This is a genomic window from Sorangiineae bacterium MSr11367 (assembly GCA_037157805.1).
In the GTDB taxonomy this organism is placed as follows: Bacteria; Myxococcota_A; Polyangia; order Polyangiales; family Polyangiaceae; genus Pendulispora; species Pendulispora rubella.
The window spans coordinates 9,309,629-9,771,001 of record CP089983.1 but is presented as its reverse complement, the minus strand read 5'-3'; the positions used below and the strand labels follow the sequence as shown (position 1 = coordinate 9,771,001).

The window sequence follows — 461,373 nt, the reverse complement described above, 5'->3', positions numbered from 1 at the left end:
AATGGCCATTTGCACGCTCGTCGTCGTGGTATTGCCGCCCCACACCCAATCGACGATGTTGTAGCTGGGGTCGTCGTTCTTCTTGTGCGCCTGCTCGTCCTTGAAATATTGCAACACCGCGGCATCGTACGCGGCTTGATCTTGCCCGCTCTGCTGCAGCGGGAGGACGCGACCGATGTCGAGGCCAAGGCTTTCGGCATGAACCCGGCCTGCCTGCGCGGGGCCGGTGCAATAGGGATCGTCGCACACGAAGAAGCCGACCCGCTTTCCGCCCAATGTCTTGATGTGGAACATCGCAATGCGGGCGCCCGTCGAATAATCCGTGAAGGCGAAGAAGTTGTACGGATAGCCGTTGGTCGCAAAGTGCGTTCGCAGCGTGTTGCGTGCGAAATTTTGGCCGATCTCCGGCACCGTCACGTCGATGCTCACCGCGTCGGGGGAGGCGAGGGAAGCGTGCTGCCCGCCGAGCAGCGGTTTCTTGTCGGCGGCGACTTTGTCGGCGAGACCCAAGGTGTCCGGCGTGCCGTACCCCAAAATGGCGACCACCTGCGGCCACGTGGGATCGGCCTTCCACCCTTCGTAGACCTGCTGCGCATTGTCGGCTTTGTATCCATAGTCGGTGGACACGAAGTTGATATGGCAACCCTTGATGCCACCATTTTCGTTCAGCTCGCGGAAGTAATCTTGCTCGCCGGCCAGGTAGGGCGCGCCCAGCGTCTTCGTCGGGCCGGTCACGTCGATGATGATGCGCACCTCGATATTGCCGACGCAGCGGCCATCGCCCGCGTCTCCACCGTCCGCCGTCGAGGCGGAGACGTAGCGGTCAGAGGGAATGTCCAAGATGTCCGCGCACGCCAGCATGCCGCACGCGCAGGAGAGTGCTGCCATGCTCCACTTGATGCGTCGTATCATCGCCAAGCTCCCCCGAGCGTGATGCCGGCCATTTGAGGCCCGACCTTGGGTGTGATCTGCAACGCGGCCGACCGCTTGTTGTCCGGTGCGAGGAAGTAGAGGAGCAAGCCACCGGCGACGGCGACCCCTCCGGCAACGAATCCAATGGTGGAGAGGGTGGCGAAGCGGCGCGCGTCGTCGGTCAGGCTCAGGGCCTGGTTGTCGTTGCACGCGCTGCCATTGCAGAGTTTCGACGCATCGTCGTTCTTCGATTTGGCCATCATCCCGAAGATGGCGCCCGCGCCGAGCAGCGCGAGGCCGGTTCCTCCGGCGACGATTCCGCCGATCTGCATGGTGGAGCGTGTCGTATCGGGTCGTTCGGCGGGCGAGGCCGACGCGCGGTTCGCCGGCGTCACCACGATCGAGCCGCCTTGCGAGGACGATCCGTTCGGCGGGGAGGCGGCGGCATTTTTGCGAATGGACTCTTCTTCTTCCTTCAATGCGGCGAGCCGCTCGGTGGCCCTTTTGGTGAGGTCAGGTTCCGTTTGCGGTAGGTGCAAGTAGCGCCGGTAATAGTCGGCGGCGACCTCCCGTTCGTGGAGCTTGCGGTCGTAGATATTTGCGATGTTGTAGAGGTTTCGGCCGTCTGCCGAAATTTGATAAGCTCTCTGATAAGCCGCAATGGCTTTGGGGTATTCGCCTTTCGCGACCAGCGCGAATGCTTCGTCCGCCCACTCGTCGGCAGTTTTTTGCTTGTCGGGGGTGGGAGTACCCGGTCCGTCGGCGGCGAATGCGACGGTCGGTGCGGTAAGTGCCACACAGAGAGCAAAGAAGGCCGAATGCAACTTCGCCATGTCCATTTTTCCTTTCCGCGAGATTCGATTGCGCTCTTGCCTCGTACGTACCGACCTATGCCCTATTCGAGCACCTTGGTTTTCGGATCGTCGTCCTCGAGAACCTTCACCTTGCTGCTTGGAATTTGCGTCGCGCTGGGGGGAGGCGGCGCCGTTGCCGAGGCGGTGACTTGCCCCCCGTTGGGAACCTGACGCGCAGCACTTCGGGCGCGCGCCGGCGGCGGCGGATTGTTCACGACCGCCGGCGTAGGCTTCGCCGTTGGCACCAAGGTGAGCTGCCGCGTGACATCCGTGGACCCCGACTCCAGATCGACCACCAGGGTCGCTGGGACGTATCCGTCTTTGGTCACGATCAAGGTCTGCCGGCCCGGCGGCAGATCGATGCGCGCGGGTGTGCGGCCGACGGGTGAGCCATTCCAATCGACGATGGCACCGGCTGGGTCGGTGGTCAGCGAGACCGGCACGATGATCTTCGCCTGCGCTGCAGGCTGCGCAACCGGTGGGGGCGATGGAGCTTCGTGCACCACATTGTTGGTCCGGAGCATCTCGCGCCCGCCGACCAATATGAGGAGGAGCCCCACGCATGCGGCGAGCAAAAGGCCGATGGTGACCAACGCCGCACGAAAGCCGCGCGACACGGAGATCTCCACCGAGCTTTTCGATCCGGCATCGGTGAGCGTGGTCACCTCTTGCACGGGGGTGCGTGCGGTGCCGTCGTGCAATCGGGTCACCCCGGACTGCCGCTTGAATTGCGAGTGCGTCCCCGGCGAACCCATGTCCGTCTCGGAGTGCGCGTTCGCCACCGACGAGATATCCCCGTCGGGCGGCAACACCGCCGCCATGAAGGTGTACACCTGCTTGGCGATCGCCTCCTTGCGCTCTTGGAACATCGCCATCATGGCGCGCTCGATGGTCACCTCGCGGATGACCTCCCCCGTACGCCGGATGTACGCCTCCAGCGCTTCCCGCATCTCCGCTGCGGTTTGGTATCGCTTGGACGCATCTTTCTCCAAGGCCTTGGCTACGATCCCGTCCAACATGGGATCGATGTCGGGGCACACGGACGAAAGGCGCATGATCGGGTCGCGCCGCACCAGGTCCGTCAGGATCTTGGCGGGTTGGTCCTCGAACAACCGCCTCTGGGCGAGCATCTCCCAGAGCACGATGCCCATGGAGAAGAGATCCGAGCGCCGATCCACCCTGCCCAGGGCTTGCTCGGGCGCCATGTATCGGACCTTGCCCTTGAGAACACCGGCCTCCGTCTGTTCGGTATTGACCGCCTTCGCAATGCCGAAGTCGACGATCTTCGTCTCGCCGGTGTACGTGAGAAAAATATTCTGCGGCGAGATGTCACGATGAACCAGATCGAACGGCGCACCGTCGTAATCGCGCAGCTCGTGCGCATTGTGAAGGCCGCTCAGCGCGTCGGCGATGATGCGCGCCCACATCACGGACGAAATCTGGTGATGGATCTCATTGGCGTGCGCCACGCGATTGAGCGACTGTCCCTCGAGGTACTCCATGGCGATGAAGTACGTGCCCTCGTGTTCTCCGACCTCGTACGTGTGAACGATGTTCGGGTGCGCGAGCCGCGCGGCCAGGCGCGCCTCGTTCAGAAACATGTCCACCACGTGACCCTGTTCGGAGACCGATGCGCGCAGCCGCTTGATGACCGTGAGTTTGTTGAAACCCATCGGGCCGCGGGCTACTGCGAGAAAAACCTCCGCCATGCCGCCGCTGCCGAGCTTCGCAAAGAGCTGATACTTTCCGAATGTAGCGGACCCCTGCTCCGAGTCGTCGGAGTCCGTTTCCCTCCCTGCAGTCATCATCGAAGACCTCCCCAGCAATCAGAATTTACCTCATGGATGCTGGCGAGGAGGACATCGAATTAATCTATTTCAATAGCCGTTCCTCGGTGCCTGTATGCGAGAGCTGCAGCTTTCGGCAACCGCTGGATGCAGCCCGTCAGATGGCCTTGTGGTGGATCCAGGTCACTGGCATGACCACCAAAGCTCCACCGCAGGCTGCGGCGCTATTTCGATATCATGCCACGGCGCGATGAGCTGCCGGCTTTCCCGATACCGTGGAATCCGGTGCCGAGAGTGCATCCTCGCGATGGATTTCGCGCAGACGCTTGGCCAGCAGATCGGCACGGCATTGTTCACGCTGTACTTTGCCGCTGCTCGTTTTCGGAAGTGTGCGCGGTTCGATGAACACCAGCACGTCGGGTCTCACCTGGTGTTCCAGCGCGAGTGCACGCCGGATCTCGCTTGCCACCATGTCGTGTGTGCAATCCATGCCATCGCCGGCCATGCGCGCAGGGTCCAGCTCGGCGACCACGGCCAGTCCGTCGCCGTGCTCTTCCGAGTGGATCGTGAACGCCGCAGTGCACCCGGGACGGATCGCAGGGTGTGCTCGCTCGAGGGACTCCTCCAGATCGTGCGGGAAGAGGTATCGTCCGTGGAGCACGACGAGATCCGAGATGCGCGTGCATGGATAAAGCTGACCATCGAGCCAGAAGCCGAGATCGCCCGTGCGGAAATAGGCCTCGGCGTCATCGCCGTCGAGCCGCCCGCCAAAGCTCGTCTCCGTCAGCTCGGGCCTATGCCAATAGCCGGGTGAGATCGTCAATCCCCTCAACCAAATTTCTCCTACTTGGCCTTCGGGCATCTCGCGGTGGGTATTTGGATCCACCACCCGCACCGTGGTCAGCCCGTGGTGTGGAACGCCACATGCCATGAGCGATATGGCACTGCTGTCCCCGGGTCGCGCGCGACTCGCCCTGTGATCGATCTCGAGATCGTGTGCGCGAAAGCGTCCTTCCTGAGGCCGCACATTGGCATCGGGGCCGGTAATGAAGAGCGTGCCCTCGGCGCTGCCATAACATGGTGCGAAGGTTTCTTTCCGAAAACCAAAGGACTCGAACGCCTGGGCGAAGGCCTCCAGCGAGGGCGCACGCACGGGCTCGGCGCCGGTGATCATGCAGGCGAGGGACGACAGGTCCAGGCCGGTGAGGTCTTCGGACTTGGCTTTTTGCGCACACAGCGCAAATGCGAAATTGGGGCCGCCGCTGCGCGTGGCGCGAAAGGCCGAGATGGCGCGAAGCCACCGCATGGGTCGCTGCAGAAACGCCTCGGGCGACATGAGCGTGAGCTCTCCGCCGGTCCACCAGCTCTGTAAAAGATTGGCCATCAGGCCCATGTCGTGAAAGAGCGGCAGCCAGCCGACCCAGCGTGCGGGCATGCTGTGCAGGTAGGCTTTCTCGAGCGCCATGGCTTGCGCCACGATGTTTCCGTGCGTGACCATCACGCCCTTCGGCGTGCCCGTCGATCCCGACGTGTACTGCAACAGCGCAAGCGACTCCGAAGAAAGTGTTGCCATGCGATGGAACGACGCCCACTGCAAATCGTCCGTGGCCACCCAGTCAAGGTCGACGAACTCGGGAGCGTCGGCGAGAAGCGCCCTGGCTGCCAACGCCGTGGCGTCGTCCGTCAACACCATTCGCGCGCCACTGTCTTGGACGATACTGACCAAGCGAGGGAGGAGTCGCTTGAGACGAGCCGGATCGGGCGCGCCCGTCGCCACGGCGGGAACGCCCGCGTAGAAGCACGCGAGCAGGGCGGCCGCGAATTCGAGCCCCGTTGGATAGAGCAGCAACACGGGTTGCGAATCGCCACGCCGGTCACCGAGTCGTGCGGCGATGGTGCGCGCACGTTCATCCAGCGTGGCGTAATCCCACGTGCGTGACGGACCATCGTGGTCGCCGGTCACCAAGTATCGAAGAGCAACGTGTTCGGGATGCTTCGCGACGTGCGATTGAAAGCGTCTGACGATGGATTCGAACGATCGATTTTGGACATGATTCATTGGACTCAACCCCCCGGTTAAATCGGTATTCTGGATGCGCACGACTGACGCCGTCACCGCGGCGTTGGAACGATCCCGAGAGACTTTGGTCCCGAGCAAGTTCGGGACCCGAAGCACATCATCGAGCGGTGCTTTCGCTGTAGGCTTCCATGGCCCGCGCGCGCTCGCCCCAATGGGGCGCTCATCTGTGCGGATGCGGAAGCACTCGCGCAAACGATGCGCGAGGCGACGGCAACGAGCGGCCGGTGAAGCGGCCACGAAGCGGCACTGCGTCGACGTGAGTGCTCAAGCTGGGCGCGCTCCGACGATTTCTGGCAACATGTCCCGCGAATGAAGGAGCCTGAGGCCGGGACGATCGAGCGCTGGGCATGGGACTACGTCCAGTGCGACAGCATGGCGCAGAAGTTCGAGCCAGGTCCCGTGCCCGCACGCTGGGAGGTCGCCCCGCCCGCACGACGGCTTCTCGCACCGGGCAGGCCTTCGCAGCTTCGCATCGTGCGCAAGGCGGAGAAAACGCGTGGCATGTCCGCACCGAGCGGGCGGGCGCGAGCGTTGCACACCTTCCTTCATCACGAGCTGCAAGCCGCCGAGTTGATGGCGTGGGCCGTCCTCGCGTTCCCCGACACGCCCGAGGCCTTTCGCGCGGGCCTTCTGCGCATCGCGCAGGATGAAATGCGGCATATGCGCCTTTACCAGCAGGAGCTGGCGCGTCTTGGCCACACCTATGGAGACTTCGGGGTGCGCGATTGGTTCTGGGAGCGCATTCCGGGCTCGGTGGATCCCGCGGCCTTCGTCGCGGTGATGGGGCTCGGCGTCGAAAGCGCCAATCTGGAGCACACCGCGCGCTACGCGGCCATGTTTCGCGAGGCGGGCGACGAAGAGGGCGCTCGCGTGCAGGAGATCATCGGTCGCGAGGAAATCGCCCACGTGCGATTTGGCGTGCGCTGGTTCGAGTTCTTTCGCGCCGGGCTTTCCTTCGAAACGTGGTGTCGTTCCCTTCCTCCGCCGCTAACGCCGCTTCTCATGCGCGGCAAACCGTTGCACCGCGAGGCACGCCGCCGCGCGGGGCAACCCGAACCTTTTTTGGACGAACTCGACGCATGGCAGCCCGCATTGCCTGGGTCCTGAACCTCGACGCGGATCTGGAGCTCGCCACGCCGCGGCCGGGAGGCTACTCGCCGAAAAAGTCGGTGCTCGCGGCGATGCAACCGATGGTTGCGCGGCTCGCGGCCGTGTTGCTCGGTCCGAACGACGTTCTCGTCGAGGGTCGAAACGCGCGCGGCCTTCCAGGGCGCGCCTTCTGTCCGACGCCCCGCGCGTGCAAGATCTTCACGGCCGCGGGTGCGGTTCCCGAGCCGCATCCGCCCGTGGAGGTTCTCCGTCGCGTGAACTCGCGCGCCTTCGCGTCGGCGATGGGGGCCACCCTTCCATCGGGACGGTTCGTCACATCGCTCGACGAAGCGCGCGCGATGCTGGCCGCGTCGCCCGCCGTCGGCCGCGGATGGCGCATCAAGCGCGCGTTCGGCATGACGGGCCGTGGCCAAAGGCCCGTCGACGCCGGTGCCGCGTCCGAGGCGGATCTCGCCTTCGTTCGCGCGGGCCTCGCCGAGGGCGGCGTGCAAATCGAGCCCAACGTCTCCATCGTGGACGAGTACGCGATCCACGGCATGCTCGATCAAGAGGGGACGCATGCCCTGGGCGTATTGGTCAAGCAACGCTGTGATGCGCACGGAAGCTGGGTCGCCACGGACTGCATTCCCGAGCCGACACGAGCCGAGCGAACCATCTCCGCGCGACTCGCCGAGGAGGCGGCCCGTGTGGCGGAGGCGCTGGGGCGCGAAGGCTACTTCGGTCCCTTCGGCATCGACGCGTACACGTACCGCGATCGCGCAGGTACCATCGCACTGCAACCGCGCAGCGAGATCAACGCCCGCTACACGATGGGCTTCGCCATCGGTTTCGGCGTCATCTCCGGACGAGAAGCCCCTCGATGATCGCGCGGATGGCCGTGCGGTAGGTCCGCGCGCTCCCGCCCGCGTCGATGGCGAGGGCGGCGCGATCGAAGGCCGCGGAAAGCAGGCCGGTGAGCGCGTCCAGAGGAACCTTGACGATGTCTCCTTCGCGAATGGCGGCGGCGAGGCCTTCCCGCAAGGTCCGCTCGGCGTGCTCTTTGTCGATGGCGGCCATCTCCGCATGACCGAGCACCGCGGGGCCGTCGAGGAGCAGAAGCCGCGTGCGGCCCGCAACCGCCATGGCCTCGAGGTACGCGTCCGCACCGGACAGCAGCGCTTCGCGCGTCGCGAGTGACTCCGGCGCGGCGCGTTCGATCTCGTCGGCGACTTCTTTGGCCTCCTGTTCGATCACCGCGCGCAGCAAGGCCTTCTTGTCGGGGAAGTGGTGGTAAAGCGCCCCGCGTGTGACGCGTGCCGCCGCCACGATGTCGGGCGTGCCCGTGTCGGCATAGCCTCGCTCGGTGAAGAGCTGCCGTGCGGCCGAGATGAGTTCGCCTCTCGTGGCCTCGGTGCGCTCTTGGTTGGTTCGCCGCGCCCGCGTTTGCATACAGGCAGCATGTATGTTATTTGAAGGGAGCCTACAATGAAAATCACTTCGTACTACCCCGTAGTCTTGACCGACGACGTGGCCAAAACCGCGACGTTCTACGTCACCCACTTTGGCTTCGAGCCGCTCTTCGAGAGCGCGTGGTACGTGCACTTGCGCTCCACCTTCGCGGCCAACGTCAATCTGGGCATCGTCCAATACGATCACGAGACGGTGCCGCCCGAAGGCCGGGTCAAATCCGCCCTTCTGCTCAACTTCGAAGTCGACGATCCCGACGAGGTCTATGCACGCGTCGAGCAGGCGGGCCTCCCCATTCTGCGTACGCTTCGCGACGAGCCCTTCGGCCAACGCCACTTCATCACCGCCGACCCGAATGGCGTGATGATCGACGTCATCAAGCCGATTCCCCCCTCGGCCGAATTTGCCGCACAGTACGCCGACGAAGCCCTCCCTCGGTGAATCCATGAGTATCGTCTTCGAGTTCGACGTCGAGGTTCCGGCGCGCGATGGCGCGCTGCTCGCGTGCCATATCGCACGCCCCGCGGGGGAGGGGCGCTGGCCGGTCATCGTTGCGCGCACGCCCTACGGAAAAGACGGGGCCTTTACGAACCCCGTGCTCGATCCCATCGGTTTCGCGCGCGAAGGCTTCGCCGTCGTCGTTCAGGACGTGCGAAAGCGCGGCGGCTTTACTCCATTCGTCCACGAGGCGGACGACGGCGAGGATCTCGTCGCGTGGGCGGCCGCGCAGCCCTTCAGCACGGGCGACGTGTTCGCGAACGGCAACTCGTACCAGGGATTTGCACAATGGGCCGCTGCGACCCGTGCTCCGGGGGCACTTCGGGCCATCGCGCCGGGCCAGTCGCCGAGCATACCGTCGCGGACCATGTTTCATCGCGGCGGCGTATTCGAGCATGGGGCCATGACGACGTGGAGCTCGTCGCTGGGCCTCCCGCAGCCCTTCGAACCGAGCCCGCCCATGCTGGAAGCCTTCACCGAGGCGCAGTCGTACGAGCGCATCACCGTGCCGGCGCTCATCGTGGGCGGCTGGTACGACTACTTCGTGCAGGGCTCCATCGATCAATTCATCGGAATGCGTACCCGTGCCGGCAGCGCCCGCGCGCGCGAACGCACGCGGCTCGTCATGGGGCCTTGGACGCACGTTTCGCAATCGACCGTCCAGGGCGAGCGCTATTTGGGATTCGGCGCCTTGCCCGGCGTCGGGCTCGCGGGCGGCTTTCGCGGCGAGATTGCCCGCTTCTTCCGCGAGCAACTCTCCGACGAGCCGCCGGCGCGTGCACCGGTGCGCATCTTCGTCATGGGGACCAACACCTGGCGCGATGAAGGCGAATGGCCCATCGCCCGAACGCAGTACACCACCTGGTACCTGGGGGCGGGCTCGCTCGGCCCCGAGCCGCGCTGGTCACCGGCGTCGTGCATCGCCTACGATCCTGCATCCCCAGTGCCGACGTGGGGCGGCAACACGCTCGGCTTCACCGAGCTCGCGGGCCCCCGCGATCAGCGCCGCCTCGAGGCCCGCGACGACGTCCTCGTTTGCACCTCCGCGATCCTCGACGGCACCCTCGAGGTGACCGGTACCGTCGTCGTCGAACTGTGGGCCACCTCCAGCGCGCCCGAGGCGGACTTCGTCGTCAAGCTCGTCGACGTGGAGCCCGATGGCAGCGCCTTCAATGTGGCGGAGGGCATTCTTCGTATGGCACTCGAGCCCGGCCAGCCTCGTCTTTTCCACATCGAGCTGACCCCCACGAGCCATGCCTTCCAGCCCGGACATCGACTTCGGCTCGACGTGACGAGCAGCTCGTTTCCACGCTGGGCCAAGAACCCCCATCCCGGCGAGCACCGCGTCCTGCACGAGCAGGCCCATCCATCGCGCGTGATTCTGCCCATCGTTCCGGCCGCGCCCAAGTTGGCCTAGCCTAGGGCATCATGACCTCGCCGCCCGACCACATCGGAATCGTTGCCTGCTCCGCCGAAGGGGCCGCCCTTTGCTACCGCACCATCTGCGCGGAGGGGGCCCAGCTTCTCGGCCCGCATGCGCACCCCGAGGTGTCCATGCACACCCATTCCTTGGCGGATTACGTGGCCTGTCTCGACCGCAACGATTGGCAGGGCGTTGCCGAATTGATGATCGCCTCGGCGAACAAATTGGCATCCATCGGCGCTCGATTCCTGATTTGCCCCGACAACACGATTCACAAGGCCTTCCCGCACCTCCAAGGCCGCTCACCGCTTCCCTGGTTGCACATCGCCGAGGTCGTCGCGACGGAGGCCGTCCACCGCGGATTTCATCGCATTGGCGTGACGGGAACGGCGTGGACGATCGACAGCGAAGTCTATCCGGAAAAACTCAGCGCGCAGGGGCTCGGCTACGTCCGCCCGAGCGCTGCCGAGCGCGACGAGATCCACCGCATCATCATGGATGAATTGGTGTACGGCGTCATCAAGCCGGAGCAAGTTGCCTATTTCCAGCGGGTCATCGGAAGGCTGAAAGACGCCGGCTGCGATGCCGTCATCCTCGGCTGCACGGAGATCCCGCTCATCATGAACGACGGAAACTCCCCGCTGCCGACGCTCGACTCTACACGTCTTCTCGCGCTGGCCGCCCTGCAGCACGCCACGCGAAGTTCGAAATAGCTCGATTGCCACCTTGTCGCGCGGCGACGGGTGGCTGGCAGCTTCTCGCCATCGTGTCGCATCTTTTCGGAGCTCCGCCCGACGAAATACCGTTCAACGCGGGCTGGCCGGGCCTTTGCAATTCGGTCTCGTTCGAGATGGAGCATGCTCTGAGGAGACCCTATTGGATGATCACGCCGGCCCTCGTCATGGTGGCCGCCTTCTTTGGCGCGCAGGGCATCATGCAGGTGACCCGCATCGGTCTCATGAGCGATGCTGCGAGCTTCGCGCGCCCCCCTCTGGCGGCGCCGCCCCGAGCCGCATCCGAGACCGGCAGGCACGCGACCAGCGCCGACGCCATCCTCGCGCGCAATCCCTTCGACTCGGAGACGGGACCCCTCGGCGTCGCCAAGGCCGCGCCCAGCACCGACGCGAACGGAGTCACGTCCTCCGCCGTCGCCTGCGAGGGCGTGAAGGTGCACATCATTGCGGCATCGAGCGATCCCGATTGGTCCTACGCCGCATTGAGCGATGGCGCTGCCGGCGCGGAGAGCGCACCGTCGAATGTCGTTTTGCGCCGCCGCGGTGGAGACTTCAACGGCAAGAAGATCGAATACGTCGGCACCGATCGCGTTTGGCTCGATAGCAACGGATCCATCTGCCAGGCGCGGCTCTTTTCCGAGCCCGCCTCGCCCGAACCGGCGAGCCCTCGTCGACCGTCCGATACAGCCGCCAAGCCTGCACCAGGAGGCGCGACGTCGCTTCCACCGGAGATTGCCAACGGCATCAAGAAGGTGGGGGCCAACGAGTACGACATCGATCGCGGCGTGGTCGATCTCGTTTTCGAACGGCAGGGGGATTTGTTTCGCCACAGGATCGTTCCGGCCCTCGACAGCAGCGGCAAGACCATCGGGATCAACATCTTCGGGGTGTCCAAAGACTCCGTGCTCGGAAAGCTCGGTATCGAGAATGCCGACCGCATTCAACAGGTCAACGGCTTCGACGCGGGCAGCCCGGAGAAGATGCTCGAGGCCCTCGGACGCCTGCGCACGGCCAATCACTTGACGCTGACGGGGAGCCGAAACGGAAAAAATTTCGCGTTCGATTACAATATTAAATGACCTATGTACGGTAAAGGCTACACCGGTGGCACTTTTGTCGTGACCGACCGTCCTGATCGACCCATCCGGTTCGGCATGGAAAAACGATAAGGATCTTAGCAACTTTCAGCACAAGCGAAGCATCGAGGCCAAAGCTTGGCTCGGGCGATGCACCAGGTCCCAGCGTTCCTGGGGGGCGTGTCCTAGATTGGAGACTCGCCATGAAGTTACGAAACTCTTTCATCGGCGTCGGGGGTGTGAAATGAACTCCGAACGCAATCTCCCCGTCTACTTGCACTACGAGGAAGACGGGACTGTCTCGGCGCGTTGCCCGCTGATGCCCGATATTCAATGTCGCTCGGCCACGCGCGCCCTAGCCCTCGGCACGATGATGCAGCTTCTCCGCCGCGCGCCGAAGACCACACCGGAGCATGCGCAGAAATACGAAATTGTCTTTCTCGCCGTCGTTGCCTCCTCCGACAATCATTCGTCTCGCCCTCGGCGCGCCGTGAGCGGTGCGCCTGGGCGGGCCCGCAGGTATGCCCATCCATGATGCCTACATCTCGATCGCTCCTCGTCGTTGACGACGAAAAAAGCCTCGTCGAACTCGTGTCGTACTTTCTTCGTGGAAAAGGATTCGACATCGTACAGGGCAAAGATGGCATCGATGCCTTCTCGTCCCTGCTCTTGCACGAGCCGCATCTGATGCTGCTCGACTTGTGCCTCCCATGCATCACGGGGTTGGAGGTCATCAAACAGCTTCGCGACGACGCGAAGACCGCCGCCGTTTTCATCGTGGCCATGAGCGGCGATTCGTCGTTGCTCGATCGGGCATTGGAGCTCGGCGCCGATGAGGCGCTCGCCAAGCCTTTCAGTCGCGAGCGCCTCGTGGAGATCGTCGGGCGGCTGATGCCATCAGCGCCGGCTTACGTTGACTGAGCCATCGTTCGGCAAGCTGGGCGACGGCGCGTTGACCGTCTTCGGCTCCTGCACCGGCGGCTTCGCGATCTCATTGCGCAGATCGGGCCGCTGGGCGCGCTCGAAGGGACCTAGCTTCATCGGCCTCCCTTCGCGCGCGGCGCGGACGATGGCCCGAAGGACGCGCACGTCGGCGAGCCCTTCTTCGCCCGACGGCTCGGGCTCCGTTCCTTCCAAGATGCACCGGGAGAACGCGACGAGCTCGGGTGCAAACTGGTCACGCTTGGTAAAAATGGTCGTCCGCGTTTCACTTCCCACGGTCAAGGTGTGCGTCAAATCGTCATGGTACGTGTACGCGGGCTCGACGCGAAGATCGCCCTCGGTGCCCACGATGCGGTAGGTATCGATGCCCGCGGCCCCTTGGCTCGCGCCGAACGTGGCGATGCGGTCACCGGGAAAGCGCAGCACGGCCACCGTGGTGGCATCCACCCCGCGAAATCGCCCGTCGCCGTGCGACACCTGGTACGCGAACACCTCTTCGGGCTCGTCCCGAAAGATGGCCCGTGCTGCGTTGACACAATAGATGCCCATGTCGAAGAGTGCCCCACCGCCCACGTCCGGGCGCGTGCGGATGTCGCCCGGCCGTACCTGCTGCGCGAACGACGAATCGAAGAGCCGCACGGGCCCGAGGGTGCCATTCTTCACGAGCTCGATGGCCCGCAAGGTCGCCTCTTCGAAGTGCAGGCGATACGCGATCATGAGCTTCACCTCCGCTTTTTTGCACGCGCGGATCATGGCCTCGCAGTCCTCTTCGGTCATGGCCATGGGCTTCTCGCAGAGCACGTGCACCTTGCTCCGCGCGGCCCTTTCGGTGAATTCGCGGTGCATCGTATTGGGAAGCGCAATGTAGAGTGCATCGATCTTCGCCTGCGCCAGAATGGATTCGAGCTGATCGTACGATCCAACGTGGTGCACTCTGTATTGGGCGGCGAGTTTTTCCCGCTTCTCCGGATCGGACGAGACGATGGCCACAAGCTCCGAGTTTTCCTGGGCATGCTCGAACGCAGGTAATACCGCGGCTTGCGCGATGTTGCCGGCGCCCGCGACGGCGTAACGGATCTTTCGAGTGGAAGCCATTCGGGCGTTCCTCCTTTCGTGCCAGCTCCGAGTGCGTAGCAAGGGAGGGACCGCATTTTTGCTCGAGGTTGCTTTTTACGAATGGACCGATCGATGCACTGCGTCCCGTCACCATGGCGCATGCAATTTGGAGCGGGACCATTAACTTCGGACTGGTCAATATCCCAGTGCGACTCGTCACTGCGGTGCGCGATGCGTCGGGGGTGCATTTCAACTTTCTCCATGATGAGGATGGAGGCACCCTCCACAACGAGCGCATCTGCAACGAATGCGGAAAGAAGGTTTCCTGGGATCATGTCACCCGCGGTTATCCTTACAAGAAAGGCGAATACGTCGTCGTCGACGACGAAGATTTCCAAGCCGCCAGCGTGGAGGCTACGCAGTCCATCGACATCGTCCAATTCGCGAACGAGGACGAGATCGACCCCATGCTGTACGAAAAGCCGTACTACCTGGAGCCGGAAAAGAAGGCACACCATGCGTACGCTTTGCTGCGCAGCGCATTGGCGGAATCCGGCAAAGTCGGCATCGCGCGCGTGGTGCTGCGATCGCGCGAGCACATCGCGGCCTTGAAACCGAGCGGTGACGCCTTGGTGCTGGGCATGCTGCACTGGAAAACGGATATCGTGGGGGCGGACACGCTCGACCTGCCCAAAGCCGGCGCCCGGTCCGAAAAGACGCGCCCGGGCGAAATGAAGGCCGCCAATATGCTCATCGAGAGCATGACGGCGAAGTTCGATATTGGCGAATTCCACGATACGTACCACGAAAAGCTCATGGCGTTGATCCAACGTAAGGCACGCGGCAAGCCCATGCCCAAGTTGAAGAAGACGCGGCCGCGGGCCACCAACGTCGTCGACTTGGCCGACGTGCTGCAGCGCAGCCTGGCCGCGACCAAGCGTAAGCGCACGCGAAAGGCCGCCGCATGAGCGCCGCGAAATCGTTGCTGCGTCTGCGCGAAGACGCCAAATCGTGTCAGCGATGCGATTTGTGGCGCACGGGCACGCAAACCGTGTTCGGCGAGGGCCCCGCACGCGCGGAGATCCTGTTGATTGGAGAGCAACCCGGCGACATGGAGGATATCCAGGGCAGGCCGTTCGTGGGGCCGGCGGGGCGGCTTCTCGATCATGCGCTCGCGGAGGCCGGCATCGACCGCAAGCGCGTGTATCTGACCAACGTCGTCAAACACTTCAAATGGACGCCGCGCGGGAAACGTCGTCTCCATAGCAAGCCCAATCAAGGGGAAATCACGGCGTGCCGCTTCTGGCTCGATGCCGAGCTGGCCGCGGTGAAGCCGCGGATCATCGTCTGCCTCGGTGCGACGGCGGCGCAGGCCCTGCTGGGCAAATCGTTCCGCGTGACGCAGCACCGCGGCGAGCCGGTCCCTTCGCCGCTTGCGCCCCTGGTGCTGGCCACGGTGCATCCGTCGTCGTTGCTGCGCGCACCGGATCCTGAAACGCGCCGCACCGAGCGCGCACGGTTCGTGCGCGACCTCGCGGCTGCGCGCAAGCTCCTGGAGATGGCGGCATGAAGAAAGATACCCTTCGTCGATACCGAACCATGCGCGACTTCGACGCTACGCCCGAGCCCCGCGGCGAGGTGCGCGCCCGTGCCAAGCGGCTCTCGTACGTGGTGCAGCGACATGACGCAACCCGGTTGCATTACGACTTCCGTCTCGAATGGGACGGTGTGCTCAAGAGCTGGGCCGTGCCCAAGGGCCCGAGTTTGGTGCCCGGCGACAAGCGGCTCGCCGTCGAGGTGGAGGATCACCCGCTCGACTACGGACACTTCGAGGGCGCCATTCCCGAGGGGCATTACGGCGCAGGGCACGTGCTGCTCTGGGACGAGGGGACGTGGGAACCCGAGGGCGATCCGGATGCCGGCCTGGCCAAGGGCCGCTTGTCCTTTCGGCTCGAGGGCAAACGCCTCCACGGCGGGTTTTCCCTGGTGCGCATGCGCAGCCGCGGGGAAAAACAGAATCAATGGCTCTTGCTCAAGACGCGCGATGCGCACGCCAAAGCGCCGGGCTCGAAGGAGGTGACCGCCGCGGCGCGCGTGCCGAAGCTCGCGTCGTTCCACGTGCAGCTCGCGACCTTGGATACCGAGATCCCCAAGGGCGACGGGTGGATCTTCGAGCCAAAGCTCGACGGATACCGGGCGCTCGCATCCATCGAGCACGGCAAGGTTCGGATCGAGAGCCGCACGGGCCAAGACTGGACCGCGCGCTTCGAGCCGATCCGCAAAGCGCTCGCCGAGCTACCCATCGAATCGGCGGTGATGGACGGCGAGGTTTGCGCCCTCGACGAGAACGGGATTCCTAGCTTTCAGAAGATGCAGAATGCCAAGGATGCCGATGTCGTTTACTATATTTTCGATTTGCTCTTCGTCGACGGCTTCGACGTGCGCGATCGCCCGTTGGAAACGCGGAAGGCCATGCTGGCGTCCATTCTGGGAAATCGCAAATCGCCCATTGGATACGTCTCCCATTCGCCCGCCGAACAAGGCGCCGAGCTCTTCGAGCTCGCCTGCCGGCAGGGGGTCGAGGGCGTCGTGGCCAAGCGCAAAGACCAGCCGCATCGTCCGTCGCGTACCCGTGAGTGGATCAAAGTGAAATGCCAACAGCGCCAGGAGTTGGTCATCGTCGGTTTCACCGCGCCCGGCGGCAGCCGTCCGGGCCTCGGTGCACTCCTCCTCGGCGTGCACGACCAGCACGACGAGCTCCGTTACGTCGGAAAGGTGGGAACCGGCTTCACGGCGCGCATTCTGCGCGACCTGCACCGCCGCCTCACGAAGCTCGCCGTCGACGAGCCCGCCGTCGCCCGAGCGCCTCGCCTACGCAATGCCACGTGGGTGAAGCCGTCCCTGGTGGCCGAGGTGCGCTTCACGGAGTGGACCAAGGACGGCGCACTCCGGCACCCGGCGTTCGTCGGCCTGCGCGAGGACAAGCCATCGCGCGACGTCGTGCGGGAGTCGCGCGAGCAAGACGATACGACGGTGGCCGGCGTGCGCATCTCCCATCCCGAGCGCGTGCTCGATCGCACCTCCGGCACCACGAAGATCGCGCTCGCGCGCTACATCGAGTCGGTATCCCCGTCGATGCTTCCCCATGTGGAACGCCGCCCGCTCGCCCTCGTCCGGTGCCCTGAGGGCGACCGCGCCGAATGCTTCTTCCAAAAGCAGCGCACCCCCGGCATGCCCAAGTCCATCCATAGTACGAAAGTCGGAAAAAACGCCGTCATCTACGTGCAAGACGCCGAAGGCCTCGTCTCCCTCGCACAATTCGGCGCCATCGAACTCCATGGTTGGGGCTCTCGCATCCCGAATCCGCTCCACCCCAACCAGATCGTCATGGACATCGATCCCGATGTCTCCTTGCCATTCACCCGTGTCGTCGAGGCGGCCCTTGCGCTGCGCGATGCATGGAAGAGCCTTGGTCTCACCTGCTTCGTCAAGACCACGGGCGGCAAAGGTTTGCACGTCGTGGTGCCCATCGCGCCCGAACTCGGTTGGGACGACGTCAAGGACTTTACCCACGCCATCGCCCTCCGCTTCGAGAAGGAAGATCCCCACCGCTACACGTCGGTGATGTCGAAGCGAGCGCGCCACGGAAAAATCTTCATCGATTACCTTCGCAATGGTCATGGCGCCACCGCCATCGTCCCCTTTTCCCCCCGCGCGCGGCCTGGCGCACCCGTGGCCATGCCCGTGGCATGGCGCGATCTCGCCCACCTCGATCCGCAGGACTTCACCGTGGAGACGGTCCCGAAGGTCCTTGCACGCCGGCGCAAAGATCCATGGGCCGGTTTCTTCGAACTCGCGCAACGGCTTCCTTCCGCGCCCGCGGAGCGGCGCAAGAGTGCCTAGGCGCGGCCATGTCTACATTGGCATCTCCGGATGGAACTACCCATCCTGGCGCGGTGTCTTTTATCCCAAGGGCCTTCCGCAAAAACAGGAACTCGCACACGCCAGCCACACCTTCGAGAGCATCGAAGTCAATGGTTCGTTCTATTCGCTTCTCCGGCCCGAAAGGGTGATCCAATGGTACGAGGCCACGCCCGAAGGCTTCGTCTTTTCCATCAAAGGCAGCCGCTTCATCACGCACCTCAAACGGCTGCGCGACATCGAAACACCGCTGGCCAATTTCTTTGCCTCGGGCGTGTTGGCGTTGCGCGACAAGCTGGGCCCCATCCTCTGGCAACTGCCGCCGAGCACCTCGTTCGATCCGGCGCGCCTCGCGTACTTTTTCGATCAACTGCCGCGCACCACCCATGCCGCGGCCGCCATGGCGCGAAAGCATGACCATCGCTTGAAAAGCCGCGCCTACCTGCGGCCGCACGACGATAGACCCATCTCGTATGCCCTCGAGGTACGCCACCCGACCTTCGACGATCCTGCGTTCCTCGCCTTGCTTCGAAAATACGATATCGCACTTTGCATCGCCGATACCGCCGGCCGCTTTCCTTATCTGGAGGGCGTAACGTCCAACTTCGTTTACGTGCGCCTGCACGGCGACACCAAGCTTTACGAAAGTGGATATAGCCGCCGTGCGCTCCGAACCTGGGCGGAGCGCATCGCGCGATGGCAGCGTGTCCTTCGCGGCGGCGATGCCTACGTCTACTTCGACAACGACGCCAAAGTCCGCGCGCCGTTCGACGCGTGCAGCCTGCGTACCATCTGCGATGACGGCATCCTCCGCCCCTCGGACGGAACGTTTCGGGAGTGTCCGGCACCCTAAAGAAGCGCTATGACGGTACACTGCGTCGAGATGGTGCTTCCTTCCTGCCGGCCGAGTATCTTCCCCCCGTTCTTCTAATCCCATGGCGCTTACCTCCATTCGTGGCAGCACGGCCGTGCTCGGAGCCTTCGCGCTCTCATGGCTGGCGGGCGAGGGCCACGCCGCCGCCGACGAGCCACCACGGGTCCGGCTGGTCTACGTTCGCGGGCCTGGCACCGAGAAGTGTCCCGACGAGCGCGATCTGCGCAATGGTGTCGCCGCGCGCCTCGGGCGCGATCCATTCGACGATCACGCGGAACGCATGGTCACCGCGCGCGTTTCCCGCGCGCGCAAAATCCTGCGCGCCCGCATCGAGGTCCACGGTCCCGCGGGCGAGCTCTACGGGGAACGCGAGCTCTCGTCCAAGGACAAAGACTGCGCGGAGCTGGCCGAGGCCACGGAATTGGCCATCGCCATCGCCATCGATCCGCTCGGGGCCATGTCGCCCAAGCCCATCGTCACCGAGGCGCCGCCGACGGCCCCCGCACCCGTCGACGAGCCCCATCCTCCGCCGGCGCCGCCGCCCCAAGCCCCTGCGCGCGTAGCCGAACCGCTGCCGCCTCCCCCGCCTCCGCCGGCGCGCCCCCATCTTCAGTTCCACGCCGAGGGCGGCCCCGTGGGATCGCTTGGGGCAGGCCCGCAGGTCGCGGTTGGCGGTCGCTTGCTCGTCGGCCTGCGGCGCGCGCCCCTTTCGCTTGGGCTCGAGGGCCGCCTCGATGCGCCGACCACGCGCAGCGTCGGGCCCGGCAGCATCGAGACCTCGCTCATGCTGGCCGCGCTCGTGCCGTGCTACCACTACTCCGTGCTGGCGGGCTGCGCGATTCTCGGAGCGGGAGCGCTGCAATCGCACGGCCGATCCTTCGACGATTCTCGCGACGCCACGACCGCCGTTTTCATGGCGGGGGCCCGATTGGCCGTGGAGGTGCCGCTCGATGGCGTGCTATTTTTACACCTCCATTCCGATCTTCTCGCCGCACTGTCGCAGACCTCCGTGCAGGTCAACCAGTCGGAAGTATGGCAAACCCCGAGAATTTCCGGGGTTCTAGGAATGGGGTTGGGGGTAACTTTTCCGTGACGGATTCGCCCCGCTCATCCCGATTCCCTCATGTGGTAGCCACCCCGGCCCCTCAACCCAGTGCCGTGGGCTGGCGACCATCCTTCCGATCCATCTACGAGGCAGAATTCGACTACGTTTGGCAAACGCTTCGGCGTCTGGGGGTGCGCCCCTCGGATCTCGAGGACGTTGCGCACGATGTTTTCGTGACCGTTCACCGCAAACTCGACGACTACGACTCGTTCCGACCCATTCGCCCGTGGCTCTTCGGCATAGCTTTTCGCGTAGCATCTGATTACAGGCGGACCTCTCGCTTCAAGCGCGAGGTCTTCGACAGCGAACCCGAGAGACAGGACACGGCTCCCATCGCCGACGCACAGTTCGAGGCGAGGGAAGCTCAAAGGTTGGTGATGGCGGCGCTCGAGACGATCAACCTGGACCAACGGGCGGTTTTCATCCTGCACGAGCTGGATGGACAGACCATTCCCGAGGTCGCGAGTGCGCTGGGTGAGCCCCTCAACACCGTGTATTCGCGCCTGCGCCTCGCGCGCAAAGCCTTCGTCACCGCCGTCACGCGCATGCAGCAGGCGCAGCGGGTGAAATCATGAGCGACGATTTCGAGTCGCTGCCCCCGGCCATGCGCGCCCTGCTCGAGGCAGGCGCCGACGGGCCGCCCGCGTCGCAGCGGATGAAGGATCGCTTGCTCCAACGGGTCGAGGCGACGGTTCACACTGCGGAGATGGACGAGGCGGAAGACGAAGCCCCGCCCTCCCGCGCGGCCAACGAGGTGTGGGGCGCGCCGCCCGAGTCGCGATCGTACGTGGCCTCCGCCGTCGCCACCTATGCGACGCGCGCCCGATTGCGCGCGGCGCGCTATCCGCTGCTTGCGGCGGCGTTTGCCGTGGGCCTGCTCACGGGCGGTTTCGTGGTCTATACGGTGGTGCGTCCCCAGGCCGCACCGCAGGTGGCGCACGCGCCGTCTGCGATCCCGGCGCCGGAGGATTCTCCGCTGCGTCCGGCGACCGGCACCTCGGTGCCGTCGCCCGCACCCGTGGCGCCCGGCCTCTCGGTCCCCTCGGCGTCGATTGGCGCGCCCGCTCCTTCGGGGCCGGCGCGGGTCGAGCCGGAAGCGCGTGGCTCGGCGGCACCGGAAAATCGGGACAAGGTCGGTGCCGAGCGCGTGCTCGTGGAGACCGCGCGCGCGGCATTGGCGCGGGCCGATGCGTCGGGGGCCCTCGTGGTGCTGGAGCGGCACGCGCGCGAGTTTCCCAACGGCTCCTTCGCCGAGGAGCGGGAGGCGCTTGCGATCCAGGCCCTCGCGAAGACCGGCGACGAGGCCGGAGCGAAGACGCGCGGCGAGCGCTTTCGCCAGCACTACCCGCGCAGCCTGTTCATGCCCGTCGTGAACGACGCCACCCGCGGCCTCTAACCGACCGCGCACGATCGATTAACGGCAATGGTGTGATGGATCGAGGGCGTCCTTCCCAATTCATTGCATGAGGCGCTGATGCGCCGGCAGGACCCATGGCCAATCGCTTCGACCCAACTGACACCCTCGTTTCGGCGACGGGCGCCTCGTCGCACGTACGCGTGCGCGCCGCAGGCAGCACGCTGCAGGCGTCCCCGAACGATACGGGGACCCGCGGCCGGACCCCCGAGCCGCAGGCAAGTGCCGCTGCGCCCATCGGGCTGCCGCTCGGGCTCGCCTTCATTGGCGGATCCGTGGGCGGAATCGTCGGCGGTGGAGCGATGGCCCTCGACATCCAAATTGCGGTCTCCACCGGCCCGCTCTGGATCAAAGGTCTGGCCATGATCGCGGTCACCTGCACCGCGATGGCCCTGTTCATTCTCGCGCTCTGGCGGGTGCACGCTGGTCTCGACGGAGCTCCTCCGCGGGAAGGAAAAAATCGTCCGACCCGGTGATGGATTGGGCGGCATGCACCCAATCTCTTCATGACAGTTGCTCTTTTCCTCTTACTTGGCTTGTCCACTCCACCTCGAGAGGCTCACGCGTCGCAGCACGGCGCGTGAGCTTTCTCATTTCTGCTAGGCTGGGCCGCCTGCCAATGATGTTTCGGTCGCGCCCCGGGCGCGTGCGCTGCGCCCTCGGACTTACCTTCGTGCCGGTGCTTGCTTACGCACTCCTCGGCTCCCTCGGAGCATGCGACTACGTGGCCTACGTCGGCAACTACGACATCCCCGACGGCACCGTGACCGACGCCGGCCCGGACGTCGACGCCGACATCGACGCGAGCGTGCCCTGTGGGCCGAAGTCCTGCTTTGCCCCCGCGACGTGCTTGGATCCGCAAGGGGAAGGGAAGTGCTCGAACGACATCATGAGCATTTCCGCCGGGGGCGAGACCACCTGCGCGTTCCTGGCGGATGCTTCCCTGTGGTGCTGGGGGGGAAATCAGTTCGGAGCCCTCGGCCTGTCATCCGAGGGGGATAGTCAGTGCGATCCGGGCGACGGAACACGGGTGGCTTGCCGCCACAAGCCCAGCCCGGTCCCTGGGATGAACGACGTCATCCACGTCTCCGCGGGATTGCGTAGCGTCTGCGCCGTAAAGCGCGACAACTCGCTTTGGTGCTGGGGGAACAATCACTTCGGCCAGCTCGGGCACGCCCCCAATACCGCCGGGGATCGCCTCTGCCCTATGGTGAACGAGGGGACGTCGCTGGCGCCTGCGGAAGAGTGCAACTCCGTACCGACACGTGTGGAGGGGCTTTCCGCCATCGAAGTGGTCGTCAACCGCGACCATGCCTGCGCGATCAAGACGGACGGACTCGTCGTGTGCTGGGGGAAGAACCAATCGTATGCCCTCGGCACCCAGGCCATAGGCCAGGGCGAGGCTACGCACGTCCCTCAGCCGGTTGATTCACTGAAGAAGTCCCTTCACTTGGCCACCGGCATCTCGAGCTACCACACGTGCGCCATCGTGGGGGAGCGGCAACAGGTTTGGTGCTGGGGGGCCAACAACTTCAACGAACTTGGACATCCCAAGACTCGGGACACGGAGTGCTCGGGGAATTGCTCGTTCAAAGCGTCGCCCGTGGTCCAAAGCAATGGCGATGCAGCTGCCGACGTGCCTCTCGACAAGGTCACCGAACTGGCCGTGGGGTACACTTTCGCGTGCGCGCTTCGTGATGGGCGGGTCTATTGCTGGGGCTCCAACGACTTTGGCACCTTGGGCAAGGATGCCGTCGGGTCGTCCAATCCAAATCAAATTCAGGCATTGCCGCTCGCTCGCGGGCTCGGCGGCCGCTTCATTCATGCGTGCGCCGCGACGGAGGAACAACGGGTCTTTTGCTGGGGAGCCAACCTTCTCGGTGCCGTCGGGACGGGCGACATTTTGGGGGAGCGTTGTAAGGAGACGAGCGCCTGCCGACTGTCGCCGTACAACACGACCCTTGACCATGTCGTTGGAATCGCCGTCGGCGCGAGCACCTCGTACGCCTTGTTCGACAAGCGTTGGGCGATCTCCGCGTGGGGTGACAACAGCACGGCGCGTTTGGGCCACCCGCAGAACGAAGCTGGCGATTTTACGAACTGCGGTGACATCCCCCATGAGAGCGTGTGCAATGCCACGCCGCGACCCATCCCGCGGTTCCCCTGAAGGTTTGCTCGCGCCCTATTTGCGTGCGACGTCGGCCCAGCGCGTTGGCTCGGGGTGGGCACATGCTTCGCCCGTGCAAATCTTGGTCATCGCAATGGGCGCGATGTGAATGGTCGCGATGCGCAGAGCCCCGAGCGGAAGGCTGTGCGCACTCTTGGGGAGCGCGAGCACGGGGTGAAGCTCGAAGGTGACCCCCGCGGGTTTCAGCATCACCGAGACGGCATCGTCTCCGAGCAACATCGTCCCCAGCGCCACGTGATCCGCCTCCGCGAGGCGGCTGGCCAACACGCGGAACTGCTCTTCGTCCGACGAGCGACTGGTGACGAAGTACCTCGTGCCGAGCTTCCACGGGTTGATGAGCCGCCGCTCGCGCGTGTCGACGAGATCGATCCGATGCGGGCGCCCGCTTTCGGGACCATCGCGATCGTCCAGCGTGGGGCTCGCGAGATCGAGCTCACCGGATTCTCCAGACCAGACGGTGACGGAGAGCACGAGCTCTGCTTTGGACAGACGAGGACCAGTGAGTGGCATTCGATGAGCGCTCCCAACCCCCAATGAGACCGGTGGGGTTGGCCTCACCTCTGTAGTTACGGCCGTGCTGTGACCGACTTAAGGCCCTGGTGTGACATTCCCTTGTCGACCGCCCGGATGTGCGTCGCGACCCGACGAATCGTGCCACCGGTTACCGTCGCGCTGGCCGATCTTTGTGCAGCACAACCATGGTCAGGTTGAACGACGCGATCTAGAAATGATTCAGTTGTTGAATGATTCTTTAGAAGAAAGGGTCGAGTCATGATTCTGGTCACCGGGGCGACGGGGCACGTGGGCAGTGAGCTTTTGCCGATGCTGGTGGCGCGCGGCCATACCGTGCGCGCGATGAGCCGGCGGCCGGAGGCGGCGCTATTTCCAGAGGGAGTCGCCGTGGTGCGCGGCGACTTCGACGATGGCGCGAGCCTCGATGCCGCGATGCAGGGCGTGCATCGCGTCTTTCTGGTGACCACGCAGGCGATCGGCAGCATCCCCGCACCGACCCACGAGGCGCGCGTGGTGGAGGCTGCACGGCGCGCGCGTGTGCGCCACATCGTCAAGTTGTCCGTGCTCGGGGGCGCCGCCGAGGGAACGACGAACGACCCCATTGCGCGCTGGCATCACGCGGCCGAGGGAGCCATCAAGGAGAGCGGCATCGCCTGGACGATGCTGCGCCCCGGGCGCTTCATGTCGAATGCGCTGCAGTGGTCCGCGATGATCCGCGAGACCGGCAAGGTCCACGTCTCCTTCGCCCGGCGTCCCGCCGCCTCGATCGATCCGGCGGACATCGCCGCCGTCGCCGTGTGCGCGCTCACCGAACCGGGGCACGAGGGCAAGGCGCACGAGCTCTCCGGGCCCGAGGCGCTCACGCCGGAGCAGGAGATCGCCCTGCTCGGCACCGTCTTGGGCCGCCCGCTCTCCATGGTGCCGCTCGACAACGACGCCGCGCGCGCGGGAATGCGCCGCTGGGGTATGTCCGACGAGGTCATCGACGCCGCCTTCGCCCGGTCCGAGGCGGCGCATGGCACCGAGGTGCTGCCCACCGTCCAGCAGGTGACGGGTCGCGCCGCGCGCACCTTCGAACAGTGGGCGAGGGCACATGCAGGCGCGTTCCGCTGATTCCGCGGGCCGCTGGATCGCGCTGGCCTTCATCGCGCTGGCGCAGCTCATGGTCGCGCTCGACGCCACCATCGTGAGCATCGCGCTCCCATCCGTGCAGCGCGCGCTGCACTTTACCAATGCGGAGCGCCAGTGGGTCGTCACGGCGTACACCCTTCCGCTCGCGGGCCTGCTCCTGCTCGGCGGTCGCATCGCCGACTCCATCGGCCGCAAGCGCGCTTTCTTGATCGGCCTCACCGGTTTCGCCGCCGCATCGGCCCTCGGCGGTGCCGCGCTCGATCTGCGCATGCTCGCCTTCGCCCGCGCGCTGCAGGGCGCCTTTGCGGCCTTGCTCTCGCCCACCGCGCTCTCGCTTCTCGCGGTGACCTTCACCGAACCGCGCGAGCGCGCCAAGGCCTTCGCCGTCTATGGCGGCATCGCCGGAAGCGGCGGCGCCCTCGGCCTCGTGCTCGGCGGCGCGCTCACCCAGATGGCCAGCTGGCGCTGGTGCCTCTACGTCAACGTGGCCATCGCGGGCCTCGCCTTCTTCGGGGCGCGCCGCGTCGTCCCGCCCACCCCCGGCACCGGGGACCTGCGCGCCGACGTTCCCGGCGTCCTCCTCGTGGGCAGCGGCCTGGTGTGCGCCGTCTCCGCATGCACCTCGTCCTCGGCGCTCGCCTTGGCCATCGCCGCCGCCGTGCTTCTCGCGCTCTTCGTCCTCCGCGAAGCGCGCACCGAGAACCCTCTCTTGCCGCTCCACATCGTCGCCGATCGCAACCGCGGCGGCGCCTGCCTCTGCGCAGCCCTGGCCATCGTCGGCATGTTCGGGCTCTTCCTCTTGCTCACGTACTACTTCCAGACGGTCCTTCACTACCCGCCGGTCATGGCTGGCTTGGCCTTTCTGCCGATGACCGCCTCGTCGCTGTTCGTGGCGACCACCCTGGCCAGCCGCCTTCTGCCGCGCCTCCCACCGCGCGCGCTCATGGCGCCCGGCTTGCTCACCGCATCGTTCGGCATGGCGCTGCTCACCCGCATCGACGCCGGCACGCACTACCTCACGGGCATCCTCCCCGCCGAAATCTGCGTCGGCCTCGGCATGGGTTGCGCCATGATCACGGCCTTCAGCGTGGCCACCCAAGGCATCTCCCCCCGCGAAGCCGGCGTGGCCTCCGCCACCGTCAATGCCTCGCAGCAAGTCGGCGGCTCCATCGGCACCGCCCTCCTCAACGCCGTCGCCGCCACCGCCCTCGTCCCCGTTCAGGGCTACGCCACGGCGGCCGGGTGGGCCTCCGGCGCCCTCTTCCTGGCATCCCTCATCGCCACGCTTCTCATCACCTCGCCTAGCGCATCGCCGCGAACAGGCTCTGCGCCGCAAATGCCAGCCCCGCCATCACGCTGAGCACACCCGAACCGCGTGCAATCAGACGCGGCACCCGCTCGGAGACCTTCCCCGCGAACTTCAAAGGAAAGGCGATGAGCACCGTGATCAGCATCATACCCGCCACCGTTCCCAGGCCGAAGAGCGCGAGGTAGGCGAAGGCAAAGCCCCGGTCCCCAATCGTGCTCAAGGCGAGCAGTGTGATGGCGGCCGACCCAGCCAACCCGTGCACGATGCCCACCACGAACGGGCGCGCCGGCGACAGCAAGAGGTCCTGCGCCCGCGACGGCATCGCCGCGGGCGCGCGGCTTTTCAGGCTGACCACGCCGAGCACGATCAGCATGGCCGCCACCGCGAGGTCCATGGCCAACACCGCATTCGGCGGGACCGTCACCCGACCGATGAGCATCAGCGCCCCGACCGCAAACACGGTGAGGGTGTGCCCCAGGCCCCAGAACAGCCCCATGTGCAGCGCCCGCGGCAGCCGTGGATCGCGGCTCAAGATCGTCCCGATCGCCAGCACATGGTCGGGATCGGTCGCGTGCCTCATCCCGAGGACGAGCCCCAGAAGAAGCGTTCCCTGGCCGGCAGAAATGAACTGGTTCGTTGTAATTGTGTCACTCATGCATTTGCAATTCAATTGCGTTAATGTAAGGAACACAGAGCATAGGGGCAACCCGATACGGTTTCTTGTGCAATCGATATGCAGAAGCGGTACAGTTGATCGGTCGTTCAACCGACGAAACGACATCGGAGTCTCCATTGGCCAAACCCAAAAAGCCGAAGAAGGCGGAGGATCACTCCGTCGAGGCGTTCCAAGACCTCCTCCGCTCCTCGGGCCTGCGCAGCACCGCACCGCGGTTGGCCGTGCTCGAACACTTGCACGACACGTCCGAGCCGAGCAGCCACGCCGAGTTGTTCGAGGCGCTCGCCGGCAAAGGCTTCGACCGCGCCACCATCTACCGCAACCTCATGGACTTGTCGGAGGTCGGCATCGTCAGCCGCACCGACCTGGGCGATCACGTTTGGCGTTTCGAACTGAAGAAGGGCGTCGCGGGCACCTCCCATAGTGACGAGCATCCCCACTTCATCTGCGTCCAATGCGGCGACGTCTCCTGCCTCCCCGGCCTCGCCTTCGAGGTCAAGGGCAGCAAGGGCGTGCCCAAATCCGTGAGCAAGAACAAAGTCGCCGTGCAGCTCAAAGGCGTCTGCGACAACTGCGATTGAGAAAGAGCAATCCGGTCGAACCGCCAAGACGCCAAGAGCGCCAAGGTCGAGGGGGCCTGAAAGAGGGCGTTCCTCCGCCTCTCAGGACATCAATCTATCTTGGCGTCCTTGGCGTCTTGGCGGTTTGATCAGGAGCGTGACGCTAGGCGCGGGCTGGTTGCGCAACGAGCATGCGGGCGGCGCGCCAGCTGCCGAGGCGGTAGTAGGCGACGGTGAGAACCAACGACACCACGGAGCCGATGGGGTAGCTCCACCAGATGGCCTCCGCCTGCATCGATGGGACGAGTGCGTACGCAAAGGGAATGCGCACCACCCAGAGTGACACGAAGAGGGTGGCCAGTGGCACCATCACGGCGCCGGTGGCACGCATCACGCTGCCCAGCACCAGTGAAATGCCGAACATGATGAAGGTCCACGACACAATCACGTGAATGTGATTCGCAATGGCGATGGCCTCCGCATCGTCGCCCAAGAAAAAGGCAAACGCTGCACGATGCGCGGCGGAAACCAGGAGCACCATCGCGCCGGTCATCGCCATGCTGACCAGGACCCCCACGCGCGCGATGCGCGCCACGCGCTCCCATTGCTGGGCGCCGACGTTCTGCGCGGCCATCGCCGAAACGGCGCCGCCGAGCGACATCGCGGGCATCTGGATGTAGTTCCAAACCTGAAAGCACGCGCCATAGGCCGCGGTCATGTGCGAACCAAATCGGTTCACGAGGCTGATCATGGCAATCATCGAGGAGCTCATCACCACCACCGAGAGCCCCATGGGCACGCCCTTGAGGATCAGCGCGCGCAGGATCTCGCGATCGATGCGCAGGTAGTGCGCTTCACCGCGCGCGAGGCGCAGGAAGTGTTTGCGCCGGTAAAGCCAGCCGACCATGCCAAGGAGGCTTACCCACTGCGCGACCATCGTGGCCAACGCCGAGCCGGCGATGCCCAAGGCCGGCACCGGCCCCAGCCCGCGAATGAAAATCGGGTTGAGCGTGATGTCCATGGCCACGGACGCGATCAAGAACACGAACGGCGTCTTCGCATCGCCCGCACCGCGCAGGGCGGTCATCACGAAGGCGTAAAGCACCATCCCTGGTAGCGCGAGAAAGATGACCCTCAAGTACGCGGACGCATAGGGGAGCGCGTCGGGTGGGGTATGCATGGCGGCGAGCACGTGGGGCGCGAACATGATGCCGAGGGCCGCGAACACCACGGAGAGGCCACCGAAGAACGAGAGGCTCGTGCCAACGGTTCGCTTGGCCGTGACCAGATCCTTCGCACCGAGGCTCTGACCCACGAGCACGTTCGCCGCCATGCTCAATCCGAAGGTCGTGCCGATGAGAAAGAACACCAGGGTGTTGGCGTTCGCACTGGCCGTGAGCGCCCGCGCACCGAGCAAGCGCCCAACCCACGCCGTGTTGACGGAGGCGTTCAGCGATTGAAGGATACTGCTCGCGAGCATGGGCCAGGAAAACGCGAGCAACGTGCGCGCGACCGGCCCCTCGGTGAACCGGCCTCCGACTGAGGAATCCATGGTCGATGAGGTCTGCGAAGGCCGCCGGGCCTTCGTGAACTTGGCATCAGGCATCGTCGTGCCGACGCATATAGCGAAGGTAAATTTTCTGTCAATGTAACTTTTTGGAAACGTCCGTGATTACAAGACTTTGCGCAGCCACTGCTCGACGCCGGCGATGTGCACCGCAACCCAAGCGCGGGCGACATCCGGCTGGCGTGCAGAGATCGCATCCAGAATGGCCCGGTGCTCGGACTGCGTGCGCTCCCACGAGCCTTCGTCGTTGACGCCGCGCCAGATGCGGCCTCGAAGCGTCGGCGAGGCGAGACCGTTGATGAGGGAGCACAACACGGAGTTGCCCGACGCTTCGGCGATGCGCTTGTGAAATTCGAGATCGTTCGCAACCAGTTCGTCGACGCTCGAATCGGGGCGAACTTGCAGAAGGTGTGCGCGAAGGAGCTCGATTTCCTCTTCGGGCATGCGCGTCGCCGCCATCGCGGCCGCCGCAGGTTCGAGCACGCGGCGCACCTCGAAGAATTCGAGCACCGATCCATCGCGGTGCACTTCGACCGCGAAGCTCACGGCATCGAGCAAAAGCTGCGGTTTTAGGCTCGTAACGTACGTTCCATCGCCTTGTCGAACGTCGAGGATCCGCAGCTGCGAGAGCGCGCGCACCGCCTCGCGCAACGAGTTGCGCGAAAGCCCCAATTGCGCGGCCAAATCGGCCTCTTTGGGCAGACGATCGCCGGGTCTCCACTGCCCGGAGACGATCATCTCTTTGATTTTCTCGATGGCTTCGTCAGTGACCGCCACGCCGCTCCTTTTTGGTGTCAATAGATCGGATGTCTTCGCGTCAGTATGCATGAGATTCTCCCTCAATGTACCTTTCGTTCTTCATCTTTGCGCGGCGGATACATCCGATGTATAGCGCACAGGGCCGTGGCTGCTGAAGTCAGCGTTGCCTCGAGGATACCTCAACCTTTCAAAACAAGTGGCGGACCGACAAGGTGCTCCACCACCACCGAGGAGACTACGTCATGTTACTCGCGCTGCACACGATGCGCCGAGGCGCAGACCGGAAGAAAACTCGAGTCGTACCTCTCCTACTGCCGCCGCGAGGCCGAGGGGCGGCGCGCCAATCGGGTTTACCGCGGAAGAAGACTCGAGTCGTACCTCTCCTATTGCCGCTGATGGCCATCATCTTCGGCTCGACCGTCCCTGCGCATGCCGAACTCACCCACCCGCGCCAAGAGTACCTGAGGGACGCTCAAGGCGGACTCTTCTTGCATTGGGGGATGCGAACATCCCCCGGATACACGAGCTGTAGCGCGTGGGAATCCGCCGTCACAAGCGGGGGATGGAGCCCGAGTTATTGGGTGACCGAGGCCCAGAAGCTCCACACGCAGTACCTCGTCCTGGCCACCTTTCACAGCCGCCTCGGGTACGCACGTCCCTGGCCGTCGGTCATACCTGGGACCTGTCGGACCAATCGCGACTTCCTTGGCGAGCTGATCACGGCAGCCAACGCGAAGGGGCTCAAGGTCATTCTCTACATGACCGACGATCCCAAGTGGCACACGGAGGGCCTACCTTCCGGCCAGAGCTGGCTCAACTCGCAGGCTTATTCGAACTACAAAGGTCACGACGTGGACCTCTCCACGCGCGACGGCTTCGGCGAGTTTAGCTATGACCTCTTCGTGGAGGTGATGCAGAAGTACCCGAATCTGTCGGGCTTCTGGATCGACAACGACAACGCGTATTGGGAGTCGCACGGGCTTTACGAAAAGATCCGCAAGGACAGGCCCAGCTTCACGTTGAGCAACAACAACGAAGATACGCCGATCATGGACATGATCAGCAACGAGCAGAAGACCGGGATGACGCCGAGCTACGACTACCCGCAGGCGGTCTACACGGCCGCTCCGCGCTTGATCGAGGCCGACTACAAGCTGCCGACCGGCGGTGCGTGGTGGTACAGCGGCAGCAATTCCGAGGTGGACTACAAGCTGACCTTGGGGCGCTACGTGACCAATGCAGGTTCTTCCATCAAGTCGCTCATGGCCGAGACGGCGATGGTGAATGGCAAATTCCCCTCGAACCAGGTGAACTTCAACAATTTCGCCAATGGCTACTTGCAGGCGATTTGGGAATCGCTGGAGGGCACCGAAGGGGGCGGGTATCTGAATGGCGGTCTCAAGCCCGGTTTCTGGAACGACGGGGCGCACGGCGTGACCACCGTTCGAAGAAACGATCCGAACGTGCACTACATCCACGTGATCACGCGGCCTTCGGGGAGCACGCTGACGGTGCGCGACAATGGCTACCGCGTGGCGCGCGTGAGGAACTTGCGCAGCGGGGCGCAGGTGAGCTTCACGCAAGGCGGTGGAAAGCTGACATTGAGCGGCATCTCCGCATGGGACGATTACGATACGGTCTTTCGCGTGGAGACGGTCGCGCGCGAAGGCATCATTCCGCCGTCGACGTACACCATGAGCGCGAGCTCCTCGGCCAGTGGGCACGGGCCGTCCGAGGCGGCGGATGGTGACTACCTATCGTATTGGGATAGCAACAAGGTGACACCGGTGTCACTTCGCTTCGATTTGGGGTCGGCAAAGCGAGTGCAATACATCGGCATCAACCAACGCGAGGACTCGGTGAGCTATGCCCGCTCCGACACCGAGCAATCGGCGCGCATTCGCGACTATCGGGTTTACGTTTCCAGCGATGGCAGCAATTGGGGCAATCCCGTCAAATCGGGCACGCTGCCCAGCCATCGCGGCGTGCAATTCATCGATCTTACCGCGGTCACTGCGCGCCACGTGCGGCTCGAGGTGGTGAGCACCTGGGCTGCCTCTTCCGACACGACGCGCTACAAGCGATTGCGCGTCGACGAAGCGTGGATCGGATCGAATTACGCGGGAGGAGGCGGACTCGACATGGACGTGTCGCTCGATGCGAATCCAAATATCGACGCAACGATGTCCAATTAGCGTCTTCGAGCCCGTGCCCGTGCGCGTTCACGACCACGTGCACGGGCTCGATCTTCTCGCCGTTCCCCGTTGCCGATCGTGCTACTCCCTTTGGGGCCCACTCACCTACGAAACATGTGAGGTCCTAAATGAAGACGGTACTATTCCGCGCGGCAATCGCATCCGCCGCGGGGCTCTTTCTTTGGCATTGCGGGGACGATTCGCCAGGATCCCAGCCTCCGGGCGTCGATGCCGGTCCGGATGGCAGTGGGATCCCCGACGCGGGGTCCGATTCGGGGACGTGCTCGGGATGCACGGGCACACGTGACTACGATGCAAAATCGTACGCTCTGCGCGCGAGCTACGACTGGAGCAAACAGCGTTTGATCGCGGAGGAAGATGTCTCCCTCGCGTTGACGCAATCGAACACGGTGGTGGCCCTCGACGCGAACGTCGAGGTCAAAGGCGTGACGGCCAAGGGCAAAGACATTCCCTGGGCCTACGACACGGTGCAGAAGGTGCTGCACGTGAACGTGGCGCAGGTTCCGGCGGAGCAAGGCGCCGTGACCTTCGTGGTGAAGTACGAGGCCGCGCTCTCGCGCTCGCTGTTCGCCTCCAAGGGGCGCGACGGCGATCCGGTGACGTCGCGTGTGGTCTTCACCAGCTCGGAGCCCGACCGCGCCCGCAATTGGCTCGTGTCCAACGACCATCCCTCCGACCGCGCGCTCTGGTCCGCGGAGCTCACCGTGGCCGACGACGAGGACGCGATCTCGAACGGCGAGCGCGTGAAGGACGAGAAGAAGGACGGCTCGCACATCGTGGGCTACCGCATCGAGACGCCGCTGCCGACGTACCTCATGGCCTTCGCCGGCGGACAACTCGAGCACAAGGATCGCGCGGCGACCGACAAGCACAAGCCGCTCAGCGTGTGGTACCGCAAGGGCCTGGTCCTCGACACAGAGGCGCACCTCGATCTCTTGGCCGAGCTGATGGAGACGTTCGGCAAGCTGGTCGACCCGTATCCGTTCAACCGCTACTCGGTGGTGCTGCTGCCGGAGTTTGGCGGCGGCATGGAGAATGCGACCATCACGTTCAACCAGGAGAGCTCGGGGCAGGGGACCGTCGGCTTCGGCCTCAACGCGCACGAACTGGCGCACCACTGGTTCGGCGACTGGGTCACGATGCACACCTACGACGACGTCTGGTTCAAGGAGGGCATGGCCACCTTGCTGGCGTCGGAGGCCGAGCGCAAACACCGTGAAACCGGCGAATCGAAGAACGTGCGCCTCTTCGGGCGGACCTTCGGCTTCGATCCGGCGGACGCCATCGTCGACAAGTCGCTGAAGGGCATCGAGAAATACACCGATGGCCCCTACGGCCGCGCGGCGTGGACCATCACGCAGATCCGCGCGCGCGTCGGCGAGGACGCCTTCTGGGGCGCGCTCAAAGCCATCTTGAAGGGGCACGCCGCAGGCACTCTCACCGGTGAGCAGTTCGTGCGCGGCTTCGCCCCTGCGCTCGACGATGCGGCGATCACCAAGATTTTGGCCACCCTCGAAAAGAAGGAGCCGCCGGGGGTCGCCATCGAAACGCCGCAGGCCGGTGATGCGGGCCTCGCGGGCGACGTGAAGCTGACCTTGACCGATCCTTCCGCCGCGCTGCTCGATCCGATCGACGTCGTTATCGTCGACAAGGACGGAAACGTTGGCGAGACGAAGAAGCTCACGCCCGGCGCACCGCTCACGGTGAACCTCCCCGAAGGCTCGTACCTGGTGTACGACCCGCGCGAGGTGCATCCGAGCTGGGATGACTCGTTCACCGTCGATCCAGCGGCCTATTACGGTGGCCTCTCCCCGCGCATGGTTCCTTTGACGGATGGCGCGCGGAAGCAGTTCACCGCCGGATCGTCCGCCGTGCAGGAGCGCATTCTCCTCGAGCAGCAGGCGTCGCCGCCGCCGTTCGAGCCGAGCGCCATGCCGTCCTTCTACAATGGCCTCGATTCGCGCGCGGCGAAGTTCACCGCCGAGGTTGCAGGTTGCCAGTGGCTCTCCCGCGCCACCGACAAAGGTCCGTGGACGGCGGCGCTCACCGAGATCGCCACGAAGCCGGCGGTCAATTCATACAACACGCGCCTTGCCTTGTGCGGTTCCGAGACGCCGGCCGTGTGGTTCGACGGTGAGCTGGAAGGCACCATCGACGCGAAGAATGCAGGTCGCAAGAATTACCTGCTCTCCTTCGACTACGGAGCGGCCAGGAGCCTCGCCTTCGCCGGCAACCTGGCCAAGAATGCACCGTCGCTGCTGCTGCGCGATCAAGCCGTTTCGCGTCTCGCGTCGCAAGCGGCCGCCGAGCGGTACACGAAGGTGCCCGACGCCGAGGTCCCGGCGTGGCAGGCGTTCTTCCGCGAGCGCATCGCGGAGACGACGACGCAGAGCCGGTTGCTCAATGTGTGGAAGGGCGTCTCCGCATTGTCCGACCACACCGCGCTCGCGGCGATCGGTGGCAAGCTGCAGAGCGTCGTGTTGTCCGCTTCGAACCAGCGCAAGATCGTGTGCGAAGCCAACAAGGTTGCCGGCACCCATGCCGACGCCTGGGAAGCGTTCCGCAACGCGGCGCAGCCCTGGAGCAAGCTGGCCGCGGACACGTCCACGGTGCTGCAGGATCCCTCCAAGTGCACGCCGGCCTTGACGCCCGCGCGCTCTCTCTCGGTGCAGCACGACGCGGTCGCCCAGGAAAGGGCCCTGCGCTAACCGAGTGACGTCGTACTCTCGCTCTCGACCCGCGGAAAATCTTTCGGCTGGTCGAGGGCGAAGGCGATGGCCTCGGGGATGCGCTCGGGGGCGAGGCCGCGCCAGAACACCTGCCAAACGCCGGTGCGGATCATCCCGTCGCACTGCTTCGTGTACCAAGCGTTGATGGCATTCTTCGTTCGCGATCGCCAAAAGACGTTCGCATAGTCTTGCGTAAGCGCGCCCCACACGTCCTTGCCGAGGCCTTCGCCCTGCGCCTCGCGCCCGACGGCGAATTTGCTCATGTACGCACCCAGGGGCGTCTCCAGGACCAACGCGGCACCGCGGTAGTGCTCCTCGAGGTAGATGCGCGAGACCGGGCGCTCGAGAAATCCCTCGCTGAGCGGCCGCTCGAACGCCGACTCGAGCATGGTCACGAGCCGCGTCGTATCGAGCGCCCCGTAGCCCTCGTACCGCTCCACGCGGGCAGCGCGGCGCACCATCGTTCCCGAACCGCCCGTGGTGAAGAGTTCGCGCAGAAGCTCGATGGGCGACGTCATCGCGAAGGTGCATCGATGCGTGAGCCGATCGATGAGGTACGCGATGCCGTTCAGAATCGTCTTCTGCTTGCGCGACACGTCTTTCGACGTGACCAACGTGAGCAAGTCGCCATTGAGCTCCACGAGGCTCACCGCGCGCCCATCGAGCAAGATGCCACCGCGTCGCTGGAGGAAAATGAGCTTGCGCGTCTGAATGGTGTCCAACACGACGCGCACCATCTCGAAGCGGTCGGCGAGCGGACGTCCCCCCGATGCCGGCGAAGGCGGCGAGGCGAGCGGAAGAATGGGAATGATCCCATCGCGTGCCGCGACGCGGGCAGCCTCGGCGGCCTCGGCCGGCGTGGGGTGCTCGATCACGGTGCACGAGATGTCCGCGCGGGCCAGCTCCAAGGCCAACGACGAGGCGTGCTTGATGACGTCGTCCGCGTCGAGAAGCCCCAGGACGATGACCGGCACCAAACCGAGCTCGGACAAAAATCGAAGATCGACGACCAACGCGTCCAGCGCGTGGGTCAAAACGGGCCCGTCGACCGCGATGGTCGCAAATCGTTCCTTGGCATCGGCCCGAAACAGGTCGAGGTAAAACTCCGCCTCGGCACGCTTGCCGATGCTCCAAAGGAACCGCGAAATGGTGTCAGGCGCGTACATATCAGCACCGACAACTTAGCGCACTTTGCTGGCTCTACTGGGGCAGAGCGCGCAGCCGGTCCAGCATTTGGATCGCCGTGAGGTTGCGCACGTTGTAGCCGTAGACGGTGATGTAATCCGCCGTGAAGTTGGCCGTCGTCCCACTCGCGCCCATCGAGGGGTGGATCTCGTCGGGCCCCAGGCCGCTGGAGGGCAACGTGGAGAGGCCGGCGAACAGGTCGATCATCGGCAGATGGCGCTGCGCCGCCATGGTGCGGACCTTCTCGCTCATCGCGCGGACGACTTGCTCGGCGCCGTCGTAATCCGTCCGATCCGGGATGGTGCTGACGATGGCCACGACACCTTCCGCCTCGAGCTGGTCGACGATGGTGTTCATGTTCGTCGCAAAGGTCGTCGCGTTGCCATCGTTCGTACCGAACATGACGATGGCGTATCCAGGTCGCAACGCGGAGACCTCGCCCTCCACGTGGTTCGTCGGACTTAGGACGTCCCCAGACTTCCACCCGCCCGTGGCGCCGGTGCTCACGCGGTTGAAGGAGTTTTTCCCATCGCCCACCGTGACGGCGCGGATCGCATCGATGGTGCCTTGAAGCGCCGTGTAACTGCCGAAGACGGTGTTCCCGTCGCCCACGTCGTAAAAGAAGCCCGCCTGCGCCGTGATGGAGTCACCAAACTTGGCCACCACCGCCAAGCGATTGCTCTTCGTCTGGCCGGTGGCGCGCACTTGCCGCACGTGCGTCACCGTGGCCATATCGAACGCGGGCAGCGCCGGCCCGGCCCACAAAGAGGCCGCGGGCGGCAGCCCGGAGTCCGTCGTCGAGGTATCCTTTCCCGCATCCGTGATGGAGCCGTCGGCCGCATCGGCGCGAGGCCCGTCCGAGGGTGCATCCTGCACCTTCGCATCGGTGGCGGAATCCTGGGCGTCGGTGCCCGTGTCTTGCTTTGGCGTCGAGGTATCTCGAGGGGTCGCCGCATCCGGCGTGGGGTCGCCGTCCGATGACGATGAGCTGCACGCCGCAAAGGCTCCGCCGACGAACAACGCGATGAACACTGCCGCGCTGCGTGGCGACCACGTACTTCCCGTTCTGATTCGTCTCATTTTCGCCTACCGGGCGGAGCAATCGTCGTACCGGAGGGGTTTAGGGGTTAGGGTTTAGGGTTTAGGGCCTGACTCCCGTAGCACTTTGCCCCAATGCACGGGCATCGCACGGCTCGACCCCTAAACCCTAACCCCTAAACCCTAACCCCTCTCGCACGGCACATTTCTGGCACCGATCTCGTGTTGGTGAAAGACGGACTTACTCGGGGCTTCATTCGAGAGCTCGACGGCTTGCGTGGCATCGCGATCTCTCTGGTTCTCCTTCATCGCTTCTGGCCAGAACAAGGGCCACTGCATCGCTTCGCGAAGGTGGCGGAGCTCGGATGGGTCGGCGTCGATCTCTTCTTCGTGATCAGCGGCTTTCTCATCGCGGGCATCCTGCTCGATACGCGAAGCGATCCGCATTACTTCCGGAACTTCTACGCGCGGCGCATGTTGCGGATCTTCCCGCTGTATTACGTCTTCGTCATCGGCTGCCTGGTCGTGTTTCCGCTCATGCAGCGCGGCCCCTACCTCGAGACGTCCTTCATCAAGACGGCCGGCTCGCCGCTTTGGTACCTCCTCTATCTGGGCAACGTCCCCGAGACCATCGGCTACGAGCCGCCGTTCGTCCTCGGCCCCATCTGGTCGCTCGCCATCGAGGAGCAGTTCTACATCGTCTTTCCCTTCGTCGTGGCCACGCTCGACATGGCGAAGCTCCGCAAGCTCCTGCTCGGACTCATCCTCGCCGCGCCCGTTTTCCGCTTGGTGGCGCTGCTGCTCGCCCCGGGGAACGAGCGCATCCAATACCTCGCCACGCCGTGCCGGATGGACTGCATCTCCCTCGGCTGCCTTTTGGCGCTGACGGTGCGCACGGCGTCGTTCGACCGAAAAACGGTGGCCCGCGCATTCGGAGCCGCGCTTCTCGTTTGCGCCGTCGGGTTTCCTCTCGGCCTGCTCACCCGCACCACGCCGTGGGGACGCGTCCTCGGCTATTCCGTCGTCGCGGTGACCTTCGGCCTGCTCGTTCTCTTCGTCCTCCAACGCCGGAACGAGCGCGTGACCGCCCTGCTGCGGGTCTCGTCCCTGCGCTACCTCGGCAAGATTTGCTACGGCACGTACCTTTTGCACAGGCCGGCGGACGTCTTCGTCGACAAGCTCACCGATCGCCTCGGGATCACCGATCCGCTCGAAGCGCCGGACGGCCTCGAGTCGGTGAGCATCCTCCTCCTCAAGTTCGGGGTCGCCGTCGTGTTCGCGAGCGCCAGCTGGTACGCGTTCGAGAAGCCTATCTTGCGCCTCAAGGATCGCTTCCAGCCGGAGAACCATCCCGCCGAGGAGACAAAGCGACCGCCTGCGTCTGCCGGTGCGGCCTCCCCCAAAGTCCTGACGGAGGTCGTGCCCGACCTGCGTGAAATGGGGGAAACGGCGCGAAACTCGGGGTAAGATGCGGCCCATGCGCATCCTGCACACCATGCTTCGCGTCGGCGATCTGCAAGCCTCCAAGCGATTCTACTGCGAAGTGTTGGGCATGAAGGTACTCCGCGAAAAGGAGTACCCCAGCGGCCAATTCACCTTGTGCTTCGTCGGTTTCGGCGACGAGGATGCGAACACCGTTCTCGAGCTCACCTACAACTGGGGCACGTCGAAGTACGATCTGGGCAACGCCTTCGGCCACATCGCGCTCGCCACGTCGAACATCTACGAGGCCGTCGAGAAGATCCGCGCCGCCGGCGGCAAGGTCACGCGCGAGCCGGGCCCGATGAAGCATGGCACCACCGTCATCGCGTTCGTCGAAGACCCTGATGGCTACAAAATCGAGCTGATCGAGCGCGCCTAAGCGACCGCCTTCTTCCCCCGCGCACGGGCCTTGGGCTCCGCGGCGGGGTCGTCCTTCACGCAAGACTCTGCATCGGCCGGCACCCCGGCGGGCACTTCGACCCACTGCTCGGCCCACTTCGATAGGGCTTCGACCACGGGCGCGAGCGCACGACCTTTGTCCGTCAGCTCGTACTCGACGCGCACGGGGTGGGTGGGGACCACGCGCCGCTCGACCACGCCCTCCGCCTCGAGCTCCTTGAGTCGCTCGGAGAGGATGCGGTCGCCCACCACCTCGATGCGCTCGAGCAATTCACCGAAACGAGCCGGACCCATCAGAAGAACTTGGAGGACGAGCCCGTTCCAGCGCTTGCCCACCAGGTTGATGGCAATCTGAAAACGCGGGCAAAGCTGGCTGCTGTGACGGCTCATGGGCGTGAATCCTGATGCTCAAAGGGTAGTCACGTACTTCTGAAAGGGAAGCTACTTGACCTTCGAAAGGGGCGACCTACCTTCCTGGCATACCGCAAAAAAGGAAGTGACTTCCTAAATAGCGGCAAGTTGATGGAAAGGAAGTTATGTCATGTCCTCATTGCTCGGAAAACTGCCCTGGATTGCGCGCCTTCTTGCGGGAGTCATCTTCACGCTCTTCGGTCTGAATGGCTTTCTGCACTTTCTGCCGATGCCCCCGTCTCAAGGCAACGCCGCTCAGTTCCTCGGCGGGCTCGCCGCCGCGCCCTACTTCTACCCTCTTCTCTTTCTAACGGAGCTCGCCGGTGGCGTCCTTCTCCTGGCCGGACGCTTCGTTCCGCTTGCGTTGCTGCTGTTGGCGCCCGTCATCGTCAACATCGTTGGCTTTCACCTTTCGGCCGCGCCCGCGGGATTGCCCCTCGCCCTCTTGGTGCTCGCGCTCGAGCTTTTCCTGGCTTGGTCGTATCGCGATAGTTTCGCACCGGTGATTCGCGCCCGCGCTATTCCGATTTCGCGTGAACGCCCACGCCCGCCCGAAGTGGTTGAGCCTATCAAGGAAGGCATCATCGCTTGACGCGTTGCGCAGCCTTTTGTCCCTTTGCGAGGGCTCGTGCCGCCAAACGCACCTGGCAGGGCGCGGGCCCTTTTGCGTGCATGCGCATTGGGCATTACGGATCGGAGCAAAGTGATAGCTTCTCGGTATGAAATCGCATCACGTTGGCCGTGCGACGTTCGGCGTCTTATCCCTCGGCGTGTCGCTGCTTGCCTGCAGCAGTGACGATTCGCCGTCTTCTCAGGACCCCACCTGCACGGCGGCAACGCAGTGCACGTTCATCGCAGCAGGTAGCTCCGAGCTGGATATTCAAGATCGCATCGGTGGTGCCAAGTCGGGCGACACCATCAAGTTTGGCGAGGGCACGTTCAAGTTCACCAATCAAATTGCGTTGCCCACCAACGTGAAGAACTTCACCGTTCTCGGCGCCGGCCGCGATAAAACCGTGCTCGATTTTCAGGGGCAGATGGTGGCGGCCAACGACAGCCTCTCCGCCCAGTACGTCGAGAAGATTCGCTTCGAAGGATTCACGGTGAAGGACGGCCGCGGCAACGGCATCAAGGTGCTGCAGGGCACCAACGTGATCTTCCGCGACATCAAGACGTATTGGACGTCGACCGACGAAAAGTCGCACGGCGCCTACGGCCTGTACCCGGTGCAATCGACGAACGTGCTCGTCGAAAAGAGCGTGACCATCGGCGCGTCCGACACGGGCATCTACGTGGGCCAATCGAAAAACATCATCGTGCGCAACAACGAAGCGCACGGAAACGTGGCCGGTATCGAAATCGAGAACTGTTACACGGCCGACGTGCACGACAACGACGTGTACGACAACTCCAGCGGCATTCTCATTTTCGACTTGCCGGACCTCCCGCAAAGAAATGGCCACGACATTCGCGTGTTCAACAACAAGGTTCACGACAACAATCACGGGAACTTCTCTCCGTCGGGCCTTCTGCAGAACGTGCCCGCGGGCACCGGCTTCTTCGTCCTGGCCAACACCAACGTGGAAGTGTTCGGCAACACCTTCGAAAAGAATGGTACGACGCAGACGTCGATCCTCAGCTACTTCATTCTCGGTGAGACGATAAAGGATGCGGGGTACACCAAGCCGTACCCGATCAACGTGTACGTTCACGACAATACGTACACCGACGGCGGCACCAGCATCGATGGCAGCAAAGAGTTGGGGCTGCTTCTCGCGATTACGACCTTCCCCAACACGAAGGATCCGAAAAAGCGCGTGCCGGAGATCATCTACGACGGTATCACCCCGCCCACGACCTCGGACCAGGTGAATCCGAACCAGATCTGCTGGAAGAACAACAAGGGAACGGTGGAGTCGGTCAATTTTCACTTCGACAAGTTCACCAAGGACGCCCCGAACCTAGGCCAGATTCTCGAAATGAACCCGACGGCCTACGACTGTGAGCTTCCGCCCATTCCCGAAGTGAAGCTGCCCGAATGATGCCATTTCGATCCATTGCCGTGCTGGTCTTTGCGGCCAGCGCGGCTTCATGCAGTAGTTCGTCTTCGGACGATCCGGGGGTCCCTGCCGGCGGCGATGGGACCTACGTCGACGAACCGTATCCGACACTCGATCGCTATGGGCTGCTCACCATCCGCGAGGGGGCGATCGTTCCGGCGAAGGAAACGGTTCACTACGACCTCAATACGCCTTTGTTCTCCGATTACGCGCGAAAGGAGCGAACCATCTTCCTTCCGCGCGGAACGTCGATGACCTACAAAGACGACGGTACCTTCGACTTTCCCGTGGGGGCGATCATCACCAAGTCCTTTGGCTTTCCCCAGGACTTTCGCGATCCCCATTCGAAGGTGCGCTGGGAGGAGACGCGGCTTCTCATTCGTGCGGGCGATGGCTGGAAGACCATTTCGTACCAATGGGACGAGGCGCAGAAGGTGGCGACGAAGGTGCCGGGCGGGCGTACCCGCACGATCGAGTTCATCGATGGGCGGGGCACCACGCAACATGCGAACTATTTGATCCCCAGCGCCAACCAATGCCCCAAGTGCCACGCCAACAATGGGGTCTCGACGCCGATTGGCCTTTATGCTGCGCAGATCAACCGCACGCATACCTTTGCCGATGGTACGCAGGGCAATCAAATCGCCAAATGGAACGAGATGGGCCTTCTCGCCGGCGCCCCTGCGTCGGTGGAGAGTGCGCCGCGCCTTCCGGTGTGGGACGATCCCAATGTGGGGCTGAACGACCGTGCGCGGTCGTACCTCGATGGCAACTGTGCTTATTGCCACAGTACGACCGGGGAAGCGCGCACCAGCGGGCTCTATCTGGGATTCCGGGAGATGGATCCCTTGCGCCTCGGCGTGTGCAAAATCCCGGTCGCGGCCGGGCGTGCGGGGTCGAACCTCGATTACGACGTCGTCCCGGGCAATCCCGACAAGTCCATCTTGACGTACCGGATGGACTCCACCGAACCGAGCATCGCCATGCCCGAGCTAGGCCGCAGCTTGGTTCACGCGGAAGCACTCGCGCTGGTGCGCGAGTGGGTTTCCAGCCTTCAGGGGAACTGCAAATAGAGTAAAAGTCGATTGATCGTGGCGGACTCGCAAGTCGTTTGCAGCCGAGCAGCGGCAGCGGGACAAGCCCGGCGAGGCCGGCGCCTTAGTCCGTCCCCAGCACCAGGATCGCCAGAGAAATGGCGATCCTGGCTTTCTGGACCACACATCGCACCGGTCCCGCCGGTTTCTTCCCGCTGCCGCGATTCCCGCATCAGGTCATTTGAACCTGACACGTTCAGTCGACCGTTGCCCTAACGAATTACAAATGGTCCCGCAGGAAGTGCGCCATGCGCGTCCATGCGGGGCCGGCCACGTCGGGGGCGTACAGCATGTGCGTCACCCCGACGAGCGGCACGAATTCGACGGGGCGGCCCGATTTGCCCATGGTGTCGGCCAGCTTCAACGAGTTGGAGAAGTACACGTTGTCGTCGGCGGTGCCGTGCACCAAGAGGAACGGCCGCGCCGGTGAGGCTTCCGTCGGCGGCTTCGCGGCCCACGTCAAGAGCGACGCGTTCTCGTAGGCCGGCGAGGGCGGAATGCCCAGGTACCGCTCGGTGTAGCACGTGTCGTAATCCGCCTGATCGACGGTGGGCGCACCGGCCACGCCGACCTTGAAGACGTCGGGACGCCGCAAGATCGCGAGCGAGGTGAGGTACCCACCGAAGGACCACCCATAGATGCCCACGCGGTTCGCGTCGATCTCGGGGTACTTCTTCGCGAGCGCCGCGATGGCGGCGACGTGGCCTTCGAGCGGCACCTCGCCCAGGCGCTCGCGCAGCTTGCGCTCCCAGGCCCGCCCGCGCCACATCGTCCCGTGCACGTCGACGGCGACCACGATGGCATCGGTGACGTCCGCCATCCATTGGGACCGCAAGTACGCGAGCGCATCGGAGGTGACCACGTTGGAGTGCGGCCCGCCGTACACGGCGTCGATGAGCGGATAGCGCTTCGACGGGTCGAAATTCCTCGGGCGGATCAGCGCCACGTGGAACCCTTCGTCGCCCACCGTGGCGTATTCCACCTGGGGCTTGAACGGCGGCGGCTCCGCCAGAGAAGGAATGGCGACCTCGGACGAGCCGTCGATCTTGCGCGCACCGAAACGGCGCTCACCCTTCTTGTTGTCCTCGGCGAAGGCGTACACCTTCGTTCCCTCGCCGAAGAACGTGGTCACCGTGCCGTCGGTCGCCCGGGCGACGGGCGCCGGCGCGCCTCCGTCGAGCGGCGCAGCCCACACCTCGGCGCGCGTGGGATCGGTCGACGCGTTCACATACGCGATGCGCTTTTCTGCATCCAGCGCGAGAAGGTGGCGGTAACCGCCCGCCGCGCCCATGACCGTGGACCGGAGCTCGCCGCGCGGATCGTGCAGCTCGAGCTCCCAGGTGCCCCGGCGCTCCGTCGACCAGAGAAAACCGCTTCCGTCGGGCAACCACCGCGGCACCGACGAGTCGACGTTGATCCACGCCGCATCGTGCTCCGTGAGCAACGTGCGCGTGGTGCCGCTCTTCGGATCGATGGCCAAGAGCTGCCCATTTTGCTGCACGCGATCGAGCACGTAGATCGTCGGCGGTGCATTTTTGGACCAATTGGCCGTGGCCAAATACGGATACCGTGACGTATCCCAGGTCACCTTGCGAACCGTACCTGCTTGGCGCGAAGCCTTTCCGCTGGAGGGCACCGGGGCAATGGCCAGCCGCACGATGGCGTTGGGCGTACCCGCACGCGGGTAGGGGAAGATCGTGGGCGGCTTCTCCGGGTGCGCCGGATCCGTGATGGTGAGCCGCTGCACCGGCGAAAGGTCCGCCTCCTCGTAGAGGATTTCCTGCCCGTCGGGCGACCACCAATAGCCGCGCGAGCGCTCGAGCTCCTCTTGCGCGATGAACTCCGCGAGCCCATTCGTCCGAGCCGCCGTGCCACCCGTGGTCACGCGGATCTCTTTGCCGCCGTCGAGCGCAATCACGTGAACGTCGTGATCGCGCACATAGGCTACCCGCGTTCCATCGGGCGAAAGCTGCGGATCGATGACCGCGCCCTGGCCCGTGGCCAGCTCGTGCACCTCACCCGATGCCCGCGTGAAGACGTAGAGCCGGCCCGAAAGGGAGACGACGATCTTGCTGCCGTCGCGCGTGGCGCGGAATGCCGTGAAGCCGGTCGTGCTGATGCGCTGGCGCTCCCGCCGCGCGCGCTCCTCGAGCGAGAGCACCTCCGGTCCGGACTTCAGCGCGTCGGGGCGGAGCAGCTCGCGAATCTGCCCGGTGGCGAGATCCGCCTCCCAGAGCGACTGACTCGCCTCCCGCGGCCGAGCCCGCAGGAAGAGAACCGTCCGTCCGTCTTCGGTCGGTAGTAGATTTTTCGGCGATCCGAGGCTGTACCCTCGGGTGACCGCAAATTCGTAGGGGAAATTCGAAGGCACGGAGTGAGAGCTGGGGGACCTGCGCGCAGGCGTGTTGGACGTCGTCGGGGCTGTCGAAGAGGGCGGGGATGATAGCGCAGATTTCGGAGCTGCAGGGGGGCCTGCGCACGCGCTCGCAAGAACGCATGCGGTGGCAAGGGGCCAAATCATGTGCGACCGGTTGTTTGGCAGAGCCATGGCGCCTAAACTTGTTTCACGCTGCGGTGGCGCCGGCAAGTTGCACTCTGGGTGACACACATGCTTTCGCTCGCTTCGCGCGGCCTGTTTTCTGGGCTGAGCCCTCACGTACGACAAAGTTTGCCCGAAGAGGGTAAAGAGTAGCCCCATGCGTCGACTTCTCGAGACAGTCAAAAAGGCAGCCCTCCCTGCGATGTGGACGCAAGGGGTCAAGCTGGTTCGCGAGAACTCGGTCACGCGCACGTCCAATGGCAGCGGCAACGGCGAGGTGACCTTGCGCGTGCGCGCCCCTGGCTTCGCCATCGCCCCCACGGTGACGCTTTACGTCGACGACGAAGAGTGGTCGTGCGACTGCGGCAGCAAGGTCGACCCGTGCGCGCACGTGACCGCGGCGGTCATCGCGGCCAGCTCGAAGAAGAGCGACAGCGAGCCCGCCGAGGAGCAAAAGACCGCGCGCCTGGTGTATCGCCTCACGAACAAGCGCCGTCTGCTCTCGCTCACCCGCGTGGTCGTCCATGATGACGGTCGCGAGGACGTGTTCGGGGGCACCCTTGCGTCCGATCTGGGACGCGGGCGAGGGCCCAGCGACTTCACGCCGACGCACGAGGACTTGCTCCTCGATCGCATCCTTGGGTCGCCGGCGCGGGAAATCCTGCCGCTGGCCCGCATCCGCGACATTTTTGGCGCCCTTTCGCACGACGCGGCGGTCACCTTCGACGGCAAGCCGGTGCACGTCTCCGGCGAGGGCGTGCCGCCGTGCGCGGTCGTCGAGGATGCCTCGAACGGTGGCTTCGTCGTGCGCATCGAGAAAAACCCGGAGATGACCGACGTCGTCGCGATGGGGATCGCGCGCTTTCGCGGCGCCGGCGACGCGCCGGACGTATTGCGCCCGCTCACCGAGACGACCACCACGGGCGACTTCCTGGAGAAGCTGCCCCTCTCCCGCACCTTCGCCCGCGCGCACGAGACGGAGCTGGTGACCCGGGTCATCCCCGAGCTGGAAAAGTCCTTCATCGTCGTCATCAAGACGAACAAGCTTTCGCGCAAGGTGGCGCACCTGGCCCCGCGCATCCACATGGACCTCTCGCACCAGGGCCACACGCTCTCGATCCTGCCGACGCTCGTCTACGGCGATCCCCCGATCGCGCGCGTCGATGGCGAGGCGGTCATCGCCTACGGGAGGGACGTGCCCGTGCGCCGCCGCGACGACGAGCGCACCCTCATTTTGCGCCTGCGCGACGACTTGAACCTCGTGCCCGGCCGCCGCGTCGATCTGAACGGCACCGAAGCGATCCGCTTCGCTACGAAGTTGCGCGATTGGCAGATCCGCACCGGCGACGAGGCGAACGCGCGCGTCTTCGAGAACCGCTCGCTCTCCCCGCGTCTCGATCTGGAAAATGGCCTCTTCGACGTGGTGTTCGAGTGCGACGGTCCGCCGCCTCCGCAGAACGTCGAGCTCGAGGGGCCGGATTCGCGCAACCCCGCCGGTCGCCGCGCCGACGCCGACGCGGTCATCCGCGCCTGGCAAGATGGCCTCGATCTCGTTCCGCTGCAGGGTGGAGGCTGGGCTCCGCTTCCCGCAAAGTGGCTCAGTGAACACGGGCACCTGGTGGCCGATCTTCTGGCGGCGCGCGATTCGGAAAAGCGGCTTCCCACGGCGGCACTGCCCGAGCTCGGCGCCTTGTGCGATGCGCTCGATACGCCCAAGCCGCTCGGCTTCGGCAAGCTGCGACCGCTGGTCGAAGGCTTCGCCGGCATCCCGCACTCGGACTTGCCCGACGGCATTTTTGCGGAGCTTCGCGCATACCAGAAGGTGGGCGTCGACTGGCTCGCGTTCTTGCGCGACGCCGAGCTGGGCGCCGTTCTGGCCGACGACATGGGTCTCGGAAAGACCTTGCAGACGATCTGCGCTATCCGCGGGCGCACGTTGGTCATCTGCCCGAAGAGCGTCGTCTACAACTGGGCCGACGAGATTGTGCGCTTCCGTCCCAGCCTGCGCACGCACATCTACCAAGGCGTGAAGCGCGAGCTCGATCGTGACGCCGACGTCACCTTGGTCACGTACGCCGTGCTCCGCCTCGATGCGACGGTTCTCCAGAGCGAAGAGTGGGACACCGTCATCTTGGACGAGGCGCAGGCCATCAAGAACCCCACGAGCCAGACCGCGCGCGCGGCCTTCGATTTGAAGGGCGCCTTCCGCGTGGCCCTCAGCGGTACGCCGGTGGAAAACCGGCTCGAGGAGCTGTGGAGCGTGATGCATTTCGCCAACCCGGGGCTGCTCGGCGGCAAGAGCGACTTCCAGGACCGCTACGCCGGCCCCATTTCCGTGGGCGATGCGTCGGCGGCCACGCGCCTTCGCACCAAGATTCGCCCCTTCGTTCTGCGGCGCATGAAGCGCGAAGTCCTTCCCGAGTTGCCGCCGCGCACCGATGCCATCCTTCACGTGGAGCTCGACGACGCGGAGCGCAGCGTCTACGACGCCGTGCGCGTGGCAACGAAGAAGGACGTCGTCGCCGCACTCTCCCAGGGCGGCAACGTCCTCGCGGCGCTGGAGGCGCTCTTGCGCCTGCGCCAGGCCGCCTGCCACGCGCAGCTGGTGCCCGGCCAAACCGCGGAGAGCTCGTCGAAGGTGGAGCGCCTGCTCGAGGCCCTCGAAGAGAGCACCTCCGAAGGCCACAAGGCCCTCGTCTTCTCACAGTGGACCGGCTTCCTCGATCTGGTGGAGCCGCACCTGCGTGCACAGGGCATCCGATTCACGCGCCTCGATGGCAGCACGCGCGATCGCGCCTCCGTCGTGTCCGAGTTCCAGGGCGACGACGGCCCGCCGGTGATGCTCGTCTCACTCAAGGCCGGCGGCACGGGCTTGAACCTCACGGCGGCCGACCACGTCTTCCTTCTCGACCCCTGGTGGAACCCCGCCGTCGAAGACCAAGCCGCCGACCGCGCCCACCGCATCGGCCAAGACCGCCCCGTCATGGTCTACCGCATGGTGACCAAGGACACCGTGGAAGAGCGCATTCTCTCTTTGAAAGAGAAAAAGCGCGCCCTGGCTGACGTGGCGTTGGGCAACGCGGACCACGCGGGTGGAATCACGCGCGACGAGCTCTTGGCCCTGTTGGAGTAGGTGGGACTCTAAAAGAATGATGGATTGAACAGGAAGACGGGAAGACGGGAAGGTTTTTTGGATTCCAATTCGGCAGTGAGCCAATTGGAAACCCAGAAAAGCGCTCCGCGCCGACCATGTCGTAAGTCCTTCCTGTCTTCCCGTCTTCCTGTGAATTCTCTCTTGCAGGGAGGGCCCCCCCGTTCGCGCTATTTCAATTGGCAGATGTCGAGGACGTTCATGTCCGTGTAATCGAGGTTTTCTCCGCCCATGGCCCAGATGAAGGAATAGTTGGATGTGCCCGAGCCCATGTGGATCGACCAGGGCGGGGAGATGACGGCTTGTTCGTTGGCCACCACGATGTGGCGCTGGGCATCGGGCTGGCCCATGAAGTGGTAAATGCGTTGATCGGGGTTTAGGCCGAAATAGAAATAGATTTCCGATCGGCGATCGTGGAGGTGCGGCGGCATCGTGTTCCAGACGCTGCCGGTTTTCAGGACGGTGAGACCCAGGAGCAGTTGGGCCGAGCGACAGATGGCGGGAACGACGTATTGGTAAATCGTGCGCTCGTTCGATGTCTCCAAGGCGCCGCGCTCGAGCGGGCTTGCTTCGGCGATGGAAATCTTTTTCGTCTCGAAGCGTGCGTGCGCCGGTGTGGAGGCCAAGTAGAAGCGTGCGGAGCGCGACGGCTCCACCGATTCGAAGGCCACGTCGGTCGAGCCCATGGGCACGTATAGACCGTCTTTGGGTTGCAAGGTGTACGAGGTGCCGTCGACGGTGACTTTGCCGGCGCCTTCGCCCACGTTGATCACACCGAGTTCGCGGCGTTCCAGAAAGGGATGGCCGGCGGCCGATGCGGGTTCGGTCTGCGCCGGCAGCTTCACCGCGCGGGATACGGGGGCGACGCCGCCGATCACGAACCGTTCGTTGTGCGAGTAATTCAGTTTGATGGAGTCGGGCGCGAAAAGCCCCTCGACCAAATAGCGTGATCGGAGCTGATCCGACGTGACCCCATCCATCATGTCCGGGTGGGTGGCGTGGTAGGTCTTTTCGAACATAACGGCTCTCCTTCTCAAGGCTTAGGTAACCGGTGTCATTTAGATTGGCAACCGCGACCGTCGTTTTTCGACAATCTTGCTGTACGCGCGGCCGAACGACTCTTCGTGCACCTTCGTCTCCTCCTTGTTCTTTTCGCCGCATGCGGATGCTACCCGACCTCACCTGCGGAGACTCCACCGCCTTCTGCCCAAGAGGCCAAACCGCCCGCCGTCGTCGTCGTCGTCGTTCCCAATCCCAGCAATGGCGCCGCCACGGCCACACCGGCTCCGCAGGCCGCACCCGCAAGCAGCAGCGCCGGCACGACGCCGGCCGACCCCGCGGCGGAGAGCAAACCGAAGCTGCCGGCCTCCGGGCTCTAATCCTCCAACGCCGAAGAAGTGGATTCACAGGAAGACGGGAAGACAGGAAGGGGTTTCGGCGTGCCGCAGCATGGAACGCTTTTTTGGGGTTTCCAGTTGGCCCACTAGGCTGATTGGAATCCAAAAAAACTTCCCGTCTTCCCGTCTTCCTGTGAATCCTCCCTCTCCGTAGAACGCTGCGACCGCCGTTTCAGCCCCGGTCATCGCGTGTGGCGCGCTTCGTCGCCGCCAAGTGTTCTTGCGCGAGAGCGAGGAACCGGTTGCGTGCCCCGGCGTGTTGCACCACGGGCCGCGGGTAGTCACGATCGAGGCGAACGCCGGCGGCGCGCAAGACGGCATCGGGCGCTTCCCAGGGCCGGTGGATGAACTTCGCCGGCATGCGCGCGAGCTCGGGCACCCAGCGGCGCACGTAATCGCCGTTCGGATCGAACTTCTCGCCCTGCGACACCGGATTGAACACGCGAAAGTAAGGTTGCGCATCGCAACCGCAGCCCGCGCACCACTGCCAGCCCGCATTGTTGTTCGCCCAGTCGCCGTCGGCGAGGTACTTCATGTAGTGCGCCTCCCCGCGGCGGTAGTCGATGAGCAGATCCTTCGTGAGGAAGCTCGCCGAGATCATCCGCGCGCGGTTGTGCACGAATCCCTCGCCGAGCAGCTGCCGCGCGGACGCATCCACCACCGGGTAGCCCGTGGTTCCAGAGACCCACGCCGACCACAGCGCCTCGTCGCAGCCCCAGGGAAAGCCTTCGAACTCCGGACGAAACGGCTTCGTGAGCAACTCCGGCCGATCCCACAGCGTGCTGTACGCGAACTCTCGCCACACGAGCTCGTTGAGAAACGACTTCGCCGCCTTCGATCGGCCGAGCGCCCGCTGCACCTCGGTCCACACGGTGCGGATCGACAGCGTTCCAAACTTGATGTCCGCCGACAGTCGGCTGGTCCCCGCGCGATCGAGCTGGTCGCGCCCTACGTCGTACTCGCGCGCAGGCCCCTCGAGGAAATGCTTCAACCGCGCACGCGCCGCGCGCTCACCGCCTTGCACCAGGTTCCCATTCGGCGCGATGCCGAGCGATTCGCACGTGGGGATCGCCACCGTTTTGGCCGAGATACCCTCCGGCGGTGGCGGGAGCACCTTGGGCGCCGCGAGAGGCTTCCCCAGCTCGGAGGCCGTCGCGGCGAACGCGCGCGCGAACGCCGTGAACACCGAGTACGGCTTTCCCGCACCGGTTCGCAACGTTCCCGGAGGCACCAGGGTCTCGCCCTCGTACAGCTCGAAGCGCACGCGCAGCGCCTCGCGCACACGGCGATCCCGCTCGCGCCCGAACGGCTCCACCCATCGATGCGCGACCACCCGATCGACCTTCCACCGTGCCGCGAGGCGGGGCACCACCTCCGTGCTCTTGCCCGCGATGACCCACAGCCGCGATCCGCGCTGCGCGAGGTTCGCCTCCAGCGCGCGCAGCGAATCGAGCAGAACTTGCATGCGATGCGGAAGCTCGCGCGCGCGCTCCGGTGCGAAGAAGTACGGATCGAGCACGAACAGCGCGATGACCTCGCCGCCCGCGGCCGCATCCCGGAGCGGCGCATGATCGGCGATGCGCAGATCCTTGCCGCGGTACCAGACCAGCGTCCTCACCCGTCGTCGGGTGCAGGCCCCGTCGACTCGCGCACGACGAGCGTCGGCAAAATAGCCTGCGGATCGTAGCGCACGCCGTGTGCGTCCCCCACGCTGCGCAGCAGCTGGTCGGCGGCGATGCGGCCGACCTCGCGCGTCGGCGTGCAGACCGTGGTCAGCGGCGGCCACACGCGCGCTGCGATCTGGAAATCGTCGTAGCCCACGACGGACAGATCGCGCGGCACCGAGATCCCCATCTTGCGTGCCGCGTAGAGCACGCCGGCGGCCATTTCGTCGTTGCCGCAGAAGATCCCGGTGATTCGCGGCGAGCGCGAGAGCAGCTTCTCCGCGCACGCGATCCCCGACTCGAACGAGTAGGCACCCTCGGCGACATTCTTCGCCAAGAGCTTCACGTCGTGCGCCGCGAGCTCCTGCAGGAAGCCTCGCTTGCGCTCGTGCGCAGAGCGGAAGGTGGGGGGACCCGAGATGTGCCCGACCCGCCGGTGCCCGAGCCCCACGAGATGCCGCGCGGCGACGATGCCGCCCACGTGGTCATTCGTGACGACCATCGCCTCGGGGTCGTCCATCGCCACGGACGCGATGCGCACGTATGCGCAATCGAGCTCGTCGAAGATGGGCGGCAGGCGCTCGTCCTCGGAGGCCGAGGGCGGCAGCACCACGCCGAACAGCTTCAAGCGCTCCACGAAGTCGCGCACGTCCGAGAGGAACGTGGGGCTCTGCCGGTTGCACGGATGCACGACCAGCTCGAAGCCCGAGCCCCGCATCCCGTCGAGCAGCCCGTTCTGCATGTTCACGACGTACTGCGGGTTTGGGTTGTCGTAGATCATCCCGACCAGGAACGAGCGCCGGAAGGCGAGCCCTCGGGCCTGCGGATCGGGCACGAAGCCCGTTTCCGCAATGATGGCGTTGATGCGCTCGCGCGTGTCGTCCCGCACCAGTGGAGACTGGTTGATGACGCGCGACACCGTTTTCTTGGAGACGCGGGCCAGGCGGGCGATGTCGTTGATCGTCGGCCGGCGGTTCACCGAGAAGGGACGCTACCACCTGTTGCCGTGCTTGCGCCACTCCGTGATGGCATTTTGGCGCGCGTGTCGATTGACAACGGGTAACCGGTGTCATGTAGTAAGGAACGGCATGACACCGGTTTCCCACGTGACCCACATCGACCGAAGCGGCGCCACGGCCCGAGCCTTCATCGAGGCTCGCCTCCGCGCACGCGCCCTGCCTGAATTTCCAGGCGCCGTCCCGGCCGACCTGGCCACCGGCTACGCCACGCAGGAAGTTGCCATCGGGCTCTGGCCCGACGACGTGATCGGCTGGAAGATCGGCAAGGTGCCGCCGCAGTACGAAGAAAAGCTTCGGGCCCCGCGCATCTGCGGCCCGATCTTCCGCCGCAAGGTCCTCATGGTGGATGCAGGCGAGCGCCATCCCGTGCCGTTCCCCGTCATCGAGGGAGGCTTCGCCGCCGTCGAGGCAGAATTCGTGGTGCGCCTGGGCCGCGACGCCCCCGCGGGCAAACGCGAGTGGACCTTGGAGGAAGCCGCGGCCATGGTCGCGTCGATGCACATCGGCATGGAGCCCGCCGGTAGCCCGCTGAAGACGATCAACGTGCTCGGCCCTACGGTCGTCGTGTCCGACTTCGGCAACAACAATGGCCTCGTCCTCGGCCCCGAGATCCCCGACTGGCGCCACAAAGCGTGGACGGACCTGCCGTGCGAGACGTGGATCGATGGTACGCGCGTCGGCACCGGCTCCGCAGCCTCCATCGCCGGCGGTCCCATCGAGGCGTTGCGCTACTTGCTCGAGCACCTGGCGACGCGCAATCGCCCGCTGCGGGCCGGCGAGTTGATCTCGACCGGCGCCGCCACCGGCATTCACGACGTCCTCGCGGGCCAGACCGCCGTGGTGCGGTTTGGCTCTTACGGGGAAATCCCCTGCGTCGCCGTGAAGGCCAGGGGCGAGGAGTACGATGACCATCGAAACTACGGTTGATTCGGCTGCACCTGCGACAACCAAGTCTTCGTTCCGCTATCGCTACGTCATCGTCTCGTTGCTGTTCGCCGCCATGGTGGTGAACTACGTCGATCGCCAGATGATCGGCGTGCTCAAGCCGACGTTGTCGAAGGAGCTCGGCTGGCGCGAGACGGATTACGCGGACATCGTCTTCTGGTTCCAGGCGTCGTACGCGGTCAGCTACCTCTTCTTCGGCCGCGTGATGGACCGCATCGGTGCGCGTTTCGGCTTCGCGATTGCCTACGCCATTTGGCAGCTCGCGCACATCGCGCACGCCGGTGCGAGCTCCATTGCCAGCTTCACCGCGGCGCGCATGGCGCTCGGCGTGGGCGAAGGCGGTGGCTTTCCCGCCGGCATCAAAGCCGTCACCGAGTGGTTCCCCAAGAAGGGGCGCGCGTTGGCGACCGGCCTGTTCAACGCCGGCACGAACATCGGCGCCATCCTCACGCCGCTCATCGTGCCGTTCATCACGCTGACCTGGGGCTGGCCCGCCTGCTTCGTCGTCACGGGCGTGGTGGCCTTGCTCTGGTTGCCGGTCTGGCTCCTCGTCTATCGACGCCCCCAGGAGCACCCGCGCGTCACGCGCGAAGAGCTCGCGTACATCCAGCAGGACCCGCCCGATCCCGTGGAAAAGATCGGCTGGCTGCGTCTCTTGCGCGTGAAGGAAACGTGGGCCTTCGCGCTGGGCAAGTTCCTCATCGATCCGATCTGGTGGATGTTCCTCTTCTGGCTGCCCGACTTCTTGAACAAGCGCCACGGTCTGAACCTGAAGACCTTCGGCCCGCCGCTCGTGGTCATCTACTTGATGTCCGACGTGGGCAGCATCGGTGGCGGCTGGCTCTCGTCCCAGATGATGAAGCGCGGTCTCTCCACGAACCGCGCGCGCAAGACGGCGATGCTCATCTGCGCCTTCTGCGCGGTGCCCGTGGGCTTTGCGGCCTTCGCCGAAAACCTCTGGGTCGCCGTCGGCATCATCGGCTTGGCCACCGCGGCCCACCAGGGCTTCTCTGCCAACTTGTACACGCTTCCGGGCGACGTCTTTCCGCGCGCCGCGGTGGGCTCGGTGGTGGGCATCGGCGGCATGCTCGGGGCCTTCGGCGGCATGGCCATGGCCAAGTACGCGGGCTACGTCCTCGAGAAAATCGGCACCTACACGCCCATCTTCGTGGTGGCGGCGTCGGCGTACCTCATCGCCCTCACCGTGATTCACCTCATCTCGCCGAAGTTGTCGGCGGCCAAGGTGGATTAGCTCTCGAGCGCTCGGCGAATCTCGTCGGGCAGGCTCTCTTGCGAGAGGGCCAGCTCGTCGACCATGAGCCGCAGTTTCCCACGCTCGGAGTCGGTGAGGCGCCCGTCGGCGGAGAAGTGCGAGAAGCTTTTTCGGATGAACTCGACGAGGAGCGCGTCCACGCGGGCGGCGGGGAGGCCTCCGGTGGCGACGGCGGTCCACAGCTCCTTGCGCTCGTCGTCGGTGACGATGCCGTCGGAGAAGATGCGAGCCAGCATGCCGGTGAAACGACGCTCGACGGAGGCGGAATCAGACATCTGCGCGAGGATAACACGGTTCCACGAGTCGCACGTACGCCCGTTGCCGCGCGCTCATCGACACCAGTGGCCGCTTGGCCTTGAGCAACGCTTCGGCCTCCGCCAGATCGCGCACGAGCCCGCGACGAATGAGCAGCGCGGCCACCACCATCGCCGATCGGCCATGCCCGAAGGCGCAGTGCACGAACAGCCCGCGCGAGTCTGCGGCGAGTCGATCCACCGCGTCGCGGAACACGTCGGGATCCGGCACCGACGCATCGAGCGCCGGCAGGCATAGGTAAGCGCGCCCCGCGTGCACCACCTTTCGCCGCACCGGCAGCTCCGCGGTCACGTCCACGACCAGATCGACGCCGGCCGGCAGATCACGCTCGCCCGGCCAGCGCCCGATCCACAGCCCGGGCACGATCTCGTTGCAGGCATCCTCGCGCACGAACAGACGAAAGAGTCCCCACGAGGTCTGCGAGAAAAGGAGGAACGGCAGGAAAAAAAGATACGAGAGGGGTGCAATCGTCCCGTCCATCCTCTTCCCGACCAACCCGGGGCGTTTGCCGGCGTAGCCAAGGATGACCACCGCCCCGAAGCTCGCCGCAGGCCACAAAAGGATCCAGAAAGCCCCTCCGAGCACCGGCGCGATGCCCGCGAACACAAGGCCAATGGAAAAGAGAATGGTCGGATATGTCACGGGATTGGCTTTCTGTGCGACTCCGCGAGAGTATGGCTCGCGCGAGGATGCAGATCGTCGACTTCTATAAGCTGACGCGTCCTGTCCAGGAGCGTTTTCTTGGCTCGGTCCGGGGGAGTGGAATGCCCGTGCCGATCTTGGAGGTGCGCATCGGTCCGAAGGAGCCCTACGCCTGGCTCGGCCTCAGCGCCGTTGCATCGCTGGTGCTCCTCGTCCTGTACCGTCTCGGGTACGGATCGCTGGAGAGCTCCTTGGCCATCCAGAAGACGTGGACCCTCGCGGCCTACGCGCTGGTGGCGATCATCGCCTTCGGCGTCGTGCGCGCCCTCGCGGTCTGGCGGGACGTGCGCGTCCTTCCGTACAAGCCGGGCGTCTACGTGTTCCCCATCGGTGTCATCGATGCGCGGCGGCACAAGATGCGCGTATACCACCTCGCCGAGCTTCAATCGGTGGAGGGGCCCTCGCCGGGCAGTCAGTTCATCCTCACGTTCACCGACGGCCCGCGCTTCGTCTTTCCTGCGCCCGACCCGGCGAAGGCCGAGCAAGCGCTGCGCAGCCTCACCGCGGCGCGCACGCAACACATCGAGGCCGTCGCCGCGCGCGAGAGCATCCGGCCCAAGGCCATTGCGGCCATCGACCCGCTGCAAGACGGCGGCTTTGCCAGCCCGCTGGTGCCGAAAACGCCCATCGCGCGCACCATCCCGCTCTGGGCGCGAAGCTGGCTCGTGGCCCCTACCATCGGCTTTCTCGCCGGCCACGCGATCTGGACGGGGCGCAACATCTGGAGCGATCAGCGCATGTTCCAGACGGCGCAGACCAAGAACGACGTTGGCTCGTTCCGCGCGTACCTTGCACGCGGCAAGGCCGACTCGAAGTATCGCGTGCAGGTCGAAGACACCCTTCTGCCGCGTGCGGAGCTGCGCGAGGCCGAGCGTGCGGGCACCGTCGAGGCCATCGAGGCGTACATTCAGTCGCACCCCAACTCGAAGATTCAAGGGGAGGTGGACAAGGTGCGTCGGGCCGCGATGCTGGCGGAGCTCGAGAAGACGAAGCAAGCCGGCACCGTCGCCGCGCTGAACGAGTTCGAGCAACGCCACCCGGATCATCGGCTCGTTCCAGAGATTCAATCGGCGAAGCATGCGGTGTACGCCGGCGCCTTCGAGTCGTATCGGCCTCTGGCGAACCCCAAGGATTCCGCCGCGCTGGCGTTCATGGAGCGCTTGCTCGCCTTCGCCGAACGCAAAGGGCCGCGCGTGGAGATCCGCTTCCAGCGCGAGATCGGCAAGGCCCTCGAAAAGGCCGATGCTGCGGTTGGCAAGAGCAGCAAGTTCATGGGCGTCCAATCGTTTCCCACGCGATACTTCGATGTCGCGCACGCCCACACGCGCGAGGCGTTCGCGGGCAAGATGCTCGTCGAGCGCTTCGCGGAAGCGTTTCCAAAGGACGTCGTCGACGTGCAGATCGGCGAGCCTCTTCTCGATCCCGATGCGCCGCTGCCCGAGCCCACCGTGCCCACGCTGTTCGTCGAGCACACCGCCGATTGGTCCGGCGGGACGGCCAGCTCCGACGTCCCTCGCGGCATCTTCGTCGTGGTCGGCGTCACCTTCGACGTGACCTTCCGCATTCCCGGCGACCCAAAGCCGTACAAGTTCAAAATGACATCGTGGCGGGCACCGCGCATGGACGCCATCAAGGGCGCCCAACAGCCTGCCGAGGAGATCATTTACGAACAGATCGCCCACGATGCGTTCGATCAGTTCACGCGGAAGTTCCTGGCGAACTTCTTCAAAGAGCCACCGAAATAATCGGAGCCTTCGCGACCGGGACGGTTACGGCTCGACGCTCACGCCGTGCCAGAAGGCGACGCGGCCGGCGAGGCTGCGCGCGCCCGGCTTGGGGCAGCGGTAATACCAGGCGGCGCCAACGTTCTCTTCGCCATCCACGACGAGATCGTAATAGCTGCACACGCCCTTCCATCCGCACACGGTGTGGCGAGCGCTGGGGCGGATGTACTGCGTCACCAAAGACGACTGGGGAAAATAGGCGTTTCCCTCAATGACCACGATGTCATCGCTTTCCGCGATAACTGCCCCATTCCAAATCGCCTTCATCGGTTCCGTAGGATCCGACGTTGGGTTCACGTCCATCGCTCGTCAAGCGCCTTTCATGCCAGTACAGCTAGGCGAGCTACGAGAATGTCGCGTGCGGTTGAGTCATGGAACGTGCGCAAAGATTGACGCAGTGTTCCCTGAATTGATGGAAAGCAACGAGCTGTTGCAACATGGCTCTGCTTGGCGAGCTCGTTTCCGCGGAATAACATCCCCGATGTGACTACCAAGTTCGTGCTCGTGGTCGACGACGACGTCGACATACGTGAGGCGGTGACAGGCGCATTGCAGGAAGAAGGCTACGAGGTTGCAAGCGCCGGCAACGGTGAGGAGGCTCTCGCGTACTTGACGTCGCCCGGCGCCAAGCGTCCCCACCTCATCTTGCTCGACTTGATGATGCCCATCATGTCCGGTTCGGAATTTCGGGCCGCCCAGGAGGCCGATCCTACGCTGTCGGCCATCCCGGTGGTTCTCGTTTCCGCTTCGGGCGACGTCGCGGTGCGCGCGGATTCGATGCGTGTCGCCGGTGTGGTGCGCAAGCCCCTGAGCCTCGACATTTTGATCGACAACGTCGAGCGCTACGCGGACAAGCGCTCGAACTAGGCGCGACGGAGCCGTTACCTCACATCCACCTGCGTCGCACACCCGAACGCAAGGGTCAGCTTTCCATCGCGGTCCGACTGCACGCCCGTGCACATCGTCGGGCACAACGTGATCTTCGTCGGCGCGTCCGGATTGTCATAGCGCCAGCCCGCGCCATTCGCGCAGTCTTTGCTGTACGAAAGGACTTGGTGCTTGGCACCCGCCGAGTAGACGACGTTCACCTGCTTGGGATCGAGCGTGCGTCCTGCGGGCGGTGGCGGAATGGCAAAGTCACACGAGAGCGTCTGCGAACGAATGCGTTCGAGCGCCTTCTGAAAGAGTCCCGTGGTGGCCGACGGATCGCGCACGTCGATCATGAGGGCTGCCTCCGTTCCTCCCGCGGCGGCGACGGCGTTCAAGCTGTCCAGTGCCGGCCCCACGCCGATGACGTACGTGCGGATCGACGGCGCGTTCAAATAGGCGTCGCGCGCGGTTTTGGCGACCGTCGGAATATTGTTGTTTGGGCAACCTTCGGAGAGCTTGCCATCGACGGAGATGCCCGGCTCGCCGTCCGTCACCAAGACGACCACCGTGGCATCCCGCGGCTTCGTCGCCGCGACGCTTTTCGCGTACGAAACAGCGCCTCGCAGCGCCGGCAAGGTGGGCGTGCCGCCTTGTGGCCGCGTCGTGTTGATGGCGGTGACCAGCGGCGTCGACTCCGAAAGCGGTGTGAGTTTCACCTCCGGATCGGCATAGTTGTAGGAGCAAACCTGTTCCGCGGTGTCATTGGTGTCGCCGAGCGGAAAGAATTGGATCGATGCGTTCATCGATTTCGATCCGGGATCGGCCAGAAAGGCCTTCATGCCGGTGCTCACCGGGATCCACTTCAACTTGGGATCGAAGGGTGGGCTGTTGTTCGTATCGCCCATGCTTCCCGATCGGTCGTACATGATGACCAGATTGGCCGGCGTGAGCGCGGCATCGGTGGCCGACGTCACGCACGCGGAGAAGACGCCTCCGGGGCCTAGCGGATCGCTGCCGAAGCTTCCTCCCGGATCCTGCTTCGTCGGATCGTCCGTGGCGTTGCTATTGTTGAATGTCGAATCGTCCCTTCCGCTGCCACATGCGGCAGTGGTCAGGCCAAGCGCGAAGAGCGCAAAGGACAAGAATGACACGACGGGAACGCGATGACCCATGTACCCCCCTGGAATTGCGTCCCGAGTAATGCATCGACCGTTCCTGGAAAATCTAAACCGACGAACGCAGATTTTCCGGTGGGGCTGCCGGTCCCTGGTAGGCTACCGGCGTGGTTAGTAGACCGCCTCGGCTGCCCTCGCTGGAGTCGGACGAAGTTTCTCGCGACGAGAGGGGCCTCATCAATAAGGTCCTCGCCGGGAAATACCTCGTGCGGAGCATCATCGGTTCGGGCGGTGTCGGCACCGTGTACGAAGCGATCGATCGTGCGCTGCGGCGCACGGTCGCGATCAAAGTGCCACACAAGACGGCCACCGATGTGATCCTGCAGCGTTTCCTTCGCGAGGGGCGCGCAGGTGCGGCTATTGCGCACCCTAACGTATGTGCGCTCTTCGATGTAGGCCCGCTCGAAGATGGGACCCCGTTCCTGGTCATGGAACGTCTCTTCGGTGACACACTGGCTGACCGGTTGGAGAAGCAGCCCAAGCTGGATTTACCCAGCGTCATCACGATTATGACGCAGGTGCTCAGCGGCCTTCACGCCGCGCATGCGCAAGGCATCGTGCACCGTGACATGAAGCCGGAGAACATCTTCGTGTGCCGCCCCGTCGGGGGCGAGGCCTTGGTGAAGGTGCTCGACTTTGGCGCATCCAAGCTCGACGGCTTTTTGCTCAGCGAAGACGAAGGCCTCGACGCGCTCACCGCAACCGGATACGCGGTGGGCACTCCTTATTATATGGCCCCCGAGCAAGCGCGCGGCGAGATGGACCCGGACGGGCGGCTCGACATCTTCGCGTGCGGCACGATCATCTACGAGGCGCTCACCGGGGTGCGGCCCTTCGAGGGCAACCACTTCAGCGAGATCTTCAAGGCCATTGCCGCGGCGAGTCCCAAACCGATCCGCAGCCTCGACCCGAGCCTGCCTGAGGCGCTCACCAAAGTGCTGGCGCGTGCGATGGCACCGCAACGGGAGTCGCGGTACCCCACGGCAGGAGCGTTCTCGCGTGCGCTGGAGTCCCTGAAGCACGCCACCGCGGACTCGAAGCCGCAGCCGGAGGAGCCGACGAGCGAGCGGCTCGCCTACCTACGCCAGCGCTTTCACGAGCTCGCCGTTCTGTACCGCAAGGGCTCTGCCGGAACAGGGGCGCCGGCGGGCCTGGGGGGACAAGCTGCGTCGGGGGTGCGTGCATCGACGGCCCCGGGCGATGGCTCGGCGGAGATCCCGGTGTTCTTCGACGAGGAGGCGCCTTCGTCGCCGTCCTACATCCCCCCGGCGGCGTACCAAAGTGGCGGCGTCGCGAGTGTGCACGAGGAAACGTCGCGATCGCGCATCCTCACGGAGCGCGATCCGATTGGGCCGCCGCGCGATCCTTAGCGCGCGCGCGGGCTTCGCGCAGGTAGGCGATGGCCGTCTCGCGGTCCGAGCTCGCGAGGCGGCGGGCGGCGTCGATCAACGCAGTGGCGGCCTCGCCGCGGGACTCGAGCTCGCCGGCGCGGACGCGTTGGGCATCGAGCCGCGTGAGTACGGCTTCGTCGAGGGGGCGCTCGCTCGGCCAAGCGCGAAGCAACGCGACGAGCCGTTCGGCCTCGACGGCACTGAGCGCGTCGCCCCGGGCCTCGGCGTGCTGGAGGCCCGTGCGGACGGCTCGTTCGCGGTAGGCGGGATCGCGCTCTGCGAGCTCGGTGAGCGAGGCGAGGGCACCCGCGCGCACGAAGCGGCTCGGTGAGCGCAAGAGCACGGCGTCGACGAAGAGCGCGTCGGCCCCGCGGACGTAGCGTCGATCGAAGCGCGCGGCCTCGGCCACCGCTTGCATGGAGGTGTGCGCCTCGCCGCAGAGAAGTCGCACCACGTGCACGCGCGAGGCGCATTCGATGGCGGCCTCGCCCTCGCGGGCGGCGCGATCGCATGCGCGACGGAAGACGTCGAGCGCTTCGAGTTTGTCCTGCCGCTGCGACGAAGCATCGAGGCAGCGCGCCAGCAGGTACAAGGACTTGGCGCGCTCGTAACGCGCCACCTCCGCGCGTGCCAGGCGCACGGCGAGGTGCACCAGGCCTTGGTCCATGAGATCTGCCGCGAGGGTCGCGAGGTCCTCGTCGTGGGACCTCGCCTTCATCTTGGCCCACAGCCGCAAGGTGCGTCCGAGCTCCCGGGCGGTCCCGAATTCGAGGACCGCCCGCAGGCCCGCCAGCGCCAGCGCGTGGAGCACCGCCATTCAACGGCTCCCGCGATCCGTCACCAGGCCGATGGACGGAATGCGCTCGAGCGCGGCCTGAATGCGCTCCAGCTCGGAGGCCACTTGCTCGAGGGTGCGCCGCGTCTCCGCCACGTCGCGCTCTCCGCCCGAGGCGGCGGCCAGCGGCCGCGAGCACTTTTCGCGAAGCCACGCGACGAGCCTCTCCTTTTCCGCGAGCTGCACGCCGCGCACTTCTTCGGTGGCGGACGGCTGAAAGTCCTCCAGGTCCAGCTCGAGGCGCGAGGCCCACGCGAAGACGCTGGCAAATCGCCGCGCGACGTAGGTCGGATCATCGTGCCGCACCGTGGAGAGTTCCTCCTGGTAGGCCGTCTCCACCAGCGCCTGCAACTCGTTGAAAAGGCGGCGCCAGGCCGGGCCGTCGGAGGCTTCGTACGCGCGCTGCGCCTCTTCGGCGATGCGCGTGAGGCGCTCCTCCCACGCCGTGCGATCCATGCCGACCAGCGGTCCCGTGGCGCGGTAGACGATGCGCCGCAACGTATCGAGCACCTGCTCGAAGCGGTGCATGGGCGGGGTCATCGCCTCGTGCTCGCCGCCGCGGAACTCGTCGATGAGGAGCCGCAGCTTCTGGCAGTGGGCATCGCACTTGTCGGGATCGATGGCCAAAAGCTCGCGGATGGATGCGCAAAGCTTCTCGCACTCGCGGTGGTACGCTTGCCCGAAGGCACCCCAGAGCGTGCGGCCAGCCTCCTCCGCTTCATCGAGCAGGGCGAGGATGGCCTCCACCTTCTCGTAGCGCACCGCCGAAGGTGCCTCCACGAGGGCCCACAGTTCCTGGCCTGCGACCTCCGCACGCGCCTCCATGCGCATCGATTCATCGCACGAGAGCTCCAGCTCGACGCGCGAGCCGACCTTCGTCTCGGGTGGCACCTCGATGACCAGGGTCTTGATGGGGAGCCGCTCCTGGAGCAAGCGCAAGACGACCCGGCCGCTCTGGTCCACGGTGAAGAATTCGCGCGACACTTTGGCGGGGAGCCCGGTGCCGTGCGAGAGCAGCACCCGGCGTTCACGGCGACCCGCCCGCACGACCTCGAGGGCGATGTCTTTGGCCACGACGCTGGGGCGACTGAGCGCGCTGGCCCGGGGCCGCGCTTCGCCCGCGCGGACGCGGTAGAGCGCAAAGGACAGCTCGGCGAGCGTCGCGCCCTTCGCGTCGACCAGCGCGAGGGTGGCCGGGTTTTCCTCGTTTTCACCGAGCGGCACGTCGAGCCGCACGTTCTCACCGGGCGCGAAGGCCGTTGCGGCGAGCGGTTGCTCGTTCGCGCGCACGGCCAAGGTTCGCGCGCCCTCCGGCGCCTCTTCGACGCGGACGCCGAGGCGCAGTTGCTTTCCCTCGCCGGCGAGCGGTGTCAAAAAGGACACGCGCGACTTCTTCGCAGCATCGCCGATGCGCAAGCCGCCGAGTTGCGCAGCATGGATGGCTGCACCGAGGGCCACGCACGTATCGACTTCGTCCTGCAGGGGCTTCGCGTTCTTGCTCTTCTCCGCGAGCAACTCGGTCACCTTGCGCACCACCAGCGGCACGCGGGTCGACCCGCCGACGAGCAGCACATGGTCGATGCCGTCGATGCCGACGCTGGCGAGTTGCCGGCTCTTTTGCAACGCGCGTTCGCAGCAGTCGAGGGTCGTGTCGATCAGGCCGCCCACGACGCTCTCGTACTCCGCGCGGCCGATCTCGGCGTCGTACCCAACGCTTTCTCCGCCTTGATCCTCGAAGATGTCCTGTTTGGATACGTGCACGACGTCGCGGGTGGAGAGCGACTCTTTGATCTCTTGCGCGAGGTGCACGAGCTTGGACCAACGAAGCGCGTCGTCGGCGTTTTGGCGAACGTCGAGCTCGAGGGTGTAACCGCGCTTCACCAGGTCGAGACGAAGGCGCTCGGCGAAGCGGCGGTCGAGATCGTCTCCGCCGAGGTAGTTGTCGCCGTCGATGGCCAGCACCTGGTACTCACCGCCCAGGCAGCGCACGATGGAGACGTCGAAGGTGCCTCCGCCCAGGTCGTACACGAGGAAGTTGCCATCGCCGAGGCGATGTTTCCACGTTGCGTGGATGGCCGCGGCCGTGGGCTCTTGCAGGATGCTCAGCACTTCGAGCCCGCTCTGTTCGGCCGCACGGCGCGTGGCTTCGACTTGCGGCGCGTCGAAGTATGCGGGCACGGTGACGGTGGCGCGTGCCACCCGCATGTCGACGTCGCTGCCTCCTGCGGCCTCCGCGGCGAGGTACTCGGCGAAGCGCGTACGCAGCTCCTTGAGGATGGCCGCCGAGATTTCCTCGGGCAGCAGCGCGTGCGGGCCCACCTCGGTGCGCGTGGTCTGCCCCATCTTGCGCTTGATGGATTCGACGATGGCGCCTCCCTTCGTCCGGCGCGCCCGCGCGGCGTGCCCCACCAGCAGCGATGCATTCTTCGCGTCCCACGCGACCGCCGAGGGCATGGTCTTTCGCCCAAAGCGATCCGCATAGAGATAGATGCGCCGCTCCGAAGGATGGCAAAGCGCAATCTCCGAATTGGTGGTGCCAAGATCGATTCCAACGGGACGGTCGACGAACATGCGTCTCACTTCTTCCTGGGAAATAGAATGGGATCGTCTCGAAATGGAGTCACAGGCGGCGGCACCACGATCGAGCCGTTTCGGCTCCCTCCCCCCCCGAAGGAGGGTTGGGGAGGGGGAGCTGAAAGCGAAGGGGGAGCCGTCCTGGGATGTGCACCCAATGCGGCGCGCACCCGCTGGGCGGGATGGAGGGTCAGCTCCTCCCACGCGGTGCGCAGTCGTTCACGCTCTTCGTCGCTATGCGCATCCTCCAGCAGCTCGCGAAAGCGCTCCGTGATCGCCCGGGCCCCGTCGCGCGGGTCGATGTCGTACGCTTCGAACGGGTTTTCGCGCGAGCTCACGGCGTTCTCCGGTACGCGCGCTGTTTGAACGCGGCCAAACGCCGCCTCGCTTCTTCCAGCGAACGAGACGTCGGATTGAGCCCCTCCGCCCGCCCGAGCATCGCCTCCATCGCCGCGATGTCCTTCTCCCCGACGAAGAAGCCCGTGCGTTCCATCGTATGGATCGCCTGGCGGCACAAGTAGCTGCAAAGCACGATGCGCGCGTTTCGATGCGACGGGCAAATGGCCAGCGCCTTCTCGGCGAGCGCAATCTGATCGGACAACGTCGTCGCCGTTTCCGCGCGGAAGATCAGCATGTGCGCGCACGATGCCAGGTAGCCCATCGGCTCATGGTTTTCCTCGATGCGGCGGCACAGGCTGTCCACCAGCGGATCGATGGTCGCCATCAGCGCGCGCAAATCGTCCCAGCGGTTCTCCCGATAGAGTTCCCACGCCGCGTCGCCCACTTGATCGATGACGAAGCGCTCCACGGCCTCATCGTATTCCGCCCACGACCAAAGCGTCGTGGCCGGATGCAGAATCCGAAGCGCGTCCCCCGACAAGCTGCCGCGCGCCGATGCATCGGCCATCGCTTCTGCAATCGAGGAAAGAGCCGCATCCAGTGCATGCCGCCTCTTCGAGTCGGCAAGCGCCATCGCGCGCCGTGCCAACCCCGCGGAGGTCGCCAATCCCGCGACGCGGCACGCTTCCGCAACGCGGGCGAGCGTTCTCCACGCGGCCCGCGCCCGCTGGGTCCGACTCCGCGCCCCTTCCTCCGCCTCACGCCCGAGGCGCTCGATCACGTCGAGCGCGGCATCGTCCACGGCACGCTCGAGCTCGGCCGGGGAAAGTTGCGATCCCGCGACGGCCCGCGCCAACTCGGACAAGTAGCGGTGCTCGTGCACCAACGCGAGCCACGCGGCCAGCGCGCGAAGGCGCGCATCGCTGGCGGCATCGGGCGTCTCTTCGCAGATGGCTTCGGCCACGCGGGTCAGATGAAGGGCCAAATGGTGCAGAAGTTCGGGCGGCATCCCCTCGAGGGGCGCTTCCCGTACGACGTGCACCAGCAGCTCGAGCTCCCCGCGGTCGGCCGCTTCCCGGGCGCGGCGCCCGGCCTCCATCCGCGCGATGCATGCGATCAAGCCGGCGGCGCGGGCAGGATGCGGCGCGCGACGCCCCGTGGTCGCCAACCAGAGTCGCTCTAGAATGCGTTCATCCTCGAGGCGGGACAGCAGCGCCTCGTCTTCGGCGCGCCACATGAGTTTCACTGTAATGGACTGCCGCCCCATTGTGGCGACTTTCCACGTGTGGGGCACGCCAGCGCACGCTCCCCGCCGTCCAGGACGTCAGAGCACATGAAAGACGTCGCCGTCACCCCACATGTATCGCCATGCGTCGGGCCGGACCAAGGTGTCATACGCCGGATGATTCCGATCCGTCTGCACCTGAAACGGTTTCCGTGCGCGAGGCAGAAACGCAAGCCGGTAGAGCATCATCTGAAGCCGCGTACAAGGCACGTGTAGCTCCACATGAACCGAGTCGACGCCGCGGCATGCGTCGAGGACGGCGCGGTATGCCCGCGTCATCCACCGCGGCGGCGCCGTCACGTCCACGATCGCCGCCTGCTGCCCGTTGCGCTCCAGCGCCACGGTTGCAACGGGCGTATCCCCATCGAGCACGACGTAGCCACGCTGCTCGCCGCGCCCGAATCGCCACGCGTAGAACACGGCATCGCGCACCGGGACAACCTGGTCACGCCCCGCGAGCGCATCGATCGTCGCCTGCCAAACGCGATCGACGCGCGCATCGGGGTGCTCTCCGAGTTCGATCAGCCGCAGGGTGGACTTGCGCGGTCCGAGCGCCCACGCGAGTGGCTGGCCCAGCGTGGCGAAGGCCGTGGCGCGCGCGCCGCCAAAGCCTCGTGCCGTGAACGGGCGCACGAATCGTTGCACGTGCCCCACCTGCGAGGCTCCGGCCTGCAAAAGCGCCTTCAAGTTGTTCGGTTCGGGGGGGCCGAACATGAAGCTCACCGCCTCGTGGCGATCGTTCATGGCGCGCAGTGCTTCGCGATGCAGCTTCGTGATGATTCCGCGCCTTCGGTAGCGCGGTGTCACGTAGCCATCGCCGCCGATGGCGCCGAGAAATGTCTGGCCCCTCACCCAGACGGGGCGCGGAAACAGCGAGGTGATTCCGACGACCTCGCCCGTGGCACCATCGGTTGCCACGAACGTGCACGCCTGCTGCGCCGGGTTGTCCAAGTACAGCCGCGTGTAGCGCTCGTCCGCCGTTCCAGGTTCGCCAATGGACGCGAAGTACTCGCGCAAAATGGGAAGCACCCCCGCGCGATCGCCCGCGTTCGCGTGGTCGATGCGCTGATAGAGGATGCCGTGATCGGGTGTCGCAGAGACCGCGTCGGGGCTCACCATGGGGGGCTTCGAGATTGGCATTCGATTCGCTACGTCGGCAAGCCGATGCGAAGAGGACCGAGCAAGGCTCAGGTAGGATGGCGCGTCGGCGTGGTGGCTGTTCTCCCCGCCGCGATGCTCATTGCTGCGGGATCGCTCGGCGCGTGCAGCAGCTCGAGCGGTGGCACACCGGATGGGCCGGACGAGAGCGATGGCAACGCGCCTGACCTCGGCCCCCGAGGGGGAGGCGACGGCGCCTCCGACGGCTCGCCCTCCAGGGATGCCGACCCCGAGGCGTCGAGCGACGCCCCGTCGGGCACCGACTCCGGCAGCGACGTGCAGCAACCACCGCGCGATGCCGCCCCCGACGTCGTGACGCCCGTCGACACGGGACCGCCCTTGGACTGCACCGCCGTGGGCCCCGCCGGCGAGCCCAAAGAGCTCGGTTGCACGGGGCTTTATGCCTCGTGGCCCGATCGCACCATTTCGCCCAGCGCGCGGCCCTTCACACCGGCCTTCACGTCGTGGAGCGATGGGGCGCAGAAGTCGCGGTACGTCTATTTGCCACCCGGCACGAAGATCGACACCTCCAACATGGACGAGTGGCGCTTTCCCGTCGGCACGAAAATCTGGAAAGAGTTCCGCCTCGGAGGCCTTCGCGCCGAAACGCGCCTGCTCTGGAAGAAGACCAACAGCGATTGGTACCGAACCACGTACGTGTGGTCGCGCGATCAATCGAGCGCGGTCGAGAACACGGCCGGCGTCGTCAACATCTGGGGCACGGGTTACGACGTCGTGCCGCAGAGCGATTGCTCGCTCTGCCACAATGGACATCTCGACGGCGTTCTCGGTTTCGAGGCCGTGGGCCTCTCCGCGGCGGGGGCGAGCGGCCTGACGATGTCGGCGCTGGTCAACGAGCAGCGTGTCACCGATGCTCCTGGGGCCGTGTACGAAGTGCCGGGCAATGCCACCGAGCGGGCGGCGTTGGGATCCCTGCATGCCAACTGCGGCAATGCGTGCCATAGCAATTCGAACTACGCGCTGGCGAAGGACTCCGGTCTGTTCATGCGGCTGCGCACCGACAACATGAGCAGCGTCAACGCGACGGACACGTACAAGACGGCCGTCGGTGTCGCCTCGAAGTTCCAACCGCCCGGCGAGACGGGCTACCTGCGCATCAAGCCGAGCGACGTGGCGCACAGCACCATCCCGTTCCGGGACGGTTACCGCGACACGAGTGGGGAGCGCATTCAAATGCCGCCGCTCGCCACCCACAAAGTCGACACGGCCGCATTGAACGCCCTGAAGGCCTGGATCAACACGTTGTAGTGCGAACTTGCATCCCGTGCCCCGCGTGGGCACCTTTGGTTCCACCATGACCCAAACGCGTACGGACGTGCTGAACGAGTCGAAGAAAAAAGGCATCGCGGCCGGTGCAGTGACGGCCGTTTCCGTCACGGCGGCCGTGGCCGGTGCTCCATTCCTCGCGACGGTCGCGGCCGTTCCTGCCGCCGTCCTCGCCTACCGGTGGTGGAAGCACCGGGCCGAGAACGGCATTAAGTTCTAACTGGCACCTGAGTTGACGGAATCGAAAACCGGCGGCCATAACTAGGGCATGTCGCCTGCACAACCGCAGCCATCTGAGTTGGCGTACGCGCTGGCCGGGTGGACGTTGCTGGAGCGGGCAGGCGAGGGCGCCACGGCCGAGGTATGGCGGGCGAAGCGCACCGACGACGGCGCCATGGCGGCGCTGAAGATCGTCCATGATGCGAACATCGCGCGCGGTGAGGCCGAGATCGTCGCGCACCTCGGGCGGGTGTGGGGGCCGCGCTGGCTCGATGCGGGCGCCCTTCCCGGTGGCGGAGGCTGGTTTCTCGCGACGACGTGGGTCGAGGGTGCGCCGCTCGATCCGGCCAAGGTGCGGGCGCTGGCTCCCCCCGAACGCGCGAGCGCGGCCGCCCGCGTGGCCTTGGGGGTCGCGCGGGGACTCGCCGAGTTGCACGAGGCGGGCGTGCGGCACGGCGACGTGAAGCCGTCCAACATCGTGACCGACGGCGCGCGCGCGACCTTGGTCGATCTGGGGTTGGCCACCGTATCGAGTGCACGCCCGCGCGGCGGGACGCCGCACTATGCGTCGCCCGAGCTTCGCGAGCGGCCCGATTCGGCGGGCCCGGAGGCGGACTTGTTCGCGCTGGGCGTCGTTCTGTCCGAGTTGCTCGACGGCCTGCCGTGCGAAGCGGCGCACTGGGCGGAGGCGCTCGTGTCGACGGTGCCAGGGGCACGGCCCTCCGCCGCATGGATCGCCGAACGCGCGCGCCGCGTTCTCGGTGATGCGGAGGCAGAGCCCGCGGCGCTGGCGTGCGCGCGCATCCGGCGCGCTTACCTTGCCGTGCGCCCACGCGATATCGTGGCCGGTGCGCGGGTGGGCGAGGGCATGGGCCTTCCCGGCGAGTGGCTGCGCGAGGCCATCCGCGCGATGCCTCCGTCTCCCGTCGCGGTGCCCCCGACGACCGTGGGGCCTCTTTCGGCCCTGGGACGCGCACGTTGGCTCGTGGCCTTGGTCGGCCCCAGCGCGGCCGCGTGGCCTCTTCGCGACGAGGTGCTCGGTGGCGATGCCGAGCTCGCGCAGCGCATGTTCGCGCTCGCCGCCCATGCGCCGCCGGCGTCGTGGACACTCGACGATCTCGCGCCCGCGGGCCAAGCCGGCACCGTGTCACGCCCTGCATGGGACGAGGGGGAAGCCTCCGAGCGCGTGGCCGCCCTCGTGGCCGAAATGGAGCGGCCGCGCCCGGATGCGCGCGCGATCGCGTCCGCGGAGGATGCCATCGCGGTGGATGGCGCCCCGCCGACCCTCGTCCTTTCCACCGCCGATGCGCTGCTTCGCGCGGGCGAAATCGGTCGCGCCTGGACGGCGCTCGCGCACGCGCATGGCGACGCGGCCGAGTGGCGTCGTGCCGAGCTCGCGCGGCGTCGTGGCGATCGCGCCGAGGCGGAGCGCATCGCGCTCACCCTCGCGCAGGGTTCGGCGGGGGAGGTTGCGCATCGGGCGCGCGCCATTGCCGCACGCCTCGCATGGGACGCGGGCGATCTCGCGCAGGCCGAACAGCGCCTCCACGGCGCACGCGGTGTGGCCGCCGCCGAAGTGCAGGCGCTCATCGCCTACCGGCGCGGGACGTTCGCCGCGGGCCGGCAGATCCTCGAGGAGGCCATGGCCATCGCGCACGACGGCACGGCGTCGGCCCGCCTCACCGCGACCCTCGGCTACATCGAGCACGCCGATGGCCGCTCCGCCAAGAGCGCGGCCGCCTTCGCGCGCGCCGCGGAGCTCGCGGCGCAATCCGGCGCCGTCGTCGAGGAGGCCACGTACCTCACCGGCCTCGCCGCCGCGGCCTCCGACGAAGGGGACATCGCCCGCGCGCTCGCCAGCGCCACGCGCGCCGCGCTCCTGTGGGAACGACTCGGCCGCCGCAGCGATTCGGCGCGTGCGTGGCTCGCCCGTGCGGCGACCCTCGCCACCGTGGGCGCCGTGCACGCGGCGGACGAAGCCGCCGCCGAGGCCATTCACCGCGCCGAAAGCTCCGGCGATCGCGATGCCGCGGCCTACGCCCGCTGGGCCATCGTCGAGACGCGCGAACCCGGCGACCCGCGTGCCCGCGACGAAGCCCTCCGCGCCTTCCGCGAGCTGCAACCCGGGCGCGCCCCCTCGGACATGGCCCGCGCCACCGCGCGCCTGGTCGTCTGGGCCCCCGACGCCGTCGATCGCTCGAGCCTCGAGGCCATCGACGCGGCCTCGCTCGCGGGCCCCGTGCGCTGGGAATGGTGGGGTGCCCGCGCGGCATCGTCGTTCCCCGCGCCGCCCTCGACCCTGTCGGAGCTGGTCGCCCTCCTCGAGATCCCCGCACCGCTCTGCGTCCGCGGTCCCGCGCTCTTCGCGGCCGTGCGCCTCGCCACCGAGCGCGGCGACGGCGATGCCGCACGCCGCTTCGAGCTCGCCCGCACCGCCGCAGCCCGTACCTTGCGCGAGCACACCCCGTCCGAGTACCGCGCCACCGTCGAAACGCTGGCGTGGGCCAAACTCGATGCCGTCACCGCGGGCGTCCCCGAGTTCACCTTGGCGCCCGCCCAACTGGAGCAACTGGCCACCATCGTGCGCGTCCTCGGCTCGCGCGATCGCCTTCGCCCGCTCCTCGAGCAAGTGCTCGACACCATGGTCCTCTGGTCCGGCGTCGAGCGCGGCCTCCTGCTCCTGCGCGCGCCCGATGACCGCCTCGTACCCCGCGCCGCGCGCAACTTGGCCCGTCGCGATCTCACCGGCGAGCAGCTCTCCCTCTCGCACAGCCTTGCGCGCAAGGCCATGGAGACCGGCGACGCGGTCATCGCCACCGACGCCTTCTCCACCTTGGCCGAGGCGCACGCCTCCGTGCACGCCCTTCGCCTGCGCAGCGTTCTCGCCGTACCCCTCATCGCACGCGGCGAGACCCTCGGCGTCGTCTACCTCGATGACCGCGTTCGCCGCGGAGCCTTCGGTGCGCGCGAAATCGCATGGGTGCGCTTGGTCGCCAGCCAGGCCGCCATGGCCATCGCCGACGCCCGTGATCAAGTACTTCTCAGGCGCGCCGTGCGCCGTGCCGAGCGCGCCCAGCGCGAACTCGCCCGCCTCCTCGGCGAAAAAGAAGCCGAGCTTTTCGCCACCCGCGCCGAGCTTCGCACCGTTCGCGGCGAAACGCGGTATCCGTACGACGCCATTGCCGGCCGCAGCGAACCGATTCGCAGCATGCTGCACATCGTCGACCGCGTGACCACGAGCGACATCCCGGTCTTGCTCGTGGGCGAGTCGGGCACCGGCAAAGAGCTGGTTGCCCGCGCAATGCATACGAACGGCTCGCGCAAGGACCGTCCTTTCATCTCGGAAAATTGCGCTGCCGTTCCCGAGCCCCTCCTCGAGTCGACGCTCTTCGGCCATGTCCGCGGAGCCTTCACCGGCGCGGTCGCCACCCGGGCAGGTCTCTTCGACGTGGCCGATGGCGGCACATTTTTCCTCGACGAAGTGGGCGAAATGCCTCTCTCGATGCAGAAAAAGCTCCTGCGCGTCCTCCAAGAAGGGGAGGTGCGCCCCGTCGGCAGCGACCGCGTTCGCAAGGTCGACGTGCGGGTCATCTGCGCCACCCATCGCGATCTGGCCGCAATGGTCGAGGCAAAACTCTTTCGCGAGGATCTCTTTTATCGACTCAATGTCATTACCGTCCGCGTCCCGCCTCTCCGCGAGCGTCCGGACGATATTCAGCTCCTGGTCGACCACTTTCTCGCAAAACACGCCACGCGAAAAATCCGCATTACCAAGGCCGCGATGGACCGTCTCGTGGCCTATCCGTGGCCAGGCAACGTTCGACAGCTCGAGAACGAGATACGGCGCGCCGTTGTCCTTGCGGACGATCGCATCGACGTGGCCGAGCTTTCACAGGAAATCGCACGCGGAGGCCCTGGCGCCGCGCGAGGTGCTGGCGTTGGGCTGCGCTCGCGGGTCGATGCGCTCGAAGCGGAGCTCGTGCGTGACGCCCTCGACCGTACCCACGGAAACCAGACCAAAGCGGCAGAGATGCTCGGGCTTTCTCGTTTTGGCTTGCAGAAAATGATGAGACGGCTCAACGTCCGCATCGGGAACGGCTAGTCATCTTTTGGAAGGCGCTCCCCCTTTCGAGAGGATGCGCACGCGAAACCGAGCTATGCACTTCGGGAAGTTCTTCGCTGTTCAGGCGCCCATGGGGTATCTTTGTCGGGAGGACAATGATGCCGGATGAGGACGAGAAGAATCTCGCATCCATGCCCGCATCCGATTCCGTTCCGCCTGCCGATGATGCGTCCACCGTTGTCACGGAGTTCCCGCAGCACCTGATTGACGCACTCGAGCAAAGCGCCGGTTTGCCGCCGCGCGCTGCTTCCGGAACGCCCCCGCACCAGGTCCCGGTCCCTCCCAGCCCTGCGCAGCCGACGGCGCCGATCTCTCCCATGGCCACCGTGGAGATGCCCGCCGTGTTGGTGGACACGCTGGACGTCCCAGGTCTTCCTCCGTCCTCGAAGAACCCCACCGTGGTGCGCCCTCCGTTCACCACGTTGACACAACACGACGCGCCCACGCCGGCGATGGGCTCTCCGAGCTACCCCGCCGACCAGCTCGAGCAGGAGCCCGTTTCGGTCGACCCCGACGAGATCGAAGACCTGCAGCTCGAGCCCTACGAATCCCCCATCTCGGTGGACATCGTGCCGCCGTCGGCATCACCCGGCCCGACCCCGCCGGCGCCAATCCCGCCGCCGCCCGCATCTGCGGCGAATCTGGGCGCGGCGAATCTGGGCGCACCCAACGCCGAACCTCCCGTCCCCTCGTTTACCTTCGCGCCGCAGCGCCCTCCGAGCTTTGCCCCGGCCAAACCGGCCCTGGCGTGGGCCGAGCCGCCGCCGCCCATTTTGATGGATCCACCCACTTCCGCCATCGGCTGGGCCATCGGCGGCATCGTCGTGGGACTCCTTTTGCTCGGCCTCGTGGTGTGGCTCGTCGTCCTGGCCGTGCGACACTTCATGTAGGCGATCGCTGTGAGGTAACGGGCGAAGGGAGGGGTAACGCTTTCGAAGTATCGTCGTGCCGGGTCCGCCGCTCGATCGTAGGGGGTTTGCGAACCAGTCCCCGTCCATCGGACCTTTGCCTTGGTTCGTTTCGTCTGTCTCGTTCCACGTGATCCGCATGCCCACTCTGCCGCGGGAGATCGGCTGGCTGCTCATCGTCGTCTACGTGTTCGGCCTCGTCCTACTCATGACGGTGGGGCTGCACGAAGGGTCGTTCGGTGAGACGCCGTTCATCCTCGTGGTGGCATGCGGTGCGCTCTTGGTCGTTCAGTTCGTGCGCCTCGTGGCCAAGCGCACCTTCCAGCACGATTCCGCGCGGCCGATGCTCACCCTGGCCACCGTCGCGCTCACCGTCTTCGTCATTGCGACGTTTGCCGATGCGCGCCTTTTGCTCGACACCGAAAAGACCCCGCGCTTCATCCGCGTGACGCACGCGGGCCAGATCGTGCTGCTCGCCTCGTACCTCCCCTCCATCCTGCGCGGTGTGCCCGAGCGCCGCCTCTGGAGCGAGGTGCGCTTCGGCCTCTTCGCCCTGTTTCTCATCTTGGGCGGCATCAGCGTGATGCTCCTGTCGCCGCGTCCACACGGCGGGGTCTTCGACATCCAAACCGAGGCGGCCCGCACGCTCCTCCACGGCGAAAACCCTTATCGAACCGCCTCGTCCCCCGGCGATCCTCCCACGGTGCTCTACGCGAGCGCGCTGGCCTTCGCCATCGCACACGACGTTCGCTGGGTGCCGCTCGTCACCTTGGTCGTCACCGGCTTCGCATTGCGCTACATCGCCCACCGCGGCATCCGGCCCAGCGCCCACCTCGATCCCATCACCGCGAAGGCCGCGGCCCTCGCGGCCTCGACGATCCGCCCGCGCGGTGCCCATGGTCCGGTGGACCATCGCCCGGCATCGTCCCTTCCGTTCCCCGGCCTCGCGGAAGATGCGCCGGCTTTGATGCTCTGGCTCACGCCCAAAGCGTATTTCTTCGTGGAGCAGTCCTACACGGACATGCTGCCGGTCGCGCTCATCGCGCTCGCCTTGGTCGCGCACATGCGCCGGATGCCCACCCTCACGGCCGCGCTCCTCGGCGTTGCGTTGAGCGCGAAACAGAGCATGGTCTGGCTCGTTCCGCTGGCCATCTTGCTCGGCTTTGGCGGTGTGCAGTGGCTCGCCTTCGTCGCGGCCGCCGCCCTCACCGCGATGCCGTTTGCCATCTGGGACTACCGCTCCGCGCTTCGCGTCGTGTTGGATCTCTACGGCGGCCATCCGCAATCGACCATCGACGGTCTGACCCCCACCAACTGGTTCTTCCGCCGCTACGGCATCGTTCCCCGCGCCGCCCCGGGGTTGCTCTCCGCGGCCATCGTCTCCGCCATCGCCGCGTGGCGTGCGCCGCGCACGCGCTACGCCTTTGCGCTCTCCGCGATGATCGTCTTCTTCGTCTTCTGCGTCCTTGGCCGGCCCATGTTCGTGGGCTCGTACTTCTTCCTCACCGCCATGGCCTCACTCACCGCCGCCGTCGCCGTCGGCGAGCGATTCCACATGGGATGAAGAGAGAGATTCACAGGAAGACGGGGAGACGGGAAGGACTTACGGCACGGCCAGCGCGGAACGCTTTTTTAGGGTTTCCAGTTGCCTCAGTGGGCTCGATTGAAAACAAAAAAACTTCCCGTCTTCCCGTCTTCCTGTGAATTCTCTCTCTTTCTTTCTTTAGCGGTACGTGGCGACCATGTTGTCCATGCGGGTCGACTGGCCGGTGGTGAAGCCGTTCATGCAGTCGTCGTCGGTGTAGTCCATGAAGTTCGTGATCGGATCGTTGCCTGGGTAGCGGGAGCCGGAGCAGGTGTTGCGGCTCGTCGGGCATCCGTAGGCGGCCGACTTCTCCGCGGGCGTGTCGGAAACGGAGTCGTTCGTCTTGGTGCAGCCGCCCTGGAACGTGTGGTACAGGCCCAGCCAGTGGCCGATCTCGTGCGTGCCCGTGTCGCCCTCGTTGTACGGTGCCGCGCTGCCGCCGGGCAGGGACGAGAAGAGCACGATCACGCCATCGTCCTTCGGATCCTGGGAGTAATCTTGCGGGAACGTCGCCCAGCCTAGAAGGCCGCCGCCGAGGTTCGCGGTGTAGAAGTTGAGATCCCGCGCGCCGCCCCTGCGGAGCGCATTCTTCATTTGCGTCTCGGCCGAGGAGCCGTAGCCCACCGTGTACCAAGTTGCATTGGTCGTGCGGTCGACGCTGGCCAGCACGAAGCGGAAGTTCGTCCCCACGCCGCCCGTCTGCCCGCCGTACGACGAATTGAGCACCGCGATTTGCTGGTCGATCTGGGATTGCGGCACGTCGCCATTGGCGATGCCCGACCCTTTGTTGATCACGTGGAAGTACACGTTGATGGTCGTGGTCGCCGCCGGCGCAACCAAGTTGCTCGCCCGCGCCGCCATGGCCTGGTTCACGCGATCTTGTTCGATGTCATCCACGTTGCGGGTGCCACAGCTTCGCTTGTGGCCACCCCGTGCGGTCAGCTCACTGTCATCCGCCGCCGTGTCGTCCTGCGCCGCCTCGTCCGCCGAACTGCAGCCGGCCACGGTCAACACCGCGCCCAACCCCATCACGCATCCCGCCCAAGCGATTCCGACCTTGTTGCGCATCCTCGCCTCCCAGATGTTCCCTATGTGCGGCGTCGCGCGCGCAAATCGTGCGGACCCGACAATAGGGCGAAGGAAGCATACACATCAGGACTTCCGTGTACCAACGACATCAATGAGCTCACCCTGCGAAAGACGGCCGAAACGTGAGTGTTTTCGGCCTATCAGCCACATCCAGTTACGATGTCGTTATGACCTGGAGCGTTCGTGATTTTCGCGCCGTCGCGACAATTGCGACCGCGACGCTGTGGAACGTGGGCTCCCGCGCGAAAATTGATAACGTCGTTTGCCGTGTCTCACGATTTTTCCCGTGAACTCGAGGCCATAGCGTCCCTGTCCAAAGCGTTTGCCGCGGCCCACCCCGCGTTGGCCCCGGGCCTTGCCGCGCCATCGGACGATCCGGACGTCGAACGGCTCATCGACGGCTTTCAGTACCTCGTGCAGCAGGTGGAGGAACTCATCGACTCCGCCGCCAAGCGCGCGGCCGACCCCTTCGCCGAGATCCTCTCGCCCGAGCTTCTCCGTCCGTTTCCGTGCGCCGCCATCCTCGAAATGGCGGCGGCGGACCGCCCGACGGATGTCCCCGCAGGCACGGAGTTTCTGAGCATCCCGGTCGAGGGCGTCCGTTGTCCGTTCCGCGCCTTTGCGGCATCCCGCGTCGTTCCGTGGGAGGTGGCCGACGCCAAGCTCGTCTGGGGGCAAGAGCGACCAGGAACGGCCGCGCCATCTCGGCAAGACCAGCCAGGAACGCCCTCGCAGGCTCGGCAAGACCACCCAGGAACGGCCTCGCAAGCTCGGCCTGGGGGGCAATCGCTCCGCGTCGTGTTTCGTCGCCGCACGCAAACGCCGCACGAGACGCTCGCCTCGTTGTTTCCACTGCGCCTTCATCTGGCGGGGGAGCCGCGTTCGTCCTTCGGGCTCCTTCTCGCGCTCTCCACCGTCGAGTCGATCGAGATCACGGCCGGCGAATCGCCGCAGTCGCCGAGTTTGCGCCTCCCTGGCACGGCCCTTCGCATGTGGGGCGTCGATGCCGACGAGGCGCTGTTGCCACCGGAGCCTTGGGAGCACGCGGGCTTTCGACTGGTGCGCGAGTACTTCCTTTTGCCGGCGAAGTTCGCCTTCGTCGAGCTCTCCGCCGATGGCGCCAACGAGACGGCGCTCGCCACGTCGCTCGGGCCGGCGCAAACCGTGTCCATCACGTTCCAATTGGGGCGCGCCCTGCCGGCGAACCTCAGCGTGACCCGTGAGTCGCTTCGCACCAATTGCGTGCCGGTGGTGAACGTCTTCGAAACCACCGCGGAACCGGTGCGGCCCGGCATCGAGCGGCCTTCCCACGTCCTTCGTCCCGCCGGCCTCGCGCCCGATCACGGGGAGGTGTACGGCGTTTTGGGCGCGGAAGGGTGGTGCGCGGATCGCAACGCGACGATGCCCATCCCGCCGCTCACGGACTTCGAGGCCCTCGCGCAGGTCGACGCCGCGCCGAAGGGCAAGATCTTTTACGCGATCGGCCGCTCCCCGCGCGCGCTACAGGGAAATGGGCAGAAGGAAGATACCAGCGTCCGTTTCGTTCTCCCGCGGGAGGCGAACCAAGTGCCGCCGGTCAAATCCGTATCGTTCGATCTTCTCGCCACCAACCGCGACCTGCCCATGGTGCTCGGTGTGGGCGACATCAAGGTTTCCGGCGGGCGCACGCCGAAGAACCTCGTCTTCCGCAACATCACCGCGGTCACGCCGTATCGGGCGCCGCCGGGCGGGCGCCCGCTGCAGCGTCGCTCCTTGGCCATGGTGGCGGTGAGCGCTTCGTCACGTCGCCAGGGCGAGGTGCTGCGCACGCTCCTTCATCTTCTCAACCTGCACACCACGGTGAATGGCCCGCCGGGCCTCACCGCGCTCCGCCGCATCCGCGCGGTGGTCGATGTCGCGAGCACCATGAGCATCCTTGCGGGCGAGCATGGCATGCGGCAGGGCAGCGACATCGACATTCGTCTCGACGAAGCGGGCCTCGACGGGGAGGGCGATGCGTACGTGTTCGCCTCCGTACTGGCGCGCCTCTTCGCCCACGACGTGAAGATCAATTCCTTCGCGCGGACGCGCGCCCGCTTCGAAGGAACCGGCCGCACCGTCTCCTTTCCCGCGCGCACTGGGGACGAGACGATTTAGACCATGTTCGAGAGGACCTTTCAGACCGAGCTCGATTACCTCTACCAACTCTGCGAGGAGATCGGCCGCACGCACCCGCGTGTCGCCCCCGTTCTCGGGCGCGACGCCGATCCCGGCGTATCGCGGTTGGTTCAGGCCCTCGCGTTCAGTTTCGCGCGCCTGCGCGAGCGCATCGACGACGAGCTCCCCGAGGTGATCCACCCGGTCATCGAGACGCTCTGCCCTGCGCTCCTTCGCGCGTTTCCCAGCGCCACGATGCTGGAGCTCGAACCCACGCTCAAAGCGCGCACGCGGCAAACCATCGAAAAGGGGCGCAGGTTCGACAGCCGCGCCGTCGACGGCATCGTGTGCTCCTTCGCCACCACCGAAGAATGCGTCATGCAGCCCATCGTCCTTCGCGGCGTGGAAGCTCTCGGCGCGGAGCGGCGGCAGCTTCGTCTCTCGATCGAGCTCTTCGAAGGCGTGAAGCTCGCGGAGATCGATTCGCTCAGTTTCTACTTCGCCGCGGACCTTTCCACGGCGCTCGACCTGCGCGCGCACCTCGTTCGAAAGAGCGAAAGCATCACCGTCCGCGCCAATGGACGTGAGATGGCGCTGGGCGATGGCCGCGCCTTCCGAAGGCCCGGATTCGCCGATCCCCATCTGCCCGGCCGCCATCGCTTGGGCACGCCGCTGCTTCTCATGCGCGAGTATTTCGCCTTTCCGAACAAGTTCGCGCGGCTGCAGCTCACCGGATTGCAGCTCGCCGAGCTCGGGGATGCGCGTTCCTTCGAGGTCGAGATTCGCTTGGCCGAACCTCTCCCGAGCCATGTGGCCTTCGACCCATCGTCGGTCAAATTGCACGTCGTTCCCACGGTGCAACTCAGCGCGCCGCGCGTGATGACCGTCTCCACCGAGCCCGAGGAGGACCGCTGGTCGCTGCGTGCCATGGTGCCCGGCGACGACACGGAGATCTTCTCCGTCGAGCGCATCGCGGTGGTCGAACGCGGCACCTTGCGCTCCAAGCCCGTGCCGGCGTGGGCGGAACTCATTCCGCCGCCGCTCGACGGCACCGAGGACGCCACCCTCTTCTACGAGCTGCATCGCCGTCGCTCCGCGGTGGGGCCCGAGCTGGACATCACCCTCAGCTTCGGAACGGCGATGAAAGCGACGCCTCCGGGCGGCGATCTCGAGGTGGCGCTGGTCACCACGCAGCTCCGTCGCGCGGCCCGGCTCGAGATCGGCGACGTGAGCGAGGGGGCAAACGCGACCAACGCGGTGGTGGCCTTCCGCAACGTGACCCCGGTCACGCGTGCCGCGCCGGCGGTGCTCGAGGGCGATCGCCTCTGGCATTTCTTCCGCTACTTCAAACTCGGCCTCCCGTCGCTCGCCGAGCGCAGTGAGCTCGCCGCGCTGCTGGCCCGTGCGAACCTGCCCGCATGGGGAAGGTGGCCGGGGGCCAAAGAAAACGCCAACGAGTTCGAAGCCCTCCTCGACGTACGCTGGCGCCGAACGCACCTCACCAGCGAAGCGGTCGCGCGCATCGGCGTCGACCTCGACGTTCACGTCGACGAATCACGCTTCACCGGCGCGGGCGATCTCTTTCTCTTCGGCGAGGTGCTCGAGCTCTTGTTCGCAGGCGCTGCGAACGAGGAAGACTCGATTCGCTTGAATCTCCACGACCGGGCTGGCCAGCTTCTCTTCGCCTACGACTTCCGCCAGGGAACGCGCGCACCATGAACCACGACGAACCCATCGAGCCTTCGCCCGCCACCGAGCGTGGAGTTTCCCAAGCCCACCTCGACGAGCTCGTACGCACCGCGCACCGCGTGCCTTTCTCCACCTTGATCGATCACCTCGAGCGGCTCATCGGCCCGGAGGCCGTGCCCGTCGGTGAGCTCGGGCCGCCGCGTGCGGAGCGCATTCGCTTTCGCCACGACATTCAACCGGTCTTTCACGCGGGTGACGTCTCCCAGCTTCGCATCGTCGAGGAGCACGACGAGTTCACCGGCCGCAAGAGCCCTCCCATCTTCGAGGTCTCCACCAGCTTTCTCGGCGTCGTCGGCTCCGTCTCCCCGCTGGCGAGCTTCTTCACCGAGGACGCCTTGCGCGCGGCGCAGCAGGACGACGATGCCGTGCTCGCCCTCTACGACGCCTTTCACCATCGTTTGATCTCGCTGTTCCTGCGCGCCTCGCGCCGCGTGGGGCTCTCGCCGACCCTCTCCGCCGGCGGGCGCGATGCCTCCACCCGCCGCGCGCTTTCTCTCGTGGGCGGAGCATCCTTCACCGCCGAAGTCCCGGCGCTCGCGCCGCTCATGCGCCTCGGTCGCGCGCGCCTTTTTGCCCAGCGTCCGCGCGGGCGCGACGCCCTCGTTCAGGCTTTGAGCCTCGCGTTCCCCGCCCTCACCATCACCGTTCGCGAGGCACCTTGGCGCGATCTCGAGCTGCAGCCCTCGGAGATGACCCGCCTCGGCGAGCGACGCAATCTCCTCGGCGAGGTGGTGCTCGGCGGCGTGCTCACGAAGCAGGCCGGCTTGCTCGTCCTCTGGATCGCACCGGTGGGCCGCGCCACCTTGGCGCGCCTCGTCCCGAACGGCGCCGACCATGCGCGCTTTCGTTACGTCATCGAGGAAGTCACCGGCGGCTTCGTCGACGTGGCCGTCGAAATCGAAGTTCGCCCCGGCGAGGAGCCGCGCCTCGAGCTCGGAAACGACGAGGCGGCACTCGGTGGGACGGCGGCCCTGGGCCAGCGTTCTCCGGACGACCCCCCGATGATCGTCCGGATCGACCTTAGCGCTGGCGACGAGGCGGTGACTTGGTCTTTTCGGGCTTCTCCGCCTTCTCCGGCTCGGGCTTAGCGATTCGCTCCCAGAGCGACCCTTCGTTGGCGACGAGCCCCGTCTCGGTAAGCTTGAACACCCGATCGAGCTCCGCCTTGCGCAGAACCTGGCCGCCGTCGTCCTTCACCTCGACCTGCTCGGCCAGGTGAATGCCGTCCGGCTGGACGCGCGACGCCGACGTCATATGGAACTCCAGCTTTCCCTGCGTGCCCTTCTCGCGATCGGACCCGTAGGCGATGCGCTCCACCGGCACGTCGACCACGCGCTGCAGGGCACCTTGGCGCGGCAAAAAGATGTGCAGCGACGCCTCGCACGGCGTGCCCGATGGATGTCCCGTGCATCCGTCCTCTTCCGCGGTGACGAGCAGCTCTCCGCCCATTCGTTCCGTGCCGAGGCGCACTTTGTCGGGTCGCCCGCGGAACGGCACCACCGCGTACAACTCCGCGAAGTGTTCCGACCCGCGGATGATGGCGAGCGGCCCGCCCGCCGTACCATCCGGCCACTCCTGCAGGCGCAGCCACACGACCTTGATCCGATCGCCGCCACTGCCCTGCGTGATTTGCCCTTCCTGCATGCGAATGGGCCAACCGCCCTTGGGCGTACCGCCGGCAAGCACCTTGTCGTCGAAGATGTTTTGCCCCGTGCAGGTGGGCGACTTGGTCAGCGCCTTCTGGTTCTCGTCGAAGTTCGGGAAGATCAGCTTGAAGACCTGCTCGTCCTTCAGCCGGCGCGCCGTGCCGGCGGCTTCGTTCTTGCGTGATGGCAAGTAGAGAATGCACGCCGGTAAGGGCGCGACTTTCCTCGACTGATCCTCGATGCGCGTCCGCGGCGGGGGAGTTTTCGCGCACCCCGTTGCGAAAAGGGCTGTGAGCGCCAATGTTGAAAACGCCGCCGAGGCGGCCGTGAGAGTCAACGATGACCGACGCATTGGGCGAAAGGTACACGAAGCAAGCAACTTGGCACTACTCATCTGGACGCTTTCACGTGGGTTATTTTCAGGCGCAGAAAACCCACCTCAGCTTTGAAGAACGGGCGCAGAAAAGACGCGCCCTTGGGCATGAAATCCACAACTGTTCCGTCCAAAGGACGAAAGGTATGTGGAGCGGCTTGAACGTCGCGTGCCGGCAAAGATACGCTTCGCGCAATCGTCTCGGTCGTTCGTAGGTTACCAGCAAGGCCTTCGCAGAAGGCCATGGGAGGCAGTTCGTTATGGCGTTCGAGTTCTATGTGTCCATCAAGGGCAAGAATCAGAAGCAATTCAAATCCGAGACCAAGAAGCAGGGCCGGAGCGACAAGTTCATTCCGTGCGTCAAGTTCGCAATGGCGTCGTTGGTCCCCACCGACGTAAACAGCGGCGAGGCCAAGGGCCACCGTCAGCACAAGCCGCTGGTCATCACCAAGGAGTGGGGGGCGTCCTCCCCGCAGATCCTCCAGGCGCACTGGACGAACGAGGTCATCGAGGAGGTCATCATCGAGGTGGTCTCCCGCGCCGCCGACGGCAAGAAGGAAATCGTGGTCGAGCAGATCAAGCTGACCGACGCCGTCATCGTCTCGGTGGATCGCTATTCGGAAAACGCAACGAAGGCGAGCAAAGAGGCAGACGTCATGCACCTCGAAGACGTTGGCTTCCGCTTTCGGAAGATCGAGGTCGAAAACAAAGAAGCGGGCACCGCCACGAGCGACGACTGGCACCAGCCCGGGTAATCCGTGCCGATACACCCTCTGCGTAGTCGCCTGCGCGAGCCCTCCCTCGCGCAGGAGGGTGGTTCCAGTGAAGCCGATCGCGCGCTCCGCAACGCCATTTTGGCGCACCTGCGGGTGATGTGCGGAACGCGCATCGGCACCATGCTCACACGCCCGGATTACGGCGTGCCCGACGTCTCGGAAATGGTGCACTCGTTTCCGGCGGCGCTCGACATGCTGGCGCGCTCCCTCAAGGACACGATCGAGAAGTACGAACCGCGCCTCACGCGCGTTCGCGTGCGGCACATTCCCAGCGATACGCCGGACTTGGTCGTTCGATTCGAAATCACCGCCTCGATGGTGCTGCCGGATCACACCTCACCGGTGCGTTTCGAAACGCGCACCGACGCCTCACGCCGCATCGACGTGACCTGAGGAGAGTTCACAGGAAGACGGGAAGACGGGAAGGATTTTGGTTGGGTTTCCAGCTCGCCCCTCGGGCCGAGCGGAAAACCATCAAACCTTCCCGTCTTCCCGTCTTCCTGTGAATTCTCTTTTCTTTTGTTAGCGCGTTGCGTTCGGCGGATAGCCGCCGTGCTGCGGGTGGGGGCCCGTGACGGCAGGGAGCTGGTGGGTGGGGGCGGAGTGCAGGGCCGCCGCGCGGGATGTCTCCGAGCCACCCTGCTCGCGGGCGAATTGCTTGTACTCCTCGACGAATTCGCGCCCGAAGATGAGACGGAACCGCTCGTTCTCTTCGTCGGCGAGATCTCCGTAGCGCTTGGCATAGATCTCCAGCATTTCGGGCGCGCGGCGCCAGCCTCCGAACAATCGCGTCAGCGCGGAGCGCTTCGATTGACGGTCGCGCCAGCTTTGATGAATCGCCTCGGGCGCGAGCTCCACGAGCAGCGCCTTCACGCCGCGCATGACGCCGTTGAGCATGCCCACTTGATGAACCATCAAATCGGCGAAGCTCCGTCGCAGGGCGCGCGAGGCGCGGTCGGTCGAGTCGTTCCAATCGAACAGCGCGCGTGAGAACTCCGCGGGTGTCTCCGGAAGCTGGAATTGCTCTTCCCCTTCCGACAACGCCATCTGCTGTTCGAATTTCTCCAATCCGGCCAAGAGCGGCACGTGCCCGAGCAACAGCTCGTCCACCGCCTGCCGAACCTTGTCGCAGAATGCGATGATCTCCGGCGGTGTCGTGGCCGGGCGCCCCAGATACCACTGGGAAAGGTAGCGCACGGCCTTGAGGGCCACGCCCTCCGGCGTTTGCCCGGATCCATCCACGGCAACGCCATAGTGACGAAACAGTTGCACGAACGCGTCGTTGCCCGAGAGCGTGGGAAACGACTGTTGAATCTGATGGCATGCCGGTGCGCGCGCCGCCGGCGGCAGGGACTCCAATTGCGTGGCAATGCGCGTGTACAGCTCGCGGGCCGCGGCCTCGTAGCTCTCGAAATAGACGTTCAGCGCCTCGGCCATCTGCGCCGCGCGCTGCGCGCCCGTGCTCGAGCCTTTGGCGACGGCAGCGGCCTGGGCCATGTAGTCGGCCGCGCTCATCGAGTCGACGCCCATCGTCTCGCTGAAATTGCCCACGACCGACCCATCGTCCGCGCCGAACGACGTCTGTCCCGGAAGCACCGCCTGCGGCGTGCTGCGCTGGGCGCGAATGCTCCAATTGCCGATGCGGAGCTCCCGCTCTTGATTGGCCGGCCCGAGCGAAACCCACCGATCGGGAAGGCGCTGACCATTTACATAAGTGCCATTGGCACTGCCTGCATCGCGAACGAGAAGCTCGTCGCCGCGAAGATCGACCTGGGCGTGCATGCGCGACACCTTCAAGTCGTCCTCGAGAATGCACGCGGAGACTTTGGGATCACGGCCGATCGGCACGGGAAGGCGATCGGTCGTGTGCTCGAAGCTGCGGTGGTCCACCACGTTGTAAACGCGGAGCTGTACGGCGTGGGTCACCCCACGACGCTGAACCACTCCAACGTCGAAGGCAAGCTCGTTGAAGAAGGTCGAAGGATGAATAGCTTTGCTGCCCTTGCCACGGTTGCCGATGGCATGCGACCTTCTGGTCCACCGAATGCGTAAGCCTGCGTTTTATGCGCTCGTTGGGGTCATTGGAGCGCTGCCGCTCGTGGGGGCGGGCATCGCGCTGACACGTCCGAGCGTCCGCGCCGCACTGCGCGGTTTCGTCAGCCCCGTGGCCATGGACGCCGGGACACTTGCCCGGCCCGACGGTGGTGGCGGCGGCCTTACGACTCTGCCGTCGATTGGCGCCGCAGCGGGGGCGGAATCGATTGAGCTGCGCGCCGTCGTGCAAGGCATTTCGCCCGACGGCGGCGCTCCCATTCCGCCCAAGGCGCAACCACCGCGAAAGGCTTCGCTCTTCGAGGGCGCCGCGCCGGGCGACTCGAAAAAGCTTCCCAAGGGCCTCAAACGCAGCGACCTCACCTCGCGCGACGACGTGAACGTCGACAATGCGATGGCCTCCCTCGTTCAAAACGACGGAACGCGCCGCACGCTCACCGATCGCGTCCAACGCACAGGGCGCTATCGCGACGACATCACGCGAATCCTTCGCGCGTGGAAGGTCCCCGAATCGCTCTTGGTCCTCGCGGTGACCGATGGCGGCTTTTCTCCGACCGAGGCCACGGGCGACGCCGTGGGCATCTGGAAGCTGACCCCCGACGTCGCGACGGCGTACGGCCTGGCCCTTCTCGAGAAGTACGATGAGCGCCGCAGTGTCGCGATTTCCACCGAGGCGACTGCCCACTATCTGGCCGATTTGCGCGAGCGATTTGGCAGCTGGGAGCTCGCGCTCTATGCATACGGAATCGGATATCGCACGGCCGTATCCGACATAGCGGCGCACTCCGTGACGGACTTCTGGACGTCCTTCGACGTTCTCACGCCCGACGGGAAGGATTACGTGATTCAGGTGCTGGCCACCGCGCAAGTGCTGGGAAATCTGCCGCGTTTCGGACTCGATCGCATGAAGCTCGACGACCCGATTCGCACCAGTGATCTCGAGGTTCCCGGTGGCGCGCCTTTGTCGGTGGTGGCGCGTGCTGCCAATACGAGCCTCGATCGGATTCGCGAGCTGAATCCGGAATATCTGTCGGACACCGTGCCATCGACCAAGTTCGCCATGGTCGTGCATTTGCCAACGGAAGGACTCGCTCGCGCCAAAGAAGTGTTGATGCCGCTTCTCTATTCGACGAACTCCGGCGTGGAAGGGCGCGCGGGCTCGGCCTTCGACTGGGGCAAGCGCAACTTGCCCAACGTCGACGCTGGCTCAACCGAAACTACCGCCGCCGCCCGCCCCATCAACGATGGCGTGGCCGTGGGTTCCGGTTCCGAGCGACGCGTCCTTTACCGCGCGCGAGAAGGCGATACGCTCGAGGGTCTCGCACGCGCCTACGGCGTCTCACCGGTGACGATCGTCACCGACAACGCGCTCGACCCTGCGGCCCCGTTGAAGGCAGGGGCACTTTTGACCATTCGCGCTCCGGAGGATGCCGGCGCGCCGGATCCGACCCCCGCCGCTCCCTCCAAATCGACGAAGAAGAAGAAGTAATCGCAACTCCCTAGCCGGCGGGACGCCGGCGCTTCGGAAACAAACTTCAAATCCCAGTGGTGATGTCATGCTGATTGCCGAACCGCGGGCCCTTCTCGAAAAGCTCAACTCCGTTTCCCGTCGCGCGCTGGAGGCTGCCGCAGGGGCGAGCGTTACGGGCAGGCACTACGAAGTCACCGTCGAGCACTTTCTGCATGCGCTGCTCGACGTGCGCGAGAGCGACTTGGTCGTGCTGCTCGATCGCTTCCAGATCGATCCGTCGCGCACGCGCGCGCGCCTGCACAAGAGCCTCACGGAGCTGCGCACCGGCAATGCGGGCCGCCCTGGATTCAGCCCGCTGCTCCTCGAGCTGCTGCAAGACGCATGGATCTACGCGACCACCGAGCTTCACGCGACGCGCCTGCGTTCCGGCGCGGTCCTCGTGCGCTTGCTGCACGCGCCCGGCCGTTACCTGCCGCTCGACGTCACGCTGTTCGAGGGGCTGCCGACGGACGATTTGCGCAAAAACCTTTTGATCCTGGCGGGCGAAAGCGCCGAGGCCATCGAAGACGCGGCCGCGGAGTGGTCCGGCGGTGGCGGGGCGAGGCCGTCCGGCGGGGCTCCGGCACCGGGGGCGGGCGGGGACACGGCGCTCGCGCGCTTCACGACGAACCTGACGGAGCGCGCCAAGAAAGGCGGGATCGATCCCGTGTTCGGGCGCGAGGGCGAGGTGCGGCAGGTCGTCGACATCCTGTGCCGCCGCCGAAAGAACAACCCGATCATCGTGGGCGAGCCCGGCGTCGGAAAGACGGCGCTCGTGGAAGGCCTCGCGGTGCGCATCGCCGAGGGCGACGTGCCCGAGTTCCTCAAGGACACGCAGGTCGTGGTCCTCGACTTGGGCTCGCTGCAGGCCGGCGCCGGCGTGAAGGGCGAGTTCGAAAACCGACTCAAGTCGGTCATTTCCGAGGTGAAAGCCTCGCCCAAACCCATCGTGCTCTTCATCGACGAAGCGCACACGTTGATCGGAGCGGGCGGTGCACAGGGCGCGGGCGACGCGGCCAATCTGCTGAAGCCCGCGCTCGCCCGCGGCGAATTGCGAACCATCGCCGCGACCACCTGGGCCGAGTACAAGCGCTACTTCGAGAAGGACGCCGCCCTGGAGCGACGTTTCCAGCCGGTGAAGGTCGACGAACCGGGCATCGAGGCGGCGGTCCTCATGCTCCGCGGCCTCGCGCAGCGCTTCGAGGAAGCCCACGGCGTCGTCATCCGCGATGAGGCCGTGCGCGCGGCGGTCACCTTGTCGAGCCGCTACATCGCCGGGCGCCAGCTGCCCGACAAGGCCGTCGACCTTCTCGATACGAGCGCCGCGCGTGTGCGCGTCTTGCGGGGGGCCCCTCCGGCGGCCCTCGAGGACGCACGGGCCGAGCTGGCCGCCGTCGAGCGCGAGATCGGTGCCTTCGGTCGGGACCATGCGGCCGGGGTCGTCGTCGACGAGGAAGGCCGCAAGGCCGCGGAGAGCAAGCGCGACGAGCTGCGCGAGCGCGTGGCCACCCTGGAAGCGCGGCTCGCGGAGCAACGGGCCCTCGTGCAGCGCGTGGACGAACTTCGTCGCGACGTCGCGAAAATTGGCAACCCCGGGGCCGGAGCGGCCGAACAAGAAAAGGGGAAGGGGGAGGCCAAGCCTTCAACGCCTTCAACGCAAACCGCGCCTGAAACCGCTGTCGAGCACGCCGCCAAATTGGAAGACCTGCGCATTGCCCTGGGCCGTCTTCGTGCCATTCCGCGCGAAGAGCTGGTCGTTTTCGCCGATGTCGATGAGACACTGGTCGCCACCATCGTGGCCGATTGGACGGGCATCCCGGTGGGCCGCATGGTGCAGGACGATGTGGCGGCGATTCTGTCCCTGGAAGATCGCCTGAGGCAGCGCGTTCGCGGGCAAGATCCGGCCCTCTCGGTCATCGCGCGCGAACTTCGCTCCGCCCGTTCGGGCCTCAAAGCCCCGGGCGCACCGCTGGGCGTCTTCCTCTTGGTGGGCCCGAGCGGCGTGGGAAAGACCGAAACGGCCCTGGCCCTTGCCGACCTGTTGTTCGGTGGCGAGCGTTTCGTGGTCACCATCAACATGAGCGAGTTCCAGGAGAAGCACACGGTCTCGCGCCTGATCGGCTCACCCCCGGGGTACGTAGGCTTCGGCGAAGGGGGCATGTTGACCGAGGCCGTGCGCCAGCGCCCCTACTCGGTCGTTCTGCTGGACGAAGTCGAGAAAGCGGATCGCGAGGTGATGAACCTCTTCTATCAAGTCTTCGACAAGGGCATGCTGGCCGACGGTGAGGGGCGCGTGATCGACTTCGCCAACACGGTCGTGATCATGACGTCGAACCTCGCCACGGATCTCATCACGCACGCTGCCGATCCTGCGGCGGGTGAGGTGCCCAGCCACGACGACTTGATTTCCCTGGTCAAGCCCACGTTGAGCGCGCACTTCAAGCCCGCGCTCCTCGCGCGCATGACGGTGGTTCCGTACATCCCCATCCGCTCCGAGGCGCTTCTGGGCATCACCCGCATGAAGCTCGGCGCGGTGGCCGCACGCACGCGGGAAGCGCACGGCCTCGAGCTCGAGATCGACGATGCCGTGATCGACGCCGTTGCCGCCCGTTGCCGCGAGGTGGAAAGCGGCGCGCGCAACGTGGATCACATTCTTCGCGGGACGATCCTCCCGCTCGTCTCCAACGCTTTGCTCGAGGGTATCGCGAGCGGCAAGGCGACGCGAAAGCTTCGCCTGACGACGGACGACGCTCTTTCAGGTTCTGCGGGTTTTGTCTGTATTTCGGAGGAAAAATGATGCTGCGAGGGCTCGTGCGGGTTGGAACGGTGGTTGCGGTCGCGGGATGCATGGCCTTTCTGGGATGCGGTGGAGGCCAAGCTGCGGCCCCGCCGGCCGCGGCCCCCGCAAAGTGCGAGCCTCAGCACGTCACCGTGTCGGTGCTTGCCTCTCAGAGCATCAACACGACGGACGAAGGCCAAGCGCGCCCCGTCGTCATCCGCGTCTACCAGCTCAAAGGCGACACGCGTTTGTACAACGCGAGCTTCGAGCAGATTTGGCATCAAGACAAAGAGACGTTGGCCGAAGATCTCGTCAAGATGAACGAGGTCCAGGCCTACCCCGCGACCCGCGCGGATCTGAAGTTCGACCGCGCCGAGGGCGTCGAATACGTGGCCGCCGTCGCCCTGTTCCACAATCCTCGGGGCAAGGCTTGGTACACCGCATTCGACCTGCCGCCCCAGCCCGATCCGGGCAAGTGCGGCACGTGCGAAGACGAAGACTGCACGGATCGCCCGGTACAAAACGCAGAACTCGCGTTCTGGATCGACGGGAGCAAAGTCGACGACGGTACGGACCACGTCGATGACTTCCCGTCGACAGGACCGATGAAGAAGAGGAAGAAGTGAGCCGCACAGTCCAATTCTCACCGAATCAGGGCGCCCCGCCGGGTGGTCAACAACCGGGGCAGCCGCAGGGACAGGGACAGCCGCAGCAGGGGCAGCCGCGTCCGCAGCAGCAACAACCGCCACACCCGCAGCAGCCGTATCCCCAGCAATATCCAGGAGCGGCCCCCCAAGCTGGGCCTGGGGCGTACCCGCAGCAGCCGCAAGGACATTACCCCTCGCAGCCGCACGCGCCCCCCGGAGTACCCTATGGCCCGCCTCCGGGAGCTCCTCCGCAGCAGGCGCCGTACGGTGCTCCGCCGCAGCAATACGGCACGCCGCCTCCCCCTCAGATACCGGGGCAGCCGGCGTGGCCTGCGCAGCCTCCTCCCCACCAAGTGCAAGTGCGGCCACCTCCGGGAGTGGCCCCGCAAGCCGGCCCCGAGGCCAAGGGTGGAGCAGGGCAGGGCACCATGGCCGTTGCGGCGACCGCCGTTGCGCCGCCCGCGGCGGTGGCGAACATCACGCGCACCGAGCATCCGTTGCTCGCGCCGATGTACTGGGCGTGCGCCGACTTGTTGGCCTTCGCTCCGCAACTCGCCCAGGGCGAGCATCTGCCTGCGCCCGAGGCGCTGCGCAACACGTGCCGTGGCATGTTCAACGAAATGGGCCGCCGCGCCCATGAATCGAACATTCCGCCGGAGGACGTGCGCGATGGGCAATATGCCATCGTGGCGCTCTTGGACGAGCAGATCCTCCGCGGCCAGTGGCCGGGCCGCGCGGAGTGGAATGCCAATTCGTTGCAGTTTACCTATTTTCAAGAGAACACCGCCGGCGAGGGCTTTTTCCGCCGCCTGGATGCTCTCCGCAACGAGCCCCACCGCGCGCACGTTCTGCAGATCTACTTCCTCTGCCTCGCGATGGGCTTTCAGGGCCGGTATCAAATGGCGGGCGGCGAAGGCCTGGCCCAGGTCATCGAGCAGACGGCGGCCGTTCTCGATCGCTTCGTGCCCTCGAGTGACATCATCAGCCCGCACGGCGAGCCGCCCGATTTGGGCCGCAACCTCTTCACCCGCGACATGCCGCTCATTCGCATCGGCATCGGCATCGTGGCCCTCGCGATCGTCGCCTTCATTGGTCTCAAAGTCATCATCGGGCTCAGCGCGTCGAGCGCCACGAAGCAGATGAAGTCCTACGCCACGAGCACGAAATGATTCTCTGGATTTCCATTGCGCTGAGCGCCGCCGCCATCCTTGCCATTTGGCTCATCGGATGGTTCTTCGCCATTTCGCTGGTCATCAAGCTCGTTCTCACGGCCGCCGTCCTCCTCATCGGTGCACTCGTGGCGGGGCTTATTCTCTATTTGCGTTACACCGCCGCGCGGGATCTCGAGCAGTCGATGCTCCAGCAGGGGCAGGCGCAAATCGCCAGCACCCGACCCGATCGGCGCGAGGCGGTGATGGAGCTGCAGGGAAAAATGCAGCAGGCCATCATGGCCCTCAAGAAGAGCAAGCTCGGTTCGCGCAGCGGCGCTTCGGCGCTCTACGCGCTTCCCTGGTACATCATCGTCGGCCCGCCGGGCGCGGGTAAGACCACGGCCATCAAGCACTCGGGACTCGTATTCCCGATGGATAGTGCGCAATCGGCGTACCGGGGCGTTGGTGGAACGCGCAATTGCGACTGGTGGTTCACCAACGACGCCATCCTGCTCGATACCGCGGGTCGATATGCCACGGAGACCAACGACCAGGACGAGTGGCTCACCTTCCTCGATTTGCTGAAGAAGCACCGTCCGAGCCGGCCCATCAACGGGTTGATCGTCGCCATCAGCCTGGCCGATCTCGCCGTGTCGCACGACCAGGGCATCGACGACGTTGCGCGCCGCATCCGCGCCCGCGTCGACGAGATTGCGACCCGCATCCAGATGATGGTCCCCATCTACGTCGTGCTCACCAAGTGCGATCTCGTGCAGGGCTTCGTCGAGTTTTGGGACGACCTGCGCAAGAGCGAGCGCGGGCAGATCTGGGGAATGAGCTTCGCGCTCAACACGACGGACGACCCGCGTGGAGCCTTCGAGCGCGAATTCGCCGGTCTGGTGAAGACGCTGCACGCACGGGCGATCCGCAGCTTCCGCCGCGAGCGGCGCGTGGAGATGCGCCAGAAGATCGCGGAGTTTCCGCTGGAGTTCGCACCGCTTCGCCATCACGTCGGCCTGTTCCTGCAGGCGCTCTTCCAGAAGAACCGCTTCCAGGAGACGCCCATTCTGCGCGGCGTCTACTTTACGAGCGGCACCCAGATGGGTACGCCCACCGCGCGCGTGGTCGCGTCGATGGCGCAAGCCTTCGGCATGCGGGGCCAAAACGCCGCCGCCTTGCGCCCGCAACAGACGGAGGCCAAGAGCTTCTTTCTGACCGACGTTTTCCAGAAGGTCATGTTCCGCGATCAGAGCGTCGCGGGCCGCACGGAGGCCGATCGCCAGCGTCGATTCTTGACCCGCGGCGCATTCGCCCTGGCGGGCGTGCTCCTCGGCGCATGCTTGGTGCTGCCCGCGTTCTTCACCTTCCTGCGCAACCGCGAGCTGGTCAGCTCCACGCAGGACATCGCGGCCCGCGTGCAATCGGTGAAGTGGGGCGAGGGAACGAGCCTGAAAGACGGCGCCCCGCAACTCGATGCGGCACAAGTCCGCCTCAAGGAGCTCGACGGCTGGGAGCAAGGTTCTCCACCGCTGAACCTACGCTGGGGCATGTACACCGGCGACGATCTCGACGAAGGTCTGCGCGATCTCTATGGCGCGGTGCTCGCCCGGGTGGCCGTGGCACGCGCGCACACCGAGCTGGAGTCGCGGCTTCGCGCGATGGACAGCGGGCCGGTGCGCACGAACGAGAACTTCAGCAAAGATTATGACACGCTCAAGTTGTACCTGATGATGGGTGAGCCCGAGCACATGGATGCCGAGTGGGCGGCCCCGCGTCTCGTGCACGAGTGGGCGCTCACCGCGCACACCCGCGTGGCGAACGAGGAAGATTTGCTGCTTCCCCACGTGGCCTACTACTTCGAGCTCATCAAGCGGAAGGCCATCAAGCCGTGGACCATCGATGCGTCGGTGGTGTCGAAGTCGCGGTCCATTCTTGCGCAGGTGCCGCAGGTGGAGCGCCTCTACGAATCGCTGGTGCGCGATGCGAACGTGGAGATCGCGCCCATCCGGCGCGAGACTGTCTTCTACGGTAGCGTGGCGCCGTTCATTCAGTCGAAGCGCGGCGCCAAGGTCGACGGCGCCTACACGAAGAACGGGTGGCTTCGCGTGCGCGACCTTCTGGGCGTGCAGCGCGCGAAGCTCGCGGCGGAAAAGTGGGTGCTCCAAGAAGGCGACGCGGGGGCCGAGGATCAGGCCATCGGCAAGCTGCGCGAGCTCTACTTCGAGCGCTACAAGAACGCCTGGCGCGACTTCCTGGCGGACCTTCAGGTTCAAGATCCGGGCAACTCCGATCTGGCCCTCGACGAGATGAGCGCCCTCAGCGAACCCGAATGGCCGTACCTGCGCCTGATGCGCGTCATGCGCGAGCACATCATGCTCGACATGTCCGAGCCCGAAGCGGGCGCCGACGGCGGCATCCTCGACAAGATCAAGGAAGTGGCCGGAAAGAAGGCCGCAGAGAAGGCCGACGAGAAGGCCAAGCAGGTCGTCGACGGTGGCCTCGGGCTGGGCGGCGGGGCGAAGAAGCCCGGCGTCGGAGCTTCGCCGGTCGAAGTCGCGTTCCGGCCGATGCTGCGCTTCGGTCTTCCCCCTGGCGAGGTGCCCGAAGGGTCGCTTCCCCCGCCCACGGGCCTCACGCAGTACCAATCGCTGCTCGCCGGGTTGGTGGCGGCGCTCACGGATCTGCGCGACAACGAGCAGCAGGCGGATCCGCGCGCCGCGACGGCGAAGTTCCAGGACGCCACGCGGCAGACCACGCAGCTTCTCACGGAGCAGGATGGCTTCACGCGTCCCTTGCTCTCACCGCTGCTTCTCAACCCGATCCAACTGGCGGCCAACGTCGTCGTCGGCGGCTCGGGCCAAATCGCTGGAGGCAATTGGGAGACGGAGGTCTGGCAGCCGAAGTGGCAGCCCAAGTTGCAGGGTCGCTACCCGTTCTCGAGCTCCGGTCCCGACGCTCCGCTGGCCGACTTCGTCGAATTCTTCCGGCCCGGTGATGGCGCGTTGTGGGGCTTCTACGACGCGACGTTGAAGTCGATGATCGATCACAGCGGCAACAAGTTCTCCGCCTCGCGCCGGCTCCGCTCTGCGGTTCCGTTCGAGGGCGAGTTCCTGAGCAATTGCCTTGGCCGCGGATGGGACATCACCGAAACGGTGTTTCCGAAGAGCACCGACGCGAAGGTCGAACCGGCCGTCGTGTTCGACGTGAACCTGCACTCGGTCAGCGAGAAGGTGGCGGAGGTCTACTTCGAGGTGGAAGGGGTCAACCGCACCTACCGCAACGAGCCCGAGCGCTGGCTCACCGTCACCTGGCCCGGGAAAGGCGCCCACGGCGCGAAGCTTCGGGTCAAGGGCGAGGGGCTCAACGAGGAGATCGGGCGGCAGGGCGATTTCGGCCTGTTCCACCTGCTCGACGCCGCGGAGATCAAACAAGGTACGGTTGGCGACAAGGCCGTACTGATCGCGACGTTCGACATCAAGGGCACCAAGCCACCGGCACAGGTGAAGCTCGATATCAAGCCGGCACGCGAACAAAATCCGCTGCAAGGTGGCTTCTTCCGCAGCTACCAATGTCCGCGTAGAATCGTCGGCCGATAAAGGAGGACGGGTGCACGGCGGAAGCTTCATCGGTGCCATCGGTAAGGTTCCCCAGTACGCGGAGTTCGTCCGCATTCGCCCCCATGGAGAGCTCGTGACCAGCTTCGAAGCGTGGCTCGCGAGCGGTCTCGAATGGGGGCACATGCGTCACGGCGACGCGTGGCGCACGAGCTTCGACCAAGGGGCGGTTTACGCCTTCGTGTGGACGCATCGCTCGCAGCCCGATGCGGCGCTCTGCGGAATCATCGCGCCGAGCCGCGATGCGGTGGGAAGAAGCTACCCCATCACCGTGTTCGCCGTCGTACCCACGGCGCTCTTCGGCGACGCGCCCCATGCCATCCCTCTCGCCTTCGGCGACTTTTTCGACCAGGCCTACAACGTGCTGCACTCCGCATCGTCGGCTGTTCCGGACTCCGGTCGCCTGGCGGCGCCGGGGGCCGTTCCATTCGATCAGGCGCTCTCGTGGTTGCAGGTTCCTAGCTACGAGACCGTCGTCGCGGCCGGGACGGAATACGCCAACTGGTGCGCGGGAAGCGCGCCCGAGCAAGCGTGGCTTCCGCTTTTCGCAGAAGGCTCCAAGGGCGCCGAGCGCGCCCTTTCGATGCTCGCCCTCGCCATCGAACCGATCCGCGGGGTCGAACGCCCGCCGACCAAGCTTGGTGCACGCCTGTCACTTGGCGCGGGTGGCGCGGGCGCGGCGGTCGTGTGGCTCGACGTGATTCGACGGATGGCGCGTTGGCGCGGGACCGTGCCGGCATGTTTCTGGTCCATGCAAACGCGCGCCCTGCTGGTGCATTTTGGGGATGTACCGCAGACCACGTTGGCCGAACTATGGATGCCGGATTCGGACAACGAATCCCTCGTTCCGGTCGATGGAACCCAAGCAGCCTCACATGCTCCTCACCTCACGCAATGGGTGGGGGGCGCCTTTCGCGAAGCCCACTCGAGTTTCGCGGATGTGCTTCACGCATTGACCTCATAGGGCGTTGCAGTAGAGCCAACAATTTCTGTAGCGTATTCGACCAATCGTTTGTTCTCTTCGTTGCCGGTGACCCTCTGAAATCGAAGAAGGCGGGATGAAGCCGCGTAAGCCGCTCTGGACCAAAGGTCTCTTTTTAGCGCAACACCATCTGCAGGCGCAGGACCGCTACCACGAGCGGCTCCTGGCCGCGCGGCTCGAGTCGGTGTTGCCGTATGCGTGGGGCGTCGTCGAGCTCGAGATCGACGAAGCCGCGCTCCGCGCTGGACAACTCCGCGTCTCGCGGCTCGATGCCATCTTACCCGATGGCACGCCCCTCGTCGTCGGCGATGGGCAAGTGGATGACGTTCTTCCCGCGCGTCCCGTCGACGCGTTCACGGGGAAGAACCTCACCGTCTACGTCGCAGTCCCACGATCGGACGGGTCCACCGCCGCGGTCGACTTTAGCGGAGACCCCGCGACCACGAGCCGGTTCATCGCGACCGAGGCGCGCGAGCTCGATAGCTCCACCGCCAAGGAAGAGAGACCCGTCGGGTGGCTGCGCCACAACGCGCGCATCACCTTCGGCGCCGAGCCGCTCGATCGCTTCGACGCGCTTCCCGTTGCGGAGCTGGTGCGCTCGGCTTCGGGTGCGGTCGCACTGCGCGACACCTTCATCCCGCCGGTGCTCCGCGTGGGCGCATCGCGCTACTTGGCCGATGGCTTCCGTCGCGTGCTCGCCACGATGATCGCGAAGCAACAGAGCCTCGCGCAGAGCCGCCGGCTTCGCTCGGCCTCGGTCGTCGATTTCCAAGCGCAGGACGCCGCCAAATTCTGGCTGCTGCACACGCTCAACCAGACGATCCCGATGATCGCGGAGATCGTCGACAAGCCAGAGACGCCGCCGCGCGAGGCGCACAGCGCGCTCGCGCAACTCCTCGGCATGCTCGGCACCTTCGACGCCGAGGCCGATCCGACGACCATCCCGAAGTACAACCACCTCGGGCTGGGCGAAGTCTTCGACGTGATGTTCAACCGCGTGCTCAAGCTGCTCGATACGGTCATCGCCGAGCGCTACGTCACCGTTCCGCTCAAGGTGCACGAGCGCGGCCTGTACACGGGCGAATTCCGCGATCCCGGGTCGCTGCCGTACGACTACTTCCTCGCGGTGAGCGGCACGGGCAACATTTCCGAGCCGCAAATTCGCGAGCACGTTCCGCGCCTCGCGAAGATCGCCTCGACGGCGCGCATCGAGTCGCTCATGCACTCCGCGGTCTCCGGGGCACGCATTGCACACGAGTATCGCGTGCCGGCAGCGCTTCCCGTCAAGCCGGGGGTCCTCTTCTTTCGTATCGAGAAGGCGAGCGACTACTGGCGTGAGATCCTCACCACGGGTGGCGTCGCCATCTACCTCCCCATCGACCCGGCGACCGTGCAGCTCTCCCTGTACGGCACCGAAGCCCAGACGCTCCAATGACCACCTTCGACGAAGAGATCCGCTCCCGCACCGCGCCGTATGCGAACCCGCTTTCGGGGACGCCCACCGGGAGCGATCTATCGTACGACCCCGAGTTCGAGCGGGTGGCGGCCGAGATCGAGAAGCTCTCCAACCTGACCGGCGGCAGCGTCGATTGGATGCTTGTCTCGGACGATGCCTCGCGCATGCTCACCGAGCGGACGAAGGACTTCCGCCTCGCCGGCTGGCTCACGGTGGCCAAGGCGCAGCGCGAAGGATGGCGCGGCGTTGCCGAGGGCCTGTTCGCGATGCAGGCTTTGGTCGACGGCTTCTGGGACAACATGTTCCCGCCGTTGAAACGCGCCCGCGCCCGCGCCGGCGTGCTCACGTGGCTGTGGGAGACGTTGGACGGCATTTTCACCCCCCGCGCCGTTTCGGCGGCGGATGCGGACGCCCTCAAGGCGCTCGAGACGCTCGTCACGGAGCTCGACGAAAAGCTTGGCGCGAAGCTTGGCGACTTGAACCCCGGCGTCGGGCGATTCCGCATCGTCGTTCGTGAGAAGGTCCGCGCGCTGCCGGCACCTCCGCCCCCCAAGGTGGAGGCACCGGTTCAAGTTCCCCCCCTCCCCAGCCCTCCCCCTCCGGGGGAGGGAGCCATGAACGGCACGAACGGCGTGCCCGTTCCTGTGGCGGTTGCGGCGGTCGCGCAGGTTGCGGCCGTGGTGCAGGCGGTGCAGGCCGTTTCCGTTCCCGCGGCACCCGCGGCCGCACCGACGGGTGGCTCGCTCGAGGAACTGCAAGACGCCGCCTCGAAATGGCAAGACGGGCTCCTGGAGTTGGCCAAAGCCGCACGTGCGACGGCACCGGCGGATCCCTGGCCCTTCCGGCTTCTTCGCGTGGCCACCTGGCTCACCATCGACGGCCTTCCGGAGGTCGACAAGGGTCGCAAAACCTACGCGCGCTCGGCCCCCGGCGACGACTGGAACAACCTATCGAGCTTTTTCGAAGCTTCGAACTGGCAGGCTCTCGTGGAGGCCGCGGAGAACGCGCTCGCATCGAACCCGTTTTGGCTCGACGTGCACCGTTATTCGGCCGTCGCGCTCGAGAAGCTCGAACGCGCCGATGCGCGCGACACGGTGGGGCGCGAGGTCGTCGCATTTCTCTCGCGCATGCCCAAGCTGGAGGAGCTCGAGTTCTCCGACGAGATGCCCTTTGCTTCCCCGGAGACGCGCGAATGGATCGCGGCCGAGCGCGCACGCTGGGGCGCAGCCGGCGCCGGCGCTGCACTCGGTGGTGGCAAGGGTGCCGAGATCGCAGCTGCGGTCGTGGAGGCCGTTGGCGGCATCGGCGAAGGGAGCGACGTGGCCATCGCCAAAGTGCTTCGCGCCGCGGAACGAAGCGACGTGCGAAGCCGTTTCGTGGGCAGGCTCGAAGTTGCTCGAGTGGCCCTCGACAAAGAGCGTTACGATCTCGCGCAAGACGTCGCGGAGCTTCTCCTGCCGGAGATCACCGAGACGTTGGAAGCATGGGAGCCGGCACTCGCGGCCGACGCTCTCGCAAATTGTTTGCGTGCTCTGCAGACACGCAACCGCGACGAGGGGGCGGTCGATGAGAGAGAGAGCCAACTTTTTCGTCGTTTACTGAAACTGGATCCGGAAGCCGCGCTGCGCTTGCGAGCTTCTTGAGTGGCATCGCAGCAACTGTTCAGCAACTGAACGCGTAGAGGAAGAAAGGGAGTTTACCGATGGCCAAAGAGGGAAGCGTCGCTCCGCAGGAGCGCGTCAACATTACGTACAAGCCCTCGACGGGGGACGCACAATCTGAGGTGGAGCTCCCGCTGAAGATGTTGTTCGTGGGCGACTACACCGGTCGCGCCGACGAGCGGCCCCTCGAGGATCGAAAGCCGATCAGCATCGACAAGGACAATTTCCAGAGCGTCCTTGCAGAGCACAACCTGCAGCTCTCGCTCAACGTCCCCAACACCCTCGTCGAAGGGCAGGAGAAGGGCGAGCTTGCGGTCAGCCTGCAGTTCAAGCGCCTGACCGACTTCGGCCCCGAGGCCGTCGCCGAGCGCGTTCCGGAGCTGCGTCAACTTCTCGAGCTGCGCCGCGCGCTGACCGCGCTCAAAGGCCCGCTCGGCAACGTGCCCGCGTTCCGCAAGAAGATTCAGGCACTCATCGGCGACGTCGCGGCGCGCGAAAAGCTCCTCGGTGAAGTCGGTGTTGGGAAGGGTGAGGGTTGATCATGGCAAACGAATTGGAGAATCAAGGCGCAGGAGCGACCACCACCACCGAGCAGGGCGGCTCCTTGCTCGACGAGATTCTGCTCGAGACGAAGCTCACCCCGACGGACGACGGGTACGACGTCGCCAAGCGCGGCATCCGCGCCCTCATTGGCGAGCTTCTCACGCCGGGCCACGCCACGGAAAAAGTCGACAAGGCCTTCGTCGACGCGATGATCGCCGAGCTCGACTCGAAGCTGTCGAAGCAGATCGATCACATCCTGCACCACCCGGATTTCCAGAAGCTGGAGTCGGCCTGGCGCGGGTTGAAGTTCGTCGTCGACCGCACGGACTTCCGCGAGAACATCAAGGTGGAAGTGCTCAACGTCTCCAAGGAAGACTTGATCACGGACTTCGAAGATGCTCCCGAGGTCACCAAGAGCGGCCTTTACAAGATCGCGTACACGGCGGAATACGGCACCTTCGGTGGCCGGCCGTACGGCGCCATCTTCTCGAACTACGTGTTCGGTCCCGGCCCGCAGGACGTTGCCCTTCTTCAGAAGGTCGGCGCGGTGGCGGCCATGGCGCACGCACCGTTCTTCGGCGCGGCGGGTCCGCAGTTCTTCGGTGAGAAGAACTATCTCAATCTGCCGAACCTGAAGGACCTCAAGTCGCTCTTCGAGGGCCCGCAGTACACGAAGTGGCAAGCGTTCCGCGAGTCGGAAGACGCGCGCTACGTCGCGCTGCTCCTGCCGAACTTCCTCCTGCGCCTCCCCTACGGCGCGAACACGGCGCCCACCAAGGCGTTCGACTACTCGGAGGACGTCGTGGGCAACCACAGCGCGTACCTCTGGGGCAATGCCACGTACTCGCTCGCCACGCGCGTGGGCGACAGCTTCGCCAAGTACCGTTGGTGCCCGAACATCGTCGGCCCGCAGGCCGGCGGCACGGTCGACAACCTGCCGCTGCACCAGTACGAGGCCATGGGCGAGGTGCAGACGAAGATCCCGACCGAGGTGCTCATCAGCGAGCGCCGCGAGTTCGAGCTCAGCGAGGAGGGCTTCATCTCCCTCGTCGCGCGCAAGGACAGCGACAACGCGGCCTTCTTCTCGGCGAACAGCGTGCAGAAGCCGAAGACCTTCGGACAATCGCCCGAGGGCAAAGACGCCGAGCTCAATTACCGCCTCGGTACGCAGCTCCCGTACCTCTTCGTGGCGAACCGCATTGCTCACTACTTGAAGGTCATTCAGCGCGAGCAAATCGGCACGGCGAAGGAGCGCGGCGATCTCGAGAACGAGCTCAATTCGTGGATCAAGCAGTACGTCGCCGATATGGACTCGATCACCCCGGCCGTGCGCGGCAAGCGCCCGCTCCGTCAGGCCGAGATCAAGGTGACCGATGTCGAAGGAAACGCGGGCTGGTACCGCGTCAGCATGAAGATTCGCCCGCACTTCCGCTACATGGGCGCCTTCTTCACGCTGTCCCTCGTTGGTAAGTTGGACAAGGAATAGCGCCTTACTCCGTCGAGTTTTCGCGTTCCAGGGATGCCGCGCGTGGAGGATTCCGCGCGCGGCATTCGTCGTTTGTTCCGCCGAAGAAATGTCCGTTGGAGGAGGCAAGTCGCGGTTGCCAGCGCGATTTGCGCCATTGGCGACAACACGCCAGAGGCCGCGGACGATTAGCTTACGCCTCCCCTCGATTTGCAGCCCGTGACCCCGCACGACACGAAACCAGAAACGCCTCGCGCCCTGCGCTCTGCATTTTCGCTCTACCATCGAAATGCGCTACGCTGCGAATCGTCTCGTTCTCTTCAGCAGCGGGACCAGCCGTCAGGTCCGATGAACGACAGCAACACCGATCCTGCGAATTCTCGCTTGCCGTTCGAGCAAGAACCGCCTGCGTCCACGGCTTCAGGACCGGCCCCCCAAGCTGGGCCTGGGGCAGGACCAGCCGCGCCCGCGGGGGCCGTGGCAGGGGGCACGGGGGACAAGCCCGCGGCTCGTCTCGCATCGACGAATGCCACCGTGGTTTCCGGACCGGCACCTCCGTTTCAGGAGAGTGGTCGTCCATCGCGTCCGACGCCGGCGCCGGCCGCCAGCGTGAAGGGGGCGCGCATGAGCCCGCTACCGTATGCGCGGCCGCGCCCCTCCGTGACGAACGCGACCGTTCCCGGTGTGGCCCCGCCTGCCGTCTACTCCGCCTCGCCGAGCTCCAACGAGGAGTTTCGACTTCCGCGGGTCCTGCCCGACGTCGTGGACTTCAATGCCACCGTGCCGGATGCACCTCCGAGCGCGAACATGACGGTCCCAGGGCTCGGTGGCGAGCTTCGCCACAACACCGAGCCCATTCCGATCGAGTTGCCGTTGGTCGGACCCGCAAGCGGTCCCGGGGCGCTGGTCGGCCCTGCGAGCGGGCTCGGACCCGCGTCGGACCCCTTCGTCGAGAACGCGATCACGGCGCCTGCGCCCCTCACCCCCAAATCGGGGGCGCCTTCACCGGGCGCGCTGGGAAAGATCCCCGCCCCGCCGCCCGACCCGGACGACTTGGTGCGTGGCCTGGAAAAGGACCGCGGCACGCAAACGCCCATCGCCCACGTGGCCGAGTCGCGTGGACGGGATGGCGCTTCGCACGCCGCGATCGTGCAACCGGCCCAGGGCCAAGCGCCGCGTCCCATCGAGCCGCTGGTCGTGGTCGACGTGGGCACCGATCCCACGAGCCGCAGTGTGACGTCGGCCGTCTCCACGCCCACGCACGCGGCCATCTCCGAGGTGCCGCGCGGTGTTCCCCGCACCAAGGGGCGGGTCATCTTGATGCTCTGCATCTTCGGCGTATGCCTCATGCTCGCCGTCGGCATCCTGGGCACGCTGGCCGCGAAGTACCTGCCCCACGCCCCGCAGCAGCAAGCAAGGGAGGGGGCGGCGACGGTCACGCCGTCGGCGCGTGCGGCACTCAAGCCGCCCTCGCCCGCCGTCGCATCCCCTTCGATTTCGGCCCCCAAGGCTTCCGCGGTGCCACCGCCGCCCTCCAGCGAGCCGGAACAAGCCGACGAATCCGCTGCGCCCTCGCGCCCCCCGGCCTCGCGTTCCACGACGTCGCGCCCCTCCAAGTCGTCCGCACCGTCCGCCCCCGTGCGGCACGCGAATGAGCTGGAGCGAGGTATCGATTAACGAGCAACGTTCGCGACCGGGCGGACGAAGCTTAGTACGACGCACGATGCGATCATCCGGTGGGGCTGTGCCCCACGAAGCGCCGCCGCGCTTTGGAGCTTCTCCCGGAGACGGCGGGGTCGCATCGTGCGTTCGCCTTCGACCGCGCGATGCATGATCCAACGCACCGCATGATCGCATCGATCATGATGGCGTGATCGCGTGGATCATGCAGAGAACGCGAACCCGATGCGAAAACACCCGAAGGATCCCGCGCGTTTCCGCGCGGCACGAGGGCTGCACTAGCGCTCGACGCGCGGGAAAATTTTCGCGCGGAAGGAGCTCTCGATCATGTCGCACCGCTCGCATGGAGCCGTACGCCGGCTCTCGTTCGTGACCGCATTGGCATGGAGCGTCGTCGGATGCACCGGCGCCTCCGAAAGCGAAGACCGTTCGACCAATGTGTCGGCCGAAGGGGCGGGGAACCTCGAGACGAACGCGGTGGCGGCGGCCGGCAAGCGCGTGATCGGTTACTTCACCGAGTGGGGCGTCTACCAGCGCAACTACCACGTCAAAAACATCGTGACGAGCGGCTCGGCGAGCAAGCTGACGCACATCAACTACGCCTTCGCCAATGTGGTCAACAACCGCTGCCAGCTCGGCGACACGTACTCGGACTACGACAAGTACTACGATGCGGCAGGCAGCGTCGACGGCGTGTCCGATACATGGGACACGGGCGCGCTGCGCGGGAACTTCAACCAGCTGAAGAAGCTGAAGGCGAAGTACCCGAACATCAAGGTTCTCATCTCGCTCGGCGGCTGGTCGTGGTCCTCGGGCTTCTCCGACGCGGCGCTCCCGGCGAACCGCGCGGCCTTCGCGCAATCGTGCATCGACCTGTACATCAAGGACAGCCGGTGGGCGGGGGTCTTCGACGGCATCGACATCGACTGGGAGTACCCGGGTGCCTGCGGGAACACCTGCAACTTCCGCCCCGAGGACACACAGAACTTCACCGCGCTCCTCTCGGAGTTCCGCAGCCGCCTCAATTCGGCCAAACCCGGCAGCTTGCTCACCATCGCGGCGCCCGCAGGGCCGGATAAGATCAGCAAGATCCAGGTTGGGTCGATCCATCAGTACCTCGACTTCATCAACCTGATGACCTACGACTTCCACGGTGCGTGGGAGACCACGACGAACTTCCACTCGGGGCTATACAACTCGGCGTCGAACCCTTCGAAGGCGCTCAAGTTCAGCACCGACGAGGCGGTCTCGCTTTGGCTCAACGGCGGCACCCCGGCGAACAAGTTGGTCGTCGGCCTGCCGTTCTACGGCCGCGGCTGGACGGGCGTGACCAACGCGAGCAACGGCGTGTACCAGAAGGCCTCCGGCGCCGCGCAGGGCACGTACGAGCAAGGCATCGAGGACTACAAGGTGCTCAAGAACAAGGGCTTCCAGGGGTACTACCACCCCGACACGAAGGCCTACTGGATCTTCAACGGCTCCGAGTTCTGGAGCTACGACACGCCCACGTCGCTCGGCACGAAGACCAGCTACATCAAGAGCAAAGGCCTCGGCGGCGGCATGTTCTGGGAGATGAGCGGCGACACCGCGAACGGCGAGCTGATCTCGGCCGTGTACAACGGCCTGCAGTAGGCCAAATGGGAACGAGCCCGTGCACGATCAGGTGCACGGGCTCGGGGGGGCGATGCAAGTAAGACAGCGAAACGTTTCAGGTTTCTTCTTCGCGCCGCTTCGTACGGGCGCGTAGAACCTGAAAATAGCGCAGGGCGACGCCCGAGGCGGCGGCTGCGCGTGCGACATTGCCACGGTGCTTGTCGACCAAGTGCTTCACGTAGCGGCGCTCGAAGGCCTCGAGCACGCGTTCGCGGGCCCTGGGTAGCGGAAGACCGCAGGCAATGACATCGGCGATGACGTCGCCCGGATCCGACTGGGATCGGGACGGCGGCTTCGGGTTCGGTGCCGTGACCTCGATCGGGGTGGCCGAACGGAGAGATCGCGAGGAAGGCGGCGCAATGGCCTCTCCTCCCATGAGATCGCCCAGCACGACGCGGCGTGCGACGGTGTTTTGCAGCTCGCGCACGTTGCCCGGCCAGGAGTAGCTCTCCAGCTGGGCGACGAAGTCCTCCGCGATGGGGACCTTCGAGCCGGCAAGGCGGTTCCAGAAGTGGCTCGCGAGGAGTCGGATGTCACCCGTCCGCGCGCGCAAGGGGGGCAGCTCGAGCCGGGCCACGGCGAGCCGATAGAACAAGTCGTCGCGGAAGCGGCCGGCAGCCACCTCCTCGTCCAGGTTGCGTCGGGTGGCCGCGATGATGCGCACATCCACCCGGACCCATTGTTTGCCTCCGATGCGCCGGACCTCGGAACGCTCGATGGCCCGGAGCAGCTTGGCCTGCAGCTCGAGCTCCAAATCGCCGATCTCGTCGATGAGGAGGGTTCCGCCGTGGGCTTGCTCGAACACGCCCTGGCGAAGCTCGGTGGCGCCGGTGAAGGCGCCCCGCTCGTGTCCGAACAGGGCAGCCTCCACGAGATTCGGCGGCACCGCGGTACAGTCGAACACGGTGAAGGGCTCGCGCGCGCGCGGTCCCTGGTCGTGCAGCGACTCGGCGAGCACCTCTTTACCCGTGCCGGTCTCCCCCTCGATGATGAGTGGCACGTTGGAGCCCGCGAGCCGCTCGCACAGCGGGTAGAGCCTGCGCATGGCGACACTCCCGCCGAGCATGCGCCCGAAATGCGACGCCGAGGACATGGGCATCTGTATTGCCGACGACTTCGATCTCCCGCCCGAGGTCATCATTATTAACAACGCTTACTACCACTTTAATACCATGTAAATACCGATCGAAGCGTAACGCGCCGACACTTGCACCCACATGGAATCTCAATTTCAATTAGCGAATATTACTGCAAATTCCCCGAAAATGACGCGTCGCGTTTTCGTTTTTCGGTCGTGTCCGGTCCGACCGGGTGGCACGGGCGGGAGAAATGGCCTCGAAGTGGTATCTAACAGAACCAGCCAAATTGATAGTGGTTCGGTATCAATGGTGCGCAATCACGTTTGATTTTTGGATTGTGTGGAGCCCGCAATGCGCACGGAAACGTGTGTGAAATATCTCTGCGCATTGCGTTAGATTACATTGTTTCGAGACGAAACTTTGGAATCGCGTCACTGCGCTAAGTAATCGTGTCCCGAAATTCGGGGCCTTTAAAAGCCGCAAGCGAGAGATACCCTCCGCAAAGGGAAGGGCACCTCTCGCTTGCAGAAAAAAAGGAGGCCCAGCCGGTCCGTTTGCTACCGAACGAATCCTGCGAGGAGGCGCGGCGTTCGGCCGCCGCTGCGAGACGGAGGTCGAAGGCTCGTCTGCGAGGCCGGCGGGGTGGGAGCAGCCGGCAAAGCTGGAGCCTTCTTTCCGCTACGCAGACGGCGTGCGGGGGCGGCGACCTTGGTGGCCTCCGTCTGTCGCCAATCCTCCGCGCTCATCGAGCGGGCGGCCTTGGTCCCGGCGGCGGAGAGCACCACGACGCTGTCCGGAGAGGCGGGCGTGAGGCGGCGGCGTGCGCGTTCCAGCTTCTCGATGGAGCGCGCCGAAGCTTCGAGGATGGCTCGCTGGGACAACACCGCGCGGGCGAGCAGTTCGTCCAATGCGAGGCCCGACTTGGCCTCGGTTCGCCCGGTCGCTCCAGAATCCAGTTGCGAAAGCAAGCGCTCGCTGATCTCGATCTTGCGCTGGACGGCGTTGCAGGTGCTGGCGACCCGGCGCAAGAGGGAGTCAATCGATGGCGGTACGTCGGTCGCGGAGTCGCCACGGCCCTCGCCGGTGTCGGCGATGGCGTCGATCAGCTCACGGACGGATACGCCATAGGCGAGGGCGTACTCCAGCATCTCCGTGCGCTCCGACTTGTTGGACATCTGCGCGAGCTCCACCAAGTGGGAGAACGAGAGGGGCTCGCCATGCGGCGTCTTGCGCGCGAGCAGGGTCTCGAGTTCGCTCGCCGTCCACGCTTCGGCGACCAGCGCGAAGCGGTAGAGCGTCGCCTCGTCCCGCCCGAGGGCGGCGGCGAGATTTTTGACGGCGCGAGCTCCGTAGCGTTGTTCGGAACCTTTGACGTCGGCAATGAGACGGCCGATGCGGTAGCGAGCGCGGACGTCCTTGCCCGTGGCCTCGGCGAGAAGTGTCTGAAGCTCTTCGTAACGCTCACGAAGAGCAATGTTCATTTTATCTACGGCGTAACGGACCGCGAGGTGAGAAGGAGTCATGACAGTGAGTCCCCTTTCCCTCTAGTTCGGCCCGCGCCCCGACCTCGTTTCCGGTTTTTCGCGGCGTTGCGAAAAAGGGAGGGTTTAGGGGTTAGGGTTTAGGGGAGAGGAGAAGCCGCCGGCATCAGGAGCAAGGGGAGAGCTTGCCTCGAGCCCGATTTTCTCTCCCCAAACCCTAAACCCTACCCCCTAACCCCTAAATCTCCCGGTAGCCGCCGGGGATGACCACGGCCTCGTCCGACGAGGCGGCCACCGTGAGGACGCCCCAGCAGGCAAGCTTGGTCTTGCCCGCGAAGCCGAGGATCTCGTTCATGCCGGCGACCGGCCCGAGCACCGCGAGGTTGCCACGGTGGACGCCCCAGGAGCCCTTTTTGTGCTGGAGCATGGCCTCGTGGAGCTCTCTTCCGGCCGCCATGGGGGAGGGCAGGATGGCCACCCGGAGCCGCATCCACTTGTTGTCGTTGGGGTTGAGTACCTCGACGTACACGAGGTCGCCGCGCTTCTGCTCTGCCCGGGCCTGGACGCCCTGGGCTCGGAGGAAGTCCAGGAGGGCGCGCTCGTCCAAGGCGGTCGATGCCGGCTGCAGGTCGACGCCCGAGCAGACAGAAGGCTGAAGCGGCGCAGGCTGATAGTGCCCGCCTCCGCATCCCAACGACACGCTCACAAGTACGATTCCCGCCACGCCCCCCAACGAGCCAACGCCCCATGCACTCATGGGGAAAGGTCATATCGCGTTGGCGCTCGGCTGGCGAGATCCGATATTCTCGTTCCCGTGAAGCGAACGTTCTTCTCCTTCGTCGGGTTGTTGCTTGCGGCGGTTCCGTTCACGGGGTGCGCCGGCGGGCCCCCGGCTTCGGCCTACGACAACCACACCTTCTACCAGTACGACGACCTGCCCGGAGGGCAGAAAAACACTTTCGAAACCGCCTATCCCGCGCTCGATTACCGGGATGCCAACGGCGAGTACGTCGGCGTCGCCATCCTGGGCGGTACGGTGCGCTTCTCGCGTCCGCGGAACTGGATCATCCGTCGTGCGAGCCTGACGCCTCAAAAGCGCTTCATCGAATACGTCTCCCCGAACCAATACGTCTTTGCCGTTTACGAGCGCCTCGATCCGGCAGGGGATTCGTGGGGCGACGTGCTCGCGCGCTACGAGGAAGACGCGAAGACGTCCGGGGCCGAGGTCGTGGCGGGGCGCGTTCCCGTGGCCAGCCTTACCGCGCAAGGGCGCGAGTACGTGGTCAAGCGCAACGTGAAGGCGTCGAAGGCGCCGTACACGAACTACAGCCGCGAGATCTTGATGCGCGGGGGCAACCGGTACTCGCTCGTGGAAATCGTCCATCAAGGGGAGTCGGTGAATCCGGTCGTGCGCGAGTTGCTTCGCGTGGTCGACACATTTCAGCCGACGTGAGGGGGAGCAACATGCGAATCGGGGCTTGGATGTTGGGCATGGCGGGCTTCGCGCTCGTGGCCAGCTCGGGTGCGGCGTGGGCGCAGCGGCGGCCGGGGCGGCCCGTGCGCAGTTTCCCGAGCCGCGCGGCGCGTCCGACGGCACCGTCGGGCTTCTTTCATAGCGTTCGCGCGCTGCACACGCCGACCCGCGGTGCGAAGGCGCCGCTCGATGCCTCGGGGCGGCCCAAGCTCGTACTCAATGCCGTGTACCTCAAAGAGGTGGCGGAGCTCACCGCGGCCGGCGACGAAGGCGGGTTCGCCGCGGAAGACCTCGACAAGGCGGCGCACGTCCTGCGTTCGGCCGAGGGCAACGAGCACCCCGTCGAGCCGCGCACGCTCAATGTCATCTACCGCATCCAGCGGCACTTCAACGCGCACGAGATCCGCATCATCTCCGGGTACCGCACGCCGAAACCCGACGGCACGGGGCAGGGCCTGCACGGGCGCGGCATCGCCATCGACTTCGTGGTTCCCGGCGCCTCGGATCTCGACGTCGCCCGCTTCGCGCGCGAAACGGGGTTCGTCGGCGTGGGCGTGTACCCCATCGCGTCGTTCGTGCACGTGGACGTGCGCCCCCGCAGCTACTTCTGGATGGACCGCAGCGGCCCCGGTCGCTCGAGCCGCGAGCGCGGTATCCTCCTCGATGTCGCCCAGCGCGCCGACTCGTTCGCGCGCCAGCGGGGCGACGTTCCGCCGCCCCGCTTCTTCATCGGCCTGGACGTCGACGAGGCGTTGAAGCCCGGTGGACGCGTCGTCCCCGTCGAGACCGAGGACGAGGACGAGGATTAGTTCTAGTAGCTCCCGTCGAGGGCCTGGCCGAAGTCGTCGATCAGGTCCTCGGTGGCTTCGAGGCCAATCGATACGCGGATGAGCGCGTCCGAGATGCCCTGCGCCGTGCGCTCGCCGGCTTCCATCCCGGCGTGCGACGTGGTGGCGGGGCGCGTGATCAACGTTTCCGGCCCGCCCAGGCTTGGCGCGATGGCTGGAAGCTCGATGCGTCCGAAAAGGTGCTCGGCGGCAGAAACGCCGCCTTTCAGCTCGAAGCTGAGGAGCCCTCCGGAGCCGCGAAAGTACTCGCGTGCACGCGCGTGGCGTGGGTGCGTCTCGAGGCCCGGGTAGTTGACCTTCGCCACCGAGGGATGCTGTTCGAGGAAACGCGCCACCTGCAGCGCGCTGTCGTTTTGATGGCGCACGCGCAGGGCGAGCGTCTTCAGTCCGCGATGCAAGAGGAAGCACGCGTGCGGATCGAGCGAGCCGCCCAGGTGATCCAGCCTGTGCTTGATCGCGTCGATGTGACCGCGGCTGCCCGCGACCGCACCGGCGACGATGTCCGAGTGCCCATTGAGGTACTTCGTCGCACTGTGCAGCGCGATGTCGATACCCAGCTCGAGGGGGCGGAAGTTCACCGGCGTGGCGCACGTGTTGTCGATGACCGACACGAGGCCGTTCGCACGGCAAAACTCGATGACCGCCATGAAGTCGACGACCTCGAGGATCGGGTTGGTGATGCTCTCGATGTAAAAGAGCTTCGTCGTCGGGCGCAGGGCCCTTTGCCACGAGGCCGGATCGTCGGCATCGACGAAGGTGGTCTCGATGCCGAGTCGGGGAAGATCTTTCGCCACGAAGCTGTGCGTGCCGCCGTAGAGCGAACGGTGCGCGATGACGTGGTCACCCTGCGAGAGAAGCCCGAAGAACGTCGCCGAGATGGCCGCCATGCCGCTGGAGGTGACCAGCGCCGCTTCGGCGCGTTCGAGCCGGGCTAGTTTCTCGTGCAGGATGACGTGGTTCGGCGTGTTGTTCAGCCGGATGTAGCGCACGTCGTGGTAGCTGCCCTCGTTCGCGAACTCGAACGTGGACGACTGAAAGATGGGCGCGTTGACCGCCCCGGCGATCCGGGGACGAAGCTCGCCCGCATGAACGAGCTCCGTCTCCAGACGCCGTTCCCCCTTCAGACTGGTCATGGCCGGCAGACACCCGTGCGCTTTGCGGCGTTGGCCACCGCCTCGGCAACGTGGTACGCGACCTTGCGATCGAGTGCGTCGGGCAGAATCCTCTCCACGCCGACCTCCTTCACGTACGAGGCGAGGGCGCGTGCGGCCTCGATCTTCATCTCGTCGTTGATGGTGATGGCGCTTGCGTCGAGTGCCCCGCGGAAGATGCCGGGGAACGCGAGCACGTTGTTGATCTGGTTCGGATAATCGCTCCGCCCCGTTCCGACGATCGCCGCCCCCGCACCGTGCGCCAAGTCCGGCAAAATCTCCGGGGTGGGGTTGGCCATCGGAAAGACGATGGGATCTTTGTTCATGCTGCGGACCATCTGCGCGGTGACGCAGTTGCCCGTGGACAGGCCGATGAACACATCGGAGCCGACCATGGCATCGCTCAACGTTCCCGTGCGATTCTCCACGTTGCCCGCCTCGGCGAGCTCGCGCTTGTGCGAATGCAGATCGCTGCGGTTCTTGTCCAGGATGCCCTTGGAGTCGACCATGATGAGGTCCCCGAACTTGGGCAACAGCTTGCGCTCACCGCAGGCAATGAGCAGCCGCGCGCAAGCCAGGGCCGAGGCTCCGCTGCCGTTGAAGACCACGCGGCACTTCGAGAGGTCTTTGTCCGTGAACCGCAGGGCATTGATGAGGGCCGCGACCACGACGATGGCCGTGCCGTGTTGGTCGTCGTGAAAGACGGGGATGCCGATGTCCTTCAGGCCATCCTCCACCTCGAAGCAGCGTGGCGAGGAGATGTCCTCCAAGTTGATGCCGCCGAACACGGGTGCGATCACGCGCACCGCGTTGATGATCTCCTCGGTCTTCTGGGTGTTGAGGCAGATGGGAAACGCGTCGACGTTCGCGAACTCCTTGAACAGGACGGCCTTGCCTTCCATCACGGGGATGGCGGCGTGGGCGCCCAGGTTGCCGATTCCCAAAATGGCCGAGCCGTCACTGACCACGGCGACGGAGTTGTGCTTGAGGGTCAGTGAGTGAACGCGTCCGGGGTCCTTTGCGATTTCGAGGCAAACTTGTGCGACGCCCGGCGTGTACGCGAGGCTCAAATCCCGACGTGATGTCAGCGGGATTTTGCTCGCGACGCTTAGTTTGCCATGCAGCTTGTCGTGGAGGAGTACCGACTCCTCGTCGTAATTATGACCGTCTTCCATGGATCGACCTTAGCGCAGCGTGGATGCTCCTGGGAGAGGAGCGTGAATTCCCGTTAGTGAGGCGTTGTTGTTCAGTCGCTCGCCTTGGCGAACGGGGGAACGTACTTCGATGTTGCGAACTGAGGATAAGGCAGACCGTCCCCTTGGAACTCGAGCTCGCGACCTCGGATGTGGTACCCGAGCGTACCGGCTTTCACCACGATGCGGCATGTATGGTTGCCACTTGCGGGTGCGTTCTCGGCGTCGTTCGTGGTGATGAGTTCCGTATCTGCATCAAGGATGTGAGCACCCACTGTGACGCCAGCGGTCAAGACGGTGTTGTCTGGATATCGACAGCGGCAGGCGAGCATCACGCTCGACTCGGAAACGAACATCCGTGCGTCGATGTCGGCGTCGACACCATCGTTCTCGTTGCGCGCAACGTGCGCGACCCACAATCCGCGAATCGAGTTCGGCGTGTTGTTGGTGCTCGAGGGCGTGTTGAAGAGCGCATCGTAGCTGCCATCGGGTTGGTCGGACGAACAAGCGGTCACGAGAAGGACCAGAAGGAAGGAGAAGCGGGCCTTCATGGTTGAGTTTGTAACACGATCCCGCTGTCATTCACCGTCCTGACGCCCTAAGCCTCAAGCTATGTCCGACCTTTCGATCCGTCGTGCCGAAGCCGCCGACGCGCCCTTGATTCTCGAGTTCGTGAGAGGCCTCGCCGAGTACGAGCGCGAACCCAACGCGGTCGTTGCAACGGTGGAAGATTTTCTTCGCGATGGATTCGGCGACGCGCCGCTATTTCACGTGTTCATCGCGGAGGTGCGTGAGGGCAAGACGGTGAAGCCTGCGGGGTTCGCGTTGTACTTCTTCCAGTACACGACGTGGCGAGGAAAGCCGGTGCTCTATTTGGAAGACTTGTTCGTTCGCCCCGAGTTTCGCGGCCTGCGGGTGGGACGCTCTCTGCTTCGCGAGTTGGCGCGCGAGGCCGTCGCCCGAAAGTGCGCCGCCGTCCAGTGGCTCGTGCTCGACTGGAACGCCGACGCAATCGCCTTTTACGAGCGCCTCGGTGCGCGCATTCTCAAGGAATGGCAACCCGTACGAATCGATGGCGCGGCCATGATCGCCCTCGCGGAGGAGACGTGATGCGCGCGGTATCCATTTCGCTGTTCGCGTGTGTCTTGGCGGGATGCGCATCATCTCCCGCACCGGCACCGGCTGCACCCACCGCTCCCGCACCGGCAACGACGTCGTCCGTGGCGACCTCGGAGCCGGTGGACGATGGCATCGATTACGGCTTTCCGGTGCAGCGGCTTCCCATCGACATCGAAGGGCAGCACGTCTCCATGGCCTACATGGACGTGGCGCCTGCCCCATCTGCCGGGGCAGCCAACGGCCGCACCATCGTGCTTTTGCACGGGAAGAACTTCAGCGGCTTCTATTTCCGCCGGGTCATCGAGGTTCTCCGTGCCGACGGTTACCGCGTCGTGGTTCCAGACCAAGTGGGCTTTGGAAAGTCGTCGCGGCCCGACGTCGCGTACAGCTTCCACTGGCTGGCGCACAACACGAAGCAGCTGCTCGACACGCTCGGCATCCAGCGCGCCGTCATCCTCGGCCACTCGATGGGCGGCATGCTCGCCACGCGCTTCGCGCTGCTCTACCCGGAGAAGGTCACCGAGCTCGTTCTCGAGGATCCCATCGGCCTCGAGGACTACCGCTCCTTCGTCCCGTACACGACGATGGATCAAAAGCTCAAAGTCGAACTCGCCGCCAACCCCGACAACGTTCGCAAGTACTTCCAGAACTCGTACTTCAAGGAGTGGAAACCCGAGTACGAGCCGCTGGTCGACACGGCGGCGCGCTACACCAAGCTGTCCAACTTTCCCCAGGCGGCGAAGGTCTCCGCGCTCACCAGCGAGATGATCTACCTGCAGCCTATCTGCTACGAGTTCGATCGCCTCCGCGTTCCCACCCTGCTCATCGTGGGCACGGCCGATCGCACCATCGTGGGGAAGAACCTCCTCAAGCCCGACGTCGTCGCCGAGCATGGGCGCTACGATCGCCTTGGCAAAGAGACGGCAGCAAAAATCCCCGGGAGCAAGCTCGTCGAGCTCCCGGGGATCGGTCACATCCCGCATGTCGAGGTGGAAGAGCGCTTCCTCACGGAGGTGCGCTCGTTCCTGGCCGCGAAGCGCTGAGGATCACCCAAAGCCCGCTTGCGGGCCGGTCTCTTCTCAAATGTCGTAGTAGAGGAAGAACTCGTGCGGCGTCGGGCGCATGCGGATCGGGTTGAGCTCCCGCGTGCGCTTGTAGTCGAGCCACTCGCTGATGGCGTCGCGCGTGAAGACGTCGCCGCGGAGGAGGAACTCGTGGTCCCTCTCGAGCGCGTCGAGGGCGTCCTCCAGGCTGCCCGGCATGTGCGGGATGTCCTTCAGCTCCTCGGGCGACAGGGCGTAGATGTCCTTGTCGAGCGGATCGCCGGGGTTGATCTTGTTCTGGATGCCGTCGAGCCCGGCCATCATCATCGCGCTGAAGGCGAGGTACGGGTTGCAGCTCGGGTCGGGGAAGCGCACCTCGATGCGGCGCGTCTTCGGCGACGGGCCCGTGATGGGGATACGCACCGATGCGGAGCGGTTGCGGCTCGAGTAGGCCAGGTTGACCGGCGCCTCGAAGCCCGGCACCAAGCGGCGGTACGAGTTCGTCGTCGGGTTGGTGAGCGCCGCGATCGAACGCGCGTGCTTGATGATGCCGCCGATGTAGTAGAGCGCGTTCTCGCTAAGGCCCGCGTAGCCGTCGCCACCGAAGAGCGGCTTGCCTTCCTTCCACAGCGACTGGTGCACGTGCATGCCCGAGCCGTTGTCGCCGAAGAGCGGCTTCGGCATGAACGTCGCCGTCTTGCCGTTCTTGCGCGCAACGTTCTTGATGACGTACTTGAACCAGAGGAGCTGATCGGCGCTGGAGAGCAAGCGATCGAACTTCACGCCCAGCTCACACTGACCACCGCTCGCCACCTCGTGGTGACCGACTTCGATCTCCACGCCGGTCTCCATCAACGTGGTCATCATTTCGTTGCGGAGGTTCGCCAAGGTGTCGGTCGGTGGGACCGGGAAGTAGCCTTCCTTGTGGCGCACCTTGTAGCCGAGGTTCGGGAACTCCTCGCGGCCCGAGTTCCACGCACCCTCGATGCTGTCGAGGTAGTAGAAGCCCGCGTTCGGCTGCGAGTGGTCGAAGCGAACGTCGTCGAACACGAAGAATTCGGCCTCGGGACCCATGAAGCAGGTGTCGGCGATGCCCGTCTGACGCAGGTACGCCTCGGCCTTCTTCGCGATGTGGCGCGGGTCGCGCGAGTACGGCTGCTTCGTGATGGGGTCGTAGACCGAGCACACCAGGTGCAGCGTCGACGCCTGGTAGAACGGGTCGATGCGGGCGGTGGCCGGGTCCGGGATGATGAGCATGTCCGACGCGTTGATCGGCTGCCACCCGCGGATCGACGAGCCGTCGAAGCCGATGCCATCCTCGAAGAGCGATTCGTCCAGACGACGCGCTGGGAGAGTCGTGTGCTGCCACACCCCCGGAAAGTCGACGAACTTCAGGTCGACGAATTTGACGTCGTGGTTTTTGGCAAGCTCAATGACTTCCTTGGGATTCATTCGATGATCCTCCTAGACAGCACGCTCTCGTTGAAGGCCCCGGAACATCGGGGCGAAAATCTGGGGAAAACTAGCTAGATGGCTTCCTTGCCGCGTTCGCCGGTGCGGATGCGCACCGCTTCTTCGACGGGCGTGATGAAGATTTTTCCATCACCGATCCGGCCCGTCTTTGCGGATTTCTCGACGGCGTCGATCACGTCGTGTACGAGCTCGTCCGGAACGACGACCTCGATTTTGACCTTGGGGACGAAGTCGACCACGTAGGCCGAACCGCGATAGACCTCTTTCTTGCCGCCGGTGCGCCCGAAGCCCTTGACTTCGGTCACCGTCATCCCTTGCACGCCGACTTCGCTCAACGCGTCTTTGACCTCGTCGAGCTTGAACGGTTTGATGATGGCTTCAATCTTCTTCACGTGGTGCCTTTCTCTGCGCGCGACGTGCGAGGCGTTGGCCCCCCCGATGACGCTGGATGACACGAGGGAAGATGCCAGGTTAAGGTTTCGCCAACGTTTCGCGGGCGTTTTCCCCGATGGAACTTAACCCGAATTACCCCACCCCCGTCGAGCACCTACCGCGCCTGAGTCGGGTTCAGCCGGCGTGTGACCTCTGGGTGAAACGCGAAGACGTTACGCACCCGGCCTACGGTGGCAACAAAGTTCGAAAGCTCGAGCGGATCCTCGCGGATGCGCGTGCCCGGGGGCTTCGGCGCATCGTGACGGTGGGCGCCGCCGGCAGCCACCAAGTGCTGGCCACTGCGCTTTTTGGCCGCGAGGCCGGTTTCGAGGTGGAGGCCGTGCTTCTGCCTCAGCCGCGTTCGGATCACGCGGTGGAAAACCTGCGCGCGTCGTTGGGGCTCGGCGTTCGGCCGTTTCCCGTCGGTTCGTACGCGGCCGCACCCTTTGCCATCGTGCGGAGGCTTTGGATGCCAGGGGAGGAGCCAGCGCTCTATTTGCCGGTGGGTGGGTCGAACCGCCTTGGGACCTTGGGGTACGTGGACGCTGCACGGGAGATCGCAACGCAGGTTCGGGATGGGGTGATGCCCGAGCCCGATGTGGCGGTGGTGACCCTGGGGTCGGGCGGTACGGCAGCGGGGTTGGCGGCCGGCTTTGCGCAAGAGGGAATGAAGACGCGCGTGGTGGGCGTGGCCGTTGCGGCGCCGGTGTGGGGCGTGTCGCTCGCGGCTCGCTGGCTCGTGCTTCGGTGTGCGGCGCGTTTCGATGTGCGGTTGCAGGTCGAGCGCCGCTACCTGGGGCGGGGTTACGGGCATCGGACTGCGCAAGGAGACCATGCCACCATGCTGGCCGCCGCCTCGGGGTTGACGCTGGATCCGACGTACACCGCGAAGGCGTTCGCGGCCGCGTTGGATCGCGTGGCCGAGGGGAGGCATCGGCACGTCCTCTACGTGCACACGCTGTCGAGCGCACCGCTCGCGCCGCTGCTCGAAGGGGCGCCTTCGGAGGAGGAACTGCCGCCCGAGCTGGTGCGGCTCTTTCAATGAAGCTCGCCGTTGGCCTCGTGGTGTGCATGGCGATGGCCTGGCCATCGACGGCTCGAGCCGCGCGGGTCACGGTGCTCGACGATGGCGAGAAGGTCGCACGGGATGCGGTGCACCCTCTGCCCGCGAGCGTGTGGCCATCGGGGATCGATCTTTTCGCTCTGCGGGACGAGACGGTGGCGCTTCAAGTCGTCGTCGACCCCGACGGCGAGGTGCTGGAGCACGTGCGCACCACCGTGGAGCCGTTTTCGCCGACGTTTTCGGGGCGGGTGGACGTTTTCGAGCAGCGTTTCGTCGAGATTCAGCGGGCAAGTTACAACGAGAGATCCCCGGGCTCTCTGGCCTTCACGCCGAAGGCTGCGCCCGCGGCGGGCGCGTACGTGGGCTTTTTCGCCGACGCCCTGGTGCCCGGCGACGAGACGCGTGCGGGCCCCACGGCGCGGGGGGCGGCGTGGGTGGACATCCACGTGCCGCCGGGGGCGCCCCCCGGTGTGTACACGAGCGTCCTTCGCGTTCGCGCGGGGGAGCGCACCTTGATGGAGCGAAGCGTTTCGCTGCGGGTGGCCGACGCGCTGCTGCCGTATCCGGGGCCGGCGGCCATCACGACGTTTTTCGACGCCGCGACGCTGACGAAGCGAATGGGCGATCGCCGGGCGGAGCGGTCGCTTCGGCAGGTGCTGCACGCGCACCGGGTGAGCGCGATCCACGATGTGACGACGGCGGGCGCCATCGCCGGCTTGGAAGAGGACGCGCTCTCGGGCAAGGCCTACACCGAGGCATCGGGCTACGCGGGGCCTGGCATCGGGGTGGGCGAGGGGATCCTGGCCATCGGCGCCTACGGGATGCTCGGCGAGCCCGATGCCGCGAAGGCGGCGGAGGTCGGCCGCATCGCGGCGCGTGTTCGCAGTGTGGCGAATGCGACGGAGCTTTTCGTCTACGCCGTCGATGAGGATTGCAAGAGCTCCCGGGCCGCACGCTGGATGGATCTGCTCCGCACCGTTCCGGAAGCCCGCGGGGTACGCGTCGGGGTGACCTGCAGCGAGGATCCGCGCGATCAAGCCGCCGATCTCGTCATGATGCTGGCCGAAGGCTACGAGCCAAAGGTCGCCGAGAAGGCGCGCACCCGCGGCAAGCGCATCTGGGTCTACAACGGCCAGCGGCCTTTCGCGGGGGCGATGATGCTCGACGTGCCGGCCACGGATCTGCGCGCGAACGCGTGGATCGCCGCGCGCTATGGCGTCGCGCACTGGTTCTACTGGGAATCCACGTTCTGGCTGGATTCCAACCGCGGGGGGCGCGGCGGCGAACGGGGGTTCGATCCGTTCGTCGTCAGCGAAACGTTTCACAACGCCGACGGCGATCATGCCAACGGGGATGGAATTCTCGTATATCCCGGGACCCAGGTTGCTCCGGGGATGCACGACGATGGAAAGCCCACCGTGTACCCGTCGGTCCGATTGAAGAACCTACGCCGCGGGGCCGAAGACGCGGGCTACATCCAACTTGCGCGGGCGGTCGATCCGGTGACCACCGATGCCATCGTCGCGGACCTGATCGCGTACGCGCTGGGCGATGCCAGGGCCAAACCGGCATGGCCGGAGCGCGGGAGCGCATGGCTGGCGGCACGCAAGGAACTGCTCGATGTGATCGAGCGCAAGCATCCGCCGCGAAAAGCTCGTGATGCCCGCTGGTTCGGGTGCACGAAGTGCGGAATGGCTGGAGCGCCCGATGACAACGTTTCCTTCGTGCCGCTGCTGCTGCTTGCAGGGGTGGGCATGGCACGGGCCATCGCGCGCCGTGCCTCTTCACCGCGAGACGCGGCGCCCCGCGACTGACGCGCGAACGCATTCGCGAGTTCGCGACAGGGCACGATCCATGCGGAAAAATTGAGATTTCATTGGCTACTGCGTTGTCGGTCATAGGACGAAGTGTTAGAGATTCGATTCTCCCGAACTTCGTGACTCACGTGCACGGCGCCAAGAGTTGAAACGGCGCGCCGGTTGATTCGCGTGCAGCGGTGTTCCCTCCTTGGCTTCCACGAGTTCGTCGGTCTCGCCTTCTCTTGTGGGCGGGATCGGCACGATTCCCTTTTTTGGAAGGCACGGCCTTCCGTTGCCCTGAATGGAGTTCACCATGCGTACGAAGAAGCTTCCCGCCATCGCTCGCCAAACCGTTCTCTTGGGCCTTTTCGGGGCTTCGTTCATGCTCTTTGGGGCGGTCGGCTGCGCCGCCGATTCGGATCGGTCCGAGTCGGACGACGGCACGGCCGCACCGTTGTCGTTCGAGGACTGGTCGAAGACCGTCCACGTCGACGAGGAGGGCGTGTGGATCGTCAACGGCGATACGCCCGTCGAGAGCATCGAAGAGCTGCGCATGTTCTACGAGGATTACGTCGTCCACGACAACAGCGCGCTCATCGTGCACCACCCGGGTACCACGGATGCGAAGTGGAACAATACGCAGAAGTTGAACATCACCTACTGCGTGAGCAAGAGCTCCTTCGGGAGCCGCTACAACACGGTGGTGAGCGCAATGTCCGCGGCCACGGGCGCGTGGGAGGCGGCCGCCAACGTCAACTTCGTCCACAAGAGCGGCGAGGACGGCAACTGCACCAAGAGCAACGGCAACGTCGTATTCGACGTACGGCAGACGACCGATCAATCCTTCTTGGCGCGCGCGTTCTTCCCGAACCAAGGTCGCTCCTCGCGCAATGTTCTCATCAGCACCAGCGCGTTCGGAAGCATCGACCCGTATACGCTGGCAGGCATCTTGCGCCACGAGCTCGGTCACACGCTCGGCTTCCGCCACGAGCACACGCGTCCTCAGTCGGGCACGTGCTTCGAGGACAACCAGTGGCGCGCCCTCACGAGCTACGATCCGAAGTCCGTCATGCACTACCCGCAGTGCAATGGAACGCAAACGGGCGATCTGAAGCTGACGACGAAGGACAAGCAAGGCGCGGCGTCCCTCTACGGCGCACCGTAGTCAGGTTTGGGGGGGCTCCGCGCCCCCAAGCCCCCCCAGAAGTCGCCCTTAGAACGCCCCCCGAGAAGATCACAGAGATTGGGTTGAACAGGGAGGACGGGAGAGCGGGAGATTTTCTGATTCCGACCTCCTGATCTCCCGTCCTCCCTGTTCATATTCTGAGTCCGTCCCCCTTCCTCTCACGAGGACAGGGGGACGCTGTCGTTTTGTCGTTGGCGTATTTTTCTAACCCGTAACGATGCTGCCATGGCAACCATTGCGCTCGTGCGTTGCGCGTTAGACGCGGCGCGAAGTGGATGTGTATGCAAGGATTGGTGCCGACGTATATCGAAGTACGAGAAGGGCGCACTTCTAGAAGTGGGAAGAATCAGCGCTTAAATGATTGTAAGACAATTGTTGAAGTGTTAGACAATCGCGCCTCCAGTACTTCGTGACTCACGTGCCCGGCGCAAGAGGCGCCGCTTAGGCTCGCGTGGGGCGGGGTTTGCCCTTCTTGGCTTTTCGCTGGACCACGACCTGAATCGTCTCCACGGGGATCGACTCTTGCCGTCGTCGTTCGCCCCGCTGATGGAAGACTCCAACCCCCCCACCCTCGCCTTCGTGAGTCAAACCATGTCCATTCTTCGCAATACCGTTCTGTTTTTCGGCGCATCGCTGATTGCATGTGCCTCCGCCGGCTGCGCGGCGGATTCCGATTCCAATGCGTCGGAGCCCGAAACCACGGGAACCACCGCGTCGATCTCGTTCGATGCGTGGGAGAAGACCGTCGCTCGTGAAGACGAGACCGGGAACTACATCGTGAACGGCGACCAAGTCATCTCGGGCGTCGACGCACTGCGCTCCTTCTACGAGGAGTACGTCCAAAGTGGCGCCCTCATCGTGCACCGCGCCGGCGGCGCCGATGCGAAGTGGAACAACACCCAGAAACTCAACATCACGTACTGCGTGAGCCGCACCTCGTTCGGCAGCCGTTACAACACCGTGGTCAGCGCCATGAACAGCGCCACGGCCGCGTGGGAAGGCGTCGCCAACGTGAACTTCGTCCACAGCAGCGGCCAAGACGGCAGCTGCACGGCGAGCAACAACAGCGTCGTGTTCGACGTTCGCCAGACGTCGACCACGTCGTACCTGGCCCGCGCCTTCTTCCCCAACGATGGGCGTTCGGCCCGCAATGTCCTCATCAGCACGAGCGCGTTCGGAAACACCGCTCCGTATACGCTGGCGGGCATTCTGCGGCACGAACTGGGTCACACCCTGGGCTTCCGCCACGAGCACACGCGCCCTGAGTCGGGCACCTGCTTCGAGGACAACAACTGGCGCTCGCTCACGACGTACGACTCGGCCTCCGTCATGCACTACCCGCAGTGCAACGGCACCAACAACGGCGACCTCGTTCTCACGTCCCGCGATCGCTCCGGCGCCGCCGCCCTCTACGGCGCCCCGTAACGACGAGCGTCGTCACGTTGCGGTAGAAGACTGAGATTTCACAGGAAGACGGGAAGACGGGAAGGTTTTGAGGCTTCCGATCATGGCGATTGGACCCTCGAAATACTCCCTCAGTCCTTCCCGTCTTCCGCCTTTTGTGAATCTCTCGTCCGCCCCCCGACGCGTCGGGTGTCATGGAAAGCCAAAGCTTCTCCGGTGCGTCCGACCCGTCATGCACGGCCCGCAGTGCAACAGCAGCAATATGGTGACTCGTTCCAACGTCCTCTACGGCGCGGCGCCGTAACGAACCCGGGTGCAGTCGCGTTAGCAGACGGAGATTTTCACGAGAGCGCAGGAAGACGGGCGAAGTTTTTGGGGCTCCCGATCGCGGCACCAAGCCGATTGGAAAACCCAAAAAATCTCTCTCAGTCCTTCCCGTCTTCCCGTCTTCCTGTGAATCTCTCTTCTGTACTCCGGTGCGCGCGTTAGGCTGCGCGGCATTCGTCGCAGCGGTCCGACTTTTTCTTGGCGGCGCTGCGCAGAGGCTTTTTGCACGTGGTGCAGAACAAGGTTGACTTGGCGCAGCCTTCGCAGATGAAGATGCCCCATCGTTCGAACGCTTCGATGCGTGGCTCGTCTTCACAGTGCCCAGGTGAGTGACAAGGGCGTGGCTCTTTGACGCCGCAGCCGGTGCAGACGCAGAGCGGGTGCTGTTGCACGAGCTTGGTAAGCTCGTCGCCGACGCCGCCGAAGGGGGCGACGCCCGTTCCGCGGCAGAGGGGACAGGCGCTGGCGAGACGGTTTTGAACGGCAGCGCGAATGAACTCGCTCTTGTTCGGCATGGCGTCGAGCACGGCCGCGAGCTCCGGCTCGACCTTGAAGGCGACGATGTGTTTCGAGGGACGCGGTTTGCGGGGCATCGGTATAACCATGATTATACCACTTCAATAGCTGTCGCTCGAGCCACCGCCGCCCGATTCGCCGCCACCCCCAGAATATCCGCTTCCTCCGCCGTCGCCGCCGCCCCAGCCTCCGCCGCCACCGCCCCAGCCGCCCCCACCACCGTAGAAGCCGCCTCCGCCGTAGAACCCGCCACCACCGCCACCGCCCCAGCGGTCGTCGTCGTCGCGGTCGCGCCCCGGCCCGAAGCCGCGCCGCTTGGCGCGTGCAATGGCGAAAAGGATGATGACCAGGATGCCGAGCGGGAGAAGCAACGGCACGAACATCCATACGCTCCCGCCCGACGAACGGCGGAGCACCTTGCGATCCTTCGTCGGGCCGTCGCCACTCGTACCGCCGAGTGCCTCGATGATGCCGTCGGTGCCGGCCTCCACCGCCTGACGGAATTGCTCGTCACGGAGCCGCGGTGAGATCTGCTTGCGGATGATGTCGTTCGCCTTCAGGTCGGGAAGCTCGCCGCCCACGCCCTTGCCGGTTTCGATGCGAACCTTGCGCTCGTTCGGCGCGATCACCAGGAGTACGCCGTTGTCGAGGCCCTTGTCGCCGACCTTCCACGCGCGAAAGGTCTCGTAGGTGAAGTCGTCGATGTTCTCGCCTTCGAGCGAGCCGGTGAGAAACACCACCACACCGAAGCCCGCGCGCTGGCGAAACGCGTCGAGCTTCTTGTCGAAATGGGAGATGTCCTCCGGCGTGAGCTTGCCCGCCGTATCCACCACGTGCCCCTTGAGCGGTGGCGGTTCGTACGCGAACGTGGTTCGCGGGATCGCGATGAGGGCGATCCACGCGAAGAGCATCAGCCAGAAACGGGCGAGCACGTCTCTCCTTCTCTAGAGGGCTTTAGAACGACACCTTGGGAACCGCTTGCGATTCGGGGGCGGCCTGGAAGTAGACGCGCGGCTTGAATGCTTTGCCCGTGACCTTGTTGACGACCTGGCCGCCGACCTTCCCGAGCTCGGAGTTGTACTCGCGCACGGCCTTATTGTACTCCTCGCGCGCGCGCAGGACCCGGTTCTCCGTGCCCTCGAGCTGAACCTGCAAATCGTGGAAGGCTGCGTTGGCCTTCAGGTCGGGGTATTTCTCCGAAACCATCAGCAGGCGCGAGAGGGAGCCCTTCAACTCCGATTGCGCTTTTTCGAAGGCAGCGACCTTTGCCGGATCGGAAAGATCGTCCGTGGTGAGCTTGATGCTCGTGGCCGAGGCGCGGGCCTCGGACACCTTCTGCAACGTCTCCGTTTCGTGCGCGGCAGAGGCCTTCACCGTGGCGACGAGGTTGGGGACGAGGTCGGCCCGGCGTTGAAGTTGAGCTTCGATATCTGCCCATTTCTGTTCGGCGACTTGATCCTTCTCGATCAGCTCGTCGTACTTCTGGCAGCCGGTTCCGAAGAACGCGAGCGTGGAGAAGAGCGCGAGCGCGAGGGCCAAAAATAGGCGCCGGGGTCGAGACAGAAGAAGTGCGGGTCGTTTCATGACGGTGTCCAAACTAGTGCTGGGAAAGGGCTCTGTCGAGTTGGTTGAAAAAGATGGAATGGACCCATGGCCACGTGTGTCGTTCCCATGACGGACGACGCAGAGGAAAAAGAAGCAGAGAAAAGCAGAACGATGAAGCGGCAATTCGGAAGAGCAAACGCCGTCAGAAAGGAAGGTAACCACCCGAACGCAGTTGATCAAACACCCCTTTCGCAGAGACCCCTTCGAGCGCTCGGGCGCCGTACCGAGTCACTTCTGAAACGGTTGGATCGCGGACGGATGCACGGAGACCATCGCGTGCAGGCTGTCGCGGGAAGTGAAAATGCATGGGCAAGGCCCGGCGCTCGAAGGGGCCGATATTGACAGGCGCGATCGATGCTTTATCGATGTCGGTCGTAAGGAACGTCACCGGCTAGAGCGGCCGGCACGCGGAGGCGGCATGGTGCCGTCATCCCGGGTGCATTCACGCTCCGTATTCGTCGCGCCGATCGAGAGGCGTGCACGTCGCGGCAGGTCTCCCCCCTGCCGGTCGTGCAGTTCTCTCGCTCGGCACGACACGGGAGCGATCTGCTCGACGCCGTCGACCACGAAAGGGTATCCGCACATGTTGACCTACGAGAATCTGTTCCGTTTCGATCGCACCCTCGACGACGTGATGGGGGCAACCTTCGGCACCGCAACGCATCGCCGTTCGTTCTCGCCGAGCATCGACGTCTTTTCCGACGACGAGCGCGCACTCTTCGTCGTCGACGTCCCCGGCGTGAAACGCGAAGATCTGGACATTACCGTCGAAGGCCGCGTGCTCACCATCAAGGGCTCGCGCAAATTCAACGGGCCGGCGCAGGGCAAAAATGCGCAGGTCGTCCTCGGCCGAAGCTACGGCTCGTTCAGCCGCGCCTACACGTTGCCGGAGGATCTCGATGCTACGAATCTGACCGCGGAACTTTCCGACGGTGTGCTGAGCATTCGCATTCCGAAGCTCGAAGCGGCCAAGCCTCGCCGCATCCAGGTTTCCGTCGCGACGAACGGCCTCCCCTCAGCCCCGGGCGCCGCGCGTGAGGGTGGTGAGGGCAAGTAACACGGCGTGCATCAGCGTCTTCAGCGCTCCACGCAACGACTCGACGACGCGTCCGCTCCACGACCGCGTTGCCATCGCATGCGATCCCCGGCGCGAATCTGCGCCGGTGGGATCGTACGCGGAGGCCGGCCCCGTCACTTCGTCATCGTCGAACGTCAACATCCCCCGTACGTACGTTCGACGATGAGAAGTCTTCCTCGCTGGGAGCCACAAAACCACTGGTGTTAAAGTGGTATTCAGTGGGTGCGCCACGTTCACCGGTGCCGTGCGGTCCGTGGCGCGGGCGCGTCAGTCTTCGTCGGCCCGCAGCTTTGCCAAAACGCTGAGATCTTCCAAGGTCGACGTATCGCCCTTGGCCTCGGTGGCGCCCGACGCAACCTCTTTGAGAAGGCGCCGCATGATCTTGCCGCTGCGCGTCTTGGGGAGTGCATCGGCAAATCGGATCGAATCGGGACGCGCAAACTTCCCGATTTCTTTCTCGATGTGTTTGCTCAAGTTCGCCTTGGTTTCGGCGTTGGCCGTCTGACCTTGCTTCAAGGTCACGAACACGACCAGGGCCTGTCCCTTGAGCTCATCCGGCTTTCCGACCGCGGCCGCTTCGGCCACGAAGGGATGGCTGACGAGCGCACTCTCGATTTCCGCGGTTCCGATGCGATGGCCCGCGACATTGAGCACGTCGTCGATGCGACCGACGACCCAGAAATATCCATCTTCGTCTTTTCGGGCGCCGTCGCCGGTGAAGTAGACGCCCTCGATTTGTTTCCAGTACGCGGAGACGAAGCGCTCGTCGTCGTTGTAGAGCGTGCGCGCCATGGAGGGCCACGGTCTCTTGATGACGAGCTTTCCGCCCTCGTTCGTGCCGCACGGCTCACCGCGGTCTTTCACGACGGCGATGTCGACGCCGAAGAAGGGAAGTCCGGTGCTTCCCGGCTTGGAGAAGCACGCTCCCGGCAACGTGGTGAGCATGATGGAGCCGGTCTCGGTCTGCCACCATGTGTCGACGATCGGGCAACGGCCTCCGCCAACGACGCGGTGGTACCACGTCCACGCCTCGGGGTTGATCGGCTCGCCGACGCTGCCCAAAAGACGCAGCGACGAGAGGTTCGCCTTGTTCGGCCAGTCGTCACCCCAGCGGATGAACGCGCGGATGGCCGTGGGCGCCGTGTACAGGATGGTGACGCCGTGTCGCTCGATGATCTGCCAGAAGCGACCCGGATCGGGAAAGTTGGGCGCGCCCTCGTACATGAGGCATGAAGCGCCGCACGAGAGGGGACCGTAGACCAGGTAGCTGTGGCCCGTGACCCAGCCGACGTCCGCGGTGCACCAATAGAGATCGCCCTCGCGCAGATCGAAGACGTACTTCGATGTGACGTGCGCGCCCGCGAGGTAGCCCGCGGTGGTGTGCAGAACGCCCTTGGGCTTGCCGGTGGAGCCCGACGTGTAGAGCACGAACAGCGGATGCTCGGCGTCGAACGCCGCGGGGTTCTCCGCGATCGCGCGATGCTCCGGCGCAGCCTCGCGCGCCACGAGATCGTCCCACCAGATGTCGCGCCCTTCCTTCATCGTGACGGGCGCCTTCTCTCCTCCAATGCGGCGAAGGACGACGACCTTCTCGATGGTGGGCGTCTGCGCCACGGCGACGTCGGCCATTTGCTTCAACGGGACGACGGAACCTCGCCGCCACGCACCATCTTGCGTCAGGAGAAGCTTGGCGCCGCAATCGTTGATGCGGTCGCGCAAAGCATCGGAGCTAAAGCCGCCAAAGATGACGGAATGGGTGGCGCCGAGTCGCGCGCACGCCAACATGGCGACCGCGGTCTCGGGGACCATGCCCATGTAAATCGCGACACGATCGCCGGCGCGCACGCCAAGGCTCGCGAGCTGCGTGGCAAGGCGCACCGTCTCGCGGTGAAGTTCGAAATACGTGAGCGTGCGCGTATCGCCCGGCTCACCTTCCCAGACGATCGCCGCACGCGTGCGCGCCGCCGTCTTCAAATGCCGATCGAGGCAGCTCTCGGTGATGTTGAGCGTTGCGCCGCCGAAGAACTTCGCCTTCGGTAGGTTCCACTCCAAGAACGACGTGGGCCGCGTGCGGAATACGAGATCACACGTTTGGTCGCGCCAGAATTCTTCCGGCGATTCGATCGACTGCGTGTAAAGCGATGCGTATTCCGCGTGCGACTGGACGCGCGCGTGCGCGGAGAATTCGGCGCTCGGAACGAATTTGCGTTCCTCTTTGAGGCGTGACTCGATCCCGTCTGTCATGGTGCAAAGAGAGTCGTCTCGAAAAAAAATGAATGCAAGCGTGCATCGTTCCCAATGACGCCTTGTCCCTCCTAAAGCCCGACCGCCTGTCTGATGGGGCGGCTGCCGAAAAATCGCCGGCGTCACGGCTGCGCTGGCAGGGCCTATCGCATTGTTTCGAAACTACTCAATTGGGTAGTTTCGAAACGCGCGCTTTCGATACCAATGCAACGTTCCAGCCCTGGCCGCGCCTCGAGGCGCTAGAAATCGAGCCTAAAAATCCAGAAGGAGCGCGGGGACGAAGTCCGAGGTGACGTCGGGCACGATCCCGCGCTCTTTGGCCATCACGAGCAATGCGCCGGCGCGAACGCAAACGAGGCCGGCGAGATCGTCGCGGCGTTCGCCCTCGTTCCAGAAGCGACCATGGAGTTCGAGCACCATGCGGATGGCGGCGCCGAAGCCCGCTTCGTCGCGTTCGAGGAGGCGGGTGAGCGCGGCCAGAACGGGAATCTCGATTTCCTCGACCCGGTCGAGTGCGACCACGCGGACGGCTTCCGCACTGGTCTTGCGCGTGGCAAGGCCCAAGTGCTCGAGTGCGGCCGTCTGGTCGTCGATGGCCGCTGCGCGAAGGACATCGACCAGGTGATATTGGAACTCGTCACCCTTGGTGGGCGAGCGGCGAAGATCGTCCGTCGATGTCTCGAGGAGGCGCACGATGGAGGGCGTGTCGCGGCCTAGCGTCGCCGTCCAAAAGGTGTCGAGCCAGCGCGCGACGTGGATCTGCGTGTCATCCGGCTTGCCGCTCACCGTCTTGGGTGTGTCGCCGAGAGGTAGCTCGAGGGGATGACCGGCGCTGCGCGCGAGTGCAAAGAGGGCGGTGCCCGATTGGGCGGCCACGCGAATCAGCTTGGGAATCTCGGGTGAGCTCTCGTTCACCGTGGCCAGCACACCGGCGCGAACCACCGCATCCGCAATCAGCGTTGCGAGCGCGTAGGGCTTCGTTTCGGCTCGCTCGAGGAGCCGTCGTAAAGTTTTCTCGTAGGTCGCGTTGAGGGCGGTCGCGTGTCGACGTTCGATCACGCGATGTCTGGCAACATGCACGGCCAGGCTTATTAGCACACTTCAGCAGCCCGGTGCCCGGGTGATGCCCGCACGCATGCGCGCGATCTCTTGCAGCTCCTCGGCGAGCTCCAGGGTGCGCCGGCTCGCCGCACGCGCCGCCTCCTGCACTTCCACCGTGGTGGCTAATTTAAGAAGGAGCGAACGACCGAGCTCGTGATGATGCTCTTCGTCCGGCTGAATGGTGCCCTTGTAGAGCGCGGCGGTGGGGAAGTCCTCTTGCTCTTCGCAGAAGACGACGAACTCCGCGTTCTTCACCACCGCCAGCGCCTCGCGGGTGAACTGCCCGGCGGCCACCCTGGCCACGGTTCCCTCCAGGCCAAGGAGGAACTGCAAGAGCGGGCTCCGTCCCTGCGCGAGGGGGTCGAGATCCGACGTGTCGACGCCCATCTCGCGCAGTCGCTTTTGAATCAGCCGATAGTGCTTCGCCTCGTCCCCCGCCTGGCGCGCGAGCGCGAGCTTCACGTCCACGTCGGTGGTCGTCGGGATCCACGCCGCCGCGCACTCGGTGGCCTCCAGCTCGTTCTTCAGCGCGAGCTTGAGCAACGTGGCCACGTCGAGCTTCTTGCCCTCGCACACTTTGCCCTCCGCGCGCTCGGCACATGCGGGCGGCCCTTTGGTGGCAGCAGCAATGCGCTCGAGCGCTGCGCGGTTTTGCGCATCGAGTTCGCGGACGAACGCCTCGGGGGTCAATAGCTCGGTCATGCTCTCGTAACTCTCATGAAAATCAGAAAATTCACATGAAGGACGGGAAGGCGGGAAGGGTTTTTGGGGATTTGCAGTTGGGCCCAGTGTCGACGAGCAGAAACCTCAAACCTTCCCGTCTTCCCGCCTTCATGTTCAATCTCTCTCTGGTTCGTGTGCGCGGGCTCAGTCGAGGAGCTGGCCTGCGCCCCACTTGCGCTTTTTGAATGCGTCGATGCGGGCGAGGAACATTTCCCGCTGGAGCTCGAGCACCTTGGGCAAACGGTCGCCGAATTTTCCATAGAACTCGGCGTGCGATTCGAGCTCGGCCTTCCACTCGTCGAGATCGATCTCGGTCGCCGCATCGACCTGCTCGTGCGAGATGTGCAGGCCGGAAAGGTCCAGGTCGCCCGCGCGTGGAACCCAGCCAAACGGCGTTTCCTGCCCACCGACGCGCAGGCGCGCCCGGTCCACGATCCACTTGAGGACGCGCATGTTCTCGCCGAAACCCGGCCAGAGGTAGTTGCCGTTTTTGTCCTGGCGGAACCAGTTCACCATGAAGACCTTCGGCGGGTTGGTGATGAATGCTTGCATCTCCAACCAATGCGCGAAGTAATCGGCCATGTTGTACCCGCAGAAGGGTAGCATCGCGAAGGGATCGCGCCGCACCACGCCCACCTTGCCCGCGGCGGCAGCTGTCGTTTCCGAGCCGAGGGCCGAGCCGAAGAAGACGCCGTGGGTCCAGCTGAAGGCCTGAATGACCAGCGGAATCGTGGTGGCGCGGCGCCCGCCGAAGATGATGGCGCTGATGGGCACCCCCTCCGGATCCTCCGCGAAGCGCGAAAGCGCCGGGTTGTTGCGCATCGGCGCGGTGAAGCGCGAGTTGGGGTGCGCGGCCTTTTCCGTCGAGCCTTTGCGCGACCAGGGGCGGCCTTGCCAATCCGTCAGCTCGTTCGGGATGTCGCCGTCCTTGCCCTCCCACCACACGTCACCGTCGGGCGTCGTCGCCACGTTGGTGTAAATCGTGTCGTGCGAGATGGTCTTCATCGCATTGGGGTTGCTCTTGAAGTTGGTCCCCGGCGCGACTCCGAAATAGCCAAACTCCGGATTGATGGCGCGCAGACGCCCGTCCTCGCCCACCTTCATCCAGGCGATGTCGTCGCCCACGGTGTAGATCTTCCAGCCTTTGAAGCGGTTCGTGGGCACCATCATGGCGAAGTTGGTCTTGCCACAGGCGCTGGGGAAGGCGGCGGCGACATAGGTCATCTCGCCCTCGGGGCTCTCCACGCCGAGGATGAGCATGTGCTCCGCGAGCCATCCTTCTTTGCGACCGAGGTAGCTGCCGATGCGCAGCGCGAGACACTTTTTGCCGAGCAGCACGTTGCCGCCGTAGCCGCTGCCCACGGACCAAATGGTGTTGTCCTGCGGGAAGTGGCAAATGAAGCGGCGCTCCGGGTTGCAGTCGAGCACCGAGTGCAGGCCGCGGTTGAAGTCGTTGGAGTCGCCCAGCTCTTTCAGGGCGATCGTGCCCATGCGGGCCATGATGCGCATGTTGAGCACCACGTAGACGCTGTCGGTCAACTCGACGCCGACCTTCGACATCGGCGAGCCGGCCGGGCCCATGATGTACGGCACCACGTACATGGTTTTGCCGCGCATCGAGCCGTCGAAGAGCTTACCGAGTTTGTCGTAAGCCTCTTTGGGGGCCATCCAGTTGTTGGTCGGCCCGGCCTCGTCTTTGGTTGGGGTACAGATGAAGGTGAGCTGCTCGACCCGGGCGACGTCGTTCGGGTTGGAGCGGTGCAGGTAACAGCCCGGGAGCTTTTCCTGATTGAGCGGAGTGATCACGCCCGCGTCGACCGCCTCTTTGGTGAGGCGATCTTTTTCTTCCTCGCTGCCGTCGGCCCACACGACGTGGTCCGGCTTGCAGAGTGCAACCATTTCGTTGACCCACGCCAAAAGACGCGGGTTGGTGGTCGGAACTTTCGGGGGCCCTGCCAGCACCGAGCTCGAGCTCGCGAACGGGGCGCCTGTCGGGGAGACGGAGGTCGTGCTCATCTTACGGGTGTACCGCATCTCGTTGTGGCCTTCCAGCCATGCGGTCGCCCGGCATGTATCCTCCGTGCGTCACCCCGACGCAGGGATCATACAGGCGTCAAACGGGGGCGGTGGCGCCGTCGTCGGCGGGTGGCGGATCGCTCTTGTCACCGTTGCCACCGCGGGGCGGCTCCTGCGACGCCGGGGGAAGTGGCTCGATGGAAAAGCTGGGCGTCAGGGCGCCAAGGCCTGCGGACACGGCGAGCAGGAGAGGGAAGAGGAGCGGGAAGCGAAAGCCAGCCATCGGGTGATTCGCCAGATGAGCACGGAGCATGCCGAGGAGACTTCGGGAGCCCTCGGGAGGGCGAGGTGACTTTGAGCTACACTTCATTCGTCCAAGGAAACGGGTACGAATGATACTTCGGGTGGCGGCGATAGGCCTCTTAACGGTGGCATGCGGGTGTTCGGGAACGGGAACCTCGAATGCTTCGGGTGGAAGAACTTCCACCGTGGTCGCGCCGGCGTCCCCCCCCAAGGATGACGGGCACGCGGCGCAGGGCGGGGGAGGGGGCGATGGGCACGCGGCCGCCCTCGAGCAATTGAAGGTTGCTCCGCTGCGAGGGCGCGTCGACAAGCAGCAGAGCATGCGCATCCTGCTTCCCGACGCGGAACATTGGACGCGTGTGAAGTTCATGGGCGTGCCCAGCCTGGTGGGCTTTCGCTACGGCAAAGAGCACCACGCCATCGTCGGCGGCGTCGTGACCCACGTGGCCGACAACGACACGCAGGGCGTGTGCGGCAAGAGCTTCGAGGAGTGGGCCATGCCCTGGGTGCAAAGCTTCGAGGTGGACCTCACGCACGAGGCGCCTTCGGCCTTCGTGTGGAATCGCCCCGAGGACAAATCGAGGCGCATCGTGGAAATCGATTCCGTGTTTGCGAAGACGGCGACGTTGGCCGAGCGTGAATCGTATGCGGTGGCCTTCGCCGCGTACCCGGCCTGGAAGGGCGCGTGCCTCATCGTAGGCATTGCCGTTCCCTCGCGCGAGGACGAAGCACGCGCCCGTGAAGTGCGCGATCGCTTCGCCCACGACATTTTGCCCAAGGTCGAAGTGCTGACCGAGAAAGAGCCGAAGGAGAAATATTAGCCGAACTTTACAGTGGGAGGTTGAGTTTCGAATCGAGATCCTCGAGCCAGTCGAACCGCGGCAGCGGGACAGTCCCGGCGGGACCGGCGCCCTTGCCCGGTACTCGATGCGAGAGGCGCCAAACGTTGCGGCGACTCTCGCCTGTCGAAACGGCATGGCAGCGGCCCCGCCGCGATTGTCGCGTTGCCGCGGTTCGACTTCGCCGCGAGTTTCGATCCGAAAGGCGAACCCTCCGACAGTAAGGTTGGCGGGCTGCCGTACGTGATAAAGGTCGAGAACCGTACGACATGGTCAAGCGCAAGGTATCGCTCGGCGAAGATGGGAAAGGGCCTGCCGAAGGCGTGGTGGCGCGATCGTCCGCGCGCATCGAGCCGAATGCGGGCATCCTCGAGCTATTTTTCAACACGGGCGTCGTCTACCACGAGATCGAGCTTGGGTCGGAGCTGCCCGACACGGTGAGCGGTTTCGTGCTGGTGCAGGGAGCGGCCGGCGCGAGCGTCCGCCGTGCCGGCGAAGGCGAAAAGCCCACGGTGGAGATCGCGGCGCTCGAGCACATCGCGGAGCTGTCGAACCGCTGGCTCCCCGTGCCCTACCAGCTTTCCGCACCGCACGCCGTTCAAGTTTTCCTCTCGGCGGAGGACGCCCGGCGACCGCGGATCCTGCTGGCCATCGATACATTGGCCTATGCCGGCGCGGCCGGGCGCGCGCTCGATCCGCAGCTCGATGAAGGGCGCCCCTTTCGTCCCTTGGATCGGACCGAGCTTGCGGCATTTCTCGACCACGCCGAGACCCGCGAGTGGCTGCGCAAGCTGGAGGCAGGCGGCATCGAGCGGTGCACGTTCAAGTTCGCCGCGGTGCTGGAGGCACTTGCACCGGCGTTGCCGCGCATCCAGGTGTCCCAGGTTCGTCCCGAGCTGGCCATCCCCGTCTCGCTGGTGGTGGACCTCGGGAATTCACGCTCCACCGCGGCGCTGGTCGAGGCGCGGCAGGAGCAAGATGGGCGGCAGCTTCTGACCGTGCCGCTCGAATTGCGAAATTCGCTCGACCCATTCCGCACGAGCGATGCGACCTTCGACTCGCGCATCACGTTTCTTCCGTCGCCGTTCGACAAAGCGGTGGCGCCGTTCGGCACGGGCACCGGCTTCGCGCTGCCGTCGATTGCCCGCATGGGGCGCGAGGCGCTGGATCGCGCGCTGGAAACGCCGCATCGCTACGCGTGCAGCCTCTCGGGGCCCAAGCGCTACCTCTGGGACGATCGCGCGACCCACGAGCCGTGGTTTTTCGCCACGAGTGTGGGCGCCCCGGCCGGGGAGTACAAACCCATTTTCGGGCGCATTCTGAAGTACATCGCCGAAGACGGCGGCGGCTTGACCCTGCGTCCGGACGGTCCCGCGACGCCTGCGGAGCCGCGCTATGCGCCGCGCACGATGATGCTCTTTGCCTTGGTGGAAATTCTGTCGCAGGCCATGGCTCAGATCAACGCGCCCGCGTACGCGGCCTTCCAGGGCAAAGAGGGTGTGCCGCGGGTGCTGCGGCACTTGGTGATGACGTACCCCTCGGCCATGCGCGCGGAGGAGCGTGCCGTCTACGAGGGCCTCGTTCGCAATGCGGTGATGCTCGTGGGCTATTTGCTCCACACCGATTCATCGCGGCTTCCCAACGTGCAGCCGATGGAGCCCGGCGAAGCCGCGGGCAACGCGGGGCAGGTGCGCTTCGATCCGTTCCTCTTCGTGGACGAAGCGCTCGCCGCGCAGATGGTTTACCTCTATCAAGAGGTCGCCGAGAACTTCCGCGGGAGCATGGAGGAACTCGTGACGGTGTACGGGCGGAAAGAAGGCGCGCTGCGCGTTGCTTCCGTGGACATCGGCGGCGGCACGAGCGACGTCATGATTGCCGAATACCGCGACAAAATGCCGGGCAGCGGAACGTCGCTCGCCATTACGAAGTTGTTCCAAGATGGCGTCAACATCGCCGGCGACGACGTGTGCTGCGCTCTGATCGAGAAGATCGTCTTCACGCAAATTTTGGCGCAGTTGCCCACGCCCGCATCGCGGACGCGCATCATTCATTTGTTCGGCGAAAGCGACGCCGGGCACGGTGCTTCGTGGCGCACGTTGAAGGCCAAACTGGTTCCCTATTTTTGGCTGCCGCTCGCGCGTTGCTTCTGGGCCATCGCGGAGGGATTCGAGCCGGCGGATCACGTGCCGGACAAGCAATATGCCGTTCCGGACATCGCGCGGCTCTTTCCGTCGGCCAACTTTTCGACGGCCGTGCTCGAGGAGGCGAATCGCTTCTTGTCGGGCGTGGTGCCAGGCTTTCCAGGATTCCAGAATTTGTTCTTCCGTTTCGACCGTGCCGAAATCGAGGAAACCATCGTCTCGGTCCTGCGCGAGCCGCTCCGTCGCTATGCGGACATCGTCGCCCAGTTCGATGTCGATCTGGTGGTGCTCGCGGGGCGGGCGTCCGCGCTCCCCTGCGTGCGGGAGATCTTCGTCGGCGAAATGCCGGTGGTGGGGCCACGGCTCAAGTCCATGGCCAATTACCGTGTGGGCGATTGGTATCCGTCGAAGTGGCGGCACGCAGGCCTGATCATCGACCCGAAATCGACGGTGGCGGCCGGATCGATGATTTTGCATCTTGCGAGTCGCAATCGACTGCCTAACTTCCTGCTCGACGAGGTACGAGACATCGAGCAATCGCCCATTTACGGCTTGTATCAAGAGGCAGAACCGCACATCCCGCGCCAAAACGAATTTTCGCGCAATGCCACGTTCCTTTACACGAGCGGGATGACCATTGGCTTCCGCAACGTCGACGCCGAGGAGATGGATGCAGCGCCGCTGTTCGTGGTGCTACCGAAGAATGCGGATGTGGAGCGGGCGCTCTTGGAGGACCGGGTCAGCCTGACATTTGCCGTCGACAAGAATACGGTGAGCATCACGCAGGTGATATCGCATCGCAACGTTTACCAATTCTCGCCGGACGATTTCGTCCTCCGATTGAAGACGATCGTGAGCGACCGTTATTGGCTCGACACCGGCATCTTCCGCAAGTTGCTCGACTATGTCTGACGACAAACTGCGCGATTTGATGGGTGCCTTGTTCAAGGCGATCGATCCGGAGAAGTTGGAGCGCGAGCTGCTCTCCGTGCTTTCTCGTGACCCCGCGCGCAGCGGCGAGGGTGGGGAGCACGCGGCGGCGGCAGGCAAATTGGTGGGGCAGCTGGCCATGGTCGATTTGTTGGATGAATCGATCTTGGGGGCACAGGTTGGGGACAAATCGTATCCACTGCGCGTGTTCTTCGCGACGTTGGGCGCGAGTTTGTCGGCCGGCGAGCACGAGGAAACCGCATTTCCGCTGGCATGTGCCTTTGGAGTGTATTTCCGTGTGCCGATGGACGAAGAGTCGAAAATGCGGATAGGGCTCGTGGCGAGCCGGCTGTATTACCGCTTCGTCGAGGTCACCGCGTTGGAAGGGCGGCTACAGATTTCGCCGCTATTGGCTTCGCTCATGAATGGAGAACTGGAGCACGTTCGATTCGAGAGTATCGATCATCAGACGATATTCGATTCTCAAGTTCACGAGCGGGCGCAAGGCGCGGTGGCCACGGGGGCACGCATCGTGGCGCCGCAGAGCTTCTTGTGCCGCGTGGGGGCGAATGGCCTCGTGCGCGTGCGGGCCGAAGTGCGAACATGACCAATCCGAATACGACCTGGCTTCCAAATCTCGTTGGCGGCGTTTCCATTTGGAAGTTGGCGCCGGACTTGAACGAGCCCAAGTTCTTCGATGGGCGGTTGCTCGTGCCCGACACGGAGGGCAGCGACAGCCTCCCCACGCGCGTCGCGTGGAACGTGGCGGGGCGAATCCCCTTGGCCGAAGCCCGCGCGACCCACGCTGCCGAAGTCGGACCGGCGATGCGCGAGTTTTTGGCCTGCGTCGAGCGCGTGGCCAAGGAGTTCGCCAATCCGCAGTCCGGTTATTACAAGTTCAAATCGGCGTTTACCGTGCCGGCGCTCGTCGCGACGGCGGGGGATGCGGCGGCGGATGCGAATTATTTCTATTCGCCGGGCGAGAAGAAGCTTTTTGTCGTCAACTGGGGTGCTTCGCCGCGGGATTTGTCGCGCAAGGAAGAGTTCATCTACGGGTATGACGATTTTGGGCGCTTCTTCGAGCGGGCGGCGGTTGATGCAGGCCCCGCGCCTGTCGCGGCTGTTGCTGCCGTCGGGGCGGTGGTTGGGGAGAGTGCGGGTGCGGGTGCGAGTGCGGGTGCGGGTGCGGGTGCGGGGGGAGAGTTAGAGGCAGAGGCTGAGGTCGAGGAGAAGAAGGTCGAGAAGAAGAAGGGGCGGGCGTGGTGGTGGTGGGTGTTGTTGGGGGTGGGGATTCTGGCGATTCTTCTGCTCGTTGCTTGGTTGTTGCAGCGGTGTGGGAAGGAGAGCGGGGTGGCGGCACTGGATGCCGGGCCCGATGTGGCGGTGTTGGCCGATGGTGCGGTCCCAGTTGCGGATGCCGCGGCGGTTGCGGATGCCGGGGTGGATGCGGCGATGGAAGGCGATGCCGCGGGCGTCGCGGATGCTGGTGAAGATGCCGGGGAATGGCATGATGGCGGCGCCGTGAAGCTCGCCGATGGCGGGGTGCGGGTTCGGTTGATTGGCAAAGGTGGGAAGGAGAAGATCATCGTCGTTCCGGGAGGTGGTAGCGGCGGTGGGGGCGGAGGTGGCAGCGGCAGCGGAGGTGGCGGCGGAGGCGAGGGCACCGATGACAAAGGCCTGCCGCATCGTTCGCACTTTCAGCCTGACGCGGTTCGCTGGCGCGTGAGCGGTGGGGTCGATGAGCTCGATCCGCAATCGCCGCGGACGGGGGAGGGGGCGACCTTCGACGTCACGCTTCGTCCGGGCGGATCCTTTGGCTCCGTGAAGGTACAATGGCAGGACAAGAACGGCCGATGGCACAACTAGATCAGCAAATTGCCGACAGCATCACGAGGCTGGAAGAGGGCGCATCCATGGCGCTGGGCGCCTCGGAAGACATGGTCGAGGCGCCGCTTTTGCGCGACTTGCGGCTTCGCGCGCAGAAGTTGAAGAAGGCCTTCGGCCGTCCGCAGTGCCTCGGGTTCTTCGGCCCCTCGCAGGCAGGAAAAAGCTTTCTCGTGGGGGCTCTGCTCTCGCACGAGCTGGGGCATCTCCGCGTCGTGTCGGGGGAGCGCGAGCTCGATTTTTTGCGCGAGATCAACCCAGCCAAGGGCGTCGAGTCCACCGGCGTGGTGACGCGCTTTTCGACCTTGCCCGGCCGTCCACTGACCCGCGGCGATTTCGAATGCCAGGTTCTGCCCCTGGACGTGCTGCTCGAGTCGTTGGCCACGGGCTTCCTCGTCGAGTGCACCGCACCGCCGGTCGATGCGGAGCGGGTCGCACGCTGCTTGCGCGATGCGCGCGTGCAAGCAGGGCCGCCGGCGCCCGCGCTCTATGCCACCGCCTGGGAAAGCGTCTGGCACAACCTTCAGAAAAAGTACCACGACCGTCACCCCTACTTGAACGAGCTGCGTCGTCAGATGCAGTCGCTGGATGCGGGCTGGGCGCGCACCATCACCACGGCGCCGGGGTGGATCCTCGTCTACTCGCTGCTGGTCGGCGGCCCCGGTTATGCGCGCACGCTCGAGCAGCTTCTGCGCGTGCTCGTGCAAGGGCTCGAGGTGCTGGGCCACGCTTCTCACGTCGAGGTGGGCCTCGACCACGTGCGCGCGACCCAAGGGGCGACGAGCATCATCGATGCAGGCTGCCTCAATTCGCTGGGAACGGCGCGTGAGCCGGTGCGGGCCTTCGTGCCCGAGCTCGGGCGGGAGGTGGCCATCGAACCGGGCATTCTCTCGGCGGTCATCGCCGAGCTGCGCCTCGTCCTGCGCCCGGACGCCCGGGCAGCAGGGGGCCTGCTCGACGGCACCGATCTCCTGGATTTTCCGGGTGGCCGCGCCCTCAAAGGCATCAATGGCTTCGGCCCCGCGGAGCTCAACGTCGGCCGGCTCGAGCACGCCATCGAAGTGTACAAGCGCGGCAAGCTGACCTTTCTCTTCGAACAATATGCCCTCGACCGCGAGATCACCGCGCTCGTTCTTTGTTCGCCCGGGCCGACCAAGCCGGAGGCGGTGCAACTTCAGTCGCAGGTCGAAAATTGGCTGCGCATCCGCCAATCCGGTGCACCGCTCTCGCCGAACGAGATCAAGAGCCCGAGCCTCTTCGTGGCGCTCACCAAGTTCGACATGAGCCTGGGCGCTCTGCGCAGCGACAACGCGAAAGACCGCTGGGAATCGCGCGTGCAGGAGGCGTGCGTCGACTTTTGGGCGAAGAGCCAGTCGTCGTGGGTCTACCAGTGGGGCAAAGAGGCTTTTTCGAACATGTTTTGGATCCGCAACCCGTACGCGGACCAAATGCGGACGCTCGGTCCCGGCGATGCCGACTACGAGACCGTGAAGCGCGGCTACTTCGAGTCGCGCGCGGTGGCGCGCCACATGGCCGATGCCGAAGCCAAGTGGGCGGCGGTGGAGGGCGAGGAAAACGGCTTGCCCAAGAGCGGTGTGTCGCTGTTGGCGAGCCGGTTGCGCTCGAAGATGGCGGAGCGCGTGAAGGATAAGGAGCTCCAGGACGAAGCCGAGAGCATCCGTGCGGAGCTCGTCGGGCTCCTGCGCTCGATGACCCCGTCCAAGGACGAAACCGAGCAGCGCGAGCGCCTTGCCGCGAGTGCCCAAGCCTTGGTGACGGCGGTGAAACACGAGATGATCCGGCGCTCGAGCGGACGCGCCTTCGGCGATTTCGTGCGGCTCGTCCTTGCGTCGGAGGAAGACATCGAGGACGAAGTGAAAACGATCCTCGCGCAGGTCGCGCCGATGTCGATCAAGGCGAGCGACAAGGTCAAGAAGGTGCTCGCGCACGTGCTGCGCTGGTGGGCCAACGCGGCGATGACCCGCGTGCGCGAATCGGACGTTGGCGTGCCGGCGGCGCTGGCCGATCGCTACGTGCGCGAGGTTTGCACGTCGAAGAAAATTCTTCCGCTTCTCGGCACCGCGGTTTACCCGTATTTCGTGCGCACCACGGTGGACGTCGGCTTGGTGGCGCGCATCCTCGCCGTGAAAATCGCCGATTCGATGGTCGACTTGTTCGCCCCGCGGCCGCGGCACACGCCCGCGCTGCCGGTGCGCCTCTCGTGGTCGGAGGCTGTGGGCGACGTGGAGAGCCCGGCCCAGATCGACTGGGGGAGCGTCGATCTCGATGCCGAAGGCGAGGGTGGGCCTGGCGGCGACGCCGAGGTCGTCTTTGCCGGTAGCGGCCACTTCGCCCATTGGTCCGGACAGCTCGAGGGCTTCTACCTCGGCAATGCCGGTGGTCGCACCGAGCTTGCCGGCGACGAGCCACGGGTCAAACTGCTCTCGTCCGTGCTTGCTACGTTGATCAATCATGACGGGAACCCCTCGAGATAACCAGGAGCCCGAAGAGGCCGAAGCCCCGCTGGATCCGATCGACGAGGCTGCGTCGGCCGGTGACGTGGAGGCCCTGCTCGCACTGGCGCGCGCGCACCGTGTGGGGACGAACGACACGCCGAAAGATCTCGCGCGATGCATGGCCGCATACCGTGCGGCGGCCGCGTTGGGGAGCGCGGAGGCCGAGTATGCCCTCGCGCTCTTTCACCTCACGGGCGGGGTGGTGGCGCAGGATCTCGAGAAAGCGACCGCGCACCTGCGCACCGCGGCCGATGCGGGCTCGGTTCCGGCCAAGGTGTACGTGGCGAACCTCTACGAGCTCGGCATCTACTACGAGCGCGATTCCGAGAAGGCCGACGTCTTCTATCGCAGTGCTGCGCGCGCGGCGAACGTGCGCGATGCCGCCGCGAGCGAAGCCTACGAACAGCGCCTCGCCGATCTCGGCTCCGTGCGCCATGGTCTCGTGCTTCTGGGGCGTGCCACGGCGGAGGCCGAGCGCACGCGCCTTCTCCGCAAGATGCGCGCGTACGGCTACCAATTGCACGAGCGTCGGCAAGAGAAAGAGGCAGCGGCCGCGCGTCCTCTCCCCGCTCCCGCTCCTGCTCCCGATGCTTCTCCCGAGCCCGAGCCCGCGTCGGAGAAGCCGGCGCCGAAGAAGTCCAGCGGCGGCTTTTTCCTCGTCGTCCTCGCGCTGCTCGCACTCGCTGCCGGCGGATACGTGGCCTACAGCCGCGGGTACCTCAAGCGAGTCTTTTGACGAGCCGCTCGAGGTGCTCGCCGAGCTTCACGATGTCCGGAATAGACACGTGGAGGTGCGGGCGCAATCGAATCGTGTCCTCGCCGGCGCCCAGCAAGAGAAGCTTCTCCTCTTCCAGCGCGAGGCGCACGAGCTTGCCCTTCATGGCGGGATCGCGCAGCGAGAAGCCCTGGTAGAGGCCGTACCCGCGCACGTTGTACAGCACCTCGGGAAAGCGCCGGGCGAGCGACTCCAAGGTGTCCACCAAGACGGTGGTCTTCTCGGGCACCTGCTCGATCAGCCGTTCGCTGCGAACGATGTCCATCTCTTGAACGAAGCGCACCATGTCGGCGAGCGTGCCGCCCCAGGTCGAGTCGAGCACGCCCAGATCCTTCATCGGCCGCTGCATGTACACGGCGCCGTTGGCCAGCTTTTTCCCGGTGGCCACGGCCTGCGGCGGGTGCGGCAGGTCGAACTGGTCGATGGCGAAGAACGTCCCCGTCGTCCCGCCGGCCGTCTGCACTTCGTCGAAGCCGAGCTGCACTCCGTGCTCGTGGCAAAGCGCGGACAGGCGCGGGAAGAACTCCGGCGGTGCGATCCGATGGCCGCCAGCTCCCTGCAGCGGCTCGACGATGACGGCCACCACCTCGTCGCGGTATTGCCGAAACGCATTCTCGAGCGCCCCGAGCGTGTGCTCCATGCGCGCCGTGATCTCGCTCGCGGGGACGGTCGAATCCATGGCCGGGAACGGAACCTGGATGTTGCCCGGCATGAAGCCGTGAAAATCCTTGGTCATCACCGGATCGTGCGACACGCGCGTCACGTTCAGCGCGAACACGGTGCGACCGTGAAACGCTTGCTCGAAGTACACGAACCTGCGTGCCGCCGAGATTTTGCCCTGCGCGAGCAGCCGCTCGTGGTGCCGGTTGATCAGGTACTTCATCATGTTCTCGACGGCCTCGGCCCCCGAGTTCACCGCGTACACTTCGAGCGACTCGCTCCGCATCGAGCGCGGCGCGAGCGCGTGAAGCTCGCGGTAGTAGGCGACACACTCGGGCGTGAGAAAGTCGGGGTTCGCCGTCTTGTTGTTCGCCGCGACGACGAGCCGCTTCACGTAGCCTTCTTCGTAGAGCCGTGGGTGGTTGTGCGCGATGAGCTTGGCTCCGTAGTAGCCGGCCCAATCGAAGAGCCGCTCGCCATCCACCGTCGCAAGGTACATCCCCTCGGATTTCGCCAGATCGACACCGAACGGCTTCGTATCCGCAATGACATACCGGCCCAGCTCGTCGATCAACGCCCGGCTTTTTTCACCCGCCATGGGCGTCGTTCTACCGGCGCATGGGACGTTTTGAAAGCTTACGTTGCAGCGACCTGCGGTGAAGGCCCAAGAGCCGTGCAGCCTGAGAGACATTGCCGCTGCAATCCATGAGGACGCGCTGGATGTGCTCCCACTCGACCCGCGCGAGGCTCGGGGTTCCATCGGTGGCGACCGCGTCCTCGGGGCGCTTGCCCTTTTGCCCGGTTTCGAAGGCGGCCAAGATCTGGTCGGCGTCTGCAGGCTTGGTCAGGTAATCGACGGCACCCATGCGGATGGCCTCGATGGCGGTGGCGATGCTCCCGTAGCCGGTGAGCACGACGATGCGCGTGGCTTCGTCGATTTCGCGAAGGGCGCGCACCACGTCCAGGCCGAAATCGCCGGGCATGCGCAGGTCCACCACCGCGTACTCGGGGCTTTCGGTGCGGGCCCGCCGCAAGGCCTCTTCGCCGTTGGCGGCGCCGCGGGCATCGAAGCCGCGATCGGCGAAGGCGCGCACCAAGCGGGTGCGGAAGGTGTCGTCGTCGTCCACGACGAGGATGGATCGCGGGGTTTCTTCGCTCATGCGGAGGCTTCTCCTGCGGGTACGGACAAGGTGACTTTGGTGCCCTCGCCCACGCGCGAGGCGATGTCGAGCCGGCCACCCGTTCGCTCGACGAAGGCGCGCACCAGAAAGAGCCCGAGCCCGAGCCCGCGACCGGGTGCCTTGGTCGTGAGAAACGGCTCGCCGAGGCGCACCACGAGCTCCGGCGGGATGCCCGAGCCTTCGTCGGTCACCTGGAAATCGACGAAGCCGCCCGCGGTGGACGGCGAAAGCTCGAGGCGGACCTGCCGGCGCGGCGACGGCACGTCGTCGCTCGCATCGAGGCCGTTGCGCACCACGTTGAGCAGCACCTGCACCAGTGCACGCGGCGGCGCCATCACCGTCAGGGCCGCATCGCTCACGTGAACGGCGACGCGCTTGCTGCGGCCTTCATCGAGTGCGGCCAGCACGTCCTCGGCGATGCGGTTCGCCGACACCGCGCGCGGTGCCTCGCCCTGGTTTTCCCCGGCGTGGGCGCCCATCTGCGCGAGAATCGTGCGGCACCGCTCCGCCTCGGCGCGGAGCAGCCGCGCATCGTCGGCGATGCTCTTTGGGTCGAGTTTCACGTCCCCACCGGCGCGTTCGCTGGCGCGTTCGAGCTCCTTGGCGACCACCGCGATGGTGGCCAGCGGCGTTCCGAGCTCGTGCGCCGCGCCCGCCGCCAAGGTGCTCAACGACGCGAGCTTCTCGGCCTTGGCGGCCACCTCTTGCAGCGCGAGCAGGTCCCGCCGCTGCCGCTCGAGGGCGCGCGCGAGCCGCGTGACGAAGTACCCGACGAAGAGCGCGGCCAAGGTGTACGCCGCCCACATGCCCTGCAGGTGCACCGAGAACGACGAGCCCGACATGTCCATGCCGGCGTGGTGAACGTGGGGCTGCACGGGCGCGACGCCGGGAAAGACGAGCCCTGCGAAGAGCGTCCCGAAGCCGATGCTCGTGAACATGGCCACGAGCCATGTGCCGCTGGCATCGAGCAGCAGGGCCGCCAGCGCGACCTGCACCAGGTAAAAGACGGAAAACGGGTTCGCCGCCCCACCGGTGGCGTGGAGCATCAAGGTGAGCACGAGCGTGTCGAACACGAGCACGGCGGTCAAGATGCGCTGCGAGGACCGTGCGCCTCGGCGCAACCCGAGCGCCAGCGCGGCGTTCGACGTCGCCGTCACCACCAGGAGCGGCACGATGACCGTCAGCGGGAACGTGAGCCCGAGCGCCAGCCGCGCCACGAGCACGAGCACCGTTTGCAGGCCCACCGCGCCCCAGCGAAGCCGCACCAACCATGCGAGGCCGATGCTCGGGCTCACGTGGCGGATGTCGGCGGTGGGGGTGCTGCTGGGCGGGACCATGTCACGAGCCGCTAGAAGTCCAGGGCGACGCCGGCACCGAACATCGGGCCTTCGTCATGGTACCCCTCGAGGGCGTTGAGGATGGGCATGCGGAACGAGGCAAATAGCATGAGATCGGTGAGGGGGCTCACCAAGGCCTCCACGGCACCGTAACCGATGAATCCGCCCGAATCGCGCGAGTGCGAACCATCCTCGAGCGACTTGCCGTCGGTGCGCGTTTCGATGCCCGCGCGCACGGCCAGCGGGGTCACGATTTGGTACTGCAGCGCGGTGGTGGTGCGCAGCGACGGGCTGGCGCGAAAGCCTTCGGTGCCGCTCGTGGGGTACGTGCCTTGGAGGCTGGCGTAAAACGAAATGGGGTTCGCGAAGTACGCGTACGAGAGGCCCACGATGGGGTCGAACGATCCGGTGCCGGGCTGCAGCTCGATGGGCAGGAGCCTTCCCGCATCGTTGCGCTGGAGCGGTGCCGTGGGCAGCTTCACGCCGCCGACGACGGACACGAGATGGCGCGGCTGGAAGTCGCGGTCCTGATAGAGAAAGAACTTGGCGCGCAGTTCGATGTCGCCGAGCCCCCACCGCGTGCGCTCGGCTTCGTTGACGTAGCTCACGGTGCGCCGCAAGGTCGGCACGGTGAGCAGCAGGTAAAGCCGGTCGATCGGCGCAAAGGCGAGCTGCGCGTCGAAGCGGTCCTCGGTGAGGCGGATCTGGTCGACCCGCTCTTGACCGATGTTGTCCGTGCGATGGCGCCATTCGACGGCGGCGCGGAGCCGGAAGGGCGCGGGCTTTTCCGCGCCCATCGCGGTGAGCGTGGGATCGCCGCAGCCGCACACCGCGCACGCGTCGGCGTTGCGCGTGCCGAGCAGCGTGAGCGCTGCCCCGAGGAGCATCCCCAGGCCGGTAATCGATCGGCGCTTCACTGTTTGGCGATGGTGAGCGATTGGCGCACGTGCTCGAGCACCGCGCGTGCGATGTCGTCGGAGGCCGCGGTGTCGAAGGCGATGCCGTCGAACCACGTGTCGGCGACCTTGTGTACGACCAAGACGGCCGACTGCGTTCCGCTCCCCGACAGCATGGTCGGGCCAAGCGAGGCCGTGACCTCCAAGGCGCTGCCCGACGAGGCCTCGAAGGCCACCGGCTGGCCGCCCGCGCGCGCATGGGTCCCGCGCAGGTAAATCGACTTGCCGACCATGGAGACGTCGCTGGGGAGCCCGACCGCGTCGCCGTCGGCCGCGCGAACGCCATATCGAACTTGGCAATACGAATTGGGCGGCGGCGCCATCGTTCCCACGTGGACGCGGGTGCCTCCGGCCGCAAGCAGCGACTCGATCACGGGGGTGCCGAGCTTCGTCGGGCTTCCCTCGACGTGGGCGTGCGCCTCGCGCACCGAGAACAGGTCTCTCAGCTCGAACCGGTTTGCCGCCGAAGCACACGGCACGATCTCCACGCTGCCCGTCGCGAGGTAGGCGTCTTGCAGGGTCACCGTGTAACCGAGATCGGTCGTCCAGGTTTTGGTCACCATGCTCTGCTTGGTGCTCGAAGGCGCTTCCAGGTCCACGGCGACGGTGACGCCGTCGGAGTCCGAGCCCGAACAGGCGACGGACGAAACCAGGGGAAGGCCGATGGCCAATGCCGTGAGGACGGCGATGCGACCCATGCTGCTAGCGTATTTCATGGACTCTCTCCCGCGGTCCACGGATTGGAAAAGCGTGGATCATGCAAGAACTCATTGTCCGTCAGGCTCTCGAGAAAATGAACGACATCGGCCTTCTGTTCGGCCGTAATTACGAATCCGACCACTAGGTCGCTCTTGAGTGGACTCTTCGAACCATTGCCGGCGTACGGACCGGTCGCGATGGTGCGCCCGCCCGCGGCATAGTGATCGAGCGCTTCGTCCAAGGTGGAGATGCTCCCGTCGTGCATGTACGGTGCCGTGACCGCGATGTTGCGCAACGTGGGCGCCTTGAACCGGCCCATGTCGGAGTCCTTGTGCGAGACTTCTTTGAGCCCGACATTGTCCGACGGAAAGGCACCTTTGCCGTCGATGTTGTACAGGCCGGTGTTGTGAAACATCGTTTCGGTGAATGCGCTCCCGGAGTGCGATATCGAATCGGAAAAATTGAAATTGCCGTGGCAATGAAAGCACTCGAGCGTCTCCGAGAAAAAGAGATCGCGCCCGCGTTTCGCCGATTCGGAAATGGCGGCGTTGTCGCCCTGGAAGGCGAATCGGTCGTACGGCGACTGCCCCGAGATCATCGTCCGCTCGAAGGCGCTGATCGCTTCGACCACGCGCTGGGTGGTAAAAGGCCCCGGGTCGCCCGGGAAGGCCTTCGCGAACGCGGGCGGGTAGTACGGTGCCGCGCGCAGGCGCTCCAGCATCTGCGCCTCCTGGCCGGCGAGTCCGAGCTCGATAGGCGTCTCGCCGAACATGGGCACCATGGTCTGCGTCTCCAGCGACGTCAGAAGGTCGTTTGCCCATGCCAAGGTCGTTGCATACGCAACGTTGGTGAGGCTCATCGACCCGCGCGGGTGCGTCTCGTTCGTCGACCCGAGGGCGCGGCGCCGTCCGTCGGTGAAAGCTTTCTCCTGGATGTGGCACGACGCGCACGAGTACGTCCCGTTGCCCGACAATCGCGTGTCGTAAAAGAGGTGCCGGCCCAGGTCGACCTTGTCCTTCGACATGGGGTTGTCCGCCGGCACCTTGGGCACGGGAAAGCCCTGCGGGAGTTGCCACTCGTAGTCCTTCGGTTTTTCGTCCGACGGCGAAGAGGACGACCCGCCGCACCCAAGCCATGCCACCGCCGAAGCGGCGAAGGCAGCGAGCACGGAGGGAAGAACGCGGTTCATCGGGTTACTCCACGCGGAAGAAAGCTTGGCCCGCGGCAGGCTTGCCGCTGGCGAGATCGAGGCCGAGGCGCGCGAAAATCTCGTTGCACGTGGCATCTTCCGGCGAAGACATGCACCCCATGCCGCCTCCCGCCGTGAGCTCGGTGCCCGCGACGAGCGCGGCATAGTCCACCACGACCTTGTTCTTCGTGACGTCGAACGAGGCAAGCTCGATGTCCGCCACGTTGCGCCGCGAGCAATCCGTCACACCGCCGTCCTTCGCATCGCCCTGGCAGCCGGTGCTTCCAATGTGCACGGGAAACACGGGCGGCGCGCCCGCCTCGCCGCCGCCACCGTCTCCGGCATCGCCCGCATCCGCGAGCAGCGTGTTTTGCGCAACGCGCGCGTCGACGCGCAAGAACTTGTACCCGGCGTTCCAGATCCAAAAGAGCCCGGACAAATTGAGCGGCGAAGGCGCCGTGGCCGCGTTTCCGTGGTTCAACGAGAAGGGTACCCCGAGGCGGAATCGCAGACCGGTGTAATCGCCCGCGGGCACCGTTCCCATCACGCGCGTGTTCGTATCGACGGTGCCATTGGCGCAGCTGCCGCTCTTGTCCTCGAAGTCGAGCAACGCGACGTTCTGGTATTGCCACTTCTGATCCTGCGTCAGGGTCACCGGTGTCTCGCGCCCATCGCGCGTCACCAGCCGAACGTCGTGCACGTAAAAGCGGAAATCGAGAACGTCCGCGGTGACTCTGCCCGTGCCCAGGTGCGAGTACGCCTGCGTGCAGCGAAAGGGCTCGCTCCCCACGCGCCCTTCGAACGCAATGGACACGGCGCCAGGGATCGTAGCATCCGGCTGTGTCTGCGGAGGGGTGGTCGTGTCGTCGCTGCAAGCAGACATTGCTACAGCGCCAGAAAAAGACGTCGCGACTAGAATGAGCAAAAGAGGCGTTCGGCGCATTGAGGGAGACTCCGCTAAGAAGAGCAGACTTTTAGGCCAGCGGAGCCGAGGCGGGAATGCGGCGAATCGTCGCGCGTCGATCGATGTGCGATTCACTTCGTAACTGAAGCTGTCTCGGCGCACCAGTCCGTTGCACTTTCCGGGTACGCCCGAGCCAGGTCGGCTGTAGCATGGATGTCAGCCCACAAACGGGGGGTCGAGGGAGATGGGAGAAGTGGGGAAAACACGGGCCGAATTTGGAAGCTATCCGCCTCCGTCCGCGAAGTCAGGGCCGGCGTCGGGGCCGGCATCCGGTCCTGCTTCCCGCCGCGGCTCGGACTATTTCCCGAAGAGCGCGGTCGAAGGGCCCAGGCGCATCCTCGTGGTCGACGACAACGTCGCCATCCACGACGACTTTCGAAAAGTCCTCTGCCCCGTGCGGGCCGATCCCAGCCTCGGCAGCCTGGAGAGCGCCCTGTTCGGCAGCGGCAGCCCGCCCTCGTCGCGCGATCCCAGCCTCGACTACGTGCTCGACACGGCCACCCAAGGCCAAGCCGGCTACGAAATGGTGGTGCGCGCCTGCGAGCGTGGCCGTCCCTACGCGCTGGCCTTCGTCGACATGAAGATGCCGCCGGGTTGGGACGGGGTCGAAACGATCAAACACATGATCGATCGCGATCCCGAGCTGGAGGTGGTCATCTGCAGCGCCTACTCCGACTACTCGTGGCACGACGTCATTCGACGCCTCAATCGCACTGGATTGCGTCTGCTCAAGAAGCCATTCGACAGCAAAGACGTGCTCGACCTAGCGTGGTCGCTGACGTCCAGGTGGCTCCGCAAAGCCCGCGCGAAGGTTACTTGATGTGAAGTCGCGGTAAAGGAGGGTCGGCCATGAAGAAACATGTGGCTCTAGGGGCCGTTGCGTGCGCGCTGATGCTGGCGGCAGGCTTCGTTGGCCTGAGGGCGGCGACCTCCATGCAAGCCTCGGGCGCCGGTGCCGGCGTCGACGTTCCCGAGGCCTTTCGCAAGCGCCCCCGGGTCGTGGCCATCGTGGAATTCTCATCGTCGGCGCACGCCTCCCAATATTTGGAGGGCGTGAAAAGCGAGGCCGCCTCGCTCGGGCTCGCGCTCGATGTGATGGATGCGCGCAACGACCGCAAGGCCATGGCGGACATGCTCGACAATGCCGTGCTGCAGAAGGTGGACGGTATTCTCATTTCGCACGGGGATCCCGAGTTATTGCGCAAAGGCGCCGAGCGCGCGGTGGCGCGAGGCATTCCCATCGTCAGCTTCGACAACGAGCTTCCGCTCCCCGAAGTGACGATGATGGATCAGAACGACCATAAAATCGCCGAAATCGGCCTCACCCGATTACTGAAGGACACGGGTGGAAAGGCGAACATCGTTCACATCTGGGTGCCGGGATTCGCCCCGATGGAAAAGCGGATGCAGACGTACACGCGGATGATGGCCGAGGCTCCCGGCATCCACGAGGTCGAGCGATTCGGCAAGGCCACGAACAACAGCGCGCTGCAGACCGAGGTGCAGATGGCCGAGGTGCTGAAGGCGCACCCCAAAGGCACCATCGATGCGGTGTGGGCAACGTGGGACGAGTTCGCACGCGGCGCCGCGGCGGCCATCCGCAAGGCCGGGCGCTCGGAGATCAAAGTGTATGGCATCGACGTGGCCAACGAGGATTTGGACATGATCCAAGATCCGGAAAGCCCCTGGGTCGCCACGGTGGGATGTCCGGCGGCGGCGGTCGGCCGCGTGCAGGTGCGCATTTTGGGCTACCGAATCGCCGGGCGACCGGTGCCGCATTACTATTCACTCGAGCCGGTGATGGTCGCCCGCGAAATGCTGCCGCGCGGCGAAAAGGTGACTTTGGAGACGCTTCACCGCTTCGTGCCCGCATTCGGCGACACAACGGATTTCACGGAGCCGTGGATTATGGCATTGAAAGAGAAGAACAAAGTGAGCGAATGAACGTATCGATCAAATCGAAACTCAACGCCATGCTGCTGGCCTTGGTAGCAGTCATGAGCGCGGGTTCTTTGTTCGTATATTACTTTCTCACCGCCAGTATCGCCCCGTACGACCGCATCTTCGACAACCTGCTCCTGGTCAGCCGGATGCCCGCCCTGGTCTCCGACGTGGACCGCGAGGTCGATTCGTACGAGCGCGCGCCGCGACCCGAAACGAAGGCGCGCGTCGAGTTGCATTTGCAGGAGTTGCACCGCATCTGCGACGAGGCGCGAAACAATACGCCGCCGTCGCATCTCGACAGTGTTTCCACGATTCACGGACTCGAGGGTCTGGTGCGCAGTCTCGAGGAGCACACGTCGCTGGCCATTGGCTACGTCGACCGGCAGGAGCGGACGCCGGCGCTGGTCGAGAGCATCGAGCTGGTGGACAAGATCGTCGACTATTCGCGGCGCGACGTGGATGCGTACGTGGCCGAGGAGCTGCAAAATCTGTTGCCCATCCGCGCGGCCATCGTGCGAAACAATCGGGCGCTCTCGCGCGGGCTGCAGGCGGCGATTCTGATCATCGCCGTGGCGTCGCTGCTATTGGGGATATGGTTCGTAAACCGTACGATCGTACGGCCGCTGGGCGAGATCATCTCCGTGTCGAAGAAGGTCGCCGCAGGCAATCTGCAGCAGGAGATCGCCGTGACCGAGCGCGACGAGATTGGCGATCTGGCGTTTGCGTTTCGGGGGATGCAAGAGACCATCACGCGGCTTTTGCGGGAAACGGAGAGTCTATTCGCGGCATTCCGGGCGGGCGAAATGGATATGCGCGGCAAGGAGCACGGGTATTCGGGAAGCTTTCGACACTTGGTCCTGGGCATCAACAACGTCATCGATGCGGTGGCGGCCCGCAGCGACGAAGCGCGGTGCGCGAACGACGCATTGTCGTCGTTGAACAGCGAGCTTTCGGCGAAGAACGAGCTTCTCTATTCGCAAATGGAGGAGCGGCAACGGTTTCAGCGAGAACGCGATGCGATGCACGCGGACTTGCTGGCCACCGCGCGAAAAGCGGGGATGGCGGAGATTGCGACGGGGGTGTTGCACAACATCGGCAATGCGCTCAACAGCGTGAACATCTCCAGCCAGGTGACGAGCTCACTGGTCGCGGAGTCGAAGGTCAAGGACGTGCAGAGGCTGGCGGAGCTGCTCGACGCGCATCAGGGCGATCTCGGTACATTTCTCACCGGCGACGAACGGGGGAAGTTGGTCCCTGCGTTCGTGCGCAGCCTCGCCAGCGCGCTCGCCGACGAGCAAGCGCGCATCCTGGCCGAGCTGGGGAATCTGCAGGGCATGGTCGACCATGCGAAGACCGTGGTGACGTGGCAGCAGAATTACGCAGGCGTGGGCGGTGCCGTGGAGGAAGTGGCGCCGTCGGCGCTGGTCGAGGACGCGCTGATGGTGGCACGGGTGGAGCACGACGCCGCGATGTCCATCACGGTGGAGAAGGACTACGGCTCGGTGCCCGAGGTGTTGGTCGAGCGCCACAAGGTGGTGCAGATCCTGGTCAATCTTTTCAGCAATGCGCGCGATGCGATTCAAGCCGCCGGACGCGAGCAAGGCGTGGTGGGCATTCGTCTCCGTGAGATTTACGAAAATGGCCGCCCCGGAATTGCCATCGAGGTGAGCGACAACGGAGATGGGATTCCGTCCGAGAACATGAAAGACATATTTCGATATGGCTATTCGACGCGGCAGCACGGCCACGGGTTCGGCCTGCACAGCTGCGCCTTCGCCGCGGGCGAGCTGAATGGCGCGCTGACCGCGGACAGCGACGGCCGCGACAAGGGGGCGTGTTTCACCTTGCGCCTGCCGGCGAGGCCTCGGTCGTTCTCCGGCGTTGCGGAGAAAGATGGGGCGGTCAATACTGGGGCGTGATGGCACGCACGACGGATCCGATTGCCCTGTTGGAGCACCTCATACGCGTCGACACGCACAACCCGGGCGGGGACGAGCCCAAGCTGGCGGCGCTGCTCGCCGAGGAGCTGGGCGCCCGCGCCCCGGACGATGTCACGGTGGTCGAGGTGCCGCGCACGAGCGGGGGTGCGCGGGGCGCGTACGTGTACGCACGCTGGGGTGAGCCGGATCTCTTGGTGAACGCCCACATCGACACGGTGCCCGTCAATGCAGGCTGGACGGGGAACCCGTTCGATCCGTGGCGAAAGGACGGCCGCGTTTACGGGCTGGGATCGTGCGACACGAAGGGCGCCATCGCCTCGATTTTGACCGCGCTCGATGCGGTGAGGCCGCGCAACGTCGGCGTGCTCTTCTCGGGCGACGAAGAGGTGAGCAGCACCTGCATGACGGCGTTTCTCGCGAGCGCGTACACGAAGGGCATCACCCGGGCCATCGTGTGCGAGCCCACCAGCGTGCGCGTCGGCGTGAGGCATCGCGGCATTCTGGGCATCAAGGCGACCTTGCGCGGCGAGGGCGGGCACTCCTCCCGCGCCGACACGATGCGGGCGCCGCTGGCCGAGCTGGCACGTGTGGCGGTGGCCTGGGATGACTGGGGCAAGGCGCAACGCGGTCGCGGTCCGGCCGGCTTCACCGGCATGTGCACGAACATCGCCGGGCTCGAGGGCGGGGTCGCCTTCAACGTGGTGCCCGAGCGCGCGGTGCTCACCGCTTCGTTCCGCCCGCCGCCCGGAGCCAACGTGAATGCGGTGGGGGACGAATTGGTGGCGCTGGCGAAGGAGCATTGCCCGGATGCATCGTTCGATTCGCTGATCGGGCGGCCGTCCTTCGAGACGCGCGAGGTCGGCGCCTTCGGGACCTACCTCGGCGCGCGCGCGCAGGCGCCCATCGACGTGGCCTTCTGGACCGAGGCTGCGCAGCTTTCGGCCGCGGGCATCGACGCGGTGGTGTTCGGCCCGGGCGACATCGCGCAGGCCCACGCACCCGACGAGTGGGTGCTCGAGAGCGATCTTCTGGCCGCGCGCGACGCCTTCATCCAGGTCTTTCAGCAGAGCGTGCAAGGTCGATGACCCTGCGGTGGCGGTGGTTCGGCGCAGGGCTGGCTGGCGTTGCAGGGGTGGCACTCACGTACGTGACGAGCTGTTACGACTTCGCGTACTCGCCCGGAAATGGAGACGGTTCCTTGCCGGACAGCGGCCCGGAGGATGCGCCATCGCAAGACGATAGCGGTGTCGACTCGGGGCCGAATCCGTGTCCCAGCACGCGCGGCCCGTCGATGGTGCAGGCTCATGGCCTAGGGCCCGACGCGGGGAAGTTCTGCATCGACTCCACCGAGGTGACGCGCGAGCAGTACGCCGCCTTCCTTGCCGCGAATGTCAGCACGAGCGGGCAGCCCAAAGCGTGCTCGTGGAACTCGAGCTTCGTTCCGGGGGGCGACTTTTGGCCGGACGGGGGCACACGAACGGGAAACCATCCCATCACGGCCGTCGACTGGTGCGATGCCTTTGCATATTGCAAGTGGGCGGGCAAAAGGCTGTGCGGCGATATCCGCGGCGGAGCGCACAACATCGACAACATCAAAGAGCCCGCTGACGCGGATACCTCGCAGATACGCCTCGCGTGCACCAACGCGGAAGACGGTCGCGACTTTGCCTATGGCACGGCCTACGATTCGCTCGCCTGCAACGGCAAGGACATGGCTCTCGGTACGACGGTTCCTGTCGCAAGCTTGCCCAGATGCGTCGGAGGTTTTCCTGGCCTCTACGATATGAGTGGCAACGCGAACGAGTGGGAAAATTCATGCGACTCGAGCGGTGCGGATGCAGGTCCCCAGGGGGACAACTGCGCTTGCCGCGGCGGTAGCTATGTCCAGGATCGGGACAAAATGCGGTGCAACGATCAGTTTACATGTAACCGCAACTACCTCTCCGATGACGTCGGGTTCCGATGCTGCAAACCATGACGCCCGGTATCTGCGTTCTCGGCAGCTGCAACATGGACCTGGTGGCCTTCGCCGAGCGTGCGCCATCGCTCGGGGAAACCGTGATGGGCACCCGGTTTCTCACGGTGCCCGGTGGCAAAGGATCGAACCAAGCCATCGCGGCGGCGCGTGCAGGCGGCGCCGTTCGCATGATTGGCGCCGTCGGCGGCGATGACTTCGGCCGTGCGCTTCGCGGTGTGCTCCGTGGCGCGGGCGTGGACGATGCGGCGTTGCGCGAAACGATGGAGCCCACGGGCATCGCGCACATCGTCGTGGACGGCGGCGGCGGCAACTCGATCATCGTCATCGCCGGTGCCAACGGCACCGTCAACTCGCTCAGCGTGCACGACGAGGGCATCGTCACCAGCAGCTCCGTCCTGCTTCTGCAGCTCGAACTCCCCATCGAAGCGGCCATCGCGGGCGCCGCGGCCGCACACCGCGCGGGGGTGCGCGTCATCCTCACGCCCGCGCCGTCGCGGCCGATTCCCGATGCGCTGTTCGCGAACGTCGACCTGCTCGCGCCCAACCAGCACGAGCTCGCGGACATCACCGGCATCCGCGATCCCAAGGCCGCCCTGGTCTCCCTGCTCGAAAAGGTGCCCGCCGCGGTCGTGACCCTGGGGTCCGAAGGGTGCCTCTATGGCGCACGCGGCCTTCCACCGTTTCACGTGCCGGCCCCCAAAGTGGACGCCGTCGATACGACCGCCGCGGGCGACACCTTCGTCGGTGTCCTCGCCGTGGCGCTGGCCGAGGGGCGCGAGATCGTCGAGGCCCTTCATCGCGCCAACGCTGCCGCGGCCCTTTCGGTGCAGCGCGCCGGGGCGAGCAGCTCCATGCCCGCGCGGGATGAAATCGACGCCTTCCTCTCGCGGCTCGCAGGGCGCGGCTGACCTACGTCGCCTTGGCGATCGCCCCGAGCTTCGCCTTCGTGGCACGCACGTAGTCATCGGGCGCGAGGAAAATCTGCGTGCCGCGTACCCCCGCCGAAATGGAGATGACGTCGAACAGCATCACCGTCTCGTCCACGTACACGGGATAGTCCTTTTTGGCGGCCAGCGCGGTCACGCCGCCGCGGATGTAGCCGGTGAGCGGCTGCACCTCTTTCAGCGCCACCATCTCCGTTTTGCGATCCTGCGCGAGCGCGGCCAGCGCCTTCAGATCCAATTCGGCGTCGCCCGGCACCACCGCGAAGCAAACCCCGTGGCGATCCCCCCGCGCGCACAGCGTTTTGAACACTTGCTCCAGCGGAAGCCCCACCTTTCGCGCGACCGTGGCCGCCGTCAGATCCGACTCGTCCACCGCGTATTCCTTGAGCTCGTAGCGAATTCCGAGTCGATCCAAAATGCGTGCGGCGTTCGTCTTCATGGGCCTCGCCTGGTTCTAGCGCGTTTTGCTGAACTTCGTCCCGAACGCACCGCTCTGCGCCATCGTGCGAAGCCTCTCCGTCGCGTAATCCACGAAGGCGCGCACGCTCGAGGTCGCCCGCCGCGCGTCCGGGTACACGATGTGGATCGGCACCTCGGGTGGCTCGAAGTCCTCGAGCACCACCCGGAGCTGCCCGGTGCGCACGTCCGGATCCACCTGGTACGAGAGCACGCGGGTGAGCCCGTGGCCCGCCTTGGCCGCGGCAATGGCCACGTCGGCCGTGTTGACGAAGAGCCGGGTCTCCGTCTCCGCCGCCTCCGTCTTGGAACCCGTCGAGAACGACCAGTGGCGCGTCGGATTGATGTTCGAAAAGCCAATCGTATCGTGATGGATCAAATCCGACGGCGTTCGCGGCGTCCCCCGCTTGACCAGGTATTCGGGCGCCGCGCACACCACGCGCCGCACCGTGCCCACCCGCACCGCGCGCAGCGCCGAGTCGCGAAGGTGCGCGATGCGGATCCCCACGTCCATCCCCTCCTCGATCAAATGCACCACGTGATCGACCAACAGCATCCGCACCGAGATGCGCGGATGCCGCTCGAGAAACCCGAGCACCGTGGGCGCGACGAACATGCGCCCGAAGTTGACGGGCGCCGTCACGTTCAACATGCCGCGTGGCTCGCCCTCGGTGCCGGCCGCCCCGGCCTCGGCCTCCTCGATGTCGCCCAGGATGCGCTTGCAGTCGGCCAGGTAGCGCGCCCCCGCATCGGTCAGCCGCACCACCCGGGTCGTACGCCGGAGCAGGCGTGTGCCGAGCCGCTCCTCCAGCGCCGACACCGCCCGCGTTGCGGCTGCGGGCGACATGGTTAGACGCCGCGCCGCCGGGGTGAAGCCGCGCATCTCCGCCACCGCCACGAAAACCCGCATCGCTTCCAGTCGATCCACGCACGACGTTCTACTATTGCGCGCGATGAAATAGTGCTTTGTCGACGGTGGCGGTTCTGCCGCCGCCCCATCGCACCCATGCTACGGGGTATGACTCGACCTGCCGCCCCCATTCGCCTTTACCACTTCCCCCTGTCCGGGCATGCGCACCGCGTGGAGCTGTTTCTCTCGCTGCTGGGCCTCCCGTTCGAGCGCGTTACGGTGAACCTGCTCGCGGGCGAGCAAAAGACGCCCGCGTTCCTCGCCAAGAACGCCTTCGGTCAGGTGCCGGTCATCGAAGACGGCGGCGTCACCCTGGCCGACAGCAACGCCATCCTCGTGTACCTGGCGGGCCGTTACGACGCCGATCACCGCTGGCTTCCGGTCGATCCGGAGCGTGCGGCCCACGTGCAGCGTTGGCTCTCGGCGGCGGCGGGCCCGATGGCCTACGGGGCTGCGGCCGCGCGTCTCGTGCACGTCTTCGGCATGCCGCTCGATCATGCGCGCGCCAAGGCCGCGGCCGAGCAGGTCTTCGGCGTGATGGAGGGATCGCTCGCAGGACGCAACTGGCTCGTGGGCGATGCGATCACCTTGGCCGACGTGGCCATGTACACGTACACGGCGCATGCCCCCGAGGGCGCCATCCCGCTCGATGCGTACCCCAACGTGCGCGCATGGCTCGCGCGCGTGGAGTCGCTGCCCGGCTTCGTGCCGATGCAGCGCTCCGCGGTGCCGGCCGCATGAGCGCATCGCCATTTCACGCGGGCGAACGGGCCATTCAGGAGCGCGCCGGCGTCCGCGAAAAGATCGAAGCGATCGGCGGCAAGGTCATCCGCGATTACATGCCGGATCAGCACCGCGAGTTCTTCGTCCAGCTGCCCTTCATGCTCCTCTCGGCGCGCGATGCGTCGATGCATCCGCGCGCCTCACTTCTCGTGGGGCGCCCCGGCTTCGTGCACTCCCCCGACCCGCGCACCCTGCGCATCGACGCGCTTCCCGGCGCGTTCTCGCCCGTCACGTTGAGCGTGGGCGATCCCATCGGCCTCCTCGGCATTCAGCTGGAGACGCGCCGTCGCAATCGGATGAACGGAACCATCACCGCCATCGACGGGCGAGGCTTCACCGTTCACGTCGACCAAAGCTTCGGCAACTGCCCGCAGTACATTCAATCGCGCGCGCACGGCTTCGTGCGCGAACCCTCCGAGCCCTCCGCCTCCACGACCCGTCCCGAGGGCGCGCGCCTCTCCGCCGAGGCCAGCGCCATGGTCGAGCGCGCGGACACGTTCTTCATTGCCTCCGGCGCCGCCGACGTCCGCGAGGGACTCGACGTCTCACACCGCGGCGGCAAACCCGGCTTCGTGCGCCGCGAAGAGCACGAGGGCCATACCGTCCTCACGTGGCCAGAATTCCGCGGCAATTTCTACTTCAACACCCTCGGCAACATCGCCCAGAACGCGCGCACCGGCCTGCTCTTCGTCGACTTCGACACCGGCAATTGCCTTTCGCTCGCCGGCGAAGCCGAGATCCTCTGGGACACGCCCGAGCTCGCCGCCTTCGCCGGCGCCCAGCGCTTCGTGCGCTTCCGCGTGACCTCCGGCCTCTTCCTCCCCGACGCACTCCCTCTGCGCTGGTCCGCGCCCGAACAAGCCCGCGAACTCCCCGCGACGGGCAGTTGGCCGGGCTAACTAGCTACGGGCACGTAATCTCCCTCGGCGCGCACGCATCCTTCCCCGGCGGCGCCGGCTTGGGGCCATTGCGAAGTTGCGCGGGCACGACGTCGAGAAAAAGCGCGAACGACAGCGCATCGCAGCCCGCGGCGGCGTCGGCCTGCGGATCGGCAGTCATATCGAGCGAACCGCAGACCGTGCCTTTGATCGCCGTAAAGGAGCCCGCATCGGGGTTGCAAACGCTGGCCGGTCCGGCCTTCAGAAACATCGTTTGGAGCGGAACACGCCCGGTCAGCACCGCATTTCGAATGCGAAGCCCATTCTCCCCCTCGCTTTCGACCTTTCCTACGAGCTGCACGCCCCGCAACTCCTCGATCACTTCCTCGAACTTGGAGTTGTCCGACGGCGGAATCATCATGCGCAGCCGGAATATCGGGATGGACGCGACCAACACGTTGTCGGTCACGTAGGCCTGTGCGTCGAAGTACTTCGACCTCATTTCACCGTCGCTGATCACCGAATCCGAATCGACGATGAACGAATCCGTCCCATCGAACTTCGCCGTGCCCGTCTGGTCCGTCTTCTCGTTGACGCCCACGACGTTGTAAATCGACGCGATGACGTCCGCATCGTTGGCCTGGCCATTGTAGCGATCGAGGCGAACGACGATGCCCTGCACTCCATGGGAGAGGCTCTCTTGAAGCGCCTCGTCGTTCTCGAACAGTGCACCGATGAGCGGGCCGCCCTTGTTGTCGACGCCATGCGGCCCGTCGCAGGCGATGTTCGCGCCTACGGGCGGCACACACGATCCTCTTTGCGGACACGTGCAGAGTCCGTCGAGATCCAATCCAGGGAGCGCGGCGGTCGCTGGGTCGGCAAAACGGAGTTGCTGGCTAACACCGTAGACCGTTCGCGTACCACCCGACCCGTCGTTTGACCGATTGGGCCAGCGAAGCGCGTCACAGCTTACATCTGAGGCGGTGTAGCCATCGAAGCTGGTCATTACGGAGCAGCCCGCCACCACCGCTATGCCGATGATTAAACAGGCTGTCGCTTTCCGATTCATGCGCTTTGTTGGGACAGCCTACGCGGATCGTGACATCACAGGCTACAGTGCGGATCATGGCGGGTGATGATCGGAATGAAGAACTATCGACCGTAGCGGACAAAACACCGGGCGCATCTTCGACGGCGCCCTTGTACGTGCTGCGAGTCGTGGGTGGTCCCGGGACAGGGAAGACACTCGTATTGGATTGGAACAAAGCGCCGCAGGCCTTGGTGGGGCAAAGCCAGGTATGTGAGCTTGCCATTCCGGACCCTCGTGTGTCGCGACGGCATCTGTCGCTCACCGCGGAAGGCAATGCGGTTCGATTGGTCGATCTGCAATCGACCAATGGCACGCGCATCGGTGGAGCGCGCGTGGTGGAAGCGTTGCTCGAAGGTGGCGAGGCCATCGAGCTCGGCGATTCGGTGCTGCGCGTTGCGCGCGCGGGTGAGATTCGCATGGACGCGCTCGAGCGCGATCGCTTCGGTCGCGTCCTGGGAAAGAGCCAAGCCATGCAACGGCTTTTTGCCGCGTGCGAGGCGCTGGCCAATTCGACATTGCCGGTCATCCTCGAAGGCGAGACGGGAACCGGCAAGGAGCTGCTCGCCGAGGCGATGCACGAGACGGGGCCGCGTGGTGCTGCACCCTTCGTCGTCTTCGACTGTGCGGCGCACGAAGAGGGGGCGGCCCTCGAGGCGCTGTTCGGTGGTCCTCGCGGACCGGGCGCCCTCGAGCAAGCTCGCGGCGGCACCCTGGTCATCGACGAGATTGGCGAGCTCGGGTTGCAGGCGCAGTCCCGTTTGGCGACCATCCTCGATCGCGGTGAGCTCCGGCGTGAGGGCGAGATCGACGCCATTCGTGCGAACGTCCGCTTCATCGCCACCACCCGCGACGACCTCGACCGCTTGGTGGAGGAAAAGAAGTTCCGCGAAGAGCTACTCTTCCGGTTCGCGGGTGCGCGCATCCAAGTGCCACCGCTGCGCCAGCGGCACGGCGATGTCGAGCTCATCGCTCGCCACTTTTGGAAGCTGTTCGGCGGGGCAGGGGAGATCCCGAAGCGCCTCGTCCTCCAACTCGGACGGCATCCCTGGCCGGGCAACGTGCAGGAGCTGGAGCATGCCGTGTCGCGTGCGACCGTGCTCGGTGACGAGACCGAGATTGCCTCCGCGCGGACGCCGGATCGCGACAAGCCGGTCGACTATCTGGATCACGTTCTCACCATGGGGCTCGCAATGCCCAGCGCGCGGCAGCGCGTGATTCGTGAATTCGAGCGACGTTTCGTCGAGCGCGCGGTGCGCGAGCACGGCGGCAACGTTACCCGCGCCGCAGCGGCCTCGGGCCTCACGCGGCGCTACTTCCATATGCTGCTGGCAAAGAATAAAGCGTGAGGTAATCTCGGTATATGCGTGCTCCGCGACCTCGGGTTGTCGGGCGCTACGCGCTCTACGAACCCCTAGGGATGGGGGGAATGGGCTCCGTTCACTTCGGAGTTCTGCGCGATGGATCGGAACCGAAGTCCGTTGCCGTCAAACAACTTCACGCGGAGCATGCACGCGATCCCGCCAGCGTGGCGATGTTGCTGGACGAAGTCCGGCTGACCCGTCTGGCCCATCACCCCAACGTCATCCCGGTCGTCGACTTCGCGTACGACGGCGAGCACATGATCCTCGTGATGGAGTACGTGCACGGGGAATCGCTCCGGCACCTCCTCACCGCCGCGAAGAAGCAACAGCGACCCGTGCCCGCGCGCGTGGCGGCGGCCGTACTGCTCGATGTGCTGCGCGCACTGCACGCCGCGCACAATGCGCGCGACGAAGCGGGCAATGCCCTCTGTTTGGTCCATCGTGACGTGACGCCGGAGAACATTCTCGTGGGCTCGAATGGCGTCACGCGCCTGGTGGATTTCGGCGTGGCCAAGGCCAACGGTCGGCTGCATGCAACGCGCGCGGGCGGCGTCAAAGGCAAGTTCGCATACCTCGCGCCGGAGCAAATTGGCGGAGACGTAACGTTGCGCGCGGATCTCTTCGCCGCGGGCCTGGTGTTCTGGGAGGCGCTGGTGGGCGAGCGCGCCTTCAAAGGAAAAGACGAGGCCGAGCTGATCGGGCAGGCGCTCAATCCGAAGATTCCGCCGGCGAGCAGCTTGGTGGGCGGCATCACCCCGGAGCTCGACGACGTGATCGCTCGCGCGCTCGCCGCCGTTCCGGAGCAGCGTTACGAAAGCGCGGAGCAGTTTGCGGCGGCCATCGAGCGCGTGCTCGGCCCTGCGAACATCGCGGGCGCAGACGAAGTGGGCGCGTGGACCCTCGAGTTGCTCGGCGACAAGTTGCGCGAGCGCGCAGACCGCATGGCCGAAATCATCCGCGACGAGCGCCGGCGGACGGCCAAGCGCTCGCTTCCCTTCGTGGCTGCTGGCGGCGCGATGCTCTTCGCGGGGGCGCTGGTCTTTTTGGGGCGCTCGCTCGTGGCGTCGTCCGCGCCGATTTCGACCGACGTGCAGCACGCATCCCCTCCACCATCGGCAACGCCAACGGCACCTCCCGTTGCGCATGCAGGGCCAGCCCCGCAAGCGGCGGTAGGATCCGCTGCGGCCGCCGCAGATCGCGCGCCGCCCATGCCGCCGACGGTATCGTCGGCCCGCCCCCCGAAAAAGCGAGCCGCCGTGCCCACCGCGGTGAGTCCGTCCTCGGCCGGAGCACGTCGCGACGACGCGTGCGATCCCCCGTTCGTGATCGACTCGAAGGGGATTCGCACGTACAAGCAAGAGTGCTTCCAATGACACGGTCCCCACGACCGATTGCCTCCCTCTTGATCGCTGTTTCGTTGGTTCACTCGGCGCCCGTGTTCGCTGCAGGAAACAGTCGCGCCGTGACCCGATGCACGGAAGCTGCCGTGTCCGGCCAAAAGCTACGCGCGACGGGCGCACTGCGCGCGGCCTCGGAGCGATTCGCCCTCTGCCTTGCGCGCGATTGCCCGGGCGTCGTCCGCCGCGACTGCGGCAAGTGGCTCGGCGAGATCGGCGAAGCCATGCCCAGCATGGTCTTTCAAGTCGTGGACGCGCAAGGCAACGACGTGCACGACGGCGCCATCTTCTTCGATGGCGAGGAACTCACGGGGGCCATGCAAGGCCGCGCCGTGCCGGTGGATCCGGGGTCGCACGTGATGGCGTACGTGCAAGGCGATGAGCGCGTCGAGCAGAACGTCGTGGTGCGGGAAGGGGAGCGCAATCGCCACCTGCAGTTTCGCCTGGCGAATCGGAACGTTCCGGTGGTGCCATCGTTCGACAAGCTGCCATCGTCCGATGCGGCCCCCGCGCCAACGTCGCCTTCGCCGTGGCCCTGGGTGCTCGGTGGTGCGGGCGTCGCGGCCTTGGGGATCGGCACCGGCTTTTGGATCGCCGGCACCAATGCCCACGACGATCTCGGTTCGAGTTGCGCGCCTACCCATTCATGCAGCGACGACGATGTGTCCAGCGCCAAGCGGAAACTGGTCGTGGGCGACATCCTCATTGGCGTAGGCGTCGCCGCCGTGGCCGCCGCCGTCGTGTGGCTGGTGACCCGTCACGTCAACGCCCCCGCCGAATCGCGCGCGGGGGCGCGGCGCTAGGTAAGGGTTTAGGGTTTAGGGTTTAGGGGAGAGTTAGTTGGCGGCGTTGAAAAGCTTGCGCACGTTGTCCTTCTGGGACTTGGTGGCCTTGTAGAACTTGTACGGGCCGTGGCTCGCGAGGCCATTTTTGTCCACGAGGAAGTCCTGAACCTGCGAGCGTAGGGCCGCCTTCATCTTCACGCCGGCGAACACCGCGTGGATGTGGCGGGCTTGATTCGCCGGCCAGCCGTCCTTGCCCGGGTTGCGGAAGAATGCTGCGAAGCCAGCCGAGTCCAACTTCGATACGAGCGTCTTCACCTGGGCATCCGTTAGATTGCGCACCGAAAGATCCGTTGCGGCGCAATACGGCTTTCCATTCGCAGTGCCGTCGGCCTTGTGCGTGCCCGCCGACGCCGATGCATTGCCAATCGTCTGCGTAATGCGCGAAGCCGCAACACCGACCTTGCGCAAAGCGTCTGATGCCTTCTGATGCAACCCCGCGCGCAAGAGCGGTTTTGCGGCTGCGGCTGCCGTCACGCTGACATCGTCGGCACTCGCCGTGTCCGTGTTTTCGCTGATCATCGAAGGATCGTCTTCCGGCGTATCGAGAAAATGATCCACCAGATCGGCGGGGTCGCCGGATAGTTCGCTGGCGGGCGGGAATTCGTCGGCCAGGTGGGCTTCGTCGGCGCCGTCGAGCGCGGACTCCTCGAACGACTCACTCTCGTCGTCGTCCCGCGGCGTATCGGTGGAGGCGCAGCCCACGATCGACCCAAACAGGGCAAAGAGGGCAAAGAGGGCAAACGGGAGTGGTGCTGCAACGAGGCACGATGCAAACAGACCCAAGAAACGATTTCGCTTCATAAGAGACCTCCTTGTTCGGAGGTCCATCACTGCAGCTGTCGTGCCCTCATCCCATTTCGTTGCGCATGCATCGTTTACCCAGGAATCCATGCAGATTGCACGGGTGGATCCTCGGGTAGGTTTGCGCCATTCCCATTCAACCGACCAGGACGTAACTCAAATGTCGGCGAGTGCGGGGCCGCGCGCGCGTCGCTCTTCGGCAATGCGCTGGGCGCTTTCGGCCAACACCTTCAGTGCTTGCTCGGTCTCTCGTGCATCCATGAGCTGCTCGCGCGCCCGCGAATCGATGACGGATCGCGCGATGGAGGCCAGCACGCGCACTTCCTCGTCGAGCCGCCGGGGGGCGAGCAACAACAGGAAGACGATGGTCGCCGGTTTCCCGTCGGGCGCATCGAAGTCGATCCCCTCGGGGGAAAGGCCCAGGGCGAGCATCGGCTCTTCGAGGCCTTCGATGGCCGCATGCGGCACCGCCACTTCGTCCCCGAGGCCGGTCGCGGCCATCTGCTCGCGTTCGAGCACCTGGTTGCGCGCGTGCACGGCCAGGTGCCCCAGCCGCGGTTCGAGGATTTGCACCAGCTCCTCGATGGCGCCGCGCGAGGTGGTGGCCGTGAGCCGCGCCACGAACCCACCGCGCCGGAGCAGCGCGACCACGTCCTCTTCTTGCGCGCGATACAGAAGGCGCTTCATGGCCGGCCCGCCGATCAACGACGTGCACAGGGCCATCACCACCAGCGCGACGAAGAGCTGCTCCTTGAGGAGGCCCGCCTCCAGCGCCAGCAGCGCGAGGATGATCTCCATGGCTCCGCGCGCATTGAGCCCGAAGCCCACGGCAATGGATTCCCGCCAGCCGAGGCCACCCGCCCGCGCGCCCACCGAGCAGCCGAGAATCTTGGCCACGCTGGCCACGGCGAAGACGAGCGCGCAAAGACGGAAGTCGAAGGCATGGATGAAGTCGACCTTCAACCCCAGGGACGCGAAGAACACCGGGGCGAAGACGTTGGTGACGAAATCGTGGATCGTCACGCGCGTCTGCTCGCGCAAGCTCGGACTGTCGCCGATGGCCACGCCCACGACGAACCCACCGAGCACGGCGTGGATGCCCAAGGCTTGCGTGATGGCCGCACCCACGAGGGCCAGCAAAATGACGAGCGAGAGCACGCGCCCGCCGTGCCACTCGTCGGCGAAGCGCGTGAGTAGCCGATCGATCCCGCGCCGGCCCGCCGTGAGCGTACCGGCCACGAAGACGAGCGACAGCCCGCCCATGGTGAGAAGCTTGGTGAACTCGATGGAGTTACCCTGCATCGGGCCGACGAGCATCGAGAAGGCGATCCATCCGACGGAGTCGTCGATCATCGCGGCCGCCATGACCAAGAGCCCCAGGTCGGTCTTGAAAAGCCCCAAGTCGAGCAGCGTCTTGGCGATGACCGGCAAGGCCGAGATGGAGAGCGCGACGCCGATGAAGAGCGCGAACAGGAGCCGCTGGTTCGGATTCTTCATGTCCGAGTCCGGCAGCATGAACCCGAGCAGGATGCCGCCCGCGAGGGGAAGGATCATCCCCAGCAGGCTGGTGAAGGCGGCGCTTCTTCCGCGCCTGCGCACGATCCCGAGGTCGACCTCCAGGCCTGCGACCACCAGGAGCAAGACGACGCCCACCGTGGTGTACGCGCCGAGCATCTTCTGCGGCGTCGGCTGCCGAAAGAGCCACTTTTGGGCTTCGGGAAGCAAGCGCCCCAGCACCGTCGGCCCGAGCAGCACCCCGGCGATGAGTTCGCCGACGACGAGCGGCATGCCAAAGGCGCGCGCCACCTCACCCAGCAGCCTTGCCATGCCCAAGAGAAGGGCCAAGGCAATCAGAAAAACGAGCGCGTCATGCTCCGTCACAGAGTACGGATATCACAAGGGTAGCACGTAGGGGTTAGGGGTTAGGTCAGAGAGCCGCAGGTCTCTTCTTCTCTGGACCCCAAACTCTGACCTCTACGCAGTGGCCATGGCTTTGCAGAGCGCTTCCGTAAATTCGTCCGTGGACGCCGAGCCGCCCAAGTCCGCCGTGCGAACTTCTCCGCGCTCGTAGAGCGTGATCAGGGCGCGGTCGATCTTCTGGGCCGCCGCGCTTTCGCCGATGTGGTGCAGCATCATCACGGCGCTCTGGATCAGGGCGGTGGGGTTCGCGAGGCCTTTGCCAGCGATGTCCGGCGCGCTTCCGTGCACGGCCTCGAAGACGGCTGCCTCGTGGCCGATGTTGGCGCCCGGCACGATGCCCAAGCCGCCGACGAGCCCCGCACCCAGATCGCTGAGGATGTCGCCGTAGAGATTTTCAGTGACGATGACATCGAGCTTGTTCGCGTTGCGCACCATCTGCATGGCGCACGCGTCGACGATCATCTCCGCGGGTTCGATCTTCGGGTGCTTGAGCGCCACCTTGCGGAAGCACTCGAGCAGCAGGCCGTCGGAGAGCTTCATGATGTTCGCCTTGTGCACCACGGTGACGCGCTTGCGTCCGAGTCGCGCGGCGTAGTCGAAGGCGTACTCGCAAATGCGCGTGCAGCTCCGCTCGGTGATGAGCTTGATGGACTGCGCGACGCCCGGCATGATGATGAGCTCGAGGCCCGCGTAGAGGTCTTCGGTGTTCTCACGGACGATGACGATGTCCGTGCCCTCGAACCGGGGCTCGACGCCGTGGAGACTCTTGACCGGCCTCACGTTCGCGTAAAGGTCCAGCGCCTGCCGCAAGGTCACGTTGACCGAGCGAAACCCTTTGCCGATGGGCGTCCCGATGGGACCCTTGAGCGCGATCTTGTTGCGACGGATCGACTCCAGCACGCTGTTGGGGAGCGTCGTGCCTTGCGTCTCGGCGACCGCAGCACCCGCGTGCTGGATCTCCCAGTCGATCTTGACGCCCGAAGCCTCCAACACGACCTGCGTCGCGCGGCTGACTTCAGGTCCGATACCGTCTCCCGGGATGAGCGTGATGGTGTGGGTCATAAGAACAGCGAGAAGCTCTCTACTTGAACTTGTACCCTTTGACTAGATCGGTCAGTCGCTTGTCTTCGTCGTTCTCGAGAAGTCCGACGGCGATGACGTTGAGCCGCTCCGGTTGTGCGATGAACCGCGCGATGGCGCGCACGTCGTCGGCGGTGACCGCGGCAAGCTTTTCGTGGCGCTCTTCTGGGGTTTCGACGCGGTCGAACAAGTACCCGGTGCCGTAAAACGCGGCGAGGTCTTCCGTCGAATCGCGCAAGCCCGAAAGCTCCCACACGTGCCTTTGACGCGCTTTGACGAGCTCCTCTTCCGTGGGGCCCTCTTCGGCGAGCTCGCGCACCAAGGCGAGGATCTCCTCCGTGACGCGCGTCGTACGCGCGTGCTGTGCGCCGGCAACGAAATCCACCACGCCGTCGTCCTCGTACCCGTCGAAGGAGGCGCCCACGTCGTAGCAAAGCCCCTGCGAGTCGCAGATGCGGTGGTACAGGCGCGTCGACATGCCGTCGTCGATGATGCGCATGAACATGTCCATCGCGGACCGTTCCTTCGCCCTGTCCGAAATGGTGCGGAAGCAGACGCGCAGCTCGGTCTGGCTCGACATGTTCTCCACGATGCGCAGGCGCGGCTTCTTCTGCGTCAGCGGCGGCGGCGTCGGCACGATGTGCTCGCCCCGGGGGAGATCGCTGAAATTCTTCACGCCGAGCTCGATGGCCGCGTCGGCGTCGACCGCGCCCGAGAACACGAGCACCGAGTTCGCCGCCGTGTAGTGCCGCGCGTAGTGCTCGCGCAGCATCGCCTCATTGAAGCTCCGCACGTTCTGCTCACCGCCCGTGATGGTGAACCCGAGCGGGTGCGATCCGTAGATGAGCGCACGCGAGATGTTGTCCGCGTCGACCTGGCGGCCTTCGTCGTCCAAGTCCTCGAGGATCTCTTCGCAGACGATGCCCTTTTCGATCTCGATGTCGCAGAACGCGGGCCGGTGCATCACCTCGCTGAACAGGCCGCACGCGGCCGCGAGCGACTCGGGCGGCAAGGTCACCGAGAAGACGCCGAAGTCCGTCTGCGTGGCCGCGTACAGGTACCCGCCGAGGCTCTCGAAGGCGAGGTTCACCTCGTGCGCGTTCTTCAGACGGTCCGTGCCGCGGTAGAGCATGTGCTCTAGGAAATGACTCAGCCCGTTGTTCTCCGCCGTTTCATAGCGGGAGCCCACGCGGACGTAGAGCCCAGCGTGGGCGCGGTGGAGTTGGGGCTGCGGTACCGCAACGACACGCAGCCCATTGTCGAGAACGACCGTGCGAAACGACGTTTGCGTGGAGCTCACTTCTTTCAGGGACCCTCTTCGTCCAGGTCCTGCGGAACGCCGCCGTCGCGGGCGGTCGGATCCTTCAGGTAATTCTCGTCGATCTTGATCTCGCTCTTCGCGGCTTCGCGCAGGCGCTTCACGTACACCGCGAGGGCCTCCGTCTGCTTTCCGGCCAAGAGCGTCTGCATGTACGTGTCGCGATCCTTTTCGAACTCGTCCTTGGTGGCCGTCTTCTGCTCCTTCAGACGGATCACGGTGAACCCGTCGTCGGTACGCAGCGGCTCTGCATAAAGGTCCCCTGCTTTGCCCTCGAAGGCAAACGCCAGCACCTTCTGCGAGGTCTCCGGCGAGAGGCCCGGAATGGGATCGCCGCCGCGATTGAACGAGCTCGACGTCTCCAGCTTCGGCCGATCCGGATCGTTCTCCGGCGTCAGCTCCTTCTGTGCGACGGCGTCTTTCTTCTCGTCCTTCTTAGCGTCCTTCGCGCCTGCGTCCGTCTTCGGCGCGCCCGCGTCCGCCGCAGCAGCGGGCTCCTCGGACTGCACGGGGAGCAGGGCAACGGCCGCCGTGGGGCGCTTCAACAGCAGCGTCGCCTCGCGGATCGTGTCGTCCGCGCTCTTGCCGGCCTTGAGGCCTGCCTGGATCTTGTTCGCGATCTCCTTCGCCGCCTCGAGCGCCTTGCCTTTGACGTAGAGCTCGCGCGCCGCACCCTTCTTCAGCGCCGCCTCGATCTCCGCGGCCTTCGCCGGGTCGTCCTTCGCGATCAGGTGGTAACCGAACTGCGTCTCGATGGCCTTGCTGGTCGTCTCGCCCGGCTTGAGCGCATCCGCCGCGTTCTTGAACGGCGTCACGAAGCCCTTGGTGTCTTCGCCCACGTCACCGCCGCGGGCTGCACTCCCCGGGTCCGCCGAGTACTCACGCGCGATGTCCGCGAACGCTTCGCCCTTCTTGATGCGCGCCGCCGCCTCGGCCAGCTTGCCGAGCGCGAGACCTTTTTGCTCCGGCGTCGCGCCCTTCTCGACGCGCACGAGGATGTGACGAATGTGATTCGGCTTGGGCTTCGCGTCTTCCTTGCGCGCATCCACCAACGCCGTGATCTGCTTCTCGTTCTCTTTGTCCGCCGCCCACTTGGAGACGTCCGCATCGGTGAGCGGCACGCCGTACTTCGCCGCGTACGACGTCTTCACCGCAACGCTCTCCACCGTGGCCGAGCTCTTCTCGCTGACGTACGCCTCCAGAGCCTCGATCTCGCTCACGCGCACCGGCGCGCGGATCACGTCGCGCATCTTGGCGGCGAGAAGCTCGTGCTCTTGCTCTTCGCGGAATTCGATCTCCGAACGCCCCATCAGGTTGCGGATGGTTCGCTTGTAGACGTTCAGGTCGAAGCGCTTCGTCTTCGGGTCCTTGAAGCCCGCGTACATGCGGCCGTCGCCGATGCGCAGCTGGTAGGCCACCTGCGGGTTCTCCGCGGGCACGCTCACGTGGATGAATCCCTCGTAAATCGTGTCGTCGAGTTCTTCCTTCGTCACGGTGAGGCCGAGGCGCGCGGCCTCGCTCACCAGGAGCTCACGCTCGATCAGGCCATCGAGGGCGACCCGGCGCAGGCCCATTTGCTTGGCCCGACGCACGCCGTCTTCATCGCGCGGGATGAGGAGGCGGTACGCGCCCGAGAAATCCTTCGGGTCGATGCAGCGACCTTTGACGTTCGCCACGCAGGCCGTGGAGAACGAGGCCTTTTTCTGGCCTGCGGACGGCCCGAACTCGAGCACGAACACCAGGACCATGCCAACGATGATGGCGCCATAGATGAACGAGGTGACGCCCTTCTTTCGGAACAGATCGAGCATTGGAGCCCGCGGGCAATACCACGTTTTCGAGGGTTTAGGGTTTAGGGGATAGGGTTTAGGGTTGCGGACGAGCTTCGCCCCAAAACCTAAAACTTAACCCCTCGTGACGTGGCGGATAGGGGTTGCGGACGAGCTTGAAGCTCTTCGTCTTCCCTAAACCCTCACCCCTAAACCCTAGTGACGCGATTCGGCCATTTTGGCGACTTTGAGCGCCAGACGAAGGCCGGATTCTTCGAGGCTGGCGATTTTCTTCGCGAAAACCACCTCGTAGAACGTGTCGAGGGTATGCGATGCGTCAGCCGGGTCACTCACCGGCGAGACGGTGGTGTTGAGCTCGAGAAAACCCTCGGAAAGCAGCGGCGCGGCGAGCTGGCGAACCCGGTTGAACAAGGTCGGCTCGTCGTCGACGGGGTACTGGCTGCGGCGCAGCCCCATGATGAGGCGAATCTCGAGCTGGGAGCCGCTGCGGACGCGTACGCCCGAGTCAAGGATGAGATTGTCTCGGACCCGATCGGCCAGAACGACCTCTTCGCCATAGGTGCGATAGACCTCGAAGCCCGCGACAATGAGAGCTTTTTTCAGTTCTTGGGGGGTCAACGACTTCGGCTCCGTCCTTCGCATCCCCCCCTGACCGTGACTTGAAAAGTGTCTCGGAAGAGCCCGAGGTAGTCAAGGGGAGGTATTTCCGCTGATGTAGGGCTATATAGGATTGGCCACCGGGGAAGCAAACCCCGATCGGAAGCGTAGCTCTATAGCGCACGGAGACCGGAGAGCCCCTGCTATGATGGTGCAAGCTGTGAAAAACCGTAGGAGCCTCACCCCCATGCAGGGCGTCCCCGTCGACGGCACGCCCCTGCGACGCAGCGACGTGCGACGTGAGGTCAGCGAGCGCATTCAGCTGCGAAAGCTCGATCCGAATGCGCCCCCCGACACCGATCCCGCGGCCGGCCCCCTGCTCGATGGGTGGGCCCTCAACGTAAGCCGCGGTGGAATCCGCTGTATCCTCGAGGAAAGCGTGGAACTCGGGGACGAGTTCGAGATCACCATCGGCGAAGTGGGCAACGCCCCAATGACGCGCCGCGGTCGAATCGTTTGGGTCCAGGAGGAGGCCGACGGACTCATCGTTGGCGTGGAGTTTTTGACCCCGTCGGGAACCGCCGTCACCGAAGCCGCCGCCGCGGAAGCTGCCGAGACTCCGGAGATTTAGCCCGGTAAACGTGCTCGCCGCCGGATCTGCGTGTCCGGGCCTCGGGGACGGGCAGGGGCACGGGCATGTTTTACGGGAAGAGTTGCAGTAGAACGACCGATTGTTGCAGTGCTACAGTCGACGGTCATGGCAAGCGTCAAGAATATTCTTCCGAACTGCGGCCTCTACCGCACCACCAAGCCGCTGCCGGAGCACGAGAGCGAGATCCCCGCGGGGGTCCTCGTTTACTTTCATAATCACTCGGACTCCGGTCTTCCGGTCGTGATTGCCCCCGACCACAACATCATGAATCGCTGGCATTTTCATGGCGCCGGCATTCCGTTTCGTGGGCTTTCATGGGCCGAGAGCTTGGCGCGCATGCCGAACGAAGGCTTCTACTTTTTGCGCAAGGACCTGACGTTCGACGGCGGGTCGTGGCCCAAAGGCACCTTGGTGCAGCTCGGCTACACGCGCAACGGCGATCCGATCTTGTTCATCGCGCAGCAACGCGCAAACCTCGAAGAAAACGACCTCTTCTTCTCCGATCGCGGCGTTGGGATCCGTCCCGAAGTCCTCGCCAATCTCGAGCCCCTCAAGGTCTACGAGGAGCCGATCGAAGAGGGTGGTCACTCAAGCGGTACGCAATCACACTGACCAGGGGGCCTCGCAAATGGACGAAAACCACGCCACCAAAGCTCGTGTGCTCCACTGGTTCGTTCGCGGCGGTTCGGTGCGCACGCCCGACGGGAAGACCCTTACGGTGGACGTCGACCCGATCGTCATCGGGCGCGACGAGGGCGCTCAGATTTCCATCCCCGATCCGGAAGTGAGCAGCATCCACTGCGAGCTTCGAGCGGTCAACGAAGGCATCCAGGTTCGCGATCTCGGTAGCACCAACGGCACGTTCATCGGCCTGGTTCGCGTCAAAGAGGCCGTCGTCACCACCGTCTCCGAGCTCACCGTAGGTAGCTCTCGCCTGGTGATCGAGCCTGCGGCCAAGCGCCGGGTCGACGTCGGGTTTTCCAACCATTTCGGCTCGCTGGTGGGCAATTCGCCGCGCATGCGGCGCGTGTTCAGCATCCTCGAGAAGGTTGCCCCCACCTCGCTCAGCGTTCTCATTCTGGGCGAGACGGGCACGGGCAAAGAGGTGGTGGCCAAGTCGGTGCACGACGCCAGCCCGCAGCGCAACGGCCCGTTCGTGGTCGTCGACTGCGGTTCCATTCCGCCGATGCTCGCGGAGAGCCTTCTCTTCGGCCACGAGCGCGGTGCCTTCACGGGCGCGCACGAGCGCCGCAAGGGCGCTCTCGGCGAGGCCGACGGCGGCACGCTCTTCCTCGATGAATTGGGAGAGCTCCCGCTGGATCTGCAGCCCAAGTTGCTGCGCGCGCTCGCCGAGCGTCAGATCAAGCGCGTCGGCGGAAGCCAGGTCGAGCCGATCGACGTGCGCGTTCTCGCTGCAACGAGGCGCGATCTCGGCCGCGAGATGAACGCGGGGCGTTTCCGCTCCGACTTGTTCTTCCGCATCGCGCAGGTGCGCGTCGAGCTGCCGGCGTTGCGCGAGCGTCTCTCCGACTTGCCCTCGCTGGTCGAAGAGGTGTGCCGCCGCGTTGGAAAGCCGGAGCATGCGCAGACGGTCATCGCATGGCTCGAAGGGCACATGGGCTCGCACGATTGGCCGGGCAACGTGCGCGAGCTGGTAAACGTCGCGTCGGTTGCCGCGACGCTCGCGGGCGAACCAGGGGCCATCGACGACGTGCTCACGCTCACGCGCGAGCAGCCACTCGATGCGGCACGCCCCAGCGGACCGGCCACGGCGTTCAGTGAGGCGAAGCGCACGGCGATCGCGTCGTTCGAGCGCGAGTACTTCACCGATCTCACCAAGCGCGCCGGCGGCAACGTCAGCGAGATGGCGCGCCAGAGCGGCATGGAGCGCCACCACGTGCGCGCTTACCTGCGCAAGTACAGCATCGACAAGCAGTAAGCGGCGATCAGCAGCAGCGCGACGGCGAAGAGCGCGACACCCAACAGCGCATACCGCCGTCGCGCGAGCGCCCGCGCCGCGGGCGAGGGGCCCCAGCTCGGCGGAACCTGAAGCGCGTCCGGCGGCGTGGCGTTGGCCATGGCCGGCAACGGCGTAGCTCCGGGAGGCGGCGGTGGCCGCACCGAGCGCGGTGTCGACTGCCGGAAGGTGACCTGCTCGATGAGCCGCTGCTTCTGCGCCTCGGGAATGGCCGCCTTGGCCAACGCCGTGCGCAGCGTCTCGCGTCGCCGGTGTGCCTCCGCCGCGAAGAGCCCGAAGAGCGATTGCTCGAGCATCCATTGATCCGGCGGCATCCCGCTGCGGACGACGTATGCACGCAGCTCATCGGCCACGTCCCGCGCGGTGGCCGGCCGCTGATCGGCCGAACGCGCGCAGAGCCGCGCGTGCAGTTGGCAAAGCTCGGGGGGCGCATCCGGAGCCCACGCTTGCAGGCTGGGCGCCTCGCCCTGCGTGAGCTCGCGGATGACGTCCATCTCGTTGCCTTCCCACATGCGGCGGCCGGCGATGCACTCGAAGAGCAGCGCGCCCACGCTGTATAGGTCGCTGCGGCGGTCGAGCGGATCGCTCATCACTTGCTCGGGCGACATGTACGCGGCCTTGCCTTTGACTTCGCCGGTGCGCGTGAGGACATCGCTCGCGTCGATCTTGGCCACGCCGAAGTCGAGCAGCTTCACCTCGCCGTCGCGCGCGATCATCACGTTGTGCGGCGACACGTCGCGGTGCACGAGGTTCAGTTTCACCCCGCTGGCGTCGCAAAGCTCGTGCGCCGCGTGCAGGCCGTCGCAAACGAGCGCTAGGATGTGCGCCGCCACGCCGGGGGCGACGCGGTGCCCTTTCTCTCGGAGCACCTCGAATATGCTCGAGAGCGTCTCGCCCTCGACGAACTCCATGGCGATGAAGACTTCGCCGTTGACCTGGCCGCAGTCGAGCGCCCGCACCACGTTGGGGTGCGCCAGCATGGTGGCGAGGCGGGCCTCGCGCAGGAACATGTTGCGGTGGCGCGCCTCCCGGGAGGCCTCGGGCAAGAGCCGTTTGAACGCGACGAGGCGGGCCGCGTTGTTCGGGCCATGTTGAATCGCCACTTCGACCACGCCCATACCGCCTCGGCCGATCCGATACAGCGATTCATAACGAAGAGCGGGCGCGGGTTCCTCCACACTGGCACCGACGCCGTACGAGACTGCCGACGGCATCCTCCGAGTATAGGATGCTCGCGCGCGTCGTGGAACCCGCCTTCGCTTGGAGCCGCTCTTCGAGGCGCGGCTCGGTCGCCCGCTAGTCTTTCTTGGCGATCTTCTCTTGGAGCTTCTTGACGACGTAGGGGTACTTTTGACCTTCGGTCGTCAGCATCTTGTGGAACTGGTCGTAGTAATTTTTCGTCAGGCTCGAGCCTTCCGTCACGATGTCGACGACCTTCAAGCCGCCCGGCTGATTGTGCACGAAGTAGTCGACCTGCACGGCCGGATCGCGGGGCTTCAGTTTGTTCTGCGCCTCGGTCCGAATGCGTGAATCGCCCAGGCCCGCGGCCCGCGACCCCTTGAAGGAGACCTCGTAGTCGAGGGTCTTAATGATGTTCTTGCGGTAGTTTTTCTCCACGAGCTGTTTGAGCAGACCCCGCACCTCGGTCTTTTGGGCATCCGTCAGCTGGCCCCAGTGATCCGTGCAGTTGGAGACCGCCGGCGGGCACGGCTTGCCGAATGCGCGGCGCGTGAGCTCGTCGTAGTCGACGAACGTCTCGAGGGCGGCGTTGATCTGCGAGTCGCGCGAACCGGACGCAGGCTGGCGCAGGAGCGTCGCGATTTTTCCGTGCTGGGTCTGCACGAAAGCCTGCGCGTCCGATGCCTCATCCGCGGAGGCGGGGCTGGAAAAGCCCGTCACGGCCACGGCGGAAGCCAACGCGACAATCGAGAAAAAGTTCCGTAGTTTCATTAGGTTCTCACTCTGCTCCCGGGGATACGGGTCAAGCGGTTCAGCTTGGCGCGAAGCCTTGGGGCGTTTGGAAACGGTCTTTATGTTCGACGTACGGAACTTGGCAACATTCCACGCGATGAAAAGCGCGGCTTCCGAGCTGGTGCGGCGCGTCGTCGAGTCCGGCATCGCCCCAAGCTGTGCCGTCGGATTCGTCGCGCCGGACGGATCGCGGCTGACAGCGGCCCACGGGGAGCCGGAGGACGCCTTCTTCGATCTGGCCAGCGTGACGAAGCCCATGACGGCGCTCGCCGTGGTCGAAAGCGGGCTCGATCCGGCGCGCCCCCTGGTCGATTTCCTCCCGGAGCTCGCCGGCACCGCCGCGGCACCCGTGCCCATCGAGCTTCTGCTCGCGCACCGCGCCGGCTTGCGCGCGACCTATCCGATTTGCGCACCGCTCGTCGCAGGAGGGGACGTGGATCCTGCGCGCGCTTTGGCGACGTTGGCGAATGCCCGGCGTCCCGACGCGATCGGCCCATGCCCGCCCGAAGGCTTTGCGCCCTTGTACAGCGACGCGGGCTACGTTCTCGCCGGCGAAGCGCTCGCGCGGTTCGTGGGCGCGCGGGATGCCGGGGAAGCCATCGAGCAGCTCGTCGTTCGGCCACTCGAACTCGGGTCGGCGTTGGGGACTGCGCGCGGCCTGGAAGCGGAGGGCATCGCTCTGATCGCGCGCGCCGCGCCCACGGAGGTCGTGAGCTGGCGCGGCGGCACCATCCGCGGTCGCGTGCACGACGAGACGGCGTGGGCGCTCACGCGCGAGGGCGGCTCCGGCCATGCGGGCATGTTCGGCACCGCCGACGCTGTGCTTCGCTTTGGCGCCGACGTGCTCGCCCGCCTCGACGCGCGAACCTTGCCCGAGTGGGTTCTACGAGAACGCCCCGGCGGCACCCTGCGCGCGGGCTTCGACGGCAAGAGCCCCGAAGGCTCCAGCGCCGGCACACGCATCGGCCCGCGCGCGTTCGGTCATCTCGGCTTCACGGGCACGAGCCTCTGGATCGATCCCGACGCGCAGGTGGTGCTCGTCGTCCTCACGAACCGCGTGCACCCCACGCGCGACCACGTGGCCATCCGCATCGCACGCCCCTGGATCCACGACGCGCTCTTCGAACTGGCTGTCAGCGGCCGAAGTCGTTCGTGAAGTAGAGATTCTCGCCGGGGTTCACGAAGCCGATGCCCAGGCGCTTGTACTCTGGGTTCAACATGTTTTTCCGGTGTCCGGGGCTGATCATCATCTGCGCGAGGATCTGCTCGATCTGCACATCGAGCCGGCGCCAGCGCCAGCCGTTCGGCGCGCCCTGGTTTTCGGCGCCGAGGTTGCAGTTGCACTTGTACACGTTGGTCTTGAAATACTTATGGGGCACGTGGTCGGCGGAGAGCTGCTCGCTCGCGGCCTGGGCGAACGCGTTGAGCGTCTCGTCGAGCACGAGGGGTGGCACGCCTTCTTCGGCACGGTAGGCATTGACCCGGTCCAGGTTGTACCGGCGCGCCTCATCCAGATCTGCGAGGGCCGGCGGCGGGTCGTTTCCGCGGGTCTCGGTCGACAGATCCCCCGTCGAGGGACTATCCGAGTCCGCAGCACCTTCGCATCCCGCCGACGCCGCCACCATCAAAAGGCAGACGACGGCCGTCTGTTTCCGCCCCCGTTCCAAAACCAGCCCCCACAAAGTAGGACGCCGGCGCCCGCTCGCGCGTTTCTAGAATACGCTGAAGAAAGATGGTCGACCGAGGTCTCAGTCTTCGTCACACCGAAACGGAATCGTCGCCGTCGTCCATGACCACGCAGCCACGTGACGAGCAGCCCGCGTATCGGCCGCGCGGGGCCAACAGCTACCGGTTCATTCGCGCGTACGCGACGACGTTCCAAGTCATCTTCAGCTACCTCTGGCTCGCGTTTCGGCGGCGCATGTCGAGCGGTTCGTACCAGGCGCAGGAGATCCGCGAGGTTCACCTGCGCAACGCGCGGCGGGTGAAATCCACGATTTTGTCGCTGCAGGGGCTCTTCATCAAAGTGGGGCAGCTGCTCTCCATCATGGCGAACTTCCTCCCCGAGGAGTTCCGCAGCGAGCTCGAGACCTTGCAGGACCAAGTACCACCGCGTCCGCTTGCCGAGATCGTGCACCGCATCGAAGAGCAGCTCGCAGGCAAGGTCGACGAGCTCTTTGCCGACTTCCAGCGCGTGCCCATCGCCAGCGCATCCCTCGGACAGGTGCACGAGGCCCGCCTTCGCGATGGCACGCGCGTCGCCATCAAAGTCCAGCACCAGGACATCGACGAGATCGTGCGGCTCGACCTGAAGACGATCCGCCGCATTTTGCGCATCATCAGCTTCTTTTTCCCCGTCCAGGGGCTCGACGCCTACTACCACCAGATCCGCGAGTTGCTTCGCCAGGAGCTCGACTTCTCGCTCGAGGCCGACAACATCGAGCGCATCTCGAAGAACTTCACCGCCGACCCCATGCTCGTCTTTCCGACGCCCGTGCGGTCGCTCTCCACGAAGCAAATCCTCACCACGACCTTCGTGGCTGGAAAGAAGGTGGGCGACGTCGCCGGGCTCGACGAGTTGGGCATCGACAAGAAAGAGCTGGCGAACCGCCTGGTGCGCACCTACTGCCAGATGATCTTCGTCGACGGCGTCTACCACGCCGATCCGCACCCCGGGAACATCCTGGTCCGCCAGGACGGCGCACTCATCTTGCTCGACTTCGGCGCGGTGGCGGAGCTATCGCCGCACATGCGCGAAGGGATTCCCGAGTTCCTCGAAGGCGTGCTCCGCCGCGATACGGATCGGCTGATCCGCGCGTTGCGCAAGATGGGCTTTCTCTCGCGCACGAGCGACGAAGAAGTCAGCGAGCGGGTCATCGAGTATTTCCATCAGCGATTTCAGGAAGAGATCCGCCTCGAGAGCTTTAACCTGAAGGACATCAAGATCGATCCGCAGCGCGGCTTCGAGAACTTGCTCGACCTTCGCAAGATGAACATCGGCTTGAAGGAGCTCTCCAGTGCCTTTCACATTCCGAAGGACTGGGTGCTGCTCGAGCGCACCATCCTCCTCGTGTACGGCTGCTGCTCCGTGCTCGATCCCGAGCTGAATCCGATGGCCATCATCCAGCCGTACCTTCACGAATTCGTCCTTGGAAAGCGCGACTGGCAGCAGATTGCCGTCGAGACCGTGAAGGACATGGCCCTCAAGGCTGTCACCCTGCCGGACGATCTGCGCAAGTACCTCACGCGCGCCACGCGAGGCGATCTCGAGGTCCGCGTGCGCGGCGTTCAGGAAGGGGCCCGCATTCTTTACGCCGTGGGGCGTCAGGTCATCTACACCGCCATCGCCATCGCCTGCGGTGTAGCCGCGCTGCAACTTCACTTCCGCGGCGAAGATCGCATCGCGCGTGTGCTCGTCTGGATCGCAGGCGGCGCGGCCGTGTTGCTCGTGCTTTCGTCGATTTTCTCGCGCCCGAGGTCCGGGCGGTGGCGCTAACCTACGCGGCCATGGCCAAGTACGTTCTCGCGATCGATCAAGGTACGACCGGGTCCACGGCGCTGGTGGTGTCGCTGGATGGCAAAACCGTGGGGCGCCACAACACGGAATTTCCGCAGCATTTTCCCAAGCCGGGATGGGTCGAACACGAGCCGCGCGAGATCTGGGCCTCGGTCGTCACGTCGGTGAACCAGGCCCTCGCCGCCGCGAAGGTGGACCCGAAGGACATCGCTGCGATCGGCATTACGAATCAGCGCGAGACGACCTTGCTCTGGGATCGCGCCACCGGTGAGCCAATCGCCCGCGCCATCGTTTGGCAGTGCCGGCGCACCGCCGACGTGTGCGATCGGCTCAAGGCCGAAGGGCACGAGCCGCGGGTGCGGGAGCGCACCGGGCTGGTCATCGATGCGTACTTCTCCGGGACGAAGATCGCCTGGCTGCTCGACCATGTCGAAGGCGCTCGGGCGCGGGCCGACAAGGGCGAGCTCGCCTTTGGCACGATCGACACGTACCTCGTCCATCGCCTAACGGGCGGTGCCGTGCATGCCACGGACGTGACGAATGCATCGCGCACCATGCTGATGAACCTGGCGCGCATCGAGTGGGATCCCGAGCTGTGCCAGCTCTTACGGGTTCCCGCGTCGGTGCTGCCCAAGATCGTCGGCAGCGCGGAGGTCGTGGGCACGACGCGGGGCGTCGGATTTTTGCCCGACGGGATCCCCATCGCGGGCATCGCGGGCGACCAGCAGGCGGCCTTGTTCGGCCAGGCGTGCTTTGGGGAGGGGGACGCCAAGTGCACCTACGGCACCGGCGCCTTCGCCCTGATGAACATCGGCGCGCGCCCGCTTTTCAGCACCCATGGCCTGGTCACCACGGTGGCCTGGCGGATTGGCGGGGAGGTTACCTACGCCTTCGAGGGGAGCGCCTTCATTGCCGGTGCCGCGGTGCAATGGCTGCGCGATGGCCTGGGGATCATTCGGCACGCGAAGGACGTCGAGGAGCTGGCGCGCAAGGTCGAATCCAGCGATGGCGTCGCGTTCGTGCCTGCGCTCGCGGGGCTCGGGGCGCCGTATTGGGATCAAGGGGCGCGCGGCACCATCGTCGGTTTGACGCGTGGGACCACGGCCGCGCACCTGGCAAGGGCCACGTTGGAGGGCATCGCCTTCGAGGTGTGGGATTTGCTGGAGGCCATGACGAAGGACGCGAAGCGTGAGGTGGTTCGGCTTCGGGTCGACGGTGGCGCCGTGCAAAACGATCTCCTCATGCAATTACAGGCGGATATTGCCCAGGTAACTGTAGAACGCCCCCTGGACATCGAATCGACCGGACGTGGCGCGGCCATGTTGGCTGCGGTTGGGGCAGGCCTCACCAAGATGAGCGACCTGACGGCTCTGGCGAAGGTGGAAACGCAGTTTGCGCCGAAGGTGGGACACGTCGAACGCGCGGCCATGCTGAGCAGATGGAAGGATGCCGTGGGGCGAGCCCGGTCCAAAGCCTGATGCAGCGGCGTAACTCTCTTTCACCGCATGATGAAAAATGGCACTCTGTTGTGACCGCCGGCGCTGTGCATCGGAAGCCGGTGCTTAGGAATTACCCTCATCCGCGCCTAGCTTTGAGCTCCTTCCGCGATCTTCAGCCCAAGATCGCAAAAGGTTGCCTTTGTCCGCCATCGCGTCGCCGCCGTTCGACGCCTCTTATGCCTTCGAAGGAGCATGTGTCATGAATGAGCCTGCGGACCGTCCCGCCGCGCCGACGCGCGATGTGCCCGTCGATTGGGAAGCACTCGAGGACGCATTCGAAAACAACGCACCTGAAGTCCATAGCTACTTGCACCTATCGACCGGTGAGGTGTTGCGCGTGGTGGACGGTGTGGCCGATCCCCAGATGCACGTGCGCATCTCCTCGGATCCGAATTACCTCCGCATCGACCCGGTGAGCTCGCGAGAGCAATACCGCTGGATGGAGCGATTCATTCCGATGGTCGAAGACAATGATCTTCGCGCCAAGCTGGGACACGCCATCGACGGCAAGGGTGCGTTCCGGCGCTTCAAGGACGTGCTGATGTCCTATGGAGCCGACCGCGAGAAGTGGTTCACGTTCCGGAGCGAGCGCCTGCGGACCTTCATGGAGGCGTGGCTCACGGCGCACGCCATCCGCCCGACGGCTCGGCCGCAGTGGGCAGAAAACGCAACCGGTCCGGAAAGCGAGGGGCCCTTGTCCGAGGTGGGGCCGTCCAGCGAGGAGGCGCCGAAGTCGACCAGCGGTCGCCGCGCCCGCAACGCCGAGGCCGCGCGCCAGCATCTGCGCGAGGTGGCCGAGGGCCTGGGGCCGCGCGACTTGGAGACCATCGTCGCGTTCGCGGAGTTTTTGAAAGCTCGCCGAGCGGCGCGCGGTTTCGCGCACCACCACGAGCACCTGCAGGAGCGCGATCGGGCGCCGAAGATCGAGCCCGGCCCGGCCTCGCGCCCGTTGCCCCCCGAGGAAAAGGAAGCGCGTTAGCCGTGCGCATGGCAGCGATGTTGGTGGTGGGGGCGGCGCTTGCGTCGCCCTTTCTGCTGCCGGCGTCCGCGCATGCGCAGGGCGAAGTGGGCGTGGTCGACGGTGTGGCGGTGCGCTTTTACGCGGCCGACATGGGCGGACCCTCGCGCCCGCGCTTCATCATGCAGCGGCTGCTCGCGTTCGAGGCGCGCATCCAGGCCAAGGTCGAAGATACGGACGCTCGGTCGTACCAAGATCGCCATGTGCGGGCTGCCATCGAGCACCACATCTCGGAGGAGCTTCTTGCTTCGCTCCCCTTGGAGCGAGGGGTCGACGATGCCGAGCTCGCCCGGGTTGGGCTGGAGTTGCGCACGGGCCTGGTTCAGCGCATCGGTGGTGAGAACGCGTTGAAGGCCGTGGCCGAGGCCGAGCGCATCTCCGATGCCGAGGTGGCTGCGTTCTTCCGACGGCATGCGCGCGCGGCGATTTACGTGGAGCGCGCGGTTTTGCCGATCCTCTACCCCTCGGAGGAGCAGCTTCGGGACGTGTATCGCACGGCGGCGCACCCGTACAAATCGCAGAAATTCGAAGAGGCTCGGATCGCGTTCTCCCATTGGTACGTGGACGAGCGATTGCGCGCTGCAGAAACGGCGTTCTTGCAGGGGGCGCGTTCGCGGGTGAAGATCGCCGTCACCAAATGAGCTCGGGCGACAGCAAGAAGGTGGTCATTGCCGCGCTCGCGGGGAATCTCGCGATTGCAGCCTGCAAGTTCGGCGCGGCGCTCCTGTCAGCCTCCACGGCAACCTTGGCGGAGGCGGTTCACTCGTTGGCCGACTCGGGCAACCAAGGGCTTTTGCTGGTCGGTCTGGCCCTCGCGGCCAAACCTGCCGACGAGCGGTATCCGTTCGGGCGATCCGCGGAGAAGTATTTCTGGGCCTTCGTGGTGGCGCTGATGCTCTTCTCGGTGGGCGGTGCGTTCGCCATTTACGAGGGCGTGAAGCACCTGATGCAAATCGGGCATGCGGACCACGAGAGCGCGAAGGAGATCGCTTTTCACCTGGGCGATTGGCCGGTGTCGTTCGACGCGAGCTACCTGAACTACGCGGTGCTCGGCACGAGCATCGTGTTCGAGGCGCTGAGCTTTCGCGTGGCCTTTCGCGAGTTCAAGTTGATGGCGCGAGGCCGCCCCTTTCTCAAGCTGCTGCTGGAGGCCAAGGATCCGACGATCCCTCTGGTGTTGGCCGAGGACACGGCCGCGCTCATCGGCCTGGCCATCGCGCTGATGGCGGTCACGTTGAGCCACGTCACCGGCCAGCCGTGGTGGGATCCCGTGGGAAGCTTGGTCATCGGTGCACTGCTGACCGCGGTGGCCATCACCTTGGCGCGGGTCACGCACGGGCTGCTCATCGGCACGGCGGCGACGACCGAGGACCGCGCGCAGGTGCTGGCCATCGTGCGCGAGAGCCCTGGCGTCGAACGCGTCACGCAGATGCTGACGATGCACCTGGGGCCCGACGTGATCATCCTGGCGCTGAAGATTGCCTTCCGGCCGGACATGCGCGTGCAGGAAATCGAAGATGCGACGAACGAGCTCGAACGGCGCCTTCGCGCGGAGCTGCCGGACATGAAGAAGATCTTCGTGGAGGCCGATTCGCGCGGCGACGGACGCGGGGTTCAGTCGCTGGATGCGGCGAACGGCAGCCAAGGGGCGAGCGAATCCAAGCTCGCGCCGGCCACTTCGAAGTAGCCGACCAGGGTTTCCAGATCCTCGGTCGCCGGTTCGGAGGTGGCCGCCAAGGCCACGGTGCGACCGCGTTCCGTGGAGAGGCACTTCCAGCCGACGACGAGCGTGCACGGTGTGCGCTGGCAGCCGAGGACGATGCCCTTGTTCGGCCCGCGGTCGTAGATGGCCCACTTGGAGGCGGCGGCCGCGAGCAATTCGAGGATCATGTCCTCGTCGAGCGCATCGCGGTGGGTGGGATCGCGTGAGAGCCAAACGAGGAGCTCGAGGTGGAGGCTCCAGTCCATCTTGGACTTCGCGCGATCGGCCCACGCGAGAAAGCGGCGGAAGACATCGGCTCCGTCGGGAGGGCAGAGCGCGAGGACGCGCGGGCAGGGGTCGAAGAGGCCGTGCCAGCGCAGGCGCATGGCGAATTCCGCGACGGCGCGCTCGCGCGTGCCCTCGAGCAAAGTGCCTGCTCGCTCTTGGGAGACGAGCCACGATTCATCCTTGGCCATGGGCGGCCCGCTCCCAGCGGGTGCGCACGGCGACGATGTCCGTGCTCCATGGTTCGAGGTCGATGTGGTTGTCGCGTTCGACGCTGATGGTGGCCGGCGCGCGAAGGCGCAAGAAGACGCGTTCGAGGTAGTCGAGCGTGTCGTCGGCGAGGGCGCTGCCGTGGAGGTCGAGGCTGACGAAGGGCGCTTCGCTCGAGGGCTCGTAGCCGCCCACGTGGAGGTGGCTACCGTGCGTGGCGCTCTCCAGGAGCGTGTCCCACGCATCCAGGGGCAATTGGCAATTGCGATGGGCGCAGACGGCATTGGACACGTCGAAGAGAAGCCCCGCACCGGTTTCGCGAAAGAGCCGCTCGAGAAAGGCGGGCTGCTCGAGCCCGGAGTCGAAGATGGACGGGTAATTCTCGAAGAGCACCGGCGCGCCAAGCTGCTCTTGCCACGACGTGACCCGCCGGCACGCGAGGTCGTAGCCGCGGCCATAATCGAGCTCCGGCAAGAAGGGGACTTCGCGGCCATCCACGGTGAAGCGAAGCAAGTGGTCCGAAATGTAAAGGGGCCGAAGTTCGCGGGCCATGGTGCGAATGCGCGACGCCATGGAGGCCAGCTGCACCTCGGTGCGCTCCAAGAAGCGCGAATGCATGATGTGAAAGGCGACGGGCGCTCCGTCGAGGGCGGCGGCCATGTCTTCTGGCTCGACGTGGAGGAAATTGTCGATCAGGACTTCCACGAAGTCGGCTTGGCCTTTGCGCACCATGCTGCGAATGAGCGGCAGGTGCACCGCGCGCGTCCAATTGACGCCCACGCGAATCGGGGAGGCTCGAACCCCGGTGGGCTTCCCCGGCGAAAAACCGGGGAAGGCCGGGGTGGAAGAGGATTGGGTCTCTCCCATGTGCTCCTTACAGCTTCACCGCGCTGCAAATGGTCGCACACGACGCCGCGCCGACATCGCCCACGTGAATTTCACACACGCGCACGATCTCGACCTGCTTCTTCGGCTTCTTCGTTTCCTTCTTCTCCATGTGGCATCTCCTCACGAAGGTGAGCCCGATTCGTAACGCGAAATCCCCGGGAAACCCATGCGGCATCCTGTCGCTGCGGCATGTTGTCGCAGCAGGGAACGAAGAGAGGATTGAACAGGGAGGGGGGGAGGCGGGGAGGGATACGGCGCAAATCCCACCGTGCACCGAGGCTGGTTTGGGTTTTCACTTGGCTCACGAAGCCAACTGAAAACCTAAAAAAGCCTTGGCATGTGGTGGGATTCGCGTTGTTTCCCTCCCCGCCTCCCCCCCTCCCTGTGAATCTTCTTAGGCGCGCATGGCGGTGACTGGGGATATGCGTGCGGCCCGTATCGCTGGGAAGAAGCCGCCGATTAGGCCGACCGCGGTCGAGAGGACGACGGCGGAGAGGAGGATGCCGGGGGTGGGGCGGAATTCGAAGACGATTTCGGACCAGCTGGCGAAGTTCATCATGGAGAACTTCACGAAGCCCATGAGGAGCGAGGCGATGGCGCCCACTGTGCCGCCCAGGGTGGCGAGGAACATCGATTCGAGGAGGAATGAAAAGAGGATGCTTCGGCGCGAAAAGCCCAAGGCTCGCAAGGTGCCGATTTCGCGTTGGCGGTTGGCCACGGCGGCGTACATCGTAATCATGGCGCCAATCATCGAGCCGATGGCGAAGAAGAAGGCCACGAGGGTGCCGAGCACCTGCATGAACATGCTCGTGCGCTCGGATTGCTTCTCGTAATAGTCGACCTCGCGCATCGCCAAAAGACCGAGTCGCTTGTCCTGCTCCACCGCGGCCTGGAATCGATCGAAGGCGGCCGGCGACTCCAGCAAGACGTGCACCGAGGAGACGACGCCCTCGCGGCGGAAGACGGTGCGCATCACCTCGAGATCGACCCACACTTCGGACTCGTGCGAGGAGCCGCCCGCGGTGAAGATGCCCACGACCTTCGCCTGGCGATTCTTTTTCAACTCGAAGCTTTGTCCCAAATCGAGCCCGCGGAAGCGACCGCGGATGCGCTCGCCCACCATGACCTCGTCGCTGCCCGGCGCCGGGGCGCGCCCCGCGACGATTTTCAAACCGGTGCGCAGTTTGGCCGAAAGCTCGGTCACGCCGCGAAGTTGCACATTGCTGAGGCCATCGGCCCCCAATTTTTCAATCGCGTTTACGGCGACGATTTCCCCGACGCCCATCGGCTGGTTTCCGTCTGCCTGGTCGTGCTTCACCCCGGGCGCGGTGAGCAAGAGACTTATCGTGGGTGTATCGAGGACGCTGGAAAGTTCGGTATGGCTGCCCTTGCGCAGGACGATGGCGCCACTGGGATTTCCCGAGGTCGTCAGGGTGCGTTCGATGCCCTCGGAGAGCATCAACGCGGAGGCAAATACGAAGACCACGAGCGCCACGCCAAAGGCGGTGGCCAATGTCGTGGTTTTGCGCACGGTGAGGCTTCGCACATTGTATCGAATGGGAATCATATTACCTCATACGACACGCCGCAGCGCCTCGACGACGCGCAATTTGGATACACGGTACGCGGGAACGGCGGCCGCCAGAATACCGACCACCAGAGCGGCGATAAATGCCACGAGGGCCGTTTCCGGCGTCACCCGGAAATAAGGAAAGTAATTGCCCATGTTCTCCTCGACGAAGCGCCCCAGCCCCTGCTCCACGAAGGGGTAGGCGAGGAGCAATCCCAGCGCACCACCGAAGCCGGCCAAGAGCAGCGACTCACCGAGCACGAATCCCACCAGGTGCTTCGGCAGAAAGCCCACCGCGCGCAAAATGCCGTATTCGTTGGTGCGCTCGCGCACGCCCATGGCCATGGTATTGCCGAGAATGAGCGACATGATGACCAGAATGACGATGGATATGACATGGATCGTCTTCAGCAGCGCGGAGAACGATCCGAGAAAGCTCGCCTGAAAAGCGCCTTCGTCCTGGCTCAAGGTCTGTGTCTCCTGCTCGTCGAACATTTTGTCGATGCGAACGCCCACCTCGGCCGCGCGCGACGGATCGACCACGCGACTGACCATCCAGCCGACTTGGTCGCGCTGCCGCACGTCGATGGATTCATTCATGTAGTCGTAGTGAAAGAGAAAGCCCGAGCGATCCACGGACTTGGCCGTCGCCTGGTAAATGCCCTCGATGGTGAATTCCCAATCGGGTGTGTCGGGGTAAAACGGTGTTTGCAAGGTGACCTTGTCGCCCACCTTCCATCCGCATTTGCGCGCGAGAACGTCGCCCACCAGGGCGCCCTTGCGGTTTTGTAGCCACGCTTGCTTCTCTTGGGGAGTGACCGACATTTCCGTGTACACGTCGAGGTACGTTCTGGGATCCACGCCCAACGTCGCGAAATATTCTTGGTCGTGCGCCGGGTCTTTGGCCCCGAACCATACGGCAAATGTGCTTTGTTTCACGCCGAGCTCCTTGGCGTGCTGCTGCAGTTCGCTCACGTAATGCAATGGCAAGGTCATGATGAACGTCACCTTGTGGCGGGTCACCACGCGGTCTTTGGCCGCGACCTCGGCGCCCAATTCCCAGGCCCAAATCACCGTGCGCAGAAGCACGAAAGCGACCACCGGCATGGCGACGCCCAAAATGGTAAGGACCACGCGAAAGCGATTTCGCGCCAAGTTTTTGAACGTGATCGAAACGAGGTTCACGTGGGCGGCCTTTCCTTATGCGAGCGCGCCTTTTTCGAGGCGGTGCACGATGCCGGCTCGCTCGGCCGCGACCGGATCGTGGGTGACCATCACGATGGTCTTGTGCATCTCTTTGTTCAGCGTCTCCAAAAGCTTCAACACTTCGTCGGCGCTGTGCCGATCGAGATCGCCGGTGGGCTCGTCGCAGACCAACAGCTTGGGATCGTTCACGATGGCCCGGGCAATGGCCACCCGCTGTTCCTGGCCGCCAGACAATTGATGTGGATAATGATGCATCCGCTCGGACAGGCCCACGATGCGCAATGCCGTTTCCGCACGCCGGCGCCGCTCGCGCGCACGCACCGTGGTGAGGAGCAACGGTAGCTCCGCGTTTTCCACCGCCGTCAGCACCGGCAAGAGATTGTACGATTGAAAAATGAAGCCAACGTTGTCCGCTCGCCATTTCGCGAGTTGGCTTTCGCTCAATGAATCGATGCGCTGTCCGGCAATTTCGATGGAGCCGCCACTCGGGCGGTCCAAACCGGCAATCAGATTCAAAAGCGTCGATTTGCCCGAGCCGGAGGGTCCCATGAGTGCCTCGAACGAGCCCGTGGGAATGTCGAGACTCAATCCATCGAGGACTTTGACGGCTTCGTCGCCGCGGTAATACGTCTTGTCGATGCTGCTCAATCGGATCATCTGTTCCTCTTGATCGCTTGGCCGTCGGCCAAGGCCGGGGAGGGATCCCGCACCAGGAACGTTCCCGGTTCGGGACCATGTTTCAGCTCGAAGCCGGAACCGAACGGTGCGCCCAGCTCCACGCTTTGCATGCGCACGCGCTCCCCCTCGATCGCGAACACCACTTTGCTTCCGGCGCGTTCGGCCAATGCCGACGTGGGCACGACCTTGCGTGCCGGCTCCTTCATTTGATCCGCCTCGAGCGGCTTGGCCAAAAAGCTCACCCGCGCGCTCATCTCCGGCAGCACGCCCGGGGTGGCATCGACGAGCTTCACTTTGACCGTGCCGGTCGCCTTTGCGCGGTTCAAGCGCGGACTGACTTCGACGACCACCGCGCGAATGCGCTGATTGGGAATCGCGTCGAAGACGACCTCGCACGGGCCGTCCTTCTTGATGCTCCCCATCTTCGCCTCCGGAACGTCGGCCTCGATGAGCAGCGAATCGAAGTCCACCAGCTCGGTCAGCGGGATCTCCGAATTGACGACGGCCCCCGCCTCCACCGGTTTGGTCACGACGGTGCCGTCGATGGGCGCCACGATGGTCAAATTCCCGAGCCCCACCGCGAGCTCCTTCACCTCTGCTTTTTGCGCAAGCGCGTCGGTTTCCGCGGCGCGCGCGGTCGCGTCCATCGAGGCCACGCGCGCGGTGAGATCTTCCGACTGGGCCGGCGCCACCGCCCCGGTGGCCACCAGCTTTTTCTCGCGCGCGAGCTGCTGCTGCACTTCCAGCATCTGCGCGCGCGATGCCGATGCGCGCGCCGACGACGCCGCGTACCGCGCTCGGGCCGAGGCGATGGCGCTCTTCTGATCCGCGAGGTCGAGCTCGAACATCACCTCGCCCGCCTTCACGCGCGAGCCCTCTTTGATGCGCGTCCGTGCGACCCGCCCAATGATTTTCGCGCCAATACGTGCCGTGATTTGCGGTACGACGTACCCAGTCGCGTTCAACTCCACCTGCGCTTGCGCCGGCGACACCATGGCCACCTCGGTCACGTCGACCTTGGTTCGGAAGAACTTCGCCTCCAGGTAGGGAATGCCCGCCGCGTATGCGACCACGCCCGAGGCCAACGTGGCCGCACCGCCCGCGACGATGGTCCGCCAACGTGTACCGCTCTTGTGCTCCGGCGGGGTGCGCTCGATCTTGAGCGACAAAAGGTCGTTCGATAGCTGTTGTGACATGAAAAAAGCTCCTGGAGCGCAGGGCGCCGTGCAAAGGCACCTATCGCATCGAGCCTCCGGCTTCGCTTGTCCCGGACTGCGAATCTCCAGAGGCTAGGATCGGTTGATGTCAGGCCTGCGTCAGGTTTGCTGTCGGCGGGCCCGCAAACGGCTACTCTGCCGTGGCGGAGTTTCTAACCAAGGGAGCAAGGTTCAATGGGTTACGTCCACGGTGGTCGAATCGTTGCGCAGGCCCTCAAGCGTCATGGGACGACTCACCTCTTCACGCTGTGCGGGGGGCACATCCAGGCCATCTACGACGGCTGTCTCGATGAACAGATCCGGGTCGTCGACGTGCGCCACGAGCAGACTGCGGGGCACGCCGCCGATGGCTATGCGCGTGTGACGGGGAGGCCCGGCGTCTGTGCCGTGACGGCCGGCCCCGGAGTGACCGACGTGGTGACCGCCGTGGCCAATGCCCAACGCGCGGGCGTGCCTATGATCGTGATTGGCGGCGCGGGCCCCAAGCTTCTGACGGACATGGGCTCCCTGCAGGACATGGATCACGTGAACCTGATGCGCCCCATCACCAAGTGGAGCGTGCAGGTTCCCGAGACGCGGCGCATTGCCGAGTACATCGATGCGGCGTTCCGCGTGGCCCAGCAGGGCGTGCCCGGGCCAGTGTTCCTGGAGATGCCGCTCGATCTGTTGATGAACGTGCACGACGACGCCGATCTGCCGGCGACCGCGCCGTTCGCCGAGCCACCACGTCCCGGCGGCGACTTTCGATCCATCGAGCGTGCGGCGGCGTTGCTCCGTGGTGCGCAGCGACCGTGCTTCCTCATTGGCTCGCAGATCCGCTGGTCGCCGATGTTCGATGCGGTGGCGCGGGCCGCGGAGGCCTTCGAAGTGCCCTTCTTCCTCAATGGAATGGCTCGCACCGCGCTCAAGGCGAACCATCCGCAGCTCTTCTCGCGATCGCGCAAGTTTGCCTTGGCGCAAGCCGACGTGGTCTTCGTGTTTGGCACGCCGTTCGACTTCCGCGTGGATTATGGCCGCTCGCCGACGTGGGCCAGCGACGTAAAGATCGTGCAAGTCGATCTGGAGGGCGCCGAGTTGGGACGCAACCGGCGCGTGGAGATCGGCATTCACGGCGACAGCGGGCTCGTTCTGGACCAGCTGCTCAGCGAGCTGTCGTCGAAGAAGGCGCCCGAGTGGCTCTCGGCGGTGCGCGCCGAGGAGACGAAGCGACGCGCGAAGATGGAGGCAGAAATCGACTCCAACGATTCGCCGCCCAACCCGCTGCGCGTGTGCGCGGAATTGGGCAAGCGGCTCAAGCCGAACGACATCGTCGTGGGCGATGGCGGCGACTTCGTGGCGACGGCGGCCTACGTGCTCAAGTTGGAGTGGCCGCAGCTGTGGATGGACCCAGGCCCGCTGGGAACATTGGGCGTAGGCCCCGGTTATGCGATGGCGGCGAAGCTTGCGCGGCCGGATGCGAACGTGGTGCTCGTCTACGGGGACGGAAGCTTCGGTCTGCACGGCCTCGAGTTCGAGGCGATGGTGCGGCAGAACATCCCGGTCATCGCCGTGATTGGCAACGACGCGGGCTGGACGCAGATCCGCCGCGGACAGGTGGACATCTATGGAGCGGAACGCGCGGTGGCGACCGCTCTGGAGTACACGCGCTACGAGAAGGTGGTCGAAGCGTGCGGCGGCTTCGGCGCCTACGTCGAGAAGGTGGAGGACCTCGGCCCCGCGCTCGACGCCGCCTTCGCCGCGGGCAAACCGGCGTGCGTGAACGTGAAGATCGCGAAGAGCGACTTCCGCAAGGGGGCCATTAGCGTCTAGCATCGTATGGTGTACCGTACACTGTACGGTCTAATCGAGGAAACGTCAAGTGGCGGAAAAAAAGGAGCGCGCCGATCCGGCGCGCAGCCTGTTGTTGCTCTGGGGCTCGCACACGAAGCCCGGTCGTTCCGGGTTGACCGTGCGGGCCATCGTGCAGTCGGCCATCGAGCTGGCCGACGCGAAGGGCATCGAGGCGGTGTCGATGCGGCAGGTGGCCGAGTCGCTCAATGTCGGGACCATGTCGCTGTACACGCACGTCCCGGGGAAGGGCGAGCTAACCGATCTGATGCTGGATACGGTGCTCGGGGAGTTGTATGCCGACGACGGAGAGCCCGCGCGGCAGCCGGGTGGCTGGCGCGCGGCCATGGGCTTCATCGCGCGCCGCAATTGGGAAGCGTACGAGCGGCACCCGTGGATGCTCGACGTGCTCGGACCGCGTCCGGCGCTGGGGCCGAACCTATGTCTGAAGTACGAGGCCGAGCTGCGACCGCTCGACGGGCTCGGTCTCTCCGACGTGGAGATGGACGCAGTGCTCACGTTGGTGCTGACGCACGTCTCGGGAACCGCGCGCGCGAAGTCGAGCACGGAGCGCGTGCAGCGTGAGACGGGGATGAGCGACAGCGAGTGGTGGGTCACCACCGGGCCGATCCTGACCCAAGTGATGGACGCTTCGCGCTTTCCGGTGGCCGGCCGCGTGGGCGCGGCGTTGTCGAATGCCTACGAGGGGCTCTGGGATCCGATATACAGGTTGGATTTCGGGCTCGAGCGCATCCTCGATGGGGCGGCGCTCTTGATCGAGCAGCGGAAGGCTAACTGAGCCAAACCACGGTCACGCCGTCGCCGCCTTCTTCTTGCGTGCCCGAGCGCATGTGCGCGACGTACGAGCTGGACTTCAGCTCTTTGCGCAGGGCATCGCGCAGGGCGCCGGTGCCGTGACCGTGGAGGAGGAAGGCGACCGAGCGGCGCTCGTTGAGGCATCGATCGAGAAACGACGTGGCCAGGCCGAGGGCGTCATCGACGCGTAGCCCGCGCAGGTCGCACGTGTTGTCGCTGGTCGCAATGGCGGGATCGCGGCGCGCTTCTCCCGTGGCGGGTGTGCCCGGTGCCGGCTTGGCAGGGGCGACGGGTTCCGCCGGTGCGGCCGAGCGAAGCTCGCTCAGGGGCACGTTCAACTTCAGCACGCCCGCGGAGACGCGGATCCATTCGCCCGAGACTTCCACCACCTCGGCCTCGGCGCGCAGGCGCGGCACGTACACGCGGGTGCCCCGGCGCACCTCGCCCGGAGCAAGGGGACGCCGTTCCGCGGCCTCGCCGCGTTCGCGCGCTTCGCGTGCGCGCACCACGGGCTCCAGCTCGCCGCCCAGCGCCACGGCGCTCGAGACGCGTTGGATCGCGCGCTCGGCATCGCGAAGCTGCGCCTCGTCGAGCTTCTTCGCCCGCAACCGAGCCTGCGCCTCGCGCAAATCGTCTTTGGCGCGTCGCAGGCTCGCGAGCAGCGCCTCCGCCTCGCGTGAGACGACGCGCGCCTCTTGGTCGCGGGTGCGCGCAATCTCGGCCTCGAGCCGTGCGCGCGCTTCATCGGCCTCGCGCTCGCGCGTGGTGGCGGCACTGCGGGCCAGCTCCAAGGCGGCGCGCTCCTCGTGCAGCCGTTTGACCAGGGTCTCGAAGCTTTGATCCTCGCGCGAGAGGAAGCGCTCCGCACGCTCGATGACCGTGCCCGGCATGCCGAAGCGCCGGGCCACGGCGAGCGCACTCGAGCTGCCCGGGATGCCGATGGTGACGCGGAACGTCGGCTCCATCGTGGTGAGATCGAAGCCCACCGACGCGTTTTGAAAGCGCTCGTCGGCCAAGGCGAGCGCCTTGAGCCCCTCGTAGTGCGTGGTGACCACGACGGCACCTCCGCGTGCGCAGAGCGAATCGAGCACGCCGGCGGCCAGCGCCTCGCCCTCGCGGGGATCGGTCCCACCCGCGAGTTCGTCGAGCAGCACCAGCGCCCCGCGATGCGCAGCGTCCAAGATGTCGCGCAGGTTGGAGACGTGCGCGCTGAACGTGGACAGGTTCTTCGACAGGTTCTGATCGTCGCCGACGTCGCTCACCACCACGTCGAAAATGCCGACGACGCTCCCCGGATCGCACGCGACGGGGAGTCCTGCTCGCACCATGAGCGCCGCAAGCCCCATCGTCTTGAGGGCCACCGTTTTGCCGCCCGCATTGGGCCCGCTCACCACCACGGCATGCCCCGCACCGATGGCCAGATCGCTCGCGACGACCTTCGTCCCGTCGAGCGCCAAGAGCGGGTGGCGCGCCTTCTTCAAATCGAGCCGCGGTTCGTCCACCACGTTGGGAAAGACCAGCCCGAGCTCCTCGGCCAGCTGGGCAATGGCCGCGAGCACGTCGGCCCGGGCGATGGCCGCACGGCAAGCATCGAGGCTGGCCAGCGCGTCGCCGAGAAGCGTCGAGAGACGCGTGTAGACTGCAATCTCCTCGCGCTCCACCTCCGCATCGAGCATCTTGAGGCGGTTGCCCATGGGGATGACCGCCCGCGGTTCGACGAAGATGGTCGACCCGCTGGCGCTCGTGGCATGGACCAGGCCGGGAAAGCGCTCGTGCGCATCGGAGCGCACGGGCAAGACGTAGCGCCCCTCGCGCTCGGTGACGAACTTGTCCTGCAGGACCCGCTCGTAGCGCACCATCAGATCTTCCAGGCGCGCCAGCATGCGTTGACGCGCGGCTTGCCGCTCGGCGCGAAGGCGACCCAACGCGGGGCTCGCGCGATCGGACAAGGTGCCGTCCGGATCGAAGGCGCCGGCCACCTCCTCGGCGAGCCCATCCAGCGTGGGATCCGTGGCACACGCCGCATAGAGCGCAGGCAACGTGGTGCGGCGCGCATGGAGAAAACGACGCAGGGCGCGCGCGGCCGTGAGCATGCCACCGATGCCGCGCAACTCGATGGGGCCCAGGGCGCCGCCCACCTTCAGGCGCTGCACCGCCTCCGTCACGTCGAAGGTGGCACTGGCCGGGAGCGGCTCGCCGGCGAGCAGGCACGAGTGCGCTTCTTTCGCCTCCGCCAGGCGCGCATGCACCTCTTCCCTCGTGCGGGCGAACGAAAGCGAAAGGGCGTCGGCCTTCCCCATGTCGCCCTGGCAGCGCTCGGCGACCGCCGAAAGTATGCGGTCCCACTCGAGATCCGCCCGCGTTTTCGCCGGGGCTGCCGCCTCCAAGGCCGGTGATGTCGGATACTCAGCGCTCAAGGTCGGGCATTAGTAGGGCGCCTTTTTCACCGGCGCAAGCGCACCCAAACGCGCTACGAGCTTGCGGCGGGCGGAATCGTCGCCTTGTCGGACCTGTCGCGCTTCTCGCGCACGACCCGCAGGATGGCCTGCAGCATCGCGCCAAAATCCACCGGCTTGGCGAGGTGTTCGTCGAAGCCTGCGTGGATCGCCGAGACGCGATCGTCGTGGGCGGCGAAGGCGCTCAACGCGATCGCGGGAACCAGTGCACCCATCGCGGCCGGCGAGCTTCGCACGTGGCGAATCAGGGCGTGGCCGTCCATGCCCGGCATCGCGATGTCGGACAACAGAACATCTGGACGCACGGCACGAATGACCTGAAGCGCTTCGAAGGCGTCACACACCGCGGTGACCCGGGCACCTGCTTGCTGCAGGAAGCGCGCGAGCATCGAGCGCGAATCCCGGTCATCCTCGACCACCAGGATGTGAAGCTTTTGAAGGATGAGCCGCTTCGAACCGTCGGGGACTTGCTGCAGCCGCATTGAGATGATTCCTCCTCACGAGACTTCGCCGCCCGCCCCCGCAGACACAAAGTCGTCCAGCACGCGAGCTCCGGCTCACCCGTGGAAGTGATGGTGGATAGCTAGCGTTCGCACGCCAGGCGTGCGTTTTGTAAGAAGATGCCCGAACAGACATCTCGTTGCGCGAACTTCGTAAAGATTCTTCCTTTTGTCGGCGCGTTCAAGGAACGAGCACGATTTTCCCCTTAACATCGCGTCGGGCGATGCGCTCGAGCGCTTCACCTGCCTGCGCGAAGGGGAGCACCGCATCCACGTGGGGACGTAGTTTCCCTTCCTGCACCCACGTGAAGAGCTGCGTCGCGTGCGCACGGTTTCGCTCCGGATCGCGCATGGCGAAGGCGCCCCAGAAGACGCCCACCAGCTGGCAGCCTTTGAGGAGCACCAGATTGAGCGGAATTTTCGGAATGTCGCCCGCCGCGAAGCCCACCACCAGGTAGCGACCTTCCCACGCGATCGATCGCAGCGCCGGCTCCGCCAGGGCACCGCCCACCGGATCGTAGATCACGTTCGCGCCCTGGCCGGAGGTGAGCACCTTGACGCGATCCTTCAGATCTTCGCGGCCATAGACGATGCCTTCGTCGGCGCCTTGTTCCTTGCAGAATGCAACCTTTTCGTCCGTCGAGGCCGCCGCGATGACCCGCGCGCCGAGCAGCTTGCCGATCTGCACCGTCGCGATGCCCACCCCGCCGGCCGCGCCCAGAACGAGCAGCGTGTCGCCCGCCTTGAGCGCCGCGCGATCGACCAGCGCGTGCAGCGTGGTGCAGTAGGTCAGCAACGTGGCGGCCGCCGCCTCGAAGCCCACGGCGTCGCCAACCTTCACGACCATCGCCTCGGGCACCACGAGCACCTCGGCAAAGCCTCCGTTGATCATCGTGGTGGCCACTCGGTCGCCCGGCGCCACCTTGGTCACGCCCGCGCCGACCTGACGCACCACACCCGACGCCTCGCCGCCCGGCACGAACGGCAAATCCGGTTTGAATTGATATTTCCCGTGCGACAGAAGCAAGTCCGGAAAGTTCACCCCGGCTGCCTTTACATCGATGAGCACCTCACCGGGGCCGACCTTGGGCTCGGCCACCTCGTCCACCTTGAGGCCCGAGGGGCCGGTGAGCTCGTGAACACGAACCGCGCGCATCCGTTTCTCACTTGTCATTGCCGCCGCCTCCTCCTCCCGCACCACTGGGCATAGGGTTCGCTTCGCGCTCCAGGTAGCGGAAGATGGTGCGCGGATCGACGCCGAGGTCGCGCGCCGTCTGGGTCCGGTTGCCATTGTTGCGCTCGAGTACCTCGAGGACGTACTTGCGTTGGAATTCCTCTTTGGCTTTCTCGAGTGGCAAAATGGGATTTTCGGTATTCTCGATCAAATCGAGATCTTCGGGACCCAATAGCGTTTTCTCGCAGAGCACCAACGCTTTCTTGATTCGATTTTCCAGCTGCCGAATGTTGCCCGGCCACATTTGCTTTTTGATGGCCGCCAAAGCCTGCGGCGTAAACCCGACGATCTTCGAGGAGAGCTCGTCGGCGTATTTCGACAAGAGCGCTTTGGCGATGATGAGAACGTCGTCCCCGCGCTCGCGAAGCGGTGGAAGATAGATATTCACGACGTTGAGTCGGTAATACAAATCTTCGCGGAAGCGCCCCGCGCGAATCTCTTCTTCGAGAATGCGGTTCGTGGCGGCCACGATGCGGATATCCACTTTTTCCGGACGCGAATCACCCACGCGGAACACCACGCGCTCTTGCAGCGCGCGCAGCAGTTTCACTTGCAGGTTGAGCGGCAGCTCGCCGATTTCGTCGAGGAAGAGCGTGCCCTTGTCGGCGACTTGGAACTTGCCCGGACGCGAGGCCACCGCGCCCGTGAATGCGCCTTTCACGTGGCCGAAGAGTTCACTCTCGATGAGATTTTCTGGAATGGCTCCGCAATTGATGACCACGAACGGATGGGATGCACGATTCGAACGACGGTGCACCTCGCGCGCGATCAACTCTTTGCCGGTGCCGGTTTCTCCGGTGATGAGCACCGAGATGTCCGTGGTGGCCACCTTTTGCAGCTTGCGGAACACCTCCATCATCGACGGGCACACGCCGATGATCTCGCCGAAGCGCTTGTCTTTCAGCTCCGCGGAGAGTCGGTCCTTGTCCGCGCGCAGGGCCGACAAGAGCATCGCGTTCTGTAAGATGAGCGACGCTTGGCCGGCGAAGATCGAGAGCACATCGAGCTGAGAGCGTTCGAACAGCCCTTTGACGCGATCGTTTCCAACGTACATCGCACCGATGACGTGCCCTTGTGCAACGAGTGGCGCGCACATGACGCTCGAGACACGAAGTGCCAACACGCTTTCGCTGGACCCGAATTGTGCGTCGCTCAGCGCATCGCTCACGATGACCGGACGGCCGGTCTCGAGCACCTTGCGCACGATGCTGTCGGAAACGAGGTTCGGCGCGTTGTTCATCGCCTCGCGACGAATGTGGCGCGAAGCACGCACCAGTGGGCGCTTTACGTCGGACTTCTCCTTGTCACTTTCGCTCACAGCTGGCGCCGCGCCAAAAGCGTCGTCGAGCAGCAGAATGAGGCCCTTCTCACCGCCGGTGACCTCGAGAACCGCGTCGAGCATCGTCTCGAGCAATTCGTCGAGGCTCTTTTGTGTCATCAGCTTTTCGCTGAACTCGAATAGCTTGCGCACGCCCGCCAGCGGGGTGTCCGCGGTCTCCGGCGCACCGGGTTTTCGCGCCGAAACCGGGTCCTGCGGCTCCGCGCGCGGCTCGTCGAAGACGCTGAACTGAAGTTCGGCATCGCCGAGCGTGAGACGGTCGCCGTGGACCAACCGCGCGCGCCGTTTCTTCTTGCCGTTGATGAGAATTTCTCCCGCACGGTCGACTTCTTCCAGATTGAAGTCACGACCGTCGAAGAGAATTTGCGCGTGTGTTTCGGCGATGCCTGGTGTCGACACGGCAACATCGTTGCCGAGCGCACGCCCGATCGTGGAGACGGGCTTGAACAGGGAAAATACGCGGGGAGAACCTTGCGGAGGAAACCATTTCAATGTCGGCATGGCATTCGGACCCAGACACCAGCGCGGCTGCAGTCGGCAGTGTGCGGGCTACGATCTATATATCGTGCTCTCACGCCAGATGGGCCCTCGAAGCGTTAAGCAAGCGGTCGGGACACGGGCGTGTTTACGATTTCTCAATTGACTGCCGTGTCTCGGTGAGCGAAATAGAGGCCTCGCTCATTTGAGAAGTACATCGAGGAGGAGATTTCCATGAAGAAGGCAGCGATTTTTGCCGCGATTGCGTTGGGCATGGTGGCTTGCGGTGGGGAAAAGCCGGCGTCGGATCCGTCGTCGACCACGACCACGACGACCAGCCCGAGCGATCCGGCTGCCGCTGGCTCGGCCGCTCCGGCGTCGTCGGGTTCTGCGGCTCCGGCCAGCTCTGCTGCGCCGACGACCCCGCCCGCCAAGTGAGGAACGACTTACCGTCGTTTGCCTAACGCAAATGATTGCACGAAGGGCCTCCTGGAAAGGGGGCCCTTTCGTGTTTTGTATGGATCAGATCGTGTATGGGCACGTCCTTCATGCCCCGGTACGCACAGTCCTCACCCGCTGTGCCTAGGTGTGCAGAAAGAAGGGACGCGTTGCATGAAATACCGGAAATACCGGTTCGGTCTGCTGATGATTGCCACCACGCTGGCATTGTTCGCTTGTGGCGGGAAAGAAAAGCCGCCGTTGACACCGGATGTGCCAGAAACGGAGACCTCGGCCGGAGACGCCGGAACGTTGCCGGAGCCCGATCCAAAGTGACCCTTCTTTAACTTGGGTTTTCGCCCGGGCCCCGCTCGCGGGGCCGCCAGCATTCGCGTGACGCTTCTAAAATTCACCGAATGCGGAGATCATCGTGCCGCCCGGTGACGATGACATCGACATGCCTGGTAAAGCGGGTACTGGCGTCATTCCGAGTTGAAACGGAGCCTTGAAGTAGCCACTCCGGCGATCGCCATCATCCTTCAAATCGGAGGCGAGAACCGCTGCGAGGCCAAGGCCTGCGAGCCCGCCGGCCGCGTTGGCGATGAGGCCATGCCTCGGGTTCGAATCGGAGCCGATGTAGAAGAAATAAACGACGGACGACAGGGCGGTTCCGGCCACGTAGCCGAGCCACATATATTTAAGTGAGTTGTACGAGGGGACGTAGAAGGTCGATAGCGCGCCAGTGGCCACGATACCGGCGTTGTAGCCGAGGAAGCCGACGATGCTGGCTGCATCTTTCCAATCCCCGGTGCTCGCACCCGCACCGAGCATCGTTCCGGCGATGGCTCCCCAGGCCGACCCACTGGCAATAAAAGCCAGGCTACGTGGATCGGGTCTCAACCACTCTCCGAAGAAGTAGCCGCCGATGCCACCCCCGGTGGCCGACAGGAAGGTGAGCGTGGTGTAGCCCTGGAAGCTCTTCGAGGTGAACGCGTTGCCGCCGGTGTGCTGCCAGTGAAGGCCTGAAATGGCCATGCCCTCGACCGCGCCGAGCGCGAGCCCCGTGGCCATGGACGACGGGACGCCCCGATTGAATTTGTCGTAGTTGTCCCAAAAGTAGACACCGATGGGGAATGCCGCGCCGAAGCCGATGGGCGCGAGGATGGCGAGACCCGGATCGGTGACCTTTCCCAGTGCATCGATCCAGATGCCCGTGCCGACGCCGTAGGCCAGGCTCATTCCGTAGAGAAAGCCCATCTCCTCGCTGCCGCGCTTATTGCTCTTCGACGACGATGGTTGCGGATAAGAGGGATAAGGTTGTTGGCCATATGGGGGTTGGCCATATCCATATCCTGGAGGCGGCGGTTGCCCGTAGCCTGGAGGCGGCGGCGCTTGCCCATATCCGGGCTGTGGTTGCCCGTAGCCTGGAGGCGGCGGTTGGCCATATCCCGGTTGCGCGTATTGCGCGTGGGCGTCCCCGTGTCCAAACGCCAACACGAAGGTGGAAATACCTGCCGCGATCACGGCGCGGTGCGGGAAGCTCAAGCAAAGTCCAGGCATGGAAATGCCTCTATCGTAGTTCAGTTCGACGTACCGCAACATTCGATGGTTTGTCCCGGTTTGCGAGCGCTTGGCAGCCTAGCAGCGGCAGCGGGACAAACCCGGCGAGGCCGGCGCGTTGGTCCCTCGCGCGCGCGAGGATCGCCGAACGTTCATGCGATCTTGCCTTCTGAACCCCACATCGCGCCGGTCCCGCCGGTCTGTCCCGCTGCCGCCGTCCTCGCACAGCGGACACGCGAAGGACCGTTACATACTTTCGACAGGTCACATCGGAGAAAATTCGGGCCCAAGTGGAAGTGACATCAGATCGACAACGCCCTTTTCCACTGATTTCCCTTCATAAAGGACATTGTACACTTCGCGCGTGATGGGCATATCGACACCCATCTTCACGCTCAAGTCGCGCGCGCTCTTGGTGGTGCGCACGCCCTCGGCGACGTGACCGAGGGCGCGGAGGATGTCCGTGAGCTTGCGACCTTTCCCGAGCTCCATGCCCACCGTGCGGTTTCGCGAGAGCTCGCCCGTACAGGTGAGCACGAGGTCGCCCATGCCCGCGAGGCCGGCCAAGGTGAGCGCCGAACCTCCGCGCGCCATGGAGAGGCGCGCGATCTCCGCGAGGCCGCGCGTGATGAGCGCCGCGCGCGTGTTGTGCCCGAGGCCGAGGCCGTCCACCGCACCGGCGGCCAGCGCGATCACGTTCTTGAGCGCGCCGCCGCACTCGACGCCGACCACGTCTTCGCTGGCGTACAGCCGCAGGTAGGGAAGGTGAAAGCGCTGCATGACCCGATGCCGCACCCCTTCGTCCCGCGCGGCGATGACCACCGCGGTAGGGAGGTGCGCGGCGAGTTCCTTGGCGAAGCTCGGCCCGCTCAAGAACGCGAGGTTCGGCCCGGCGTGCGCCGGTAGCTCGTGAACCAGCACCTCGTCCATGAACTCCAGGGTGTCGTTCTCGATGCCCTTGGTGGCGCTCACGAGGAGCATGCCGTCCTTCACGTGCGGCGCGGCGAGGCGCGCGACATCGCGCGTGGCGTGGCTGGGGGCGACGAACACGATCATGTCGCAACCGTCGATGGCCTCGGCGAGGTTGCTCGTCGCCTGCAGGCAGTCCGGTAGGTGCGCCCCCGGAAGGTAGCGCCCGTTCTCGCGCGTCCGGTTGATCTGCTCTGCCAGATCCGCACGGCGGCTCCAGACGAGCACGCGGTCGCCCTTTTCAGCCAACACCTTTGCGAGCGCGGTGCCCCACGCGCCCGCCCCTAGCACCGCTACTTTTCCCATGGACGGGAGAGTATCACGGGGGTGTGATACGCATGAATCCGATGCGAACGCTCCTGGCGGTTCTCGTTCTTGCCGTATCGGCTTCGGGCTGTGCGTCCTGTTCGGGGACGGGGCAACGGATGCTCGGGGTCATCGAAGGGCCGATCAACGACCCGGGGAATCGTTCGCTGCGCCGCTCCATCATGGCCTTCGGCTTGAAGGAATTTTGCCATGAGATGACAACCCGCAACGCGCCGCTCAAGTTGAACGAGGACTCACCGGTGACGGGGCGCTTCTACCCGCAGACGTGCTCGGCGCGCGAAATGTCCGATGGCAACCTCTCGGTCACGTTCGGCGGGCCCGGTTACGCGTGGACCAACGTGACGAAGAAGCTCACCTTCACCACCAGCGGTGCGATCGAATACGACCAGGACTTCCTCATGGAAGGAAGCACCATGTACGCGTACTTCAAGACGAAGAAGCTCGCGTCGAGCGATTTTCGCACGCAGATCATCGAGCAGCCGATCGCCAACGTGATGAACCAGATCGCACCCATGGCGGATGGTATCGGCCGGCAGTTAGTGAACTCGCAGCTCTCACAGGGCTTCACCGTCATCCGCGAGGCCAACGGCACGGCGGACTTCACCATCGGCAAGGTGGACAAGGGAAAGCGGCCGGTGCACCCGTACGAGGTGCGCGGTGAAGATCGCATCACGTACGAGAACCTCCGCACCGAGGTGCATCAGAATCAACGCGACTTCATCGGCCCCATCGAGGTGGAAGACTCCGGTCGCGCCCTCTTCTTCACCGGCACCGTCGATGGAGGTGTGGCCGTCGACGTGCTCTTCATGACCAAGAGCGAGGGCGAAGCTTCGTTGAAGCTCTATCTGGATTACCCGATGACAGGCCCTCTCTCTGGAACCCCCATCTCCACCGATGTGATGCAACCAGGGGTGGCTTTCAAGAAAATCGTGCCAGTTCCGAAAGGGCTCTACTTCATCATCCTCGACAACACAGCAACGGCGGGGCAGGTGGCACCCCCACAAAACCCGCTCGATGATCGCGCGGCGGCCGTAAGCTACGTCGCTCAGATCGGAGAAGCGCCTTGAGCATGACATCGGCACTTCAGAAGCGAAAAATTCCCGAGTATACTGGGCACGCGTGAGCTCACTCGACCCCTTCCGCATGATTGGAAAGACTCTGGCGGGCCACTTCCTCGTCCAGAGTTTGGTCGGGGAAGGACGCTCCAGCATCGTCTACAAAGGCCTGCACATCGGCCCGAAAAAGCCGGTCGCGCTCAAGTGCTTCAAGCTTGGCTCGTGGCTGGACGCGGCGCGTGCGGAGACGTTTCTCAAGCGGTTCCGTGAGGAGAGCAAGGCCGCCTCGCAGATCGGCAAAGAGAACCCGCACTTCGTGCGCAGCATCGGCAGCGGTATGACCACGAGCGACGACGGGGTGTACGTGCCGTACACCGTCCTCGAGTGGCTCGAGGGTCACTCGCTCGCCCAAGACCTGACGGACCGTGGTCTGCGCGGGGAGTCGGGCGGCCGTCCTCTGACGGAGCTGCTGGTTCGGTTCGAGTCGGTGGCCAAGGCCCTGACGCAAGCGCACGAGCAGGACCTCGTCCACGGCGACCTGAATCTGGGAAGCTTTTTCCTGGTGAAGGAGCCGGGGAGCGAGTCTCCGACAAAGATTCTCGATCTGGGCGTGGCCAAGGTGATTCGCGATCTCTCGCGCGAGATTGCACCGGGGGAGGCTCCGCAGTTGATCGCGACCCCGTCGCACGCGGCGCCGGAGCAGTTCGATCCCAAGCTGGGCGACTGGGGTCCCCCGACGGACGTGTACGCGCTCGCGCTGGTGCTCGTCGAGGTGATGCGGGGCCGGGCCATCTCGAGTGCAGGGGAAGAAAAGGATTTCGCGGCCGCCGCCCTCGATCCGAAGAAGCGGCCCACGCCGCGGTCGTTCGGGATCTCGGTGTTCGATGCGGTCGAGAACGCGTTCGCCAAGGCGGTTGCGCTCGCACCGTCGGAGCGTTGGTCCACGGTGGCGGAGTTCTGGTCGGAGCTGGAGAGCGCGGTGCGTTCCGAGGAGCCGACGCGCCGCGTGCTGCCGGCGGAGGTCCTGGCCGAGGAAGAGTCGGAGGAGGTCCAGGTTCCGTCGACCGAGCCGCGTCCCGCGATGAAGCCGGCGACGGACGATACGTCGCCGAACGGCGTGCTGATCGATGCGACGGGGCTCGCGTCGTCGGCTCCGCCTGCCGTGGGAGCGTCTCCTCCCCAGGTGCAGGCGGCAGCGGCTGCGGCAGCGGCAGCAATGCCTGCGGCGCCGGCCGAGCGTGAGCGCGTGTCGGCGTTGCCCGTGCCGGCTCCTGCTCCTGCTCCTGTTGGTGGCGGCGCGCCCGCGAAGTCGATTCCCGCGCCGACGCGTTCATCGCCATCTGCGGTGGGGGCTGGGCTCGTGGGGGTGACCAAGTCGACGGCGCCGGCGGCGCCGCCAGCGTCCGGGTCGGGCGGGTTGTTCAAGATCCCACCGCCCACACCTTCGCCGAAGAAGCTCGACGTGGGGAGGATCACACCGGCTCCCCCGCAGCCGAGTGACGTTGCCGCCACGGGGCGAGCGTCGCAGCCGCATGCCATTCCGCGGCCGGGGCTAGCGCGGAGTTTCCCGTCGACACCGGCGAAACCGCGTTCGGACCTTCCGCCCCCCAAGGTTTCCGTCACCGCGCCCCCGGTTCTCTCGCCGCTCACGGCCGTTCCCGCAACGACACCGGCCACACCTGCGCGCAAGCCGGAGCCGGTGGAGGTGCGGCGCGATACGCCGACGATGCCCATCGAGCCGGTGTCGGATGTGCCGCGCATTTCGCCGGTGGAGAGAGAGGCGGCCCCCCAAGCTGGGCCTGGGGCCATCGAGATCAAGGCGACTCCGCCGCCTCCCCCTCCTGAGAAGGTGGTGGAGAACGGTGCAGACGGCGCACGGGTCGTGCGCGAGATGGTGCCGCCGCCGAAGGCCAACGTATCCGTCGGTGATCTGCCCTCGGTGATGGTGGACGAGCCCGATCAACGGAAGGACAAGGACACGCGCCAGCGCGAGACCATGCGCATCGCGATGCCCAATGCCGCAACGCCGCCGGTGCCTTGGGAAGCGGCGGGCACGAACAACGCTTTGGTCGCACCGGCCACCAAAGAAGATTCGGACTCCGTCGTCTATCCACCGCGGACGGTGCGCAGGCGTCGTGGGTTGTGGGGCGTGGCGTTGGTCAGCTTCCTCGTCGTCTTCGTGCTGGGGGCTATTTTCATCGGCCTTTGGCACTACTCGACCGAGTTGCCCTGATTCGGAACACGTCCGAATTGGGGGAGCAACGCGACTGAAACGAAGCTGTCCACTCGCCTGGGGGGGTGGTACCAATGGATGAAGTTCAAGATAATTCAAAAGAAAGAGAGGAGCGCCTCATGGCCGATTCACCGACTTCGCTTCGCCATGCCGATCCGGAAAAGCGCGATGATGCGACCCTAATCCAGGAAGCGCAGTCGCATCTCGGCAAGGGTCCGGCTCTTCAACTCGTGGCGGAGTTGCTGCAGAAACTACGAGTCGGTGGCTTCTCGTGGTGGACGCCCGAGCAAACGCGGTCGCTCTGGCCTGCGTCGGTACGCATGGGGTGGTTGGTGCAGCGCCCGGATGTTCGTCAGCGCATCACCACGGGCCTCACCGGCTTGGCGCCCCGCGCGGCGCGCAACAAGACGCCCGAGTTCCAAGGTGCGCTCATCGATTCCGTCATCGAAGATGGCGACGTCACGGTCAAACAGTTCGACGAGGCGTTCACCATCGAAGAGATTGCGGTGTACGGCCCCACGGGCGAGATCTGGCAGAAGTTCCGCGAGCGCACGCCGTGGGATCAAGACACGCCCGCGCATCAGGAGCTGGTGGCCTGGCTCTTCGAGGCGTTCCTCGCGTCGCAGAGCTCCATCGGCGGTCACTCGCGCAAGCCGATCCTCACGTCGCTCGCGCTGCGCACGGCCATCCCGGGCAAGATCTGGCACACGCGCATCCCGCTCGAAGTGCGGGTTGCCATCGATGACCTGCGCTTCCAACGCGAGAAGGTGAAGCCGAGCGAGGCCTTCCACGCGATCCACGATCTGAGCGTGGCGACGCCATCGATCATCGCGTCGAACATCGCGCTGCGTGAGCTCACGCGGGTGGTCGACGTTGCGGAGAAGTCGATGGGCTACGTTCCCGGTGCGCCGGGCAAGCCGGCCAGCTCGAACAACGTGGGCGGCAACAACAACAACCGGCCCAGCGGCTCGCAGAAGGCCGAGACGCCCAAGCCTGCGGACGCAGCGTCGGGTGCAACTCCTCCTCCGTTGCCACCGGGCGGTCGGGGGGCAGCGGACGAAGACTTCGCCTTCGACGACGATCCCGATTCCGACGAGAAAACGGCAGAACACGGGGGCGCGCGCAAACGCGAACCCGTCGCCGACGCCAAGCGGCGCTAGCACCAGCCGCACGGGCAGCGCGGGCAGCTTAGGCCGCCCGGCGAGTGGACCTCGTCGGGGGCGTCCTCTCCACGGGTAAGACTCGAAGATTGCTCTAAAGTGAAGGTGGGTCTATAGAGCCAGGTGGATCCCACACGCGCTTCATGAGTTCCTCCGTCCACGAACAAAACGACGCTTCTGACGAGCGAGAGCGTGGCGACGAGGAAGGGCACGTCGCGACGGCTTCGGGCAGCACACACACGGGCGACGGTCCGCCCAGCCACCCCACGCCATCCTCGGGTTCGCCCGAGACCGAGGGCACGTTCTCGCGGCTGCTGCGCACGCTGTACTTCGTGCTGTGGTTCCTCTTGGCGCCCCTGCTGCTGGCGTGCCTGACGATCTGGGCATTGACGCCGCCGAGCGGGCTGGAGCACGAGGGCACCCTGGGCTGGCTCGAGTCGCTGGTGCGCGAGCAGCCGGTGCCTCTGGGCATCGCCTTGTTTGCGGCCTTCGAGATGGCATTCTACGCGGTGCGTTTCCGTCTGCCGCTTTCGCGCCACGCGCACCCGCCGCTGCGACCGGACATTCCCGAGAGCCTGCGCACCACGTTCGAGCGTGCGCGCGGCCTTCTGGACGAGGCGGAGATCATTTTGGCGCGCAACGAGAAGGCCATCGCGCGCGATCTCTCGCTGAAGGAGCGGGAGAAGCTTCGTGTGGAGCTGGAGCGTCTGCGCGAGACGATGAAGGTGGCGCCGTTCAACGAGGAGGCGTTCCTCGAGGCGCTCGTTCAAGCCGACGGAGAGGTCGATGTGCGCCTCGGCCGATGGCGCAAGAGCGAGGTGCGCGAGTACATCGAGTCGATCCTCGTGGCGGTGGCCGTGGCGATGGCCCTGCGCGCGTTCGTGGTGGAGGCCTTCAAGATCCCCAGCGGGTCGATGATCCCGACCTTGATGGTGGGCGATCACATCTTCGTGAACAAGTTCACCTACGGGCCGTCGATCCCGTGGACGCACGCTCGGGTGTGGAAGAGCCTTCCGCCGGAGCGCGGCGACGTGATGGTCTTCGCGTTCCCGGAGCACCCGGAGCAAGACTTCATCAAGCGCGTGATCGCGCTGCCGGGCGACAAGCTCGAGGCCAAGAGCGGCCATCCGTGGATCAACGGCTGGGAAGTGCCGCACTGCCTGGTGGGTACCTACTCGTACAGCGAGTTCGACACGCCCACGGGTCGTCGCGACGGCGATCTGTACATCGAGTACCTCGGCGACGAGGCGTTCCTGACCTTGTACGATCACATGGGCGGAAGCCAGGAGTACCAGGGCCCGTTCTACGTGAAGCCGGGCGAGGTCTACGTGATGGGCGACAACCGGAACAACAGCCATGACTCGCGTCTGTGGTTCGGCGGGCAGGGTGGCGGTGTTCCTTACGAGAACATCCGCGGGCGTGCGTTGTTCGTGTGGTTCAGCGTTTCGGACTCGGGCATGGCCTGGTCGCGCCTCGGCGCACCCGTGATGGGCCGTCCGCGGCTGCCGCAACACTCGCCGCAGCTCGACGTGGCCATGGCCAAGTGCCTGCGCGATCGCCCGGCCCAGACGAATCCGCCGCCGCCGACGTTCATTCGGGGCGAGGGCGAATGATTCGCGCGGTGCCCATCGCGCTGATGTTCGCGTCGGTTTTGGTGATGGGGGTGATGGGCGGGGGCTGCAAGACGATGCAGAGCAGCGCCGCCAAAGATCCGCAGCGCTGCGAGCGCGATCCCGGCTGCACGAGCAAGCAGGACAAGTCGAAGGACTGCGCCACGGCATGCTCGGACAACATCGAGTGCATGGAGCGGTGCCAGCAGGTCACGGGGCAGGGGCGCTAGGCGCACCGCCCCCGCCCAATGCGGTCGTTGAACGACGACGTCGAGGTCTTGTCGTCAACGTCGCCGTCAAGGACTACGCCGACGTCAGACGTCAACGTCTACGGGGCGATGGAGGTCTCTTCGGTGCGGGACCTTGCCGCCCTTTTTTCCTGCGCGAAGTAGCGGCCCGTTGCGGTCTTCGCCTTGGCGAGTTGCTTCGGGGTGCCCTCGAAGACGAGTTGGCCGCCGCCGGAGCCGCCTTCGGGGCCCAGTTCGACGACCCAGTCGGCGCAGGCGATCATGTCGGGGTGGTGCTCGATGATGACGAGGGTGTCGCCGCGTTCGACGAGGCGCTCGAGGGTTGCGATGAGGCGCCGCACGTCGGTGAGATGAAGCCCCGTGGTGGGCTCGTCGAGCACGTAGACGGTGGGCTCGTGGGCCACGCCCGCGGTGAGCTCCGAGGCGAGCTTGAGGCGTTGCGCTTCGCCGCCGGAGAGCGTGTTCGAGCCTTGGCCGAGTTGCACGTAGCCGACGCCGAGCTCGACGAGCGTGGAGAGCGGGCGCGCGATCTTGGGGTGCGCGTGGAAGACGCCCGCGGCATCTTCGCAGGAGAGATGCAACACGTCGCCGATGGTCAAGCCCAGGTAGCGGATGTCCAAGGTGGCGGGCTCGAAGCGCGCGCCGCCGCACGCTTCGCAGGGTGAAACCACGTCGGGGAGGAAGGCCATTTCGGCGACGATCGCGCCCTGGCCCTCGCACGCGGGGCAACGTCCGCCCTTGCCAGCGTTGAAGGAGAAGCGCCCGGGCGTGTAGCCGCGCACCTTCGCCTCGGGCAAGCCCGCGTAGAGGCGGCGGATGTCGTCCCAAATGCCGAGGAAGGTCGCGGGCACCGAGCGCGGCGTGCGCCCGATGGGCGATTGATCGACGGCGAGTGCGCGCCGCACGTACTTCGCGCCCTTGAGCGCGGAGAATTTGCCGGGATCGTCGCCCACGAGACCGAGCTCACGGCGCAGGGCAGGGTAGAAGACCTTGCGCACCAGCGTGCTCTTGCCCGAGCCGCTCACCCCCGCGACCACGGTCATGCGTCCCACGGGGATGCGAAGGTTCACGCCCTGGAGATTGTGCGCGCGTGCGCCGGTGAGCTCGATGAAGCGATCGGCGTCGGGCCGATTCGGCCTGGCCACGCGCGCGGTTTCGACGAGCGCGCGGCCCGTGGGCGAGCGCGGATCGGCGAGCACACGCGTCGCGGGTCCCTCGGCGACGATGTGCCCTCCGAGCCTTCCGCCGCCGGGGCCGAGGTCGATGAGGTGATCGGCGGCCTGGATGGTCTCGGCGTCGTGCTCCACGACGACGACGGTGGAGCCGGTGTCGACGAGGCCGCGCAGGTTCGAGAGCAGATTCTTCGTGTCGCGCGGGTGCAGTCCGATGGTGGGCTCGTCGAGCACGTACAGAGCGCCGGTCAAGCCGCTGCCGAGTTGCGCGCTCAGGCGAAGCCGCTGCATCTCCCCGCCGGAGAGCGTCGCCGCAGGGCGATCCATGGCCAGGTATCCGAGCCCGACGTCGAGCACGAAGGCGAGCCGGCGAAGAAGCTCCGCGTGCGGCGCACGCGCCACCTCGGCATCACGGCCTTGGAATTTCCACTTGCGGGCCTCGGCGAGTGCCGTGGCAACGTCGCGCCCGACGAACTCGGGGTACGTTTCACCTTGCAACCGCACGCGCCGCGGCACGGCGGAGAGGCGGGTGCCGTCGCAGCTGGGGCACGGATCGGGGATCTCGTCCTCGGAGTCGACGGGGGTGAAGCCGGTGCCTTCGCAGGCCTCGCATTGGCCTTGCTTCGTATTGAAAGAGAACCACCGCGGATCGAGCTCGGGCACACCGGTGCCGCAGCGGCTGCAGCTTTGCGTGGTGGACCAGATGCGGTCGTCCACGCGGATGGTGCCGTTGCCGAAGGAGAGCGCCAGGTCGAAGGCTTTTCGATCGAGGGCCTCGAGGCTTCCGGTGTGCACCAGCAGATCGATGGTGTGCTCCTTGGCCTTCGCGAGCTTCGGCGGTGGGTCGATGCTCACGAGATCCTCGTCGACCTCCGCCTCGGTGATGCCGGAGCGCGAGGCCAAGGTGAAGAGATCCTTGTAGGTGCCCTTCCGCGCGCGCACGGCGGGTGCCCAAACGCGGTGCTTTCCGCGGCCGTGTTCGGAGGCGAGGCGCGAGAAGAGCTCGTCGGCGGAAACGGCGGCGACGACCGCGTCGCACTTGGGGCAGTGAAGCTCACCGACCTTGGCGTAGAGCAAGCGGAGGTAGTGCGCGACCTCGGTGACCGTAGCCACCGTGGAGTTGGAGCCCGCGCGCGTGAGGCGCTGTTCGAGCGCGATGGACGGCGGGACGCCGGTGACGCGCTCCACATCGGGCCGCGGCAGCATGGGGAGGAATTGGCGCGCGTAGGGCGTGAGCGTCTCCATGAAGCGACGCTGCCCTTCGGCGAACACGACGTCGAACGCTAGGGAGGACTTGCCCGAGCCACTCGGGCCGGTGATGACGCACAGCGATCCGTGCGGGATCTTGCAGGAGACGGACTTGAGGTTGTGCTCGTGCGCCCTCTCGACGGTGACGGCGTTCACGGGCGCTGCGGGCACGGGCGTGGGCACGGGCACGTTGGCGGGGCGGCGTGACGGGCGGTCGCGCAACGCGATGCCCGTCTTGGTGTCGCAGGCGGCCATGTCCTCGGGCGTGCCCTGCGCGACGATGTTGCCGCCGTAGGGACCGGCGCCGGGCCCCAAGTCGATGACCCAATCGGCGGCGCGGATCACGTCCAGATCGTGCTCCACGACGACGACGCTCGCGCCCTCCTCGACCAGCGACGAGAGCGCGCCGATGACGGAGACCGTGTCCTCGGCGTGGAGGCCGGCGCTGGGTTCGTCGATGACGAAAAGGGTCCCCTGCGCAGGCTCGGTCAGGGCGCGCGCGAGCTTCAAGCGCTGCGCCTCACCGCCGGAGAGCATCGAGAGCGGCTGCCCGAGTGGGAGATACCCGAGGCCGACGCGCACCACCGGCTCGAGGGCACGCTGCAAGACGTAGTCGCGCTGCGACGGGGGATCGAAGATGCGCAGCGCTTCGGAGACGGTCATCTCGAGCACTTGGCTGATGTCGTAGCCGCGGTATTTGACGGCCAGCACTTCGGGGCGGAATCGTTTGCCCTGGCAGACGGCGCAAAGGAGCGTGACGTCGGCGAGGAACTGCATCTCCACGGTTTCGTAGCCTTCGCCGGAGCAGGCTTCGCAACGTCCCGAGCGGGTGCTGTCGCCGCCGACGTTGAAGGAGAAGTGCGAGGCGGTGAAATCGCGCTCCTTGGCCTCCGCGGTGGCGGCGAAGAGGGCGCGGAATCGGTCCCACGCCTTGGTGTACGTGGCGGCGTTGCCGCGGGCGGTGCGGCCGAGCGGGGCCTGGTCGACGAGGCACGCGCGTGCGATGGGCTCGGCGCCGGTGATGCCGTCGTGCTCCCCGGGGCGGGGGACTTGGGAGTCGCCGAGGTTGCGGGCGACGCTGCGGTAGAGGATCTCCTCGACCAGGGTGCTCTTGCCGGAGCCGCTCGGGCCCGTGACGACGCAGAGAACACCGAGGGGGATGTCGACGCTGACGTCGCGGAGGTTGTTCGTGCGGGCGCCCTTGATGGAAAGACGCTCCGTCGCCACGATCTTCGTGCGTCCCCCGGCGCCCGAAAGCCCCGACAACGCGCGGCCCGTCGGCAGATCTTTGCGCTTCGCGAGCGCGGACGGCGTTCCATCGAACAGGATCCGTCCGCCCTCTTTGCCGGCGCCGGGGCCCAACTCGAGAACGCGATCGCACGCGCGCACCACCTCGGCGTCATGCTCGATCACGAGCACCGTGTTGCCCGCGTCGGACAGACGGCGCATCACCTGTGCAAGGGCCGGGACATCGCACGCATGAAGCCCCACGGTGGGCTCGTCCAAGACGAAGAGGGCTCCCGTCAACGACGCACCCAGGGCCGTGGTGAGCCCCGCGCGCTGGGCCTCGCCACCGCTCAACGTGCGGGCCTGGCGATCCAAGGTCAGATACCCCAGACCGACGGCATCGAGGTAACCGAGGCGCGCCGCCAGCTCCTCGCGAAGGCGCTTGCCCTGCGGATCGCGCACCACGATGTCCCGCACGCGCGCCAGCGCATCGGTCACCGCCAGCGCATGCCAGTCGGCCAAATTGAGACTGCCCACCCGGTACGCGAGCGCCGTCTTGTTGAGACGCGAAGCGCTGCACGAGGTGCAGGCCACGTAGTCGCGGTAGCGCGACAGAAAGACGCGCACGTGCATCTTGTACGTGCGCGACTCGAGCCATTTGAACCATGCGCGCACGCCGGGGTACTTCCCCTCGTTCCACGTGCCCTCGCCCTCGATGACCTGCGTGCGCTGCTTGGCCGACAGCTTCTCCCACGCCACGTCGACCGGGATGCGCTGCTGCTTGCAGTACTTCATCAGCACGCCGCGTTCCCACTCCGCGCTCGAGCCGGCCCACGCCTTGATGGCGCCGTCCTCGATGCTCTTTCGCGGATCGGGAATGACCTTGTCCCAATCGATCTCGATGGTGCGCCCGAAGCCGCGGCACGCCTCGCAGGCGCCCAGCGGCGAGTTGTACGAAAACAACGCCGGCCGCGCCGGCTCGAACGCGCGCGCACACTTCGGGCACGAGAGCCCGCGCACCACCGGTACGTGGGAATTCGCGGCCTCGGCGAAGAGCTCTCCCGTGGGCTCGACCCGCAACTCCGCGCGCCCTTCGCCCCGTTCCCAGGCCAGCTCGATGGCTTGCTGCAGGCGCCGCTGGTCCTCGGGCCGCACCACCAGCCGATCGAGCAGCACCTCGACGCGAATGTCCGGCGCCGTCGCCTCGCTGGGGCGCACCTCGTCGATGTCGCGCACCGTCCCACCGACCATCAAGCGGCGGTAGCCATCGCGCACCAGGTTCTCGCGCAGCTCGAAGAAATGCTCGGGGTCTTCCGCGCGAATCGGGTAGCTCACCGTCGCCCGGGCCTTGCCCACTTTGTTCACCAGGGCGCGCGCGGCCTGCTCCGGCGTCGTCGCCACCGCGTCCACGCCGCAATCGGGGCAGGTGGGCACTGCTTCGCGCGCGAACAGCCCCGCGAAGTACGGCTCCAGATCGGCCATCGTGGCCAAGGTCGAACGGCTCGACTTGATCGGCGCGCGCCGGTCCACGGCCACCGTGGCCGCAATCGGATCGAGCTGCTCGATGGGCGGACGCTCGAGCCGCTCGAGAAATTGCCGCGCATACGGGCTGAAGCTCTCCACGAAGCGCCGCTGCCCTTCCGCATACAGCGTGTCGAGCGCCAGCGACGACTTGCCCGCGCCGCTTCGCCCCGTGATGGCCACGAGTTGACCCGGCGAAAGAGTGAGATCGACGTTGCGGAGGTTGTGCGTACGCGCACCACGGAGAACGACCGGCAGCATGAAGGCTGGGCAGTGTAGGGCTGCCCCGGTGCGTTATCTATGGCGTGGCAACGTTATGCGGAAGGTCGCGCCCGTTCGTGCGCCGGCCTCGCTGGTTTCGGCCTCGGTCAGCACCAGCGAAAGCCCGCCCGCGTGCGCCGCGGCAATGCGCCGGGCCAATGCGAGGCCGAGACCGGTACCGCCCTCCCGCCCGCTCACCAGCGGATCGAAAATGTTGGACGCAATTTCCGAAGGCACCCCTGGGCCGTCGTCCCCCACCTCGATCACGATGGCCTGCGCCTCCAGCCACGCGCGCGTCGTGATGGTGGGCGCCTGCGGCTGGCTCGCGTGGATCGCGTTCTCGTACAGCGCGTGAAACAGGCGCGTTGCGAGCCCCGCGTGCGCGCGCACCCGCACGTCGGCCGGCGTGATGGCGTCGTTCCAACGCGCCGCGCCCGTTCCAATCTCGGCCCGCGCCGCCACGAGCACGTCGTAGAGGAGAATCGGCTCCGCGTGCGCCGGCTCGCCGCGCGCGAGCGACATCAGGTCGTCCACGATGGAATGCGCCAGCCGGGCGTGCCGCTCGATCTTGTGGATGTGCGGTGCGCTCGCGGCAGGATCCTGCCGTGCGACGTACGCGCTGGCGGTGATCACCTGCAGCGCATTTCGCAACTCGTGCGCGACTTCCGCTGCGATCTCCCCGATGGCGATGAAGCGCTCGCGCGCCAGCTCGTCGTCCGCCGTGCGACCCACAGCTCTAGCCTAACAGCGGTTCGGCTCCCTTCGTCTTCCCATTTGGAAGAAGAACAAACTGCCGCACGGTCAAAATTTTTCATTCGATGTGAGCTGACCTAAAGAGCCCGCAACAGACGTTTGCCGAATTCATTGGCCGCGAGCAGCAGCAGCGCCAACCCCACGCGTCGTCCCGCCTCGGAGAAAAAGCCCTGCGGGGGCGGCTCGGGAACCAAGCGTTGCACGAGCGCGCGTCGCCAATCGTGTCGAGCACGCTGGAGGGCCCGGTGCTGACGAACCGCCGTGGCGGTGATCCCCACGACGAGCAGTCCCGCCACGGCGAGGCCGACCGGCGCCACCACCGTCTTCGCTTGCTGCCCCATGCGCACGACGCTGTGCCGTCGCCGGTCGAGGACGTCGAGCGTCTCGAAAAGCCTGGTTCGCGCGATCTCCGCCTGTTGCTGAAGCTCAATCTGCCGGGTCGGCTGCCGATCCATTTGAAGCGTCATGCCACGTGCTCCTTGAGTTCTTTGATCTCGCCCTCGATGCGCCGCCGCGTTTCCTCGACGGGCTTTCTCGGCACGAGGCGGTATGCGACTGCGCCCGCCACGCCGGCCACCACCAGGTAAATGCCCGAAATTCCGAGGGCAATGAGGGCCCCGCCGCCGAGCGCGAGCACCACCGCCATCGTCGCCGTGGCCAGAAACAGCAAGGCGGCGACGAACGCGACCGCACCGGCGATGACCGCCCGCTTGGCCGACGCGAGCTGCTCGCGAGCTTCTTCCTTGGCCAACCCCACCTCGATGCGCACGAGTTCCCGTGCGTCATCGAGGGCCCGTTTGATCAGTTCGCCCGTGGGGGTCTCGTCGACCGAACGTGGATCCATGATAGGAAGAGGTGCATTGCCCGTGCCGAAGGACCGTCGCTCGACCCATGGATGACAAGCTTCTCGCCCACCACATTGCCGAACGTCGCACGTTCGCCATCATTTCTCACCCCGACGCGGGCAAGACCACGCTCACGGAGAAGCTGCTGCTTTACGGGGGAGCCATCAAGTTGGCCGGCGCCGTGAAGGCCAAGCGTGGGCGCGCCTCCGCGGTGAGCGACTGGATGGAGATGGAGCGCGAGCGCGGCATCTCCATCACGTCGAGCGTGCTTCAATTCCCGTACCGCGGTCTGGCCATGAACCTGCTGGACACGCCGGGCCACGCCGACTTCAGCGAGGACACGTACCGTACGTTGCACGCCGCCGATGGCGCGGTGATGCTCCTCGACTGCGCCAAGGGCGTCGAGGCGCAGACGAAGAAGCTCTTTCGCGTCTGCCGCCAGCGAAAAATGCCCATCTTCACCTTCGTGAACAAGATGGACCGCCCCGGCCGCGAGCCGTTCGATCTCGTGGGCGAGGTCGAGCACGTGCTCGAGATAGGCGTCTACCCGGTGACGTGGCCCATCTACCGCGGTGCCACGTTCCGCGGCATCGTCTACCGCGGCTTTCACAAGGACGAGCCGAAGCGCGTCTACCTCTTCGACTCGGCGCGCGCCGGCGTTTCCAGCGCGCTGCAAGGCTCGGAGGTGGCGCCGGTCACCGTGACGGGGCTGGACGATCCCGCGCTGATGAACGAGCTCGATGTGGAGGGCTACGAGCGGCTGTGCGAAGAGTCGGCGCTTCTCGACGAAGCAGGGGACGACTTCGACGTCGATCGCTTCCTCGCGGGCGAGGTGTCGCCCATGTTCTTCGGCAGCGCGATGAACAACTTCGGCATCGAGGCGTTCCTCGAGGCCTTCTGCCAGCGCATGCCGGCGCCGGTGGCGCGCGAAGGCTCCAAGGGACGCGTCGATCCACTGGAGCCGTTCAGCGCCTTCATCTTCAAGATTCAGGCGAACATGGATCGCGCGCACCGCGATCGCGTCGCGTTCATGCGCGTGTGCTCGGGCCGGTTCGAGCGCGGCATGCGCGTGCACCACGTGCGCAGCAAGAAGGACATGCGCCTGGCCAATCCGACGACGTTCCTCGCGCAAGAGCGCACCATCGTCGACGAGGGCTTCGCCGGCGACGTCCTCGGCATCTACGACCCGGGCGTCTTCGAGATCGGCGACACGCTCACCTCGGGCGCGAGTTTCACCTTCGAAGAGATCCCAAGCTTCTCGCCCGAGTACTTCGTGCGCGTGGGCATGCTGGATCCGATGCGCCGCAAGCAGCTCAAACGCGGCCTCGACGCGCTCGCCCAAGAGGGGACCATTCAGCAATACATCCCGGAGCGAGGCGGCGACCCGATCTTGGGCGCCGTCGGCCGGCTCCAGCTCGAGGTGGTGAAACACCGCCTCAAGTCGGAATACGACGTCGACGCACGCCTCGAACCGATGCAGTGCGAGTTCGTGCGCTGGGTCTCACGCGAAGACGGCACTGACCTCGATCTTCTCGCCTTCGATCGCGAACGCGTGGGCATCCCCGCCCGCGACGTGCGCGGCCGCGCCGTCGTCCTCTTCGCCGGCGAGTGGCAATTGAACAGCGCCAAACGCGAATTCTCGGGCATCAAATACACCGAAACCGCCTTCGGCACCGCCGTGAACACCCGCTAGTCCCAATCAGCGGCCGGAGAAATTCACAGGAAGACGGGAAGACGGAAAGGTTTTGAGGGTTTCCAGTTGGCCTAGTGAGCCAACTGGAAAACCCAAAAAAGAGCCTTCTGTGCCGAGAAGGCAGGTTCCCTTCCCGCCTTCCCGTCTTCCTGTGAATTCTCTCCGGCCGTTCCAATGAGGGCTAGAGCGAGCTGCAGTCTTCTTTGATGCAGTCGGTGTCGAGCCACCAGGGGTGGGTGGTGGTGGCGTCGAGTTCTTCGGTGGTTTTGAAGACCTCGTAGCGGCCGGTCAGGGCGGCGTCGCGGGTGCGGGCGAGGAGTTCGCGCACTTGGGCCTTGGACATGGGTTTGAAGGTGCGCGCGGCGCGGATGGCTTGATCGAGAATGGCCATGCTGTCGCAGCCGGTGACCACCACCGACGTGGGAAGGTTCATGGCGTAGTGAATGCACTCGATGGCATTGACCACGCCGCTCTGCAAAATCACGCCGTTGCCCGTGGACTTCATGCCCAGCACGCCGATGCCTTTTCGCAAAAGCACCGGGAGCACGTGGTGCTCGAAGCTGCGGAAGTGTGCATCCATGACGTTGAGCGGCATTTGCACGGTGTCGAAACAGAATCCGTATTTGTCGGCTGTCTCGAGCATCTTCAAGTGAATGCTCGGGTCCTTGTGGCCCGTGAATCCAATGAAGCGGATCTTGCCCGCCTGGCGCGCCTCGATGAGTGCCTCGATGCCGCCCTCCTTGAAGGCGCGTTCGGGATCGCTGTCGCGAATCACCTCGTGGACCTGCACCAGGTCGATCATGTCCGTGCGCAATCGCCGCAGTGACTGCTCGAGCTGCCCTTTGGCCGAGGCGCGGGTGCGGCCGTCGAGCTTCGTCATCAAAAAGACGCGATGGCGGTAGCCATGGCGGAGCGCGAGGCCCATGCGCCGCTCCGCCTCGCCATCGTGGTAATCCCAGCAATTGTCGAGGAAGTTAATCCCGCGATCGATCGCCGATTGAATGATGCGAATCGATTCGCTCACCTGCAGCTGCGGAACGGAGGCGTGCCATCCGCCCAGCCCCACCATCGAAACGGAAACACCGGTCTTGCCGAGTTTTCGCCGGGGGATGGCAAGGCTTTCGTCTTCCGTGAGGGCCGAAGACGATTGGCCTTCATCGGCCTGCAATTCCTGATTGCAGGCGTTCGCGAGGATCGACAAGGCGATCGACCCGAGAAAGGTACGACGCGGAATGCCAGAGTTACCTGAGTGGTCGGCGCTCATAGCGACGAGCTTCGCATGCCCCAAGCGCGTCATTCATCTACGAATTGGACATCACCCAAGATACGAGTCGCGACGCGACTTGGAACTACGCTTGAGCCGCGGGGTTCAATATCGCCTTTGCCAAATCAAATCGATCATCGAACTGCCCTTGTCGCCCACCGTGGTTTCCACCGACCAATTCGTGCGAAATCGCCAATCGACGGTGGCAAGGTTTCGGTCCGGTTGGTCGAATGGCAAACGCCCAAAGACGGTGGCGAGCTGCAACGAAATGCGCCGCGATATCTGGAATTCCACCTCCGGCCGAGGATTGGCAGAGCTGGAGGTGTCCAGCCGTACGCTCACCACGTCGCTGCCGGTGATGTCCTCGAGGGCCTTGTTCAGCCCCTGCGTCGCAAACCCTCCGCCCACGCCCACGGCCTGCGTCGTGCCGCTGGCCGAGCGCGGCTTCGGCGCGTTTCCGCCTTGGTCCGTGCCGTAAAGGATCAGGGCCAGAATGTCATTTTGCGAGCGGGCCGGTTCGGAACGCAGGTTCACTTTGCCGGTCTTGAGGGGGCCCAGATAGTCGGCATAAACACGCGCGCCGTTCGGAGCCGACCAACCCGCGGTGACGACGATCACCGGGTTGCTCGGATCGCCCGTGAAGGTGACCGTACCCTTTTCGATTTCGAAGCGCTTGCCCTGCACCTCGAGATTCCCGCCCAGGAGGCGAAGTTGCCCAGTCATCTTCGTCTCGCCGTTGACGGCGACGGCCGTATCGCCGGTCATCTGGATGCGGATGTCCGAGCCGCGTCGCACCTCGATGTCGTGGCCGAGCTTCGTGCGAATGGTGAGCTTCGTCTGGGCCCCTGCCGGCTTTACTTCCTCCGGCTCGTATTCCTGTGGCGTCAGCGGCAGCAGCGTGAGCTCCTTGGGCTTGCGGTGCACGCCGACTCGGATTTTCTCCGCGCGGTCCAGGTCCAACACGGCGTGGCTCGACGTGTCGGGAAGCTTGATGTGCATGGAGGGCACATCCACATCGACGGTCATGGCCTTCTGCGCCGGATCGCCCGCCGCGCGAATGGAAAGCTTGCCGAACACCTCGCCCAGCTCCTCGCCGTGAAGGCTGATGGGGAAGGCCTCGCCCCTGGGGATCTCGAACGAGGCATTTGCGTCCAGGAGCTTCAACCCCGCGAGCCGCACCGAAGCCTCGCCGGTCACGTGCCCTTCGTCGGTGCGCGCTTCGATGCCATCGACTCGCACGCGCCCTCCGCGCTCGATGACCACGTTGGCGCGCAGGCCTTGGAGCTTTTCGCCGAGGATCGGCAGCTCCACCGTGCCATCGCGAAGCGAAATGTTGCCCTCCATGGTCGGGTGCTCTTCGTCCTCCTCGTCCTTCGTCTGCGCGTGCGTGGGCGGCGGAAGGAACACGTGCGCGTCGGCGTGCACGCGCCCGTCGATGTCGCTCACCGTGGGCTGCAGGAAGGGGAGCAGGGCCGCGATGCGGAAGCCCTCGGCCTTGATTTCCGCCTCGACGGGCTTCGTCCGATCGAGCGCCGGCGCGACTTGGGCGCCCCAAACGGACTTGCCGCGCACGTCCACCTGCGCGAATCCGTCTTTCTGATCGAAGCGCACGTGCGCCCGCGCCCCCGCGTCGTCCAAGTCGGCCGAGACCTTGGCCCCGGTGTATTCCGCGCGCCCCACGCGCAATCCCTCGAAGCGCACCTCGGCATGCGCGCGGCCGTTGCGGTGAAGGTCGGTGATGTCGAACTCGCCGCTGACATGGCCGCGCATGTTTCGATCCGAGAAGAAGGCGACGCTCTCCAGCGGGAAGCTCTTGATCTTCGCGTGGGCGGTCGCATCCCACGCGGGGCCCTTCTTCGGCGGGTGCAGAAGGTCCGCGAGCTTCACGTTCGCATCCGCGTGCAGCGCGAACACCTCCTGGCGCGGCGTATCCGGCACGGTGGCGGCGGCCGTCGCATTTTGCTGGGCGCGTTGCAGGCGTGTGGCGCCCTTTTGCGGCTCTGGCAAGCGCACCGAGATGCCCGCCGTCGCCTTTCCACCATTGTATTGTGCAAGCAAATCGACGCTGGTCGCCGGGTAGTCGGCCCCGCGGCGGCGTTTGACGTCGATGGCGTGGGCCGCGAGCCCGATGCGCGGCTCGAGGGCCGTGCCCTCCACGCGCAGCGCGAAGTCGACCTCGCCCAGGAGCTCTTTCGTGCCCAAGAGGGCCGGCAAGCTATCGAGCCTGCGTCGCGGAATGCTGAGCTTCGCCGACCAAGGCGAACGCTCCAAGAGACCCATGGCGTGCGCCGGGTGACCGGCCATCTCGTCGCGCAGCAGTTTGCGGTACGGGATCGTGCCCTCGGCATCGAACTCGACGAGCGGCGATGTCGCGTCGGCGACCTTTGCCGAGATGTGGCTCGTGCCGTCCTCGCCGTTGATGGTCGCGTCGAGCGCGAAGTCGACCCCCTCGAGCTTCCACGCGGGCGGGGCCACGACCTTGTTGCCATCGGCATCGACGAAGCGCTTGCGCCGAGCCTGCAGCGCCAGTTTTTCCGTGCGCACCGAGAGCGTCAGATCCGGCTCCTCGTGCCCCTGGTCGCGCTCGAGGTCGAGGTTCACCAGCAGGGTGCCGTCGGTGGGCCGGAACGGCGTGGTTTTCGGAATGAGGTCGCGCATCTCGTCGATGTCGAGCGTGCTCTCGATGTGGACCTTGCCGATGACCTTTTCCCACGCATTGGGATCGAGCGGCGAGCCGGGGAGTTTCAACGTCGTCGTCTCGATGTCCACCGAGCCGCGACGCGCCGAGGCAGCATGCACCTTGAGTTCGACGTTCTTGTCGTCGAACGTCGCATGGAGGTTCGCGCTCGCGTCCTCCACGGCGCCGACTTTCGCGTGCTTCAACCCGAGGGCGACCGTGCCGTCGACGCCCTTGGGGTGCACGACCAGGTCGACGTCGCAATCGAGTGTGCCGGCACGGATCAACGCCGGATCGAGCTGCGCCAGGCGCGATACCTTGGTGAGGTCGAGCCCTTCGTTGCGCAGGCGGACGCGGATGCCCTCCTTGTTGCGCTCCGCGCGGACCATCATGGGCGCGCCCAGGCCCTTGATGACCGTGTCCTCGACGAGGATCCCATTCTTGCCGATGTGGATGCGCTCCGCGCGCGTGACCATCGCCACGTCGGGCTCCACGAAGTCGAGCCGCACGTCGCGCAAGGTGACGCCGTCGGCGACCTGCACCGCGGCGCCGACCTCGATGCGGGTCTCGTCCTGGCCGTGCGCCACTGCCCCGATGACCGGCGCCAGGACCGGCCCGCGCACCTGCACGGTTACCTCGGGAAAATGGCGGCCCTGCGCATCGAGATCGTTGCCCTCGATGTTGGCGTCGACGAACGGATTCGTGAGCTCGCCGGTGACGCGTCCGCCGATGTGCACCGTGCGAAGGGCCACGCCGGACTGCTCGATGCCGCGCCCCTCGACGTCGACGCGCGCGTCGATGGTGGGGCTTCCCAGCTTGATCACGCCGCGCGTGTGGACGTCGACCGCGCCCTGCGCGATGGGGCCGACGCGACGAATTCCATCGAGGCTGGGGATGTGCGTGTGCGTTTCGAATTTGACCGTGGGCTCGGGGCGCTTGCCGTTGAACGAGGCGATGATCTCCGTCGGTGCGCCTGGCTCGTCGACGTGGCCGCGCACGCTGATGCGCGTGCCCTGGACCTTGCCTTGGAGCTTCACGGACGGAACGCGCTGGCCGGCCACCTCGCCGGGTAGCACGCGCACCTCGTAGGTCCCCTGCGGATCGCCGTGTTCGTCGAGCCGGACGGAGGCCTTCACGTCGGCCGAGAGGTCCGACGGGGGCGCGGTCGACGAGAATGCGCGCACGTCGACGTCGCGCACCTCCGTCGTGAGGTCCACCGACGTTACCGGTGCAACGCGCACGTCGCCGGCCACGTGAACCTTCGCGGGCTTGGCCCCGGCCTCGCGCTCGAAGGCCACGTCGGCGGTGACCGCAAGGCGCGGCAAGGTGCCGTGGGCCTCCGCGTGGACCTTGCCGTCGGCGCCCCACTCGACCTCGGGCGCGAGGGCACGCAGGCGATCGCGCGTGGCGTGCGGCAGGTCCACCACCGCGTCGACGCGTGAGCCATCCATCGAGGCATTCACCGTGGCGGGGATCCCCGCGACGTCGCCGGCAAACGTCGCCGTCAGCCCCATTTCTTGCCCCGTGGCCGACGGCATCGCGATGTGCGCCGTGAGATCGCCTTGCGGGTTCGCACCCCTGGGCAGCGCCCGGGTGACGAGCTTCGCCTGCTTCACGTCGATGGTGATGCCCGGCTCGACGAGCACCGCGACGCGTGCCTCGTTCACCTCGGCGTCGATGGGCGGGGCGCCGCCCATCGTGCCGTGCACCCACACATGATGAAGCGCGATGTTGGGAATGCCCACGTTCACGCCGCGCCCGGGGGGCGCATCCGGAGGGCTCGGCGACACCGACTCGAATGCGTGCGCAAGGCCCAGCGAGCCCGAGGAATCCGAATCGAGCGACACCTCCGCGGCATCGACGGAAAGCTCCGGCAGGACGATGCGAATGGCCCCCTTCTCGCGGAGCAAGGAGCGCACGAGATCGCGCGTGTCGATGGACGCGTTCACGCCGTCGAGCCAGGCCACGCGCTTGCCGTCGGGATCGTCCAACGTGGCGCTGACGCCGCGCAGCTCGCTCACCCCGCCGAGTCCAATGCGACCGATGCGCTGGACGGTGAGCTTGCCCTGAAACGTCGTCGCGAGCACGTTGTTCACCTGCGCGGCGATGACCCTTCGGGTGGCCGGCAGGTTGATGTGCAAGAGCACGCCGCCCACGGTCGCTACGGCGAAGGTGACGGCCGTTCCGATCACCGCACCGAAGACACCCAGGGTCCGGCGCAATCTCATCTCAAAAGCTCTCCCCGATGCCGAACGCAATCGCTATGGGGATGCCGAGAATGTCGCCCGGGTCGCCCTCTTCGAATTTCTCTTGGGGCGTGAGGTCCTTGAGCACCTGCAAGCCGGGGATTCGGTAGCCGAGGTCGAGCCGGATAGGCCCTACCGGTGTGTCGTAACGGATCCCGAGCCCGCACGAAAGGTGCGGCCGATCCAAACGGAAGCTCACGCGCTGAGGCGAAACATCGCTCGCGTCGCAGAACGCCGCGGTGCTGAGTGGACCCGAGAGGGGAACGCGCACCTCGAGGGAGGTTTCCCAAAGTGTGAAACCCCCAACGGCGATACCGCATTGCGGTTGCGGTATCTGCGGCAGTCCCGCCGTGTTGACCGAGGCGCACTCGGGCTCGTCCAATTGGAGCGAGGCCAGGTCCGGATTGAGAAATGGAACGATGGCGTGCGGACCGATGCTGCGCAGCGCATAGCCGCGGTTCGAGCTCGAGCCGCCGGAGAACAGGCCGCGGAAGTACATGATCTGGAAATCGCGCGTTCGCTCCGCCCGCTGCGCATTGTTCTTGGGATCGAGCTCCTCGCCCAATTTGTTGCGCACCACCTCACCGTAATTGAATGGAAAGAGGAAGCCGACGCTCAACCGCATCGCCAAGGTGATCTTGTGCGGCAACGGAATGTACGCACGCGCATCCGGCTGGATCTTGATGTCCGATGCGTGGCCGCCAAAGATTCCGCCTGCGACTTGCAAGTTGTTCCCCAGATAGAAACCCTTGTGAGGGTGAACCCGGTTGTCACGAAGGTCCAGGTTCGTGATCAGCTCGGGGCCGGAGATGACCAATGTACGCAGTGCATCGTCCTTCTCACCCAAATACGAAAACGGGTAGGCGACATTCACGCTCTGCACGAGGGCGGCGTAGATTTTCCCGAAGGTACGGTCGACTCCCACCGCGGTCTTGGCCTCCGCGTATCCAATGACCGGCGCCGTATCGATGTACTTCGTATCGATCGGTGGGATGAAGGGAATGACGTTGAATTCCGGGCGAATGAAGCCAGAGGTCCGCGCCTCGAGAAAGCCTGGCTGCCTCAGTTCGATGCGCAGTTTTTCCATGGGAAGGAAATCCCGCGGCATGACGATGTTGTCGGCCCGCAGCGGATAGAACACCAGGCCCGGTCGAAACTGCACCGACAGCGTGCGCAATCCACCGAGGTAATTGTGGTGCTCCCACCCAAAGAGTAAGTGAACGTCGGAGCGAATCTTGTCGAACTCGATACCGCCGCCCAACTTGATGGTGCGCAGCTTCGACGGTTCCAATTTGACGTGGAGGGGCACCTTCCCCGTCTCGGGGTGCTCCAAGTCCGGAATGATCTCCACGGAGCTGAAGACCTGCAGATCGAGCAAGGCCTGCTGGGCGGCGTCGAGATCGGCCGTGGAGTACGGCTCGCCGGGGTTGATGTCCAGCGCGCGCTTCACCGGCTCGAGTGGAATGTCGCCGTTGCCCTCGTAGGTCACCTCGCCGAATTGCACCTTCTTGCCCAAGGTGACGGTGAACGAGACGTCCGCCGTGTGCGCGACCAGATCGACGCTGGCATCGCGGTCGGCCTTGGCGTAGGCGAAGCCGCGGTCGGTGAGCGCACGCACGACCTGAATCTCCGCGTCTTTGTATTTGTCCTCGTCGAAGGGCTGATCGTCCGGCAGCGTCTTGCGGATGGCACGGCGCACGGCGCGGGACTCACGCGGAGAGAGGCTCTCGATGCCATGCAGGGCCACGCTGTGCACGACGATCGCTTTTCCTTCTTCCACCACGACTTCGACCCGCACGTGGTTCTCGGAAATGCGCGTGATACGCCCGGCGCGGGCGTGCGCATCGTAGAAACCACGGGCGCGGTAAAATCGTTCCACGCGGGCCAAGTCGCGTTGGAAGACGAACCGGTCGTATAGCTCGTACTCGAAGACCACGCCGCGAAACATGCCCAGGAACTTCGGCGTCTCGGCGGTGGCCAGGCGCTCCTCGATGTCCGAGTCTTCGACCTTCGAGCTGCCACGGATGGTGACCGTGTCGATCGCCGAGCGCCCCTTGGGGATGGACGTGCACCCCGTGAGCGTCAAAAGCAGCACCGCCAAGAAGGCAAGGATGCTGCTAGACAAAGGAGACCCGGAAAGTCGAAGAGACAAGCTGGGAAACCATAATGTGATGCGCGTGGGTAAGAAAACGGCTTTCGTCTCTCTTCTGGCTCCGGCGGTGGGGGGCACCGCAGTGGGATGGCTTTTCGCCTGCGGGCCGTCGCGACTTCCAGCTCCGAAATACGTGGGGCAGGACACCTCGGCGCTGATGGAGGTCCCTTATCCGCCGCCGCCGGCGCACACCGAGCGCGTTCCGGAGTCTCCCGCCAAGGGGGCCGTCTGGCTGGACGGGGAATGGGTCTGGGACGGACGGCGCTGGTCCTGGCGGCAGGGCCGTTGGGTCATGGCTCCGTCCAATGCCAAGTTTTCGCCGTGGACGACCGTGCGCGGGCACGATGGCACGTTGTATTTCGCGTCGGGCGTGTGGAAGGACGCGGGCGGCAAGATCATTGCTGATCCCAAGCCGCTCCTCGGTGCGCGCACGGGGAGCAGCCCCATCGTTGGTCCAGAAGGAGAACCGTTCCCGACCGGGGCCACCATCCAGGCCATCGAGGACGCTGGGGCCGACGGAGGCGACAGAGGAGACAAAGGAGGAAAGAGCAGCAAGCCATGAAAGACACGCTCACGGTTCTGGCCACGGTGCTCTTCTTCGCACTGCTCGTGACGGTGCACGTTGCCATTGCGGCGGGCCTCTCGAGGCGGCCTCCGCGCGCGCGTGCGCTGCTGGCGCTGGTGGCGTTCCCGCTGGCGCCGTACTTCGCCCTACGGGAGCAAATGCGCCTCAGGGCGGTGCTTTGGCTCCTGGCGCTGTTCGGCTACGGGGCCGCGCTCGTCGTGTCGTTCCTCGGTCGGTGAGGCAAGGCTGCCATACCGCTCGGCATAGACGCGGGCGAACTCGGCCCCGTAAAACACGAGAAGGCTCACCAGGTAGATCCAGGTGAGAAGCGCCAGCACGGCGCCGACGGCCCCGTACGCGCTGTAGCTCGCGACGGTGGTCAGGTACAGCGTGAGCAAGCGCTTCACCAAGGTGAAGGCGATGGCGGTGAGGAGTCCTCCGCCAAGGACGTCGCGCCATTTGGCGTGGCAATCGGGGACGACCCGAAAGAGCGCCGCGAAGAAGAAGGTGAGAAAGCCGATCGAGATGGCATGTTCGAACAGCGTCCACCCCCAGGCGATGGGAAGTGCGTCGCGCGCACTGTCGGTGAGCGCCGACAGCACGGTGCTGGCGACCAGCGAAACCAGCAGAAAAAGCGCGGCACCGAGCACGAGGAGCATCGCCATGGCCTTGTCGCGCACCGTCGCGAGAAGGGATTGCACGATGGTGCCGCTGGGGCGCTCCTCGCATCGCCATATCTTGTTGAGCGACGTATCGAGCTCGCTGAAGACCGCGCTGGCCGAGAGCACGAAGGCCACGATACCGACCACGGTGCTGATGCCGCGCGCGGTCTGGTGCGTCTGCATGTTGGCCAAGGTTTGATCGATGAGGCTCTGCGCCCCGGGCGCCCCCGTGTTGGCGAACGACTGGACGATCTTGGCGCGCGTGGCTTCGTCGTCGCCGAGGAAGAACCCCAGGCCCGTCACCGCGAGCATCAGAAGGGGAAAAAGCGAGAAGAGCGCGTAGTACGCCAGGGATGCGCCCATGCGGTGGCACTTGTCGTCGCTCCAGCGGACGCCCGCCTCGGAGAAGAGGTCGATGAGCTTCTTGATGGCCATGATGCACCTCGCTCGCCGCTCCGACGAGGCAAGGTGTGTGCTCACCATCGGAGCAACGCCGGCGGTGCGAGCTGCAGCTGGGCAGGCTGACCCGACGAAGCTGGCGCAGGACGATGAGGTGGGCCCAACAGAGGGTGCTCGTGCGAGACGCCGCGGATCAACAGATCGAGCCCCCACGCCACACCGAGGCCGACCACCATGCCGATCGCGCCCCAGGTGAAGTCCTTCCACGAGGGGTCCCCGTGGCCCATGCCGTCGTACACTTCTTTGCCGGCGGCGAGCACCAGGGTGGTGCCGGCCCCGAGGAGCAGCGGCGGATACCGGGCCTCGAACTGCGTGGCCGCAAGGGTGTAGGTTCCGCCCGCGATGAGCGCCGCCACCGAGAAATGCAGCGTTTTATCGCGGCCAAACCATGGATCGGGGTCCGAAGCGGCCTCCGCACGGCCGGACGCGAGAAGGACGAGCATCACCAGAAAAACGACGGGGCGAAGGAAAGGGCGCACGAGGGTGGCCTGTCCGATTAGCATGGCGCCGAACGACAGGCCCATGGCCAGAGGCGACAAGCTCGGCTTGACCTCGCCCTTCGGGTGCCGTTCGCGTATTCTTCACCCGTTTTCATAATGCGCCCTGTTCCCAACGAGTCGAAGATCCCTTCTGGGACCCTGCTGGTCGGGAAGTATCGCGTTACCCGGGAGATCGGGCGCGGCGGTATGGCCGCGGTGTACGAGGCTGAGCAGACCACCCTGAACAAAAAGGTGGCGGTCAAGGTGCTCGCCGCGGAACTTTCCGCCTCCAGCATCGTCATCGAGCGTTTCTTCCGCGAGGCGCGCGCCGCCGCCAGCGTACGCAGCCCGTACATCGTGGACGTGTACGATTCCGGCCGGCTCGAGGATGGCCGCCCCTTCATCTGCATGGAGTTGCTCGAGGGCGAGTCGCTCTACGATCGCATGGCGCGCCTTCGCCTCATCGATCCCGAGACCACCGTGCGCATCATCACGCAGTGTGCGAAGGGACTCGCCAAAGCGCACGCCGCCGGCATCGTCCACCGCGACCTGAAGCCGGAGAACATCTTCATCACCAAGTCGGAAGAGGGCGGCGAGATCAGCAAGCTGCTCGACTTCGGGCTCGCCAAGTTTTACGCGCCGGTCGCGCCCGACGTGAAGACGGCGCGCCTCACGCGCGAGGGCGCGGTGTTCGGAACGCCCGCGTACATGTCGCCCGAGCAGGTGAAGGGCCAAGGCTCCGTCGATCATCGGGCCGATCTCTGGGCCCTGGGCTGCATGGCCTTCGAGTGCCTCATTGGGCGCCCGGTCTGGAACACCGAGCAGGGTGTGGCGATGACCTTCGCGGCGATTGCGACCGCGCCCATCCCCGTGCCGTCGAAGCTGCGGCCGGACCTGCCGCATTCGTTCGACGAGTGGTTCTTCAAGGCCCTCGAGCGCGATCCCGATCACCGGTTCCAGGACGCCAAAGAGCTCTCCGACGCGCTCTCGCAAGCCTTCAACGTGCAGACCGTCGTACGGCGCACGCAGGCGTCGTTCATGAACGACGTGAGCGACATCGAGGCGACCGTCGCGCTTCCGTCGCGTGCGGCGCAGGCCAGCGGCGGCGTGGTGCGGGCGGCCTACGCGGGCGGCGGGATGGATCTGCCCATCGTGGATGGAGCCGCGACCGACTACCTGAAAGAGGCAGGCAGCACCGCGCGGCGTGCCGCGCTGCGCGCCGATCAGGCGGGGGCCTTCGCGAGCGGTCCGGGCGTCGGGTCGTCGGGTCAGGTGATGGGGCAGGGCGGTACCAGCGTGCCGGATTTGAACGGGCGCACGCCGTCGATGCAATCGTCGTCGCAGGTCCTTCCCCCACCGCCACCGTCGGCGTTTCGATGGCTCTTGTCGTCGGCGTTGCTCGTCGGTGGCTCGGTGGCCGCGTTCATCGTGTGGACGCACGTGCTGCGGCCGCAGGTCTACACGCCGATCGTCGCGTCGACGGCCACGGCGGCACCGGCCGCGCCCTCGGGCAGCCCCTCGAGCACCCCGCCGCCGGATGAACCGAAGTGGCTCACCGCCATGGCCGATGGCCAGCGGCTCTTTGCCGCGGGCGACGTGCCGGGGGCGCTTCGAAGGCTCAAAGAAGCGCAAGATCTCGCCTCGCTCCTGCCGGGCAGCACCCCGGGTGTCTGGGCACCGCGCGGCTTGGCCGATCAGATCAAGGCCATCCCCGTATCGGCGCACGGCGGTTCCCGGAACATTTGCAGCCCCGTGGCCTTTGGGCATCCGCGGTTCGGGGTGAGCAACATCGGCCGTCCGGCGATCACCCCCGTCGACAAGGGCACCTTGGTGGCGTGGACCGACGACCACGAGGAAGCGGGCCACTTCCACATCTACTCGGTGGTGCTCGACGAAGTGGGCCGTCCCCGCTCGGTGCCCCGCGATCTCACGCCGGAGGCGACCGACGTCGTGCGTCCCGGCTTGCTCACCGTGAACGACCGCGCCGTCCTCTATTACTGGGACAAGAGCGGCAACGAGCCCGGTGTTCGCGTCCGCTGGATCGATCCCAACGGCCGCATCGGCGGCGCGAGCGTCCTGGTGGGCGCCGACGGCGCGGGCAACTTTTACCCGGCGATGGACCGCGCGCCCGACGGCTTCTACGTGGCCTGGCAGGATGCGCGCGACCACGAGGGCGACGACCTTTTCCTGCGCAAGCTGTCCAACGATTTGGAGCCGCAGGGCAACGAGATCCGCCTCACGGACTATCCGTCCATCGGAAAGAGCACGGCCAGCGCCAAGCTTCCGGCCATCGCCATCGCCAGCAATGCTGTCTTCGTCGTGTACAAACTGGAGCGCGAGCCGCAGCACATGATTGCGCGCATGCGCCTGAAGCTCGGAAGCACCGAGCTGCAGAAGGGCCTCGAGGAGCGCACCGGCCCGGCGAGCCCCAAGGGCGGGCTCGATCGCGAACTGGGCGACGTGGCCCTGGTGAACGAAGACCCGCGTTTGCCGGGCGACTCGCCGGTCATCGTCTGCGGCGCCGAAGGCTGCTTCGTCGCCTGGCACGGCGAAAAGGGCGGCGCCTACGCGGCCATGGTCGAGCCGGCGGGCGGGCGCGTCCTCTGGCGCAAGAAGCTCGGCGAGAAGAGCTACCGTCCCTCCCTGGCCGTCGGCACCGATGGCGTGGTGCAGATTGCCTACTTCGATTCGGGCCGCGTGAAGATGGCCCAGCTCACCCGCGACGGTGTGGGCGTCGCCAGCGTGATCGGCAAAGTGCTGGGCGACCAACCGCGCCCGGCCATCGCGCCCGGCCACTCCAAAGGGGAATGGTCCCTGGTGTGGCAGGACTTCGAAGCCGGCCACACCGAAGCGTACGCCGCCCGCGTCTCGTGCAAGCCCTAGTACCCGAACGCCCCGAACGTCCCCGTTTCGACGGGCGTGCCCTCCTCGAAGCGCTGGCCGTCGCGTTGCTCGTCACGGTGGCGGTGACCTTGGCGTCGTCGTTTCTGCCGGACAAGTACGTGGCGTCCGCCGTGGGCTTCACGTTTCTCGGGGGCGCCTGGTGGCTGGTGCTCTCGCACGACGATGCGAAGGTGGCGCACTACGGTCTTGCGTTCGGCGGCTTGGTGCTACCGGGCAAGCTCGACCTGCGGCGCCTTCTCGGCGAGTTCGCCCGTGCGCTCGCCTGGGCGCTCGCGTTTGCGGCGATCACCTTCGTCCCATTTTGGTTTGGATGGCGCTGGTGGTGGAGGGCGGGGGAACACTTCCAGCTGCACCTGGATTCCAGCTTCGCGAACGAGGCGCTCGGGCAGCTTCTCATCATCGCGCTGCCCGAGGAGGCGTTCTACCGCGGCTATCTCCAGACACGGCTGGACGATGCGCTGCCTTACCGCGTGCGCATCTTGGGCGCGGAGGTGACGCCGGGGCTTTTGGTGGCGAGCGTCATCTTTGCCGTCGGTCATTTTGCCACCATCCGCGTGGCGCCGCGTCTGGCGGTCTTCTTTCCAGCGCTGGTGTTCGGATGGCTCCGGGCCCGTACCGGCGGTGTGGGGGCGAGCATTCTCTTCCACGCCGCATGCAATATGTTTTCGATGATCCTCGGTCGAGGCTATGGAGTCTACTGACATGCCCCGCGCCGCCCTCTTCGACTTGGACCGTACCCTGGTGCGCAAAGAGACCGCCAGCCTGTACGTTCGCTATCAGCGCAGCATCGGCGAGGCCACCTGGCGTGACGCCGCGCGCATGTCCCTCTGGGTTGCGCAGTACACCTTGGGGGTCATCGACGCGGCCCAGGTGGCGGCCAAAGCGATGCGCACCCTCGCAGGGATGCCCGAGACCGTGATGGCCGCCCGCTGCGACGATTGGTTTCGCCGCTACGTGGAGGAGCACGTGTGCGATCGCGGCCGCGCCGCCGTCGCCGAGCACCATGCGCGCGGCGACATCGTGGCCATCGTCACCGGAGGCTCACCCTACGGAGCGCGCCCGCTCGCGCGCCGGTTGGGCATCGAGCATGTCGTCGCGAGCGAGCTCGAGGTCGGCCCCGACGGCCGTTTCACCGGCCGCCCCATCGAGCCGTTGGCGTACGGCCACGGCAAGGTAATCCGCACCACCGCCTTGGCCGCGGTTCTCGGCTTCCGCGTCGAAGAATCGGTCTTCTACACCGACTCGTACACCGATCTCCCCTTGCTCGAAGCCGTCGCCGAGCAGGTCGTCGTCAACCCCGACCCCCGCCTCTCGCGCATCGCCCGCCGCCGCGGCTGGCGCATCGAGACGTGGTGAGGGGGTAGGGTTTAGGGTTTAGGGGGTAGGGTTTAGGGGGAGAGGAGAGATGCTCAACTCGTTCAAGGACTTGCTCGTGTGGCAGAAGTCCTTTGACCTCGCCGTGGCGGTCTATCACGCTACGCGCTCCTTTCCGGCAGACGAGCGCTTCGGAATCACGGCTGAATTGCGTAAGACAGCGCGATCCATTGCCTACAACATCGCCGAAGGGTACAAGCGGCCCACGAAAGCCGACTACTTGCGCTTTCTGGGGATTGCGGCTGGCTCAGGAGGAGAGCTCGAGACCCAGCTTCTACTCGCCTCGCGCCTGGCCTACCTTACAAGCGACCAGTCCGGCGAACTCCTCGATCGCTGCTATGAAGTAGAGCGGATGCTCGGTGCTCTCGTTCGTTCCCTAAACCCTAAACCCTAAACCCTCATGTCTTTCGAACTACCCGGCGTGGCGCTCGACAAAATCGTAGACATCGCTCTGTACGAGGATCTCTCGGCGGGGGATCTCACCACGGAAGCCTGCATCGATGCCGAGGCCGACGCGGTGGCGCATGCGGTGGCGCGCAAGGAGCTCGTGGTTTGCGGGGGCCCGGTGTTCCGGCGCGTCTTTCAGCGTGTGCACCCGTTGCTCGAGGTGTTCGATGGGGCTCGAGAAGGGGAGCTCGTCAAAGCGGGGACGAAGCTGTGGACCGTGCAGGGCCGGGCGCGTGCGATCCTCATGGGCGAGCGCACGGCGCTCAATCTGGTGCAGCGCATGAGCGGGATCGCCACGACCACGCGTAGCTACGTGGATGCCCTGCCGCCGGGAAGCCCGACGCGCATCACGGATACGCGAAAGACCACACCGGGGTTGCGCGTGCTGGAGCGCTACGCGGTGCGGGCCGGCGGCGGGCGGAACCATCGGGACAATCTCGGCTCGGCGGTGTTGATCAAGGACAACCACGTGGCCGCGTGCGGCGGGGTCGCCGCGGCCATTCGGCGTGCGCGCGACCGTGCGCCGCACACGTGCCGCATCGAGTGCGAAGTCGATTCCCTCGCCCAGCTCGACGAAGCCCTCGAGGCGGGCGCCGACATCGTGCTCCTCGACAACATGTCCACCGAGGACGTGGCCGAGGGCGTCCGCCGTGCGCGCGGCAAGGCCATCGTCGAAGCCTCGGGCGGCATCACCCTGCCGCGCATCACCGAGCTAGCGCGCGCGGGGGTGGATGCCATTTCCGTCGGCGCCCTCACGCACTCCGCGGCGGCCGCCGACATCGGGCTCGATTTCGAGTAACGGTCCAACGCAAGAGTCGATTGAACCTGGCATTCTTGCCAATGCTTTTCAGTCGAGCCGCAGCGGCGGGACAAGTCCGGCGAGGCCGGGGCCTTCGTCCGTACCCGACGAGAGAATCGCCAAACGGGATGGCGACCCTGGCGTCCCGATCTGACATTTCGCGCCGGTCTCGCCGGTTTTTCTCGCTGCCGCGGTTCCAGCACGAGCTCGTTTCGAACGGATGCGTTCACTGGACTGCTGCCTTAGCGAATAATTCAGCGATTCACGATTTTCCCGTCTTCGTCCAACGTCTCGATGGAGGGAGCACCCTCCGCGGGCACGCGCAAGACGATGCGGTCGCGCCCTTGGCCATCCTTCAGCCGTAGGGCGACGGAGCGATCGTCTTCCTTGCCGACGGTCAGGCGTGGCGTGCCCTTGGAGTTGCGAATGAGCGCCTCTTTCTCGGGCCCATCGGACATGCTCTTGATGCGTGTGAGCGGCTCCGTGGTGGGGCTATCCGGACGATCCGAAAGAACGATTTTGGCGTCGTGCGTCGCCCCGTCCTGCTCGTGGACGATTTGAAGAACCTGATCGGACTCGTATTGGTCGAACGTCAGGCTCCCGTAGCTCGATAGCTTCCCGTTTTCGTTCTTCCCGCCGAAAATTAGACCTCCATTTTCGGTCCCTTCGTCGTTCAGAAAGATCATCCCCGTCTCGGAGCGGCCTGTTGGGTGCGGGTATTCCTTCCCGCGCAGCGGCATTCCCGGAAAGCGCGCCTTGTCAGAAATGACCATACGCAGCGTGCCGTCGGGTTCGACGATGTTGATGCGCTCGACCGCGATTTCACGAAAGTGCGGCTTTCTCGCCAGAAAGGCGATGCCGCCAAAGACGGTGGTCGCGAAGGCAAGCGTGACCACGCTGGAGTAGAGGACGAGAAAGCGTTGAGGGGCCATCCGGATCCTATACACCGTCCGGGTTGCCTCCGAGTGTCGGCCCGTTGGCGTACGCCGTGTCGCGTTAGCGCTCGCGTGCCGGTAACGGTTTTTGACCACCGGACGATAATTGGAGGGGAGTGACGGATTCGGGATGAATGTCCCAATCACCCAAGGAATCCCAGATGCGCGGGGGTGCTTTGCGGCCGGGGAGGTACGTATGCTTGGAAAGAACATCGTTCGGGATGCCTTGAGTCGGCATCTCCCATTCTCTTTAAAGGTGTTTCGCTCTGTACGGAGGATCGTCGCCGACCATACCCGATCATCGGAGCAGGTATTTTCCGAGGTGCACCGCACCAATGCCTGGGGTGACGCGGGCAGCCTCTCCGGTGTGGGCTCCAACTTGGTGGAGAGTGAAGCCATTCGAGAAGCGCTCCCATCGTTGATCCGAGAACTGAAAATTCGCACTTTGCTCGATTCTCCATGCGGAGACTTCTTTTGGATGCGCCACGTCGACTTGGCGGGCGTCCATTATGTAGGTGTCGATGTTGTCTCCGCTTTGATCGAAAACAATGAGACTCACTTCGGATCGGCCAGCCGTCGATTTCTTCACCGTGACCTGACGAAGGACCGTCTTCCCCAAGCGGATCTCGTGTTTTGTCGCGATTGTCTCATTCACTTGTCCCATCGCCACATTCATGCCGTCTTGCGTAGGTTCAAAGCAACCGGTGCTCGCTATTTGCTGACCACTCAATTTCCACTCGAGCGGTCCAATTGCGACATCGTGACGGGGTCATACCGTCCCATCAACCTATGCTTGGACCCATTTCGATTCCCCGCGCCGCTCCAAACGTTTCGCGATGGCCCGGGGAGGGCATCACGCGACACGGTAGGTCAAACTCGAGTGCTCGCTCTTTGGAACTTGAAGCAATTAACGATTTGAATGCTTCGTGACGGATTCGCATCCGATGTCCCAAATGTAAATGAGCGGTGGCGTCGATGGTTTAGGACTCGATAGCGCTGAACGTTGACAGCGTAATGGGTTTGGACTGTCCATCCCCCACGACGTCATTCGTCGTGAGGTGGCCGAGATCTGCATTCGATGGCTGCTCGATGGAAGGGGTTGCGTATGGTTGCGGAACTTGCGAGCTCGATTGAACCGAAACGGAGAATGGCTATCGCGCCGGCCGCGGTAGCTCCCATGCGAATTGTCATTGCGGCGCCAGTGCGCACGATCGTCGGGGGGGCGGAAACGTATCTGCGCGCCCTCATGCCTGCGCTTTTGGCCCGCGGCCACCAAGTCGCATTGTTGTACGAACGGGATGCGGGCGATCCGACGATGCACATCGATCGGGGGCTCGATATTCCAAGATGGCAAACCCGCGGAGAATCCGCGCTGCCCGCCGGTTTGATTCGATGGCAGCCTGACGTGGTGTATGCGCAGGGATTGGGCTTTTCAGAGGTGGAAGATGCCCTGCTGGAGGCCTATCCCGCAGCGCTTTTCGTGCACGCCCATCGCGGTACGTGCATCAGCGGGTCGAAGACCCATGCCTTTCCCGAGATGCGCGAATGCGAACGCACCTTGGGGCCGGGTTGCCTCGCTTATTACTTTGCCCGCCGGTGCGGTGGCCTCAATCCCGTTACCACCGTGAGCCTCTACGCGCGCGAGCGCGGGCACAGACGCCGTATGGCTCGCTACCGTGCGGTGTTCGTCGCCAGCCGGCACATGGAACACGAGCTCGTGCACAATGGTATCCCGGGCAGGCAGATTCATCGAAATCCGATTCCTCCTTATGAGGCGGTCCCCATTTCCCGCCCTCCGCAAGAGCGGTCTCCGACGAATACCATCTTGTACGTGGGCCGGCTGGTACGGTCGAAGGGGTGCCATCACCTGATCGAGGCCATGCCGCGCGTCTGCGCGAAGCTTGGTCGCCCATTGCGTCTCGTCGTGGCGGGCTCCGGCCCCGCAGAGGAGGAGTTCCAGGCGCAGGCGCGGCGCACGAATGCCGACATCCAGTTCGTGTCGTGGGTCGACGCCCGCACCCGGCAAACCCTCATGGAGGCCGCCGATCTCCTGGTCCTTCCGACGCTCATGCCCGAGACGTTCGGCATGGTCGGTGTCGAAGCCGGATGCGCCGGGCTTCCCACCGTGGCCTATGCCATGGGCGGTGTGGCGGAATGGCTCGAGCCCGGCGTGTCCGGCGAGTTTGCGCACGCCGATCCCCCGACGTCCGCGAGCCTCGCCGAGGCCATGGTGCGCGCGCTCCGCGATCCGGTGCACCATCTTCGCCTCCGCAATGGGGCATGGGAGATGGCGCGAACCATCACCTCCGAGGAGCACCTGGGGCGGCTCGAGCGAGTTCTGGAGCGAATTTCGCAGGCCTCCGAGGTGCGGGTGATGCCGAAGCGCAAATTCGTTCGTCTCGACGTGGTGCAGGACTACATCCCGTCTCTGCTCGAGTTTCGCGCGAGATGAGCCGGCGGGCCAATGCTCTCATCGCGGCGGTCTTCAGCTACGGCCAGACCGCGTTCGCCGTCCTCGTGGGGTTCGCGGTCACGCGCGTCGTCGTCGGGTCACTCGGCGCCGATCGCTATGGGTTGTGGCTCGCCACCGGAGCCCTCCTCGGCTACGCCACCCTTGCGGATCTCGGCACCTTCGCGGTGATGCCGTGGCTCTTCGCCGAGGCCGATTCGCAACAGGACAGCACGCGGATGCGCAGCCTCGTTCTGCATGGTCTCCTCGCCGGCGTCGTGAGCGGCGCCCTCTACGTGGTGCTCGCGCTCGTTCTATGGCTCGCATTTCCATCGCTTCTCCATTTGACCGAAGCCGATCGCGCGATGCTCGCGGGGCCATTGTTCGTGATGGTGCTCGGGGTGGCGGTTTCCTATCCGCTGCGCCTCTTCTCGACGCTTTGCCAGGGGCAGCAGGATTTCAAGTTCATGGGGCCGTTTCAGCTCCTGCAGATCCTTGCCTCGGGTCTCCTCGCGTACGTACTCGTTCGACTCGATTGCGGGTTGTACGCCGTCGGCCTGGCGGCGGCCGTACCGCCGTTCATTCCGGGAATGGCCGCAGTGCATCGCGCGCTCACGCGCAATCGTCATCTGTTTCGCGGGTGGCCGCGTCCTTCCTGGCGCGAGGTGAAGCCGATTCTCACATCGGGGACGGGCACGTGGTTGGGGGCATTGGGTTGGCAGCTCGCCTTTGCCACCGACAGCGTGATCCTGGCCAGCGTGGGGTTGCGCGGTGACATTTCGAGCTTCGCCGTGACCTCGCGCATCTGCTTTGCGCTCATGCAGCTCGGTTGGGTCATCCCCGACAGTGCCTGCGTGGGCCTGGCGCAGCTCCACGCGGAGGGCAACGCTGCGCGCACGGCCAACGTCGTGCGATCGATCCTTCGCGTGACGTTGTTTCTCACCGGCGGCGTCGTTTGCGTGTCGCTCTCGATCAACGCCGCATTCGTTTCCCTTTGGGTGGGACCCGAGCTATTCGGCGGCGCGCGTCTGAACGCGATCTTCGGGCTCGACATCGTCGTCCTCAGCGTCGTTCATGCGTTGGTGACGACCGCGGCGGTGCTGGGACACCGGATGCAGGTGGGCCTCGTCACCCTCGTGAATGGGGGATTCCACATCGGGCTCGCGTTGCTGCTCGGCCGGTGGTTCGGGACGTCGGGCGTGGCCGCCGCCACCGCGGTGTCCGCGCTCGGCACCTCGATCCCCGTGGGCCTCTATCTTCTGCGGCACGCGATGCCCTTGCGAAGCATCGCGGCCGACCTTGCCGCGTGGTTGCTCAGGTTGGGGCCCTGCGCGACGGCGGCCGCTCTTCTCGGCTGGATCTCCCTCCAGCCGCACCTCGTACCGCCCGGCCGTTTCGGGGCTTTGGCCATCGGCGGCGCCGGTGCTGCCATTTCCAGCGTGGCGTACGTCCTGGCGATGCGGCCCATGCTTCGCGATTTGCCCTTGGGGGATCGCGTTCGCCGGTGGTGCCGCTTGCCCGCTCCGTCGGGCGCCCGCATGAGCGAGGGCTGATACGATGCGCCCCATGGCCTTCATGCCGCCCGATCTGGCAAACCTTCCATCCCTCTTGCGTCAGCGCGGCCTCACCGTGGGAACGCCGCTCACCGTCCTCGAGGAGACGACGTCCACCAACGACGAAGCGAAGCGCGCCGCCAAAAATGGGGCGACGCACGGCGCGACGTGGATGAGCGAACGACAAACCGCGGGGCGCGGTCGGCAAGGGCGGCAATGGGTCTCGCCGCCCGGAGAGAACATTCTCCTGTCCATGTTGGCGCGTGTGGCGTGTCCGCCGCGGCGACTCCCGCTCCTGTCGCTCGTCGTCGGCCTGGCTGCGCGCGATGCGGTGGCGCGTTCGGCGCCCCAGGCGGACGTTCGCGTGAAGTGGCCCAACGACGTGGTGATCGATGGCCGCAAGGTGTGCGGCATCCTGGTCGAAGCTCAGTTTGCGGCGAGCCAAGTGGAAGCGTTGATCCTCGGCGTCGGCATGAACGTGCACACGCGCGCATTCCCCGACGAGATCCGGGAGCTGGCTACCTCGGTGGCGCTTCACGCGCCCGAGCCTCCGAGCCGCGCGACCCTCGTGGTGGATCTTTTCGAGGCACTCGAACGCGATCTTCCTTTGGTTGCGGCGCGGGGGCTCGCACCGGTGCATGCGCGTCTCGAGGCCGTCGATGCGCTCCGCGGAAAGCGTGTTCGCAGCGATCAAGACGTTGCAGGCATCGCCGAAGGCATCGATGACGAAGGTCGTCTCATGGTTCGGCGCGATGACGGGGTTCTCGAACGTTTCGTCGCTGGAGAAGTGCATCTCCTCCGATAGAGCAGCGGTAAGGAAAAAGCGCAGAATGGATCACACTCGCTTTGTCTCAGTGTGACAATTTGCCCGTGGCACCCGTCCGAAACGGTGGGTCGAAAGGTGAGTGTTTTCGCGACCCCTTAACTCCGGTTCACGGCCCGCGTTGGCGTGGGGATTGGCCGTGGATTTGCTCTCACACATCCATCATGAGCAGTGACGACCCCTTGTTCCAGCCCGTCGATGAGGCGGCGCCTGAAAGCGGCACCGTGCTTACCGAGGGCGTCGAAGAAGACGACGTGACCGCGGAGGCCGAGCCGTATTGCTACTTGGAGGAGGGCAATCCATGGCGGGTCGCCACCAGTTGTCGGGCTGCGGGTCTCGCCTTCGTCAACGGCGTGGGTCGTGGCTGGACGAAGCGCGATCTCGCGCGCTGGCTCGTGGGCGCCTACCACGCGGCGGCCTATCCGCTGCCCGGTTCGGAACGCGTGGGCTTTGGCCCGACCATGACCGAGGTCGATGCCAAGCGCATTGAGCGTTTGCTCTTCTCAGTGCGCGATCATGTGCTCAAGAGCCTCGACGCCACGCCCGATGGCCTCGTCTCGCTCTCGATCTGGGCAAAGACGGCGGGATCGGTTTTGCGCAGTCGCCACGGCAGCGGCGAGATGGGCTACATCCCGGTCGACTGGCCGCGCATGCGCCTCGAAGACCGCGTGATGTCGCTGTTCGCCGTCGATGCGCTGCTTCGCCCGCGCGACTACGAGCGCCGCCTGTCGATCTGCGGCCGTTGCGCATCGGTCTCGTTCGACGATGCCGCGCGCGAGCGTGGCTTCTGCGACATGCACCCGGACCGCATGCGCTACGACTCGGGCATCCTACCGAAGACGGACGCGGAGACCGAAGAGTCCGTCCGCATGCGGATGGCCAAGTAGCGTTAGCGCCGCACCAAACCGTGCTTCACCAGGCCATGCACCGCGCGCAGCATCTGCCGCACGTCGTCGGCGGGGCTGCAAAACAACTTGGGCGGCGCGAAGGCGGCGTAGACCAGAAGCAGCGCGTTCGCCGTTTCCTCGGCGTTGGGAAAGGGCTGGAGCTCTCCCTCTTGCGCGCCCTCGAACAGCAGGTGCGCAAGCAAGGTGCGCTCGCGCGTCTCGAAGCGCAGGTGCGCATCTTTGACGCCCGGATTCCCGCAGTGCAGCAGATCTTTCGTGTGCGCGCCTTGGCTTCCGCGCGCGAGAAACATCTCCACGCGCGCATCGAGAAGGGCGGCGATCTGGTCGGCAAAGCTTGCGCCTTCGGCTTTTTTCCGGGCGACGGCTTCGTGCATCGCATCGAGAACGCGCGCGTGCTCGAGGTCCGACAGCGCGCCGATGATCGACTCCTTCGAAGCGAATTCGAGGTACACGGTGCCGACGCCAATCTCGGCCTCGCGCGCGATTTCCGCGATGGTCGTTTTGTGCGGCCCGTAGTGACAGAGCAACCGCCGCGCGGCATCGAGGATGACCTTGCGCCTCTCGGCTTCCGAAGTACCCATCGGTCTCTGGCGAGTGTACCTGGTTGACGGAACGATGAACGGATTTACTTTCCGTTCATCGCTCAGGCTTCCAGTTCTCAGCCAACGCGCCAAAAGGGGCGCGAAGGCGATGCCGAGAACGCGCGGGCGATCTGGAGAGACTCGATGAGCTCGAGAACCACATTTCCGCTTCTGCCGTTGCGCAACGGGGTCATCTTTCCCGGCACGACGGTGACGCTCCCCCTCGGTCGCGAGCGATCGGTTGCGCTCGCCCGAGCGGTTCGCCCCGGCGACATCCTCGTCGTGGTGACGCAAAAAGATGGCTCGGTCAGCGAGCCGACGGAAGATGGCCTTTATCACTACGGCACCTTCGCCAAGGTGCAGCAGATCGCCCGCGCCGGCGATCGCGAATACCGCATGACCGTCGAGGGCATGGGTCGCTTCGAAATGGCGCACCTCGTCTCGAGCGATCCGTATTGGACCGCCGAGGGCAGCGTCGTCGAGGAGCCGGTGAGCAATCCGGCCGAGGCGCGCATGCTCGCCCGCGTTCTTCGCGAGCGGGTCGAGGAGCTCGCGGGTCGCCAGGGCGGTGCCGTGAGCAGTTCGGTGCGGGCCACCGAAGAGCAGCCCGGCCTCGTGGCCGATCAGATTGCCGCGGGCCTCGGCCTGGCCACCGACAAAGAGATGCAAGTCCTGCAGACCACCGACGTGCTCGAGCGGCTTCGCCAAGTGGCGGCGCTCATGGCCGAGGTGTCCACGCTCTCGGACATGCGCCGCAAGATCGAGGGCGACGTCCGCAAGGAAATCGGAAAAACCCAGCGCGACGTGCTTTTGCGTGAGCAGATGCGCGCCATCCAGAAAGAGCTCGGCGACGACAAAGAGGACGACATCGGGCGCCTGCGCGAGCGCCTCGACAACGCGGGCCTTTCCGAAGAAGCGCGCGCCGTGGCCGATCGCGAATTGAAGCGGCTCGAGGCCATGTCGCCGCAGAGCCCCGAGTCCAACGTGGCCCGCACCTACCTCGAAGCGCTGGCCGATCTTCCGTGGAGCGCCCGCGCCGAGGCCAAGAACGACATCGACGCCATCAAAGAGAAGCTCGACGCCGACCACCACGGCCTCGAGGACGTGAAGAAGCGCATCCTCGAGCACATGGCCGTGCTCAAGGTCTCGCGCAACCCACGCGGTACCATCTTGTGCCTCGCGGGGCCGCCCGGCGTGGGCAAGACGTCGCTGGGGCAATCGATTGCCGACGCCACGGGCCGGCCCTTCGTGCGCATCTCGCTCGGCGGCGTGCGCGACGAGGCGGAGATCCGCGGCCACCGCCGCACCTACGTGGGCGCGCTTCCCGGCCGCATCGTGCACGCCTTGCGCAAGGCGAAGGTGAAGAACCCCGTGTTCTTGCTCGACGAGATCGACAAGCTCGGGCAGGGATGGCAAGGCTCGCCGGAGGCCGCGCTGCTCGAGGTGCTGGATCCCGAGCAGAACAAGGCGTTCACCGACCACTACCTGGAGGTTCCCTTCGATCTCTCGGAGGTCATCTTCATCGCGACCGCGAACACCTTGGAAACCTTGTCGGCGCCGTTGCGCGATCGCCTGGAGATCCTCGAGCTCGCGGGCTACACGCCGGACGAGAAGGTGCACATCGCGCGGAGCCACTTGGTCCCCAAGGCGTTGCGCGAGCACGGGCTCGATCTGGACGCGCTCAATCTGACCGATCCGGCACTGTCGGCCATCATCACGGATTACACGCGTGAGGCCGGGGTGCGTCAGTTGACGCGGCAGCTCACCAAGTTGGTGCGCGCGCTGGCCCTCGAGGTGGCGCGCGCCACCGACGGCAAGCCGCACAAGCTGACCATCGACGCGGACGATCTGCAGACGCACCTGGGCAAGCGCCGCTTCTTCAGCGAGGTGGCGGAGCGCACGCAGGTTCCGGGCGTGGCCACGGGCCTGGCGTGGACGCCGGTGGGTGGCGACATCCTCTTCATCGAGACGTCGCGCATGCCGGGGCGGGGGCGCCTCGAAATCACCGGGCAACTCGGTGACGTGATGAAGGAGTCTGCACGCGCCGCGTTGACGTACGTGAGAAGCAATGCGTCAGCGCTGGGCGTGGATCCCGGCTTCCTCGAGGGGCAGGACATCCACGTGCACGTGCCGGCCGGCGGTGTACCGAAGGATGGTCCCTCGGCGGGCGTGACCATCTTCACCGCGTTGACGTCGCTTCTGAGCGGGCGAAAAGTGCGCTCCGACACGGCGATGACCGGCGAGGTGACGCTGCGCGGGCGGGTGCTGCCGGTGGGCGGTATCAAGGCCAAGGTCCTCGCGGCGCACCGCGCCGGGTTGACCCGGGTGGTGCTTCCCGAGAAGAACGCGCGCGACCTGGACGAGGTGCCGGAGGAAGTGCGAAAGCACCTCGAGATTCACTTCGCGAGCGACATGAGCGAGGTGCTCGCGCAGGCGTTGGAGAAGGAAGGGGAGGGGGACACCGCGACCCCATCTCCGGAGCCGGTGGCCACCTCGACGACCACGAGCACCTCTACGACGACCACGTGAGGTGATGCTAAGGTGCACGCGATATGAAGATCGTGTGCATCGGGGGTGGGCCTGCCGGGCTCTACTTCGGCATCTTGATGAAGAAGGCCAACCCCTCGTCCGAAGTGGTGGTCCTCGAGCGAAACGCGCCCGGGGAAACCTTTGGGTGGGGGGTCGTCTTTTCGGACGAGACCCTCGAGTACCTCGAGCTGGGCGACCGCGAGACGCACAAAGAAATCACGCGGGTCTTTGCGCACTGGGATGCGATTGACATCCATTACCGTGGCAGTTGCATCCGAACGGGCGGTCACGGCTTTTCCGGTCTGGCGCGTCGTGAGCTGCTCGACATTTTGGCCCGACGGGCCACGTCGCTGGGCGTCGAGATTCGCTTCCGCACCGAGGTGGACGACTTCGAGTCGCTCGACGTGGTGCGCGACGCGGACCTGGTGGTGGCCGCCGATGGTGTGAACAGCAAGGTGCGCGCGCGCTATGCCGACGTGTTTCGCCCGCACCTCGACGTGCGGCAGTCGAAATACATTTGGCTCGGCACCACGAAGACGTTCGACGCGTTCCAATTCATCTTCGAGGAAAACGAAGATGGGCTCTTCCAGGTGCACGGATACCGCTTCGACGATGCGACGAGCACCTTCATCGTGGAATGCGATCAGGCCTCGTGGCGCAAGGCAGGGCTCGACCGCGCCTCCACGGAGGAGAGCATCGCGTACTTGGAGCGGCTCTTCGCGCGGCACCTCGACGGGCATCGGCTCCTGACGAACCGCTCGATGTGGGTCAACTTCGTCACGGTGAAGAACTCCACCTGGCGGCACGGCAAGGTCGTGCTCATGGGCGACGCCGCGCACACGGCGCACTTCTCCATCGGCTCCGGAACGAAGATGGCCATGGAGGACTCCCTGGCCCTGGCCGCTGCGCTGGCGAAAACGGGGGTGGCATACGAAGATCGCCCCACGCGCAAGCGCGTCGAGGAGGCCCTCGAGGCCTACGAGAACGACCGCTACACCATGGTGCTGCGCATCCAGAAGGCCGCGCAAGACAGCTACCATTGGTTCGAGGGCAGCAAGCGTTACCTCGGGCACGATCCGCTCCCCTTCGTCATGAGCCTTCTGTCGCGAAGCAAGCGAATCGGCTACGACAATTTGAAGCTGCGCGATCCGGGCTTGGTCACGCGCGCCACGGAGGACTTCGTCGCGCGCTGTCACATCGTCGAACGCGATCCGGGCGATCCTCCGCCGCCGCCCATGTTCACGCCGTTTACGATGCGCGGGCTCACCTTGCAGAACCGGGTCGTCGTGTCGTCCATGTGCATGTATTCTGCAAAGGACGGCCTGGTGGACGATTTCCACTTGGTGCACTTGGGAAGCCGCGCGATGGGCGGCGCAGGCCTGGTGATGACCGAGATGACCGACGTCTCGCGCGAGGGGCGCATCACCCCGGGCTGCGCGGGCATGTACCTTCCCGAGCACGTCACGGCGTGGCGGCGCATCGTCGACTTCGTGCATCAGCGCTCGCGCGCGGCCATCGGCATGCAGATCGCGCACGCCGGGCGCAAAGGTTCGACCAAGCTTCTCTGGGAGGGCATGGACGAGCCGCTCGACGAGGGCAATTGGCCGATCCTCAGCGCATCGCCCATTCCTTACACGCCGCGCAGCCAAGTGCCGAAGGCGATGGACCGCGCGGACATGGATCGTGTGAAGGCCGACTTCGTGCGCGCCGCGCTCATGGCGCAAGATGCAGGGTTCGACTTGCTCGAGGTGCACCTGGCGCACGGTTACCTGCTTTCGAGCTTCCTCTCGCCGCTGTCCAACGTGCGCAAAGACGGTTACGGGGGTTCGCTGGAGAACCGCATGCGCTACCCGCTCGAGGTCGTGGAGGCCGTACGCGCCGTGTGGCCGAAGGACAAGCCGCTCAGCGTGCGCATCTCCGCCACCGATTGGCACGACCAGGGCTTCACCGGCGATGAGGCCGTCGTCCTGGGCGGTGCGCTCAAGGAGCGGGGAACGGACATCGTCGACGTGTCCACCGGGCAGACGTCCATTTATGCGCAGCCGGTGTACGGCCGCATGTACCAGACGCCGTACTCCGACCGGATCCGCAATGAGGCGAAGGTTCCCACGATGACCGTAGGCGCGATCACCACCGCCGACCAAGTGAACACGATCCTCATCGCCGGTCGCGCCGATCTTTGCGTGCTTGCCCGCCCGCACCTGCGCAACCCCAACTGGACGTACGCCGCCGCCGAGGAACAGGGCTTCATGGACCTCTCGTGGCCCGATCAGTACGAATCGGTTCGCCCGCGTCCCAAGCTATAAGGCGACCATCGCGGCCTCGATGGCACGGTGCAGGTCCTTTCGCGGGGTGCCATCGCGCGCCTGCAGCGAGAGGCCATGGATCACCGTGCCGAAGAACGCGCTGAGTCCCCGCGTGTCGGTGCTCTCGGGAAGGTCGCCCTCGCGCACGCCGCGTTCGAGCCGCTGTCGGATGGCCCGCACCGTGTTGCGGCGAATGTCCTCCATGTGCTCTTGCAGGCCGCCGTTTTCGGTCGCGCTCTGCAGGATGCTCACCACCAAGAGACACCCCGCCTTGCCCGGCGCCGAGAGCGCGATGTCGACGCTGGTCATCAACATGGTCCGAATGGCTTCGCGCGCCGTGCGCCCCTTCTCGAGCGCCTCCATCGTGCCGGCACCGGCCGTCTTTTTGTACAACTCGACGGCCTCGCGAAAGAGCGCGTCTTTCGATTCGAATGCGGCGTAGAAGCTCGGCGGGTTGATGCCCATGGCCGCCGTGAGATCGCTCACCTGCGCGCCCTCGTATCCCTTGGCCCAAAAGACTTCCATGGCCTGCGCCAGCGCGCGGTCGCGGTCGAAACTGCGCGGTCTTCCTCGGGTGGCGGCCATTCTGTAGCAACAAATACGTAAATGCCTTGACGGTCGCTTTCAAGGTCCCCAGGATTGTGTAGTCGATATTACAAAAATGGAGGACCGGAGATGACGGATGTGACCCGAAGCGTCGTGAATCGGTATTTTCAGGCTTACCGCGAGCGCCAACCCCCGGAAGCGATCGCGGCACTTTTCAGCGAGGACGTCGATTGGAACATTCCGGGCGACACCTCGCGGGTGCCGTGGATTGGGCGCAAGGTCGGGCGCGCCGGGGTGGCGGACTTCGTGCGCGGGCTTCGCGAGCGCGTCGAGTCCCTTCGCTTCGAGGTGCGATCCGTTCTCGTGGACGGCGAGCACGCTGTCGCGCTGGGCGAGCTCGCGACGCGCGTCAACAGCACGGGCAAGGTCATCGAGAGCCCGTTCACCTTCGAGTTTACCGTGCGCAATGGTTTGATCACGAAGTACCTCATGTTGGAGGACAGCTTTGCCGTGCGCGAGGCGGTGCTGCCCGACATCGAGGCGCGGCGCAAGATAGTCGAGAACTACTTTCGCTGGGTGGACGCAGGCGATCCGCGCCTTTTCGATCTGTTCACCGACGACGTCGAGTTCTTCTTTCCCAAGTTCGGTCGCGGTCGCGGAAAGGATGCCATCCGCCGCTTTCGCGCGGCCTTCGAGGCGCAGATCGCCGAACTCGAGCACGACATCGCGGGGCTGCACTACATCGCGTCGGATGCTGGCGACTTCATCGTCGTGGAAGGGCAGGAGCGAGGCGTGACCCGCGATGGCGCGAAATGGCCGGACGGCACAATCAACGAGGGACGCTTTTGCGACGTGTTCCAGTTCGAGGGCGCGCTCATTCGCCGCACGTACATTTACGTGGACCCGGACTTCACCAACGCGGACGATTCCCGCGTGAAGGCGCTGCGCGCCACCTTGTGATCCCCGCGGCGGCGGGGTATGGCTGCGCTATGAATCGCCTTACCTCGCTCGCCTGCGTCTCCGTTCTAGCTTTGGTGGCGGCCTGTGGATCCGGCTCGGCGGAGGCCCCGCCGACGGTGGCGAAGGCCGCGCCGGCGGTGGAAGCCGAGAAGCCCGTTACGGTGGCGGATGCGGGCGCCGCCGGCTCGGACACCGCCGACGACGCGGACATCGCCGCCTACGGGAAGAAGTACGTGGACCTCGTGGTCGAAGAGTGGCCCGAGACGGCGACGTCGCTCGGGTTGCACTCGCGCGATGCGGAGCTCAACGATCGCTCCCGTGAGGGGATCGATCGCGTCGTGGCGAAGGAGCGCGCGATGCTCGACGCGTTGATGCAGCGCTTTTCGTCCAAGCCTCGCGCCTCGCGCGGGAGTTTCACGGATTTGGCGATCCTGGAGCACGCCCTTACCGTCGACATCAAGCGCACCGAGGCTCTTCGCCCGCACGAGACGCGGCCCGACTTCTACACCGAGCCGCTCACCGCGATCTTCTTCGTCATGGCGCGCGACTTCGCCCCTGGTCCCGAGCGCGCGCGCTCGGCGCTGGGGCGCATCGAGAAGCTTCCGCAGGCGGTGGCGGCGGCCAAGGTCAACTTGAAAAATCCCTCGCGCATCGCCACGCAGATTGGCATCGAGTCGGCGGAGGGGGCGAAGAGCTTTCTCGACGAGCAGGCGGCGCTGATCCTGAAAGAGCTGCCCGGCGAAAAGGTGCGCATCAACGCGGCGGTTCGCGCGGCGAAGGATGCGTATGCGGGGTATGTAGGGTGGCTCAAAAAGGACCTGCTGCCGCGCTCGAATGGGCAATTCGCCGCGGGCAAAGCTCTGTTCGAGTTTCTCACGCACGAGGACTACTTCCTCAACGAGGACTCGGATCAAATTTACGCTATCGGAAAGCGCCTCTTCGACGAGACGCAACAAAAGCTGACCGAGACGGCGCGCCGCATCGACCCGTCGGCCAAGAAATGGAGCGACGTCGTCGCCCGCGTGAAGGGCCACCACCCGACGATGGCCGACCTGCTGCCGTCGTACCGCCGCGAGGTGGCCCGCGCGCGCAAATTCCTCGTCGACAAGGACGTCGTTCCGTTTCCCGAGGGCGAGGCGCTCGAGGTGATCGAGACGCCGACCTTCAAGCGCAACACCACGCAAGCCGCCTACGACATCCCCCCGCCTTTCGATCCGCCGGGTGCCAAGGGCTTTTTCTACGTGACACCGGCCGAGGCGCACTGGCCGAAGAAGCGTCAGGAGGAGTGGCTCCGCGAGAACGATCATGGCGACCAAGTCGACACGGCGGTGCACGAGGCGTACCCCGGCCATCACTTGCAGCTGTCGTTTTCGAGGCTGCACCCGTCGATCATCCGCAAAGTGACCGGTCCGAGTATTTTCGCCGAGGGTTGGGGCCTCTACTCGGAGGAGCTCATGGCGGAGCTCGGGTACTACACTGACGAGGAGCGTCTGATGCAGCTCGTGTGGACCCTCGTCCGTGCGGCGCGCGTCATCATCGACGTCGGTTTGCACACGCGCGGGATGACCTACGAAGGCGCGGTGAAGATCCTCACCGACGAGGTGCACCTCGAGCGCGCCCTCGCCCAAAACGAGGTCAAACGCTACACGGAGTCACCGACGCAGCCGCTCTCCTACTTGATTGGCCGCGAGCGCATCTTCGCCATTCGCGAGCGCATGCGCGCCCGCGACGGTGCACGCTTCTCGCTCAAGGCGTTCCACACCGAGGTCCTCACCCGCGGCACCGTCGCCCCGGGCCTGCTCGAGCGCGAAATCTTCGGCGACTAGAGGGGGCGCCCCTTCTCGGCGCCAAGCGTGACGGGATCGCGCACGGCAAAAAAACGGGCCCCCGGATAGGGAGGGGGCGACAAACGGCGGCGTGATCGCGCGTTCCGCGCAACCTCACACGTGCTTCTTCTGGCTTTCTCTCTGCCAGACAAAAATGAGGGTAGGAAAATCCCGGTGGATACGAGCAGTTCTTGCTGCTTCCCCAACGAGGTTACGGCCACCGGTCCGCGCCCGCAGCACGTCCCGTCACCGCCCCACGTGTTGTTCCCGATAGCTGGACGCCCTTGGGCGTTGGTTCCCTGCCTTTTCGGGCACGCGGAGGGCTGTTGCCTCCCGCTCTTACCTTGCGGCAACCCATCATCCTGATCTGCGACCTTGCGAGCGCGGCGTCCGGCGCACCGCGCTCCAAGGTCTGACCCGACGCATTGCCAATCGCGGGCCAACCCGCACCCACGGAGAAATGGCCCAATCCGCGCAGCCCCCACCTGTCCCGGACAACCTCGCCCCCGTCCCCGGACACCCCCCGACCCCCGTTATCCCTCCGAAAAGGGAACCAAACGGCAGCCCGGTTTCCGGCCCAGCCCGGACTGTTACCCGCCGAGACCCTCGAGCATCGCGAGCAGCGCGTTGGCCTTCTCCAGACCCGCGTTGGTCGACATGGCCGGCTCGTCGCGCACCTCGATTTCGACGAAACGCTCCGGCGGAATGTCCATGAGGAAGCGACTCGGCGTGCGCGGAACCGGCTTGCCGCGCATCGCACGCGCCTTGCAGCGTGAGAGAACGAGCACGTCGCGGGCGCGCGTCACACCCACGTAAAAGAGGCGACGCTCTTCCTCGATGTCGGCCGCCTTCGACGAACCGCCGCCATCCTCGGCGAATGTCGGAGCATCCGTCGCCCGCTCCTCCAGCGTGCGCTGGTGCGGCAAAAAGCCTTCCTCGCAGCCGAGCAGATGCACGATGTCGAACTCGAGCCCCTTCGAGCCATGCAACGTCGACAGAGTGACCGCGTTGCCCTGCGTCTCCTCGTCCGAACCGAAGTCCAACGTGAGCGCGTGCAGAAAGTTCGAGATGTCCCGCGCCTGCTCCATGCCGCCCTTCGCTTCGCGGCGCGCCAGCGTATTGAACAGCCCTTCGACGTTGCCCCATCGCTTGGCCGCAGCGTTCGGCGTCGGCGAGCTCGCCTCGATGTCGCGCTTCAAGCCGATGCGCTCGCACAGCGCACGCGCCACCGCACTGGCCGGCGTCTGCTCCACCAGGATCATCTTGCGCGTCTCCGCGACGATCTTCTCGAGCGACTTGCACCCCTGGCGCGCCTGCTCCGAGACGTCGTCCAGTGCATCCACCCGCTCGATGGCCTCCCACAGCGTCCAGCCCTTGGCCTTCGCGTGCAGCGCGAGCCGCTCCACGCTGGTGTCGCCGATGCCGCGCGCCGGATAATTCATGATGCGCCGCAAGCTGATCTCGTCCGAGCGATTCAAGGTCAGCTTCAAGTACGAAAGGAGGTCCTTCACTTCCTTGCGCTCGAAGAATTGCTGCCCGCCCACGATGCGGTACGCAATGCCCTCCGTGCGCAGGCACTCCTCGATCACCTTGGCCTGGCCGTTGGACCGGTAGAGCACCGCGCAATCCTTCGGCTGTTTTCCCTCGTCGCGGATCCAGCGCTGTATCTCGCGCACCGTATACGCTGCCTCGGCATCCGGCGACGGCGCGACGGCGATCGTAATCTTGTCGTCGCTCAGCCGGCTGCTGAACAGGTGCTTCTTGTGGCGCACGTCCACGCGCTTGGAGATGACCGCGTTGGCCACGTCGAGGATCGTCTGCTTCGAACGGTAGTTCTCTTCGAGCTTGACGACCTGCGCACCGCTGAACTGGTCCTCGAACTCGAGGATGTTTCGCACGTCTGCGCCGCGCCAGCCGTAGATGGCCTGGTCGTCGTCACCGACGACGCAGATGTTGCGGTACGGTTCCGCGAGGAGGCGCAGCATCATGAACTGCGCGCGGTTCGTGTCCTGGTACTCGTCGACGAGCAGGTAGCGCGCCTTCTCTTGCCAGCGTGCGAGCACGTCGGGGCGGGCCTGCCACAGACGCACGACCTCGCAAACGAGATCGTCGAAGTCGAACGCGGAGAAATTGCGAAGCGCCGCCTGGTAGCGCGGGTAAACGATTTTCGTGATCTCCGCGTACGGGTCCATGCCGTCGTCGGGCAGCTCCTCGGGCAGCAAGAACGCGTTCTTCGCATTGGAGATGCGCGACATGATGGCCGCCACGTCGAAGCGCTTTCCCGCGTCGACTTGCCGCAAAATCTCTTTGACCGTGCCGACGGCGTCGCCCTGATCGAAGATCGTGAAGGCCGTATTCTGCGCGCGCTTCTCGCGCGTGAGCACATTCAGCCCGAAGGAGTGGAACGTCGAGATGGTCAGCCCTTTGGCCGCGCTCTTGCGCCCTTCGAGAAGTTTGTGAATGCGCTCGCCCATTTCGCCGGCGGCCTTGTTCGTGAAGGTCAACGCGACGATGGCGCTCGCGGGGATGCCGCGCTCCAAAAGGCGCACGATGCGCTGCGTGATCACACGCGTTTTCCCAGACCCGGCGCCCGCGAGGACGAGAAGCGGGCCATTTTGATGCTCCACGGCCGCTTTCTGGGCCGGATTGAGACCGCTCATGGGCTTCCTTAAGCATGGGGGCGGGCGCGGAACTAGATTGAAAGCGCGCCCGCAATATGCCGGTATGGACAGACCATGAATCCTCGGTCGCGCCCCGCCCGCCTTGCTTGGCCTATTCTCGTGTGTCTGCCGGTGGCATCGCTGGCATGTGGTGGCGCGACCCCGGAGCCAGCGCCGCCGAAGCCCGTCGAGAAGGCCCCCGAGCCCCCTCCGCCGCCGGACGTGAGCGCGGTCCCGGCGCCCGCCACCTTGCTTGCCTTCGGACGCGTGCAAAAGCCGGCCGACGTCTTGCAAGTCGTGGGCGGTTGGACGGGGGCGCCCCTCCCGGCCGACGTCGTTACCGAGCTCGTGGCCAGTGCCGCCGTTTCCAGTGCCGCGGATCTCGGGCGGCCGGTGGACTTCGCCGTCGCCACCGATCCGAAAAAGGCCGCGTCGGGCCCGGGGTACGCGCTCTCGGTGGCCCTGCGTCCGCTCGACGAGGCCAAGCCGGTCCTCGAGAAGGCCTTCACCTTGAAGCCCGCGCAGGCGGGCATCATTCGCCTCGAGCCGAAAGGTGCGGCGGAGGACGAGGACCGCCGCGAGTGCGCGATTTTCCCTTCGGTCGATGCGCCGTTTCGCCTCGTGTGCGGGACCTCGGCGACCGCGCTCGACCTCCTGGGACCGTACCTCTCGCGCACGAGTCCTCGCGCGAAGTACGCCTCCGACGTCCACGTCGAAGTGACCCCCGAGCCGTTCCGCCCGATGCTGACGCAAGGGCGAACCTTGATCCCGACCATCATGGGTCAGGTGCTCGGCGTGCGGAAGACCGACAACCCGGGGTCGGAATTGGCGCACGCCGCGCTGGGCGACTTCGTCGACTTTGCCATCGATTTGGATCGCCTCGAGCTCGATGGGAAACTGGCCGAACCCGGCGCCGACGCGACGTTGACCGCGAGCTTCAAAGGACACGAGTCGCTGACCACGCGCCTCGCGGTGAGCCATCCGGAACGTGCGGGCGCGCCGCCGCCGTCATTCTGGCGCATGCCGGCATCCTCCGACGTGGCGCTGTTCCACGGCGCCATCGACGAGAAGGACGTGTCGCATGCGCGCGATCTGACGCTCGATGCCATCGCGAAGCAGCTGGCGAAGTCCTCCGTTCCGGAGGCCGACAAGAAGCTCCTCAAGGATGCGGTGTCGCATACGACGGCGCTCTTTCTCGCGCCCGGCGTGTTCGCCAAGGGGCTCGACGTGGAGGGCGAGCAGAAGGCCGTCGCCGCGGCGAAGTCCAACCGCGAGGACGCCAAGGCCGGGAAGAAGGGGGCCAAGGATCAGAACGAGATGCGGCGTGCCGTGGCCGAGCAGCTCGCGGGCTGGTCGCTGTTTTCCGTCGAGGAACCCATCGCCAAGGTGTCGGGCGTCGTGAAAGAGTTGGGGGCGGCGTTGGCGCGTCCCGGCATCGTGAGGTGGCTCAAGGAAGAGAACCACGGCCTGGCCGCGCCAACCTTGAAGGCGACGACCTCGCCCCGCACCGCCACCCTGCCGAAGGGCACGGTGCACTACGAGCTCACCGTGGTTCACGAGTTGCCCGAGCCTCTGGACGTGGCGAAGAAGCCCGCGGAGACGAAAAAGCCTGCTGCCAAAGAGGCCAAAGCGAAGGTGCAGGGCAAGCCGGTGAAGATGCACATCTTCCTCACGCCCGAGGCCAACCGCACCGTGATGGGCTTCGGCATCGACGATGCGCTCGCAGCCAAGATGCTCGGCGGCGTCTTCGCTTCGGGGCCTACGCTCGAGACGCGTGAGGGATTGGACGAGCTCAAACGCGCCAAGACCAACGCCGGAGGCTTCATCACGACGCGTGGCTTCGTGACGGATAGCCCGCTTTCCTACGTTTCGGACAAGAAGCTGCCCGATCGCGATCCGCTGCGCCCCTTGGGCAATGCGCCCGCGCACGGTGGCGCGGCCATTCCGTTCACGTGGCTCGCGCAGCCGGGGAAAGATGGAAGCGCGGGCTCGTTCGTGGCGACCCTGAAGCTGCCCAAGGCCGCGGTGCAGGACATCGTCTCCGTCGTGACGCAATCGGGGCGATAGATCTGCCGGTTTCTTGCCCCACACGGCGCATGTGAGTACGTGTGGGATATGTCGGGTGTGTCTCCTTATTTAACGATTGCGATCGCGATGCTGGCTCTTTCGCTACCGGCGTCGGGCGCTTCGGCGGCGTACCGCGAGGCACACCCTACGGGATACGACATCCACGCGCGCATCGACGAGGCCGGGGTCGCGCAGTTCGAGCACGCGGTTACCTACCGGGTCATCGCGGGCTCGCTTTCGAGCGTCGATCTCAATGGCATCGACTCGACGGCCGTCCTCGAGTCGCAGCAGGCGACCATCACCGCGGAGGACGGGCATACGGTGCCAGGCCTGGTGACGTTGCAGCCGCCGTCGGGTGATGCGAAGGATGCGTCCATTCGCGTCGATGTGATGGAAAAGCGGGGCCTACGCCGCGGCATCTACGTGATCAAGTTGCGCTACCACGTCGACTTGGTGGCCGCGAACGCCATCACGAAAGATCTCGCGCTGTGGCGCATCGCATGGACGTCGCCTTCGCTTTCCGAGGGCATCGATGGAGAACGCGTGGTCTTCGATCTGCCGGCGGCGCCCACCGAGCCGCGTGCTTGGCGTCCCGACGCGCCGGGCGCTGGGGTAGGGGCGGCTGGTGATGGCATCGTGTCGACGTTGCGCCGGTCCGCGGATCGCGACGAGCTGGAAATCGTACGCCTGCACGTGGCACGCGGCGAGCGTGTGACATGGGGGGCGCGCGTCGATCCGAAGGCGTTTCCCGCGGCGCACTCGCAAGATCTCCGTCCTCCGTCCACGCCGGCGGCACCCGTGGCGGATCGCCTCCACGAAAGCGCACGGGTGGCGTTCGTCGCGCTGGTGGCGCTGGCCTTTGCCTTCGTCTTCGCGAAGAAGGCCGAGCGCACCTCGGAGCTTTTCGTACGCGAGCAGACGATCGAGCGACCGCTCCTGCCGCTCTCGCGTGCCCTCCGCACCGTCGCGGCGGGCGTCTTCATGGCCGCGTGCGCAGCGATGCAGCTCGGCGGGTATGCCACGTGGGGCGGTATCTTTCTCGCGTGCTCCATCTTTGCCATCGCCTACCGCGCGCCGCGCGTGACCTTGCGTCCGCGCGGGCCGGGCAGCTGGTCGATGGTGCGCGAGCGCGAGGCGTTCGCCGCCGTCTCGCGTGCCGGCGACGCTTTCGACGGCTCGACCCGCAAAGGGCGCATCACCTTTGCGATGGCCCTCGGGCTCGCGGCGGGCGGTGCGTTCCTCGTCGAGCGATTCGCGGGGCGCGCCGCCAGCTACACCGTGCTGCTCGATGCCTTGGTCCTGGTGCCGTTGTTCTTCACCGGCACACGCGCGCAGCTTCCGCCGCCGGTGCCGCACGCCTCCGCGGCGTGGCTCAAGTCGCTCTTCGGCGCGATGAAGAAGCATGCCCTCAAGGCTGCGAGCGACGGATTCCGTGTCGTCCCCTGGGCGCGCCACCCACTGGGCAGCGAAGCCCACGACGAGCTGCGCCTGCTCGTTCTTCCGCGGACCTCGATGCCCGGCGTCATCGGCATCGAAATCGGGGCCACCTGGCCTTGCGCCGGCGACGGCCCTTACCTCGCCCCCGAGGTCCTCGTGCGCGTCCACGACGCAAGCGCCGCCGCCGCCCGCCTCGTGACCCTCGCCCCCGAAGTGCGCCCGCTCCCAGGTCGCAAACTCCACGAGCGCGTGGTCCGCCTCACCCCCGAGATCCCCACCTTGGCGGCCACACGCGATCTGGTCCTCTCCCTCGTCCGCAACTTCGTCGACCGCCGCACCTCCAAGGCCAAATGGGAGGGCACGGATCGCCGCGCTTCCGCGAGCTCCCCCACCGAAGCGGCGCAAGCCGCCGCCGGTGGTAAGCTTGCGGGATGAACCGCGGGCGTCCGTCTCGTCCTTACGATCCTACCGCGCCAAACGATCCGGAGGTCGAGGCGGCGTTCGCCGCCGCCCCGGAGTACATGGTGGCCGAGATCCTCGATGGCGAGCTGTTCACGATGAGCCGCCCACGCCCGGCCCATGCGAGATCCACCACGAATCTTTTGGGGGATCTGCATGGCCCGTTCGACCGAGGCGGACCGCGAGGTCCGGGGGGATGGACCTTCCTCATCGAGCCGGAGCTTCATCTGGGCCCTAAGCCCGACAAGGTCATCCCCGACATTGCCGGTTGGCATCGTGACCGGTTGCCAGGCGCCGCGTTGGCAGAGGGCGCACCGGCGGGCATGCTCATCCGTCCCGATTGGGTCTGCGAGGTCATTTCCCCGTCGACGGAGCGCATCGATCGCGGGAAGAAGATGCGCATCTATCGCCGCGAAGGCGTCGGCCACGTATGGCTTCTGAGTCCATCCTCGCAGACCCTCGAGGTGTACCGCCTCGAGCGCGAGCGGTGGGTTCTCGTGGAGACTTACGAGGGCAACGAGGAAGTGCACGCCGAACCCTTCGACGCCATTCCACTCGCCCTCAGCGGGCTTTGGCCTAGTCCCGTCAGTCCCCCTGGCGATGCCGGATCCGATCCAGCCCCACAGCCACCACGATGATGATGCCCGTCAGGATCTCCTGAACCCAATTGGGTAACCCCACGTGGGTGCAGCCCGTCTTGATGATCGTCATCAACAAGGCGCCCAGCACGGACCCGAGCACCGAGCCCTCACCGCCGGACAGCGAGCCGCCGCCGATGACCACCGCGGCGATGACATCGAGCTCGAGGCCCACGGAGTCGGTGGGATCGCCCACGGTGAGGCGTGAGAACTCGAGCACGCCGGCCCACCCGACGAGCACGCCGGCCAGTGCGAACACACCGAACTTCACCCGTGGCACGTTGATGCCGCAAAGGCGCGCGGCCGGTTCGCTCGAGCCGACGGCGAACACGTAGCGTCCTGCCTGGGTCGTCCGCAATAGGAACGCCACCCCCACCGCCAAAAGGACGGTGATCCACACGCCCGTGGGCAAGAGCATCCACTCGCGGCCATCGGGCAATGGTGCGAGCAGTGTCTCCAGGCCGTGCGGCTCGGCGTCGATCTTCTGCTCGCTCGCCATGCCTTTGCAGAGCCCGCGCAGAAGACTCATCGTGCCCAACGTGGCGATGAACGGGACGAACTTCATGTAGCCCACCAGGGCTCCATTGATGGCGCCGCACAACGTGGCGGCGGCGATGCCGGCCAAGGCCGACACGAACGCCCCGTGGCCTCCGCGCAACATCAAGGCAATGGCCACCGTGGTGAGCGCGACGGCCGAGCCCACGGAGAGATCGATGCCGCCGAGCACGATGATCATGGTCATGCCGACGGCGGCGATGCCCACCACCGTCGTTTGCCGCAGCATCGTGACGACCGTGTTCGTCGTGGGGAATGTCTCGTGCGCCAGGGCGGCGAACAACCCGAAGAGCAGCACCACCGCCAGCAGCGGACCGATCCACGCTGCACGAAGTTTCGGAAGGGACAAACCTTTGGACATCGTCGTCATGTATTTCCTTCGGCACCCGTGGCCGCAGCCAAGAGCGCATGCTCCGTCCACGCCGATGCCGGACGGATCTCACCGAGGCGACCGCGGTACATCACGCCGATGCGATCGCAAATGGAAAGCAAATCAGGAAGGTGGCTCGACACCACGAGCACCGCTTTCCCCGAGGCCGCGAGCGCACGAATGTGACGTTCGATCTGCGTCTTGCTGTTGATGTCGACCCCGCGGGTCGGTTCGTCGAGCAAGAACAGATCGGCCTCCTGGTGAAGCAGGCGCGCCAGCGCCACCTTCTGCTGGTTGCCCCCCGAAAGATCGCGCACCTTCTGGCCCACGTCGCGCATCTTCACCGCGAGCATGTCCGTCCACTTCTTCGCGCTATCCCGCTGCTGCCCGTCTTTGACGAACCCCGCGGGTCCCAAGCCCGAGAGCCGCGACATCGTGAGGTTGTCCGCGATGCTCATGCTGAGCAAGAGCCCTTCGCCTTTGCGGTCCTCGCTCAAGAAGCCCACGCCCTGAGCGATGCGCTTCGCCGGCGAGGCCGATCCGCCCTGGCTCGCCACCTGGATGGTGCCTTTCGCCACCGGATCGAGCCCGAAGATCATGCGCAAAAGCTCGGTGCGCCCCGCGCCCAAGAGCCCCGCAATGCCCACCACCTCACCGCGATGCACCGTGAGCGAGGCCGACGACGGCTTCTTCACCCCGGCGGCGTTCTCCACCACCAGCACCGGCGCCTTCTCGGTGTCCTCTTCCTCGCTGCGCACAAGGAGGGCGGCCTCGACGGGGGACGTCCCCGCGTTGCTCGCGTTGCCGCTCATGGCGAGGACCAGCTTCTTCGCCGTGGTCTCCGCGATGGTGCCCTTCTCGGCGACCTGCCCGTCGCGCAGCACCGTGTACACGTCGCATACGCGGAGGATCTCCTCCAAGAAGTGCGAAATGTAGACGATGGAGAGCGAACGCTGTTTCAGCTCGCGCAAGAGCACGAACAACCGGTCCACGTCGCCCGCGGCCAGGGAGCTCGTGGGCTCGTCGAGCAAAAGAATGCGGCACCCGGGCACCGCCAGCGCGCGCGCAATCTCCACCAATTGCCGATCGGCTGGCGAAAGATCCGCCGCGCGCGCATCGAGCGAAATGGTCCCCTCTTTTCCGGTGACCGCTTTCAGCGCCTTCTCGGCCTTCTCGCGCATCTCGCTGCGCCGCAGAAAGCCGTAGCTCGCGGGCTCGATGCCGAGCATCACATTTTCACCCACCGTCATGTGCCCGCAGAGCGAAAGCTCCTGGTGCACGAGCAGCACGCCCGCTTGCCGCGCCTCACGCGGTCCGCTGGGCCGATACGGCGCGCCGCCGAGCTCCATCGAGCCCGTGTCCGGCGTCGCCGCGCCCGAAAGGATGCTCATCAGGGTCGATTTTCCGGCCCCGTTCTCACCCATCAGGGCATGAATTTCCCCGCTACGAACCTCCAGGTCCACGCCGCGCAATGCGCGTGTGGCCCCGAAGGTCTTCTGCAGCCCCCTCGCGACAAGGGACGATCCGTTCACGCTTTCCTACTCGCCGAGCCAGGTCTTGAGATCCGGATGAACGACTTCCTGCGTGTCCGGTGAATCCATGTTCGCCTTCGTGATGAAGACGGCGCCCGTGTCGACGCGCTTCTCGATCGGCTCGCCGCGAAGGTGCTTGGCCATCGTCTTGATGGACAGGTAGCCCATGCGGAACGGGTTCTGCAGAAGCAGCCCGTCGATGTGCCCATCTTTGAGCCCGGCCAAGAGCTTCTCCGAGCCGTCGAAGCCGACGAACTTGATCTTGCCCGCCAAGTTGGCCTTGCGCAGCGCCAGGAGCATGCCGAACGTGCTCGACTCGTTCGGCGTGAAAATGCCCTGGATGGCCCCCGCCGCCGCCTTCTGCGCGCCGAGCAAGTTCTCGCTTGCCGAGAACGCGCTCTCCGTCGTCGCACCCGCGTAACGGTTGTCGCTGACGATCTCGATGTCCTTGGCTTCCTTGATCGCCTCGATGAAGCCTTGCTCGCGTTTCGCCGTGCTCGCCGAGCCCTCTTGGTAGCGGAGCACGATGACCTTCCCCTTGCCGTTGAGGAGCTTCACCATGTTCTGCCCGGCGATCTTCCCCGCGGCGAGGTTGTCCGTGGCCACGAAGCTCACCTGCTGATCGCTCGCGAGATCCGAGTCGAACACCAGCACCGGCACCTTCGCCGCCGTGGCCTGGGTCACCGAATTGACCAGCGCCTTGTCGCTCAGCGGTGCCAACGTGATCGCGCTCACCTTTTGCGAGGTGAAGCTCTCCACCACGTCGATCTGGCCCTTGAGGTCGTCCTCCTTCAGCGGGCCTTTCCAGACGATGTCGACCTTCTCTTCTTTGGAGGCCTTGACCGCGCCGGCATGGACCGACTTCCAGAACTCGTGCGTGGTCCCTTTGGGGATCACGGCGATGGTCGTCTTCTTCGTTGACGCGGCCGAGGTGGTGCCCTCGCCACTGGTCGCAGGTGTCGCTCCGCCTCCGCTGGCGCCACCTTTGTCTTTGTCACAGCCGACGAGCGACGCACCCGAGAGTGCGCCAAAGGAAAGCAGCGCCATCGCTGCCGTGAAACGAACGAAACGGGTTCCTAGACTATGTCGCACGTTCACGACCTCCTTGATACCGAATTGCAGAAAGATGTCCGATGACTCACAAGTCGACCGATGGCATTACGGTCGTTTGCACATCACGCCGGCACGCCGGCCATCAGTGCACGGTAGCGCATCTGGTGCTCGTACATAGCCAGAAAAACCTTGTATTTGCGATCGTGAAAGTCGCGCGATGCGTCTTTTTCGGTCGGCACGACCACACGGCCGGCGCCGCTCATCGCTCCCATGGCGGAGATAATGCTCCGATGATTGCCGGACGCGACCGCGCCAAGGATTGCCGCACCGAGCAACACGGCCTCGGGTTCTTTCGGGACGACGACGTTGCAACGCGTTGCGTCAGCGTGCTGCTGCAAGAACATCGGGTTTTTCGTCCCGCCCCCGCAGGCGACCAACGTCCTAATCGCATATCCAGATTGACTCATTGCGTCGATGATATGACGCGTCCCGTAGGCGATGCCCTGGATGGTGGCCAGGTAGAGGCGCGCGAGCGCATCGACCCCGTCGTCCAGCTTGAGCCCCGAGACCATCCCGCGCGCCGTCGGGTCCGCCCGCGGCGAGCGGTTGCCATGATGGTCCGGCAGCACGTGCAGCTCCCGGGTGAGCTCCCCGGTGAAGGCCGCCCCCGTCTCGCCCGCAAGGGACTCGAGTCGCTCGTTCAGCAGCGTCTCCACCCGCGTTCCACGCCGCGTCGCCTCCTGCGCGAGCTCGGTGGCCCGCGCGTGCGACGCGATCGTAAAATCGAGCAGCGCGCCCGTCGCCGACTGCCCGCCCTCGGCGAGCCACAGCTCGGGCACCATCGCCGATTCGTACGGTCCCCACACGCCTTGAACGAAGCGCGCCTCGCGTGAGACCGCCATGTGGCAGCTCGACGTGCCCCCGATGAGCGCGAGCCGCGTCTGCAACTCGTCCTCGGTGGGAACCATGCCGTCGATGGCCATGCCCAAGGTGCCGATGCCACCCGCGTGCGCATCGATGATGGATACCCCCACGGGTATCCCCGGAACGAGCCCCAGCTCGCGCGCGGCCGTTTCGGTGAGCCCGCCGATGCGCTCGCCCATCGGCCGCACCCGCGTCCCGATGCGCGCGTAGCCCTCGTCGACCAAGTCGCCGAGCCCGATGCTGCGGAAGTACGACGCGTCCCACCCGCCGTTGCGCGCCACGTAGGTCCACTTGCACGTGGTGCTGCACAGCGAGCGCGTGTCGTTGCCCGTGGCGCGGTACGTCAGGTAATCCGGCAGATCGAAGAACTTCCTCGCACGCCCCCAGGCTTCCGGTAGGTGCTCCTTCAACCAGAGCAACTTGGGCGTCTCCATCTCGGGCGAGATGACCCCGCCCACGTACCGCAGCACCTCGTGCTTGCCCGCGTTGATGCGGTTCGTCTGCTCCACGGCGCGGTGGTCCATCCACACGATGACGTTCTGCGCGTCGTGACCGCTGGGGCTCACGCTCACCGGCGCATCGTTCTCCCCCAGCGCCACCAGCGAGCATGTCGCATCGAAACCGATGCCGGCCACCCGCGCCGGATCGATCTTCGCCTGAGCGAGCGCGGCTTTCACCGCGATGGCGCACGCCCGCCAAATGTCGTCGGACGACTGCTCCACGAAGTCGTCGGCCGGTCGAAACATTTCGATGGGATGGGTGCCCATCCCCACCATGGTACCGATACCATCGAAGAGCGCCGCGCGTGCGCTCCCCGTGCCCACATCCACGCCTAGGTAGAACGCGATCATCTCATTGCCCCGAAAGAACGCGCACGCGGAAGCCGAGCTCCTGCGACAGCGCCACCATCTCGTCGAAGACGTCGCCGTAGGCCACCGCCACGTGGTTCGACAGGTAGTGCGCCATCAGCGTCTCCTGCGAAATGCCCATGTCCGCCGCCATGAAGGGCCACTGGCGCGTGGTGCCTTCCCACCACTCGTCGCGCACCTTCGGCGGGAGCTTCACCACCTCGCCGCGCCCGATGTCCATCCAGAGCACGTCGTTTTTGATGTACGCGCGCGCCCAGGTCATCTTTCCGGGCAAGCTCTCGCCGGCGAAGCTTCCGCCCGGTGTGGGGAAGTACAGCGACGGCTGCCGGTACGAGTGCGTGCCCTTCAGCGTGTTCGGATCGTGGTTGAACGCATACGCGCCGCACGAGCCCGAGTTGAGCAGGACCCACAAAAAGCGCCCATCGTGCTCGGCGCCCCAGCGCACGTCGTGGAACATCACGGCTTGATGCAGCCCCTTGTCCTTCAGGAGCCGCTTCATCATTTCCATCGGCACCAGGTTGCCCTGATCGGCCTCCGTGGCCGTCGCGATGGTGTCGCCGTTCGACTCCGGGCGGCACGCCGAGTTGAAGAGGCCCTCGGCCAGATCCGACGGCGGTCGCAGGGGGATCAGCCCGAGCTGGTACTGCCAGCCGAGACCATCGGCCTTGAACTCGTGGATCAAGTCCAGCACCACCAGGTAGTCACGGAGCTGCTCGCGCGTGGCGCGCTCGTCGAAGTCCTCCGCGTCCTTCTCGCCCCAGTGGAAGGTGATGCCCTTCTCTTTGACGAAGGCGAGGGCGCGGTCGATGCGCCCCTCGTCGATGCGCTTGCCGCGGTCGATGATCCACGCCTGGTCGATCTTGTGCTCGGCAAAGCCCACCGAGTGCAGAAGCCGCGGGCCGAAGTACCCGTTGATCATGCCCATCGACGTGTCGCCCAACATGAGGAAGAGCGGCTTGCGCTGCCGGATGCCCGCCGCCACACGTTTGGCACGCGCGAAGGCGTCGGCACTCACGGGGCCGCCGTAGGCGATCTGGCTCTCGCCATACTTGATCTTTCCCGTCTCGCACCACTCGGCGAGCCGGTCCATGAATGCGGGATCTTTGGAGAAATCGGGTGACGACGTCCACACGCGCGAGAAGGGCCGATTGAGCATCTCGAGGCAGGCGCCCGTGTTGAGCAACCCCACGAGGCCGGGCCAGCGGCCGGAGAAATTGCTGGCCAGCAGTAGGGGATTGTCCTTCCCCGCGACCCCGTCACAGGTGTGGGGGCCGTAAAACCAATGGACGCAGACGCCAATCATCGGATCGTCGATGGGGCCGAGCTTTTCGATCGACTCGTGCGGCTTGGAAAGGAAGCCTTCGACCCGGTACGTCTGCCGGCCGAGCTTCTTGAGGGCTGTTTCGAGCTGGACGGTCGCCTCCGTGATGTTCGGCAGGGCAAGCTCATTGGGCTTCTGGCGCGCGTCCCCCGGCCAAAATAGAGCGATCTTTTTCGTCATGCGGCCAGGGTACCCCCGAGTGAAGTGGGTACAAAGTTCCCGCTTGCCGTATTAGCCTCGGAAATTGCGAGCGAGCCCTCCACGGCGGGAGCGCTGCAAAACACGCCAATGGATCCCGTTCTGCCTTCGCATCTTCTCTGCCTCTATGCCGAGCCTCTCGCGGCAGGTCGTCGCGTACTCGTGGTGGGTGACGCAACGCAGGACCTCGGTGCGCGCCTCCTCGAGATGGGGGCGCGTCTGGTTCACGTCTACGACCCCGACCCCGACCGGGTGCGCCGCGCCCAGGCGGACTTCCCGCGCGGTGTCGTCCTCCGCCACCTCCGCGACGACGATTTGGACGTGCGCGATGGGGCCTTCGACCTGGTGCTCGTCCCCGACGTGGCCCTGCTCGAGGATCCCACGTCGCTGGTCGCGCGCCTTCGCCGCGTGGTGGACGCGGAGGGCGCGGTGCTCGTGGCCGCGCGCAACCCGCAAGCGTGGGACCCCGCGCAGGCGCCCGAGACGCGGATCGTCGACTACTACGAGCTGTACGACATCGTTTCGCTGCAGTTCGCATGCGTGCGCATGGTCGGCCAGGTGCCCTTCTTCGGTGCAGCCATCGCCGAACTGGGGGAGACCGACGAGGACCCCGAGGTCAGCGTCCACACCGAGCTGGTGACCGAGGCGGAGCCGCCCGAGTACTTCATCGCGCTGGCGAGCCATTCGGATCACGTGCGGCTCGAGCCGTACGCCATCGTCCAGCTGCCGCGCGATGCGGCGACGGCGCACCTTTCGCTGAGCTCCACGCAGGAAGGCGCCTTCGCGGCCGACCGTGCGGTGCTCGCGGAAGAGGCGATGACCCGCGTGGCCCAGCTCGAGGCGCAACTCGACGAGCAGCGCGCCGAGATCGCGGAGCAGCGGGCCGAGATCGCGGAGCAGCGGGCCCAGCTCGCGGAGCAAGGAAGCCAGCTTGGGGAGCAGAGCGCCGAGCTCGCGCGCCTCGAAGCGGAAGCCTCGCGCGCCCACCGCGTGGGTGAATTGGAGCAAGCCGTCTACGACGCCGGCATGCGCATCCAGCAGCTCGAGGTGGACATCGACCGCCGGCGCGAGCACGCCGTCGCCTTCGAAGAGGCCATGCGCACGGCGGAAGATGCCGCACGCGTCCTCGAGGAGCGCACCCGCGACGCCGAGCAAACGGCGCTGTTGCGTGCGGAACAAGGCGTATCCCTGCTCGCCGAGATCGAGGCGCTCAAGAACTCGCTCGAGGCCGAACGCGCCGCCAATGAGCAAAAGGCGCTGTCCGACTCGGAGGAGGTCGACCGCCTCCTCTTGCAGATCGGCGAGCACGAGGAGCGGTACGGTCTACTCGAGCGCGAATTTTCCCAGATGGCGGAAGCCCACGGCGCCGAGTTGAGCGCGGTGGAGGCGCGCCTCGTCGAGCGCGGGCACCGCATCGCCGAGCTCGAGCGCGAAATCACCCGCCGCGACCGCATCACATTGGGCCTCGTTGCCGAGCTGGAAGAGCGCACACCCCTCGACACGGCCCCTCAGGAAGGTGTCGCCGAAGGAGGAGGCGGGGGCGGTGGCGCGCAAAGCGCCGCGGTCGATCCGGCCCTGCTCGAGAAGCTCGAGAAGGTGGCGCGCGAAAATGCCGACTGGAGCGCGAAGCTCGACGAGATGGCCATCGACACCGCCCGAAGGGAAGGCGAGCTCCACGCGCGGACGTGGCGCATTGCCGAGCTCGAAGGCGAGCTGACCCGGAACGCGTACCGAGCCATCGATCTCGAGCGTCTCACCCGCTTGGAAGACGAGCTCGATATCCTTCGAAGGGCTATCTCCCAGGAACACGACGCCCGCCTGCGGGCCGAATCGGGGGAGGAGCTCACCCGAGCACGAGCCGAGCTCCAACGGCAAGCGGTGCTTCTCGAGCAGCTTTCACGCGAGCTCGATGCGCGGGATCGCGCACGTGCAGTTCAGGACTCGCAAGAAGCCTAACGAGTGACTATAGAAGCCAGGTGATGGTCGACGCCGGGTCCAATTAAGGAGTTTCGTTGACAAGAAACTCGAGCGACTTAACTTGGCGCGGCGAGCCATTCGTGGGCAATCCATTGCTTTAAAACCCCATCGGGTGACATGTCGAAGCGGTGCTATTACGAAGTTCTGGGTTGTTCGAAGGATGCATCTGCCGAAGAACTGCGTCGCGCCTACAAGAAGGAGGCGTTGAAGCATCATCCGGATCGCAACCAGGGTAACCCCAACGCCGAGCAAACCTTCAAGGAGGTGAACGAGGCGTACCAGGTGCTGTCCGACGAGCAGAAGCGACGCATCTACGACCAGTTCGGTTTCGCAGGCCTCGAAGGGCAGGCGAGCGGTGGTCCTGGGGACATGGGCGACGTCTTCTCGCACATGCAGGATCTCTTCGCGGAGATGTTCTCGGGCGGTCCATTCGGCTTTGGTGGCAACCGCGCCCCACGCCGTGGTGGAGATCTGCGCGTCCAACAGCGTCTCTCGCTCCGTGATGCGGCCTTTGGCTGCAAGCGTGAGGTCGTGGTTCACGCCCCCTCGCGCTGCGACGATTGCAGCGGCAGCGGGGCGGCCGCGGGGTCCAAGCCGGAAGCCTGCAGCGGATGCCGCGGCACGGGCCAAGTGTCCACCGCGCGCGGTTTCGTGATGTTCACCGCACCGTGCGCCCGTTGCCAAGGCCGCGGTCAGGTCATTCGCAACGTCTGCAAGTCGTGCAAGGGCGAGGGCGTCATCGCCAAGCCGCGCAAGGTGACGGTCAATTTCCCCGCCGGCATCGACTCGGGCCAGCGCCTTCGCGTGCAAGGGCAGGGCATGCCCGGTCCGGGCAACGTCCCCCCGGGAGATCTCTACGTCGAAGTCGACGTGGAGGAAGATTCGCGCTTCGAGCGCGACGGGACCGACTTGGTGACCCGCGTCAGCGTCGGCTTCGTCGACGCGGCGCTCGGTGCAGAGGTGCGCGTTCCCTCCATCGGCCCCGAGACGGAAAATGGGGAAGAGCCCACCCTCACGGTGAGCATCCCGGCGGGTACGCAATCGGGCGCGGTCTTCACGTTGAAAGGGCAGGGCATCCCCCGGCTCGACGGCCGCGGTCGCGGGTGCCTCATCGTCGTGGTCCAAGTGCAGGTGCCCACGGCGCTCACATCCCGCGCACGTGAGCTCCTGACGATGCTCGACGAAGAGCTTCGTCTGGGCGCCGAAGACGCGGAAGGGGTTTCCCGCCGTCGCGTCGCTGCCAAATAGATCGGGCAGGCGGCGTGCCTGTCGATCTCGACGCCATCAAAGCCAAGCTGGCGGCGACGCCGACGCTGCGTCCGAAGGGGCGTGTGCTCGGCGTGACCGGGCTGGCGTTGCGCTTCACGTTGCCGGGCGCGCGCGTGGGCGATGTCGTCGAAGTGCGCAGGCGCGGCACGCCGCTTCCGTGCGAGATCGTCGGCTTCGCGGAGGGCGAGGTCATCGCCATGCCACTCGGCGCGCTCACCGGTGTCGGCCCGGACGACGAAGTGGAGGCCACCGGCGTCGTCTCCGGCGTGCGCGCCCACGCATCCCTGCTCGGCCGCGTCGTCGACGGCCTCGGTCGCCCACTCGATGGCGGCAGCGACCTTCCCGGCGACGAATGGGTCCCCGTCGATCGCGATCCTCCGCCCGCGCTCGAACGGCGCCGCGTGGACAAGCCCATTGCGACGGGTGTGCGCGTGATCGATGGCCTGCTCACCTTGGGGGAAGGCCAGCGCGTGGGCCTGTTCGCGGGATCGGGCGTGGGCAAGAGCTCGCTGCTCGGAGCCGTCGCGCGCGGCGCCTGGGCCGACGTCGTGGTGATGGGCCTCGTCGGCGAACGCGGTCGCGAAGTTGGCGAGTTCCTCGATCACGCGCTCGGCGATGAAGGCCGCGCGCGCAGCGTCGTCGTGGTGGCCACCAGCGACGTCTCCGCGCTCGAGCGACTGCGCTCGGCGCAAGTCGCCACCGCCTACGCGGAGTACTTCCGCGATCAAGGCGCACGCGTCATGTTGCTCATCGACTCCGTCACGCGCTTCGCGCGCGCCCAACGCGAGATCGGCCTTGCCGCGGGCGAACCGCCCGCCCGCCGCGGTTATCCTCCCAGCGTCTTCGCCGCGCTCCCGCGCCTGCTCGAGCGCGCGGGCCAAGCGGCCCACGGATCCATCACGGCGATCTACACGATCCTCGTCGAGGGCAGCGACATGGACGAGCCCATCGCCGACGAAGTGCGCGGCATCCTCGACGGGCATGTCGTGCTCGACCGCTCGATTGCCGCGCGCGGTCACTACCCCGCGGTCGACGTCACGGCCTCGTTGTCGCGTGTCATGGACGGCATCGTCACCGCCGAGCACCGCAATGCCGCGCGCCGCTTGCGTGCGATGGTTGCCACCTACGAGGCGAAGCGCGATCTCGTGACGTTGGGCGCCTACGCCAAGGGAAGCGATCGCGAGCTCGACGAGGCGCTCCTGCACATGCCGCGCATCGAGCAATTCCTGCGGCAAGACTCCAAAGAACGCGTGCCCTTCGACGACACCGTCGCACGTCTGTCGCGTGTGGTTTTCGGATCCTGAAGACCACATAAAGGCGTCTTGATGTTCCCAGCGCTATAGTAGGCGGCGTGGTTCACGTGCGCGCCAGTGCCATCCGTGCACGACTCGATTGGGTCCGCACCCAACGCGGGCCGGAACACATCGAGCCAATCTTCTCGGCGCTGGATCGCCACGAGTTCGCCATTCGCTCGGCGGTCACGCCGAATCTCTGGGTCCCCTTCGACGCGTACATCGCACTCAACGTCGAAATCGATCGCCGGTTCGGCACCGGCGATCTCGCACTCTGCCGTGTGCTCGGTCGCTACACCGCCGAGGTCAACCTGCCGACGATTTACCGCATCTTCTACAAGATCGGCACGCCGACCTACATCCTCACCAAGGTCGCGGCCGTGTGGAGCTCGCACTACGACTCGGGCAGCGCCTCCATGAGCGTCATCCCGGGCGGTTGCCTGGTGACCATCGAGAACTTTGGCATGCCGCATCGTTGCCACTGCAACGCCGTCCTCGGCTGGATGGAGCAGACGGTGATCATCACCGGCGCCCGATTCATCGATGCACGCGAATCCGCGTGCCGCCTGCACGGCGCCAAGGCCTGCGAGTTTCAGATCTTGTACGAGGCCTAGGCCGTGTGCGGAATCGCACCCGGCACAGGCTCCCGAAGGTCGCCTAGGGAGCGGTATCGAAGGTGATGGGGCCCGCGCCGGTTTTCACGCGGATGCGGATGCGCGGGTTCGGCGTCGCAGCGCCGAGCACGTAGTCTTCGCCATCCTTCGTCCAGCCCGTGACCTTGAGCGGCCCCGCTTCGCTCTTCACCTCGGCGCGTGCGCTGACCCCGTTCGGAATCGCCAGGCGCACCGCACCCGCGCCGGTTTCCAAGTCGAGCGACACCTCGCGCTCCACCTTGCTGCCGAGTGACACGTTGACCACACCGGCCCCCGCGCGCACCCGCAGCTTGGAGGCACCGAAGCGTCCCACGTCGGTCAACGTGACATTGCCTGCACCCGTCTCCACGTCGATCGTGTCAGCCGCCATCGGGTTCGGCGCGCCCTCGCCCACGCGAACGGAGCCCGCGCCATTGCGCACGGTCAGCGAATGAACCGCCAGCCCGCCCAGCTCCAGATCGACCGACGATGCGCCGCCCGACACCGTGAGGGCCATCGGCGTGGTGCCCAATGTGAGGCGATAGTCCGCAATGAGGCCCGTGCCCCACTTCGAGGCGTCCACCCCGGGTTTACCTTGCGACACCGTCAGCTTGTACCCGGCCGTCGATACGGCGGGCGCCAGATCGCTCACGTTGGTCTTCGCCGCGCCGCCCACCACGTGCACCCCGCCCGGGGTCACGTGAAGATCGCCCTCTTGCATCTCCAGGTGAACTTCCGCCGGGTGCCCGGGGTCGCCGGGGGCGTCGGCCACCACGTCGTAGGTCTGCAGCTCGCCCACCGACTTTTTGCATGCCATGCACGTGAGCCCGCCAGCGATCGCGACCGTAGCCAACGCCAGAGGAAGCCAAAAGGAGCGCCGCATGGGCCGAGATTAGCGGTGCCGCACGGGCTTTCCTAGCGAGTTCTGGTCGTGCGGTCGTGCTACATCGAACACCGCTATGACCGTGCTTCAAGTCGCTGACGTCCGCTTCGGATACGCCGGCGATTTCCTCTTCGAGAACGTCACCTTCAGCCTGGCCCTCGGCGAGCGGGCATCGCTGGTAGCGCCAAATGGCGCGGGAAAATCCACGTTGCTGCGCCTCATCGCGCGCGAAATCGAGCCCGACCGTGGCTCCGTGGTCATCCGCAAGGAAACCAGCTTCGGCTACTACCGCCAATCGCACGAGCTCCCTCCGGCCGGCGACGTCTTGGAGGCCTTTCTCTCGGCCTTCCAGGACATCGTCGAACTCCGGCACGAGCTCACGGAGGCGCAGCATGGCGCCGCCTCGGGCGATGCGCGGGCCCTCGAGCACCTCGCCCACGTGAGCGATCGCTACCACGTCGCCCGTGGCGACGAGCTCGAGCGTGAGGTCGCCATTCTGGCGCACAAGCTCGGCTTCTCCGACGCGGACCTCGCACGCCCCGTGGCGTCGCTCTCCGGCGGCGAGCGAGGTCGCCTGCAGCTGGGCATCGTGCTCGCGCAAAAGCCGGATCTGCTGCTCATCGACGAGCCCACGAACCACCTCGACCTGGACACGATCACCTGGCTCGAGGACTACCTGATTCGCTACCGCGGCGCCGTTCTCGTCGTCTCCCACGATCGCGCCTTTCTCGACCGCACCTGTCCGCGCACCTTGGAGCTCGGCTCGCGCGGTCTTCGCGACTACCCGCTCAAGTACACCGACTACGCGGTGGCCCGCGAAGAGGATCTCGCCCGCGAACGCGCGCTCTTGGAGCGCCAGCAGTCGATGATCGACAAGACGGAAGACTTCATCCGCAAGAACATCGCGGGCCAGAAGACCAAGCAGGCGCAGAGCCGCCGCAAAATGCTCGATAAGCTCGACCGGCTCGAGCGCCCCGAGGACGTGTGGCAAGTCGCCGACCGCATTGCATTCCGCTTCGCGCCGGCCAACCGCAGTGGCGACATCGTGCTCGATGCCAAGAGCCTCGCGGCCGAACGCGGCGGACGTCCTTTGTTCTCGGGCGTCGACCTGCTCCTGCGCCGCGGAGAGCGCATCGGCATCGTGGGCCCCAACGGCTCCGGCAAGAGCACGCTGTTGAAGCTTCTCGCCGCGCGCGGCGCATCGGACGATCGCGGCACGGTGAAGCGAGGCACCAACCTGCAGGAGGGCTACTTCGACCAGCACCTGGGCGAGGTCGATCCTTCGCGCACCGCGGTGGAAGAAGTGCGCCGCGTGCGGGGCGACTTCACGGTGGAGGCGGCGCGCCAATACCTCGCGCGCTTTCGCTTCTGGGGCGATCATCCCTTGCGCACCGTCTCCGGTTTCTCCGGCGGCGAGCGCTCGCGTCTGGCGCTGGCCAAGCTGCTGCTCGAGCCGCGCAACCTGCTCTTCTTGGACGAGCCGACGAACCACTTGGACATTCCAGCGGCGGAAATCCTGGAGGAGGCGTTGGTCTCGTTCGAGGGCACGGTCATCCTGGTGTCGCACGACCGTCGTTTTCTCGAGACGGTGGCCACGCGCATCGTGTCCGTGCGCGATGGGCAGGTGGAGATCTACCAGGGCGGGTTCTACGACTATTCGAGCCACGTCGCGCAGATGGCGGCCGAGCAGGCCGCGGCCGAGGAAGCCGCGAAAAGGCCTGAAAAGAAGGCCGAGAAGAAACCCGAACCGCAGCCCACCAAGGAAACGAAGGCCGACGCTGGCGGGCGGCAGTCGTTCGAGGCCCAGCGCAAGGAGGCGCGCGACCGCGAGCGCAGAAAGCGACGCCTCGAGGAGCTGGAAAAGGGCATCGCCGCGGCCGAAAAGAGCCTGACCGAGATGCGCGCCCAGCTCCGCGAAGACCCCGGCGGCGATTGGGCAAAGCTGGCCGAACGGGCCAAGGCGGAGCAAGCTCTGAGCAAGAAGGTGGACCAGATGATGACGGAGTGGGCCAGTCTGTCGGAGGAAGCGTCGTGAAACCGTCGGTACCGTTTTTCCGGCTCGTTCTTCTCTTGGCCCCCCTTCTTTTGGTCATGGGCCTCGCCGTCACGGGCTGCAAGAAACGCGGCGGCGACGTTTCGGCCGACAAGGCCGCCGCCTCGGAAACCGTGCCCTTCACGGTTTCCGACGCCAGCGAGGGGCTGCTCCTCACCTGGATCGACGAACACGGCGACTTCCACGTCGAACAGCGCGCGGCCGACGTGCCGCTCGTGGGACGCGACGCCGTGCGCGTGGTCGACCCTTCGCGCGACGAGGGCACCCATCCCGAGCGCATCTACGTCGCGGATCTGCGCACCGCCCAGCCCGACGGCAATTACTTGGTCAAGCCGATGACCAAGGCGCAATTCGACGATATGGCCGTCGCCCGCCGCAAAGGCAAGAGCGCACTCTTGGAGCCGAAAGCGCCCTCCGAACAAGGCGCGCAGCCGGGCCAGCCCCCGGGGCCCGTCGCCCCGAGCGGCGGGGGAGAGCCTTCGGATCCCAACGCCCGCCCCGCGGTCATCATCTACGGCGCCGAATGGTGCGGCCCGTGCCACCAAGCCGCCGCCTACCTCCGCAAAAAGGGCATCCCCTTCGTCGAGAAGAACATCGAGGCCGATCGCGACGCCGCTCGCGAAATGCACGCCAAACTCGCCAAGGCTGGCCTGCACGACGGCTCCATCCCGGTCCTCGACGTCCGCGGCAAAATGATGGTCGGCTTCAATCCCCGCGCCGTCGACGAGGCCCTCGGCGCCGCGATGTAGCGTTCAACCGAAGCGCGCGAGGCGTTCGGTCAATCCGCGCTTCACGTCGGGCCATTCTTCGCGGATGACGCTGAAGAAGATCGCATCGCGCACGTACCCGCTCGGGTAAATCGAGTGGCGCCGTAACGTGCCCTCTTCCTTTGCGCCCATTTTCAACATGGCATTGCGGGAGTGCGCATTGCGCGAGTCGCATTTGAGCTGCACGCGATTCAAATTCAAATCTTCGAAGGCGTGATTCAACAGCAATCGTTTGCACTCGGGATTCACGAACGTGCCACGCGCCGAGCGGACGTACCAAGTTCCGCCCACCTCGAGCGATTGGTTCGGTAGATCGATCGCGTGGTAGCGGGTGCTGCCCACGATTTGGCCATCGCTCAGGCGGCGAACCGCGAAGGTGAGGGCCTGCTCGATGGGCGCATTCACGATGTCGCGGAACCAGCGGCCGACGTCGCCGTGTTCAAAGCTCATATTGAACTTCGACACGGGCTCGTCGATCTGATCCTGAATCTGCTCGAACTCGCCGCCGTGCGAGGCGGCGAGTGGTTCGAGCCGGACGAAGCGCCCCTCAAGCGTGAGGGGCGTGAGACTCATTCTTGGACTGCGCGATGGCATGGGCTTGGCTCTTTCGGAAGGCGAGTCGGTAGACGTACGGATCGTTCGTCAGCTCGGGGTGAAACGTGGCGCACGTGACGTTGCCCTGGCGAATGAGCACGGGCTCACCGCGGAAGCGGCCCAAGACATCGACGTTCTCCCCCACATCGAGGATGCGCGGCGCGCGGATGAACACCAACGGGTGCCCTTCGTCCGACATCGCCTCGAAGCTATCGATCTGCCGTCCCCACGCATTGCGCGCCACCCGCACGTCGACGAACCCGAGGCTGCGTTGCTCGGGCTGGGTCACCGTGCGCGCCGCCAGAATGAGCCCCGCACAGGTGGCGAGAATGGGATGCCCCGCCACCGCGAACCGCATCAGCGACCACTCCAGATCGAACCGGTCGATGAGCTTCAATTGCACGGTGCTCTCGCCGCCGGGAAGCACGAGGCCATCGATGCCCTCGAAGTCGTCCTTGCGGCGCACCAAGGTGGTCTCGTGCCCGAGGCTCCGGGCCATCTCCGCGTGTTTGTCGAATGCCCCCTGCAAAGCCAATATGCCAATTCGCATGATGCCTTACCGCCTGCCGTTAGGTTTTCGAAGTGGAGTCATCGCCCTCGTTCGGCGAATCGCTCGTGCGTGAGCAGCGACGCCGCCTGCACGGATTTCATCGGTTGGCCGAGGGCGGTGCTCACCTCGGCCAGTTTGTCGGCGTCTTGCCAATAGGTGGCCGCGGTGACGATGGCGCGTGCTCGCTTCGGCGCGTCGTCGCTCAAGAAGATGCCGCTGCCGACGAAGAGCGCCTCGGCGCCGAGCGCCATGCACAGTGCCGCGTCGGCCGGGGTGGCGATGCCGCCCGCTGCGAAATTCGGCACGGGCAGCTTGCCGGTTTCCTTCACCTTGAGCAGCAGCTCGACCGGCGCACCCAGGTTCTTGCCCTCGCTCACCAGCTCGTCCACTTCCATGACGCTCACGCGGCGGATTTGCGTGCGCAGCTTGCGCAGGTGCTTCACGGCCTCGACCACGTCACCCGTTCCGGCCTCGCCTTTGGTGCGCAAGAGGGACGCGCCCTCGGTGATGCGGCGAAGGGCCTCGCCCAGATCGCGGCAGCCGCAGACGAACGGCACGCGGAACGACGCCTTCTCGATATGGAACTCGTCGTCGGCCACGGTGAGGACTTCGCTCTCGTCGATGAAGTCCACGCCGAGCGCCTCCAGAATGCGCGCCTCGGCGAAATGGCCAATGCGGCATTTGGCCATCACGGGGATGCTCACAGCCTTTTGAATCGACACGATCATCGCCGGGTCGGACGCGCGGGCCACGCCGCCTTCCGCGCGGATCTGCGCCGGCACACGCTCGAGAGCCATCACCGCGCAGGCCCCGGCGTCTTCGGCGATCTTCGCCTGTTCGGCGTTGACCACGTCCATGATGACGCCGCCCTTGAGCATTTCGGCGAGTCCCAATTTCGTCGTGTTGGTTGCCTTTTTCATATCTCGATCTCCACGTCTTCCCTGGTTGCTCAAACGACTTCCACCACCGCATCTGCGGCGTGCCCATCCACCGAACGCGGCATCTGGGCCATGACGGCTTTGAATGCTTTTCCGAGGCGCCGCGCGCCCTCGGCCAGCCTTTCCGGCGGCTCGGCGCAGAAGGTCACGCGCAGCGCCGGCTCGGCCTCGGCCTCCACCGAATAGAGGCTGCTCGGCGTCACCTGCACGCCATGGCGGAACGCCTCCTCGGTGACCCGCTCCGGATCGACGGAGCGGGGAAGACGCAGCCAGAGAACGACCCCGTGGTACGGCGTGTTCCACCGAACCTCGGGCGGCAGCGCCTTGCGCAGCGCGGCCTCGAGCGCGTTGCGCCGTGTTTGGTACTCGGGCAGCACACGGTTCATGTGCGCGCGCAGGTACCCGCGCTCCATGAACTCCGCGAGCGCGTGCTGGAGGAGCGCCGACGTGCCCAGGTCCGTCACCCGCTTCAGCGAACGAAGCACGTTGCGGATCGGCCGCGGACAGACCACGAAGCCAATGCGCAGCGCCGGAATGAGGCGCTTGCTGAACGTGGACAGGTGAATCACGTCTCCATCGAGCGCGCGCAGGGACGGAGGGAGCGGCTGCCCATCGAGGCTCAGGCCCGCGCCAAAGTCGTCCTCGATGAGCGCGATGCCCGTGGCGTGCGACCAGCGCACCAACTTGTGGCGGCGCTCCGCGGAGATGGTCATCCCCGTGGGGTTGTGCCCATTGGGCATCAGGTAAAGCGCCTTCACGTCGGAGCGTGCAAAGCGCTCCAGCGCGAGAAGATCGGGCCCTTGGCCATCGTTGGGCACGCCGATGAGGCGCGCACCCGCGACGGAGAAAAGATCGACGGCGCCCGAGTACGTGTTGCTATCGACCAACACGGCCTCGCCCGGGTTGACCAGCGCGCGCGCAATCAAGTCGAGCGCCTGCTGGCTCCCGGTGGTCACCAGAATGTCGTCCAAGGTCGCGGGCACGCCGCGCAGGCTCAGATCATGCGCAATTTGCTCGCGAAGGCGTCGCACGCCGTCGGGCGGCGCGTAGTTCATCGCCCGCGCGCCCATGTCGTTCATCACGCGCTCGATGCATCGCTGCATCAGGTCGTCCGGCAGCAGATCGAGCGACGGCTGCATGCGCGACAGGTTGATCACGTCGCGCCCCTCGACGTAGCGCGCCATGCGCTCGGCGCGGTTCAAGCTCTCGATGCGCGAGGCGCGCGAGAGAAGGGACGTCCACGGCAGCATCGAACCCTCGAGCGTGCGCGCGCGCCCGACGTGTGACTCCGCGGGGGGATGCGCCTGCTGCTCGACGAAGGTGCCGCGTCCCACGGTGGACGAGACGAAACCGGCGGCCTCCAGATCGGCATAGGCCCTGGCCACCGTATTGCGGTGCGTGCTCAAGGTGCGCGCCAACACACGGGTCGGCGGCAGCTTGTAACCCGGCGGGAAGGCATGCGTCTGAATGCGCTCCACGACCTGGTCGAAGATCTGGCGGTAGATGGGATCCTCTCGTCGAGGGTCCACGCTCAGCCCGACATCTTGGCTCAATTGGACCTCCAATTGGCCTAGTTGTATGCCCAACCGAACCGTGAATCCACGGCCGGCCGGCATTTTCCGCAAGTATCAATTGTGCCAATGTCTCGGGTCGACTGCGGCCAATCGAGCCGTGCTCAGCCTTCGAGCCGCTGCTTGCGGGCGATCACGCGGCCATAAACTTGTCGCTTCGGCCGCCCGCTCCACGCGGCCAATCGCTCCGCAATGGCCCGCGAGTGTTCGCCTTGGGCCAGCGCGAGATCGATCTTCTCGTCGAGCGCCGCATCGTCGATGGCGCCTTCGCGCGCGGAGACCTCGTGCGGGCCCAGCACGAGGGCGACCTCGCCGATCCACGCATGCTTCAGCGCGACCAGCTCGCGCAAGGTGCCGCGTAGAAACTCCTCGTGCAGCTTGGTGAGTTCGCGCGCCACGCACGCCGTGCGATCCGGCGTGGCATCGGCCAGATCGGACAAGGTCGCATTCGTGCGGTTCGCCGCCTCGAAGAGCACCACCGTCTCCGGTGTGTCGCACGCGCGCGCGATGGCGTCGCGCCGCGTGGAGCCGTCGCGCGGCAGAAAGCCCAAAAAGCGAAAGGCCCCGCCCACGAGGCCGCTCGCCATCAGCGCCGCCAGCACCGCGCTCGCGCCCGGCACCGGCACCACGGTGATGCCGGCTTCGATGGCCGCGCGGACCAACGAATCGCCCGGATCGCTCACCAGCGGCGTACCTGCATCGGTCACGAACGCAACGTCCTCACCCGATTGCAGCGCGTCCACCAGCCGCGCAATTTCGCGCGGGCTCGAGTGGGCGTGCAGCGACTCCAGCGCCCGCGGCGAAATCCCGAAGTGGGTCAACAGCTGCCGCGTGCGCCGGGTGTCCTCGGCGGCAATGCGGGCACACGCGCCGAGCAGTCGCAGGGCGCGCGGCGTGATGTCCTCGAGATTTCCGATGGGCGTGGCTACGACGTAAAGCCGTCCCGCCTCCGCCATGCTAGTTGGCCTCGGCCGCGTCGCCCATTTCGTCGCGCAGGAACTCGCGCAGGCGCATGGTCAGCCGCTGCTCGAGTTGCCGCACGCGTTCGCGCGAGATGCCGAAGCGATCCCCCAGCTCTTGCAGGGTGAGGGGCTCGTCCGCCACGAGCCGCTCGTCGAAGATGGCCAGGTCCTTCTCCTTGCCGGCGAGGGTCTCGCGGAAGGCGCCCAGCTTCTCCTTGAGCAGCGCGTGAAGCTCCTCGTCGGCCATGAGCGTCTCGGGCCCTTCGAGCCCGCTCGGCATCATGTCGACCTTGGCGATGGCGCGCCCTTCGGCGTCGCCCACGGGGGCGTCGAGCGACTTTTCGCTCGAGGTGAGGCGCACGTCCATGTCGGCGACCTCGCTCTCGGGCACGTTGAGCCGCTTGGCGATCTCCTCGTGCGTCGGGTCGATGCCCATGGCCTGCAGCTCGGCGCGCTTCTTCCGCAGGTTGAAGAACAGCTTGCGCTGCGCCTGCGTCGTCCCGAGCTTCACCAAGCGCCAATTGTTGAGGATGAACCGCAGGATGTACGCCCGGATCCACCACGCGGCGTACGAGGAGAGCTTCACCCCACGGTACGGGTCGTAGCGCTTGACCGCTTGCATGAGGCCGATGTTGCCCTCCTGCACGAGGTCCATGATGTTCTTGTACGCGCGGCGGTACTCGTAGGCGATTTTCACCACGAGGCGGAGGTTCGCGGTCACCAGCTGCGCCGCCGACCTGGGATCCTGCGATTCGACGAACCGCACCGCCAGCTCGTGCGTCTCTTCCGGCGTGAGCAGCGGATGGCGCTGGACCTCGCGCAAATACGCGGCCATGGGATCGAAGCGGGCGATCGACGTCGCCGCCTCCGACACCGGTTCACGCTCCGACGGGAAGGGGGCGGCCGTGGAATCGGCGCCGCTCTCGATGATCCCGTCCTCCATCTCCATGTCTTCTTCCGCGGAAAGCTCCGCGGCGGGGCTCGATTCGGTCCCCATCTCGCTTTCGGGGCTGCCTTCTTCCGTCGGCTCCGCGGTCCCGGCTTCGCTTTCCGGGTCGCGCTCTTCGTCTCGCCCGCCGCCTTCGCGAGAGGCAGAGGCACCGGCAGGCGTTTTCGAGGTACGCGCCGCCGTGTTTGCTTTCGAGGTGCGCTTTGCGCGGCCGCCCTTTGCTGGGGTGCCCGCAGTCGCGGTCGTTTCCGGCTCGTCGGCCGTAGCAGTGTTGGTTTTTCTCATTCGCGGCACGATGGGAGGATCGTAGTTTATGGTCACAGCTACCGCGACAACAATCCCCCACGGAGCAGGATTCCGCGAAGAACGGCGACCGAGGGCGATTCTTGCCGGCTTCGGCCCCAGCCGCAGGCTGCAGCTGCTATGCGCAGAGCAAGAGCCGTAGCCACCATTGGGCCACGACACCCGTGAGCATCACGGCCGACAACGCCAGCTTCCACGTTGGCGGCGCGGCGATGAAAAGCTCGCTGGGCCGGTCGGAGCGAGGATACATACCTCTAAGCAACGCATACATGGCCGCTACAGTAAGGTCGCAACGCGTCGCGTCAAGTGCGTCAGATTTGGCCAAGAATTGGCTCCAGGTTCGCTCCAGGTTCTCAGATGCAATTCGATTCTCTAGGAATATCAAGATGATACCGAAGGACCGTCGCAAGAACGAAAAGCGTCTTTCAGGTAAGGGTGGCCGAGCTCGCGTCAAAGACCATGGTGTCGACGCGAAAAAGTCGCACGCCGAGGCAACGCTCGATCTGAAGAACGCCGATTTCGAGCTTCTCGCGAGCGAGAAACGCGCCGCGTTCACGCCGCTGCGCTCGCGCATGGTGGCGTGGGCCCGGCGCATTGCGGGCAGGCTTTCCGAGCTGGGGATCGAGGTGGAGGCCACGTGGACCGACGAAGAACACATCGACGTCCGCGAGCAAAAACCTGGCGGAAAAATGGGAACCGCGTCGATCGTGTTTCACGCCCCGGTGCGCAAGAATGCGATTTTGGCCCTAAGGCTCCGGCCCAAAGTTGTCGAAGTCAGCGTCGAGATCTATCCATCCGTGCATGCGCGCGCCGTACAGGGCGAGATCGTCCGTCTTTTCGACGCACTGCCGGATCAGTTCTCGCTGGGAAAGATCGAGGATCTCAACCGCATCCCCACGCCGGAGGCGAACGCAGACGACGTCCGAGCACTGTTGGAAGGGGACGCAGGCCTTTGGCTTGGCTGGTCCGTCCCGCGCGAGGTCGTTCTCAAACACGCCGCCCTGGTGGGCGAGCAGCTCGGCGACGCCGTGATTGCGCTCTCCACCGTGTTTGCCGTGGTAACGGATATTGCTCCGCCGTCACGAAATATCGGCTCGCTCGTCGTCGCCGCTCCCCGTGCGGGCGCGGCGCGCGCAAACGTCCTCGAAAAAGGATCGCGCGTCCGTGTGCTCTCCGGGCCATTCGTCGGCAAAACGGGGGTCATCCAGGAGCTCGACGCACGCGGTGCGAAGGTGATGCTCGGCCTTTTGGCCACGCGCCTCGACCTGTCGGAGCTTGCCCTTTTCAAGGAGGGGCCCAATCGTCCCATTCTTTCGTCATCGCACCGTCGGCCACTCGGGGCACGCGAGCGTTGACCCGGACCGTTCATGGATCGTGACCCAATCGATACGCGCAAGCCAGCCAAGCCAGCCAAACCTCGCGACATGAGCGTCACGGCCGTCGGACAATTCCGACGCCATCTCCCGGCGTACTTGGCGGGCGCCGTCGTGCTGGCGGCCTTCCAGCTTGCGATGAACCGCATCGACTGGCTCTCCAAGAGCGCCGTCGATCGCATCTTCAGCGACCACCCCGAGGAGGCCTGGAAGCCTGCCGTCTTCATGCTCGGCTTGGCGGTGTTCGCCTTCGTCACGCGCGTGGCGAGCCGCTTGTTCGTCTTCAACGCCGGCCGCGACGTGGAGTACGAGTTGCGCGGGCTGCTGCTCGCGCGCCTGCACCGGCTGGGCACCGCGTTCTATCGTCGCATGTCGTCGGGCGAAATCATGAGCCGCTCGACGAACGACCTGGCGCAAGTGCGCCTGCTCTATGGCTTCGGTGTGCTGAACATGGTCAACGTCGTGTTCGCATTCGGAAGCGCGCTTCAAGTGCTGATGAGCATCTCGGTCAAGCTCACCTTGGCCACGTTCGTGACCTTCCCCTTGACCGTCTTTTTGACGCGCTCCTTCTCGAAACGCATCTTCGAAAAGACCCGCGCCAACCAAGCGGCATTGGGCAAGCTCACCGAATCGCTGCAGACGAACCTCGCCGGCGTGCGCGTGGTGCGGAGCTTCGCGTTGGAGACGCGGGAGTTGCACCGCTTTCAGGAGGTGAACCGCCAGTACCTCGAGGCAAGTCTCGCCTTGGCGCGCGTGCGCGGCTTGTTCATGCCGCTTCTCGGTGCGGTCAGCGCGGGCGGCGTCCTCGTGTTCTTCTGGTACGGCGGCTCGCTGCTGCTCCTCGGCCCTGCCCAAGGCGGCATCTCCAAGGGCGACTTCTTCGCCTTTCACCTGGCGCTCACCCGCATGTACTGGCCGGTGTTCGCCCTCGGTTTCGTGCTCTCGATCGTGCAGCGCGGGCGCGCTTCGTTCGCGCGCATGAAGGAGATCTTCGACGCGCTTCCCGAGGTGGAGGATGGCCCGCTCCCGGCGCCGAAGGATTCGCGCGGCGAGATTGCCATCAAGGGCCTCTCCTTCGAGTACGGCGCGCGCAAAGTGCTCGACGGGGTGAGCTTCGAGGTTCCCGCCGGCAAGAGCATCGCCATCGTCGGGCGAACCGGTTCGGGCAAGTCGACGTTGGCCATGCTCCTCGCGCGCCTTCTTCCGACGCCGAAGGGGGCAGTCCGCATCGATGGCAACGACGTTTGCGATCTGCCTCTGACCTTCGTGCGCCAGACGGTGGGCTACGCGCAGCAGGATGCGTTCTTGTTCTCCACGACCGTGGCGCGCAACATCGCATTTTCTCTGGACGATCCCGACACGGCGGAGGCCATGGATACCATCCGCGAGGCCGCACGCGAGGCGCAGGTGGCCGAGGAGGCACTGTCCTTGCCGGAGCAGTTCGACACCGTGGTGGGCGAGCGCGGGGTGCAGCTCTCGGGCGGGCAAAAGCAGCGCGTCGCCCTCGCGCGTGCGCTCTCGTGGGGCCCGCGCATTCTAGTGCTCGACGACCCGCTGAGCGCCGTCGACGCCAAAACTGAAGCCGCCATTTTGCAGGCCATCGAGCGTCAGGCCAAGAAGCGCACCGTGGTGCTCATCACCCACCGCATCGCGGCGGCGGCGCGCTGTGATTCCATCGTGGTCCTCGACCAAGGGCGCGTGGTCGAACGCGGAACCCACGACGAATTGTTGCGCGTCCAAGGTATCTACGCGGCCTTCGCGGAAGAGCAGCGCATGGCGCACGAGCTGGACGAGCTCGATGTCGAGCCTCCGTCGGCGGCGCCCTCCGATGCCGATTGCGTGGAGGTTGCATGACCGCGCAAGCCACCACCGCGGTGAAGAAGCCGAATCGCGCGGAAGAGAAGCTGCGCGCCTTCCACGAAGAAGACGCCATGGGCAAGGCGTACGACACGCGCCTCGTCCGCCGGCTCATTCCGTTCGTGCGCCCGCACGTGCGCTTCTTGGTGCTCTCCTTCGCCTCACTGGGCGTCGTGACGGGGTTGAATCTCCTGCGCCCCATCGTCATGGGCGACGTCGTTCGCCGTGCCAATGCGAGTGATGGGCAGGGCTTGGTGCGCGATGGCATCTACCTTTCGCTGCTCGTCGTTGGCGGGCAGCTCCTGACGTTGGCGCAGCTCTATACGATGCAGGTCACCGGCGCGCGCGCCATGGCCGACTTGCGGGCGCACATCTTTCTCTTCTTCCAGCGGCTGCAGCTTCGCTATTTCGATCGCACGCCCGTCGGCCGCTTGGTCACGCGCGCGAGCAACGACGTCGATGCCGTGGGCGAGCTTTTCGCGTCGGGCGTGCTCAATGCCGCGGGCGATCTCATTTCGCTCGCGGGCATCGTGGTCATGATGCTCTTGCTCGATTGGCGCCTCTCGCTCATCGCCTTCGCGGCGATTCCCATCGTGGGCGCTATCGTTCAATACGTACGAAAGCGTTCGCGCGAAGCCTTCCGCGACATTCGGGCGAAGACCGCGCGGCTCAATGCCTTTCTCAACGAGCAGGTCAATGGCATCTCCGTCGTGCAGGCCTACGGCCGCGAGGAGACGACCGCGCGCGAGTTCGACACCATCAATCACGCGTACCTCGATGCGAACAAGCGATCCATCCATTACGAGGCCATGCTCGACGCGGCCATCGAGATGGTCAGCACGTTGTGCATTGCCAGCGTTCTCTGGTGGGCGGGCCTCAAACGCATGGGCGACGTCTCCTTTCCGCTGGTGGTGACGTTCACGCAGTACATCAAGCAATTCTTCGAGCCGATCTCGCAGCTATCGACGCGCTACACCGTTCTGCAGTCGGCGATGGCCGGGGCAGAGCGCATCTTTCAGCTGCTCGACGAAACGGACATCGACGGGGTGCGTCCGGTGGATGCCCAAGACGCGCCGCAAGGTCCTTCCGAAGAGGCGCTCGCCTTGCTGGACGTGAACTTCGAGTACAAGCCCGGCGTGCCGGTGTTGCGGGACGTCTCTCTGTCGGCCAAGCGCGGCGAGAAGATTGCGCTGGTGGGGGCGACCGGCGCGGGCAAAAGCACGGTGGCGAGCCTCTTTCTTCGCTTGTACGAGGTGAACGGCGGCTACGCGCGGGTCTTCGGCAAGGACGTTCGCGCGTACGATCGGCACGCGCTGCGCGAGCAGTTTTCCGTGGTGCCGCAGGACGTGTACCTCTTCACGGGCACGGTGCTTTCGAACATCGCCATGACCGATCCCACGCCGGATCGCGCGAAGGCCGAACAAGCGCTTCGCCGCATCGGCGCGTTCGAGCTCTTCGAGCGGCGCAATGGGCTGGACGCGCCGGTCGACGAGCGCGGTGCGAACTTCAGCGCCGGCGAGCGGCAACTCATTGCGTTCGCGCGGGCCGTGTACCGGGATGCGCCCATCCTCGTCCTCGACGAAGCGACCGCCAGCGTCGACTCGGACACCGAAGCGCGCCTTCAGGTCGCGCTCGATGCCGTCATGGCCGACCGGACGGCGTTGGTCATCGCGCACCGCCTCTCCACGATCAAAGCCGTGGATCGCATCGTCGTCTTCCACAAAGGCCGCATTGCCGAGGCCGGAACCCACGAGGAGCTGCTGGCCCGCCAGGGGGTTTACGCGCGCCTGTATCGTATGCAATACGCGCACGAACGGCTGGAGGCGAGAAAGCCGGCCTGAAGGCGATTTGAGGCGGGGAATCTCCTCCTTTTTCGCGGCGTTCGGTATAAAAATGAATGTGCGTATCTTGCGTCCCCGTCGTGCGGCCCCGGCCGATGCCGTCCGCCCCACGCGCGCCGAGATCAATCTGGCGGCGCTCCGCCACAATTTGCACGTGGTGGCTCGGCACGCACGCGGCGCGAAAATCTGGGCCGTCCTCAAGGCCGACGGCTATGGCCATGGTGCGCCCGCCGTGGCCCGCACGTTGGAACGGGCCGGCGCAGATGGCTTCTGCGTAGCGCTTCTCGAAGAGGGCATCGAGCTTCGCGAGGCCGGCATCAACGCGCCCATCCTGGTCATGGGCGGCTACTACGGCTCCGCGCACGGTGAAGTGCTGGCGCGCGGTCTCACGCCGGTCGTGTATGACGGCGCGCAGCTCGAAGCGTTTGCCCGCCTCGTCCGCTCGGGCGACGTCGAAGGGCCCATCGACGTGCACGTGAAGATCGACACCGGCATGGCCCGCCTTGGCGTGACGATGGACGAACTCGGGACCTTCGCCGATAGCCTACGCCACTACGCCCGCGAGCTGCGCGTGCGCGGGCTCATGACCCACCTGGCGCAGGCCGACGCGCTTTCGGCCGAGGAGACGCGGGAGCAAGTGCGCCTCTTCGACGAGGCCACCGCGCTTCTTCGCACCCGCGGCATCGTTCCCGGCGTGCGCCACGCGGCCAACAGTGCGGCCGTCCTCCGCGGCGACGTCGACCTCGTCGATGCGCGCTTCGACGCCGTGCGCCCCGGCATCGCGCTGTTCGGCGTTCCGCCCGTGCTCTTGTCCAAGGACGGCGGCGGCGACCCCGTTTCCGAGGAGTTACGGCCCGTCATGCGCGTTCGCTCGGAAATCGTGGACGTGCGCGAGATCCCCGCCGGTGCCGGCATCGGCTACGGAGCCCTCTGGCGGGCGCCGAACAAGGCGCGCATCGCCACCATTGCCATGGGCTACGCCGACGGCCTCTCGCGCCAGCTCTCCAACAAGGGCCACGTGCTCGTCCGCGGCAAGCGCGCTCCCATCGTGGGGGCGGTCTCGATGGACATGGTCATGATCGACGTCACCGCGCACGAGGGCGTATCCATTCGCGACGAGGTCGTGGTCCTTGGCGCGCAAGAGGGCCCGCTGGGCAAAGATGCCATTTCGGCGCAGGAAATCGCCGGGCACGCGGGGACCATCGCCTGGGAGATCCTCACGTCCATCTCCCGGCGTGTGCCCCGCTTCTACCGCGAGCCCTGATTCGAACGCGTCAATCGCAGTCGAGGATCTGGACGTCGTAGGCGATAGCCGGCGAGACGCCACTTACCTTTACCGAATAGGTGTGCCCTTTTTCGGATTTCCATCCATTGGGCACGATGCGAATTGCATATTTGCTCCCATAGTTCGCACCGAGCACATTCACGGTGACGGGCTTGTTCGTCGTCCCGTCGGTGATGGTCACCTTGCCCTTCGAAAGGTCGATGGTGTCGCTTTGAATCGACCATCCCGTCTTGTCGAGTTCGTAGTCGAACGAGGCCTTGAGCGCTCCGGAAGGGAAGGGGCCCGCCGGTGGCCACGCCGCGTACGCTTTTCCGGCCTTTCCGGTTCCACCAATCACGTTCATGCACGAATAATCTTTGGTCGAGCCAATGCCCATCGGGCCGAGGGAATTCGACAGAATCCATCGGCGATGCCCGATGGTGGTCTCGTTCCCCGGATCGGACATATAAAGATCCACGGCGGTCACCGCTGGTGTGGTGGCGATGTTGCTCTGTCCCGCACCGTCTTTTCCGTCTTGCGAATAACATTTCCACGACGTCGGCGGTGAATGATTGAGCGCATCATTTGCGTCCATCATGAGTGCGCATTTCTGACTACGCGCATTCTTCGTGGCATCCATGGCTACCGCCGGCAAACCCGCCATGGCGCGATATAGATTTACCAGTTTGAGTGCATTGGCTCGGCCCGCTGCCGTCATGTCTCCCGCATTGCATGCCGCCACATTGCCACTCCACGCCCCCTCGGTGCGATCCTGACGATCGCCTCGCCATCGCGTGCATACGTCGGCCGCGGCCATCGGTGCGATCTGGAGATCGTCCTCCGTTTCGCCCAAGGAATCAGCCGTCTCCGCTGGTGCACACCCCGCAACCAAAGCGGCACTTTGCATGGAGAAGAGAAATACTGCGATGGACCAACGACGCATGGAATGACCTCTCGAATGAATGAGGGTTGTTCAATCGAGGCTCCTCGAGCCTCCAAAGGACCTCACCACCGAACGTCTGTAGGTGCCAATGCAAATCAAACTATCGATTCGCAGATACCGCTATTCGTAATTTGACTCACTCTCGTTGAACGAAGTCATCACTCACTATCGCTATCAATCCCTCTCCTCTCGGGGATCTGATCCCTCTCCTCTCGGGGGTTTGGGGCGGCGGAGCCCCCCAATACCTGAAGGCGCGGCGGAGCCCCCAATACCTGACACGCGTAACGTGCTCGTTGTCGTAACGCAGTACGTTATTTTCGAGTCGAAGCCCAATTCCAATACGGACTTCACCCGCTAAAATTGACGTAAAGTCAACTTATTTTCGTGTGTTGCCGCAGTGCGCACGAAACCCCGTTGAAACGAAATACCCTTCACGGGGTGCTTGCCGCACCAGGACATGGGACGCGAAACCAGATAGGCGGAAATGGTGAGAGAGCCGCATCTTGCCTCTTGCGGAGAGGAAGCAAATTGGCGAATAGTGCGCCGTTAATCTTGTCGTGTTTTATCCGCAGCTCGAACTCACGAAGTTCCACCTCGAGAACCGGCGTCATAGTCCAGGTATTCCCGTCACCCTCTCTCCTACTTGGAGCCACCGCGCCTGCTCGAGCGCAAGGGCGGGGCTCATCTGCCGAACGTTCGCGTGAGAACGGATCGGCTCAACCGCAGTGGCCTGATCACTCAATAGACCCGGACCGACGCGCGCACACGGTTACGGGCAACGGGGAGCAATGAGACTTCGATCTTTACCGAAATGGGCTCTTTCCGTCGGGGCCTTGTCCTCGACGATAGCGATGGTGGCACCCGCGCAGGCTCAGGGCTCGGCGGTTCTCACCGGAAAGGTCGTCGACGCTTCGACCAAAAAAGGGGTCGCGGATGTCGTTGTGACCGTAACCTCGCCCGCTCTGCAGGGTGAGCAGATCGTGACGACGGACAGGACGGGTACCTACCGCATCCCGTCCTTGGCGCCGGGCGTGTACGCGCTGCATCTCGACAAGGAAGGTTTCCGGGCATACCAGCGCGACCAGATTCAGCTGCGCGCGGATGCCACCATCCGTCTCGACGCGGACCTCCTGCCGGAAGGCCTGAAGGCCGAAGAAGTCGTCATCGTGGCTCACGCGCCGACGGTCGACGTCGGGTCGAGCACCACGGGTGCAAATATCAACAGTGACTTCACTTCTCGTATCCCGGTCACCAACCCCGGGTCGCGCGGCGGTGCGCAGCGCTCCTTCGAGTCCGTCGCGGAGGCCACCCCGGGTGCGCAGGCGGATACGTACGGTACGTCGGTCAACGGCAGCACGTCGCCGGAGAACTCGTACATCGTCGACGGCGTTCGAACGAACAGTGCGAAGTTCGGTATCAACGGTTCTCCGCTTTCGATCGAATTCGTGAAGGAAGTCAACGTGCTCTCCGGCGGCTACATGCCGGAGTACGGCCGCTCGACGGGCGGTATCCTCAACGTCGTCACCAAGTCGGGTAGCAACGAGTACCACGGCTCCGTCTGGGCGAACTGGACGCCGGGCGCCCTCGAGGGCAAGCGCAAGTACCCGTACTTCCTCGGGGAGGCCGTGCAAACGCGGCGCAGCCTGGCCAATATCTACGACATCGGCTTCGACCAGAGCGGTCCGATCATCAAGGACAAGCTTTGGTACTACGTGGGGTTCGGCATCTCGCGCGCGATCTACAACTTGGATCGCTCGATTTACGCGAGTCCGATCTGGGGCGACGGTACGCCGAACGCGGGCAAGCCGAACTACACGGTCGAAGGGTCAGAGATCCCCGGTACCCACAGCCAGGCGCAAGCTACGCAGACGTCGTACCAGATCTTCGGAAAGCTCGATTTCCGGGTCAATCAGAACAACAAGCTGGCCCTGACGTTCGCGGCCACGCCGACGTTTTCCGGTGGCGGCGGGGACTACGCGGTCAACCCGACGACGGGGCTCGTCGAAGGCGCGACGGTGCGCGAGTTCAACTTGAACGGCACCTACGGCGCGCAAGCCCGTTCGTACCGCTCCGGCGCGTTCGATACGTCGCTCAAGTGGACGTCGGAGTTCGACAACAAGTCGAAGATCCTCGACACGACCATCGGCTGGCACCACGAGCTCGGTGGGCGGCGCAGCGCGGACGGCTTCCAGGTCGGCAGTGGTTACGGCTACTCCGCCGTTCCGCAGGTCGTCTACCGGCGCAGCCCCGCACTGCATGGCATCGAGGATTTCGAACGGGTTCCCGGCGGGAGTTGCTCGCGCATTGGTGCCGCGGGAACGAACCTTGGCTTGCCCACGTGCCCGACTCAAACCTACACCACGGGTGGTTCGGACCTTCTCGATGAGCAGGTTTTCGACATTGTCTCGGCCAAGAGCGTCCTCACCGTGCTCGCCGAGGCGGCCGGTCACCACGTCATCAAGGCCGGTGTCGACTTCGAGATGCTCACCTCGTGGTGGTCGCGCGGTTACTCCGGCGGTGTGCGCTGGCGCGAGCACACGAGCGGTACCCGCTACGACGCCCAGCGCGGTTACGGCTACGAGTCGGGCCCGGACCAACCCGTGATGCTCGACCGCCTGACCACGCGCACCTACGCGCTCAACATCGGCGGCTTCGTCCAGGACAGCTGGCAGCTCTTCGACAAGATCACCCTGAACGCGGGTGTTCGTTACGACAGCCAGTTCCTCATTGGCAGTGACAACAAGCTGCTCATGACGCTGCCGAACCAAATCTCGCCGCGCCTCGGCGTCATCTTCGATCCCACGCAAAAGGGTCGTTCGAAGCTCTTTTTCAACTACGCACGCTTCTACGAAAGCGTGCCGCTCGACATGCTCGATCGTCAGACGGGTGAGGGCGCCCTCGCGCAGTCAGTCGACTCGTCGAAGTGCGATCCGCGCAATCCCGCCCAAGCGAACGGTGTCTGCTTGACCGATACGGCCCGCAAAAACTGGCCGGCGGCCGGCGGTGGCGGTCCGATTGGAGGACTTCCCGATCGCAAATACGCCGGCGTTGGCGGCGGCAAGGTCGTCATCGATCCGGACATCAGCCCGCAGTCGCAGAGCGAGATCGTCGCCGGTGGCGAGTACGAGATCGTGAAGAACGGCCGCTTCGGTCTGTCGTACACGCGTCGCTGGATGAACAACGTCATCGAGGACATGAGCAACGACGAAGGCGCGACGTACTTCATCGGCAACCCCGGTAAGGGCATCGCCAGCAGCTTCCCCGAGGCGACGCGCAACTACGACGCCGGCACCGTCTACTTCATGAAGAATTTTGCCGACCAGTGGCTCGCCCAAGTGAGCTACACGTTGTCCTGGTTGCGCGGTAACAACGCGGGTCTTTACGATCCGACCACGGGTCAGCTCGACCCGAACATCAATGCCACCTTCGACTTGAAGTCCCTCCTGGTGAACCAGACGGGCGACCTGCCTGGCGACCGTCGCCATAGCTTCAAGATCTTCGGTGCGAAGGACATCTCCGTCACCAAGGACTCGGTCCTCCAACTCGGTGGATCGGTGAACGTCCGCTCAGGCGGCCCGACGAACTTCCTCGGCGGTAACCTCCTCTATGGTGTCGACACGATCCATATCCTGCCGCGAGGCACCGGCGATCGCCTTCCCTGGAACGGGAATGTAGGCACGCACGTCGGTTATAATGTACGGTTCCAAAATGGGATGACCCTGGGCATCACCATGGACATCTTCAACCTCTTGAACTTCCAAACCGAACTGAGTAGGGAGAATCGCTACACCAACCAAGACGTCCTCCCCATCGCGGGTGGAAGTCGTGCTGATTTGCCGAACAACGTCAAACGGCAGGACGGCAGCGCATTCAACCCCGCCCAGGTCAATCCGAATTTCGGGAACGCCAACATTTATCAAGAGCCGCGGCAGTTCCGCTTCGGCATTCGAGGGAGCTTCTGATGTACGCGTCCATCTTGCAATACGCTCGGTCCTTGCGTGTTTCTCGTCTCGCTGGTGCGGGCATCGCCGCCAGCCTCGCCGTCGTCCTTGGCGCGGCGGGTTGTGATCAGTCGACTCCTCTCTGCCGTACCGGCACGGGCACGTACACCGTCAAGTACAACCTCATCTCGGGTTCGGGAGCTTGCGCAAACCTCAAGGCCGACATCGTGTACGTCAACTCGTACAACGCGGTGGGCGAAGAGGGTAAGCCGGACCTGGAGAAGGTCTCCGCGGCCCTCATGCCGAAGCAGTTCGCCGAGTACCTCGATCGCGCGTCCTTCCCGGACCAGCTCGCCGCGTGGGGTTCCTTCACGACCGCCGAGCCGTCGGGCAACATCTGCAGCATCCCGACGCTGACCGAGACGGTGAAGGCCTTCCCGGCGCTCGAGGCGATCCCGGACGATCCCGAGAATGCGGGCGATTCGAACATCAGCGACAAGCGCGACGCGACCGTTGCTCAGACGGTCAGCTACAAGTGGTCCAACTGGCAGCTGTATTTCTCGGCTGCCCACGCGGGCAACGCGTTCCTGATCGACCTCGACTACACCGTCACGGCCGAGGGCGGCGCCGCCTCCACGTGCAAGTACCAGGGTCTCGGCTTGCTCTTCGGACAGCGTCCGAGCTGCAGCAAGAACACGAACGAGGACCTGAAGACGCCGGGCAACTACGTCGCCGAAGCGGCGCGTTGCGACGCCGTGGCGCATCCGGACCTGGGCCTCGGCACCGGCTCGGGTGTCGATCCCGACGCGAACTTCAAGTGCGACCCCGAGACGCTGCTCTGCGTGGCAAACGTCAACTACGGCGGTTTCTGATCTCTGTTTCGTAAGTTTCCAACGAATGAAGCACTGAGGGTTCGGCCCACTGGTATGCTTCCCCGTCGACTCGGTCTCTTGTTGCAATGCAGCATTAAAAAAGCGGGATCGAGTCGACGTATAACTTCGTAGAAACCAAGAGATGTTGCGGACTCGTGCTAGACATGTTCCGCGAGGCTGCTAGGGTGGCGCTTCTTCTTCGATGTGCCATCCACGGCAGAGCTTGTCTCTCAGGCCTATTTTAAGACAAGTACTTCTGATTCGGGGGTGAGTGAGGTGTACGAGCGCGATGTTTGATTCAGTCCTTGGCCGCGGAGCCCAGCCCCCCCGAGTTCTCATTCGGGGTGCACTCGTTTCTATCCTTGTGCACGTCGCGGTACTCGGGCTGGCAATTTACATCTCGGTGCGTGCGCACCAGCAGATTAAGAAGCAGGCGACGGAAGTAAAGTTCGTTGCCCCGCCTCCGCCACCCCCGCCGCCCCCCGTGGCGACGGCGGTGCCGCGTACAGCCGAAAGGCCGAAGGCGAAGAAAGAGTTCGTCAAGAAAGAGAACACCATCGTCGACTCCAAGGAGGCGCCGAAGGAAGACACCTCCGCGAAGAGCGGGAGTGGCGAGTCGGTCGAGGCCACGTGCGGTGTTCCGGGCAAGCCGGCCTGCTGCGGTGGTCCTGGTGAGCCTCCGTGCCGTCATTGCGGTGGCGCGGGTGAGCCCGCGTGCTGCGGTGGTCCTGGCGAGCCGGCGTGCGCGCCGGTCAAAGCGGCCGTGTGCGGTGATCCCGGAATGCCTCCGTGCCCGCCGCAGACCACGGTCATCCCGTTCGGACCGGGCATGGCGAAGCCTTCGCTGCTCGCCGGTACGGAGCAGCCCACGCTTCCCCGTGAGGCGTTGGTCGCGAAGGTCGAAGGTCTCATCCTTGTAAAGTGCACCCTCACCAAAGAGGGTACTGTCGAGGACTGCAAGTTCATCAAGTCGCTGCCCTACACCGAGGAAGCCATCTTGGCGAACCTCAAGGGACGCAAGTACACGCCGGTCATGTTCCAGGGGCAGGCCCAGGCCGTCACCTACACGTTCACGTTCCGCATTCAAGCTCAATAGCCCGGGTGGGCTTTCCACCAGGTTTCACCCGGATCACCGGGGTTTGTCTCTCCCCAATAAGTTTCACATAGCAGCGCCACACCCAGGGGCGCGCCTCTCGGAGTAAGGAATATGGATTTTTCACTGTACGGGTTGTGGCACAGCATGGGGGCGTTTGCGAAAGGCATCGTCATCACGCTGGCAATCATGAGTTTGGCTTCGCTCCTGGTGGCGGGAGAGCGTCTCATCATCTTCTCGCGCTCGCGCAAAGAGTCGCTCCGGTTCGCCGAGCAGCTGGGTGGCGTGCTGACCTCGGACAGCCTGAGAGAGGCGGCGGCCAAGGCGTTCAAAGGTGATATCGGCTACCTCGGTCGCACGATTGCGTCGGGGCTCAAGGCCTTCAACTCGGGTGGCAGCTCGACGGACGAAGAGAACATCAACCTCACCGAGGAATCGGTTGCTCGTGCACTCGAGCGCCAGACGGCCCGTGAGGTGCAGAACCTGAAACGAGGCATCAGCATCCTGGCGACCGTTTCGTCCACGGCACCGTTCGTTGGTCTGCTCGGAACCGTCATGGGTATCGTCAACTCCTTCCAGATGATGGCCGCGTCGGGCTCCGGTGGTCTCGGCACCGTGTCGGCCGGTATCGCGGAAGCCCTCGTCACCACGGCCTTCGGACTTCTCGTCGCCATCCCGGCCGTTATGCTCTTCAACTATCTGTCGACCTGGGTTGATGCCCGCGCGGTCGACCTCGCCGAGTCCTCCAACGAGCTGATGGACCTGGTCGCCCGTTACCACCGCCGCCACCTGCGCACGGCTGCCCAAGCCGCGGAGTAGTCCACCATGGCATTCGGTGGAGGCGGTAATAAGGGGGTCAAGAACGACATCAACGTTACCCCGTTGGTCGACGTCTGCCTCGTGCTTCTCATCATCTTCATGGTCATCACGCCGATGTTGCAGCGCGGTAAGCCGGTGAAGCTGCCGTCCGCGCACAAGATCGACGAAGAGAAGTCGACGGACCCGATCGTCGTATCGATGACGCTCCAGAAAGAGATGTACGTGGAGAGCGACCGCGTCAACGACGCGGATCTCATCGAGAAGGTCAAAGCTGCCATCGAAAAGGAGCCCACCCGCAAGGTGCTCTTCAAGGCAGACACGGCCCTGACCGTGGGCGACGTGCGTCCCGTCATGAACAACCTGAAGCTCGCCGGTAGCGGAGGCGTTGGTCTCGGCGTGGAGCAGGAGAAGAAGTAATGGGTCGCCACGTTCACGGCACCAAGCCGATTCACATTCGCGAGCCGGTGGCTGCGAACAGCGAGATCAACGTCACCCCGCTGGTCGACGTTGTGCTCGTGCTCCTGATCATCTTCATGGTCGTCACCCCGCTGCTCGAAAAAGACATCGCGGTGCGCGTCCCCAACGCGGAGAAGGTGGAGCAACCCACCGAGGTGCCGCCGGATCAGATCATCGTGCACGTGAAGGCCGACGGCAAAGTCGACATCAACGTGCGCGACGTCGAAGACGCCGACTACATCACGCAGTTGAAAACGCGTCTCGAACCCCGCGCCACCGCCGACAAGGTCGTCTTCTTCGTTGCCGAAGATGGCGCCAACTACGGTCGCCTGGTGTGGGCCATCGACAGCGCGAAGATCGCGGGCGCCGAGACCATCGGCATCGCGACCGACAAGCTGGACAACTAGCCGCCCAGCGCCCCCAAGGCGCAGCGCGGTTGGAAACGAGAAAGGAGACCCCTCGGGTCTCCTTTCGTCATTTGGCGGTTCGCATCGAGCAACCTGCACCCGCGTCGGGTCGAAGGACTTCGAGGAGGCGGATGCGAATGCGCAAAGCTTGGTTCATTGGGGTGTTGAGCGCTGCGGGGATCGCCGGGGCCTGCGGTGGGTCGAACGATGACGCGGGTAGCGGCCGGCCGGATGCAGGTGGGGAGGGCTCGGTCATCACGGATGATCTTCCGCCGGTGGTCCTTTCGCGCACGCCCGAGGATGGCGCCGGGCAGGTCTCGGTCCGCGCGCCCATCGAGGTCACCTTCTCGAAACGGGTCGAGCTGGGCGCGACCTCCGCCACGCTCAGCGCGGGCGAGGTTGCCGTACCAGTGAAGATGGAGCTCTCCGCCGATGGGAAGAAGCTCACCATCGCGCCGCAGTCCCCCATCGTCGCACCGACCAAGGTGACCTTGTCGTTGCAGGACATCAAGAGCACGGCGGGCGTCCCGATGGAGAATACGTCGTGGAGTTGGTCGGCGCCCCGGTGGCTCGGGGTCAGCAATGCCCTGGAGAGCACCCAGGTCGTGGATGGCCTGCGGCTGGCAGCTGGACCAGGTGATCGCGTTAGCGTTGCCCACGTTCGCGCATCCAAATGGGTCGTTAGTACCATCGCCGAAAATGGGGCTACGTGGACGGATCTTGGCTCGCCGAGCGACGATCCTGTTGGCGCTCTTGCCCTAGGGAAGAACGGTGTCCTTCTCGGCAGCTTTGAGGCGGCCGATAACCATATCGTGACGGTCAAGGAGTGGGGCGAAGCCGGTTGGAAGAACGTTGGAGATCCGGTTGGCAGGCAAGGGCATCTCTTTGGTTTTCTGCCTCCTCCCACGGTGATCACGGACAATGCTGGAAGGCCGTTCATCACGTATTTCGAAGGGCCGCCCGAAGGCGGTGGAAAACTCCTAGCCAAGGCCTTGAAGAGCGGTACTTGGCCTCTGCTAGGTAATGGCCCGGTTGAGTCGGGGGACTACGGATACATGCTCGGAGTGGCCCTTGATAAAGCGGGCGTTCTGTATGTTGCGAGCCGCATTACAGGGAACGAGCAAGCCTATGTGCGGTTCTTGGCGGGCGACAGTTGGAAGGTCGCGGGCTCGAGTCTGACGGGAGACAGCAAAGGATTCGATTCGCTGCGCATCGCGTTCGACGAGGCTGGCACTTTGTTTGCGCTGGGAAGGTTTCGCATCGACGACCGCAATACGCGCACGCGCGTGCTCCGTTACGACGGAAACTCTTGGTCGAAAGTGGGGGAGGATCTGGCAGCCGGCGATGCGAGATCGATGGGGTATGACTGCCTCGTCTCAATGCGGCAGCATCTCTTCGCGTTGATCGAATCCAAGTACGGACTCTTGGCGTTCGATGTGACCAAAGATGCCTCGCGTCCGATCGAGTTGCCACTTGGCATAGCCGGTCGATCTTACGGTGCGTGCACCGTGGACCCCAATGGCGCACCGGTCATTGCCGCAGGCGATGGTGCACATGTGAGCGTGCAGCGGCTCAATCGATAGTCGATACCTCAAATAGAAAAACGGGGCCCATCGAAGGCCCCGTTTCTTGCTGTCATTGATTTCAGAAGGGATCGATCAGGGACCGGAGTCGCCGGCGTCGCCGGCATCCGTGCCGGAGTCACCCGCATCGGTGCCACCATCGCTCGGGGCGACTTGGCCGCAGTCGGTGAAGTCGCCAATCGCAGGCGCCGAGTCCTTGCAGACCAAGCCCGCGTACGGGATCGCAGCCTGTGGCGTGCCGATGGCGAACACTGTCGTAACGGACTTCGCAGCGATGCTGACACCGCTGACAGTAAAGGCGGCCGCCGTGGCCCCTGCCGGCTGCCCACTGACGGCCTGCGCATTGAAGGGGTCGTACGCGACGTACCCTTGGTTGGCCGCGGGCGTAGCGCCGAAGTCGACTCCCGTCACCGGGGGGTTCGCGCCCACGGTGAAGTCGAATTTGCCGGTCGCAGGAAGCGCAGCGTTGATGACGCGTACGTCTGCCTTGGTGGCGTCGGTCGTCGTCACATGATCGGTGAACACTCGGACGCCAAGCGCGTTTGCGGGGCCAATGGCGGCAACGGTGCGCACCGAACCAGGTTCGATCACGGGAAGTTGGGCGGCAAAATCCGTCGTGCCCGCTTTGGCGGTCGAGCAATCCGTTGCGGTGCCGTCGACGACTCGGATGATGACGTCACCCGTCGGAAGGAGTTGGGCGAGCGCGGGGGTTACCTCGAAGTACTTCGTCACGTCCTTGTACTTCATGCCTCCCTGATGCTGGAGCGCCCTGAGCACGGGAATCGGCGTGAACACAGGTGCGCCAGCGTCTCCGCCGCCCGCATCGCCTGCGTCACCCGCGTCTTCGCTGCCGCCGTCGCTGGTCGGCACCTTGCCGACGCAAACGTCGATCGCGTCGTTGCTGCCCACGGCGAGGTGCGCGAAACGGACGAGTGCATTCTGCACGCCGCTATCCGTACCCGTGTCCGGGGTGCCCGTGTCGGCGGTGGTGGCATCCGGGGCGTCTTCCGGGTGCAGCAGTGTCTTGTCATCCGGGCAACCAGCGATGACGAAACCAGCTAGCGCCGCTAGTGGGAAAGCAAACGTGAACCGTCGTAAGCGCATCTTTCTGATCCTCTCTGTCGGCGTGAAGTTGCCCGATTGATGCCGCGTCGTTGCACGAGCGGATAATCGGCGCAAGAGTCGATCAAAGCTTCTGTTTTCTCAAGGAATAATCGCAGGTCTGCGCACTTCTCTGCACGGAATGCGCCCATGCATGAGGTGTGAATTTTCGCACGCCCACTCGTGTTGGAGGCCGGTTGGGAAAAAAGATCTTGCCTGAGTGCGCGAGATGATGCACATAAACGCCCGTTCGGAATTATCTGTCGGCCTTCTCCCCTGGAGAGAGTCGGCGGCGCGAAACTTTTGCCCACCTTGGGTGACGCGCTTGATAAATATCACCCTAAGCCGTTGGGTCCTCCGTGGGTCCTCGAGCTTTCAAGCTCGGTACACACGCACCCGATGGCCTCCTGGTAATCATACCTGGAGGCCTTCGCGTTTCTAGAGGACGAGTCAGGCAGGTCGGTGGGCGAAAGGCCGACCGATATGACCTCGCACCTCGAAAAGCACCACGACATCGCCACCGTTGCCATCCACGGCGGCGAAGAGCGTGGGAAGGCGCACGATGCGGTGACCACGCCCATCGTTTGCACGGCGACGTACACCTTTTCCTCGACCGACGCCCTGCGCGACCACTTCGAAGGGCGCATCGAGCGCGAGGAATACGGGCGCTACGGCAACCCGACCGTGCGCGCTGCCGAGCGCAAGCTTGCCGCCCTCGATGGGGCCGAGGACTGTGCGCTCTTCGCCAGCGGCATGGCCGCGCTGACCACGACCTTGCTTGCCATGCTCAAGAGCGGCGAGCACGTGGTGCTCACCGCGGACGTCTACCGCCGCACGCGGCAGTTCGTCGGCACCTTCCTGGCGAAGTTCGGCATCGAGTCCACCTTGGTGCCGCCCGGCGACCTCGAAGCTTGTAAGGCGGCGATCATCCCCGGCAGGACGAAGCTCCTGGTTACCGAGTCGCCGACCAACCCGTACCTGCGCCTCGCCGACATCCCGGCCCTCGCCGAGTTGAAGAAGACCACGGGCGCGCGCGGCCTCAAGCTCCTCGTCGATTCGACCTTCGCCACGCCGATCAACCAGCGCCCCATCGAGCTCGGCGCTGACCTCGTCGTGCACTCGTGCACCAAGTACCTCGGCGGGCACAACGATTTGCTCGCAGGTTCCGTCGCCGGATCGGAAGCCCTGATCAGCGCGCTGCGCGACACGCGCGGTGTGCTCGGCGGCGTCCTCGACCCGCACGCGGCGTACCTGCTCCTGCGCGGCATCAAGACGCTCGCCCTGCGCGTGGAGCGACAGAATCAGACGGCCCTGCGCGTGGCGCGGTGGCTCGAGGCGCATCCCGGCATCGAGCGCGTCTTCTACCCCGGACTCCCCAGCCACCCCGACGCCGCGCTCGCAGGCCAGCTGCGCGGGCACGGCGGCGTCATCAGCTTCCTCGTGCGTGGCGATCTCGATACGACGTCGCGCTTCATCGACGCGTGCAAGCTCGCCACCATTGCCCCGTCGCTCGGCGGCGTGGAGACGCTCATCGAGCAGCCTGCGCTCATGTCGCACTACGAGCTCACCACCGAAGAGCGCCTGAAGATCGGCATCCGCGAAAACCTGGTGCGCCTCTCCGTGGGCCTCGAGGATGCCGACGACCTCATCGTCGACTTCTCGCGCGCGCTCGAAAGCGTCGCGTACACCGCGCCCGCCTCCGAAGACGAACGCGACACCATCCGCTTGCCCAAAGCCAAGAACCTGTCTGCTGGTGCGAAAGACGAGGCCCTTTCCCATGTCCGTTGAGTCGGTGGTTCAATTGTCCTGGTCTCGCCCCATCTCCGCCCCCCCGCGCGTCGATCGCGTGTCGCTCTTCGTGCTCGGCAAGGGCACGGTGGCAAGCTCCCTCCTCACGCAGCTCGGTGACAACAAGGGCCGCTTCGTCGAGCGCGATGGCCTTTCGCTCGAGGTCGCAGGCCTCTGCGACCGGCAGAATGGCCTCTTCGTCGCCTCGCCCGGCGGTGTCGAGCTGGAACAATGGCGCAACCACCTCGGTACCGCGCCGGTGGCCGATCCGCGCGAGCGCCGCCCGTTTCTCGATGGCCTTACGCGCCTCGGTTCGCGTGCTGCCGTTCTCGTCGACTGCACCGCCGCCGACGGCATGGAGAAGGTTTACGAGCAGGCCCTGCTCCGCGGCATCCACGTCGTGACCGCGAACAAGAAGCCGTTCTCCGGTTCGCTCCCCTCCTTTCGCCGGCTGGCCACCACGGCGCGCCGCTGCCGCCGTGCCCTTCGCTACGAGACCACCGTCGGCGCGAGCTTGCCCGTCGTCGAGACCTTGAAAGATCTCGTGCGCACCGGTGATCGCGTCGACCTCATCGAGGGATCCTTCTCGGGCACCCTCGGCTTCCTCTCCAACGAGCTTCTCGCCGGTGTCCCGTTTTCGCGTGCGCTGAACGTCGCCCGTGAGCGCGGATACCTCGAGCCGCGCCCGCAGGACGACCTTTCCGGCGTCGACGTAGCCCGCAAGGCGGTCATTCTGGCGCGTGAAATCGGCCTCAACTTGGGACTCGAAGATGTCGCGCTCACGCCGTTCGTTCCGCGCGAGCTCCTCGCCGTCGACTCCACCGACGCCTTTTTCGAGGCTGTCCCGGCCTACGATGCCGAGATCGCTCGGACGGTGAAACGCGCGCAACTCGAGGGCAAAGTGCTGCGCTACCTCGCGCGGATCGACCCCGTGAATCGTCGCATCGACGTCGGGCCGGTGGCGGTCGACGTGCACCATCCGGCGGCGCGCCTCCGTGGCGCAGGTTCGTTCGTGGCGTTCACCACGGAGCGTTACCCCGAGCCGCTGGTCGTGCAGGGCGCGGGTGCGGGTGGTGCACTCACGGCGGCCGGCGTGCTCGCGGATATTCTCGCCATTGCGCGGAAGATCTGAGTAGCCTTCGTCCACCATGACATCGTCTGCGAACGAACAATTGGTGGATGGCTTTTACCGTGCACTGGCCAAGCGCGATTGGGAAACGATGGTGGCGGCCTACCATCCCGACGTGCACTTCACCGATCCCGTGTTCGACCTGCGCGGCGCACGCGCGGCGGGCATGTGGCGCATGCTCTGCGAAAGCGGGAAGGACATGAGCGTCGTGCACAGCGGCGTTCGTGCGACCGAGCACGAAGGCGCGGCGCACTGGGAGGCGACGTACACGTTTTCGCTGACGGGTCGTCGCGTCCTCAACGTCATCGATGCGCGCTTCGAGTTTCGCGAGGGAAAGATCGTGCGCCACGTCGACACCTTCGATTTCTGGAAGTGGGCGGGGCAAGCGCTCGGACCCACGGGGAAGCTTCTCGGCTGGACGCCGTTCGTGCGCGGCAAGGTTCAACGCACCGCGAACGGCCGGCTCGAGAAGTTTCTCTCGCGCTAGCCCGTCGCGTCGCGTTATCGAAATAGTGAAGCTCAAGTAGAGCTTGGCTCGGGCCATCTGAACACACTGCGTGTAAACATTTCGTCTGCACGCGGAGGTGTTTCATGCGCACGTGCTTCGCACTGGCCAGCTTGGGCACGCTCACGGCCGTGGGCTGCGTGGACTTCAATACGGCGCGGACGCCGCCGCCGCGGGGAACGGTGGGGGAGGAGCTCTATGGGCTCCTTTGCGATCGCGTGGCGGCGCAAGCCATCCGCGAGGACCTGACCGGCGCTTCGTTCGCGGGCGTTTGCCACAAGCGCGCGGATGGCACGTACTCCGACGCCGTCGACACGAGCAAGCTGCCGGCCATCGACGACCCGGCGGTGCGTGCGCGGCAGCTCGGGCGCGTGCATGCGATGGTTCGACGGCGCGGATCGCTCATCGCGGCGTTCGACGCGACGTTTCCCGATGTGCGCGTGCCGGTGGTCGACGAGAAGAATGGGGACCCGAAGCGCACGTGCGACCGTCTCGACGATGCGTCCATCGGCGATCGCGGAAAGCTCACGCAGCAGCTGTCGGACATGCTGGGCAAACTCATCGAGCTGTACACCGACGGGACGATTCCGCGGACGACGCAGGCGATGGCCGGCATCATGAACGACGTGGGCGCCGCCGCCGACACGCGCGCCGCGCTCGCGCGCTTCCAAGATCGACGCGGCTACAAGCCCGAGTCGGTCGCCATGGGGGCGTCGCGCGCCTTCATCGGGTATCCGCGGCTGCGCGATCTGGCGAATGCCTCGTTGCGGCTTCTTTCGCACGACTCGGATCCTTATGCCGAGGATGCACCACGCGATGGCGACGGAAAACGCGTGCCCGTGCCAGGGCCGGCGCACGCATCGTTCGCGAAGCTGCTCGAGGTCGCGCACGAGGAGCTTCGCACCTTTGCGCCCGATCCGACGCCGCCGGCGCTTTCGTCGCGCATCGATGCGGCGGTGCGGCCGATCCTGTCGCGCCCGCGCACGACGCTCGAGGTGGTGCAGCAGCTCGTCCAGATGCACGATCCGGTGTACGCGCAAGGCGACGCTCCGCTCTACCTGGTGCAGCGCGATGCTGACGGCAACGCGCAGCTTCTCGCCGCCAATCGCACGACGGCGCCATCCCCGTTTCCTTCGGTGAACGACGAGGCGGCGGCGCGCGACGCATTTGGACGCGCGCTCATCGCGAAGGGTGGAGCTCCGCTCTATGCGACCATCGACACGTCGCGCACGTTCTCCAATGCGCTGATGAAGAACCTGCCGCCGCTCTTGGATACGCAGCACGGGGCATTGATGGACATGTTGGGCGGGCTCGAGGTGCTCTTCGGTGCGCGCGACGGGGCCTACACCTCCAAGCGGACGTATGGGGCCGTGTCCGTGGGGTACGACGCATACCGCCGTGAAGCGTCCCCGCTGCTCGATCTGGTGTGGGCGCTCGGCGCCATCCTCGGGGATCCCAGCGGGGACGATCTGCTCGCGTTGACGCAGAACCTCGTGAGCGAGCACCTCGCGGATCTGGCGCGCACCACGAACACCGCCCTCGCCATGGACGCCGTGGCCGATCGGCATCCCGAGGCGCGGCTTCCGCGAACGTCGACCCTGTGGGACGACGTGCTGGACGTCTTGGTCGAGATCCAGAGGGTGCCGGGACTCTTGGAAGGGCTCCTCGAAGCGCTTTCGCAAGACGACACTGCGGCGATCGGGGACACGTTTGCAAACTACATGAAGTACACGGACATGGTCTCCTACGACCGGGACCACATCAACGCCTCGGCCTACAACGGCGGGATGCCCTACAACCTGACGACCCACTCCGCGGCGCCGCCGCGCACGCCGGTCAATCGCGCGCAATCGGATACGGGGTACAACCGCAGCATCTTTCAGCGCATTGGGCAGCTGGTGACGGACGCCGACGGTGTGGCCGTTTGCAACAAAGCCAACGGTGTGTTGCATGCGACGGTGCTCGGGCTCGACGTCCCCATCCCGACCGGGGCCGAGTGCTCCTTTGCGAAGATCGACAATTTGGCCATCGCGTTCACGCAGGCCATCGCGGGCAAGGCGTACCTTCACGTGCGCAACGATGCGGCGCGCCTGTTGGCGAACGTGCAGCTCATCGAGGCATCGAGCGGCCTGACCGGCTTTTGGGACGGCCCCTCGAGCAAGACGTTGCGCCCTCGGCCCGAGTTTGCGACGCGCCTCGTCTTCTGGGATCGCCACGATACGAAGAATGCGAAGACGACGCGTTTCATCAACGACCTGTTCGACGTGGCGGGCACGTCGCGCTGTCCCGAGCGGCCCCTCGAGGATCCGTGCAACGAGAAGAACAAGGGGAGCCATGGCTGCGGCGGTGCACCGGCGAGCGAGCTCGAAGTGGCGCCGGACGGCATGATCCATGGCCTACGCCAGTGCGCGCCGGGCCAGACGTTGCTCGATCAAGACGACAACACGCTTTTCCTGGCCGAGCACTTCGGCTTCTATCCGCGCATCCGGCCCTTCGTCACGCCCTTCGTCGAGGCTCACCGCGAGGATCTCTTCGTCCGGCTCATCAAGACGTTCCATCGCCATTGGCCGAGCACGGAGCCCGGTTCTTCCTACGAGCCGCTGCTCATCGAGATGCTCCCGAGCGATCTGCTCCCCGCCGCGCGCGACATGCTTCGGACCTTGAAGAAGGTGAGCATTGCGCGCTGTACCAAGGTGGACCCCATATCGCGTGCCTGCACCGCGACGATGAAGGTCTCCGGTGTGGCGCTGCTCGCCGATGGGCTGCGGGCGCTTCTCGATCCGGCCCACGCCACTGCGCTCGGCGTCAAGAACCGCGACGGTAGCACGACCGGCCTGCGCAACGATGGCGCGCGCACACCGCAGGTGACGGAGCTCTACCTGCTCTTGCAAGCGCTCAACGGCTTCGATGACGCGTTCACGGCGTGGGGGGCGAAGCACCCGGGCGAGGATCGGCTCGCGGCATGGCGGCGCGCGCGGTCGCAGCTCGTGGACCAGTTTCTCACGGCGACGCCGTCGGCGTTTCGCAATGAGGTGACCCCCGTGTTCGTGCGGCAGGTGCTGCAACTTCTCCGCGAGCAGCGGCTGGCGCGCTGTCCCGAGGGCGCGTGCACGTGGGCTCGCGAGGAGCTCGTGCGCAACCTCGGTGCGACAACCAGCGGGCCGCTCTTCGCGTCGCTCATCGACGTGCTCTCCGCCATCCGCAGCGATCCCGCAGGCCGCGCCGAGCTCGAGAAACTCTTGCTCTACTTGACCGATCCCGCGTCGCCCAACGACGCGCGCAGCACCATGCTCACCAGCCTGGTCGACTTTCCGCAGATCCTCGCGGACGATGGAGTTGCGCCGCTCATCCGCACCATGTCGACGACCACCGATGCCGTGGATGCGGTGACCGCGCTTCTTGCTCGACTGAGCGGGCGCGCCTTCGACCGCGATGGCGTGGAAAACTGCGGACGCGAGTTGGATCCGAACCAAGTGCTCACCATGGCCTTGCAAAACCTGGTGACGCCGATGGCTGGCCGCCCGCTCCAGGCACCGCTGGACGTCATTCTGGACGCGATCAACGAAGTGAATCGTTCCGACCCCGACGACACATCGAACCTGCGCGAGGACGACTACGCGAGCGTCACCCGCAACGTGAGCGAGTTTCTGATCGACCCGCAGCGTGGGCTGGAGCAATTCTACGAAATCGTCCGAAACGGCGTGAAGTAAGTCACGAAACGGGAACCCACGCGCGCACCCACTTGACGATGTAGCGCCGCGCGAACGCGCGCATCTGCTTCTCGCTCGAGAGGTCCACGGCGCCCTTCGGCGTGAGCAAGAACGACACGGTCATGCGCACGAGCACCTCCGCAAGAGGGACGGCAGTCGCGTGATCCAGTTCGCGCGTCTTCCGCCGCAGCCGGTCGGCGAGGAAGGCCGTGGCGGTTGCCAAGATGGGGGATGCATCGAGCGTGAAGTACGGAAGGATGACCTCCGGCTCCGTCGCCAGCAGGCCCGTGACCAACGGGTGCGCGCGGCCGATTTGCAAGGTGCGCACGAAGCCTTCCACCAGCGCATCCTCCAGCGAAGCCTCGTGCAGGCCGTCCTCGATTTTCGCAAAGGCGAGGCGCGCTTCGCGCAGCATGACCGCCTGCGTGAGCTCGGCCTTGTTCGGAAAGCGCCGGTACACCGTAATGCGGGAGATGCCCGCGCGCTTGGCCACGTCCTCCATGCTCGTGCGCCGCAGCCCGACCAGCGCGAAGTGATCGCGGGCCGCGTCCAGGATGCGCGCGCCTACGTCGTCGTCCTCTTTTTGGGCATCGACGGGCGGTGCCGCCTTCGACTTGGCCGAGGCCTTCATGTGCGGGCTGCGCGCGCGAACGCCGCCTGGGCTGCGGGATGGTAGCGATGCCGCGAGGGAACGAGGGCCCACCCCGCACGCACGGCCACCTCGAACATGCGCAGTGCGGCGCCATCGGTCGCGCTCCAGTGCAGACCCCAGCGTTCGCGAAGGACTTCCGGCAGGAGCCCGACGGTGACGAAATGGTTGAACGCGCCCGCGGTTCGGAACGCGGGGGTCCAGCGATCGTGCCAGCCGGGCGGTGGCGGCGTGGAGCTCTTGATGTACGCGAGAAGGCCCTTGGCCGTCTCGGTATGTTCGAGTTTTCGTTCGAGCATGTCCCGATAGTAAGAAAAGAAGTCCTCGAGGTGGCGCGGAAGATCGTCGTCGGTGACGCCATACATGTGGCCGAGCACACGGAACTCGTCGTAGAGCTTCGCCATCTCGAGGCGGTCGAGCGGGCGCGCGAAGTGTTGGCACATGCACGCGAGCGACTCGAACGTCGTCGCATGCACCCAGGCGAATGCGCCGGGTTCGAGCGCATGCCACGCGTGACCGTGCGCATCGACCCCGCGGATGCGTTCGTGCATTTTGCGCAGTGCGCGGGCGGCTTCGAGGGCGCGCTCTTCACCGTAGACGATGCCGTACGTCGTGGCGAGCGTGCGTGCCAAGCGGGCGTAAGGGTTCTTCTGGTAGTCCGAAAATTGCGCGACCCCTGCGCTCACCGTCGGGTGCGCAACCTGAAGGCAAAGCGCCCTTCCCGCGACGAAGTGGATGCGCCGATCGCCAGCAAACTTCCACACGAGCGAACCCGGTCCCAGCGTCCTCATGGCCAGCGCCCCTTTCGTCAGGAATGATACAAAGGTATAATTAATGTATCATCGTGTCAAAACGGCGCGATGCCGCGGACCGGCTTGCGCGGCCAAGGGACGCGACCCACGCTCGAAGAGGTGGCCGAGAGTCCTTCTTCTTCCATCGATGGGATGCAGGTATGGACCGGTGGGCACCCGGCGCTGGCGCGATGGCTCTCGATGTCGACCCTGATGGCAGGGCTCGTCTGGTGGATGGATCTGCTGCCCGCCCCGCTCATCATCGTCGCGTGGACGTTCGGCGTGCTTCGAAGTGCGGAGCCCGTCCGCAAGAAGGGCGTCCTCTCCATCGATGCGCGCGGCGTGTTTCTCGACGGTGCCATGGTGGCGTCGCGGCATGCGGTCGTGCTGGCTTTTCGGCCGGTGCCCGTCGATCCGAATCGGGTGCGCATCGCATGCGGGACCGCCCGAGCGCCGATCGACATCGAGGCGCCGGACGCGCCGTCGGCGACCCGCATCCTGATGGCTTTGGGGACGGCCGATCCCCAGCGCTCGAGGACGGCTGCATTCGTCGGGACGAACCTCGCGTACCCCGAAGCCCCGGCCACCATTGCCATGGCGGCCGCGGGATGGATCATCGCAGCCCTGTCGCCGTTTCCCGCGCTGGCCGACGTTCCTCAGCTGGGTGGTCTCGCATTCGTGATCGCCGGTTCGATCGTGGTGCCGTACCTCATGCGCGTACGACTCGAGATCGGCGCCGACGGGCTCTTGTTGATCGACCGGCACGGCCCGCGGTTCGTGGCCTATGCGAACCTCGACGAGGTCGTCGAGGGCAAAGGCAAGCTCACGATTGCGCTGCGCTCGGGCGCGCCGATTTCGATTCGCTTTCCCTCCTCGGAGAGCGGCGGGCAAGCCGCGGAGGTCCGTGCGCGTGTGTACGATGCGCTGCAGCAGGCGCGGGCGCGCGGGGGCGGGCGAGGGGAGACGCACGCGCTGCTTGCGCGCGGTGGGCGCGACGTCAAATCGTGGATGCACGCGGCTGCCGCGCTGACCAGTGCGGAGGCGGATCACTACCGGATCGCCGCGGTGACGCACCAAGAGCTATGGGACAAGGTCGAAAATGGTTCTGTCGCGCCGACGGTGCGCATCGGTGCCGCGTTGGCCCTGCGGCCCGTGCTCGATGCCGACGGCCGTGAACGCCTTCGCATCGCCTCCATGGCCAGCGTCGCCCCGGAGGTGCGCACCTCCTTCACGGCCATCGCCGAGGCGGAGGACGAGACCCTGCTGGAGTCGAAACTCAGGCGCGTGGAATGATCAGTCGTCGAAGCCGCGGCGGCTCGGTGTGACGGCGTAGCGGCGCATGGCCACGTTCATGAGCAGGCCGATGCCGAGCAGAATCGTGAGCACGCTGGAGCCGCCGTAGGAGAACAGCGGCAGGGTGACGCCGACGACGGGGAGGATGCCGACGACCATGCCGAGGTTGAAGAACGCGTGCCAGAAGATGAGCGCGCCGACACCGATGGCCAAAACGGCGCCAAAGCGATCCTTCGCGGTGGCGGCGATGCGGATGGCCCAGATCACCAGGAAGGCATAGAGGAAGACGAGCACGAGACCGCCGAAGAATCCCCAGTCCTCGGCGAACACGGCGAAGGGAAAGTCCGAGTGCTGGTCGGGCAAGAACTGGAACTGGTTCTGCGTGCCGCGCATGAAGCCTTGGCCGCCCCAACCGCCGTTGCCGATGGCCACCCGCGCATGGTGCGCCTGCCATTCGGAGCCGAGCAGGTTCTTCTCCGGATCGAGAAAGGCGGTGATGCGCCGCTTTTGGTAATCCTTGAGCACGTACGTCCACAGCACCGGGAGCAGCACGGCGCCGCCGATGACCAAGGTGACGATGCTCTTCCACTGGATGCGGGTGAGCGCGCAAATCGAGACGAAGATGAGCCCGAGGATGAGCGCGGTCCCGAGGTCGGGCTGCTTGAGCACGAGCAACGTCGGCACGCCGGCGATCATGGCGGGAAGCACCAGATCGGTGAGGCGGCGGCCTTCGCTCTTCGGGTCGTCGTGAAGGTACTTGGCCAGGGCGATGATGAGGAAAAGCTTCATGAACTCGCTCGGCTGAAAGCCGAACGAGCCAAAGTAGATCCACCGTGACGAGCCGCGGATGTCGCGCCCCAGCACGAACACGAGCAAGAGCAGGACGATGCCGAAGGCGTACAGCGCATACCCAAAGCGCTCGTAGTGCCGGTAGTCGATGACCGCGATGGCGGTGGCGAGGATGCCCCCGCCCACGAACCAGTAGACCTGCTGGATGTACAGATCGGACAGGGACGCTTTGGCGACGCTCGTCGCGGAGTACAGGTTGACGACGCCGATGACGCCGAGGCCGCTGATGATGAGAAAGAGCGTCCAGTCGAAATGATCGCGCGGACGCGTGAGCATCCGGCCGATCATGGTGCCGGAGGCTCCGTGGGCGTGGCGGGATCTTCCAGCATCGAAGGATCCGTCGTGACCGGTGCCGGGGCAGGGGGCGGCGGCGGGGGAGGCTCCGCAGGCTTGGGCGCTGCGGCGGCGTTGCCGTGGGCACCGGCGGCCGGCGTGTTCGTGCTCTTCGAGGTGCGCGGCGGCGGACGGCCCGCACGTGCGGCGCTGATGCGTGCGTAGTCGCGGATGATGTTGATCGCGATCGGCGCGGCGATGGTCGGACCTGCGCCGCCGTGCTCGACGAGCACGACCACCGCGATTTCCGGCGCGCGCGACGGGTAGTACGAGACGAACCACGCGTGGTCCTTCTGGTAGTACCAAGCGCGCTTCGGATCGTCTTCCGGCGGCTTGCGCACTTCGTTCTGTGCGGTGCCCGTCTTGCCGGAGACCTCGAGAAAGTCGTCGCGCACGGCGTACGCCGTGCCCTTGGGGTCGTTCACCACGGACCAGAGCGAGTCGGTCACGCGCTGCAGGTTCTCCGGTGCGATCTTCACCTTTTGGCGCACGCGCGGCGGGAAATCTTGCTCCACGGAGCCGTCGCTCGCCTCCACCGTGCGCACGATCTGGGGCAGGTACAGCGTACCGCCGTTGGCCAGCGCCGCGTACGCGAGCCCGAGCTGCAGCGGCGTGACGGCGGTGTCACCCTGCCCGATGGCGGTGTTCAACGCGAAGCCGATACGGTACTGCCCGCGGTAGCGCAGCGCGTACCACGAGCGCGTAGGAATGCGCCCCGAGGCCTCCGGATTGACGCCGATGCCGGTGCGCACGCCCAGGCCGAACTCGTGGGCGATGTTGGCCATGCGGTCCATACCGACGGCCTGGGCGAGCTTGAAGAAGTAGATGTTGCACGACTCGCCGATGGCCTCGCGCATGTTCACGCGCCCGTGCACGTGCTTGCAGTGAAAGACGCGGCGCCCGAAGTAGAGGTAGCCGTCGCAACGCTCGCGCTCGTCCGGGTTGACCGTCTTGTCCTCGAGGCCTGCGAGTGCCGAGAACGGCTTGAAGGTCGAACCTGGTTGGAACGCACCGCTCATCGCCTTGTCGAGCATGGGGCGCAGCGGATCGTCGCGCAGTTTGCGCATCGTCTCGCGGAAACGTTCCTTGCCGCCACCGCCGGAGAGGTCGTTCGGGTCGAAGTCGGGCTTCGAGTACAAGCCGAGCAGCCTGCCCGTGCGCACGTCGATGACGACCGCCGCACCGGCCAGCTGCGCGCGCATGGCCTTCTCGATGCCCTGCTCCAGCTCGATGTCGATGGTGACGCGCAGATCGCGCCCCGGGATGGGCTCCTGCCTCGCCGGTGCGTCGATGAGGCGCGCGGCCTCGGGGCCGGTGCGGTAGCGGCCGTGCGCATCGACGACGCGCTTCTCCCAGCCGCGCTGCCCGCGCAACGTGCTCTCGAAGGCGCGCTCGATGCCCGTGGCGCCGAACTGATCCCCCGCCTCGTAGCCGAGCGGGTTGACCTTCTGGCGCTCGGCGAGCTGCATTGACTCGTACCCTTCGGGGCGGAAGCGCTCGAGCGTCTCCGCGTCGATTTCCGTGACGTAGCCGAGCGCGTGCGAGCCCAGGTTCTTGTACGGGTAGTAGCGCACGGGCGCGCTCACCACCTCGACGCCGGGAAGCTCGACTTGGTGCTGCTTGACCTCGGCGACGATGTCGCGCGACAGGTCTTCGCGCACCAAGATGGATCGCCAGCACGGCGACTTGTTCTCGTCGGTGCGGCAGGCGTTGCGAATGCGTTCGTCGAATCGGGAGCGCTCGTCCGGGTTCAAGCGCAAGGTCTCCGCGATTTTCGGCCAGCTATCCGGCTCGTCGGCCTCGGAGCTGCCGCGCCGGATGGGGCGCGCGCTGGGCATCACACGGCCCGGGACGATGTACACGTTGTAGGCGGGGCGGCTCGAGGCGAGGATCTTTCCCTGCGAATCGCGGATGACGCCGCGGGTGGTCGCCAGGGTGACGCGGCGGATGATGTTCTCGTGCGCGATGCCCGCGAACTTCGTGTTGTCGATCACCTGCAGCTGGAAGAGTCGCACGATGACCGCCAAGAAGGCGACGAGCACGACCAGGACGAAATACTTGTAGCGCCTGCGGAACTCACCGACGTCCGAGCGTGTGACGAGAAGATCGCTCATGTGCCCCTCGCTTCGACGTGCGATGCCGTCGACGTGGCCGAGTGCAACCTGCGCGAGACTCGGAAGACGAGCGGCGCGATGGCGGCGGTGGCGAGCGCGTGCGGCAGCGCCATGGGGTAGATCGCGCGCGGGACGTAGGCATCGCGGCCGAAGATGGCGATGAGACCGAGCACCATCACGCTATGCACCAACGTTGCGACGAGGGCGAGGGCCACTTGCATGAGCACCGTCTGCGCGGCGAGGCGCACGCCGGCGGCACGCACCAGGACGAAAATGGCCACGTAGGTGAAGGTGTAGAGCCCCACCGGCGCGATGCCCACGAGATCGGTCGCGTAGCCGAGCACGAACGCCACGCCCGCACCTCGCGCGAGCGAATACTCGTGCACGCCCATGAAGAGGATGAGCGGCAGCACCAGCGAAGGAACGAGCCCGGGCACGTGCACCCACCAGAGCACGCGATACAGGTTGCTCTGGACGAGGAGGAGGAGCATGCCAGCCAGGAAGAACGCCGTATTGCGCATGGCTATTTCTGCCTCGTGTTCTGCGAGGCACTGCGCGGCGACGAATCGAGTGATTCCTCCGCGGGAGGCGTGACGAGGATGAGCACGGTGTCCAGTCGCGAGAAATTGACCGTGGGGGAAGCCTCCACCTCTTGATCGCGGCCGAGCTCGCGTTTGACGACCTTGGTGACCTTCGCCACCGGGATGCCGCGGGGAAACCACTTGCCCTTGCCGCTGGTGACCATGAGGTCGCCCACTTGCACTTCGTCGCGTGCGTCGACCATCTCGACTTTGCACGCGTAGCGCGCGGGGTCGCCCGTGCCGCGCACGAACCCGCGTGCGTGGGTGCGCTCGTCCTCCACGTCGATGCCGAAGGCGGCATCCACGGAGAGCTGCACGTCGACTTCGTCGCCATTGACGCGAACCACGGCGCCCACGACCCCGTCGGGCGAGATGACCGGTTGATGCACGCGGATGTCGCGTGAGCCGCGGTCGAGCACCACACGCGTCACCCGGAAAAACTCGGTGAAATCTTTGGCGACCACCAGCGCGCTGACCGTGTCCGCCGGCGTCGTCTCGCGAAGCTGCAAGAGGCGGCGCAGCTCCTGGTTCTCCACCTGCTGCGCGGAGAGCTTTTGCACCTGTTCGCGCAGGCGAGCGTTCTCGTACGAGAGCCGATCCTGGTCGGCTTTGACGTCGACCAGGTACACGTAGTCGCTCACCACGTGCGAGATCCCGCGCGCCAAGGTGGCGGCGCCGTATTCGATGGGCGCGCTGATACGCAGAATGACGCGGTCCAGAGGGTTCAAGTTCTCCGGCTTCTTCATATTCGAACGAAGAAAGAAGAACGGCACCGTCAGCAGGACGACGACGATCGCGATATCTCGGTAGCGTTTGAGGGCAGGGGACATCGACTACGGCCCCATTCCTACCCGATGGTGACTTCCTTCAGAAGTTCCATGTGATCCAAGGTCTTGCCGCTGCCGAGCACGACGGCGCTGATCGGATCGTCGCAAACCATCACGGGCAGGCCCGTCTCTTCGCGCAAGAGCACATCGAGGTTCGACAAAAGCGCACCACCACCGGTGAGCACGATGCCCTTGTCCACGATGTCGGCCGCGAGTTCCGGCGGCGTCTTCTCCAAGGCGAGGAGCACGGCCTCGACGATGGAGTTGGTCGGCTCGGTGAGCGCCTCGCGGATCTCGTCGGAGTTGACGATGACCGTCTTGGGGACGCCCGCGACCAAGTCGCGACCTTTGACCTCGGTGGTGAGCTGCGTGTCGAGCGGGTAGGCGTTGCCGACCTGCATCTTGATGCGCTCGGCCGTTTGCTCGCCGATGGCCAAGTTGTACTTGCGCTTCAAATACGCGCTGATCGCTTCGTCCATCTTGTCGCCGCCGACGCGCACGCTCTGCGAGTAGACGATGCCGGCCAGTGAGATGACCGCGACCTCGGTGGTGCCTCCACCGATGTCGACGACCATGTTTCCGCTTGGCTCGGTGATGGGCAGGCCCGCGCCGATCGCGGCGGCCATGGGCTCTTCGATCAAATAGACTTCGCGCGCACCGGCGCTTTCCGCGCTTTCCTTCACTGCGCGCTTCTCGACTTCGGTGATGCCGAAGGGGACGCAGATGATGATGCGCGGTTTGACGAGGGTGCGGCGGTTGTGGGCCCGCGCGATGAAATACCGAAGCATGGCTTCGGTGATCTCGAAGTCGGCAATGACGCCGTCACGCAACGGGCGCACCGCCCGGATATTTCCTGGCGTGCGCCCGAGCATTTCCTTGGCCTCGCGGCCAACGGCGAGCACTTTGTTGCCACCGCGGGCATCGCGCTGGACCGCCACGACGGACGGTTCGCACGAGACGATGCCTTTACCCTTCACATAGATGAGGGTATTCGCGGTCCCGAGATCGATCGCGAGGTCGTTCGAGAACAGGCCGTGGAGCCAGTCGAAGATCATCTCGCGTGTTCACTCCAATGGGCTATCAGCCCTTAGAGATCTTTCCCTCTTTGTGCGGGAAGTGCTTCCGGCAGACCGGGCAGAACTTCTTCATCTCGAACTTTTCGGACATGGTCCGCTTGTTCTTGGTCGTCGTGTAATTGGCGCGGCTGCAATTGCCGCAGGTCATCTTGATGATGTCGCGCATGGCTTTTCCAGTGAGAGGCGGCGCACAATACGCCCGTTGGGCCTCAAGTCAAGCGATAGGCGCTGCCCACGCTTGGATACATGAGGAGCTAGAGTCTCCGGCGCATCGAGCGCCAATGGAAACGCCGGCAGATGCGCCGGCGTTCCCCACTACGTCAGAAACGTGATGTCAGAAGCTTTTCTCGGGGGCTTGGGGAGGCGGAGCCCCCCAAATCCTGCTTCATTGCGAAGCAGCCCCCCAAAACCTGACTAATCGTCGTCGCCGGTGCTCCAATCGTCGTCGCGTCCACCGCGACCATCGTCACGCTCGAAACGGCGCTTGCGCGGACCGTCTTCGTTGTGCCCCGTGTGCTTCTTGCGACGTTCGTCGAAGGTCTTTCGCTGCTGGGGAGGAGGGGGACCACCACCGCCGCCGCCACCGCCGCCGAAGCTGGCGCCCGGGTTGAAATACCCGCCGCCGCCACCGCCGCCGCCAAAACCACCACCGCCGCCGCCGCCATAGCCACCGCCGCCACCACCGAAACCGCCCTCGGGGCGGGCCGGACGCTCACCCTTGGGATGGGCAAGGTTGACGACCAAACGGCGACCGCGAAGATCGGCCGTCTTGAGCGAGTCGGCCGCTGTCTTGGCCGTCTCTGCACTCGCCATGGTCACGAAGCCGAAGCCGCGCTTGCGACCGTCCGCATCGGTGGGAAGATGCACGCGCAGCACTTCTCCCTGACCGTTGATAACGCCGTTGATCAGCGTTTCAATCTCTTGCTGCGTGCAGTCGTAGGGGAGATTGCCGACGTACAGGGTTCGGTCCGGGGCTGCGCCACCGCCGCCCGGTCCGCCGCCGCCTCCGCGAGGTCCGCTTCGGGGCCCACTACTGCTGGGTCCCATGCCAGGACCACCTTCACCGCGGCGAGGTGGCTCGGCTTGGAAGGGCCTCACGGAAATCGATTTCCCGGCCTGGATGGAGCCGTCGAGTGCATCGCGTGCACTCTGTGCCTCTCCAGACGTGGAAAGCGTTACGAAGCCGAAACCGCGTGGCCTACCCGTCTGCCGATCTTTTGGCAGACTGACGTTGACGACGGTGCCGCCTGTCGCTTCGAAGATTTGCTTCAATACATCTTCTGAAATGCTGTCGGGCAACCCCGCCACGAACAGCTTCGCTTCTTCATTCGGCATGACTCAAAAAAGACGGACCTCCCACTCCCAAAAAAGTGGCTACATAAAAGACGATATCTCGCGCACACATTAGGTCAACACGTTCATGGGTAAAAAAAGGGTGTGCTCGGTCGGGGCACGCCCCCAGGCATGTTTGGTTGCTTGGGCTTCCCGGTCATTGGAGGCCAAAAAGCGCGCGCGGCTCGATTTTTCCGCGGGCGCGGCAGGTCCAGGCGGTCGGATCCATACCGTTATTAAGCCGGAATGCTCAAGAGAAACGTGGATCCGCGCGTTTCGGACGCCTGCTCCGGCACTTCCTGCGATCGCGCGGGGCCTGGAGAGGCTGCGCTGGGCTCTACCCAAGCCCGTCCGCCGTGGCTTTCGGCGATGTGTTTGACCAACGCCAAGCCGATGCCGCTGCCGCGCGGCGGTGAACGCGACGAATCGCTCGAGGACGCTCCGTTCGACGTGGCACCACGAAAGAATCGCTCGAAGATGCGCTCGCGATCTTCGACGGGGACGCCGGGGCCGTGATCGATCACGCGAATCACGTTTTGGCGGCCCTCGCGCTCGGCGCGCACGTGCACGGTTTTGCCTCCGTAGGCGTACTTGAGCGCGTTGTCGATCAGGTTGATCACCGCCAACTGGATGGCGCGCTCGTCGATGCGTGATGCGGGAAGCGGTCTCTCCACGTCGACGACGATCTCGACCCCTTCGCGTTCGGCGCGGTGGCGGTAGACGCCGGCGGCGCGCGTTACGGCCTCGGCCACGTCGCCTTCCGCGAAGTCGTACGCGGCATCGCCGCCGCGTTCGGCGCGCGCAAAGTCGAGCACGTTTTCGATGAGGCTCGAGAGGCGTTCGCTCTCGTCGACGATGATCTTCAAGTACTCGTCGCGCTTCGCGTCGCTTGCGACGCGTCCCGAGTGGAGCATCTCGCCGAACATGCGGATCAGCGCGAGCGGTGTCTTCAATTCGTGGCTCACGTTGGCCACGAAGTCGCTCTTCATCGCGGACATGCGCCGTTCTTTCTCGGCGGCGACGAGGATGGTCGCGACGCCTGCGACGATGACCACGCAAGAGAGGAGAACCATGACCAGCTCGAGCAAGCGGCGGTTGGCGATGCTCGCCGCGTACTTCTCACTCGCCGAGGGCGAGACCTTCAGGCGCCAATTGTAGAGCGTCGTCGGGAACTTCACGTCGACGTTGAAGGGGCTGCTGCGGAGCGGCGGGCCGTAGATGATGCGTCCCTCTTCGTCGACGACGTTCACGCGGCTCGCCACCGTTTGCGGCGCCTCCGTGTAGAGGTTGGGCAGCACGTACTTCACGATGCGCCCGATGTCGTGCCACGCGACGACCGTGTAGCGGCGGCCATGGTAGATGCGCTGCCAATAGCTGAGGAGATAACTCTGGCCGCCGTAGACGCGGTGCAGGTGCCTCAGTTGATCCGGAGGCTGTGCTCCGAGCGCGCCGAGATCCATGTCGTTCATCATTTTCTGCACGAGCAGCCGGCGAAACGTCTCCTCGTCGGACCATGCGCTGGTGGCGCGCGATGCGAAGGCCAGCACATCCCGGTCTTCGTCGAGGACCAGGATGGCGCGCACCGTCGGCGTTTCGCGCTGGGCGGTGGGGAGCCATCGCTCGGTGAGTTCGAGAAGCTGCGATGGATCGGCGACGGCGAGGATGACGTTGTCCTGCTCGATGATGCGCTTGTCGAGGCGGTCGGCCTTTTCGGTGGCCAGGCCCAGGGTGGCCTCGAACACCGATTGCTGCCGCAGGTTCTCGATCTGGAGGGTGCTGCGAAAGGTGAAGTACGCGAGGATGCCGACGGCAATGACCACCGCCGGCAGGAGCACGAAGCTCACCAGGTGATCGCGTCGTCTTCGTTTCGCATCGGAACCAGCCACGACTCAGCCATCGTAGCGCGACTTGCTAACGACGGCGTTGGCGGATCCGCTCCGGGTCGAGCACCAACCCGTGGGATGAGACGTACTCGGCAAATTGCTCACCCATGTACGTCATGGCGTTGCCCTCGGCCTCCGAGAACGGTGCGCCGTCGGTGGGGTTGAGCAATTCGATGGCCGCGAGGGCACGGCCGCCCAACATGACCGGTGCGACGATGATGCTCTTGGCGCCGCCGAGCTGCTCGAAGCGCTCGACGAACGCCTCCTGGCTGCCCGCGGCATCGGGGATGACGATGGCCGTTCGCTTGCGCATCGCCGCGGAGAGCAGCGGATCCGTCGGCGGATGGTGGCGCAGGATCATCTGCTGCGTGCCGGCGCCGACGGTGGCGACGATCACGTATTCACGCTTGTCGATGTCGTAGAAATGCGCGAACGCCGCGCGCGACGGGATGTTCTCCAGCGCGAGCTGAAGGCAAAATTCGGAAGCCTCCAAGGTGTCGCGCGAGAAATGCAGGTCGTGCATCGCCTCGAAGAGCACCGCGATGAGCTCGTCCCCGCGCACGCGCCCGCGCTGGAGCGAAACCGAAGGCCGCGAAGGCCGGCCCGGCGTAGGAATGCGCATGCCCGCCGACGAACCGCGACCCGGATCCGAGGAAGGCGGCACATCGCCTCTCGCGGGAAACGTCGGCGCAGGTGCGGGGGTGGAGCCGGAGAGCGCTTGCGTGCCCGGCGAGGATGTCGGCGCAGCCCCAGGTCCCGCTTGCGCGGCCGGTGCAGGAGGCGGCTGCGAGGCCCGGCGCAGTGCTTCGCCGATGGCGAGGATCGCGGGCGGCGCAGCCGCTCCGTGCGAGGACGGCGGCGGTCCGACGTGCGAGGCCTCTTGCGTCGATGCGACGTTGAGCACGGGCGCCACGAGCACGCCGCTTTCGCTTCCGTGTGGAATCAGCAGCGGAGCGAGCGACGGCGGGATCGACTTCACCGGCGCGGCCTGAGCGGCAGCTGCTGCTGCAGGCGGCGCCGAGGCTTCGTGCGCGGGCGGCGCGGAAGGAGCCGACACGCGACCTCCGCCCCCCGCAGGCCGCGCGGGCTGCTGCGAGAACGGCGCAAACGACACCGCGCCCGCGCTGCGTGGATAGATGATGGTCGGTTCTTGTCCCTTCCAATCTTTCCAGCTGAGGGTCGCGAGCGGCAAGCGGGTGGGCCGGCCTTCGAAGGCGTGATCGAAGACGGCGAGGTTCACGTACTTGCCCGGGCGCGAGCTCGCGAGGACGGCCTTGATGGTCAAAAACTGCGCGCGAAGGTACTTCTCGGCCTGCGCTTCGGTCGTGCCCTCGGGCATGACGTAGACGTCTTCGCGGTAGAGCAGCGGCGATTCGTCCGTGGGCTCTTGCTCGCGACGGTAGAGAACGTGCGGTTCCGAGCCGTTGCCTGTCTCTCCCGAGACGGCGGACTTCGTCGCTCCGGGTACCGTTTGCGGGGCCGTTCCTGCCCCAAGCCCCGCTTTGGGGGCTGATTCTGAATGGCGCATTTGGGGTTGTGAGGCTGTGGAAGGCACGGGAACGATACCTGTCGTTCCGTATCCGATGGTCTGCGTCCGGCCGTTGTTGCGAGGCGCGCCAGCCGCACCTGCATGCGGAGCCGCAGATACGCGCTCTGCTTGCGCGGAGATGCTTCCTTCACTCGAAAGCACCGCGGTGTCGGGCGCCTTTTTCACGACATAGCGAAGGCGTGCCGCGGGATCCACGGCACGGCATCCGCCATCGTCGGTCAACTCGATGGAGAAGCCGGTGATGGGCGCATCTTCTTTTCGCAGGGCTCGGGCGTTTTGAAGAGCCTTTTGCCAGGAGTCGGCCTCGACGCAGTACGACTGCGTCTCGACTTTCCCGATCGGCGTCACGTGAACGAAAAAGCGCATGATCGGCTCAAGGTAGGCCGGCCAGGGGGATGAAGCCGGACGTGAGAGAGTAGCTTTGGGCGGCTCGGGCGGTCAAACGCAAGCTCTCGGCTCTGGTGCTCGAGCTGCGCGTTTCATTCTGCGCGCAGACCGTCGGCCGGGCGCAAATGTGCGGCATACAGTGCGGGAAACAGGGTGGACACAACGCAGATGACCATGGCGAAGACACCCGTGATGATGAATTCGTTCGGCCGAATGAGAACGGGGATGCGCGAGATGAAGTAAACCTTCGGGTCGAGCGGAAACTGGTACGCATCGAGGGCGCGGCACCCCGCGTAGCCCAGGATCAACCCCAGGGTGGTCCCCACGAGGCCGATGATCGCGCCCTGGTAGAGAAAAACACGCAGGATGGCATCGTCGCGCGCGCCGATGGCCTTGAGCAGTGCGATCTCTTTCTTCTTGTCGAGGACTACCATGATGATGGTCGCGATGACCGTGAAGGCCGCGACGACGATGATGAGGCCCAGCACGATGCTCATGCCGATCTGCTGAATGAGCAGGGCGGTGAAGAGTCCGTGGTTGAGATCCATCCAGTCCATGGTGCGGTAGACGCTGTTGGCGAGGAGTTTGTCGATCTCCTTGCAGATCTCGCTGGCGCGCTCGATGTCGTCGACCTTCATCTCGAGGCCATTCACGCTGTCGCCGTTGTCGTAGAACGCCTGGGCCTCGAAAAGATCCGTGTAGACGAATTTGGCGTCGTACTGCTCGAAGCCCGCGTCGAAAATCGCGATGACGCGGAATTGCTTGGCCATCGCGGGCCGCGGCGAGGACATGCCCAGGGCGATGCCCACCGCCGGTGAGGTGATGGTGACGCACTCGCCGATGCCCGCGGCCAGCTGCTTCGACAGGGATTTTCCGATGACCATGCCGGGCATGCGCGCGATTTGCTCGGGGCTCTTGCAGGGATCGGGGTCGAACTCCTCGGGCAGGACGTCGGTGTCGGGGAGTTTGCTCTTGTAGCCGCCGTCGGGCGTGAGATCGCGCGCGGGGAGAAGTTCGGTGGGCTCTTCGATGGTGGGCCTTGCGGGCTCCCCCCCTCCCTCGGGCGTCGTTCGGGCCGGTTTCCCCCCCTGCGGGGGGGATCTGCGTTCGGGCGGAGCCGCGCCCTGGCGTCGCATCCCCTGGAGGCTGCCCGCGACGATGTGCTTCGGCAGATCGAGCACCTTGGGCATCAACGCGGGGTCGACGCCCTTGAGAAGCACACCCGTCGCGTTGCGATCGCCGCGGGTCATCATCATCTGGTTGATGACGAAGGGATCGACGCCGATCACGCCCGGAATGCGCTCGACCTTGGCCATGACGTCGCGGTATTCGCGAAAGTCGCCGCCCTTCATGACGAGGACGTGCGAGTTGACGCCGAGGACCTTCTCGCGAAACTGCGCCTTGAAGCCTCCGGTGACGCTCATCACGATGGCCAGCGAGGCCACGCCGAGTGTGACACCCAGCATGGCGAAGGCGGTGCCCACCGAAACGAAGGCGCGCTTCTTCGCGCCCATGTAGCGAACGGCCAGGGAGAGGGGATAACCCACGCGCGTTACTCGGCTCGGAGCCCATCGGCCGGCCGGAGCCGCGCCGCATAGAGCGCCGGAAAGAGGGTGGCGAAGAGGCAGATGATGAGCGCCACGACGCCGGTGACGATGAATTCGTTCGGCCGAATGAGAACCGGCAGACGCGAGATGAAGTACACCTTCGGATCGAGCGGAAAGCCGTACGCCGCGAGCGCCTTGCATCCGCCGTAACCGAGGATCAACCCGAGCGACGTGCCCACCAGGCCGATGATGCCGCCTTGGTAGAGGAAGACGCGCAGGATGGCTGCGTCGCGTGCACCGATGGCCTTGAGGAGCGCGATCTCCTTCTTTTTGTCGAGCACCACCATGATGAGGGTGGCAATGACCGTGAAGGCGGCGACCACGATGATGAGGCCGAGAACCACGCTCATGCCGATCTGCTGAATGAGCAGGGCGGTGAAGAGACCGTGGTTGAGATCCATCCAGTCCATGGTGCGGTAGACGCTGTTGGCGAGGAGCTTGTCGATCTCCTTGCAGATGGCGCTCGCATGGTCGATGTCATCGACCTTCATCTCGATGCCGGTGACGCTGTCTCCTTGGTCATAGAAGGACTGCGCCTCGTACAGATCGGTGTAGACGAGCTTGGAGTCGTACTGATCGAACCCCGCCTCGAAGAGTGCGATGACGCGGAACTGCTTGGCCACGGGAGGGCGGGCGCTGGAGGCGCCGATGGCCATGCCGATGGTGGGCGAGGTGACCTCGACGCAGTCTCCGAGGCCGACGCCGAGCTGCTTGGCCAGCGTCTTTCCAAGGACCACGCCGGGCATGCGCGCGACTTGCTCGGCGCTCTTGCAGGGATCGGGGTCGAATTCCTCGGGCAACACGTCGGAGTCGGGCAGTTGGCTCTTGTAGCCTCCCTCGGGCTCCACCAAACCGCCGCCCGCGGGGGCCTCCGACGGCTCCCCCCCCGCCGATTGGCGTGATTGCACCGGTTCCCCCCCCTGCGGGGGCGGTTGCTGGATGACCTTTGCGTCGTCCTTGGCGATCTCGTCACGGATCATGTCCAAGAACGGCTTGTTGCCCGGGGTACCCGCATCGATGTCCGCCGCACCGGTCGTTGGGGCCGACGAGGCGCCGTCGCGGAAGAACGGATCGACCCGTCGCTCGGGGGGCGCGGCACCCGGACGCCGCAGACCCTCGAGGCTTCCCTCGGTGATGTGTTTCGGCAGATCGAGCACCTTGGGCATCAACTCGGGGTCGACCCCCTTGAGGAGAACGCCGGTTGCCGTGCGTTCGCCGTGGGTGACCATCATCGGGTTGATGATGAACGGGTCCACCCCTACCACTCCTTTGACGTGCTCGACCTTCTGCATGACCTCGCGGTATTCGCGAAAATCCACGGAATACTTGAGGACCAGCACGTGGGCATTCACCCCGAGGACCTTCTCGCGGAACTGGTCCTTGAAGCCGCCCGTTACGCTCATCACGATGGAGAGCGCGGCGACCCCGAGCATGACACCCAGCATCGCGAAAGCCGTGCCCACCGAAATGAACGCGCGCTTTTTGGCGCCCATGTAACGGATGGCCAGTGAGAGAGGGTACCCCATCGTGCTCCTAGGCGGTCCCTCACTAGCAAAAAAGTGAAACGTCCGTGCCCGTATCCTTGCCTGATCTCGTCGGCCAGAAAGCACCTAGCAAAAGGAAATCGTGGAAGACCCGAGTGAGAGATGGTACGACAGAAAAAATTCGGGCGCTCTTATAGGGGGACTTCACTATCATTTGGTGGGCCTGAAGGGCCGCGCTATGGATCATCCGGGTAGACTAAGTGGTGAGCCGACCTTGGCCGTGGCAGAAGGGGGAGATGTGACGGCGGCGTCGGGCGCGCCTTCCAAAAAGCCGGACCCGTTCGTGGGTAGGACGGTCGACGGTAAGTACTTCCTGGAGCGCGTGATCGGCGAAGGGGGAATGGGCGTCGTCTACCGTGGGCGCCACAAGGTCATCGACAAGAAAGTCGCATTGAAAATCTTGCGCGGTGACGTGGCGCGAGATGGTGAAATCACCGAGCGCTTTTTGCTCGAGGCGCGCGCCGCCTCCACGATTGGTAATCCGCATATCATCGATATTGCGGATTTCGGGACGCTGCCCGAGGGCCCGGCCTACATCGTCATGGAGTATCTGGACGGCATAAGCCTTTCAGAAGCCCTGAAACAGCAGGGCGCGATGTCACCGCCGCGTCTGGTTCACATCGCGCGCCAGATTGCCCAAGGCCTTTCGGCCGCGCACAAAGCGGGCATCGTTCATCGCGATTTGAAGCCCGATAACGTCTTTTTGGTGTCGCGCGGCGCCAATGCCGATTTCGTGAAAATTTTGGACTTTGGAATCGCCAAAGTCGGCACCGAGGCGTCGCGATTGACGCGCGCCGGGACTGTGTTCGGGACGCCCCATTACATGTCGCCGGAGCAGGCCTCGGGCGAAACGGTGGATGCGCGCACCGACGTTTATGCGCTGGGCATCATTCTGTACGAGCTGGCGTCGGGCAAGGTGCCCTTCGACGCCGACAACATGATGGGCATTCTGACGCAGCACATGTACCGGGCGCCCGCCCCGCTGCGCACCGTGGTGCCCGAGTTTTGGCCCAGCCTCGACGCCATCATTTTGAAGCTGCTCGCGAAGCGCAGCGAAGCCCGTTACCAAACGATGGACGAGGTCATCCTCGACCTCGACGTGCTCGAAAAGAAGGGCTACCCCAGGGCTGCCGCCGAGTTGGCGGCATCCGGCGTGGAAGGCTTCGAGACGCCGGGCGAGTACTTTGGTTCGTCGGTGCCGCCGCCGTTGGCGCCTCCTGCGCCGTCGCGCGTGCCGTTGTACATCGCGGTCGCGATGATCACGACGGTGCTGCTCACGGTGATGATCGTCTTCATCGTGCGGCGCTACGACTCGCGCGCCAATGCCGGGCGGCCCGTGCCGGAGGTGGTTGCCGGCCCCACGGAGAAATTCGTGGTCCTCATCACCGAGCCGCTCGATGCGCACGTGTCGCAAGACGGCGTCGATCTGGGGCCGCAGCCCATCGTGAAACTGCGCGAGGGCGCGAGCGTCTCCGTGGAAGTGAGCCATGTCGGCTACAAGACGGAGCAGGTGACCTTGGATGGCTCCGAGGAAAAACGCATCGTGCGCCTCGAGAAGCTGCCGCCCGAGGAACCGCCCACGCTGCCGGCGAAGCCCGCCCCTATCGTGCAGCCGATCCGCCGTCCGAACGCACCCGCCACAGGGGGCTCGCCCGCATCGTCACGCCCGTCCGACGTGCTCGGCGATCCGTGGCGAAAGAAGTAGCGCGAAAGAAATAGCGCTTACTTGAGAAGCTCGAAGCGTTGCGAGGTGGGGTTGTACCCGTAACGCGCGGCCGTACGGCTCCAGGGGAGGACGAGGAGTTCGACGGGGCCGGGTTGTTCGTTGGGCCAGGGGTAGCTCTTCTCCGTCCACCCGGTGGCTTTGCCGGGGCGAAGTTCGATGTCGATGCTCTTGCCGCCGGACTTCGCGGGGAGGAACTGGAAGAGCGATTGCACGCGGTTTTGGCCTTGTTCGCGTGCGGTTTCCACGGCGAAGAGGCGCGCGAATTTTCCGTCGCGCAGCTCGTAGGCGAAGATCGCCTCGCTCGTGATCTCCGGCGTCGTGCCTTGGCGCGGGGCGATGATGTGGATGCCGCGCACGATCAAATCGCGAACGTCGTCGCCGTTGAGATCGCGCGCGGCCAGCTCCTTCACCGAGCCGGGGCTGGCGAATTGTGGCAGTGAGAGGTACGCGTACTGCGCCCCGCCTTTGAAGCCGGCGCCATAGAGCACGAGGTCGTTGCCCAGGAGCACGACATTGACGGGGCCCTCGCGGAGGTTCACCGTCGCTTGGCCCGTGGGGGCGACATCGGCGGGGACGTTGTGCTCGCGGCGGTACAGGTCGAGGAGATCGCGCTTCTCCGGCACGGCGGCGCGCGCGTTTTGCGCGGCCGGCGCTTGCACGGATGGCGATGGCGGAGCGATGGCCGCGGCGGAGGGCGGCGTCTGCGCTTTCTGCGCGACCTCGTTCTTTGCGACGAACTTGCTCCCGTCGAAGCGGTACGTGCGCGAACGCACGGGGCCCCACGGCGTGAGGATCGGCTCCACCTCGGCGGGCTTCGTCGGAATCAACGACGTGCCTGGCCCCGCAGCCGGGTCGACGGCAATCTCGATTTCGCGCTCGTGCACGTGCACGCTGTTGGCGATCTTCGCGTTGCCGCGGGCGAGCTCGATCTCCTGGCCGAAAAGCGTGGCCGGCTCGCCGCTCGCGGCGATCTGCCAAACCTCGAACCAATCGTGCGTCATGCCGCCTTGCTCGAAGTGGGAGCGCACGAGCAGGTCGTCCTTGCCCTCGCCCGTGACATCGCGGGCGTCCACGCGCACGACGGTGCGGCTTCCGAGGTCCCGATAGAAGAACTCTTTTCCGTCGCGGTAGCCTTGCCCCACGATGGTGAGGAAGTGCCCGAACACGGAGACGCGCTCGCGTTGCCCGTCGCCGAAAACGTCGGCGTACACGTCGATGGTCGGACCCCGCGCCGCGAGACCGCGCGGCTTGAGCAACCCCGCCATCAGCGCTTGCTCCGGCTCCGTCGGCAGCGAGGGCAGGGCGGTCACGTGCTCGACGTCGCCCGGTCCGGTGGCCAGGATCGTCGCGGTCTTCTCCCCGGCATCGTAGTACGAGAGCACCCCGCGCAAGCCCACGCGGACCGCACGCGCCTCGGGGAAGGTGCTCCACGGCACCACGGCCTCGAAGCTGTAGCCACCGCCCGCGTGCGGTGCCTCGACGACCTTGGCGCCGGGCACGACCTCACCGCGTTTCGCGCCGAAGGCAAAGAGCACCCGGCCCGCCGTCTCACCCGGCTTACCCGGGAAAAACGCGATCTCGTGTGCGCTGGGGATGCCGCCCGGCCCGGGAATCGCGATGGTCAGCGACGCGTGGTCCTTGCCCGCGACGAACTTCGCATCGTTCGTTTCGCCTGCAACATACACGTATTGATCGTCGTACTGCACGGCGCCCTGGAAGGTCAGCTCACCGGCGGACCCCTGAACCGCCGTGGTCGCGGGCGCGCGTGCGGGCCACTCGCCCAAGACGCCGTCGAGCTTGATCTTCTTCTCCACGCGGAACGCTTCGAGGGCGCTCGCCAGCGGCGGCGCGCTCTCCTCCGTCGACCACATGCCGCCCTGACGCACGGCCGCATCGCCGATGGACACGTCGCCCGCATTCCCTGGAGACCCGTTCGACGAAGAGGGCGATTTCGCTTCCTGCGAGCCTGCCCCGCATCCCACGAGAAGCGGGAGAAAAAGACCGAGATAGGCTCGCCGCATATTCTAGCTTTCCGTGCTTCGTCGTGAGACGGGGCCGAGGGTGCGGCCTCCGATGCCAACCCGTTGGAGAAGCTTCATCAGCTCCACGCCCGGCACGATGGAGGCCGAGAGCAAGAGCAGAATGAGCCATTCCTCGCCGGTCATCAGGTACGTGCGGAACACCGGACGCAACGCCGGAACGAACACCGAGACCAAGTGGATCGCGCCGCTCAACAAGATGGCCAGCGCCAACGGGCCCGAGATCTTCGGCTTCAGCGCCGCGATGGACATCGTCGCCGAGCGGCAGCTCAGTGCGTGAAAGAGGGGGCTCAACGCCAACAGCGAGAACGCCGCCGCGCGCTCTTCGATGCGCGACGAGCCGCCGATCCCGTGCTCGAACGGCCAGAAGTACGTCAGAAGCCCCGCCCCGCCCATCCACAGACCGACGTAGAGGATGCCCAGGTACTCGCGCGTGGTCAGAAGCCCGGTGGTCGTCTTGCGCGGAGGCTCGCTCATCTGCGTGGCATCCGGCGGGTCCACGCCGAGCGCCAAGGCCGGCAGGCCGTTGGTCACCAGGTTGATCCACAGGATCATGAGCGGCGTGAGCGGCGGCACGTCGAGGAACGAAGCCACGAACACCGTCACCAAGAGCCCTGCGTTTGCCGACAACAAGAAGAAGATGAACTTCTGAATGTTGCGGTAAATCGCCCGCCCCTCGCGCACCGCCTCGACGATGGTGGCGAAGTTGTCGTCCGCAATGACCATGTCCGCAGCTTGGCGCGCGACGTCGGTCCCGCCCTTTCCCATGGCCACGCCGATGTGCGCTTCCCGAAGCGCCGGCGCATCGTTCACGCCGTCGCCGGTCATCGCCACCACGTGTCCGCGGTTCTTGAACGCGCGCACGATGCGCAGCTTTTGCTCCGCGGTCACCCGCGCGAACACGCGCACGTCCTCCACGCGCTTTTCGAGCTCCTCGGGCGACATCTTTTCCAGCTCAGCGCCGGTCAGCGCCAATGCGCCGTCTTCCCAGAGCCCCAGCTCGCGCGCAATCGCAACCGCGGTCAACTTGTGGTCGCCCGTGATCATCACCGCGCGTACTTGTGCCGTGGCGCACGCCGCCACCGCTTCCTTCACGCCCGCGCGCGGCGGATCGATCATGCCCACGAGGCCCACGAAGGTGAGTCCCTGCTCGAGATCGAGCGTCTTGGGCGCAATCTCTGGCTCGGAATCCTTGAACGACGGATCCGTCGCATCGGTCGCGTCTTGGCGCGTTCCAAGGATACGCCGCGCCACGGCGAGCACGCGGAGCTGCTGGCTGCTCATGCGCTCCAGCTCTTTGACGATGCAGTCGCGATCCTCCGCGGTCATCTCGCGCAGACCGTCTTCGTCGTCGAAGTGCGTGCACAGCGGCAAGAGCACGTCGGCGCTGCCCTTGGTGTGAACCACCTCGCGCCCTTTGGCATCGAGCGTGAGAATGGTCATCCGCTTGCGATCGCTGTCGAAGGGCAACTCCTTCAGCAATTGGTGCGAGGGAAGGATCGACTCTTTGGGCAAGCCGCCCTTGGCCGACAACGTCAGGAGTGCGGCCTCCGTGGGATCGCCCACCGCACGCCAATTTCCCTCGTCGTCGATGTCCAGCTCCGCATTGTTGCATAGTGCAACGATCTGCAGCAGATGCCGCAGCGGCTTGCTCGGCGTATCCATGATATCGCCTTCGTCACCGAGGATGCTACCGCGCGGATCGTAGCCGATACCCGTCACCTTGTAGGAGCGACGGCCGCTGTAAATCTTGGTGACGGTCATCTCGTTCTGCGTGAGCGTGCCCGTCTTGTCCGAGCAGATGACCGTGGCTGCGCCGAGCGTCTCGACCGCCGCGAGCTTGCGCACGATGGCACCACGCTTGGCCATGCGCTGCATGCCCAGGGCGAGCGTGATCGTCGTGATGGCCGGCAATCCCTCGGGGATCGCGGCCACCGCGAGGCTCACGGCCTCGAGGAGCAGCTCGTGCCAGTGGCGATCGCCCTTCCACATGCCGCGCGCGAAAAGCAGCACGCTGAGCGCGAGGCAGACGAGCAGGATGCGCTTGCCGAATTGATCCAGCTTGGCCTCGAGCGGCGTCGTGCGATCGCCGCCCGCACCGCGAATCAGCTCGGACAGCTTGCCCAGCTCCGTGCGCGTGCCGGTGGCGACGACCACCGCGCGGCCTTTTCCGCGCACCACGTTGGAGCCGACGAAGAGCATGTTCGCGCGATCGCCCAGCGCCGCATCCGCGGGGACCTTTTCGCGCGCGTCCTTGCCCACGGGCACCGATTCACCGGTGAGCGACGACTCCTCGGTGGCGAGGTTGATCGTCTGCAACAGCCGCGCGTCGGCGGGCACGGCATCGCCGGCCTCGACCTCGAGCACGTCGCCGGCGACCAACTCCGCGGCGCTGAGCATGAGGACTTTGTCGTCGCGCCGCACGCGCGCCGACGGCGTCTGCATCTTCTGCAGCGCATCGAGCGCGGCCTCGGCGCGTTGCTCTTGGTAGTAACCGAGCACCGCGTTCAGCGCGACGATGAGGAAGATGGCGATGGCATCGCCGAAGCGAACCAAAAAGGGGCCGGTCTTGTCTTGCGTGGCACCGTTGATCAGCGCAATGACCGCGGCGGCCAACAGCGTGAGGACGATGGGGTTGGCAAACTGATTGAAAAATCGCTTGAGCGCGCTCGGCTTCGGCGGAGGAGGCAGCTCGTTTCGCCCATCGCGCTCGAGGCGCGCGCGCGCCTCGGCCTGGGTGAGACCCCGCGCGGGATCGCACGAGAGGCGTTCGAGAATCTTGTCGACCGGTTCGTCGCTACCCGGCGTGGAAGTTGCGCTCACACGTTCTCCTGTAGGTGGTCCGCGTCATGGCGCTCAGTGGCCCGCTTTTCGTTGCTGCGCTCCTTGCTGCTCTGCCTCCAGCTCCTCGAGCGCCGCGGCAAGCTCCTCTTCTTCCCGCGACGGTCCCGTGGTCGCGGGCGCCGCATCGAGCGGTGCCTCGACCCGTGCCTGCACCGGCTCCGCCTTCACCACGGGAGCTTCCTCCGCGGGGGCGAGGCCCATCTTGCGCTTGAGCGCGAGCAGCTCTTCGTCCGCGCCCGCCGTCTTCTCCAGGTGCGCGAACTGGGAGGCCAGCACGTCGCCCGTGTACTCCTCTTGGATCTCCGCGCCCGCCTCGGCCTCCGCCTCCAGCTGATCGATCTTGTTCGACATGCGCTCGAACGTCTCGAAGGCGCTCTGATCGCGCAGGCCGCTCATCGTCTCCTGGATGGCCCGCTGCGCTTCGGCGCGCTTCTTCCGCGCGATGAGCACGTTCTTCTTGCGCTTGGCCTCCTCGATCTTGTCGTTGAGCATGCGCAGCGCGCGCTTGAGCGACTCGACCGCGGTCTTTTGCTTCTGCCACTGATCCTTGAACGTGGTCGCGAGTTGGTCGTGTTCCTTCTTGCGGGCCAGGGCTTCCTTCGCGAGCTCCTCGTTGCCCGCGCGCAGTGCCATCATCGCCCGGCGTTCCCACTCGGTGGCGTTGGCCGCTTCTTGTTCGTGCTGCTTCGCGAGACGCTTCTCGTCCGCGATCGACGCGGCCACTTGCTTCTTGGCCTCGACGAGTTGCGTGTTCATGTCCAAAACGACCTGGTTCAGCATTTTCTCGGGGTCTTCCGATTTGCTGATCAGATCGTTCAGGTTGGATTTGATGAGCTGCGCGAGACGGCTGAAAATACCCATGGGCGATCTCTCTTGAACCAATGAAGCGCTAGTGAACTTTGTCCCGAAAGCGTGACGTTCAGGTAACCGGCTGGCGCTTGGAAATATGCGCGAGCTCCGGCACCTGTTGCGCCAAGGCAACGTCGATCTCGTCGAGGGTCGCCTCCAACTCGTTGAAGTCGAGGTTTTCGAGCTCGAGCGCGGCCGCCAGAACGATGCGGTCGGCTTCCAGCCCGTAACTGGAGTGAAGCAGCGACCCGGCGTTGAGCTCGAGGAGCTTGCGAAAAAGAGGCGGCGGATCCCCCGCGGCATCCCCGATGTGGACGCGCAAAACGACCAGCGGCGGGTCGATCCGCATCACGATGGGCGGGAACGCCTCGCTCGTGGGAATGAGGTAGGTGTCCCGCTCTCCTTCGACCACGGAGTAGCGCCGATTCAGCTTCTCTAGGTAGGCCTCGACGTCCTTGATCGTACGCATCGCAGCGCCAGGTTAGTCGTTTGCTCCCGTCACTGTCGACTCGGCCGAAGAATCCATCCAGAAGAGCCACAAAAAGCTGCTAGATTCGTGGGAGGAGTATGGGCGCAACGGAACCCGGATCGCTCGTTGGAACCGTCGTTGGCGGGCATTACAAGGTTCGCCAGCTTATCGGACAGGGCGGAATGGGGGAGGTTTACGCCGCGGATGGCAAGGCCGGCGAACAGGTTGCCCTCAAGGTCTTGCACGAGCGCGCCGCCCAAGATCCCGACCTCGTGGCGCGTTTTCAACGCGAAGCGTCGATCGCCGCCCAGGTGCAGTCGCCCTACGTGGCGCGCATTCTCGGCGCGGGCAAGGATCGCAATGGGCGATTGTGGATTGCCTTCGAGCGCCTCACCGGCGAGGGCCTCGACGAGCGATTGCGCCGCGAGCAATACCTGTCCTTTGGCGATGTGGCCCCGGTCGTCGACGATGCGCTGCAGGGCCTCGATGCCGCCCACACCGCGGGGGTGATTCATCGGGACATCAAGCCCGCCAACCTGTACGTCGAAAAGCGGCGCCTCACGGCGAAGGAAATCGCCGATGGCGAGCCCGAGGAGCGGACGCGCATTCTGGATTTCGGCATCAGCAAGGTGCGGAAAAACCGCAAGAGCGAGCCTTCGCTCACCGCGTTCGATGCCACCTTGGGAAGCTTCGCCTACATGGCCCCGGAGCAAGTGCGCGGCTCCGCACGGGTCGACGAGCGCGCGGATCTCTATGCCCTCGGCGCGGTCGCCTACCGGGCGCTCACGGGGCGTCTGCCCTTCGAGGGCACCAATGCCCTCACTTTGATCGCGCTCAAATTGGATCGCGAGCCGCCTTCACTCGCGGCGACCACGGGCGACGAGTGGCCCAGCGGCATCGAGCGTTTCCTCGAGAAAATGATGGCGCGCGACCGCGAGCGCCGCTTCCGCAGCGCGGCCGAGGCGCTCGAGGCATGGCGCCGCGTGTGGCAGGTCATGGCCACGTTGCAGCTGCCGCCGCCCTCCTTGCCCACGCGCCTCGAGCGCGACGACGATTCGACGCAGGTCACGTTCGCGGACAGCGCCTCCGGCGATCGAAGGCGCTGAATCCGGAGCTCAGTTTCCGACGCAGGGACCGCCGTCGGGAGGACCGATGAGACCTCCGTTGCCGCGAAGGAACGGGCACTCTCGCTTGGCGCTCGCCGTGACGCCGCCGTCGGCGAGGGGCTTGTCGTCGTAGGCTGCGGCCAAGTGGTATTGGCGGCAATTGAGCGTATCGCCGGTTCGCGTCAGCTCGTTCTGAAAGGAGTCGAAGTTGAAGGCGGGGGTGTTGCCACCCGAGCCGGGGTCCTTTCCACACTCATTGAGGCACGCCCCCTCGTCTTGGAAGGGCACGTCGACGAGCGCTACCCCTGCGGCTTTGAGCGCCGACGGGTCGCAGAGCGCGAGTGCGAGATGGCAGAATGTGGCGCATCGGCCCGTAGCTCCAGAGTCCACACGGCCCGAGCACGTGCCGCCACCCGAGATGCCGGCGTGTGGGCAATGGGTGGGCGGATCGCCTTGGGCGGGGGCGCCAGCATGGTAGGTGCGACAATAGATCGAGTCGATGTCGTCCCTGTCGCTTGGCTGTCCGAGCTCCATCTTCGAACACGCGTGGAGGCATCCGTCGGTCGATAGGTATTGTGCCGTCGGCTCGGTCGGTGGCTGCTTTTGCACCTCGCCACGGCAATGATCGCCCACCAATCCGCAGTAATTTTGGCATGCGACGCTCGCGTTTCCCGGATCCGAATCTGGACCTGCATCGGGAAGGAAGACGTCATTCCCACCATCTTGGCCTGCAGGCGGACCGCTTGCGTTGCTGTCATCGCTGCTGCACGCCGAAAAGATCCAGGCTCCGAAGCTAAGGGCTGCGAGCCCAATCCCATATCGCCACTTCATCGGTTCAAGCTCTCAGTGGCCTCCTGAGACGCGCAAGCTTTTTCTTGCGGCATACAACCTGTTGCGAAAGCCCGGTGCAGTCGTGCTAAAACCTACCCCGTGGACGCAACCATCGTCGCGAAGGGCAAATACGAAGTTCGCGGCGGCGCACTGAACATCACGAAGGGCACCGGCAACAAGCCTTCCCTAGAGATAGGCGCCGATACCCTCGTCGTTGGCCGAAACGAGGCCTGCGATCTCGTGCTGGACGACCGGAAGGTCAGCGCCGTGCACATGGAGCTCGTGGCGACCGAACGCGGTGTTCGCGTTCGCGATCTCGGTTCGCGCAACGGCACGTTCGTCGGAGACACGCGTATTGGCGAGGTTTTCCTCACCAAGCCGACGTCGATCCTCTGCGGCGACACCTTGCTCGAGTTCAGCCCGAACAATCCCGAGCAGGTGAACGTCCCCGAGGCCGCCGAATTTGGGCCGCTCGTCGGAAGCAGCGCCGGCATGCGGGCAGTGTTCGAGCGCCTCCGCAAGGCCGCACCCACCGAGCTCACGGTGCTCATCACCGGAGAGACCGGAACCGGAAAGGAGCTCGTGGCGCAAGCCATCCACGGCGCCAGCGAGCGGAAGAACAAGCCGTTCGTGGTCGTGGACTGCGGATCCATCCCGGCATCGCTCGCGGAAAGCGCACTCTTTGGCCATGAGCGTGGCTCGTTCACGGGCGCCATCGACAAGCGCATCTCGCCCTTCGTCGAGGCCGACGGCGGAACGATCTTCCTCGACGAGCTCGGAGAGCTTCCCGTCGACGTGCAGCCCAAGCTACTTCGCGCACTCGCCGAGCAGCGCATCAAGAGCGTTGGCTCCAACAGCTATCGCCCGGTGAACGTCCGCGTCGTCGCCGCCACGCGCCGCGATCTCGTGCGCGAGGTCAACGACGGCAACTTCCGCTCGGACCTTTATTTTCGTGTCGCGCAGATCAAAATCGAGCTGCCGGCGCTGCGTCATCGCCTCGAGGACATCCCCGCGTTGGTGCGGCGGATGCTCACCGATATGGGCGACAAGCAGGCGTACAACCGCATCCCGCACGATTCGCTCGAGCGCTTGATGCGGCACGATTGGCCGGGCAACGTTCGCGAGCTGCGCAACGTCGTCGCCGTCGCGCTGGCCTTCGGCAAAGAGGGCACGCTCGACGTGGCGCAGCATCTCGCGCCACTCACCACGACGGCCACGGATTCCACGCCCACGCGCGGTCGCACCTTCCAGGATGCCAAACGTGACGTTCTCGCGCGCTTCGAGCGCGACTACTTCACGGCGCTGTATGCGGAGTGCAACGGCAACGTCAGCGAAATCGGACGCCGCGCCGCCATGGAGCGTGCTCATGTGCGTGGATATTTGCGGCGACACGGTATTGGTACACCGGATCGCATCGACAAGCCTTAGGCAGGTTTGGGGGGCTCCGCCGCCCCAAGCCCCCGAGATAGAACTGGATCCTTGCTGAGTTACCCCATCCTCGGTGGGGGGCGGTATGCTGGGTTGCGGCACAGCGCCTGCGGCCCAACACTTGTATGCAGGAGTCCTTCCTAGAGCATGACGCCCCGGCCTCGATCCATTTCCTACATCTCCCTGACGGTGAGCGCGCTCTGTGCAGCCATCGCCGGGCGGATGGCGTGGGATCAACCCCGACTGCTTCTCCCGTTCGCGCTCATCGTCATCCTGATGATGCTGCCCGCCTATTTTGCCCGCCGCCGCATGCGGCGTCTGCTGATGAGCGGTGATCCGGAGCGGGTTCTGGGGACGTGGCAGGGATCGCTCCAGCGTGTGATGTATCCCGAGACGATGGCTCCGTTGATGGTGGCCACGGCCTACGCCGCGTACGGCTGGATCGACGCCGCGCGCACGGCGCTGGAACGGGCGGTTCGCGGTCCCGCGTGGGAGGCCGCGCTCGAGCAACGCCTCTTCATCGAGACCCTGCTCGACACCTTCGAGGGGGCGCGCGGCGCGGCGGTCGAGAAGGCCGAGGTCCTCGAGAAAATGCCGATGCCAGCGGCTTCGTTCTTTGCGCGCCTGCGCATCGCGCGGCTGCGGCGCGGGCTTCTGGCGATGGCGCGCGCCTTTGCGCATACGAGCCGCGACTCGGATGCCCGCGCCCTGCGCGCGGCTGCGTCGACATCGCCGCTGATCCACTGGGCCATGCGCTACGCAGCGGCGGTCATCGCCATCGACCACGGCAAGAAGGCTGATGTACCGTCGATCCTGGCGGGCGCCCCCATCTGGCCAGAATCGAGCGCTTTCCGGCATTTTCACAACGAGATCCTCGCCGCCTCGGGAAATCGCGCCCCGTAACGCAAACGCCGATGGGCCGTTGCCGAACGGTTACGCTCGAAGTCGGTAAAGCGCTGGCGTGAGAAGTGGTAACGTCCTCCGCTCGATGACGGCTTCCAAGTCCGAGCAAGGTGGGGGGCAGGTCACCAAAGCGAAGGTCCTTTACGCCGACGACGAAGACGACGTTCGGGACGTCTTCAACATCGTCTTCGCGGGTGAGTTCGACGTGACGTGCGTCGCCGATGGCGAGCAGGCACTCACGGCGATGTCGCATCAAGCCTTCGACGTTCTCGTCAGCGACATGCGCATGGAGCCGATGCGTGGCTCGGAGCTTCTCGCGCGCGCGTACGAGCAATTCCGCGATACGCAGCGGATCCTTCTGACCGGCTACAGCGACCATGACGATCTGGCCGCCGCCGTGAACCTCGGCCACGTGTTCGCGTACGTGCAGAAGCCGTGGGACGCGGAGCAGTTGAGGCTGACGATCTTGCGCGCGGTGGAGCAGCGCCAGCTCGAGTTGGAAAATCGTCGCCTGGTGGAGGAGCTCACCTCGGCGAACGCCCGCCTCAAGGACGACCTCGAGTCGGTGGCGCGTGCGGTGCCGCCGCGTCCGCGCTTGCACGTGACGTCGCCCCCGATGGCGAAGGTGTTCGAGCAGGTCGTGGCGGTGGCAGGAACCGAGGCGAGCGTTCTGCTCTACGGCGAGACCGGTGTCGGCAAAGAGCTGGTGGCCTCCGCCATTCACGAGCGAAGCGCGCGCAAGCGAGCGCGCTTCGTCGCGCAGAATCTGGCCGCGCTTCCTCAAGAGCTGATGGCCAGCGAGCTATTCGGTCATGCGCGCGCACCGGGTTCGGGTTCGGGTTCGAGCAGCTCTCTGCCACCGATGGCGACGCCACGGCGCGGTCTGTTCGAACTCGCGGATGGTGGCACGCTCTTCTTGGACGAGATTGCCGAGGCCCCGTTGGCGCTGCAAGCGATGCTCGTGCGTGCCCTGGAGTCGCGCGAAATCTGGCCGGTGGGGGCGACCGAGCCGCGTCCCATCGACGTGCGCATCATCGCAGCGACGAACCGCGACCTGCTGGCGGACGCCAAGGACGGCATCTTTCGGCTCGACCTTTATTACCGGCTGGCGGTGGCGCCCATTTACATTCCACCGTTGCGGGAGCGACCGGAGGACGTTCGCGGCCTCGGCGCTCCGATGCTCGAGGCGGCCGCACGACGCATGGGACGAATGCTGCCACGGCTGACGGATGCTGCGTGGGCCGTGCTGGAGCGCCATACGTGGCCAGGCAATGTACGCGAGCTGTCGAACTTGATGGAGCGCATCGCCATCTACCACGCGGGAGAAGAGGTGGAGGCGGACGAGCTGGGCCTGCCAACTCAGGTGCCAGCCACGTCACCGTGGGGCTCGACGGAGAGCGGATCGCGCCTTGGCACGGGCCCGATCAGCGTGCGGAACCTCGGTTCACTTCGAAACCTGCCGTCTGCCCTGCCTTCGTCGCCAGCGCCTGTATCGAGCATGGGCGCCGCCATGGCGCGAGATGCCGACACCATCGTGTTGCGCGTGCCCGAGACGGGGACGACCTTCGACGATATCGAGCGCGAAATTCTGGTTCAGATCTTGGCGCGCGCCGAGGGCAACCAGTCGCGGGCGGCGCGCTCGCTCGGGCTGAGCGAAAGCACCTTGCGAAGTCGCCTGAAACGACTCGGTTTGAAGGGATAATGAGCTAGACTCCACTGCGATGGCGGTAACGGGCCCGGCAACGAAGGCCACGCAGCGCGGGCGGATGCCCAACATCACCAAGTACGAGGTGATCGAGGAGATTGGCCATGGCGGCATGGCCACCGTCTACCGTGCCCGCGATCCGCGACTCTGTCGTGACGTCGCGATTAAAGTCATTCACCGACACCTCCGGGACTCGGTCGAGATTGCGCACAGGTTCTTCGTCGAGGCGAAGGCCGTGGCCAAGCTTCGCCACCCGAACATCGTGGAAGTGTACGACGTCTCCTCGCCGGAAGAAGAGGAGCAGTACCTCGTCAACGAGCTCGTGCGCGGGCGGTCGCTGCGCAAGGTTCTCGAGGCGTACGGCGCGCTTCCGCCCGAGGTGGGGGCGCAGATCGCGCAGGAGCTGCTCGCCGCGCTGGCGCACGCGCACGCCGCCGGTGTCATCCATCGCGACATCAAGCCGGAGAACGTTCTCATCGAGTTCTCGGGCGAGGACGGGCGTCCGAACGAGGGCGTGAAGGTCAAGTTGACCGACTTCGGCATCGCCAAGCTGCTCGACAGCCAGGGCGTGACGTCCACCGGTCAGGTGCTCGGCAGCCCCGCGCACATGGCGCCGGAGCAGATCGAGGGCGGCGACGTCGATGCCCGGGCCGACGTGTTCGGCACGGGCGTCTTGCTCTACGAATGCCTGGTGGGGCACCTCCCCTTCGAGGGGAGCAACCCCGCGCAAGTGCTCCGCCGCGTGCTCGAGGGCATCTACCCGTGCGCCGAGCACGAACGCCCCACGGTGGGGAAAATTTGGAGTCAGCTTCTCGATCGCGCGCTGCATCGAAACGTGGAGGAGCGCTTCGGAGACGCCAGCCAGATGCGCGAGGCGCTGGGCGACGAGTTGCGCCGCCTGAACGTGACGAGCGCGTCCGGCGACCTCGACGCCTGGATGACCGATCCCGAGGCGTACCGCGCGAAGCACGACGCGGCGATCGTCCCGCGCCTGTGCGCGCTCGCGAAGGCGTCGCGCCAGCGCGGCGATGCGATTGCGGCGGCGGCGGACTACAACCGGGCCCTCGCGTATGCGCCGCAGGATCAGGCGCTTCTGCGCATCGTCGCGACGATGCACCGCGCCGAAGAGCGACGGCGCTTGATGAAGCGTCTTGCGCCGGTGGTCCTCTGCGCCTTTGCCTGTGGCGCCATCGCGTTCTTCGCGGTGCGGGCTTACCGCGCGCCCGTGGTGGTGGACGAAGTGCCGGCGCCGTCGGCCTCGGCGAGCGCGTTCTCGGAGACGCCGTCGCCGTCCGCAATGGCGACGGAGCCCGGCGCAGCGCCTTCGTCCTCGGTGGTGCGGGCGGCGGTGTCGGGGAGGGTGCCGGTGGTGAATCCGCCCTCCGCTTCACGTCCGACCGCGGCCAAGGTGCCGACGCGCGACATCGTGTTTCGCAGCTTCATGCCGCAGTTCGGCATCCAGGTGGCCGTGGACGGCGAGGCGCCGACGGAGGTCGAGGTTGGCGGCCACGTGACCGTGGACCCGCAGCGGCACGTGCTCACGTTCACGTGCAAGAAAGACGCGTGTGAGCCCAAACAGCGCGTGGTGGTGGCGGGGGAGGGGAACGAGGAGCTGGAGGTGGCCCTGACCATCAAGCCAGCGTCCCTGGTCGTCCAAGGCGATGTGCATGCATCCTACACGATTCAGGAGCAGCCGACGGTCATGCTCCGGGCCGGAATCCAGAGCCGCGTGCCGATGAATGTGTCGAAGATCACCGTCCACGTCGTGGAGCTGCCCTCGGGGCGCACCGAGCCGGTGACTTTATCGGCCGGACAACAGTCGGAAGTGGTGTTCGGGCTCGCAACGGACGAGTAAGGGACTAACATCCCGGGCCTCTCCTTCATGCGTTCCATGCGTCCGCTTTTTTCCGCCGTGGTGGTTGCCGCCTGTCTTACGACCGGCGCCGCCGTGCGCGCGGACGAGCAGTCGGACCTGGAAAAAGGCCGCAACGCCTACCTCGCGCGGCAGTACGACGAGGCCGACGCGCGCTTTCGCACGATGCTGGCGCCAAAAACGGGCACCCTGCGGGATCCGAACCTGGTCACGCAGGCGCTGATGTACTGGGGCGCGGTGAAGATCGCCCAGCGGCGGCCGAACGAGGCGGCGGGGTTGTTCGAGCAGGTGCTGTTCAAGAACCCGCAGTACGAGCCGGACCCTCTCAGCTTTCCCACCGCGGTTCTGGACGCCTTCAGCGACACGCGGAGCCGCATTCGCGAGCGCTTGAACGCGCAAGCCCGGGAGATGGCCCGGCGCGATGCGGAGCGGCGCGTGCGGGAGGAAGAGGACAAACTGAGGCAACTCGAGCGCATGCGGCTTTTGGAGCGCATGGCGAGCGAGGAGAAGATCACGGTCAAGCACTCACGCATCGTGGCGTTCGTCCCCTTCGGCGCGGGCCAGTTCCAAAATGGCTCCAAGGCGCTCGGTTGGTTCTTCTTCGGGGCCGAGACGCTCTTCTTGGCGGCTGGGACGTTGGCGATTCCGTTCTACTATTCGGAGAAGGCCGCCTTCGTGGATGCGTACAACGATCCATCGGGAACGACGCAGACCGCCGATGCGCGCGAGCACTACGACCGGGCGCGGACGTGGGGATTCATCAACACCCTCGCCTACAGCGCCTTCCTCGTGACCGCGGTCGCGGGCATCGTGGAGGCGAACGCGCGCTTCGAGCCGCAGACCGTCATCGTGCGGAAACGACCCATCCCCGGGCCGGTATCGCTCGTTCCGTCGTTGGCTCCGGGCGCGGCGGGGCTCGGCGTGAAGGTCTCGTTTTGAGCGTATTTTGAAAGCTTGAAAGACGTGCACGAGCGCGTGCGCGTGCACGATCACGTGTCACGATCACGAGGACGAACACGGGCACGGGTGTGCGCCGGCGTAAGCTCAAGCTCGGCACTACCCGCAAGCGCGTGCTCGTCCTCGTGATCGTGACCGTCTCTCGTGCACGCGCACGTGCACGATCCTTTAGCGCATCACTCCGGCGCGACCGACAGGTCGGCCAACTCCTTCACCTCCGCCGCCGAAATCGCCCCGCCCGCGACGGTCCCCCCATTCTGCCGAACGGGTAGCCACAGGAAATCAGGGTGATCACTCTTGCTGCGCCCGACCCATTCTCCTCCGATGATCTCACCATTGCCGTCGAGCTCGAGCACGTAGTCGTAACGCGACCCGCGCGTGTACTCGTCGATCTTCGAGGCGAGGTGGCCTTCCTCGGGGCCCGACTCGGTGATGTACGTCACTTCCGTCTTCACGTGCACGAAGGTGACGGCTTTCGGGTTGAACAAGTAATCCGACGACGCATCCTCCGAATCACCGACCACGAGCGCATTGGCCTCCTGGCTCGTGACCGTCTCCGTGGAGAGCACCTTGAAGTTGCGCAGAGGCTGATTCCAAACTTGGTAATCATACGTCCGATCTTCGACGAACGACTGTTTGCGAATGCCCAAATAGTTCGCCAAGAGGATGTGCAAAGTACCCGGATTGGTATCTCGGCAATCGGACCGGGGCCGGCCATATTCGTCCGGATCCATGTCGCCTTCTTCGGCATTGCAGCGCAGCGATACGAACTTCGTTGTCACGGATTCGTGAACCAATGAAACGAGTGCCTTGATGTCCGGCACGTGGAAGGTCACGCCGTTCTTCACCACGTCGTGCTGGGGCTCGGGGACCAGAATTGCGGCCGGCGCCCACGCGTGGCAGATGCCAAACCACGTCGGAATGCAGCGCCCGCGGCTCTCGCCTGTGCGCTTTGCGCATGCCTCGCCTTGGTTGTAATCGCATTGTGAACTCTTCGTGCAGCTCCGGCGCCCCCCGTGCGCATCGACGCCCGATGTCCGCGAGACGGCGTCTTCCACCCCCGAGCGCCCGAAGGCCAGCTCGTATTTCTTCGCCGGCGAATCGGAATTCGGCCCGTCCCAGCGGTAATTGATCCCATCTTTGAACGTAGGCCAATAGCTGCCGGCCCAAGGTATTTTCGCTGCTTCACCAATTCGTGGAAGATTCGATAAACGTTTTTCCAAATTCGAGGTGAACAAAGATGGATTGTCGCGCGGAGACCATGCTTCCGGTTGTTTGACGCTGCCGGTTCGTTCCTGCATCGCATCGCCCCCTTGCGAACTGCAAGCGGCGGCCACGAACAGCAACGGCAATGCGACGATGAATTGCGCTCTCAACATGGAGAATTTCCTTCGTCCGCGGGGCGGCTACCTACCGACCTGAAGACGTGTGTGGTGGATTGAAACCCAAATCGGTGCAATCCCTCGCTGCGGCAATGAGCAACGCTGCGGGTCCAAGACGCCATGCCATCGAAATCGTATTTCGATGGAGGGGATTGCTTGTTGCGTTATTTAGATTGATGGGACGTGCGACGTCAATACGTCAAAAATGCAAAATTTCGTTCGGTTCGAAGAACATCGCTGCAAGACGGATGGCCTGTCGGGCGACGTTCCGTCTTCACAACGCGCGGCGAACGAAGAGCTCTTCCAGCGTTTCGCGCTTCGGCGTCACGCTCACCACACGCGCGCCGCGTGCGAGAGCTCGCTCGAGCACGCCGGCGATCTCGGCCTCACCAATGGCAATGATGATATCCGTCTTCTGATTTTCAATTAGCGTTATTTCGGTTCGAAACGTTTCATTCAACACACCGGCCAGCGGCCCCTCGAATGCCACCGTTCCCGCACGCAGAATGCACACGCGCTCGCAGAGCAACTCGACATCGCTGAGCACATGGCTCGAGAGCAGCACGGAGTTGCCCTTTGCCTTCTCCTCCAACACGAGATCGCGCACCTGTTTGCGACCGGCCGGATCGAGTCCGCTCATGGGTTCGTCCAGAATGAGTAACTCGGGTGCGTGCACCAACGCCGCGGCGAGGGCCACCCGTTGCAGCGTGCCCTTGGACAGCGTGCGCGCGGGGCGATCGATGGCGTCACCCACGCCGGTGCGCGCCAGTGCGTTCGACACGCGAGCCGCCGGATCGCGCATGTCGCTCAGGCGCGCGCACAGCGTGACGAACTCACGCGGCGACAAGTGCGGGTGCACGTAAGGGGTCTCGGGGAGGAATCCGACCCTTCGCAGGCTGTCGTGCGAGAACGGAGCCCCGAACAGCGCCGCACCGCCCGACGTGGGGGCGACGAGGCCCGTGATCATCTTCAACGTCGTGCTCTTGCCCGCGCCGTTCGGCCCGAGAAAGCCGTAGACCTGCCCGCGCCCCACCTCGAACGAGACCCCGCGCACCGCCTCGATGGTCTTCGACGAGAACGACTTGCGAAAGGTCTTGGCCAGCTTCGAAACGGCGAGAACGGGGGCGTTCTCCAAGACGCGCTAGTCCCGCTCGCGTCGCGTGCTGGCCGGCGTGGCGTTGGGTAGGCCCAAGGTGCCCGAGGTCCCGTACTCGTGCAGCTTGTACTGGATCTTGCGCGTGGAAACGCCGAGCAGCATCGCGGCTTTCGACGTGGAGCCACCGCAAGCCTCGAGCGTCTTCAGGATCGCGTAGCGTTCCAGATCGGCGATCGTGGAGCCCGGGATGGGCGGTGCACCTTCGCGCTGCGTTTGCGGCACCAACGTGGGCGGCAGGTGCCGCGCCTCGATCTGCGTGCCCTCGCAGAGCACCACGGCGCGCTCGACCGCGTTCTCCAGCTCGCGCACGTTGCCGGGCCACGCGTAGCTCGCCAGGCGCTCGAGTGCTTCGTCGCTGATGCCCTCGATGTTGCGCCCGTTCTCGGCCGCGTAACGGCGCAGGAAAAAGCTGGCCAGCGCCGGGATGTCGCTCCGCCGATCGCGCAGCGGGGGCAAATTGATGGTCACCACGTTGAGGCGGTAGAAAAGGTCTTCGCGGAAGCGGCCCTTTTTGATCTCCTCTTGCAGATCCCGGTTCGTGGCGCAGATCACGCGGACGTCGACCTTCAGCGTCTCGTTGCCGCCGACGCGCTCGAAGGTGCGCTCCTGCAGGAAGCGCAGCAGCTTCACCTGCGTTCCCAGCGGAATCTCACCGATCTCGTCCAGGAACAGCGTGCCGCCGTCGGCCTGCTTGAAGCGGCCGTCGCGCCGGCCCACCGCACCGGTGAATGCGCCACGCTCGTGGCCGAAAAGCTCGCTCTCGAGGAGCGACTCGGCGAGGGCCGCACAGTTGAGCCGAACGAACGGCTTCTGCACGCGGGGCGAGGCTGCGTGGATCGATTCGGCGATGAGCTCCTTGCCGGTGCCGCTCTCACCCATGATGAGCACGCTCGCCCGGCTCGGCCCCACTTGGGCCACGAGCTCGAGGATTTCGTGCATTTTCGGGTCATCGCTGACGATGAGGCCGAAGGCATTGCGCTCGCGCAGACGGTCGCGGAGTTGCCGCGCCTCCTGCAGCAGCCGCGCTTTTTCCATCGCGCGCTCGACGATCGCGCTGAGCGACTCGAACTCGAGCGGCTTCGTCAGGTAGTTGTCCGCGCCCTTTTTGACGGCCGCGACCGCGCTGGAGATGGTGCCGAAGGCGGTCATCACCACGAACACGGCCCCAGGCGCCGCGGCGCGGGCCTTATCCATGAAGGTGATGCCATCGAGCCCGGGCATCTTCAGGTCGGTCAGGATGACGTCGGGCGAAAACTCTTCCAGCTTGCCCAGGGCCTTGAAGCCGTCGGCCGCGGTTTCCGTGGCGTACCCTTCCTCGTGGAGGATTTCGCTGAGCGCGGCGCGGGCGTTGGCCTCGTCGTCGACGATCAGGATGCGTCCGCGCGCGTTTTGCGCCCGGTGACGGGTTGTCCGGTTGGCGGCGGCCGGGGTGCCGCCGGGCGGGGTACCCACGACGGGGGAGGAGGAGCGGTCGTCTGAGGAATTTTCCATAGCGGTCGGCAGATCGGGCGGTTAACCCCTAGTATATCAGGAACACAGTGTGCTTCCGTCCAGGGGGGCGGGCCCACTTTTAACGCTGTGGGCATGGGCACGCGTGTCGCTCTTGCATGAGCGCCCTCAGGGCGCTATCTTCCGCGCGCCTCAGTTGGTGGTTTTCCACGCGCGGACCCCAAACCCGGGGCACCGCGTTTTTTTTCGCATGGACTCGAACACGAACACCACACCTTCCTACGACCGAGAGCGGCTTAAAGCCGTCATTTTGCCGATCGTGTCCGCACACGGTGCGGAGCTGGTGGATATCGAGCTGAAAACGGAGCAAGCGGGGTGGGTCCTTCGGGTCTACGTCGAAAAACTCGGAAGCGCCGAAAGTCATGCCAGCACGCGCGACGCGGCGGTCAATCTCGAGCTTTGTGCCCATATCGCGCGGGATTTGAGCCCCGCTCTCGATGTGGCCGATCCGATTCCGCATCGTTACAATCTCGAGGTCAGTTCCCCTGGCGTGGAGCGGCCGCTCCGTGACGAACGCGACTTCGCCCGGTTTGCGGGAGAGAAAGCGCGTCTGAAGCTAAAATCTGCGACCCCGGAAGGACAGAAGGTCATCACGGGCATTCTGGGGGAGCCCAAAGAAGGCGTGATCCCGGTCGAAGACGGATCCCGCACCTACGAAGTTTCACTCGAAAACATCGCTGCCGCGCGGCTGGTTTTCGAATTTGGTCCGGCACCGAAGCCCGGCTCCGCCAGCTCCGCGAACAAGCGCGGCGCTACCAAAAAGCCCGGAAAACCTGCCAAGCATCCTTCCCGGTGAGAACAAGATGGCACTCAACCAGCAAAACCCAGCGCAGCCCGATTTGAACCTCCTTCAGGCCATCGACATGGTCGCGAAGGACAAGGGCATCGATAAGACCCGCCTCATCAAGACGGTGGAAGAAGCCATCCTCAAGGCCGCGCAGAGCGCGTTCGGCCCCACGCGCGAGCTCGAGGCTCGCTTCAACGAAGACAGCGGCCAGGTCGACCTTTTTCAGTACATGACGGTGGTCGAGGACGTGGCCGACGAAGACCGTGAGATCGCGGTCGAAGACGCGCAGCGCCTGGGCCTCGAGGCGGAGCTCGGGGAAGAACTCGGCTTTCAGATCTTCTGGCACCCCTCCGACGCGAAGAAGGCGGCGGAGCAGGACAAAGAATTCGGCGACCTGCTCAACGTGAAGCAGGCCCGCACCGCCTTCGGCCGCATCGCGGCGCAGACGGCCAAGCAGGTTCTCATCCAGCGCGTTCGCGACGAAGAGCGCGACCTCATTTTCAACGAGTACAAAGATCGGAAGGGTGAGCTCATCAAGGGCGTCGTCCGGCGCTTCGAGAAGGGCAACAACATCATCGTCGACTTGGGTCGCACGGAGGGCATCCTGCCGTTCCGCGAGCAGACCCCGCGCGAGACGTACCGCCCCGGCGACCGCATCGTCGCCTACGTGAAAGACATCGATCGCGAGGCGCGTGGCCCGCAGGTCATTCTTTCGCGCAGCGATCCGAAGTTGGTCGAGAAGCTGTTCGAAGCCGAGGTCCCCGAGATCTACGAAGGCATCGTGCGCATCGTGGCGTGTGCACGCGAGCCGGGCGCGCGTTCGAAGATTGCGGTCACCAGCCGCGATGCGGACGTCGATCCGGTGGGCGCGTGTGTCGGCATGAAGGGCTCGCGCGTGCAGGCCGTCGTGCAGGAGCTGCGCGGCGAGAAGATCGACATCGTGCCCTACGACCGGGATCCGGCGCGCTTCGTGTGCGCGGCGATTCAGCCGGCGGAGGTCAACAAGGTCATCGTCGACGAAGCCGACGGGCGCATGGAGCTCGTGGTTCCCGACGAGAAGCTGTCCTTGGCCATCGGCCGCAAGGGTCAGAACGTGCGCCTCGCGCACCACTTGACCGGGTGGCGCTTGGACATCATCAGCGAGTCCAAGTTCAAGCAGATGGAAGAAGAAGCCATCAGCGCCCTCCAGCAGCTCGACATGGTGACGGAGCCCGTCGCCCGCAGCATGTACCGACTCGGCTTCCGCGCCCTCGAGGAGCTGGCCGAGGCCACGGAGCAGGAGCTCGCGGCCATTCCGGGCCTCGGCGGTGAAGAAGGTGCGGCGCGGATGCGCGAGGCGGCCGAGTCGACCATGGAGCGTCTGCGCCAGGGCCGCATCTCCGCGGCGCTCAGCCGGACGGAGCCGCTCAGCGAACGTGAACGCTTCTTGTTCGTCCGCGGGGTGGGCGAGCGCACCTCGCAACTCCTCGAGGAGGCGGGTTACCGCAGCGTCGAAGACGTGAACAAAGAGGATGAGGACAAGCTGGCTATCAAGACCGGCCTCGGCATCAAGAAGGCCCGGGTCATCAAGCAGGGCGCCGAACAGTTCCTCCAGAACGAGTGGAAGGTGATCGATTCCGCCCGTAAAGAGGCCGTCAAGGCCGCACAAGATTCGAAGACGGTTGTGGCACCGGCTTCCAAGGCAACCCTTTAGGATGGATGGAGAGACCAACGATCTTCATGAGTAAAGCGAACCCCCAACAACGAGGACACGGAAAGGCGCACGGTCGTACGTGTGTCGGCTGCGGAGAGAAAGACTCTCCGGCGGCCTTCGTGCGCCTCGTTTTGGTGGAGGACCACCCTGGTGCGGCCCCCAAAGCGGAGGCTGGGGCCGACACCAGCCGGGTTCTCGTGGACGTGGGCAATTCGTCGTTTGGGCGCGGGGCCTACGTGCATGCGCGCCGGAGCTGTCTCGAGAAGGCCTGCAAAGGGGGGCTCTCGCGCAGCTTCAAGACCCGGGTCGTGGCGAACGCTGCCGATATCGGGTCGGAGATTGCGGCGGGCTCGGACCGCCGGCTCGAAGGACTTCTTTTGGCGGCGCGCCGTTCGGGCTATCTCGTGCTCGGGGCCGACGCGGTGTGTGAGCTACTCGAACAGAGAAAGGACGTAGTGATCGTCGTCGCGCGCGATACGAAGACCGTGGTGTCGCGGCGTCCGATTGCCGAAGCGATTGCGGGAGGACGCGCGATTGCCTGGGGCACGAAAGAAGGGGTGGGACGCCTCCTCGGTCGAGATGAAGTGGCACTCGTTGCGGTAACGAGCGCCAGCATCGCCTCGGAGCTGCAGGCGGTGTTTGCACAGGGTGATGCATGCAGGTTTTCGGATGACGAGTCCGAACACCGGGCGGTCGCAGGCCTCGGACGTGTGTCCGCTGCGGTAAGCGAGGGTCGATGAGCAAAGTGCGCGTGTACGAAGTAGCCAAGCAGCTCAACCTCGATCCGAAGGCGGTCGTGGCACTGTTTCAGGCCGTTGGCATCAACGAGGTGCGCAATCACATGAGCTCTGTCGAGCCGGAAGCCGTGGAGCGCGTGAAGCGTCACCTCGAGAAGCAGAAGACCCACGACGTCGTGGAGGAGCGAATTCGCCCGACCGTGGTCAAGCGCCGCGCGGTGGCCAAGCCGGGTGCCCCGGCGCCCGCGGAGTCGCGTCCGTCGTTGTCGCGGTTGCCGTCGTCGTCGCACGTGCCGCCCGCGCCCGCGAGCAGCCGCACCGACGTGTCGCTTCTCGATACGGATCACAACGGGCACGTCGACGGTGGGGGTCTCGCTGCAGCAGCGTCTGCGCTGCGGGCGGATCGTCCCAGTGCCGACCGGCTCTCCAGTCGCAACGTGGCCGCCGAGGATCGGCGGAGCACGCGCGACGTGTCCTCACAGATTCCCCCGGAGCGGGCGAGCGTGCATTCGCTCGAGAGCCTGGAGACGCCCGTCGCGGCGCCGCCGCCCCCCGTCTCCACGCCGGCGATTTCGACGCCCGTTCCGCCGGCCCGTGTCAGCTCGCCCCATGTCGAGCCGACCGACGATGTCGATAACACGGTCGCGGCTGCCGTTCCCGCGCCCGTTTCGGTTCATGAAATTCCCACGACGACGGAGGAACCGGTCGTGCAAGCCCCGCCCCCGGTCATACCGGCCCCGCGCGAATCGTCTCATGCGGTGACAGCTCCCCCCGTGCCGACGCCGGTCCCGGTCGCGCCCGAGCGGGTTTCGTCACCCCAGATCATCGTCAAGAGCGAACCTTCAGGAGCGGCCGCCCAAGCCGCGCCTGGGGCCTCCGCCCCCGTGGTGGAAGCGGCGCCGCCGCCTCCGCCCGTGGTGGAGGAGCCGCCGCCGCCGCCTGCCCCGGTGGTGGAAGTGGCGCCGCCCCCGCCGCCTCCGGCACCCCCGCCGCCGCCTCCGCGTCCTGCGACGCCGAAGACCGGTGTGGAGTACTGGACGGGGCGTCCGGGCGTGCCGATGCCCACACCGGCGAGTGCTCCGCGAAGTGCCATCGGCGGCGGTCAAGCCGGCTCGATGGCGCGCCGCACCGAGTACAACCCGCGTGCGAGCGCAGGCCAGGCGCAAGGTCGTCCCGGCATGCGTCCCGGCGGCCCGCAAGGCGGCCGTCCTGGCATGCGTCCCGGCGGTGGTGGTCCTGGTCAGCGCTTCGGCGGTCGACCCGGCCAGCACATGCAGAAGCGCCCGCCGGCCACCGTCTCCACCAAGGAGATGAGCGAGCACAAGAAGGTCATCCGCATCGAGGAGAACATCACGCTCCAATCGATGGCCGGCAAGATGTCGCTCAAGTCGACGGAGCTTCTGATGAAGCTTCTCTCGATGGGCATGACGGGCGTGCACATCAACACGACGCTCGATGCCGACACCGCGAAGATCCTTGCCTCCGAGTTCGGCTGGGAGGTCGAGGACCTCGCGAAGAGTGAAGAGGAAAGCATCGCGGCCGCTCGAGGCGAAGAGGCGGTTGCCGCCGATACGCCCGACAAAAGCACCGACACGAACCTCATCACGCGTCCGCCGGTCGTCACCGTCATGGGTCACGTCGACCACGGCAAGACGAGCCTCCTCGACAAGATCCGTTCGGCCAGCGTGGCGACCGGTGAGGCGGGCGGCATCACGCAGCACATCGGTGCGTACCGTGCGAGTACGAAGCACGGTCCCATCGTCTTCTTGGACACGCCGGGTCACGAGGCATTCACCGCGATGCGCGCACGCGGCGCCAGCGTCACCGACTTGATCATCCTGGTCGTGGCGGCCGACGACGGCGTCATGCCGCAGACGAAAGAGGCCGTGAACCACGCGCGCGCGGCCAAGGTGCCGATCATCGTCGCCGTGAACAAGATCGACAAGCCGGGTGCGGACACCGAGCGTGTGAAGCGCGAGCTGGTCGAACTTGGTCTGCAGCCCGAAGAGTGGGGCGGCGAGACCATCTTCGTGAACGTGTCGGCGCACACCGGCGCGGGCATCGAGCAGCTGCTCGAGATGATCTCGATCCAGTCCGAGGTCATGGACCTCAAGGCCAACCCGAAGAAGGCCGCCAGCGGCACCGTGCTCGAGGCCCTCCTCGATCGCGGTCGCGGTCCGGTGGCGCGCGTCCTGGTGCAAGACGGAACGCTCCGCGTGGGCGACTTCCTCTTGGCCGGTGCGGGCTTCGGCAAGGTCCGCGCGATGACCAACGAGCACGGCAAGCAGGTGCACGAGGCCGGTCCTTCGACGCCGGTCGAGATCCTCGGTCTGTCCGAGGTTCCGGGCGCCGGCGACCCGATGCACGCGGTCAAGGATCCGAAGAAGGCGCAAGAGATCGCCGAAAGCCGCAAAGGAAAGATGGCGCGCAGCCTCATTCCGGCGACGGCCAAGGTTTCGCTGGAAGAGATCTCGAAGCGCATGGCGGATTCGTCGCAGCAAGAGCTGCGTGTCATCGTCAAAGGCGACGTGCAGGGCTCGGTCGAAGCGGTGGCCGACGCCTTCTCCAAGCTGTCCACGGATCGCGTGAAGCTCGCCATCATCCACGCCGGCGTCGGCGCGATCACCGAGGGTGACATCAACCTCGCCATCGCCGCCAAGGCCATCGTCATCGGCTTCAACGTCCGCCCCGCAGGCAAGGCGAGCGCGCACGCCGAAGAGAACAAGATCGAGATTCGGATCTATTCGATCATCTACAACGCGATCGAAGACGTCCGAAACGCGATGGAAGGCCTCCTGCCTCCGACCCTCGTCGAGAAGACGTCCGGCAAAGCCGAAGTTCGTCTCATCTTCAAGGTCAAGGGCACGGTGGTCGCGGGTTCCTACGTCATCGAAGGAACCGTCAAGCGAACGAACAAGGCCCGCATCGTCCGCGACGGCGTGGTGGTGTGGGACGGCAAGCTCGACGCCCTGAAGCGCTTCAAGGAAGACGTGAAAGACGTCGAGCGCGGCTTCGAGTGCGGTCTCAGCTTCGAAGGCTTTACCGAGGTCAAAGAGAAGGACATCGTGGAGTCGTACGAGATCGAAGAGATCAAGCAGAAGCTGTAAGATTTCCCGGTGTTCGTCGGTGTTTTACGGCTCACGTTCCACATTCCGCACGCACGCTCGCTCAAAGAAAAGCGCAGCGTCGTGCGGAAGTTCCGGGACCGCGTCCGCGCCCGGTTCGACGTATCCATCGCCGAGGTCGACGCGCAGGATTTGCTCCAGCGCGCGGTCTTCGGCGTGAGCGTCGTTTCGGGCGATGCCGCCGTGTGCGACTCGGTGATGTCCCAAGTAGCGCGCGCCGCGGAGACGCAAGAGGACGCGGTGCTCACGGAGCACGCGACGGAGATCATCACGGTGGGGGAGGATTTGTACCCAGGAGGCGACGATGGCCGCTGAAGTGAAACGGGCGACCCGCGTCGCCGAAGGGATCCGCGAGGAATTGGCGAACCTGCTCGCGCGCAAGGTGCGCGATCCGCGGGTGGCCGGGGTCGTGGTGTCGCGCGTGACCGTGACCGACGATCTGCGCAATGCGAAGGTTTACGTGCGGCTGCTCGATCTGGTGGAGCGCGACGAGGCGCGGCAGAAGGAGCTCATGATCGGCTTGAAGAGCGCCGCTGGTATGCTGCGTTCGTCCATTACGAAGGAGCTCAGTTTGCGTGTCGCGCCCGAGCTTCGCTTCTATTACGACGAGGCCGTGGAGAAGCAGCAGAAGGTGGACGAGCTTCTCGCCGAGATCGAACGCGACGCGCGCTCGAAGTAGCTAGTAACAATTGGCGTGCTCGTAGCAGCCCGTGCCGATGCTGCGCACGGCGACGAGATGAATGTCGCCGTCGGCGATGCCGTAGCGAGTGCTCGCGCCATCGATCGAGTCGACGCGGATCGCGAGCGCGCGCGAAACGACGGCGACGGACGAACCGTTCCGCGAGGAGCACGTGATTTGCTTTTGCGGATAGGTGTCCTCGGAGAGGTACATGTCTCCCTTGGGGCAGGAGAGAAGCGTCGCAGGGTAGTCACCGAGCGCTTTGGGCGAGAACGACGGGTCGAAGCGAATCATGGCGCGCGATTGGTCGTCGCCGGCCGTGCGCACGGTGATGTTCCAGTCGCTGGAATACCTCGCGCCCTCGACCCTGACGTAGTTCCGCCGACCCACGGTGCTGGCACCTGCGTCGATGTTTTCCGCCTCGGTGCTCCACGTGGTTCCGTCGGCGAGCTTGAGCGAAAAGGAGCCGGTGACCCCGGTGCCGGGGGGGCTATCGCAATAGTACTTCGCGTGCGGGGACGTGCCGAAGCCGCATCCGTCCGGATCGCACGCCGTCTGCAGACAGAGCGTCATGCCCGCGGCGACGGCAAGCGCCAGCGTGATCGTTTTCATGCGTTCCAACGTGCAGCGCGCCCCGCGCGCCTACAAATGACACGAGATGACTCGTGCGCCGGCGCTAGCGCAGCTTGCTCACGTACCAGGCACCGTGCCAGCCGGTCATCTCGGCGATCTCGATGCGCTGCGGCTTGCCGCCGACGGCAAAGGCGAGCTTCGAGTGCCGCACCCGCCACACGGGCTGCTTCAGATCGCGCTTCTTCACCGGGGATTGCGCGATCGCCGGGCCCAATTCGAACGAGACGAATTGGGCATTCTCCGGCACGTGAAGACGCCTTCGGACGTTGGCGACGTCGCGTTCGAAGATGGGGTACACCTTCTTGTCCCACTGCTTGCCGGGATCCGGCTGGTCTTTCGTTGCGATGTACGCGTCGCGCGGGTAGACGATGTCGGAGGCGAGCTTCGGTTCGCCGTGCGCGATGGCCTCGAGCAAGTGGCGCCCGCGCAGGGTCAGATCCGCATTGTCGACGGTGGGGGCCGGCTCGTCGACGACGCCCGCGTCGGGCGCTGCGGCGCTGTTCGCTGCGGCGCCCGCGTCCGCCTTGGCGTCGGCCGCGCTCACGTGGGCTGCGGCCGACGTGCTTCCCGCGTCGACGGCAGGCGACCCCTTCGAACCGCCACAACCCGACACCGCGATGCTCGGAAAGAGCACTGCCGCCACCACCGCCGCGGCCAAGATGCGAAGAACGGTGAGGGTGCTGCGGCTCATGGGAGAGGTCCTACGCCAGATTGGGGAGCGTCACCACGTCGACGTGCAGCACTTCGTCGAAAGCGCGAATCTCTTGGAGGCACATTTCTGACGGGCGCGACACCACCCGCAGCTTGGCACAGGATGCGCCGCCTCCTTCGAACACGCTGTTGGTGACTTCCTCCACGTTGATGCCATGTCGCTTCAGAACGGACAGCACGTTCGCGAAAGTCCCGATTTTGTCCTGCATGCGAATCACGACTTGGAAATTGGCAATCGACGTCGTCACGTTCACGACGTTGGGCACGTGTCCTTCGAGCAAAAAGCTCCGAATGACCCGCACCGTTTCCGTGGCCACGGCGAGCTGCGCTTGATCCGTCGCCGCCGCGATGTGCGGTGTTCCGTAGACGAACCCCGCGTTCTCTCCGTCGTACGGGCCGAAGATGTCGGTCGCGTACTCGTCCTTCCCACGCGGTTCGTCCGAATACACGTCGAGCCCCACGCGCAATCCGCGCGTGGCCACCGCCTCTCGCAGCGCCGCTTGATCGACCAGATCGGCGCGCGCCGCGTTGATGAGGATGGCGCGGGGGGGAAGCGCAGCCAAAAAGCGCTTGCCCACGATGTGCCGCGTGCGCTCGTTGATGGGAAGGTGCAGCGACACCACGTGCGACTTCGACGCGAGCTCGTCCAGCGAAGTTGCATGCAGTATGCCCAATTCCGCAGCGCGCACGGCGCTGAGCGAACGGCTGTAGCCCATGACCGTGAGCCCGAAGGCCTTCGCGCGATGCGCGACCTCGCGCCCCACCGCGCCCATGCCGACGATGCCAATCGTCTTTCCGTACAGCCCCTCGGCCTTGCTGTATTCCGCGCGTCGCCATTGGCCCTCGCGCAGCGACGTAACCGAGTCGACGATGCGCCGATCGATGGCCACCAAAAGGCCCATCACGAGTTCGGCCACCGCGGCGGCGTTCTTGCCCGGGCAATTGGCCACGTAGATGCCGCGACGGCTCGCCGCGCGCACGTCGATGGATTGGTACTCGGCGCCTGCGCGCACGATCAAATGCAGCGTCTTCGCATTGTCCAGCGCCGTCGCCGTGACGGGGGTGGAGCGCACCACGAGCACCCCGGCGCTCGCGATTCTTTGCTCCAACGATTCCTTGGTAAGCTCCGGTTCGTAGATGACTTCGACGGGAAGGGCAGAAAGCTCTTCAACCGCACGGGGGTGCAACTTATCGGCAATCAGAAGGCGCATCGTTCGTTGTGCGCGAGAATACCGGAAATTGGACGACGTTGTGGCACGCGCGTGCCAATCCCTGTCGATCGGCCAAATCGTGCCTTTCGTTCCTCGTCAGGCGGCGGAGCCGATCGCCACGGTCCGATCGCGCAGCTTGACGGCGGGCGAGCCTCCTTGGTCGACCAGCACGTCGGCCAGGGCGGTCTGTGCGTGGCGCGAAAACCGCGCCTCGAATGGCCCGCCGCGGGCACCCGCCTTCACCTTGGCGTAGAGCGCCCCGCTCTCACCGACGCGGGTCGTCGCGGGGTCCCAATCTTCCTCGGTGCCGTCGCTCAGGGTAAGAACGATGTCGTTCCCTGCGATTTTCAGCGTCGTGGCGACGTAGGGGGCGTCTTCCACCGTGAAGTACGTCCAGTCGTAGCCATTTTCCAGGATGTACCGCCCGTCCTCCGGGTGGCGCGAAATCCAGGTGTGCATGGCGGCGGCCAACTTTCCATGCTCCACCAGCCCCCCGTGGTGCCAAAAGCGCCCTTCGGCATCCAGCACGATGGTACTCTCGCGCGAGCGGCCCTCCGGTGGGGGAAAACGGAAGAACTCGGGGTGGTCGCCAGGTTTCATCGTCCCTGGGAGTTAAGCGCTCCTCGGGCTAGGGCAAGCGATGAGGTCGCGCGTCGGCTTGACCGCCGCCGTTCGCCAACCTAGAAGACAAATGTTTCAAAATTATTTGAAACATGCCGCCTCGCCCGGTCTTTCATGACCGCCGCGGGGCAAAAGGACGGACACGCAGCCATGGCGTACGACGGGTTCGGTGCATTCGCGAAGGCGCTCGAAGAGCGCGGCGAGCTCGTGCGCATTAAAGAGCGCATCGATCTTCATCTGGAGGCGTCAGAAATCGCCCAGCGCGTGATGAAGACGGAAGGCCCCGCCCTTCTGTTCGAGAACGTGCACGACACCACCCGACCGGATGCCCAGGCGCCCTTTCCGCTCATCGTCAATGCCTACGGCTCACGCCGCCGCATGTCGCTGGCGCTCGGGGTCGACGATCTGGAGCAGCATGCGCGGGCCATCGAGGAGCTGATCACGGCGCGTCCGCCGTCGGGGGCCCGCGAGCTGGTCGAGCTCGCGCGCAAAGTCCCCGAGCTCGCGCACGTCTTTCCGCGGCCGTCGCGCGAGGCGCCGTGCCAGGAGGTGGTGCTCACCGGCGACGAGGTCGATCTCGACCAATTGCCGATGATGACCACGTGGCCCAATGACGGCGGGCCCTTCATCACCTTGCCCAACGTCATCACGCGCGATCCGCAGTCGGGCGGGCGCAACATCGGCATGTACCGCATGCAGCGCATCGACCGGCGCACGACGGCGATGCATTGGCAGGTGCACAAGACCGGCGCGCGCCACTTCCGCGCCGCCAAGGAGCTCGGCCTGCGCCGGCTCGACGTCGCCGTGGCTTTGGGCGGCGATCCCGCGCTGACCTACGCGGCCACCGCACCGCTGCCCGATGGCATCGACGAGTGGATGTTCGCGGGCTTTCTCCGCGGAAGCGCGGTGCGCACGGTGAAGTGCAAGACCGTGGATCTCGAGGTGCCGGCCGAGTCCGACTTCGTGCTCGAGGGCTACGTCGATCCGTCGGAAGCGCTGTTCGACGAGGGGCCCTTCGGCGACCACACCGGCTATTACACCTTGGTGGAGCGCTTTCCGCGCTTTCACATCACGGCCATCACGCATCGCCGGGATGCCATCTACCCCGCGACGGTGGTGGGCCCGCCCCCGATGGAGGACGCGTGGCTGGGGAAGGCGACGGAGCGGCTCTTCTTGCCGCTGCTTCGCACGATGTTCCCGGAGGTTCGCGACATGAACCTGCCGGTCTTCGGCGCGTTCCACAATCTGGTGCTCATCTCGATCAAAAAGCAGTACCCGTTTCACGCGGCGCGCGTCGCCCACGGGCTCTGGGGCGCCGGGCAGATGATGTTCTCCAAGGTCATCTGCGTGGTGGACGACGACGTCAACGTGCAAAACCTGGAAGAGGTGGCCTGGCGGCTTCTCGCCAACCTCGATCCGAAGCGCGACATGTCCTTCGTCGAAGGGCCCATCGATCAACTCGACCACGGCGCGAACCAGGCGCTCTACGGCGGCAAGGTGGTCATCGACGGGACGCGCAAATGGGCCGAAGAAGGCTACACCCGCGAGTGGCCCGAGGTCTTGCGCATGAGCGACGCCGTCGTGCGCAAGGTCGACGCGCTCTGGCCGTCGCTCGGCATCGCCGGTGTGACACCACGAGCCCACGTTCTCGAGGGGGGAAAACACGATGGACCGGTCCAGCGCGTGCTCGATGCCGCGCGTGGCCTCATAGGGAGATCTCGATGACGTCATCTCATGGCGCCACGGTGCGAGCGATGTTCGATCGCATTGCGCCGACGTACGATGTGCTCAACCGGCTCATGTCGGCCGGCCGCGATCAGTTGTGGCGGCGCAAGGCCGTGGCCGCGCTCACGGAGCGCGCGCCCGAAGGAGCCCTGCTCGACTTGTGCGCGGGCACGCTCGATCTCACGGCGCTCCTCGACCGCGCCCGACCGGCGTCGCGCCTCGTGGCCTGCGACTTCGCCAAGGACATGCTCGAGCGCGGCCGGCACAAGGCCCCGCGCGCGGAGACCGTGGTGGGCGATGCGCTCGATTTACCCTTCGGCGACGGCGAGTTCGCCGGGGTCGTCTGCGGCTTCGGCATGCGCAACCTGGGCGACCTCGCGCGCGGCGTCGCACAAGTGCGTCGTGTGCTCGCGCCGGGCGGCGTCTTCGTCACGTTGGAGTTCTTCCGCCCCGAGCGCCCCGTCACGCGCGCCTTCCACGCGGCATACGCCGAGCACGTGATGCCCAAGGTGGGCGGCCTTCTGTCCGGCGACAAGCAGGCGTACAGCTACCTGGTGCGAACCATGAAGAACTTCGCCACGCGCGCCGAATACGAGACGGAGCTGGTTCGCGGCGGCTTCTCGCGCGTCACCTCGAGCGATCTCACCATGGGCATCGCCTCCATCGTCGTCGGCGAGGTGGCGCTGTGAAGATCGTCGTCGGCATCACCGGCGCGAGCGGCGCGCCCTACGCGAAGCGGTTGCTCGCCGTCCTCGCCGAGCGCCGCAAGGTCGACCCCGATCTGGAGCTCGGCCTGTGCCTCTCGCCGACGGCGCCGGAGGTGTGGGCCCTCGAGTGCGGCGGCGACTTGAAGCAGCAGCTCCGCGAGCAGCTGGGCGACATTCCGCTCTGGGGCCAGCGCGATTACCGCGCGCCCTTTGCCAGCGGCAGCGCGGGCTGGCACGCGATGGTCATCGTGCCCTGCTCCATGGGGACGGCGGCGCGCATCGCCCACGGCATTTCCGATTCGCTCCTCACGCGCGCCGCGGACGTCATGTTGAAAGAGCGGCGCAAGCTCGTCGTCGTCCCGCGTGAGACACCGCTCAGCGTCATTCACCTGGAAAATCTCACCACGCTCGCGCGCGCGGGCGCCACCATCCTCCCGGCCATGCCTTCGTTCTACAGCCATCCCCGCACCTTGGACGACGTCGTCGACAGCGTCGTCGCGCGCATCCTCGACCACGTCGGCATCGGCAACGATCTCGTGCGCCGTTGGGGGTCGACATGAGTACGTTGGTCGACATGGCCGTGCGCGCCGCAGGCCTCGAGCGCGTGCGCGAAGCGCGTGCCTCGGGGGCGCCGGTTTCCTCGGACGACCGGATCTTCGAGACGTGTGATCTGCTGGCCCTCGGAGCGCTCGCCGATCAAGTGCGGGTGGACGAAGTGGGCGATTTGGTGCGCGTGCACGTGGGGGAGGGATCGGCCGAGGATCAGTTGGTCGACGTGCACCTGCGCGACGTGGACGTCGGAACGCGCGGACTGCGTTTCTTGCGGGACGTGGCCATCGCGCGGCTCACCGCGCCGAAGGGGGCGCGCGTGCGCATCGATTGGACGGAGTGCGGCATGGAGCTCGCGCAGGTGGCCTTGGGCTTCGGCGCCAACGAGCTGGTGGGCATCATCGCCAACCGGCGCGGCCTGCCCATTGCGGAAGACAGCACCAAGAAAGTCAAAGGCGTGGGGGCCGTGGCCGTACAGCTCTTGAAGAAGCAAGAGCTCGAAGGCCTTCTTCAGCGCGCGGGGCGCCGTACCGAATTCGTGAGGACAGCATGACCATCGAATCCATTGCTCAGAAGGTGCAGCGGGGCGAGCGGCTCGACGAGAGCGATGCGCTGGCTCTTTTTCTCGAGCCGGATCTCCTGGCGGTGGGCGCGCTCGCCAACACCGTGCGCGAACGGATGCACGGAGACCGCACGTACTTCAATCGCAACATGCGCATCGAGGTGACCAACGTCTGCGTCGCCTCGTGCCTATTCTGCAGCTTCGCCAAGCTCGAAGAAGGCGCCCCCGGCGCGCACACCATGAAGGTGGAAGAAGCGTGGCGCGAGCTCGAGGAGCGCATGGACGATCCTCCGAGCGAGATCCACATCGTCAACGGCCTGCACCCGGGCTTGCCGTTTTCGTATTACGAGGACCTGCTGCGGGGCTTCAAGCGCATCAAGCCCGACATTCACATGAAGTGCTTCACCGCGGTGGAGATCCACTTCTTCGCGCAGCACTACAAGATGACCTACGCCGAGGTGCTCACGCGCCTGCGCGAGGCGGGGCTCGACAGCCTACCCGGTGGCGGCGCCGAGATCTTCCACGAGGACGTGCGCAAGCGCATCTCGCACGACAAGGCGAACGCCGACGAGTACCTCGAGGTGCATCGCGTGGCGCACGGGCTCGGGATCCGCACCAATGCGACGATGCTCTATGGGCACATCGAGACCTTCGAGCATCGGGTCGACCATCTCCTGCGCCTGCGCAAGCTCCAGGACGAGACGGGCGGCATGCAGGCCTTCATTCCGCTGGCCTTCCACCCCGATGGCAACGGCATGAAGAACCTGCCCGCGCCGACGGCGGTCGACGACCTTCGCACGTTGGCGGTGTCGCGCCTGGTGCTCGACAACGTTCCGCACATCAAGGCCTACTGGGTCAGCATGACGCCGAAGATCGCGCAGCTCGGTCTTCGGTTCGGCGCCGACGACATCGACGGAACCATCGTGCACGAGACGATTTACCATGCCGCCGGTTCGCGCTCGCCGCAGGGCCTGAGCTACAACGAGCTGGTTCGCTTGATCCGCGAGGCGGGCCGCATCCCCGTCGAGCGCGACACGCTTTACAACGTGGTGCGCGAGCATCCGAAGAGCGCGCTGCCCGAACATGCCTTGAAAGTGCGTGACCGCAAGGCGGAACGCCACATCCTGCCGGTGCTGCCATGAAAGTATCCGCCGTTCAGTACCTCAACGCCCGCCCGCTGTACGAGCCGCTCGCCGATAGAGACGGGGTTGCCCTCGATTTGGCCCTCCCCGCGGAGGTGGCGCGGCGGATCGCCGAGGAAGAAACTGACGTCGGCCTCGTGCCGGTGGCGGCGCTGGCGCAGCTCGGGGATACGCGCTTCGTGCGTGGTGCGGCCATCGCATCCCGCGGTGCGGTCCGCAGTGTGCGCATCGTGTCGCAGGTGCCCATCGATCAAATGACGGACATCGTTCTCGACGCCTCGTCGCGCACCAGCGCCGTGCTCGCGCGCCTGGTGCTGCGGGCGCGGCGCCGCGGTGCGGAGCCGCGCGTGCGCGTGCTGCCGCCGGAGCAGGCGCTCTCGGAGGTGAAGGGCACGTGTGGCGCCTTGATCATCGGCGACGTGGCGCTTCGCATCGAGAACGATTTCCCGTATGCGCTCGACCTCGGTGAGGCTTGGTACGAGTGGACGGGGCTGCCCTTCGTCTTCGCGGCGTGGGGCGGACGCACCGGTGGGCTGGCCCATGGCGGGGAGAAGCTTTTGCTCGCCGCGAAAGAAGAAGGGCTCGCTCGGCGCAATGCCATTGCGGATGCCTACGCCGCGAGCTCGGGCCTCGATGCGGCGAGCTTGCGCGACTACCTGCGCGAGAACATCCGCTTCGACTTTGGCGACGAAGAGCGCCGCGGCCTCGAGCGCTTCTACGTAGAAGGGCACCGCGCGGGCCTTCTGCCGCGCATGGACGTGCGCTTCTACGAAGACGGCGCGCGCGCCGTGTCGGTGCCGTCGCTCGACTCCATCCTCTCCCGCGCGGCCGAGGGCGATCGCCTCAACGCGGCGGAAGGCGAGCGCCTGCTCCACGAGGCGCCGCTCTTCGAGCTCGGCCTCGCCGCCGATGCCGTAAGGCGCCGCAAGCACCCGCACGACGTGGTGACGTACATCGTCGATCGCAACGTCAACTACACCAACGTGTGCACGACGAGCTGCCGCTTCTGCGCCTTTTACCGTCCCGTGGGGCACCCGGAAGGGTACGTCCTCTCGCGCGAGGTCCTGAGCCAGAAGCTCGGCGAGGTCGTCGAGGCCGGCGGCGTGCAGATCCTCCTCCAGGGCGGGCTCAATCCGGAGCTGCGCATCACCTATTACGAGGACCTGTTTCGCTGGATCAAATCCGAGTTCAAGCTCGGCCTCCACGCGCTCTCGCCCGAGGAGATCCTCCACATCTCGCAGCTGGAATCGATCAGCGTGCGGGACGTTCTGGAGCGGCTCCATGCGGCGGGTCTCGACTCCGTGCCCGGCGGCGGCGCGGAGATCCTCGTCGACCGGGTGCGGCGCAAGATCGCCAAGGCCAAGTGCACCAGCTCGGAATGGCTGGACGTGATGCGCGTGGCGCACCACATGGGGCTTCGCTCGAGTGCGACCATGATGTACGGCACCGTCGACACGGCGCGCGATCGCATCCTGCATCTGCTCAAGCTGCGCGAGCTCCAGGATGAAACGCGCGGCTTCACCGCCTTCTTCTGCTGGGATTTCCAGCACGAGCAGGGCGTGCGCATCACGGCGGGTGACACCGGGACGCACCTCTATCTGCGGCAGCAGGCCGTTGCGCGCCTGATGCTCGACAACATCGATCACGTGGGGGCGTCGTGGGTCACGCAGGGGCCGGACGTGGGGCAGGTGGCCCTTCGCTTCGGGGCCGACGACTTCGGCAGCGTCATGTTCGAGGAGAACGTCGTCTCCAGCGCCGGCACCACCTTTTGCATCAACGCCGACGCCATCGAAGCGCGCATCCGCGCCGCCGGCTTCCGCGCGACCCGCCGCAACGTGAAGTACGAGTGGCTCACGGAACCGGCATGATCGTTCACGCCGACCATGTCCTCCCAGGCGACGCGCCGCCGATCCGCGATGGTGCGGTGGTGGTCGCCGAGGATGGCACGATCGAGGACGTGGGGGCCGCGGCCGAGGTCCTCCCGCGCCACGGGGGGGCGCCCGTCGAGCGGGTGCACGGCGTCGTCTTTCCGGGGCTAGTCAACGCGCATACGCATCTCGAGCTGAGCGCGTTGCGCGGTCTCGTGCCGGGCGGGCATGGCTTCCTGCCGTGGGTCGATTCGTTGCTCGCCGCGCGCTTCGATGCCACGCCGGAGGACTCGCCGGAGTCCATGGAGGCCGCGGTCTCCGAGCTTCAGCGGCATGGAACCGCCGCCGTGGGCGAGGTGACGAACAGCCTCGCCGCGGCCGAGCACCTCGCGCGCAGCGGGATCGAAGGGTCCATTTTTCACGAGGTTTTCGGCGTGGGCGGGGACGTGGCCGAGCGCGCCGAGGAGATGCTCGCGGCTTCCAGCGCGGGGACCAGGGCGTGGCCCGGGCTCGCGTACGTTCCAACGGCGCATACCCTTCACACGACGCTTGCCGACGTGGTGCGCAAGATCGTCCAGCACGCGAAGGACGCCGGCTTGCGCACCAGCCTTCACCTGGCCGAGCACGCGGCCGAACGGCGTGCGCTGGAACATGGCGATGGCCCGGTGACCGATTGGCTGCGCGGGCGGCTGCGCGGTGCCGCAGACGTCGTGTGGCCGATGCAGTCGCCCATCGCGTACGCCGAGGCGCTGGGCGCACTGGGGCCGCACATGCTCCTGGTGCACTTGACCGACGCGCTGCCCGAGGAGCTCGAGCGCGTGGCGAAGAGCGGCTCGCACGTGGTGCTCTGCCCGCGGTCGAATTTGTACATCGAGGGCCGCCTTCCGCCGCTGCTCGCCGCACGCGCTGCGGGCATCGAGCCTGCGCTGGGGACCGACTCGCTCGCGTCGAACGCCTCGCTCGACGTGCTCGCCGAGGCGCGGGCGCTCGCGGACCGCTTCTCCACCGTGCCGGCGGCCGACCTCGTGCGCATGGCCACGCACAACGGTGCGCAGGCACTCGGCCGCCCGGCGCTCGGCCGCATTTCGCGCGGCGCACGCCCCGGGCTGCTCGCCGTGGACATCGCCGGCGCGGCACAGATTCAGGACGGAGCGGCGCTGCTGCTCCGGCACGTCAAAGCACCGCGTCGGTGGATTCGGGAGGTCTCGTGATCGTTGCTCGCTTGCGCTCGTATTCGACGTTGGTTGCCTTTGCGCACACGATTTTCGCGCTGCCCTTCGCGGCGTCGGCCGTGGTGCTCGCACTCTCGATGCCGCATCCACCGCTGACCGCTGCCCGCGTGGTGGCGATGCTCATCTGCATGGTCTCGGCGCGCACCAGCGCCATGGCCTTCAACCGCTGGGCGGATCGCGACATCGACGCGAAGAACCCGCGCACGGCGACGCGCCCCATTCAACGGGGCGACGTGCGTCCCTGGGAAGCCGCCGCGCTCGCCCTGGCTTCGGCCGCCGTCTTCGTTCTCTCGGCGACCACCTTGGGCACGGCCCCGGCGGTGCTCGCACTGCCCGTCCTGGCGGTGCTGCTCGGCTACTCGTACGCCAAGCGCTTTACGTGGGCTGCGCATGCGTGGCTTGGCGTCGCTTTGTCGCTCGCGCCGGGCGGAGCATGGATCGCCGTGGGGGCGCCGGTCACCGGAGGCATCCTTGCCCTCATGGTCGCCGTGGTGACGTGGTTGCTCGGCTTCGACGTGCTCTACTCCTTACAGGACGAAGGCTTCGATCGCGAGCAGCGCCTGCACTCCATCCCATCGCGCTTCGGCGCCTCGCGTTCGCTTGCCATGAGCGCCTTCGCCCACGTGGTCACGGTGTCCTCGCTCGCGCTCACCGGCGTGTTCCTACACCGCGGTGTCGTGTATTTCGCCGGCATCCTCGTGGTGGCGGGGCTCCTCGTTTGGGAGCACCTTCTCATTCACCCGCCGGTCGACCCGGCCCGCGACGCTCCGGGCACGTCGCGATGGGCGCGTGCGGATCTTTCCAAGATCGACAAGGCCTTCTTTGACATGAATGCGTGGATCAGCGTGGGCTTCTTCGCCGCCACGCTCATCGATCACATCACACGAACCGCGCCGCTGGCCACGTAGGCCATCACACTGCGCGCGGCACGCTCCAGGGGCTCGCGCACCTCCGTCGCGAGCTCGTGGAGCCCGTGCTCGCGCGCCGTCGCCGGCTGGAACAGCAGGGCTGCGAGCGGCGACGCGGCGAACGCGATGCGGCCCAGCGGTCCGAGCGCCTTGCGCGATTCGATCACGCGATCCCCCATCGCCGACTCGAGCACCACGTCCACGCCGCGATCGTTCGTGAGCGCACGCGCGTGCGCGGCGAAGCCATGGGGCAACAGGGCCGCCGCGCATCCCGCCCACACCGCGCGTTCTCGCTGCGCCTCCGATGCGACCACACCCAACACGGCGCCCGCGCCCAGCACCCGTGCGAACTGCACCGCGAGCAAACCGAACGCGCTGCCCGCGTCCTGAATCAACAGGGTCTCCCCCGCGCCCAATCGCACCACGTCCACCAGCACGTGGTACGCGTTCACCGCGATGCGGAGCGATGTCGGGAGCTGCGCATCGACGATCAGCCGCTCCGCGCGCGCATCGACGAGCCTCGCGTCGATGGCCACCGGCTCCCCCACGGCGAATGCCGATGTTCCTTCACCGACGCATGCCACCGTTCCCGCGATGGCCACACCCCCCGCCACATGAACCTCGACGACCAGCTCTCCCCGGTCGGGCGTGACGGCTTCCATGTCCCTTGTTGTGCTAGCTGCGCGCGCTGGATGCAGTCTTTTTCACATACTCATCGCAACATTTGGCGGGTGGTTGCGGTTGCACCAAAGACGCCGAAATTTTTCGGACCCCTAAAACGAACACAGAACCTGTGTTGACAGAAAGGTGCACATACGTCATCGTAGGACCGCCTCGAGCGAGACGTGTACGTGCAGTCCCGCAGGCGGAAAGGGATAGGGCCATGGAAATCACATCAGATTCGCAAGTGATGGGCCTTATCGCTCGACCCCGCGTGACGCTTGTCGTCGCTTTGGTTTGGTAACGCACTGGTAAAGCCAGGGCACTCGGGCGAACCAGGTCAAACGTCGGCGTAGGCCGCCGACATCACTTTTCGAGCGCCAACCGCGTGTGTGCCGGCCCCTCGTTGGGCCCCGCAGCTGACCTAGCTGCAGAGACCGCGCCGTTGGCAACCGCGTGAGCATCGCGTTCGAGCGCTCCGCGGCGGTACAGGGCTCTCTGTCACGAGGATTTCAATTCCATGCATCTGCAACACGATGTGTCTTGCATGTCCCAGTTGGGGTGGACGTCTTTTTTCGAATCGCAACATCGCCAACTCGGCGACCACCTTGAAAACGTCATTCCGGCACGCGTCGTTCTCGCGAGCCGCGGTCTGCTTCACGTCCTTGGCCCGCACGGCACCCGCCGCGCGGTGCTCGCCGGCAAATTGCGCCACGAAGCGATGGACGCCTCCGAGCTGCCCGTGGTGGGTGACTGGGTCGGCCTTCGGGGCGATACGGTCGCCGAACCTCTGCCCGTCGTTCATCGCTTCCAGCGTACGTCGTCGCTGACGCGAAAAGAGGCGGGACGACGCACCCGGCCGCAGGTCCTCGTGGCCAACGTCGACACGGTGCTCATCGTGAGCGCTCTCACGGCGGAGCTCAACGTTCGTCGCATCGAACGCTTCGTCTCCACTGTGCTCGAAGGCGGCGCTACCCCGGTCATCGTTCTCAACAAGGCCGACCTTTGCGAGAACCCCGAGCCGCTGTTCAACGCGGTGACCGAGGTCGCCGGCTCCACGCAGATGATCATCACCAGTGCCGCGACCGGCGCGGGCATCGATACGATTCGAGCCCTCGCACGGCGCGGGGAAACGCTGGCCATGGTCGGTGCCTCCGGGGTTGGCAAATCGGCGCTGACCAACTGCCTTCTCGAAGGGGAGGCCCACCAGCGCGAAGGCGCCGTCCGCGCCGCCGACGAGCGCGGAAAGCACACCACCACGCACCGCGAGCTCTTCGTGCTGCCAAGTGGTGCACTCCTCGTCGACACACCCGGCCTGCGCGAGCTCGCGCTCTGGTCGGACGACGTGGCCGCGAGCCCTCGCGGCTTCGACGAGGTCGATGCACTCACGGAGGCGTGTGCCTTCCGCGATTGCAAACACGAGACGGAGCCTGGCTGTGCGGTTCTCGCCGCCGTCGCCTCCGGGGAGCTATCGGAAGACCGCTTCCTCTCGTGGCGAAAGCTCGAGGCCGAGCAGCAATGGCTTCTCGCACGCCGCGGCCCCGGCACCGAGGAGGCGCGTCAGCAAAAGCAGCGCAATCGCATGATGGGGAAGATCTCGCGCCAAGTACAGCGCATGAAGGGCAACCGGTAGCTACGCGTTGGCTACTTCTTCTTCAGCATGCGGTACAGCGTGTCGCGCGCAACACCGAGTTTGCGCGCGGCATCGCTGATGTTCCCGCCCGAGGCGCGCACCGCCTCCTCCGCCGCCTCGCGCAGCACCTCGGTGCGCGTCCGCGTCGGAGATCCCGAGCTCACCAGGCGCTCGGGGAGGTGGTGCCGCTCGATGGGCCCTTCGCCCGCGAGCGCCACGGCGTAGGCCAGCGCATTGCGCAGCTCGCGCACGTTGCCCGGCCACGAGTGCTCTTCCAAGTAGGCGACGGCGGAGCGCGCGAGCTTCGGTGCCGGCGGATGGTGCTTCTCCAGCAGCGCCTGCGCAAGGCCTAGGCGATCCGTGCGATTGCGCAGCGGCGCAATGCGGATGCACGCGCCGTGCAGCCGGAAGAAAAGATCGCTCCGGAAGTCGCCCTGCTCGACCATCGTACCGAGATCGCGGTACGTCGCGCCAATCAGACGAAACGCCGACCTGCGAGGCCGCGAATCGCCCAGCCGGCGGTACGAGCCATCGTCCAGCGCGCGCAGCAGCGAGGCCTGCAGCGGCGCGGGCATCTCCGCAATTTCGTCGAGGAACAAGGTGCCGCCGTTGGCCGCGCCCAGAAGGCCGTCCGATCCCCGACGCCCCGCGCCCGTGAAGGCGCCCGGCGCGTAGCCGAACAACTCGCTCTCGAGCAACGTCGACGCGACCGCGCCGCAGTTGACCGCGATGAACGGGCCGCCGGCGCACTCGCTCGCGGCGTGAATGGCGCGGGCGAACAGCTCCTTGCCTGTCCCGGTCTCCGCCAGAAGAAGCATCGGCAAGCGCGTCTTCGCGAACTTGGCCGCGAGCTGCTTCGACTGCACCACCGCATCGTCGGTGGCGAAAATCTCCGCGAACGGCGTGGGGAGGTCCTCGTTCTTGACCGGCTCCAGGGCCTTCACGGGCGCACGCGGTGCCCGAGCCAGGGGATCGAAATGCACGATGATGCCGAAGGGGTGCTCGCCCTCGTCCAGCAACGGATCGAGCTTGACCCGGAAGCTGCCATCGCGCGTCTCGAATCGCGGCTCGCCGCCCTCGCGCGCCATCCGCGCCAGCGTGTCGAAGTCCATCCCGAAGAGCGTCTCGCAATCGACGAAGGCGCGCCCCGACAAGAGCGACCTTCGCGCGGCCTCGTTGTGGATCGCCACCGGCCCGCGTGGTTCCACGAGGATGGTCGGCGCGCTGGCGCGGGTTACCAGGTGTTCGATCGCGCCCAAGTTGCGGAAGCCCGCCCGCGCATACGTGATCGCCCGCAGCGAGCGCTCGATGGACATGGCGCTCGTCCGCACGACCAGCTCGAAGCCGCGATCGTGACGGTCCATCGGACCCGTGACATCGAGCACCGCCACGAGCTGCCCGTGCGGATCGAAGATGGGCGACGCGTAGCAAAAGAGCCCCGCGTTGCGCAGCTCGTAGTGCGCAGGTCCGATCACCGCGACCGGGGTCTGCTCGGCGATGGCCGTACCGATCGCGTTGACGCCACGCGCCCGCTCACTCCAATCCGCGCCCTCGACGAGGCGCACCCGCGTGGCTGTGTCGCGAAACGAGACACCGTCGTGCAGCGAAAGGATGACCCCGTCTTGATCGGAGACGAGCGCACACACCGAGCGATTCGCCAGGCTCCCCGGCAATTGTGCGAGGCGCCGGTGCTCCTCGCGAAAGATGCTCTCCAGGCGCGCGCGCCGATCGGCGAGGGCCGCGTCGCTCGGACCGATCGGATACCCATCGCCATCGCGCCGAAGGCCATACGCCTCCACGCGCGCAAACCGTGACGCGAGCGCCCGCCGTTGATCGGCGCGGCCCTCCACCTCTCCGGGGTCGGTCAAAACCAGCACCCCACCAAATGTATCCGCGTGCGGGAGACCGAGCTAGAGCGACGTCACAGTACAGCTAGCTCTCTGCGTCAAGCGCAAAATGTCTCGTATCTCGACATGATGCAGTGCGTAAATATTGCGAGCTCAATAACAGAAAACGCAGGAATCAAGGGAAAAATGCCGCGCAATCGGGCGGCACGTGCGTTGCGACATACCAGGCGCGTCATTTTCGCCGGACCCCGCGGCATCGCCGCGACCGACATTCAAACGCAGGTGACCCGATGCTCTATTCCTCGCCGAACCAGTCCGATTCCAAGGTGCAGTTCAAGTCGCGCTACGAGAATTTCATCGGTGGCGAGTGGTGTCCGCCGGTCAAGGGCAGGTATTTCGAGAACATCACGCCGGTGACGGGCCGCGGCTTCTGCGACGTACCGCGCTCGACGGCGGAGGACGTGGAGCGCGCGCTCGATGCCGCGCACAAGGTCAAGGGACGCTGGGGCCTGACGTCGCCCGCCGATCGCGCGCTCATGCTCCATCGCATCGCGGACCGCATCGAGCAGAACCTGGAAATGCTGGCCGTCGCCGAGACGTGGGACAACGGCAAGCCGGTGCGCGAGACCTTGGCGGCCGACATCCCGCTGGCCGTCGATCAGTTCCGCTATTTCGCAGCCGCCATTCGCGCACAGGAAGGCGCGGTGGCCGAGCTCGATCAGGACACGGTGGCCTACCATTTTCACGAGCCGCTCGGCGTCGTGGGGCAGATCATCCCGTGGAATTTTCCCATCCTCATGGCGGTGTGGAAGCTCGCGCCGGCACTGGCCGCGGGCAACTGCGTCGTCCTCAAACCCGCCGAGCAAACGCCCGCGTCGATCCTCCTCTTGATGGAGCTCATTGGCGACCTCCTTCCGCCGGGGGTGGTGAACGTGGTGAACGGCTTTGGGGTGGAGGCGGGCAAGCCGCTCGCTTCGAGCCCGCGGATCGCGAAAATTGCATTCACCGGCGAGACCACGACGGGGCGCCTCATTCTGCAGTACGCCTCGGAGAACCTCATTCCCGCGACCTTGGAGCTCGGCGGCAAGTCGCCGAACATCTTCTTCGACGACGTCGTGGCGTACAGCGACGACTTCTTCGACAAGTGCCTCGAAGGCTTCGCCATGTTCGCCTTGAACCAGGGCGAGGTGTGCACCTGCCCCTCGCGCGCCCTCATCCAAGCGAACATTCATCAAGGCTTTCTGGAGCGCGCGATTGCCCGCACGAAGCGCCACGTGCCCGGCCATCCGCTGAATACGACGACCACAGTGGGCGCGCAGGCCTCGAATGATCAGCTCGAAAAGATTCTCAGCTACATCGATATCGGCAAGAAGGAAGGCGCCAAAGTTCTCCTCGGCGGTGAACGCGTCAAACTCTCCGGAGAGCTCGCCGGCGGCTACTACGTCCTGCCGACGATTCTGGCGGGCCAAAACAGGATGCGCATCTTCCAAGAGGAGATTTTCGGACCCGTGGTCTCCACCACGTCGTTCAAAGACTTCGACGATGCCATCTCGATTGCGAACGACACACTCTACGGTCTGGGCGCCGGCGTGTGGACGCGCGATGGGACGAAGGCATACCGCGCGGGCCGTGCCATCCATGCGGGGCGCGTGTGGACGAATTGTTATCACCTCTACCCGGCGCACGCCGCGTTCGGCGGGTACAAACAGTCCGGCATCGGACGTGAGACGCACCTGATGATGCTTCAGCACTACCAGCAGACGAAGAACCTACTCGTCAGCTATTCACCCAAAGCCATGGGGCTATTCTAGACGGCGAAGAAGACCGATGTTGATTCCCCGAGTGCTTGCAACCGAGGCGGCCCTCGCGCTGATTGATACGTTGAAGGAGGAGCACGGGCCGCTGCTCTTCCACCAGTCGGGAGGCTGCTGCGACGGCAGCGCACCCATGTGCTATCCGATTGGAGAATTTCGCATTGGCGTCAACGACGTCTACCTCGGCGAGGTAGGAGGCTGCGCGTTTTACATGGGGGGCGCGCAGTTCGATTATTGGCAGCACACCCAGCTCACGCTCGACGTGGTGCCCGGGCGAGGCAGTGGATTTTCGCTCGAGGCGCCAGGTGGCGTCCGGTTCATCGTGCGTTCCCGCGTGTTTGGTGAGGACGAACTGCGGTCGCTCCCCGTCCTACGACGGGGGCCCCAGCTCGGGCGGCCCACGCGTACCCGCACGCCCACTTGAGGCCGAGATGTAACTCAGGAGTAAAGCTGGATTCAAAAAGCGTTCTCCGATAGCTTGCGGCGTTTGAGGACGCCGTGAAGCAAGGGATCGAGCTCGATCACGTCACCCGTATCGTCGACGGAGAAACCTACCTCTCGAACATCAGTATGACCCTGGAGCCGGGCGGCTTTTACGTCCTGCTCGGGCGCACTCGTGCGGGGAAAACCTCGCTTCTGCGCCTACTTGCGGGTTTGGATCGGTCGACGACGGGTACAGTGAAACAAGATGGAGTGGACGTAACGCGGCGCGGGGCAGGTCAGCGCAACGTCGCGATGGTCTACCAGCAATTCGTCAATTACCCATCGCTGACCGTTTACGAGAACATCGCCTCGCCACTCCGCCTGAGAAAGACCGTTTCTCGGGAGGAGATCGATCGCAAGGTGCGAGAGACGGCCACGAAGCTCCGGCTCGATGCCCTGCTTCAACGCCTACCTGCCGAGCTCAGTGGCGGTCAGCAACAGCGCACGGCCATGGCGCGCGCGCTCGCCAAGGATGCCGATCTTCTGCTCCTCGACGAGCCGCTCGCGAACCTCGATTACAAGCTGCGTGAAGAGATGCGCGTCGAGATCCGGCGCCTCTTTCAAGGCCGGCACGATGCCGTCGTCGTGTATGCGACGGCCGATCCCGTGGAAGCACTTTTGCTCGGCGGCAACATCGTCGTGATCGACGAAGGCCAAGTCATCCAGCGCGGTGCGACGCTCGACGTGTACCACGCGCCGGCGACGGAGCGGGTGGGGGAGGTCTTCAGCGATCCGCAGATGAACGTGCTCACGGTGGACGTGACGGATGGCGCGCCGAAGCAAATTCGTTTTGCCGACGACGTGCAGTTTCCGCTGCCTGCGCATTTGAAGGAGCTGCCCGCGAGCACCTATCGCCTGGGCATTCGCGCCAACCACGTGCGCCTCACCCAAGGGACGGAGAGCGACATCCGCGTACCGGCGCACGTCGAGATCGCGGAGACGAGCGGCTCGGAGACGCTCGTTCACGCCACCCACGGCAAGACGACGCTCACCGCCCAGGTAGAAGGCGTGATTCGCGTCGCGCCCGGCACGAAGGTCGATTTCTTCCTCGACGCCGGGCGACTCTTCGCATTCGAGAAAAATGGACGCTTGGCCGCCGCCCCGGCACCTCGCGCGTTGGCCCCGAAGGACTGAGCATGGCACGCATCGAACTTCGCGGTATTTCGCATACCTATGCCGGGGGAGCGCCCGCGCTCAAGCCGCTCGAAATGGTGTGGGAAGACGGTGGCGCCTACGCGCTGCTCGGCCCTTCCGGGTGCGGCAAGACCACGCTGCTGAACATCATTTCGGGCCTTCTTCGGCCGACGGTCGGCTCGATTTTGATCGACGGCAAGGACGTGACGCACGCGCCGCCGGAGGAGCGGAACATCGCGCAGGTGTTTCAGTTCCCCGTGGTGTACGACACGATGACCGTGTTCGATAACCTGGCGTTTCCACTCCGGAATCGGCGGGTGCCCGAGAAGGAGATTCGCCAACGGGTCGAGCAGATTGGCGATTTGCTGGAGATGTCCCACCAGCTGGGTCGGCGCGCGCGCGGTCTGTCGGCCGACGAGCTGCAGAAGATTTCGCTCGGGCGGGGGCTGGTGCGCAAGGACGTGGCGGCGATTCTGTTCGACGAGCCGCTCACGGTCATCGACCCGCACGCGAAGTGGCTTTTGCGGCGCAAGCTGAAACAGATTCATCAGGCGACACCGGTGACGCTGGTGTACGTCACGCACGACCAGGTGGAGGCGCTCACGCTGGCCGATCGCGTGGTGGTGATGAACGTGGGCAGCGTGGTGCAGCAAGGCACGCCGGAGGATCTGTTCGAACGGCCGGCGCACACCTTCGTGGGGCACTTCATTGGAAGCCCCGGAATGAATTTCCTGCCGTGTTCCGTCGAGGAGGATGCGGCGGTGGTGGGCGCGCATCGCGTACCGCTCGATGCGAAGGTGTGCGCGAAGGCGCGCTCGGCGAAAGGCCCCATCCTGCTGGGCGTGCGTCCGGAGTTTCTGCGCCGTGCGGAGCCGGAGGCGCTCGGCGCCATTCGAACCACGGTGGGGCACGTGGAGGAGCTGGGCACGCACGTGATTGCGTCCGCCTCCTATTCGGGAGGGGGGGGCGAACAGGAGCTAAAGGTGAAGTTACCCGAGGGATCGAAGGTCACGGCCGGCGAGACGCTGTGGCTCGAATTGCCTGCGTCGCGCACGACGCTCTATGCCGATGGCGAAGCCGTCGTGGGCGAAAACCATGGATAAACCGGTCAATCATCGCGCCTGGTTCCTCGTCACGCCCGTCGTGGCGATCGTGGCCTTCAGCGCGGTCATCCCGCTGATGACCGTGGTGAACTACTCCGTGCAGGACATCCTCGGTCCCGAGCAGCGCATCTTCGTGGGCACCGACTGGTTCCAAAAGGTGATGCACGATCCGGAGCTGCACGGCGCGCTCTTGCGGCAGATCGTCTTCTCCTTGGCGATCCTGTCCGCCGAGCTGCCGCTTGGCGTGGGGCTCGCGCTGGTGCTTCCGCGCGAAGGGTGGCGCTCGTCGCTGAGCCTCGTCTTGGTGTCCTTGCCGCTCCTCATTCCGTGGAACGTCGTCGGCACCATCTGGCAGGTCTTCGGGCGCGGCGACATCGGTCTCGGCGGCGTGGCCCTCCATGCGCTGGGCATCGACTACAATTACACGTCGAACGCCGTGCACGCGTGGCTCACCGTGCTGGTGATGGATGTCTGGCACTGGACACCGTTGGTCGCGCTCCTGGCGTACGCCGGCTTGCGTGCCGTTCCGGATGCATTTTACCAGGCCGCCAAGATCGACGGCGCCTCCCGCTGGGCCATCTTCCGCTACATCGAGCTCCCCAAGCTGGGCGGTGTCTTGACCATCGCCGTGCTCCTGCGGTTCATGGATAGCTTCACCATCTATACGGAGCCGTTCGTGCTCACGGGCGGGGGCCCGGGCAACTCGACGACATTCTTGAGCCAATACCTGGCCACCCTGGCCGTGGGGCGCTTCGACCTCGGGCCGGCCGCCGCGTTCTCCTTGGTGTACTTTCTCGTGATTCTGCTCTTCAGTTACATCTTCTATACGGCGATGAATTCCAAGGGCGAGGCCGGCAAATGAAGGGCTCCCGTTTTCTCGCGCCGCTCTACCTCTTCGCGAGCTTCGTGCCGATTTACTGGCTCGTCTGCATGTCGTTCAAAACGAACGAAGAGATCCTGGGCAAGTTCACGTTTTTCCCGCAGTCGCCCACCTTGGACAACTACTCGATCATCTTCACCGATTCGAGTTGGAGCCAGAGCTACCTCAATTCGATCACCTACGTGACCATCAACACCGTGCTCTCCGTGTTGGTGGCGCTTCCTGCGGCGTATGCGTTTTCGCGTTACCGCTTCCTCGGCGACAAGCACCTGTTCTTCTGGCTTTTGACGAACCGCATGTCGCCGCCCGCGGTCTTCCTCCTCCCGTTCTTCCAGCTCTATTCGAGCATTGGCCTGTTCGACACGCCGTGGGCCGTCGCCCTTTCGCACACGCTCTTCACCGTTCCACTGGCCGTGTGGATCCTCGAGGGCTTCATGTCGGGCATCCCGCGTGAGATCGACGAAACGGCGTACCTCGACGGCTATAGTTTCGCGCGCTTCTTCGTGCGCATCTTCCTGCCGCTGGTGCGCGCGGGCGTCGGCGTCACCGCGTTTTTCTGCTTCATGTTCAGCTGGGTCGAGCTGCTCCTCGCGCGAACCCTCACCTCGGTGGACGCGAAACCCATCGCCGCCACGATGACCCGCACCGTGAGCGCGGCCGGCATGGATTGGGGCGTTCTCGCCGCCGCCGGTGTGCTCACCTTGATCCCAGGGGCCATCGTGATTGGCTTCGTCCGTAACTACATCGCAAAGGGCTTTGCCCTCGGGCGGGTGTGACCATGCCGCAAGCTTCCGATTCAGCCTTGGGATGGATGGTATGGACGGCGCCGACCGCGATCTTTTTCATCGTGATCGCCTTGCTCATCGTAGCCTTTACGGTATGGGGAATCGTCTCCCCGCCGGTGGAAAGGCGAGGTTTCCTCCCCATGCCGACGACCCGCGGGGATCGTCTCTTCGTCGGCTTACTTGGTAGTGCGTTCATCCACTTGATCTGGATTGCTCTTACAGTCGCATCACCGTGGATTGCGACGGGTATCTCACTTCTGTACATGCTCGCCATCGGAAGATGGGGCTAATCGAGGCTAACCATGAATTTCCTAACGCGATATGCGGTCTATTTCGGGCTTGGAACGGTGGCCGTCACCGCAGCCGGGTGTAGTAAGAAAGAGGCCCCCGTTGCGGCCACGCAGACCGATCTCTCGGCGCTGGACAAGGCGGCGGAGAAGTGGGTCGACTCGGAGTTCCAGCCGAGCACCCTCTCGCGCGAAAAGCAGCTCGAGGAAATGAAGTGGTTCCGCGATGCGGCCAAACCGTTCCGCGAGAAGGGCATGACCGTCAACGTGGTGTCCGAGACCATCGACACGCACGTCTACGAGTCGAAGACCTTGGCCAAGGCCTTCGAGGAGATCACCGGCATCAAGGTGAAGCACGACATCATCCAAGAGGGTGACGTCATCGAGAAGCTGCAGACCGAGATGCAGTCGGGTCGCGCGATTTACGACATGTACGTCAACGACAGCGATCTCATTGGAACGCACATGCGCTACGGCGTGGCCGTTCCGCTGTCGGACTTCATGACCGGCGAGGGCAAAGACGTGACGTTGCCCACGCTCGACCTCGACGACTTCATCGGAAAGAGCTTCGGCACGGGCCCCGATGGCAAGCTTTACCAGCTGCCCGATCAGCAATTCGCGAACCTGTATTGGTTCCGTTACGACTGGTTCAGCAAGCCGGAGTTGAAGGCGAAGTTCAAGGCCAAGTACGGCTACGAGCTCGGCGTGCCGGTGAACTGGTCGGCCTACGAGGACATTGCCGACTTCTTCACCAACGACGTGAAGACCATCGACAACGTGAAGGTCTACGGCCACATGGACTACGGGAAGAAAGACCCGTCGCTCGGCTGGCGCTTCACGGACGCATGGCTCTCCATGGCCGGCGTCGGCGACAAGGGTCTTCCCAACGGCAAGCCCGTCGACGAGTGGGGCATCCGCGTCGAAGGCTGCAACCCGGCGGGATCGAGCGTCGCGCGTGGTGGAGAGGCCAACGGCCCCGCGGCGGTGTACGCGCTCACGAAGTACATCGACTGGCTCAAGAAGTATGCGCCGCCGGAAGCGGGCGGCATGACCTTCTCGGAGGCCGGTCCGGTTCCTGGGCAGGGCAACGTCGCGCAGCAGATCTTCTGGTACACGGCCTTCACCTCGCCGCTCACCAAGCCGGGGCTCGCGGTCGTGAACGAAGACGGTACGCCCAAGTGGCGCATGGCTCCTTCGCCGCACGGCCCGTACTGGGAAGAGGGCACGAAGCTCGGTTACCAGGACGCGGGCTCGTGGACGATGCTGAAGAACGCCCCGCTCGAGCGCCGCAAGGCCGCGTGGCTCTACGCCCAGTTCACCGTGGCGAAGACCACCTCGCTGAAGAAGTTCCTCACCGGCCTCACGCCGATCCGTGACTCTGACTTGAAGTCCGAGGCGGTCACCAAGATCGCGCCGAAGCTCGGCGGCCTCGTCGAGTTTTACCGGAGCCCCGCCCGCGTGGCGTGGACGCCCACCGGCACCAACGTGCCGGATTATCCGAAGCTCGCGCAACTCTGGTGGCCGAACGTGAGCAGCGCGGTCACCGGCGAGAAGACGCCGCAAGCCGCGATGGACACCCTCGCCGAGCAGATGGACGACGTGATGGCGCGGCTCGAGAAGGCGGGCATGAAGAACTGCCCGCCCAAGTTGAACGAGAAGAAGGATCCGAAATACTGGTTCGATCAGCCGGGCGCGCCCAAAGGCAAGCTCGCGAACGAGAAGCCGAAGGGCGAGACCGTTCCGTACGAGCAGCTGCTGCAGGCGTGGAAGGAAGGCCGGGTCAAGTAACGCCGCTCAAGTGACTTTGTCGGGCTCGCGGGCGAAGTCCGCGAGCGAAGAGACCGCACGCACCGCGGCGCGAGGGATCGCGCCGTGGACGTGCGGCATCGGTCCACGCGGTGTGTTGGCGACGACGACGGGGGCGGTCAACGCGCGCGGGTCGATGCGCAGGATCACGAGCGACGCGTCCTTGGGGAAGTAGAGCCGCGCGCTCTCGGGCACCGCGTCCCGGTAGGAGCAGTGGATGAAGCCCTCCGTCGCGAGCGACGGCGCGGTGTAGGCATCGCTTCCGTCGGCCTGGAAAGCTGTCCAGGTTGCGCTCGTAGCAATGTGAAAGAGCCAACGCATTGGAGTGATAGTACTCCTTCGGGCATGCGAACGATCGTCGTGGGTGCGGGTTCCGCAGGGGCGGTGATCGCGGCGCGCCTCACAGAGGATGCGCGGCACGAGGTGGTGCTCGTCGAGGCGGGCCCGGATTACCCTTTCGCAGAAGGTGCGGAGCTGCCGGCGGATCTTCGCGACGGGCGGAAAAATTCGATGGTCCGCCACGACTGGGGCTACATCTACCGCGCGACGTCGAGCCGATTTTGGAGCGCGCTGCCGATGGCGTACCCGCGCGGGCGTGTGGTGGGCGGTTCGTCCGCGGTGAACACGTGCATCGCGCTGCGCGGGCAGCCGTACGACTACGACGAGTGGGCATCGATGGGCCTGCCAGAGTGGTCGTGGGAGCACTGTTTGCCGGCGTTCAAGCGTCTCGAGCGCGATATGGACTTCGACAACGCGTGGCATGGGCAGGAGGGGCCGATCCCGATCCGGCGGCACACGCCGAGCGAGCTCGTGCCGTGGCAGGCGACCTTTCTCGAGGCGTGTGCCGAGCTCGGGTTTCCGACGTGCGCCGACACGAACGATCCGACGACGACGGGCGCGGGACCCCACGCGATGAACAAAGTGAACGGGGAGCGCATGAGCGCCGCGCGTACGTATCTGACGGCGCGGGTGCGAGCTCGCCCGAATCTGCGCATCGTGCCCGACACGTTGGTGCGGCGCGTTCGCGTGACCAACCGGCGCGCGCAGGGCGTGGAGGTGGAGCGCTTCGGGCGCGTGTTCACCCTCGACGCGGATCGCGTGGTGCTTTCGGGGGGCGCGGTGGCGACGCCGGGGATCTTGCTGCGCTCAGGCATCGGGCCGCGGGACGAGCTGGCGCGTCTCGGCGTGGAGCTGGTGGCGCACGTGCCCGCGGTGGGTGCGCGGCTTCTGGACCATCCGGGGTCGGCGATTTTCTTTTGGCCGCACAAGGCGGGTTTCTCGAGCATCGAGCATCCGATCGTGCAAACGACGAATCGCTATGGCGCGACGGGCAGCCCGTGCCCAAACGACATGCAGATTCAGCCCGGGTCGTTCGTACCGCTCGGGCCTTCGCTCCCGGGGGTGACCCTCGCGGTGTGCCTCGGCAAGCCGCGTGGGGTAGGGCGCATCCATTTTCCATCGGCGCGCCCGGACGCGGCGCCGGTGCTGGACACGCGCCTCTTGGACGACGAGCAAGACGCCGCACGCATGCGCGAGGCGCTCCGCATCATCGGGCGCCTTGCGCGCACGAAGGCCATCACGGCCGTCGCCCGCGTCGTCTATCCGCGCAACCCCTTCGACAAAGACGGCGAACTTCGCGCCCCGCTGCGCCAGATCACCGGCTCGGGCTACCACCCCAGCGGCACGGTCCCCATGGGCGCGGACTCCGATCCGCATGCGGCGACGGACGGGCGCGGCCGGGTGCGCAGCATCGAGGGGCTCATCGTGGCCGACGCGAGCCTGATGCCCACGATTCCCAGCTCGAACACGAACCTACCGTCGCTCATGATCGGCGAACGCTTCGGCGAATGGCTGCGTGAACCCTAGGGAGAGTTCACAGGAAGACGGGAAGACGGGAAGGGTTTTTTTGGGATTCCAATCGGCCCCCTGAGCCAATTGGAACCCCCAAAAAAAGCGTTCCGCGCCGTGCGTGCCGTCAGCCCTTCCCGTCTTCCCGTCTTCCTGTGAATTCCTCTCTGGAGTTAATCGGGGGTTGAGGCGTGGCATTCGACGCATTGGGCAATGCGAAATGGTAGGCGCCGCAAATCAATCCTGCGTCGCGGCATTCTTGGTATTGCCGTGCGAAATAAGGATTCTTGTACGACGTGCCCTCGGTGGCTTTGATGTACGAGAATTTCGCGCCGGCATTGGCGGCGGAAGCCCAATCCACATTTCCCTGGTGGCTACTCACGTCGCACCCGGGGGGTTGCGCAACGAGCGCGCTCGTGCTCGAGGTTTCTGCCCCCTCGTGCAGGCGAATCTGAGAGCCAGCCGTATGATCGGCAGAGCCCAAGGAGAGTGTTTGGCTATCGGATGGCTCGGTCGATGCCACGCAGCCAATCGCGACGAAGCTGGCGCCGATTATCCAAATAAGGCATCTCATGGCCAGAATCCTCAATTGAAAAGAAAGAAGGCGGGCCTCCGGGAGTGGAGGCCCGCCATTTCAAGATTGCTCAGTCGGGATTGGTGGCCAGCGCCTGCAGGCGGTCGTAGGCACCGTTGAAGCGATTCTGATCACCGGGCATCGACCCCGAGTCGGCGTATTGCCAGATGGTGTGGTAACCCCAGCCCGCGGGCAAGGTACCCACGCTGGAGCCGTAGCGCGGGATCCAGAGGGGATTCGTGCCGCCGAATCCACCGTTGTTGCCGGTGCATTGCGACCACCAGCTGGTGCTGGTGTAAATCATCGGATACTTGCGCGTGCGCGCGTGGACCCGATTGGAGAAGTCGCGCACCCACTGAACCATGGAGGACGCACTCAAGCCGTAGCAGGTCGCCCCGTACGGGTTGTATTCCATGTCGAGCGCCGGGGGCAGCGTTTTGCCGTCGCCCGACCAACCGCCGCCGTGATCGACGAAGAAGTCGGCCTGCGCGGTGCCGCTGGAGTTGTTCGGCAGCGCGAAGTGGTAGGCGCCGCGGATCATCCCCTGGTTGTACGAGCCATTGTACTGCTGCGCGAAGTTCGGATTGCGGTACGAGGTGCCTTCCGTCGCCTTGACGTAACAGAACCTCGCGCCCGCGTTCCAAGCGGCCGCCCAATTCACATTTCCCTGGTGACCGCTCACGTCGCAGCCCAACACGGTGGCGGCCACCGCGTCGGTCTCCGCCTCCGCCATCATTTCGGGGGCGTCCGTGCCCTCGTGCAGTCGGATCTGCGAGCCGGCGGTGTGGTCCGCCGAACCGGCCTTGAGATCGTCATTTTGGGTATTCGTCTCGGGGTCCTGGCCGTCGGTGGGGGCGGCGCAGCCGACTCCCAGAAGCAGGACGGCCCCCGCCATCCATGCATTGCGACGAACCATTCGGCTCAATCGGAAATTCACGTTCATCGTGGAACTCCCTTCACGTTTGGAGGTGCGCGGCGTGGTGAACGTGGCTTCATACCAAAAATGAAAATAAGTGAAACCTTATTTGCCGGTAGAGATCATCGAATTTAATTCCTACGTTTGCTTACTCGCAATTATCGCCATTGTATTTCGCGATTCTCGCGATTGCTCGCGAGCGCAAGTTCGATAACTCGCATTGTGCGAACTCCATGTTCGGGCGTCACCGGAGCGTCTTTTTTGGCGCGAATTGCATTGGCGACATCGCGGTAGTAGGCGCGGTAATCGCCGCGTTGCGTCGCGATCTTCTGGTGGATCGCCTTGTCCCCAGTCGGTATCGAGAATACAGTTCCCCACGCATCTTCTTTTTCCTCCCCCCAATGGGCGGATGCATAATGATTGCCGGCGAGCAGCTCGGCCTCTTGGGGGTCGACACCGTATTTGACGAAGGTGCCCTCCGAGCCGCGAAGGTAAAAGCGCGGACGCTGCGCTGCGGCGAGCATGTTGGCCCCGAGCTGAACGCGCAGGTTGGGATAGCGCAGGACGATTTCGAATGCGTCGTCGGTTTGGGCACCTTCGCGTTCGCGGAAGACGCGCGCATCGACCGATTCGGGTAGCCCGAAGAGCTCGAGCGCCTGATCGATGATGTGCGGCCCGAGGTCGTAGAGAATGCCGGTGCCCTCGCCCGCCTGTTCGCGCCAGCGTTTGCGCACTTCGGGGCGGAATCGATCGTAGTATGCTTCGTAGCGCACCAGGCGACCGAGCGTTCCTTTGGACAGGAGATCGCGCACGGTGAGGAAGTCACCGTCGTAGCGGCGATTTTGAAAGACGGTGAGAAGTGTGTTTCGTTCGCGTGACAGTGCGGCGAGGCGCTCGGCTTCGTGCAGGTGAATCGTGAACGGTTTGTCGACCACCGTGCTCTTGTTCGCAAGAATGGATTTCTCTGCCAAGGAAAAGTGCGAATCGTTGGGGGTCGCGATGACGACTAGTTGGATGTCGGGATTGGCGAGCAACTCATCCACCGAGCGTAAGATCGTGGCTTGCGGATAGGCTGCGCGTGCCTCGTCACCTTGACGCTGCAGGATGGCGGCAAGGCGCAGCTCCGGCACCGCTGCAATGGCGGGCAGATGAAAGATGCGGCTGGCCATTCCGAAACCGATGACGCCGACACCGAGGGCTGCTTCCTTTTTCTGGTCGTTCATGATGCGAACGAGTGTAGAGCTTCTCCGTGCTCCCGCGCTGCTTCGCGTTCGTCGTCTGCGCCTTCCTTTCAATAGGTGCATCCTGCAAGGATCGCCCTCAGGCGATCACGACCATGGACGCCGAGGCCTCCGTGCCCGTGCCCGTGTCCGTGCCCGTGCCCGTACCCGACGCGGCCCCGCCGTCATCCGCCGACGCGGCCCCCGCGCCCACGGCAGCCCCCGCCGCACCGCCGGCCGACGCCGGTGCAAATGCCTGTCGCCTCCTCGCGGGGCCGACGCAGCAGCCCTTCACCGGGCCTGCGGCCCTCGTCGCGACCGACACCGGCATCGACGTCGTGTGGCACAAGAACGGAGCCCCGCGCGTCGTCTCCGTTCCCGCATCGCCCATTCCCGCACCGCCCTCGAGCGCGAAGCCCGTGCGCAAGGTCCTCGACGGCCAACCCGAGCGCGCCTCCCGTCCCGCGTGCGCCGCCGCGGGCCCCTTCGCTTTTTGCTCGGATGCGCAGGGCCAAGTGCACCGCGCCCTGCGCGTGCAGCCCGAGACCGACACCATCGTCGCGCAAGCGGACATGGGCGCCGTGGTCGCCGCGGCCATGGTCGGCGACCAACCGGTGCTCGGCTACCTTGCGGTGCGCACCACCAGCGAGGGGCGCACCAGCGAAGCCTTTGCACGCCTCGGCGAGCAGCCGCCCGTGCGCATCTCGGAAAGCGGCAGCGGCGCCACCGACGTCGTCTTCGCGCCGCGCGGACACGACGCCGTCCTCGCGATGACCATCGACGCGCGCCGCGCCATGAGCCCCGTTCATGCGCGCGCGGTCTCCGCCTCGCCGGCCAAATCGCTCGTCCTCGGCCCCGATGCGGTCATCTATGTCGGCGGCGGCTCCGAGCACCAAGTGCACGGTGCCCTCGGGGTCGACGCCGCCGGCAATGCCTTCGGCCTCATGCCCACCTCCGCCGAGGCAGGCTTCGGCTTGGCGCTCATCCGCATCGATGCTCCGCCCAGGCTGGACGAGCCCGCGCACGTCTCGCTCTACCCGAACGGCTTCGACTTCGCGGCCGTCGCCGCCACCCGGGGCGAGGGCCCTTCCATCGTGGTGGCGCGCGTTCGCCCGATTGCCGTGGAACCTTCCGCCATGCGCATGCTCGAGCTCGGCAAAATCGACCTTAAAGATGGATCCTTTTTGCCCTTCGGCTTTGTACCTTCCGGGTCATCCGTCCAGAATGTCGCGATCGTACGCGATCGCTTCGGCGCCATCTGGGTCGAATACACAGATGGGGGTGGCAGTTGGCTCGAGCGACGAGTCTGCCCATGACGTACCGTAAAGCCCAAACGAGGCCCCAGTGACCAGCGTGATTTCCAACGAAAGCATCCCGATGAACGGCGCCGGCCGGCACCATGCGCACGAGCAGGACCTCGAGACCAAGAATTACTACGACGAATTTTCGCAGGCCTACGAGCGCTACCGTCTCCCGAACGACCCCGTCGGTTACCACGCCCTGGTCGACGATCTCGAGGTGCGCCTCGTCGAGCGCTACGGCAAAGGTCAGAGCATCCTCGAGTGCGGTTGCGGCACTGGCCTGCTGCTCTCGCGCTTCGCCGGCTTTGCCAGCACCGTCAGCGGCATCGACCTGTCGCCCGGCATGCTTTCGCGCGCCCGCGATCGCGGCCTCACCGTGGAAGAAGGCTCCGTCACCAAGCTTCCCTTCGAGGACGCGAGCTTCGACGTCACGTGTGCGTTCAAGGTGCTCGCCCACGTGCCCGACATCGGCCGGGCGCTCTCGGAGATGGTTCGCGTCACGCGCCCCGGTGGAGTGGTCCTCGCCGAGTTTTACAATCCGATCAGCTTTCGCGGATTGGTCAAACGGTTCGGCCCCGCCGGGAAGATCTCGCGCCAGACCAAAGAAGATGCGGTCTACACGCGCTTCGATCCGCCGTGGGTCATCTCCAAGATTATTCCCGCCAATGCGCGATTCGAACGCGCCTATGGCATCCGCATCGTGACGCCGGCGGCCGTTGCCCTGAAGATTCCGGGCGTTGGTTCGCTTCTGCGTCGCGCCGAGGAAAAGCTGGCCGACACATCCCTGGCTTACTTCGGTGGGTTCTACGTCGCGGTCTTGCGCCGAAACTCGATCACTTGAAGACCCCCTGAAACCCCAGCCCCCACTTTCGCGTATATACTGAATCCCGCATGCCCGCCAAATCCCGTTACGTCCGCGCACTCGTGCGCGTGGGTGCCTTGCTCCTCGGCTTTGGTTTCGCGACGTTCCTCGCACTACGGTTGCAAGGTGGTGGGCTCTGGGAAGGGCTCACCCCGGCCATTGCGGCAAACAATGCCGCCTTCGGCTTGCAGAACAAAGCCTCGTACGATCTGACCTCGCTCAAAGTGGTCAACGAGGTGCTGCGCAACGTGCGCGATCGCTACGTCGATCCCAAGCGGGTGAAGCCGCGTGAGATGCTCCTGTCCGCGCTCAATTATGTGCAGCGCGACGTGGCGCAGGTCATCGTGCTCCACGACGAGGGCGCCCCGACGGCCAAGGTGCGCGTCGACACGCAGGAGCGCGAGTTCCGCATCGACAACGTGCAGGGCCCGTGGGACGTGAGCGCGCGCTTGCGCGAGGTGTTCGCCTTCGTGCAGGACGGGCTGCGCGGCACCGAGGTGGACCTGCGCGAGGTCGAATACGCGGCGTGCAACGGCATGCTCCACACGCTGGATCCGCACAGCGTGCTGCTCTCGCCCGAGGCCTACAAGGAGATGAGCCTCTCCACGAGCGGCCAATTCGGCGGCTTGGGCATCGTCATTTCGATCCGCGATCAGCAGCTCACGGTCATCAACCCGATCCCGGGCACGCCGGCGGTGCGCGCGGGCATCCGCAAGTACGACCGCATCACGAAGATCAACACCGAGTCGACGCTGAACATGGGGCTCAACGAGGCGGTGAACCATCTGCGCGGCGCGCCGGGCAGCAAGGTCACGGTGCACGTGCACCGCGATGGCGCGGATGGGTGGCAGGGCTCGCGGCCCTTCGAGCTGACCCGTGAGACGATTCGCGTGGCGAGCATCGAGTCGAAGCTGCTCGAGGGCAACATCGGTTACATCCGGTTGAAGCAGTTCCAGGCGAACAGCGCGGCGGAGCTCGACGAGGCGCTGCGCAATTTGAAGAAGAGCGGGGAGCTGAAAGGGCTCGTGCTCGACCTGCGCGGCAACCCGGGCGGCTTGCTCGACCAGGCGGCGCGCGTGGCGGACAAGTTCCTCACCGAAGGGCCCATCGTGGCCACCGTGGGCAACCCGAGCGAGGGGCGCGAGGAGAAGAGCGCGCACGTCGACGGCACGGAGCCGAACTACCCGATTGCGCTGCTCGTGAACGGCTCGTCGGCGAGCGCCAGCGAGATCGTGGCCGGCGCGATGAAGAACCACGACCGCGCAGTGCTCATCGGCGATACGACGTTCGGTAAGGGCAGCGTGCAGCTCGTGTTCGCGGAGCTTCCCGACAAGGCGGCCCTCAAGCTGACCATCGCGCAGTACCTGACGGAGCCGGGCGACGTTTCGATCCAGGGCACCGGTGTGACGCCGGATATCCAGCTCGATCCGATGACCGTCGACTCGCAGGAGATGGACCTCACCGTCGACACCGGCGGCATCAAGGAGCGCGATCTCTCGCGCAGCCTCTCCAATGCGCGTGCGCGGGAAGGGCAGCGGCCGTCGGAGGTGGTGCGCTACGATCTGCCGCAGAAGGACCGGCAGGAGCTGCGCGAGCGCGGCGGCGATCCGGACGACAACTTCGCGATGGATTTCCAGATCCGCTTCGCGCGCGAATTCGTGGCCAAGGTGGCCCCGGGCAAGCGCCTGGACCAGCTGCGCGCGGCGAAGAACGTGATCAACGAAGTGCGCGGCACCGAGTTGAACAAGGTCGTTGCGGAGCTGAAGACGGCGGGCGTCGATTGGGCCGATGCCCCGGCCGACGTCGCGCAGGTCCAGCAGCCGGCGCCGCCGGCGGCGGTCGAGGTGAAGGCGGAGACCGAGCGCCCCAACAACGAGGTGCAGGCGGGCGATCCGATGACCATGAAGGTCACCTTGACGAACAAGGGGACCGTGCCGCTCTTCCGGCTCTACGCGGTCACGAAGAGTGACAACCCGTACTTCGACAACAAGGAGCTGGTCATCGGCCGGCTCGATCCGGGCAAGAGCAAGACGGCGACGGCGCCGCTCGGCTGGTGCGACATCGAAGGCCACCGCGCGGGGTCGACCGCGCCGCTGCCGAAGGATGCTCCGCGCGTGTGCCGCATTCCGCGCGATGCATTGACGCGGGCCGATGGCATCAAGCTGCACTTCGAGGAGGCGCGCGGGCGTGCGCCGGCCGATGCGGAGCTGCGCGCGACGATTCGCTCGCTCGAGCGGCCGGTGTTCGCCTACGCGTACCAGGTGGCCGACAACCGCAAGGGCAACGGCGACGGGCGCATTCAGAAGGACGAGGGCGTGACCGTGTACCTCACGGTTCGCAACGTGGGGAAGGGGCGCTCGTACGAGACGCAGGCCAACCTGCGCAACCTCTCGGGCGATGGGCTGCTTCTCCACGATGGCCGCTTCGACCTGTCGAGCATGAACCCGGGCGAGACGCGCAAGGTGGCTTTCACCTTCGACGTGCAGTCCCAGCTTCCCGATGCGGAAGCCAAGGTGGAGCTGTCCATTGCCGATCGCGATTTGCGCGAGTCGGTGGCCGAGAAGATCCGGATGCCCATCGCGGCGGCGATTCCGCTGCAAGCGGGGTCGGGTGCGATGCGCGCGAAGAGCTCGGGGGCCGAGCTCTTCGAGTCGCCCGAGGGCGGTGCGCGCTTGGTGGGCAAGCTGCCCGCGGGCGTGTCCGCCGGGGTGATGGCAACCGCCAATGACTACACGAAGCTCGCCTTGGGCGGGGGGCGCTTTGCCTTCGCCCGGACGCGTGACCTCGAGCCGGGCGGTGCGGCCGGCGGGGCGGTGGCCTTCGAGGAGACGATGGCGCACGCGCCGCCGGCCATCGAGCTGGCGGCCACGTCGCTCTTCACGCGCGATGCGCACACGGCCATCAAGGCGACGGCGACGGACAGCGAACGGCTGCTCGATGCGTTCATCTTCGTGGGCTCGCGCAAGGTGTTTTACCGCTCGAACCGCGGCGGGGCCGATCCGAAGAAGCTGCCCTTCGAGGCCGACCTGCCGCTCCGGCCCGGTGTGAACATCATCAGCATCGTGGCCCGGGAGAGCCCGGACACCTCGACGCGCAAGACCTTCATCGTGCGCCGCGACGGCCCGAACGGTGAACTCTTGTCGACCCCGAAGACCGACGACGATCTCGCGGAAAACGCAGCAGGGGCGGACAACGATTAGCAAGGACTCGCGACGAGAAGGCGCAGCCTCTGCTACATCTGCAGGTATGCAGGGTATGCGCCTTCACATCAATGTCGACCACGTTGCGACCCTCCGCAATGCGCGGCACACCCCCTATCCCGATCCGATCGAGGCGGCGCGCATCTGCATTCAGGCGGGTGCGCACGGCATTACCGCGCATCTGCGGGAGGATCGGCGGCACATCGTCGATGACGACGTTCGCCGGCTAGGGGAGCTTCTGCGCGACGCCGACGAGGTGTTCAACCTGGAGATGGCCGCGACCGCGGAGATGGTGGCCATTGCCCAGAAGACGTCCCCGGACGTGGTCACCCTCGTTCCCGAGCGGCGTGAGGAGCGCACCACCGAGGGCGGACTCGACGTGCGGGGGGGCGGCGACGTCCTGGGCGAGTACGTTCGGGCGCTGCTCGACGTGGGCATCAAGGTGAGTCTGTTCATCGCCGCCGATGAGGCGCAAATCGAGGCCTCGCACCGCCTGGGGGTGCAGCAGATCGAGCTGCACACCGGCGAATACGCCCACGCCTTCCACGATCCCGCGGCCCGCGCGCGGGAGCTCGACCGGCTGGCAAAGGGGGCGGCACTTGGACATCGGCTGGGCCTCGAGGTGGCGGCCGGCCACGGCCTCACCCGCGACAATGTGGTCGAGCTGGTGCGGATCCGCGAGTTGGTCGAGCTCAACATCGGTCACGCCGTCATTGCGGACGCCGTGTTCCTTTCGCTCGGCGGTGCGGTGCGCGCCATGGCCGAGGCCATCGACCGAGGGCGTCCGCACTAGTACGCTCTACGCAATGATTGTCGGCATCGGAATCGACGTCTGCTCCATCGATCGTATGCGGCGCGCCCTCGAGCGCCACGGGGACCGCTTCTTTTCGCGCATCTGCAGCCCCGAAGAGCGTGAGGAACTGGTGGGCCGGGATCCTCCCACGGCGTTGGCCGGGCGGTTCGCGGCGAAGGAAGCCTTCGCGAAGGCCATCGATGGTGCACCCGGTGTCGGGTGGCACGAGGTGCAAGTCCGGCGCGCCCCTAGCGGGCGCCCGCGGCTCGAGCTTCATGGGAATGCGCTGGCCATGGTGCGCAAGGTCAACGTCGAACGCTGGCACGTGACCATCACGCACGACGCGGGGATTGCTGCCGCAGTGGTGGTGCTCGAGGCGCCGTGATTCCCGTTCTATCCCGCGCGCAGATGCGCGCATTCGACGCGCGGGCCATCGACGTCGCCCACGTGCCGAGCATCGTGTTGATGGAGAACGCTGGGCGCGGTGCCGCCGAGCGCATTCTGGCGCTCGCAGGCAAACGCCGCGTGGTCATCGTCTGCGGCGCGGGAAACAACGGCGGCGATGGCTTCGTGGTGGCGCGCCATCTGCTGCTTCGCGGCGGCGATCCCGCCGTGTTCATGTGCGGCAAGCCCGAGAAGTTCACCCAGGATGCGCGCATCAACCGCGACGCGTGGGTGGGCGTCGGTGGCACGGTGGACCTCCTCCAGAAGGGGCCCGATCTGGAATTGCTCCGCATCGAGCTCGAGGGCGCGGCCGTCGTCGTCGACGCGCTCTTCGGCACGGGCCTGGACCGCGCCATTTCGGGGCTCGCGGCCGAGGTCATCGAGTTGCTCAACTCGGACACCTTGGGACCCGTGAAGCGGGTCGCGCTCGACATCCCGTCGGGCCTCGACTGCGACACCGGCGTGCCCCTCGGGCCGACGTTCCATGCGGATCTCACCTTGACCTTCGCGCAGCCGAAGCTCGGGTTGCTCACCCCGCGCGGCGTCCGGCACACCGGCGAGCTCGAGGTGATCCACATCGGCGTCCCCTCTGACGTGCCCGACGCCGTGGGGCATTCCGCGGAGCTGCTCGAGCGCGCGGACGTCGCCCGATGGCTCGCACCGCGCACGTCCGATGCGCACAAGTACTCGGCCGGCCATGTGGCCGTGCTCGCGGGCTCCCATGGGAAACTGGGGGCGGCGCTCCTGGTTGCGCACGGCGCACTGCGCGCGGGGGCAGGGGCGGCGACCATCGTCACGTGGCCCGAGGCCGTGGCCGCGCTGCAATCGCGCGTCCTCGAGGTGATGACCGCGTCGATTGACCGAGATGCGGTTGCGGCGAGCATCGATGCCGCATTGCGCTCGAAGCGCTCCGTCGTCATCGGCCCCGGCTTCGGCCTGGACGAGGCCGCGCGCGCGGCCTTGGCGCACGTCCTTGCCGCGTGGCGCGGGCCCTTGGTGCTCGATGCGGATGCCATCACCTTGCTCGCGCGCTCCGGGTCGTTTGCGCTGGCGGGGCCGCACATCCTCACGCCGCACGCGGGCGAGCTGGCGCGGCTTCTGGAGACCACCTCCGACAAAATCGAGGCGGACCGCTTCGGCTCGGCCACGGAGGCGGCCCGCCGCACCGGCGCGGTGGTGCTTCTCAAGGGCGCGCACTCCATCATCGCGGCGCCGGACGGCCGTCTGGTCATCAACGTGCGCGGCACCCCGGCGTTGGCCACGGCTGGCTCGGGCGACGTGCTCGCGGGCATCATTGGCGCCCTGACCAGCGTGCTCGAGCCGTTCGAGGCTGCCTGCGCGGGCGCGTTCCTCCACGCCGAGGGCGGCGCGGTCTCCGCAGCTGGCGCCGACCGCGGCCTGCTTGCGTCGCAGATCGCCGACGGCGTTCCTGCAGTTCTGCGTGAATTATTTTGAGCCGAGCTCACGGGCCCACACGCGTTGTCCGCTTTGACACACGCCGAGAAGGTAGGCGCGTGTAACTAGTCGAAAATACAGAAGAAGAGGGGCGGCATCGGCATTGCTGAACGTGTCGACATGTCGCTTACTTCGCACCAAGTCGACCGCTCGATTCGCCGCCCTCCCCGCCCCGTGTTGGCGGCGCAGGATGTTCCTTCGCTTCGCGCGGGGCTCGTCACCCTCGTTCCCGAGCTTCGCGGGCGCGCGCTTCGCCTCGCCGCGAACGCCGCATTGGCCGACGACATGGTTCAAGACACCATCGAGCGCGCCTTGCGCTTCGCTGACCAGTACGAGCCCGGCACGAACCTGCGCGCGTGGGTCTTTCAGATCCTCTTCAGCGTCTTCATCACGCGGTACCGCCGCCAGCGCCGCGAACGCAACGCGCTGCGCATCCTCTCGACGGATCCCTGCGCGTGGACGATCCCGCCGGCCAATGGTTCGCCGGAGCACGAGGTGCGGCTCACGCTCTCGACCAAAGAGAAACTCGACGCGCTCCCCGACGGCTTCCGTTCCGTCATCGTGCTCGTCGACTTGCAGGAGCGCTCCTACCGCGAGGCAGCCGTCGAACTGGGCCTGCCCCTGGGCACCGTGATGAGCCGGCTGCACCGTGGGCGCAAGCTCCTGGCGGCGCAACTGGCTGCTTGAAAACTGCTACGTCAATAGTGTAGAGCGCCCGATTTCAGGCTTTCTGACGGGGCGTCCACGGGATATCCGGAATATTTTTCGCCTGATTTTCTGCTCGGGCGAGGCTGAACAGCAGGTCGCTGAGCCGGTTCAGATAAACCACCAGCTCGTGGCGTACCGGCGGGTCGGAAATGGCCAACACCGCGCGTTCGGCGCGCCGGCATACCGTGCGCGCCAAGTGAAGCGCCGCGGCTTGGAGGCTACCGCCCGGGAGCACGAAGTTCATCAGCGGCGCCAAGAGCGCTTCCGACGCGTCGATGGCCTTTTCCAGACGCTCGCTGTCGTCGCCATCGATGGGCTTCATCGATAGCTTGCCCTCTTTGCCGGGCACACAGGCCAATTCGGCACCCAGGCAGAAAAGATCGACCTGCACCTGTTCGAGAATGGTGTCGGTGGCCTTCTCGAGGCCGTGGGCACGGGCAAGGCCCACGGTGGCGTTCAACTCGTCCACCGTGCCGTAGGCCTCCACGCGGGTGCTGGCTTTGCTGACTCGGCCGCCGCCGAAGAGCCCGGTTGTGCCGTCGTCGCCCGTTTTCGTATAGATTTTCACGCGTTCGACGTTAACCCTACGCGGGTCACGCCGTGAACATCTTGGCGACTTCTTCGCTCATTTTCGCTTCGGGAACCTGCTTGGCGAAGGCGAGCTCTTTCATGAGCAGCCCTTTGGCTTGATCCAACAGGCGGCGCTCGCCGAAGCTGAGCTCCTTGTCGAACTTGAGGCGGTACATGTCGCGCAAAACCTTGGCGATCTCGTAAGCGGAACCGCTCTTGATCATCTCGGTGTAGGCGCGGAAGCGGCGGCTCCAGGGGTGCAGGTCGACGGCAACCTCGCGGGCGCGCATCGTGTCGAGCACGGCGTCGGCTTCCTTGTCGCTCATGATGGGGCGCAGACCAACCTGGGCCGCTGCACCCACCGGGACCATGACCTTCATCCCGTTGTGGAGCTTCAGGATGTAGAACATCCCGTTCGTTCCGCCGATGGCGCGCTCCTCGATGGTGGTTACTTCACCCACACCGTGGGCGGGGTGAACGCACTTGTCGCCCACCTTGAATTCCGGCTGCTTCAGCGGCGTGCCGTCGGTCACTTGGACGCTGGGGCGCGCAAAAGGAGACGATGTAAGTCGGCCAAAATTCGGCCGATGCGACGACGGGGTCGGCGTGGACGAGGGGCCGGGCGGGGTGCTCGGTGTCGGCACGACGGGGCGCGCCGGTCGGGTGGTCTCGTCGGCCGCAACGGACGTGGCAACGGGGGCCGCGGATTGCGCCGGCTCGGAAACCGCGCGAGATGCGGCAGCAGCCTTCACCTTGGACGCTACCTTCGGGGTGCCCAAGTCCCCACCTACCGGGACGTTCTTGGAAGCGGGGGCCGCGTCGCCAGATGCTTTCGCGGTGCGCTTGGCGCGGGCGGGGGCGTCCCCGGAGCGGGCGGTGGTGGTGCGTGCAACTCGTGCAGTGTTTCGTGCGGGTGCAGGTCGGGCCATTGGAATTTCACGCCAAACAGCGCGGCGACGCGGGATATTCCACGAGATGCTGCGCGCCTGATCGTCGCGTGCCCCTACCATTGAAAGGGGGTGCTCGTCAACCAAGCCCCCTGGATGGTGGGCGCGCAAAGTTTTCGGATTCTGACCCCAGGCTTTGGCTTACGCCGCCGTTCCGGGTTGGTGTCAGTGGCGCATCAACTCATCCACGCTCGCACCCGTGGCCGCGCGGAGACCTCGGAAGAGGGTGTTGGCGGAGATGGTCATCTCCGCCACGAGTCCATCCGGTACCACGCCCACCGTCGGGCCGGAGATGGGGGCGTTCAATCCACAGAGGCGTCCGAGCGAGCTCTCGGACAGAACATGGATCGCCGCCGCGAAGCGTTGCGTGACCTTGGGGCCGTCCTCTTGGAACGAGCCAAGAAGCGCGATGCGCACCGCCAACCGTGCCCCGTCGGGGCTTCCGGGCGCCACGCGCACGGAGACCGCGGCCGCCGTGGCCGCGCGAAACAAGCCGCCGAGGGCCTCTTCGTACTGCCCGGTGAAGGGGCCGGGCGCAAAGGCGCTGAAGGGCGGCTTGGCCGACGACGACACGGAAAGAAGCTCGGCGGCGCGATCGAGGGGCGTGGCACGCAGGGCGGGGGACGCTTTCTTGAGCCGCTCCTGCGCGAAGTACTCGGCGGCCCGCAGAGGACCGAAGCGCCCGACCTCGAGCCCCACGGCCTCGTGTCCAAAGATGGCGAGCTGCTGCCGTTCGCCATTCACCGCGCCCCACGTTCGCACGATGGTTCCGAGCGGGTCGGACGATTTGCGATCGATGCCGCGCCCTTCGACCCGCGCGCGGTCGGCGAAAGCTCCCTCGACGCGGGTGGGGTCGAACACCCCGTGCCCCAGGAACAGCGTCGTGTTGGTGTACGCGGCAACGGTGAGCTCGTCGAGCTTGCGCACGTCGATGCCGCCGTGTCTCCGTGCGAACGTCTCGAACTTCGCGTCGGGAAAGAGCTCGCGCATCGCGTCCGCCATCTGCGGATCGGCGAGCAACTCGCGCGGGCGCACTTCGACGAGCCACGAGAGCCCTGCGGCCGGCGCGAGATCCGACGTGGGCTGCAAATGAAGCGGCGGTAGCGGCGGCGTCGGGGGCGCGGCCGGTGCGCCACCGCACCCGACCATCGCCGCCACCGCCAGCGCCAGAACGACGAGCCGCCGCGTCATCCCACCGTGATGTAGACGAACCGGCGATTCTTGGAGCCGACGCGTAGCAGGTAGCGCTTGCCGCGCTCGAGTTTCAGCTGCGCATCGGTGACGCGCTGTTGATCGACCTCGACGCCGCCTTGTTCGACGAGTCGCTTGCCCTCGCCGGTCGACTTGACCAACCCGGTGCTGGAGAGCGCCTTGGCGATCCAGAGCGTCCCGTCTTCCGTCGCCACCGTCTGCTCGGCGATGTCCGTCGGGAGCGCGTCGCCCGAGTAAATGCGCTGGAACTCGGCCGCGGCCTCTTCGGCGGCGGCGGCGCTATGAAAGCGGGTGACGAGCTCGCGCCCGAAGAGGCCCTTGATCTCCTGCGGGGAACGCTCGCCGGTGCGGCGCGTCTCTTTGAGGGCGGCGATGTCTTCGTTCGAACGCGCGGAGAGCAGTTCGAAGTAGCGGAAGATGACGTCGTCGTCGATCTGCATCACCTTGCGGTACTGGGTGAGCGGATCCTCGTCCAAGCCGATGTAGTTGCCCAGGCTCTTGGACATCTTCTTGCCGACCACGCGCCCGTTCTCCATGCGCGCATCGGTGCCTTCCAAGATGGGCATGGTGAGGACCATCTGCGGCGTTTGGCCGTAGCGCGGCATGATGTCGCGCCCCACCAGCAGGTTGAAAAGCTGGTCGGTGCCTCCGAGCTCGATGTCGCACTTCAACGCGACCGAGTCGTAGCCCTGAAGGAGCGGGTAGAGGAACTCGTGCTGGAAGATGGGCCGGCCCTCGGAGAAGCGTTGGCCGAAGTCGTTGCGCTCGAGCATGCGCGCGACGGTCATCTTGGCCATGAGCTCGACCATGTCGTTGGCGGAAAGCTTGTCGAGCCACTCCGAGTTCCAACGCAGCTCCACGGTCTTCTGGTCGAGGATCTTGAAGGCCTGATCGGTGTACGTCTTGGCGGAGGCCATCACGTCTTCGCGCGTGAGACGCGGGCGCTGATCGTTCTGGCCGGTGGGATCGCCCACCATGGCGGTGAAGCTGCCGATGAGCAGGATGACCTGGTGCCCGAGGTCTTGGAACTGACGCATCTTCGAGAGCACCACCGCGTGGCCGACGTGCAGATCGGGCCGCGTGGGATCGAGCCCCAGCTTCACCCGCAGCGGCGTGCCGGTGGCGCGGGAGCGTTCGAGGCGTTGTTCGAGCTCGCTCGGGACGTGGAGGTCAACGACGCCGCGCGTGAGCACGGCCATCTGTTCGGCAACGGGGGCGAAGGACATGTTCCTCGGGTTGGTCAATCTTCGTCGCGATCGACGTCCTCGTCGTCCAAGTCGTCGTCGAGATCGTCGTCCCCGTCGCTATCGGATCCGCCCGTGATGGGCAAGTGCCGGCTGCTGTTGACCAGCTCCTTCAGCTCTTTGCCAACCTTGAAGAATGGAAGCCGCTTTGCAGGGACGGGGACCGCTTCGCCCGTGCGCGGATTCCTCCCCTCGTAGGCTTTGTAGGCTCGAACACTGAAGCTACCGAAACCGCGAATCTCGATTCCGTCTCCGCGACCGAGCGCAGCGGTCATGGTGTCGAAGACGCATTTGACCACGTCCTCTGCGCGCGCCTTGGTGAGGTCGCTACGAGTCGCCATCGCGTCGATCAATTCACTTTTCGTCATGTCGCACCGCCTTGACGAGAAGGGGTCATTGCTCACAAGCTCAGCCACGAGCCCTACCACCGGCCGGAAAGTCCTTCAACGGTGAGCTTTTACAGTAGTTTTGTCGAGCCCTACAGCACCATGTTGTGCGCGAAGCACCAATCGGCATCTTAAGTTGGGACCGCCGCCCTGGCTCAAGGGTTCCAAAGCTTCGTCGAACGAGACGGTCTGACTAGATAAATCTAGAATATCAGAGCCCTTTTTGGCACCCTCCCCGCTCTGAATGTTGGTGGGTTTTTGTGGGTCTGTCCACTCCCAACGAGCCTTCTCCACCCGCTCGGTCGAGGGCCCAATTCCGTACAGGACGAGTGTCCCTTTTCCTCCCGTGCCCCGCCGAAGGACGCGCGGTTCGATGACGAAGGTACCGGGCTTGTCGCCAGGTGCGGTGGGGAATCCGTTGGGCGTGGGCGTGGGGAGCGGCAACTCGATGTCGGCCCACGCAGGTTCGTCACCCTCGGGAACGAGTTCGAGCACGCGATCGTCCGAGGCCCCCGTTCCCTCGGCAAAGATGGGCCGCGCATAGCCACCGTGCTGCGCGAACGGCGGCCACTCGGCCTCCGCCTCGAAGCGGTACGTCTCGTTGACGATGGGTGGTGGCGTCCATGCTTCGACGATGGACGTACCGCCCTCGCCCTCGGCGAATCGATAGAGGTGCGATCGGGGATGGCCGAGCCAATCGTAGAGGATGCGATCGCGATCGTCGTGACGGCGGCGCACGGCGACGATGCCGTGGCTCGCGGTGAGGGACGGGTCGTAGGCCAGGTTGAACCCGTGGTCGGTGTCGAAATAGATCAAGCCGTGATCGGCGCCCTTTTCGCGCGCGAGATCGGGCTCGTACATGGGGCGGCCGCCGTCGCGATCGGCGAGGGCGCGGTGGCCGTACGCGCTGTGGAGCGCGAAGCCGATGGCCGAGACGGAGAGCACGGCGAAGATGCGCGGCAAGCTGAGACGAGCGCTGGTGACGGCGAGGGCGATGAGGCCGTGTTCGATCGGGATGACGTCCGCGAAGAAGCGTGCACCGCCGCCGGGGTAGTTGCCGTCGAAGTAGAACGGTGCGTAGGCAACGATCTGCAGGCCGACGACGGCGGCGAGGATGCGGCAGATGGGTTGCCCGCGGACGATGCGGGCGACGGGCAGGAGAAGAACGAGGAAGAGCGGCTCGAAGTTGACGACGTCCGCGGTGTGCGGCCAGAGGCGGCGCAGGGTCGTGCCCGCAGCCTCGAGCACGCCGTAGCCGTTGGGGAGGCGTGCGCGGACGAAGTCGGTGTGCTCGACGAGGCAGCCGATGCCGTGCCCGAATCCGTAGCGAAAGCAGTCGTGTGGGCCGTCGCTGACCGCGTAGTACGCGAGCTGCGTGCTGCCGAACCAATGCCCCGTGGCCGCATGCTGGGCGATAAAGAGAAGGGCAAGGCCGGGGACGGTGCCGAGGGCGACGAGGAGGAAGTCACGAGGCCGCGCGGTGGAGCGCAGCACCAGGGCGAACACGCCGAGGGCGACGGGGATCGCGGAGACCATGCGCGTGGCCGCCACGTAACCGACGGCGAGGCCCGAGAGAACGAAGAGCCACGGGTCACGGAGGCGAAGGGCACGGAGCGCGAGGGCGATGGCCAAGGTGATGGCGAACGCGCATGCGCCGTGCGACATGGTGTCGGCGGTGTGGTAACGGAGTGCGGCGCAGACGATGGAGATCGCCGCGGCAAAGCGGGCCGTCATGTCGACGTTCCGCGAGAGCCCCGTGGCCCGCGCGATCTCGTAGGTGAGGAAGTACGTCGTGAGGACGATGCCTGCGGCGAGGACGGGGCCGGTCACCATCGGCGCGCCGATGCGGAAGCCGATGGCCAGCAGCAGTGGGTAACCCGGCGGGAAGATCCCGCTCAGCAGGTTGGGCTCGCGAAAGAGGAGGAAGCGGCCGCGGAAGAGCGCGGAAGGCTCCGCGACCGGCCAGGCGATGCTCCCGTGCGAGAGGGCGCGGCCCTGGAGAAAGTAACTGGTCGCGTCGATGATCCGCGGACCGCCGCGCAGGTAGTACGCGATGTATCCGAGCGAGGCGAAGGCCGCGACGAACGAGGTGATGGCGAGGAAGCGGCGACGCGAAAGACCGTGCGGGCCGTCGTGAAGCCACATGGCGAACGCCGTCGTCTCGGGGGAGCGGCTGCGCGTCGCGGCGAAGGCGACCGCCGCGAAAAGGATGGCGAGGGCGAGGGCGGCCCAGGCAACCGCGTCGGGCGGCTTGCCCCACGCACCGAAGGCGCTGCCGGCCTGGCCGATCATTGCGCGATCCACACGTGGTAATCGACGAAGTCGCCCGAGCCGGTGTTGGCGAGCTCGAAGGAGAGCTCCGCGGTGACTTTGTCGGCGGGGATCTCCACGGCGGTTTCGACCCAGCCTTCCGACGGCGCGAAGTCGAGCGCGGCCACGTCCGTGCCGCCGGCGCGCACGATGACGTGCGACGTGGCATCGGGGGCGCTGCGCACGATGAGGGTGGCGGCCTTGCCCGGCGTGAGGTTGCGCAGGACGAAGCGCTCGGAGAGCCCACCGCCGATGCGCCTTCCGCCGTCGAAAAGGTCGAGCCGCGAATCGGCGGGATCGCTCAGTATTTTCATGTCGGTCCATCCGCCCGCGGGCGTGGGGAAGACGTAGCGGTGCTCCGTTTCGCTGACCAAATCGGCCACGTCGATCTCGTCGCGAAGGTTGGTGGCGGCGTGGCGCGGGCGGTTGCCGGTGCCGAGCAGGTGCCAATCGGCGCGGTAGATGACGTCTTCGTAGCCGCCGCAGATGACGTTGCCCTCGACGGGGAAACGGGCGAGCACCTCGCTGGAGAACCACGTGGGCAGTACGCCCCACCACGTCGGGTAGATGGCCAGGACGTCGGGGCGCTCGGCGGCGGGCATGCGCTCGATGAGCTCGAGGGTCGCCGGCAAACCGTGCACTCCGGCGCGCGCGAACGGGAGCGCGTGGAAGCCGCCGAGGCCGATGATGTCCAGGCCGGGGCGCTGCGAAGCATAGATGAGCGCGCCCGCGTCGCCCACGAGGATGCGGCGCGGTTTCAAGTGTGCGAGCCATCGGCCCGCGACGATGTGCTGATCGCGGATGTTGCGCGAGGCGCGGCCGAAGAACCACTTCTGTCCGCGGTAGTTCGGCTCCTGGTGCACTTGGAAGAAGAAGAGCGCCGCGGCGACGCACGCCACGCGCAAGGGCCACAACGAGAACAGCGCGGCGAGGGCGAGGCCGCCCAGGAGGGCGAGGACCCAGGCGAAGCGGAACTCGGGGTTCGTGTTGGCGGCGCGCGTGGCGATGCCGATGGTCTGCACGGCGAGCGCGCCGGCGACGATCATGAAGAGGGCACTGGGCTTGGTGCGCCTCCGCACAAGCGCACTCGCGCCCAAGGCCGCGGCGATCAAGAGCCACGCGACGGCGGGCATGGTGTAGCGCTCGTTCTGCCAGCGCACCTGCCCATTGAAGGCGGTGAGACCGAGCCAGAGGGCGATTTGCAGCCAGATCAAGACGCCGTAGCGGCGCGTCTCGCGGAAGGCGAGGGTGGCCAGGCCCAAGGTGGGGAGGAGGAAGCCGAGCGCGGGAAGATCGGTAAAGTGGTATTCGAGATTACGGAAGATGGCGTAATTCAGATTGAAGACGTAATCGTTGATCTTGTCCGTGCGCGTGAGAAACGGGTTGTTCGTCGCGAGCTTCACGATGGCGCCATTGGCGCTGTATTCGCCGGTGAAGTAGCGATTGGCCAGCGTTTGCGCGACCAAGATGAGGACCCCAGGCAGGCCGGCGCGCAGCAGAAGCCCGACGATGGGCTTCCAGCCGCGCCACCCATGACGCATCAAGATGGGCCAGGCGGCGACCAACCCAAACGCCGCCACGGTGCCCGCGCCTTCGGGGCGGGTGAAGACGATGCCGGCACCGGCGAGCCCCAAGATCCACGCGCGGCGGGGGCGTTGGGCGCTCTCAGCCGCGTCCAAGTCGAAAAATGCAACGAGTCCGCACGCCCAGGAGGCCAGGAAGAACGCGACCTCCATGCCGCTCCACAAGGACCAATCGAGCGAACCGATGGCGAGAAACAGCGGCGGGAGCAAGAACGACGCGACGCGCATCCACGCGCCCGTGGCACCCCCGAGCGCGGTGCTGGCGCGCGCCGCGTTTCGCAGAAAAAAGCCGCGCGCGGCCAAAAGCACACCGAACACCGAGACGGCGGCGACGATGGCCGCCCAGATCATCAGCCGCTCGCCGTGGAAACCGAACAGGTACCCGAGGGCGAGAACGAACGGGTACGACAAACTGGTGTTGCCCGAGGAATATCCGTTGCCGGTCGCCCATTCGAAGGGGTGGCCCTCCGCCGTGGAGCGCGCATAGTCGAAGTGAATGAACACGTCATCGAGCGGCGCGGACCATTCGCCGCTCGTTTGCTTCAGCATGTAGCCGTAGAAGGTTCGCGCCGAGAGCAGGGTGCACGCCGCCGCCCAGAGCACGTACAGTGCACGGTCGTAGCCGAGAACGGGCGAGAGGACCCGCGAAACTCGGCGGAAGGCTCGTTTTGCTCGATCTAGAACGCGCGCCACGGGGAAACGCGGCCCTAGATAGCAGGGGTTCGGCGTTCGGGGTTAGGTTTAGGTTGGGGGTTGCCCCTCGGACGCAATCCCACTAATGGGAATGCTACATGCCCGCGCGACGTCTGCCCTTCGCGGGGGTGCTTTTCCTTGGCGCGTTCTCGGCAGCGCGCTTTTCTTTCGCCCAGGGAACGCAGCAGCCCCCCGCACCACCACCACCACCTTCTCCCCAGGACGATCCTCGTGGGAGCGCCGTTCCACGCGGTGCTTCCGGGGCTTCGCTCACGACGCCTGCCGATTCATCGGCGCCCGCACCGGCTCCGCCGCCTGCGGCGGTGATCGTTCCACCCAAATTGGTCACCGACGAGGGGGCCCAGTATCCGGATTCTGCGCTCAAGGAAGGATTGACGGATACCGTCACCGTCGTTCTCGTTCTGGAGATCGATCCCACCGGCGGCGTGCGCAACGCCACGGTGGAGACACCCGTTGGTCACGGCTTCGACGAGGCGGCGCTGGCCGCGGCGAAGAAGCTGCGGTTCGAGCCGGCACAGCGCGGCGGAAAGCCCGTCGCGGCGCGCATCAAGCACCAGTATGTCTTTGCGCCACCCGTGTCGCGGCTCGTGGGGCGCGTGGCGGCGTCCAGGTCGGATGCGCCCATCGCAGGGGCCAACGTCGTCGTGCGCGGGCCCGACGGCACCGAGCAATCGACGCAAACGGCGGCCGATGGCACGTGGAGCCTCGAGAAGCTTCGCCCCGGTGCCTACGAGGTGCGCATCTCCGCGCCGCGTTTCACCGCGCAAAACGCCACGCAGGACCTGAAGCCCGGCGAGGAAGTCAGCACCGTGACACGCCTCGAGCGCGAGGGCGCCGAGGCACCGCCGCCGGACGATGACGTCGAAGAGGTCACCGTCAAGGGCACGCGTCCGCCCCGGGAGGTCACCCGCCGCACCTTGGAAATGCGCGAGATGACCCGCATCCCCGGCACCTCGGGTGATGCGCTGCGGTCGCTGCAGAACCTGCCCGGCGTGGCGCGCCCTCCGGGGCTCGCGGGCTTGCTCATCGTGCGCGGGTCGGCGCCCAACGACACGAACATCTTCATGGATGGGACCTTGGTGCCCATCGTGTACCACTTCGGTGGACTCAGCTCGGTCGTGCCCACCGAGATGCTGCAGAAGATCGACTTCTACCCGGGCAACTTCAGCACGCAGTACGGCCGGGTCATGGGCGGTATCGTCGACGTGGGGCTGCGCGATCCGAAGAAGGACCGCCTGCACGGCATGGCCCAGGTCGACCTGATCGACGCGCGCGTGCTCGCCGAGGGACCCATCGGCAAGACGGGATGGAACTTCGCCGTGGCCGGGCGGCGCTCCTACGTGGATCTCTGGCTCAAGCCGGTTCTCGAATCGGCCAATGCCGGAGTGACCACCGCGCCCGTTTATTACGATTACCAGGCGATGATCCAAAAGGACTTCGACAAGAATTCCAACTTCCGCCTGATGCTTTTAGGCTCGGACGATCGCCTGGAGCTGCTGATCAAGAATCCCGCGGCATCGGACCCGGCCATCGGCGGTGGAATCAGTGCGCATACCGGCTTTTGGCGTGCGCAGGCGCGGTATCGCAACAAGATGAGCCGCGATACCGAATTGAAGATCATGGGCGCGGTGGGGCAGGACTTCGTCGATTTCTCGCTCGGTGACGTCTATTTCAAATTGAGCAGTGTCCCGATGACGTCGCGCATCGAGCTCTCGCAGCGCATCACCAAGGGCGTGCTCGCGAACATCGGCGTCGACATGCTCTATTCGCCGTACAAAGTGCAGGTCCGTGCGCCGCCGTTTCCGCGTCCGGGCGAGCCGCCGGGCGGCCCCGGTTTGAGCCGCCCGCCGCTGGAGACGAACGACACCGACGCGATCTTGCGCCCCGGCCTGTACACGGAGTTCGAGCTCACCCCGTGGCGCGGCGGCCGCATCGTACCCGGCGTGCGCCTCGATTACGCGAAGGACACGAAGGAGTGGGATTTCGGCCCGCGCGTGGTCATGCGGCAGGATCTCACCCGAGGCTTCCCGCGCACGACCTTGAAGGGCGGTATGGGCATCTTCTACCAGCCGCCGCAGCCGCAGGAGACCAATCCCGTTTACGGTCAGGGCGGCCTTCGCTCGAACCGCGCGTACCATTATTCATTGGGCGTCGAGCAGGAGTTCACCCAGAACATCGAGGCCTCGCTCGAGGGGTATTACAAAGAGCTCGATCGATTGGTCATCAGCAACAACGGAAATAGCGGTACGGGCCAGGCGTACGGTATGGAGGTGCTCCTGCGCTACAAGCCCGATGCGCGCTTCTTCGGGTGGCTCGCGTATACGCTGTCGCGCAGCACGCGCAAGGATACGCCGCTCGACGACGAGCGACTCTCGCCGTTTTCGCAGACGCACATTCTGACCGTGTTGGGAAGCTACCGGCTCGGGCGTGGATGGGAGCTCGGCGCGCGTTTTCGCCTGGTGTCGGGCAGCCTCTACACGCCGAGCACGTATGGCTTCTACGACGAGAACGCGGGCGTGCCGCTGGCCTTGCAGAGCTATCCGCCATACAGCGCGCGCATGCCGCTGTTTCATCAGCTCGATATCCGCGTCGACAAATCGTGGAAGTTCAAAGATTGGCAATTCAGCGTCTATGCCGATATCCAGAACGTCTACAATCACGGCAACGTCGAGGGCGTTAGCTACAATTACAATTACACGCAGAACACGTTCGCCACGGGGCTCCCGTTCCTGCCGAGCCTGGGCATGCGCGGAGAATTTTGAGCCATGAGAAGCCGAACCGCATGTTTGCTCATTCTGCTCGCCGGGCTCTCGTCGTCGTGTGGCAACGTGGACTTCACGGAGGGTAGCGTCCTCAATTCGGTGCGCATCCTCGCCTCCAAAACGGACAAGCCGTACGCCGGCCCCGGCGAAACGGTGAAGGTCGAATTGCTCACGTGGGATGGCCGCATCGAGAAGCCGCGGCCGCTCACCACGTACTGGATTCCCATCGTCTGCATCAACCCGCGCGAAGATTTGTATTATGCATGCTTCGAGCAATTCGCCGGGGCCACCGTTCCCGGAGCCGGTGGAGGAGGCACGGGCGGGGTGACCTTGGAGCCCGGTGTGGATCTCACGCCCTATCTGCCGGCGGGGCCGGAGTACTCGTTCACCCTGCCGAACGACATCGTCACATCGCATCCGCGGGTTCAAGGCGCCGTGCCCTACGGCATGGCCGTGGTCTTCAACATCGCGTGCGCGGGGCACGTCGAGCTCGTAGCGCGCGACAGCAAGAATCCGCAGGCGGTGCCTTTCGGTTGCTTCGACGAAAATCGCAACCGACTGGGGCCGGACCAGTACGTCATCGGCTTCTCGCGGGTGTACGGCTACGACACGCTCCGCAATGTCAACCCGACGATCGCCGACGTGTTTCTCGAAAATCAACGCGTCGATCTCGCGCAGGGCATCACGGTGGACCGTTGCACGACGAAGCTGCGTCGCGATTGCCCGGACATCAAGATCAACGTGGTGGTGCCCGAGACCTCGTGGGAGGTGCAAGACGGCGATCGGCGCGAACAGATCTGGGCGGCCTACTATGCGGACATCGGGCAGCTCGATGGCGAGTCGCGGCTTCTCTGGGACGCAACCAAGGGCAGGGTGGATGGCTCGGAGAACAAGTACAAAGCCGCGAACGATCCCCTCGAGGGCACGATGTTCATCGTGGTGCACGACAATCGGGGAGGGACCGCTTGGGCCCAGGTGCCCGTGCACACACGGTAGCAGGTGGATCGCGACCGTATCTGGCACGGAATCGTCGGTCGCGGCATCATTTGGGGTCGGGGTGAACTCTTGACGTACCCGAAGCTTGTCCGTTCTTTCGCGCTCTTGGCATGTGTGGCCGCGGGCTGCGCGAAATCTTCCGAGGATTCTCCGCTCGAGGCGAGCGATCTGATCACGTTGGAGGACGCGAAGTTCGACGCCAACGCGATCATGGAGCTGGAGGTTCTCGAGGATACGCAGGCCTTCGACGCTACGGCCATTCAGCGCTTCTTCGAGCGGACGCCGTATCGGCGGCCGAGCTTTCTCGCCACGTACCAGTCGAACGGCGTGCGCGCCTCGGATGCGCTCTACCGCGCGGCGGTGGCCAATCGGATCAATCCGTTCGTGATGCTCGTGCGCGCGCAGGCGCTGCAAGGGCTCGTGGGTACGCAGTATTATCCGTTCCCGGCGTCGCGCGTGGAGTTCGCGTTTCGATGCGGCTGCTCGAGCGATGCGACGTGCGACCCTTCGCAGGCGGGCTTCGATCGGCAAGCGAATTGCCTCGCGCGCAAGCTGCGGCAGAACCTGGACGCCATTGCGAGCGGCGGCGAGACGGCGGGCGGATGGGCTCCGGGGCGGGTGTCGACCACGCTCGACAATCAGAAGGTGACGCCGAAGGATGCCTCGACGGCGGCGCTCTACCAGGAGAATCCCGCGGTGGGGGCCAACAAGAGCGACGAATGGCTCTTCTGGAACATCTGGCAGAATTACGCGGCGTTTCTCCAGTACATCGGCCCCACTGGGGGCGGGTCCCAGGGCGCGTGGATCGGCGAGGCCTGCAAGGGAGACTCGAACTGCGTGGCGCCGGGCGCGACCTGCGCGACCAGCTTTCCGAGCGGCGGGATGTGCATCGCCGCGTGCACCGACGGCTGCCCGAGCGAGGTGGGGCGCCCGGAATCGTTCTGCGCCGACTTCGGCGAGCAGGGTGGCTACTGCTTGCCCAAATGCAACCCGAGCGTCCCAGGCTCGTGCCGCAAGGACTACGAATGCCGCGCCATCTATCAATATGGCAGCAAAACCGTGTCCGAGAACGTCTGCGTGCGGGCGAAGGAGGGGTGAGGGGATAGGGTTTAGGGGTTAGGGTGGAGAAGGAGAGGTGGGGCGCCTCGAGCGCCGGCGTGGCTGCCGTCGATGAACGCTTCGGTCAGGTCCACCTTCCCTCGTTGATGTAGGTCTCGAGCGAACGCTCGTAGAATCCGATCGAGTACGCCTTCACGCTCCCATTTCCGAATCGCCTCCCACTGCTCGTCCTCAAGGTAGGGGGTAAGGTTGTGCTTTCTCCCTAAACCCTAAACCCTAAACCCTAAACCCTTCATGCCCCGCATCCTCTTGGTGGACGACGACGAAGCGCTTCTCGAGGTTCTCACCATGGCCTTCGCGGACGCTGGGCACGCGGTGACCACGGCCGTCGATGGCGTGTCGGGGCTCGATGCCGTGGCGCGCGATGCTCCTGACGCCATCGTGAGCGACGTCAACATGCCGCGGCTCGACGGCTTCGCCCTCTGCCGGCGGCTGCGCGCGCAAGGCGATCCGGTGCCCATCCTGCTGCTCACGTCGCGCGACAACGAGATCGACGAGGCGCTGGGCCTGGAGCTGGGCGCGGACGACTACATCGCCAAGCCGTTCAGCACGCGCATCCTTCTGGCCCGGGTGACGGCGTTGCTCCGGCGCGATGCACTGCGGCGGGGCGGCGCCGTCGAGTCGCGCGTGCTTCGCGACGCGGTGCAGGTGCGCGTGGGCGAGTTGATCATCGATGCAGAGCGCATCGAGGCGCACTTCAAGGGCACGCTGTTGTCGCTGACCTTGACCGAGTTTCGCATGCTCGAGGCCTTCGCACGCAAGCCGGGCATCGTGCTGTCCCGCGACCGGCTGCTGGAGATCGTGCGCGGCGACGATTCGGTGGTGGTGGAGCGCATCATCGATACGTACGTGCGCCGGTTGCGGCGCAAGCTGGAGGCGATCGATCCAGGGTTCGACGCCATCGAGACGGTGGTCGGCGCCGGCTACCGCCTTCGCGCCCCGCGATGAGCCAAAACCTGGACACCGGGGTCGAGACGGGGCTTTTGCCGCGCGAAAGGCGGCGCTTTTCACTGCGTCTTCGCGTGATGATGGCCATCCTGGCGGCGGCGGTCGCGCCGTCGCTGCTCGTGTTCGGGTGGAGCCAGCTCGATCGCAACGTGCAAGGCCACATGTGGGGCAGGGTTCGCGACGTGGCCGAGGCCGCACTGCCCGCGCTGGACGACCCGCACGAGCTCGAGCAGCTCGCACGTGAGTACAAGGTGCGGCTTCGCGTGGTCGATGCGCAGGGAAGCACGTTGTTCGATGCGGACGCGGATGCGCCGGGCGATCCCGGGAGCCACGTGGAGGCGTTCTTTCTCGGTGCGAAGGATGCGCCGACGTTGCGCGAGTTCGACGAGCAACTCGGGCCGATGTTGGCGCGCGCCGACGTCGTCGAGGCAAAGCGATCCCCCGATGGGAAATACGTGGGCTGCGATTTTCTGCCGTTGGTCTTTTGCCAGGCGATTTACGTGACGCCGCGGGACGGTGTGCCGCGCATCGTGCACGTGCAGCAAAGCTCGAACCGCGCCGTGCTGGAAGTGTATACGCTGCGCGCGCACCTGTTTCGCCTGTCGCTCGTCGTCGTTCTTCCGATGGCCTTGGCGCTGGCCTTCTACATGGGGAGCCGCGTGGTTCGGCCGATCGATACGTTGCGGCGGCAGGCTCTGGCCAAGGCGACGGCGGAGAGCCCCGATGCGAAGCTGCTTCCCGAGCGGCGCGACGAGGTGGGCGTGCTCGCGGACGCGTTCAACGTATTGCTCATGGCCTTGGAGAAGAAGCGCGCCGACAACGAAGCGTTCGTGGCTGATTTGGTGCACGAGATGAAGAATCCGCTGGCGGCCGTTCGTGCCGCCGCGGACACGCTGTCGGAGGGCGTCGATGCCCCGCGCGCGGAGCGCCTTTCGCGGGTGCTGCGCGATAGCACGAGCAAGCTGGATCGTCTGGTGACGCAGTTCTTGGAGCTGGCGCGCGCCGAGGCGGGGATGCCCAACGAGGAGCGCTCCGACGTGGACCTGACGGCGTTGGTGCGCGGACTGGTGGAGCGCCTGCGCGACGATCCGCGCCACGCGCAGGTGAACTTCGCCTTGAAGGGTGAGGCCGCGAACGCCTCGCCGGCGCTGGTGCGCGGGGTGGCCCACAGGTTGGACGCGCTCTTTGGCGAGCTTCTGGAGAACGCGGCGTCGTTCGCGGGGCAGGGCGGGCAGGTGGTGTTGGCCCTGGCCGTGACGAGCACGGAGGTCATCGTGGCGATCCGCGACAGCGGTCCAGGCATCGCACCCGAGGATCGAGCGAAGGTGTTCACGCGCTTCTTCACGACGCGCGGGCGGCAGCGCGGAACGGGACTCGGGCTCTCGCTGGTGAAGGCGGTGGCCGAGGCCCACGGCGGCCGGGTGGCGGTGCTCACGCCGGAGAGCGGCGCGACGTTCGAAGTGCGCCTGCCGCGTTTGAAGTAATTCACACCGTTTTCACATGCGTTTCATTCCGCGTTCGGGGCGTGTGCGCCCCGTGTTCATGGGCGGGCTGCACGGTGAGGACTGCAAGGAGGTTTCACCATGCAGGCTTTTTCGCAACTCGTCGACGTCGTTGGTCCTTCCCGCGTGGGCTCGCGCCCCGAGATCGGGCGTGCGCAGCGCATCTTTCTTTCGTCGATGGCGTTTTTGGGTGCCTTGGTTCTCGCGGGCATCTGGGGGGTTGCCGCGGGCAGCCACGCCGGGCACCTCGGTGTGGGCAGTGCGCTCAAGGTGCCGCTGCTTCTCTTGGCGTCCGTGCTGGCGGCGTTGCCGCTCGGGCTTCTCGTCTTTCGTCTCACCTCGGCCACGGGGCGCGCGTCCGATCTGGTGCTCGGTCACGCGGCGGCGACCTTCACCGGGACCTTGGTGCTGGCGCTCCTGGCGCCCATCGTCGCGCTCTATCAATACTCGAGCGCGTGGGCGGGGCCTGTCGTCGCCGTGGCATCGGCCGCGGTGGCCATCGGCGTCTCGTTCGCGATTTTCCTGCGGGTGCTCGCCAAGTTGGCTGCCGGCGGAACATGGTTGCCGTTCGTCGTGCCGGTGGTGTTGTTGCTCGGCTTGCAGGGGGCGGCGCTCTTTCAGCTGGCCTCGATTTCCACCCCGATTCTGCCGGAGCGAACCCTGATCGAGCGCGGCATCGACGGCGTCAAGCCGATGGAGAGCGCCCAATGATGGACTGCCATCCTGCCGTGTACGTAGCGACGGCGGTCTCGAACGGTGAGGAGCTCGTCTGGGATGCGACGGTGAATTGCACCGTCATGCACGACGATGCCTCCTGGGTGGCCTTGGACTTCGCGTACCCGCTGCCCGAAGGCTCGACGTTGGTGGACGCCGTCAAACGCCGGCAATCCCCCATCGAGCGCGACGGCCGTATCGTCGGGGTCACCATCTACCAGCCCGAACGCGTCACTTCGGGGCGCATCGCGTTCTCGGTGCGCACGAAGAACCTGCGCCGCGGTCCCGACGCGCGCATCACACCGCCGCTGCTCGAGCACGTCGACATGCACGTCGTCGCCTTCGCCAGCGAAGACGTCTCCTTCGAGCCGCGCGCATCGCTCGACCCGCATGCGCGTGCGACGGCGATGGCCATCACCCTGGGCGATATCCCGCACCACGCATACCGCGCGGCGCTGAACGAGCAGAAGTCGCTCGGTCTCCAGTGGGACGGCCCCGCGGTGGTCCTGCACGCGACGCCGGCCATCCGCGAGCACCAGGGCATTGACGGCGAGCTCGTGGAGCGCGCCGAGAAGACGGAGGGGGTCTTCCTCGGTGTCGCCGTCGCGGCGGGGGCCGCGGTAATGGGGCTCGTGTTCCTCGCCACGCGCTTCAAGCGCCGCAGCGACGACGAACACGCCGAGGCGACGTTGCGCGCCGAGATTGACTCGCTCTGAAGAGGAAATGACGATGTGGCCTTTCTTGTCGCTGACGCAATCGCTGTCGCTCTGCCTGATCCTCGCGCTGCTCGGCGCGGTCTTCCTTCGCGTTCTGCACCGCGCCGCGTGGCGGCGGCGCGGTCTCCGCCTCGCCTACGCTGCAGCCTTTGGCGTGCTGCTGATCGCGCACGCGGCGTGGTCGGTCGGTCTCGCGTGGTTCGTCGTGTCGTATTGGGGCGCCATCGTCGCCTCGGTGGGGCTCATCGTGAGCGGCTTCGGCGTGGCCAGCCTGCCGCTCGCGGCGCTGGTGCGCGTCGTTTTCGCGTTTGCGCTTCTTCGCAAGGCGTCTCCGCCATCGCGCACGTCACCGGTGATGTCGCGGCGCGCGTTCGTCGGTGCTGCGACGGCGCTCGTTCCCGCCGGCGCGATGGGGACCGCGGTGGGCGGTTTTTCGGCCGCCGTCACCTCGACGCCCCTTCGCACCATCCCGGTGACGTTTCCGAAGTTGCATCCTGCGCTGGAGGGATTCTCCATTCTTCAATTGAGCGATCTCCACCTCGGCGCGTCACGCAACGTGCGCGACCTGCAGCGCTTTTTCGAGAGCATCCCGCGCCGGCCCGATCTGATCGTCTTCACCGGCGACATCGCCGACGACCTGCACCAGCTCGGTCCTGCGTTGCGGATGGCGGACCAATTCGGTGCACGCTGCGGCGTTCTCGCGTGCCTCGGAAACCACGAGTACCTGCACGATGCGCGTCGAGCGCGCGCCATCTTCGACGCGAGCCCGGTGCCGCTCTTGGTCGACGCCGGCACCACACTCCGCGTGGGCGACGCGCACCTCTACGTGGCCGGCGCCAACGACCCCGTGGTCATCGGCGCGAACATCCAGCCCTTCCTCGAAAGCGCCATCGACCGCGCCCTGCGCGATGCCCCGAGCGACACCTTTCGTCTTCTTCTCTCCCATCGGCCCGAGGGCTTCGATCCCGCCGCACGCCACGGCATCGACCTCACCCTCTCGGGCCACACCCACGGCGGCCAAATCGGCTTCAACGGCAAGAGCGCCTTCGAGCCCTTGTGGCCCGACGGTTACCTCTGGGGTGCCTACCGCCGTGGCACCTCCCGCCTCTACACCACCTCCGGATTCGGAGACTGGTTCCCATTCCGCATCGGCTGCTCCACCGAGGCACCCCTCGTCGTGCTCTCATCCGAATCCGAAGATCCGTCGCGCACGTTGGCGGGTCGCAGTTGAATTTAGCCGAGCGCCTTCCGGATCTCCGCGATCTCCGCCAAATCGAGAAGGTCTTTCGCGCGACCCGCCGCTCGTTTCGAGCGCTCCAACGCATCCAGGCTCAAGATGAGGACTTCGAACCCCAGGAGCTCCACTCGAACCGCGTCGCTAGCAGCCTGTTCGTACAAGCCGACTCCGGGGATCTCGCCAAGAAGGTCGAGGTCGCCCGCTGCGGTCGTGAGTGTGAAGTTGAGTCCCGAACGAAGAGATGAGGCATCGAGCACGAAAGGCAGCTCGGGCGGAGCCCCTCGCAACGTCGGGCGAAAGGGGGCTAGCGCCTTTTCCAATTTGAGAAGATTGTCTCGATCGCGCGGCTAGCAGATGTCGAGATCCTCGGTGACTCGACTCGAGCCGCTCGCCACCAAGGCGACGCCGCCGATGATTACGTACTCGACGTGCTGCTCACCGAGCGCGGCGAGTACTGTTCGAAGTTCGGTTCGCATGGGCAGAACGAAGCTCTTGGACGAGGTCCAGGGTCCGTAGCATTTTTTCGATACGTTCCGTGGGGGTGAGGCGCAGATTCGCGCGAATGATCGTGGGATCGACCCCCGATGGGATGGTCTCGAAGACTCGCTGATCCCACGTTTTGTCAGCGTTCGCGCTCATGGTGATGAGCTTACTGCATTTTCTGTCACGTGCTCGCGAGCTCGGCCTCGCGAGTGCCTTCCGTCGGCATTTCGCGCACGTCGATCTCGGGGGCGAGGAGTTTGTAGAGTACAGGCGTTACGACGCGGGCGAGGAAGGTCGAGCTCAGGAGGCCGCCCAGAAGGACGATGGCCAGGGGGGAGTAGAGGCTCGAGTGCTCCAGGATGAGGGGGATTAGGCCGCCGATGGCGGTGAGCGTGGTGAGGAGGATGGGCACGAAGCGGGCCTCTCCGGCGCGGCGAATGGCTTCGTCGATGGGGACGCCGTCTTCGCGCAGTTGGTTGGTGAAGTCGACGAGCAAGATCGAGTTCTTCACCTCGATGCCCATCAGGGCCACGAAGCCGATGTTCGCGGTGAAGGACAGCGTGTTGCCGCTCACGAACAGCGCCACCAGGCCGCCGATGATGCCGAGCGGAATGACCGAGGCGACGATGAGGGTGCTCTTGAAGGTGCGGAACTCCAGGACGAGCACGGCCAGCACGCCGAACACCGCGATGAGGATGGCCGTGCCCAAGCCACCGAAGCTCTCCTGGCGGCTCTCGATCTCGCCGGCCGGCATGAAGCGGATGCCCGCGGGCAGCTGGATCGCTCCCGGGCCCTCCAGATGGGCGAGCACTTGCTTGGTGAGCCGGTCCGTGTTGAACCCTTCCCGCACGTAGGCCGTGACGGTCACGCTTCGCTCTTTCTGGTAGTGCCGGATCTTCGTCGGCGACGGCTCCAGCGCCAACGTGGCTACCTGGGAAAGCGGCAACGGCATTCCCTTCGTCGTCGCGACGTAAAGGCGATCGAGCACGCCCAGGCCCGGTGCTGCGGCGGGCACGACATCGCGATCGCGCGTCAACGTGACGCGGATGTCGTACGCCTCCTCGCTGCCATCCTCACGGTATTTGCCCGCGGCGATGCCGCCCACGGCGAGGCGCACCGCGCGATCCACGTCGGCGACGGCGATGCCGAGAACGGCCGCCTTGTCGCGGTCCACGTGCACACGCAGATCCGTGCGGCGCTCCCGCGAAGGATTGCGCACATCGCGGGTTCCCTCCGTGGAGCGGAGGATCTGCTCCACCTGCGTCGCGCCTTTTTCCAGCGCCTCGGGATCGCTGCCGAGCAAGCGAATCGCAATGGGCGCATCCAGCGGCGGACCATTTTCGAACTCCTTCAAATCGAGCCGTGCGCCCGCATACTCGCGCAACTCTTGGCGGATCTGCTCCAGGAGCCGCCCGTTGCCGTCCTCGCGCGTGCGAAGCTCGGCGAAGACGTCGGCCACGTTGGCCTTCTCGTTGCGTGGGGCCACGTTGTAGTAAATCTGCGGGTGCCCTTTCCCGATGGTCGTGGCGACCTTCCCCACCTCGGGATGGCGCGCGAGGACCTCTTCGACGAAGTGTGCGGCGCGGTCGGTCTCGGCGATGCTCGCGCCCTCGGTGGCCTCCACCTCGACCATGAATTGCGGAACACCGGCCTTGGGGAAAAGGCTGAATCCGATGCGCGGCACCAGGGCGAAGCTGCCCACGAACAGTGCGGCGGCGAGCACGAGCGTCGTCTTGGGAAACTGCACGGCCTTGACCAGCGCCCGACGGTACGTGCCCTCGATGGCCCAGGTCATGGCGCGCAGGAAGATGTTCCCGTGCTCGCCCTCGGCCACAAGGATGCGGCTCGAGAGGAACGGCACGATGGTGAGCGACACCAGGAGCGATGCTCCAATGGTGAAGATGATGGCCACCGGCATGCTTCGAATGAACTGCCCCGCCCCGCCCGGGAGCGCCAGCAGCGGAAGGAAGGCGAAAATAAGGGTTGCGGTGCAACCGAGCACGCTCAACGTGATCTGCTTCGTCGCCGCGATGGCCGCTTCGCGCGGCTTCTTGCCTTCGCGCAGGTGCCGCGTGATGTTCTCCACGACGACGACCGAGTCGTCCACGAGCAGTCCCAGTGCGAGCACGAAGCCGACGATGCTGAGCTGGTTGATGGAGAAGCCCGTCGCCTTCAAAAAGAAGACGCCGATGGTCAAACTCAGTGGGATGGACATCATCACCACGGCCGAGGCGCGCAGGCCGAGCGGCAGCAGCGTGAGGAGCACGAGCGCGATCGCGAGCATGAAGTCACGCGAAAAGCCGTGCAAGCGATGCCCGACGTTCTGCGATTGATCGAAGCCCCGCGTCAGCGTGATGCCTTTGGGCAGCGTCTTCTCGAAGGACGCCACCTCGCGGTCGATCCCGCCTTTGACGTCGAAGACATTTTGCCCCTCTTTCTGATTGGCCGCGACGAGCACGGCGCGCTTGCCGTCGAAGCGCGCGACCGACGAACCTTCCACCTCGCGCAGCGAGACCTCGGCAAGGTCGCCCACGCGCACGCTGCTTCCGCCCGCACTGCGCACGATGGTGGTGCGCACCTCCTCGACCGATGCGTAGTCGCCGCTGGTCTTCACGTTGAACCGCCGCGGCCCGGTTTCTACGCTGCCCGCGGGGATGTTCTTGCTTTCGGCGCCGACGGCATCGAGCACCTCGGCGGGGGAAATGCCCAGTGCGACCATGCGCTCCAGATCGAGCGCCACGGTGACTTCCTGCTTCGGCAAGCCTGCGGTCTCGACCTCGCCCACGCCGGCGACGTTTTCCAGGCGCCGCTTGAGCGAGCGCGCGATGCCGTCGAGCTCGTGGTAGCTCGCGCTCTCCGAGAGCAGTGCGAACTCCGCGATGTTGACGTTCTTCGTGTTGAACTGCTTCACATCGAGCCGCACGAGCTCGGCGGGCAGTGTGGGCCTCAGCGCATTGACTTCGCGCAGCACCTCGTCGCGTTTGCGATCGGCGTCGGCCTCGGCGATGAACTCGATGCGCAGGTACGCGAGGCTCTCCTCGATGTCCGTCTTGATCGACTTCACGTCGTCGAGGGCCTTGAGCTTGGTCTCGATGGGATCGATGACCAGGCGCTCGACGTCGACGGGGGTCGCACCGGGCAGGACGCCGATGACCGCGAAGGTGGGGATGGGGAACGTCGGGTCTTCCGACTTGGGGATGGTGAAGAGCGAGTTGATCCCCAGCGCGGCGAGCGCGAGGAACACCACCAAGGTGAACTGCCAGCGGCGGACGGCGAATTCACTCATGGCAGCACGTGCACGGCGGTGCCATCGTCGAGGTCGGCCGCTCCAGCTTCCACGACGCGGTCGTGCCCTTCGAGGCGGGTGAGCAACGCCGCGCGGTCTTGGCTCAAAAACGCGACCTTGACCGGCACCCGGCGCGCGACCTTGTCGTCGACGACGAACACCGATGCCGCGTCTCCGCGCCCATCGGTGAGTGCGGCGATGGGCACCGTGGCGAGATCCGCCTCGACGTGCGCGATCTCGACCTTGGCGGTCATGCCGGAGAGGATCTGCGCCGCGCTGCGCTCGAGTGCGACCTCGACGTCGAACGTGCCCGTGCCCGGCGAGGCCGATGCGGCAACCTGGGTGACCTTGCCGGTCACTGGTGCATCGGGGAAAAGGTCGAGCATCACACGTGCCGTGTCGCCGAGCGTCACGCGGAGTACGTCGCGATCCGTGAGGCCGACGCGCACGACGGCGCCGCGCGAGCGGCCGCTGACGTGAAAGACGGGTGCACCCGGCGCCGCGATTTCGCCTGGGTCGACGGTGCGCTTTTCCACGCGACCGTCGTCCGGCGCGACGATGACCGTGCGCTGCGCATTGAAGGCCGCGGCATCGACGGCGGCCTTGCTCGACGCGGCCGCCGTTTCCGCGTTCTGAAGTTCGATCACCGGGACGGCGTTGGTTGCGACGAGCTTGCGTGCGCGTTCGACATCGCGCTCGGCGCGGGCGGAGGTCTCTTGGGCCTGCCTCAGCGCCGCCTCGGTCTCCGTCGGATCGATGCGCGCGAGGACCTGCCCGCGCCGCACACGCGCCCCCTCTTCGACGAGCACCGCCGTCACGACGCCACCTACCTTGAAGGACAGATCGGCCTCGTTCTTGAGCCGCACCACGCCCGCACCGCGCACCGGCCGTGAAACGGGGCCGCGCTGCACGGGCGTGAGCCGCACCGCCACGAGCGGTACCTGGTTGCGTTCCGCCGCCGCCGCCTCGCGTGGCGCGGCCTGGCAGCCTGCGACCGAAGCCGCCGCTGCGAGAGTTCCCATGAAAAAGAGACCAAAGTGAATGCCCGCACGCATGAAAGCGCCTCCCAGACAGTGTCTACTGACAGTGTCTAGATAGTGGTCTTGACAATGTCAAGGTACGGGGTCAGCTTTCGTGCGGATGCTCGGCGTCCGGAGATTTTTTTGATATGGCAATGACTCCCGACGTAATGCCCCGACGATCCAAGACCCAAACCGCAGAGCGCATCGAGGCAGAGGACGACGTACGGGCTCGCGTTCTGGAAGCGGCCGTGCAGTTGATCGACGAGGGGGGCCTTGCAAGCCTGAGCATGCGCGAGGTGGCCCGCCGCGCCGGTGTGAGTCATCAGGCGCCGTACCACTACTTCCCGGATCGGGAGTCGATCTTGGCCGCCGTGGCCGAGGAAGGCTTCATCCTGCTCGATCGCGAGATCGAATCGGTGGCGGACGCCGGCGAGCGTCCGGTGGACCGGCTCGTGTCGGCAGGGGAGGCGTACGTGCGCTTCGCCCACCAGCACCCCGCGCATTTTCGGGTGATGTTTCGGCGCGACTTCGTCGACATCGATCGATTTCCGCACATCAAGGAGTGCGGCCAAAAGGCGTTCGATCGGCTGCTGGAGATCGTGCACGCGTGCGTGGCAGACGGTTTGCCGGCGCACCCTTCGGAGCAGGCGCTCATCGTGTTTGGTTGGTCCGTGGTGCACGGACTCGCCTGTCTTCTGCTCGACGGGTGCATCGGAATGAAGATGCCGGAAATGATGCCGCAGGTGGCATCGAGCGGCTTGGCGCCGGGGTCGAAGACCATCGTGTCGGACGTGATGGAGACGCTGCGCGCGATGACCGTGGCGGCTAGCGAGCCAAAGCCTAAGTCGAAGCGCACCAAGGCCTGAGCGCCGGGATCGCATCGAGGGCGATCTGGCCCGACGCGAGCACGGCTTCGTCGTCGGGCACGTCGCTCAAGCGAGCGCGCACCCGGAGGTATGACTCGAGGTAGACGCGTTCGCGGCCCAGGCCCGGGAAGGTGCCGTCGCTCCCGCGAAAGGCGCGTTCGCCCATGACGACGGCTTCGCGCGGGTCGATGCCCACGCCGGCGAGGTCGCGGACGACGTCGACGAAGGTGGCGCCTTCCCGCATCCGGCGCACGGCCCGATAGCGACCGGCGAGCTCGCGGCGGCGTGATGGCGTGAGAAAGTGGTGTCGATCTTCGAGAACGAGGGCGTAACCCTCCTGCTCATCGGCACTTCGGGCCGTGCCCACGGAGAAGATCGCCAGGGGTGCATGCGCTGCGCGTGCACGCGGAAGAACGTGGCCCTCGATTTCGTGCAGCACCGTGCGGTGCGCCGTCTCGGGGCCGATGCGCCTTCCGGCAGCGACCAACACGGTTTGATGCCCCGTTGCCGCGAGCGCCGACAGGTGCGGGTGCACGACGACGGCAAATGGGATGCGCCGGCGCCCGATTTCCGCCTGCAGCAGGGACAAAAGCGACTCGGGGTGGGGGGAGTCGGTTTCGAGAAATTCGCTCCCCCACCCCGACCCTCCCGCTGCGTTGAAAGTCGGCCGCGGCAAGCCGCGGACCTCCGAGGGGGAGGGAGCCCTTGCGTCTGCCGTTTCGGCTCCCGGGGTGGGTGGGCCGGAAGCGGCGGGAGGGTCGGGGTGGGGGAGGATCCAATCCTCTGCGAGAGCATCCGCCGCGGCCTCCGTTTCGGCGTCGAACGAGGCGAACCTTCGCGCCGCCAGCGAGCTCGCTTCCTTGGTGCCCACGCACGCGCAGAGGCTCGCCTCGAGCCGCCACTCCTGCACGCGCGCCATGTAGAGATCGGCCAGCGGCTCGTCCCGCAATTCATGCAACGCAGATGCAACTGCATCCAGTTGGCGGCGCAGCACGGACATGTCGCGCCGCACGTATTCCCATGCGGGAACGGCGGCTTTTCCCGACGCGGCCAAACCTTGCAGTCGAACGCGTTCTTCGCGTGCGTTGGCTGGGGTCGCTGCCCCCAAAAGGGTGACGCGTTGCGAAAGCTCACGCAGCAGTGGATCGACCTGTCTCAGCCACGCGGGCAGCATTCTCGGTGCGGTAAAATCTTAGCAGAAAGGGCGCTGAGACTTGAGGTACGCTCCAAAAAAGACAAGGAGTCCTCGCCACCGCTCCCACGAACATGAAGAAAAACTACGTCCTCGATACGAACATCCTCCTGCATGACCCGCGCGCCGTCTTCCGCTTCGAAGACAACAACGTCATCATCCCGATCTACGTCATCGAGGAGGTCGACCAGTTCAAGAGGGAGGGCTCGGAACGCGGACGCAATGCGCGCCAGATTGCCCGCGTGCTCGACGAGCTTCGCGACAAGGGCGGGTCGCTCGCCAAGGGCGTGACGCTCGATTCGGGCGGGAGCTTGCGCGTGGCCGTCCCCGCCCAGCGGCCGGAATTGCCGAGCGCCATCGACAAGGCGGCCATGGACCAGGCCATCTTGCAGACCGCGTTCGACGTGCGCGAGCAGGACGGAGGGCGTCCCACCATCTTCGTCACCATGGATACCAACCTGCGCATCCGGGCCGATGCGCTCGGCATGGTGTCCGAGACGTACGAGAACGTCCGCGTCGAGGACGACCAAGTCGACACCGGCATCAAGGAGCTCGAGGTCGACAGCGGAGAGGTGGACAACTTTTTCCACGACGGTCGCTACATCCCGACCAACTTCGACGACCTGACGGCGAACACCTGCATCCTGCTGCGCGACCGCTCCAATCCCTCGCACACCGCGCTGGGACGTTACGATGCCACCAAGCGTGAAGTCTGCGCCCTGCGCACCCCGCGCGAGGGCGTGATGGGCGTCCGTCCGCGCAACAAGGAGCAGAGCTTTGCCATCGACTTGCTGCTCGACGAATCGATTCGCCTGGTCACCCTCGTCGGCAAGGCGGGCACGGGCAAGACGCTCCTGGCGCTGGCCGCCGGCTTGAAGCGCACCGTCGAAGACGGCATCTACACGCGCATGCTCGTCTCGCGTCCGGTCATGCCGCTGGGGCGCGACATTGGATTCCTTCCCGGCGACGTCGACGAGAAGCTCAACCCGTGGATGCAGCCCATCTTCGACAATCTGGAATTCCTCTTCTCGAGCGGCGCGCGCAAGGGACCTCGGGTCTACGCCGAGCTCCTCGAGAGCGGGCAAATTCAAGTCGAGCCGTTGACGTACATTCGCGGGCGCTCCCTGCCGCAGCAATTCATGATCGTCGACGAGGCGCAGAACCTGACGCCGCACGAGGTCAAAACCATCGTGACGCGTTCGGGCGACGGGACGAAGATCGTCCTGACGGGCGATCCCGGCCAGATCGACAATCCGTACGTGGACAGCGCATCCAATGGTCTGACCATCGCGGCTGCGAAATTCCGCGGCGAGCGCCTCGCCGGCCACATCGTCCTCGCCAAGGGCGAGCGGAGCGAGCTCGCCGAGCTGGCCACCAACTTGCTCTGAGCGACCAGCGACCCCAAAGGCTCAGGGTGATGGGAAGCCCTTCTTCCGCAGCCGTTCCAACCCGATTGTAAGCAGGAACGAGCTTGCGGACTCCTGGGCATTTTCTAAGCTCCTAGCGTGCTTCGATCCCTCGCCCTCCTTGCCATCGCCGCGTTGGGCAGCTTCGGCTGCTCGTCGGTGGGATCCAGCGCCGTGCGCACGGGGCCTTTGAATTTGCCTGCGCGTTCGGGCCCCGTGGCCATCTACACGACGTCGCCGCCACCCGGTGGGCGCGATCTCGGTTTCGTCGAAGTGCACGCGGTCGGTGAGGATGGCGTCATCGAGAACCTGCTGCCGACGTTCGCGCGGCGCGTGGCCGAATTGGGCGGCAATGCAGCGTTCATCGAGCGGGTGAACGCGCGCTTTCAAATCGTGAACTACTGGCAGTCGGGCCTCTATTCGTACAATTGCTGGCCGTCGCGCTATCGGTGCTACGGCACCGGTGCGTATCCCGCGTCGCACGAGGTGATGATCGTCACCATGACCGGGCGCGCGCTCACGGCGAGCAACCAGCCTGTCGTGTCGAACGCTCCGCCCGCCCCACCGTTGCCGCCCGCCCCACCGTCGCCTGGCGAAGGAGAGACGCCGTGAAACGTTTTCTCGTTCTCGCCGGCATGATGGGCACGTTGATGGGCTGCGGCGGCTACACCGAGGTGCACGAAATCGTTCTGCGCCAGCCGCAGCCCCCCACGGGGCGCGACGTGCAGCTTTACGTGGGCAACCAGTCCCCGCCGCAACCCTTCTACGAGATGGCGCTTCTTCAAGCCATCGGCTTCGACGGTGATTCCAACGTGGAAGACGTGACGGAGGCCCTGCGCGAGCGCGGCCGCCAACTCGGCTGCCATGCCCTCGTGCGCGTCCGCGTCGAATTGGGCTACGCGATGGCCCATGGCTACGGCGTTTGCGTTCGCTGGGCCACGCCGCAGGCAAGGCCGCCCGCGCCGATTTCAGGTTGATGAAGCGCCTTCTCTTCGCAGGGCTGCTGCTCGCCTCGGCCATCGCCGTGGCGCACGCGCAGGACGAACAGGAGCCCCAGGACACGCCACCGCTGCGTGGAAAGTCGGGCGTCGCGAGCGACGCACCTCCGCCCGAGGACGGCGAGACCGATGAACCGGCGCCCGCGCCGCCGAAGCCCCCGGCGCGCGTGTCCACGCCCAAGTACACCGTGCCCTTCGCCGACGGCATGCTCCGTTTGCCCGGTGGTCGCTTCACCATGGGCAGCGCCGATCCCGAGGCACCGCCCAACGAGCGCCCGCCGCACAAAGAAACGGTGGCCGCGTTCTGGCTCGACAAGACCGAGGTCACCGTCGAGGCGTACCGCGGCTGCGTCGACCGGCACCTGTGCGCGCGCCCCGCGCGAAAAAGTGCAGACTGCACGTACGACCTCGACGACCCGAGCCTGCCCGTCTCGTGTGTCACCTGGCGAGACGCCGACACCTACTGCCGCGCCCTCGGCAAGCGCCTCCCGCGCGAGGCGGAGTGGGAATTCGCCGCCCGCGCAACCTTCCCCGCGCGCTATCCCTGGGGCGGCGGCTGGACCTACTGCACCGTGGCAGCGACCCTCGTGCGCGACTCTTCCTCCCGCACCTGCACGGGAAAACGCCCCGCCAAGGTCGGGACCCATCCCCAGGGTTCGAGCCCCTTCGGCGTCCTCGACCTCACCGGCAACGTCGAAGAGTGGACCTCCGACTGGTACGCGGAGCATGTGGCAGAGGGCGCGGCCCCCCGGGCTGGGGCGAGCCACGTCCTTCGAGGTGGAGGCTGGCTTTCGTCGCCCTCGGCCAGCCGAACCACCAGTCGAAATTGGGGGTCTTCCATGGAGGCGGGCCCCAATGTTGGCTTCCGCTGTGCCAGGGATTGATGAGCACGCTCCAAAGCGCAATTGACGAACGCCCCCGATATGACTACTTCAGCGGCGCCGGGCGTGTACGCCCGTTAAGGAAAGCGCAGCTCCTACGTGACGACCGAATCCCTATTTTTTCAGCAAGTGCAGCCCAAAGCAGGCACCCCCGGCGTCGCGCAGGAGGCTCCGGCTGGAGGCTCCTCGCAGCAACAGGCGTCCCCCGGCGGCAGTCTCATCATGTTTCTGCCGATCCTCATCCTGCTGCCGTTCTTCTTTTTGATGTCGCGCCGGCAGAAGAAGGAACAGGCCGAGCGGTCCAAGCTCAAAAAGGGCGACCGTGTCGTGTCCAACTCGGGCCTCGTCGGAGAGCTCCTGGAGATGGACGAGCGCCTGGCCAAGGTGAAAATCGCCCCCGGCACCACCGTCACCATGCTGTCTTCGTCCATCAACGCCTTCGGAGCAACGCCTGAAACGGCTCCCGCCAAGGCGGAGGCGAAGGACGCGAAACCGGCCGCGGAAAAGAAATGACCACCGTTTCTCGCATCGCGCTGGCCATCATCGGCCTTTGTGCGGTTTTCGCCGTCATCTCCGAGCGCTTCTTGCAGATCGACCCGGCGTGGCCGGCGTCCGTCGGCATCCTCGTCGGACTTCTCGCGCTTCTCGTCGTCCCGTCGAAGATGCGCCTCTTGCTCATCATTTTGAACGCCGGCGTTGGCGGCTACCTCTTTTTCCGCGCCGATTCGTTCTGGGGCATCGTCGTTTGCGGCCTGGTCATCATCTGGTGCTTGGTCGGCCTGCTCCCGCTGATGGACGGCGCCTGGCGCTTCAAGATCGGCCTCGTGGTTTGCTCCTTCCTCGCGGGATCGTTGGTGCTCTGGCCCACCGTCTCACGCATGAGCGACGGCAAACTCGTGTGTCCGCAGTACATCCAGGACCGCATCGACTTCGGCATCGCCCCCGGACTCGACCTGCGCGGTGGTCTTCGCCTCGCGTACACCGTCGAGGTGGAGGAGGCCATCCGCGACAAGCGCGATCACCTCGCCGACGACATGCGGCAGGACCTGGCTACCAGCTTCGGTTTCCACTCGGGTGACGGTCGCGTATCGCGCGAAGAGCTGCAAAAGCTCGAGAGCAAGGTGCACGTGGCCACGCCGGAGAGCGCCATCCTGCGCCTCAAGTTCAAGGACGCGGGTGACGTCAGCAAGATCGACGACCGCTTCACCAAGAAGTTCACCACCGAGCTGGCGCTGCAGCGCGGCCCGGGCGCGGACGAGGTCACCTTCAAGATCCGCGCAGAGGTCGAGTCGCAGATCCGCGAGCGCGCGGTGGCCCAAGCCAAAGAGACCATCGTCCGCCGCGTCGACGGCCTCGGTCTGCGCGAGGCGAGCGTCACCACGCGCGACGAGGACATCATCCTCGAGGTGCCGGGCGACAACGAGAAGCAGTTCGACGACATCCGCGACACCATCCGCCGCACCGCCCGCCTCGAGTTCAAAATGGTGGACGACGAGGCGGACTTCTTCGGCAAGATCAAAGACGAAGAGCTGCCCGAGGGCGAGGGCATCGCCATCTACAACGAGAACGCCCCCGCCGGCCCCGGCAAGAATGTGCAGTCGCACTTCGCGCGTATCACCAAGCGCGAGAACGAGACGATGACCCAGTCTCGCGAGCGGTTCAAGAAGTGGGCAGCCACCTTGCCGGTACCCGACGATCACCAGGTCGGCTTCTTGGCCATCGAGGATTACGATCCCGACACCAGCAAGACGACGGAGGTCGGCTGGCGCACGTTCTACATGTTCTCCCGCGCGGAGCTCACCGGTGACAGCATCACCGAGGCGAACGTCGCGCAGGAGCAGAACCAGGGCATGGGCAAGTACTACGTCGGGCTGACCTTCAGCCCAGCAGGTGCCGATCGCTTCGAAGAGATCACGGGCTCGAACATCAAGCGCCGCTTCGCCATCATCCTGGACGACGTGGTCGACTCCGCGCCGGTCATTCAGGCGAAGATCGGTGGCGGTCGTGCCAGCATCACCATGGGCGCGGGCGATCCCGAGCAGCAGCTCGCGCAGGCGCGCAAGCTGGAGCTCGTGCTCCGCTCCGGTGCACTCCCCGCACCGGTCACCCCGTCGAACGAGTCGCGCATCGGTCCGTCGCTGGGCCGCGATGCCATCGGCGAAGGCCTCAAGGGCGCGGCCGCGGGCGTGGGTCTCGTGCTCGTGGCCCTCGCGTTCTACTACCGGAAATCCGGTGTGGTGGCCGACCTGGCGGTGCTCTTCAACCTGCTCCTCCAGCTGGCAATTCTCTCCACCTTCGGCGCCACGATGACGTTGCCCGGCATCGCCGGCTTGGCGCTCACCGTCGGTATCGGCGTCGACGCGAACGTGCTCATCAACGAGCGCATCCGCGAAGAGCTCCGCGCCGGAAGAACCGTGCGTGCGGCGGTGGAAGCTGGATACGACAAGGCGTTTTCATCGATTCTCGACGGTCACGTCACCGTCTTCATTTCGGGTCTGATTTTGGCCCAGTACGGGACAGGTCCCGTCAAGGGTTTTGCCGTCACTCTCATCGTCGGCATCGTGTGCAGCTTGTTCACCGGTGTATTCTGCACGCGTTTGGTCTTCGACTGGTGGGCGCGCGGCGCCAAGGTCAAGCGCCTTAGCGTGGGTGCGGAGTTCTAAGATGGAGCTCTTCAAACCAGGTCGTACTTTCGATTTCATGGGGCAGCGGAGATTCTGGATCTCCCTGAGCCTCTTCCTCGTCGTCGCCTCCACGGTCTCGTTGTGGTTTCCCGGGGCGAACTACGGAACGGACTTCCGCGGCGGTACGGAGGTCGAAGTAGCCTTCAACAAGAACGTCGACGCGCACACCTTGCGTCAGGCGGTCGAGTCGCTGGGCTACCACACGCCGGACGTCATCCAGGTTCAGGACTTCAAAAATCCCAACCACTTCCTCGTCCGCGTCCAAGAGATCAGCGTGGTCGACGACGTCACCAAGGAAAAGCTCAAGGCGGCCCTCTGCCTCACGGCGGACCCCGCGGCGCCGGTGGCCGATGAAAAGGCGTGCCCCGAGAATGCCCGCGCGACCGAGGTGAAGTTCAGCCCCGGTGGCGACAAGATCTCCACGCGCTACGACACGGCGCCGGATCTCGAGAAGCTCAAGGAACAGATCCGCAGCGTTGCGGGCATCAACATCAAGGCCTCGGCGACGAACCCGCAGATCATCAACCCGCGCGACAACCGCGTGGAGATCCAGCTGCAGTCCAAGGGCGACCAGCTCATGGACGGTCTGCGCAGCAAGCTCGGTGCGGACACGGTGCCGGACCAACCGCTGCGCGTCGAGTGGGTCGGTCCCAAGGCGGGCAAGCAGCTTCGCGACAGCGCCCGCAACTCGGTGGCCATCGCCATTGTGTTCATCATGCTCTACCTCGCCTTCCGGTTCGACCTGCGGTTCGCGCCGGGCGTGGTCATCGCGTGCGTGCACGATGCGATGGTGATCTTGGGCGTGTTCGTTCTGTTGAAGAAGGAAGTCACGCTCTCGACCATCGGCGCCGTGCTCACCATCGTCGGTTACTCGATGAACGACACGGTCGTCGTCTACGACCGCATCCGCGAGAACCTCTCCAAGCACCGCGGTAAGTCGTTTGGTGACATCATCAACCTGAGCGTCTCCGAGACGCTCTCGCGCACCATCCTTACCGCTGGCGCAACGATGCTCAGCGTTCTCGCGTTCTTCGTGTGGGGAACGGGCGTCATCCGCGACTTCGCGCTCGCCATGGTCATCGGCATCGTGGCCGGCACCTACTCCAGCATCTACGTTGCCGCCCCGCTCACCGAGTGGATCGACAAGCGTATGGGGCAGCGTTCGGGCGCCAAAAAGCGCGCCTCGGGCAAGCGCCGCGCGAAAGCCGTCACCGGTAAACCGGCCGAAGCCAAGTAAAAAGTCCGTGCTAGGATGCCTCGCGTGAAGCGCGAAAACGCGGGGCGCGGCAGGCTGCATCGGGAAGAGCCGGTGACGCCCGTGGGAGGCGTTTTCATCAAGTTCTCCCACGTCAAGAAGCGGTTCGGCCCGAAGATCATCTACACCGATCTCGACCTGGAGATCCGGCGTGGCGAGACCACGACCGTGCTCGGGGCATCGGGAAGCGGTAAGAGCGTCATGCTCAAGATGCTGATCGGCTTGCTTCGTGCGGATGCGGGGAAGATCACCTTCGACGGCAAGGAGATCCAGGACCTCGCCGAGCGCAACATGCACGACGTGCGTCGGAAGATCGCCTACCTGTTCCAGGGCGCGGCGCTCTTCGACTCGCTCAGCGTGGGCGAGAACGTCGCCTACGGATTGCGCGAGCAGTTCTGGGACACGATGACCGACGACGAGATCCGCGAGAGGGTCGCGCAGTCGCTGGCCGCCGTGGGCTTGCCGGGCATCGAGGAGATGCGCCCGAGCGATCTCTCCGGCGGTATGAAGAAGAGGGTAGGCCTGGCGCGCACCTTGGCGCTCCAGCCCGAGGTGCTCTTGTACGACGAGCCCACCACCGGGCTCGATCCGATCAACACGGCGCGGATCAATCACCTCATCAACGGCATCAAGAAGGCCTTCTCCATCACGAGCATCGTCGTCACGCACGACATGGGCACCGCCTTCTCCGTGTCGGACCGCCTGGTGATGCTGGGCAAGGGTGGGGTGCTCATGTCGGGCTCGATGGACGATTTCCGAAACACGAACGAGCCCTACGTTCGAGACTTCATCGACGGCAAGGCGCCGGAGACGGAAGACGTCTCGTCGCTTCTTGCCTCTTAGACTCTTTTCAACCTTAGCGTGCCCGGGAATGCATGGAAAAGTCGATTAAAGTCGGGATTTTCGTTCTTGCGGCGCTGGTGCTCGGCGGCATCGCCGTCTTTCTCATTGGCGAGAATCGACGGCTCTGGGACCCCAAGGTCACCTACAACGCCGCCTTCTCCGACGTTGCGGGCCTCAAGCCGGGCGCACCCGTGCGCATGGGCGGCGTCGACATTGGAACGGTCGAAGCGGTGGGGCACAACCACGACCCACGCGACGTGCGCATCTACGTGCGCCTCAACGTCGTGAAGCGCGAGGCCGAGCGCGTGCGCGACGATACCGTGGCGCGCGTCGCCAACAAGGGCCTGCTCGGCGACAAGATGATCGAGCTCTCCTCCGATGGAAAGGGCGGCATCCTTGGCCCCGATCAAAACTTGAAGACCGAGGAGCCGCTCGACCTCAACAAGTACATCGTCAAATTCGAAGACATCGCCAACAAAGCTGGCAAGGCGCTCGAGAACGTGGAAACGGGCACGCGGTTCTTGAGCGATCCGCAATTCTCCGAAGACGTCAAGGTGAGCGTGCACAGCCTCCGCGAGGTCCTTCAGGGCATCGCGAAGAACGACAGCGTGGTGCACCGCGCCCTGATGGATCCCCAAGAGGGACAGAAGTTCGATCGCATGCTCTCCAACCTGGAGGCCGCGAGCGCGGACTTCCACGACGTCACCACGCACCTGCGCGAAGGCCCCGGCGTTGCGCACGCGCTGGTGTACGACGGCGAGCTCTCCAAGAGCGCGTCGGGCTCCATGTCCGAGGTCCACAAAGACCTCGAAGCGATCCGCACCGGCAACGGTTTGGCGCATGCGCTCATCTACGGCGACACCAACTCGCAGCACCTGATGGGCAACGTCAACGCGATGAGCGACGACATGCGCGACATCGTGCACGGACTCAAGCAGGGCAAGGGCACCCTCGGTGCGCTCCTCGTCGATCCCAGCGTCTACGAGGACATCAAGAGCGTCGTCGGCAACGTGGATCGCAACCAGGTGCTTCGAGCCCTGGTTCGCTACTCGATCAAAGCCGACGAGACGCGCCAGCCGCCGAAGGTCGAAGAAGGTAAGAAGTAGCTGGTCAGACGATCGGGCAACTGGGCGTGGCCTTTAAAAAGCCTACTTCCTACCGGTCAAGATGTTTGCGCAACACCCCGGCTTTCCGTCACAAACATGTGGCGCCATCGGCGCGATGCGCCATGGACCGGCAAGCGAAAGCGTTGCACACTTGCGTCATGGGGGAGAACCCGTGAGTCGTTAATGAGCAAGGTCGCCCCTATCATCGGTTGGTTAACATGAATCGAGCCGGGGGAGATTTCCCGACGACGCCACCGTCGGCCGTTTACGGCGTGCATAGCGTGGATCCCGCGCTGCGTTCGCGATCCATTCAGGTCCTCGCGCGCATGTACTGGAAGCCGATCTACAAGTACGTGCGCCTTCGCTGGCGAAAAGAGCCGGCCGAAGCCGAGGAGATCACGCAGGAGTTCTTCCTGCGAACGATCGACAAAGAAACGTTCCGGGGCTACGAGCCGCGCCGCGCGCGCTTCCGCACCTTCGTGCGCGTGTGTGTCGACCGCCTCGTGGTCGACCTTGGACGGCACAACCAAGCGAAAAAGCGCGGTGGTGGCGTGAAACTCCTCCAACTCGACTTCAAGGTGGCCGAAGACGAGCTCGGGGAGGAAGCGTCCAGCCTGCCCGACCCGGAGCAAGTCTTCGAGGTCGAGTGGGTGCGAAATCTGCTCGAAGTGGCGGTCGAATCGCTCCGGTCGTCGTGTCAGCGGCAGGGGAAAGAGGTACACTTTCGCGTGTTCGAATTGTTTCACCTGAAGGACGAAGCGGACCGACCCTCCTACGCAGAGATTGCCGAACAACTCGGGATCTCCGTCCGCGACGTGAACAACCGCCTCACCTACGCCCGGCGCGAGTTCCGCGCGGCCGTTCTCGAGGCCCTTCGTGAAAGCACGGGCAGCCAAGAAGAGATGCAAGAGGAGGCTCGCTTTGTGTTGGGGGTCAACTTTTGAGACGAGTCTCGCGGTCTCTCGTCGATGCATTGCGCGCGAAAGATGACGAACTTTTCGCCGCTCGATTTCGCATCGAAGAAGAAGCCGGCGTCGGCGGCATGGGCATCGTGTACCGCGCGCTCGACCAGAGCTCGGGCGAGATCGTCGCCCTCAAGGTCGTACGCAAGACGGGCCCCGGATCGCTGAGGCGCTTCGACGCCGAGACTGACGCCCTGGAGAAGTTGCGGCATCCCGCCATCGTGCGCCACATCGCGCACGGTGTCGGTGACGAGGGGCAGCCCTACTTGGCCATGGAGTGGGTCGATGGCGAGACCCTGGCGTCGAAGCTGCGGCGCGAGCGCCTCGACGTATGCGAGGTCATCACCGTCGCGCGGCGCATCGCCGATGCCTTGGCGGCGGCGCATGCGATCGGCATCCTGCACCGCGACATCAAGCCGAGCAATGTGCTGCTCCCCGGGGGAGATCTCGTGCAGGCCAAGCTTGCCGACTTCGGCCTCGCGCGTTCGATGGAGTCGTCGCAGACCAATGCGACCATGACCGGCGTCATCGTCGGCACGCCCGGATACATGGCGCCGGAGCAGGCCCACGGCGTGCGGGATCTCGACGGGCGCGCGGACCTGTTCTCGCTGGGGTGCATGCTCTTTCGCTGCCTCACCGACACGGAGGCATTCGAGGGCTCTCGCGCCCTCACGGCCTTGGCCAAGCTGGTGCTGCTCGAGCCTTCCCGTGTCTCTTCCCTCCGTCCCGACGTGCCGCCGGCGCTCGACGACCTGGTGGGGAGCCTGCTCTCGAAGGAGCGCGAGCACCGTCCGCTGTCGGCCGTGGTGGTGCGCGACACCTTGGATCGCATTGCCGAGGACGTGTCGGCGGATGCCTCGCTGCGCCGCCTCTCGGTGCGCGAGCGACTGCCGCCCGAGAGCACGCGCTTCGTCTCGGGGACGAGCTTCGGGCGCTACGTGCTGGGGCGGCGTATCGGCATGGGCGGTATGGGCGAGTTGTACCTGGCCCACGATACGACCTTGGATCGCAAGGTCGCGCTGAAGGTGCTGCGGCGTTCACCGGATGGGCAGGCCACCGAGCATCTGCTTCGCGAGGCGCGCGCGGCGGCCACGTTGAGCCATCCCAACGTCGTCACCATTTACGACGTGGGTGAGCACGAAGGCGTGCCCTTCCTTGCGATGGAGTACATCGCCGGGCGAAGCCTGCGCGATTACGTCGGCGAAGCGACGCCGGATCTGGACCGGCGCATCGGCTGGATGGGCGAGGTCGCCCGCGGCCTGGCCGCCGCGCACCAAGCGGGACTCGTTCACGGCGACGTCAAGCCGGAGAACGTCATGGTGGCCGACGACGGTGCCGTGAAGATCCTCGACTTCGGTCTCGCCACCGCGGTGCCCGATTGCATCATGGGGACCGCCGCGTACATGGCCCCGGAGCAGATTCGCGGCGAGCCGCTCGATGGGCGGGTCGATCAGTTCGCGTGGGGCGTGACGGCGTACGAGCTGGTGACCGGGAGGCTCCCCTGGCCGGGGCATGACACCCTGGAGATGCTCGCCTCGGTGCTCGCGGACGATCCGAGCGATGCGGTGCGCGCATCGCTTCCCTCGGAGATCAGCGGCGCCATCCTGAAGACGCTGCGCAAGCAGCGTGACGAGCGCTTCCCGACGATGGACTCGCTGATTCCCGTGCTGGCGCCGAGCACGGCGAGCACGCAGCGATCGAGCGCCGTCAAAGAGCCGCCCCTGCCGTCGCCGTCGAAGCGGCGAAAGCACATCGTGTGGCTTGCATCGGCGATCTTCACGGCCTTGATAGCCCTCACCACCGCAATCGTCGCCTTTCGCGCCGTGCGCCGGCACGATTCCCCGGCGGGAACCGCGGCCTCTTCGACAGCGTCTCCCCCGGTGCTGGTGACCGCTCTTCCGGTCTCGCCGTCATGCGTGCCTGCCGCGGCGGCGTTGTACAAGGAAGGACTGCGCGCGCTTCGCGAGTCGGCATACCGACGCGCGCTCGGCTATTTCGAGCAGGCGGCGGCGGTCGATCCGATGTGCCCCGAGCCGCAGCTTCGCGTCACCATGCTCGCCTACTCCTACTGGCCAAGGTCACGGGCGCGTGAGCAGTTGCGACGCGCGATGGGCTTTCGCGATACCATGAGCGAACGCGATCGCGTGGTGCTCGATGCGTGGGCGCTGCTCATTGCACCGGACTCTCCTCGTGAGGCTGAAACGATTCAGGCTTTCGACGACGCCATTCGCCGTTTCCCCAACGACGCGGAACTCTACGTCCTCGACGTGGATCGGCGACGCAGTACCGTGATGCGTGCCGATCAGCTCGAAGCGCTTCTTGGCATGGTGCGCAAGGCGACCCAGCTCGATCCTGGGTATGCCGACGCCTATTCGATGGAGTCGCAAATTCTCATATGGCTCGGGCGAGGCGCGGAGTCGCTCGCAGCGTTGGATCGATGCCTGGACGTTGCACCGGGCGCGGTCGACTGCATGGAGATTCGCAGCGGCACCCTTCGCCGTCTTGGTCGATGCGAGGAAGCGGTTGCCTCCGCACGCAGTTGGATCTCCTGGGAGCCCGATGAGCCGGCGGCGTACCAGGAGCTCGCGCCATCGCTCGCTGCGCGCGGTGCATCGCGCGAGGCCATCGAGGAAGCGCTGCTCTTGCGATGGAAGCATTTGCCCCCCGCAGACCGGGAGCCCACGCGGCTCTGCGACATGGCGAAGCTCTCCGTGTGGATGGGGGACTTCGATGGTGCGCTCAAGTTCGCCGACGGGTTGGAGCGCCATTCGACGGGGTCGGCCACGCTCGATCCGCACCTGTGCGCGACGGTCACGTCGGTGGATGCCCTCCTGGAAACGGGCCGCGACACGGAAGCGACCAACATGGCCGAGCGCTTTCTGCACCGCAACGAGGCTTGGGTTCGCGGCGAATCGAACCTCGCCACGGAGTACCCGAAGCCGTTCTTGCTGGCCTTGGCCTTCGGGCAGAATCGCCGCACGATGATCCGCTGGCAGGAGGCCACCGAGACGTGGGAGCGCGTGAATCGCACGCGCATGGACGCGTACGAGCGCTGGATCTTCCGCTGGGGGCCCATGGCGGGCGTCCGCAACCACGCTGCGGAGGCGTTGCTTCTCGATCCGCGCCTGGCGGCGGATTACTCCGAGGTGCCGCGCGCGCGCAACTACAACATTGGCGCCATGGAGGCCTACGAGGGCCATCTGCGCTTGGCCGCCGGCGACGTCGTGCGGGCGGCGCCGCTGCTCGAGACGGCGACGCGGAGTTGTCAGGGCCTCCACCACGGCGCCATGAACGTGCGCGCGCATCTCTGGCTCGGCATCGCGCGAGAGCAACTCGGTGACGTTCCCGCCGCGTGCGACGCCTACCGCTTCGTCACCGAGCGATGGGGAAGCGCGAAGCCCACCTCGGTGAGCGCGCGCGAGGCCGAGCGCCGCAGCCGCGCGCTCAACTGTCCTCGCTCAGTGGATCGTTAGCGGCAGCGGTGGCGCGTCGGCTGCGTCTTGGTCTTCGGCGCGGAAGTTGATGGCGGCGTCGTTGATGTTCGTGTGCCCGGGATACCGGGTGACCGTCAGCTCGACCGGCGTATTCGCAGGAACGGTGAGCCCAAGCAGATCGAGCACGGCTTGGGGCAGCGAGCTTTCTTTCGCCGCGGTGTACGTCTCGATACGGAAGGCGCTTCCTGCATCGACCACGACGCGCGCAAGGCCGTCTCCCTCCCAGCGGAGCGTCGCATCGCGCTCGATGGTGCCGTTCGGGGCCGGTGCATCGAGCAGCGTGGGCGGACTGGCGAACTTCATCTGGATCGATGCGTCGCCGGGCGCGAAGTTCCGGAAGATACGACTTCGTCCCGCGGCTGTTCGTTGCTCGGCGCGCAGCGTGTAGCGAACGCCGAAGAACGTGGGCAAGGTCACCCTGCCGGTGCCGCTCGAGAGGCGAGCGACCTCACGGGCGTTGCTGCCGTCGCCCGCATCCAAGAAAATGGTGCCCGCCACGCTGTCGGGCGGCGGACCGTTCTCCGGCGGAGACAATCGGAATTCCGTTTCCGTCGTGGGAATGGATTCGAACGTGGCGAGCCATTGCGTCGGCTGCCCATGCGTCACGCGGACCCAATTGCCCGCCGTTCCGAGATAGCGGAGCGGCAGATGGGTTGCGCTGTCTTCCTCGTACACGATGGCCCGGATGTATACGTCGTCCTGGTACCCACCGTTCCAGTGGAATGCCAAACCTGCGTCCTGCTGAACGTCGATGACATGACCAAATACGATGTAGAAGAGGCGCGCATTGGCCGGCAGGTTCGAAATGTTGGCAAACACCGTGGTCGACCAGCCTTTGCGCGGACGCTCACCCGAAATGAAAAGGCCGGTGCCCTCCAGTTCCTTGAGGTTGAGAAAGCGCGTGATCAGTGGGCGGCCGAGGGAGTCGTCCCGAACCGAAAGATCGTGGAGATCCCTGACCTCCTTGTGAACGCGCTCGAATTGGAAGGCGCCCCCGGCGCCCGTGATGGTGATCGCCGGTGCTCGCGCGTCGTCGAAGCGACGATACGTCGGTTCCGAACCGAGAAGAACGCGCGTGCCGGCGATGGGCTCGCCGTCGCCGTAGACGGAGCCCCAGAGCTTTATCTTCGAGATATCGGGTGGGGGAGGAGGAGGATCGTCGCTGCAGGCCATCGATGCGAGGAGCAGCGCGGCCAAGTAAGTTCGGTGTTGCATGGCTAAGACTACTGTTCGCGACCGCCGGCCGGAGAAGGGTTGAACCAGTAAGAATCCGTCTTGCCTTTGCGCATGACGGTAAGGCGCAAGAGATCGATTTCCAGAGCGACGAACCCGCCCGCCGTACCCGTATTCCCGGCGAGGCTCAGGAACTGCGCGCCAACGGCCAGTTGCGGGCCCCAGGGCATGCCCAGGGTGACGACGGCTTGGAGCGGCGTGCGGCCGTGATCGCCATCTTTCCAGAGGCGGCCGGCGACGCCGGCGTCGAAGGCGAGACCCCAATCCCCGCGCGAGAAGCCGCCGCTGGTGATGCGGGCGGCGATGCCCAGATCCGTGCCCAGGGAGAAGTACGTCACCGAGCGGGCGATACCGCCGACCACGACGGATGCGTTCGACGACGTTCCCACGCCGAAGCTCGCGTTGAATGTGCCGGCGCGGTCGAACGAGTCGGCGGCGCCATCGCGTTGGAGGCCGAAGCCACCACCCAAGGCGAACCACGAGGTGACGTCGGCCTTGGCCACCTTGGGGGCCGATGCCAACGCGAAGGTAAAAACGAAAGAGGCGGTTAGGCTTGGAAAGCGAAGGGCGGAGGTACGCACGTCGCCCGTGTGGCTAGCACGTCACGCGGCTTCTGTCGCCGGATTCGAGCGCTGCAAGCGGCGGATGCGCGCCACGATGAGATTCATGACCTCGGTGTCGTAAAGCAGCGTGTTGTGGCCGCGTCCCGGCAGCACGATGTGCTCTCCGTGGGCGAAGACACCGGCACTATGGTGCACGATGCGGTCGGCCGTGCCGACGATGGAGGTGTGCGGTACGTCGGCCGGCGTGCGCGTGCGCATGTGCGCGAGCACTTCGCTTTCGCGCTGCAGGTCGGCGCCGACGAAGTACGGGAAAAGGTCCGCGGCGCGCGCCCCGCCGAACGGGCTCGCGAGGGAGATGGTTTGCGCCACCCGCATGTGGCCGCCGAGCTCCTCGACATACCACCGGGCTACGAGGCCGCCCAAACTATGGCCGACCAGGTGCACGCGAACGCCGCGCGGAATGCGATCCACGAGCTTCGTCAGGCTGAGGGCGATGCGGCGCACGCCCACGCCGGGAAGGTGCGTGAAGCTCGCCACGCGCGCACCCGTCTCCGCCTCGATGCGTTTGCGCATCGGGCGAAAGACTCCGGCGCTGGCGAAGAAGCCGTGCACCAACACCACCACGTCGTCCCCGGCTTGCGTTTCGGGGAGGATGGGCGCGATGTCGCGCGGCATCAGATACATCTCACGGAACGTTGCCCAAGCTTCAATCCCCCCTGGCAAACCCGGCCAGTCGCGCAGACCCATGAAACGTAACAACGCACATTCCGTGCCCTGCGAGCTAGTTTTCGACGTATACGAAGGGTGACGTGCACTCAGAACCCATTTTCGCACACACCATCGAGGTCACCTCGGACGACATCGACGCACTCGGTCACGCGAGCAATATTGCGTATGTTCGCTGGGTGCAGGACGTGGCGGTGGCCCATTCCGAGGCGGTCGGGCTTGGCTATGGTGCGTACCAAGAATTGGGTGCGGTGTTCGTGGTCCGGCGTCACGAAGTCGATTATCTGCGTCCGGCATTACGCGGTGACAGGCTTGAGGTGCGAACGTGGGTCGCCAGCGCACAGGCCGCGAAATGTATTCGCATAACGGAAGTACGTCATTGCGCGGATGGAGCTCTGCTGGCCAAGGCATCGACGACGTGGGGCTTCATCGATGCGGCGAAGGGGCGTCCAACCCGCATTCCGGATGCGGTTCGCGTCGCATTTTTGCAACCGCCGCGGGGCCGCGATTTGGCGGCATCCCGCATGGAAGAAACCGAGAACGGAGAAGTGCGATGAGCTTGCGTCCGAAGCCAGCCAACGACGAAGGAAGGGATGCGGCGCACTGGGAAGCCGTCGAGGAAGCCTCGGAGCTGTTGCACGAGGAACGCTTCCGTGAGGCCCTCGTTGCGCTGCGCAACGTCCTGCAACGCGACCCGACCAACCCGTACGCGTTCTACCTGGCGGGCATCGGCTTGTACGAGAGCGGCGAAATCGAGCCGTCGCGCGATGCCTACCGCGCGTGCCTGCGGGTGTCGCCGACGCACCTCGGGGCGCGCGTGGCGCTGTCACACGTACTTCGCATCTTGGGGGACACGAAGGAGGCCGTCCGCGAGGGCATGGAGGCGCTCTCGCAGAGCCCCGGCGACGGCGATGCACTGCACGCCGTGGGGCTCGCGTACCTGGCGCGCGGCGAGATGGTGGCGGCCAAGAAGTACTTGAACGCGTTCCTCGAGACGAACCCCGAGTTCGAAGTCGCGGAAGAAGTCCGCGGCATCTTGTCGGAGATGTAGATCGAGACCTGCGCGCTTATTCGGGCGTGCAGTTCTCGAAGCGGAACTCGGACGTGCCCTGGCAGATCCGCTCCGTGCTACCCGAGGTCACGTACACGGCATGCGGGCAGGTGACCTGCGCCCAGACGCGTCCCTTCTCGACGTTTTGCGGAGCGTGGTCGTACTTCGCCACGCAGTCCTCTTGCCGGAAGACGCCCGTGCTCGGATCGCTCCACGCGGCGCCGACCTTCTGATCGCCTTTTTGCGTGAAGTGCCCGAAGACGGAGAACCCCTTGCGGCCTTGGATCTCGGCCTTGGCATCGACGTAGAAGCCGTCGCCGTCGGGGCGGACGGTGCACGTCACGGCGACCTGCGAAGTGTCGATGGCCGTGCCATCTTCGACGGTGGTGTTGTCGGGATTGCCAATGGTGGCCCAGGCCTCGGACCTCAATAAGCACTTGTTGGACGTGTTGACGTCTTGTTCGGTGCCCGGCCCGAGGAACGACTCGATGGCGACCTTCGCCGTTGCGGGTTTCGAATCGGAGCAGCCCACGCCCAGAACAGAAAAGGCGGAAAGGGCAGCAAGTAGAAGTGTGGACGTCGTCGCGAAAACCTTCGTCGAATTCTTCGACAAGCGCATTCTCATGTCTCCTCGTGGGTCCCCGGGGACGACCGAAGCTCGGCCAAGCCGAGTAAGGATAACCGATGGGGCGTCGGCACGCGAAGTTAGATGCGCTTGGCTTCTGCGAAGCCTCGCTCCAGGTCGGCCCATAGGTCGTCCGCGCTCTCGATGCCGAGGGAGAGCCGGAGGAGGCCATCGCCGATGCCGAGTTGGGCGCGTGCTTCCGCGGGGATGCTCGCATGGGTCATGATCGCAGGATGTTCTGCGAGGGACTCGACGCCACCGAGGCTTTCGGCGCAGGCAAAAATGCGGAGCGCCTTGAGGAACGCGGTGGCGGCGGGGAGGCCTCCGCGAAGTTCGAAGCTGAGCATGCCGCCGGGGCCGGACATCTGTTTCGCGGAGAGGGCGTGCCCCGGATGGCTCGGTAGCCCGGGGTAGTGAACGCGGGCGACCTGCGGATGCAAGGTAAGGCGTTCGGCGACTTTGCGGGCGCTGGCGACGTGTCGTTCCATTCGCACCGCGAGCGTCTTGACGCCGCGGAGGACGAGGTAGCAGTCGAACGGGCTGGGTACCGCACCAGCGGCTTTTTGAACGAAATGGAGGCGCTCGGCGAGGGCGTCGTCGCTGGTCATGATGGCGCCGCCGACGACGTCCGAGTGGCCATTGAGGTACTTCGTGGTGGAGTGCACCACCGCGGTGGCGCCGAGCGCGAGCGGCTGCTGAAGTACCGGGGTGGCGAAGGTGTTGTCGACCACGAGGGGCAACTGTGCTTTGCGCGCGATGTCGGCGATGGCGGCGATGTCGAAGATCTTCAACATCGGGTTGGAGGGCGTCTCCATCCAGATCATGCGCGTTTGCGGGCGGAGGGCGGCGCTGACGCGTGCGGGCTCGCTCATGTCGAGGAAGGTGGCGTCGATGCCGAACTGCTTCATCACCTTGTCGAAGATGCGGAAGGTGCCGCCGTAGACGTCGTCGCCGACGAGGACGTGGTCGCCGGTCTTGAGCGTGAGGATGAGCGCCATGGTGGCGGCGCACCCGCTGCCGAAGGCGATGCCATGGCGTCCGCCTTCCAGGGCGGCGAAGCACGCCTCGAGTGCGTTGCGCGTGGGGTTGCCCGCGCGCGAGTAGTCGTACCCTTTGTGCTCACCGGGGCCGTCTTGCGCGAAGGTGCTGGAGAGCACGATCGGGGTCATGACCGCGCCCGTGAGCGGGTCGGCCTCTTGGCCGGCGTGGATGCACAAGGTGTCGAGCTTCAGCGTAGAAGGATCCAGATCGCTCATCGTGCTCGGTCTGTAACATGGCCTGCCGTGCTTTGCCTTGCCCGTCGTGGCGAACGCGGGCGTTCCCCACAGCGGGAAACATGAGGAGAGTCACCCGGTGCTCGATTGGCCGCGTCCCTATCGGCGTATTGGCCTCGGGGGCCGTCGGTCGTCGACGACGCAGCCCGAGATCGCCAGGGTCAGGGCCGTCATTGCCGCAGATTTCGCGGTCGGAACCTCTCTGTGACGTTTCTCTGCCGTACCTCTGGTCCTTTCCGTACAAGTGCGCTAAAAGGGCCGCCGTGAGACGGAGACAGCACGTCAACGTCGCATGGTGGCCGTAGCTCAGCTTGGTAGAGCGCCGGATTGTGGCTCCGGCTGTCGCGGGTTCGATCCCCGTCGGTCACCCCATTTCCTCATGGAGCGAGCTCCCTTCGGACTCACTCCGGGGAGTCGTCGTTCCTGTACTTCGCAAAGCCTCCGTACAGGAACGAGCGATCCCCGTCGGTCACCCCATTTCCTCATGGAGCGAGCTCCCTTCGGACTCACTCCGGGGAGTCGTCGTTCCTGTACTTCGCGAAGCCTCCGTACAGGAACGAGCGATCCCCGTCGGTCACCCCATTTCCTCATGGAGCGAGCTCCCTTCGGACTCACTCCGGGGAGTCGTCGTTCCTGTACTTCGCGAAGCCTCCGTACAGGAACGAGCGATCCCCGTCGGTCACCCCATTTCCTCATGGAGCGAGCTCCCTTCGGACTCACTCCGGGGAGTCGTCGTTCCTGTACTTCGCAAAGCCTCCGTACAGGAACGAGCGATCCCCGTCGGTCACCCCATTTCCTCATGGAGCGAGCTCCCTTCGGACTCACTCCGGGGAGTCGTCGTTCCTGTACTTCGCAAAGCCTCCGTACAGGAACGAGCGATCCCCGTCGGTCACCCCATTTCCTGAAAAGCGTATGGAGCGCCGGCGGTTAGCCGGGTCTAGCCGGCGCTGAGATGGACGAGCCATCTAAAAGGTGGCGGACCGCCGGCAGGATGCCGGCGCTCCATGCGTCTCATCACTCCGTGGAGCTCGTCACTCCTGTGTGCGGGGGTCGTAGGTCGAGTCGAGGGTGAGGCCTTGGGGAAGGGCGATGCGGTCCCAGGGGGTGAACTTTAGGTTGGTGGCCGAGGGATCGCCGCTCAAGTTGTCGTCGTTGTAGCCGTCTTGGGTGATCAAGAGGCCGTGGGGGTAGCCGGGGAGTGAGACGTTGGTGACGTCGGCGCCGTCGCACTCTTGAACGGCGTCGATGCCGAGCTCGGGGTTGGCCGAGATGGAGAAGCTGCCCAGGTAGGCGTTGTCCCCTTCGCGGGTGAAGATGGCGAAGGTGTCGTCGAGGCCCGGTTGCGGGGCGAGCGGCGGTTCGCCGTGGGCTTGGCCTTGGCTCGAGGCGAGCAGGTAGCCCTTGCCGCCCGGGGCGTAGAAGATGGTGAGGCCCTCGACATCGCGCGCGATTTTGCTTTGCGGGTCGAACGCGGTGGTCTCGTAGAACGGACGCGCGTCCGCGATGCCGCTGCGTAGGTCGATGCGCCAGAGGCCTACGTCTTCCTGCCCGGCGTAGAGCGTGCCCCGTGCTTGATCGACGGCCATCCCCTCGAACTGGGGACTGAAGTCCTTCGTGGGGTCGGCCTCGTCTTCCTGCGTCAGATCCTGCCCCTTGTAAATGTAAGGGAATATCCAGTTTCGAATCGGGGCCATGCCCACCCTTCCACCGGGGCGTGCGACCAATTCGAATTGGGCAATGAGCGCCTCATTGTTCTGATTGACCAATGCGTAAATTTTATTTGCAAATTTGTTGCGATAAAGCGTCAATCCATACGCGGTATTCTTTCCGTCATTTGGATTCTCCACCGTCTTGTGTTCGCGATCCGCCGGATCGGGCCGGGTCGGAAAAAGGCGGCCGATTTCGGGATCGGTGATATCCACGAGCGGTCCGTTTTCTGCCGCAGGGTCGATCTTCCAAATGCGGAGTTGGTCCTTCAGCCGATCGCTCGCGACGGCAATGTCGATCCGTGTGCCGCCTAGATCGAAATTGTATTGCACGTCCACGTTGTTGAATCGATTGCCATGGCTCGGATAACTTCTCACCAAGCGGCCGGCGAGATCGTAGACGCGAAGGCCCCCCTTTTTCGCGGCGGCCACGATCAGCGATTGCCCCGATGTTGTCGGATGCACCCACACGGCGGGATCGTCCATGTCGGCGGGGTCGGACTCGTTCGGCGTCTCCGTCGCGGCCGTGATCGGTTCGTCGGTGTGGCACGCGCCGAGAAGCACGGCCCATGCGCTGCACACCATCCCTACGTGGCGCAAAAGGTTCATGGCTGAGCGATGTATGCGACGCCACATGGCCGGCGTGTGTCAATCCTGCAAAGGAAGGGTGCCTCGGGGTCGGCACGTTGAAGTATGGTCGCCGTGATCGTGAGCGACGCGCTTCTTCTGCATCTTTCTGACCTACACTTCTGCAAAACCGAGGAACGGGATCCTGCCCCGGAACTCCGGAAGCTCCTCTGCAAGGCCGTGGGAACGGTCGTCGAAGAGGCGGGGCCGGATGTCCGCGTGGGCCTTGTGGTCACCGGTGACCTCATCGACAGCTCGGACACGCCCGCCGAGCGCATTGCCGATGTCTTTCGAAGCTTCGTGCATGACCTGCGGGAGGTCATCGGCTCGGCGCCGATCGTGCTCCTGCCGGGCAACCACGATCGACGCATCGGCGGCGTGTTCGCGCCCTGGAGCACGCGCGCGATGCAGGACCTCGAGGCTGCGGTATCCGGCGATGGGTGCACCTACGTGCATGCCCCCAACGCGGACGAGCCGCTCGCGCACTCGGTGCACGAGCTCTCCAGTGTGCTCGGCGTGAACGTGGTGGCCTACGATTCCACGCACGCCATCGAGGGCAAGATCTCCGCGGGGGGACTCTTTCGCACGACGGATCTGCTGGCGGTGCCCGGCATCGTCGGATGCGACAAGCCGGTCGTCCTGCTGCTGCACCATCACTTGGTGCCCACGCCCGTCACGGACGTGGGGGTGATGGATACGTCCCACACGACCTGGTTCGAGCGCAATTTCGTGCAGCGCTTCCTTCCGTGGCTCGTCTCCTTCGCCGATCGCGAAGAGCTGTTCATGACCGCCCTGGGGGCGGGAACGACGCTCACCCTTTTGGGCTCCCTGGGGTCGGCCACGGTGGTGCTGCATGGGCACAAGCACTACCCGACGGCGCGCCTGCTGCGTGCGACGCAGGCGGGTGATGGGGACGTGCTCATTGCCTCGGCGGGCAGCTCGGGGACGCTCGAGCAATACCGCGCGCTCGGGCCGCGGGAGCGCACGTTTCTGTGGCCCTCGTTCAATGCGGTGACGTTTCGTGGGGACGACATCTCCATCGAGACGGTGTTCTTCTCGCCGAAGGGGACGCGCCCGAACGTGCGCCAGGTGCTGGCGCGGGCCACGCGCAAGGGCGCTTCGTGGGAGGGCAGCCGCGTCGAGGGGCCGAGCATCTCCGAGGTGCGCGTGGCGTCCGACGAGGCGGAGTTCCTTCTGCGGCCCGGCGGGGTGGGGCTCTGGGACGTGTCGTGCCTGCGCCGGCTCGGCACGCCGCCCGGTTCGGTGCGCTCGTACCAAGAGCCGCTCGATGCGTTGCCGCGCGCGGAGATCTCCGGTGAGCGCGTCAGTGTGGAGCCGAACGGACGCGTGACCTTGCGCGTGGATCCCGGGGAGACCTCGTACCGGGCGACCTCGGCGCTCGTTCGCACGGTCGGCGAGGCGCGGCGGCGGAATGCCGGCGATGCGTTCTCTCCGTTTCAATGTGTGAGCCTGAAGGTTCGCCGCGGTGCGGGGCTCGCGCGCCTGGTGCTGCGCGGGCTGCCGCGGGCGGCGGAGATCTGTTTTGGGACGCTCACCGATCTCAACACCGGGCAAGAGCGACCGATCGCGCTCGAACCGGCCGACGATGGCGTCTCCCTCGTGGTTCCGTTTTGCCCGGCGCGGAGGCTTTTGCGGATACATTGGCCGTTGGAAACGGCATGACCATCGCGCTCTCCTTCGTATCCGGCACCCTCGAGATCCGCGGATTGGAGCGGGATGCGGCCGTGCTGCCGGCCATGGCGTGGGACGAGCGAACGGAATGCCATCGCGCGCCGGCCGTTGCCTATGCGCCCGTCGTGCGGTGGCTGGTGGGCACGAAGCTCCCGTACGAGGACGGTGCGCGGCGCTACGTCGAGCTCGAAGGCGGTTTGCGCGTGCATCGTGAGGCGCGGCCCTACCAACGCGAGGCGGTGGACGCGTGGCGCGCCCAGCGCGGTCGCGGGTTGGTCGTGCTGCCGACGGGCGCGGGCAAGAGTCACGTCGCACTGATGGCCATCGACGACAAGCGGCGCAGCACGCTCGTGGTCGCGCCCACCTTGGATCTCGTGCGCCAGTGGATGGACCTTCTTGCCACGTCGTTCGGCGTGCACGTCGGCCTCGTCGGTGGCGGCGATCACGACGTGCAGCCGCTGACCGTCACCACGTACGATTCCTTGTACCTGCATGCCGAGCACCTCGGTGCGCGGTTCGGCATGGTCGTCTTCGACGAGTGCCACCATCTGCCGAGCGCCGCGTATTCGCTGGCGGCTCGCGCCTGCCTTGCGCCGTACCGCCTCGGGCTCACCGCCACACCGGAGCGCGCCGACGGGCGGGAGGCGCTGCTCACGGAGCTCATTGGCGATACGGCGTACCGCAAGGACATCGTGGAGCTGTCCGGCGAGTACCTCGCGGAGTACGAAACGGAGTGCGTCTCCATCGAGCTCACCCCGGAGGAGCGCGAGGAGCACGATGCGGAGCGTGCCATCTACCGCGACTTCGTGCAGAGCCACGGCATCCGAATGAGCCGGCCTTCGGGGTGGGGCGAGTTCATCATGATGTCCTCGCAGAGCGCCGCGGGGCGCCGGGCCATGGCGGCTTACCGACGGCAGCGCGAGCTGGCCTTCGCGCCGAAGGCCAAGCTCGAATACCTGCAGTACCTCCTTCACCTGCACCGGCGCGACCGCGCCATCTTGTTCACGCAGGACAACGCCACGGCGTACGGCATCGCGCGACGGTTTCTCGTGCCGGTGCTCACGCACCAGACCAAGGTGCGTGAGCGGAGCGCCATCTTGAAGGCGTTTTCGGCGGGGACGTACCGCGCGCTGGCCACCTCGAAGGTGCTCAACGAGGGGGTCGACGTGCCCGATGCCAACGTGGCGGTGATCCTCTCGGGCAGCGGCTCCGTGCGCGAGCACGTGCAGCGGCTCGGGCGCATCCTGCGCAAGAAAGGGGACAAGCGCGCCGTGCTCTACGAGCTCGTCACCGCCTCCACGACCGAGACGTTCACCAGCGACCGCCGCCGGGAGCACAGTGCTTACCGTTGATCTGGTGCATGCGCGGCGTCGTGCCGGCGAGCTGCGCTTGGTTGCGTTCGACGCGCCGGCGCGTGCGCGCGCGGAGGTGCTCGCGGGGCAAATTCTCGAGGCGGTTCGCGCGCACGTGGGGCGCACCCGCGAAGAGCTCGACGCGGCCATCGATGGCATCGACGTCGAGGCGCGCGACCATCGACTCAAGGCCGGGCTGGCCAAGTTGGTCGAGGATCGGTGCGAGTTCGACGCGTCGGACGACGTCGATCCGGAGGAGCTGCGCCACGATGTGTTCAGCCGCGCGAGCGCGGCGCGTGCCGAATTGGAAGACGGCGCGCACTTCGACCGCGAGGCGCTCCTCGATGCGGTGGCGCAGGAGCGCCAGACCTCGCGCGAGGCCATCGAGCGCGCCCTCTTTTCCGATTTGCGCAGTGCGCACAAACTTCTCGCGGTCGATGCGCCCGGCGCGAAGACCTTGGTGGCCTCGTACGAGCGCGCGCAGGCGCAGGCCGTGCTTCTTCGCGCGGTCAGCGTTCGCGTCGACGTGCGCTGTGCATCGGCGGGCGCGCTGAGGGCCTTTTTTCGCCGGCTCAAGTTCCTGCGGCTGCTCCACACCATCGAGAAGACCGACGAGGGGCATCGCGTGGTCATCGACGGGCCGTTCAGTCTCTTCGAATCGGTCACCAAGTACGGCCTCCAGCTAGCCATGGTGCTGCCGGCGCTCGATGCGTGCGACGCGTGGAAGCTCGAGGCGAGCATCCGCTGGGGCAAAGAGCGCACGCCGTTGACCTTCCGCCTCGAGGGCGGTGCCGGGGTGGAGGAGGCCGAGCCCGCGCTACCCGACGAGCTCGAGACCCTGGTGCGCACCTTTTCGGCCTTGGGCACCCCGTGGACGGTGTCGCCGAGCACGGCCATCCTCGAACTGCCCGGGGTGGGGCTCTGCGTCCCGGACCTGGTCTTCGAGCGCACCCGCGACGGTGAGCGTGAGGCGGTGCACCTCGAGGCCATGGGCTATTGGAGCCGCGCCGCCGTGTGGAAGCGCATCGAGCTGGTGCAGGCGGGGCTCGCGCAGCACATTCTCTTCGCCGTCAGTTCGCGCCTTCGCGTGAGCGAGGACGTACTGGGCGAGGATTTGCCCAGCGCACTTTACGTGTACAAAGGCGCGATGAACGCGCGCACCATCGCCGAGCGCCTCGAGCGCCTGATGAGCCCTCGCGAGGACCGATGACGACGCGTCGTGAATGGTTGAAGCTAACGCTGACTGCACTATTGGGATGCGGCTCCCCCACCGCGGTGGGACGCGCCGCACGCACTACAGGAGGCAACGTGACCAAGCCCATCGTGATCTCGACTTGGAATTTCGGTCAGCCCGCCAACGAAGCCGCGTGGAAGGTGCTCTCCGCCGGTGGCCGCGCGCTCGATGCGGTGGAGACGGGCGTTCGCGTTCCCGAGGCCGATCCGAACGTGACCACCGTCGGTTACGGTGGCCGGCCCGATCGCGATGGGCACGTCACTTTGGACGCGTGCATCATGGATGAACACGGAAATTGCGGCTCCGTGGCCGGCCTCGAGCACATCATGCATCCCATCTCCGTGGCGCGGAAGGTGATGGAGAACACGCCGCACGTCATGCTGGTGGGCGACGGCGCTTTGCAATTCGCGCTCGAGAGCGGCTTCAAAAAGGAAAACCTGCTCACCCCCGAATCGGAAAAGGCGTGGCGAGAGTGGCAGAAGACCTCGCAATACAAACCGGTGATCAACGTCGAAAACCACGACACCATCGGGATGGTTGCCTTGGACCAAAACGGCAATCTCTCGGGCGCGTGCACGACCAGCGGCCTCGCCTTCAAGATGCACGGCCGCGTGGGCGATTCGCCGATCATCGGGGCGGGCCTTTATGTCGACAATGCCATCGGTGCGGCCACGGCCACGGGGGTCGGCGAAGAGGTGGTCAAAATCGTGGGTTGCCACCTCGTCGTCGAATTGATGCGTCAGAAGCACTCGCCCGAGGATGCGTGCCGCTTGGCCGTCGAGCGCATCGTGGAGCGGCAACCGAAGAAGTCGCGCGACATCCAGGTGGGCTTCCTCGCCCTCTCCAAGAGCGGTGAGTACGGCGCGTATTGCCTTCAGAAAGGCTTCAATTACGCCGTACGCACCGCCTCACAAAATGCATTGATCGATGGCAAGAGCCACTATTGAGCGGGGTGGACGAGGCCCAGGAAGATCGGATTGCTCAGGGCCACCGCTTCGGCGTTGGGCCGTCGCACCTCGGCACGCACGTACGCGGCGTCGCGTGCGAACGTGGTCCAGGTGAACGTCGCCGGATCGGCCGAGGCCACCGGGAACGTGTACGCCTCGCCCCGATCGGTCACCAGTCGGACCGTGGTTCCCGGCGCGCCGGCCACGGTGACGGTGACCCCCACCAAGCTTTGCGGCAGGGCCAGGAGCCGCTCGCCGATCCCCGCGTGAAAGAGACCGTTGTGCGCGCTCATCTCGAGCTTTACCTCGGCCGATTCCGCGATGTAGCTCCGGCCTTCCGCCACGCCGTCCAGAATGGCGCGTCGGCTCAATTCGTTCGCTTCGACCACGGTTTGCGGTAACCCGACGATCTGCGGCTCGCGGTGCGCGTCGCTGCTTCCCACGGCGGGCCGCCATCGGCGAATCCCCTTTCCTTGCACGTGTTCGCGCAGCATGCCGTCCCAGAGGGTTACCGCCTGCTCGTCGTCCGCCGTCCAGGGACCGTTCCAGATTTCGACGGCGTCGACACCTTCGTATCCGAATTTCCAATCGCAGGCGCCGCACGTGGCATACGGGTGCGCGGCAATGGCCACCCCGTCCGAGCGATGGATTTCTCGCAAAAATCGCGGAAGTTGCCCGTCTTGCGCGCGGTAGCGCCAATCGATCCATTGGCCGGGGGTGAGGCCGGCCGCGACCAAGTGGCCATTGCGTGTGGTGACCTCCTCACCGGTGACGATCAAGAGATCCGGACCGGCGTAATCGCCCCACACCGCGTGCGCGCTCTGCGTGTTGTGCTCCGTCGAGACGAAGAAATCGAGCTGCCTCGCGCGGGCTGCGGCGGCCACCTCGGCGGGCGTTCGCTTGCCGTCGGAATACACGGAGTGCACGTGCAAATCGCCGCGGTACCATCCAGGGCCGCGACCCGAAATGCGCGTCGGGCTATAGTGCGGAACGAACGCCGGCCCCGGCTCTCCGTAGCGAAGCGTGACCTCCACGCGCCACTCCAGGCCTTGCGGCGCCACGGTGTACGGTCCCAAGATGACATTCCACCGCCCCGGCGTGATGGGCCCCGGGATATAGCCCGGCGTGGCCGCGCTCCGGCTGATGGTGAAGTTGTCGCGCGCACCACCCGACCATCCGCGGAATCCCGCGGCGTTCCCCAGCTCATCGCCGTCGTTGTCGAACATGCCGATGTCGAGCGCGTTGCCGGGCACGCCCGGTGGCGTGGCAGGGCGATCGTATGAATAGCGAACTGCGATTTCCCTCACGCCTGCCGGAATATCGACGGGTACGTACCCCCAATCGGGCGCACCCGGTTCGAAACGGCCCGTGATGACGCGAACCTCTTCGTTCGCCCCAGGACCCGCTTGCGGGGCCGTTCCTGAAGGCGAAGCGGACGCCGATTCGGCGGGCAACACGGCAAAGGCCATCCCAAGCGACGCGACGACGCCAAGGTGTCGCAGATTCGCGCGATCCATAGTGCAATCTCCTCTCACGGTTGGGGCGGAGCATACTTAACTCCGCGGCCCATGCGCCCTATTAGCATCGCTCCATGGCGACGAATTCCATCGATCTGGATGCATATTTCCAACGAATTGGTTACACGGGGCCCCGTACGCCAACGTTGGAGACGCTCCGCGCGTTGCATCTGGCGCACCCGCAGGCGATTGCCTTCGAGAACATCGATCCGTTTTTGCGTCGTCCGGTGCGACTCGATGCGGAGTCGCTCCAGCAAAAGCTCGTGGTGGAGCGGCGCGGTGGGTATTGTTTCGAACAGAATACGTTGTTCCGTCACGTGCTCGACACCCTGGGTTTTCACGTCACGAGTTACGCCGCGCGGGTCTTGTGGCAGCGCGAGGAAGGCGCGATCACCGCGCGTTCGCACATGCTTCTTTGCGTCGCGTTGAAGGAAGGTGAATACCTCGCCGATGTGGGGTTCGGCGGCGTCACCCTCACGGGGCCGCTGCTATTTCGGCCGAACGTCGAGCACCCCACGCCGCACGAGCGCTTTCGCCTGCTGCCCGTCGACGACGTGATGGGGGTCGGCTTCATCGTGGAGGTGTTCACCGGCGATGTCTGGCGGCGCCTCTATCGGTTCGATCGGACGCCGCAGTTCGTGCAGGACTACGAAATATCGAGTTGGTACCTCTGCACCAACCCCGCGTCGCATTTTTTGAACACGCTCATGGTGGCGTGCCCTCGACCGGGAAAACGCTACGCACTGCGCAACAACGAGCTCGCGATGCATCCTCTAAGTGGTCCCTCCGAGCGTCGAACGCTCACCAGCGTGGCCGAGTTGCGCGCCACGCTGGAAGCGACCTTCGGCATTCGGCTTCCCGATTCTCCGGATCTGGAGCCCGCGTTGGAGCGATTGGTCACGGCTGGGAACGCCGAAACGCCAGCGGGGTGACGCCCACCGTGCTGCGGAATTGACGCGTGAAGGCGCTATGATCGCTGTACCCACACGCGTGGGCGATGGCGGCGATGCCTTCGTCGCCTTCGCGCAAAAGGCGTGAGGCGGCCTCGATGCGGATCTTCGTCAGCAGCTGGCGCGGTGTGAGATGGAACACTTGCGAGACGAGGCGCTCGAAGCGATCCATCGAGAGCCCCACCTTGCGCGCGAGCTCTTCGAGCCGCACCGGCTCGTCGAACCGCGTTTGCAGAAAGGCGAGCGCCTCGGCCAAGTGCCCATACTCCGGGTGCTGCTCGTTGGGCCGATGCAAATCGCGTGAGATGCCCACGAGGCCTACCACGGCGCCCGCGCGATCGCGCAGCGGCGTTTTGAAGGTGAGGCACCAGCCCTGCCGGCCATTGGGGTACATATGGAGTTCGAGGCGGTCTTCGATCTCGCGTCCGGTGTTCAGCACCTGTCGATCTTGCGCCGTGTAGCCGGTGCCCAGTGGCTCGGGGAAGACCTCTTCGGCGGTCCGGCCAATCAGGTCCGACTTGTGCGCAATTCCGCATCGCGCAAGCAGCGTCTCGTTGACCATGACATAGCGTTCCGTTTGGTCCTTCACGAAGAAGACAGCGTCGGGAAGCTTGTCGAACAAGTGTTGTAGAAGGGCAGGGTCGGCCAAGAGGGTGGCCCAGCGCGATAGGCTCTCGGCATTCGGCATGCGAATATAATATGCAGATTTCCGTGAGACCGATCGGCCAATCGTTCAAGACGGAACAAGACTCTGGGGGTACGTTCGATGCATGATGCGAATCCGGGTGCTGGACTCCCACACGGGAGGTGAGCCGACACGCGTGATCCTGGCCGGAGGGCCGCCGTTGGGGGACGGCAGCCTTGCCGAGCGGCGGGAGCGTTTCCGTGCGGAGCACGACCGCATTCGAACCGCTGTGGTTCGCGAGCCCCGCGGCTCCGAGGCGACCGTGGGTGCGCTTCTGTGCGAGCCGACGTCGTCCGATTGCGTGGCGGGCGTCATCTTTTTCGACAATGCCGGCTACTTGGGAATGTGTGGGCACGGGTCGATTGGCCTGGTGGTGACCTTGGCGCACCTGGGGCGCATTGGGCCGGGCTCGCACCGGATTGAAACGCCGGTGGGCGTGGTCACCGCGGAGTTGCACGCCGACGGCCGCGTGACCATCGCCAACGTGCCGAGTTACCGCCTGACCGCGGGGGCGCGCGTCGAGGTGAAGGGATTCGGCGCGGTGAGCGGCGACGTGGCCTGGGGTGGAAACTGGTTCTTCTTGATCGAGAACCATGCGCTGACCCTCGAGCTGTCCAACGTGGACGCGCTGACGGATTTTACGTGGCGCGTGCGGCAGGCGCTGACGGCGTCCGGCATCACGGGCAAAGACGGTGCGGAGATCGACCACATCGAGGTGTTCGGTCCCTCGAACCGCGTGCAGCGCGGGAGCCGCAATTTCGTGCTGTGCCCGGGCAAGGCCTACGATCGCTCGCCGTGCGGCACGGGGACCAGCGCCAAGCTGGCGTGCCTCCATGCCGATGGAAAGCTTCGCCCTGGGGAGGTGTGGCATCAGGAGAGCATCACCGGCAGCGTGTTCGAGGGTCGCTTCACGCTGGACCCCACGCGGCCGGGGTACGTGCTCCCGGAGATCACCGGCTCGGCGTACGTCACCGGCGACGCCACGTTGATTCTCGACGAGCGCGATCCGTTGGTGTGGGGCATCGGTTCGCGATGAGCAAGCACGTCGTCGTCGTGGGCGCGGGCGTGGTGGGGCTCTCGGTTGCGTATTACGCGGCGAAGAAGGGGCACCGCGTGACGGTGCTGGATCGCGCGGCGGGTCCCGGCGAGGGGTGCTCGTACGTCAATGCGGGCATGGTGGTGCCCAGCCATTTCGTGCCGTTGGCCGCGCCGGGCATGGTGGCGTTGGGCCTTCGCTGGATGTGGAACCCGGAGAGCCCGTTCTACGTGCGGCCGCGGCTGCGCGCGGACCTGTTCGATTGGGGAATCAAGTTCTGGCGCGCCTCCAACGCCGCCCGCGTGCAGCTCGCCGCGCCGCTTTTGAGCCATCTCCACCGCGCGAGCCGGCGTTGCTTCGAGGAGCTCGACGCGCTTCTTTTGCCCGGGGCGATGGGCCTCGTCAAAAATGGGCTGCTCATGCTCTGCCAAACGGAGCACGGGCTCGCCGAGGAGGCGGCCATCGCCGAGCAGGCCCGTGCGCTGGACATTCCGGCGACGGTGCTCGATGCCGCGCAGCTCGCGGCGTTGGAGCCGGACGTCCGCATGGAGGTGACCGGTGGTGTGCATTATCCGATGGATTGCCATCTCACACCGGCAAAACTCATGCATGCACTGCTTTCGTACAACGAGAAAGCCGGCGTGCAGGTGCTCTGGGGAACGGACGTCACGGGCTTTCGCACCGCGGGCCGCCGCATCGAAGCCGTGGTGACCGGCGCGGGCGAGCACACCGGCGACGAGTACGTCCTCTGCGCGGGTGTGTGGTCCGCCAAGGTGGGGCGCGAACTCGGCCTGGCCATTCCGATGGAGGCGGGGAAGGGCTACAGCTTGACCCTGCCCAATCCGCGCCGCCTGCCTAGGACGTGCGCTATCCTCACCGAGGCGCGCGTGGCCGTCACGCCCATGGGCAGCGCGCTGCGTTTCGGTGGCACGATGGAGCTGTCAGGCATCGACACGAGCATCGACGCCGTGCGCGTGCGCGGCATCGTCCGCGCCGCTACACGCTATTACCCGGAGTTCACCGATGGCGACTTCGACGGCGTGCCCCCGTCGTGCGGGCTGCGCCCGTGTTCGCCCGACGGGCTTCCCTACGTGGGGCGTTCGTCGCGGCATGACAACCTTTGCACCGCCACGGGGCACGCCATGATGGGCATTAGCCTGGGCCCCATCACGGGCAAGTTGGTGGCGGAAATCGTCTCGGGCGAAACGCCCTCGATGGATATTCGGGCGCTGAGCCCGGACCGATACCATTAATTCTAGCGTGGGAGGTTAACGTAACTCCCCGCCGTAAAGTCAAATGGAGGACCCATTATGAAGCTGAATTGGAAAGGCGTATTTCCGGCCATCACCACGCCGTTCAACGCCGACCTCACCGTGGACCACGGCTTTCTCGCCGAACATATCCGCTGGCAGATCGACAATGGAGTCGCGGGCATCGTGCCTCTGGGCTCGCTCGGTGAGGGGGCCACCTTGTCGCCGAACGAGAAGCGGCAGATCCTCGAGACGTGCCTCGGCGCGGCCGCCGGGCGTGTGCCGGTGGTGCCGGGCATCTCGGCGCTGGGCACCGCGGAGGCCGTGGAGCTCGCGAAGCACGCGGCGTCCGTCGGGTGTCGCGGGCTCATGGTCTTGCCGCCCTACGTATACAGCACCGATTGGCGCGAAATGCACGCGCACGTCGCCGCGGTGCTCGCCGCCACCGAGCTGTCGTGCATGCTCTACAACAACCCCGTCGCATACCGCACGGACTTCGTGCCCGAGCAGGTCGCGGAGCTCGCCGCGGAGTTTCCCCACCTGGAGGCCGTCAAGGAGTCGAGCACCGACGTGCGTCGCGTGACCGGCATCCGTGCGCTCCTCGGAGAGCGACTCGACATTCTCGTCGGTGTCGACGATGCCATCGTCGAGGGCATCGACGCGGGCGCAACAGGATGGATCGCGGGGCTGGTGAACGCGTTTCCGGCGGAGTCCGTGGCGCTCTACCGCCTTGCGCTCGAAGGCCGCAAGCGCGAGGCCGCGGAGTTGTATCGCTGGTTTTTGCCGCTCTTGCGCATGGATACGGTGCCGAAATTCGTTCAATTGATCAAACTGGTGCAGGAGCGTGTGGGGCGAGGTCGCGTGCATGTGCGCCCGCCGCGCCTGGTGCTCGAGGGTGACGAGCTGCGGCAAGCGGAGGCCACCATTCAGCGTGCTCTGGCGTCGCGTCCACCCGTGTAGAGAAGTCGCGGGACGAAGTGGGTACGTGACATTGGCCCCGCGACGTGGCAGACCCTGCCTCCGTCCCGTTTCACGTGTCGATGACCTACTTCAAGATTGTCTTCCCCCTCGCGTTGATCATGTTTCTGGTCGGCGCCGACGAATACGTTCTCTCGTCCATCCTGTCGCCCATGGGCGAGAGCTTTCACGTCGAGCCGGCGCGTGTCGCGCTGTTGGTGACGGCGTATGCACTGCCCTGTGCGGTGCTGGGGCCGCTGTTTGGTGCGCTGTCCGATCGATGGGGTCGGCGGCGTGTCGTTCTTCCGTCGCTCGCGATCTTCACGATTGCGACGTACGCCGTCGCGGCGGCGCCGACCTTCCCCGTGGCGCTTCTCGCGCGTTTCATCTGTGGGTCGGCGGCGGCGGCCTTGGGGCCCAATGCGTTTGCGCTGGTGGGCGATTTGATTCCGCCGGAGCGGCGCCCCGCAGCGATGGGGCACACCATGATGGGGCTTACCATCGGCTTCATCGCCAGCCCCGCGCTCGGCGGATGGATCACCGAGCAATTCGGGTGGCGTTGGGCCTTCGTCGTTCTGGGTACGTGCGGCATTGGTGCGTGGGTATCGGCGGCGTTGGCCATCCCCCACCGCAGCACCCCCGAGGGGGAGGGGGCCGGGACGGAAGTCGAGTCCGTGGCGGCGGGGGTGGTGCGCGCCTTCGCCCTTCGTGGTGTTCCCGCGGGCATTGCATCGCAGGGGCTGTGGATCGGCGCCACCATCGGCGTCATGGCCATCTCGGGCGAGATCTTTCGCACGCGCTACGCGCTCAGTGTTTCCGAGACGGGGATGTGGCTCGCGAGCTTCGGCGTGCTGACCATCGCCGGCAACCTTCTCGTGGCACCCACCGTCTCATGGACCGGCAGCACCAAACGCGCCGTGCTTCTCGGCATCGTGGGCACGTGGTTCGGCATCGGCGGGCTCACGTTGGTGCCATCGTTTCCCTTCGTCGCGACGCTCGTCTCCTTCTGGCTCTGGGCGGTCTTCGCCGGTTTCGGCGGGCCCGCACTTCAAGCCCTCTTGGCCGATCTCGCGGGCGAGCGCCGCGCGACCGTTCTCTCGATCAGCGCGAGCGCCATGCAGCTCGGCGTCGTCGCCACCACGTTCTTCACCGCGTGGACGTTTCCTCAATTCGGCAGCGTCGGCGTGGGCGTGGTCGCCTGTTGCTCCTTCGTGCTCTCGTTCATCTTGCAGGCGCGATCGTCCGGCTCCACAGCGTGAGCATGTTGCGAATCACCGCGCCCTCGGGAGCGCGTGCGACCGGCGGAATGTCCACGCGGATGCCGAAGGCGGCGAGCTTGGTAAACGGATTTTGCGCATCCCCCGTTTTGATGGGGATGGCCGGATCGGCCGGGCGAAACCCGTAGGCCAGTGCCTTCTCCTGCACGGGGCGGCTGCGCAAGTGGGCAATCCAGGTTCGTGCGGCCTGCTTTTGCTCGGGCGTGATCCAATCGCCTTGCAGCAGCGCGACGGGGTGGTCGCTCCAGAGCGTCACCGCCGGGTAGTACACTTTGAGATTGCCCCAGCGGCCCTGCGCATTTTCGATTTGCGCGATGGCCAGGTTCTCGTACACCACGCTGATATCGTATTTCGAAGGCCCGAATCGGACCATGTCCGTCATGAACGTGCCCGTGGACGACTCAAACTTCTGCACCCCTTTTTCCACGTCCTTGAGAAAGGCCTGATAATTCGGTTTGAGCAGATCGCCCACCTCGAGGCCGCCCGTCTTTCCGTAGAATTCGAGCGCCATGAGGTAAAGCGCCTGCATGCCCGAATTGGAGAGCGTCGGATCCGTGTGCCCCAATTTGACGAAGCCCCAATCGGCCTTTCCACCGACAGAGGGCCACCCCTGCGGAGAGCTCACCGCCTTGCGGATGGTGTGCCACGAGATCGCGTTGCCCGAGGACTTGAGCAGCGCCGCCGCACGATCTTCCCAGGCGACGAAGACCAGCGGCGTGATGACCAGCGTTTGCGGGGCGTCGTCGCCTTGGCCCCCGGCGAGGATGTTCGTCTTGGTTTTCGTCTGCCAATCCGAGTCGAGCAGGTTCAGCACCATCGAATCGGCCGGGCTGAAGATGGTCGGCTTTTCTTTGCCGTCCAGAATGGCCTGCTCGGCGTCGAGCGAGCCTTTGCCGATCAGTTTGACGCGGATCTCGGGGTGCTGCTGGGCGAAGCTCGCCGCGGCGTCCTCGATCCAGTCTTTCTTCTCCGTGCCGTACAGCATGGAGATCTCCACCGCCTCGCGCGGTTTTCCCGATGCGGAAATCGAGGCGGCGCCGCTGATGGAGGCCGAAGCCGGTACGGACGGATCCTTGTTCGGGTTTTCCTTCTCTTTGAAAGAGAAGAACACCACCACGGCGAGGGCCACGAAGAAAACGGCAACGATGGCCAATTTGGCTTTCAAACGATGACCTCCGTCAGAGACTTCAATGTTTCTTCGAGCGATTGCATATCGTCGTTCATGCGCGACAGTTCATCTTTCAGGTTTCCCGTCATGGCGTCCATCGCCGCCGAGTCGAGCGCGCGCATGCGCACGACCTTTGCGGGCAGTGCATCCATGGTGGCGCAAATCGTTACCAGGCTGGCGAAGATGCGCTCCTTCACGTGGGTGAGCTCGACCAACGTGGCGAGATGCTCCTCGCGCGCCTTTTTCGCCGATTCGTAGTGCGCCCGCGCCTCCGGATCGCGCGTGTCGCGGACGCGCTGTTCGAGCTCGCGCACGCCCTGTTCCACGATGCGCACGTCGGTGGTGAGCAAGTAGCTCGCAATGGCTTCGGCGCGGGTGGCGAGTTGCGTGGCGCGCGCCTCGAGTTCGTCGACCGAGAGGAGCACCAAGGCGAGATGGGCTTTGACGTCCTCCGACGTCTCCTGAAGCACACGATCGAGCTGGAGCCGTGAGGTGGACAGGGTTTGCATCGCCGAGCGCGTCGCCGGATCGCGGAGGGTAATCTCGTCTTTCTTTTTCTTCGTGTCGTTGCCGCTCACGAGATCCCAGGCGACGAGCGTGGCGTAGGCCACGCCGCCGAGGGCCACCACCGACCAGGAGTGCAATGCGACGGCGCCCAACGTGGCCGTGCCGGCGACGGCCAAGCTCAGGGCCGACGTGGCCGCTTTGGTCACCGTGCGTAGGCTGCTCGGTTTCATTTAGAAGAATGCTGCCATATCGGCGTAGACCCGGTTGATGTTCTCGACACTTCCGCGGACGGCCGAGCCTTTGGCCGCCTCGGCGATCTGCTCCAGCGCTTCGGAGCTCGCGCCCTCACCGTAGGCGATGGTAAAGACTTTGATGGGGGCATCCGCTTCGTTGGGAAATCGCTCTTTCAGTGCGGCAAGGGACATTTTGCTCCCTTCGTCCTTGCCGTCGGTCATCACCACGATGGCGTGGATTTTCCCGCGTTCGCTGGCCGCGCGCTTGGTGATTTCGGCGTAGGCCATGTCCACCGCGTCATAGAGGGACGTGCCACCGTCGGCCATGACGCCGTCGACGCGCTGGGCGAGCTTTTCGCGGCCACCGGCGCCAATCTTGGTCGGCCCCACGGCCGGGTAGATATGGCTGTCGAAGAAGAGCAGGGTGACCTCGTCGCGCTCGGAGAGTACGCCGAGGAAGCCTTTGGCGCCGCGCTTGGCTTCGTCCAGCGGTTTGCCCTTCATCGAGCCGGATTTGTCGAAGACCATCACGACGTCGGTCGCTTTTTTGGTCTCGCGCCAAACGCCGAGAAGCTTTTCCAGGGTGCTGGCGTCGGGCACCTCGAGGAGGTTTTGCGGCTGCTTGGGATCGACTCCATGTGCAGCGTCGATGGGGCTGGCCATGGCCACGGCGGCATCGCCCGGGCGGAAGCCGAGGGCGAGTGCGCGCTCCTGCTGCGGGCGATCTTTGAGGTACTTCAGAAAGACCTCCGCGCCCTCCCGCTCGTCCTTCCCGACCCAATCGGCATCCAAAATCGAATACGGATGGTCGGACCAAAACGTTCCCTCTTTGGGATAGATGGCGATGATCGGTTGCGGCGGATTCCGTTGGTACGATTCGATGACCAGGTTTTCGTAGCTGACGGTGGCCGACATGTAGCTTGGGCCGCGCGCAATCATCTTGTCGGTGAAGAATCCCGTCGAGGTGCCATAGTGAACGATGGTTCCTTCGATGGACTCGAGGAATTTCTTCGTCGCGGGATTCTCCAAGTCGGCGGCGGTGAGCCCGCGCGTCTTTTTCGCCCCCGCGTACGCCTCGGCCAGCACGGAGAGAAAGCCCGAATTGGAGAACTCCGGGTGCGTGTGCCCCAATTTGAAGCGGCCCCACTCGGAGAATCCCTTGGAGCCCCAACCGCGGGGATCCAGATTGACCTTGAGGAGATCGCCCCAGCCCACGGACGTTTTGGGCCATCCGAGGGCCTCGGCCATGGGTTTCCACATGGCGATGACCACGGGCGAGAGCACCACGGTTTCCCCGGCGGGCGCAATCGGCTTGGTGCGCTGAGTCTTCTGCGAATACGCACTATTGAGCAGCGACACGTAAGCGCTCGATGCGGGGCTGAACACGTGCGGTTTGTCCGTGCCATTCACGATGGCCGTGAGCGACTCCCCGGAGCCCATGGCCTTTGCGCGTATCCTGATGGGCTTTCCCGCAGCGGTGGTCTTCTTCGCCGCCTCGAAGCTCTTTACGGACTCCTCGAGCCACGTCTTCTTTTCGCTGCCGTAGATGATGACGACATCCACCACCCCAGACGCAGCCGGCGCCTTCGCCGCCTCCTCGGTCTTGCTCTCGCTCTTTTCGACGCTTGGATCCCGCTGCGGCGCGGACTTCTGCTCCTTGCAAGCCCCAACCCCGATCACCGCGGCCATCATCAGAGCCCATCGAATAACGCTGTGCACGCTCCTCAATATGCGTCGCGCCGCGTCGGCGGTGTGACAAACGTGTGACGGTCGCGTGCCTGAAGAGAGAGGAACCGCCAAGACGCCAAGAACGCCAAGGGATTTGAGGATTCAGCACATCAATCCTTCTTGGCGCTCTTGGCGTCTTGGCGGTTCGCTTTCGATCCGTTCCAGGTTTGTGATCGATCCGATCACAAGCCAGTGATCGGATCGGTGACACCTCGTTGCCCCGGTTCGGGACGTGTCCCCGAGGGCGCTCGGCATTTTTCATAAGGCGGACATAGGCCGGTCCAGGGCGGGGGGTTGGCGCGGGGCGTGCGATGGGGGGCCGGCGGAGGAGTCGTCGTGAGAAAGATCGCGTTGGTAGCTTCGCTTGGTGTCGTCTGGACGGCGCACGCACACGCCGCGCCGGCTTTGGACGACTATCGTCATTTTCGAGCGCTCACCGTGGATCTCGTAGGGCGTATTCCGACCCGGGACGAGGTGGCGGCGTTCGAGAAGGCCGACTTCAACCTGGATGCGTGGCTCGACGCGCATCTCACCGGGGACGCCTATGCCGATCGCGTGACCCGGATTTACATGGACCTTTTGCGGCTGCAGGTGAGTCCCGTGTTCAATGCGCTCAATACGCAGGTGGACCTTCGGCGGCAAAAGGTCCTCGGGCCGGACGGCAAGCCGATTTACGTCTATTACCGATTTGGGCAGCGGCGTGCGCGCGTGGAGACCGATGGCGACTTTTGTCTGACACCCGACGAAACGGGCCTCGCGTTCCCGGTGAATCAACCGGCGGTGCCGTATCCGCCGGGCGGGCCCGCGGAGGGAAAGGCCGTGTCGCAGGCCGTCCTCGATGCGGCGACGGTGGTGGTCAAACCTTGGTGGCTGTACCGCGATTACAAAAATACCTCGCCGTCGAAGTATTACGACGCCGCCACCTGGTCCAATTACGGATTTACACCCGTGGCTGGTCTGCTCACCGATGCGGACGGTGCGAGCGCGCCCGCGCAAATTCGCATTTGCAAAGAAGAGGCGCAGAAGGCCGACGTCGGTCATGTGTACCGCAGCGGCCGAACGACCCCGGTGACCGGCGACGGCGGCGGCCCGCCGTTCGGGCGCTACACCTATCCGCCGCCCGACGACGCCTTCGCCACGCAGAACGAGGGAGATGCCATTTCATGCCGCTCGCAAACCGGAATTGCGCACGCCATCGATTGCGGTTGCGGCACCGGTCTCGAACATTGCTTTCCGACGCCGAGCTCCAACGGTCAGGTGCCCGCGGTGGTTGCGCCGGAAATGGACATTTTCGGCACGGACGCGCCCATCGACAGCATTGCGCAGGATAGCGGCGATTGGGATCGCCTGTGGTGGGGCGAGGAGGCGCGGCACTTCATGCAGTACCTCTTTGGCCAAGATCGCGATATGCGCGAGATGCTCACGGCGCCGTACACGTTCGTGAATGGGCCGCTGATGCAGTATTACAAAAGCGATGCGCCGGCCGCGTGTTGCGGAGCTGCCGTGGCATTCGGGTACAGCGAGCCCGTGCCGCTGTTCGACCCGAAGAACCTCCCGGCATCGCTGTTGCCGCACGATGCGAACACTTGGACGGCGGTGGCCAGTCGCGGTGGGAATGCGTCGGGCATCATGACCATGCCCATCTTTTTGACGAAGTACGGCACCCGGCGCGCGCGGGCGCATGCGCTGTACAACACGTTTCTCTGCAAGGACTTCATTGCGCCGCCCAATTTGCAACTCAAGCCCTCCGAAGACCCCAATTTGATGACCCGCGATGGTTGCAAGTCGTGCCATGCGACCTTGGAACCGATGGCCGCTTATTTCACGCGCGTGGCCGAGAGCAGCGTCACGTACTTCCCCGCGGACAAGATGCCCATCGATACGACGGTTTGCAAAAAGGACGCGAAAGGCAATCTGAGCCAGACCTGCTCACGCTACTACGATCCCGCGTTCAGCGATGCCAAGCACGCGGTGCTGCGCGGCGCGTACCCCGACGTGACGGGTGGGACGAATCATGCGGACAGCGGGCCGAAGGGCATGGCCGCCGAGCTCACGTCGCACTCCGAATTTGCATCGTGCGTCGCGCAAAACGTGGCCACGTCCTTCCTCGGGCGAACCTTGACCACCGAAGATGCCGCGTTGGCGCGCACCCTGGCGGATGCCCTCGCGCAAGGCGGGTTCAAGATGCGTGCGGTGGTGAAGAAAATGCTCCTCAGCGACGCGTACCGCAAATCGAACAATTTGACCTCGAGCGCGTGGCGCGCAGGGGGTGCGCCGTGAACCTCTCGAGAAAGCTCTTTGCATTATCCATCGCGGTGCTTTTGGCGGGATGCTCCAAGTCGGCGGGCGAGCCGGGGTCTCGGCCGGAGCCGCTGCCGCCGGGGCATGGCGTGGCGCAGGACACCACACCGAAGGAAGGACCGCGGCTCATCATGGCGGAGTCGTACATTCGCACGTACCTCACGCTGTTCGGCGGCCTGTCACCGATGCAAGCGCAGCTCGAGGCGCGCGGGGCGGATGGTTCGAAGCTATTCGATACGTGGCGCGACTACCTGGGCACGATGGGGATGCCCGACTACCGCTACGACACGCCGCGCGTGAGCCAGACGAATACGCTGATGATGGCCACCTTCGAGCGCGCCGGCGTGGCCCTTTGCGACCGTGCGCTGGAGCACGATCGCACGGTGAAGCCGAGGCTCATTTACGATTTCGACATGCCGGCCAAGCTCGACGCGGCCGGCTTCGAGCCCAGGTTCGACGTGGTGCACCGCACCTTTTTGAACTATCCGGCCAAGCTCGCGCCGACGGATCGCACGAATCGCTTTTGGAAGTTGTACCAAGACACCGCGACCGCCCACGCGAAGGTGACGGGCTCGCGCTTTTCGCCGGCGGAAGCCGGATGGGCGGCCGTTTGCTACGGCCTGATTCGTCACCCCGAGTTTCATCTCTATTGAGGATTGCACGATGACGACCTCGAGCCGCCGCAGTTTTCTCAAAGCCTTTCTCGCCGGCGCGGGATTTTTGCCGCTGGCGGGCGCGCCGCTGTTTCGCGCGGTCGCCGCGGAGCCCGCAAAAAGTGACGATTTCTTCCTTTTGATTCACGCATTGGGCGGATGGGACGTGACGTTGAGTCTCGACCCGCGGTGGGAGGAGACGGGGCTCATCGATCCCGCGAGCACGGTGAACACTACGTTTGCGGCGCTTCGCAAATGGCAAAGCGGGACGGCGAAGCTCTCCGACGGCGGGGTTTCCTTCCAGGCCATCCGCCCCAGCGGCACGCCGTTCACGTTCGGTCCGGCCATTGGCAACCTCACCGATCATGCCTCACGGATTTGCGTGGTGAACGGCCTCGCGACGAACACGGTGAGCCATCCCGACGGACAAACGTTTGCCGTGACCGGACGCCATTTGAACGGAGGGCGCCCGAATCAATCGAGCATCGACGTTTGCTGCGCCAACGAGTTCGGCACCGAGCAACTCTTGCCGGTGGTGAGCGTGCAATATCCGTCGTACTTGCTCGGTGCCCAAATGGATGCACGTGCGCGCCCCCTGCGGATTGCCACCATCGGCACGATGGCGCAGTCCTTGTCGCGCGCGACGCTTTACGACACGCAGACGGAACGCAACGCCGTGAATGCCGTCCTCACCGAGGAAGCGAACGACCTGGCGGCCATATCGAACGATCCCAGCGCCCTCCAGGGATTTGGCTCACAATATGGTGCGCTTCAGAATTTGCTCACGAATGCCAGTTTGCAACGCGTCTTCAGCGAAGCCGCGCTCATTGCGGCGCACCCGGAATTGAACATTTCGACGTTGCGCTTCCAGCGGGCGGCGGCGGTGAATGCGGCGTTTGCGATGGAGGCTTTTCGCAACAACATCGCGCGGTGCGTGAGCTTCATTTTCAATGGCTTCGATACGCACTCGGCGAATTATACGAACCAGGCGGCGACGCAGCAGGAGACGTTCGATACGTTGGCGGCGCTGCTCGCACAGCTGGACCAGATTCCGCACCCTACGCGCACCGGGCGCAAGTTGAGCGATCACACGCATATCCTGGTGACCAGTGATTTCTGCCGCACGCCGCAGATCAACCTCCAGCGCGGGCGCGATCATTATCCCAATGGTTCGGCGCTGATCATTTCGCCCAAGTTCAAAGGAAAGACGCTCTACGGAAAGACCGATCCGCAGCAGCTCCTTCCGGCCAATGCGGGGACCTTCGTCGATGGTCCCCGGCCCGTGGCGCCGCCGGATGTTCTGGCGACGTTCGTTTCGGCCTTTGGTGTCGATCCGCAGAAGTACTTCCGCGAAGGGGAAGTCATCAAGGAGCTGCTCGCGTGAAGCATTCGATGGGGATCGTGGCGGCATTCGTTCTCGCCGCATGCTCGGGGGATGACGACGGCGGTGTGACGACGCTCACGCTCGTGCCCGTGACGTGGAATCCGTCGAGCATCGAGACGGGGCAGGTGCAGGCGGTGGCCGAGTACGACACCACGGTGGCCGTGTTCGGCGCCGTCGGGGTCACCACGTTCGTCAGCGGCTCGGTGGTGGGGACGGACACCACGGTCACTGCATGGCGCTCCGCGGGCGTGATCCCATCGGCCTCGGGGCTCGGCACGTGGATCGTCGGCGTCGATGGGCAAGGAAAGCTGCAACGCGTGCTCGGGCACGACGGCGTGGAGAACGTGTCGGATCGATTCGGCTTGGTATCCGACAAAGTCGCGGGTCTCGCGGGAAGCGAGCGGGCCACCGGCTTTCTCCTCGAGCAAGGCCTTGCGACCAGCGATGGCGCCACGGTGCGGCACTACGCGGCGCCGGCCCTTCGTGCGGTGGCCTCGGCGGCGGGGCGTGTGGCCATTGCGGCCGACGATGGCGTGCGCATCATCACGCCCGCGCAGGAGTCTTCGCAAGAGACCGTCGCACTTGCCGATGCGGCGTTCGTGGCCTACGACGCGGCGGGTGCGCTGTTTTCCGCGACGCACCACGCGGTGTATCGATTGGACGGCGGCGCCATGCGCTCGGTGTACGACGCGGGGGCGCGCACGATCCGCGGGCTTGCCTCGTCCGGTGCCAACGTGTGGTTTGCCGTGGATGGGGAGCTGGCGCTCGTCAAGGATGGCCATGTGTCGATCTCCTCGGGGTTGGCTCTCCGTGCTCCCGGCGATGTGCAGTTGGCCGGATCGCCGTCGGGTGACGTTTGGGTGGTCGCGGGTGGCCAGCTGCTTCGATATGCCGCCGGGGCAGGGGGCACGGACGACGAGGCCGCGTGGTCGGCGAATGTCCAACCGATCTACGCGACGGTGTGCAGCCATTGCCATAGCGCGCCGGGAACGGGAAAAGACGCGTCCAACGTGGACCTTTCGAGTTATGCGCTCTGGAGTGCGCGGCGTGCAGCGGTCTACCAGCGCGTGGTCGCGCAGGCGGGGACCCCTGCGGCGATGCCGCCGTCCGGATCGGGCTTCACCCTGACCGACGCCCAGAGGGCCGCCATCGAGGCGTGGAGTAAGCCGTGATGCCCTTGCTGTGATACCTTAGGGGGAATGCCCAACGACGAGGGCGCGTCGACCGTTCTGCAATCCCGGCCGCGGGGGCCATTCACCGCGACGGCCACGTTTCGTCTGCGGGTCGTCGAGGGACCCGACGCCGGTCGAGAGTTCGTGCTCGATGGGACGCAGCCGTCGCGCGTGCTCGTGGGAACGAGCCCGGCGTGCGCCTTCCGCCTCGGCGACCGGCAGATCTCGCGCCGGCATGCGGCCATCGACGTCACGCCCGAGGGCCTCCGCCTCACGGACCTGGGGTCCACGAACGGCACGTGGGCCAACGGCGTGTGCATCTTCGACGTGCGGCTCCGCGGCGGCGAAGTCATTCGTCTCGGCGGCAACGTGCTCCACGTCGACGTGGTGGCGATGCCGGCCGAGCACCCCATCGCCCCCGCGATGCGCTTTGGACGCCTCGTGGGGGCCAGCCCGGAGATGCGCCGCCTCTACCCACTCTGCGAGCGGCTCTCCGCGACTGATGTGCCATTGGTCATCGAAGGCGAAACCGGCACCGGCAAGGAGCTGCTCGCCGAATCGATCCACGAGGAGAGTGCCCGCGAGAAGGGCCCTTTCGTCGTCTTCGACTGCACGACGGTGGCGAGCAACCTGCTCGAGTCCACCCTGTTCGGGCACGAGCGCGGCGCCTTCACCGGGGCCATCTCCGCGCGCCGCGGCGTCTTCGAGCTCGCGCACACGGGCACGCTGCTCATCGACGAGATCGGCGATTTGGACATCGCACTCCAGGCCAAGCTGCTGCGCGCCATCGAACGAAGCGAAGTGCAACGCGTGGGCGCCGAGAAGTTCGTCCGGGTCGACGTGCGCGTGATGGCCGCTACCCGGCGCGACCTCGACAAGGAAGTCCAGGCGGGCCGCTTTCGCGACGACCTGTTCTACCGGCTCGCCGTGGCCCGTATCGAGCTGCCGCCGCTGCGCGAGCGCCGTGGCGACGTGCAGGTGCTCGGTCGCTACTTCTGGGAGCAACTCGGTGGAACGGACAAGCCGATCCCCGACGACCTTTTGCGCCGCTTCGAGGAGTATGCCTGGCCGGGCAACGTGCGCGAGCTTCACAACGCCGTCGCGCGGCGCCTTGCGCTGGGCGACCTCGCGGAGATGCGACCCTCCGTCCCGCCTTCGCCTGCCGCGGCCCCGCCCGAAGGGGACGCGCTCCGCGAGACGCTGGCCATGGACCTGCCCTTTCCCGAGGCGCGCCACCGGGTCATGAACGCGTTCGAGCGCGCCTACGTCGAGCGCGTGCTGGCGAAGCATGGCGGTAACGTGGTGCGGGCGGCGGCGGCCTCCGGGATTGCGCGGCGCTATTTTTATGTCATCAAGTCTCGCCAAGAAAAAGAATGACACGGCTCCTCGCCTTCGCGTCCGCGCCGCTCGTTGCCGCCGTCGCATCCGTCGCGTGTGTGGGCGTCTTGGTGGCGTGTCGCTTCACCGACGGCTTGTCCGGCGGTCCCTGGGATGATGGTGGCGGCCCGAGTGAATGCGACGGACCATGCCCGGTGGTCTGTCCGGGCTTCTTCGCCGATTGCGACGATGCCGGTGCAAACGGATGTGAGGTCGACACGCGCGTGGTCTCGGAGCACTGTGGCGCGTGCGGCCACGATTGCCTCGGCGGTGCGTGCCAGGGAGGCTTCTGCCAGCCGATTCTGCTCGCGGAGGGCGGCGTGGCACCGATGCACATCGTGCTCGACGACGCATCGGTCTACGGGGTGAACGCCAGCGGTGCGGTCACGCGCATCTCGAAAAACGGCGGGCCGCTCGTCGTCTTGGCGCCGAGCGACGGTCATGCGCAATCCCCACCGCCGCGCGTCACCCTCGCAGGCAACACGCTTTACTACACCGACTTCGGCCCGCCGGCGGACGGCGGCACCGCGGGCAACGTTTGGGCAACCACCATCGACGGCGGCAAGGAACGCATCGCCCGCGCGAATGCTCCGTATGCGATCTCGGTGGCCGGTGGCTATGTGTATTGGTCCGAGGGAAATCCCGATGCGTCGGCGCCCGTCGGGGCCATACGGCGCATGAACATCGCCTCGAAGGATGCAGGCGGACCTGCGCTGGTGGTGGCGCCGGAGCCGGGGGCCATCTCATCGATTTTGGCCACCGACAAAACCCTGTATTGGAGCAACCGCGGAACGCCTCCCATGTACAGTGACGGCGCGCTGAAGGGGTGCGAATCCATGGGAGCCGACGCGGGGCTTCCATGCGCGCAAGAAGCACCCCTGGCGGCGCCCGGAGCGGAGGGCCTGATCTCGGATGGCAATCTTTACTTTACGGGAACGGATGGGGTGTTTGCCTGGGGCTGCTCGCTCACGAGTTGCGCCAAAAGGGCCGTAGCCCCGCAACAATTCGATCCGCGCTTTCTGGTCTTCGATTCTTCGCGCAACACCGTCTTTTGGACCACCGGAGATGGTGCGATCAAAATGGTGGCCAAAGCGGGATATCCAAACAACAACGAGACGATTCTTTTTCAACGACGTGGAACCAATCCGTTGGACATCGCCGTCGATGCGAAGGCCGTCTACTGGACCGATTTGGCTGGCGTGCCTGGACGTCCAGGCACGGCTCCTGCTCTCTACAAGCTCGCGCGGTAGGGGGCGGCGCGCTAAGCTGCCGCGGTAGCGTGGGTGACTCTCGGACATTGCCGTTGGTGCTCGGTCGCTACGAGCTGCACTCGGTCATTGCGGCCGGCGGCATGGCGAGCATCCATCTGGGGCGCCTCTGCGGGTCATCGGGGTTCACGCGCACCGTGGCGGTGAAGCGCTTGCACCCGCACTACGCGCGCGATCCCGACTTCGTCTCCATGTTCCTCGACGAGGCACGGCTGGTTGCGCGCATCCGTCACCCCAACGTGGTGCCCATCGTCGACGTGGTGGCCGAGCGCGACGAGCTCTTTTTGGTCATGGAGTACGTGCACGGCGAGTCGCTCGCGCGGCTCGTGCATCGCGCTTCGGATTCGAGCCTGCCGGTGCCGCCGGCCATGGCCGCGGCTATTTTCGTCGATGTCTTGCATGGCCTGCACGCGGCGCACGATGCAAAGACGCCCGAGGGGGAGCCTCTTTCGATCGTGCACCGCGACGTGACCCCGCACAACGTGCTCGTGGGCGTGGATGGCTCGGCACGCATCGCCGACTTCGGCATTGCCAAGGCGACGCAGCGTTCGCGGGCGACCGATGGCTCCACGCTCAAGGGCAAGCTCTGTTACGTCGCACCGGAGCAGCTCCACGGCCGCGAGGTGAACCGCGCCACCGACGTGTATTCGGCGGCCGTGTCGCTTTGGGAAGCGCTCACCGGGCGGTTGCTCTTCGCGGCGGAGAACGAAGCGCACGTGTACGAGAAGATTCTCACGGGGGCTGCACGCCCGCCGAGCGCCCTCGTCGCGGACGTGCCCATCGCGCTCGACGAGATCGTGATGCGCGGGCTTTCGATGAAGCCGCACAAGCGCTTCGCGTCGGCGCAGGAGATGGCCCTCGAGCTGGAGAGGAGCATTGCCCTTCCATCGGCGGCCGAGTTGGGCGCGTGGGTGCAGTCTCGTGCCGAGCAGGATCTCGCGAAGCGGGTCGCACTCATCGAGAGCATCGAGCGCGGTGCGCCCGTCTCGGCCCGCACCGTGGTGCCCCCGCCCGCACGGCGCGGCGCGAAGGTCGCGATCGTCGGATCGATCGCGTTCGTCGGGACGGCGGCCGTGGTCGGGGGCGCTCTTTTCGCGCACGTTCGGATGAGGGCGCCCGCGGCGGTCGCCTCACATGCCGCGGTGGTCGAGTCACCGAAGGACGAACCCGTCGCGGTGGAGGAACCCGTGGCCGCGCTGTCGACGGGGGCTGCGCCGGTGCCGCCGAAGGGCCCGCGCGTCCACAAGACCGCCGCTGCGGCGATCAAGCCGCCCGACGATGCCTGCAAGCCGCCGTATATGCGCGATGAGACCGGCCGAAAGATCTACAAGCGCGAGTGCCTCTGAGATGCGACTCGTTCATACTCTGGTGATGGCCGCGGGTGTGTTCGCCATGACGTTGCCGGCGCGCGCGGACGAGAAGGACGTGTGCGCGTCGAGCTCGGAATACGCGCAGCGCCTACTGGGGCAGGGAAAGATGATCGAGGCGCGGGCCCAGCTCCTCATCTGCACGCGCATGGTCTGTCCGGCCGTGGTGAAACAGGATTGCGACGGGTGGCTCTCGACGCTCGATGCGACCATCCCATCGCTGGTCGTGGCCGCACGCGACGAAGAGGGCCGCGATTTGCTCGACCTCAAGGTGACCCTCGACGGCGGGGCGGTCGATTCGCTCGATGGGCGGGCCATCCCCGTCGATCCTGGTGTTCATCGTCTTCGGGTGGAGGCGGCGGGAAGGCTGCCCGTCGAGCAGCGGCTCGTCGTTCATGAGGGGGAGCGTGCGCGGCCTGTCACTGTGACGTTGTCGTCGCCGACGCACCCCCACCCCGGCCCTCCCCCAGGAGGGGAGGGAGCCGGGACGGCTCGCGTCGAAAAGCTTGTTTCGCCGTTCGTGTACATTCTCGGGACGTTGGCAGGTGTGTCGTTGGCGAGTTTTGCGACGTTTGAGATTAAGGCGGCGGTGCAGTCGTCGCATCTGCGCTCGACGTGTGCGCCGCGCTGCAGTGCCTCGGACGTCGAGGGGGTCAGCACCGACACGGTGATCGCCAACGTCTCGTTGGCGCTTGGCGCCGCTTTCGCGGGCGGTGCGGTCGCGGTATGGTATTTGGGCAAGAAAGGTCAGCGGGGCCAAGCACCGGCCGCGGCTCTCGAGATCGGACCTTCGCGCATCGGGCTTCATGGCACCTTCTAGCCGCACTCGGAAACATCGACTCGCCGCGGGCACCGCGTTCATCGGCCTTTTTGGCAGCATGAGCGCTTGCTACTGGCTCACCTCCACCGACGACCTCACGAGAGGCAACGGCGGCAGCGGCACCCCGGACGGGTCCGTCGAAGGGGGCCCCGGTTCCGACGCGAACAACGAGGCTGTCGTGTACCCGCCCGGCAGCGGTTGGAAGCTGACCTTCCGCGACGAGTTCAACGGCGACGCGCTGGGGGCGGGTTGGGCGACCGAATACCCGCGCGAGGGTGAGCGCGCGCACTCCGATCCCGGCAACAACGAAGTCCAATGGTACCTGAAGCAAAACGTCGTGGTCAGCGGCGGCACGCTCAAATTGATTGCCAAACGGGAAGACCACCCGGCTACGTCGCAAACATTCCATTACACGTCGGGTATGGTGCAATCGAAGTCGTTGGCGACCTTTCAATATGGTTACGTCGAGGCTAAAATCAAATGGCCAAAAGGCAGCGGACTCCATCCCGCGTTTTGGTCGTGGCCGACGAGCGAGAGCTCCACCCCCGAATTGGACATTGCATCGTTCGCCGGACATGAGCCGGGCAACGTCACATGCATCCTGAACACGCAGAACGGCCAGAAAAGCCTGCGGGAGATCCCCGCGGACAATGGTGATTGGACCGCCGCCTGGCATACCTACGCCGTCGACTCCGAGCCGAATCGCACGATTTGGTACTTCGATGGCCAGCGCGTTTACGACGCGCCCTCCACGGGCGGCACATCGCTTTATCTCATGTTGACATTCGCGATTTCGGAGTCACCCCCGGCCACGGGCACCACGCTCCCGGCGACCTACGAAATCGACTACGTTCGCGTCTTTACGAAATAGTGAATCTCAGAATCGCGCGCGCAATTCGGCCGTGGCGCCGCGCGGGCCTGCTTGGACATCGAACGTCACGTTGGGATTGCGCACCGTCGGGCGGGTGAGCACCAGGTACGTGGTGATGCCTGCGGCGATCAATCCGCCTGCGAGAAAGACATCGCCCACCAGGAGCTTTCCGCGTGCGCTGTCGACGTCGTCCTGGGGGCAGTTCGGGCCGCAGCTCGAACGCAGATCGTCCAGTTCACCTCGACCCTTCAAGGCGAAGTAGGTGAAGCCCGCGAGCCCCACCAGCGCCACACCGCCCGTCACGAACGCAGCCACCGGGATGGGCCGGCCCTCGGCAGGCTCCGGCTTCTCGGGCGCCTCCGGAGGAGCGCTCGGCGGTGGTGCGGCAACCGTCGGAGGGGGCGTCGCCGGAGGGGGCGTCGCCGCCGGTCCATCGCTTGGCTCCAATGTGGGGGCGATGAGGCGGTTTTTCTCGCCCTCGTGAATCACCGTCTCGAGCTGCAGAGGCTTGGCGCCGTCCAGCTCGAAGCGCAGCGTGTGCGCACCTGGATCCACCGCCACGGCGCGCCCGTTCAAGCTGTCGCGAAGCGGCTCGCCGTCGAAGAGAACGCGCCCCTGTCGCAATTCACGACCGTCGCGCAGCTTCGCCCCGAAGACCACCGACGGCATGCTGGCATCGACCTCGGACAGCCAGTGTGCACAGTCTTTTCTCACTGGGCCGGGGCACTCGTCGCGCGCGCAGGCGATGAATTTCTCGCGCGCTCGCCGGAGTTTGCCATCGCGATGTAGAATTTGCCCTTGCTCCACCGCGGCCACGCAGGCCCGAGCATCGCCCTGCGCATGCGCCGACACCGGGAAGGTGCCGAAGGCCATGGCGGCGAATGCAAGGAGCGCGGTGGTGCGAACGACGGAACTCGGAGCTGGCAACGGCATCGAGGGAGACCTTACCAGCACTCCGGCTTGTAGTGCCGAAGCCCATCGCTCCCGATGGTGTACGGCGGGGTGCAGTCGGATTTTCCCGGCTTCGCGGCAGGTCGCGTCGTTCGCGCTTTGCCTTTGGGAGGCGGAGGCACCGACGGCGCGGCCGACGGAGCGACGGGATCGACCGGTACGTCGGCATCCACGGGTGCGGCCGACGGCGCCTCGACCGGCAACGGTGTGAACTTCGTCTCCTCCTTCTTCCTCGTGGCCAGAAGCACCACCCCGGTCGCCAGCACCAGCAGCGTCGCGAAAAGCGCCAGCCGCCTGCGCCGCGGGGGAGGGGGGGCTACGGCATTCGCCATTCGCGAATCGCGAATCGCGAATCGCGAATCGGCGGCGAGCCCGGGCACCGGGCGGGTGGGGTCACCGGCCTCCGACTCCTCCTCCGCCTCGACCGGACCGGGCGTCGGCTCCGAGGATGGCAGCGCGGGCTGCGAAAACGCGTCGTGCGAAGACTCCTCCATGCGCGCCAGCAGCACCGAGCGTCGTTCGAGCGCGACCACGGCGGCGGTCTCGAGCCACTGCGCCACGTCGATCGCACTCGCCGGTGTCACCGCACGCTCCAGCGCCGTGGCCATCTCCAGCCCCGTGGCGAAGCGCCGGCTCGGATCGCGCTCCAGCCCGCGCATCACCACCGTCTCGAGGGCCTCGGGCATCGCGTGCGCGTGCACACGTGGTGACTCGATGGCGCCGTTGAGCAGCGTGCGCATGCGCGTCAGCTCGTCTTTCCCCTCGAAGAAACGTCGCCCGGCCAGCACCTCCCAGAGCACGATGGCCACCGCGAACATGTCGCTCGCCCGGACCGCGCGCCCCTCGAGCTGCTCCGGCGCCATGTAGGCCACTTTGCCTTTCAGCTCCCCGGTGCGCGTCGTCTGCAACCGGCCGCGCGCCTTCGCGATGCCGAAGTCCGCGACTTTGGCGATGCCGTCGACGCCGACCAAAATGTTGTCCGGCGACACGTCGCGGTGAACCAGATCGAGCGGCTCGCCATCCACGCCTTTCGCTTCGTGCGCCGCGTGTAGGCCGAGAAGAACCCCGGAGAGAAGGGACACCGCGATGGGCAGCGGAATGGGCGTCTTCTCGTTGCGTGCATGGCGCATCAATCGCGAGAGCGATTCGCCGTGCACGTACTCCATCACCACGAACAATTCGCCCTGCGTGGCCTCCACGTCGAGCGTGTGCACCACGTTGGGGTGCGCGATGCGTGCGGCCAGCCGCGCCTCGTCGAGGAACATCGAGACGAACGACGGATCCTTGGCGTACTGCGGCCGCAGCATCTTGATGGCCACCGTGCGCGAGAAACCCACGTGCCCCAGGAGCCGCCCCAAGTGCACGGCCGCCATGCCGCCCCGGCCGATTTCGTCGTACACGGCGTAGCGGCCTACGATGCGCATGGGCTACGTCTTTCGCGGGCGCGGAACGCCGTAGCTGTCGAGGCGTGCCACCAAGGTGCTCCGTGCGATGCCCAGCACCTTCGCCGCGCGCGACTGATTCCCCGCGCACGCGCGCAGCACCTCGAGGATGTGCTCTCGTTCGCTCGCGGGCGATGCCTCGCTCGGTGGGGCCGGCTCGATCTTCGGCACCCGCGTTGGCAGAAACGCGGCCATCTCCGCGATGGGAAAATGCTCCGCTGCGAGCCACGGCCCATCGGCAAGGAGCACCGCACGCTCCACGAAGTTGCGCAGCTCGCGCACGTTGCCCGGCCATGGGTACGCGCGGAGCAGGTTCAGCGCCTCCGGGCTCAACGCCGGAGCCTGCGCCCGCCCCAGATCGCGCGCCGCGCGCTGCGCAAAGGCCTTGGCCAGCGGCTCGATCTCCACGGCGCGCTCCCGCAGCGGCGGAATCATCAGCTTGGCCCCGCCGAGGCGGAAGAACAGATCGCTCCGAAATCGTCCTTCCTGAATGGCCACCTGCAGGTCCCGGTTGGTCGCGGCCACGAAGCGCACGTCGACCTCGCGCGGCCGCACCGCACCGACGCGCAGCAGCTGTCGGGACTCCAGTACGCGCAGCAGCTTGGCCTGCAACGTCATGGGCATCTCGCCCACTTCGTCGAGAAACACCGTGCCGCCGTGCGCCGACTCGAGCAGCCCTTGTTTGCTCTGCACGGCGCCCGTGAAGGCGCCGCGCTCGTAGCCGAAAAGCTCGGCCTCGAGCAGCTGCTCCGAAAGGGCGGCGCAATTGAGGCACACGAACGGCCCTGCATGCCGGGGCGATCGCTCGTGGATCGTCTCGGCGACGAGCTCCTTGCCTACGCCCGTCTCGCCCAGCACGAGCACGTGGATGTTCCCCGCCGCGATGCGCGAAGCCATCTCGTAGAGCGCCTGCATCGCGGGATCCTCGATGACGTGCATTGCGCGCGCCGCCGGCTCCCGCGCGCCCGTCTGTGTGCCCGCGTGCGCCCGGCGCGTCTCCACTTGGTCCGGGCTCGACTGCAGCCGCTGGCGCGGCGCGTCGCCGTCCGCGACGATCACCACCATCACGTTGCCGATGTGAAATGCCTCGCCCGGCAGAATCCGCACGCGTTGCCCGAGCGCAAGCCGCTCTCCGCGAACCCGCGTGCCGTTCACGCTCCCGCGATCCTCGATCTCCACCATGCCCGTGCCCAGATGCAGCCGAGCATGCTTGCGCGAGATGGACTCATCCTCGATGCGCACGTCGCTCTTTTCCGAACGGCCCACGGAAAGGCTCCCGGATTCCGGGAGCACATAGCCGGTGAACATCGCTTGCCCGACGACGACGAGCCTTCGCTGAGCGTTCACCCAGCCCAGCCTAGAACAATCATCGAGCCTTCGGAACCGTGGGAGCGGATTCCGTCTGGGGCGAGGGCTTCTGTGCGGAGGGAACCTCCGTCGGCGGACGCTGCGGCATCACGCCAGGTTCGGGGGGCACCTCGGGCGGCGCGGGGCGCGTTGGAAAAGGACAGGCCATGAGCAGCGCGCTCATCACGCACAACGATGACCTCGCAATAAGATTCTCGTGGCGCATGCCCGAGCATCAAGCACTCCCCGTGCCGCATCGAATGGCCGCCGTGGCCGATTCGATCGACGAGAGGATGGCCCGTGCATGCGGAAGGAACACCGCGCCCGACGACGAGAGCCGCATCCCGCGCGGCGTTCGCTCGAAGAACGTCGTCCCGAGCTCCGCCTCCAGGTTGCGAATCTGCCGGCTCAGGGCGGGTTGCGCGATGCGCAAACGCTCCGCCGCGCGGCCCACGTGTTCTTCCTCGGCGACCGCCACGAAATAGCGAAGCTGCTGCAGACTCATCGATCGCGAAATGTAGCGCGAATAAGTGCCTACGGTAGCGTGAGAATCACGGGGCCGTCCTTGGTGACGGCCACGGTGTGCTCGAAGTGCGCGGACCATTTGCGGTCTTTGGTCACGATCGTCCAGCCATCGTTGAGGGTGCGGATGCTTGCCGCCCCCGCGTTCACCATCGGCTCGATCGCGATCACCATGCCGGGAGTGAGACGCACACCGCGCCCTGCAGGCCCGTGGTTGGCGACGCTGGGTTCCTCGTGCATCGCGCGGCCGATGCCGTGGCCTCCGAAGTCGCGCACTAGCGAATAGCCTTTGCCGCGCGCGTGTTGCTCGACGGCCCAGCCTACGTCGCCGAGGCGCGCGTTCGGCTGCGTGGCTTGAATCGCGTGCTCGAGGCACGTGCGCGTCGTTTCGAGCAGATCGCGCGCTGCGGCGTTCACGTTGCCGATGGCGATGGTGCGCGCGGCGTCGGCGCAGTAGTCGTTCTTGAAGCACGCGAAGTCGACGCTGAGGATGTCCCCATCGCGCAGCACGGTGTGCTTGTTCGGGATCCCGTGCACCACCACCTCGTTCACCGAGGCGCAGATGACGGCGGGGTAGGGGGTCATCCCGCGGGGGCGGTACCCACGAAACGCGGAACGCGCTTTGGCCCGCGTCAGCTCGCGGTCGGCGATTTGATCGAGCTCCCACGTCGAAACGCCGGGACGAGCTGCGTCTTCAAGCGCATCGAGCACCGCGTGAACGATGCGTCCAGCCTCACGCATCTTCGCGATCTCGGCGTCGGTCTTCAG

At 65.5% G+C, this 461,373-nt stretch carries 381 protein-coding genes, 1 tRNA gene and 2 pseudogenes (2 of these 384 only partly in view); 222 read left to right on the top strand and 162 right to left on the bottom strand.

Annotated features, from left to right (window positions below):
• From LVJ94_37630 to LVJ94_37615, 4 genes are all read right to left on the bottom strand, one after another.
• Positions 1-912, bottom strand: partial view of an ABC transporter substrate-binding protein gene (locus LVJ94_37630; GenBank protein ID WXB02625.1) — the 5' portion only. It extends 552 nt beyond the left edge of the window; 912 of the gene's 1,464 nt are visible here — the first part of the coding sequence; its start codon is at positions 910-912; the stop codon falls past the left edge of the window.
• Complete coding sequence (locus LVJ94_37625) at positions 909-1,745, bottom strand: hypothetical protein (protein ID WXB02624.1); 837 nt, start codon at positions 1,743-1,745, stop codon at positions 909-911. Before LVJ94_37625 ends, LVJ94_37630 begins: the two co-directional genes overlap by 4 nt.
• Before the next feature lie 62 nt (positions 1,746-1,807).
• Positions 1,808-3,574: a protein kinase gene (locus LVJ94_37620; GenBank protein WXB02623.1), complete on the bottom strand. Its 1,767-nt coding sequence runs from the start codon at positions 3,572-3,574 to the stop codon at positions 1,808-1,810.
• A gap of 214 nt (positions 3,575-3,788) precedes the next feature.
• A complete protein-coding gene (locus LVJ94_37615) occupies positions 3,789-5,612 on the bottom strand; it encodes a fatty acyl-AMP ligase (GenBank protein WXB02622.1) in 1,824 nt (607 codons plus the stop codon).
• Between the two features lie 330 nt (positions 5,613-5,942).
• Between LVJ94_37615 and LVJ94_37610 the strand changes: the two genes are divergently transcribed.
• Both LVJ94_37610 and LVJ94_37605 read left to right on the top strand, forming a co-directional pair.
• Positions 5,943-6,740: a ferritin-like domain-containing protein gene (locus LVJ94_37610; GenBank protein ID WXB02621.1), complete on the top strand. Its 798-nt coding sequence runs from the start codon at positions 5,943-5,945 to the stop codon at positions 6,738-6,740.
• Positions 6,713-7,606, top strand: coding sequence for a hypothetical protein (locus LVJ94_37605; GenBank protein ID WXB02620.1), 894 nt, complete (start codon positions 6,713-6,715; stop codon positions 7,604-7,606). Before LVJ94_37610 ends, LVJ94_37605 begins: the two co-directional genes overlap by 28 nt.
• Here LVJ94_37605 and LVJ94_37600 read toward each other — a convergent pair.
• Positions 7,578-8,171, bottom strand: coding sequence for a TetR family transcriptional regulator (locus LVJ94_37600; GenBank protein ID WXB02619.1), 594 nt, complete (start codon positions 8,169-8,171; stop codon positions 7,578-7,580). The genes LVJ94_37605 and LVJ94_37600 overlap by 29 nt on opposite strands.
• 36 nt (positions 8,172-8,207) lie before the next feature.
• Between LVJ94_37600 and LVJ94_37595 the strand changes: the two genes are divergently transcribed.
• From LVJ94_37595 to LVJ94_37570, 6 genes are all read left to right on the top strand, one after another.
• Positions 8,208-8,630, top strand: coding sequence for a VOC family protein (locus tag LVJ94_37595; GenBank protein WXB02618.1), 423 nt, complete (start codon positions 8,208-8,210; stop codon positions 8,628-8,630).
• Positions 8,631-8,634: 4 nt separating this feature from the next.
• The gene (locus tag LVJ94_37590) at positions 8,635-10,104 is read left to right on the top strand and encodes a CocE/NonD family hydrolase (protein ID WXB02617.1); all 1,470 of its coding nucleotides are present in this window, start codon (positions 8,635-8,637) and stop codon (positions 10,102-10,104) included.
• A gap of 11 nt (positions 10,105-10,115) precedes the next feature.
• Entirely contained in the window at positions 10,116-10,823 is a 708-nt protein-coding gene (locus tag LVJ94_37585) for an amino acid racemase (GenBank protein ID WXB02616.1), read from the top strand.
• A gap of 53 nt (positions 10,824-10,876) precedes the next feature.
• On the top strand, positions 10,877-11,923 hold the full coding sequence (locus tag LVJ94_37580; protein WXB02615.1) for a general secretion pathway protein GspC: 1,047 nt from the start codon (positions 10,877-10,879) through the stop codon (positions 11,921-11,923).
• 241 nt (positions 11,924-12,164) lie between these two features.
• Positions 12,165-12,455, top strand: coding sequence for a hypothetical protein (locus LVJ94_37575; protein WXB02614.1), 291 nt, complete (start codon positions 12,165-12,167; stop codon positions 12,453-12,455).
• Complete coding sequence (locus LVJ94_37570; protein WXB02613.1) at positions 12,452-12,841, top strand: response regulator; 390 nt, start codon at positions 12,452-12,454, stop codon at positions 12,839-12,841. Before LVJ94_37575 ends, LVJ94_37570 begins: the two co-directional genes overlap by 4 nt.
• Here LVJ94_37570 and LVJ94_37565 read toward each other — a convergent pair.
• Entirely contained in the window at positions 12,818-13,957 is a 1,140-nt protein-coding gene (locus LVJ94_37565) for a Gfo/Idh/MocA family oxidoreductase (GenBank protein ID WXB02612.1), read from the bottom strand. The genes LVJ94_37570 and LVJ94_37565 overlap by 24 nt on opposite strands.
• 167 nt (positions 13,958-14,124) lie before the next feature.
• Here LVJ94_37565 and LVJ94_37560 point away from each other — a divergent pair, with 167 nt between their 5' ends.
• From LVJ94_37560 to LVJ94_37520, 9 genes are all read left to right on the top strand, one after another.
• Positions 14,125-14,886: a Ku protein gene (locus LVJ94_37560; protein ID WXB02611.1), complete on the top strand. Its 762-nt coding sequence runs from the start codon at positions 14,125-14,127 to the stop codon at positions 14,884-14,886.
• Entirely contained in the window at positions 14,883-15,488 is a 606-nt protein-coding gene (locus tag LVJ94_37555) for a UdgX family uracil-DNA binding protein (protein ID WXB02610.1), read from the top strand. The genes LVJ94_37560 and LVJ94_37555 overlap by 4 nt, the downstream gene beginning before the upstream one ends.
• Positions 15,485-17,821, top strand: a complete 2,337-nt coding sequence (ligD, locus tag LVJ94_37550; GenBank protein WXB02609.1) for a DNA ligase D — start codon at positions 15,485-15,487, stop codon at positions 17,819-17,821. Before LVJ94_37555 ends, ligD begins: the two co-directional genes overlap by 4 nt.
• Positions 17,814-18,692, top strand: coding sequence for a DUF72 domain-containing protein (locus tag LVJ94_37545; GenBank protein WXB02608.1), 879 nt, complete (start codon positions 17,814-17,816; stop codon positions 18,690-18,692). Before ligD ends, LVJ94_37545 begins: the two co-directional genes overlap by 8 nt.
• Positions 18,693-18,774: 82 nt before the next feature.
• Positions 18,775-19,806 (top strand): hypothetical protein, encoded by a 1,032-nt coding sequence (locus LVJ94_37540; protein WXB02607.1) that lies wholly within the window; start codon positions 18,775-18,777, stop codon positions 19,804-19,806.
• 65 nt (positions 19,807-19,871) lie between these two features.
• Positions 19,872-20,393 carry an RNA polymerase sigma factor gene (locus LVJ94_37535; GenBank protein ID WXB02606.1) on the top strand — a complete coding sequence of 174 codons (522 nt, stop codon included), beginning with the start codon at positions 19,872-19,874 and terminating at the stop codon, positions 20,391-20,393.
• Positions 20,390-21,214, top strand: coding sequence for a hypothetical protein (locus LVJ94_37530; GenBank protein ID WXB02605.1), 825 nt, complete (start codon positions 20,390-20,392; stop codon positions 21,212-21,214). Before LVJ94_37535 ends, LVJ94_37530 begins: the two co-directional genes overlap by 4 nt.
• A 95-nt stretch (positions 21,215-21,309) precedes the next feature.
• The gene (locus tag LVJ94_37525; protein ID WXB02604.1) at positions 21,310-21,708 is read left to right on the top strand and encodes a hypothetical protein; all 399 of its coding nucleotides are present in this window, start codon (positions 21,310-21,312) and stop codon (positions 21,706-21,708) included.
• A 143-nt stretch (positions 21,709-21,851) separates the two neighbouring features.
• Positions 21,852-23,399: a hypothetical protein gene (locus LVJ94_37520; GenBank protein ID WXB02603.1), complete on the top strand. Its 1,548-nt coding sequence runs from the start codon at positions 21,852-21,854 to the stop codon at positions 23,397-23,399.
• 15 nt (positions 23,400-23,414) lie between these two features.
• On the opposite strand, the gene LVJ94_37515 is transcribed toward LVJ94_37520, so the two are convergent.
• Entirely contained in the window at positions 23,415-23,930 is a 516-nt protein-coding gene (locus LVJ94_37515) for a hypothetical protein (GenBank protein ID WXB02602.1), read from the bottom strand.
• A gap of 261 nt (positions 23,931-24,191) precedes the next feature.
• Here LVJ94_37515 and LVJ94_37510 point away from each other — a divergent pair, with 261 nt between their 5' ends.
• Positions 24,192-25,046 (top strand): SDR family oxidoreductase, encoded by an 855-nt coding sequence (locus tag LVJ94_37510; protein ID WXB02601.1) that lies wholly within the window; start codon positions 24,192-24,194, stop codon positions 25,044-25,046.
• Complete coding sequence (locus LVJ94_37505) at positions 25,027-26,424, top strand: MFS transporter (protein ID WXB02600.1); 1,398 nt, start codon at positions 25,027-25,029, stop codon at positions 26,422-26,424. Before LVJ94_37510 ends, LVJ94_37505 begins: the two co-directional genes overlap by 20 nt.
• Here the strand turns inward: LVJ94_37505 and LVJ94_37500 are convergent.
• Positions 26,366-27,028 (bottom strand): high-affinity nickel-transport family protein, encoded by a 663-nt coding sequence (locus LVJ94_37500; protein WXB02599.1) that lies wholly within the window; start codon positions 27,026-27,028, stop codon positions 26,366-26,368. The two genes, LVJ94_37505 and LVJ94_37500, sit on opposite strands and share 59 nt — an antisense overlap.
• 137 nt (positions 27,029-27,165) lie before the next feature.
• Between LVJ94_37500 and LVJ94_37495 the strand changes: the two genes are divergently transcribed.
• Positions 27,166-27,630, top strand: coding sequence for a transcriptional repressor (locus LVJ94_37495; GenBank protein ID WXB02598.1), 465 nt, complete (start codon positions 27,166-27,168; stop codon positions 27,628-27,630).
• A 142-nt stretch (positions 27,631-27,772) separates the two neighbouring features.
• Here the strand turns inward: LVJ94_37495 and LVJ94_37490 are convergent, their stop codons facing one another.
• Together LVJ94_37490 and LVJ94_37485 are read right to left on the bottom strand one after the other, a co-directional pair.
• Positions 27,773-29,161: an MATE family efflux transporter gene (locus LVJ94_37490; GenBank protein WXB02597.1), complete on the bottom strand. Its 1,389-nt coding sequence runs from the start codon at positions 29,159-29,161 to the stop codon at positions 27,773-27,775.
• Positions 29,162-29,281: 120 nt separating this feature from the next.
• Positions 29,282-30,004, bottom strand: coding sequence for a FadR family transcriptional regulator (locus tag LVJ94_37485; protein WXB02596.1), 723 nt, complete (start codon positions 30,002-30,004; stop codon positions 29,282-29,284).
• A 326-nt stretch (positions 30,005-30,330) separates the two neighbouring features.
• Between LVJ94_37485 and LVJ94_37480 the strand changes: the two genes are divergently transcribed.
• On the top strand, positions 30,331-32,130 hold the full coding sequence (locus tag LVJ94_37480; GenBank protein ID WXB02595.1) for a discoidin domain-containing protein: 1,800 nt from the start codon (positions 30,331-30,333) through the stop codon (positions 32,128-32,130).
• A gap of 128 nt (positions 32,131-32,258) precedes the next feature.
• Positions 32,259-34,859, top strand: coding sequence for a hypothetical protein (locus LVJ94_37475; protein ID WXB02594.1), 2,601 nt, complete (start codon positions 32,259-32,261; stop codon positions 34,857-34,859).
• Here LVJ94_37475 and LVJ94_37470 read toward each other — a convergent pair.
• Both LVJ94_37470 and LVJ94_37465 read right to left on the bottom strand, forming a co-directional pair.
• On the bottom strand, positions 34,856-36,046 hold the full coding sequence (locus LVJ94_37470; protein WXB02593.1) for a hypothetical protein: 1,191 nt from the start codon (positions 36,044-36,046) through the stop codon (positions 34,856-34,858). The two genes, LVJ94_37475 and LVJ94_37470, sit on opposite strands and share 4 nt — an antisense overlap.
• Before the next feature lie 34 nt (positions 36,047-36,080).
• The gene (locus LVJ94_37465) at positions 36,081-37,145 is read right to left on the bottom strand and encodes an SGNH/GDSL hydrolase family protein (GenBank protein WXB02592.1); all 1,065 of its coding nucleotides are present in this window, start codon (positions 37,143-37,145) and stop codon (positions 36,081-36,083) included.
• Positions 37,146-37,331: 186 nt separating this feature from the next.
• Here LVJ94_37465 and LVJ94_37460 point away from each other — a divergent pair, with 186 nt between their 5' ends.
• Both LVJ94_37460 and gloA read left to right on the top strand, forming a co-directional pair.
• Positions 37,332-38,570 carry an acyltransferase gene (locus tag LVJ94_37460; protein ID WXB02591.1) on the top strand — a complete coding sequence of 413 codons (1,239 nt, stop codon included), beginning with the start codon at positions 37,332-37,334 and terminating at the stop codon, positions 38,568-38,570.
• 10 nt (positions 38,571-38,580) lie between these two features.
• The gene (gene gloA, locus LVJ94_37455) at positions 38,581-38,964 is read left to right on the top strand and encodes a lactoylglutathione lyase (protein ID WXB02590.1); all 384 of its coding nucleotides are present in this window, start codon (positions 38,581-38,583) and stop codon (positions 38,962-38,964) included.
• Here gloA and LVJ94_37450 read toward each other — a convergent pair.
• Complete coding sequence (locus LVJ94_37450; protein ID WXB02589.1) at positions 38,961-39,374, bottom strand: helix-turn-helix transcriptional regulator; 414 nt, start codon at positions 39,372-39,374, stop codon at positions 38,961-38,963. The genes gloA and LVJ94_37450 overlap by 4 nt on opposite strands.
• Positions 39,375-39,525: 151 nt before the next feature.
• Here LVJ94_37450 and LVJ94_37445 point away from each other — a divergent pair, with 151 nt between their 5' ends.
• From LVJ94_37445 to LVJ94_37435, 3 genes are all read left to right on the top strand, one after another.
• Positions 39,526-39,987 carry a DoxX family protein gene (locus LVJ94_37445; GenBank protein ID WXB02588.1) on the top strand — a complete coding sequence of 154 codons (462 nt, stop codon included), beginning with the start codon at positions 39,526-39,528 and terminating at the stop codon, positions 39,985-39,987.
• Between the two features lie 127 nt (positions 39,988-40,114).
• The gene (locus LVJ94_37440) at positions 40,115-41,437 is read left to right on the top strand and encodes a right-handed parallel beta-helix repeat-containing protein (GenBank protein ID WXB02587.1); all 1,323 of its coding nucleotides are present in this window, start codon (positions 40,115-40,117) and stop codon (positions 41,435-41,437) included.
• Positions 41,434-42,528 (top strand): hypothetical protein, encoded by a 1,095-nt coding sequence (locus LVJ94_37435; GenBank protein WXB02586.1) that lies wholly within the window; start codon positions 41,434-41,436, stop codon positions 42,526-42,528. The genes LVJ94_37440 and LVJ94_37435 overlap by 4 nt, the downstream gene beginning before the upstream one ends.
• Before the next feature lie 241 nt (positions 42,529-42,769).
• Here LVJ94_37435 and LVJ94_37430 read toward each other — a convergent pair whose 3' ends face one another.
• Complete coding sequence (locus tag LVJ94_37430; protein WXB02585.1) at positions 42,770-44,920, bottom strand: S9 family peptidase; 2,151 nt, start codon at positions 44,918-44,920, stop codon at positions 42,770-42,772.
• Between the two features lie 325 nt (positions 44,921-45,245).
• Here LVJ94_37430 and LVJ94_37425 point away from each other — a divergent pair, with 325 nt between their 5' ends.
• Positions 45,246-48,221, top strand: coding sequence for a DEAD/DEAH box helicase (locus tag LVJ94_37425; protein WXB02584.1), 2,976 nt, complete (start codon positions 45,246-45,248; stop codon positions 48,219-48,221).
• Positions 48,222-48,409: 188 nt separating this feature from the next.
• Here the strand turns inward: LVJ94_37425 and kduI are convergent, their stop codons facing one another.
• Complete coding sequence (gene kduI, locus LVJ94_37420) at positions 48,410-49,258, bottom strand: 5-dehydro-4-deoxy-D-glucuronate isomerase (GenBank protein ID WXB02583.1); 849 nt, start codon at positions 49,256-49,258, stop codon at positions 48,410-48,412.
• A gap of 105 nt (positions 49,259-49,363) precedes the next feature.
• Here kduI and LVJ94_37415 point away from each other — a divergent pair, with 105 nt between their 5' ends.
• A complete protein-coding gene (locus LVJ94_37415; protein ID WXB02582.1) occupies positions 49,364-49,618 on the top strand; it encodes a hypothetical protein in 255 nt (84 codons plus the stop codon).
• Positions 49,619-49,808: 190 nt separating this feature from the next.
• Here the strand turns inward: LVJ94_37415 and LVJ94_37410 are convergent, their stop codons facing one another.
• Both LVJ94_37410 and LVJ94_37405 read right to left on the bottom strand, forming a co-directional pair.
• The gene (locus LVJ94_37410) at positions 49,809-51,254 is read right to left on the bottom strand and encodes a DNA photolyase family protein (GenBank protein ID WXB02581.1); all 1,446 of its coding nucleotides are present in this window, start codon (positions 51,252-51,254) and stop codon (positions 49,809-49,811) included.
• Entirely contained in the window at positions 51,251-52,279 is a 1,029-nt protein-coding gene (locus LVJ94_37405; protein ID WXB02580.1) for a LacI family DNA-binding transcriptional regulator, read from the bottom strand. The genes LVJ94_37410 and LVJ94_37405 overlap by 4 nt, the downstream gene beginning before the upstream one ends.
• A 109-nt stretch (positions 52,280-52,388) precedes the next feature.
• Here LVJ94_37405 and LVJ94_37400 point away from each other — a divergent pair, with 109 nt between their 5' ends.
• Together LVJ94_37400 and LVJ94_37395 are read left to right on the top strand one after the other, a co-directional pair.
• Positions 52,389-53,246 (top strand): fumarylacetoacetate hydrolase family protein, encoded by an 858-nt coding sequence (locus tag LVJ94_37400; GenBank protein ID WXB02579.1) that lies wholly within the window; start codon positions 52,389-52,391, stop codon positions 53,244-53,246.
• Entirely contained in the window at positions 53,224-54,516 is a 1,293-nt protein-coding gene (locus tag LVJ94_37395; GenBank protein WXB02578.1) for an MFS transporter, read from the top strand. Before LVJ94_37400 ends, LVJ94_37395 begins: the two co-directional genes overlap by 23 nt.
• On the opposite strand, the gene LVJ94_37390 is transcribed toward LVJ94_37395, so the two are convergent.
• Together LVJ94_37390 and LVJ94_37385 are read right to left on the bottom strand one after the other, a co-directional pair.
• Positions 54,513-54,812 (bottom strand): hypothetical protein, encoded by a 300-nt coding sequence (locus LVJ94_37390; protein ID WXB02577.1) that lies wholly within the window; start codon positions 54,810-54,812, stop codon positions 54,513-54,515. The two genes, LVJ94_37395 and LVJ94_37390, sit on opposite strands and share 4 nt — an antisense overlap.
• The gene (locus tag LVJ94_37385; GenBank protein ID WXB02576.1) at positions 54,805-55,494 is read right to left on the bottom strand and encodes a hypothetical protein; all 690 of its coding nucleotides are present in this window, start codon (positions 55,492-55,494) and stop codon (positions 54,805-54,807) included. Before LVJ94_37385 ends, LVJ94_37390 begins: the two co-directional genes overlap by 8 nt.
• A gap of 128 nt (positions 55,495-55,622) precedes the next feature.
• On the opposite strand from LVJ94_37385, the gene LVJ94_37380 reads away from it, so the two are divergent.
• Positions 55,623-57,299 carry a hypothetical protein gene (locus LVJ94_37380; protein ID WXB02575.1) on the top strand — a complete coding sequence of 559 codons (1,677 nt, stop codon included), beginning with the start codon at positions 55,623-55,625 and terminating at the stop codon, positions 57,297-57,299.
• A 24-nt stretch (positions 57,300-57,323) separates the two neighbouring features.
• On the opposite strand, the gene LVJ94_37375 is transcribed toward LVJ94_37380, so the two are convergent.
• On the bottom strand, positions 57,324-57,605 hold the full coding sequence (locus LVJ94_37375) for a DUF427 domain-containing protein (GenBank protein ID WXB02574.1): 282 nt from the start codon (positions 57,603-57,605) through the stop codon (positions 57,324-57,326).
• Between the two features lie 216 nt (positions 57,606-57,821).
• On the opposite strand from LVJ94_37375, the gene LVJ94_37370 reads away from it, so the two are divergent.
• A complete protein-coding gene (locus LVJ94_37370) occupies positions 57,822-58,205 on the top strand; it encodes a response regulator (GenBank protein ID WXB02573.1) in 384 nt (127 codons plus the stop codon).
• 14 nt (positions 58,206-58,219) lie between these two features.
• Here LVJ94_37370 and LVJ94_37365 read toward each other — a convergent pair whose 3' ends face one another.
• Positions 58,220-59,359, bottom strand: coding sequence for a VWA domain-containing protein (locus LVJ94_37365; protein WXB02572.1), 1,140 nt, complete (start codon positions 59,357-59,359; stop codon positions 58,220-58,222).
• Between the two features lie 131 nt (positions 59,360-59,490).
• On the opposite strand from LVJ94_37365, the gene LVJ94_37360 reads away from it, so the two are divergent.
• Complete coding sequence (locus tag LVJ94_37360) at positions 59,491-60,753, top strand: serine/threonine protein kinase (GenBank protein WXB02571.1); 1,263 nt, start codon at positions 59,491-59,493, stop codon at positions 60,751-60,753.
• Here LVJ94_37360 and LVJ94_37355 read toward each other — a convergent pair.
• From LVJ94_37355 to LVJ94_37335, 5 genes are all read right to left on the bottom strand, one after another.
• Complete coding sequence (locus tag LVJ94_37355) at positions 60,713-61,591, bottom strand: hypothetical protein (protein WXB02570.1); 879 nt, start codon at positions 61,589-61,591, stop codon at positions 60,713-60,715. The genes LVJ94_37360 and LVJ94_37355 overlap by 41 nt on opposite strands.
• Positions 61,592-64,180: an Hsp70 family protein gene (locus tag LVJ94_37350; protein ID WXB02569.1), complete on the bottom strand. Its 2,589-nt coding sequence runs from the start codon at positions 64,178-64,180 to the stop codon at positions 61,592-61,594.
• Between the two features lie 5 nt (positions 64,181-64,185).
• Positions 64,186-64,521, bottom strand: coding sequence for a hypothetical protein (locus LVJ94_37345; GenBank protein ID WXB02568.1), 336 nt, complete (start codon positions 64,519-64,521; stop codon positions 64,186-64,188).
• Positions 64,518-65,759, bottom strand: a complete 1,242-nt coding sequence (locus LVJ94_37340) for a hypothetical protein (GenBank protein ID WXB02567.1) — start codon at positions 65,757-65,759, stop codon at positions 64,518-64,520. The genes LVJ94_37345 and LVJ94_37340 overlap by 4 nt, the downstream gene beginning before the upstream one ends.
• Before the next feature lie 87 nt (positions 65,760-65,846).
• Positions 65,847-66,926: a GNAT family N-acetyltransferase gene (locus LVJ94_37335; GenBank protein WXB02566.1), complete on the bottom strand. Its 1,080-nt coding sequence runs from the start codon at positions 66,924-66,926 to the stop codon at positions 65,847-65,849.
• Between the two features lie 90 nt (positions 66,927-67,016).
• Here LVJ94_37335 and LVJ94_37330 point away from each other — a divergent pair, with 90 nt between their 5' ends.
• The 5 genes from LVJ94_37330 to LVJ94_37310 all read left to right on the top strand — a co-directional run bounded on the left by LVJ94_37330 (position 67,017) and on the right by LVJ94_37310 (position 75,066).
• Positions 67,017-68,234 carry a hypothetical protein gene (locus tag LVJ94_37330; protein ID WXB02565.1) on the top strand — a complete coding sequence of 406 codons (1,218 nt, stop codon included), beginning with the start codon at positions 67,017-67,019 and terminating at the stop codon, positions 68,232-68,234.
• A 46-nt stretch (positions 68,235-68,280) separates the two neighbouring features.
• Positions 68,281-68,472, top strand: a complete 192-nt coding sequence (locus tag LVJ94_37325; protein WXB02564.1) for a hypothetical protein — start codon at positions 68,281-68,283, stop codon at positions 68,470-68,472.
• Positions 68,473-68,520: 48 nt separating this feature from the next.
• Positions 68,521-72,573 carry a sigma 54-interacting transcriptional regulator gene (locus tag LVJ94_37320; GenBank protein WXB02563.1) on the top strand — a complete coding sequence of 1,351 codons (4,053 nt, stop codon included), beginning with the start codon at positions 68,521-68,523 and terminating at the stop codon, positions 72,571-72,573.
• A 152-nt stretch (positions 72,574-72,725) separates the two neighbouring features.
• Positions 72,726-73,484, top strand: a complete 759-nt coding sequence (locus LVJ94_37315; protein ID WXB02562.1) for a hypothetical protein — start codon at positions 72,726-72,728, stop codon at positions 73,482-73,484.
• Between the two features lie 157 nt (positions 73,485-73,641).
• Positions 73,642-75,066 (top strand): hypothetical protein, encoded by a 1,425-nt coding sequence (locus LVJ94_37310; protein WXB02561.1) that lies wholly within the window; start codon positions 73,642-73,644, stop codon positions 75,064-75,066.
• Between the two features lie 159 nt (positions 75,067-75,225).
• Here the strand turns inward: LVJ94_37310 and LVJ94_37305 are convergent, their stop codons facing one another.
• Positions 75,226-76,155: a zinc metalloprotease gene (locus tag LVJ94_37305; GenBank protein WXB02560.1), complete on the bottom strand. Its 930-nt coding sequence runs from the start codon at positions 76,153-76,155 to the stop codon at positions 75,226-75,228.
• Between the two features lie 288 nt (positions 76,156-76,443).
• Here LVJ94_37305 and tssF (LVJ94_37300) point away from each other — a divergent pair, with 288 nt between their 5' ends.
• The 3 genes from tssF (LVJ94_37300) to tssG are packed head-to-tail and all read left to right on the top strand — an operon-like array spanning position 76,444 to position 81,149.
• Positions 76,444-78,312, top strand: a complete 1,869-nt coding sequence (gene tssF, locus LVJ94_37300) for a type VI secretion system baseplate subunit TssF (GenBank protein WXB02559.1) — start codon at positions 76,444-76,446, stop codon at positions 78,310-78,312.
• Positions 78,313-78,315: 3 nt separating this feature from the next.
• The gene (tssF, locus tag LVJ94_37295) at positions 78,316-80,031 is read left to right on the top strand and encodes a type VI secretion system baseplate subunit TssF (GenBank protein WXB02558.1); all 1,716 of its coding nucleotides are present in this window, start codon (positions 78,316-78,318) and stop codon (positions 80,029-80,031) included.
• Positions 80,028-81,149: a type VI secretion system baseplate subunit TssG gene (tssG, locus tag LVJ94_37290; protein WXB02557.1), complete on the top strand. Its 1,122-nt coding sequence runs from the start codon at positions 80,028-80,030 to the stop codon at positions 81,147-81,149. Before tssF (LVJ94_37295) ends, tssG begins: the two co-directional genes overlap by 4 nt.
• Here the strand turns inward: tssG and LVJ94_37285 are convergent.
• Positions 81,082-81,897, bottom strand: a complete 816-nt coding sequence (locus tag LVJ94_37285) for a hypothetical protein (GenBank protein WXB02556.1) — start codon at positions 81,895-81,897, stop codon at positions 81,082-81,084. The two genes, tssG and LVJ94_37285, sit on opposite strands and share 68 nt — an antisense overlap.
• Before the next feature lie 443 nt (positions 81,898-82,340).
• Here LVJ94_37285 and hcp point away from each other — a divergent pair, with 443 nt between their 5' ends.
• Together hcp and tssE are read left to right on the top strand one after the other, a co-directional pair.
• On the top strand, positions 82,341-82,835 hold the full coding sequence (gene hcp / locus LVJ94_37280) for a type VI secretion system tube protein Hcp (GenBank protein WXB02555.1): 495 nt from the start codon (positions 82,341-82,343) through the stop codon (positions 82,833-82,835).
• Between the two features lie 3 nt (positions 82,836-82,838).
• On the top strand, positions 82,839-83,249 hold the full coding sequence (gene tssE, locus LVJ94_37275) for a type VI secretion system baseplate subunit TssE (GenBank protein WXB02554.1): 411 nt from the start codon (positions 82,839-82,841) through the stop codon (positions 83,247-83,249).
• A gap of 129 nt (positions 83,250-83,378) precedes the next feature.
• Here the strand turns inward: tssE and LVJ94_37270 are convergent, their stop codons facing one another.
• Positions 83,379-84,800: an FHA domain-containing protein gene (locus LVJ94_37270; GenBank protein ID WXB02553.1), complete on the bottom strand. Its 1,422-nt coding sequence runs from the start codon at positions 84,798-84,800 to the stop codon at positions 83,379-83,381.
• A 100-nt stretch (positions 84,801-84,900) separates the two neighbouring features.
• On the opposite strand from LVJ94_37270, the gene LVJ94_37265 reads away from it, so the two are divergent.
• From LVJ94_37265 to LVJ94_37205, 13 genes and pseudogenes are all read left to right on the top strand, one after another.
• Positions 84,901-86,397: a transglycosylase SLT domain-containing protein gene (locus tag LVJ94_37265; GenBank protein ID WXB02552.1), complete on the top strand. Its 1,497-nt coding sequence runs from the start codon at positions 84,901-84,903 to the stop codon at positions 86,395-86,397.
• A gap of 67 nt (positions 86,398-86,464) precedes the next feature.
• Complete coding sequence (tssH, locus tag LVJ94_37260) at positions 86,465-89,215, top strand: type VI secretion system ATPase TssH (protein ID WXB02551.1); 2,751 nt, start codon at positions 86,465-86,467, stop codon at positions 89,213-89,215.
• A complete protein-coding gene (gene tssJ, locus LVJ94_37255) occupies positions 89,212-89,823 on the top strand; it encodes a type VI secretion system lipoprotein TssJ (GenBank protein WXB02550.1) in 612 nt (203 codons plus the stop codon). The genes tssH and tssJ overlap by 4 nt, the downstream gene beginning before the upstream one ends.
• Before the next feature lie 251 nt (positions 89,824-90,074).
• Positions 90,075-90,191 (top strand): annotated as a pseudogene (locus tag LVJ94_37250) (YIP1 family protein).
• A gap of 162 nt (positions 90,192-90,353) precedes the next feature.
• Positions 90,354-91,013: a type IVB secretion system protein IcmH/DotU gene (gene icmH, locus LVJ94_37245; protein ID WXB10782.1), complete on the top strand. Its 660-nt coding sequence runs from the start codon at positions 90,354-90,356 to the stop codon at positions 91,011-91,013.
• A complete protein-coding gene (tssM, locus tag LVJ94_37240) occupies positions 91,010-94,591 on the top strand; it encodes a type VI secretion system membrane subunit TssM (GenBank protein ID WXB02549.1) in 3,582 nt (1,193 codons plus the stop codon). Before icmH ends, tssM begins: the two co-directional genes overlap by 4 nt.
• Positions 94,592-94,601: 10 nt before the next feature.
• On the top strand, positions 94,602-95,573 hold the full coding sequence (gene tagF / locus LVJ94_37235) for a type VI secretion system-associated protein TagF (protein WXB02548.1): 972 nt from the start codon (positions 94,602-94,604) through the stop codon (positions 95,571-95,573).
• Between the two features lie 94 nt (positions 95,574-95,667).
• On the top strand, positions 95,668-97,026 hold the full coding sequence (tssK, locus tag LVJ94_37230; GenBank protein WXB02547.1) for a type VI secretion system baseplate subunit TssK: 1,359 nt from the start codon (positions 95,668-95,670) through the stop codon (positions 97,024-97,026).
• A complete protein-coding gene (gene tssA, locus LVJ94_37225; protein WXB02546.1) occupies positions 97,023-98,690 on the top strand; it encodes a type VI secretion system protein TssA in 1,668 nt (555 codons plus the stop codon). Before tssK ends, tssA begins: the two co-directional genes overlap by 4 nt.
• Positions 98,691-98,749: 59 nt before the next feature.
• Positions 98,750-99,247 carry a type VI secretion system contractile sheath small subunit gene (tssB, locus tag LVJ94_37220; GenBank protein ID WXB02545.1) on the top strand — a complete coding sequence of 166 codons (498 nt, stop codon included), beginning with the start codon at positions 98,750-98,752 and terminating at the stop codon, positions 99,245-99,247.
• A gap of 2 nt (positions 99,248-99,249) precedes the next feature.
• Entirely contained in the window at positions 99,250-100,737 is a 1,488-nt protein-coding gene (gene tssC / locus LVJ94_37215; GenBank protein WXB02544.1) for a type VI secretion system contractile sheath large subunit, read from the top strand.
• 603 nt (positions 100,738-101,340) lie between these two features.
• Positions 101,341-102,393, top strand: a complete 1,053-nt coding sequence (locus LVJ94_37210) for a hypothetical protein (protein WXB02543.1) — start codon at positions 101,341-101,343, stop codon at positions 102,391-102,393.
• A 330-nt stretch (positions 102,394-102,723) separates the two neighbouring features.
• Positions 102,724-104,028, top strand: a complete 1,305-nt coding sequence (locus LVJ94_37205) for a glycoside hydrolase family 18 protein (GenBank protein ID WXB02542.1) — start codon at positions 102,724-102,726, stop codon at positions 104,026-104,028.
• Between the two features lie 76 nt (positions 104,029-104,104).
• On the opposite strand, the gene LVJ94_37200 is transcribed toward LVJ94_37205, so the two are convergent.
• The 3 genes from LVJ94_37200 to LVJ94_37190 form a co-directional block, all read right to left on the bottom strand.
• The gene (locus LVJ94_37200; protein WXB02541.1) at positions 104,105-105,094 is read right to left on the bottom strand and encodes a sigma-54 dependent transcriptional regulator; all 990 of its coding nucleotides are present in this window, start codon (positions 105,092-105,094) and stop codon (positions 104,105-104,107) included.
• A gap of 591 nt (positions 105,095-105,685) precedes the next feature.
• Entirely contained in the window at positions 105,686-106,609 is a 924-nt protein-coding gene (locus LVJ94_37195) for a hypothetical protein (GenBank protein WXB02540.1), read from the bottom strand.
• Positions 106,610-106,847: 238 nt separating this feature from the next.
• Positions 106,848-107,366: a hypothetical protein gene (locus LVJ94_37190; protein ID WXB02539.1), complete on the bottom strand. Its 519-nt coding sequence runs from the start codon at positions 107,364-107,366 to the stop codon at positions 106,848-106,850.
• Positions 107,367-107,423: 57 nt separating this feature from the next.
• Between LVJ94_37190 and LVJ94_37185 the strand changes: the two genes are divergently transcribed.
• Together LVJ94_37185 and LVJ94_37180 are read left to right on the top strand one after the other, a co-directional pair.
• Positions 107,424-108,062 carry a hypothetical protein gene (locus LVJ94_37185; GenBank protein WXB02538.1) on the top strand — a complete coding sequence of 213 codons (639 nt, stop codon included), beginning with the start codon at positions 107,424-107,426 and terminating at the stop codon, positions 108,060-108,062.
• A gap of 11 nt (positions 108,063-108,073) precedes the next feature.
• Positions 108,074-108,892: a DUF882 domain-containing protein gene (locus tag LVJ94_37180; protein WXB02537.1), complete on the top strand. Its 819-nt coding sequence runs from the start codon at positions 108,074-108,076 to the stop codon at positions 108,890-108,892.
• Between the two features lie 2 nt (positions 108,893-108,894).
• Here LVJ94_37180 and LVJ94_37175 read toward each other — a convergent pair whose 3' ends face one another.
• The 3 genes from LVJ94_37175 to LVJ94_37165 form a co-directional block, all read right to left on the bottom strand.
• Positions 108,895-110,064, bottom strand: a complete 1,170-nt coding sequence (locus LVJ94_37175) for an aminotransferase class I/II-fold pyridoxal phosphate-dependent enzyme (GenBank protein WXB02536.1) — start codon at positions 110,062-110,064, stop codon at positions 108,895-108,897.
• Positions 110,061-111,257: an NADP-dependent malic enzyme gene (locus LVJ94_37170; protein ID WXB02535.1), complete on the bottom strand. Its 1,197-nt coding sequence runs from the start codon at positions 111,255-111,257 to the stop codon at positions 110,061-110,063. The genes LVJ94_37175 and LVJ94_37170 overlap by 4 nt, the downstream gene beginning before the upstream one ends.
• Positions 111,258-111,328: 71 nt before the next feature.
• Entirely contained in the window at positions 111,329-111,826 is a 498-nt protein-coding gene (locus tag LVJ94_37165; GenBank protein ID WXB02534.1) for a hypothetical protein, read from the bottom strand.
• A gap of 61 nt (positions 111,827-111,887) precedes the next feature.
• Between LVJ94_37165 and LVJ94_37160 the strand changes: the two genes are divergently transcribed.
• Positions 111,888-112,385 carry a GNAT family N-acetyltransferase gene (locus tag LVJ94_37160; GenBank protein ID WXB02533.1) on the top strand — a complete coding sequence of 166 codons (498 nt, stop codon included), beginning with the start codon at positions 111,888-111,890 and terminating at the stop codon, positions 112,383-112,385.
• Complete coding sequence (locus LVJ94_37155; GenBank protein WXB02532.1) at positions 112,385-113,437, top strand: alpha/beta hydrolase; 1,053 nt, start codon at positions 112,385-112,387, stop codon at positions 113,435-113,437. Before LVJ94_37160 ends, LVJ94_37155 begins: the two co-directional genes overlap by 1 nt.
• A 36-nt stretch (positions 113,438-113,473) precedes the next feature.
• Here LVJ94_37155 and glnA read toward each other — a convergent pair whose 3' ends face one another.
• Both glnA and LVJ94_37145 read right to left on the bottom strand, forming a co-directional pair.
• The gene (gene glnA / locus LVJ94_37150) at positions 113,474-114,889 is read right to left on the bottom strand and encodes a type I glutamate--ammonia ligase (protein ID WXB02531.1); all 1,416 of its coding nucleotides are present in this window, start codon (positions 114,887-114,889) and stop codon (positions 113,474-113,476) included.
• A gap of 74 nt (positions 114,890-114,963) precedes the next feature.
• Entirely contained in the window at positions 114,964-115,302 is a 339-nt protein-coding gene (locus LVJ94_37145) for a P-II family nitrogen regulator (protein ID WXB02530.1), read from the bottom strand.
• Positions 115,303-115,418: 116 nt separating this feature from the next.
• Here LVJ94_37145 and LVJ94_37140 point away from each other — a divergent pair, with 116 nt between their 5' ends.
• The 4 genes from LVJ94_37140 (at position 115,419) to LVJ94_37125 (ending at position 120,815) form a co-directional block, all read left to right on the top strand.
• The gene (locus tag LVJ94_37140) at positions 115,419-116,387 is read left to right on the top strand and encodes a pyridoxal-phosphate dependent enzyme (protein ID WXB02529.1); all 969 of its coding nucleotides are present in this window, start codon (positions 115,419-115,421) and stop codon (positions 116,385-116,387) included.
• Complete coding sequence (locus LVJ94_37135; protein WXB02528.1) at positions 116,384-118,219, top strand: DUF4091 domain-containing protein; 1,836 nt, start codon at positions 116,384-116,386, stop codon at positions 118,217-118,219. Before LVJ94_37140 ends, LVJ94_37135 begins: the two co-directional genes overlap by 4 nt.
• Before the next feature lie 298 nt (positions 118,220-118,517).
• Entirely contained in the window at positions 118,518-119,369 is an 852-nt protein-coding gene (locus LVJ94_37130) for a M57 family metalloprotease (GenBank protein WXB02527.1), read from the top strand.
• A 612-nt stretch (positions 119,370-119,981) separates the two neighbouring features.
• Positions 119,982-120,815: a M57 family metalloprotease gene (locus LVJ94_37125; protein ID WXB02526.1), complete on the top strand. Its 834-nt coding sequence runs from the start codon at positions 119,982-119,984 to the stop codon at positions 120,813-120,815.
• Between the two features lie 464 nt (positions 120,816-121,279).
• On the opposite strand, the gene LVJ94_37120 is transcribed toward LVJ94_37125, so the two are convergent.
• The 3 genes from LVJ94_37120 to LVJ94_37110 are packed head-to-tail and all read right to left on the bottom strand — an operon-like array spanning position 121,280 to position 123,221.
• A complete protein-coding gene (locus tag LVJ94_37120; protein WXB02525.1) occupies positions 121,280-121,714 on the bottom strand; it encodes a hypothetical protein in 435 nt (144 codons plus the stop codon).
• Positions 121,715-121,738: 24 nt separating this feature from the next.
• On the bottom strand, positions 121,739-122,569 hold the full coding sequence (locus LVJ94_37115) for a TPM domain-containing protein (GenBank protein WXB02524.1): 831 nt from the start codon (positions 122,567-122,569) through the stop codon (positions 121,739-121,741).
• A gap of 22 nt (positions 122,570-122,591) precedes the next feature.
• Complete coding sequence (locus LVJ94_37110; GenBank protein WXB02523.1) at positions 122,592-123,221, bottom strand: LemA family protein; 630 nt, start codon at positions 123,219-123,221, stop codon at positions 122,592-122,594.
• A 604-nt stretch (positions 123,222-123,825) separates the two neighbouring features.
• On the opposite strand from LVJ94_37110, the gene LVJ94_37105 reads away from it, so the two are divergent.
• A complete protein-coding gene (locus LVJ94_37105) occupies positions 123,826-124,299 on the top strand; it encodes an Hsp20/alpha crystallin family protein (GenBank protein ID WXB02522.1) in 474 nt (157 codons plus the stop codon).
• On the opposite strand, the gene LVJ94_37100 is transcribed toward LVJ94_37105, so the two are convergent.
• From LVJ94_37100 to LVJ94_37075, 6 genes are all read right to left on the bottom strand, one after another.
• The gene (locus tag LVJ94_37100; protein ID WXB02521.1) at positions 124,258-124,461 is read right to left on the bottom strand and encodes a hypothetical protein; all 204 of its coding nucleotides are present in this window, start codon (positions 124,459-124,461) and stop codon (positions 124,258-124,260) included. The two genes, LVJ94_37105 and LVJ94_37100, sit on opposite strands and share 42 nt — an antisense overlap.
• A 126-nt stretch (positions 124,462-124,587) precedes the next feature.
• The gene (acs, locus tag LVJ94_37095) at positions 124,588-126,564 is read right to left on the bottom strand and encodes an acetate--CoA ligase (protein ID WXB02520.1); all 1,977 of its coding nucleotides are present in this window, start codon (positions 126,562-126,564) and stop codon (positions 124,588-124,590) included.
• A 252-nt stretch (positions 126,565-126,816) separates the two neighbouring features.
• Entirely contained in the window at positions 126,817-127,623 is an 807-nt protein-coding gene (locus tag LVJ94_37090; GenBank protein WXB02519.1) for an immunity 49 family protein, read from the bottom strand.
• Positions 127,624-127,665: 42 nt separating this feature from the next.
• On the bottom strand, positions 127,666-128,367 hold the full coding sequence (locus LVJ94_37085) for a ferritin-like domain-containing protein (GenBank protein ID WXB02518.1): 702 nt from the start codon (positions 128,365-128,367) through the stop codon (positions 127,666-127,668).
• Positions 128,368-128,532: 165 nt separating this feature from the next.
• Positions 128,533-130,287, bottom strand: a complete 1,755-nt coding sequence (locus tag LVJ94_37080; GenBank protein WXB10781.1) for a phosphoenolpyruvate carboxykinase (GTP) — start codon at positions 130,285-130,287, stop codon at positions 128,533-128,535.
• A gap of 214 nt (positions 130,288-130,501) precedes the next feature.
• Entirely contained in the window at positions 130,502-130,717 is a 216-nt protein-coding gene (locus LVJ94_37075) for a hypothetical protein (protein ID WXB02517.1), read from the bottom strand.
• Positions 130,718-130,892: 175 nt separating this feature from the next.
• On the opposite strand from LVJ94_37075, the gene LVJ94_37070 reads away from it, so the two are divergent.
• The 6 genes from LVJ94_37070 (at position 130,893) to LVJ94_37045 (ending at position 139,753) form a co-directional block, all read left to right on the top strand.
• On the top strand, positions 130,893-131,528 hold the full coding sequence (locus LVJ94_37070) for a hypothetical protein (GenBank protein ID WXB02516.1): 636 nt from the start codon (positions 130,893-130,895) through the stop codon (positions 131,526-131,528).
• Between the two features lie 287 nt (positions 131,529-131,815).
• Entirely contained in the window at positions 131,816-134,599 is a 2,784-nt protein-coding gene (locus tag LVJ94_37065) for a virulence factor SrfB (protein ID WXB02515.1), read from the top strand.
• Positions 134,592-135,224, top strand: coding sequence for a hypothetical protein (locus LVJ94_37060; GenBank protein ID WXB02514.1), 633 nt, complete (start codon positions 134,592-134,594; stop codon positions 135,222-135,224). Before LVJ94_37065 ends, LVJ94_37060 begins: the two co-directional genes overlap by 8 nt.
• On the top strand, positions 135,221-136,483 hold the full coding sequence (locus LVJ94_37055) for a hypothetical protein (GenBank protein WXB02513.1): 1,263 nt from the start codon (positions 135,221-135,223) through the stop codon (positions 136,481-136,483). The genes LVJ94_37060 and LVJ94_37055 overlap by 4 nt, the downstream gene beginning before the upstream one ends.
• On the top strand, positions 136,471-138,996 hold the full coding sequence (locus LVJ94_37050) for a putative virulence factor (GenBank protein ID WXB02512.1): 2,526 nt from the start codon (positions 136,471-136,473) through the stop codon (positions 138,994-138,996). The genes LVJ94_37055 and LVJ94_37050 overlap by 13 nt, the downstream gene beginning before the upstream one ends.
• Complete coding sequence (locus LVJ94_37045) at positions 138,974-139,753, top strand: hypothetical protein (protein ID WXB02511.1); 780 nt, start codon at positions 138,974-138,976, stop codon at positions 139,751-139,753. Before LVJ94_37050 ends, LVJ94_37045 begins: the two co-directional genes overlap by 23 nt.
• On the opposite strand, the gene LVJ94_37040 is transcribed toward LVJ94_37045, so the two are convergent.
• From LVJ94_37040 to LVJ94_37010, 7 genes are read right to left on the bottom strand one after another with little or no spacing between them, the layout of a single operon-like run.
• Positions 139,737-141,050, bottom strand: a complete 1,314-nt coding sequence (locus tag LVJ94_37040) for an aminotransferase class III-fold pyridoxal phosphate-dependent enzyme (GenBank protein WXB02510.1) — start codon at positions 141,048-141,050, stop codon at positions 139,737-139,739. The two genes, LVJ94_37045 and LVJ94_37040, sit on opposite strands and share 17 nt — an antisense overlap.
• 10 nt (positions 141,051-141,060) lie before the next feature.
• Positions 141,061-141,612, bottom strand: a complete 552-nt coding sequence (locus LVJ94_37035; protein ID WXB02509.1) for a response regulator transcription factor — start codon at positions 141,610-141,612, stop codon at positions 141,061-141,063.
• Positions 141,609-142,970 carry an ATP-binding protein gene (locus LVJ94_37030; protein WXB02508.1) on the bottom strand — a complete coding sequence of 454 codons (1,362 nt, stop codon included), beginning with the start codon at positions 142,968-142,970 and terminating at the stop codon, positions 141,609-141,611. The genes LVJ94_37035 and LVJ94_37030 overlap by 4 nt, the downstream gene beginning before the upstream one ends.
• 11 nt (positions 142,971-142,981) lie before the next feature.
• Positions 142,982-143,887: a transporter gene (locus tag LVJ94_37025; protein WXB02507.1), complete on the bottom strand. Its 906-nt coding sequence runs from the start codon at positions 143,885-143,887 to the stop codon at positions 142,982-142,984.
• Positions 143,884-144,642: a hypothetical protein gene (locus tag LVJ94_37020; GenBank protein ID WXB02506.1), complete on the bottom strand. Its 759-nt coding sequence runs from the start codon at positions 144,640-144,642 to the stop codon at positions 143,884-143,886. The genes LVJ94_37025 and LVJ94_37020 overlap by 4 nt, the downstream gene beginning before the upstream one ends.
• A complete protein-coding gene (locus tag LVJ94_37015) occupies positions 144,639-145,814 on the bottom strand; it encodes a di-heme enzyme (GenBank protein ID WXB02505.1) in 1,176 nt (391 codons plus the stop codon). Before LVJ94_37015 ends, LVJ94_37020 begins: the two co-directional genes overlap by 4 nt.
• A gap of 4 nt (positions 145,815-145,818) precedes the next feature.
• Positions 145,819-146,628 (bottom strand): metallo-mystery pair system four-Cys motif protein, encoded by an 810-nt coding sequence (locus LVJ94_37010; GenBank protein WXB02504.1) that lies wholly within the window; start codon positions 146,626-146,628, stop codon positions 145,819-145,821.
• A gap of 343 nt (positions 146,629-146,971) precedes the next feature.
• Here LVJ94_37010 and LVJ94_37005 point away from each other — a divergent pair, with 343 nt between their 5' ends.
• Genes LVJ94_37005 through LVJ94_36980 form a run of 6 tightly spaced genes read left to right on the top strand, consistent with a single transcriptional unit; the run spans position 146,972 to position 153,548 of the window.
• Positions 146,972-147,598 carry a response regulator gene (locus LVJ94_37005; GenBank protein ID WXB02503.1) on the top strand — a complete coding sequence of 209 codons (627 nt, stop codon included), beginning with the start codon at positions 146,972-146,974 and terminating at the stop codon, positions 147,596-147,598.
• Positions 147,599-147,627: 29 nt separating this feature from the next.
• Complete coding sequence (locus LVJ94_37000; protein WXB02502.1) at positions 147,628-148,722, top strand: sugar ABC transporter substrate-binding protein; 1,095 nt, start codon at positions 147,628-147,630, stop codon at positions 148,720-148,722.
• Positions 148,719-150,641 carry a HAMP domain-containing protein gene (locus LVJ94_36995; GenBank protein ID WXB02501.1) on the top strand — a complete coding sequence of 641 codons (1,923 nt, stop codon included), beginning with the start codon at positions 148,719-148,721 and terminating at the stop codon, positions 150,639-150,641. The genes LVJ94_37000 and LVJ94_36995 overlap by 4 nt, the downstream gene beginning before the upstream one ends.
• Positions 150,641-151,747: a M20/M25/M40 family metallo-hydrolase gene (locus LVJ94_36990; protein ID WXB02500.1), complete on the top strand. Its 1,107-nt coding sequence runs from the start codon at positions 150,641-150,643 to the stop codon at positions 151,745-151,747. The genes LVJ94_36995 and LVJ94_36990 overlap by 1 nt, the downstream gene beginning before the upstream one ends.
• Entirely contained in the window at positions 151,744-152,640 is an 897-nt protein-coding gene (locus LVJ94_36985) for a formylglycine-generating enzyme family protein (protein WXB02499.1), read from the top strand. The genes LVJ94_36990 and LVJ94_36985 overlap by 4 nt, the downstream gene beginning before the upstream one ends.
• Positions 152,637-153,548: a ribokinase gene (locus tag LVJ94_36980; protein ID WXB02498.1), complete on the top strand. Its 912-nt coding sequence runs from the start codon at positions 152,637-152,639 to the stop codon at positions 153,546-153,548. The genes LVJ94_36985 and LVJ94_36980 overlap by 4 nt, the downstream gene beginning before the upstream one ends.
• 1 nt (position 153,549) lies before the next feature.
• On the opposite strand, the gene ybaK is transcribed toward LVJ94_36980, so the two are convergent.
• Both ybaK and LVJ94_36970 read right to left on the bottom strand, forming a co-directional pair.
• Positions 153,550-154,023: a Cys-tRNA(Pro) deacylase gene (gene ybaK / locus LVJ94_36975; GenBank protein WXB02497.1), complete on the bottom strand. Its 474-nt coding sequence runs from the start codon at positions 154,021-154,023 to the stop codon at positions 153,550-153,552.
• 15 nt (positions 154,024-154,038) lie between these two features.
• The gene (locus LVJ94_36970; GenBank protein WXB02496.1) at positions 154,039-154,968 is read right to left on the bottom strand and encodes a LysR family transcriptional regulator; all 930 of its coding nucleotides are present in this window, start codon (positions 154,966-154,968) and stop codon (positions 154,039-154,041) included.
• 90 nt (positions 154,969-155,058) lie between these two features.
• Here LVJ94_36970 and LVJ94_36965 point away from each other — a divergent pair, with 90 nt between their 5' ends.
• Positions 155,059-155,691 (top strand): glutathione S-transferase, encoded by a 633-nt coding sequence (locus LVJ94_36965; protein WXB02495.1) that lies wholly within the window; start codon positions 155,059-155,061, stop codon positions 155,689-155,691.
• Positions 155,688-156,632 (top strand): pyridoxamine 5'-phosphate oxidase family protein, encoded by a 945-nt coding sequence (locus LVJ94_36960; GenBank protein ID WXB02494.1) that lies wholly within the window; start codon positions 155,688-155,690, stop codon positions 156,630-156,632. The genes LVJ94_36965 and LVJ94_36960 overlap by 4 nt, the downstream gene beginning before the upstream one ends.
• Positions 156,633-156,636: 4 nt before the next feature.
• Here LVJ94_36960 and LVJ94_36955 read toward each other — a convergent pair whose 3' ends face one another.
• Entirely contained in the window at positions 156,637-157,416 is a 780-nt protein-coding gene (locus tag LVJ94_36955) for a hypothetical protein (GenBank protein ID WXB02493.1), read from the bottom strand.
• 320 nt (positions 157,417-157,736) lie between these two features.
• Between LVJ94_36955 and LVJ94_36950 the strand changes: the two genes are divergently transcribed.
• From LVJ94_36950 to LVJ94_36940, 3 genes are all read left to right on the top strand, one after another.
• Positions 157,737-159,047 carry a sigma 54-interacting transcriptional regulator gene (locus tag LVJ94_36950; GenBank protein WXB02492.1) on the top strand — a complete coding sequence of 437 codons (1,311 nt, stop codon included), beginning with the start codon at positions 157,737-157,739 and terminating at the stop codon, positions 159,045-159,047.
• Positions 159,048-159,127: 80 nt separating this feature from the next.
• Positions 159,128-160,435, top strand: a complete 1,308-nt coding sequence (locus tag LVJ94_36945; GenBank protein WXB02491.1) for a serine/threonine protein kinase — start codon at positions 159,128-159,130, stop codon at positions 160,433-160,435.
• A gap of 89 nt (positions 160,436-160,524) precedes the next feature.
• A complete protein-coding gene (locus LVJ94_36940) occupies positions 160,525-161,262 on the top strand; it encodes a hypothetical protein (protein WXB02490.1) in 738 nt (245 codons plus the stop codon).
• Between the two features lie 33 nt (positions 161,263-161,295).
• Here the strand turns inward: LVJ94_36940 and LVJ94_36935 are convergent, their stop codons facing one another.
• From LVJ94_36935 to LVJ94_36910, 6 genes are all read right to left on the bottom strand, one after another.
• On the bottom strand, positions 161,296-162,105 hold the full coding sequence (locus LVJ94_36935) for a hypothetical protein (protein WXB02489.1): 810 nt from the start codon (positions 162,103-162,105) through the stop codon (positions 161,296-161,298).
• A 156-nt stretch (positions 162,106-162,261) separates the two neighbouring features.
• On the bottom strand, positions 162,262-163,986 hold the full coding sequence (locus LVJ94_36930; GenBank protein WXB02488.1) for a cation:proton antiporter: 1,725 nt from the start codon (positions 163,984-163,986) through the stop codon (positions 162,262-162,264).
• Between the two features lie 93 nt (positions 163,987-164,079).
• The gene (locus LVJ94_36925) at positions 164,080-165,087 is read right to left on the bottom strand and encodes an isocitrate/isopropylmalate dehydrogenase family protein (GenBank protein ID WXB02487.1); all 1,008 of its coding nucleotides are present in this window, start codon (positions 165,085-165,087) and stop codon (positions 164,080-164,082) included.
• 19 nt (positions 165,088-165,106) lie between these two features.
• Positions 165,107-166,405 (bottom strand): insulinase family protein, encoded by a 1,299-nt coding sequence (locus tag LVJ94_36920; protein WXB02486.1) that lies wholly within the window; start codon positions 166,403-166,405, stop codon positions 165,107-165,109.
• 5 nt (positions 166,406-166,410) lie between these two features.
• The gene (locus LVJ94_36915) at positions 166,411-168,234 is read right to left on the bottom strand and encodes a peptidylprolyl isomerase (protein WXB02485.1); all 1,824 of its coding nucleotides are present in this window, start codon (positions 168,232-168,234) and stop codon (positions 166,411-166,413) included.
• 174 nt (positions 168,235-168,408) lie between these two features.
• Entirely contained in the window at positions 168,409-168,855 is a 447-nt protein-coding gene (locus LVJ94_36910) for a hypothetical protein (GenBank protein WXB02484.1), read from the bottom strand.
• Between the two features lie 175 nt (positions 168,856-169,030).
• Between LVJ94_36910 and LVJ94_36905 the strand changes: the two genes are divergently transcribed.
• From LVJ94_36905 to LVJ94_36895, 3 genes are all read left to right on the top strand, one after another.
• Positions 169,031-169,441, top strand: a complete 411-nt coding sequence (locus tag LVJ94_36905) for a PilZ domain-containing protein (GenBank protein WXB02483.1) — start codon at positions 169,031-169,033, stop codon at positions 169,439-169,441.
• Positions 169,442-169,567: 126 nt separating this feature from the next.
• Complete coding sequence (locus tag LVJ94_36900; protein WXB02482.1) at positions 169,568-170,074, top strand: hypothetical protein; 507 nt, start codon at positions 169,568-169,570, stop codon at positions 170,072-170,074.
• A gap of 16 nt (positions 170,075-170,090) precedes the next feature.
• Positions 170,091-171,401, top strand: a complete 1,311-nt coding sequence (locus tag LVJ94_36895; GenBank protein ID WXB02481.1) for a sigma 54-interacting transcriptional regulator — start codon at positions 170,091-170,093, stop codon at positions 171,399-171,401.
• Here the strand turns inward: LVJ94_36895 and LVJ94_36890 are convergent.
• Together LVJ94_36890 and LVJ94_36885 are read right to left on the bottom strand one after the other, a co-directional pair.
• A complete protein-coding gene (locus tag LVJ94_36890) occupies positions 171,368-172,654 on the bottom strand; it encodes a serine/threonine protein kinase (protein ID WXB02480.1) in 1,287 nt (428 codons plus the stop codon). The genes LVJ94_36895 and LVJ94_36890 overlap by 34 nt on opposite strands.
• Positions 172,655-172,736: 82 nt before the next feature.
• Positions 172,737-173,669, bottom strand: a complete 933-nt coding sequence (locus LVJ94_36885) for an ABC transporter substrate-binding protein (GenBank protein WXB02479.1) — start codon at positions 173,667-173,669, stop codon at positions 172,737-172,739.
• Between LVJ94_36885 and LVJ94_36880 the strand changes: the two genes are divergently transcribed.
• A complete protein-coding gene (locus tag LVJ94_36880; protein ID WXB10780.1) occupies positions 173,557-174,567 on the top strand; it encodes a beta-lactamase family protein in 1,011 nt (336 codons plus the stop codon). The two genes, LVJ94_36885 and LVJ94_36880, sit on opposite strands and share 113 nt — an antisense overlap.
• Here LVJ94_36880 and LVJ94_36875 read toward each other — a convergent pair.
• Positions 174,545-175,036 carry a CAP domain-containing protein gene (locus LVJ94_36875; protein WXB02478.1) on the bottom strand — a complete coding sequence of 164 codons (492 nt, stop codon included), beginning with the start codon at positions 175,034-175,036 and terminating at the stop codon, positions 174,545-174,547. The two genes, LVJ94_36880 and LVJ94_36875, sit on opposite strands and share 23 nt — an antisense overlap.
• 107 nt (positions 175,037-175,143) lie before the next feature.
• Between LVJ94_36875 and LVJ94_36870 the strand changes: the two genes are divergently transcribed.
• From LVJ94_36870 to LVJ94_36850, 5 genes are all read left to right on the top strand, one after another.
• Positions 175,144-176,907, top strand: a complete 1,764-nt coding sequence (locus tag LVJ94_36870; protein ID WXB02477.1) for an AarF/UbiB family protein — start codon at positions 175,144-175,146, stop codon at positions 176,905-176,907.
• Positions 176,908-176,918: 11 nt separating this feature from the next.
• Complete coding sequence (gene glpK, locus LVJ94_36865) at positions 176,919-178,406, top strand: glycerol kinase GlpK (protein WXB10779.1); 1,488 nt, start codon at positions 176,919-176,921, stop codon at positions 178,404-178,406.
• A 220-nt stretch (positions 178,407-178,626) separates the two neighbouring features.
• Positions 178,627-179,406, top strand: a complete 780-nt coding sequence (locus LVJ94_36860; protein WXB02476.1) for a UPF0158 family protein — start codon at positions 178,627-178,629, stop codon at positions 179,404-179,406.
• Positions 179,407-179,408: 2 nt separating this feature from the next.
• Positions 179,409-180,086 carry a hypothetical protein gene (locus LVJ94_36855; GenBank protein WXB02475.1) on the top strand — a complete coding sequence of 226 codons (678 nt, stop codon included), beginning with the start codon at positions 179,409-179,411 and terminating at the stop codon, positions 180,084-180,086.
• Positions 180,083-181,132 carry a cation diffusion facilitator family transporter gene (locus LVJ94_36850; protein ID WXB02474.1) on the top strand — a complete coding sequence of 350 codons (1,050 nt, stop codon included), beginning with the start codon at positions 180,083-180,085 and terminating at the stop codon, positions 181,130-181,132. Before LVJ94_36855 ends, LVJ94_36850 begins: the two co-directional genes overlap by 4 nt.
• On the opposite strand, the gene LVJ94_36845 is transcribed toward LVJ94_36850, so the two are convergent.
• The 6 genes from LVJ94_36845 to LVJ94_36820 all read right to left on the bottom strand — a co-directional run bounded on the left by LVJ94_36845 (position 181,060) and on the right by LVJ94_36820 (position 187,180).
• Positions 181,060-181,623 (bottom strand): hypothetical protein, encoded by a 564-nt coding sequence (locus tag LVJ94_36845; GenBank protein WXB02473.1) that lies wholly within the window; start codon positions 181,621-181,623, stop codon positions 181,060-181,062. The genes LVJ94_36850 and LVJ94_36845 overlap by 73 nt on opposite strands.
• The gene (locus LVJ94_36840) at positions 181,610-182,509 is read right to left on the bottom strand and encodes a DUF692 family protein (protein WXB02472.1); all 900 of its coding nucleotides are present in this window, start codon (positions 182,507-182,509) and stop codon (positions 181,610-181,612) included. Before LVJ94_36840 ends, LVJ94_36845 begins: the two co-directional genes overlap by 14 nt.
• A 415-nt stretch (positions 182,510-182,924) precedes the next feature.
• Positions 182,925-184,097 carry an ABC transporter permease gene (locus tag LVJ94_36835; GenBank protein WXB02471.1) on the bottom strand — a complete coding sequence of 391 codons (1,173 nt, stop codon included), beginning with the start codon at positions 184,095-184,097 and terminating at the stop codon, positions 182,925-182,927.
• 6 nt (positions 184,098-184,103) lie between these two features.
• Complete coding sequence (locus LVJ94_36830; protein ID WXB02470.1) at positions 184,104-185,285, bottom strand: ABC transporter permease; 1,182 nt, start codon at positions 185,283-185,285, stop codon at positions 184,104-184,106.
• Between the two features lie 15 nt (positions 185,286-185,300).
• Positions 185,301-185,963, bottom strand: a complete 663-nt coding sequence (locus tag LVJ94_36825) for an ABC transporter ATP-binding protein (protein WXB02469.1) — start codon at positions 185,961-185,963, stop codon at positions 185,301-185,303.
• Positions 185,960-187,180, bottom strand: coding sequence for an efflux RND transporter periplasmic adaptor subunit (locus LVJ94_36820; protein ID WXB02468.1), 1,221 nt, complete (start codon positions 187,178-187,180; stop codon positions 185,960-185,962). Before LVJ94_36820 ends, LVJ94_36825 begins: the two co-directional genes overlap by 4 nt.
• Before the next feature lie 195 nt (positions 187,181-187,375).
• Between LVJ94_36820 and LVJ94_36815 the strand changes: the two genes are divergently transcribed.
• Positions 187,376-189,010: a thiamine pyrophosphate-dependent enzyme gene (locus tag LVJ94_36815; GenBank protein ID WXB02467.1), complete on the top strand. Its 1,635-nt coding sequence runs from the start codon at positions 187,376-187,378 to the stop codon at positions 189,008-189,010.
• Between the two features lie 49 nt (positions 189,011-189,059).
• On the top strand, positions 189,060-189,827 hold the full coding sequence (locus LVJ94_36810; GenBank protein ID WXB02466.1) for a TetR/AcrR family transcriptional regulator: 768 nt from the start codon (positions 189,060-189,062) through the stop codon (positions 189,825-189,827).
• Here the strand turns inward: LVJ94_36810 and LVJ94_36805 are convergent.
• The 4 genes from LVJ94_36805 to LVJ94_36790 form a co-directional block, all read right to left on the bottom strand.
• Positions 189,820-192,261, bottom strand: a complete 2,442-nt coding sequence (locus tag LVJ94_36805) for a Smr/MutS family protein (protein WXB02465.1) — start codon at positions 192,259-192,261, stop codon at positions 189,820-189,822. The genes LVJ94_36810 and LVJ94_36805 overlap by 8 nt on opposite strands.
• Before the next feature lie 53 nt (positions 192,262-192,314).
• Positions 192,315-192,782 carry a response regulator gene (locus LVJ94_36800; protein WXB02464.1) on the bottom strand — a complete coding sequence of 156 codons (468 nt, stop codon included), beginning with the start codon at positions 192,780-192,782 and terminating at the stop codon, positions 192,315-192,317.
• Positions 192,783-192,981: 199 nt separating this feature from the next.
• A complete protein-coding gene (locus LVJ94_36795) occupies positions 192,982-193,956 on the bottom strand; it encodes an NADPH:quinone oxidoreductase family protein (protein ID WXB02463.1) in 975 nt (324 codons plus the stop codon).
• A gap of 7 nt (positions 193,957-193,963) precedes the next feature.
• Complete coding sequence (locus LVJ94_36790) at positions 193,964-195,874, bottom strand: sigma 54-interacting transcriptional regulator (protein WXB02462.1); 1,911 nt, start codon at positions 195,872-195,874, stop codon at positions 193,964-193,966.
• A 210-nt stretch (positions 195,875-196,084) separates the two neighbouring features.
• Between LVJ94_36790 and LVJ94_36785 the strand changes: the two genes are divergently transcribed.
• On the top strand, positions 196,085-196,288 hold the full coding sequence (locus LVJ94_36785) for a hypothetical protein (protein ID WXB02461.1): 204 nt from the start codon (positions 196,085-196,087) through the stop codon (positions 196,286-196,288).
• A gap of 174 nt (positions 196,289-196,462) precedes the next feature.
• Positions 196,463-196,624: a hypothetical protein gene (locus tag LVJ94_36780; GenBank protein ID WXB02460.1), complete on the top strand. Its 162-nt coding sequence runs from the start codon at positions 196,463-196,465 to the stop codon at positions 196,622-196,624.
• 66 nt (positions 196,625-196,690) lie between these two features.
• Here the strand turns inward: LVJ94_36780 and LVJ94_36775 are convergent, their stop codons facing one another.
• Together LVJ94_36775 and LVJ94_36770 are read right to left on the bottom strand one after the other, a co-directional pair.
• A complete protein-coding gene (locus LVJ94_36775; protein ID WXB02459.1) occupies positions 196,691-197,848 on the bottom strand; it encodes a hypothetical protein in 1,158 nt (385 codons plus the stop codon).
• Between the two features lie 264 nt (positions 197,849-198,112).
• A complete protein-coding gene (locus tag LVJ94_36770; protein ID WXB02458.1) occupies positions 198,113-199,123 on the bottom strand; it encodes an NAD(P)-dependent glycerol-3-phosphate dehydrogenase in 1,011 nt (336 codons plus the stop codon).
• Between the two features lie 41 nt (positions 199,124-199,164).
• On the opposite strand from LVJ94_36770, the gene LVJ94_36765 reads away from it, so the two are divergent.
• The 5 genes from LVJ94_36765 to LVJ94_36745 all read left to right on the top strand — a co-directional run bounded on the left by LVJ94_36765 (position 199,165) and on the right by LVJ94_36745 (position 205,432).
• Positions 199,165-200,211 (top strand): hypothetical protein, encoded by a 1,047-nt coding sequence (locus tag LVJ94_36765; protein ID WXB02457.1) that lies wholly within the window; start codon positions 199,165-199,167, stop codon positions 200,209-200,211.
• 52 nt (positions 200,212-200,263) lie between these two features.
• The gene (locus tag LVJ94_36760) at positions 200,264-202,432 is read left to right on the top strand and encodes a hypothetical protein (GenBank protein ID WXB02456.1); all 2,169 of its coding nucleotides are present in this window, start codon (positions 200,264-200,266) and stop codon (positions 202,430-202,432) included.
• A gap of 119 nt (positions 202,433-202,551) precedes the next feature.
• The gene (locus LVJ94_36755) at positions 202,552-203,592 is read left to right on the top strand and encodes a hypothetical protein (protein WXB02455.1); all 1,041 of its coding nucleotides are present in this window, start codon (positions 202,552-202,554) and stop codon (positions 203,590-203,592) included.
• 143 nt (positions 203,593-203,735) lie between these two features.
• Positions 203,736-205,205, top strand: a complete 1,470-nt coding sequence (lepB, locus tag LVJ94_36750) for a signal peptidase I (protein ID WXB02454.1) — start codon at positions 203,736-203,738, stop codon at positions 205,203-205,205.
• Positions 205,202-205,432 carry a hypothetical protein gene (locus tag LVJ94_36745; GenBank protein ID WXB02453.1) on the top strand — a complete coding sequence of 77 codons (231 nt, stop codon included), beginning with the start codon at positions 205,202-205,204 and terminating at the stop codon, positions 205,430-205,432. Before lepB ends, LVJ94_36745 begins: the two co-directional genes overlap by 4 nt.
• 98 nt (positions 205,433-205,530) lie before the next feature.
• On the opposite strand, the gene uvrA is transcribed toward LVJ94_36745, so the two are convergent.
• The 4 genes from uvrA to LVJ94_36725 all read right to left on the bottom strand — a co-directional run bounded on the left by uvrA (position 205,531) and on the right by LVJ94_36725 (position 212,476).
• Positions 205,531-210,879, bottom strand: coding sequence for an excinuclease ABC subunit UvrA (gene uvrA, locus LVJ94_36740; protein ID WXB02452.1), 5,349 nt, complete (start codon positions 210,877-210,879; stop codon positions 205,531-205,533).
• 33 nt (positions 210,880-210,912) lie between these two features.
• A complete protein-coding gene (locus LVJ94_36735; protein ID WXB02451.1) occupies positions 210,913-211,611 on the bottom strand; it encodes a HAMP domain-containing histidine kinase in 699 nt (232 codons plus the stop codon).
• A 98-nt stretch (positions 211,612-211,709) separates the two neighbouring features.
• Positions 211,710-212,099, bottom strand: a complete 390-nt coding sequence (locus tag LVJ94_36730; protein WXB02450.1) for a hypothetical protein — start codon at positions 212,097-212,099, stop codon at positions 211,710-211,712.
• Positions 212,096-212,476: a phage holin family protein gene (locus LVJ94_36725; protein ID WXB02449.1), complete on the bottom strand. Its 381-nt coding sequence runs from the start codon at positions 212,474-212,476 to the stop codon at positions 212,096-212,098. Before LVJ94_36725 ends, LVJ94_36730 begins: the two co-directional genes overlap by 4 nt.
• A gap of 47 nt (positions 212,477-212,523) precedes the next feature.
• On the opposite strand from LVJ94_36725, the gene LVJ94_36720 reads away from it, so the two are divergent.
• Positions 212,524-214,170, top strand: coding sequence for a peptide chain release factor 3 (locus tag LVJ94_36720; GenBank protein WXB02448.1), 1,647 nt, complete (start codon positions 212,524-212,526; stop codon positions 214,168-214,170).
• Between the two features lie 181 nt (positions 214,171-214,351).
• Here the strand turns inward: LVJ94_36720 and LVJ94_36715 are convergent, their stop codons facing one another.
• The 3 genes from LVJ94_36715 to LVJ94_36705 form a co-directional block, all read right to left on the bottom strand.
• Positions 214,352-215,434, bottom strand: a complete 1,083-nt coding sequence (locus LVJ94_36715; protein WXB02447.1) for an aldo/keto reductase — start codon at positions 215,432-215,434, stop codon at positions 214,352-214,354.
• A gap of 105 nt (positions 215,435-215,539) precedes the next feature.
• Positions 215,540-220,339, bottom strand: a complete 4,800-nt coding sequence (locus LVJ94_36710) for a translocation/assembly module TamB (protein WXB02446.1) — start codon at positions 220,337-220,339, stop codon at positions 215,540-215,542.
• A 1-nt stretch (position 220,340) separates the two neighbouring features.
• Positions 220,341-222,482, bottom strand: a complete 2,142-nt coding sequence (locus LVJ94_36705) for a BamA/TamA family outer membrane protein (protein WXB02445.1) — start codon at positions 222,480-222,482, stop codon at positions 220,341-220,343.
• 52 nt (positions 222,483-222,534) lie between these two features.
• Here LVJ94_36705 and LVJ94_36700 point away from each other — a divergent pair, with 52 nt between their 5' ends.
• Positions 222,535-223,071 (top strand): YXWGXW repeat-containing protein, encoded by a 537-nt coding sequence (locus LVJ94_36700; GenBank protein WXB02444.1) that lies wholly within the window; start codon positions 222,535-222,537, stop codon positions 223,069-223,071.
• A complete protein-coding gene (locus LVJ94_36695; protein ID WXB02443.1) occupies positions 223,068-223,313 on the top strand; it encodes a hypothetical protein in 246 nt (81 codons plus the stop codon). The genes LVJ94_36700 and LVJ94_36695 overlap by 4 nt, the downstream gene beginning before the upstream one ends.
• Here the strand turns inward: LVJ94_36695 and LVJ94_36690 are convergent.
• Positions 223,221-224,171, bottom strand: coding sequence for a YihY/virulence factor BrkB family protein (locus LVJ94_36690; GenBank protein WXB02442.1), 951 nt, complete (start codon positions 224,169-224,171; stop codon positions 223,221-223,223). The two genes, LVJ94_36695 and LVJ94_36690, sit on opposite strands and share 93 nt — an antisense overlap.
• Before the next feature lie 41 nt (positions 224,172-224,212).
• A complete protein-coding gene (locus LVJ94_36685; protein WXB02441.1) occupies positions 224,213-224,698 on the bottom strand; it encodes a hypothetical protein in 486 nt (161 codons plus the stop codon).
• Between the two features lie 93 nt (positions 224,699-224,791).
• On the opposite strand from LVJ94_36685, the gene LVJ94_36680 reads away from it, so the two are divergent.
• The 5 genes from LVJ94_36680 to nadC are packed head-to-tail and all read left to right on the top strand — an operon-like array spanning position 224,792 to position 230,198.
• The gene (locus tag LVJ94_36680) at positions 224,792-227,557 is read left to right on the top strand and encodes a serine/threonine protein kinase (GenBank protein ID WXB02440.1); all 2,766 of its coding nucleotides are present in this window, start codon (positions 224,792-224,794) and stop codon (positions 227,555-227,557) included.
• Positions 227,545-228,279 carry an MrtC family glutamic-type intramembrane protease gene (gene mrtC, locus LVJ94_36675; GenBank protein WXB02439.1) on the top strand — a complete coding sequence of 245 codons (735 nt, stop codon included), beginning with the start codon at positions 227,545-227,547 and terminating at the stop codon, positions 228,277-228,279. The genes LVJ94_36680 and mrtC overlap by 13 nt, the downstream gene beginning before the upstream one ends.
• 1 nt (position 228,280) lies before the next feature.
• Positions 228,281-228,934, top strand: coding sequence for an HAD-IB family hydrolase (locus tag LVJ94_36670; protein ID WXB02438.1), 654 nt, complete (start codon positions 228,281-228,283; stop codon positions 228,932-228,934).
• 49 nt (positions 228,935-228,983) lie between these two features.
• On the top strand, positions 228,984-229,346 hold the full coding sequence (locus LVJ94_36665) for a four helix bundle protein (protein ID WXB02437.1): 363 nt from the start codon (positions 228,984-228,986) through the stop codon (positions 229,344-229,346).
• A 6-nt stretch (positions 229,347-229,352) separates the two neighbouring features.
• A complete protein-coding gene (nadC, locus tag LVJ94_36660) occupies positions 229,353-230,198 on the top strand; it encodes a carboxylating nicotinate-nucleotide diphosphorylase (protein ID WXB02436.1) in 846 nt (281 codons plus the stop codon).
• A 254-nt stretch (positions 230,199-230,452) separates the two neighbouring features.
• On the opposite strand, the gene LVJ94_36655 is transcribed toward nadC, so the two are convergent.
• Both LVJ94_36655 and LVJ94_36650 read right to left on the bottom strand, forming a co-directional pair.
• Positions 230,453-231,130, bottom strand: coding sequence for a hypothetical protein (locus LVJ94_36655; protein ID WXB02435.1), 678 nt, complete (start codon positions 231,128-231,130; stop codon positions 230,453-230,455).
• A 301-nt stretch (positions 231,131-231,431) separates the two neighbouring features.
• Entirely contained in the window at positions 231,432-231,809 is a 378-nt protein-coding gene (locus LVJ94_36650; GenBank protein ID WXB02434.1) for a hypothetical protein, read from the bottom strand.
• A 501-nt stretch (positions 231,810-232,310) separates the two neighbouring features.
• Here LVJ94_36650 and LVJ94_36645 point away from each other — a divergent pair.
• From LVJ94_36645 to LVJ94_36630, 4 genes are all read left to right on the top strand, one after another.
• Positions 232,311-233,585, top strand: coding sequence for a glycosyltransferase family 4 protein (locus LVJ94_36645; protein WXB02433.1), 1,275 nt, complete (start codon positions 232,311-232,313; stop codon positions 233,583-233,585).
• Entirely contained in the window at positions 233,582-235,135 is a 1,554-nt protein-coding gene (locus LVJ94_36640) for a hypothetical protein (protein ID WXB02432.1), read from the top strand. Before LVJ94_36645 ends, LVJ94_36640 begins: the two co-directional genes overlap by 4 nt.
• A gap of 13 nt (positions 235,136-235,148) precedes the next feature.
• Positions 235,149-235,940 carry a biotin--[acetyl-CoA-carboxylase] ligase gene (locus tag LVJ94_36635; protein ID WXB02431.1) on the top strand — a complete coding sequence of 264 codons (792 nt, stop codon included), beginning with the start codon at positions 235,149-235,151 and terminating at the stop codon, positions 235,938-235,940.
• Between the two features lie 182 nt (positions 235,941-236,122).
• On the top strand, positions 236,123-236,845 hold the full coding sequence (locus LVJ94_36630; protein ID WXB02430.1) for a hypothetical protein: 723 nt from the start codon (positions 236,123-236,125) through the stop codon (positions 236,843-236,845).
• A gap of 2 nt (positions 236,846-236,847) precedes the next feature.
• On the opposite strand, the gene LVJ94_36625 is transcribed toward LVJ94_36630, so the two are convergent.
• Positions 236,848-237,447 carry a TetR/AcrR family transcriptional regulator gene (locus tag LVJ94_36625; protein ID WXB02429.1) on the bottom strand — a complete coding sequence of 200 codons (600 nt, stop codon included), beginning with the start codon at positions 237,445-237,447 and terminating at the stop codon, positions 236,848-236,850.
• Positions 237,448-237,591: 144 nt separating this feature from the next.
• Here LVJ94_36625 and lon point away from each other — a divergent pair, with 144 nt between their 5' ends.
• Together lon and LVJ94_36615 are read left to right on the top strand one after the other, a co-directional pair.
• Positions 237,592-239,976 (top strand): endopeptidase La, encoded by a 2,385-nt coding sequence (gene lon / locus LVJ94_36620; protein WXB02428.1) that lies wholly within the window; start codon positions 237,592-237,594, stop codon positions 239,974-239,976.
• Between the two features lie 23 nt (positions 239,977-239,999).
• Complete coding sequence (locus LVJ94_36615) at positions 240,000-242,282, top strand: bifunctional salicylyl-CoA 5-hydroxylase/oxidoreductase (GenBank protein ID WXB02427.1); 2,283 nt, start codon at positions 240,000-240,002, stop codon at positions 242,280-242,282.
• Here LVJ94_36615 and LVJ94_36610 read toward each other — a convergent pair.
• Positions 242,277-242,867, bottom strand: coding sequence for a TetR/AcrR family transcriptional regulator (locus LVJ94_36610; protein ID WXB02426.1), 591 nt, complete (start codon positions 242,865-242,867; stop codon positions 242,277-242,279). The genes LVJ94_36615 and LVJ94_36610 overlap by 6 nt on opposite strands.
• Before the next feature lie 90 nt (positions 242,868-242,957).
• Between LVJ94_36610 and LVJ94_36605 the strand changes: the two genes are divergently transcribed.
• A complete protein-coding gene (locus tag LVJ94_36605; GenBank protein WXB02425.1) occupies positions 242,958-243,788 on the top strand; it encodes a nuclear transport factor 2 family protein in 831 nt (276 codons plus the stop codon).
• A 29-nt stretch (positions 243,789-243,817) separates the two neighbouring features.
• Complete coding sequence (locus tag LVJ94_36600) at positions 243,818-245,614, top strand: DUF885 domain-containing protein (protein WXB02424.1); 1,797 nt, start codon at positions 243,818-243,820, stop codon at positions 245,612-245,614.
• Between the two features lie 590 nt (positions 245,615-246,204).
• Here the strand turns inward: LVJ94_36600 and LVJ94_36595 are convergent.
• Positions 246,205-248,274: a UvrD-helicase domain-containing protein gene (locus LVJ94_36595; protein ID WXB02423.1), complete on the bottom strand. Its 2,070-nt coding sequence runs from the start codon at positions 248,272-248,274 to the stop codon at positions 246,205-246,207.
• A gap of 75 nt (positions 248,275-248,349) precedes the next feature.
• Here LVJ94_36595 and LVJ94_36590 point away from each other — a divergent pair, with 75 nt between their 5' ends.
• The 3 genes from LVJ94_36590 (at position 248,350) to LVJ94_36580 (ending at position 252,875) form a co-directional block, all read left to right on the top strand.
• A complete protein-coding gene (locus tag LVJ94_36590) occupies positions 248,350-250,341 on the top strand; it encodes a hypothetical protein (protein ID WXB02422.1) in 1,992 nt (663 codons plus the stop codon).
• A gap of 87 nt (positions 250,342-250,428) precedes the next feature.
• Positions 250,429-252,213 carry a hypothetical protein gene (locus tag LVJ94_36585; protein WXB02421.1) on the top strand — a complete coding sequence of 595 codons (1,785 nt, stop codon included), beginning with the start codon at positions 250,429-250,431 and terminating at the stop codon, positions 252,211-252,213.
• The gene (locus LVJ94_36580) at positions 252,210-252,875 is read left to right on the top strand and encodes a Uma2 family endonuclease (GenBank protein ID WXB02420.1); all 666 of its coding nucleotides are present in this window, start codon (positions 252,210-252,212) and stop codon (positions 252,873-252,875) included. Before LVJ94_36585 ends, LVJ94_36580 begins: the two co-directional genes overlap by 4 nt.
• On the opposite strand, the gene LVJ94_36575 is transcribed toward LVJ94_36580, so the two are convergent.
• From LVJ94_36575 to LVJ94_36555, 5 genes are all read right to left on the bottom strand, one after another.
• Positions 252,823-253,791, bottom strand: a complete 969-nt coding sequence (locus LVJ94_36575; protein ID WXB02419.1) for an ABC transporter permease — start codon at positions 253,789-253,791, stop codon at positions 252,823-252,825. The genes LVJ94_36580 and LVJ94_36575 overlap by 53 nt on opposite strands.
• Before the next feature lie 5 nt (positions 253,792-253,796).
• Positions 253,797-255,332: a sugar ABC transporter ATP-binding protein gene (locus LVJ94_36570; protein ID WXB02418.1), complete on the bottom strand. Its 1,536-nt coding sequence runs from the start codon at positions 255,330-255,332 to the stop codon at positions 253,797-253,799.
• Positions 255,333-255,338: 6 nt separating this feature from the next.
• A complete protein-coding gene (locus LVJ94_36565; protein WXB02417.1) occupies positions 255,339-256,424 on the bottom strand; it encodes a substrate-binding domain-containing protein in 1,086 nt (361 codons plus the stop codon).
• Between the two features lie 83 nt (positions 256,425-256,507).
• A complete protein-coding gene (locus LVJ94_36560) occupies positions 256,508-258,160 on the bottom strand; it encodes an FGGY-family carbohydrate kinase (protein ID WXB02416.1) in 1,653 nt (550 codons plus the stop codon).
• 1 nt (position 258,161) lies between these two features.
• A complete protein-coding gene (locus LVJ94_36555; GenBank protein ID WXB02415.1) occupies positions 258,162-259,679 on the bottom strand; it encodes a hypothetical protein in 1,518 nt (505 codons plus the stop codon).
• 108 nt (positions 259,680-259,787) lie between these two features.
• Here LVJ94_36555 and LVJ94_36550 point away from each other — a divergent pair, with 108 nt between their 5' ends.
• The 4 genes from LVJ94_36550 to LVJ94_36535 all read left to right on the top strand — a co-directional run bounded on the left by LVJ94_36550 (position 259,788) and on the right by LVJ94_36535 (position 264,849).
• Positions 259,788-261,653 carry a hypothetical protein gene (locus tag LVJ94_36550; GenBank protein WXB02414.1) on the top strand — a complete coding sequence of 622 codons (1,866 nt, stop codon included), beginning with the start codon at positions 259,788-259,790 and terminating at the stop codon, positions 261,651-261,653.
• Between the two features lie 138 nt (positions 261,654-261,791).
• A complete protein-coding gene (dnaJ, locus tag LVJ94_36545; protein WXB02413.1) occupies positions 261,792-262,922 on the top strand; it encodes a molecular chaperone DnaJ in 1,131 nt (376 codons plus the stop codon).
• Positions 262,923-262,936: 14 nt separating this feature from the next.
• Positions 262,937-264,247, top strand: a complete 1,311-nt coding sequence (locus LVJ94_36540) for a FliI/YscN family ATPase (protein WXB02412.1) — start codon at positions 262,937-262,939, stop codon at positions 264,245-264,247.
• Positions 264,248-264,294: 47 nt separating this feature from the next.
• Complete coding sequence (locus tag LVJ94_36535) at positions 264,295-264,849, top strand: hypothetical protein (protein ID WXB02411.1); 555 nt, start codon at positions 264,295-264,297, stop codon at positions 264,847-264,849.
• A gap of 43 nt (positions 264,850-264,892) precedes the next feature.
• Here LVJ94_36535 and LVJ94_36530 read toward each other — a convergent pair whose 3' ends face one another.
• Positions 264,893-265,750 (bottom strand): hypothetical protein, encoded by an 858-nt coding sequence (locus LVJ94_36530; GenBank protein WXB02410.1) that lies wholly within the window; start codon positions 265,748-265,750, stop codon positions 264,893-264,895.
• A 76-nt stretch (positions 265,751-265,826) separates the two neighbouring features.
• Between LVJ94_36530 and LVJ94_36525 the strand changes: the two genes are divergently transcribed.
• A complete protein-coding gene (locus LVJ94_36525) occupies positions 265,827-267,785 on the top strand; it encodes an ATP-binding cassette domain-containing protein (protein WXB02409.1) in 1,959 nt (652 codons plus the stop codon).
• Positions 267,782-268,552, top strand: coding sequence for an NrdH-redoxin (locus LVJ94_36520; protein ID WXB02408.1), 771 nt, complete (start codon positions 267,782-267,784; stop codon positions 268,550-268,552). The genes LVJ94_36525 and LVJ94_36520 overlap by 4 nt, the downstream gene beginning before the upstream one ends.
• Positions 268,553-268,555: 3 nt before the next feature.
• Here LVJ94_36520 and LVJ94_36515 read toward each other — a convergent pair whose 3' ends face one another.
• The 6 genes from LVJ94_36515 to LVJ94_36490 all read right to left on the bottom strand — a co-directional run bounded on the left by LVJ94_36515 (position 268,556) and on the right by LVJ94_36490 (position 274,419).
• On the bottom strand, positions 268,556-269,143 hold the full coding sequence (locus tag LVJ94_36515) for a GNAT family N-acetyltransferase (protein WXB02407.1): 588 nt from the start codon (positions 269,141-269,143) through the stop codon (positions 268,556-268,558).
• Positions 269,118-269,714, bottom strand: coding sequence for a pyridoxal 5'-phosphate synthase glutaminase subunit PdxT (gene pdxT / locus LVJ94_36510; protein ID WXB02406.1), 597 nt, complete (start codon positions 269,712-269,714; stop codon positions 269,118-269,120). The genes LVJ94_36515 and pdxT overlap by 26 nt, the downstream gene beginning before the upstream one ends.
• A gap of 38 nt (positions 269,715-269,752) precedes the next feature.
• Positions 269,753-270,634: a pyridoxal 5'-phosphate synthase lyase subunit PdxS gene (pdxS, locus tag LVJ94_36505; protein WXB02405.1), complete on the bottom strand. Its 882-nt coding sequence runs from the start codon at positions 270,632-270,634 to the stop codon at positions 269,753-269,755.
• 29 nt (positions 270,635-270,663) lie between these two features.
• Entirely contained in the window at positions 270,664-272,181 is a 1,518-nt protein-coding gene (locus LVJ94_36500) for a PLP-dependent aminotransferase family protein (protein ID WXB02404.1), read from the bottom strand.
• Positions 272,182-272,327: 146 nt separating this feature from the next.
• The gene (gene rsmI, locus LVJ94_36495) at positions 272,328-273,179 is read right to left on the bottom strand and encodes a 16S rRNA (cytidine(1402)-2'-O)-methyltransferase (protein ID WXB02403.1); all 852 of its coding nucleotides are present in this window, start codon (positions 273,177-273,179) and stop codon (positions 272,328-272,330) included.
• A gap of 1 nt (position 273,180) precedes the next feature.
• A complete protein-coding gene (locus LVJ94_36490) occupies positions 273,181-274,419 on the bottom strand; it encodes an RNA polymerase factor sigma-32 (GenBank protein ID WXB02402.1) in 1,239 nt (412 codons plus the stop codon).
• A gap of 404 nt (positions 274,420-274,823) precedes the next feature.
• Here LVJ94_36490 and LVJ94_36485 point away from each other — a divergent pair, with 404 nt between their 5' ends.
• The 4 genes from LVJ94_36485 to alr all read left to right on the top strand — a co-directional run bounded on the left by LVJ94_36485 (position 274,824) and on the right by alr (position 280,772).
• Positions 274,824-275,792, top strand: coding sequence for a KOW motif-containing protein (locus LVJ94_36485; protein WXB02401.1), 969 nt, complete (start codon positions 274,824-274,826; stop codon positions 275,790-275,792).
• 69 nt (positions 275,793-275,861) lie between these two features.
• Complete coding sequence (locus tag LVJ94_36480; GenBank protein WXB02400.1) at positions 275,862-277,664, top strand: ABC transporter ATP-binding protein/permease; 1,803 nt, start codon at positions 275,862-275,864, stop codon at positions 277,662-277,664.
• The gene (locus LVJ94_36475; GenBank protein WXB02399.1) at positions 277,661-279,508 is read left to right on the top strand and encodes an ABC transporter ATP-binding protein/permease; all 1,848 of its coding nucleotides are present in this window, start codon (positions 277,661-277,663) and stop codon (positions 279,506-279,508) included. Before LVJ94_36480 ends, LVJ94_36475 begins: the two co-directional genes overlap by 4 nt.
• 67 nt (positions 279,509-279,575) lie before the next feature.
• Positions 279,576-280,772, top strand: a complete 1,197-nt coding sequence (gene alr, locus LVJ94_36470; protein WXB02398.1) for an alanine racemase — start codon at positions 279,576-279,578, stop codon at positions 280,770-280,772.
• Positions 280,773-280,782: 10 nt separating this feature from the next.
• On the opposite strand, the gene LVJ94_36465 is transcribed toward alr, so the two are convergent.
• Positions 280,783-281,715, bottom strand: a complete 933-nt coding sequence (locus LVJ94_36465) for a CAP domain-containing protein (protein ID WXB02397.1) — start codon at positions 281,713-281,715, stop codon at positions 280,783-280,785.
• Positions 281,716-282,548: 833 nt separating this feature from the next.
• Between LVJ94_36465 and LVJ94_36460 the strand changes: the two genes are divergently transcribed.
• The 7 genes from LVJ94_36460 to LVJ94_36430 all read left to right on the top strand — a co-directional run bounded on the left by LVJ94_36460 (position 282,549) and on the right by LVJ94_36430 (position 290,886).
• The gene (locus LVJ94_36460) at positions 282,549-285,677 is read left to right on the top strand and encodes a TonB-dependent receptor (GenBank protein WXB02396.1); all 3,129 of its coding nucleotides are present in this window, start codon (positions 282,549-282,551) and stop codon (positions 285,675-285,677) included.
• The gene (locus LVJ94_36455) at positions 285,677-286,528 is read left to right on the top strand and encodes a hypothetical protein (protein WXB02395.1); all 852 of its coding nucleotides are present in this window, start codon (positions 285,677-285,679) and stop codon (positions 286,526-286,528) included. The genes LVJ94_36460 and LVJ94_36455 overlap by 1 nt, the downstream gene beginning before the upstream one ends.
• Positions 286,529-286,892: 364 nt before the next feature.
• Positions 286,893-287,624: an energy transducer TonB gene (locus LVJ94_36450; protein ID WXB02394.1), complete on the top strand. Its 732-nt coding sequence runs from the start codon at positions 286,893-286,895 to the stop codon at positions 287,622-287,624.
• 111 nt (positions 287,625-287,735) lie between these two features.
• Entirely contained in the window at positions 287,736-288,440 is a 705-nt protein-coding gene (locus LVJ94_36445; protein ID WXB02393.1) for a MotA/TolQ/ExbB proton channel family protein, read from the top strand.
• A 6-nt stretch (positions 288,441-288,446) separates the two neighbouring features.
• The gene (locus LVJ94_36440) at positions 288,447-288,857 is read left to right on the top strand and encodes a biopolymer transporter ExbD (protein ID WXB02392.1); all 411 of its coding nucleotides are present in this window, start codon (positions 288,447-288,449) and stop codon (positions 288,855-288,857) included.
• The gene (locus tag LVJ94_36435) at positions 288,857-289,303 is read left to right on the top strand and encodes a biopolymer transporter ExbD (protein WXB02391.1); all 447 of its coding nucleotides are present in this window, start codon (positions 288,857-288,859) and stop codon (positions 289,301-289,303) included. The genes LVJ94_36440 and LVJ94_36435 overlap by 1 nt, the downstream gene beginning before the upstream one ends.
• A gap of 137 nt (positions 289,304-289,440) precedes the next feature.
• Complete coding sequence (locus LVJ94_36430; protein ID WXB02390.1) at positions 289,441-290,886, top strand: Ig-like domain-containing protein; 1,446 nt, start codon at positions 289,441-289,443, stop codon at positions 290,884-290,886.
• Positions 290,887-290,961: 75 nt separating this feature from the next.
• On the opposite strand, the gene LVJ94_36425 is transcribed toward LVJ94_36430, so the two are convergent.
• A complete protein-coding gene (locus LVJ94_36425; protein WXB02389.1) occupies positions 290,962-291,990 on the bottom strand; it encodes a DUF4397 domain-containing protein in 1,029 nt (342 codons plus the stop codon).
• A 480-nt stretch (positions 291,991-292,470) separates the two neighbouring features.
• Between LVJ94_36425 and LVJ94_36420 the strand changes: the two genes are divergently transcribed.
• The 4 genes from LVJ94_36420 to LVJ94_36405 all read left to right on the top strand — a co-directional run bounded on the left by LVJ94_36420 (position 292,471) and on the right by LVJ94_36405 (position 299,119).
• On the top strand, positions 292,471-293,775 hold the full coding sequence (locus tag LVJ94_36420) for an aminotransferase class I/II-fold pyridoxal phosphate-dependent enzyme (GenBank protein ID WXB02388.1): 1,305 nt from the start codon (positions 292,471-292,473) through the stop codon (positions 293,773-293,775).
• Positions 293,765-294,907, top strand: a complete 1,143-nt coding sequence (locus LVJ94_36415) for a hypothetical protein (protein ID WXB02387.1) — start codon at positions 293,765-293,767, stop codon at positions 294,905-294,907. The genes LVJ94_36420 and LVJ94_36415 overlap by 11 nt, the downstream gene beginning before the upstream one ends.
• A 16-nt stretch (positions 294,908-294,923) precedes the next feature.
• Positions 294,924-295,391, top strand: coding sequence for a nuclear transport factor 2 family protein (locus LVJ94_36410; GenBank protein WXB02386.1), 468 nt, complete (start codon positions 294,924-294,926; stop codon positions 295,389-295,391).
• 104 nt (positions 295,392-295,495) lie between these two features.
• Entirely contained in the window at positions 295,496-299,119 is a 3,624-nt protein-coding gene (locus LVJ94_36405; GenBank protein WXB02385.1) for a hypothetical protein, read from the top strand.
• Between the two features lies 1 nt (position 299,120).
• Here the strand turns inward: LVJ94_36405 and LVJ94_36400 are convergent, their stop codons facing one another.
• Positions 299,121-299,750 (bottom strand): TetR family transcriptional regulator, encoded by a 630-nt coding sequence (locus LVJ94_36400; protein WXB02384.1) that lies wholly within the window; start codon positions 299,748-299,750, stop codon positions 299,121-299,123.
• Positions 299,747-300,559 carry a DUF2236 domain-containing protein gene (locus LVJ94_36395; protein WXB02383.1) on the bottom strand — a complete coding sequence of 271 codons (813 nt, stop codon included), beginning with the start codon at positions 300,557-300,559 and terminating at the stop codon, positions 299,747-299,749. The genes LVJ94_36400 and LVJ94_36395 overlap by 4 nt, the downstream gene beginning before the upstream one ends.
• Positions 300,560-300,628: 69 nt before the next feature.
• Here LVJ94_36395 and LVJ94_36390 point away from each other — a divergent pair, with 69 nt between their 5' ends.
• A complete protein-coding gene (locus LVJ94_36390; protein WXB02382.1) occupies positions 300,629-301,852 on the top strand; it encodes a hypothetical protein in 1,224 nt (407 codons plus the stop codon).
• On the opposite strand, the gene rodA is transcribed toward LVJ94_36390, so the two are convergent.
• The 11 genes from rodA to LVJ94_36335 form a co-directional block, all read right to left on the bottom strand.
• The gene (gene rodA / locus LVJ94_36385; GenBank protein ID WXB02381.1) at positions 301,853-302,989 is read right to left on the bottom strand and encodes a rod shape-determining protein RodA; all 1,137 of its coding nucleotides are present in this window, start codon (positions 302,987-302,989) and stop codon (positions 301,853-301,855) included.
• Positions 302,986-305,148 carry a penicillin-binding protein 2 gene (gene mrdA, locus LVJ94_36380; protein ID WXB02380.1) on the bottom strand — a complete coding sequence of 721 codons (2,163 nt, stop codon included), beginning with the start codon at positions 305,146-305,148 and terminating at the stop codon, positions 302,986-302,988. The genes rodA and mrdA overlap by 4 nt, the downstream gene beginning before the upstream one ends.
• Positions 305,145-305,669 (bottom strand): rod shape-determining protein MreD, encoded by a 525-nt coding sequence (mreD, locus tag LVJ94_36375; protein ID WXB02379.1) that lies wholly within the window; start codon positions 305,667-305,669, stop codon positions 305,145-305,147. The genes mrdA and mreD overlap by 4 nt, the downstream gene beginning before the upstream one ends.
• A gap of 2 nt (positions 305,670-305,671) precedes the next feature.
• A complete protein-coding gene (mreC, locus tag LVJ94_36370) occupies positions 305,672-306,559 on the bottom strand; it encodes a rod shape-determining protein MreC (protein WXB02378.1) in 888 nt (295 codons plus the stop codon).
• A gap of 17 nt (positions 306,560-306,576) precedes the next feature.
• Positions 306,577-307,611 carry a rod shape-determining protein gene (locus LVJ94_36365; protein ID WXB02377.1) on the bottom strand — a complete coding sequence of 345 codons (1,035 nt, stop codon included), beginning with the start codon at positions 307,609-307,611 and terminating at the stop codon, positions 306,577-306,579.
• A 25-nt stretch (positions 307,612-307,636) separates the two neighbouring features.
• Positions 307,637-307,798, bottom strand: a complete 162-nt coding sequence (rpmG, locus tag LVJ94_36360) for a 50S ribosomal protein L33 (GenBank protein WXB02376.1) — start codon at positions 307,796-307,798, stop codon at positions 307,637-307,639.
• A gap of 248 nt (positions 307,799-308,046) precedes the next feature.
• On the bottom strand, positions 308,047-308,679 hold the full coding sequence (locus tag LVJ94_36355) for an RNA-binding protein (protein WXB02375.1): 633 nt from the start codon (positions 308,677-308,679) through the stop codon (positions 308,047-308,049).
• A 521-nt stretch (positions 308,680-309,200) separates the two neighbouring features.
• Positions 309,201-310,850 (bottom strand): HAMP domain-containing histidine kinase, encoded by a 1,650-nt coding sequence (locus LVJ94_36350; GenBank protein WXB02374.1) that lies wholly within the window; start codon positions 310,848-310,850, stop codon positions 309,201-309,203.
• Positions 310,851-310,875: 25 nt separating this feature from the next.
• Positions 310,876-312,762, bottom strand: a complete 1,887-nt coding sequence (locus LVJ94_36345) for a GAF domain-containing protein (protein ID WXB02373.1) — start codon at positions 312,760-312,762, stop codon at positions 310,876-310,878.
• A gap of 113 nt (positions 312,763-312,875) precedes the next feature.
• Positions 312,876-314,330: an ABC transporter permease gene (locus LVJ94_36340; protein WXB02372.1), complete on the bottom strand. Its 1,455-nt coding sequence runs from the start codon at positions 314,328-314,330 to the stop codon at positions 312,876-312,878.
• Between the two features lie 5 nt (positions 314,331-314,335).
• Positions 314,336-315,916: an ABC transporter permease gene (locus tag LVJ94_36335; GenBank protein WXB02371.1), complete on the bottom strand. Its 1,581-nt coding sequence runs from the start codon at positions 315,914-315,916 to the stop codon at positions 314,336-314,338.
• A 238-nt stretch (positions 315,917-316,154) separates the two neighbouring features.
• Between LVJ94_36335 and LVJ94_36330 the strand changes: the two genes are divergently transcribed.
• On the top strand, positions 316,155-317,639 hold the full coding sequence (locus LVJ94_36330; GenBank protein ID WXB10778.1) for a serine/threonine protein kinase: 1,485 nt from the start codon (positions 316,155-316,157) through the stop codon (positions 317,637-317,639).
• Between the two features lie 17 nt (positions 317,640-317,656).
• On the opposite strand, the gene LVJ94_36325 is transcribed toward LVJ94_36330, so the two are convergent.
• The 4 genes from LVJ94_36325 to LVJ94_36310 are packed head-to-tail and all read right to left on the bottom strand — an operon-like array spanning position 317,657 to position 323,861.
• Positions 317,657-319,681 carry a hypothetical protein gene (locus LVJ94_36325; GenBank protein WXB02370.1) on the bottom strand — a complete coding sequence of 675 codons (2,025 nt, stop codon included), beginning with the start codon at positions 319,679-319,681 and terminating at the stop codon, positions 317,657-317,659.
• Between the two features lie 3 nt (positions 319,682-319,684).
• Positions 319,685-322,522: a cation-translocating P-type ATPase gene (locus tag LVJ94_36320; GenBank protein ID WXB02369.1), complete on the bottom strand. Its 2,838-nt coding sequence runs from the start codon at positions 322,520-322,522 to the stop codon at positions 319,685-319,687.
• A 33-nt stretch (positions 322,523-322,555) separates the two neighbouring features.
• Complete coding sequence (locus LVJ94_36315; protein WXB02368.1) at positions 322,556-323,404, bottom strand: PspA/IM30 family protein; 849 nt, start codon at positions 323,402-323,404, stop codon at positions 322,556-322,558.
• 58 nt (positions 323,405-323,462) lie between these two features.
• Positions 323,463-323,861 (bottom strand): YbjN domain-containing protein, encoded by a 399-nt coding sequence (locus tag LVJ94_36310; protein ID WXB02367.1) that lies wholly within the window; start codon positions 323,859-323,861, stop codon positions 323,463-323,465.
• Positions 323,862-323,959: 98 nt separating this feature from the next.
• Between LVJ94_36310 and LVJ94_36305 the strand changes: the two genes are divergently transcribed.
• Positions 323,960-324,967, top strand: coding sequence for a serine/threonine protein kinase (locus LVJ94_36305; GenBank protein WXB02366.1), 1,008 nt, complete (start codon positions 323,960-323,962; stop codon positions 324,965-324,967).
• Between the two features lie 9 nt (positions 324,968-324,976).
• On the opposite strand, the gene LVJ94_36300 is transcribed toward LVJ94_36305, so the two are convergent.
• On the bottom strand, positions 324,977-325,798 hold the full coding sequence (locus tag LVJ94_36300; GenBank protein ID WXB02365.1) for a hypothetical protein: 822 nt from the start codon (positions 325,796-325,798) through the stop codon (positions 324,977-324,979).
• A 99-nt stretch (positions 325,799-325,897) separates the two neighbouring features.
• On the opposite strand from LVJ94_36300, the gene LVJ94_36295 reads away from it, so the two are divergent.
• The 5 genes from LVJ94_36295 to LVJ94_36275 all read left to right on the top strand — a co-directional run bounded on the left by LVJ94_36295 (position 325,898) and on the right by LVJ94_36275 (position 332,646).
• Complete coding sequence (locus tag LVJ94_36295; GenBank protein WXB02364.1) at positions 325,898-327,226, top strand: sigma 54-interacting transcriptional regulator; 1,329 nt, start codon at positions 325,898-325,900, stop codon at positions 327,224-327,226.
• Between the two features lie 147 nt (positions 327,227-327,373).
• Entirely contained in the window at positions 327,374-328,129 is a 756-nt protein-coding gene (locus LVJ94_36290; protein WXB02363.1) for a hypothetical protein, read from the top strand.
• 85 nt (positions 328,130-328,214) lie between these two features.
• Complete coding sequence (locus tag LVJ94_36285) at positions 328,215-329,831, top strand: sigma-54 dependent transcriptional regulator (GenBank protein ID WXB02362.1); 1,617 nt, start codon at positions 328,215-328,217, stop codon at positions 329,829-329,831.
• 19 nt (positions 329,832-329,850) lie between these two features.
• Positions 329,851-331,689 (top strand): protein kinase, encoded by a 1,839-nt coding sequence (locus LVJ94_36280; protein WXB02361.1) that lies wholly within the window; start codon positions 329,851-329,853, stop codon positions 331,687-331,689.
• A 36-nt stretch (positions 331,690-331,725) separates the two neighbouring features.
• Positions 331,726-332,646: a hypothetical protein gene (locus LVJ94_36275; GenBank protein ID WXB02360.1), complete on the top strand. Its 921-nt coding sequence runs from the start codon at positions 331,726-331,728 to the stop codon at positions 332,644-332,646.
• 194 nt (positions 332,647-332,840) lie between these two features.
• Here the strand turns inward: LVJ94_36275 and LVJ94_36270 are convergent, their stop codons facing one another.
• The 3 genes from LVJ94_36270 to LVJ94_36260 form a co-directional block, all read right to left on the bottom strand.
• A complete protein-coding gene (locus LVJ94_36270; GenBank protein WXB02359.1) occupies positions 332,841-334,043 on the bottom strand; it encodes a hypothetical protein in 1,203 nt (400 codons plus the stop codon).
• A gap of 277 nt (positions 334,044-334,320) precedes the next feature.
• On the bottom strand, positions 334,321-335,181 hold the full coding sequence (locus LVJ94_36265) for an ABC transporter ATP-binding protein (protein WXB02358.1): 861 nt from the start codon (positions 335,179-335,181) through the stop codon (positions 334,321-334,323).
• Positions 335,182-335,187: 6 nt separating this feature from the next.
• Entirely contained in the window at positions 335,188-336,693 is a 1,506-nt protein-coding gene (locus LVJ94_36260) for a sigma-54 dependent transcriptional regulator (GenBank protein ID WXB02357.1), read from the bottom strand.
• A 208-nt stretch (positions 336,694-336,901) separates the two neighbouring features.
• On the opposite strand from LVJ94_36260, the gene LVJ94_36255 reads away from it, so the two are divergent.
• The 7 genes and pseudogenes from LVJ94_36255 (at position 336,902) to rbfA (ending at position 343,732) form a co-directional block, all read left to right on the top strand.
• On the top strand, positions 336,902-337,507 hold the full coding sequence (locus tag LVJ94_36255) for a ribosome maturation factor RimP (protein ID WXB02356.1): 606 nt from the start codon (positions 336,902-336,904) through the stop codon (positions 337,505-337,507).
• Positions 337,508-337,514: 7 nt separating this feature from the next.
• On the top strand, positions 337,515-339,191 hold the full coding sequence (gene nusA / locus LVJ94_36250) for a transcription termination factor NusA (GenBank protein ID WXB02355.1): 1,677 nt from the start codon (positions 337,515-337,517) through the stop codon (positions 339,189-339,191).
• 26 nt (positions 339,192-339,217) lie between these two features.
• A complete protein-coding gene (locus LVJ94_36245; protein WXB02354.1) occupies positions 339,218-339,931 on the top strand; it encodes a DUF448 domain-containing protein in 714 nt (237 codons plus the stop codon).
• Positions 339,928-340,020, top strand: a pseudogene (locus LVJ94_36240) (translation initiation factor IF-2 N-terminal domain-containing protein). The gene LVJ94_36245 and the pseudogene LVJ94_36240 overlap by 4 nt, the downstream one beginning before the upstream one ends.
• A gap of 1,284 nt (positions 340,021-341,304) precedes the next feature.
• Positions 341,305-343,035, top strand: coding sequence for a translation initiation factor IF-2 (gene infB, locus LVJ94_36235; protein ID WXB10777.1), 1,731 nt, complete (start codon positions 341,305-341,307; stop codon positions 343,033-343,035).
• Between the two features lie 9 nt (positions 343,036-343,044).
• Entirely contained in the window at positions 343,045-343,368 is a 324-nt protein-coding gene (locus LVJ94_36230) for a DUF503 domain-containing protein (GenBank protein WXB02353.1), read from the top strand.
• Positions 343,358-343,732, top strand: coding sequence for a 30S ribosome-binding factor RbfA (rbfA, locus tag LVJ94_36225; protein ID WXB02352.1), 375 nt, complete (start codon positions 343,358-343,360; stop codon positions 343,730-343,732). The genes LVJ94_36230 and rbfA overlap by 11 nt, the downstream gene beginning before the upstream one ends.
• On the opposite strand, the gene LVJ94_36220 is transcribed toward rbfA, so the two are convergent.
• From LVJ94_36220 to LVJ94_36205, 4 genes are all read right to left on the bottom strand, one after another.
• Positions 343,733-344,344, bottom strand: coding sequence for a hypothetical protein (locus LVJ94_36220; protein ID WXB02351.1), 612 nt, complete (start codon positions 344,342-344,344; stop codon positions 343,733-343,735). It lies immediately after the preceding gene.
• 64 nt (positions 344,345-344,408) lie between these two features.
• Complete coding sequence (locus LVJ94_36215; protein ID WXB02350.1) at positions 344,409-345,056, bottom strand: hypothetical protein; 648 nt, start codon at positions 345,054-345,056, stop codon at positions 344,409-344,411.
• Between the two features lie 10 nt (positions 345,057-345,066).
• The gene (locus tag LVJ94_36210; GenBank protein ID WXB02349.1) at positions 345,067-346,287 is read right to left on the bottom strand and encodes an NAD(P)-binding domain-containing protein; all 1,221 of its coding nucleotides are present in this window, start codon (positions 346,285-346,287) and stop codon (positions 345,067-345,069) included.
• Positions 346,288-346,383: 96 nt separating this feature from the next.
• A complete protein-coding gene (locus LVJ94_36205) occupies positions 346,384-346,887 on the bottom strand; it encodes a DUF1285 domain-containing protein (protein ID WXB02348.1) in 504 nt (167 codons plus the stop codon).
• Positions 346,888-347,022: 135 nt separating this feature from the next.
• Between LVJ94_36205 and LVJ94_36200 the strand changes: the two genes are divergently transcribed.
• The 8 genes from LVJ94_36200 to ubiA are packed head-to-tail and all read left to right on the top strand — an operon-like array spanning position 347,023 to position 355,601.
• The gene (locus LVJ94_36200) at positions 347,023-348,633 is read left to right on the top strand and encodes a menaquinone biosynthesis decarboxylase (GenBank protein ID WXB02347.1); all 1,611 of its coding nucleotides are present in this window, start codon (positions 347,023-347,025) and stop codon (positions 348,631-348,633) included.
• Positions 348,630-349,322: a ubiquinone/menaquinone biosynthesis methyltransferase gene (locus LVJ94_36195; GenBank protein WXB02346.1), complete on the top strand. Its 693-nt coding sequence runs from the start codon at positions 348,630-348,632 to the stop codon at positions 349,320-349,322. Before LVJ94_36200 ends, LVJ94_36195 begins: the two co-directional genes overlap by 4 nt.
• Positions 349,319-349,900, top strand: coding sequence for a UbiX family flavin prenyltransferase (locus LVJ94_36190; protein ID WXB02345.1), 582 nt, complete (start codon positions 349,319-349,321; stop codon positions 349,898-349,900). Before LVJ94_36195 ends, LVJ94_36190 begins: the two co-directional genes overlap by 4 nt.
• Complete coding sequence (locus LVJ94_36185; GenBank protein WXB02344.1) at positions 349,897-350,442, top strand: hypothetical protein; 546 nt, start codon at positions 349,897-349,899, stop codon at positions 350,440-350,442. Before LVJ94_36190 ends, LVJ94_36185 begins: the two co-directional genes overlap by 4 nt.
• Complete coding sequence (gene mqnE / locus LVJ94_36180) at positions 350,439-351,593, top strand: aminofutalosine synthase MqnE (protein WXB02343.1); 1,155 nt, start codon at positions 350,439-350,441, stop codon at positions 351,591-351,593. The genes LVJ94_36185 and mqnE overlap by 4 nt, the downstream gene beginning before the upstream one ends.
• On the top strand, positions 351,590-353,461 hold the full coding sequence (gene mqnC, locus LVJ94_36175) for a dehypoxanthine futalosine cyclase (GenBank protein WXB02342.1): 1,872 nt from the start codon (positions 351,590-351,592) through the stop codon (positions 353,459-353,461). The genes mqnE and mqnC overlap by 4 nt, the downstream gene beginning before the upstream one ends.
• Entirely contained in the window at positions 353,458-354,672 is a 1,215-nt protein-coding gene (locus LVJ94_36170) for an amidohydrolase family protein (protein ID WXB02341.1), read from the top strand. Before mqnC ends, LVJ94_36170 begins: the two co-directional genes overlap by 4 nt.
• On the top strand, positions 354,669-355,601 hold the full coding sequence (gene ubiA, locus LVJ94_36165; GenBank protein ID WXB02340.1) for a putative 4-hydroxybenzoate polyprenyltransferase: 933 nt from the start codon (positions 354,669-354,671) through the stop codon (positions 355,599-355,601). The genes LVJ94_36170 and ubiA overlap by 4 nt, the downstream gene beginning before the upstream one ends.
• Here ubiA and LVJ94_36160 read toward each other — a convergent pair.
• On the bottom strand, positions 355,568-356,263 hold the full coding sequence (locus tag LVJ94_36160; protein WXB02339.1) for a zinc-binding dehydrogenase: 696 nt from the start codon (positions 356,261-356,263) through the stop codon (positions 355,568-355,570). The genes ubiA and LVJ94_36160 overlap by 34 nt on opposite strands.
• A 545-nt stretch (positions 356,264-356,808) precedes the next feature.
• Between LVJ94_36160 and rsgA the strand changes: the two genes are divergently transcribed.
• On the top strand, positions 356,809-357,894 hold the full coding sequence (rsgA, locus tag LVJ94_36155; GenBank protein WXB02338.1) for a ribosome small subunit-dependent GTPase A: 1,086 nt from the start codon (positions 356,809-356,811) through the stop codon (positions 357,892-357,894).
• Between the two features lie 11 nt (positions 357,895-357,905).
• Here the strand turns inward: rsgA and LVJ94_36150 are convergent, their stop codons facing one another.
• Positions 357,906-359,771: a sigma 54-interacting transcriptional regulator gene (locus LVJ94_36150; protein WXB02337.1), complete on the bottom strand. Its 1,866-nt coding sequence runs from the start codon at positions 359,769-359,771 to the stop codon at positions 357,906-357,908.
• A 260-nt stretch (positions 359,772-360,031) separates the two neighbouring features.
• Here LVJ94_36150 and LVJ94_36145 point away from each other — a divergent pair, with 260 nt between their 5' ends.
• The 8 genes from LVJ94_36145 to LVJ94_36110 all read left to right on the top strand — a co-directional run bounded on the left by LVJ94_36145 (position 360,032) and on the right by LVJ94_36110 (position 368,015).
• Positions 360,032-361,552, top strand: coding sequence for an aldehyde dehydrogenase family protein (locus LVJ94_36145; protein ID WXB02336.1), 1,521 nt, complete (start codon positions 360,032-360,034; stop codon positions 361,550-361,552).
• A gap of 16 nt (positions 361,553-361,568) precedes the next feature.
• Positions 361,569-361,979, top strand: coding sequence for a DUF779 domain-containing protein (locus tag LVJ94_36140; protein ID WXB02335.1), 411 nt, complete (start codon positions 361,569-361,571; stop codon positions 361,977-361,979).
• 74 nt (positions 361,980-362,053) lie between these two features.
• Positions 362,054-363,172, top strand: coding sequence for an ABC transporter ATP-binding protein (locus LVJ94_36135; GenBank protein ID WXB02334.1), 1,119 nt, complete (start codon positions 362,054-362,056; stop codon positions 363,170-363,172).
• A gap of 2 nt (positions 363,173-363,174) precedes the next feature.
• Positions 363,175-364,275 carry an ABC transporter ATP-binding protein gene (locus tag LVJ94_36130; protein ID WXB02333.1) on the top strand — a complete coding sequence of 367 codons (1,101 nt, stop codon included), beginning with the start codon at positions 363,175-363,177 and terminating at the stop codon, positions 364,273-364,275.
• Positions 364,268-365,137 carry a sugar ABC transporter permease gene (locus tag LVJ94_36125; GenBank protein ID WXB02332.1) on the top strand — a complete coding sequence of 290 codons (870 nt, stop codon included), beginning with the start codon at positions 364,268-364,270 and terminating at the stop codon, positions 365,135-365,137. Before LVJ94_36130 ends, LVJ94_36125 begins: the two co-directional genes overlap by 8 nt.
• Complete coding sequence (locus LVJ94_36120; protein ID WXB02331.1) at positions 365,134-365,931, top strand: carbohydrate ABC transporter permease; 798 nt, start codon at positions 365,134-365,136, stop codon at positions 365,929-365,931. Before LVJ94_36125 ends, LVJ94_36120 begins: the two co-directional genes overlap by 4 nt.
• Before the next feature lie 35 nt (positions 365,932-365,966).
• On the top strand, positions 365,967-366,230 hold the full coding sequence (locus LVJ94_36115) for a DUF2160 domain-containing protein (protein ID WXB10776.1): 264 nt from the start codon (positions 365,967-365,969) through the stop codon (positions 366,228-366,230).
• Positions 366,231-366,242: 12 nt separating this feature from the next.
• Entirely contained in the window at positions 366,243-368,015 is a 1,773-nt protein-coding gene (locus tag LVJ94_36110) for an ABC transporter substrate-binding protein (GenBank protein WXB02330.1), read from the top strand.
• Positions 368,016-368,021: 6 nt separating this feature from the next.
• On the opposite strand, the gene LVJ94_36105 is transcribed toward LVJ94_36110, so the two are convergent.
• Positions 368,022-368,354 (bottom strand): DUF952 domain-containing protein, encoded by a 333-nt coding sequence (locus LVJ94_36105; protein WXB02329.1) that lies wholly within the window; start codon positions 368,352-368,354, stop codon positions 368,022-368,024.
• A gap of 24 nt (positions 368,355-368,378) precedes the next feature.
• Between LVJ94_36105 and LVJ94_36100 the strand changes: the two genes are divergently transcribed.
• A complete protein-coding gene (locus LVJ94_36100) occupies positions 368,379-369,899 on the top strand; it encodes a GMC family oxidoreductase (protein WXB02328.1) in 1,521 nt (506 codons plus the stop codon).
• Between the two features lie 626 nt (positions 369,900-370,525).
• Here LVJ94_36100 and LVJ94_36095 read toward each other — a convergent pair.
• Together LVJ94_36095 and LVJ94_36090 are read right to left on the bottom strand one after the other, a co-directional pair.
• The gene (locus tag LVJ94_36095) at positions 370,526-371,398 is read right to left on the bottom strand and encodes a lysozyme (protein ID WXB02327.1); all 873 of its coding nucleotides are present in this window, start codon (positions 371,396-371,398) and stop codon (positions 370,526-370,528) included.
• A gap of 131 nt (positions 371,399-371,529) precedes the next feature.
• Positions 371,530-372,594: an oxidoreductase gene (locus LVJ94_36090; protein WXB02326.1), complete on the bottom strand. Its 1,065-nt coding sequence runs from the start codon at positions 372,592-372,594 to the stop codon at positions 371,530-371,532.
• Between the two features lie 113 nt (positions 372,595-372,707).
• Here LVJ94_36090 and LVJ94_36085 point away from each other — a divergent pair, with 113 nt between their 5' ends.
• The 7 genes from LVJ94_36085 to LVJ94_36055 all read left to right on the top strand — a co-directional run bounded on the left by LVJ94_36085 (position 372,708) and on the right by LVJ94_36055 (position 381,333).
• Positions 372,708-373,907, top strand: a complete 1,200-nt coding sequence (locus LVJ94_36085; protein WXB02325.1) for a hypothetical protein — start codon at positions 372,708-372,710, stop codon at positions 373,905-373,907.
• A gap of 28 nt (positions 373,908-373,935) precedes the next feature.
• Positions 373,936-374,733, top strand: a complete 798-nt coding sequence (locus LVJ94_36080; GenBank protein ID WXB02324.1) for a methyltransferase domain-containing protein — start codon at positions 373,936-373,938, stop codon at positions 374,731-374,733.
• 50 nt (positions 374,734-374,783) lie between these two features.
• Positions 374,784-377,954, top strand: coding sequence for a S41 family peptidase (locus tag LVJ94_36075; protein ID WXB02323.1), 3,171 nt, complete (start codon positions 374,784-374,786; stop codon positions 377,952-377,954).
• Between the two features lie 55 nt (positions 377,955-378,009).
• Complete coding sequence (locus tag LVJ94_36070) at positions 378,010-378,747, top strand: pyridoxine 5'-phosphate synthase (protein ID WXB02322.1); 738 nt, start codon at positions 378,010-378,012, stop codon at positions 378,745-378,747.
• 13 nt (positions 378,748-378,760) lie between these two features.
• The gene (locus LVJ94_36065) at positions 378,761-379,132 is read left to right on the top strand and encodes a holo-ACP synthase (protein WXB02321.1); all 372 of its coding nucleotides are present in this window, start codon (positions 378,761-378,763) and stop codon (positions 379,130-379,132) included.
• Positions 379,129-380,646, top strand: a complete 1,518-nt coding sequence (locus LVJ94_36060; GenBank protein WXB02320.1) for an NAD(P)H-hydrate dehydratase — start codon at positions 379,129-379,131, stop codon at positions 380,644-380,646. Before LVJ94_36065 ends, LVJ94_36060 begins: the two co-directional genes overlap by 4 nt.
• A 120-nt stretch (positions 380,647-380,766) precedes the next feature.
• The gene (locus LVJ94_36055; protein ID WXB02319.1) at positions 380,767-381,333 is read left to right on the top strand and encodes an RNA polymerase sigma factor; all 567 of its coding nucleotides are present in this window, start codon (positions 380,767-380,769) and stop codon (positions 381,331-381,333) included.
• A gap of 34 nt (positions 381,334-381,367) precedes the next feature.
• Here LVJ94_36055 and LVJ94_36050 read toward each other — a convergent pair whose 3' ends face one another.
• The 7 genes from LVJ94_36050 to LVJ94_36020 all read right to left on the bottom strand — a co-directional run bounded on the left by LVJ94_36050 (position 381,368) and on the right by LVJ94_36020 (position 390,299).
• On the bottom strand, positions 381,368-381,922 hold the full coding sequence (locus LVJ94_36050) for a cob(I)yrinic acid a,c-diamide adenosyltransferase (protein ID WXB02318.1): 555 nt from the start codon (positions 381,920-381,922) through the stop codon (positions 381,368-381,370).
• Positions 381,923-381,947: 25 nt separating this feature from the next.
• Complete coding sequence (locus tag LVJ94_36045) at positions 381,948-382,703, bottom strand: hypothetical protein (GenBank protein WXB02317.1); 756 nt, start codon at positions 382,701-382,703, stop codon at positions 381,948-381,950.
• Between the two features lie 333 nt (positions 382,704-383,036).
• Positions 383,037-384,062 (bottom strand): hypothetical protein, encoded by a 1,026-nt coding sequence (locus LVJ94_36040; GenBank protein WXB02316.1) that lies wholly within the window; start codon positions 384,060-384,062, stop codon positions 383,037-383,039.
• The gene (gene tyrS, locus LVJ94_36035; GenBank protein ID WXB02315.1) at positions 384,059-385,309 is read right to left on the bottom strand and encodes a tyrosine--tRNA ligase; all 1,251 of its coding nucleotides are present in this window, start codon (positions 385,307-385,309) and stop codon (positions 384,059-384,061) included. The genes LVJ94_36040 and tyrS overlap by 4 nt, the downstream gene beginning before the upstream one ends.
• A gap of 14 nt (positions 385,310-385,323) precedes the next feature.
• Entirely contained in the window at positions 385,324-385,668 is a 345-nt protein-coding gene (locus LVJ94_36030) for an integration host factor subunit beta (protein WXB02314.1), read from the bottom strand.
• Positions 385,669-385,770: 102 nt separating this feature from the next.
• On the bottom strand, positions 385,771-388,005 hold the full coding sequence (locus tag LVJ94_36025; protein ID WXB02313.1) for a hypothetical protein: 2,235 nt from the start codon (positions 388,003-388,005) through the stop codon (positions 385,771-385,773).
• Positions 388,002-390,299, bottom strand: coding sequence for a hypothetical protein (locus LVJ94_36020; GenBank protein ID WXB02312.1), 2,298 nt, complete (start codon positions 390,297-390,299; stop codon positions 388,002-388,004). Before LVJ94_36020 ends, LVJ94_36025 begins: the two co-directional genes overlap by 4 nt.
• 98 nt (positions 390,300-390,397) lie before the next feature.
• Here LVJ94_36020 and LVJ94_36015 point away from each other — a divergent pair, with 98 nt between their 5' ends.
• The 8 genes from LVJ94_36015 (at position 390,398) to LVJ94_35980 (ending at position 400,308) form a co-directional block, all read left to right on the top strand.
• Entirely contained in the window at positions 390,398-393,082 is a 2,685-nt protein-coding gene (locus LVJ94_36015; GenBank protein WXB02311.1) for a TonB family protein, read from the top strand.
• A gap of 3 nt (positions 393,083-393,085) precedes the next feature.
• Positions 393,086-394,078 (top strand): hypothetical protein, encoded by a 993-nt coding sequence (locus LVJ94_36010; protein ID WXB02310.1) that lies wholly within the window; start codon positions 393,086-393,088, stop codon positions 394,076-394,078.
• Positions 394,079-394,081: 3 nt separating this feature from the next.
• The gene (locus LVJ94_36005; GenBank protein ID WXB02309.1) at positions 394,082-395,176 is read left to right on the top strand and encodes a hypothetical protein; all 1,095 of its coding nucleotides are present in this window, start codon (positions 394,082-394,084) and stop codon (positions 395,174-395,176) included.
• A 255-nt stretch (positions 395,177-395,431) separates the two neighbouring features.
• A complete protein-coding gene (locus tag LVJ94_36000; GenBank protein ID WXB02308.1) occupies positions 395,432-396,145 on the top strand; it encodes a response regulator transcription factor in 714 nt (237 codons plus the stop codon).
• Positions 396,142-397,629: a HAMP domain-containing histidine kinase gene (locus tag LVJ94_35995; protein WXB02307.1), complete on the top strand. Its 1,488-nt coding sequence runs from the start codon at positions 396,142-396,144 to the stop codon at positions 397,627-397,629. Before LVJ94_36000 ends, LVJ94_35995 begins: the two co-directional genes overlap by 4 nt.
• A 99-nt stretch (positions 397,630-397,728) precedes the next feature.
• On the top strand, positions 397,729-398,358 hold the full coding sequence (locus tag LVJ94_35990; protein WXB02306.1) for a hypothetical protein: 630 nt from the start codon (positions 397,729-397,731) through the stop codon (positions 398,356-398,358).
• Positions 398,355-399,077 (top strand): hypothetical protein, encoded by a 723-nt coding sequence (locus LVJ94_35985; protein WXB02305.1) that lies wholly within the window; start codon positions 398,355-398,357, stop codon positions 399,075-399,077. The genes LVJ94_35990 and LVJ94_35985 overlap by 4 nt, the downstream gene beginning before the upstream one ends.
• Positions 399,078-399,090: 13 nt before the next feature.
• Complete coding sequence (locus LVJ94_35980) at positions 399,091-400,308, top strand: metallophosphoesterase (protein ID WXB02304.1); 1,218 nt, start codon at positions 399,091-399,093, stop codon at positions 400,306-400,308.
• Positions 400,309-400,310: 2 nt separating this feature from the next.
• Here the strand turns inward: LVJ94_35980 and LVJ94_35975 are convergent, their stop codons facing one another.
• The 3 genes from LVJ94_35975 to LVJ94_35965 all read right to left on the bottom strand — a co-directional run bounded on the left by LVJ94_35975 (position 400,311) and on the right by LVJ94_35965 (position 405,105).
• Positions 400,311-400,634, bottom strand: a complete 324-nt coding sequence (locus LVJ94_35975) for a hypothetical protein (GenBank protein WXB02303.1) — start codon at positions 400,632-400,634, stop codon at positions 400,311-400,313.
• Between the two features lie 344 nt (positions 400,635-400,978).
• Positions 400,979-404,083: an efflux RND transporter permease subunit gene (locus LVJ94_35970; GenBank protein WXB02302.1), complete on the bottom strand. Its 3,105-nt coding sequence runs from the start codon at positions 404,081-404,083 to the stop codon at positions 400,979-400,981.
• On the bottom strand, positions 404,080-405,105 hold the full coding sequence (locus tag LVJ94_35965) for an efflux RND transporter periplasmic adaptor subunit (GenBank protein WXB02301.1): 1,026 nt from the start codon (positions 405,103-405,105) through the stop codon (positions 404,080-404,082). Before LVJ94_35965 ends, LVJ94_35970 begins: the two co-directional genes overlap by 4 nt.
• Before the next feature lie 167 nt (positions 405,106-405,272).
• Here LVJ94_35965 and LVJ94_35960 point away from each other — a divergent pair, with 167 nt between their 5' ends.
• Positions 405,273-405,971 carry a TetR/AcrR family transcriptional regulator gene (locus LVJ94_35960; GenBank protein ID WXB02300.1) on the top strand — a complete coding sequence of 233 codons (699 nt, stop codon included), beginning with the start codon at positions 405,273-405,275 and terminating at the stop codon, positions 405,969-405,971.
• On the opposite strand, the gene LVJ94_35955 is transcribed toward LVJ94_35960, so the two are convergent.
• A complete protein-coding gene (locus LVJ94_35955; protein ID WXB02299.1) occupies positions 405,946-407,145 on the bottom strand; it encodes a DUF1704 domain-containing protein in 1,200 nt (399 codons plus the stop codon). The genes LVJ94_35960 and LVJ94_35955 overlap by 26 nt on opposite strands.
• A 92-nt stretch (positions 407,146-407,237) precedes the next feature.
• Here LVJ94_35955 and LVJ94_35950 point away from each other — a divergent pair, with 92 nt between their 5' ends.
• The 11 genes from LVJ94_35950 (at position 407,238) to LVJ94_35900 (ending at position 420,771) form a co-directional block, all read left to right on the top strand.
• Positions 407,238-408,551, top strand: coding sequence for a PhoH family protein (locus LVJ94_35950; GenBank protein ID WXB02298.1), 1,314 nt, complete (start codon positions 407,238-407,240; stop codon positions 408,549-408,551).
• A 117-nt stretch (positions 408,552-408,668) separates the two neighbouring features.
• Positions 408,669-409,181 carry a hypothetical protein gene (locus LVJ94_35945; GenBank protein WXB02297.1) on the top strand — a complete coding sequence of 171 codons (513 nt, stop codon included), beginning with the start codon at positions 408,669-408,671 and terminating at the stop codon, positions 409,179-409,181.
• Positions 409,178-409,546, top strand: a complete 369-nt coding sequence (locus tag LVJ94_35940) for a hypothetical protein (GenBank protein ID WXB02296.1) — start codon at positions 409,178-409,180, stop codon at positions 409,544-409,546. The genes LVJ94_35945 and LVJ94_35940 overlap by 4 nt, the downstream gene beginning before the upstream one ends.
• The gene (locus LVJ94_35935; protein ID WXB02295.1) at positions 409,546-410,451 is read left to right on the top strand and encodes a formylglycine-generating enzyme family protein; all 906 of its coding nucleotides are present in this window, start codon (positions 409,546-409,548) and stop codon (positions 410,449-410,451) included. The genes LVJ94_35940 and LVJ94_35935 overlap by 1 nt, the downstream gene beginning before the upstream one ends.
• A 96-nt stretch (positions 410,452-410,547) precedes the next feature.
• The gene (gene yajC / locus LVJ94_35930; protein WXB02294.1) at positions 410,548-410,961 is read left to right on the top strand and encodes a preprotein translocase subunit YajC; all 414 of its coding nucleotides are present in this window, start codon (positions 410,548-410,550) and stop codon (positions 410,959-410,961) included.
• The gene (gene secD, locus LVJ94_35925) at positions 410,958-413,111 is read left to right on the top strand and encodes a protein translocase subunit SecD (protein WXB02293.1); all 2,154 of its coding nucleotides are present in this window, start codon (positions 410,958-410,960) and stop codon (positions 413,109-413,111) included. The genes yajC and secD overlap by 4 nt, the downstream gene beginning before the upstream one ends.
• Positions 413,112-413,148: 37 nt before the next feature.
• Positions 413,149-414,369: a protein translocase subunit SecF gene (gene secF, locus LVJ94_35920; GenBank protein WXB02292.1), complete on the top strand. Its 1,221-nt coding sequence runs from the start codon at positions 413,149-413,151 to the stop codon at positions 414,367-414,369.
• Positions 414,370-414,393: 24 nt separating this feature from the next.
• A complete protein-coding gene (locus LVJ94_35915) occupies positions 414,394-415,230 on the top strand; it encodes an ATP-binding cassette domain-containing protein (protein WXB02291.1) in 837 nt (278 codons plus the stop codon).
• Between the two features lie 32 nt (positions 415,231-415,262).
• Positions 415,263-416,336, top strand: a complete 1,074-nt coding sequence (locus LVJ94_35910; protein ID WXB02290.1) for an MlaD family protein — start codon at positions 415,263-415,265, stop codon at positions 416,334-416,336.
• A gap of 218 nt (positions 416,337-416,554) precedes the next feature.
• Entirely contained in the window at positions 416,555-417,280 is a 726-nt protein-coding gene (locus tag LVJ94_35905) for a sigma-70 family RNA polymerase sigma factor (GenBank protein WXB02289.1), read from the top strand.
• A 29-nt stretch (positions 417,281-417,309) separates the two neighbouring features.
• Entirely contained in the window at positions 417,310-420,771 is a 3,462-nt protein-coding gene (locus tag LVJ94_35900; protein ID WXB02288.1) for a serine/threonine-protein kinase, read from the top strand.
• Here LVJ94_35900 and LVJ94_35895 read toward each other — a convergent pair.
• Genes LVJ94_35895 through LVJ94_35885 form a run of 3 tightly spaced genes read right to left on the bottom strand, consistent with a single transcriptional unit; the run spans position 420,757 to position 423,263 of the window.
• The gene (locus tag LVJ94_35895; protein WXB02287.1) at positions 420,757-422,007 is read right to left on the bottom strand and encodes a hypothetical protein; all 1,251 of its coding nucleotides are present in this window, start codon (positions 422,005-422,007) and stop codon (positions 420,757-420,759) included. The genes LVJ94_35900 and LVJ94_35895 overlap by 15 nt on opposite strands.
• Before the next feature lie 8 nt (positions 422,008-422,015).
• Complete coding sequence (locus LVJ94_35890) at positions 422,016-422,606, bottom strand: hypothetical protein (GenBank protein WXB02286.1); 591 nt, start codon at positions 422,604-422,606, stop codon at positions 422,016-422,018.
• Between the two features lie 21 nt (positions 422,607-422,627).
• The gene (locus tag LVJ94_35885) at positions 422,628-423,263 is read right to left on the bottom strand and encodes a hypothetical protein (protein ID WXB02285.1); all 636 of its coding nucleotides are present in this window, start codon (positions 423,261-423,263) and stop codon (positions 422,628-422,630) included.
• A 134-nt stretch (positions 423,264-423,397) separates the two neighbouring features.
• On the opposite strand from LVJ94_35885, the gene LVJ94_35880 reads away from it, so the two are divergent.
• On the top strand, positions 423,398-423,871 hold the full coding sequence (locus tag LVJ94_35880; protein WXB02284.1) for an acyl-CoA thioesterase: 474 nt from the start codon (positions 423,398-423,400) through the stop codon (positions 423,869-423,871).
• Positions 423,868-424,365: a tetratricopeptide repeat protein gene (locus LVJ94_35875; protein ID WXB02283.1), complete on the top strand. Its 498-nt coding sequence runs from the start codon at positions 423,868-423,870 to the stop codon at positions 424,363-424,365. Before LVJ94_35880 ends, LVJ94_35875 begins: the two co-directional genes overlap by 4 nt.
• Positions 424,366-424,381: 16 nt before the next feature.
• Here the strand turns inward: LVJ94_35875 and LVJ94_35870 are convergent, their stop codons facing one another.
• Together LVJ94_35870 and LVJ94_35865 are read right to left on the bottom strand one after the other, a co-directional pair.
• Positions 424,382-424,990, bottom strand: coding sequence for a hypothetical protein (locus tag LVJ94_35870; GenBank protein WXB02282.1), 609 nt, complete (start codon positions 424,988-424,990; stop codon positions 424,382-424,384).
• Between the two features lie 80 nt (positions 424,991-425,070).
• Complete coding sequence (locus LVJ94_35865) at positions 425,071-426,246, bottom strand: cystathionine gamma-synthase (GenBank protein ID WXB02281.1); 1,176 nt, start codon at positions 426,244-426,246, stop codon at positions 425,071-425,073.
• 313 nt (positions 426,247-426,559) lie between these two features.
• Here LVJ94_35865 and LVJ94_35860 point away from each other — a divergent pair.
• Positions 426,560-426,636 (top strand) — tRNA-His (locus tag LVJ94_35860).
• A 659-nt stretch (positions 426,637-427,295) separates the two neighbouring features.
• Here the strand turns inward: LVJ94_35860 and LVJ94_35855 are convergent.
• The gene (locus tag LVJ94_35855) at positions 427,296-428,579 is read right to left on the bottom strand and encodes a phytase (GenBank protein WXB02280.1); all 1,284 of its coding nucleotides are present in this window, start codon (positions 428,577-428,579) and stop codon (positions 427,296-427,298) included.
• Between the two features lie 99 nt (positions 428,580-428,678).
• On the opposite strand from LVJ94_35855, the gene LVJ94_35850 reads away from it, so the two are divergent.
• The 4 genes from LVJ94_35850 (at position 428,679) to LVJ94_35835 (ending at position 433,822) form a co-directional block, all read left to right on the top strand.
• Entirely contained in the window at positions 428,679-430,280 is a 1,602-nt protein-coding gene (locus tag LVJ94_35850) for a metallophosphoesterase (protein ID WXB02279.1), read from the top strand.
• On the top strand, positions 430,277-431,641 hold the full coding sequence (locus LVJ94_35845) for a DEAD/DEAH box helicase family protein (protein ID WXB02278.1): 1,365 nt from the start codon (positions 430,277-430,279) through the stop codon (positions 431,639-431,641). The genes LVJ94_35850 and LVJ94_35845 overlap by 4 nt, the downstream gene beginning before the upstream one ends.
• A complete protein-coding gene (locus LVJ94_35840) occupies positions 431,628-432,851 on the top strand; it encodes a DUF790 family protein (protein WXB02277.1) in 1,224 nt (407 codons plus the stop codon). The genes LVJ94_35845 and LVJ94_35840 overlap by 14 nt, the downstream gene beginning before the upstream one ends.
• A gap of 98 nt (positions 432,852-432,949) precedes the next feature.
• The gene (locus LVJ94_35835) at positions 432,950-433,822 is read left to right on the top strand and encodes a N(4)-(beta-N-acetylglucosaminyl)-L-asparaginase (protein ID WXB02276.1); all 873 of its coding nucleotides are present in this window, start codon (positions 432,950-432,952) and stop codon (positions 433,820-433,822) included.
• Here LVJ94_35835 and LVJ94_35830 read toward each other — a convergent pair.
• Positions 433,816-435,339, bottom strand: a complete 1,524-nt coding sequence (locus tag LVJ94_35830; GenBank protein ID WXB02275.1) for a CehA/McbA family metallohydrolase — start codon at positions 435,337-435,339, stop codon at positions 433,816-433,818. The two genes, LVJ94_35835 and LVJ94_35830, sit on opposite strands and share 7 nt — an antisense overlap.
• Before the next feature lie 74 nt (positions 435,340-435,413).
• Between LVJ94_35830 and LVJ94_35825 the strand changes: the two genes are divergently transcribed.
• A complete protein-coding gene (locus LVJ94_35825; GenBank protein ID WXB02274.1) occupies positions 435,414-436,271 on the top strand; it encodes an arylamine N-acetyltransferase in 858 nt (285 codons plus the stop codon).
• Here the strand turns inward: LVJ94_35825 and LVJ94_35820 are convergent.
• Positions 436,237-436,977: an AraC family transcriptional regulator gene (locus LVJ94_35820; protein WXB02273.1), complete on the bottom strand. Its 741-nt coding sequence runs from the start codon at positions 436,975-436,977 to the stop codon at positions 436,237-436,239. The genes LVJ94_35825 and LVJ94_35820 overlap by 35 nt on opposite strands.
• An 82-nt stretch (positions 436,978-437,059) precedes the next feature.
• On the opposite strand from LVJ94_35820, the gene LVJ94_35815 reads away from it, so the two are divergent.
• Genes LVJ94_35815 through LVJ94_35800 form a run of 4 tightly spaced genes read left to right on the top strand, consistent with a single transcriptional unit; the run spans position 437,060 to position 441,476 of the window.
• Positions 437,060-438,010 carry a proline racemase family protein gene (locus LVJ94_35815; GenBank protein ID WXB02272.1) on the top strand — a complete coding sequence of 317 codons (951 nt, stop codon included), beginning with the start codon at positions 437,060-437,062 and terminating at the stop codon, positions 438,008-438,010.
• Complete coding sequence (locus tag LVJ94_35810; GenBank protein WXB02271.1) at positions 438,007-439,263, top strand: FAD-dependent oxidoreductase; 1,257 nt, start codon at positions 438,007-438,009, stop codon at positions 439,261-439,263. Before LVJ94_35815 ends, LVJ94_35810 begins: the two co-directional genes overlap by 4 nt.
• Positions 439,264-439,320: 57 nt before the next feature.
• Complete coding sequence (locus LVJ94_35805; protein WXB02270.1) at positions 439,321-440,220, top strand: dihydrodipicolinate synthase family protein; 900 nt, start codon at positions 439,321-439,323, stop codon at positions 440,218-440,220.
• Between the two features lie 44 nt (positions 440,221-440,264).
• Positions 440,265-441,476: an MFS transporter gene (locus tag LVJ94_35800; GenBank protein WXB02269.1), complete on the top strand. Its 1,212-nt coding sequence runs from the start codon at positions 440,265-440,267 to the stop codon at positions 441,474-441,476.
• Here LVJ94_35800 and LVJ94_35795 read toward each other — a convergent pair.
• From LVJ94_35795 to LVJ94_35785, 3 genes are read right to left on the bottom strand one after another with little or no spacing between them, the layout of a single operon-like run.
• Positions 441,439-442,659, bottom strand: coding sequence for a substrate-binding domain-containing protein (locus LVJ94_35795; GenBank protein ID WXB02268.1), 1,221 nt, complete (start codon positions 442,657-442,659; stop codon positions 441,439-441,441). The genes LVJ94_35800 and LVJ94_35795 overlap by 38 nt on opposite strands.
• Positions 442,656-443,399, bottom strand: a complete 744-nt coding sequence (locus LVJ94_35790) for a hypothetical protein (protein ID WXB02267.1) — start codon at positions 443,397-443,399, stop codon at positions 442,656-442,658. The genes LVJ94_35795 and LVJ94_35790 overlap by 4 nt, the downstream gene beginning before the upstream one ends.
• On the bottom strand, positions 443,400-445,094 hold the full coding sequence (locus LVJ94_35785) for a VWA domain-containing protein (protein WXB02266.1): 1,695 nt from the start codon (positions 445,092-445,094) through the stop codon (positions 443,400-443,402). It abuts the gene before it with no gap.
• 372 nt (positions 445,095-445,466) lie between these two features.
• Between LVJ94_35785 and LVJ94_35780 the strand changes: the two genes are divergently transcribed.
• Genes LVJ94_35780 through LVJ94_35740 form a run of 9 tightly spaced genes read left to right on the top strand, consistent with a single transcriptional unit; the run spans position 445,467 to position 456,343 of the window.
• Positions 445,467-447,410: a DUF1585 domain-containing protein gene (locus tag LVJ94_35780; GenBank protein ID WXB02265.1), complete on the top strand. Its 1,944-nt coding sequence runs from the start codon at positions 445,467-445,469 to the stop codon at positions 447,408-447,410.
• Positions 447,407-448,084, top strand: coding sequence for a hypothetical protein (locus tag LVJ94_35775; protein WXB02264.1), 678 nt, complete (start codon positions 447,407-447,409; stop codon positions 448,082-448,084). The genes LVJ94_35780 and LVJ94_35775 overlap by 4 nt, the downstream gene beginning before the upstream one ends.
• 10 nt (positions 448,085-448,094) lie before the next feature.
• On the top strand, positions 448,095-449,468 hold the full coding sequence (locus tag LVJ94_35770; protein ID WXB02263.1) for a DUF1501 domain-containing protein: 1,374 nt from the start codon (positions 448,095-448,097) through the stop codon (positions 449,466-449,468).
• Positions 449,465-450,640 carry a cytochrome c gene (locus LVJ94_35765; GenBank protein WXB02262.1) on the top strand — a complete coding sequence of 392 codons (1,176 nt, stop codon included), beginning with the start codon at positions 449,465-449,467 and terminating at the stop codon, positions 450,638-450,640. Before LVJ94_35770 ends, LVJ94_35765 begins: the two co-directional genes overlap by 4 nt.
• Positions 450,641-450,667: 27 nt before the next feature.
• Positions 450,668-452,017 (top strand): sigma 54-interacting transcriptional regulator, encoded by a 1,350-nt coding sequence (locus tag LVJ94_35760; GenBank protein ID WXB02261.1) that lies wholly within the window; start codon positions 450,668-450,670, stop codon positions 452,015-452,017.
• Positions 452,014-453,267: a DUF5050 domain-containing protein gene (locus LVJ94_35755; protein WXB02260.1), complete on the top strand. Its 1,254-nt coding sequence runs from the start codon at positions 452,014-452,016 to the stop codon at positions 453,265-453,267. The genes LVJ94_35760 and LVJ94_35755 overlap by 4 nt, the downstream gene beginning before the upstream one ends.
• A 29-nt stretch (positions 453,268-453,296) precedes the next feature.
• Positions 453,297-454,631, top strand: coding sequence for a serine/threonine protein kinase (locus tag LVJ94_35750; protein ID WXB02259.1), 1,335 nt, complete (start codon positions 453,297-453,299; stop codon positions 454,629-454,631).
• Position 454,632: 1 nt separating this feature from the next.
• Positions 454,633-455,472 (top strand): hypothetical protein, encoded by an 840-nt coding sequence (locus tag LVJ94_35745; GenBank protein WXB02258.1) that lies wholly within the window; start codon positions 454,633-454,635, stop codon positions 455,470-455,472.
• The gene (locus LVJ94_35740; protein WXB02257.1) at positions 455,459-456,343 is read left to right on the top strand and encodes a glycoside hydrolase family 16 protein; all 885 of its coding nucleotides are present in this window, start codon (positions 455,459-455,461) and stop codon (positions 456,341-456,343) included. The genes LVJ94_35745 and LVJ94_35740 overlap by 14 nt, the downstream gene beginning before the upstream one ends.
• 6 nt (positions 456,344-456,349) lie before the next feature.
• On the opposite strand, the gene LVJ94_35735 is transcribed toward LVJ94_35740, so the two are convergent.
• The 5 genes from LVJ94_35735 to map form a co-directional block, all read right to left on the bottom strand.
• On the bottom strand, positions 456,350-457,276 hold the full coding sequence (locus LVJ94_35735; GenBank protein WXB02256.1) for a hypothetical protein: 927 nt from the start codon (positions 457,274-457,276) through the stop codon (positions 456,350-456,352).
• 11 nt (positions 457,277-457,287) lie between these two features.
• A complete protein-coding gene (locus tag LVJ94_35730) occupies positions 457,288-458,718 on the bottom strand; it encodes a serine/threonine protein kinase (protein WXB02255.1) in 1,431 nt (476 codons plus the stop codon).
• Between the two features lie 3 nt (positions 458,719-458,721).
• Positions 458,722-460,083 carry a sigma 54-interacting transcriptional regulator gene (locus LVJ94_35725; protein WXB02254.1) on the bottom strand — a complete coding sequence of 454 codons (1,362 nt, stop codon included), beginning with the start codon at positions 460,081-460,083 and terminating at the stop codon, positions 458,722-458,724.
• Positions 460,084-460,318: 235 nt separating this feature from the next.
• On the bottom strand, positions 460,319-460,588 hold the full coding sequence (locus tag LVJ94_35720) for a LysR family transcriptional regulator (GenBank protein ID WXB02253.1): 270 nt from the start codon (positions 460,586-460,588) through the stop codon (positions 460,319-460,321).
• 29 nt (positions 460,589-460,617) lie between these two features.
• Positions 460,618-461,373, bottom strand: partial view of a type I methionyl aminopeptidase gene (gene map / locus LVJ94_35715; GenBank protein WXB02252.1) — the 3' portion only. The gene runs 9 nt beyond the window's last position; 756 of the gene's 765 nt are visible here — the last part of the coding sequence; its start codon lies off the right edge, out of view — the gene reads right to left on this strand; its stop codon occupies positions 460,618-460,620.

What these genes read in the sequence shown, in the direction of transcription:
- LVJ94_37625 (WXB02624.1), bottom strand. Translation starts at nt 1,745, where the DNA reads ATGGCGAAGTTGCATTCGGCCTTCTTTGCTCTCTGTGTGGCACTTACC.
- LVJ94_37620 (WXB02623.1), bottom strand. Translation starts at nt 3,574, where the DNA reads ATGATGACTGCAGGGAGGGAAACGGACTCCGACGACTCGGAGCAGGGG.
- LVJ94_37615 (WXB02622.1), bottom strand. Translation starts at nt 5,612, where the DNA reads ATGAATCATGTCCAAAATCGATCGTTCGAATCCATCGTCAGACGCTTT.
- LVJ94_37610 (WXB02621.1), top strand. Translation starts at nt 5,943, where the DNA reads ATGAAGGAGCCTGAGGCCGGGACGATCGAGCGCTGGGCATGGGACTAC.
- LVJ94_37605 (WXB02620.1), top strand. Translation starts at nt 6,713, where the DNA reads ATGGCAGCCCGCATTGCCTGGGTCCTGAACCTCGACGCGGATCTGGAG.
- LVJ94_37600 (WXB02619.1), bottom strand. Translation starts at nt 8,171, where the DNA reads ATGCAAACGCGGGCGCGGCGAACCAACCAAGAGCGCACCGAGGCCACG.
- LVJ94_37595 (WXB02618.1), top strand. Translation starts at nt 8,208, where the DNA reads ATGAAAATCACTTCGTACTACCCCGTAGTCTTGACCGACGACGTGGCC.
- LVJ94_37590 (WXB02617.1), top strand. Translation starts at nt 8,635, where the DNA reads ATGAGTATCGTCTTCGAGTTCGACGTCGAGGTTCCGGCGCGCGATGGC.
- LVJ94_37585 (WXB02616.1), top strand. Translation starts at nt 10,116, where the DNA reads ATGACCTCGCCGCCCGACCACATCGGAATCGTTGCCTGCTCCGCCGAA.
- LVJ94_37575 (WXB02614.1), top strand. Translation starts at nt 12,165, where the DNA reads ATGAACTCCGAACGCAATCTCCCCGTCTACTTGCACTACGAGGAAGAC.
- LVJ94_37570 (WXB02613.1), top strand. Translation starts at nt 12,452, where the DNA reads ATGATGCCTACATCTCGATCGCTCCTCGTCGTTGACGACGAAAAAAGC.
- LVJ94_37565 (WXB02612.1), bottom strand. Translation starts at nt 13,957, where the DNA reads ATGGCTTCCACTCGAAAGATCCGTTACGCCGTCGCGGGCGCCGGCAAC.
- LVJ94_37555 (WXB02610.1), top strand. Translation starts at nt 14,883, where the DNA reads ATGAGCGCCGCGAAATCGTTGCTGCGTCTGCGCGAAGACGCCAAATCG.
- ligD (WXB02609.1), top strand. Translation starts at nt 15,485, where the DNA reads ATGAAGAAAGATACCCTTCGTCGATACCGAACCATGCGCGACTTCGAC.
- LVJ94_37540 (WXB02607.1), top strand. Translation starts at nt 18,775, where the DNA reads ATGGCGCTTACCTCCATTCGTGGCAGCACGGCCGTGCTCGGAGCCTTC.
- LVJ94_37530 (WXB02605.1), top strand. Translation starts at nt 20,390, where the DNA reads ATGAGCGACGATTTCGAGTCGCTGCCCCCGGCCATGCGCGCCCTGCTC.
- LVJ94_37525 (WXB02604.1), top strand. Translation starts at nt 21,310, where the DNA reads ATGGCCAATCGCTTCGACCCAACTGACACCCTCGTTTCGGCGACGGGC.
- LVJ94_37520 (WXB02603.1), top strand. Translation starts at nt 21,852, where the DNA reads ATGATGTTTCGGTCGCGCCCCGGGCGCGTGCGCTGCGCCCTCGGACTT.
- LVJ94_37515 (WXB02602.1), bottom strand. Translation starts at nt 23,930, where the DNA reads ATGCCACTCACTGGTCCTCGTCTGTCCAAAGCAGAGCTCGTGCTCTCC.
- LVJ94_37510 (WXB02601.1), top strand. Translation starts at nt 24,192, where the DNA reads ATGATTCTGGTCACCGGGGCGACGGGGCACGTGGGCAGTGAGCTTTTG.
- LVJ94_37505 (WXB02600.1), top strand. Translation starts at nt 25,027, where the DNA reads ATGCAGGCGCGTTCCGCTGATTCCGCGGGCCGCTGGATCGCGCTGGCC.
- LVJ94_37500 (WXB02599.1), bottom strand. Translation starts at nt 27,028, where the DNA reads ATGAGTGACACAATTACAACGAACCAGTTCATTTCTGCCGGCCAGGGA.
- LVJ94_37490 (WXB02597.1), bottom strand. Translation starts at nt 29,161, where the DNA reads ATGGATTCCTCAGTCGGAGGCCGGTTCACCGAGGGGCCGGTCGCGCGC.
- LVJ94_37485 (WXB02596.1), bottom strand. Translation starts at nt 30,004, where the DNA reads ATGCATACTGACGCGAAGACATCCGATCTATTGACACCAAAAAGGAGC.
- LVJ94_37480 (WXB02595.1), top strand. Translation starts at nt 30,331, where the DNA reads ATGGCCATCATCTTCGGCTCGACCGTCCCTGCGCATGCCGAACTCACC.
- LVJ94_37475 (WXB02594.1), top strand. Translation starts at nt 32,259, where the DNA reads ATGAAGACGGTACTATTCCGCGCGGCAATCGCATCCGCCGCGGGGCTC.
- LVJ94_37470 (WXB02593.1), bottom strand. Translation starts at nt 36,046, where the DNA reads ATGTACGCGCCTGACACCATTTCGCGGTTCCTTTGGAGCATCGGCAAG.
- LVJ94_37465 (WXB02592.1), bottom strand. Translation starts at nt 37,145, where the DNA reads ATGAGACGAATCAGAACGGGAAGTACGTGGTCGCCACGCAGCGCGGCA.
- gloA (WXB02590.1), top strand. Translation starts at nt 38,581, where the DNA reads ATGCGCATCCTGCACACCATGCTTCGCGTCGGCGATCTGCAAGCCTCC.
- LVJ94_37450 (WXB02589.1), bottom strand. Translation starts at nt 39,374, where the DNA reads ATGAGCCGTCACAGCAGCCAGCTTTGCCCGCGTTTTCAGATTGCCATC.
- LVJ94_37445 (WXB02588.1), top strand. Translation starts at nt 39,526, where the DNA reads ATGTCCTCATTGCTCGGAAAACTGCCCTGGATTGCGCGCCTTCTTGCG.
- LVJ94_37440 (WXB02587.1), top strand. Translation starts at nt 40,115, where the DNA reads ATGAAATCGCATCACGTTGGCCGTGCGACGTTCGGCGTCTTATCCCTC.
- LVJ94_37435 (WXB02586.1), top strand. Translation starts at nt 41,434, where the DNA reads ATGATGCCATTTCGATCCATTGCCGTGCTGGTCTTTGCGGCCAGCGCG.
- LVJ94_37425 (WXB02584.1), top strand. Translation starts at nt 45,246, where the DNA reads ATGCGTCGACTTCTCGAGACAGTCAAAAAGGCAGCCCTCCCTGCGATG.
- kduI (WXB02583.1), bottom strand. Translation starts at nt 49,258, where the DNA reads ATGTTCGAAAAGACCTACCACGCCACCCACCCGGACATGATGGATGGG.
- LVJ94_37400 (WXB02579.1), top strand. Translation starts at nt 52,389, where the DNA reads ATGACACCGGTTTCCCACGTGACCCACATCGACCGAAGCGGCGCCACG.
- LVJ94_37395 (WXB02578.1), top strand. Translation starts at nt 53,224, where the DNA reads ATGACCATCGAAACTACGGTTGATTCGGCTGCACCTGCGACAACCAAG.
- LVJ94_37390 (WXB02577.1), bottom strand. Translation starts at nt 54,812, where the DNA reads ATGTCTGATTCCGCCTCCGTCGAGCGTCGTTTCACCGGCATGCTGGCT.
- LVJ94_37375 (WXB02574.1), bottom strand. Translation starts at nt 57,605, where the DNA reads ATGAAGGCGATTTGGAATGGGGCAGTTATCGCGGAAAGCGATGACATC.
- LVJ94_37355 (WXB02570.1), bottom strand. Translation starts at nt 61,591, where the DNA reads ATGGCGGTGCTCCACGCGCTGGCGCTGGCGGGCCTGCGGGCGGTCCTC.
- LVJ94_37350 (WXB02569.1), bottom strand. Translation starts at nt 64,180, where the DNA reads ATGTTCGTCGACCGTCCCGTTGGAATCGATCTTGGCACCACCAATTCG.
- LVJ94_37340 (WXB02567.1), bottom strand. Translation starts at nt 65,759, where the DNA reads ATGTGGCGCGCCGAAGACGAGGCGCTGCTGTCCCGCCTCGAGGATGAA.
- LVJ94_37335 (WXB02566.1), bottom strand. Translation starts at nt 66,926, where the DNA reads ATGGTGAGCCCCGACGCGGTCTCTGCGACACCCGATCACGGCATCCTC.
- LVJ94_37325 (WXB02564.1), top strand. Translation starts at nt 68,281, where the DNA reads ATGACCCAAACGCGTACGGACGTGCTGAACGAGTCGAAGAAAAAAGGC.
- LVJ94_37320 (WXB02563.1), top strand. Translation starts at nt 68,521, where the DNA reads ATGTCGCCTGCACAACCGCAGCCATCTGAGTTGGCGTACGCGCTGGCC.
- LVJ94_37315 (WXB02562.1), top strand. Translation starts at nt 72,726, where the DNA reads ATGCCCGCATCCGATTCCGTTCCGCCTGCCGATGATGCGTCCACCGTT.
- LVJ94_37310 (WXB02561.1), top strand. Translation starts at nt 73,642, where the DNA reads ATGCCCACTCTGCCGCGGGAGATCGGCTGGCTGCTCATCGTCGTCTAC.
- LVJ94_37305 (WXB02560.1), bottom strand. Translation starts at nt 76,155, where the DNA reads ATGCGCAACAAGGTCGGAATCGCTTGGGCGGGATGCGTGATGGGGTTG.
- tssF (WXB02558.1), top strand. Translation starts at nt 78,316, where the DNA reads ATGTTCGAGAGGACCTTTCAGACCGAGCTCGATTACCTCTACCAACTC.
- tssG (WXB02557.1), top strand. Translation starts at nt 80,028, where the DNA reads ATGAACCACGACGAACCCATCGAGCCTTCGCCCGCCACCGAGCGTGGA.
- hcp (WXB02555.1), top strand. Translation starts at nt 82,341, where the DNA reads ATGGCGTTCGAGTTCTATGTGTCCATCAAGGGCAAGAATCAGAAGCAA.
- LVJ94_37265 (WXB02552.1), top strand. Translation starts at nt 84,901, where the DNA reads ATGCGTAAGCCTGCGTTTTATGCGCTCGTTGGGGTCATTGGAGCGCTG.
- tssH (WXB02551.1), top strand. Translation starts at nt 86,465, where the DNA reads ATGCTGATTGCCGAACCGCGGGCCCTTCTCGAAAAGCTCAACTCCGTT.
- tssJ (WXB02550.1), top strand. Translation starts at nt 89,212, where the DNA reads ATGATGCTGCGAGGGCTCGTGCGGGTTGGAACGGTGGTTGCGGTCGCG.
- icmH (WXB10782.1), top strand. Translation starts at nt 90,354, where the DNA reads ATGTACTGGGCGTGCGCCGACTTGTTGGCCTTCGCTCCGCAACTCGCC.
- tssM (WXB02549.1), top strand. Translation starts at nt 91,010, where the DNA reads ATGATTCTCTGGATTTCCATTGCGCTGAGCGCCGCCGCCATCCTTGCC.
- tssK (WXB02547.1), top strand. Translation starts at nt 95,668, where the DNA reads ATGAAGCCGCGTAAGCCGCTCTGGACCAAAGGTCTCTTTTTAGCGCAA.
- tssA (WXB02546.1), top strand. Translation starts at nt 97,023, where the DNA reads ATGACCACCTTCGACGAAGAGATCCGCTCCCGCACCGCGCCGTATGCG.
- tssB (WXB02545.1), top strand. Translation starts at nt 98,750, where the DNA reads ATGGCCAAAGAGGGAAGCGTCGCTCCGCAGGAGCGCGTCAACATTACG.
- tssC (WXB02544.1), top strand. Translation starts at nt 99,250, where the DNA reads ATGGCAAACGAATTGGAGAATCAAGGCGCAGGAGCGACCACCACCACC.
- LVJ94_37210 (WXB02543.1), top strand. Translation starts at nt 101,341, where the DNA reads ATGAGCCCGCTACCGTATGCGCGGCCGCGCCCCTCCGTGACGAACGCG.
- LVJ94_37205 (WXB02542.1), top strand. Translation starts at nt 102,724, where the DNA reads ATGTCGCACCGCTCGCATGGAGCCGTACGCCGGCTCTCGTTCGTGACC.
- LVJ94_37200 (WXB02541.1), bottom strand. Translation starts at nt 105,094, where the DNA reads ATGCGCAGGCTCTACCCGCTGTGCGAGCGGCTCGCGGGCTCCAACGTG.
- LVJ94_37195 (WXB02540.1), bottom strand. Translation starts at nt 106,609, where the DNA reads ATGAACATTGCTCTTCGTGAGCGTTACGAAGAGCTTCAGACACTTCTC.
- LVJ94_37190 (WXB02539.1), bottom strand. Translation starts at nt 107,366, where the DNA reads ATGAGTGCATGGGGCGTTGGCTCGTTGGGGGGCGTGGCGGGAATCGTA.
- LVJ94_37180 (WXB02537.1), top strand. Translation starts at nt 108,074, where the DNA reads ATGCGAATCGGGGCTTGGATGTTGGGCATGGCGGGCTTCGCGCTCGTG.
- LVJ94_37175 (WXB02536.1), bottom strand. Translation starts at nt 110,064, where the DNA reads ATGACCAGTCTGAAGGGGGAACGGCGTCTGGAGACGGAGCTCGTTCAT.
- LVJ94_37170 (WXB02535.1), bottom strand. Translation starts at nt 111,257, where the DNA reads ATGGAAGACGGTCATAATTACGACGAGGAGTCGGTACTCCTCCACGAC.
- LVJ94_37165 (WXB02534.1), bottom strand. Translation starts at nt 111,826, where the DNA reads ATGAAGGCCCGCTTCTCCTTCCTTCTGGTCCTTCTCGTGACCGCTTGT.
- LVJ94_37160 (WXB02533.1), top strand. Translation starts at nt 111,888, where the DNA reads ATGTCCGACCTTTCGATCCGTCGTGCCGAAGCCGCCGACGCGCCCTTG.
- LVJ94_37155 (WXB02532.1), top strand. Translation starts at nt 112,385, where the DNA reads ATGCGCGCGGTATCCATTTCGCTGTTCGCGTGTGTCTTGGCGGGATGC.
- glnA (WXB02531.1), bottom strand. Translation starts at nt 114,889, where the DNA reads ATGAATCCCAAGGAAGTCATTGAGCTTGCCAAAAACCACGACGTCAAA.
- LVJ94_37140 (WXB02529.1), top strand. Translation starts at nt 115,419, where the DNA reads ATGGAACTTAACCCGAATTACCCCACCCCCGTCGAGCACCTACCGCGC.
- LVJ94_37135 (WXB02528.1), top strand. Translation starts at nt 116,384, where the DNA reads ATGAAGCTCGCCGTTGGCCTCGTGGTGTGCATGGCGATGGCCTGGCCA.
- LVJ94_37130 (WXB02527.1), top strand. Translation starts at nt 118,518, where the DNA reads ATGCGTACGAAGAAGCTTCCCGCCATCGCTCGCCAAACCGTTCTCTTG.
- LVJ94_37125 (WXB02526.1), top strand. Translation starts at nt 119,982, where the DNA reads ATGTCCATTCTTCGCAATACCGTTCTGTTTTTCGGCGCATCGCTGATT.
- LVJ94_37120 (WXB02525.1), bottom strand. Translation starts at nt 121,714, where the DNA reads ATGCCCCGCAAACCGCGTCCCTCGAAACACATCGTCGCCTTCAAGGTC.
- LVJ94_37110 (WXB02523.1), bottom strand. Translation starts at nt 123,221, where the DNA reads ATGAAACGACCCGCACTTCTTCTGTCTCGACCCCGGCGCCTATTTTTG.
- LVJ94_37105 (WXB02522.1), top strand. Translation starts at nt 123,826, where the DNA reads ATGTTGACCTACGAGAATCTGTTCCGTTTCGATCGCACCCTCGACGAC.
- LVJ94_37100 (WXB02521.1), bottom strand. Translation starts at nt 124,461, where the DNA reads ATGTTGACGTTCGACGATGACGAAGTGACGGGGCCGGCCTCCGCGTAC.
- acs (WXB02520.1), bottom strand. Translation starts at nt 126,564, where the DNA reads ATGACAGACGGGATCGAGTCACGCCTCAAAGAGGAACGCAAATTCGTT.
- LVJ94_37085 (WXB02518.1), bottom strand. Translation starts at nt 128,367, where the DNA reads ATGACCGAGCTATTGACCCCCGAGGCGTTCGTCCGCGAACTCGATGCG.
- LVJ94_37080 (WXB10781.1), bottom strand. Translation starts at nt 130,287, where the DNA reads ATGGTTGCACTCTGCAAGCCGGACCACGTCGTGTGGGCCGACGGCAGC.
- LVJ94_37075 (WXB02517.1), bottom strand. Translation starts at nt 130,717, where the DNA reads ATGCTCCGTGCTCATCTGGCGAATCACCCGATGGCTGGCTTTCGCTTC.
- LVJ94_37065 (WXB02515.1), top strand. Translation starts at nt 131,816, where the DNA reads ATGGTCAAGCGCAAGGTATCGCTCGGCGAAGATGGGAAAGGGCCTGCC.
- LVJ94_37060 (WXB02514.1), top strand. Translation starts at nt 134,592, where the DNA reads ATGTCTGACGACAAACTGCGCGATTTGATGGGTGCCTTGTTCAAGGCG.
- LVJ94_37055 (WXB02513.1), top strand. Translation starts at nt 135,221, where the DNA reads ATGACCAATCCGAATACGACCTGGCTTCCAAATCTCGTTGGCGGCGTT.
- LVJ94_37050 (WXB02512.1), top strand. Translation starts at nt 136,471, where the DNA reads ATGGCACAACTAGATCAGCAAATTGCCGACAGCATCACGAGGCTGGAA.
- LVJ94_37045 (WXB02511.1), top strand. Translation starts at nt 138,974, where the DNA reads ATGACGGGAACCCCTCGAGATAACCAGGAGCCCGAAGAGGCCGAAGCC.
- LVJ94_37040 (WXB02510.1), bottom strand. Translation starts at nt 141,050, where the DNA reads ATGGCGGGTGAAAAAAGCCGGGCGTTGATCGACGAGCTGGGCCGGTAT.
- LVJ94_37035 (WXB02509.1), bottom strand. Translation starts at nt 141,612, where the DNA reads ATGAGCGAAGAAACCCCGCGATCCATCCTCGTCGTGGACGACGACGAC.
- LVJ94_37030 (WXB02508.1), bottom strand. Translation starts at nt 142,970, where the DNA reads ATGGTCCCGCCCAGCAGCACCCCCACCGCCGACATCCGCCACGTGAGC.
- LVJ94_37020 (WXB02506.1), bottom strand. Translation starts at nt 144,642, where the DNA reads ATGAAATACGCTAGCAGCATGGGTCGCATCGCCGTCCTCACGGCATTG.
- LVJ94_37015 (WXB02505.1), bottom strand. Translation starts at nt 145,814, where the DNA reads ATGAACCGCGTTCTTCCCTCCGTGCTCGCTGCCTTCGCCGCTTCGGCG.
- LVJ94_37000 (WXB02502.1), top strand. Translation starts at nt 147,628, where the DNA reads ATGAAGAAACATGTGGCTCTAGGGGCCGTTGCGTGCGCGCTGATGCTG.
- LVJ94_36995 (WXB02501.1), top strand. Translation starts at nt 148,719, where the DNA reads ATGAACGTATCGATCAAATCGAAACTCAACGCCATGCTGCTGGCCTTG.
- LVJ94_36990 (WXB02500.1), top strand. Translation starts at nt 150,641, where the DNA reads ATGGCACGCACGACGGATCCGATTGCCCTGTTGGAGCACCTCATACGC.
- LVJ94_36985 (WXB02499.1), top strand. Translation starts at nt 151,744, where the DNA reads ATGACCCTGCGGTGGCGGTGGTTCGGCGCAGGGCTGGCTGGCGTTGCA.
- LVJ94_36980 (WXB02498.1), top strand. Translation starts at nt 152,637, where the DNA reads ATGACGCCCGGTATCTGCGTTCTCGGCAGCTGCAACATGGACCTGGTG.
- ybaK (WXB02497.1), bottom strand. Translation starts at nt 154,023, where the DNA reads ATGAAGACGAACGCCGCACGCATTTTGGATCGACTCGGAATTCGCTAC.
- LVJ94_36965 (WXB02495.1), top strand. Translation starts at nt 155,059, where the DNA reads ATGACTCGACCTGCCGCCCCCATTCGCCTTTACCACTTCCCCCTGTCC.
- LVJ94_36960 (WXB02494.1), top strand. Translation starts at nt 155,688, where the DNA reads ATGAGCGCATCGCCATTTCACGCGGGCGAACGGGCCATTCAGGAGCGC.
- LVJ94_36950 (WXB02492.1), top strand. Translation starts at nt 157,737, where the DNA reads ATGGCGGGTGATGATCGGAATGAAGAACTATCGACCGTAGCGGACAAA.
- LVJ94_36945 (WXB02491.1), top strand. Translation starts at nt 159,128, where the DNA reads ATGGGCTCCGTTCACTTCGGAGTTCTGCGCGATGGATCGGAACCGAAG.
- LVJ94_36935 (WXB02489.1), bottom strand. Translation starts at nt 162,105, where the DNA reads ATGAAGCGAAATCGTTTCTTGGGTCTGTTTGCATCGTGCCTCGTTGCA.
- LVJ94_36925 (WXB02487.1), bottom strand. Translation starts at nt 165,087, where the DNA reads ATGACCCACACCATCACGCTCATCCCGGGAGACGGTATCGGACCTGAA.
- LVJ94_36915 (WXB02485.1), bottom strand. Translation starts at nt 168,234, where the DNA reads ATGCTCGATCTGTTCCGAAAGAAGGGCGTCACCTCGTTCATCTATGGC.
- LVJ94_36910 (WXB02484.1), bottom strand. Translation starts at nt 168,855, where the DNA reads ATGCGAAGGACGGAGCCGAAGTCGTTGACCCCCCAAGAACTGAAAAAA.
- LVJ94_36900 (WXB02482.1), top strand. Translation starts at nt 169,568, where the DNA reads ATGGCAAGCGTCAAGAATATTCTTCCGAACTGCGGCCTCTACCGCACC.
- LVJ94_36895 (WXB02481.1), top strand. Translation starts at nt 170,091, where the DNA reads ATGGACGAAAACCACGCCACCAAAGCTCGTGTGCTCCACTGGTTCGTT.
- LVJ94_36890 (WXB02480.1), bottom strand. Translation starts at nt 172,654, where the DNA reads ATGCCGTCGGCAGTCTCGTACGGCGTCGGTGCCAGTGTGGAGGAACCC.
- LVJ94_36885 (WXB02479.1), bottom strand. Translation starts at nt 173,669, where the DNA reads ATGGGCTTCGTCACGCTGGCCAGATCGAAGAAGGCGTCCTCCGGCTCC.
- LVJ94_36875 (WXB02478.1), bottom strand. Translation starts at nt 175,036, where the DNA reads ATGGTGGCGGCGTCGGCGGGATGCGAAGGTGCTGCGGACTCGGATAGT.
- LVJ94_36870 (WXB02477.1), top strand. Translation starts at nt 175,144, where the DNA reads ATGGTCGACCGAGGTCTCAGTCTTCGTCACACCGAAACGGAATCGTCG.
- glpK (WXB10779.1), top strand. Translation starts at nt 176,919, where the DNA reads ATGGCCAAGTACGTTCTCGCGATCGATCAAGGTACGACCGGGTCCACG.
- LVJ94_36860 (WXB02476.1), top strand. Translation starts at nt 178,627, where the DNA reads ATGAATGAGCCTGCGGACCGTCCCGCCGCGCCGACGCGCGATGTGCCC.
- LVJ94_36850 (WXB02474.1), top strand. Translation starts at nt 180,083, where the DNA reads ATGAGCTCGGGCGACAGCAAGAAGGTGGTCATTGCCGCGCTCGCGGGG.
- LVJ94_36845 (WXB02473.1), bottom strand. Translation starts at nt 181,623, where the DNA reads ATGGCCAAGGATGAATCGTGGCTCGTCTCCCAAGAGCGAGCAGGCACT.
- LVJ94_36840 (WXB02472.1), bottom strand. Translation starts at nt 182,509, where the DNA reads ATGGGAGAGACCCAATCCTCTTCCACCCCGGCCTTCCCCGGTTTTTCG.
- LVJ94_36835 (WXB02471.1), bottom strand. Translation starts at nt 184,097, where the DNA reads ATGATTCCCATTCGATACAATGTGCGAAGCCTCACCGTGCGCAAAACC.
- LVJ94_36825 (WXB02469.1), bottom strand. Translation starts at nt 185,963, where the DNA reads ATGATCCGATTGAGCAGCATCGACAAGACGTATTACCGCGGCGACGAA.
- LVJ94_36820 (WXB02468.1), bottom strand. Translation starts at nt 187,180, where the DNA reads ATGTCACAACAGCTATCGAACGACCTTTTGTCGCTCAAGATCGAGCGC.
- LVJ94_36815 (WXB02467.1), top strand. Translation starts at nt 187,376, where the DNA reads ATGGGTTACGTCCACGGTGGTCGAATCGTTGCGCAGGCCCTCAAGCGT.
- LVJ94_36800 (WXB02464.1), bottom strand. Translation starts at nt 192,782, where the DNA reads ATGCGGCTGCAGCAAGTCCCCGACGGTTCGAAGCGGCTCATCCTTCAA.
- LVJ94_36795 (WXB02463.1), bottom strand. Translation starts at nt 193,956, where the DNA reads ATGCGCGCGGTTCGTGTTCACGAGCTCACCGGCCCCTCGGGCCTCAAG.
- LVJ94_36790 (WXB02462.1), bottom strand. Translation starts at nt 195,874, where the DNA reads ATGCCGACATTGAAATGGTTTCCTCCGCAAGGTTCTCCCCGCGTATTT.
- LVJ94_36785 (WXB02461.1), top strand. Translation starts at nt 196,085, where the DNA reads ATGAAGAAGGCAGCGATTTTTGCCGCGATTGCGTTGGGCATGGTGGCT.
- LVJ94_36780 (WXB02460.1), top strand. Translation starts at nt 196,463, where the DNA reads ATGAAATACCGGAAATACCGGTTCGGTCTGCTGATGATTGCCACCACG.
- LVJ94_36775 (WXB02459.1), bottom strand. Translation starts at nt 197,848, where the DNA reads ATGCCTGGACTTTGCTTGAGCTTCCCGCACCGCGCCGTGATCGCGGCA.
- LVJ94_36770 (WXB02458.1), bottom strand. Translation starts at nt 199,123, where the DNA reads ATGGGAAAAGTAGCGGTGCTAGGGGCGGGCGCGTGGGGCACCGCGCTC.
- LVJ94_36765 (WXB02457.1), top strand. Translation starts at nt 199,165, where the DNA reads ATGCGAACGCTCCTGGCGGTTCTCGTTCTTGCCGTATCGGCTTCGGGC.
- LVJ94_36755 (WXB02455.1), top strand. Translation starts at nt 202,552, where the DNA reads ATGGCCGATTCACCGACTTCGCTTCGCCATGCCGATCCGGAAAAGCGC.
- lepB (WXB02454.1), top strand. Translation starts at nt 203,736, where the DNA reads ATGAGTTCCTCCGTCCACGAACAAAACGACGCTTCTGACGAGCGAGAG.
- LVJ94_36745 (WXB02453.1), top strand. Translation starts at nt 205,202, where the DNA reads ATGATTCGCGCGGTGCCCATCGCGCTGATGTTCGCGTCGGTTTTGGTG.
- uvrA (WXB02452.1), bottom strand. Translation starts at nt 210,879, where the DNA reads ATGCTGCCGGTCGTTCTCCGTGGTGCGCGTACGCACAACCTCCGCAAC.
- LVJ94_36730 (WXB02450.1), bottom strand. Translation starts at nt 212,099, where the DNA reads ATGACGCTTCAAATGGATCGGCAGCCGACCCGGCAGATTGAGCTTCAG.
- LVJ94_36725 (WXB02449.1), bottom strand. Translation starts at nt 212,476, where the DNA reads ATGGATCCACGTTCGGTCGACGAGACCCCCACGGGCGAACTGATCAAA.
- LVJ94_36720 (WXB02448.1), top strand. Translation starts at nt 212,524, where the DNA reads ATGGATGACAAGCTTCTCGCCCACCACATTGCCGAACGTCGCACGTTC.
- LVJ94_36715 (WXB02447.1), bottom strand. Translation starts at nt 215,434, where the DNA reads ATGAGCGCCGACCACTCAGGTAACTCTGGCATTCCGCGTCGTACCTTT.
- LVJ94_36710 (WXB02446.1), bottom strand. Translation starts at nt 220,339, where the DNA reads ATGAGATTGCGCCGGACCCTGGGTGTCTTCGGTGCGGTGATCGGAACG.
- LVJ94_36695 (WXB02443.1), top strand. Translation starts at nt 223,068, where the DNA reads ATGAAAGACACGCTCACGGTTCTGGCCACGGTGCTCTTCTTCGCACTG.
- LVJ94_36690 (WXB02442.1), bottom strand. Translation starts at nt 224,171, where the DNA reads ATGGCCATCAAGAAGCTCATCGACCTCTTCTCCGAGGCGGGCGTCCGC.
- LVJ94_36685 (WXB02441.1), bottom strand. Translation starts at nt 224,698, where the DNA reads ATGCTAATCGGACAGGCCACCCTCGTGCGCCCTTTCCTTCGCCCCGTC.
- LVJ94_36680 (WXB02440.1), top strand. Translation starts at nt 224,792, where the DNA reads ATGCGCCCTGTTCCCAACGAGTCGAAGATCCCTTCTGGGACCCTGCTG.
- LVJ94_36670 (WXB02438.1), top strand. Translation starts at nt 228,281, where the DNA reads ATGCCCCGCGCCGCCCTCTTCGACTTGGACCGTACCCTGGTGCGCAAA.
- LVJ94_36665 (WXB02437.1), top strand. Translation starts at nt 228,984, where the DNA reads ATGCTCAACTCGTTCAAGGACTTGCTCGTGTGGCAGAAGTCCTTTGAC.
- nadC (WXB02436.1), top strand. Translation starts at nt 229,353, where the DNA reads ATGTCTTTCGAACTACCCGGCGTGGCGCTCGACAAAATCGTAGACATC.
- LVJ94_36655 (WXB02435.1), bottom strand. Translation starts at nt 231,130, where the DNA reads ATGGCCCCTCAACGCTTTCTCGTCCTCTACTCCAGCGTGGTCACGCTT.
- LVJ94_36650 (WXB02434.1), bottom strand. Translation starts at nt 231,809, where the DNA reads ATGAATGTGGCGATGGGACAAGTGAATGAGACAATCGCGACAAAACAC.
- LVJ94_36645 (WXB02433.1), top strand. Translation starts at nt 232,311, where the DNA reads ATGCGAATTGTCATTGCGGCGCCAGTGCGCACGATCGTCGGGGGGGCG.
- LVJ94_36640 (WXB02432.1), top strand. Translation starts at nt 233,582, where the DNA reads ATGAGCCGGCGGGCCAATGCTCTCATCGCGGCGGTCTTCAGCTACGGC.
- LVJ94_36635 (WXB02431.1), top strand. Translation starts at nt 235,149, where the DNA reads ATGGCCTTCATGCCGCCCGATCTGGCAAACCTTCCATCCCTCTTGCGT.
- LVJ94_36630 (WXB02430.1), top strand. Translation starts at nt 236,123, where the DNA reads ATGAGCAGTGACGACCCCTTGTTCCAGCCCGTCGATGAGGCGGCGCCT.
- LVJ94_36625 (WXB02429.1), bottom strand. Translation starts at nt 237,447, where the DNA reads ATGGGTACTTCGGAAGCCGAGAGGCGCAAGGTCATCCTCGATGCCGCG.
- lon (WXB02428.1), top strand. Translation starts at nt 237,592, where the DNA reads ATGAGCTCGAGAACCACATTTCCGCTTCTGCCGTTGCGCAACGGGGTC.
- LVJ94_36615 (WXB02427.1), top strand. Translation starts at nt 240,000, where the DNA reads ATGAAGATCGTGTGCATCGGGGGTGGGCCTGCCGGGCTCTACTTCGGC.
- LVJ94_36610 (WXB02426.1), bottom strand. Translation starts at nt 242,867, where the DNA reads ATGGCCGCCACCCGAGGAAGACCGCGCAGTTTCGACCGCGACCGCGCG.
- LVJ94_36605 (WXB02425.1), top strand. Translation starts at nt 242,958, where the DNA reads ATGACGGATGTGACCCGAAGCGTCGTGAATCGGTATTTTCAGGCTTAC.
- LVJ94_36600 (WXB02424.1), top strand. Translation starts at nt 243,818, where the DNA reads ATGAATCGCCTTACCTCGCTCGCCTGCGTCTCCGTTCTAGCTTTGGTG.
- LVJ94_36595 (WXB02423.1), bottom strand. Translation starts at nt 248,274, where the DNA reads ATGAGCGGTCTCAATCCGGCCCAGAAAGCGGCCGTGGAGCATCAAAAT.
- LVJ94_36590 (WXB02422.1), top strand. Translation starts at nt 248,350, where the DNA reads ATGAATCCTCGGTCGCGCCCCGCCCGCCTTGCTTGGCCTATTCTCGTG.
- LVJ94_36585 (WXB02421.1), top strand. Translation starts at nt 250,429, where the DNA reads ATGCTGGCTCTTTCGCTACCGGCGTCGGGCGCTTCGGCGGCGTACCGC.
- LVJ94_36580 (WXB02420.1), top strand. Translation starts at nt 252,210, where the DNA reads ATGAACCGCGGGCGTCCGTCTCGTCCTTACGATCCTACCGCGCCAAAC.
- LVJ94_36575 (WXB02419.1), bottom strand. Translation starts at nt 253,791, where the DNA reads ATGTCCAAAGGTTTGTCCCTTCCGAAACTTCGTGCAGCGTGGATCGGT.
- LVJ94_36560 (WXB02416.1), bottom strand. Translation starts at nt 258,160, where the DNA reads ATGATCGCGTTCTACCTAGGCGTGGATGTGGGCACGGGGAGCGCACGC.
- LVJ94_36555 (WXB02415.1), bottom strand. Translation starts at nt 259,679, where the DNA reads ATGACGAAAAAGATCGCTCTATTTTGGCCGGGGGACGCGCGCCAGAAG.
- LVJ94_36550 (WXB02414.1), top strand. Translation starts at nt 259,788, where the DNA reads ATGGATCCCGTTCTGCCTTCGCATCTTCTCTGCCTCTATGCCGAGCCT.
- dnaJ (WXB02413.1), top strand. Translation starts at nt 261,792, where the DNA reads ATGTCGAAGCGGTGCTATTACGAAGTTCTGGGTTGTTCGAAGGATGCA.
- LVJ94_36530 (WXB02410.1), bottom strand. Translation starts at nt 265,750, where the DNA reads ATGCGGCGCTCCTTTTGGCTTCCTCTGGCGTTGGCTACGGTCGCGATC.
- LVJ94_36525 (WXB02409.1), top strand. Translation starts at nt 265,827, where the DNA reads ATGACCGTGCTTCAAGTCGCTGACGTCCGCTTCGGATACGCCGGCGAT.
- LVJ94_36515 (WXB02407.1), bottom strand. Translation starts at nt 269,143, where the DNA reads ATGAGTCTCACGCCCCTCACGCTTGAGGGGCGCTTCGTCCGGCTCGAA.
- pdxT (WXB02406.1), bottom strand. Translation starts at nt 269,714, where the DNA reads ATGCGAATTGGCATATTGGCTTTGCAGGGGGCATTCGACAAACACGCG.
- pdxS (WXB02405.1), bottom strand. Translation starts at nt 270,634, where the DNA reads ATGAAAAAGGCAACCAACACGACGAAATTGGGACTCGCCGAAATGCTC.
- rsmI (WXB02403.1), bottom strand. Translation starts at nt 273,179, where the DNA reads ATGGCGGAGGCGGGACGGCTTTACGTCGTAGCCACGCCCATCGGAAAT.
- LVJ94_36490 (WXB02402.1), bottom strand. Translation starts at nt 274,419, where the DNA reads ATGAGAAAAACCAACACTGCTACGGCCGACGAGCCGGAAACGACCGCG.
- LVJ94_36485 (WXB02401.1), top strand. Translation starts at nt 274,824, where the DNA reads ATGATACCGAAGGACCGTCGCAAGAACGAAAAGCGTCTTTCAGGTAAG.
- LVJ94_36480 (WXB02400.1), top strand. Translation starts at nt 275,862, where the DNA reads ATGAGCGTCACGGCCGTCGGACAATTCCGACGCCATCTCCCGGCGTAC.
- LVJ94_36475 (WXB02399.1), top strand. Translation starts at nt 277,661, where the DNA reads ATGACCGCGCAAGCCACCACCGCGGTGAAGAAGCCGAATCGCGCGGAA.
- LVJ94_36465 (WXB02397.1), bottom strand. Translation starts at nt 281,715, where the DNA reads ATGCGTCGTTGGTCCATCGCAGTATTTCTCTTCTCCATGCAAAGTGCC.
- LVJ94_36455 (WXB02395.1), top strand. Translation starts at nt 285,677, where the DNA reads ATGTACGCGTCCATCTTGCAATACGCTCGGTCCTTGCGTGTTTCTCGT.
- LVJ94_36445 (WXB02393.1), top strand. Translation starts at nt 287,736, where the DNA reads ATGGATTTTTCACTGTACGGGTTGTGGCACAGCATGGGGGCGTTTGCG.
- LVJ94_36440 (WXB02392.1), top strand. Translation starts at nt 288,447, where the DNA reads ATGGCATTCGGTGGAGGCGGTAATAAGGGGGTCAAGAACGACATCAAC.
- LVJ94_36435 (WXB02391.1), top strand. Translation starts at nt 288,857, where the DNA reads ATGGGTCGCCACGTTCACGGCACCAAGCCGATTCACATTCGCGAGCCG.
- LVJ94_36430 (WXB02390.1), top strand. Translation starts at nt 289,441, where the DNA reads ATGCGCAAAGCTTGGTTCATTGGGGTGTTGAGCGCTGCGGGGATCGCC.
- LVJ94_36425 (WXB02389.1), bottom strand. Translation starts at nt 291,990, where the DNA reads ATGCGCTTACGACGGTTCACGTTTGCTTTCCCACTAGCGGCGCTAGCT.
- LVJ94_36420 (WXB02388.1), top strand. Translation starts at nt 292,471, where the DNA reads ATGACCTCGCACCTCGAAAAGCACCACGACATCGCCACCGTTGCCATC.
- LVJ94_36415 (WXB02387.1), top strand. Translation starts at nt 293,765, where the DNA reads ATGTCCGTTGAGTCGGTGGTTCAATTGTCCTGGTCTCGCCCCATCTCC.
- LVJ94_36410 (WXB02386.1), top strand. Translation starts at nt 294,924, where the DNA reads ATGACATCGTCTGCGAACGAACAATTGGTGGATGGCTTTTACCGTGCA.
- LVJ94_36405 (WXB02385.1), top strand. Translation starts at nt 295,496, where the DNA reads ATGCGCACGTGCTTCGCACTGGCCAGCTTGGGCACGCTCACGGCCGTG.
- LVJ94_36400 (WXB02384.1), bottom strand. Translation starts at nt 299,750, where the DNA reads ATGAAGGCCTCGGCCAAGTCGAAGGCGGCACCGCCCGTCGATGCCCAA.
- LVJ94_36395 (WXB02383.1), bottom strand. Translation starts at nt 300,559, where the DNA reads ATGAGGACGCTGGGACCGGGTTCGCTCGTGTGGAAGTTTGCTGGCGAT.
- LVJ94_36390 (WXB02382.1), top strand. Translation starts at nt 300,629, where the DNA reads ATGCCGCGGACCGGCTTGCGCGGCCAAGGGACGCGACCCACGCTCGAA.
- rodA (WXB02381.1), bottom strand. Translation starts at nt 302,989, where the DNA reads ATGATCGGCCGGATGCTCACGCGTCCGCGCGATCATTTCGACTGGACG.
- mrdA (WXB02380.1), bottom strand. Translation starts at nt 305,148, where the DNA reads ATGAGCGATCTTCTCGTCACACGCTCGGACGTCGGTGAGTTCCGCAGG.
- mreD (WXB02379.1), bottom strand. Translation starts at nt 305,669, where the DNA reads ATGCGCAATACGGCGTTCTTCCTGGCTGGCATGCTCCTCCTCCTCGTC.
- mreC (WXB02378.1), bottom strand. Translation starts at nt 306,559, where the DNA reads ATGTCCCCTGCCCTCAAACGCTACCGAGATATCGCGATCGTCGTCGTC.
- LVJ94_36365 (WXB02377.1), bottom strand. Translation starts at nt 307,611, where the DNA reads ATGATCTTCGACTGGCTCCACGGCCTGTTCTCGAACGACCTCGCGATC.
- rpmG (WXB02376.1), bottom strand. Translation starts at nt 307,798, where the DNA reads ATGCGCGACATCATCAAGATGACCTGCGGCAATTGCAGCCGCGCCAAT.
- LVJ94_36355 (WXB02375.1), bottom strand. Translation starts at nt 308,679, where the DNA reads ATGGGACCCAGCAGTAGTGGGCCCCGAAGCGGACCTCGCGGAGGCGGC.
- LVJ94_36345 (WXB02373.1), bottom strand. Translation starts at nt 312,762, where the DNA reads ATGCGCTTTTTCGTTCACGTGACGCCGATCGGGAAAGTCGAGACGCAG.
- LVJ94_36335 (WXB02371.1), bottom strand. Translation starts at nt 315,916, where the DNA reads ATGGGGTACCCTCTCTCACTGGCCATCCGTTACATGGGCGCCAAAAAG.
- LVJ94_36325 (WXB02370.1), bottom strand. Translation starts at nt 319,681, where the DNA reads ATGCGGCGAGCCTATCTCGGTCTTTTTCTCCCGCTTCTCGTGGGATGC.
- LVJ94_36315 (WXB02368.1), bottom strand. Translation starts at nt 323,404, where the DNA reads ATGGGTATTTTCAGCCGTCTCGCGCAGCTCATCAAATCCAACCTGAAC.
- LVJ94_36310 (WXB02367.1), bottom strand. Translation starts at nt 323,861, where the DNA reads ATGCGTACGATCAAGGACGTCGAGGCCTACCTAGAGAAGCTGAATCGG.
- LVJ94_36305 (WXB02366.1), top strand. Translation starts at nt 323,960, where the DNA reads ATGGGCGCAACGGAACCCGGATCGCTCGTTGGAACCGTCGTTGGCGGG.
- LVJ94_36300 (WXB02365.1), bottom strand. Translation starts at nt 325,798, where the DNA reads ATGAAGTGGCGATATGGGATTGGGCTCGCAGCCCTTAGCTTCGGAGCC.
- LVJ94_36290 (WXB02363.1), top strand. Translation starts at nt 327,374, where the DNA reads ATGACGCCCCGGCCTCGATCCATTTCCTACATCTCCCTGACGGTGAGC.
- LVJ94_36285 (WXB02362.1), top strand. Translation starts at nt 328,215, where the DNA reads ATGACGGCTTCCAAGTCCGAGCAAGGTGGGGGGCAGGTCACCAAAGCG.
- LVJ94_36280 (WXB02361.1), top strand. Translation starts at nt 329,851, where the DNA reads ATGGCGGTAACGGGCCCGGCAACGAAGGCCACGCAGCGCGGGCGGATG.
- LVJ94_36275 (WXB02360.1), top strand. Translation starts at nt 331,726, where the DNA reads ATGCGTCCGCTTTTTTCCGCCGTGGTGGTTGCCGCCTGTCTTACGACC.
- LVJ94_36270 (WXB02359.1), bottom strand. Translation starts at nt 334,043, where the DNA reads ATGTTGAGAGCGCAATTCATCGTCGCATTGCCGTTGCTGTTCGTGGCC.
- LVJ94_36260 (WXB02357.1), bottom strand. Translation starts at nt 336,693, where the DNA reads ATGGAAAATTCCTCAGACGACCGCTCCTCCTCCCCCGTCGTGGGTACC.
- LVJ94_36255 (WXB02356.1), top strand. Translation starts at nt 336,902, where the DNA reads ATGGACTCGAACACGAACACCACACCTTCCTACGACCGAGAGCGGCTT.
- nusA (WXB02355.1), top strand. Translation starts at nt 337,515, where the DNA reads ATGGCACTCAACCAGCAAAACCCAGCGCAGCCCGATTTGAACCTCCTT.
- LVJ94_36245 (WXB02354.1), top strand. Translation starts at nt 339,218, where the DNA reads ATGAGTAAAGCGAACCCCCAACAACGAGGACACGGAAAGGCGCACGGT.
- infB (WXB10777.1), top strand. Translation starts at nt 341,305, where the DNA reads ATGTCGCTCAAGTCGACGGAGCTTCTGATGAAGCTTCTCTCGATGGGC.
- rbfA (WXB02352.1), top strand. Translation starts at nt 343,358, where the DNA reads ATGGCCGCTGAAGTGAAACGGGCGACCCGCGTCGCCGAAGGGATCCGC.
- LVJ94_36220 (WXB02351.1), bottom strand. Translation starts at nt 344,344, where the DNA reads ATGAAAACGATCACGCTGGCGCTTGCCGTCGCCGCGGGCATGACGCTC.
- LVJ94_36215 (WXB02350.1), bottom strand. Translation starts at nt 345,056, where the DNA reads ATGAGCCGCAGCACCCTCACCGTTCTTCGCATCTTGGCCGCGGCGGTG.
- LVJ94_36210 (WXB02349.1), bottom strand. Translation starts at nt 346,287, where the DNA reads ATGCGCCTTCTGATTGCCGATAAGTTGCACCCCCGTGCGGTTGAAGAG.
- LVJ94_36205 (WXB02348.1), bottom strand. Translation starts at nt 346,887, where the DNA reads ATGAAACCTGGCGACCACCCCGAGTTCTTCCGTTTTCCCCCACCGGAG.
- LVJ94_36200 (WXB02347.1), top strand. Translation starts at nt 347,023, where the DNA reads ATGACCGCCGCGGGGCAAAAGGACGGACACGCAGCCATGGCGTACGAC.
- LVJ94_36195 (WXB02346.1), top strand. Translation starts at nt 348,630, where the DNA reads ATGACGTCATCTCATGGCGCCACGGTGCGAGCGATGTTCGATCGCATT.
- LVJ94_36185 (WXB02344.1), top strand. Translation starts at nt 349,897, where the DNA reads ATGAGTACGTTGGTCGACATGGCCGTGCGCGCCGCAGGCCTCGAGCGC.
- mqnE (WXB02343.1), top strand. Translation starts at nt 350,439, where the DNA reads ATGACCATCGAATCCATTGCTCAGAAGGTGCAGCGGGGCGAGCGGCTC.
- mqnC (WXB02342.1), top strand. Translation starts at nt 351,590, where the DNA reads ATGAAAGTATCCGCCGTTCAGTACCTCAACGCCCGCCCGCTGTACGAG.
- LVJ94_36170 (WXB02341.1), top strand. Translation starts at nt 353,458, where the DNA reads ATGATCGTTCACGCCGACCATGTCCTCCCAGGCGACGCGCCGCCGATC.
- LVJ94_36160 (WXB02339.1), bottom strand. Translation starts at nt 356,263, where the DNA reads ATGGAAGCCGTCACGCCCGACCGGGGAGAGCTGGTCGTCGAGGTTCAT.
- rsgA (WXB02338.1), top strand. Translation starts at nt 356,809, where the DNA reads ATGTCCCAGTTGGGGTGGACGTCTTTTTTCGAATCGCAACATCGCCAA.
- LVJ94_36145 (WXB02336.1), top strand. Translation starts at nt 360,032, where the DNA reads ATGCTCTATTCCTCGCCGAACCAGTCCGATTCCAAGGTGCAGTTCAAG.
- LVJ94_36140 (WXB02335.1), top strand. Translation starts at nt 361,569, where the DNA reads ATGTTGATTCCCCGAGTGCTTGCAACCGAGGCGGCCCTCGCGCTGATT.
- LVJ94_36130 (WXB02333.1), top strand. Translation starts at nt 363,175, where the DNA reads ATGGCACGCATCGAACTTCGCGGTATTTCGCATACCTATGCCGGGGGA.
- LVJ94_36125 (WXB02332.1), top strand. Translation starts at nt 364,268, where the DNA reads ATGGATAAACCGGTCAATCATCGCGCCTGGTTCCTCGTCACGCCCGTC.
- LVJ94_36120 (WXB02331.1), top strand. Translation starts at nt 365,134, where the DNA reads ATGAAGGGCTCCCGTTTTCTCGCGCCGCTCTACCTCTTCGCGAGCTTC.
- LVJ94_36115 (WXB10776.1), top strand. Translation starts at nt 365,967, where the DNA reads ATGGTATGGACGGCGCCGACCGCGATCTTTTTCATCGTGATCGCCTTG.
- LVJ94_36110 (WXB02330.1), top strand. Translation starts at nt 366,243, where the DNA reads ATGAATTTCCTAACGCGATATGCGGTCTATTTCGGGCTTGGAACGGTG.
- LVJ94_36105 (WXB02329.1), bottom strand. Translation starts at nt 368,354, where the DNA reads ATGCGTTGGCTCTTTCACATTGCTACGAGCGCAACCTGGACAGCTTTC.
- LVJ94_36100 (WXB02328.1), top strand. Translation starts at nt 368,379, where the DNA reads ATGCGAACGATCGTCGTGGGTGCGGGTTCCGCAGGGGCGGTGATCGCG.
- LVJ94_36095 (WXB02327.1), bottom strand. Translation starts at nt 371,398, where the DNA reads ATGAACGTGAATTTCCGATTGAGCCGAATGGTTCGTCGCAATGCATGG.
- LVJ94_36090 (WXB02326.1), bottom strand. Translation starts at nt 372,594, where the DNA reads ATGAACGACCAGAAAAAGGAAGCAGCCCTCGGTGTCGGCGTCATCGGT.
- LVJ94_36085 (WXB02325.1), top strand. Translation starts at nt 372,708, where the DNA reads ATGGACGCCGAGGCCTCCGTGCCCGTGCCCGTGTCCGTGCCCGTGCCC.
- LVJ94_36075 (WXB02323.1), top strand. Translation starts at nt 374,784, where the DNA reads ATGCCCGCCAAATCCCGTTACGTCCGCGCACTCGTGCGCGTGGGTGCC.
- LVJ94_36070 (WXB02322.1), top strand. Translation starts at nt 378,010, where the DNA reads ATGCGCCTTCACATCAATGTCGACCACGTTGCGACCCTCCGCAATGCG.
- LVJ94_36065 (WXB02321.1), top strand. Translation starts at nt 378,761, where the DNA reads ATGATTGTCGGCATCGGAATCGACGTCTGCTCCATCGATCGTATGCGG.
- LVJ94_36055 (WXB02319.1), top strand. Translation starts at nt 380,767, where the DNA reads ATGTCGCTTACTTCGCACCAAGTCGACCGCTCGATTCGCCGCCCTCCC.
- LVJ94_36040 (WXB02316.1), bottom strand. Translation starts at nt 384,062, where the DNA reads ATGACGCGGCGGCTCGTCGTTCTGGCGCTGGCGGTGGCGGCGATGGTC.
- tyrS (WXB02315.1), bottom strand. Translation starts at nt 385,309, where the DNA reads ATGTCCTTCGCCCCCGTTGCCGAACAGATGGCCGTGCTCACGCGCGGC.
- LVJ94_36030 (WXB02314.1), bottom strand. Translation starts at nt 385,668, where the DNA reads ATGGCGACTCGTAGCGACCTCACCAAGGCGCGCGCAGAGGACGTGGTC.
- LVJ94_36025 (WXB02313.1), bottom strand. Translation starts at nt 388,005, where the DNA reads ATGATCGGCCAGGCCGGCAGCGCCTTCGGTGCGTGGGGCAAGCCGCCC.
- LVJ94_36015 (WXB02311.1), top strand. Translation starts at nt 390,398, where the DNA reads ATGCCCGCGCGACGTCTGCCCTTCGCGGGGGTGCTTTTCCTTGGCGCG.
- LVJ94_36010 (WXB02310.1), top strand. Translation starts at nt 393,086, where the DNA reads ATGAGAAGCCGAACCGCATGTTTGCTCATTCTGCTCGCCGGGCTCTCG.
- LVJ94_36000 (WXB02308.1), top strand. Translation starts at nt 395,432, where the DNA reads ATGCCCCGCATCCTCTTGGTGGACGACGACGAAGCGCTTCTCGAGGTT.
- LVJ94_35995 (WXB02307.1), top strand. Translation starts at nt 396,142, where the DNA reads ATGAGCCAAAACCTGGACACCGGGGTCGAGACGGGGCTTTTGCCGCGC.
- LVJ94_35990 (WXB02306.1), top strand. Translation starts at nt 397,729, where the DNA reads ATGCAGGCTTTTTCGCAACTCGTCGACGTCGTTGGTCCTTCCCGCGTG.
- LVJ94_35985 (WXB02305.1), top strand. Translation starts at nt 398,355, where the DNA reads ATGATGGACTGCCATCCTGCCGTGTACGTAGCGACGGCGGTCTCGAAC.
- LVJ94_35980 (WXB02304.1), top strand. Translation starts at nt 399,091, where the DNA reads ATGTGGCCTTTCTTGTCGCTGACGCAATCGCTGTCGCTCTGCCTGATC.
- LVJ94_35970 (WXB02302.1), bottom strand. Translation starts at nt 404,083, where the DNA reads ATGAGTGAATTCGCCGTCCGCCGCTGGCAGTTCACCTTGGTGGTGTTC.
- LVJ94_35965 (WXB02301.1), bottom strand. Translation starts at nt 405,105, where the DNA reads ATGGGAACTCTCGCAGCGGCGGCTTCGGTCGCAGGCTGCCAGGCCGCG.
- LVJ94_35960 (WXB02300.1), top strand. Translation starts at nt 405,273, where the DNA reads ATGCCCCGACGATCCAAGACCCAAACCGCAGAGCGCATCGAGGCAGAG.
- LVJ94_35955 (WXB02299.1), bottom strand. Translation starts at nt 407,145, where the DNA reads ATGCTGCCCGCGTGGCTGAGACAGGTCGATCCACTGCTGCGTGAGCTT.
- LVJ94_35950 (WXB02298.1), top strand. Translation starts at nt 407,238, where the DNA reads ATGAAGAAAAACTACGTCCTCGATACGAACATCCTCCTGCATGACCCG.
- LVJ94_35935 (WXB02295.1), top strand. Translation starts at nt 409,546, where the DNA reads ATGAAGCGCCTTCTCTTCGCAGGGCTGCTGCTCGCCTCGGCCATCGCC.
- secD (WXB02293.1), top strand. Translation starts at nt 410,958, where the DNA reads ATGACCACCGTTTCTCGCATCGCGCTGGCCATCATCGGCCTTTGTGCG.
- secF (WXB02292.1), top strand. Translation starts at nt 413,149, where the DNA reads ATGGGGCAGCGGAGATTCTGGATCTCCCTGAGCCTCTTCCTCGTCGTC.
- LVJ94_35910 (WXB02290.1), top strand. Translation starts at nt 415,263, where the DNA reads ATGGAAAAGTCGATTAAAGTCGGGATTTTCGTTCTTGCGGCGCTGGTG.
- LVJ94_35905 (WXB02289.1), top strand. Translation starts at nt 416,555, where the DNA reads ATGAATCGAGCCGGGGGAGATTTCCCGACGACGCCACCGTCGGCCGTT.
- LVJ94_35895 (WXB02287.1), bottom strand. Translation starts at nt 422,007, where the DNA reads ATGCAACACCGAACTTACTTGGCCGCGCTGCTCCTCGCATCGATGGCC.
- LVJ94_35885 (WXB02285.1), bottom strand. Translation starts at nt 423,263, where the DNA reads ATGCCGCGCGACATCGCGCCCATCCTCCCCGAAACGCAAGCCGGGGAC.
- LVJ94_35875 (WXB02283.1), top strand. Translation starts at nt 423,868, where the DNA reads ATGAGCTTGCGTCCGAAGCCAGCCAACGACGAAGGAAGGGATGCGGCG.
- LVJ94_35870 (WXB02282.1), bottom strand. Translation starts at nt 424,990, where the DNA reads ATGAGAATGCGCTTGTCGAAGAATTCGACGAAGGTTTTCGCGACGACG.
- LVJ94_35865 (WXB02281.1), bottom strand. Translation starts at nt 426,246, where the DNA reads ATGAGCGATCTGGATCCTTCTACGCTGAAGCTCGACACCTTGTGCATC.
- LVJ94_35855 (WXB02280.1), bottom strand. Translation starts at nt 428,579, where the DNA reads ATGAACCTTTTGCGCCACGTAGGGATGGTGTGCAGCGCATGGGCCGTG.
- LVJ94_35845 (WXB02278.1), top strand. Translation starts at nt 430,277, where the DNA reads ATGACCATCGCGCTCTCCTTCGTATCCGGCACCCTCGAGATCCGCGGA.
- LVJ94_35830 (WXB02275.1), bottom strand. Translation starts at nt 435,339, where the DNA reads ATGGATCGCGCGAATCTGCGACACCTTGGCGTCGTCGCGTCGCTTGGG.
- LVJ94_35825 (WXB02274.1), top strand. Translation starts at nt 435,414, where the DNA reads ATGGCGACGAATTCCATCGATCTGGATGCATATTTCCAACGAATTGGT.
- LVJ94_35820 (WXB02273.1), bottom strand. Translation starts at nt 436,977, where the DNA reads ATGCCGAATGCCGAGAGCCTATCGCGCTGGGCCACCCTCTTGGCCGAC.
- LVJ94_35815 (WXB02272.1), top strand. Translation starts at nt 437,060, where the DNA reads ATGATGCGAATCCGGGTGCTGGACTCCCACACGGGAGGTGAGCCGACA.
- LVJ94_35810 (WXB02271.1), top strand. Translation starts at nt 438,007, where the DNA reads ATGAGCAAGCACGTCGTCGTCGTGGGCGCGGGCGTGGTGGGGCTCTCG.
- LVJ94_35805 (WXB02270.1), top strand. Translation starts at nt 439,321, where the DNA reads ATGAAGCTGAATTGGAAAGGCGTATTTCCGGCCATCACCACGCCGTTC.
- LVJ94_35790 (WXB02267.1), bottom strand. Translation starts at nt 443,399, where the DNA reads ATGAAACCGAGCAGCCTACGCACGGTGACCAAAGCGGCCACGTCGGCC.
- LVJ94_35785 (WXB02266.1), bottom strand. Translation starts at nt 445,094, where the DNA reads ATGATGGCCGCGGTGATCGGGGTTGGGGCTTGCAAGGAGCAGAAGTCC.
- LVJ94_35770 (WXB02263.1), top strand. Translation starts at nt 448,095, where the DNA reads ATGACGACCTCGAGCCGCCGCAGTTTTCTCAAAGCCTTTCTCGCCGGC.
- LVJ94_35760 (WXB02261.1), top strand. Translation starts at nt 450,668, where the DNA reads ATGCCCAACGACGAGGGCGCGTCGACCGTTCTGCAATCCCGGCCGCGG.
- LVJ94_35755 (WXB02260.1), top strand. Translation starts at nt 452,014, where the DNA reads ATGACACGGCTCCTCGCCTTCGCGTCCGCGCCGCTCGTTGCCGCCGTC.
- LVJ94_35745 (WXB02258.1), top strand. Translation starts at nt 454,633, where the DNA reads ATGCGACTCGTTCATACTCTGGTGATGGCCGCGGGTGTGTTCGCCATG.
- LVJ94_35740 (WXB02257.1), top strand. Translation starts at nt 455,459, where the DNA reads ATGGCACCTTCTAGCCGCACTCGGAAACATCGACTCGCCGCGGGCACC.
- LVJ94_35735 (WXB02256.1), bottom strand. Translation starts at nt 457,276, where the DNA reads ATGCCGTTGCCAGCTCCGAGTTCCGTCGTTCGCACCACCGCGCTCCTT.
- LVJ94_35730 (WXB02255.1), bottom strand. Translation starts at nt 458,718, where the DNA reads ATGCGCATCGTAGGCCGCTACGCCGTGTACGACGAAATCGGCCGGGGC.
- LVJ94_35720 (WXB02253.1), bottom strand. Translation starts at nt 460,588, where the DNA reads ATGAGTCTGCAGCAGCTTCGCTATTTCGTGGCGGTCGCCGAGGAAGAA.